The organism is Salmonella sp. FC25216 (genome assembly GCF_057751355.1).
On sequence record NZ_JBDGON010000004.1, the window covers coordinates 1 to 432,324 of the forward strand.

Below are 432,324 nucleotides of genomic sequence, written 5' to 3' on the forward strand. Positions count from 1 at the left end.
CATCGATTACATGGTGGCGCGCTACGGCAACTTCGTCACCTACGACCCGCCGCTGACCCCGCTGACGGTGCTGCTGTGGGTGCTGCCGCTGGCCGCCATCGTGGCGGGCGGGTGGATAATCGTCGCCCGCACGCGCCGGCGGGTGCGCCTGCGCCGGGAGCCGTTGCCGGCGGACACCCCGGCTCCCGGCGCGCGCGCCGGGTGGGGCGTTTACGTGCCGGGGGCCGTCATCGCGCTGGCGGTCAGCGCCGGCGGCTACGCCCTGACCGGCAGTTATCCGCAGGTGAGGGCCTGGCAGCAGGCGACGGCGCAGGCGCCCGGGCTGCTGGACAGGGCGCTGGACCCGGCGGCGCAGCCGCTGAATGAGGAAGAGATGGCGCGGCTGGCGCTGGGGCTGCGCACGCGCCTGCAGCGCGACCCCGGCAACGCCGAAGGCTGGATGATGCTCGGCCGGGCCGGCATGGCGCTGGGCGACGCCGGTACCGCCACAGGGGCGTATGCGAATGCTTACCGTCTGGACCCGGAAAACCGCGGGGCGGCGATGGGCTACGCGGAGGCGCTGACGCGCTCGTCCGACCCGGAGGATAACCGTCGCGGCGGGGAGCTGCTGCGCCGGCTGGTGAGCCGCGACCACACGGATATCCGGGTGTTAAGCCTGTATGCGTTCAGCGCCTTTGAGCAGGGGCGTTCTGGCGAGGCGGTGGCGGCCTGGGAGATGATGCTGAAGTTACTGCCGGCTGGCGACGCCCGGCGGGCGGTGATTGAGCGCAGTATCCGCCAGGCGCTGGCGCAGGAGAAATAAGCGTGGAAGGTGCCGGATGGCGACGTAAAACGTCTTATCCGGCCTACAGAGTTCATCCTGGCTCGCTAAGCGGTGTCGCCAGCCGTTTCAGGGGTTAGCGATAACGTCTACTGGCAACGTGATCCCGCCGCGAATAAAGAACTCTGAGCATCTGGCGCCAGTGTGCGCATCTTTCCGCTTAACTGCCGCGCCTAAGCCGATAATCGCTACGTCAACGTGTTCCCTCGTTCTGTCCACCGTTATTGAAATGGCGATATGCTAAAGCCTGAAAGTGAGGCCCGTGTGAAGTATGATGGCGATCATCGTCTCGTATCAGGACATCCCATGAAACAAATCACCTTTACGCCGCGCCATCACCAGCTTACCAACACCAATACCTGGACGCCTGACAGCCAGTGGCTGGTCTTTGATGTGCGGCCTTCAGGCGCGTCATTTACGGGCGAGACCATTGAGCGTGTAAATGTGCATACCGGCGAAGTGGCGGTGATTTATCGCGCTGCGCAGGGCGCGCATGTCGGCGTGGTGACGGTGCATCCTGCCGACAATCACTATGTGTTTATTCACGGGCCTGAAAACCCTGATGAGACGTGGCATTACGATTTTCATCACCGCCGGGGCGTTATTGCAACGCCGGGGGGCGTGACTAACCTCGATGCGATGGATATTACTGCGCCGTATATTCCCGGCGCGCTGCGCGGCGGCAGCCATGTCCATGTTTTTAGCCCGAACGGTGAGTTAGTGAGTTTTACCTATAATGACCACGTTCTGCATGAGCGCGATCCGGCGCTGGATCTGCGCAATGTCGGCGTGGCCGCGCCGTATGGGCCGGTAACGGTGTCGGTTCAGCATCCGCGCGAATACAGCGGTAGTCACTGGTGCGTGCTGGTTAGCCGCACGACGCCTGCGCCGAGACCGGGCAGCGACGATATTAATCGGGCCTATGAAGAGGGCTGGGTGGGCAACCGCCAGATTGCCTTTATCGGCGATACGCTGTCGCTGACGGGCGAAAAAGTCCCGGAGCTGTTTATTGTCGATTTACCGTGTAGTGAAAACGGCTGGAAACAGGCAGGCGACACGCCGCTGACGGGAACCGAATCAACGATGCCATCGCCGCCGTTGGGTGTGGTTCAGCGGCGTCTTACCTTTACTCACCAGCGTGTTTACCCTGGACTCACTAACGAACCGCGCCACTGGGTCCGCAGTAATCCGCAGGCGACGGCGATCGCCTTTTTGATGCGGGACGACAACGGCGTAGCGCAACTGTGGCTGATGTCGCCGCAGGGAGGCGAACCCCGGCAGTTAACGCATCATGCGACCGGCGTGCAGTCAGCGTTTAACTGGCATCCGTCGGGTAAATGGCTGGGGCTGGTGCTGGAAAATCGGCTAGCCTGCTGCGACGCACAGAGTGGGAAGATCGACTTTTTAACCGCCAGGCACGACAACCCGCCTTCTGCGGACGCTGTCGTTTTTTCACCGGATGGGCGACACGTCGCATGGATGGAAGAGGTGAAAGGATTCCGTCAGCTATGGGTGACGGAAACCGGGCGATAAATCAGGGAGAGGGCATCTTCGCGGGTGGGATGACGGCATTGGTCATTTTCGTCTCCTCCTCGCTTTTCTCTACGCGCGATCTTACCGAACTGTCTTTGCGGAAGATATCCCACGGCAGAAGAATCGTATCCATCACGGCGGTAAACGGCATATCCAGGATGGCCAACGATTTTGTGCCCCAGTTTGTCTCATCGTTACCGATCATCGTAGCGCTGGCGCGCGTGCCAGGATAAGTGCCTTCTTTACCGCCGGTGTGCGACATGACGCTTGAACAACCGACTAATAAAAGTATCCCATTACATAGTATCAGCGTTAACAACACGTTTTTTATCATCACTCATTCATCTGTTGGTTGTCGGTATTTGCATGATGAGTTATAGCGATCCGTTGCTAAAAATAACATCACCAGGACGTGGCACTGTGGCGGTCATCGCACTTTAACAATCAGTGCTGTCCCAACCAGTCTATGCAATAGCCAATAAACTGCAAAAAAAAGTCGGATTAAAATACTTGAAAAGTACGTATTCAGACCCATTTTTAAGACGTAGTGAATAGTAAGGACACGCCTGATGGGTGTTCTGGCAATTCTGGCCTGTCCATGATGGAAGGTCTGACATTCTCGCTGATTTCAGGAGCTAATGATTATGCGTAACTTTGATTTATCCCCGCTGTACCGTTCTGCCATTGGTTTTGACCGTCTGTTTAACCTGCTTGAAAATAACCAGAGCCAAAGTAATGGCGGCTATCCTCCGTACAACGTTGAGCTGGTAGACGAAAACCACTACCGCATCGCCATTGCCGTTGCCGGTTTTGCTGAAAGCGAACTGGACATTACCGCCCAGGATAATTTACTGGTGGTAAAAGGCGCTCATGCGGACGACCAGAAAGAACGTACTTATCTGTATCAGGGCATTGCCGAGCGTAACTTTGAACGTAAGTTCCAGTTAGCGGAGAACATTCACGTTCGCGGCGCAAACCTGGTCAACGGGCTGCTGTATATCGAACTGGAGCGCGTGATTCCGGAAGCGAACAAACCGCGCCGTATCGAAATTAACTGATTCCGTCGGGTCGCGTTGTGCGGCCTGTCATCCCATGCTCGCCGTCAGGGAGCATATGCACACGTGAAGTGTGAAGGTAAAACTCGCTTCTTAGAAGGAGAAATGATTATGCGTAACTACGATTTATCCCCATTGCTGCGTCAATGGATCGGTTTTGACAAGCTGGCCAATGCGCTGCAAAACAGCGGTGAAAGCCAGAGCTTCCCGCCCTATAACATCGAAAAAAGCGACGATAACCACTATCGCATCACCCTGGCGTTAGCCGGTTTCCGTCAGGAAGATCTGGATATTCAACTGGAAGGCACGCGGCTGACGGTGAAAGGCACGCCGGAACAGCCGGAAAAAGAGCCGAAATGGTTACATCAGGGCCTGGTCATGCAGCCTTTTAGCCTGAGCTTTACGCTGGCTGAAAATATGGAAGTTTCCGGCGCGACGTTTACCAACGGCCTGCTGCATGTTGATTTAACCCGCAATGAGCCGGAAACTATTCCGCCGCAGCGTATCGCCATTAACGAACACTCCGCATTAAATAGCTAATGAGCTCCTTGCCTTGCCCCGCCAGAGATGGTGGGGCTTTTTTGTGCCACGCAAATGGAAGAAAAACTGCGAAGAGATTCCGTTCATACAAAACAGCAGGCCATACCAGGAGCTACAGCATATACCCATCTCGTCGGTCGGATAAGACGCCACGCGTCGCCATCCGGCATATCATCGCCTGATGGCGCTGCGCTATCAGCCCTTAAGAAAAAGGGTAAAATGTTGCCGAAGTAAGGACGCCTGGGCTGTTTTGTAACATGAGAATGTGCGCCATGCTGTATATATGCCTTAACGCTTCAGTCATAATCCCTATAAATTGAAATGTTACTCACAGGGAAGAGAAGATGAGTGATATCGCATTGACGGTCAGCGTTCTGGCGCTGGTGGCGGTTGTCGGGTTATGGATCGGCAACATCAAAGTGCGCGGTGTCGGCTTTGGTATTGGCGGCGTTCTGTTCGGCGGTATTATCGTCGGTCACTTTGTCGATCAGGCAGGGATGACGCTGAGTGGCGATATGCTGCACTTTATCCAGGAATTCGGCCTGATCCTTTTTGTTTATACCATCGGAATACAGGTGGGGCCGGGGTTTTTCGCCTCGCTGCGTGTTTCCGGGCTGCGTCTCAATCTGTTTGCTGTTCTGATTGTGATTATGGGCGGGTTGGTCACCGCGATTCTGCATAAAATTTTCGCTATTCCGTTGCCGGTGATGCTGGGGATTTTCTCCGGCGCAGTCACCAATACGCCTGCGTTAGGGGCGGGTCAGCAAATCCTGCGCGATCTGGGAACGCCAATGGATCTGGTGGATCAGATGGGGATGAGCTATGCGATGGCGTATCCGTTTGGCATCTGCGGTATTTTGCTCACTATGTGGCTGATGCGGCTGATTTTTCGCGTTAACGTCGAGGCGGAGGCGCAGAAGCACGAATCCTCTCTCGCTAACGGTCATTCATTGATTCAAACAATGAATATCCGTGTCGAGAACCCAAACCTCAATAATATGGCTATCCAGGATGTGCCGATCCTGAACAGCGATAAAATCATTTGCTCACGCCTGAAACGCGACGACACGCTGATGGTGCCGTCGCCGGGAACGATTATCCAGTCGGGCGACCTGCTGCACCTCGTCGGTCAATCTGCTGACTTGCATAACGCGCAACTGGTGATCGGTAAGGAAGTGGACACCTCGTTGTCGACGCGCGGCACGGATTTACGCGTCGAGCGTGTGGTCGTCACCAACGAAAAAGTGCTCGGCAAACGTATCCGCGATTTGCACTTTAAAGAGCGTTATGACGTGGTTATCTCCCGCCTTAACCGCGCGGGCGTTGAGCTGGTCGCCAGTAGCGACGCCAGCCTGCAGTTTGGCGATATTCTTAATCTGGTGGGGCGTCCTGCCTCGATTGATGCGGTAGCCAATGTGGTCGGCAACGCGCAGCAAAAACTCCAGCAGGTGCAGATGCTGCCGGTGTTTATCGGTATCGGATTAGGGGTTCTGCTTGGATCAATCCCGTTGTTTGTGCCGGGATTCCCGGTCGCGTTAAAACTGGGGCTGGCCGGCGGGCCGCTGATCATGGCGCTAATTTTGGGGCGTATCGGCAGCATCGGTAAGCTGTACTGGTTTATGCCGCCGAGCGCCAACCTCGCGTTGCGTGAGTTAGGCATCGTTTTGTTTCTGGCGGTCGTTGGGCTGAAATCCGGCGGCGATTTTGTCGATACGCTGACGCAGGGCGAAGGATTAAGCTGGATTGGCTACGGTATTTTCATCACCGCTATTCCGCTGATTACCGTCGGTTTACTGGCGCGAATTTTTGCCAAAATGAACTATCTGACGCTATGCGGGATGCTGGCCGGTTCGATGACCGATCCGCCAGCGCTGGCATTTGCCAACAATCTTCATGCCACCAGCGGCGCGGCGGCGCTTTCTTACGCGACCGTCTATCCGTTAGTGATGTTCCTGCGTATTATTACGCCACAACTGCTGGCGGTGATTTTCTGGGGAATGGGTTAGCGCCTGATGGCGTGTTGCTTATCCGGCCTACGTTCTGTGTCAAATCCAGGCCGGATAACGCTCTCCGCCAACGCGCCAGTCACACTTCTGCACTTCTTCTTATACCTCTCCTCAATAAACGCGCTAATCAGCGTAATGGCAACAAGCATAATTCCAATTTATTTCAGTTGGTTAACAATATTTATCGCGTTTTTTTTCATCGCGATGGGTGGTTTTTCACCTTTTAATCCGGCAATAATGCCTTTCCTGGCGGTGGCGTTGAAAAAGGTCGCAACTGAAATGAAAAATAGCGGGAATGAGCGCGGTTGCACCGAAACGCATTGCCAGTGGACTACATTTATTTTGCCATAAGATTCCCTTGCTGCGGGATAATGTGAAGCATATCAGCAACAACGTGAGTGGTATTCTGAAAACGAACGGGGATACATAATAACGCAAAAGGAGTCGTCATGAAGATTTCCCGCCTCGGAGAAGCGCCGGATTACCGCTTCTCACTGGCAAATGAGCGTACCTTTCTGGCGTGGATTCGCACCTCGCTGGGATTTCTGGCGGCAGGCGTCGCTCTTGACCAACTCGCCCCAGATTTTGCCACGCCGGTGATCCGTGAACTATTGGCGCTATTGCTATGTCTGTTTGCGGGCGGCCTGGCGATTTATGGCTATCTGCGTTGGCTGCGTAATGAAAAAGCGATGCGTCTGAAAGAGGATTTGCCCTATACCCATAGCCTGTTGATCATTAGCGTTATTTTGATGGTTGTCGCGGTGATTGTGATGGGGCTGGTACTGTATGCCGGATAATCGTAAAGCCCGTCGGCAGAACGATCCGGGGCTGCAACCGGAACGTACCTCGCTGGCCTGGTTTCGTACGCTGCTGGGATACGGGGCGTTAATGGCGTTAGCCGTCAGGCACCACTGGCATCAGGCGGGATTCCTGTTCTGGGTGTCAATCAGCGTTCTGGCGATAGTGGCGGTGATTCTTTGGCGTTATACCCTGAGTCGTAATTTGATGGATGTCGCGCATAGCGATTTTTCCGAAACTCATGTCGTGCGTGACAAATTTTTGATCTCCCTCGCGGTGCTGTCGCTCGCAATCCTGTTTGCTGTTACCCATATTCGCCAACTTATTGCATTTATCGGGGATTTTATATGACAGGACGTCAGGACATTGTCGTGAGTAATGACCAGATTCAGGTCGTCGTAAATCGCCAGAATAGCCGGCAACCTCAGCAACTGTACCGTAATTTACAGCGGCTCGGCATTCACAATGTCCATTTTATCCCATTGTTGGAACATGACCGGAACGGAATGTTGACCGAGGATTCATTGTGTTCAGCGGAATGGGGCCAGTTTTTAAATAGTGTCTTTGATATCTGGGTACGTGAAGATATTCAGCGTATCTCGGTCCGTCTTTTTGATGAGACGTTACGGCAGTGGTGCGGCGGCAGGGATGGCGCTGAAGCGCCGGACACGGCGCAGTTAAGCGCTGAATGTCAGAAGTGCTCTGTATTGCGATTTTGCGGCGGCGGATGCCCTGAGCACCGGGATAGTCAGGGGAAAAATCGGCTTTGCGAGGGTTATCAGGCCTTTTTTCACTATTCCTCGCCGCATATGCGGGTGATGCGGGATTTACTGAAGCAGCATCGTTCACCGGAGGAGTTGATGGCGATGCTGCGTTGACTAATGTGCCGGATGGCGCTGCCGTCTTTCCGGCACTGAGCGAGTATTAGCGTCCTTTCGCCAGGTATTGTTCCATTTCATCCTCCGGCACCATGCCGCCCCCTGTTGCCCACACCAGATGCGTCGCGTTGCCAAGCTGCGTTTGACTGAATCCATGCCTTTGCTGATACGTGGCGGCGCAAATGCGCTGCGGTCCGGCCATCCCCGCCAGAGCTGATGGCTCCAGTCGAATTCCTTCCTCCTGCGCCAGCCAGCCCAGCATGTCATACATTGTTTGATCGTCTAAGGTATAGAGGCCGTCAAGCAGACGCTCCATTGCCCGACCAACAAAGCCCGAAGCGCGACCTACCGCCAGGCCGTCAGCCGCCGTCAGGTTATCAATACCGATATCTTGTACTGAGATGGCATCGTGCAGACCGGTATAAACACCGAGTAACATACAGGGCGAATGGGTCGGTTCGGCAAAGAAACAGTGTACGTTGTCGCCAAACGCCAGTTTCAGGCCAAAGGCGACGCCGCCAGGACCACCGCCAACGCCGCATGGCAGATAAACAAACAGCGGGTGACTGGCGTCAACGACGCGTCCCTGCTGCGCAAATTGCGCTTTCAGGCGCTGACCCGCTACCGCATAGCCCAGAAATAGCGTGCGGGAATTTTCATCGTCGATAAAGAAACAGTTTGGATCGGACTGCGCTGCTTTACGGCCCTGCTCAACCGCCACGCCGTAATCATCTTCGTATTCCACGACCGTCACGCCGTGGCGGCGCAGCTTCGCCTTTTTCCAGGCGCGGGCGTCGGCAGACATATGTACTGTCACTTTAAAACCGATACAGGCGCTCATGATACCGATCGATAACCCCAGATTACCGGTTGAACCGACGGCGATACTGTACTGGCTGAAGAATTGTTTAAATTCCGGCGAAAGCAACACGCTATAGTCATCGTCGGTGGTTAACAGACCCGCCTCCAGCGCCAGTTTTTCCGCGTGTGTTAGCACTTCATAGATGCCGCCACGTGCTTTAATGGAACCAGAGATCGCCAGGTGACTGTCTTTTTTTAACAGCATTTCACCGTCGATCGTTTGTCCATACTCTTTTTCCAGCCGTTTTTGCATGGCCGGAATAGCGACCACGTCAGATTCGATCATTCCGCCAGCGGCGGCGGTTTGCGGAAACGCTTTCGCCAGATACGGCGCAAAGCGCGCCAGACGGTCATGGGCGGCGTTTACGTCCTGCTCCGTCAGGCCGACATACGGTAGCCCTTGTGCAAGAGAGGTGGCGCCCGGGTTAAACCAGGTAGTTTCTTTGAGGGCGACCAGATCCTCGACCAAAGGATACCGGGCGATGAGCTTTTGTATGTTTTCCATAGTACGTCTCTTTACGATCAGATGATAAAGGAAAGCAGGAATGTGCCAGCCAGTGCAACGACAGATGCGATAAACGTGGCCGTCGTATAGTATTTAAACGTTTCATTCAGCGTAGCGCCGCAATACTGCTTGACCAGCCAGAACAGGGAATCGGTCACGATCGTGCAGCCAATGGCGCCGGAACCAATGGCAATCGCAATGATCTCCGGGCTAACGTCAGGATAGAGCGGCAGCATGGGTGCAACAATCGCGGTGGCGCCCATCATGGCTACCGTCGCAGAGCCGACCGCCGCGTGCAGAATCAGCGCTACCAGCCACGCCAGCAGAATCGGGTGCATATGCATATTTGAGAGGATCACCGCCAGCGTGTCCGCCAGTCCGCTACTTTTGAGAATGGCGTTGAACGCGCCGCCCGCGCCGATAATCAGCAGGATGTTCGCAATGGCGCCAAAGCCGTTTTCGGTGTGGGTAAGTAGCGCGCTCATACCCATATGCTGGCGCAGACCGAGTATGTAATACGCCACAAAGACAGCGATAAACATCGCGGTGATCGGATTACCGATAAACTCCAGCAGCGTATACAACGTGCCGTCTTTCGCCATATTCAGTTCAGCGACGGTTTTCACCAGCATCAGGCCAATCGGCAGCAGAACGGTAAACAGCGTTGCGCCCAGCGACGGCAGGGTGTTTTCGGCGCGCACTTCAAGATCCGCAAACTCTGTCGGTACGGGCTTGAACGGCAGACGGTTACCCAGAAACTTTAAGAACAGCGGACCGCCGACCAATGAGGCCATCAGTCCGACCAGCAGACCGTAGACAATCACCGAGCCGATATCCGCCCCCAGTTTATTTGCGACAAACAGCGCAGCCGGATGCGGCGGTACCACGCAATGGACGGCCATCAGCGCGGTACACAGCGGAATGGCCAGCTTCAGCAGCGAGGTATGGGTCTTTTTAGCGATAGAAAACGCCAGTGGGATGAGCAACACGACGCCCACTTCCACGAACAACGTGATACCGCAAATCAGCCCCACCAGTACCATGATCACGTCAGCAGAGAGCCAGCGGCAGCGCTGGAGCGTAAGCCCGATGCGTTCCGCCGCGCCGGAAACCTCCATCATTTTGCCGAGGATGGTGCCAAGACCGATAACGGCGGCCAGAAAACCGAGCGTACCGCCTATTCCGCTTTCTATCGCCGTGACCATCTCCAGCGGCCCCATGCCCATCATCGCGCCTACAAAGAAACTGGCGAGCAATAACGCCAGGAAGGGGTGGAATTTAAACTTCACGATGGTCAATACGATTAACACGATGCTTATCAGCAGCGTGCTCACTACCCAGATTTGAGTGTGCATATCTCACCTACCCTGTGATTAATCTGTTCTTATTGGACAGAAAAACAGCACACTCTGACAAACGATATAATTCGCCATTCACATGACACAAATTGAATCAAATGTGTGATTTCTATCTAATATTGTTTTTATTTTGCGATATGGTTCATTTTGCTTCATCTATGTGCGGATTTTTTCAGCGTGTTTTTTTACACTTCGAGAAATTAAAAGATGACTGAGGTTGCCATGGAACCCCTTCGCGATATCCGAAACCGCTTACTCAACGGTTGGCAGTTATCAAAACTCTATACTTTTGAAGTCGCAGCCAGACACCAGTCCTTTGCTCTGGCGGCAGATGAGCTGTCGTTAAGCCCCAGTGCGGTAAGCCATCGTATCAATCAACTGGAAGCCGAGTTGGGAATCCAGCTATTTGTCCGCTCTCACCGTAAAGTGGAGCTTACCCATGAAGGCAAACGGGTATTCTGGGCGCTGAAATCGTCGTTGGATACGTTGAATCAGGAAATCCTCGATATCAAAAATCAGGAACTGTCCGGCACGCTGACCGTATATTCACGCCCCTCTATCGCCCAGTGCTGGCTGGTGCCTGCGCTGGGGGACTTTACCCGTCGCTATCCGTCAATTTCTCTTACCATGCTGACCGGCAATGATAACGTTAACCTACAGCGTGCCGGAATTGACCTGGCTATCTATTTTGACGATGCGCCGTCGGCGCAGCTCACGCATCATTTTTTAATGGATGAGGCGATTCTGCCCGTCTGTAGCCCGGATTACGCCCATCGTTTTGCTTTGCAGGGCAACCTGAACCATCTGCGCCACTGCACGCTCTTACACGACAGACAGGCGTGGAGCAACGATTCGGGCACGGATGAATGGCATAACTGGGCGCAGCATTTTGCGGTGAATTTGCCGGATTCATCCGGCATTGGTTTCGATCGTTCTGATTTAGCGGTGATTGCCGCGATGAACCACATTGGCGTGGCGATGGGGCGTAAACGGCTGGTGCAAAAGCGTCTCGACAGTGGTGAACTGATTGCACCTTTCGGTGAAATGAGGCTGAAATGCCATCAGCACTATTATGTCACCACTCTGCCTGGCAGACAGTGGCCGAAAATCGAGGCATTTATTCGCTGGTTGCAGGAACAGGTGTGAAGATTTATTACGCTTTGCCGCTACACCTGCCGGGAGAGAATATGCTAAATACGTGCTATCACCGTGGTAAAAATTTTTAGGGGGCGTCGTGTTTAAGCCGCTTATTGCCTCTCTCATGCTGACCAGCGCGGTCGTCTATGCGAAACCGATGCCATTGACGGCGGCGCGCTATGCGCAGCAGCTTGGCATTGGGATGGATGTTGACTGGGCGCGAACGGAACGGGGTATCCGCGAGTTTGATCCGCTGGTAGTGCGGGATTTTAAGGCAAAAGGGTTAACTCATGTCCGTATCCGTGTGGCAGGTGCGCCGACGGAAGCGCGCCTCATCCATTTGCGTAAGCTGGTAGAAGCCTGTGAATACTATGGCATCATTCCCATTATTGCCTATCAGGCGGATGCGTATAAAAACGATCCCAGCGCCAGCCATGAAAAGGAGCTGATCAACTGGTGGAGCGTGGTCGCGCGCTATTTTGGTCAGACATCCCCGCTTCTGGGGTTCGATCTCATTTATGAGCCTGCCGACAAACTCAATCATAATATGGCGTCGCTGAATCGCGTATATGACAAAACCATCCGCCTGATTCACGCTATTGACCCACAGCGTATGATTTTCGTTGCCCCCCGCATGCGTGCCGCGCCGGAGGATTTGCCCGTGCTTAAACTGCCGGCGCAAAGCCAGAACTATGTACTGGCGGAGTGGCATATCTTCCCGTGGGGACCACTGAAAAGCGGCGGTAAATATCCGTGGACGTCAGGCACGACGGCGGAAAAAGCGGCGATTCGGGCGCGGATTAACGCTGCGGTTCGCTGGCAGCATAAGACCGGCCATGCAAGCTGGGTGGGCGGATGGGCGCCGGGAGCGTCAATAAAAATTACGCCGGTCGCTTCACAGTTCGCGTTTGCCCGTTTTATGGCCTGCGAACTGAAAAAAGCGCATATTCCGTATGCGATAAACACGGACACTCAGTTTTACGACGGCGAAGAAGGGGCGTGGCGTCCGGCGCAGGAGCCGCTGCTCAATGCGATAATCACGCCGGAATGTGAAACGCCCGGCAAAAAGCCGGGCGAGGGGGACGTTAAACCGTCTGTCCCTGATGCGAGATCCGTGACGCCAGCGGCAGCCAGCACGCCAGGATCAGCAATCCCATAAGGGTCATCAACAATCCCAGGCTGCCCTGACCGGTTTGCGGCAGCATTGCCGAAAGCCACGCCAGTACGCCGGAACCAATATTTTGCAGCCCGCCGACCAGCGCGCCAGCGGTGCCTGCGAGGAACGGAAAAGGCTCCATTGCGCCGCTGGTGGCCAGTGGAAATAACATCCCGGCGCCGAAGAAAAACAGCGCAGCGGGGATGAGTAGCGTCCAGACGTTCATCACGCCAAACCAGCCGGGAATCCACATCATAAGGCCTGCCAGCAGACAGCAAATAACTGACTGCCACATCAGGGTTGAGAAGCGTTTATTCGGGCGTCCGGCAAACCAGGCGCCGAAGAACGCCGCCGGAATCGGCAGAATAAACAGAATGCTTACCGCCATACTGCTGAGACCTAATACTGCCCCCATCAGTACGCCGGAACAGGCTTCAAAGACCGCAATGCCAGCCAGCCCGCCGATCAGCATCAGCAGGTAACAGTTAAATGCGCCGTTGCCAAACAGTGTTTTATAGCTGGCGATCAGCCGTGTGCGCGGCGCGCCAGCGGGGCGGGTTTCCGGCATCCAGCGCGCCATGCTGAAGGTGACGCCAGCGCAAAGCACCAGCAGGAAAGCGTAACAAGCGCGCCAGCTCCACATGGTGTCCAGTAGACCGCCAATCAGTGGCGCTAACAGCGGGCTGACCAGAATCCCCATATTTAACAGGCTATTGGCGTGACGAAGTTGTGTTCCTTCATACAGATCGCGCGGGAGCGTTCTCGCCATTACTCCGCCAACGCCGGTTCCCATCCCTTGCATGGCGCTGGCGGCAATCAACACCGTCAAACTATGCGTGGTCATGGCGATCAGGGTCGCTACCATAAAAATAGACATGCCGACGAGAATTACCGGGCGACGCCCAACCCGGTCGGAAAGCGGGCCGTAAAACAGTTGCGAGACGCCGTAGGTCAGGAGATAAGCAGCCATTACGCTCTGGACGGCGCCTTCCCGGACGTTTAGCGCTTGTGCCATATCGGCGATGGCGGGAATATAAATGGTTTGCGCCATCTGCCCTACGGCCACCAGTAACACCAACATCAACAACAAATTGACGCTTCTCTGCCTTTTCATTTCGCTGATTACTTTTCAAAAAAAGAAAAAATAAGAATAACTTGCTGCGCATTCCCATAAATGCGAGAGGAATCTACCACACCAGAAAAAGAAGGCCAGACAGCAACCTGCAATGGCAGACGAAGGAACGGCAGGAAATGTAAACAAAAGCGGCAACAAATGTTGCCGAGAATGTGTTACGTCTGCGGCTGTTATCAATTTGCGCGTAAGACCTCGCACAATTGGGCGGAGATATAAGCGCGGTAACTGCGTAACATTTTTTGACCTTCTTCAATATGGCTTACATTTTTCAGCGTATTTTGTAAGTCATATGAAGCGCGCCTATAAATATCGATTCTATCCAACACCCGGGCAGGTTGAGCTTTTAGCTCAAACGTTCGGGTGCGTGCGTTTTGTCTATAACAGCATCCTCCGCTGGCGCACTGACGCGTACTATAAGCGTCAGGAGAAAATCGGCTATACGCAAGCCAGCGCACGATTAACGGCGCTGAAAAAGGAGCCGGAATTTGCCTGGCTCAATGATGTTTCCAGCGTGCCGCTACAGCAAGCCTTGCGCCACCAACAGGCCGGACTCTCAAACTTTTTCGCCGGACGAGCCAGATATCCGACATTCAAAAGCAAGCGCCATAAACAGGCTGCTACGCTCACCGATGCCGCGTTTAAATACCGCGATGGCAGGTTGTACATGGCAAAGAGCAAAGCGCCTTTAGACGTGCGCTGGAGTCGCCCGCTGCCGTCCGTGCCGTCTACCGTCACCGTATCCAAAGATGCCGCCGGGCGGTACTTTGTTTCGTGTCTTTGCGAGTCTGAACCTGCATCACTGCCGCTCACCTCTTCAATGGTCGGCATTGATGTTGGTTTAAAAGATGTGTTCGTCACCGATAGCGGATTCAGGTCCGGCAATCCCCGCCATACCGCGAAATACGCGGCTCGCCTGGCGCTACTCCAGCGCCGGTTAAGCAAAAAGGCCAAAGGCTCAAAGAACCGCGCCAGAGCCCGCTTAAAGGTGGCCCGACTCCACGCGAAAATAGCCGATTGCCGAATGGATGCCCTGCACAAGGCCACCCGCAAACTCATTAACGAGAATCAAGTTGTTTGCGTCGAATCCCTCAAAGTGAAAAACATGCTCCGCAACCCGTCACTGTCAAAAGCGATAGCAGACGCAGGCTGGAGCGAATTTGTGCGCCAGCTCCGGTACAAAGGCGAATGGGCCGGACGTTCAGTGGTAGCCATTGAGCAGTTTTTCCCGTCCTCAAAACGCTGTAGCCGTTGCGGTTTCACGATAAAAAAAATGCCGCTGGATGTCAGGAAATGGCACTGCCCGGAATGCGGCGCAGACCATGACCGTGACATAAACGCGGCACGGAATATAAAAGCGGCGGGACTCGCCGTGTTAGCTTGTGGAGAGCCGGTAATCCCTGAACCGCTTAATGCGGCTCAGGTTCGGCTCCGCGAAACAAGAATCCTTGCCCTTTAGGGCGAGGAGTACGTCAATGGGCAATCATGACAGACGGAGTAAAATCGCCCCGAGGGCAATCCCGCCTGCCGCCACCAGACGTAGCCCGGCAACTTTCTCTTTAAGCAGCAGCCAGGCTATCAGCGCGCCGAATAAAATTGATGTCTCACGCAGCGCGGCGACCACCGCCAGCGGCGCCTGGGTCATGGCCCATAGCGCCAGCCCATAAGATCCCATGGTGCCAATTCCGCCAAAAATGCCTTTTTTCCACTGTTGCGCCAGATAACGCGACGCTTCCCGCCGCCGTGCAATCATCGCCCAGGTTAACAGACAGGCGCCGTTGAGAAAAAATGACCATAGCGTATAACCCAGCGCCGTTTCTGAGAGTCTTACGCCGGTACCGTCCACCAGCGTATACCCGGCAATAAAACAGGCGTTAGTTAATGCCAACACGATACCGCGTTGGGAGCTGGCGCGGCCATTACAGGCCATCCCAAGTATCGCCATGCAGATCACTGCGATGCCGACCCAGGCTAGCGACGACAGGCTGTCGCCAAGAAACAGAACGCTAATGAGCGCCACCAGCAGCGGCGCGGTGCCGCGCATAAGGGGATAGGTCTGGCTCATGTCCGAGACCTGATATGTTTTCGCTACCAGGACGGTATACACCACCTGGAGCGCGGTAGAAGCCGCTAAAAAAGGGATACTGGCGTGAGCTGGCTGCGGCGAGAAGGGCAAAAGGATCAATGCCATGACCGCCGCGGAACCGCTGACGCCGATCGCAGCGTAGAGCTTATCGTTTCCCGCTTTGACAATGGCGTTCCAGCTGGCATGTAGCAGCGCGGCGAACAGCAAAATGCAGAAAACGGAAAGGGTCATAGCGTCAGGCGTCGTTGAGGATGTCATAAAAACGTAACATATCCGGGAAGCGAAAGACCAGCGGATAAGGTGAAAGGGGAGCGGTTGCCCGCTCCCCTTCGGTGCGGCTTGAATCTGAATTACTTAAGGTATTTCAGAACAGCATCAAGCAGTTGCAGTGCTGCAACAATGAGTTTCAGGATAAGAATGGTGATATCCACTATGCTCATACGCGTCTCCTGTGGTTAAGGAGCACTGCCAGCCGACGTACCTTTCCGCTGCCTGTTGCCAGCTGTTGCGCACGCGATCCCTTTTGCGAGGAATAGTGTGCGTGTTGACATAACACAGTGTGCTCACGAGGGGGTTAAGGCGCTGACGGCACCACCCGTTTCAGCCAGGACTTCGTTGCGCCGGTTTACGATGCGGCCCCCGCATAACACATTGTGTCAAAGACATTATAGTTAAACACTGTATAAATGAACAGTAATTTATAGACAGAACGGAGCTTCTGATCCATACTCAAATTCATCAAAATTCGCGCCGAAATTGCGCGTTCTGCACAGAACGCGTATACTTCTGCTGTTGACATAACACAGTGTGCTTCGCGGCTACCACCCGCATTACGCTGTAAAACCTCGCTTCGGCGAGGTTTTTTGTTTTCAGGCATTTTGAAACGCGTGATCATTAATCCCGGCGATTACCTGAGGGCGCTACGCTTATCAGGCCTATGCTCAAAGTGTGTAAGTTCGTAGAAAAATGTGATCGCTGACGCATTTTTGTGCAGATGAAAATTTTTCCGTTGTCATGCTGAAAGCGCTGTGCTTGTATAAAACGTGTTAATAACAAACAGACAAGGCCCCTAATGAACCCTTCCATGCTGAACGCGACCCTACTAAAAACTGCGCCATCTCGCGCAGTGGTCGTCGTGCGTGTGGTGGTGGTCGTCGGCAATGCGCCGTAGGGTCCGGAACACACACGATTCCAAAACCCCGCCGGCGCAAACCGGGCGGGGTTTTTCGTTTAAGACACCTTCCCGGAACGTCGGCTCAGAATAAAAGGAATGGAGCATGGCAAGTTCGGGCACAACATCTACACCTCAGCGCTTTACGGGCGCGGAATTTATTGTTCATTTTCTGGAGCGCCAGGGGATTCGTATCGTCACCGGCATTCCCGGTGGTTCGATTCTCCCCGTTTACGACGCGTTAAGCCAAAGCACGCAAATCCGTCATATTCTGGCGCGCCACGAACAAGGCGCGGGGTTTATTGCGCAGGGGATGGCGCGAACGGAGGGTAAACCTGCCGTCTGCATGGCTTGTAGCGGGCCGGGCGCGACCAATCTGGTCACGGCCATTGCCGATGCGCGCCTGGATTCCATTCCGTTAATCTGCATTACCGGGCAGGTTCCGGCGTCCATGATCGGTACTGACGCATTTCAGGAAGTAGATACCTACGGTATCTCTATCCCCATCACCAAGCACAACTATCTGGTCAGGAATATCAATGAGTTGCCTCAGGTAATGAGCGATGCTTTTCGTCTGGCGCAGTCGGGGCGTCCCGGCCCGGTGTGGATAGACGTTCCTAAAGATGTGCAGACGGCGACAATCGAACTGGATGTGTTGCCGCCGCCAGCGGAAAAATCACCTTCGCCGGATTTTAGCGCAGAGAGTATCCGCGAGGCCGCCGCGATGATTAACGCGGCGAAGCGTCCGGTGCTGTATCTGGGCGGCGGCGTGATCAATGCGCCGACACGCGTGCGCGAACTGGCGGAAAAAGCGCAACTGCCGACGACAATGACCTTAATGGCGCTGGGAATGCTGCCTAAGGCGCATCCGCTGTCGTTAGGAATGTTGGGGATGCACGGCGCGCGCAGTACCAATTTTATTCTGCAAGAGGCCGACTTGCTGATTGTCCTGGGCGCGCGTTTTGATGACCGGGCGATTGGCAAAACGGAGCAGTTTTGTCCGAACGCCAAAATCATCCATGTGGATATCGATCGCGCAGAGTTAGGCAAAATTAAGCAGCCGCATGTGGCTATTCAGGCGGATGTCGATGATGTACTGGCACAGTTAATTCCTCATATCGAAGCACAGCCGCGGGAAGCATGGCATCAGTTGGTTGCGGACTTGCAGCAAGAATTCCCCTGTGGTATTCCCCAGGAAAATAACCCGCTTAGCCACTATGGACTGATTAACGCGGTCGCCGCCTGTGTGGACGACAACGCGATTATTACCACTGACGTAGGTCAGCATCAGATGTGGACCGCGCAGGCTTATCCGCTCAACCGTCCGCGTCAGTGGCTGACTTCCGGCGGGCTGGGTACCATGGGGTTTGGTCTGCCCGTGGCGATTGGCGCGGCGCTGGCGAATCCGGGCAACAAGGTGCTGTGTTTTTCCGGCGACGGTAGTTTGATGATGAATATTCAGGAGATGGCTACCGCCAGTGAAAACCAGTTGGATGTGAAAATTATCCTGATGAATAACGACGCGCTGGGACTGGTACATCAGCAACAGAGTCTGTTCTATAAACAGGGCGTTTTTGCGGCGACCTATCCGGGAAGCATCAATTTTATGCAGATTGCCGCCGGGTTTGGTCTGGACATCTGTGATTTGAATAACGAAGCCGATCCGCAGGCGGCGTTGCAGGCTATCATCCGTCGTCCGGGACCGGCGTTGATTCACGTGCGTATTGATGCGGAAGAAAAAGTGTATCCGATGGTGCCGCCGGGCGCGGCAAATACAGAGATGGTGGGGGAATAAGCCATGCAGAAACAATCACATGAGAACGTTATTCTGGAGCTGACCGTTCGCAACCATCCTGGCGTGATGACCCACGTCTGCGGGCTGTTCGCCCGACGCGCTTTCAACGTTGAGGGCATTCTCTGTTTACCGATTCAGGGTAGCGATCAGAGCCGCATCTGGCTTCTGGTCAATGACGATCAGCGGCTTGAACAGATGATAAGCCAGATCGATAAACTGGAAGACGTGGCGAAGGTGGTACGAAACCAGTCCGATCCCACCATGTTCAATAAAATTGCCGTCTTTTTTGAGTAAGTTATTCACTTTCCGAATCAGGCGTGATGACTTTGACGGAACCATTCCGACAGTGAACGGCATAATCTGTCGGTAATGGGCGATCGCTAATCAGGACATCAAAAGCAGAAAGCGGACCAATGCTGGCAGGTGCGACCTCATCAAACAGGGCGTGACGCGCCAGCAAAATTTTACGCAGACCGCGCTCCATCGCTTTACGTTTGGCGGCAAGATCATCCGGGTTAAACCAGCTCACGCCAAAATGTTCATGTACGCCGCTGGCGGAAATAAACACTTTGCGCGGATTGAGCGAGTCCAGCACCGAAGGATTATTGGCATCATAAAAGGCATCGCTCTTGGCCCGATAAGTGCCGCCGCACAGAATCGCCGTGGCATTAGGCTTTTCATTAAGCGCGATAAATACCCGATGTGAGTAGCAAATCCCGGTAAAGGTAATATCATCCGGTATCATGCTGATGACTAATGGCATTTCTGGACCGTTATCAAAAAAAACCAGATCGTTTTCACGCACCAGACCGGCGGCCAGGATCGCAACGGGAAGGTCGTCCCGATGATGCGTCTTTTTCGCCGGCAGCGGCGTATTGGTTGAAGACGTAGGTTTATTTACCATGACGATATAGCCGCCGAGTAGCGTCAGCGGTAAAGGGTCATCATCCTGGCTGAGATCGCGGCGAATGGTCATCACCGAAACTTCCAGCATCCGCGCGGCGTCTTTCAGATGGATTCGATCAGTCTTTTTCAGTAACTCCATCAAGCGTCGGATACGTTCTTTTTGTTTGGTCTCCATTCACCCTCTCCGCAAATCATGTTGTTATGTTTCTTCAGTAACATTTATGTGTTTCTGAGAACATTACAGTGTGGCACTACTATACGTCTGGCTGTCAGGAAATAAAAGCGGGTTTATTCGCGTTTTTAAACAATAAATAGTTAATTTTCAGTGAATTGTAACAATAAAAATGATTTGGTACGCGTATGTTTTGCCTGGGGTTGTTCACGAAATAAACGGCAAAATGATCCTCTATTCGCGATCATAGTCACAAATGATACGGAAATAACATGATAATGTTATTTTAATATCATTGTCGTGTGACGATTTCTGAGAGGGAGTAAAATGGATATCGCGGTTATTGGCTCTAACATGGTGGACCTTATCACCTACACCAACCAGATGCCCAAAGAAGGGGAAACTCTGGAAGCGCCGGCGTTTAAAATCGGCTGCGGCGGAAAAGGGGCGAACCAGGCCGTGGCGGCCGCTAAGCTCAATTCAAAAGTATTGATGTTGACCAAAGTGGGCGACGATATTTTTGCCGACAACACCATTCGTAATCTCGAATCCTGGGGGATCAACACGACGTATGTAGAAAAAGTACCGTGTACCAGCAGTGGAGTAGCACCGATTTTCGTCAACGCCAACTCCAGCAACAGCATTTTGATCATCAAAGGTGCCAACAAGTTTCTCTCGCCGGAAGATATCGATCGCGCGGCGGAAGATTTAAAAAAATGCCAGCTTATTGTTCTGCAACTGGAAGTTCAGCTTGAAACGGTTTATCACGCCATAGAATTTGGCAAGAAACACGGGATTGAAGTGTTATTAAACCCTGCGCCAGCATTACGGGAATTAGATATGTCTTATGCCTGTAAATGCGATTTCTTTGTACCTAATGAAACTGAACTGGAAATATTAACGGGGATGCCGGTTGATTCCTGCGATCGTATTCGTGCGGCGGCGCGTTCACTGGTGGATAAAGGGCTGAACAATATTATTGTCACGATGGGCGAAAAAGGCGCGCTATGGATGACGCGTGACCAGGAAGTACACGTTCCGGCGTTTAACGTCAATGCTGTTGATACCAGCGGCGCGGGCGATGCCTTTATCGGCTGTTTCGCGCATTACTATGTCCAGAGCGGGGATGTGGAAGCCGCCATGAAAAAAGCCGTCCTCTTTGCCGCTTTCAGCGTCACCGGGAAAGGCACCCAATCCTCTTATCCAAGCATTGAGCAATTTAATGAGTATCTTTTGTTGAACGAATAACAATCACCCTGCACTGTTAAAGGTAGCACTATGAACGATAAAAACATCGTTCAGATGCCCGATGGGTATCTGAATAAGACACCTCTGTTCCAGTTTATTTTGTTATCCTGTTTATTCCCATTATGGGGATGCGCAGCCGCGTTAAATGATATTCTGATTACGCAATTTAAAAGTGTATTTTCGCTGAGCAACTTTGCTTCGGCATTAGTACAAAGCGCCTTTTATGGCGGTTATTTTTTAATTGCTATTCCGGCCTCGCTGGTCATTAAAAAAACCAGTTATAAAGTGGCGATACTTATCGGCCTGACGCTGTACATTGTCGGCTGTACGCTCTTTTTCCCGGCGTCGCACATGGCGACTTACACCATGTTCCTCGCGGCGATTTTCGCCATTGCGATTGGCCTGAGTTTCCTGGAAACGGCGGCGAATACCTACAGTTCTATGATCGGGCCAAAAGCCTACGCAACGCTGCGGCTGAATATCAGCCAGACCTTTTATCCGATCGGCGCGGCGGCAGGAATTTTATTGGGTAAATATCTGGTCTTTTCCGAAGGGGAAAGCCTGGAAAAACAGATGGCGGGCATGAATGCCGAGCAAGTCCACAACTTCAAGGTGCTGATGCTGGAAAACACTCTGGAACCCTATAAGTACATGATTATGGTTCTGGTGGTGGTGATGGTACTGTTCCTGCTGACGCGTTTCCCGACCTGTAAAGTCGCGCAAACCGCGAGTCATAAACGCCCCTCGGCGCTGGATACGCTACGCTATCTCGCCAGCAACGCCCGTTTCCGTCGCGGTATTGTGGCGCAGTTCCTGTATGTGGGAATGCAGGTGGCGGTCTGGTCGTTCACTATCCGTCTGGCGCTGGAGTTAGGCGATATCAATGAGCGCGATGCCTCAACCTTTATGGTCTACAGCTTCGCCTGCTTTTTTATCGGCAAGTTTATCGCCAACATTCTGATGACACGCTTTAACCCGGAAAAAGTCCTGATCCTTTACTCTGTGATCGGCGCGCTGTTCCTGGCCTACGTGGCGCTGGCGCCCAGCTTTAGCGCGGTATACGTGGCGGTGCTGGTCAGTGTTCTGTTTGGCCCCTGCTGGGCGACCATTTATGCCGGAACGCTCGATACCGTCGATAACGAGCATACCGAAATGGCGGGGGCGGTGATCGTGATGGCGATTGTCGGCGCGGCGGTGGTTCCTGCGATTCAGGGTTATGTGGCGGACATGTTCCACTCGCTACAGCTCTCATTCCTGGTTTCCATGCTGTGCTTTGTTTACGTTGGCGTTTACTTCTGGCGCGAAAGCAAAGTTCGCGGCAACCTGGCTGAAGTCGCCGCGTCCTGAGGAGATCAACCATGACAACACGTATTACATTATGGCGGGAGCTTTTTAACGAGCAGCCGCGTATCTTGCTGGAAAATGACGATTTTACGGTTACGGCGTTTCGTTACGCCAGCGGCGTGGAAGGACTGAAAATACAAAACAGCCGCGGTCATCTGGTGATTCTGCCCTGGATGGGGCAGATGATTTGGGACGCGCAGTTTGACGGTCATGACCTGACTATGCGCAACATGTTCCGCCAGCCGAAGCCGGCTGCGGAAGTGGTGGCAACGTATGGCTGCTTTGCTTTCCATTCCGGACTATTGGCGAATGGCTGCCCGTCGCCGGAAGATACACATCCGCTGCACGGCGAGATGCCCTGCGCTGCTATGGACGACGCCTGGCTGGAGTTAGAGGGTGACAGTCTGCGCGTGACCGGTCGCTACGAGTATGTGATGGGGTTCGGTCATCATTATCAGGCGCAACCTGCGGTGGTGATGCGTAAAGCAAGCGCGCTGTTTGATATTCTGATGACCGTGACTAACCTGGCTTCAGTCGCCATGCCGCTACAGTACATGTGCCACATGAACTATGCCTATGTGCCGAACGCCACGTTCCGCCAGAATATCCCGGATACCGCGCTGACGCTACGCGAGTCGGTGCCGGCGCATGTCAAACCCACGGCGCAGTGGCTGGCGTTTAATCAACAACTTTTGCAGGGTGAAGCCTCGCTGGCAACGCTCAACGAGCCTGGCTTTTACGACCCGGAAATCGTGTTCTTTGCCGATGAACTGGACAAGTACACGGATACCCCGGAATTCAGTATGATCGCCCCGGATGGCACCACGTTCGTGACACGTTTCGCCAGCGCGGAGCTAAATTACGTGACCCGCTGGATTCTTTATAACGGCGATCAGCAGGTAGCCGCCTTTGCCCTGCCCGCGACCTGTCGGCCTGAAGGTTTTCTCGCGGCGCAGCGAAATGGAACCTTGCTTCAACTGGAACCGCAGCAAACCCGGACGTTCACCGTCACGACAGGCATTGTCTGACCGCTCAAGGCTTGAACAGCCGCGCGCTTATCGTTAAGGTAAGTGCTTTTGCCGGATGGCGGCATTAATGCCTTATCCGGCCTACAACGGCACCTGCCCGTAGGCCTGATAAGCGCAGCGCCATCAGGCATGCCTTAGCGCCAGGATGAACCCATGATTACCGTTGCCCTTATCGACGACCACCTTATCGTCCGCTCCGGCTTTGCACAGCTACTGGGGCTGGAACCCGATTTGCAGGTGGTCGCCGAATTTGGTTCCGGGCGCGAAGCGTTGGCAGGCTTACCGGGGCGCGGCGTACAGGTGTGTATCTGCGATATCTCGATGCCGGATATTTCCGGACTGGAGTTGCTAAGCCAACTGCCAAAAGGGATGGCGACGATCATGCTCTCGGTTCACGACAGCCCGGCGCTGGTGGAACAGGCGTTGAACGCCGGCGCGCGCGGTTTTCTCTCTAAACGCTGTAGTCCGGATGAGCTGATCGCCGCCGTGCATACGGTGGCGACGGGCGGCTGCTATTTGACCCCCGATATTGCCGTGAAACTGGCGGCAGGTCGGCAAGATCCGCTGACCAAACGCGAGCGTCAGGTGGCGGAAAAGCTCGCCCAGGGTATGGCGGTAAAAGAGATTGCCGCCGAGCTGGGACTGTCGCCAAAAACGGTGCATGTTCACCGCGCGAATCTGCTGGAAAAATTAGGCGTCAGCAACGATGTTGAACTGGCGCATCGCATGTTTGACGGTTGGTAATGAACACCTTTTTTTCCCGTTTAATCACCGTTGTTGCCTGCTTTTTTATCTTCTCCGCCGCGTGGTTCTGCCTGTGGAGCATCAGCCTGCATCTGGTAGAACGCCCGGAGCTGGCGGCGCTACTCTTTCCCTTCGGCCTGCGCCTGGGACTTATGCTGCAATGCCCGCGCGGCTACTGGCCAGTATTGCTGGGCGCGGAGTGGCTGCTGGTGTACTGGTTGGCGCAGGAAGTCGCGCTGGTCCATCTGCCGCTTTTGATGCTCGGTAGTTTGTTGACGCTACTGCCCGTGGCGCTGACATCGCGTTACCGCCATCAGCGCGACTGGCGCACGTTATTGCTTCAGGGCGCTGCCCTCACCGCCGCGGCGCTACTGCAATCCCTGCCCTGGCTGGGGCAGGGGGAAGCGGCATGGAACGCGCTACTGCTGACCCTCACCGGCGGTCTGACGCTGGCCCCCATCTGCCTGGTCTTCTGGCACTATCTTACCAGTACCACCTGGCTACCGCTGGGACCGTCGCTGGTGTCGCAGCCGGTAAACTGGCGTGGGCGGCATCTGATCTGGTATCTGCTACTGTTTATCGTCAGTCTGTGGCTGCAACTGGGGTTACCTGCTGAACTTTCGCGCTTTACGCCGTTCTGCCTGGCGTTGCCGATTATCGCGCTCGCCTGGCATTATGGCTGGCAGGGCGCGCTCATTGCCACACTGATGAACGCTATCGCGCTGATCGCCAGCCAGACCTGGCACGATCATCCCGTCGATTTATTACTTTCGCTGTTGGCGCAAAGCCTGACCGGGCTACTGCTTGGCGCGGGCATTCAGCGTCTGCGCGAGCTGAACCAGTCGTTGCAAAAGGAGCTGGCGCGCAACCATCGGCTGGCGGAGCGTCTTCTGGAGACCGAAGAGAGCGTGCGGCGCGATGTTGCGCGTGAGCTGCACGATGACATCGGGCAGACCATCACCGCGATTCGAACCCAGGCGGGCATTGTGCAACGACTGGCGGCGGATAACGGCGGCGTGAAGCAGAGCGGGCAACTTATCGAGCAGCTTTCGCTGGGCGTGTATGACGCCGTGCGTCGCCTGCTGGGGCGCTTGCGCCCGCGCCAGTTAGACGACTTAACGCTGGCGCAGGCCATCCGTTCGCTGCTGCGCGAAATGGAGCTGGAAAGCCGCGGTATTGTCAGTCACCTCGACTGGCGAATTGACGAAACGGCGCTGAGTGAAAGTCAGCGCGTGACGCTGTTTCGCGTCTGTCAGGAAGGGCTGAATAACATCGTAAAACATGCCAATGCCAGCGCGGTGACGCTCCAGGGCTGGCAGCAGGATGAGCGGCTGATGCTGGTGATTGAGGATGACGGCAGCGGCCTGCCGCCGGGCTCTCACCAGCAGGGCTTCGGCCTGACCGGAATGCGCGAACGCGTGTCGGCGCTCGGCGGGACGCTAACCATCTCTTGTACCCACGGTACGCGGGTGAGCGTCTCGTTGCCCCAGCGTTACGTTTAAGGAAGGATAATGCTTTCGTTTTTAAAAGCCCCGGCCAACGCGCCGCTCATCACCGATAAGCACGAGGTTGACGCCCGCTATCGCTACTGGCGGCGGCATATCCTGATCACCATTTGGTTGGGTTACGCGCTGTTCTATTTCACCCGTAAAAGCTTTAACGCCGCCGCGCCGGAAATCCTTGCCAGCGGCATTCTGAGTCGCAGCGATATCGGCCTGCTGGCGACGCTGTTTTACATCACCTACGGGGTGTCGAAATTTGTCTCCGGCATCGTTAGCGATCGCTCTAACGCTCGCTATTTTATGGGCATCGGGCTGATTGCGACCGGCGTAGTGAATATTCTGTTCGGCTTCTCGACCTCGCTGTGGGTCTTTGCTCTGCTATGGGCGTTGAACGCCTTTTTCCAGGGGTTTGGATCGCCGGTTTGCGCCCGTTTGCTGACCGCCTGGTACTCGCGTACCGAGCGCGGCGGCTGGTGGGCGTTATGGAATACCGCGCACAATGTCGGCGGGGCGCTGATCCCTCTCGTTATGGCCGCTGTCGCCCTGCATTATGGCTGGCGCGTCGGGATGATGGTGGCCGGATTGCTTGCCATCGGGGTGGGCATGGTCCTCTGCTGGCGGCTGCGCGACCGTCCGCAGGCGATTGGTTTACCGCCGGTAGGCGACTGGCGGCACGATGCGCTGGAGGTAGCCCAACAGCAAGAGGGCGCGGGGCTAAGCCGCAAAGAAATCCTCGCTAAATATGTGCTGTTGAATCCCTATATCTGGCTGCTTTCGCTGTGTTACGTCTTAGTGTACGTGGTGCGCGCGGCGATCAATGACTGGGGCAACCTGTATATGTCCGAGACGCTGGGCGTAGATTTGGTCACGGCCAACACGGCAGTATCGATGTTTGAGCTGGGGGGATTTATCGGCGCGCTGGTGGCGGGCTGGGGCTCGGACAAACTCTTCAACGGCAACCGCGGACCGATGAATTTAATCTTCGCCGCCGGGATTCTGCTCTCTGTGGGTTCGCTGTGGCTGATGCCGTTCGCCAGTTACGTGATGCAGGCGGCCTGTTTCTTCACCACCGGTTTCTTTGTTTTCGGCCCGCAGATGCTCATTGGCATGGCGGCGGCGGAGTGCTCGCATAAAGAGGCGGCGGGCGCGGCCACCGGTTTTGTCGGCCTGTTCGCCTATCTCGGCGCGTCGCTTTCCGGCTGGCCGTTAGCGAAAGTGCTGGAGATCTGGCACTGGACCGGTTTTTTTGCGGTCATCGCCATCGCGGCGGGGATCTCCGCGCTATTGCTGCTGCCATTTCTGAACGCCCAGGCCCCACGCGAGACCAGCGAAGCGTGATGCACCTCACCTTTTTGCGCTGAATGGGGCAAAACTAAGAAATTTTCCCGGTTTTGCCTGGACGCTGTCGCAGGCCACTTTTCCTGTGGATTTTTACAATGCCTGCCATTCGCAGGTATAAAAATTAGCTCAGGAGTAATCCATGCTGGCCTTCTTAAACCAGGTGCGCAAGCCGACCCTGGATCTGCCGCTCGATGTGCGGCGTAAAATGTGGTTCAAGCCGTTCATGCAGTCCTATCTGGTGGTTTTTATCGGCTACCTGACCATGTACCTGATCCGCAAAAACTTTAACATCGCGCAGAACGACATGATCTCTACCTACGGGTTGAGCATGACCGAGCTGGGGATGATTGGCCTGGGCTTCTCGATCACCTACGGCGTGGGGAAAACGCTGGTTTCCTACTACGCTGACGGTAAAAATACCAAGCAGTTTCTACCGTTTATGTTGATCCTCTCCGCTATCTGTATGCTCGGCTTCAGCGCCAGTATGGGCGCGGGGTCAACCAGTCTGTTTCTGATGATCGCTTTCTATGCCCTGAGCGGTTTCTTCCAGAGTACCGGAGGATCGTGCAGCTACTCGACCATCACCAAATGGACTCCGCGTCGTAAACGCGGCACCTTTCTCGGCTTCTGGAATATCTCCCACAACCTCGGCGGCGCGGGCGCGGCAGGCGTGGCGCTGTTCGGCGCCAACTACCTGTTCGACGGTCACGTCATCGGCATGTTTATCTTCCCGTCGATTATCGCGCTGATTGTTGGCTTTATCGGTCTGCGTTTTGGCAGCGACTCCCCGGAGTCTTACGGTCTGGGTAAAGCTGAAGAACTGTTCGGCGAAGAGATCAGCGAAGAGGATAAAGAGACTGAAGAAAACGAAATGACCAAGTGGCAGATCTTTGTTGAATATGTATTGAAAAACAAAGTGATCTGGCTGCTGTGCTTCTCCAATATCTTCCTGTATGTGGTGCGTATTGGTATCGACCAGTGGTCAACCGTCTACGCCTTCCAGGAACTGAAACTTTCTAAAGAGGTGGCGATTCAGGGCTTTACCCTGTTCGAAGTGGGCGCGCTGGTCGGCACGTTGCTGTGGGGCTGGCTCTCTGACCTGGCGAACGGTCGTCGTGCGCTGGTAGCCTGTGTGGCGCTGGCGTTAATCATCGCCACCCTCGGCGTCTACCAGCACGCCAGCAACCAGTATGTCTATCTGGCCTCGCTGTTCGCGCTCGGTTTCCTGGTGTTTGGGCCGCAGCTATTAATTGGCGTGGCGGCAGTCGGTTTCGTACCGAAAAAAGCCATCGGCGCTGCGGACGGTATCAAGGGAACCTTCGCTTATCTTATCGGCGATAGCTTTGCCAAGCTGGGTCTGGGCATGATTGCCGACGGTACCCCCGTTTTTGGTCTGACCGGCTGGGCGGGCACCTTCGCCGCGCTGGACGCCGCCGCGATCGGCTGTATCTGCCTGATGGCGATGGTCGCCGTGATGGAAGAGCGCAAAATCCGCCGTGAGAAAAAAATTCAGCAAGTCAATATCGCTTAAATGTGTGCATTTGGTAACGTTTTGCCCGGCTTAACGCCGGGCTTTTTTATGCCTTGCGTTCGTCAGACAGGACATCCGGCGTCTGGCGTAAATGAAGACAGGCGTTAATAAATCACATCCTGACAGGCCAGAACGTCGACAGTTATAAATTTACCGTTATGATGGGCATCCTGTTTGGTGACGGATGTGCGCATGATTTGGTTGATTCTGGCCACGTTTGTGGTGGTGTTTATTGTGGGTTTTCGGGTGCTGACATCGGATACCCGCCGGGCGATTCGCCGCCTGAGCGAACGTCTGAATATTGATGTAGTGCCGATAGAATCGATGATTGATCAGATGGGTAAAACGGCGGGCGGTGAGTTTTTACAGTATCTGCATCGCCCTGATGAGTCGCATCTGCAAAATGCCGCTCAGGTGTTACTGATCTGGCAAATCGTGATTGTCGATGGCGGCGATCAGAATTTGCAGCGGTGGCATCGGTTGCTGCAAAAAGCGCGTTTAGCTGCGCCGATCACCGATACACAGGTACGGCTGGCGCTGGGCTTTTTGCGCGAAATGGAACCCAATATGCAGGAGATCAACGCGTTTCAACTGCGCTATAACGCCTTTTTTCAGCCAGAAGAGGGTGTCCACTGGCTGCATTGATAGCACGATGGGTGATAAGGAGCAGGCGAAAGCCGTCATTGGTAAATAGTTGCTAAAACGTTAATCAGATCACATTTTGTAATGTTACACTGCGTGGCTTTTCCGCAATAAAACACGCAGGTAATAACAATGAATGAAAATCTCACAGAAACAACCCGCGCAGATGAGGTTGCCAGGCCTAACTGGTCAGCCGTTTTTGCCGTGGCGTTTTGTGTCGCCTGCCTGATTACCGTTGAGTTTTTGCCCGTTAGTCTGTTGACGCCGATGGCGCAGGATCTGGGGATTTCCGAGGGGGTCGCCGGTCAGTCAGTCACCGTTACGGCGTTTGTCGCGATGTTTTCCAGCCTGTTTATTACCCAAATTATTCAGGCGACCGACAGACGTTATATCGTTATTCTGTTCGCCGTTTTGCTGACTGCTTCTTGTTTAATGGTTTCCTTTGCTAACAGCTTTACGCTGCTATTGCTGGGCCGCGCTTGTCTTGGGCTGGCACTGGGCGGATTCTGGGCGATGTCGGCGTCGCTGACCATGCGACTGGTTCCCGCGCGTACCGTGCCGAAAGCGCTGTCGGTAATTTTTGGCGCGGTCTCCATCGCATTAGTGATCGCCGCGCCGCTGGGCAGTTTTTTGGGCGGTATTATTGGCTGGCGTAATGTCTTTAACGCCGCTGCGATGATGGGTGATGCGCCGCGCGATAAATGCGCCCATTTCCGTGAGATAAATGGCATCGCTGCGGCGTTTCATTATTTGAAAAAGAATTACAATCCTACCGCGTCATTCTTCCTCTGACCATCTACCGGAAAGTACCGGTACAGCGTCGATAACCCCACACCGTAGATAATGGCCAGTTGCTGGCGGGTATGCCCCTTAACCAATAGACGTGCAATCTGTTCCCGCTCATGCGGCTTTAATGCGTTGGGCCTTCCACCGATGCGTCCTTGTGCTCTGGCGGCTGCCAGCCCGGCCAGTGTCCGTTCGACAATTAGCTCGCGCTCCATCTCCGCCAATGCCGACATCACGTGGAAAAAGAAGCGCCCCATGGCGGTGCTGGTATCAATACTGTCTGTTAAAGAGCGGAAGTGGGCACCGCGTTCATGTAACTCTGATATGAGTGCGATCAGATTCTTAACGCTGCGTCCCAGCCTGTCTAGTTTCCACACTACTAAGGTGTCTCCGCTATTAACGCACTTTAAAGCGCGCTTAAGACCAGGGCGACTGGCAACTTTTCCGCTCATACGGTCTTCAAAAATTCGGTCACAGTTTGCGCTTATGAGTGCATTACGCTGTAAATCGCTGTTCTGGTCGATTGTTGATACGCGGATATAACCAATAACGGCCATCAATTTTCCTCCTTTACATCATGGTGGGAGGATTCTTGCAGATTTCGCTATGTGTAACTGCTTTTCCAAAAACCTTCAATTGGGAGAAGCGGCGAAACGGGGGGTTGGAACAGCAGCAAATCAGTTACCAGATATGAACAGTTTTGAATTTCAGAATGAACTGAATGGGGGCTATGTACGATTTCCGCAGAACTGGATGCTGCAATGGAAGAGGATAACCGTTCCTGCGGCATCAGGAACTACCGGAGCGACAGTATCTGCAAACTATTTAATCCCCTTTACAGCAACAGTTATTGGATCATGGGCTAACGTCGAAAGTCGTACTATTAACGTTGCTGCGAGTCCATTTGTCAGCGCATCAAATAACGATCTCACTTCATTTCTGGCAACCAGCACATATACATCCAGCTCACTGAGTGTAACGGTATATTCAATAGGGCGTTAATTATGGAATTTTTATGGTCTCCCGCAAACCTGGCATTTTTCCCCGATACTCTGATGCAGGAATATATCGACGCTGGCTGGGATTTATCAGATGCGGTTGCGGTAAGTGATGACGTAAGAGAGGAGTTCGGCGGTGTATGGCCGCAAGGAAAAATTCTGTCGAGTGTGAATGGAATGCCAGCATGGGCTGATATTCCACCGCCTACAAAAGAAGAATTAATTCAGATTGCTGAGGCTGATCGCCAGCGACGAACAGATGCCGCCAACGATTTTATGAACAGCAAACAATGGCCCGGTAAGGCGGCAATTGGTCGGCTGAAAGGCGACGAACTGGTGCAGTATAATCTGTGGCTTGACTACCTCGATGCACTGGAAGCGGTAGATACCTCCAGCGCCCCGGATGTTAACTGGCCTGTTCCTCCGGACGAGTAAGGGTTTCAGGCTTTGAGACTGGCGCTATGAATGTTTTGCCATCGTAACGCCAGCCAATACCACACGCGCCGTTCACCAGTACCGCAGTACCCGTTTCAGGACTCCATTCTGACTCCCCGTCCCATATGACGAGATTAGTCACTACATCATTATCAACTACAGCGTAAGTACCAGACATTATGAATACTCCCATACAATGACCACGCCCGAACTACCGGGATTGCCATTTCTGGCAGGCTCGGAAGCATTCGATGCGACTCCATCACCACCCAATCCATATCCGGCCAGTGGCGAAATAATCGAGTTTGCAAAATTGCTGCCCATGCCAAGTGCAACAACAGTTGGCCATGAGGAAAATGGTCCATTTCGGGAGATGATGATACCTGTCCCTGATGGCGACGAGGATGGTTGAGCAGCCCCTTCATTGAATGGCGGAGCTTTTGCTGTGCCCACTCCCGAACCTTTACCAGCAGGGCAAACCAGCAAAGAACCAAATGATGTGGTTCCGCCGTCGCCACCGTTACCACCGCCAGCGCCATTTACAGTGCCACCGGCTCCGACTGTTACACTGACGGATGAAAATCCGCTGGTATAACGGGCTTTTGCGTATGCACCGTTTGAACCAGCTGCGCTGATGGCATTTTGAGTGGTTCCGGTAGCGGTGAGGTTTCCACTGGCTCCACCGCCCCCAACAGCCTCAACAATGATTGATTTTGTTCCTGCCGTTGGCGTGTACATACCCGATGTTGTGATGGTTTTAATATTCAGCAAGCACCCCGGAATAGTGTCTAAACCCAGATATTTCACCATTTCCGTTTTGCTTTCTTTGCCAATTAAATCCCGACCCGCCTGAGTTGTATTTGACGAATTAAGGGAGTAATTCCATCCCGAGAAAGTATTCGCACTGTATGAGCCGGTGGCAATTTTTCCCGTGCGGCTGACAGCAATTAACGTGCAAGCATCGCTGACATGTTTTGCTGCGTAAACATCAAACCACTCACCACCAAACGCAGGTTCATTTGTGTATGTCCCCGGAAACTGAGCGCTGTAAACAATCCCTGGAGTGTTCACGATATGAGCGGGAATGTTGTAACCTTCAGGCAAAATAATGCCTGGTACTAAACCAAGGTATTCGAGAAGGGCCGAAACTGATTTTCCAGACAATGCGGTCAACGTGTTATCAAGCGGCTGCTTACCCGCCAGAGCGTTCGTCATGGTGGTGGCAAAGTTCGGATCGTTACCCAAAGCCGCCGCCAGTTCATTCAGCGTATCAAGCGCTTCAGGGGAAGAGGCAACCAGTGCAGCAAGTGCTGCTTTAACAAATGCCGTGGTGGCCAGTTGCGTATCATTGGACGCCTGCGCAGCGGTTGGTGCTGTCGGTTTGCCAGTTAATGCCGGACTGGCCAGCGGAGCATAATCGGCGACTACGTTTTTAACATGCCCGGTAGTGGCCAGTTTGGTGCTGTTATCCGTTTTGGTTGGCGTAGGCGCGGTAGGTGTACCGCTCAGCGCCGGGCTTTCCTTTGGTGCATACTGGGTGTGCGGGTTCGGCGCAGCAATATGATCTGCCAAATTCTTATCACCGCTCTCGACCTGTTGTTTCAGGTACGACGTTCGTTTGGCCAGTTGCTTCGCCTGACGGTTAGAAATTCCGTCAGGCCCGCCCAGTACGGGGTCAGAGACCTCAATCTGGTAGATGCCGTCTTCCCAATGTGGGGTTTCAGGTAGGTTTGCCATAATTAACTGCTCCCGTGGTTATAGCTGCCGTCATAGTTGACGGTGTTGTTGTAGCGAATTGCGACAGACTGATATTCCAGACTGGCAAGGTGACAGCGGGCCGGAGCGAACGCGGCGAGGGTCTGTCGCAGCATTGACGCCTGGTCGTTAGTGATGGGCTGCCGGAGGATAACGCGGTAAACAGCCCATGCCTCGGCGTCACCGTGAACATAGTTACCGTTGTACGTGTGTCTGCCGTCGTAGCCGATTTGACCGGTCCCCTCAATCAGGTCGACCTCGCCAAAACCAAAGCGGCGGATGATTTCCCGAATTGACCACGGCGTCCCCTTGTAGCGGTGCAGCTCGATGGCCGATTTAATCAGGGCGCGTCGCACGTCATCCGCTTCTGCCAGCTCCCAGCCATCACCGAACAGCGAGAACTGCTCCCCCAGCCACGGCAGCGCGGAGCTGTCGACGATATCCACCAGGTACACCATCAGGGCTTCCAGGTTAATGTTGTCCAGGCGCCCGGCCAGTCTGCCCAGCGTTCTGAGGCTGATATCCCCCTCAAGCGGCGGTGGAAGCTGCAGCGGCTCAGCCATCGGCAACCCCCGTCATGGTGATGTTGATGGAGGTACAGTTGGCCCACTCGTTTTCCGCCACCACAACCAGCGCCAGACCGGGCAGCTCAACCTGATACACCCCATCAACGGACAGCACGGCGTTAATCTGCCCTGGCACGATATCCAGCCCCAGCTTTGCCCGACGGGCCGCCACCCAGCGCTGAATGGCATTATTTGCGGCGTCTTTTATCGAATTGACGTCCTGACCGCGATAAACCGTGATGCGGGCGTCGATGGCGTAGTCCACCTGGACGGGCTTTCTGGCATGAACGGTATCGGTGAGCGGTCGGACTTTCTCATCCGAGCAGAAGCTCTCGACCAGCGTGAGGATGCTGTTGTCCGGCAGGCCGGTACTGAGCAGCGGATACAGCTCAACGGTACCGGGCACCGGGGAGAGAACGGCGACGTCGACAATGCTGGGATGTGCTCCCATGGCATGAAAACGGTATGCGCCACGGCTACCGGCGTTGGTGAAGGACTCCGGGGCCAGCCTGATGCGCTCACGCAGCCGGTCATTGTCTTCCTGCTCTGAACCGCCGGAACTGGCGGACAGGTTGGTGACCTGCAGGTCGACGCTGTCAATCTCATCGAGCAGTTGGCTGACCTGAGCAGGTTGCCAGCCGTTACCGGCATCACCGGGTTCGGTACAGGTCGCCGTGACGTTGACCAGCAGCAGACCCGCCTTCAGCACCACGTCCGTGTCGGTGGCGAAAATAACGCTGTCGGAGGCGCTGACGCGGGTGCCTGCAGGTATCAGTACATCCATCGCCATCGCTTCGTCGACAGCGAACTGGAGAGGAGTGGATGCAGGCTGCGCGGCCAGACGGTACACGCCAACCAGCTCACCGAGGTAATCAATCATCGGCTCACGGGCAAAGGCGACCAGATTCTGCTTGGCGGCTTCCTGCGCCGCCACCCTGACCAGCATTTCGCGATAAGCCCACAGGTCAATCAGCAGACGTTCGGCCTGCGCCGGATACAGCGTCTTGCCGGTATCAGCCTCATACTTCGCAATCATTTCTGCCGTGATTTTGTCGGCATCGCGTTCAATAAAATCGGGTTCTGTCAGCGCCATAGCAGTTCCTGAGTCCGGGGTTGTCCGTCCGAGCCTTTCCAGCTCACCCGGAGCGTAAGATGTTCACCGTCAACGGCGGGTTTAACCGACGTCAGCTGGCAGCGAGGCTCCCAGCGACGAATGGCATCGACGGACTCGCGCACGACGTGCGGAATGGCACGCTCAACGGGCCAGTCGATATAAAGGTGCAGATTGCTACCGAACTCCGGGCGGTGCGGGTCGCTGCCGCGAGGTGTGCGCAGAATTATTTGAATGGCCTGCCAGATATCATCCAGCCCCTGGACGATTTCGCCGGGGGCCTGCAGGGCCGGTTGCCAGAATACTGAGGTCGTTTTCATGGGGGCAGTATTGCCCCCGGAAGGGATAGCCGATATTAAAGGCGTTTAAGAAGATGTGCGGGACTGGTTGCCAGTATTACTGGTCCGAAGTGATGCTGCCGGTGGCGTGGGCGCTGCCTTCAATCTCCAGATTGCCGGTGATGCGGGCCGCAGCACCTTTACCGCCGGAGGCTTCCAGCCCACCGTTGAGAACGGTCTTCCCGCCAACGGTCAGATTACCGGGGATTTCGGTTTCCTTCGCATCAATGACCGCGTTCTGTGCTTTGACCGTCACTTTGGTCAGGCACTCAACCGCAATATGCTCCACGCCGCCCCGGATGGTGAGCGTATGAGTGCCCCGGTGGTAGCTGAACTCGGCCCCGTCGCTGAATGTTGTCCCGCGAACGCCCTTGTCACTGAATGAGGGTTTATCAACGTCTGAATAGACCGCGCCGAGGATCACGCCATCTTCGCCATTTTCGTCCAGCAGCACCTTGACCTGTTCCCCCACATCCGGGAGCCAGTAGTCTTTGTTGTTCTGGGTGTTGCGCTGCAGGACGTCCAGCCAGTTGGTGCGCATGTTGTCGCACTCGGGCAGCCGGACGCGGGCTTTCACGCCAGCAGCATCGACGGCGCTGACGGTACCGGTCTGCAGGGTTACGCCTGTCATTTTTTCTTCTCCTTTATTACCGTGGATGTGCTGCCGTCAGGCTTGTAGACGGTGAGCGTCTGGGTCTTGCCGGTTTTGTTACCTTTCTTCGCCTTACCCCGCGTCACTGGCCCCCGCGCCACGTCCAGCTCGGTCACGTAGCCGCTGCTGCGGTCGAGGATGTGGCGGGCGGTGGTTATCAGCCACGGCCCGGACAACTGACCAAATCCGGACAGCTCAATTTTATTACCCGCTATCAGCTGGGACTCTCCCATGAGGGTCAGGGAGCCGCTCTGCTGATATTCATTGTGACGGGCCAGCGCGGAATCTGCCTTAATGCGGGCGCTGTCCGGGTCACTGACGCGGCTGTTGACCTGAAGACGGTCGGCGCTGGTGACCTTGCCGTCTTTGGTTTGCTTGCTGCTCTCACTGGTGCCGCCGTCAGCCTCATACACAATCAGCTTTTTCGTGCTGCTCTTCTGGTGCTTGACCCTGGCGGATTTGTAGACCCGATTGATGGTATCGCGCAGCGAGTAGCGAGCCACGTCCTGTGGCTTCAGCTGCTTAACTGGCTCCTGGCTACGAAGTGTGGCCAGATGCGAAAATATCAGCTGGTCGCTGACAATCTTCACCGCATAGCCGTACTCGCTGGCGAGCCGGTGCAGAAAGGCCACGTCGGTCTCGGCGTACTGCGTCACCCGGTCAATTTTGATAGCCTCGATGCTGCCCACCAGTTTCAGTTGATGCTTTTTGGCAATGCGCCCGGCGATGGCCGCCAGCGTGGTACGCTCAAAGCCCCGGTTTGATTTCGTCCGTAATGCGCTGTTGACCGAGGTGGCCACGCCCCGGATGGAGACCACGGACGCGGGCGAACTGACCTCTATCTCGTCAATGGAGAAGGTACCGCAGGACAGCAGCCTCTCCCCCTGGTAGCCCACCTTCAGGGTCAGCGTGTCGCCTTTGCCCGGATACCACGCATCCAGCCAGCGACCATCGGTATCATCCAGCTCCACCTCGATGGTGTCGGACTCATTTTTGATGTTATCGCTGTACGTAATGCGGGTGACGTATGGGGTGATATCGCTGGTGATATTCTTTTTCAGATACCACAGGGTGAACACCGGCGACAGCACATCGCTGACGCCGCCCGGGGCAGACGATGTCTGCGTGCTGCTTACCTCAGCCATGGCGGGGTATCCTCTTCTGTTGTGGCTTCTTCAGCCTCAATCACCGGGATAAGCAACAGCAGCCCGGAGGGAAGCACCGGCGTGATGGCCACGTGCGGGTTAGCGGCAATAATCCGGGGGTAGCCCATGGGGTCGCCGTAGTACTGCCATGCAAGCGAGTCCCAGCGCTCCCCGTTACGGGTGACATGCTTAAGGAACATCAGACACTCCTCGCCATAATTCTGGCTGCCATGGTGCTTAATCCCGGCGACATGCGAGTAAAGGTGGTACTGGCGGAGTTCAGTTGACCAGAAACCGCATCCAGCGCCGCCGCAATATTTCTTCCGTCGACACCGTTCAACGAAGACTGCGCTTGCTGAACATACGCAGCGGCCTCGCTGGTGGCACGGGCCAGACTGACGGCCTCCGGCATGGACTCGGCCAGCGCATTAAACGCCGGGATACTGCTCCCCAGTGACCCGGAGATATTTCCCAGCCCGCTCATCAGACCCGGCACGCGGGTCAGCGCCACGGTCGGGTTATCTTTCATTTTCTCCGCAATCCGCACCGCGCTCATGGTGGTCTGGAGCGCCGATTGCGCCTGTTTTGCGTAGTTGACGCCGTCCCGGACAAACTGCGCCACACCGGAAGGCGATGGAGCCGCAGAAGACACCGCGCTGGTGCCCGGCACCTGCGTGCGGATGGCAGGTGGCTTCAGGGGGTTTTTAGGGTCGCCGATGTACTCCCGTAGCGATACGGTGGCGTTGACCGCCAGCACGTTGCCGGTGCTGTCAGTCTGTTCGCTGGTCGCGTTCGCGTCGGTAATCACGAACCAGCCGCGATAGTCACCATTGCCAAAGACCAGCGCCAGCGCCTGATGGGCTTTCATTGCCGTTCTGAGGCGGGCCAGCTCGACGTCGGGCACGCAATAATGCTGGTGAAAGACCAGGCTTATCTGGATTTCGTCCAGCTTGTCGCCGATGAACTGCAGGCCGGGTTTCCCTTCGATGCGGGGATGCTCGGCATAATCGACGCCGAACGTCGCTTCGAAGCCGTCCCAGTAGGTAATCAGCTCAAACTCAATATCGCCCAGAACCGCAAACATCAGCTGTACCTCCGGCGTTGTTGCTGGGCCAGCAGGCGCTCCAGCATTTTCTCCAGTTCGTGCACGCTCATATTCAGCGCACCGGTTAACCCGGCAGGTGTCGGCGTCTCTTTGCCGTTAAGGTAGAACTGGGGGTTAAAATCCACATGAATGCCGCCAGCTCCACCGCCACCGGCAGCAGCACCAGCTCCACGTCCGCTATACCCTGCGGCCATAATCTCTGGTGACGGAAGGCGGGGGACGTCCGGGGTCATCTCTTCGGCCAGCCGCTGTCCGGCCAACGCCGCAAGCGGAGTGGTTCGCTGCAGGCCAATGGCGGCACCCTGCGCGATGTTGTCACCGAATCCCATAAACACCCGGCTCGGCGAATGGATACCCAGTTTTTCTTTAAACCAGCCGCCGACGTTGTCGCCCATGTCGGTGACGGTAGTTTTGAGCGAGTCCCACTTGTTTTTGATGCCGTTAATCAGCCCGTCGATAAGGTTGCTGCCGAAGTCGGTGAACTTTGCTGGCAGGTCAACGCCCAGATATTTCAGGGCGGCGGCGAAGGCTTTGTACAGCAGGCCAACCGGAGACCAGTTCATCAGCAGCTTGCCAATCCCCACGATACCGCCATTAAACGCCGTTTTAATGTCAGTCCAGCGCTGTTTAAACCAGCCGCTGACCGCTCCCCAGTTGCGATAAATAAGGTAAGCTGCTGCCGCGACGGCGGTTATAGCGAGACCAATGGGATTCATCAGCAGCGCCCGCCCCATCCAGAGAACAGCCCGTCCGACGAGCATGATGCCGCGAACAAGGCTGCCAGCCAGTACACGCCCCAGCGTTCCGGCCCCTTTAGCAACTGAGCTGAAGCCAGTCACCAGCCAGCGGAGCTTACCGCCTTCCCCCAGCGCCAGCGTAAGACGTAGCCAGTTGGCACGCAGCAAAATGACATTTTTCCAGACGTTCACAAAGGGGGAAATCAGCAGGTTCAACCCCAGCTTGAGGCCGATGGTGGCCATCTTAAACGCGAGCAATGCGCCTATTACTTGAATCGTACCGCTCACGAGTTGCGGGTTGGCTGCAATCCACTTACCGACGCTGTTCATTAATCGGATGAACGTTTCTCCCAGTTGGATCAACGCCGGGCGTAATGATTCACCGATGCTGATAGCCGCGTCGTTAAAGCCAATCTGCGTTCTGCGCCAACGCCCTTCGAGCGTATCATTCTGTTTCGCTGCATCCTTGTCCAACGTAGACATTGCAGAAGGAGTATTCATTTCCTGCTTGTTAGACTGGTATTTATCCCAGCCCTGACGCATCGACAGCAGATGGTTGACTGTTTGAATATCGGTGAATACTTCCGCTAGTCCGAAGGACTCCATCAGCTTCTGCTGGCCCTCCTGATCGCCTCTAGAGCCTGCGGCTTTCCATTGCTGCACGAATGCCTTGCCTTTACCGTCAATAAATCGGTTGGCAATCATGAGAGATGCTTCATATTGAGAGAGACCCTGGGCTACATAATTTTGCATTGACCCTTGGTAATCCACACCTGCCTTGGCGTATTTCTGCGTAGTATCTCCGCGTCCCATCGCCGCCAGCCAGTTGGACATATTAGTGACGGCTTCTTCTGCTGAACCGCTGCCTTTACCTACTTCCAGACTGGCGACAATTTGGGTTATGGCGTCTTTACCGTAAATACCACGGGCCGCAAAGGCTTTTGCCATGCCGGGTAGTGCTTTAGCCATATCCTTCAGTTCAAACGAGCCGAGCTTGGCCCCTGTCGCTGCGATACCAAATGCCTGTTCCAGCTCTTTGGCATCGGTAATTTTGAGGGCATCACTGAAGGCATAGGTCATTTTTGCCAGGTCAGTCATATCGGCTTTTGTCGCGGTGGCCGCTTTACCCAGCATCCCGGCAAACGTAGCAGCCTGCTCCGGTGCCATACCATCAGCAACCAGTTGGCCTACTCCTCCCATCAGGGATTCCTGTAGCTGGTTAACCTTCAGAGAAGCCTGCCTGATGGCCTGACCTATCGCTCGTTCCTGCTTTGCATCCAGATCTCCGGTGACGCTGATATCGCGCAACTGGGATTCAAACGAGGCATATTGTTTGACGGATGCCATGACAGGAGCGCCCAGCGTTCTGCCGATAGCGTAAGTTTCTGCACCCTGACCATAGAGCGCCATGCGGTTGGCCTTCAGTGCATCACTGGTAGCGGATGCAGCCGACAACCGGCGCTGCTGACGCTCAACCTGCTCCATTGTCCGGCCAACCCGTTGCAGTGCATTGTTCAGGTTCTGCATGGAGGAGGTGCCAAGGTGGCCGTACCGCGCTATTTTTTGCGTCAGATTATCCTGCCGCTCCTGCAGACGGCGGGAGGTATCATTAAGCGAGTCCAGGGCACGACGAGTACCGCTCATTGCAGAACGGAAGGTGCTGCCAATCATCCCACCGATAACAACGCCGACTGAAAACTGCCCCGACATAGTGGTTAACCTCTGGGTTGAATGAAAATATGTGAGGGGATAATGCAGAACAGCCACCACTGGCGGCTGCTCATACTACGATTTGTCGCCGTACTCGCTGGCGATCTGTTCTTCAGCCTGTTCCAGCCACATTTCCAGATCGTCAATATCGAGAGCGTCAATTTCCCCCGGCTGGAACCGGAACCACCTCGCCAGTAGCCCCTGCGCCTTCGTCAATGGCGTTGGCGATCTTACCCAGCCCCGTGATTTTCTGAAATCGTTTCTGCAGCTCCAGATAATCAGCCAGATCCATATTGTCCATGTCCTCCGGCAGGAAGCCGGAACTGCGGGCAATCAGTGACTCATCCCAGTCGTCCGGGTCTTTAGAGATTTTTCGGGCCTTCTTCAGATCCTTAACGGTCAGACGCTTGAGTTCAATGCGCTCAATGCGCGTCCCGGCAGCGGTAGTGAATGGATAGGCTGGGATGAATACTTCGGGTTGTTCCTGTGACATGTTCATGCTCCTGTGTGGTTTCAGAGCAGTATGTCCAGTTGAGGAAAGAGAGGATATTAAAGGGGGTTAAGAAGAAAGGGAGCCATGCGGCCCCCTGAAATATAGCTATCCGCCAATATTAATGCGGTAGTCGGTCAACTGGTCAACGCCACCGACGCGGAAGATATTGGCCAGATAATCCAGCTCCAACAGCTCTTCGCCATCCATCACCTGTTTGATGTACGTGCAGGTAAAGCTACTGGAGAACTCGGCGTTCTCGTGCTGTTTGAAGGTACCCAGCGGGTTCTTCTTGAACATGATGGTCAGGAACGTCACCAGCGGCACTTCATCAATCAGGCCCTGAGAGCTGTAGCGCTGAACGCTGGAGCGGCACTGCAGCGCCAGCGACTTATACGGGTTAGCGGCAGACAGCATCGCATCGCGGTAGAAGCTGTTCCACTTAATCTCACCCTCCAACTTATCGAAGCCTGCCGGGAGTTCCACCTTACCCACCATACCCAACGCTTTATGCTCCTGCATGGTCATGGAGACGTCGGGAAGTTTGACCTCTTCGGCCCGGCCCAGCAGGTTAGCGCCATCCAGATAGATGTTGGCATTGGTGATGCGGTTAATCTCAATCTTAGCCATCAGCTATTCCCCTTCAGGGTTAACAGGTATTCCGAAGTGATTTCGGTCTCAAACGTCAGTCGCTCCAGCGGCGGCGGTGGCGTGTATTTGTAGCTCAGCAGCAGGTGACCGGCGGCAAGCTCCGTCTCTTCGTTACGGGCCGGATCAAACCAGCATTTAAAGCCCAGCAGCGCACCGTCGCCAATCATCTTGCGCCCGTAGGCGTTGACCGATTCCGTCAGCGCATCAATCAGCGCCTGGGTAATCGGCATGTCGATGTACTGCTGGCTGAAGTAACGCAGGGACTCGTTGATCACATCACCGGTGCGACGAACGTTCTCAAAGTTGCGCATATGGGTGACCGTTGGCCATGCCGCCGTCCGGTTGCCCCACAGACGCAGGCCGCTGCCGTAGCTGCTGAAGACCGTCGTGATGCCCTGTTCGTTGAGCAGATTCACCTCGCTCTGCGGGTCGTCAATCATGGCTGACAGCTGGCGCTCCACACCGGTGATACCCATAATTTCCTGGTTGGAGGACGACCACCAGTAGCCCTTGTCCAGGTCGACTTTGGCACGCAGACCCGCAGCACGCTGGCTCAGTGGCTCCAGCCGTTCGCTGTTGGTGGCCGCGTCGTACACCTTAACGTGCGGATAGCACAGACGGACACGGTCTGAACTGGTATTAAAGTTGATGGTACCCACCGGGCCACGACCCGCAAGCGCCTGCGTAAAGGTGGTCCCAATCGGCGCGTCGATGTAGGCCACTGCGCCCAGCTTTTCAGCCATGGCGATAAGCTCCACCGAGACGCTGTTCTGGGTACAGAACACCGGGGCAATCAGGATTTTGGCGAAGTAGCCGAACAGATTGAAACTGTCGTTCAGCAGCTTCATGCCGGTACGGTTGCCCGCCGCATTGACAGCACCGATGATATCCGCTGCCGTGACCTTCGTCGGGTCAGCGTAGTTATAGCTGGCTTTCACTTTGGCACCCGGTGCGATGCTTTTCCCGAGGTTCGTCAGCACGCCGGTCTGCGCATCAAGCACATAGTCCTCACCTTCAGCGTAAGGCTGGCCATCGCCCTCGGGTTTCAGAACCAGCTGTGCGACGACAGGGTTAGCGAGCGTTGCTTTGCCGGTGGTTTTGTCAAACGTTACCACTTCATCGGCCACAGCGGTTTTATGGGTAGCCGGGTCAAGGACGTTAATCACCAGCACCGTGCCCGCGCCGTGGTCGTAGATAGCGTCCAGCGCCTGCGGAATGGTGAAGCCGGTAAGCTGGCTGCCAAACGCGGCGGCATCCTTCTCGGACAGGCACTGTACCAGGGTGTTGATGCTGCCCATAGGGGCGGTACCAATCAGCCCGATAACGGCAGATTTTACCGTTTTAACCGGGCGGGCACCGTTCTCCACCTCAATGGTTTCAACGCCGTGCAGATAGTTAGCTGACATGGGTGTCCTCCGCTTTCGTATCAGTGTCGTTACCGTTGCGGCGTTTCACCGGGATAGTCTCCGGTGGGCTGGCGGGCGGCGTCTCTTCGGCTTCTGGTGACAGATGTTTCAGCGCCACCAGTACCTTCACATAATCATGCTCCTCCGGCAGGGAGACTGTTTTCCCCGGCCAGAGCAGGATTTCGGTTCCGTCCGACAGCGTGACGCCACTGGCCGGGCCGGAATAGCGGTAATTTTTCGTCGCTTGTGCTTTCATCACTCGCGCTCCTCGTAGTTCACTTCGGTTAACAGTGGGCCGGACGGTAAATCGCTGTCTTCGATAAAGACGCTCTCCGTCGCAAAGTCGAGCGCGTACTGCCACAGCCCCTTAACTTCACCGATAAACACTTCACGGGTCAGCCAGATGCGGCGGCGGCAGTTCGGCGGGGTGTATCCACCGAGGATGCGGCGCACCACGTCCAGCACATCCACCGCCCCCTGCTTACCGTTAAGTTGACGAAAGATCACCGTGACACAGAGCTGGATTGTCTGGGGCTGGATCACCGCGCCAATATCGTTGGGTTTGTCGAAGCGCGACCCGGCGTAGCTCACCAGCAAGGCTCCCTTCGGATGGTTCAGGCGGTATTCCGCCGGTTTCTCCGGGAAATACTCCACCGCCAGCGTCGGGAGTTTCTCCTTCAGGCGGACAACAACCGCATCAATAACGGGCAGAACGTTCATCAGTATTTCTCCAGTAAACCATCGCGCCCGCCAAAGGTGGGGCGGCGTGACCGTGCCCGGATTTCCCCGGACTCCGGTACATCCTTCTGAGTGGACTGCAGCCCCAGCGTGAGTTTTTGGTCACGGATGGCTTCCAGCTGACGGCAGGCTGCTTTGTTGTCGTCCTTGACGGTATCAGGGATAGCGCCTTCCGGACGGCGGGCATACAGACGATAACGGGTCAGCGTGACAGCAATATCCCGCAGAACGGTCGGCACCTCCGCCAGCGGCAGGGTATAGCGCCCACGCAGGTGGGCATCTATCAGTTCACCGGCGTAGCGGATGCAGCTCTCGACCACGGTCGCGTTGACCGGAGGTTGCTCATCAAACCCCACCGTCTCATTGGTCAGTTCGATGAGCGTCCGCTCCGGCATCTGCTCCAGCAAATCGGAAAGCGTGCAGTACATGTCACACCCCGCGCAGAATGCGGATGGCGTCACCGGCTGCCAGCGCTTCATCCAGCGCAATCCCGGCGGATATGCCTGCCGGAGTATCTCCGGCTGCGGGAACCTGAGGAACGGCGCAGGCGTTCGCATCCGACTGGACGTTCTGCCCTTTGGTCACTGCCGCACCGGCTTCCACGACAATGATGCCGAGAACGTTCACCGGCACAATATCACCGGCGGCGGCATCGACTTCCGCTACGCCGAGCGCGACAGCACCAGCCTTGCAGGGGGCATTATCGGCCCCGACAAAGCGCTGTTGCGTCAGGGCGGCAAACGCCGTCACCGATGTGGTCAGAATGACCTGTTGAGTTGCACCCATGATCCTCTCCTTATTTCACGATGTTGCTGATGAGATACCCGGCATCGCCACCGACCACGGCAACTTTGTAGATATCGGTATAACGGCAGTAATTCACCTTGCCGCCTGCGCCGTCGTACTTATCGGCAACTGGCATGCCTTTACGGCGCAGGGTGTAGCCGAACGACGGTTCGTTTTCATCTGCACTGGTGGTTCCTGGCTGGGGCTTACCGACGTAATGCAGCATCAGGTTGTCGGCCCAGATATCGGACGGCGTTTTGTCCTTATCCTGCGCATCTTTCATGGAGGCCATGGATACCGGTTCGCCGACCACCACGTCTTCCACCTGGAAAAGGTCTTTCAGAATTTCGAGGGTGATCCGCTTACGTTCGTTAGCGCCAATCGCCGCCTGAATCGCCGGGTGGAACTTCAGCAGCGCCATGACGCTGGCTCCCATAGTCATCAGGTTCGGACGCAGGCCGGTTTTGTTACGCACTGCTTCGATACCGGCTTCAATGACACCAATCGGATCACCTTTACCGCCAACCCAACGCTCAGCTGCTGCTAAGGCCTTGACGCTCCCCTGTACATAGACTTTCGGATCCTGAGCCAGGCGGGCGGCATACAGCTCGCGCTTCAGGTTGACGCCATTCGTTACGCGGCGAATGGCCTTGGATTCTTCGTTGAACATTGACTCGGCTTTTTCGCGATAGTCCACCGGCGCGGCCAGATCGTGTTCATTCAGTACCAGGTCAAGGCTCCCGGTTTTCTCACGCACCAGAACGTTACTGTCTGCCCCCACGGCTCGCTGGGTTTCGAACTCAACGAATGCCGTTTTGCCGAAGGTAGGTACTGTCACACCTTCTTTATCGGTCTCAACAATCGGGAAGATGCGCTCGCCGATGAAGGCCGCATTTTTATAACCGCGTGCGATGCTGGTCAGCACCGGATCAACGACGCGCTTACCCTTTAAATAATCAGACATGTTCTCTCCTTAATTACAGGCAGCGGGAGACAGCAGCGTCGTAGCTGATGCCTTCTTTTTTCGACAGGTCCAGCGCTTTCTGATGCAGCGCCAGACGGTCCGGGTCGGCTTCAGCAAACTCCGCTGAAGTCGTTTTGGTATCTGTGTCCACGCGGTCTTTGGTCGCATGTTCACCGAAATTCAGCACAGGGGCGGTGCCGTCCAGCAGCGTCTTAAACGCCGTTGCCAGTGGGGTGCGGGTATCGCCTTCGGCAAACTCAACCGGTTTGTCTCCACCGGCTACCGCATCAAGAATGGCGACCACAACCGGCTTTGCTGCAGGAGTCAGACGGCCAGCACCGACCAGCTTCTCGGCAAAGGAAACGTTGTCCGCGTGCAACTTATCCAGCTTGTTCTTCGCTTCCAGCGCTTCCCGCTGGGTCGCTTCGGCTTTCAGACGGGTGTTTTCCGCCTGCAGCGCTTTGATTTCGTCTTCGGTCATTGCGTTACTCTCTTTTTGAGGGGATGGATTACGTTCACTGAAATCGGGGGTTTTGACTGGTTCATCGCGATAAGCCTCATCACGCAGTGAATCCAGCTGCCACGACGGGATGATTTTGTCGGTCTCATCAATCCCGAACCGGGCAATCAGGAAATCACGCAGACGGCTCCACAACGAGGCGTTGGTGATATCGCTCCAGTCGGCAAACTCGACGACGCCTTCTTCTTTCTCGCCAAACGAGACCTGCTTCAGCCCCTTAATGGAAGGCGGTTGTGCGCCCAGAAAACCGACATGGCGCAGGTAAAGCACACCCGGCTTCGGGTTATTCGGTGAGTCAGGGAGATAAAACGAGGCAGAAACCTTCTTGAAGCGCCCGTCGCCGACCATTTCGGCAAACTGTGGGTCAACCTGACCCGGCTCGGCATTCAGGTCGGAACCATTAAGCGACAGGGATTTCACCCAGCCCCATGCCGGGTCTTCGGTTTTCGGGTGACCAATGACGAGGGGGGCTTCGTGGACGGATGGGTCATAGGCTTTGACGCAGGCGGCGAGGTCGCTCTGCGTGAACGGCAGTTTCGTGCCGTGCATATCGGTATGGGTACCGGCTTTAAAAATATGAATGGCTGACATTTTGCTGTCCCGCGTTACGTTGTCGGGGACAGTCTGCGGAAAAGCACACAATGGCGCTTTTAATCTGCTTTAGAAAATAACAGAGAGGAGAAACGCAGTGAAGGGAAACAGAGACGATTAAAGCGGTAAACGAGGGGGCTGTAAACCTTTATAAAGGCTCCGGAGCGGGTAACGCGGTAAATCACCCGCCCCGGAGGGTTAAATTCAACGGTGGGCCGCTGATTCAAGATGCCGGACAATCGTATCCAGAACCGAGGTTTCAGCCTCCGGCTGCAGCTCACCGTCGCCGGTCAGCGGCAGATAAGGGCGGGCTTCCAGCTCCACGGAATGATTACGCCCGGCCTCGCCACCGAACTGGTGAATCGGGCCATACACTTTGTTGGTACCGAGCATCGCATGGCTGGCGTCATAATCGGTGGAAATACTCCCTTTCAGGCCACCGGCATTCCCCTTGTCCTGCAGCGTCATGCCGTCCCGCTCCTGTGCGGCCAGCGAAGGTGTCCAGGCCGGACGACCTTCATCTTCGAAGTTCAGCAGCGTTTCCGCCAGGAGAGTCCCGGCGATTTTACGCATCGCTGGCGTGAGGTCTGTCGCTGCCAGCTCCAGCGCACTGAGGCTCTGGCGCAGGGATTTATCGTTAATGGTGATAGTGACCAGATTATCTGAAGCCATCGTTATCCTCTCAGTTCCTGCTGTGCCAGTGGGTGAAGCGTGCCCTGATAGCGGGCAAGGTCAGGACGGTACGCCGCACCCGGCGCGTATGACCAGCCGACGTCGGTGGCCACTTTTGTGGTGCCGGTGTTGAAGGTGGCGACGTTCTGCATCTCTCCCGTCTTCTCTGATACCAGCTTCAGCTCCCACCCCATGGCGGATCCAGAATTCGTCACCTTCAGGCCACGGGCGCGAACCTCGGCGGCGCTCAGGGCAATCACCCCACAGCGGCAGCGCCAGCCGTTCGGCGGATAGAACGCCTGCCAGAACGGGTCGTCATAAGGCAGCACCAGACCGTGCAGGACCAGATGGCTTTTGCGGGTGTGGCTGTCGTTGATACCGGTGTACATCCAGTACGGCCTGTCGTCGATGTTCTCCATCTGTTCGGCCCAGCGTCCGGCGCTGTAGAGCACCGACATATTGGTGCGAAAGATGGTATCGAGCCGCCACGGGCTGCCCTGCTGGATGGTCACCGGCTCACCGGTGACCGGGTCGGTGGTATCGCGTGGCCCCCACCAACCTTTGCGCTGCAGCTCCGGCTCCAGTTGCTGACGGAACCAGCGGTCAGTCTTCCCATCATCCAGCGCCTGCTGCAGGGCGCTCCTGATATCTTCCAGAATATCCAGCCGGGTCACTTTGGCGACGGTAAAGGCACGGGCATGGGCCTCCTGCCACATTTCCTCCCAGTCCCAGGTGAAGCTATACCCTTTGGACTTCAGATAGCCGATCGCCCGTTTCGGCGGCAGCGTCATGCAGTAAGCCAGCTCAGCCGTGGTTACGCTCATGCAGACGCCCCCAGATAGCAGCAACAAACATGATACGGGCCAGCCGTTCCTGCAGGTCATCCGCATTCATCTGCGGGTACAGTTCAGCCAGCGCCCCCAGCAGCTCAGACGGGTTAACACCATCTTTCACCTGCTTAAGGAGTGGTTCCAGCACCGGTGCAAGCACACCGTTTAACGAACCACCGTTCATCAGAATGTCCAGCGCGTCATCAAGGTCCTGCTGGGCCTGAATATCAGCATCAATGGCCTCGGCGAACGACAGCGGCAGCGCGTTCTTCTGGCGCTCTGAAGGTGGTGTCTCGTCGATATCCCCGTCCTGCAGCTGGTACTCACGCTTGAAGTATTGCGGGGTGAAGACCACACCGGCGCGGCTGAGTTTCTCGTCGCGGGTTGCCTGGGTATCGTCGACTGTACCCTGTTCCCACATCTTCCAGACGGGGCTGGCCACGTCGCCAAAGTTCATCGAGACCGCCATCCTGATGGCCTGATTCACCGCGCTTTCCACAATATCGGCGTCGGCGTCCCGGATATCATCGGTAACCTCCAGCCCGGCTGTGGCTGATGCCTTATTCGCTGTCGCCTCAGTAGTCTGGTTCTGTCCCAGCAGGGCGATAGAGATTTCACTGCGGGCGAGCGTTATCAGGTTCTGATAAATATCGCTGCTGTCGGCCTTGCCTGCAGCCTCTTTGATCTCAATAGACGAATCATCAGGAATAGCGGCCACCGCGTCTTCAATCATAGATTCCATGGAGTCCAGCAGCAGGTCAATCTCACCCTGCGCTGTCCCGCGCGGATGTTTGCCGATGACCCACGGTGAACCGTACTTCTCGGCAAAGCGTACCCAGAATTTCATGCCACCTTTTTTGAAGGTGACCGGCCAGAAGCACATGGACAGGTCTGGAAAGCCATACGGGTTATCGTAAGTGGCATCCTGTCGCGGCACCACAAACTTACTCAGGGGAACCGCTTCACCGTCCAGCCCGGCGTCTTTGGCGCGAAAGCGCAGCAGGTTGTCATTGTCGAACTGGAACCACTCAGGCGGCTTACCCACGATATCGTTGATGGCCCAGGACTTCACCGAACGGCCCCACATGAGTTCGCAAGGCTGATACCCGTAGAGCACAGCGTCGGTCATCTCTCCGATGATGCGGGACATATCAAGATCGTCCAGCATATCCCGGATGAAGCTGAACACCCGCGCCGGGGCGTGGCCACGCTCCAGACCGCGCTCCAGTGATTTGACTGCCGCCTTGCGTCTGCGGATACAGCCACCAACCAGCGGGTCGGTACGCAGTTCACGATAGATGCGGATATCCCGGCCCTGAGATTTCAGAATGGGGTCAGGGTTCGGCAGGTACATCCCCAGCCCAAAGAAGTCGATGGAACGGCTGCGCGAGGCAATCTGCTCCGTCAGCGTTTTATCAGGTTCGGCAAATGAGACAAACTCAGTCGGGGAAACCCAGATTCCACGGGCCATTAGTAATCCTCCAGCATCCGGGCAGCCTGACGACGACGGCGTGAGCTTGCCTTCACCGGCCCTTTGTTAATTTCACGACTGGCAAAGTACGCCAGTGCCAGCGAGACAGCAGAGTCCCCGTGGCGCTTGCCACTGTCGGCTTTTGCCTTTGACCGCTGTTCAGGTACGCGGGGAACGCCGTTCACGACCTGCACGGCCCGCAGGTCATCCAGCGTGTCTTCATCCTTCGGCAAATCCACCAGGTTACCGTCCTCCAGCGCGGCCTTGACCGGCGGCATATGCTCCCGGTACCAGCCTTCGGTGGGCATAACCTGCTTAACCCGGCTGGAGCCGTAGCGCTGCATGGCATATTCCGCCAGATAGGAGCCGTTACCACGGGCATCAAACGCCGCCCCCATCAGGTTGGGCAGACCGTCCATCAGATACCAGGTGATTTGCTCCTGCTGTTTAAAGGGGACGTTGCGCAGCTCCATCACGAACGGCACGCGGCGGACAAGGTTCTTCTGCTGCAACAGGGGATAGTCCACCGACAGGTCACCGCTGCGGCCAAAGTCACGGCCCAAAAACGAACGGGCATCGGGAGGCAGCGCCTCCAGCAGCGGCTTCAGGTTTTTCTCCAGCCACTCCTGTGTCTCGCTCCACCGAACTTCGTCAGACTGCAGCTCATAGCCCTCCGGGCAGGTCAGGCGCAGCACCGGCGTGTCAGCCGACATGCGGGACTCAATCAGGGCGCGTGAGAGCCATGCTCCGCCGCCGTTCGCCGGAATGCAGTCAAGCTCCTCAGAAGCCCCGGTCCCGTAGAATTTGTACACCGATGCCATCCAGGCATCTTCTGCGTTCTGTGACCATGCCTTCCCGGTACGCAAGCAGACGCGGCGGAACAACCCTTCAGAGACGGCCTCTTTGAATGGAATACGCTGCACGCTGCCGCCCTGACGCCCGGCCCGGATATCGCCGATAAGCGTATTGAACGGGTTATCATCACCGTCATGAGTGGAGATAACGCGCACTTTACCGCCCCAGATAAGCATCGCCAGCGCCGCTTTCAGCAGTTCATCCAGCTGTTCGTGGAACGCGGCCTCGTCGATAACGATGATGCCCTGACGGCCACGCAGGTTAGACGGACGGCTGGAGAGCGCGACAACGCGGAAGCCGGAGTCGGGAAACTTGATGGTGTAGGTCTTGATGTGCTTGTCGTCTTCGTCCTCTTCCCAGAAACTTTCCTCAATTTCGCTGGCGGCATAGTTGAACATACGCGCCCACATCGCACAGGCCTGGATGTACTCGACGGTCATGTCCTGGTTGTAGGCGATGTAATAGACGTTCATGCCACCGGCTGTCACCGCTGATGCCGCTGTCAGGACATTATCGGACGCCTCGGCCCAGGTGATACCGGTTCGGCGGCTCTTCTCGATAATCTTGAGTGGAGAGGTATCAGCCACCCACCGCTGTTGATAGGGCATCAGTACGACGGGAACGTCGGAGGCTGAGGTGTCGGGTACCACTGGCGGTAATGGATTCACGATGCGATCCCCAAAATTTCGCGGCGTATTGCCTGAGCCGCCTCATGTGACAGACCACCCTTGCGGGCAATTTTCTCGGCATTGCTCGCTGCCTGCTGCGCTCTGGCGCGGACTTCGGTCTGGAACTTCTTCAGGTTGACCGAGGCTCGGGACAGCGTGGCTACGTTCTTTGCAACCTTGGACAGCAGAGCCACACGTTCTTTAGGGTCGATTTCTTCTTCGTCCTCCTGCAGCAGGACAATACTCTCGAACAGCTCGGTCTGAATCAGGGCAATCACCGCCTCAGAACGCGCGTCCTGATCGTCAGCGGCTCCCTCGGTCAGCATCCGGGCCGCTTCGGTTGCAGCTCGGATGGCACCATAGCGGCGCTCAATCTTCTGCCCATAGCGATGGATAGCGGATTTGCTGATGACGTATCCCCGATCGCGCAGCAGGGTCTCCAGTTCGGTATACCCACTGAAGCCGGACTCGTTCAGCGCCCGCTCAAGCCAGCGGCGAACATCTTCCGGCAGCTTGTCTATCGTGCTGCGTCTGGCCATCATTCACTCCAGTATTTTTCCGGACGGGCGATGCCGGGACTGCATTCCACGGTATATTCCACGAGGTCAACGCCGAGGCGGGTCAGGTCGGCAAACCAGTCGCCGGAGGGCCTCTTCTCCAGCTCAACCATTTTTCGGTCAGACAGGTAGTCCAGCTCACGACGCAGCTCAAGCGAGGTGGTGTCGGGATAAATCGCGCGGGCCACGTCCAGCAGCAGCGTTTCGCTGGCGGTGTACGGGCGGGTTTTATTCAACGCAACCAGCAGACTCCAGCGCAGGGATTCCCGACGCACGCGGGCGATATCAACCATGTTTACCTCCGGTTATACGGTACTGCTGTACCACTTCCAGTTTGTTGTAAACCGCATCCAGCTTGGCCTCAATGACCGTCTGACCACGGATATAGTCCTCACGACGGACATACTGAACGGGTAATTCAGCCTGAAATCGCAGGAATTCTTTTTCCAGCTCGCTCCAGCTGGAGGTGGAGTTCTGCAGTGCCTGTTCCAGTGAAGTGAAACGCGCTGCCTGACGTTCTTCCGCTTTAGTGAAAAGCCACTTGGCCATCCCTCCGACAAAGCTCATGAAGGTGATGAGGAAGCCCACCACCGTCCAGAATTCAACCTGCAGCGTCATTTCTGTAATCCTTCTCGTTCGTCCAGCAGGCCGTTTATCTGGCTTCGCCAGACCCGGCACTGTTTTGCGTTGTCGATAATGTTGGCGAGGACGTCGCGCTGGCTGACGCCTGAGTCGCGTAGCCTGGCGTCAGCGGCTTCAGATTGCCTGGGCGCTTCGCCAGTGCCGGTGCCAGCGGGGGTAGTTGCGCCTGAATGACCGGCGTCAACGGATGCGTCGTCGTATCCGAGCGCGGCGTTGTACTGGCGCACGAAACCGCGAGTAAACACGCAGTTAATGGGATGGCTCTTGCCTTTTTCATCAATCCAGCGCTGTGTGACTTCATTAATCTGCCCCTGTAGTTGTTGGTTCTGGCTCTCAAGCTGAGCGATTTGCGCAAGATAACTCCCTTCAGCCAGATACCCGCTGATAACCCGATCCTGATATCGCTTCGCGGATTCCCGCAGCGCTGTGTTCTCAAGGGTTGTCTGTTCGGTTTTGTAGGTATCAAATGCGGACTGCAGCCGACTGAGCGCCGCGTCACCGTCACGTTTTGCGTCTTCAGCACCATTGTGATAGCCCCAGCGGTTAAGCCCATAAAGCGCACCCACTAGGACAAGCGCCAGTACCATACCGTGCCACGGTAGTTTTTTAACCAGGCTCCACACAGCTACTGCCTCCCCATGTGAGATAGCGCGGTGCCAGATCCCCCAGGATGCGCTGGGGGTAATGGCGGTTCTCGCGCCAGTTTGCAGCGCTTCGTCCGGCATTCACCGTGGCGACATGACCAAACCAGCGAGCGCTGTCCAGCCCCTTCTGCGATGCCAGCCGCTTGTCACGCTGCACCCAGCCTAAGCCTCCGTTATAACCCGAGAGCGTCATGGCCATACGTTCGCAGTCGTTGGTGGCACTGACGCGCTGCCACAACCAGCGGTCATAGCTGACCAGTGCCCGGATAGCCCAGGCCGGGTTAAACGGCTCACGACTGTTAAGCCCCGGCATCAACTGGCTTATCCAGTCGGCAGTGGCAGGCATAAACTGCGCCAGCCCCTCAGCGCCAACCGGCGATACGGCATCAGGTCGCCAGCCGCTTTCCTGATGCAGCTGCGCCGCAAAGTCGGCCACCGGCGCTGACAGCCCCCATTCAAGCCGGGCATTGCGTATCACATCACTGCGATACTGCAGCGCGGCCTGCGGAGGCTGAACTGCTCTGGCTTCGCTAAAGAAACCACCGCACCACAGCAACCATGCAAGCGCCAGATTCGCTACAAGCTGCCACCAGAAGCTGTATTTATCGGTGCGCGGTTGACCATGCTTGATGGCGGTTACACCCAGCCCGAAGGCTAAAAGGATGATGAGAGTGATTTGAGGCCAGTTCATGGTCACAGCCCCATCGCCACGGCCAGACAGACTGCGGCAACAATCAGCGCACGGCGAATCAACGCGGCAGAAAACACCATGTGGAGGCCGGTCTGGACGGGAAAACGACCATCAGCCATCAGCTTTTCGTCATGCTTCAGGTACTGACCGGGACGGGCTTTGGGGAAAAGCGAACGGTCAAGCCAGTAGCCCAGCACTGCTGCTAGTGTTATGAGCGACAGCTTGTAAACCACCACCGGCAACTGCTGGGGCGAGACCAGACCGATGGTGCCGAGCAGCAGCACAGCAGTCAGCAGCCAGCCGCTGAGACGGGGTGTTTTAACAGGGGGAATAAGTTTTTTGATGTTTTTCATGATGCGTCTCCTTGTGTGGTGGAGACAGCATCACAAATGTCAATTAAAGGGGATTTTAAAGCACGTTATAAGTGCGGGGACAATGCAAGCAGTCAGAATGGTAGTTGCATCGTAAATAACGACAGATTCGTACCCGCATCAGGCATTACTCATATCTTTAACTTTTCGTAGCTTGCTTGCCTGAAAATCCAGAACCGGAGAAAACAGGCGCTGCCAGAATCCCACAACAACCATCTGGTCAGAGGGGTAGTCCATCGACAGGATCTGCTCGTTATAGCAGATGCTGTCCAGTACCCGGAGAACTGGTGGTTCATCTTTTTCAATAGATAAACGCTCAGCTGTAATAGCCTGTAAGCTCTCTTTTGATACGTTGGTCACGAGTATCATTTCCTTCTCCAGCTCAAAGAATTTGCGGGCGAAATCAAAATGAGCACGGGCGCGTTGTGATGAACCAACGACCAGATTGATGGCAGAAAAGACGGTCACAATAGCGGCTGAAAGCACTGCTAAATTCGTATTAGCCTGAGACAACACACCATAGATAGCCGTTGAACCAAAAATCAGAGATAACACATTAGTGGTTTGATCCAGCCGATCAAACCAAGCCCTGCGGCGGTTATGGTAGCGAACGGACCGTCTTACATCGAATAGCAGACCTTCCCACTCATGAGCCAGATTTGTCTCCACTGTTATCTCCTTTTCCAGGGCGTACCGGAGGTGAAAAAGTATTCGTCACAATATTACCCCTGCGTTCACCATAGTCCACAGAATCATTGTTGTAGTTTTTTTGGGATGGGCTGCGAGGGCAAATGTCGGACTCGTGCTTCTGAGAACCAGGCTTGTTTAAATTATGTTTATCATTCATTTGTGACTTTCCTTTTCAGCGTAAATTACCAAACCAGTAAACTGCGTTAATAGCATGCAGACATCCCGAAACCTCATCCTGACAGTGAAAGAACGACCAGCCCGGTGTTGGAGCACCGGACTGGCCATCAACCCACAGATATCAGCTGTGAGCCGACCAGGGTTCAGTCAGTCTCGCGAGACCGGACTAGCCTGCCATATTTTCACTGATTGCAAAAGGCTTACGGATAATGAAAGAACAATCTTTGCCCATAGTCCCCTGGATTGGCGGAAAACGTCGTCTGGCCAAACATATTCTGCCACTGTTCCCGGCCCATACCTGCTACGTGGAGCCGTTCTGCGGCGCAGCGGCGCTCTATTTTCTCAAGGTGCCCAGCAAGACCGAAGTCATCAACGATATCAACGGCGAACTGGTAAACCTCTATCGGGTGGTAAAACATCACTTGGAAGAGTTTGTCCGCCAGTTCAAGTGGGCGCTTGTTAGCCGCCAGATATACAAGTGGCTGCAGGATACGCCGGAAGAGACACTCACCGACATTCAGCGGGCGGCCCGGTTCTACTACCTGCAAAAACAGGCGTTTGGCGGTAAGGTCGCCGATCACACTTTCGGAACCTCCACCACCAGTGCGCCGCGTTTCAACCTGCTGCGTATTGAAGAAGAACTGTCGATGGCGCACCTGCGCCTGTCTAGAACACTGATAGAACATCTGGAATGGCATCAGTGCATAGCGCGTTATGATCGCCCGCATACACTGTTCTACTGCGATCCGCCATATTGGGGCACTGAAGGTTATGGCGTGGATTTCGGACTGGAAAACTATGACCACATGGCGGAATTGGCGCGGAGCATCAAAGGAAAGATGATTATTTCGGTGAATGATATCCCAGAAATGCGACAGGCGTTCTACGACCTGAATATTCAGACCGTCGATATCAGCTACAACCTGAAAGTCACGGGTAAGGCTACACAACGGAAAGAATTGGTGATTTGTAATTTTTAACTGTTAGAACAACTGAAGTGGTGCCGTACCTACAACCTACAGCACCACCTCAGTAGTTAATTCAGCCTTGGGCATGTCCAGGAATCACTATTAGGATTTGGTGAAAACACCTTCAGGCATCCCTCTCGTGGGGCCTTGCCATCATTTGTCATAGGAACATTTTCCTTATCAAGTTTCACGATAAGGTCTCCTCCGGGAACATCGGTTTTATCGAGGAAAACAGCCTGACAGGCAGATTTAGATATTTTCACTTCATGGGCATTATTTGATATGAACAAAAAACAATTATGACCAGAGGCTATGTAGTCACCAGGAATATTATTCTCGTCTTTGATATGAAATTGAACCGTTGTCACCGGGCGTTCGCTATCCTCGGATACTTCGAATTTTTCAAAACTGCCCGCATACTTATCTAAACCGGGGAGCTGTTGACGAATAAAAGGTAATTCACGCTTTACAACCGGGTTGTCAGTTTCAACGCTGAAAACCGAATGCTCCTTAACTGGGGTGGACGTATCAGCAGGATCGGCATTATCTCCACACCCAGCTAAGACAAACACCAATGGTAAAAATAATTTGCGCATAGTCATATCCTTACACCTTTAATGTTCTTAATGGGAACAAATTAGCCCACATTTTTTAAATTATTTAGCTGTGCGGACAGCTCCTGGATCTGTTTTTCCATCTCAATCACACGCTGTTTTTCTTCAGCGCCTCGCATAAGGTCTCGTCGAACCTCAGGGTCTAACTGATTTAATAGTTCAAGCATTTTAAGGTCTGCTTGACTGAAGCTTTGAGTTGCTGGTTCAACCTTCGATACCTCTTCCTCCCCCTTGCCTGTGAGTAACCAGTCAAGAGAGATTCCTTTCTCTTCCGCAAGGTTTATGCAAATTGAATAAGGCACAGAGTTTCGCTTTCTCCAACTGGCTAAAGTTTGTCTGTTAACGTCCAGCGCCTTCGCTAGCCCGCTGTCGCTATCAACATTAAACAGTGACATGAGTCGCAGAAGCACTGCATCAACGGCCTTTTTATTCATTTCAAATAAATCTCACTTGAGTTATTCATTTTGAATAAGTACACTTATTCGTATTGAGTACATCATAACCCAATAGGAACACGGTGCATATGAACAAACAGCAGGTTCGAGCACGACTGGTTGAACGAGGCAGTAGCCTGCGCCAGTTCGCGCTTAACGCGGGCTATGAGCCACGAACAGTCACTCAAGCGGTAAGCCGCTGGGCTGGCAAAAACGAACTTCCTCGCGGACGTCTGACGTATCGCATTCTGCGTGATTTATCAGTCGTGATCGGCAAGGAAGTTACACCAGGCATCCTTCAGGAGGCGTCATGAGCAAAGCAAATGTATCCAGTTCTGGGTCACGCATTCTGCGCGTACTTAAAGCACTTCGTGGTCACGCTCTGAATGGGGTTTCTAATGGTGAACTGGCATCGGCTTTAGGCGAGTCCCCGGCGAATATTAATCGGGCACTGAATACCCTTATCGAAGAGGGGTTAGCCCTGAAACTGGACAACGGGCGTTTTGCACCAGGAGTCCAACTATTACAAATCGCCATGGCGCATAGTACCGAAATGGCGCGGGCACAGGATCGTATCAATGAAATTAACCAGCGTGTTATGGCTGGCAGTCGCTAAGGAGTTGAAATGGGACGTACAAAATTACAACCAGTTGAATTAGTGGAAGATGCACCCCTGACCGCTGGTCTCAGCGTCAATCTTAATGCCATGACCGAACACCGCCTCGAAATCATGCAACAGTTCGGTGATGGTCTGCCATATGAGCGTGAACGTATTGTCCATGAGACACGTTTTTACATGGCTCAGAGCGCTGAGGCCATGCTAGAGGCTGGTAAAAGGCTGGTGATTCTTAAGGAGAATGAACCTCACGGTGATTTTACAAATATCCTCGAAAATGATTTGGGGTTAGCGCCACAGGTAGCACGCCGCATGATGCAAGCAAGCGTGAAGTTTTTGGGTAATGGTGATGATCATCCAAAGCGCTCAGCGCTGAGCGTTTTAGGTAAGACCAAGCTGTATGAACTGATGGTTCTGGATGATGAAGAACTTGATGTATTAGCTGATGGTGGAACCGTTGCTGGGGCAACACTTGATGATATTGATCGCATGACAAGCCGCGAACTGAAGGCTGCGCTGCGCGAAGCCCGCGAAACCAACGCAGCACAGCAGCGTGTGCTTGCTGACAAGAACGAGAAAATTGACACGCTTTCCACAAAACTGGAAAAGAAATCCCGTATCCAGCCGCCTAAGCCTGACGAAGAAGTGAAGAAACTGCGGGCGGAAGTGACAGCGTTAGCGGTTGAGGCGGAATCAGCCATCGCTGTCCGGCTGTCCAGCGCTTTTGAAACGTTATGCGCCTACTGCGCTGAAAATGTCATTGATACACCCAGAGACTTTATGGCGGGTCTGGTCTGCGAACTGGAGAGCGCGGCCCGCAACCTTCGCTCCACCTTTGACCTGCCGGATGAGCCTACAGGTAACACTGCCCCTTCATGGCTGACTGACCCAACGCCACAGATTAACGGGCAGGAGGCATAACCGATGAGTGCCGCCCTGACTGAACGACTGGTTTATGTTGCCCGCGCGGCACGTGACGCGGGGCATGGTAAGCGCGGTGCAATTTACGAGGCCGCATGTGCCGAACTGGGCCTGTCCCGCGCCACCCTGCTACGTAAGCTGAAGGAGGTATCAGTGACTGACAAACGCAAAAAACGCGCTGACGCCGGGCGCAGCGCCCTGAGCCGCGACGAAGCCGCGCTGATATCGGCCACGCTGCGCGAGGCCACCCGTAAGAACGGTAAGCGCCTGTATTCCATCGCGGATGCAGTTGAGACACTGCGGTCAAACGGCTTTATCTCCGCAGGCAGAACAGACGAGACGACGGGCGAGTTTTTCCCGCTGTCCGAGGACACTATCAGCCGCGCCCTGCGTAACTATGGCCTGCACCCTGAACAGCTGGACGCGGCAGCACCATCCTCCGAGATGGCCAGCCTGCACCCCAACCACGTCTGGGAGATTGATGCATCGCTTTGTACGCTTTACTACCTGAGCAATGGTCACAAGGGACTTCAGGTGATGGACAGTGCGAAGTTCTACAAGAACAAACCTGCCAATATCGCCCGCATCGCCAGTGACCGCGTGTGGAGTTATGAGATTACCGACCATACCAGCGGCTGGATTTACGTTGAATACGTGATGGGCGCGGAGTCCGGTGAAAACCTCTGTTCTGTCCTTATCAATGCGATGCAGGAGCGCGGTGGCGCGGATGTGCTGCACGGCGTACCGAAAATACTCTACCTCGACCCCGGCTCTGCCAACACCGCCGGTATGACGAAAAACATGTGCCGCTCGCTGGGCGTTGACCTGATAGCGCACAAGCCGCACAACGCCCGCGCTACCGGACAGGTGGAAAAGGCCCGTGACATTATCGAGCGCAAGCTGGAGCCGGGCCTGAAGTTCCAGCCGGTTCACAGCCTGGAAGAGCTGAACGCGCTGGCCGTGAAATGGCGTAGCCACTTTAATGCCACGGCTGTCCACAGCCGCCACCGTAAAACCCGCACGGATATCTGGCTGAAAATTACCTCTGAGCAGCTGAAGAAAGCGCCATCAGTTGAGGTCTGCCGCGAACTGGCGGTATCAGCACCTGAACTCCGTAAAGTCACGCCAAAACTGCGTGTCTCGTTCCGGGGTGTTGAGTATGACGTGTCGGCGGTACCGGGCGTACTGGTCGGTGAAAAGCTGATGATTACCCGCAACCCATGGCGCAGCGATGTGGCGCAGGTGGTACTGACCGGCGAAGACGGTCACGAAACGTTCCTGCTGATTGATGAGGTCAGGAAGAACGAGTTTGGCTTTGCCGAAAGAGCGGCGGTGTTTGGCGAAAGCTATAAATCCCTGCCGGAGACCCCGGCGCAGACGGCAGCAAAAGAAATCGAAAAACTGGTCACCGGCACAGATAACGCCGCCGATGCAGCAGCTGCGCGTAAGGCGAAGGCGTTGCCGTTCGGCGGGAAGCTTGACCCGTATAAACATATCGACGACACCACGCTACCGGCCTATATGCCTAAGCGCGGTCAGGCTTCAGACGTGCGCGGCCCGCGTATCGAGCAGCGCCCGCTGACCCATGTGGAGGCGGCGAAAGCCCTCCGCGAGAAGTTCTCGGCCATCGGTCAGATGTGGACACCGGAGCATTACCGTCAGTTAGCGGCACAGCACCCGGATGGTGTACCGGAAGCAGCGCTGGATGAGGTGATGGCCACGCTGACCACCCCAGCCCACAACAGCGTTATCAGCATCGTTAACGGCAACTGAGGAGGACAACATGCTGGTACTGAAACAACAACTTAAAGAGGCCCGTATCCCGCAGGCTGTAGTGGCAAGAGCCGTCGCCGTCTCCGAGGCAACGCTTGCCCAGATTGTGAACCATAACGAGTGGCCCCGCACCAGCCCGGAGGAAGTGCGCCAGCGTCTGGCGTCTTATCTGGAAAGTCAGGGGATTGATACAGCGAAGAGTTTTGATGCTGCACAGGGCGCTGCCACGCCCCGTACAGCGGGTACAACCAACCTCAGTGAGGAAGAGAACATGTTACTCAAAAAACAGGTGTTATTTCCAGCAACTAAAAAAGCATTTGGCCTTTTCCGTGACCCGTTCGCCGATGAAGCCATGCAGGGTGCGGATGATGTGTTCACCACGCCGGATATTCGCTACGTGCGTGAGGCGCTGTACCAGACTGCCCGCCACGGTGGTTTTATGGCGGTTATCGGTGAGTCCGGGGCGGGTAAATCCACGCTGCGCCGTGACCTGATTGAACGTGTCAACCGTGAGAACGCACCGGTGATTGTTATCGAGCCATACATCATCGCCATGGAAGACAACGACGTGAAGGGTAAAACCCTGAAGGCAGCAGCTATCGCCGAGGCCATCATCAGTACCATCGCGCCGCTGGAGAACATCAAACGCAGCCAGGATGCCCGTTTCCGCCAGTTGCACCGTGTTCTGAAAGACAGCAGCCAGGCTGGCTTCAGCCACGTCCTGGTGATTGAGGAGGCCCACAGTCTGCCCATCCCGACGCTGAAGCACCTCAAGCGCTTTTTTGAGCTGGAGTCCGGCTTCAAAAAACTGCTGTCCATCGTGCTGATTGGCCAGCCTGAACTGGCGGATAAGCTGTCCGAGCGCAACATGGAAGTGCGTGAAGTCGTGCAGCGCTGCGAGGTGGTTGAACTGCTGCCGCTGGACAATAGCCTCGAAGAGTTTCTGGCGTTCAAGCTGCAACGCGCCGGTAAGCAGTTTGCCGACGTCATGGACACCAGCGCTGTGGAAGCCATCCGCGCCCGCCTGAGTAATCTGGGCAGCAACCGTAAAAGCATGGTCAGCCTGCTATATCCGCTGGCCGTCAGTAACCTGGTGATAGCCGCCATGAATCTGGCTGCTCAAATCGGGGTTCCGCAGGTCAATGCCGACGTCGTCAAAGGGGTTTAACCATGAAATCCATTACCGATATCAACCAGCAGATGGGCAAGGTGCAGTCAGCCATTATGGCGCTCAATGCCATGAACACCACCGTGCAGAGTGTGATGATTGCTGGCAGTAAGCCGGTTATCCGTATCGCCCGCAATGGCCACTGTACCCGCCTGCTGGAAGAGGGAAAAGCAAGTTATACCCATGTTGGCCATGACTGTTCAGGGCGCTTTCGTCAGGGCGTCTTTGAGTTGCATGGCTGCCGTATTACCTGGTCAGAGTCATTACATTAACCATAAGGTGAACAAAGATGAGCGAAGTAAATAAAGAAGACTACATGAAAGACCGCAAGGGGCGTCTGGTGCCAATTAATCAGGTATCTGACTATGACCTCGCCATGGACTCTTTCGTCCGGGAGCAGGTCGCGGCGGCGAAAGTCAAAAGCGCTGACCTCAGCGACTTCAAGCAACGCGCTTTCGACGAGTGCTACGCATGGCTTGACCTTGTGGCTGAGAAGTACGGCAGAACGCGCGGTGGGGCTAAAGGTAATGTGACCTTCAGCAGTTTTGATGGCAGCGAGCAAATCACTATCCGTGTGCAGGAAACCCTGACGTTCGGGCCTGAGCTGCAGATTGCCAAAGACCTGATTGACGAGTGCGTCACCGAGTGGTCTGAAGGCGCGAACGACAACCTCCGGGCAATTATCGCCGACGCTTTCCAGGTGGATAAAGAAGGTCAGCTCAATACTGGGCGCATTCTGTCCCTGCGCCGCGTCAAGATTCAGGACGAGCGCTGGAACCGGGCCATGGAGGCTATATCGGAATCGCTGCAGGTGGCCATGTCCAAAACCTATATTAATTTCCGTGAAAAAGATAAACACGGGAAGCTAATTAATATCCCGTTAGATATCGCTGCCATTTAATTTTAATTCACTTTCTTTTTATTACGGCGTCAGTGCCGTGGGCTTCTGCACGCCGAAAACAGCTAAAAGGTAATTAACTATGCAAATTAATGATGTTTCGAAGCTGGAAAAAATCATTACCAATATCGCCAAAGATGACGGGGTTTATACCAGCAAAACCAGTTGCTTTATTGGCCGAACGGCATCAAAGGTCATCGTTATCAGCGCCCTGAGCCTCAATGAATTTGAGAGTGAGTTTAACGAAGATCCTGACGATGTTCCTGATATGCACTTTGTCCTGGGAGAATAGCCATGTCCATCAAATGCACCAACTGCCAGAAAGGTGTCACCACACTAAAATTCAGCGACGCCAGTGTCATTACCTCCGGCAAGCACCATGTTCCAGCTGTTCTTATCACGCTGGTATGCCCACACTGCAGCCAGCATTACTACACCGAAGTTCCGGCCATGGAGTTCATACCTTGCGAGGAGAAACAATGAAAATCTGGGTAATAAGATTTTTGTATCTGGCGATGCATATAGTTACGGGCACTTTGGATTTAGTCGGCAAATTACTTTACTGGTCTCTTTTTGCTACCGCTGTTGGTGCCGGACTTACTTTCGGTTCTTTGTTAGCTTTTTTATACGTTATTTATGGGGGGTAAGTGTGGATATATCGAATGATGCCAAAACCTGTTTAGCGCGAATAAAGGCTCTCAACGCAGATAACCAGCGATTTGTCCGGGTGAATATCGGCATACTCAAAGCGGCCCGAAGTGAAATCCTGTCTCATGCAGAGCTTAACGGAAAAGGTGTAATGACAGATATGGTTCTTAATGCACTAAACAACGCTATTAAAAAGGGTCGGTAACCATGTGGATACTTATTCTCTGGATGGCATCGCCATTCTCTTTAACGCTAAGTGATGCCATGCAACCAACGCTGACTTTACAGACTCAGGAATTTAACAGTGAGAAAGCCTGCCGGGATGCTTTCACGTCCATCAAAAAACTCAATGATGGTGATTATAAACTTCGTGGTGTATGCACACCAAAGGACTAATCATGCCAATAACTGATAAAGAAAAAGTGCTGGAAAAGTTAAAAAAACTGCTGGCGCTTTCAAAATCTGATAATCCCCATGAAGCTTCGCTGGCACTGCAGCGCGTTCAGAAACTGATGCAGGCATACGGTATCACCCGTGATGATATCGCGCTCAGTGATATAGACGAGAGCATCAGCAGCTACTGGGCTGCAGGAAGTATTAATCCTCCTCGTTACATACTGGGGCTGCTGGGCATCATCCAGGCCGCTTTTGGGGTTGATTCTATTATCCATTCAGGCCACAAACCCAGCGTTAGCTTTTATGGTAATAAAGACCGCATTGAGCTGGCGTCTTATACCTGGGATATTCTCGCCAGACAACTCATTGCAGCGCGAAAAAGCTATATCGGGCAGCAGAATAAAAGGATTAAAAGCACGACAAAGACCAGCCGGGGCGACAAATTTGCCGAAGGCTGGGTACTTGCCGTGCGTAGTGAAGTGCAACTCTTTGCTATGACCCGCGAGGAACGGGAACTGGCCAGCCTCTGGCTCGAGCAAAAATACCCGGACTCCAGCAAAACCAGCGGTCGTGGGGCCGGAAAATCGCGTGATGCGGATAAGTCTCGTCACCATGGTTACCGGGAGGGAGAGCATGTCAGGCTACATCAACCCGTCAGCGGACAGGAACAGCGAAAACTGAGGAACGACTTATGATGGCTGAAACCGTTGTGTGCGCCCTCGTCTGGTATAGCCTCGTGGGCTGGTGTACGGCTGACCTGCATCGTTATTCCGGTTTTTATTCCCGGTACAACGGTGCTAAATACTGGATTAGCTGGGCTGTGATGTTCGCGTGTTGGCCTGTGGCGCTTCCTTTATATGTTGACTATGTCAGAGGGTTGGCAAAGGGGGAAATCGACGATGACTAAACAACGTCTTATCCAGCTTATTCATATTGCCCGTAACGACCTGCAGATGGACGAGGATACCTATCGGCAGATGCTGCAGGGCCTGACAGGCAAAGCCTCCACGAAAGGAATGGATGTCACCCAGCTTAACCGCGTTATGGAGTCTATGACGAAGAAAGGCTTTCGCATTAAGCCTGCGGGTAAATCCCGACCGGATTTACCGCTTGATACCCATCCGCAGTCTAAGAAATTACGGGCGTTATGGCTTGAAATGGCCTCAGCTGGCATCGTCCGTGACAGCTCCGAGCAGGCACTGGCTCTATGGGTTAAGCGGGAAACAGGCATCAGCGCGTTACGCTGGCTCAGCAATGAGCAGGCAAGTAACGTTATTGAGAAACTGAAGAAGTGGCAGCGCAGAGCTGCGGGGGGGAAGCAATGAGCGACCTGAACCAGTTTCGTAGTAAGGGGCCGGAACTGTTGGTGGAACTGGCACAGCACACCTCTGAAACCATCCGCGAGATTATAGATATTGAACCAGCGATTGCCGACCAGATTGGTCAGGCGACAGCAAATCGCATGATGCAGGTCTGGGGTGGGCAGAATGTCTATTTTCCGATGGGGATGGTCTGGAAGGTCAGTCAGCGTGACCGGGAAATCTTCCACGAGTTCGACGGGCGCAACCATCACGAACTGGCCCGCAAGTTTGGTGTTTCACTACAGTGGGTTTACAGCGTGGTGAAGCGGGTCAGAAAAGAAGAACTGGATCGGATGCAGGGTAAGCTGTTTGATGGTGAACCCGATGCCGATACGGAGAAAAAGGAGTAATATCTGTAATCAGGCTGGCGCGAGTTCTGTTTTTTTCGGGCCGGTCTGATTTTCACATACTGTAAGGTTATTGCATATTTCATCCAGTCTCTTCCCATGTTGGCCCAGTTCTTCCCATAATTATCTCACTTATTCCCTGTCATTTATCTCAAGTCTAATCAGATGGGCGTACTGTGCGTCATCTGGGTGGTGAAATCACTGCCGTCGCTGCCGGGCGAACCTTCCCACCAAAAACAGAATATGTTTAGCCTGTTGCAACGTCCTGGCGTGATGGCCGGGATGATCGCCATCTTTATGTCTTTTGCCGGGCAGTTCGCTTTCTTTACCTATATTCGCCCGGTCTATATGAATCTGGCGGGCTTTGACGTTGATGGTCTGACTCTGGTGTTGCTAAGTTTTGGCATTGCCAGCTTCGTTGGCACTTCTTTCTCATCTTACGTCCTGAAACGTTCGGTAAAACTGGCGCTGGCCGGTGCGCCGCTGGTACTGGCGCTGAGCGCGCTGACGCTCATCGTGTGGGGAAGCGACAAAACCGTGGCGGCGGTAATAGCGATTATCTGGGGACTGGCGTTTGCGCTGGTGCCGGTGGGTTGGTCAACGTGGATCACTCGTTCCCTTGCCGATCAGGCGGAAAAAGCCGGTTCCGTCCAGGTCGCGGTGATTCAACTGGCGAATACCTGTGGCGCGGCGGTGGGCGGTTATGCGCTCGACAATTTCGGGCTGCTTTCGCCGCTGGCGCTTTCCGGCAGCCTGATGCTGTTGACGGCGTTAGTCGTGGCGGCGAAAGTCCGTATTACGCCAATGAGTTGATATTGCTGCCATTTTTAGGCCGGATACGACGTTAGTCGTTATCCGGCAATAATAAACGCTTAATCAAAACCGTTATGCTCTGCGGTGGCGGCAAACCATTCTCCGCTTTTTTTCACCGTGCGCGTTTGGGTGGCTAAATCCAGTTGTACAAAACCATAGCGATTTTTATAGCCGTTCAGCCATGACCAATTATCGATAAAGGTCCACATGTGGTAGCCAAGACAGTGACAGCCCTCGCTAATGCCTTTATGCAGCCATTTAAGATGCTCAGAGATAAAGTCAATTCGGTAATCATCGTGAATCTGTCCCGCTTGCACAAAACGTTGCTCGTTCTCAACGCCCATCCCGTTTTCGGAGATAAAACAGCGCGGATTGTCGTAATTATCCCGCAGGTTGGTGATGATGTCGTAAATTCCCGGCGCGTAAATTTCCCAGCCGCGATAAGGGTTCATCTTGCGCCCCGGCATGTCGTAATAGTCAAATAACCACTCCGGCATAAACGGCGCTTGCGGATTCACCGCTGTATCACGGCATTTCACGCGGCGCGGCTGATAATAGTTAATCCCCAGCAAATCGATTTTGCCGTCGGCAATAAGCTGACGGTCGCCTGGCTGACAGGCGGGCAGTTGGTCATAGGTTTTCAGCAGCGCCACCAGTTCCGCCGGGTATTCTCCCCTTAATACCGGGTCAAGAAAACTGCGGTTAAATAACAGATCCGCATGATGCGCGGCTTGCACATCGGCGGGATGCTGCGAGCGTGGGTAGGACGGCGTCAGATTCAGCACCACGCCGATTTCACCGTCATAGCGCCCGGCGCGCCAGGCGCGCACGGCGGTCGAATGCGCCAGCACGGTATGGTACGCCACGGTGGCCGCACGTTTAAAATCCACCACATTGGGATAGTGGAAGTCGTACAAATAGCCGCCTTCCACCGGCACAATCGGCTCGTTAAAGGTAAACCAGTGCTTCACGCGGTCGCCAAACAAGGTAAAACACGTTTGCGCGTACCGACCAAACGCCTCTACGACGTCGCGATTTTCCCAGCCGCCTTTCTCCTGCATGACCATCGGCATATCAAAATGGAACAGCGTAATAAACGGCGTGATGCCCTGCGCCAGTAGCTCGTCGATGACGTTATTGTAGAAGCTCACCGCTTGTGGATTCACCTCGCCTACGCCGTCTGGAATGAGACGTGCCCAGCTTAGCGAGGTGCGAAAACTGTTGTGTTTTAACTGCTTCAGTAGCGCGATATCGTGCTTCCAGCGGCGATAGAACGTTGAGGTTTCCGCCGGACCGACGCCCTGGTGAAAACGGCCAGGCTGGCGCTCGAACCACACATCCCACGTGGTCTGGCTTTTACCGCCATTCAGACTATCCCCTTCGGTTTGCAACGCTGAGCAGGCGCTGCCCCACCAGAAGTTATCGGGAAAACGGTATCGCATTGTCGTGCTCCTTGCTCGCATAAATTCGCTCCAGAATACGCGGTTTCCGTAAACAGAAACCGGTTACAGTACGCATTTTCGCGACCAAAAACGGAAGTGGTGTGCTACATCTCCGGGCATTCCACCTTACCGAGAGCCTGCCAGTAGTTATGCTGATTGTTGCTCTCTATCGCGATCATCGCCTCCCGAATATGCTGCTGGTTCCCCTCACCCACCATGATTTTGTTCTCCCAGGCTTCATCAGTTAGCGCGCCTTTCGGCGTACACATTTTGCGCAAGTCCTTTAAAATCGTGGTTTTTTCATGCGTCGTCTGAAGCGAGCTAAACGGAGAATCGGCATACGTGATGCCCGGTAGCGCGACAAGCGCGGCAATAAGCAGAAGCGTTTTTCGTTTCATAAACGGTATCCTTATCGGTTTGCACCTTCTCAAGAGTAAGTGTAGACCGCGTGGCGTTCACTCATCGGGGCGTGCGATCCGCTGGTGCTGAACTCAGACAAAAGTGGGAAAGCGGTTTCTCGCTGCGCCTTCACTTTCTTGCATAGCAGAATAGGGTATGTTCTGAACACTCTTTGATTTCGTAAGCGGTAGTGTAATGAGACGTATTGAGATCGTACTGGGAGAGCTGGAACGGCTAACGCGCGGGCTATGTCTTGCCGATCTGGCGCAGGAGACGGCGTTTACGGCGGAGGCGATAGGTTTCAATCTTGGGCTGGCGCGTAACTCCGTCAGCAAAGATCTCAATCAGTTATGGAATGACGGCCTGGCAATCAAAAGCCATGGTCGCCCGGTCTATTTTCTGCATCGCCAGGCGCTGGAAACGTTGCTGGGACGTCAGCTAGAAGAGTCTGAACGTGAGGTGCGGTCGGTGGCGGATGTGCTGCCGCATGAAGAGCATTACGTGCCCGACGATCCGTTTACCAGCCTGATTGGTTACGATCGCAGCCTGCGCGATGCGGTAGAAAAAGGCCGTGCGGCGGTGCTCTATCCGCACGGTTTACACGTTCTGCTTACCGGGCCGTCCGGCGCCGGTAAAACCTTTTTTGTGGAGCTGATGCACCGTTTCGCCTGTGAACAGGCGAGCGGCGCTATCCCGCCGCTGGTCTACTTTAACTGCACGGAATACGCCCATAACCCGGAACTGCTCTCCTCGCATCTGTTTGGTCATCGACAGGGGGCGTTTACTGGTGCAAATGAACATAAAACAGGCCTCGTGGAGCAGGCGGACGGCGGTTATCTGCTGCTGGATGAGGTGCACCGTCTGTCTTATGAAGGGCAGGAAAAGCTGTTCTCTATTCTGGATAAAGGCGAGTATCGTCCGCTTGGCGTAAGCAGCCAGCCGCGATCAATTTCGGTACGCCTGATTTGTGCCACTACTGAGCCGATCGGGTCGGTGCTGTTACGTACTTTCCAGCGGCGTATTCAGGCGTGTATTGATTTGCCGGGCATTCGCCAGCGCTCCGTTGAAGAACAGATCGAACTGATCGTGGGATTCTTACAGCGGGAAAGTCGCAAAATAGAACGCACGGTCAGCATTGATAAACCGTTGTTGCTCTGGTTGCTGAATAAACCCCTGGAAGGCAATATCGGTCAGCTTAAAAGTGATATTCAGTTTCTTTGCTCTCAGGCGTGGGCAGCGGGAATGACCGAGTATAACGACACGCTACAACTGGACAAACGGTTGGCGGAGATGTCGGTTAACCCGACGCCGGAACAGCGTTTATTGGTGGATACCCTATTTGACGGTAAAGCGTGGCTAAATATAGACGCGCGCACGCTGCCCGCATTGAAGACGTCGCTGGCGACCGGGGCGGAAATTGAAGAGAGCGACCTCTTTTACAGCTTCCTGACGCGCGAATATGTTAATTTGCGCAACAGTAACGTCCCCCCGGCGGAGACGCTGGCGATCCTGAAAAATAAACTCAGCTCTATTTTTGAATACGGTCTCTACATCCGCGACAGCGTGGCGCATCCGCCGCGCTATGGCGACCAGATTGAAGAGCGCGTGACGCTGCTGATTGGCTGCGTAGAGCAGGTGTTGGGCTTTTCGCTGCCGGAAAATCTGGTTAACCCACTGCGTAAACACTTCCTGGCGCTGATAGGCTACGTGCAGCGCGGATATGGTTATCTACAGCGGCGCGAAAGCCTTTAATGCGCCAACCTCCGGCTTTATCACCGGTAAGAAAACGTGGATTGCCGCCTGCAAAGCGCAGTACCAGGGGATTGCCAGGGCGATGAAAATCGGCAAGGAAAACATGGTCGGGCTGGTGTATGCGCTGGAGAATTACCACCAGGGCAAGACGATCGTGACTGCAACACAGTTACAGCCGGTCGCAGAAGCGATTTCCGCCATCCATGGGCTTTATGCCGATATCGAACAGGATGAGGCCGGGCGTGCAATCTGGCGTATTCGTGTGCGGGTGAACGCGCCAGAATTGGGGCTGAACGCGCAGGACGTCGAAGCGCAGTTGCGCGGCGGCGAGATAGCGATTTACGCCCGCAAATATCAGCTTCATCAGGGGGTTCTTAGCCTCGATCCACGCACGGTAGCCGAAGGGGAAATGGCATTGATTGTGGCGCGACTCAGGGAGATTGCAGAACATGCAGCAGATTAATTTTTATCGTCAGCGGGTAGCGATTAACGTGCTGGCAAAGGATATCGCCAACGCGAAGGCTATCTATGAAGCCGCCGAAGGCCATGCGGTCATTGGCGTACTTTCCGCGCAGTTCGCTACGGTAGAAGAGGGCGTGCCGGAGGTGAAACGCTGGATGGCGGAGGTGCCGTCTATCTCGGTGGGACTGGGCACTGGCGGCGACAGGCGGCGAGCAAACACATATTAACGCGTTGGTTAGCCCGACGGGAACGCCTGGAGAGGTGTTGATTTCTACCGGCGTCAGCAGCAGCCAGGGAACGCCAGCCCGCGTTTCCTGTGATGCGGCGGTACGCATGATGCAGGATATGGGCACACATGCGGCGAAGTTTTTCCCGATGGGCGGCGAAAAGTCGTTACCGGAATTATATGCGCTGGCGACAACCGCCGCCCGCCACGGCATGATGCTCATCGAGCCGACCGGCGGTATCTCGCTGGATAATTTCGGTATCATCCTGCAAACCTGCCTGGAAGCAGGCGTGCCGCGCGTCATGCCGCATGTTTACAGCTCGATTATCGATCCGCAAACCGGTAATACGCGCCCCGAAGACGTCATTCGGTTGATGGAGATAGTCAAAGCGCTGGTGTGAGGTTTATCGCCAAAGAGCGCTGCGTTTACCAGGTCTACAGATGACGTGTATTTGTAGGCCCGGTCAGCGTTACGCTACCGGGTGATAATGCGTAGCGGGCTGGGCAAAAATGTACGTATTGCAGCCGTCAGTTATTCCCTTTCGAGCCTCCTCGCAGGGTTAAATTTTCCTGAATGCTGTCTGTATTTCTGGCGAGTACAGTTGCGTCATCTTATTCCTCAGGTGACGGATCGCCATGAAAAAAAGCCCCACGTCCACGCCTCATGATGCGGTATTCAAAACGTTTTTACGCCATCCGGATACCGCGCGGGATTTTCTCAATATTCATCTTCCCCATTCGCTAAGAATACGTTGCGATCTGACGACGTTGAAACTGGCGCCGGACAGTTTTATCGAGAAAAATTTACGCGCGTTTTATTCCGACGTCCTTTGGTCGCTAAAAACGTGTGAAGGCGACGGTTATATCTATGTCGTTATAGAGCATCAGAGTACGCCGGACGCGCATATGGCGTTCCGGTTAATGCGTTACGCGACTGCCGCGATGCAGCGCCATCTGGATGCTGGCCATAAAACGTTACCGCTGGTGATTCCCATGCTGTTTTACCATGGCGCGAAAAGCCCGTATCCCTTTTCGCTTTGCTGGCTGGATGAGTTTGACGATCCTGCACTGGCGCGTCAGCTTTATGCTACGGCATTTCCACTGGTAGACATTACGGTGGTGCCGGATAACGAGATTATGCAGCATCGACGTATCGCGATGCTGGAGCTGGTACAAAAGCATATACGTCAGCGCGACCTGATGGGATTGGTCGAGTGCTTAGCGGTACTTCTGATTACGGGAAACGCTAATGACAGTCAGCTAAAAACGCTGTTTAATTATTTGCTAATACAGCATGGCAGTTCGCCTCGTTTTGGCAAGTTTATCCGCGAGGTGGCGCGTCATGTTCCCCAACACAAGGAGAGATTAATGACGATCGTAGACAGAATACGAGAATCGGGGCGCAGAAAAGGTAAGCGTGAAGGCGTGCAACAAGGCATACAGCAAGGTATACATCAAGGTATACATCAAGGTAAGCAGGAGGAGGCCTTGCGTATTGCTCATACGATGCTGGAACAGGGGATCGATCGGGAGATGGTGCTGATGATTACCGGGCTTTCTGACGAAGAGATTAAGGCAAAGCGCCATTAAACTTGCCCGGTAATCGTGCTTATCAACGGCGTTAAGCGGCCCGCACGCGTCGACGGGAATCGAGGGAGATCAGGATCACTGACGAGAGAATCAGCAGCGTGCCCAGCCAGTCCGGCAAGGTAAAACTAATCCCCAACAGCAGCAGCGACAGCAGGGCGCTGCTTAACGGTTCCGCGCAGCTTAAAATGCTGGCTTTGGGGCCGCCAATCAGTTGCGCGCCTTTCAAATACAGGCTGAACGTCAGCGACGTACCGATCACCACCAGGTAGAAAAAGGCCAGAATCAGGCTGCCGCTCACCGCAAAGTGCGTTCCTTCTTTAGCGTAGAAGGGCAGCAGAATAAGGCCGCCAAAGGACATGCTCCAGCCGACCACTGGCAGCGTGCCGTAGTGGGCGATTAGCCTGGAAGGCCAGGTCGTATAAAAGGCGGCGGCAAACGCGGAGGCGATACCCCAGAACAGCGCGGCTGAAGAGATCGACAGCGACGTTGGGTTACCGTGAGTCACCAGTAAAAAGGTGCCGATCAGCGATGTAAGAATGGCGGTTAAGACCAGAATGCCTGGTCGTGTTCTTCGCGCTAATGCAAACCACGCTACAATTATGGTCGGCGATAAAAATTGCAGCACTGTCGCGGTGGCGGCATTGGATTTTTCAATCGTGAGCAGGAAGGTTAGCTGAACGGTGAGCGCGCCCACTACGGAAAAAATCAGCAGACTCAGTGCATCTTTGCGGTTTTTAAGAATCGAAAATATTTTATCGCCGTGCATAAAGGAGAATGTCACCAGGATCAGCCCGGCGAATAACAAACGTGTCATCGTCAGGAACTGTGACGACATATGGCTTTGCTCCATGATGTACTGTGCGCAAACGCCTGAACTCCCCCACAATACGGCGGCAATCAGGACGTTTAGCATCCCTTTTCTGGTGGAACCCATTTTTTCCTCGTCATGTTGTTTTATTTTTTTACGTGCGGGCATCATAACAGAGCTATCGTCGGTATTAAGCAGGAATTTATTGTTTAATGATTTCAGACGAGCCTGTTATCGACATAATATTGTCATTTTTTTGTCATAAGAAAAAATATCAGACAAACTTAAACAGATCGTCACTAAACCCGCCTTTGCACTTTACGGAACATATTGACTGACTATAATAAGCGCAAATTCATGCAGGAGTAATATGTTGGACAGTCACTTTTACGTAAATCATCTGGCAAGTTAACGCACGCTATTCCTGCGCTGCTTGCCGAACCGGCGGGCAGCAATCTCCCCTTGTGACGATTGTCATCCCAATAATGTTACAACACGCGCATTGTCGCGAGGTAATCGTCATGTTCATGTTTAAACACGCTTTATTTCCTCCACCGTCAACACAACGCTAATTGCCTCAGGGTAGCAATTTGTCGTGTGCTAAATACAGCACGTATTATTCTTCCAGAAAAAATGGAGGAACGTATGTTAATGTTTCCTTATATTTCAAATTTACTGACCGCTATGCTGCTGGGCGCGCTGATTGGTGCGGAAAGACAATGGCGTCAACGTATGGCGGGATTACGCACCAATGCGCTGGTGGCGACAGGCGCCGCCGTTTTTATTCTGAGCTCCATGACGACATCGCCAGACAGCCCCGGGAGAATTGCGGCACAGATTGTCTCTGGTATTGGCTTTCTGGGGGCGGGCGTCATCATGCGCGAAGGGATGAATGTGCGCGGACTGAACACCGCGGCAACGCTATGGTGTTCGGCGGGCATCGGCGTGTTATGCGGCTTAGGGCAGTTCAAAAATGCGTTGGCGGCGACGATCATTATTCTTTGCGCCAATATTTTACTGCGTGAAGCGGCGCAGCGTATAAATCAACTCCCGGTATCCGCCGAGGAAGAAAAACGTTATATCCTGAAAGTGACCTGCAATAAAGAAGATGAGAGCGCGGTTCGTCAGTGGTTACTGAATATCGTAAAAGAGGCAGCGATTTGCTTACAGGGGTTAGGTTCGGTCCCCGCTCAAGAACAGGGTTATAAAGAAATTCATGCCGAGCTCGTTGGTCATGCTGATTATCGTAAAACGCGAGAACTGATTATATCCAGAATAGGTGATAACGATAATATCACCGCTATTCACTGGAGTATTGACGACCAATAATAGTTTATTCAATTTCAACATTACGCCAGACGTATAAGGAGGGAATGATGGATATTCCCGAGACTATAAAATAAAACTCACTCAAAATAGTGAGTGAGCAATAACCTTTTTTATGCATAGAGAATTCTCCCGGGCCATTCACCTTCAAATCGTGAATTTAATATTCCCTGGGAGTGATATGCAGGAAACACTACACCTTAATTTTGGGGATTCATCATGACTGACATGAACATTGAAAACCGGAAACTCAATCGCCCGGCGTCAGAAAATGATAAGCAGCATAAAAAAATATTTCCGATCGAAGCGGAAGCTTTTCATAGCCCGGAGCAGACGCTGGCGCGGCTGAACAGCCATCGTCAGGGGCTCACGACGGAAGAGGCTGGTCAACGGCTGAAAGTGTATGGGCGCAATGAAGTAGCGCATGAGCAGGTTCCTCCGGTGCTGGTTCAGCTTTTGCAGGCATTCAATAACCCGTTTATTTACGTTCTGATGGCGCTGGCAGGGGTCAGTTTCGTTACTGATTACTGGCTCCCGTTACGCCGTGGCGAAGAGACCGATCTCACCGGCGTGCTGATTATTCTGACGATGGTCAGTTTGAGCGGGTTATTGCGTTTCTGGCAGGAGTTTCGCACTAACAAAGCAGCACAGGCGCTGAAAACGATGGTTCGTACCACCGCCACGGTGTTGCGTCGTGGGCCGGGCAATATAGGCGCGGTGCAGGAAGAGATTCCCATTGAAGAGCTGGTGCCGGGCGATGTGGTTTTGCTGGCGGCGGGCGATCTGGTGCCCGCAGACGTCCGACTGCTGGCGTCACGCGATCTCTTTATCAGTCAGTCAATTCTTAGTGGTGAATCATTACCCGTAGAAAAATATGATGTTATGGCTGATGTGGCGGGTAAAGACAGCGAGCAATTGCCTGACAAAGATAAAAGCCTGCTGGATTTGGGCAATATCTGTCTGATGGGAACCAATGTGACCAGCGGCAGAGCGCAAGCGGTTGTCGTCGCGACGGGAAGTCGTACCTGGTTCGGCTCGCTGGCGAAATCCATTGTGGGTACGCGTACCCAGACGGCTTTCGATCGGGGAGTCAACAGCGTGAGCTGGCTGTTGATACGCTTTATGCTGATCATGGTGCCGGTTGTCCTGCTGATCAACGGCTTCAGTAAGGGAGACTGGGTAGAGGCTTCGCTGTTTGCGCTGGCGGTTGCGGTGGGGTTGACGCCGGAAATGTTGCCCATGATTGTCAGTTCTAACCTGGCAAAAGGCGCGATTGCGATGTCGCGGCGCAAAGTGATCGTCAAGCGCCTGAACGCTATTCAAAACTTCGGCGCGATGGATGTGTTGTGTACGGATAAAACCGGCACCTTAACCCAGGACAATATTTTTCTGGAGCATCATCTGGATGTGAGCGGTGTAAAAAGCAGCCGGGTATTGATGCTGGCCTGGCTGAATAGTAGCAGCCAGAGCGGCGCACGGAATGTGATGGATCGCGCTGTATTGCGTTTTGGCGAGGGCCGCATCGCACCATCGACAAAAGCGCGCTTCGTTAAACTTGATGAACTGCCATTCGACTTTGTACGTCGCCGGGTATCGGTGCTGGTGGAGGATGTGCAGCATGGAGACAGATCCCTGATCTGCAAAGGCGCTGTCGAAGAGATGCTGATGGTAGCTACCCATCTTCGCGAAGGCGATCGTGTGGTGGCGCTAACGGAAACGCGCCGCGAGCTGCTGCTGGCGAAAACCGAAGATTACAATGCGCAGGGATTTCGTGTATTGCTGATAGCGACACGTAAGCTGGATGGTTCCGGGAACAACCCGACATTACGTGTGGAGGATGAGACCGCACTTACCATCGAAGGGATGCTCACTTTTCTCGATCCGCCGAAAGAGAGCGCCGGAAAAGCCATTTCCGCGTTGCGGGATAACGGCGTAGCGGTCAAAGTCCTCACCGGCGATAATCCGGTTGTGACGGCGCGTATCTGTCTGGAAGTGGGTATTGATACGCACGATATCCTGACCGGAACCCAGGTTGAGGCGATGTCAGATGCCGAACTGGCGTCTGAAGTGGAGAAACGCGCAGTATTCGCCCGGCTGACGCCGTTACAAAAAACGCGTATTTTGCAAGCGCTACAGAAAAATGGTCATACCGTTGGTTTTCTTGGGGACGGGATTAACGACGCGCCCGCGCTTCGTGATGCGGATGTGGGGATCTCCGTCGACAGCGCCGCCGATATTGCTAAAGAATCATCAGATATTATTCTGCTGGAAAAAGATCTCATGGTCCTTGAGGAGGGCGTTATCAAAGGGCGAGAAACCTTTGGCAATATCATTAAGTACCTGAATATGACCGCCAGCTCTAATTTCGGCAATGTTTTTTCGGTACTGGTAGCCAGCGCGTTTATTCCGTTTCTGCCGATGCTGGCGATTCATCTGTTGATCCAGAATTTGATGTACGACATTTCGCAGTTGTCGTTGCCGTGGGACAAAATGGATAAAGAGTTCCTGCGTAAGCCGCGTAAATGGGACGCGAAAAATATTGGTCGTTTTATGCTATGGATTGGCCCAACGTCTTCTATTTTCGATATCACAACCTTTGCGCTGATGTGGTACGTCTTTGCGGCTAATAACGTAGAGGCGCAGGCGCTCTTTCAGTCCGGCTGGTTTATTGAGGGTCTGCTCTCGCAGACCCTGGTCGTGCATATGCTAAGGACGCAGAAAATACCGTTTATCCAAAGCCGGGCGACGTTGCCGGTATTATTGACGACCGGCTTGATTATGGCGATAGGCATTTATATTCCATTCTCACCTTTAGGCGCGATGGTTGGACTGGAGCCGCTGCCACTGAGCTACTTCCCGTGGTTGGTGGCGACATTATTGAGTTACTGTCTGGTGGCGCAAGGCATGAAGCGCTTTTATATCAAACGCTTTGGCCAATGGTTTTAATGATGTTTGAGGAGCGCACAGATGAATCGTTCACCCGATAAAATCATCGCGCTAATATTTTTACTGATTAGCCTGTTGGTGTTGTTTTTAGCCCTCTGGCAAATCGTTTTATAACGAGGTGACGCCATGCAAAAAAGAGGGTTGGACAAAATCTTTTTTCAGGTTGTCCTGATAGCAATCATCCTGATTCTACTGACTATCTGGATACGATAAGCTGCTGTTGGCGAACCCCGCTTAAAATAAGAATCGATGTAGTTGTTCTTTTTATGGCGGGGCGCTATTTTCATGGTATCCCACATCAAAAGGGCAATATCATGAACAATCGTCGTGGTTTAACAGCCGTCCTGGCGACTTTGATTACGTTTTCCCTGAGCGCTACGCCTGTGCTGGCGAATCCGGGAAATGGCAATGGCGGCGGACATGGTAATAACGTGGCTAATCAGGGTAATAACGGCAACGGATATAAAGGAAACGCCGGGCAAAAAACGGAACACCGTAAAAATGGCGGTAAACCGGATCACGTCGAGTCGGATATTAGCTACGTTGCCGCCAGGCAACTGGCAGTGAATTTAGGGCTGACGGGCTATCAATCTTTACCACCGGGGGTTGCGAAAAATCTGGCGAGAGGAAAACCGTTGCCGCCGGGAATCGCTAAAAAAACGGTGCCGGCGTCTATGCTGGGACAATTACCTTATTATCCGGGCTACGAGTGGAAAATCGTTGGGGATAACCTGGTGTTGATCGCGCTCAGTACTGCGGTGGTCACGGCGATTATTAATGGCGTGTTTGATTAAGCGTGTCGTACGGCGTTCATCGACCTGGTTGTAGGCAGAATAAACAGGCGATAGATAAAATAGCCCCATTAAATGGGGCTATTTAGCCTCTTCAAGACGTTATTTATGCGCGTTGAGAATCCAGCAGTTCATTATTTTTTTCTACCTCCTGCGCTTTGGTATAGCTTTCAATCAGTAGCTGATAGGCCGGGAATATTTTGGTATACACATCCGCCCATTCTGCGGCATCTTCCCGATTCCAGGTACGTTGCAGCTCAGATGCTACCGCCGCGGTATCCATCGGCACTACGCCAGCCTGCACCACGCGGGCCATCGTAATTTCCTGCGCCATTTTACTGTACGTACCGGAGGCATCGATCACCGCAAATACCTTGTACCCTTCCGTGACCGCGCTGATGGCTGGAAAAGCCATGCAGACACTGGTAATAGTACCAGCAATGATCAACGTGTTACGGCCTGTCGCTTTTACCGCCTGTACAAAATCGGCGTTATCCCAGGCATTAATTTCCCCTTTACGCGCGACATAATGCGCGTGAGGCGCATTCGCATGGATTTCCGGAATCAGCGGGCCATTTGGTCCCTGTGGTACGGATGCGGTGGTAATGACCGGCATATTACATAAGGTAGCGATTTTAGCCAGCGCCGTGGCGCGTGCGCGTAATTCCGGCATCGGCATGTCGCCGATGGTCTGAAACAGGCCGCTTTGGTGGTCGATCAGCAGCATTACTGCGTCGTTAGCATCAATGGCAGGGCGTTGACCGTTAAAATTCGCGGGTGTAGACATAATTCATTCCTTGTTGTTGCCTTTCACTGACAATCACTATCAGTGTTAAAGTCATTAATCGCCGGGTTAAGCTAATGACAGTAATCCGTTGCCGATCCTGGATTACCGTATTGAGTTTTTTCTGAAGGAATATTCATCGGCATCTCCTTCAGTCGATTTACTTTCACGCTAATCTGCTGTCACAACAATATTCATATTATGAATAAATGTTTCTACTTTACATGTCAGTGAGGATTATTGATTGAAAAAACAGACTATATCATTACTAATTATTTCTGCTAGATGGTTTTAAAATTATTTAGTATAAATTTGAAATAGGTTAATTAAGTATTAACTTAGTTCTATTTAAATAATATAAAGCGTAGCTTAAATATTAAGAGGGAAGCGTACTTATATTAAGTATGGCTACTATTTAGAGTGATATCGGCTGAACGGTATCGTAATAAATGCCATGACTTTTTAGTAGTGCTTAATACGTAGGTTGGATAAGCAAGTGCGCTAAATGATGTAGTTATATCGATAAAAGCGTTCGCTATCGGCGTAAATAATTTTTTCATAGATAACTCTTAATAAATTGAAAAATATTCCTACATAATGAGTGCTGCTTTTTTTGATATTACAAGCCATTATAGAGAACAGATTGAACAAAATCCTGTCTTCCATGTGGCATAGGTTATCAGGATATGTTTTTCTCATGATTTATATATAAGATATTAAAGGTAATATGTTAGGGGGATCTATGAGTTATAAATATGTTGGTAAGCATGGTAGTGCTGTTGCGTTGCGTATGGGTTATAAAGAGTGTCCAGATGAGAATGCTTATGAGGATGCTTACTATATTAAAGATGGCTTAAAATGGATATTTAATATAACAGGCTTAAAAAAACGGCTGGGTGTTTACAGTGACGATGATCTTCGTAAACAGAATTATGATGTGGATACCTATTATCGTGTTGAAAATGAGCCAAAAGAAAGCGCAGACGATGAAATGCGGTCGCTATATGATAATTTAGCGGTAGAAGAGGGGGAGCCTGTTTATCTGGAGGGCGGTATGTATCTTTATCCAGACGGCTCTATTCGCTGATGCCAGGCATGTAGGCTGGATAAGCCTCCTCCAGCATTAAACTGAACCTGTAAGTAAGACTTACAGGTTCGAATAAAGATGAGTGAACCGCCGCCAGCGCCTTTTCAATCCTTTTCAGTTTCTGCTGCATTTCTTGCAGTTCGCTAAGCAGCTTCTGCTCCTGGTCGCCCCAGGCCATCAGGACAATGCACCTGCTCATCACTTATACGCTAACCAGTTGCCCGGCTTCGCGCAGGCACTTTCCCGACAGCGTCAGGCTGTGCGTGCTTTTACCCCTTCTTTGCGGTCGATATCCCATAATGAATGAACGCCCGGTATTGCGAGTACCTGGTGAGGGCGTTTCAAACTCAGGTTATTGAGTGTTAAGGTGCGTACATGTCAACCGCTAAACGCGATCCGAACCGGTCAAAATCAGGGAAAGCCCCTACCCTACTTTTCAGATTCGTATTACGCCTGAGCTAAAGGCACAATTTGAAGCTGCTGCGAAGGCCGAAGGGATGAGTCTGGGGTATTGACTTAAAAGTTTAGGAAGAAAGGAATTAGCTCGACTGAATATGTTCAAAAATTTTTCATAGGACACAGTCGAAAATTTAGAAATATATCGTTTTTATATGTCTGCGCTTAAACTTTCCAGAGAAACTATTCTGGAAAGGAGTATTTTTATATCTGAAGCTGGATATTTATCCATTTTGGATTGTATAAAATTGACTATACGTGGTATATCTGAATCTTGCTTAACAAAGATGTATTTTATATCATTAGGAGTGAATTTTAATAGTGATGATTTTTTAGTTGCTTCATTTGCTTTTTGTAATTTTATTACATTTTCATGATTTACTCTCGTCAGGTGGGTAATTTTTATGTCAGTTGGAACATAGCGCCACTCTGATTCTTGATAAAAATTTTTTCCAACAGGTTGATTATCCACAACCATTTCACCTTTCGTTGGTTTTGTAAAAGCATATATATACCGTATTGTATTTTGAGCTTTTTTTACGTCGTCTTCGTCAGATAACTTTATTATAGGATTATTTAGTTTTCTTAATGTTTTTGAAGTTGCGCTGCTTCTTGAAACATAAAATACAGGATTTAATCCATTTTTTTCTGCCCAGTCTTTCGACATTCCTAATCCAAAGCTACCGTAAAAATCTACATGTTCAGATATTCGTGATAAAGGAATATCACAAAAACAGACCATAGGATAACTTACATAATCATACTCAGTAAAACCAAGCCAACTAACGTCTTCAAGGCAGAAACGAGGCCAAAAGCCATCTTCTAATATTACCTCTAAAACATCACTGCTTTTGGTAAAATGAAATAACGTCTCTGATTTTGGTTTCATTATCTTTGAGCTCATGTTTGTTGTGAAAATTTAATTCTATATTAGAAAAGACTAATTTTAGGTTCATAAATTTTGCGCGAAATTTTTGGCGGAAGATCACAGGAGTCGAACCTGCCCGGGACCGCTGGCGGCCCCAACTGGATTTGAAGTCCAGCCGCCTCACCGGAGACGACGATCTTCCGCGCCTCGATTGCTACATGGAGGCGCGCGCATTATAGCTACTTCCTGGTGTTTCCACATCCCCTCCCGCGCTTTTTTAACTTCCCTTTCGTTCTGCCATGATCGGTTTCATATAAATCCCCATAAAATCCATTAGTTACATTTCATCACATTTTTTGGCGCTACCCTGATCACAGAAAACAAGAATCGTAATTTGATAACCAAATAACGGAATATTCGCGCTCGCAGGGAAGGTTTACAAGAACTGTAACCGGTATCAGTGAGCGTTGTGAGCGTTAAGGATGCGTAATGAAAAGTGAGATTCTCTCCGTTAAGGAGAAGATTGGCTATGGTATGGGTGATGCCGCCAGCCACATCATCTTCGATAACGTCATGTTATATATGATGTTCTTCTATACCGATATTTTCGGTATTCCCGCTGGTTTTGTCGGCACCATGTTTTTACTGGCGCGTGCGCTTGATGCCATCTCCGACCCTTGCATGGGCCTACTGGCCGACCGTACCCGCTCCCGCTGGGGCAAATTCCGACCCTGGGTGCTGTTTGGCGCGTTGCCGTTTGGCATCGTCTGTGTGCTGGCTTATAGCACGCCGGATCTTAGTCTGAACGGCAAAATGATTTATGCCGTCATCACCTACACGTTGCTAACTCTTCTGTATACTGTGGTCAACATCCCTTACTGTGCGCTGGGTGGTGTAATAACCAATGACCCGACGCAGCGTATCTCCTTGCAATCGTGGCGCTTTGTGCTGGCTACGGCAGGCGGAATGCTCTCTACCGTACTGATGATGCCGCTGGTGAAACTGATTGGCGGTGAGAATAAGGCGCTGGGCTTCCAGGGGGGTATCGCGGTGCTCTCGGTGGTGGCGTTCCTGATGCTGGCGTTCTGCTTCTTTACCACCAAAGAGCGCGTTGAAGCGCCTGCCACCCATACCTCCATGCGTGAAGACCTGCGTGATATCTGGCACAACGACCAGTGGCGCATAGTCGGCCTGCTCACCATCCTGAATATTTTGGCGGTATGCGTGCGCGGCGGGGCGATGATGTATTACGTCACCTGGATATTGGGCAAGCCGGGCGTGTTTGTCGCCTTCCTCACCACCTATTGCGTCGGCAACCTGATTGGCTCGGCGCTGGCAAAACCGTTGACCGACTGGAAATGCAAAGTGAGCGTTTTCTGGTGGACCAACGCCTTGCTCGCAGTAATCAGCGTGGCGATGTTCTTCGTACCGATGCACGCCACGATCGCTATGTTCGTCTTTATCTTCGTGATTGGCGTGTTGCACCAGTTAGTCACGCCTATCCAGTGGGTGATGATGTCTGACACCGTCGACTATGGCGAATGGTGTAACGGCAAACGCCTGACGGGGATCAGTTTTGCTGGCACGTTGTTCGTGCTGAAACTGGGTCTTGCCCTCGGCGGGGCGCTGATTGGCTGGATGCTGGCAGGCGGCGGTTACGACGCGGCGGCGAAAACGCAAAACAGCGCCACGATCAGCATCATCATCGCTCTGTTCACTATCGTCCCGGCCATCTGTTATCTGCTGAGCGCCGCGATCGCCAAACGCTACTACACCCTGAAAAGCCCGTTCCTGAAAACCATTCTGGAGCAACTGGCGCAGGGGGCACACCGCAACGAACAAGAATTTACCCATAAAGAATTGCAGAACTAAAGGAACAGACCATGAAAATTAGCGACGGAAACTGGCTGATCCAGCCTGGCCTTAATTTGATTCACCCGGTTCAGGTGTTCGACGTTGAACAACAGGGGAATGAGATGGTGGTCTATGCCGCGCCGCGCGATGTCCGCGAACGAACCTGGCAACTGGATACCCCGTTGTTTACCCTGCGCTTTTCCTCGCCGCAGGAGGGAGTGATAGGTGTACGGATGGAACACTTCCAGGGCGCTTTGGATAATGGTCCACATTATCCGCTCAATGTTTTGCAGGATATCAACGTGGAGATGCAGAACAACGCCGAATTTGCCGAACTCAAGAGCGGCAGCCTGAGCGTGCGCGTCACCAAAGGCGAGTTCTGGTCACTGGATTTTCTGCGCAACGGGGTACGTATCACCGGCAGCCAGTTGAAAAATAACGGCTATGTGCAGGACGCCAACAGCGGGCGCAACTACATGTTCGAGCGTCTGGATCTCGGCGTGGGCGAAACCGTCTACGGGCTTGGCGAGCGTTTTACCGCACTGGTGCGCAACGGTCAGACGGTGGATACCTGGAACCGCGACGGCGGCACCAGCACCGAGCAATCATACAAGAATATCCCATTTTATCTGACCAATCGTGGTTACGGCGTGCTGGTGAATCATCCGCAGTGCGTGTCGTTTGAAATTGGCTCCGAGAAAGTCTCCAAAGTCCAGTTCAGCGTCGAGAGCGAGTATCTGGAATACTTCGTCATCGACGGCCCGACGCCAAAAGCGGTACTCAACCGCTATACCCAATTTACGGGGCGTCCGGCGCTGCCGCCCGCCTGGTCGTTTGGTCTGTGGCTGACCACTTCGTTTACCACCAATTACGACGAAGCGACGGTCAACCGCTTTATCGACGGCATGGCCGAGCGCAATCTGCCGCTGCATGTTTTCCACTTCGACTGTTTCTGGATGAAAGCTTTTCAGTGGTGCGATTTTGAATGGGACCCGGTGACTTTCCCCGATCCGAAAGGGATGATTCGCCGCCTGAAAGCGAAAGGGCTGAAAGTCTGCGTATGGATAAACCCGTATATTGGGCAAAAGTCACCTGTTTTCAGGGAGCTGAAAGAGAAAGGGTATTTGCTTAAACGCCCGGATGGCTCCTTGTGGCAGTGGGATAAATGGCAGCCTGGACTGGCGATTTACGACTTCACCAACCCGCAAGCCTGCGAGTGGTATGTCAACAAGCTGAAAGGCCTGGTAGATATTGGCGTCGACTGCTTTAAAACCGACTTTGGCGAGCGTATTCCGACCGATGTCCAGTGGTTCGACGGCACCGATCCGCAAAAAATGCATAACCATTATGCCTACATCTACAACGAACTGGTGTGGAACGTGTTGAAAGAAACCGTAGGCGTTGAAAACGCCGTGCTGTTTGCCCGTTCCGCCTCGGTGGGCGCGCAACAGTTCCCGGTACACTGGGGCGGCGACTGTTACGCCAACTACGAATCGATGGCGGAAAGCCTGCGCGGCGGGCTTTCCATCGGCCTGTCAGGGTTTGGCTTCTGGAGCCACGATATCGGCGGGTTCGAGAATACCGCGCCGGCGCATGTCTATAAGCGTTGGTGCGCATTCGGGCTGCTCTCCAGCCACAGCCGCCTGCACGGCAGCAAATCCTACCGGGTCCCGTGGGCTTATGACGACGAGTCCTGTGACGTGGTGCGCTTCTTCACCGAACAGAAGTGCCGGATGATGCCGTATCTGTATCGGGAAGCGGCGCGCGCCAACGAAGCCGGTACGCCAATGATGCGGGCGATGATGCTGGAGTTCCCGGACGATCCGGCGTGTGATTATCTTGATCGCCAGTACATGCTGGGAGAGGCGGTAATGGTCGCGCCGGTATTTAGTGAAGCGGGCGACGTGGAGTTCTACCTGCCAGAAGGCCGCTGGACGCACCTGTGGCGCAACGATGAAGTGCAGGGCAGCCGCTGGCATAAACAGCAGCATGGCTTCCTGAGCCTGCCAGTATACGTGCGTGACAATACACTACTGGCGCTGGGCAACAATAGCCAGAAGCCCGATTACGCCTGGCATGAGGGTACGGCCTTCCAGTTGTTCCATCTGGATGACGGCTGCGAAGCGGTCTGCGAAGTCCCTGCTATGGATGGTTCGACAATCTTTATGCTGAAGGCGAAACGCACAGGCAATACCATTACGGTGAGCGGCGAAGGTGAGGCGCGCAACTGGACGTTGTGTCTGCGTAATATTACGCAGATTAGCGGTACCAAATGCGGTTCATATGCGGGAAGTGAATTGGGCGTAGTGGTCACCCCGCAGGGAAATGAGGTGGTGATTACGCTTTAAATTTGAATCGCCGGATGGCGCTGTGAGCTGCGCTTATCCGGCCTACAAATGTGCCAGAACCGTAAGCCCGGTAAGCGCCACCGCCACCGGGCAAGCCCTCAATTACAGCGCTGGCTCCGTTGACGTAACTTCCCCGCCGGACACCACGCCCGCTTGCATCGTCTGCGTTATCTGCTGCTTTTGTGCGTTGACCGCGTGTAATTGCCCGTTTACCGTCCGCTTCAACGGCACATCGGCCTGAATATTGCCGCTGGCCGTGAGCTGAATATTGCCATCACCAGCAATCGGTAATGCCGGCCAGCCCCACTGCTGTAGCACATCCATTGGTACGCCGCGTCCGTTCAGGCTGATTTGCGTCTGACGCTGCGGAAGTTGCGATACGCTGGCAGTGGCTTCCAGTATCCCTTTTCCAGTAAATGCGCTCAGATCGCTGATATTGACCGTGCTGGCATTGGCCGTCAACGACAGCGACGGGCGGCGCACGTCCACGCGGTTAAAGGTTGCCGCTGCGGCGTTTAGAGTCGCATTACCACTCCAGACGCCCCATTGATGATGTTGTACCAGTTCCAGGTTCGCGCCGTAGCCGTCCAGGGCGGTGATTTGCCACGGGAAGGCCGGGTCGATATCGATCACCAGGTTGCGACTGGCGCTGAATTTTTTCAGCGTCAGGCTGTTCAACCAGTCAGGCAACGGCTTCATCCATAACTGCTTCCAGTTTTCCGGTAGCGTATACTCCAGCCCGGCGATAGCGGTATCGTCCAGAATAAGCGCTTTGCCCTCGCGTAACCAGGCGCCGGAAGTTCTGACCATACCGCCTTCCCAGCGGGTGGTGAACTGGCGTAGCGCAACGCCCTGTGGTGAAAATTCGGCGTTCAGGATCGGATCGAGAAAGTGCAGCGAGCCGTAAATAAACTCGCTGGCGTTCATCGATAATTTACCTTCCTGACTTTGCCAGTCTTCTTTGCGCAGAGTCAGATTGCGCAAACTCAGGTCAAGATCGGTGACTGCCCAGTCTGGCCCTTGCAGGCTGGCGTCCGTCACTTCAAGTCGACCAATCTGCAAAGATGGAACCGTAGTAAGCGGCGCGAAAAACTCGCTCAGGGATTTATCGCTTTGTAACCGAATATCATTCAGCCGCAGATTTTCAACGACCCAACTACCGTCAGCATTACGCCGGGCGACGCCAGTCAACGCTCCGCGCGCCATATCGGCGCCGACGGTGTTTAACATCACCTGATTATGGTCGATACTGCCTTCAATAAGCACATTAGTGGCGGGAACGTCGTTTAACGTCAGCGAACCGGCACTCAGTTGAATCTGGGCTTTATTGCCTAATATCTGACCGGCTTCGGGGCGCCAGGGCATAATGCCGCCGTTAACGCGCTGGGCGCTCAACCGCCATTCGCTGCCGGGACTATTGAGCGCCATATTGCGAAGTTGCAGGCGGTCGGCCTCAAACGGGAAAGGCGCGGTTTGCACTGAAATATTCAGCGTGCCGTCCTGTAACAGAATCGTGTCGACATGCAGTGGCGCGGTTAACTGGCGAATGCTCAGACCGATATCTACGGTTTTCGCGACCAGGGTAGCAGGCTGACCATCACGACCAAAGGTCACATTCTCCAGTAAAAGATGGGATGGGGCGGAAAAACGATGATCCATCACGTCGAATGTGAGGTGATAACCGCTGTTCTCTGATACCCAGTTGCTGACGTGATCTGCGCCCCAGCGCGTTTGCAGCAGAAAATAAAAGCCGAAAATCACCACTAAACAGGCGATCAGCACGTAGAGAAGCAACCTCCCAATCAATTTCATGGTCTTCCATCCCGTGAAATGCACATAGGGGATTTATGCACGATTTGCGTGCAATCCTCAAGACAGGAATGGTGAAAGAGCGTTACAGCGGCGGCGAATCGGGTCGCCGCCGCAGGGTTTTTACGGTTTTTCCGGCGGGAGAATCAGGTTCAGAACGATGGCCGTGATGCCGCCAGCGGCAATTCCGGATGAGAGCAGATTTTTCACCCATTCCGGCGCGAACTGCAGGATCTGCGGCTGTTGCGAGACGCCAAGACCCACGGCCAGCGATAGGGCGATAATCAGAATCGCGCGGCGGTTCAGCGGCTCACGCGAGACAATACGCACCCCGGAGGCGGCAATGGTGCCAAACATCACTAACGTGGCGCCGCCGAGCACCGGTTCCGGGATATGCTGCACAAAACCGCTTACCGCCGGGAACAGGCCGAGCACAATCAGCATCAGCGCGACGACAAATCCCACATAGCGACTGGCGACGCCGGTCAACTGAATTACGCCGTTGTTCTGACCGAAACAGGAATTCGGAAACGTATTAAATACCGCTGAAACAAAGGAGTTCAGGCCGTTAGCCAGTACGCCGCCTTTTAGCCGCTTCATGTACAAGGGGCCGGATACCGGCTGCTCGGAGACATCAGACGTGGCGGTGATGTCGCCGATGGTCTCCAGCGAGGTAATCATAAAGACCAGCATCAACGGCAGTAGCAGGTTCCAGTCAATGCCCAGACCATAATACAGCGGAGTCGGCACCATGATGATGTCCTGTGAAATCGGCGCGTTGTTTTCAGGCAACATGCCCATAAACCAGGCCAAAAGATAGCCTGCCGCCATGGCGATAACCAAAGAAGCCACGCGCAGGTAGGGATTACGCTGCCGATTCAGCAGGATGATAATGGCCAGGACGACGCCGGCCAGCAACAAGTTTTTCGGTGCGCCAAAGGTGTTGTCGCTCATGGCGGCATAGCCGCCGCCGATGGAGGTTAGCCCCACCTGAATCAGTGACAGGCCAATAATCATCACCACTACGCCGGAGACTAACGGCGTGATAATCCGGCGTGCCAGATGTAGAATGCGTGAAAGCACCATCTCGGTGCAGCTTGCCAGCATCAGCGTGCCGAACAGCGCCGCCATCATCGTCGGGACGTCCGCGCCGCCGGTTTTCAGCGCGGTACCGCCCATAATCAGTGGAGCGACAAAGTTAAAACTGGTTCCCTGGATGGATAACAGCCCCGATCCTACCGGCCCCCACGCTTTAATTTGAATAATAGAGGCTACGCCGGAGGCGAACAGCGACATGCTGATAATGTGCTGCGTATCCTGCGCCGGTAAACCCAACGCCTGGCAGATTAATAGCGCTGGCGTGATTACCGCGACAAACATGGCCAGCAGATGCTGACAAGCGGCAAAAAGGGTTTGAGGGAGCGGCGGGCGATCTTCAAGGCGGTAAATCAATTCGCTGTTTTGCGTCTGCGCAACCGGTTGCGCATCTGCCGACTCGATGGCGTTAACGGACATCAGGGACATTCTCGTGGTGGAAAAGCGGTGATTTTATCTGACCGGCTGGTAAAAGCAAACGATTGCGAGCGAATATTCTTAATATTTAAAAAAGATAAATGCACCTTTTTATATAACTTTTTGCCTTTTTCTGCTTAAAATCCATGCCGACGACTCGCAAAGAGCTAAAAAACTGACTCAGGAAATGATTTGTGCGCACATGTCACAGCGCACTACAGGAGCTTTAAATGTTTGAACTCGATACCTTATCGACCCTTGTCGCCGCCACGCTGGTGCTGCTACTGGGTCGCAAGCTGGTCCAGTCTGTCTCCTTACTGAAGAAATATACGATTCCGGAACCGGTGGCGGGTGGGTTACTGGTCGCTATTGCGCTGCTGGTGCTGAAAAAAAGCGTCGGTTGGGAGGTCAACTTTGATATGACCCTACGCGATCCGCTGATGCTGGCGTTTTTCGCGACGATCGGCCTTAACGCCAACCTTGCCAGCCTGCGGAAAGGGGGACGCGTCGTTGGCGTCTTCCTGATCGTCGTGGTCGGATTACTGCTGATGCAGAATGCCATCGGTATCGGCATGGCGAGTCTGCTGGGGTTGGACCCGTTAATGGGGCTGATTGCCGGATCGATTACGCTGTCCGGCGGGCACGGTACCGGCGCGGCGTGGAGTAAGCTGTTTATCGAACGTTATGGTTTTGCCAACGCCACCGAAGTTGCGATGGCTTGTGCGACCTTTGGCCTGGTACTGGGTGGGTTGATTGGCGGCCCGGTAGCGCGTTATCTGGTAAAACACTCCACCACGCCGGATGGAATGCCTGACGATCAGGCCGTGCCGACGGCCTTTGAAAAGCCGGACGTGGGTCGTATGATCACTTCTCTGGTGCTAATCGAAACTATCGCCCTGATTGCTATCTGTCTGACGGTGGGCAAAATCGTAGCGCAGCTACTGGCGGGAACGGTGCTTGAACTGCCGGTCTTCGTTTGCGTGCTTTTTGTTGGGGTGATCCTCAGCAATGGTCTGGCGCTGGCGGGCTTTTATCGCGTATTTGAGCGTGCAGTTTCGGTGCTGGGGAACGTGAGTTTGTCGCTATTCCTGGCAATGGCGCTGATGAGCCTGAAGCTGTGGGAACTGGCGTCGCTGGCGCTGCCGATGCTGGCGATTCTGGTGGTACAGACCATCTTCATGGCGCTATACGCGATCTTTGTCACCTGGCGCATGATGGGGAAAAACTACGATGCGGCGGTGCTGGCGGCGGGACATTGCGGTTTTGGCCTGGGCGCAACGCCGACCGCCATTGCCAATATGCAGGCGATTACCGACCGTTTTGGCCCCTCGCATATGGCGTTCCTGGTCGTGCCGATGGTCGGCGCGTTTTTTATCGATATCGTCAATGCGCTGGTGATTAAGCTGTATCTGCTGTTACCGATTTTCGCGCAATAATGGTTTGTACGGCGGCATTTAAGCCGCCGTGCTCACTAGGCGTTAGAATAGCGTTCAGTTTCCGGCATCCAGCGCTCAATCAGCGCCGCCGCCTGCTGCGGATAACGTTCATGAATATGACGGGCAATACGCTGAACTTCGGGAATAATGGCCTGATCGCGCAGTAAATCCGCAACTTTAAATTCGGCGTTCCCCGTCTGGCGGGTGCCCAGTAATTCCCCCGGGCCGCGTATTTCCAAATCTTTTTGCGCAATCACAAAGCCGTCATTGCTGTCGCGCAATACCTGCAAACGCTTCTGCGCCGTTTTCGACAACGGCGATTTATAGAGCAGCACACAGTGCGACGCGACCGCGCCACGGCCAACGCGTCCTCTGAGCTGGTGTAACTGCGCCAGGCCCAGTCGTTCCGGGTTTTCAATAATCATCAGGCTGGCGTTAGGAACATCGACCCCCACCTCAATCACCGTGGTGGCGACCAGCAGATGCATTTCACCCTGCTTAAAGCGTTGCATAACGGCCTGTTTTTCGGCGGGTTTCATGCGGCCATGTACCAGGCCAATATTCAACTCCGGTAACGCCAGCTTGAGCTCCTCCCAGGTGGCCTCCGCCGCCTGCGCTTCCAGTAGGTCGGACTCTTCAATCAGCGTACATACCCAGTAGGCCTGACGGCCTTCGGTTGTGCAGGCGTTGCGCACACGATCAATGATTTCATGGCGACGGGTATCCGGAATAGCAACGGTAGTGACAGGGGTACGGCCCGGCGGTAGTTCGTCAATCACTGAGGTATCGAGATCGGCATACGCGGTCATCGCCAGGGTGCGCGGAATGGGCGTTGCGGTCATAATTAACTGATGCGGATGAAAGCCCTGCTGCTGGCCTTTTTCCCACAATGCCAGACGCTGGTGGACGCCAAAGCGGTGCTGCTCATCGATAATCACCAGCGCCAGCCCATTAAACTGCACCTGCTCCTGAAAAATGGCGTGCGTGCCTACCACCATTTGCACCTGTCCGCTGGCTATAGCGTCTTGCTGCGCCACGCGCGCTTTGCCTTTCTGCTTACCGGCTAGCCAGCCGACCTCTACGCCGAGCGGCGCAAACCAGTTACGGAAGTTATTCGCATGTTGCTCCGCCAGCAGTTCGGTCGGCGCCATCAGCGCGACCTGCTTACCGTGGGCAATAGCGCGCAAGGCGGCAAGCGCCGCAACCAACGTTTTACCGGAACCCACGTCGCCCTGAACCAGACGCATCATTGGCACATCGAGCGCCATATCACGCTCGATCTCTGCCACCACCCGCGCCTGAGCGCCTGTGGGTTTAAACGGCAACGACGCTAATAGTTGCTGTTTTAAGGTATCGTTTGTACTTAGCGGCTGAGCGTGATAGCGCTGCGCGCCTGCGCGAAGCGCCAGCATACTAAGATTGTGCGCCAGTAGCTCTTCAAGAATAAGCCGTCGCTGCGCCGGGTGTTTGCCGGTTTCTAAATCGGCGAGCTGGAGCGTCGGCGGCGGGCGATGCAAGGTACGTAGCGCCTCCGGCAGACTCATCATCCCCTGCGCCAGTTCCGGCGGCAGTAGTTCGGCAATGGCGCAGGTGTCGAGCAACTCCAGCGCCTGATCGGTAAGCTTGCGCAGTGTCGCTTGCTTCACGCCCTCGGTGGTCGGATAGACGGGGGTGAGCGTTTCCTGAAGCTCCGGCGTGCTGAGATCGCCCTGCAGGCGATATTCAGGGTGGATCATCTCTGCGCCATACTTGCCGCGCTTCGCTTCCCCGTAGGCCAGTACGCGCCGCCCCGTCGCCAGGCTGTTTTTCATCGCCGCGTTAAAATTGAAAAAACGCATGGTAAGAATGCCGGAACCGTCGCTAATCTGGCAGGTCATCATTCGACGACCGCCGAAAGTGACGTTACAGTTCAGCACTTCACCTTCAACGGTGGCGTAGATGCCAGGCAGCAGTTCGCCAATCGGGTAGAGATGGGTACGGTCTTCGTAACGCAGGGGAAGGTGTAATAGCAAATCCTGGACGGTATGCAGGCCGATTTTGGCCAGTTTGCTGCTTTGCGCTGCGCCTACGCCTGTCAGGGAATTAAGCGGAACAGCGTCTAGCAAGCGGCCTGACATGATGATTACCCTGCCGCCTGCATCGTCGCCCACCAGTCAGCATCGGCGTCGATTTCGCCCTGCTGATTGACGCGAGGATAAGGCAGACCTTTACGTTTAGCGACTTTCGCCAGCACCGGATAACCGCCCTCAAACAGCAGGCGCTGCTGTTCATCTTCTGGCAACATACTATTTTCACGCAGATACATGCCCGCGTTCTGTCGCTGGCGCTGGGCTTCATAAAGAATGAGCGCGGAGGCGACGGAAACGTTCAGCGACTGTACCATGCCGATCATAGGAATGATGATATCCCGATCCGCCAGGTCTAATGCTTCCTGAGTAATACCGGTTTTCTCCTGACCCATCAGAATACAGGTCGGGCGCGTGTAATCAATTTCGCGAAAGTCCACGGCCTTATCAGAAAGATGGGTTGCCAGAATCTGCATTCCCCGTCCTTTCAAATGGGCTACCGCATCGCCAATGGTACGGTGCGTTTTCACCTGTACCCAACTGTTGCTGCCCGCCGCCGCGGAAGCCATGGTGCGCATCCGGCTACCGGGCCAGACAGCATGGACTTCATGGACGCCAACGGCATCTGCAGTACGAATGATTGCAGAAACGTTATGAGGTTTGTGGACTTGCTCCATGCAGACCGTGAGATCAGGCTGACGCCTGGCGAGCATTTCGCATATACGCGCATAACGTTGTGCATTCATTGATACTTCATCCTTCAAATTGCCTCGGCGTTAGCTGCTGGTTACTCGGCTCGTCCATGAGCCTCGCCCTGCGGGCCACCGCTTTGCGGTGTTCAAATCTGTTCCTGACAGATTTGTCATTCACCCCAGCCACGTACTTCTGTACGCTTCTGGGGAGTCATTCGCTTGCCGTTTTAATGCAATGCGAATGATTTTGCGTAAAAAATTAGTTTCGGTTACGGGTGACTTTAATGACGTCTGGCATCACGCGGATTTTGCGCATGATATTCGCCAGATGTACGCGATCGCGCGCGGTAAGGCGAATAAAGGTACTATAGACGCGACCATCTTTCTCTTCAGTATTCAGGCTTTGAATATTGGAGGTGGTCGTATTAATCGCCGCCGTCAGGTTAGCCAGCGCGCCCTGATGGTTAAACATTTCCACCTTGATTTCGGTAATGAATTCCTGCTCCGTCTCTTTGTCCCATTCGACCGCCATAAATTTCTCTGGCTCTTTCTGGTATCCACGAATATTACGGCAGGATTCATGGTGGATCACCAGTCCTTTACCTGGGCTGACGTGAGCGATGATTGGGTCGCCTGGGATCGGACGACAACACTTCGCAAAGGTGATCAGCACGCCATCGGCGCCTTTAATTGGCAGGTGGCCATGATTCGATTGCGCAACGGTCGGCACCACGGCTTCACCTTGCTGAAGATTCTTTGCGACCACTACGCTCATCGCGTTGCCGAGACCGATTTCCGCCAGCAGATCGTCAAGCGTTGCCAACTTCATACGATCCAGCTCACGCTGAATATTTTCCTGCGGAATTTCCGCCAGCTTACGGCTACCGCCTAAAGCATGGTTAAGCAGACGGCGCCCCAGGCTTACGGAGTCATCACGTTTGAGGTTTTTCAGCAACTGACGAATTTTAGCGCGCGCTTTAGAGCTGACGACAAAGTTTAGCCAGGCGGCGTTGGGACGCGCGCCCGGCGCGGTAATAATTTCGACGGTCTGACCGCTGCTAAGCGGCTGCGACAGCGGATAAGGCTGGCGGTCAACACGCGCGCCGACACAGGCGTGGCCGATGTCGGTATGCACTGCATAGGCAAAATCCACCGGCGTAGCGCCAGCGGGCAGTTCGACAATGCGCCCTTCCGGGGTGAAAACGTAAATCTCATCCGGGAAGAGATCGGATTTTACGCTTTCGATAAATTCAAACGAACTACCGGCGCTCTGTTGTAGCTCCAGCAGGCTCTGCATCCAGCGCTGAGCGCGGATCTGCGCCGTGGTGCTGGTCTCGCCGTGTTCTTTATACGCCCAGTGCGCTGCGACCCCCATTTCCGCCATCTGATCCATATCTTCGGTACGGATCTGGACTTCAACAGGAACGCCGTGCGGGCCGATCATCGAGGTGTGCAAAGACTGATAACCGTTCGCTTTGGGAATGGCAATATAGTCTTTAACGCGTCCCGGACGCGGCTTATAGAGGCTGTGCATCTGGCCGAGTACGCGATAACAAGTATCGGAGTCATGGACGATCACACGAAACGCGTAGATATCCATGATCGAGTGAAAACGCTGCTCTTTGAGCACCATTTTGCAGTAGATCGAGTAAAGGTGCTTTTCGCGACCGCTAACGCGACACGGAATTCCCGCCTCTTGCAAACGTCCTTCGATTTCAGAGAGGATTTTTTGGATCATCTCTTTACGGTTGCCGCGCGCAGCTTTTACCACTTCTTTGATGACGCGGTAACGATTGGGATACAGCGCTTCAAAACCCAGCTCTTCCAGCTCGGTTTTAATGTGATGAATACCTAAACGATGTGCCAACGGGCTGTAGATTTCGAGGGTTTCACGGGCAATACGACGACGTTTATCCGGGCGTAACGAGCCCAGCGTGCGCATGTTATGGGTACGGTCAGCAAGCTTAATGAGGATGACGCGGATATCCTGCACCATCGCCATAATCATTTTGCGAAAGTTTTCGGCCTGCGCCTCTTTCTTATCGCGGAACTTGAGTTTATCAAGTTTCGACACCCCCTCTACCAGCTCGGCAACGCTTTTACCGAAAAGCTGTTCCATGTCCTGGTAGGTGGCGGGGGTATCTTCAATCACGTCATGCAGCAGAGCAGCCATCAGCGTTTCGTAGTCGAGTTTCATCTCGGCCAGAATACAGGCCACCGCTACCGGGTGTGTGATATAGGGTTCACCGCTTGAACGTGTCTGGCCCTCGTGAGCGTCACGTGCAACGAGATACGCCTGCCGAAGACGCTTAATCTGGTCTTCCGGCAGGTAGGTTTGAATCAGTTGATTCAGGCTTTCAAACAGATACAAGGGCGACCCGCTTTGTGATTAACGACGACCTTCAGCAATAGCGGTAACGGCTTGTAATTCAGCGGCTTCCTGCTCTTGCTGTTCCTGGCGTTCGCGGACGTCGAGGATCTGGTTGTTAATCAGACCTTCTTCGATTTCGCGTAGCGCGATAACGGTAGTTTTATCGTTTTCTTCCGGTACCAGCGGATCCTTTCCGCCTACCTGCATCTGACGAGCGCGACGCGCGGCGACCAGTACCAGGTCAAAACGGTTACCAATTTTCTCTACAGCGTCCTGAACAGTTACGCGTGCCATACTTAAAATGCTCCACAGGTGAAGAAATGACTGGGCATGATACTGAAAGTGGGTTCAGTCTGCCAACAATTTGCTGATTAAAGCGTCATGACGCTGCTTTTGGCGGCTCATACGCAGACGTTCAGCGCGAATGATGGTTTTCAAATCGCTTAACGCGGTATCAAAGTCGTCATTCACAATAAGATAATCATATTCGGCGTAATGGCTCATTTCTGCAACCGCTTGCGCCATTCGTTTGGCAATGACTTCTTCGCTATCTTGCCCGCGACCGCGTAAACGGCGATCCAGTTCGATCTTTGACGGCGGCAAAATAAAAATGCTGCGTGCTTGCGGCATTTTTTCGCGAATTTGCTGGGCGCCCTGCCAGTCGATATCCAGAAAAACATCGACGCCGGTTGCCAGCACTTGCTCAATGGTTTCGCGAGAAGTGCCGTAATAATTGCCAAACACTTCCGCGTGCTCCAGAAACGCCTCCCTGCCAATCATGGTCTTAAACTCGTCATGATTTACAAAGAAATAGTGCTCACCGTGCACTTCACCTGGACGCGGCGCGCGCGTGGTATGTGAAACGGAAACCTGGGTGTCATACAACGGTTGGGTTTTTAATAAAGCCTGAATCAGGCTGGATTTACCCGCGCCACTGGGGGCAGAAACAATATAAAGCGTACCTTGAGCCATGAGCATCTTACGTATGTGATTATCGAAATAGAGCCTTGATACGGGCTTATTATACACATCGCCGTTATGCGACGTAGTCTTTGTCACACTTTTTGCGCCAGATTATTGCATTTTGCGTCCCTTTTTCCGCTTTTATTGCGTCGTTGCAGCAACCCACTAAAAAATCTGGAAAGCGGCTCGGATGATGCGTTTTTACCTCTCGGTTTTTATTCCCTGAAGCGTTATACCTGCCGGGCAATATGCACAGGAGGTCGTGATGAGATTATGGAAAAGCGTGGCGTGGGGCATTTTATTGTGGCATTCGCAGAGTGGGGCGCTTTGCCCGGCCTGGCCACCAGCAAGGGCCACTGAAGAAATCGCCCGTTTACAGCAACAGCTCGCTGACTGGAATGACATCTACTGGAAACAAGGTGTTAGCGCGGTTGACGATAGTGTGTACGACCAGCTCAGCGCAAGGCTGGTTCTGTGGCAACGTTGTATTGGTCAGGATGTTTCATCTACTCCGGTTTCACCGCCGTTAAACGGTACAACAATGCATCCTGTTGCACATACGGGCGTTCGTAAACTCGCGGACCGGCAGGCGGTAGCGCAGTGGATGCGCGGGCGCAGCGAGCTTTGGGTACAACCAAAAGTGGATGGCGTAGCGGTAACGCTGGTTTATCAGAACGGTAAACTGATCAAGGCTATCAGCCGGGGTAACGGACTACAAGGCGAGGACTGGACGCCAAAAATTCGCCAGATCCCCTCTATACCGCAGACAACGCGAGGCGCGCTTGCCAACGCGGTATTGCAGGGCGAAATTTTTCTACAGCGCGAGGGTCATATCCAGCAACAAATGGGCGGGATGAATGCGCGCTCGAAAGTCGCAGGGATGTTAATGCGCCAGGATAACGCCTCCGCGCTAAATTCGTTGGGTATTTTTATTTGGGCGTGGCCGGATGGTCCGGCAAATATGTCCGACAGATTAAGTCAACTTGCTAAGGCTGGATTCAGTCTGACGCAGACATATTCCCTGGCGGTAAAAAATGCCAGCGAGGTCGAGCGCGCGCGCCAGTCATGGCTGACGTCAGCATTACCCTTTGTGACGGATGGCGTAGTGATACGCATGGCTAAAGAGCCCGCATCACAACACTGGCGACCTGGGCAGGGCGACTGGCTGGCGGCATGGAAATATCCACCGGTAGCGCAGGTCGCGCAAGTGAGCGCTATTCAATTCTCGGTGGGGAAAAGCGGCAAAATTGCCGTAGTAGCGTCACTTGTCCCCATTATATTGGATGATAAGCGGGTTCAGCGGGTCAATATCGGTTCTGTGAAACGTTGGGAAGCGTGGGATATAGCGCCGGGCGATCAGATCCTGGTGAGTCTGGCCGGGCAAGGCATTCCCCGGCTTGATGAGGTTGTCTGGCGGAGTCGTGAGCGGAGTAAGCCTGTGCCGCCTGGTAGCCATTTTAACTCGCTGACCTGCTTTTACGCGTCGGCAATGTGTCAGGAACAGTTTATCTCCAGGCTGGTATGGCTGGGGTCACGGTCGGCGTTGGGTCTGGGCGGAATGGGCGAAGCCAGTTGGCGGGCTTTGCATCAGACGCATCGCTTTGCGCATATCTTCTCCTGGCTTGCCCTGACGCCAGCGCAAATAGCTAATACGCCAGGCTTTGCTAAAGGAAAAAGCGAGCAGATATGGCGGCAATTTAACCTGGCGCGTCGGCAGTCGTTTACCCGCTGGATCATTGCGATGGATATCCCCTTAACGCAGGCCGCATTACAGGCCAGCGGCGATCGTTCATGGGAACAGTTATTAATGCGAACAGATCAACAATGGCGGCAGTTGCCAGCGACGAGCGAGCGTCGTGCCGGGAGAGTTATCGACTGGCGGGATAATCCGCAGATCAAGGCGCTGAGCAGATGGCTGGCTGCTCAGCATATTCCCGGATTCGGGTCTTAGTGTCCTTCATGGCGGTAATAAAATACCGGCAGGCCAAGTTTAAGACGTAGCGCTAATAACCTTGCTGTAAAGCCAAACAGTAGCGTAGAGATAACGACGACATCCGGATTCATGACGTAATGTTGTAGCGCAATATAGAGCACCGCCGAGGCGAACGAAATGCCGGCATATAGCTCTTTTTGAAACACCAGTGGGATGCGTTTACAGAACATATCGCGGAGTACGCCGCCAAAGACGCCGGTAGTGACGGCGGCCACTACGGCAATAATTGGCCCCTCGCCCATATCAAGGGCTATCTGAGCGCCAATAATAGAGAAAACTACCAGCCCCAGCGCGTCAAGTACCAGGAAAAGCTTGCGTAAATAGGGCATGACGGGAGCAACAATTGTGGTCAATACAGCGGCAGTCGCCACAATAATGACATATTCGGGATGCTTCACCCAACCTAGCGGATAGTGACCGAGCAGAATGTCGCGAACCGAGCCTCCGCCAATGGCGGTAGCGGTAGCAATAATAATTACGCCGAATGTATCCATGCGACGACGACCCGCAGCGAGTGCGCCCGTCATGGCCTCGGCAGTAATGCCAATTAAATAAAGAACGTGCAACAGCATGATTTCCCCCTAATTTACTGGGGGCGAAGATTAACGATTTGTGCGCTGTATCACGATTGAGATTTTCTAAGGCATTACTCTATTAATAAATTTTAGTAATGATTTTAAATTTATGATTAATAATTATTTATTATAAATATCAATAAATTGAACATCATTTTTGTGGTTTATTTTATGTGAAGCATTTCTATTTTGACTTAGATAAATTACCTGAACGGCGCCCTGGACGCGCCGCCGATTCGTCATTTCATTATGGCTGCTGTGCGGTAAGCTGTGTGATGAAGCGCTGACGCGAGCGTTCCACATACTGTTGCAAGCCATTGGAATCAAAGAATGCCTGTGTATCGCCGTTGCGAAGTTGCTGTCGTTTCTCCAGTAGCCCGAAGCGGTCACCTTTGTTGGCAATAAAGATATCAACATGCTGGGCGGCCAGTGTTTTAAAGCTGCTCTGAATATCAGTAACCAGGTCAGGGTAATTTTTGTTGTTAATCAGCAGATAGTCGGGTGTGGCGAGACTATCGGCGTAAATTAGCGTCTTGCCGTTGCGGAGCGTTACGCGCCAGGAGGTTGAGCCGGGTAGATGTCCAGGCGTGAATAGTGCTGTCACGGTTATCCCTCCGAGGCTGATACTTTCCTGGTCGTGGATAATTTTATCGGTGGTGACGGGCGGGAAGGGGAGCGCATCGCCAAGCGCAAAATCCTGTCGTCCACCCCTCGCCATCTGATCGGCGTTGGGTTGGCTGGCGACCAATTGTGCGCCACTCCACCCTTTTAAACGTGCCATGCCCCCCGCTTGATCCAGCCGCGCATGGCTGTTCAACAGATAGCGCACGTCAGTGAGGCGAAATCCTGCCGCTTCAATATTCGCTTTAATTTGCGGTGCGCTTTCATCCAACCCCGCATCAATAAGAATATGCCCTGCCGGGGTGGTCAGTAGAATAGAAGAGAGATTTTCTGTGCCGACATACCACACGCCTTCCGTGATTTGAAACGGCTCCATAGGCTTAGCCCACGCTTTAAACAGTGACAACGGCGGAGCGGGTGATAACGGTTGTGAAGGATCTAATGCCGCCATTGCAGGAAGTGCTGATGTTGAAAATATACATACAAAGAATAATACATAGCGATTCATAATGTTCTCCTGATTGAAGCGCCCGCAGTATACCTGGCAGTAATTTAGCCAGGTTCAATAAGAGAGACGTTTAATGAACTTGCTGCAAATGGATATGAACCTGTTAAAAGTACTGTATGTGCTGCTAGAGACCAGCTCTACGGGGAAAACGGCGCAAAAGCTGGCTTTGTCGCCTTCTGCGGTAAGTCATGCGCTAATGAGATTGCGCGATGCGCTAAACGATCCGTTGTTTCGACGGGAAGGGAACCGCCAGATTCCTACGTCTTATGCGCAGGCGCTACGTGACAAATTGGCGCCTGTGTTTGTTTCGCTTAATGAGGAGCTGTTTGGCGATAAAGAGAACGGCTCCCGTTGTTTCCGGGTGGTACTTCCTCCCGCATTGAACGCGCTGCTTACGCCCGTTCTCGCAGAGAAAGGTTATCTTCATCAGGCGGTGATCGAGTGCCTTCCTTTTGCCCGCCGACCCTGGCGTGATGAATTGTTGGATAGCTCGGTTGATTTGGTGCTGGCAATTGGCGACCATCAAAAGCAGGTCAGCGCTCTGCATTACGAACGGGTGGGGACTACGCGTTTGATCGCGGTTTATGGCACGCCATTGCGTTCACGTCTGGAGAATGCCGCAGCGTTGAATTTTGCTGATCTACAGCATTATCAGCACATTTACTGTTTGCCATGGACAAAAGAGAACAACGAACTGGACAGGCAGCAGGCTCGTGCCGGATTTGAACGTCCGCTGGCGTTTGTTTGTCATGATTACAGCCAACTTGCGCCTGCTGTCCAGTCGGCGCCGCTGATGGCTATTGTACCGTGCCCCTGGTATGAAAATTTATCCGATAAGCGTGGTCTTTTTGTCCTGCCGCTTGCCGGAGAGCAGGCGGAAGGCGCGATTTTCATGCAGTACCGGGCTTCGACGGTAGAGTGGAAGCGACGCCTTATCGAAGCCATTCGCCGGAAATTAAAAACGTACTACCAATAAACGCGAGAGCCCGCATAAGGCGGGCGCTGTGACGTATTGAGCGCCAGAATTATTCGATATTCTGAATTTGCTCGCGCATTTGCTCGATCAACACTTTTAATTCAATAGCGGAGTTAGTTACATCAGCGTTGATGGATTTGGACGCCAGGGTGTTCGACTCACGGTTAAATTCTTGCATCATGAAGTCCAGACGGCGACCTACCGCCTCTTTTTTCTTCAGAATGTTGTAAGTCTCTTTGACGTGCGCTTCCAGACGATCCAGCTCTTCCGCCACATCAATGCGTTGCGCCATCATCACCAGTTCTTGCTCCAGACGGTTGTTTTCAAGCTGTACCTGCGCGTCTTCCAGCTTGGCAACCAGGCGTTCACGCTGCCATCGCAAGATTTCCGGCATATGCGCGCGAACTTTCGCTACTTCGGCGCTGACGCCTTCCAGCCGTTGTTCAATCAGCGCTTTTAGCGCCTGGCCTTCCGTTTCACGCGCTACGATAAAGTCGTCCAGCGTACCGTCCAGCGCGGCTAAAATTTCTGCGGCAATCGCGTCCAGATCCTGCTCTTGCGCCGCCATGACACCTGGCCAGCGCAAAATATCAACCGGATTGATTTCCCCTTCGTCGCTCTGCATTTTGACCCAGTTTGCGGCGCTAACCAGTTGTTTTGCCAGCTTTTCATTCAGAATAAGCTCGCCTTGCGCGCTGGCATCGGGTTCAAAACGCAGCATGCATTCGACTTTGCCGCGCGTCAGACGTGTACGAATGCGCTCGCGCACGACGGGTTCAAGACTACGGAACTGTTCCGGCAGACGAAAGTAAGTTTCCAGATAACGCTGGTTTACCGAGCGCATTTCCCAGGTCGCGCTACCCCATTCACCCTTAATTTCACGCCGGGCGTAGGCGGTCATACTGCGGATCATAGATGTTCCCGTTTTTAAAGGAGAGATGAGGGGATTATAGCTATCCAGGCCTTGTCAGGATAGGAATAACCATCGGAAGTCCGTATAATGCGCAGCCACATTCGTTTTAAGTCGGAGATCTCAATATGCGTCCAGCAGGCCGTAGCGCTAATCAGGTGCGTCCCGTAACCCTGACCCGTAACTATACAAAACACGCTGAAGGCTCGGTACTGGTCGAATTTGGAGATACCAAAGTGTTGTGCACCGCCTCCATTGAAGAAGGCGTCCCGCGTTTTCTGAAAGGACAAGGCCAGGGGTGGATCACCGCTGAGTACGGCATGTTGCCTCGCGCCACCCATACCCGTAACGCGCGCGAAGCGGCAAAGGGTAAGCAGGGTGGTCGTACTATGGAAATTCAGCGTTTGATCGCGCGTGCGCTGCGTGCGGCGGTCGATCTGAAAACGCTCGGCGAATTTACCATTACGCTGGACTGCGATGTAATCCAGGCCGATGGCGGTACGCGTACAGCGTCTATTACCGGTGCCTGCGTGGCGTTGGCGGATGCGCTGAATAAGCTGGTTGCAAACGGTAAGCTGAAAACCAATCCGATGAAAGGCATGGTGGCGGCGGTTTCCGTAGGCATCGTTAACGGCGAAGCGATCTGCGATCTGGAGTATGTTGAAGATTCCGCCGCAGAAACCGACATGAACGTCGTGATGACCGAAGACGGCCGCATCATTGAAGTACAGGGCACCGCGGAAGGCGAACCGTTCAGCCATGAAGAACTTCTCACTTTGTTGGCGCTGGCCCGAGGGGGAATTGAATCCATTGTAGCGACGCAGAAGGCGGCGTTAGAAAATTGATTTTAAGGCGACTGAAAAGTCGCCTTTTTTTTGTCCGTAAATTTCGTAAATGATGAAAGTAAGAAAAGGAGCGAATCCATGAAGCCGTATCAGCGCCAGTTTATTGAGTTTGCGCTTAACAAGCAGGTACTAAAGTTTGGCGAGTTTACGCTGAAATCCGGGCGCCAAAGCCCCTATTTCTTCAACGCCGGGCTGTTTAATACCGGGCGCGACCTGGCGTTGTTAGGCCGTTTTTATGCCGAAGCGCTGGTGGATTCCGGTATTGAATTTGATCTGCTGTTTGGCCCCGCATACAAAGGTATTCCGATCGCGACGACGACAGCGGTTGCGCTGGCGGAACATCACGATAAAGACCTGCCGTACTGCTTTAACCGCAAAGAGGCAAAAGATCATGGCGAAGGCGGGAATTTGGTGGGCAGCGCGCTACAGGGCCGCGTGATGCTGGTGGATGACGTGATTACCGCAGGTACGGCGATTCGCGAGTCTATGGAGATTATTCAGGCGCACGGGGCCACGCTGGCAGGCGTACTGATTTCGCTGGATCGCCAGGAACGTGGCCGCGGCGAGATTTCCGCGATTCAGGAAGTGGAGCGTGACTATGGCTGTAAGGTTATCTCCATCATTACGCTGAAAGACCTGATTGCCTATCTGGAAGAAAAACCTGATATGGCTGAGCATCTGGCTGCTGTGCGGGCATACCAGGAAGAATTTGGGGTGTAAGCGAATTGCCCGGTGGCGCTACACTACGCTTACCGGGCCTATGTTTCTGTCGCCTGGATAAGGCGTGAGTCGGCCAGCGTTACTGTAACTGAGCGGCAATGAGCGGCCAGCGGGCGTCGAAATCGTCCGTTGGACGGTATTTAAATTCGCTACGCACGAACCGTGAAAGCATACCTTCACAGAAGGCGAGCAGTTGACTTGCCAACAGTGTTTCATCCGTCGCGTAGCCTTCGCCTTCACGCATTCTTTTTTCTCGTAGCACCTGGCGGAGCTGCGCTTCGATGCGTTCAAAAAGCTGGTTAATGCGCCCCTGCAGGCGGTCCTGTTCAAACATCAGCGCGTGCCCGGTAAGAATGCGCGTCAGGCCAGGGTTGCGTTCGCCAAAACCCAGAATCAGCAACACAATCAGTCGCAAACGCGTGCTGGTGTCTTTTTCATCTTTTAAAATCAGGTTGATACGGGTAATCAGACTATCTTCGATAAACTCAATCAGGCTATCGAACATGCGGGTCTTGCTGGGAAAATGGCGATATAGCGCCGCTTCGGAAACGCCGACCGAGGCCGCCAGTTTTGCCGTCGTGATGCGTTGGCTTCCATCGCTGGATTCAAGCATCAGCGCCAGAGACTGAAGTATTTCTTCGCGACGATTCCTTTTCGCAGTTTGTTTTTCTGCCATGTTACAAAATACCCCTGAAAATAAGCACTTGCCAGGCGAGCACCCACGCTATAACCGCAAACTCAGCGCTTGCGGCAGTATTATGACGTTATTGGGATGCGTACAATTTACTTACGGCCAGAATGACCGAAGCCGCCCTCGCCACGTTCGGTGGCGTCAAATGCTTCCACCAGATTAAATTCGGCCTGAACGACCGGAACAAACACCATTTGCGCGATACGCTCGCCCGGTTCAATGGTAAAACTGTCCTGACCACGGTTCCAGATCGAAACCATCAGTTGCCCCTGATAATCGGAATCAATCAGCCCGACCAGGTTGCCCAGCACGATACCATGTTTATGGCCCAGGCCCGAACGCGGCAACATGACTGCCGCCAGTGATGGATCGGCGATATGAATGGCCAGTCCGGTAGGCACCAACGTCGTTGCACCAGGCGCCAGTTCTACGGCGTCGTCGAGACAGGCGCGCAGGTCAAGCCCGGCAGAACCAGAAGTAGCATAAGTCGGCAGCGGAAACTGCTGACCAACACGCGGGTCCAGAATCTTAACGTCGATTTTTTTCATCATAACGGGTCACGATCTCGTCGAGTAATAATTGGCCCAGGAGTTCTTTTCGCTCAAGCGGTAAGACTTTATCTCCATCCTGCCAGAAAAGGTGTAAAGCGTTTTTATCGCTATTAAATCCCTGATTTGAAAGTGAAACATCATTTGCACAAATCAGGTCAAGGTTTTTACGGATACGTTTTTGCCGGGCGTATTCTTCCACATTATTCGTTTCCGCGGCAAACCCAACAACGTAGGGGCGATTGTCACTGAGCGCGGCCACCCCAGCGATAATGTCCGGGTTTTTGACCATTTTTATTAGTAATTCATCACTTTGCGCCGCCTGTTTTTTGATTTTTTCACTGGCGATAGTCTCTGCGCGATAGTCAGCCACGGCGGCACAGCTAATGAAAATATGCTGCTGCTGAACGGCGGACTGAACAGCGGCTTCCATGTCCAGCGCAGTTATGACATCAACCCGTTTTACAAAAGGCGGCGTCAGTAGCGAAACGGGACCGGAGATCAGCGTGACATTTGCGCCGCGACGCGCGGCGGCCGCCGCAATAGCGAAGCCCATTTTACCGGAGCTGTGGTTGGAAATATAACGCACCGGGTCGAGCGGTTCGCGCGTCGGACCTGCCGTAATCATGATATTAAGATGTTGCAGATCGTTGACAGCAGAGAAATGCGCGACGGCCTTATCGACGATAACTAATGGGTCCAGCATTCGGCCAGGACCTACATCGCCACATGCCTGACTGCCGCTATCCGGCCCCCAAATGAACAGACCGCGAGAGGCGAGTACCTCCAGATTATGTTGCGTGGCGGCAGCGCGGTACATCTGTTGGTTCATGGCCGGAAGAACGGCTACCGGGGCTGGCGTCGCCAGGCAGATGGTGGAGACTAAATCATTAGCCATACCCGATGCTACACGGGCGATCAGATCGGCGGTCGCGGGGGCAAGAATAACCAGGTCGGCCCATTTCCCCAACTCGATATGCCCCATCGCGGCTTCGGCGGCAGGGTCAAGCAGACTGTCGGACACCGGATAACCCGACACTGCCTGTAAGCTCAGGGGGGTAATAAAGGCTTTTGCCGCCTCGGTCATTGCCACGCGCACGTCAGCGCCGCGCTCACGTAAACGGCGTACCAGCTCCGGCGTTTTATACGCAGCGATACCGCCGCTAACGCCAAGAACAATTTTTTTACCGGCCAGGCTCATCATGTCTTTCCTGTTGGGTGATTTTGAAAGGCGGCTATTTTATCACAATCTCTACGGCGTCGTGTCTTTGCCTGCGCTCCACTTTGCGAGGCGCTACGCAAGAACAAAATCGGGGCATCGATCTCTCCCAAAGGCTATGCCACTATGCCGCTTCCTTAAAAAAGGAGGTGCGCGTATGGATACGTTGGACGGATTATTGCCGCGTGAAAAAATGCTCAGATCCGGCATTGCTTCCCTTAGCGATGTTGAGCTGCTGGCGCTTTTTTTACGTACCGGCACGCCGGGAAAAGATGTTATGACGTTGGCAAAAGAGATGTTGCAGCGCTTTGGGTCGCTGTATGGCCTGCTGTCGGCGGACTTTGCGCAGTTTCGCGGCGTAAACGGTATCGGCCTGGCGAAATTCGCGCAGTTGAAAGGCATTGCTGAGCTGGCAAGGCGCTATTACAGTGTGCGCATGAATGAGGAAAGTGCGTTGCTAAGTCCGGAAATGACGCGGGAATTTCTGCAAAGCCAACTGACGGGCGAGGAGCGTGAGATCTTTCTGGTGATCTTCCTCGATGCCCAACACCGTGTGCTTCAGCACAGCCGCCTGTTTTCCGGCACGCTTAACCACGTAGAGGTGCATCCGCGTGAGATTGTCCGGGAAGCGATTAAACTCAATGCCTCGGCGGTCATTCTGGCGCATAATCACCCTTCAGGCTGCGCAGAGCCGAGTAAAGCGGATAAACTTATCACCGAGCGCGTGATAAAGTGTTGCCAGTTTATGGACATCCGGGTGCTCGATCACCTGATAATTGGCCGCGGAGAGTACGTTTCTTTTGCCGAACGCGGCTGGATTTAAGGTACTTTGCGCGATCCATCGGGATCTTTGTCTGTTCGGGACTTGAGCATATCGCCGGGTCAGCGTATACTACGCCACCTTTGAGAATCTCGGGTTTGGCATTTGGGCCTGGCAATCGGGGGTTCACTTAGAACCGTCGTGACCGGGCTTTACAGCCTGACGAGGCGCCAATACCCCATACGAAGCTCGAGCTAATTTGATTTTTGGAGAATAGACATGTCCCGAGTCTGCCAAGTTACTGGCAAGCGTCCGGTGACCGGTAACAACCGTTCCCACGCACTGAACGCGACTAAACGCCGTTTCCTGCCTAACCTGCACTCTCACCGTTTCTGGGTTGAGAGCGAGAAGCGTTTTGTCACCCTGCGTGTATCTGCTAAAGGTATGCGTATCATCGATAAAAAAGGCATCGAAACAGTTCTGTCTGAACTGCGTGCCCGTGGCGAAAAGTACTAAGTACTAAGAGGAAATAAATCATGGCTAAAGGTATTCGTGAGAAAATCAAGCTGGTTTCTTCTGCTGGTACTGGTCACTTCTATACCACTACGAAGAACAAACGTACTAAACCGGAAAAACTGGAGCTGAAAAAATTCGATCCAGTTGTCCGTCAGCACGTGATCTACAAAGAAGCGAAAATCAAATAATTCTCGCTTTGATGTAACAAAAACCTCGCCTCGGCGGGGTTTTTTGTTTTTCTGGCCGTCCCCATATTAATAAGACCTGTCACACTGCCGGAGACGTTATGCCTGAATTACCCGAAGTTGAAACCAGCCGCCGGGGTATTGAACCCCATTTAGTTGGCGCTACTATTCTGCACGCCCATATCCGTAACGGTCGTCTGCGCTGGCCGGTTTCAGATGAAATTTATCGTCTGAGCGATACGCCCATCCTCAGCGTGCAGCGTCGTGCCAAGTATCTGCTGCTGGAGCTGCCTGACGGCTGGATAATCATTCACCTGGGGATGTCGGGAAGCTTGCGGATACTGGCGGAAGCGCTGCCGGCGGAAAAGCACGACCATGTCGATTTGGTGATGAGCAATGGCAAAATTCTACGTTATACCGATCCTCGCCGCTTTGGCGCCTGGTTATGGACCAAAGAGCTGGAAGGGCATAACGTACTGGCGCATCTGGGACCGGAGCCGCTAAGCGATGAGTTTAATGGCGAATATTTGCAGCAGAAATGCGCGAAGAAGAAGACGGCGATTAAACCCTGGCTGATGGATAACAAGCTGGTGGTCGGCGTGGGGAATATCTACGCCAGCGAGTCGCTGTTTGCCGCTGGTATTCACCCTGACCGCCTGGCGTCGTCACTCTCGACAGAGGAGTGCGACCTGCTGGCGCGAGTGATTAAAGCCGTTTTGCTGCGCTCTATCGAACAAGGCGGGACAACGCTGAAGGACTTTCTGCAAAGCGATGGAAAACCGGGCTATTTTGCGCAGGAGTTGCAGGTGTACGGGCGCAAAGGCGAGCCGTGTCGGGTATGCGGTACGCCGATAGTCGCAACGAAACACGCACAGCGTGCGACGTTCTATTGCCGTCACTGTCAGAAGTAAAACGCCAGGCCCGGCAAGGAGACTTATTTCAACTTATCCATTAGCGCCTGATGCACATTGTCCGGCAGAAAGTGGGTCACATCGCCCTGATGGCGCGCCACTTCTTTGACCAGCGACGATGAAATAAACGACCACTCTTTGGACGGCATCAGGAAAACGCTTTCCAGTTGCGGCATCAGATGACGATTCATATGCGCCAACTGCATTTCATATTCAAAATCCGCCACCGCGCGCAGACCACGAATCAGGATATTCGCCTGTCTGTCGCGGGCGAAATTGGCCATTAGGTCGCTAAAGCCCACCACCTCTACGTTACCCAAGTGTGCGGTCGCTTTTTGCGCCAGCGCCACACGTTCGTCCAGAGTGAACATGGGTTTCTTACCGGGGCTGGCGGCGATGGCCAGAATGACATGGTCGAACATCTGCGTTGCGCGCGTCACAATATCGAGATGACCGTTGGTAATCGGATCAAACGTGCCTGGATAAATCGCCCGTTTTTGCATGACAGCCCTCAATGCGTTTTCGGTGGCAGATAGGGTTCTAACAGTTGCAGCAGACGCTGGAGCGCGCCCTGATTTTGATAGAGCACTTCAACTGCGTGACGTCCGTAGAAATTACGATAATCAGCGTCGGTCAGTAAAGAGGAAACTTCTTTTGCCAGCGTAGCCGCATCAATAATAGTGATAAGTCCACTCGCCTGCTCCAGACGGGCGCAAATATCTTTAAAGTTAAAGGTATGCGGCCCCATCAGTACCGGAATCGCATGGGCGGCAGCCTCCAGCGGGTTATGACCGCCGCGCTCAACCAGTGAACCACCGACAAAGGCGAGATCGGCAATTCCATAGAGCAACATTAACTCGCCCATGGTATCGCCTACCACGACCTGAGTACTGGCGGACGGCACTTCGCCCGAAGAGCGAGTGATGTAGCTTAACCCTGCCTGGCGCACAAGATTGATAGCATCCGGGAAACGCTCCGGATGGCGAGGCACCAGAATCAGTAATAAATTCGGGAATTGATGTAATAACGCCTGGTGAGCGGCGATAACGATACTCTCTTCGCCATCGTGGGTACTGGTGGCAATCCAGACTGGCCGGTGCGGCGCCCACTGGCTACGTAGCGTAACGGCTTTAGCCGCCAGTTGCGGCGTAACTGAAATATCAAATTTCAGACTACCTGTGACCGTGACTTGATTGTTCTTCGCGCCCAACGCCACAAAACGTTCGCCATCTTCTTCGTTTTGCGCGGCAATCAGGGTGATACGGCGCAGGAGCGTACGGACAAACTTGCCAAGCTTCGTATAACCCGCGGCGGAACGGGCGGAAAGCCGCGCATTAGCGATTACCAGCGGAATATGACGTTTGTGCAGCGCAGCAATCAGATTTGGCCAGAGCTCAGTCTCCATGATCAATACCAGCTTAGGGTCAATCTTATTGAGGAAACGATTGAGCGCATCGGGCAAATCATAAGGCAAGTAAACGTGCTGAACATCGTTGCCAAAGGCAGACTGGACGCGCTCCGAGCCGGTCGGCGTCATGGTCGTTACGGTAATAGGCAGATCGGGATAGCGATGACGTAGAGCTCGGACCAATGGGATGGCCGCCAGAGTTTCGCCCACCGAGACGGAATGCAGCATGATTCCGCCCGGTTTCAACGGACGGCGGTAGAATCCGTAGCGTTCACCCCAGCGCTTACGATAGGCCGGCGCTTTACGTCCACGCACCCAAAGCCGTATCCAGATCAGAGGCTGAATAAGGTAGAGAAGAGCGGTGTAAAGCAATTCGAGCATAGTAAATAGCTGACTTATGGATGTGCTGGGGATTCTATGTATTTAGCCTGGGCTTTACCATTACTTTTCCCGTTTTTGCGCCAAATTGGCTCAGAAGCGGGGATTCCAGGCGCGAAACCTCATTATTTTTGCATTTTTACGCAATCCATTGAAATTTGCCGCCCTTGTCGCCCCAGGCAATTGGAATGACCATTCAAAATAGAGGGGTAAATTAATATCTCTTTGAATTTATAATTAAAAAAATGATTGTGTATAAAATTTATTCGTATCGGATTGCTGCGAAAGAAGTGTTACACTAGCGCATCTAAAATGAGTGCGGTATTAGCCATCGGGTTGCTGTGAAGCCTGGGGCGGTAGCGTGCTTTTTTCTGCTTATTTATCCGGACAATTTCAACCAAAGAGTCGCTTGTGGAAAAGCCATTTCGAAGAATTCTGATTATAAAAATGCGTTTTCATGGAGACATGTTACTTACCACCCCAGTCATCAGTACGCTGAAGCAGAATTATCCCGATGCAAAAATCGATGTGCTTCTTTATCAGAACACCATACCGATATTGTCGGAAAATCCGGAGATTAATGCACTCTATGGCATCAGTAACAAAGGCGCAGGAACAAAAGAGAAGATTAAAAACGCGCTATCGCTGATCAAAAAATTGCGTGCTAACCCGTATGATCTGGTTGTCAATCTTACCGATCAGTGGAGCGTGGCGCTTATTGTGCGTTTTTTAGACGCAAAAATAAAAATCTCGCAGGATTTCGGTAATCGTCAGTCTGCTTTATGGAAAAAGAGCTTTACGCATTTAGTGCCTTATGCGGGAGAGCATGCTGTCGAGCGCACGTTATCCGCGCTAAAGCCGTTAGCGCTAAAACAGTATGTCACGGAAACCACCATGAGCTATCGCCCGGAACATTGGGAAAACATGCGACAACAGCTCAAACAACTTGGCGTAACCCGGCAATATGTCGTTATTCAGCCTACGGCACGGCAGCTATTTAAGTGCTGGGATAACGATAAATTCTCTCAGGTTATTGATGCCGTGCAGCGCCGTGGCTATCAGGTTGTACTGACGTCAGGCCCGGCCGCAGACGAGATGGCCTGCGTGGATGATATTGCACGCGGCTGTGAGACAAAACCGATTACCGGTCTGGCGGGTAAAACTCGCTTTCCTGAGTTGGGCGCATTGATTGACCATGCGGATCTGTTTATCGGCGTTGATTCGGCCCCCGGTCATATCGCCGCAGCAGTCAAAACGCCGGTCATTTGCCTTTTCGGCGCGACGGATCATGTGTTCTGGCGTCCCTGGACCGACGACATGATTCAGTTTTGGGCAGGGAATTATCAGCCGATGCCTGAACGGCATGAGCTTGATCGTAATAAAAAATACCTTTCCGTTATTCCGGCTGAAGATGTTATCGCTGCGACGGAAAAAATGCTGCCGCATGAGGCACGCCCAATAGATTTGGACAGCCTGCTATGAGAGTTGCCTTTTGCTTATATAAATATTTTCCTTTTGGTGGTCTGCAGCGTGATTTTATGCGCATTGCCCAAACCGTGGCGGCGCGAGGTCATCAGGTTCGTGTTTATACTCAGACATGGGAGGGGGAATGCCCGGATAACTTTGAATTAATCCGCGTGCCGGTTAAATCCCGTACGAACCACGGTCGTAACGCAGAATATTATGCCTGGGTACAACACCATTTGCGCGACCATCCCGTCGATCGGGTTGTTGGATTCAATAAGATGCCGGGCCTTGATGTGTATTATGCCGCGGACGTGTGTTACGCCGAAAAAGTCGCACAGGAAAAAGGTTTTTTCTATCGCCTGACATCACGTTACCGGCATTATGCTGCTTTTGAACGCGCCACGTTTGAACACGGCAAGCAGACGCAATTATTAATGCTGACGAATAAGCAGATTGCTGACTTCCAAAAACATTATCAGACTGAAGCGGAACGTTTCCATATTCTTCCTCCGGGGATTTACCCGGACAGAAAATATAGCCAACAGATCCCGAACAGTCGTCAAATTTATCGTCAGAAAAACGGTATCTCAGAACAGCAAAAATTACTGTTGCAAGTAGGGTCTGACTTTACCCGTAAAGGTGTAGATCGCTCTATTGAAGCGCTGGCATCGCTACCCGAATCTTTACGACAAAATACGGTGCTCTATGTTGTCGGACAGGATAAGCCGAAGAAGTTTGCAGCACTGGCTGAAAGAAGCGGCGTCGGCACGAATGTGCATTTTTTCTCCGGACGTAGTGATATCGCGGAATTAATGGCGGCAGCCGACCTTTTACTGCATCCAGCCTATCAGGAAGCCGCTGGTATTGTTTTGCTGGAAGCCATTACTGCTGGTTTGCCGGTGTTGACAACCGCGGTGTGCGGTTATGCACATTATATTGTGGATGCAAACTGTGGCGAAGCGATGGCTGAACCTTTCCGTCAGGATGTGCTAAATGAGGTTTTACTCAAAGCGCTGACACAGCCTTCCTTACGCAGCGCCTGGGCTGAAAATGCGCGGTATTATGCTGATACCCAGGATTTATACAGCTTACCGGAGAAGGCCGCAGATATTATTACAGGTGATTTAGATGGTTGAGCTGAAAGCGCCGTTAACCACACTATGGCGCGGTAAAGATGCTTTTGAGGAAGTGAAAACGTTACAGGGCGAAGTGTTCAGAGAGCTGGAAACGCGTCGAACATTGCGGTTTGAGCTGGACGGCAAAACCTACTTCCTGAAGTGGCATAAAGGCACCTCTCTGAAAGAAATTGTGAAGAACCTGATTTCGTTACGTATGCCTGTACTGGGCGCTGATAGAGAATGGCACGCCATTCACCGCCTGCAAGAGCTAGGGGTAGATACGATGCACGGCGTTGGTTTTGGTGAAAAAGGTGTAAACCCGCTAACCAGAACATCATTTATTATCACCGAAGATTTAACGCCCACGATTAGCCTTGAAGACTACTGCGCTGACTGGGCTGTTAATCCACCGGACGTGCAGGTGAAGCGGATGATCATTAAGCGTGTTGCGACCATGGTACGTAAAATGCACGTCGGGGGAATTAACCATCGCGACTGTTATATTTGCCACTTTCTTCTGCATTTGCCTTTCACTGGCCGCGAAGAGGATTTAAAAATCTCCGTAATCGACCTGCATCGCGCGCAGATACGCCAGCGCGTTCCCCTTCGCTGGCGTGATAAAGATTTAATTGGGCTTTATTTTTCTTCAATGAATATTGGCCTGACTCAGCGAGATATATTCCGGTTTATGCGTGAGTATTTCTCTCTTCCCCTGCGAGAGATTTTGCGAAAAGAATCGGGGTTGATTCATCAGGCGGATGTTAAAGCCGCACGAATCAAAGAAAGAACAATAAGAAAAAATCTTTAAATTATTATACTGACTTATTATTTGATTTGGACTACATGTCATGAAAGTATTAATTATAAACGATACAGGTAACTCTTATCATTGGGGATGTTATGGAACATCAACTGCGATAAAAGAAAGTTTAAGGCTTCGTGGTATTAATGAAATAGTCACTTTTTCGTGCGAAGAAGGTAGTAAGATAGAAAACTCACCCAAAAAAAGTCTGCTAGTGTACAGTAAGAATAAGTTAATAAGGAGGTTAGCTAGCTATTATTATAGCAAACATCTTCGCAAAAACTTACCTGAGTTATGGGATTCATTATTAAAAAGTGATTGCGTTATAATAAATGGTGAAGGAACTATTAATAGTATTCATACAGCAACAAGATTTATATTTTTTATAATTCATGTTGCAAAAGATATACTTAAAAAAGAAGTCTATCTAATAAATCATTCCTGTTATCCTAAATTGGGTAATGAGAAACAAATTTATTATTATAAGTGTGCTTATTCACGATGTAATTATGTTGCGGCAAGAGAAAAAAAATCGCATGAGTTAATTACTAATATATTAGGTATTGATTCTACTTTGTCTTTTGATAGTTTGCCGTTACTTGTCAGAAAGGTTGAAAGCGAAATCCCAGAAAGTTTGTATAAAGAAAAATACGTATGTTTATCTGGTGCGGTTAATTATAATAAAGAAAATTCATCTTTTATAGCTGGTGAGATTTTAAAGAAATATAAAAATCACAAATTAGTTTATCTTGTCGGCTCTCCATCTGGTATGAATAATGAGGAGCCAGATGTAATCGAAAGCCTGAAAAAATTTATGCCTGAACTAATTATTCATGATGCGAAGTCTTTTACTGACTGGCTATCTGTTATTAAGAATTCAGTAGTACTAATCTCAGGAAGATATCATTATTCTATTGCGGCAATGTGTTTTGGTACACCAACAGTATGCTTTTCATCTAATACACCAAAACTGGATGAAATTAATAAGATGTTTAATTTACCAAGCTGTGTCAGAACACATGACGAATTTATTAAAGCGCTTAATGAAATTGACAATTTAACATGGCAACCACTTTCTAAAGAGATGTCTGATTTAGCTGAATACAACTATAATTTCCTTTAATTTATTGAGGTTGATTAATAGGTGCTTATAATATTAACTTTCTAATTCATAAGAATATTATGAAAATAACGTTTATTGGCGAAGCGGTATCTGGTTTTGGAGGGATGGAAACTGTTATTAGTAACGTTATCCATACGTTTGAAAACAACTCTCCGAAAATCAACTGTGAAATGTTTTTCTTTTGTCGTAATGACAAAATGGATAAAGCATGGCTAAAAGAGATTAAATATGCGCAATCATTCTCAAATATAAAATTAAGTTTTCTGCGTCGAGCTAGACATGTTTATAATTTTAGTCAGTGGCTGAAAAAAACGTCACCGGATATTGTGATATGTATTGATGTTATTTCATGTCTTTATGCCAATAAAGCACGAAAGAAAAGTGGTAAACAGTTTACTATTTTCTCATGGCCGCATTTTTCTCTCGACCATAAAAAACATGCGGAATGTATAACGTACGCAGATTATCATCTGGCCATCAGTAGTGGTATTAAAGAACAGATGATGGCACGGGGGATCTCAGCGCAAGATATTAGCGTCGTTTATAATCCTGTCTCTAGTAAAACAATCATTGTGCCGCCGCCTGAGCGCGATAAGCCCGCTGTATTTCTCTATGTAGGGCGTCTTAAATTTGAAGGGCAGAAAAGAGTTAAAGATTTATTTGATGGTTTGGCTCGAACGACAGGGGAATGGCAGCTACATATTATTGGTGATGGCTCAGATTTTGAAAAGTGCCAGGCCTATAGCCGGGAGCTTGGTATTGAGCAGCGTGTGATCTGGTATGGTTGGCAAAGCGCGCCGTGGCAAGTCGTACAGCAAAAAATAAAAAATGTCACCGCGTTACTACTTACCTCTGCATTTGAGGGATTTCCTATGACCCTGCTGGAAGCAATGTCATATGGAATTCCGTGTATTAGTTCTGATTGTATGTCTGGTCCGCGCGATATGATTAAACCCGGTTTGAATGGTGAGCTTTACACGCCGGGTGCTATAGATGATTTTGTAGGACATCTTAATCGAGTTATTTCCGGTGAAGTAAAATATCAGCACGATATAATTCCCGGCACGATTGAGAGATTTTACGATGTGCTATATTTTAAAAATTTTTATAATGCGATATTCTCGAAATTACAAAAGTGATCACTATGAGCAGAAAATATTTTGAAGAAGAAGTCATTCAACAGACTTTAGATTATAACTATGCACAACATAGTGATGCTAATAAATTTAATATAGCTTATGGGATTGATAAAAACTTTCTTTTTGGCTGTGGTGTCTCTATTGCATCGATTCTCCTTGCTAATCCAGAGAAGGCGTTAGCTTTCCATGTTTTTACCGATTCCTTTGGCCCTGAAGACCGGCAGCGATTTGAGGCATTAGCAAAACAGTACGCTACGCAGATCGTTGTTTATTTAATTGATTGTGAGCGATTAAAATCGCTACCCAGTACCAAAAACTGGACCTATGCAACATACTTTAGATTCATTATAGCCGACTATTTTTCAGATAAAACAGATAGAGTGCTTTATCTGGATGCAGATATTGCATGTAAAGGAAGTATTCAGGAACTTATTGATCTTAATTTCGCTAAAAATGAGATTGCGGCGGTCGTTGCTGAAGGCGAGTTGGAATGGTGGACTAAGCGCTCGGTTAGCCTGGCAACGCCTGGGCTGGTTTCTGGCTATTTTAATGCCGGTTTTATCTTAATTAATATACCTCTTTGGGCCGCAGAAAATATCTCTAAGAAAGCGATTGAAATGCTAAAAGATCCGGAGGTGGTACAGCGCATAACACACCTTGATCAGGATGTATTAAATATATTATTAGTGAATAAAGCGCGTTTTGTTGATAAAAAATTTAATACGCAATTTAGTCTTAACTATGAATTAAAAGATTCAGTTATTAATCCAGTTGATGCTGAGACTGTATTTGTTCATTATATCGGACCAACGAAGCCCTGGCATAGTTGGGGGGCTTATCCGGTGTCACAATATTTTTTACAGGCTAAGAGCAACTCACCATGGTCTCATTGCGCACTGTTAAATCCAGTCACTAGCCATCAATTACGTTATGCGGCGAAGCATATGTTTAATCAGAAGCATTATACTTCGGGTATAAATTATTATATAGCCTACTTTAAACGTAAACTTCTTGAATAAAACCCATAGGTGATGTAATGGATTCATTTCCTGAGATAGAAATAACTGAATATAAAGTTTTTGATGAAAGTAATAATAATGATGATAACGTATTAAACATTTCTTATGGTGTTGATGAAAACTATCTTGATGGTGTAGGGGTGTCAATTGCTTCAGTTGTATTAAACAATAATATCCCGCTCGCTTTTCACATTATTTGTGATTCATACTCCCCGTGTTTTGTTAAATATATAGAGCGTTTAGCCGTACAGCACCACATTAAAATCTCTCTTTATCTTATTAAAGTAGAAAGCCTTGAGGTATTGCCTCAAACTAAAGTATGGTCAAGAGCAATGTATTTTCGTTTATTTGCTTTCGATTATCTTAGCAAGAAGGTAAACACATTACTTTATTTGGATGCCGATGTTGTATGCAAAGGTTCTTTGCAAGATCTTCTACGGCTTGATCTGACAGAGAAGATTGCTGCGGTTGTGAAAGATGTTGATTCCATCCAGAATAAGGTAAATGAGAGATTAAGAACATTTAATTTACAAGGTGGTTATTTTAACTCCGGCGTGGTTTTTGTTAACCTGAAATTATGGAAAGAGAATGCCTTAACAGAAAAAGCCTTTTTACTCCTGGCGGGTAAAGACGCAGATTCTTTTAAATATCCTGATCAGGATGTTTTAAATATTCTTCTACAGAATAAAGTCGTTTTCCTACCACGACCGTATAATACTATTTATACTATCAAAAGTGAGTTGAAAGACAGAACACATAAGAAATATAGCAATATAATTAATGAGAATACTATTTTAATTCATTATACGGGTGCAACTAAGCCCTGGCATGCCTGGGCAAATTATCCTTCAGTTATCTATTACAAAAATGCACGCCTGAACTCACCCTGGAAAGATTTTCCCGCAAAAGATGCGCGTACCATCGTTGAATTTAAGAAGCGATATAAACATCTTTTCGTGCAGGGTCATTACTTCAAAGGCCTTCTGGCTGGAAGCGCATATCTTTATCGTAAACTTTTCCACAAATAATTCCCTTCCCTAAATCTCCATTATGATTATTGAACAAAAGGTTAAAAACTATACGGTCTTTGTCAAAAAAGACGGTGAAAAATACATTGAGATATTCAAAGATTTTCTATCTTATAATCATCAGGTTATTAAAGTCTTTCGTAATATAGAAGACACAAAAGTTGTATTGATTAATACAGACTACGGGAAATATATTCTCAAAGTATTTAGTCCGAAAGTAAAAAATACTGAACGCTTTTTCAAATCGTTGGTAAAAGGAGATTACTACGAAAAGCTTTTTTGTCAGACAGATCGTGTACGGCGGGAAGGGTTTGAGGCGCTTAATGATTTTTACCTGCTGGCGGAAATTAAAACGTTACGCTATGTAAAAACATATGTGATGCTAATTGAGTATATCGAAGGTATTGAGCTTGTTGATATGCCAGAAATTTCTGACGAGGTGAGAGAGAAAATCAAACAGTCGATATATTCTCTGCATCAGCACGGTATGGTTTCGGGCGATCCCCATAAAGGTAATTTTATCCTGCAAGGTAATGAGATCAGAATTATCGATTTGTCCGGAAAAAGACCTTCTCGACAACGACAAGCAAAGGATCGTATTGATTTAGAAAGACATTATGGTATTAAAAATAATGTAGAAGATATCGGATTTTACTTATTGATTTATAAGAAAAAACTTCGAAATTTCCTTCGCCGTATTAAGGGTAAGGAAAGGCGCTGATCAATGTAGCACGTTTAGTTTAGTTTAAGGGACAGGCTGGCTTTTATTTGCTGTAACGTTATGACATACTGGAGAGAATTTGAGATGTAATATTAGTAATTGACTATAACATTTATTTATAGGTTGCATGATAAACATACGAGTTTTTTATGGGCAGCGTTAACTTTATAACTCACGCCGATGTTCTGCAACTTATTGCGAAAAGAACGGCTGAAGATTGTATTATTTTTCTTTCTGGTCCCACATCCAGAAAGACGCCGCTGTCCTTGTTACGAGTGAAAGATGTCATTGCAGTCAATGGTTCTGTTCAATATTTGCTAAACAATAATGTCAAGCCATTTTTGTACCTCCTGACGGATGTTCGATTCCTCCATCACCGGCGCGAAGATTTTTATAAATTTAGTAGTAATAGTCAGTTTACTATCGTCAATCTTGATGTGTACGAACAGGCATCAGCGGATGATAAAAAATATATTGAAGAAAATTGTTTAATTATTCGCTCCTTTTATCGCCGAGAAAAAGGGGGCTTTTTAAAGAAAATTAAATTTAATTTCCTTAAGCGGATTTATAAAGCATTACTTATTTCAGTCCCTCTCTCAAAAAGAGGACGACTGACTGGGTTTTGCAAAGATATCAGTATCGGCTATTGCTCTTGTCATACCATTGCTTATACCGCTATTCAGGTTGCCTATTCCCTGAAGTACGGCCGTATTATATGTTCTGGGCTTGACTTAACGGGGAGTTGCCCACGTTTCTATGACGAAGCTTCCAGCCCTATGCCTTCTGAGCTTAGTAAAGATCTGTTTAAAATACTGCCATTTTTTACTTTTATGAGAAAAAATGTCAGTGATTTAAATATCTTTAATTTATCAGATGATACTGCAATTCATTACGATATTATTCCATATATTAAAGCCTCAGAACTTGAGGATGAAATATATTACGATAAAATCATCTAAATACTAAAAACTCACTATTTTGTGCCGCTTTCGGTACATTTTTCTTTTTCTACAAGTCTAACTATTCTGGATTAAAGCTATTATGATTAAAAAAATCATATTTACTGTTACTCCTATATTTTCAATTCCTCCACGGGGGGCGGCTGCGGTAGAAACCTGGATTTACCAGGTTGCTAAACGGCTTTCAATACCGACTTCTATTGCTTGTATAAAGAATGCTGGCTATCCTGAATATAATAAAGTAAACGATAACTGTGATATCCATTACATTGGGTTTAGTAAAATTTATAAGCGCCTTTTTCAGAAATGGACTCGTCTCGACCCATTACCCTATTCCCAACGCATCCTTAATATTAGAGATAAAGTTACTACCCAGGAAGATAGCGTCATTGTTATTCATAATAGTATGAAACTGTATCGGCAGCTTAGAGAGCGTAATCCGAATGCAAAACTGGTCATGCACATGCATAACGCATTTGAACCAGAACTGCCTGATAATAATGCAAAAATTATCGTGCCCAGTCAGTTTCTTAAAGCGTTTTATGAAGAAAGATTGCCCGCCGCTGATGTTAGTATTGTGCCTAACGGTTTTTGTGCTGAAACTTATAAAAGAAACCCACAAGATAATCTTCGTCAGCAATTAAATATAGCGGAAGATGCCACCGTTCTCTTATATGCCGGAAGGATTTCGCCTGATAAAGGCATCCTGTTGCTTTTGCAGGCGTTCAAAAAATTACGTACCTTAAGAAGTAATATTAAACTTGTCGTTGTTGGCGATCCTTATGCAAGCCGTAAGGGAGAAAAAGCAGAGTATCAAAAGAAAGTACTGGATGCCGCAAAAGGGATTGGCACTGATTGCATTATGGCAGGTGGACAATCTCCTGACCAGATGCATAACTTCTATCATATAGCCGATCTGGTTATTGTTCCCTCCCAGGTTGAAGAAGCATTTTGCATGGTAGCTGTAGAAGCGATGGCAGCAGGAAAAGTGGTTCTTGCCAGCAAAAAAGGGGGGATTGGCGAGTTTGTGTTAGATGGTATAACGGGCTATCACCTCGCAGAACCTATGTCGAGCGACAGCATGATTAATGATATTAACCGTGCGCTTGCTGATAAGGAACGCCACCAGATTGCAGAAAATGCAAAGTCCCTGGTGTTTTCAAAATACAGTTGGGAAAATGTAGCGCAGCGTTTTGAAGAACAAATGAAAAACTGGTTTGAGAAGTGATTTAATACTGACGTGGAAAACGCGCTGATACCGTAATAAGTATCAGCGCGTTTTTTTATCTATTTCTTAGCGCCAGCAGGAAACCGGTAATGATACCAATTTGATCAATATCGACCTGTTCAAAATTGCCACGAACGATATAGAAACCGACGAAAGATAAGAATAATAGAAGATGAGCATTGTAGGGGCTTATCTCTACTTTCCTAAAGGTAGAGCTTGCTGTTTCCTTGATAATAGCGCCGTATAAATAGGCCAGGCTCGCCAGACCCAATATGCCAGCACTAAACCAGATGTACAGAATGGTATTATGCGGACCGATAGATTCTTTAAAGGTCCACGTTGGATAATCGACAACGCGTTTATTATAAATACTATCATAAACATCATTACTATAGCCGTAGCCCTTAACCGGGTTTTCCTGAATAAGTATCCACGCGGTACCCTGGGTTCCGTTAGTATAACGATATGAGCTATCTGTCTGCTGTAATTTATACAGTAGCCGCTCCTGAGCTGGTTTATGGCTTTGCTGAGTGATAACCAAAGCACCAGCAATAACCAGTATAGCAGCGCCAATTCCCATTAGTTTCCACTGGCGGTTCAAAATCGTCCACAAAATGCCCACCACTAAAACTGCCAGCCATGCACCCCGCGACAGAGTGCCTAACATTAAGAACAGATAGACGGCGCTCAGCGCAAAGAAAGCGAGTTTGAGCGATGTTTTTCTGAATAGCCAGATATTCAATAATGCTGGAAACAGAAATACCATTGAATCAGATATATGTCGATGATCATAGTTTGTAAATGGCATCACTCCCCTGGAATAGTCCTGAAGATAAAGGACTATTTCTACCAGTGAACGTAATCCTAGACTTATTAGAAAGGAGAAAAGTACGATTTTTTCAACCGTTTCTTTCGTTTCATCTTTTAATAGCACGGGAATTAATAAAGTATATAATAAGAAGCCTTCCAGTACCGTATTCTCAAATTCTTTGAAACTCTCTTTCATATCTGGCGATATGAGTACGGAATAAATAAGAATTAATGATAATACTGCTACGCTATAAAATACGCTATTTTTGAAAAGAGGGGAAAAACTTCTCGGTGAGCGTGAGACCTGATAAATCGCGGTGATAACCATAAGTATGGCTATCAAATGCTTATAACGCGTAATACCATCCAGAAAATACGTGGCAACAAAAAGAAAAACCAGCGTTTTATTCCAGGCCGGCTTCCATTTCTCTTTATTTAACGTTAATGATGTGGTTAGCATCTTTTCTCCACAATAGGGTTGGGATAAGACAGTGTCTCTTTAATGAATCCTTCCAAATACGCTCGCGGCATCTAAATTCGCCAGGTTTTGTTCTGGTGAGCAGCATGCCATTTGGTTCTTCCCATAACCTCCAATCAACCCAGGGTCCGTTGGGCCATATAGCGTAATATTCGGTCTGTCGAGCGCTGCGGTGAGATGGCTCAGGCCGGTATCAACCGATACGACAAATTTTGCGCCAGCCAGCACTCTCGCCACTTCCTCCAGGCTCATGCGCGGTAACACATCCACATAGTTAAAGCCTTCGGCCAGTCGTTTAGCGCGGGCTTCCTCATGAGGCGCGCCCCAGGGCAGTTTTATCCGTAATCCGGCGTTACCCAACAAACCGATAAGCTCACGCCAGTTTGCTTCCGGCCAGTGCTTATCATCGCGGGTCGTGGCATGCAAAAACACCGCATACGGATCGTTGACCGTCTGCTGGTCATGCAGAAAATGTTTTGCGATAGCGTAATCGCCCTGCGACTGCGGTTTATCGTATCCCAGACTTTTGGCGAACAGCTCGCGCGTCCGTTCAACAGCATGTTGTTGCTTTGCGATATGGTGTTTACGGTTATAAAACAGGCTGGCCAGTGGTTCGCGGGCTGTACTCCAGTCCATACCGTGCTTTATGCCGTGCGCCAGACGCGTCACCAGCGCAGCGCTTTTCACCAGCCCCTGCGCATCAATCACAGCGTCGTATTGGTATGCGCATACTGCCCGACGAAAGGCTGTGCGTTCCGCTTTGATGGGCGCGGAAAACCAGGCCTTGCGCCAACGGCGAATAGCAACGGGAATCACGCGATCGACAGCATTGTGCCAGGACGGAATTTGCGCAAACCCTTCTTCGACAACCCAATCAAATTGAATCCCCGGAATCGCCTGTTGCGCGTCAGTAAGTGCAGGCAGGGTATGTAACACGTCGCCCATCGATGACGTTTTAACGATCAAAACCCGCATTAAACGTCCTCTTCCGATAACAGCGGATGAAGTTCTTCCAGAACCCGCTGCGGCGTGATATCGATCAGGCTCTGGTGATAGCCTTGCGCCGTATCGCCTTTACGAACTTTGTGATAACCCGTAATCAGACGAATCACTCGGGCTTTATGAGACAGCGGCGGTGTGAAATCCGGGCTACTCGGGCCATACAACGCGACCAGCGGGCGGTCGAGCGCCGCCGCGACGTGCATCAGCCCGGAATCGTTAGTGACGATGGCTTTACAGGCGGCTATCAGAATGACGGCCTGTTCCAGTTGGGTTTCCCCCGCCAGGTTGCGACACCATGCCTGCTGCTCGCTATTCAGCGCCGCCAGGATCTCATTTCCGGCTTCATGGTCTTTTGCCGAGCCAAATAGCACGACCTGATACCCTTCGTTAATGAGTTGTTTTGCCAGTTCGGCGTAGTGATAGTGCGGCCAACGTTTTGCCGGACCAAATTCCGCGCCGGGGCAAAAGCCGATCAGAGGACGTTCAGAAGATAGCGAAAAGTCGCTGCACATCAGCGACTTTTCACCTTCGCTAACCTGGAGCTGTGGCCAGAGTAGCGGCTGCGGCAGATCTTTCGCTGTGCGCATCACACCCTTGTCATAGGCCAGCGCCACGTAGCGCTCCACCATCAGCGGCCAGGCGTCTTTATCAAGGACGCGCGCATCGTTCAGCAGGCCATAGCGCATTTCGCCGCGCCAGCCGGTACGGTGCGGGATATTGGCAAAGAAAGGAACCAGCGCCGATTTAAATGAATTTGGCAGCACCCAGGCGCGATCGTAGCGCTTCTCTCGCAGGCTATGGCCCAATCTGCGGCGCTCGCCGATTTCCAGCGCGCCGTGGCCCAGCGGCATGGGTATCGCCTCGTTAACTTCCGGCATACGCGATAACAACGGACGGCACCAGGCTGGCGCCATCACGTCGATTATCGCCTGGGGATAGCGCGCCTTAAGCGTGCGATAGAGACTTTGCGACATCATCATGTCGCCCACCCAGGATGGGCCAATGACCAAAATTTTCATACTTACGCGTCGCGGTTCAGCCAGGCCATATACTCCGTGACGCCTTCGGCGACGGTCTTGAAGGGTTTGTCGTAGCCCGCGTTGCGCAGATTGGTTAAATCCGCCTGCGTAAACGCCTGATAGCGACCTTTCAGCTTATCCGGGAACGGAATATACTCAATGCTGCCTTTTTTATGGTATGCCAGCGTCGCGTCGGCGACGGCCTGGAAAGATTCCGCGCGGCCTGTGCCCAGGTTAAAGATGCCGGACTCGCCGCTTTCCAGGAACCACAGGTTGACGTCGGCCACATCGCCCACGTAGACGAAGTCACGCTTGAAGTTTTCGCTGCCTTCAAACAGTTTCGGGTTTTCGCCGTTGTTTAACTGCGTATTCAGATGAAATGCCACGCTTGCCATGCTGCCTTTATGGCCTTCACGCGGTCCATAGACGTTGAAATAGCGGAAACCGACAATTTGCGAATTCGCTTCTGGCAGGATCTGACGCACGTATTCATCAAACAGGAACTTAGAGTACCCGTAAACGTTAAGCGGTTTTTCGTATTCGCGCGATTCGATGAAATCAGACGTGCGACCGCCATAGGTGGCGGCAGAAGAGGCGTAGAGGAACGGGATTTCGCGCTCAAGGCAATAGTGCAGCAGCTCTTTGGAGTATTGATAGTTATTATCCATCATATACTTGCCGTCCCACTCGGTGGTGGAAGAGCAGGCGCCTTCATGGAAAACAGCCTCAATATCGCCGAGCTCTTCTCCGGACATAATCTGGATCAGGAAATCTTCCTTATCCATATAGTCAGCAATATTCAGATCCACCAGGTTCACAAACTTGGTGCCGTCTTTCAGGTTATCCACCACCAGAATATCGGTGATACCTTTATCATTCAGGGCCTTAACGATATTGCTGCCGATAAAGCCCGCGCCGCCGGTAACGATGATCATAACTGTAACCTTTGAATTATGGTGTCAGAGACTGTCTCAGACATGAATGTTCCTATCATATCACTATTCATCCATTCACTGATAACTCGTGAGGATACGCGTGATTTATGCTGCATTTTAAAGAAGTGATGATGCGTCATCTCGTATCAACGTATAGCTTTGGGTAATATGTGCTGAAATTTGCCCAGTCTGGAGAATCGCAATGCGTGGGGATTTTTACAAACAGTTAACCAACGATCTGGAAACCGCCCGGGCGGAAGGATTGTTTAAAGAAGAGCGCATTATTACGTCTGCGCAGCAGGCGGATATCACCGTGGCGGATGGAAGCCACGTTATTAACTTTTGCGCCAATAACTATCTCGGGCTGGCGAATCACCCTGAGCTGATTAATGCCGCAAAAGCGGGCATGGACAGCCACGGTTTCGGTATGGCGTCCGTGCGTTTCATCTGCGGTACCCAGGACAGCCACAAAGCGCTGGAGCAGAAGCTGGCAAGCTTCCTCGGCATGGAAGATGCGATTCTGTACTCCTCCTGTTTTGATGCTAACGGCGGTCTGTTTGAGACGTTGCTGGGACCGGAAGACGCCATTATCTCCGACGCGCTGAACCACGCGTCTATCATTGACGGCGTGCGTTTGTGTAAAGCGAAGCGCTATCGCTACGCCAACAACGATATGGCTGAGCTGGAAGCGCGGCTGAAAGAGGCGCGTGAAGCCGGCGCGCGTCATGTCCTGATCGCCACTGACGGCGTGTTCTCAATGGATGGCGTCATCGCCAATCTGAAAGGCGTCTGTGATCTGGCCGATAAATACGATGCGCTGGTGATGGTTGATGATTCTCACGCGGTAGGCTTTGTTGGTGAAAACGGTCGCGGTTCCCATGAATACTGCGACGTAATGGGCCGCGTAGATATTATTACCGGTACTCTGGGCAAAGCGTTAGGCGGCGCATCCGGCGGCTATACCGCGGCGCGTAAAGAGGTCGTTGAGTGGCTGCGTCAGCGTTCCCGCCCATATCTGTTCTCCAATTCACTGGCGCCGGCGATCGTGGCGGCTTCTATTAAAGTGTTAGAGATGGTGGAAGCGGGCGCAGAACTGCGTGAGCGCTTGTGGGCGAACGCGCGGCAGTTCCGGGAGCAGATGTCTGCCGCGGGATTTACGCTGGCAGGCGCGGATCACGCCATCATCCCGGTAATGCTGGGAGATGCGGTTGTCGCGCAGAAATTTGCCAGCGAACTGCAAAAAGAAGGCATTTACGTTACCGGCTTTTTCTATCCGGTCGTACCAAAAGGTCAGGCGCGTATTCGTACCCAGATGTCTGCGGCGCATACGCCCGAGCAAATTACGCGTGCGGTAGACGCGTTCACGCGTATTGGTAAACAACTGGGCGTGATTGCCTGAGGATGTAAGATGAAAGCGTTATCCAAACTGAAAGCGGAAGAGGGCATCTGGATGACCGACGTTCCGGAACCGGAAGTCGGTCATAACGATTTGCTGATTAAAATCCGTAAAACAGCCATCTGCGGTACTGACGTTCACATCTATAACTGGGATGAATGGTCGCAAAAAACCATCCCGGTTCCGATGGTCGTGGGGCATGAATATGTCGGCGAAGTGGTCGGCATCGGTCAGGAGGTGAAAGGCTTTAAAATCGGCGATCGCGTCTCCGGCGAAGGTCACATCACCTGCGGTCATTGCCGAAACTGCCGCGGTGGTCGTACTCACCTGTGCCGCAACACCACCGGCGTAGGCGTTAATCGTCCCGGCTGCTTCGCGGAATACCTGGTCATCCCGGCGTTCAACGCATTTAAAATCCCGGATAACATTTCTGATGATTTAGCCTCTATTTTTGACCCGTTTGGTAATGCGGTGCATACGGCGCTGTCTTTCGATCTGGTTGGCGAAGATGTGCTGGTGTCGGGGGCGGGGCCAATCGGCGTAATGGCCGCCGCGGTGGCGAAACATGTCGGCGCGCGTCATGTGGTAATTACTGACGTCAATGAATACCGTCTGGAGCTGGCGCGTAAAATGGGCGTCACCCGCGCGGTCAACGTCGCGAAAGAGAGCCTGACCGATGTCATGGCGGAGCTGGGAATGACCGAAGGGTTCGATGTGGGTCTGGAGATGTCCGGCGCGCCGCCGGCGTTTCGTACCATGCTGGACACCATGAATCACGGCGGTCGTATTGCGATGCTGGGGATTCCGCCGGCAGATATGTCTATCGACTGGACAAAAGTCATCTTTAAAGGGTTGTTCATTAAAGGTATTTACGGTCGTGAGATGTTCGAAACGTGGTACAAAATGGCGGCGTTGATCCAATCCGGGCTGGATCTGTCACCGATTATCACCCATCGTTTCTCTATTGATGATTTCCAGAAAGGTTTTGACGCCATGCGTTCAGGCCAGTCAGGAAAAGTCATTCTGAGCTGGGATTAATATGTATATACCCAAAATAATTCGAGTTGCTTAAAGGCGGCAAGGGAGTGAGTCCCCAGGAGCATAGATAACTATGTGACTGGGGTGAACGACAAATCTGCCGGGAGCAGATTTGAACGTCGCGTGCGACGGCCCGTCAGGGCGAGGCCCATGGATGGGCCGAGTAATCCGTAGCCAACACATAAGCAACTTGAAGTATGAAGGGTATAGAGACCCGATGATATTTATCGGGTCTGATATACGTTTCATCGTAAAAGGTTGGTGTCATTCGCCAACCTTTTTTATTAGGGAAAATCTGGAAAGCCGTAAAGAATTGTCATGGTCATCAAGCATTCGTAATTGCGCTTTAATCTTATTTTACTCGCTAACGTAACGCTCTACCCTGAGCTTTGTTCTTGCTTTTTACTGCGAAAATAAATCATGGCAGCTTAATAGTTTCTTAATAGAGCCACAGTATAAAGGCAGGGTAAATTCAGGTTTTTCTGGTAATCGTTATGAAAAATAGTAAAACCAAAGTGAGTATCATTATCCCATTATATAATGCGGGAGCTGATTTTAATGCTTGCATGGCGTCGTTAATCGCGCAAACGTGGTCGGCGCTGGAAATTATTATTGTGAATGATGGATCGACGGATCATTCCGTTGAGATAGCAAAACATTACGCGGAACATTACCCGCATGTTCGACTACTTCATCAGGCCAATGCCGGCGCATCTGTCGCCCGTAATCTTGGCCTGCAAGCGGCGACCGGCGATTACGTCGCCTTTGTCGATGCGGATGACCTGGTCTACCCGAAGATGTATGAAACGCTGATGACCATGGCGCTTAACGATGATCTGGACGTTGCGCAGTGTAATGCGGACTGGTGCGCCAGAAAAACCGGGCACGCCTGGCAATCTATTCCGACCGATCGTCTGCGTTCCACCGGGGTATTAAGCGGACCGGATTGGTTGCGTATGGCGCTGGCCTCGCGGCGCTGGACGCATGTTGTCTGGATGGGCGTTTATCGACGTGCGCTGATTATCGATAACAATATTACCTTCGTTCCCGGACTACATCATCAGGATATATTATGGTCAACGGAAGTCATGTTTAATGCCACGCGCGTACGTTATACCGAACAATCATTATATAAATATTTCCTGCATGATAATTCGGTAAGCCGTTTGCAAAGACAGGGCAATAAAAATCTTAATTATCAGCGGCATTATATTAAAATTACGCGATTATTAGAAAAGCTCAATCGTGATTATGCCCGTCGTATTCCGATTTACCCGGAGTTTCGCCAGCAAATTACCTGGGAAGCGTTACGCGTTTGTCATGCGGTGCGTAAAGAGCCTGATATTTTGACCCGCCAGCGTATGATTGCCGAGATTTTTACTTCTGGCATGTATAGACGGATGATTGCTAACGTCCGCAGCGCGAAAGCGGCTTATCAGACGCTGATCTGGTCTTTCCGGCTGTGGCAATGGCGCGACAAAACCTTGTCGCACCGTCGTATTGCCCGTAAGGCGCTCAATCTGTCTTAGCGCTCACGTTTTTAGGCGCGGCGATTTTCCCCCAGCCTTGCCACTGGTGCTGAAACCAGGCAACCACGGAGCTTTGCGTAATGCTCTCGCCGATGACGCTGAAAAAGCGCGTAGCGTAGACCGGTTCCAGCGGTTTTTTCGGCTTACACATCTTCACGCCGCGAAAGGGATTGCGCGGCGCGTCAATTTTCTGCGGCGTCAGATTAGGCCGGGACGTATCCACCTGCGGTTCGTTGAGCAGGCTGCCTGGGCGCACCAGGGTGATATCCGCCGGCAGGCGATAAACCATCTGTTGCAGTACGCGAACCGTTGCGGGATGCGGATGACCAATCGCGATAGCGGAACCGTTGCGACGGGCCAGTTCGATAGCGCGATTAAACTGACGGCGGATATCCGCCTCGTTTTGGGTATCGTCGAGGAACACCTTGCGCTTAATGACTTTCACACCCGTACCGGATGCTGCGCGCATCGCCTGGCTATTGCCAATCGTCATGCTGTCGAGAAAATAGAGATTGTAATGTTCCAGCGCCTGCATAACTTTTTGCATACCGAACAGGCTGGAAGTCATTGCGCTGCCCATGTGGTTATTAAGCCCTACGGCATACGGCACGTTGTTTACCGCCTCGCGGATAATGCGTTCGATCTCATCGCTGCTCATTTCTGGTCGCAGCGTATCCTTCTCCAGCGGCTGTTTGCTTAGCGGCGCCATCGGCAGATGGATTAATACCTCATGCCCGCTATTGTGCGCTTTAGTCGCCATTTCGCGCGCGTGCGGCGCGTTGGGCAGTACGGCGACGGAGATGTTTGGCGGCAGCGCCAGAACCTGGTTTTCCGTGTGCGGGCGATAGCCAAAATCATCAATCACGATGGCGAGCTTGCCAGCGAAAACGGGATGTGCAAACGCCAGCAAAGTGGCCAGCGTGAGAATGGTGCGACGAAACTGAGGCAAAACTTATCTTCCCAACCACGGCTGTGGATTGACGGCCTGACCCTGGCGACGAATTTCGAAATAAAGCGAGGGTCTGCCCTGACCGCCGCTACTGCCCACAAGGGCGATAGGTTGTCCGGCGCGTACCTGCGCGCCTACGCTGACCAGCGCGCTCTGGTTATAGCCGTAAAGGCTCATATCGCCTTTACCATGCTCCACGACCACCACCAGGCCATAACCTTGCAGCCAGTCCGCCAGAATCACCCTGCCGTCGGCGATGGCTTTGACCTCGGTGCCTTCCGACGCGCCGATCACCATCCCCTTCCAACGTAGCTCACCCTGCAGCCGTTCGCCATAGCGATGCAATATCGGGCCGCGTACCGGCCAGTATGCCTGACCGCGAGGCGCGCCCAGCCCGCCGGTGCGAGACATCAGCGAACGCTCGCTTTCGGTCGGCTTATAGGTGGTGCCTTTGCGCGAGGCTTCCTGCTGCTTGTCGCGTACCGCCTGCGCTTCGCGGGCTTCACGCTCCGCTCGCGCTTTGGCCGCCGCTTCCGCCCGCGCGATACTGTTGCGCAGGCGTGATTCGTTGGCGCGCAGTTCGCTTAACTGCTGTTGGCCTTGCTGAATAGACGACTCCAGTCCGGCAAGCGTTTTCTTACGTTCATTACGCGCCTGCTCCAGCTTCGCCTGCTGAGCGCGCTGTTCATACAGCAACGTTTGTTGCTGGCTTTGTTTCTCTTCCAGCTCGGCTTTTTGCGTGGCGACCTGTTCGCGAGTCTGTTTCAGTTCGGCGATAGTGTCCTGGCGCGCCTGGTTCAGATAGCCGAAATAGGCCTGCAGGCGTTGCCCGCGCTGGCTCTCTTCTCCGCTAAGAATAAGCTGAATACCGGTGTGTTCGCCCTGGCGGAAAGCGGCGTCCAACTGCGCGGCGAGATTACGCTCCTGGCTGGCTTTTTGCTGCTCCAGTTTAGCAATTGAGGCGTTCATCTCATCAATTTGCGCGTTTAACTGATCCAGAGTACTTTGCGTTTCGCGCAGTTTACGCGCTGCGGCCGAGATGGCCTCTTCCTGGGCTTTAAGTTGTGCCAGGAGGCTGGCGCGCTGTTGCTGCTGCTGGCGTACGGCGCGTTCTTTCGCGGCGATATCGGCCTGAATAGATTTGAGTTGATCACGGTCATCCGCATGGGCGGAAAAAGCGCACAACAATACGCCAGCGCTAAGTACGCTGGCGTAGAACAAAGGCCTGACTGAAAACGTTCTTGGTTTCACGGCCTGTTGAATGGTGTTAATCGCCTTTCCCCTCATGGGGAGGGATTATTCCACGATGAACAGCGGCTTACCAGTCATCTCTTGCGGGATTTCCATCCCCATCAGCGACAGCATGGTAGGCGCAATGTCTGAAAGTTTGCCGCCTTCGACCGCCTTCACGTTTTTCTCGCCGACATAAATCAGCGGCACCGGCAGGTTGGTGTGGGCGGTATGCGCCTGACCGGTCGCCGGATCGCGCATCTGCTCCGCGTTGCCGTGGTCCGCGGTAATCAACAGTTGTCCACCAACGGATTCAACCGCTTTTGTTACCTGTTCAATGCAGTTGTCCAACGCTTCCACCGCTTTGATAGCGGCTTCCATCACGCCGGTATGACCGACCATATCGCCGTTTGGATAGTTACAAATGATGGTGTCGTACTTACCGCTTTCGATCGCCGCGACCAATTTTTCAGTCAATTCTGCAGAGCTCATTTCCGGTTGCAGGTCATAAGTAGCCACTTTCGGCGAGTTGATCAGGATGCGCTCTTCGCCAGCAAACGGTTCTTCTACGCCGCCGTTAAAGAAAAAGGTTACGTGCGCATATTTTTCCGTTTCGGAAATACGCAGTTGGGTTTTATCGTTTTTCGCCATCCACTCGCCGAACGTATTCGCCAGTGAAGCTGGCGGGTAAGCTACGACGGTTTTGATATCGGCGGCGTATTCAGTCAGCATCACGAAGTTGAGATTAACCACTTTCTTACGCGCAAAGCCATCGAAATCAGCGTTAACGAAAGCACGGGTAATTTCGCGCGCGCGGTCAGCGCGGAAGTTCATGAAAATCAGCGTGTCGCCATCTTCCATTGCTGCATCGGCCTGGCCTTCGGCGCGGATAACGGTCGCTTTGACAAACTCATCGTTTTCATCACGAGCGTAAGCAGCCTGCAGGCCAGCCACGGCGGTATCCGCCTGGAATTCGCCCTGCGCCAGGGTCATCAGATCATACGCTTTTTCCACGCGATCCCAACGGTTGTCGCGGTCCATAGCGTAGTAACGACCGACGATAGACGCAACGCGGCCTTTGCCCAGCGCGGCGAATTTGTCTTCGAATTTTTTCAGCGAGGCTTCAGCGCTGCGCGGCGGCGTGTCGCGACCGTCGAGGAAGGCGTGCAGATAGATTTTTTCTGCGCCGCGTTCTGCGGCCAGTTCCACCATTGCCATAATGTGATCTTCGTGGCTGTGGACGCCGCCTGCGGACAGCAGGCCCATAATATGAACCGCTTTACCGGCGTTTTTCGCCTGGTCAACCGCATTAGTCAGGACCGGATTAGCAAAGAAAGTACGTTCTTTAATTTCAACGTCCAGACGCGTCAGGTCCTGATAAACGATGCGACCTGCACCCAGGTTAACGTGGCCCACTTCGGAATTGCCCATCTGGCGGTCAGGCAGACCCACTTCCAGACCGGATGCGTCGATCAGGGTATGCGGACGTTTTGTCCACAGAGCATCCATCACCGGAGTTTTGGCGTTTAAGATGGCGTTATCCTGCTGTTCTTCACGGTAGCCGTAGCCATCCAGAATCACCAGTACCATAGGTTTTTTAGAAACCGACATTGCGACAACCTCATACTCAATAGACAAAATAATTGCGTAATTTTACTACAGCTGAATCGATAAAATAGCCTCAGAAGATCAAAGAAAGGGAGCGCGCTGGCGTGAGAAGGCAAGTAATAGCGCGATTTTTTTCGTAGCGCCCCGCAAAAATGCATTCCAGTGCACGCTCTGGCTGTATTTGCGCCATTGCGCAGGTATACTCCTTTCCTGGTTTTTTAATCACTACGTCGGGAGTTGTTACCCCCCATGCAAGAAATTATGCAATTTGTTGGCCGTCATCCCATACTGAGTATCGCCTGGATTGCGTTACTGGTGGCGGTTTTATTTACCACGTTCAAAGGTCTGACTTCAAAAGTTAAGGTGATTACACGCGGCGAAGCCACGCGCCTTATCAATAAAGAGGACGCCATTGTTGTGGATTTACGTCAACGTGACGATTTCCGTAAAGGCCATATCGCTGGCGCGACCAATTTGCTGCCGAGCGAAATCAAAGCCAACAATGTTGGCGAACTGGAAAAGCACAAAGACAAGCCGATTATCGTGGTCGACGGTTCTGGTATGCAGTGCCAGGAATCCGCTAACGCGCTGACAAAAGCCGGCTTTGAAAAGGTCTTTGTGTTGAAAGAAGGCGTAGCAGGCTGGAGCGGCGAGAATCTGCCTCTGGTGCGCGGTAAGTAATTACCCGTCGTTTTCATGACGCAAGGGGAATGACTTGCCCTTGCTTCGACATGAAATCCATCGGGTAAAAAAACAGGAGCGAAGTCATGGCCAATATTGAAATCTACACCAAAGCAACCTGCCCGTTTTGCCATCGTGCAAAAGCGCTGTTAAACAGCAAGGGCGTGAGTTTCCAGGAAATTGCGATTGACGGCGACGCCGTGAAGCGTGAAGAGATGATCAAACGTAGTGGCCGAACGACGGTTCCGCAAATTTTTATTGATGCACAGCACATTGGCGGTTGTGACGACTTGTATGCGCTGGATGCGCGTGGTGGACTGGATCCGCTGTTGCGTTAAGGCGTACTCAAGTATTTAAGGACAACACTAAAGGGTTTTACACATGTCAGAACAAAATAACACTGAAATGGCTTTCCAGATCCAACGTATCTATACCAAGGATGTTTCTTTCGAAGCGCCAAACGCACCGCATGTTTTCCAGAAAGATTGGCAGCCAGAGGTTAAACTGGATCTTGATACGGCATCTTCCCAACTGGCGGATGACGTTTATGAAGTTGTGCTGCGTGTTACCGTAACGGCTTCCCTGGGTGAAGAAACCGCGTTCCTGTGCGAAGTTCAGCAGGCCGGTATTTTCTCCATCAGCGGTATTGAAGGTACTCAGATGGCGCATTGCCTGGGCGCATACTGCCCGAACATTCTGTTCCCGTATGCCCGCGAATGCATCACCAGCCTGGTTTCACGCGGTACGTTCCCGCAACTGAACCTTGCGCCGGTCAATTTTGATGCGCTGTTCATGAACTATTTGCAGCAGCAGGCTGGCGAAGGTACTGAAGAACATCAGGATGCCTGATGAACCAAAGTAATGCGTCAATGACAGTCATCGGTGCCGGCTCGTACGGCACCGCTCTTGCCATCACTCTGGCGAGAAACGGCCACCAGGTTGTCCTGTGGGGCCACGACCCAAAACATATCGCGACCCTGGAGCACGATCGCTGCAACGTCGCGTTCCTTCCCGATGTGCCTTTTCCTGATACATTACACCTGGAAAGCGACTTAGCAACCGCGCTGGCGGCCAGTCGTAACATTCTGGTGGTGGTGCCAAGCCATGTTTTCAGCGACGTGCTGCGGCAGATTAAACCGCTGATGCGTCCGGATGCGCGACTGGTATGGGCGACCAAAGGCCTGGAAGCGGAAACGGGACGCCTGTTGCAGGATGTCGCTCGCGAGGCGTTAGGCGATAGAATCCCGCTGGCGGTGATTTCCGGCCCGACGTTCGCTAAAGAGCTGGCGGCGGGTTTGCCGACGGCAATCTCTCTGGCCTCAACCGATGAGACCTTTGCCGACGATCTCCAGCAACTGTTGCACTGCGGAAAAAGTTTTCGCGTCTATATCAATGCGGATTTTATCGGCGTGCAGCTTGGTGGCGCGGTGAAAAACGTGATTGCGATTGGCGCGGGGATGTCTGACGGAATCGGCTTCGGCGCGAACGCCCGCACGGCGCTAATCACGCGTGGGCTGACCGAAATGTCGCGGCTTGGCGCAGCGCTTGGCGCCGATCCCGCCACCTTTATGGGGATGGCGGGCTTAGGCGATCTGGTGCTGACCTGTACCGACAACCAGTCGCGCAACCGCCGTTTTGGCATGATGCTTGGCCAGGGCATGGACGTTAAAGGCGCGCAGGATAAGATTGGCCAGGTGGTCGAAGGCTATCGCAATACTAAAGAAGTTCGTGAATTGGCGCACCGTTTTGGTGTTGAAATGCCAATAACCGAGGAAATTTATCAAGTATTGTATTGCGGAAAAAACGCGCGCGAGGCAGCATTAACGTTATTAGGTCGCGCCCGCAAGGAAGAGCTGAGTCGCCACTAGCCGTAAGGAACTGTTTGCATAAACGACCCAACCCGCACAGAACGGGTTGGTCGTTTTCTGTCCGCCTGGAGTAAGCCATGCCGTGTGAAGAACTGGAAATCGTCTGGAACAATATTAAAGCTGAAGCCCGCGCTTTAGCTGACTGTGAGCCTATGTTGGCCAGTTTTTATCACGCCACGCTACTCAAGCATGAAAATCTGGGCAGTGCGCTGAGCTATATGCTGGCAAATAAACTGGCTTCGCCCATCATGCCCGCTATCGCTATCCGTGAAGTGGTCGAAGAAGCCTACGCCGCCGACCCGGAAATGATCGCGTCGGCAGCCTGCGATATTCAGGCAGTGCGCACTCGCGATCCGGCGGTGGATAAATACTCCACGCCGCTGTTATATCTGAAAGGCTTTCATGCGTTGCAGGCCTACCGCATTGGTCACTGGCTGTGGAATAAAGGTCGCCGCGCGCTGGCTATCTTCCTGCAAAATCAGGTTTCGGTCTCGTTTCAGGTGGACATTCACCCGGCAGCGAAAATTGGCCGCGGGATTATGCTCGACCATGCCACCGGTATTGTGGTGGGGGAGACGGCGGTTATTGAGGATGATGTGTCGATCCTGCAATCCGTCACCCTGGGCGGTACCGGGAAAACCAGCGGCGATCGCCATCCTAAAATCCGCGAAGGCGTGATGATTGGCGCGGGCGCGAAAATTCTCGGCAATATCGAGGTGGGGCGCGGCGCGAAAATTGGCGCAGGCTCCGTCGTTTTACAGCCTGTCCCGCCGCACACCACCGCCGCAGGCGTTCCGGCGCGTATTGTCGGCAAGCCGGGCAGCGATAAGCCGTCGATGGATATGGACCAGCATTTCAACGGGATACACCATACTTTTGAGTATGGCGACGGCATCTGATTTCGAGCTGTCTTACTTGCCATATTGAACCTGGGCTGTGCTCGTCATCCTCACGTACTGCGTGTACGCGCAGGTAGACAAGCGCAGTCCGTGTCCAATGGCTGCGCCGATAACGCTCGAAACGAATATTATCAATATTAATGTGGGCTGGATAAGGCATCAGCCGCCATCCGGCATTGAATATATTACGACCGCAATACCGCGCCGGGGTATCCTAACTGGCGCCACGCTTCATACACCACCACCGACACCGCATTCGACAGGTTCATGCTGCGGCTATCCGGCATCATCGGAATGCGAATCTTCTGCTCTTTAGGCAACGCATCGAGAATGCTGGCGGGCAGGCCGCGCGTTTCCGGGCCAAACATCAAATAATCGCCATCCTGATAGCTTACGGCGCTATGGGCGGGCGTGCCCTTTGTCGTCAACGCAAACAGGCGCTGCGGATTTTCGGCGGCGATAAAGGCGGTATAATCGTGATGGCGCTGAACCGCGGCGAATTCGTGATAGTCCAGCCCTGCGCGGCGTAGGCGCTTATCATCCCAGGTAAACCCCATCGGTTCGATGATGTGCAGACGAAAGCCGGTATTGGCGCAAAGACGAATGATGTTGCCGGTATTCGGCGGGATTTCTGGTTCGAAGAGTACGATGTTAAGCATGATGCCCCCTTAAATGCGGGGGGCAGAATAGCAGAAATTTACCGGGCTCTCACGCGCCGGGCGTTCAGGCGGCATCGCCTTTGCTCATTGGCGCCAGCGCGGCGGGCAAACTTTTCCCCAGTTCCTGCACCAGTGAATCGCCACTGATTTCGCTAATGGATTTCGCGCCGGTCAGGGTCATGGCGACTTTCATCTCTTTCTCAATCAGGTCCAGCAGGTTGGCGACACCGGCTTTTCCTGCCGTCGCCAGCGCGTAGAGATAGGCCCGACCCAGCAGTACGGTATCGGCCCCCAACGCAATCATACGCACGACATCCAGCCCGTTACGAATCCCGCTATCCGCCAGAATGGCGATATCGCCTTTCACCGCATCGGCAATGGCGGGCAGGGCGCGGGCGGAAGAGAGCACGCCATCAAGCTGGCGGCCGCCGTGATTCGACACCACGATACCGTCAGCGCCGAAACGTACCGCATCGCGGGCATCTTCTGGATCGAGGATACCTTTGATCACCATTGGGCCGTCCCAGAATTCGCGTATCCACTCCAGATCTTTCCAGGAGATGGATGGATCGAAGTTATTTGCCAGCCAGCCGATGTAGTCTTCAAGGCCGGTCGGTTTACCCAGATAGGCAGAAATATTGCCTAAATCATGCGGACGACCGTTCAGGCCGACATCCCACGCCCATTTAGGGTGCATGACCGCCTGCCAGTAACGGCGCATGGCCGCGTTTGGGCCGCTCATTCCGGAGTGGGCGTCACGGTAGCGTGCGCCCGGCGTCGGCATATCCACGGTAAAGACCAGCGTGGAGCAGCCCGCCGCTTTCGCGCGTTCAAGCGCGTTGCGCATAAAACCACGATCGCGTAATACGTAGAGCTGGAACCACATGGGGCGTTTAAGCGTGGGGGCAACCTCTTCAATCGGGCAGACGGAGACGGTGGAAAGGGTGAACGGAATACCCTTCGCGTCCGCGGCGGCGGCGGCCTGTACTTCGCCGCGACGGGCGTACATGCCGCACAGACCCACTGGCGCTAATGCCACCGGCATCGACAACGTTTCGTTAAACAGGGTCGTTTCCAGGCTTAAATCGGACATATTTTTCAGCACGCGCTGGCGCAGAGCGACTTGCGACAGGTCTTCCACATTTCGGCGCAGGGTATATTCCGCATACGCGCCGCCGTCGATGTAGTGGAAGAGGAAAGGAGGCAACGTGCGCTGAGCTGCGGCGCGATAATCGCTGGCTGCTGAAATAATCATGATTTATTCTCCCTGGTCATCTCATTATGGTCGCCGGGCAGGCGGGTAATACGCGCCTGGCGAGCCTGGTCTTCATCAAATCGTTTAATCGTGGTGTGGACAAAACTGAGGTGCGCCATCATCGCTTTACGCGCGCCGTCGGCGTCACCGTCCAGAATGGCGTCCATCACCGCCTGGTGTTGTTCCGTCAGTTTTGAGAATACGGGCGGAACGAGATACATACGCTGGCGACTCTGTTTGACGGAGGATTGCAGTACGTCGAAGAAACCGCGCATGGTTTGCAACAGCACCACATTGTGCGAGGCTTCCGCGATCGCCAGATGAAAGCGCACGTCGGCCTGGGAGGCGAGATCCGGGTCTTCACTGAGCGTCGCATCAAAGCAGAGTCTGATTTTCTCTTTGTCGGCGGCGGTGGCGCGCATGGCGGCGTGCCAGGCCGTACTGGCTTCAATGGCGTGGCGGGCTTCCAGAATGTCGAAACTGTAGTCCGGATCGTTCGCCATCAGCGTTTTCAGCGGTTGCACGATATTCTGTTCAGACCAGGTTTCGTGCTGCCAGCGGACAAATGTCCCGCCGCCGCGACGGCTCACCAGCACGCCTTCGCTGACCAGCTTCGCCAGCGCTTCGCGTAAAGAGTTGCGTGATACGCCAAGCTGTATAGCCAACTGGCGCTCAGCGGGCAATTTCATGCCCGCTTCCAGGTTTTGTTCTTCAATCAGCGCCCGCACGCGAGAGGCAATCTCGTCTGACAGGCGTTTTGGCATCACAATCACGGAATCATCCAGGTTAAAACATAGGCCTGAAGCGTAGTGATCACGCCCACCATACAGGTGAAGATCAGGCTGTGTTTGACGGTAAAACGGAACAGATCGGACTCTTTCCCTACCAGCCCCACCGCCGCGCAGGCGATGGCGATAGACTGCGGCGAGATCATCTTCCCGGTGACGCCGCCAGTGGTATTCGCCGCCACCATCAGCACATCAGAGACGCCGATTTGCTGCGCCGCGGTAGCCTGTAGAGAGGCAAACAGCGCGTTAGATGAGGTATCCGAGCCGGTCAGGAAGACGCCCAGCCAGCCGAGGAACGGCGAGAAGAACGTGAAGGCGCTGCCGGTGTGCGCCAGCGCTAACGCCAGCGTAGAAGAAAGCCCGGAATAGTTCGAGATAAACGCGAACGCCAGTACCATACCGATGGAGTAAATCGGCAACGCCAGCTCTTTCAGCGTGCTGCCAAAGGTCTGGATTGCGGCTGAGGGTTTCATTTTCAGCCAGACGATAGACAACAGCGCGGCGAACAGGATCGCGGTGCCAGTGGCGGAGAACCAGTCAAATTTATACACCGCAGCGTAAGCGGTCGCTTCGTGTACGACCGGCGGCATACGGGCGACCAGTTTATCGAGATATGGCACCGGAACGTTAATAACCCAGTCATACAGCGCGCCACCGGGGGCAAACAGCGCTTTGAACGGCGGTACGCTCCAGAGGGTGACCGTGGCAGTCAGGAACAGGAACGGCGACCAGGCGCGAACAATTTGCCCCTTCGTATAGTGGGTGCGGGCCAGCGTCTGATCGACCTGCGACGCGCCCATATCGCCGAAGCGGAAGATGCGTACCGGCTGCCAACGTTTGAGGAACAGCGTCAGGCACACCAGAGACACCAGTGAAGAGATAATGTCCGGCAGTTCCGGCCCGATAAAGTTGGAGCTGAGATACTGGGCGATAGCAAATGAACCGCCAGAGACCATCACCGCAGGCCAGGTTTCTTTCACGCCGCGCCAGCCGTCCATAATCGCCATAATCCAGAACAGGACGATAATGGTCAGGAACGGCAACTGGCGGCCCACCATCTGACCGATTTCAAAGCTGTCCAGGCCCGTGACCTGTCCGGCAACCAGAATCGGAATGCCCATCGCGCCAAATGCAACCGGCGCCGTGTTTACAATCAGGCACAGCCCTGCCGCATACAGCGGATTAAAGCCTAACCCCACTAGCAGCGCGGCGGTAATCGCCACCGGCGCGCCGAAACCCGCCGCGCCTTCAAGGAACGCGCCGAAACAGAAGCCGACAATCAGCATTTGCAGGCGTTGATCGGGCGTAATCGACAGAATTGACGAGCGGATAATGTCAAACTGTCCGGTCTTTACCGAAATTTTATAGACGAAGACCGCGGCGATAATGATCCAGGCAATCGGCCATAGCCCGTAGAAGAAGCCGTACACGACCGATGCCAGTGCGTGATCTACCGGCATTTTATAGAACAGCAGCGCGACGGCGAGCGCGATAACTACCGTCCACGAGGCGGCAACATAGCCTTTTAGCTTGAGTTTAATCAGGGCGAAAAAGAAGAACAGGATCGGGAGCGATGCGATCAGGCTGGAAAGCCAGATATTACCCGCCGGGTCATAGTTTTGTTGCCAGAGGTTCATTGCAGGTCTCCTGAGAACCACACGCATAATGGGATGAATCTTTTGCTCATCTCGTTGGGGTCACATTATGTGTAAAAGTGGTCCTGCCAATATTGTTGTGTATGGATAATGACAACGAATAGTTAACCATATGTTATTTATTGGCAACGGTAGTGTAGAGTTAATTTAATGAAATGTGAACCTGTGGTCGGATTCAGCGGGAATTGGTAGGGCCAATAGTTCAGGCATAAGAAGGGAAGAACCGGGTAAGCGAAAGCGCCGCCCGGTCAACGTTTAGAATTCTGTTTTACTAAAGCCTGTCATCTCTTTGAGCCCCATTTCCCGGCCCAGCGCCGTCATCGGGTGCACCACGATCAGGCCGCGTACGCTTTTTTTGAGTTTGCCCATATCGGCCTGCTCTTTTTTAGTGATAGCGCGGCGAAACGGCAGGTTCATTAGCTTCTGCGCTTCTTTACTCAGTTTTTGGCTGTGTACTTCGCGCAGACGGATGATTTCTGCTTCCAGCGTCTCTTTTTCTTTTTCCAGCTCCGCGTATTTATCGGCGGATTCAACCAGCGAGAGACCTGCCTGCTGGTGGCGAATAGCGTCAAGACGATCGCTCAGGCGTTTAATTTCGTTTTTTTCGACTTCTTTCATGGGATAGCTTCTGATAGAAATGGGATAGATACCCTATAGTATGCGCGCAGTGGGTGATTCTTCACAACTCATGGCATAAAGATAATCAATTATGGCAAGTATTACACCGCTAATTATTTAACTATCTCTTTGAGAATAAAATCCTTTTTTTTCGTAAAAAAGATGAAGCGCCTTTTTGCCGGCAAGAAAAGCGATTAAGCACATTTTCCTCAATGACAACGCTAAATCGATCCTAAACTCAAATAAGCGGCCGCGGGAATCAGACGCGGGTCACACATGGAGGATCTATCATGGCAAAAATAGGTGGGAACGTACCATTTCTTATTGATAAAGCCGTCGATTTTATGGCGTCCAGCCAGGCGTTCCGTGAGTACTTGAATAAAACGCCGCCGCGTAATTATGTTCCTTCCGAAGTGCCGTCGGAGAGCGCGCCCATTTATTTGCAGCGCCTGGAATATTACCGGCGGTTGTACCGACCAAAAGAAGAAGAAAGAGGTTAACGGCGGGATTTACTTTTGAAAGGCCTTTTTTAAGCTGATTTTAGAAATCAGCTCGGTCAGGGAGAGGACCATCGTCGAACGCACCGCCTGCTGGTAGCGCTGAATTTGCATGGCGTATAGCGCCGCGTCGGACGTATCAAAATGCGGCGGCGGCGGTAGCGCCATGACGCAGTGCAGTTCGCCAAACGGCCCAAGGATCTCATCGTCGGTAAAGGCGTACTCATTGCCGTCGTGATTCAGCTCTTCGCGCAGCGCCATTAACAGCTCCGCATCTTCATATTCGGTGCGGCTGAGTACGCCCAGGCCATAGATAAGTTTCAGACGTACCGAAAGATCGCCCAGCGGCCCGTCGCCGTCCAGCAACGGTTCCACAGCGTATTTCACGGCATAGTCGTCTTTGCGAAACACCTGAAGCACCAGGATATTCACCGCCTCGGTCAATAACTCGACGGCGGTGATCAGGAAGCTCCGTACGGTTTTGCCAGCATTCAGACGCTCAAGCACACGATTTTCAAAGGCCTGGGTTTGTTCCATTATTGCCTGCATATCTGACAATCTGTTATTTGGGCGCAGGCTAACCTGCGCCGGGTTCTGCGTCATTTGGTCGCGTTATATGCGTTAACCGCCTCCGCCACCACATCGCTATTGGCATCCAGCCCGGAAATTTGCGCCAGCGCGGCCTGCGGGCCTTTTTCGGTAATCAGAGCCGCCAACTCTTGCGCCTGCGGATCTTCATCGCTACGGAAATGCATCGCCGCCGCGATCCCTTTCACCAGATTCACATGCGGCAGACCATATTCCAGGGTGCCAAGCAGTGGTTTGATCAGACGGTCGCCCGCGCTGAGTTTGCGTAGCGGCTGACGGCCTACGCGTTCGACGTCATCTTTCAGATACGGGTTTTCAAAACGACCGAGGATTTTCTGAATGTATGCCGCATGTTTGTCAGCATCAAAACCGTAGCGTTTGATCAGCACCGCGCCGCTTTCTTCCATCGCGCCTTTAACCACCGCGCGAATACTCTCGTCGAGAATGGCGTCGCGAATGGTCTGATGACCGGCTAATTTGCCGAGGTACGCGGTTATAGCATGCCCCGTGTTCAGCGTGAAGAGTTTACGTTCGACAAATGCCATCAGGTTATCCGTTAACTCCATCCCCGGAATGGTCGGCAACGCGCCTTTAAACTGGGTTTTATCGACGATCCACTCGCTGAAGGTTTCTACCGTTACTTCCAGCGGGTCATGGGTGGCGGAAGCGGAAGGCGGCACGATACGGTCAACGGCGGAATCTACAAAACCGACGTGCTGTTCAACCCAGGCTTTATCGCCATCCGCCAGCGCGTTCATCACATGGCCTTTGAGCTGCGTGGTACCGCGCACCATATTTTCGCAGGCGATGATATTCAGCGGGGCATCCACGCCCTGCGCCTTACGTTTTGCCAGCCCTTTAGCGATAGCCGGGGCGATACGCTCCAGGACCACCGGGCCGACAGCAGTCGTCACCAGATCGACGCTGGTAATCAGCTCTACCACCTCATCGCCGATGCTACTTACCGCGTTAACGCCGGAGACCGTATCCACTTGCTCATTTTCACCCACGACATGGACCTGATAGCTATGACGGGCATTCAGGGCGTCAAGCACCACCTGATTTACATCCGCAAACGTCAGTTGTATCCCCGCGTCAGCCAGCAATTTGCCGATAAAGCCACGACCGATATTACCTGCGCCAAAATGTAATGCTTTCATAGTATTAACCTTTATTAATGTTTTTACCCGAGAGGGCTGGGGTGAGGCTTTCCCCTCAACCTAACCCTCTCCCTTGCGGGAGAGGAAACCGTAGGCCCGGTAAGCGTAGCGTCACCGGGCAAACAGAACCTACTTACGGCCTGCCAGCAGTTCCAGCACTTCATCGACGCTGGTGGTGTGCGCCAGACGTTCAATAACTGACTCGTCATCCAGAGCGTTAGTCAGGCTGGTAATCACCTGAATGTGCTCATTATTACGAGCGGCGATGCCGATGACCAGACGCGCGATGTCATCTTCTTCCTCGCCGAAGCGCACGCCTTCCGGATACTGGCAGAACACCACGCCGGTTTTCAGTACGCGATCTTTCGCTTCCACCGTACCGTGCGGCACTGCGATAGACTCGCCCAGATAGGTCGGGGTGAGCTTTTCACGTTCCAGCATCGCGTCGACGTATTCCGGCTGTACGTAGCCGCCTTTCACCAACTGCTCGCCGGCGAAGCGAATCGCCTCTTCTTTCGTGGCCGCTTTACGTCCGAGGAAGATATTCTCCGCGCCCAGCTTGAACAGGTTGTTATCGCCTTCCTCAAAGCTATCTTTCAGATGGTCACGTACCTTTTCTTCATTGGTATTGTGGCGCTGTGCGGCAACCAGATGTTCGGTCAGGCTGGTGTACAGGCCGCTATCCAGGAAGTTGGTCAGCGAAATATGCTGCGCCTGCGGTACCTGGCGCATCGCACGCTCGGTAAGGTCGCGGTGAGTAATGACCAGATCCACATCCGGCGGCAGATTGTTAATGGCGCTGTTGGTGACGGAGATCTGGCTCAGACCCGCATCCTGTACTTTCTTACGCAGTACCCCTGCGCCCATCGCGCTGGAACCCATACCGGCATCGCAGGCGACAATGATTTTACGTACATGGCTGAGGTCGTTGGTGACATCGCCAGCCGCCAGCGGAGAGGCGCCTTTGGACTGTGCTTTCATGTCATGCATACGACGGGTGGCCGCTTCAATGTCATCTTCTTCTTTCACTTTGCTGGTTTTCAGCAGAATTGCAGAAACCACGAAGGAGACCGCCATTGCCGCCACGATGGCAGTGATGTTAGCGAAGTAAGCGCCTTTTGGCGTCATCGCCAGTACCGCCAGAATGGAGCCCGGAGACGCCGGAGAGACCAGACCGCCGTTCAGGATGGTCAGGGTGAATACGCCGGTCATACCGCCGAGAATCACCGCCAGAATCAGGCGCGGGTTCATCAGCACGTACGGGAAGTAGATCTCGTGGATACCGCCCAGGAAGTGGATAATTGCCGCGCCGCCCGCAGACTGTTTAGCGCTGCCGCGACCGAAGAACATGTACGCCAGCAGGACACCCATCCCCGGACCCGGGTTAGCTTCAATCAGGAAGAAGATGGATTTACCCATCTCATGGGACTGCTGGATACCCAGCGGTGAGAAGATACCGTGGTTAATCGCGTTATTGAGGAACAGGATTTTCGCCGGTTCAACAAAAATGGACGCCAGCGGCAGCATATCGTGCGCCACCATGAAGTTAACGCCCGCCGCCAGAATTTTGGACAGGACTTCAACCGCCGGACCAATACCGAGGAACGCCAGCATGGCGAGGATCATACCGATAATGCCAGCGGAGAAGTTGTTCACCAGCATCTCAAAACCGGATTTGATCTTACCGTCTACCCAACTGTCGAATTTCTTAATGCAGTAGCCGCCCAACGGACCGGCGATCATCGAGCCGAGGAACATCGGCATATCCGCGCCGACTATAACGCCCATGGTAGTGATAGCGCCCACCACGCCGCCGCGTTCGCCGCCAACCAGACGACCGCCGGTATAACCGATTAGCAGCGGCAGCAGGTAGGTGATCATCGGACCAACCAGTTTCGCCAGAGTTTCGTTAGGCAACCACCCTGTCGGAATAAATAATGCGGTGATAATACCCCACGCGATAAACGCGCCGATATTAGGCATCACCATATTGCTGAGGAATCGACCAAAGCTTTGCACTTTGATCTTAATATCGGATGACATAAAAACACCCCTTCTTATGTTGCTGTCGCGCAGGCTGAAAAGCCCGAGGTTTGTTAATGTAGCGGCAGAGGTAGCCGGACCCTGTAGTGTAGATACTGCGCAATCTGGCACTGAATCGTTCAACTGTCCAGACAGGGACAGTTAATGTGATTTATATCGCATAAATATAGGGGGTAGAGAGGTAATTGATGTGATATTGATCACAAAGTTACTGTGTAAAAAAACAACGCATCTAATTTTTAGACCTTAAAAGGCAATTTTATGTGAGATATTTCACACTTTTATTTTGGTGCTTTGTTGAATTTTTGTGATCATCTTCACAAGAAATTTTAGGCCCGGGTAACGTCAATACGATCCGGCAAACATTTTGTCGCAAGCCCTCTCACGTTATGTCACTCAGCAACTTCCTTTAGCGTCTCTTTTCGTTTATTTGAGCCATACTATGATTTTTACTTGGTTGGCAAAAAAGGACACGGCATGAAACTCATCGGTAGCTATACTAGCCCTTTTGTGCGCAAAATCTCTGTTCTGCTGCTGGAAAAGGGCATCACCTTCGAATTTGTTAACGAACTGCCCTACGAGGCGGATAACGGCGTGGCGCAATACAACCCTCTGGGTAAGGTGCCGGCACTGGTGACGGAGAAAGGGGAATGTTGGTTCGATTCGCCGATCATCGCGGAATATATTGAGCTGCTGGATATCGCGCCAGCGATGCTCCCGCGTGACCCCATGGCGGCGCTTAAAATTCGCCAGCTTGAAGCGTTGGCCGATGGCATTATGGATGCCGCGTTGGTCTCTGTACGCGAACAGGCGCGTCCGGCGGCGCAGCAATCGGAAACGGAACTGCTGCGCCAGCGGGAAAAAATCAACCGCAGTCTGGATATGCTCGAAGGTTATCTGAGCGACGGGACCCTAAAAACGGATACGGTGAATCTGGCGACTATCGCGATTGCCTGTGCGGTAGGCTATCTCAACTTCCGCCGGGTCGCGCCGGGCTGGTGCGTTGGCCGCCCCCACCTGGTCAAACTGGTCGAAACGCTTTTTCAGCGCGAAAGCTTTGCCCGCACCGAAGCACCGAAGGCTTGACGCGCATTATGTCCGCCTGAGCAAACTCACGTTACAATCCCCCTCAAGTCGATATCCCTCTCCAGCCAGGAGAGGGCCACCAACAGCCAGGCATTTTCATGACAAGCGAAACGCGTACACTCTACAGCCAGCTTCCTGCTATCGATCGCTTATTGCACGATAGCGCTTTTCTTTCTCTGCGCGATCGGTATGGCCATACCCAGGTGGTTGATCTGCTTAGGCGGATGCTTGACGACGCGCGCGACGTCATACGGAATACGCAGACGCTTCCCGACTGGTGCGCAGACTGGGCGCAAGAGGCGAAACGACGGCTGGAAAATGCGGCGCAAAGCGCGCTGCGCCCGGTGATTAACCTGACGGGGACGGTGTTGCACACCAATCTTGGCCGCGCATTGCAGGCGCAAGAAGCGATTGAGGCGGTAACGCAGGCGATGCGGGCGCCGGTGACGCTGGAATACGATTTGGATGGCGCCGGGCGGGGGCATCGCGACCAGGCGCTGGCGACGCTGTTATGCCGTATCACCGGGGCGGAGGACGCCTGTATCGTCAATAACAATGCGGCGGCGGTATTGCTGATGCTGGCGGCGACCGCCAGCGGCAAAGAGGTGGTGGTTTCGCGTGGCGAACTGGTCGAAATCGGCGGCGCGTTTCGTATTCCGGATGTCATGCGCCAGGCGGGTTGTACGCTGCATGAAGTGGGTACCACCAACCGGACGCACGCGAAAGATTACCGTCAGGCGGTAAATGAAAATACCGGGCTGTTGATGAAGGTACATACCAGTAATTACAGCATTGAGGGCTTTACCAAAACGGTAGAGGAAGCAGAGCTGGCGGAAATCGGGCGAGAGCTGGATATTCCGGTGGTGGCGGATCTGGGCAGTGGTTCGCTGGTGGATTTAAGTCAATATGGCTTACCCAAAGAGCCGATGCCGCAGCAGCTAATTGCCGCAGGCGCCAGCCTGGTAAGCTTCTCCGGCGATAAGTTGCTGGGCGGGCCGCAGGCCGGGATCATCGTCGGCAAAAAAGCGATGATTGCCCAACTGCAAAGCCATCCGCTGAAACGCGCCCTGCGCGCGGATAAAATGACGCTGGCGGCGCTGGAGGCGACGTTACGTCTGTATCTGCACCCGGAAGCGTTGGCGGAAAAATTACCCACGCTGCGTCTGTTAACCCGCAGTGAGGCGTCGATTCGCGAACAAGCGCAGCGGTTACAGACGCGGCTGGCGACGCGTTACGGCGATGAATTTGCGCTGGAGGTTAAGCCCTGTCTATCGCAAATCGGCAGCGGTTCATTACCGGTAGACCGCCTCCCCAGCGCCGCCATAACCTTTACCCCGCACGATGGGCGCGGTAGTCGACTGGAGGCCCTGGCGGCCCACTGGCGCACGCTGCCTGTACCGGTCATTGGTCGAATTTATGATGGCCGTTTATGGCTGGATATGCGCTGTCTTGAAGACGAAAGCCGGTTTATGGAGATGATGCTGAAATGATTATTGCAACTGCCGGGCACGTAGACCACGGTAAAACGACGTTGCTCCAGGCGATTACCGGGGTCAATGCCGATCGCTTGCCGGAAGAGAAAAAACGCGGGATGACTATCGATCTGGGCTACGCCTATTGGCCGCAGCCGGATGGTCGTGTGCTGGGCTTTATCGACGTGCCCGGACATGAAAAATTTCTCTCCAACATGCTGGCGGGTGTAGGCGGTATCGATCACGCTTTGCTGGTGGTCGCCTGTGATGACGGCGTCATGGCGCAAACGCGCGAGCATTTACAGATCCTGCAACTGACGGGCAATCCGCAGCTCACCGTCGCGCTGACCAAAGCCGATCGCGTGGACGATGCGCGTATCAGTGAAGTACGTGAAGCGGTACTGGCGACGCTCGACAACTATGGTTTCGCCGATGCCGTTTTATTTGTCACCGCCGCCAATGAAGGGCGCGGTATTGCAGAACTTCGCGCCCATTTACAGCAACTTCCCGCACGTTTGCACGCCGCGCAGCATCGCTTCCGCCTGGCTATCGACCGTGCGTTTACGGTGAAAGGGGCGGGACTGGTGGTGACCGGAACGGCGCTGAGCGGAGCGGTAAAAGTAGGCGATACGCTATGGTTGACCGGCGTTAACACGCCGATGCGCGTACGAAGCCTACACGCGCAAAATCAGCCCACCGACCATGCGCATGCCGGGCAACGTATTGCGCTCAATATTGCGGGCGATGCGGAGAAGGAGCAACTTAACCGCGGTGACTGGCTGCTTGCCGATGCGCCAGCGGGGGAGGCTTTTTCCCGGGTGATTGTTTCTTTGGCGCTTCATGCGCCGCTTTCCCAATGGCAACCGCTACATATTCACCATGCCGCCAGCCATGTGACCGGTCGCGTCTCTTTGCTGGAAGGCGCGCTGGCAGAGCTGATTTTCGATACGCCGCTATGGCTGGCCGATAATGACACACTGGTGCTGCGTGATATTTCCGCGCGCGCCACCCTTGCCGGCGCGCGCGTGGTGACGCTTAACGCGCCGCGTCGCGGTAAACGTAAGCCAGATTACTTACAGTGGCTTTCAACGCTTGCCGCCGCGCAGGACGATAGCGCGGCGCTAGCCATTCATCTGGAACGCGGCGCCGTCAACCTGCCGGATTTCGGTTGGGCGCGTCAGCTTAATTCTCTCGGTATGCGTCAGCTTATTGAGCAACATGGTTTTATCCAGGCCGGAGACAATCTGTTAAGTGCGCCCGTCGCCGCCCGCTGGCAGCGTAAAATTCTCGATACGCTGGCGACTTACCACGAACAGCACCGCGATGAACCGGGGCCGGGACGCGAGCGTTTACGTCGCATGGCCTTGCCAATGGAGGATGAAGCGCTGGTGCTGATGCTGATCGAGCGGATGCGCGACGATGACCTGATTGACAGCCATCACGGTTGGTTGCATTTGCCGGATCATAAAGCGGGATTTAGCGATGAGCAGCAGGCCGTCTGGCAAAAAGTCGAACCGCTATTTGGCGATGAGCCCTGGTGGGTACGCGATCTGGCGAAAGAGACCGGGACGGAGGAACAATTGATGCGGCAGGCGCTGCGGCAGGCGGCGCAGCAAGGCATCATTACCGCGATCGTCAAAGATCGGTACTATCGCAACGATCGGATTGTCGCTTTCGCCAATATGATCCGCGAACTGGATCAAGAAAGAGGATCCACCTGCGCAGCGGATTTTCGCGACAGGCTGAATGTAGGGCGGAAACTGGCTATTCAGATCCTTGAATATTTTGACCGGATTGGATTTACACGGCGTCGTGGGAATGACCATTTATTACGTGATGCGTTATTATTTCCGCAAAAAGAATGAAATGTTTAAATTAAATAAGAAATGAATCAATACAATTATTGAGTTGATTTATAAAAAGCACATCAGGAAATGAACCTAATGTGCTTTTTATTTTTCTGACTTCTTAGAATAGCTATCGTGATCCTATTATCAGGATAATTTTGCCCGTATTCTTTACGCCTTATTCAGGTAATTAAGGACAGTATAATGGCAGCTTCAACGTTTTTTATTCCTTCCGTGAATGTAATTGGTGCCGATTCATTAAAGGACGCAATGAATACGATGGCGGAATATGGTTTTCGCCGTACATTAATTGTCACGGATGTCATGCTGGCAAAATTAGGGATGGCGGGCGATATTCAAAAAGCGCTACAGGAACGTGATATTTTTAGCGTGATTTATGATGGTACGCAGCCTAACCCTACCACCAGCAATGTGGCAGCCGGGTTGAAGCTTCTGAAAGAAAATGGCTGCGACAGCGTTATCTCGCTGGGCGGCGGTTCCCCGCACGATTGCGCGAAAGGTATCGCGCTGGTGGCGGCGAATGGCGGCGATATTCGTGACTATGAAGGCGTTGACCGCTCCGCGAAACCGCAGTTGCCGATGATTGCGATTAATACGACCGCCGGCACCGCGTCTGAAATGACCCGTTTTTGCATCATCACCGACGAAGAACGACATATTAAAATGGCTATCGTCGATAAACACGTTACGCCGCTGCTCTCTGTCAACGACTCCTCTTTAATGGTTGGTATGCCGAAATCCCTGACGGCGGCAACCGGTATGGATGCGTTAACTCACGCGATTGAAGCTTATGTTTCCGTTGCGGCAACGCCTATTACCGATGCCTGCGCGCTGAAAGCGGTAACGATGATTGCGGAAAATCTGATTGTTGCGGTTGAAGAGGGGAGCAATGCCCAGGCGCGTGAAGCGATGGCTTATGCTCAGTTCCTGGCGGGAATGGCGTTTAACAATGCGTCGCTGGGCTACGTTCATGCTATGGCGCACCAGCTTGGCGGTTTCTACAACCTACCGCACGGCGTATGTAACGCGGTTCTGCTGCCGCATGTGCAGGTATTCAACAGCCAGGTAGCGGCGGCTCGCCTGCGTGATTGCGCAGCGGCGATGGGCGTCGATGTATCAGGTATGAGCGAGGCGGAAGGCGCGCAGGCGTGTGTGGTGGCCATTCGCCAACTATCACAGAAAGTCAACATTCCGGCAGGACTGCGCGAGCTAAACGTGAAGGAAGAGGATATCCCGGTTCTGGCGACCAATGCTCTTAAAGATGCCTGTGGCCTGACCAACCCGATTCAGGCGACGCACGACGAAATTGTGGAAATTTATCACGCGGCGATGTAACGCCTTTGCCCGGTGGCGCGGACACTTACCGGGCCTACGTAGACGATGCAGGCCGGATAAGGCGTAACACTTTAGCTTCGGTCGAGCTTTTGCTGCGCCAGCCAGACGGCGCCCAGCCTGCCCGCCTGATTTCCCAGTTGGCAGGGCTGAATCGGCACCTGGAGCGCCTCCCACATTTCAAACGTTTCAAGATGCCGCGTCAGGAGCGGGTAGAGCTTTTCCTGTTCGCTTATTCCTCCGCCGATCAGCACCACGCCCGGATCAAACATAGAGATCACGCTGTAAACGCCGCGTGACAGATAACGCGCCCAGTCATTGACCGCCTCACGCAGATGAACATCGGTCGCCATTCGTTCAAAGATCACATCCGCAGGCGGCATCTCTTCGGCGGGCAGCGCCAGAGCCTGGCGGCACGACGCCATTAATCCGCTGGTTGACGCGATTTTATGCATACTTTCGCCATTGTTCCCGACCGGCATGACGCCGAATTCACCGGCGTGGAAATGCGCACCGCGATACAACTCCCGTCCGACGATAATACCGCCGCCAATGCCGGTTCCAATGGTAATGCAGACCAGATTTTCATAATGTTGCCCGGCGCCTCGCCACATTTCGCCCAGTGCCGCGCAGTTTGCGTCGTTCTCCACGACCAGCGGCAGATCGGTCAGCCCGCTGAACAACTCCATCAGGTTGACGTCATCCAGGTAAGCCAGCGCGCCCGCTTTTGCCGCATGACCGTTATGGGGATTAATATGGCCAGGGAAACTGACCCCGATTGCCGCAATGTCATAGTCCTGTTGGCAACGCGCCACCACATCCTGCCATTTGCGGGTAAACGTGGAGGCGTCCTCTGGCGTATCGAATTGATGATGGGTTAATTCTTCGCCGTCACTGTTAATCACGCCATATTTGACGTGAGTTCCTCCCACATCAATACCGATATATTGCTGCATAGTGTTCTCCGTACGTTAAACAGGCACCTGTTTAGTATGGCTAAAACCAGACGGAGAAACGTAAAGGAAAGTAATTCGTGATTGCTGTCGTAAAGCGGGAAACCATTGGCGAAAAATTCACCAGTACCGTCTACCCTTGTGGAGTACCTTTACAATAAGGAGTTGGTCATGACGAACAATCCCCCTTCAACACGTATTCAGCCAGGTGAATACGGGTACCCACTGAAGTTAAAAGCCCGCTATGACAATTTTATTGGCGGTGACTGGGTTGCGCCCGCCGACGGCGAATATTATCAGAACCTGACGCCAGTGACCGGCCAGCCGCTATGTGAAGTCGCTTCCTCCGGTAAAAAAGATATCGATTTGGCGCTCGACGCCGCGCATAAGGCGAAAGATAAGTGGGCGCATACGTCAGTACAAGACCGTGCCGCTATCTTGTTTAAGATCGCCGATCGGATGGAACAAAACCTCGAACTGTTGGCGACAGCGGAAACCTGGGATAACGGTAAACCGATTCGTGAAACCAGCGCCGCCGACGTACCGCTGGCGATCGATCATTTCCGCTATTTCGCCTCTTGTATACGTGCGCAGGAGGGTGGGATCAGCGAAATTGATAGCGAAACCGTGGCCTACCATTTTCACGAACCGCTTGGTGTCGTGGGGCAGATAATCCCATGGAACTTTCCGTTGTTGATGGCAAGCTGGAAAATGGCACCAGCGTTGGCGGCGGGTAACTGCGTGGTGCTTAAACCGGCACGCCTGACGCCGCTTTCCGTTCTGCTATTAATGGAAGTCATTGGCGATCTGTTACCGCCGGGCGTCGTCAACGTAGTGAACGGCGCGGGCGGCGAGATTGGCGAATATCTGGCGACCTCGAAACGTATCGCGAAGGTGGCGTTTACCGGCTCGACGGAAGTGGGTCAACAGATCATGCAGTACGCCACGCAGAATATTATTCCGGTGACGCTGGAGTTAGGAGGTAAATCGCCAAATATCTTCTTTGCTGATGTGATGGATGAGGAAGATGCGTTCTTTGATAAAGCGCTGGAGGGATTTGCCCTGTTTGCCTTTAACCAGGGCGAGGTGTGTACCTGTCCGAGCCGTGCGCTGGTCCAGGAATCCATCTATGAGCGCTTTATGGAGCGCGCTATTCGCCGGGTGGAGAGCATCCGCAGCGGGAACCCGCTAGATAGCGATACGCAAATGGGGGCGCAGGTTTCTCACGGCCAGCTTGAGACTATCCTCAATTATATCGATATCGGTAAAAAAGAGGGGGCTGATATTTTGACCGGCGGACGGCGCAAAGCGCTGGATGGCGAACTTAAAGAAGGCTATTACCTTGAGCCTACTATTCTGTTTGGTAAGAATAATATGCGCGTCTTTCAGGAGGAGATCTTTGGCCCGGTGCTGGCGGTAACCACCTTTAAAACCATGGAGGAGGCGCTGGAAATCGCCAACGATACGCAGTATGGCCTCGGCGCAGGCGTCTGGAGCCGTAATGGTTCGCTGGCGTATAAAATGGGGCGCGGGATTCAGGCCGGGCGCGTATGGACGAACTGCTATCACGCCTATCCGGCGCATGCGGCGTTCGGCGGATATAAACAGTCCGGCATTGGCCGTGAGACTCACAAAATGATGCTTGAGCATTATCAGCAGACCAAATGTCTGTTAGTAAGCTATTCCGATAAGCCGTTGGGACTGTTTTAACTAATGGGTAGGCAGCTACATGCTGCCTACCTTTGGCGTAGTTCCGTAGGCCGGATAAGACGGGGGAGCGGTAGTATTACTGCCCGTAATAGGCAGTCGCGCCGTGTTTGCGCAGATAATGTTTATCGAGCAATTCCGGTTGCATATCAGGAAGCTGCGGGGATAACTGGCGCGAGAATAGCCCCATGTAAGCGCACTCCTCAAGCACCACGGCGTTATGTACCGCCTCAGCCGCGTCTTTACCCCAGCAAAATGGGCCGTGGGAATGCACGAATACCGCCGGGATTTGTGCCGGGTCCAGGCCGCGCTCTTCAAAGGTTTTAATAATCACTTCCCCGGTCTGATACTCGTATTCGCCATTGATTTCGTCCTGCGTCATCGGACGAGTGCAGGGAATAGCGCCGTAAAAATAGTCGGCATGTGTGGTGCCCCAGGCTGGCAGATCCAGACCGGCCTGCGCCCAAATTGTCGCGTGGCGAGAATGGGTATGTACGATCCCGCCGATTTGCGGGAAGCGGCGATAGAGCGCCAGATGCGTCGGCGTATCGGACGACGGTTTTTTGCTGCCTTCTATGACCTTACCGCTGGCGATTTCCACGACCACCATATCGTCGGCGGTCATCACGTCGTATTCGACGCCGGAAGGTTTGATCACCATAAGCTTACGCGTTTCGTCTATCGCACTGACGTTGCCCCAGGTAAACGTCACCAGATGATGTGTCGGAAGCGCCAGATTTGCCGCCAGCACCTCCGCCTTGAGTTGTTCTAACATGTGAATCCTCCTTCCTGCATACGCGCTTCTATCCAGCGTCGCGCCTGGATAATCTCCAGCACCGGCTCTTTTGCTTTCTCTGTCCACATTTCAATCAGAAATGCGCCGCGATAGTTCAGCTCATGCAGTGTTTTGAAAATGCCGACAAAATCCACACACCCTTCGCCAAACGGCACGTCGCGAAACTGTCCGGGGCTTTGCGCAGTGACCGGCTGTGTGTCTTTCAAATGAATAGCGGCGATACGATCGATGCCCAGCTTCAGCTCGGCGGTCACGTCGTTTCCCCAGGCGCTGAGATTGCCGACGTCCGGGTAGACGGTGAACCACGGCGAGGCGAGCATCTCGTCCCACTTTTTCCACTTGCTGATGGAATTCATAAAGGCGGTATCCATGATCTCCACTGCCAGCATGACCTGCGCGGCGGCGGCCTGTTCCACCGCCCACGCCAGCCCTTCGGCAAAGCGCTGCTGGGTGCCTTCGTCATGCTCTTCGTAATAGACGTCATAACCCGCCAGTTGAATGGTGCGGATACCGAGATCGCGCGCCAGACGAATGGCTTTGGTCATGATCTCCCGCGCCCGCTCGCGTATCGTTTCATCGAGGCTGCCAAACGGGAAGCGACGGTGGGCGGACAGGCACATCGACGGGATGGCGACGCCGGTTTCCAGCATCGCGGTCACCAGCGAGGCGCGCTGCGTTGCGCTCCAGTCCAGACGCGACAGGCGTTCGTCAGTCTCATCCACCGACATCTCGACAAAATCAAAACCGCAGCTTTTCGCCAGCACCAGTCGTTCCGGCCAACTGAGATCTTTCGCCAGCGCTTTCTCATAGATCCCTAACGGATGGTTACGCATGTGGTTTCCCCCAGATGGCGTTAATTTGCGCGTGGAATTCGGCGGTGACCTGCGCCGGATGGGACGCACCCGCCAACGCGCGCCCGGCGATAAACGCTTTCACGCGGATGTCTTTGAATAACGGCAGATCGGCAGGCGTAATACCGCCGGTAATCGACAGTTCCAGACCGATATCCGACAGCGCTTTCATGCGCGCCAGATCCGCCTCGCCCCACTGCTGCCCGCTGGCCTGCGCGTCGCGCCCGCGATGGTAAATCGCCTGACGTACGCCGATGCGATACCAGTTACGGGCATCATCCAGCGTCCAGTTGCCGAACAGTTCTATCTGAATTTCACCGCCGCAGGATTGCGCCACGGCGTGGCCCTTTTCGACGGTGGCGAGCGGCGCGGCGCAGATGATGGTCATCCAGTCGGCGCCTGCTCCAAAGGCCTGCTGCGCCAGAGTTTCACCCGCATCGGCTACTTTCCAGTCAGCGACGATGATTTTATCCGGGCACTGGTCGCGCAGGGCCTTCACCGCGCTAATTCCTTCGGTTAAACAGAGAATGGTGCCAGCCTCAACGATATCGACGTGGTCTCGTAATAGGGCAACATCGCGCTGCGCTGTCTGAAGATTGGTATGGTCAAGCGCCAGTTGCAGTAATGGGCGGCTCCTCATGCGTGCTCCTTAATACGGGCGTGATAGCCCTGTAGTGCTTCAATCAAATGTTGGTAATGGTGATATTTACGCTGGTAGCGTGCGTGGGCGGTCATGTCGGGCAGTAACGTGCGTATCGGGTGCTCCAGGGCGCGTTGGGCTTCGCTAAAGCTGCGATATACGCCGGTACCGACGCGGGCGGCAAGCGCCGCGCCAAAGCAGCCAGTTTCTTCCACCTGCGGTAGTTCAATACGCAGACCGCTGACGTCCGCCAGCATCTGCATCCAGACGTCGGAGTGGGCCGGGCCGCCGGTGACGCGCAGAGTGCGGACTTCGGTAAAGCGTTCACGCATACGGTTGAGATGGGTCATATGGCTGAAAACCACGCCTTCATACAGCGCCTGTAACAAATGAGCGCGGGTATGTAGCGCCTGCATACCGTAAAAACCGCTGGTCATTTCCAGCCCGGCATTACTGCCGTAGAGAAAGGGCAGAAAAAAGAGGTCGCTCCCCGCTTTCGGCAGACTGGCGATCGCCCGGTTTATCTCATCAAAAGAGAGGTCGCCCCACTGGGCGGTAAACCATTCGAGATTGCCGGAAGACGTTGGACTGGCTTCATGAACGATGTATTGCCCGTCATTCACATAGCGACCGTAAACGTAGGGATGGGCCTCATGCTCGCGCAGACCGCGAGCGATCCCGCTGGTGACCGCCCAGGTGCCCATGACGGCGTTGAGGGTAAATTCATCGTCAATACCGGCGCACAGCGCGGTGGATACCACATCAAACAGACCGCCGACCACAGGCGTTCCCGCGGCCAGGCCGGTGATAGCGGCAGCTTCCTCGCTGATCTTTCCGCCGGTTTCGGCGGACCCTACCACGGGGGGCAGGGCATGGTCGATCTCACTGATACCCAACCATTGGGTCAGACGCGAGTCGTACCGGCCTGTCGTCATGTTGTAGAGATTGGATTCGGAAATGTTGCTCTCTTCGCAGCCCTTCACGTCGGTTAAACGCCAGCGCAGATAGTCATGGGCCATCATCACGCAGCCGATGTGCGCATAGCGTTGAGGTTCATGCTCTTTTATCCAGCGCAACAGAGAGGCCGGATGCCCGGTCCACAATGTCTGGCGGGTTACGGGATAGAGTTTTTGCGGAATGCCATCTTGCTGCCAGCGTTCAACGATGTTCAGCGCCCGGCGGTCGGAGGAGAGTATCGCATTGCCCAGCGGCCTGTTCTGTTTATCAAGAAGAAACAGCCCCTTACCCTGAGCAGAGATGCCAATACCTTTAATTTGCCCGCCGGATACGCCCGTCTGTTTCAACAGTCCGGCAATGGTAGCGACGCACTGTTGCCAGAGCTGATGCATATCGCGTTCGGCATAACCGGGAAACGGCGATAACGTTTGTAGCGATTGCCGATGAATGCCGTGCTCATGACCTTCGGCGTCATATAAACCCGCTTTCAGATACGTACCGCCGCAATCAATACCCAGCCAGAAGGTCTCTTTCCTGCTCATCTTTCATCTCTCATTTTGCCGGATGGCGCTACGCTTACCCGGCCTACTCCAGGCCTGCAAGCGTAGCGCTCCGGCCATTTTTCAGGCCGCGTGTTTGCGTGGGGTCATCGTTTTTGCTGGCGTTGTGCCCGCATCGCATTTCGCGGGTAGCAGCAGGGCCATCAGTGCAGCTAAGGCGAGGGCGATCGCCAGGCAATAGACGCCAGCGTCTTTGTTGTAGAGGGTGATTAAGACACCTACCGCGTAAGGACCGCAGAAGCCGCCGAGGTTGCCGAGCGCGTTGATCACCCCGCGCGCGCCGCCTGCCATTTCCGCGCTGAACAGACGCGCCGGGATAGTCCAGAACACGCCCGCCGCCGATTGCAGGAAGAATCCGCAGCCAACCAGCGCCGCATACGCCAGCCAGATGTGGCTTTTCAAGGCTACCGACAGGAACATGCACAGGGCGAAGCCAATCAGCGGCAGGCAGACGAACAGTTTGCGTTTACCGGTACGGTCAGAGAGGGAGGAGAACAGGAACATCCCGGCAATCGCGCCGACGTAAGGCAGAATGGCGAGCATTCCGACCTGGCCCATGCTGCTGTGAGTCAACTCTTTCAGAATGGTCGGCAACCACAGGGTATAACCGTAAATGCCGGTCTGATAGAAGAAGTTCAGCGCGATAAGCTGCCACATCGTTTTGTCGGAAAGCACCGCGCCGAGAGAGGCGTTTTTAACTTCGGTGCCGGCAATCGCTTTTTGCTCGGCGGCCAGCGTCTCAACCAGGTAATTTTTTTCGGCGGCCGAGATCCAGCGCGCTTCCTGCGGACGGTCATAAACGGTGTAGGACCATAGCACCAGAACCACGACGGAGAGCAGACCTTCGATAATAAATAGCCAGCGCCAGTCGAGTACGGTAATGATCCAGCCGGAGAGCGGCGCGGTAACAATGCCGGCAATGGGGACAAACATAATCACAATCGCGTTGGCGCGGCCACGTTCGGCATCAGGGAACCAGTTGCTGATCATCGTCAGTACGACGGGCAACATACCGCCTTCCGCCACGCCCAGTAAAAAGCGCAGGATAAGCAGTTGGTACTGGTTAGTAATTATGCCCGTCAGGACGGAAATTATCGCCCATGCGACCAGCGACCAGCCGATAAATTTCTTACCGCTACCGTGGACGGCAATTTTGCCGCCGGGAACCTGTAAAAACAGATAACCGATAAAGAAAATACCGCCTGCCAGCCCCGCCATGGTGGCGGAAATACCCAGTTCGGCATCCATTCCGCCCGGCATTGCAAAGGCGATATTGACGCGGTCCATATAAGAAATAATACAGGCGATCAGGATCGGTGGAATAATTCGTAGCCAGCGCTGACGCGGTATATCTGTTTGTGTAGAGCGAGAGGTCATGTTCATCTTTATATTCTCGTAGAGTAAGTATTTTGGCGATGAAAAGTTTTATTATTAATGCCAGATGGCGCTGCGCTTATCCGAGCTACAGCGTTAGCTGTAGGCTGGATAAGGCGTTTACGCCGCCATCTGGCAACGTCTTATTGTTTTGTTTTATTTAATGCCGTGATGCCGTCGCGTAATATCGCTACGCGGTGGCTGACATCGGCACTGGCATTAATTTCCAGTAATTTAATGCCCGCAAAATGTAAGGGCGTCTCTTCCGCGCAGGCCAATAATTCATGCGTATGTTCCGTGGTCATCAGACTTTGCGGGCAGAAAGGGGCGAACGGCGCGTGTAAGTCTTGCCATTCACCGTACTCTCCATCCAGCGTTGTGCCGGAAAACATCAGCGCGCCGAGTTTTCCGGCCTGTTTGACCTGCTGCGTGTGGGCTAGCGGCAGGTTGATATCCCGCCCTTCAATGGCTGAACGCGCCCAGTTAATGCACACGCTGATGTCGTAGTCGACAAGGGTCTCCAGCACGTTCTCTAAAGGTAAAAAGCCCTTGCGCGGCGCGGGGCCGGTCATTGCATCACAATGTTCCAGCACCAGCGCGCAGGACCAGTCCCAGTGAGCAATTTCTTTGAGCGAGCGGGCAAAAGCCTCGGTAGCCTGGGCGACGTTTGGGTTATTCGCCATCGGTGCGGCATGAAGCTCCAGCGCCATGACTTTGCCGGGGATTTTCGCATTGAGTTTAGTTATCTTCTGATAAAGATGACGGTAGTATTCCACGCAGGCTTTACGCTGTTCCTCGTCACTGGACGCTAATCCAAAACCGCCGTTTTCGCTGCGGCGGCGCATAGTTTCCATGATTGCTGTCACGACAAGGCGCCAGCTTCCTGGTGTATGGCGCAATAACCACTCGTCGCCGAGCGGGTGAAGATGTTCAAGGCAAGGTTGCTCCAGTCCGCGAATATGCGGCGTATCGGAGAGTTGTCGCCAGAATTCCGTCTCTTCCTCTTCACTCTTCTGGTGAAATGAGGGTGCACAAGGGTACGCACCGATAATATAACCGGTATTATTTTTCATTTTGTGCTCCAGTAAACTCTATTTTATAAAACGTCTATGGCGACTTTTACGACTATTTTCCGTATCGGTGTAGCAACGCTTTTATTACAACCTGGACGATGAACATCCTGTGGGAAAAACAGGGCGTAACTTCCCGGTATCATTTCAATGAATGATTCATGTTCACTGTCGTGATAAAAAATAATATCGCGCTGCTCTAATAATGATTCGCAGATTTGATTATTACCGGTATCAATGGCAATCCCGATTTTCTCTTCACCCCAGGCCAGAAACTGAATATCCAGATAGCGGCGATGTACTTCCGGTCGGTTTTCGGCGGCGTCGCGCGTGGTTAAATCGATAATCTGCGCAAAAATGTTTTTACCGTCGATCTCCACCACGCCCGGCTGCAGGGTGCGGAAGTCGGTATTGCGCAGGAAATCGAGCGCCTGCTCTATGGCCGACGGTAGCCGACACGGATTAGGCTGCGCGATATGTCCAAAGATCATGGTGTGGCTCCTTACAGCGCCTGAATTTTGGCCCAGACGCTGTCATCAACGGTAATACCGTTACGGCGGTTTTCGTCGAGCAGTTTGGTGAATTCGTGGCCAGGCAGCCGAATCGCGACGTTGTCGTCGGCGCGTTCGGCGGTAGTAATAAAATCCATGATTCGTTGCAGTTTGGCGTCACGCGTAGCGCCATCGATCAGCTTATCGACTTCAATAGCGATGAAAATCTGCGATACGCCGTATTCGTCGCTGTTTTCCTGCGTCACTTCGGCAACGGATGAGCCGTTGGAAAGTAGCGTGGCAATCATATCCAGCACGATTGACAGGCCAGAACCTTTCCAGTAACCCATCGGCAGGATGCGGCGATTTTTCTCGATCACGCCCGGTTCTTTGGTCAACTGACCGTTATCGTCGAAACCGCCGTCCACCGGCAGTTCGCGGCCCGCCAGACGGTTAACTTCTAACATCCCGTAGGAGAACATGGACATTGACATATCCACCATCGTGATCGGCGTGGAAGGGATCGCGACGATCAGCGGGTTAGTACCGATACGACACTCTTTCGCGCCCCACGGCGGCATGACGGCAATCGAGTTGGTCCAGCAGATGCCGATGTAGCCTTTTTCCGCCGCCTGCCAGCCGTAGCTGCCGCCGCGCATCCAGTGGTTGGCATTGCGTAGCGCTACCAGACCGATGCCGTGGTCGGAGGCCAGTTCAATGGCCCGATCCATCATCTTTTTCGCCGTCAGGTTGCCAATAGCGCGCTGTGCATCCCACTGCTCAATCGCCCCCAGGCTGGTCACGCGCTGCGGCTTTGCCTCAGGAATGATGTCGCCATTGTCCAGTTGCTGAATGAAGCGGGGAAAGCGGTTCACGCCGTGTGAATAAACGCCGGACTCGGTGGTGCGAGCGAACATTTCCGCGCAGGCGTCAGCAGTATCAGCCGCCACGCCGCGTGAAAGCAGTACCCGGTTAAACGCCGCTTTCAACTGCTCAAAAGTCACTTTCATTCCTGTATCTCCCGATAATCTATGATCGCTTTTTTATCGTTAAATTTCACTATGCGAAATCTGATTTCAAATATATCGATCAAAAATTCCCAGATCAACGGGCAGAGCTATTTTTTAAATTTTTTAAAATCAATAAGTTGTATTTTTTCAGTGCAGATCGTGAACTGAAACACACTTTGCGTTACCATCAGATCCCGACAGCAAGGGGGAGCGGGAGCAATGACCAAAAAAGAAAGCGAAATGACGCACGACAAAGAGAGACCAGCCGGAAGTCAAAGCCTGTTTCGAGGATTAATGCTGATTGAGATCCTCAGTAACTACCCGAACGGGTGTCCACTGGCGCATCTCTCGGAACTGGCGGGACTAAACAAAAGCACCGTCCATCGGTTATTGCAGGGGCTACAGTCATGCGGATACGTCACGCCTGCGCCCGCCGCCGGAAGCTACCGTTTGACCACCAAATTTATCGCTGTCGGGCAGAAGGCGCTGTCATCTCTGAACATCATCCATGTTGCCGCGCCGCATCTGGAAGCGCTAAATATCGCGACCGGCGAGACCATTAACTTTTCCAGCCGTGAAGACGATCATGCGATTTTGATTTATAAACTGGAGCCGACCACCGGTATGCTGCGTACCCGCGCCTATATTGGCCAGCATATGCCGCTCTACTGTTCGGCGATGGGGAAAATTTATATGGCGTTTGGTCAGCCGGATTATGTGGCGTCTTACTGGGAAAGCCATAAAGATCAGATCCAGCCGCTGACTCGCAACACCATTACCGGTTTACCAGCGATGTACGATGAGCTGGCGCAAATTCGTGAAACCAGCATGGCGATGGACCGCGAAGAAAATGAACTGGGCGTCTCCTGTATTGCCGTGCCAGTGTTTGATATTCACCATCGAGTGCCTTACGCCATTTCTATTTCGCTATCGACGTCACGGCTAAAACAGATCGGCGAGAAAAATCTGCTCAAACCGTTGCGTGAAACCGCACAGGCTATCTCTAATGAGCTGGGATTTACCGTTCGCGAATAAGACAGCTCGCCAGGTTTTATCAGGCATCTGACAAAATTTGTCCGTTTGCGTAGTGGGATCAAAGCGGCGGGGAATTGCCCTCTGGCATTCTGACGTTTTAACGCAGGGGGAGAACAATGAACCGGTTTATTATGGCGGATGCGTCGGCGTGTATCGGGTGTCGTACCTGCGAGGTCGCCTGCGTGGTGTCTCATCAGGAACAGCAGAATAGCGCGGCGGTGACGACGGCGGACTTTGTGCCGCGTATCCGGGTGATAAAAGAGGATAGCTTCACCACGGCCACGGTCTGCCATCAGTGTGAGGACGCGCCGTGCGCGAATGTCTGTCCGGTACAGGCAATTCGCCGCGATCGGGGACATATCTTCGTGACGCCATCGCGCTGCATTGGTTGTAAAAGCTGTATGCTGGCTTGCCCGTTTGGCGCGATGACCGTGGTGGCGTCCGCGTCAGGCGCACAGGCGATTAAATGCGATCTTTGCTGGCATCGGGAAGCGGGACCGGCGTGCGTGGAAGCCTGCCCGACCCAGGCCTTACAGTGCGTTGACGCAACACACGTGCAGCGCCAGCGCCTCTATTCTCAACCTTTCTGAACGTCGTTCCGGCCTGCATGATGGCCGGAATAGCCGTCAGCCTTCACGCCAGGCGCGTTCTATCTCTTCTGCCAGAATTTTTACGCCCGCCTCGATTTTGTCCGGTTCAGGCACGTAGTTCATCCGCATACACTGGTGTGTGTGTGGCCAGGGTTTATCCAGCCCGGGAAAGAAATAGTGGCCCGGCACCATCAGCACGCCGCGCGCTTTCAAGCGCTGATAGAGCAGCTCGGTGGTAATCGGCAGATCTTTAAACCACAGCCACAAAAATATTGCGCCTTCCGGTTTATGAATCAGGCAGCGTTCTTCGGATAAATAGCGACGAATGATCGCGATCGTCTGTTGAACGCGCTGATAGTAGAAAGGTTTGATAACCGTTTCCGACAGCCGTAGCAGATCGTTACGCTTAATCATTTCGCACATCATCGCCGGACCCATGCCGCCGGGCGCAAGGCTGATAATGCCGTTCATGTTGGCAATGGCGGTAATCGTCTTATCATTGGCGATGATAATCCCGCAGCGGGAGCCGGGCAGCCCCAGCTTCGAGAGGCTCATGCATAGGATAATATTTGGGTTCCACAGCGGGCGCGCCTCGCTAAAGATAATGCCCGGAAACGGTACGCCGTAAGCGTTATCAATCACCAGTGGGATGTTGTGCTGATTCGCCAGTCTGTCCAGCTTCATCAGCTCTTCGTCGGTGATAACGTTACCGGTCGGGTTGGTCGGACGCGAGACGCAAATCATCCCCGTTTCTTCGCCGATGTGCAGATGCTCAAAATCGACGTGATACTTAAACTGGCCTTCCGGCAGCAGTTCAATATTCGGGCGCGCCGAAACGAAGAGATCGTCTTCCAGACCGGAATCCGCATAGCCGATGTATTCCGGCGCAAGCGGGAATAGTACCTTTTTCGTACTGCCGTCGGCGCGGCGTCCAGCGAAGAGATTAAACAAGTAGAAAAACGCGCTCTGACTGCCATTTGTCAGCGCAATATTCTGTGGTTCGATATCCCATCCCAGCGCTTCACGTAGCAGTGCGGCCAGTGCAGTCAGTAGCGCCGTTTTTCCCTGGGGACCGTCATAATTACAAAGCGCATCAGCGGCTTTGCCGCTTTCTACCATCTCTGCCAGTAGCGTCTGGAAATAATCCTGCATTGCAGGGATGTGCGCCGGGTTACCGCCGCCAAGCATGATGGCGCCTGGCGTGCGTAAACCGTCGTTGAGATCCTCCATCAGGCGGGTAATGCCTGAATGGCGGGTAAATTTATCGCCGAAAAGTGAAAATGTCATAACGGGTGATCTATCGAACTGTCTGTCAAAGTGGATAACCATAACGCTACAAATGGCGGGGCGCAAATGGGAGGGAGGCGGTGGTTTTGATGTTTTATGCTACAGATTTTTACCAGGTTAGTTTTTTATTTTGAAGGAGCTACCGGTACGCGAAGGGACCGGTAGCGTCACGATTAGCGGCGGCCCGCCCAGACGACCATCACAGTATCGTCGCCGTACTGGCGTACAAAACCGTATCCGTGTTTTAGCGTCAGCGTGGTTTGTTGGCCTGCGCCGATGGCGGGGTGTCTGGCGCGGAACTGGCTAATACGCTGCCAGTGCGCGACGGCTGTGGCTGACTTTCCGCTCACGTCCTGCCAGTTCATATCTGAACGGGTGCCTTGCAGCGGGTCGGAGCCGGTGGGGCCGAAGGGACGAGCGGATTCATCGCCGTAAAAGATCTGCACCGCGCCCGGCGAAAGCAGCAGCAGTTCCGCCGCTTTATCACCGCCCTCACGGAAAAGGCGCGTATCATGCGAGGAGAGGTAACTTAATACGTTGAAATCCTGCATTTTATCCGCCATTTGCTGCCAGACTGGCCCCATTTCCGCCAGGCAATCGACCGCTTTCGCCGCCTGCTCCTGATAATCAAAATTGATCATCGCGTCGAAACCATAGCGATAATAATCACTTTTCATGACGCCGTGGCCCCACGCTTCGCCAGTCATCCAGAACGGGCTATCATCCAGTGCCTTATCCGGATTAGCCTGCTTCCATTCACGTAACGCCGCGCTGGTCTGGGTTTTTAGCTGTTGCCAGGCAGGAAGCTCAACATGTTTGGCGGTATCGATCCGGAACCCGTCAATGCCGTAATCATGCACCCACTGGCTTAACCAGTGAGTCAGATAATCCCGTGGCGTATAGCCCTCAATGAACTTTGCTTTAGTATCGGGTTTGTTGGCATAGAACGCGGGTACGCCGGAAGGCGTGGTAGATTCCGTTTTTATATCCGGCAGGAAGGCCAGCGACAGGGTTAAATCGTCAAATCCCGGACTGTCGTAGTCGCCAATATCGGTACGAATCCACTTTTTCCCCCACCATTTTTCCCAGGCGGCGCTGTCGCTGAAGTTGATGTAGTCGTTAAAGCTGTGCCAGCTTTGTCCGGCGGCGGGTCGCCAGTTTGTCCAACGATCGCCGAAAATTTTTTGCCGTTCCGCGCCGGATAAATAGAGCGCGCCGAACTGATACTCCTGCATATCCGCCAGCGTGGCGTAACCGGCATGATTCATTACTACGTCAAATAAAATACGGATGCCGCGCTGGTGCGCGCCGTCGACCAGCGCACGGAGATCGGCTTCGCTGCCCATATTGGCATCCAGCGTCGTCCAGTCCTGAGTGTAATAGCCGTGATAAGCGTAATGAGGAAAATCGCCTTTTGTTCCGCCGCCGACCCAGCCGTGGATCTGTTCAAACGGAGAGCTTATCCACAAGGCGTTCACGCCTAATTGCTGTAGATAGTCCAGTTGACTCGTCAACCCGCGTAAATCGCCGCCGTGGAAAGTGCCAATCTCTTGCATACCATCCTTATGGCGACCATAGCTGTGGTCATTGGTTGGATCGCCATTGCGAAAGCGATCCGTAAGCACAAAATAAATGGTGGCGTTGCGCCAGTTAAAAGGCGCTGACGCATGGGTTTCCGCGCGTTCCAGCAATAAAAGCCCGTGGCTGTCGGCAGGTTGCAGCGTGATTTGCCCGTTTTGGACGGTATCGGTTTGACCACTGTAATAATCGCGCACTACCGTTCCTTCTGGAAAGGTTTGGCTAACATCCAGCGTGAGCGGCGAATCATCCCAGACGGGACACTGGTAGGCGAGCTGCGCTGTGCGTTCAGGTTCAGTTTTTATCGATAACAACAGAGTCGGCATACCGGAGCGGGTATCTACCGTTAGTGTATAGTCGCCATCTTTAAACAGACGCCATTGCGGCGGCGCGCCTTCGCAGGGTTTTAACGACAACATCTGGTTGAGTTTTATGGCGCCGACGGGCTGCCAGCACTGCTGATCAATATGGAGCGTTAACGCACGCGTACCTTTTGTTAACGCAGCATGGCTGGTAAAGCGTCCGGTTTCCTGCGCCGAGAACGTCGGAAAGCCTGGCGAGCTCCATGAGGAGGCGATCGCGATACCGGGTATCAGCGCCAGAGCGAAGGCGGCAAGTTTCATCACGCTATCCTTTATGGGCAATATTCATCAGTTTGCCTGGTTTTTAGGCGAATAAACTCCTCCCAAACAGAGAGTCGCGCAGGAGGAGGCGCGAGGGTGAGCGACGAGGCGCAAAAAAACGCGTCTATTTGCGATAAGCACCACATTTTACTGGCATTATTGCTGTCTGTTATCGTTAAGGCGTGACATAGTTTCGGATTAAGACTATTCCCTGAGGTGCTTTTTAAGCCTATTTTTGCTAGAATTTGGGGTTCGTACCTTAACTTCGTGAAAAATAAAAGGTGTTGGAATGTATCAATCCGACCAGGAGACCTAATGATATTGACTCCCATGCGACGATATGGGGCAATGATTCTTATGTTACTCACCATCGCATTTTCGGGTGAGGTGCTGGCAAAGACGCACGCAACGCAAACGAGTCAAAAGTCCCACATAACCGAGACAAGTTATAAACAGGCTAGCAGTAAACAAGAGTATTCTCGCAATAGTGCAAAGAGCAGTTCACTTCCTGATTTGCGAAAATACCCTTCCGGAACCCCCAGAAAAAAAGCGTTTCTCCGGACCGTTATGCCTTACATCACCAGCCAAAATGCCGCGATTACCGCGGACCGTAACTGGCTGATCTCAAAACAGTACCAGAACCGCTGGTCGCCGTCTGAACGCGCGCGTATGAAAGATATCGCGAAGCGCTATAAAGTGAGCTGGTCCGGCAACACGCGTCGTATCCCGTGGAATACGTTGCTGGAGCGCGTCGACATTATTCCAACCAGCATGGTGGCGACGATGGCGGCGGCGGAAAGCGGCTGGGGAACCTCTAAACTGGCGCGTAGCAACAATAACCTGTTCGGCATGAAGTGCACGAAAGGGCGTTGTACCAATGCGCCGGGTAAGGTGAAAGGTTATTCGCAATTCGCGTCGGTTAAGGAGTCGGTGAGCGCGTATGTCACCAACCTGAACACGCATCCGGCTTATTCTTCTTTCCGCAAGTCGCGCGCTCAACTGCGTAAGGCGGATCAGGAAGTCACCGCCACGGCGATGATTCATAAGCTGAAGGGCTACTCTACCCAGGGGTCGCGCTATAACAACTACTTGTTCGCGATGTACCAGGACAACCAGCGCCTGATCGCCGCACATATGTAATTCTGTGTGCCGGATGGCGCTACGCTATCCGGCTTACAAGGCGTCTGTAGGCTGGATAAACTACAACAACACTTCACTATGCTGGTCGCGATACTCCTTAGGCGTGGTATCGTACTCCTTTTTAAACACCGAATAGAAATATTGCAGCGAGGGGTAGCCGCACATTTGCGAAATTTCGTTTATCGCCAACGTGGTGGAAACCAACAAACTACGCGCTTTTTCCAGCTTTTCGGCGTGGATCACTGCATGTATCGTCTCGCCAACCTCTTCCTTAAAACGTTTTTCCAGGTTTGAACGTGAAATCCCAACCGCGTCCAGCACCTGCTCGACTTTAATGCCCTTACAGGCATGGTTACGAATAAAGTGCATCGCCTGGATAACCGCCGGATCGGTCAGGGAGCGGTAGTCTGTCGAGCGGCGCGCAATGACGCGCACCGGCGGCACCAGAATACGCTGTAAAGGCATCTCTTCACGCGCCAGCAAACGGTGCAGCAGTTTCGCCGCCTGATAGCCCATTTGCCGCGCCCCCTGCGCGACGGAGGAAAGCGCGACGCGTGACAGATAACGGGTTAACTCTTCGTTATCAATACCGATAACGCAAAGTTTTTCCGGCACCGGAATATGCAGGTGTTCGCAGACCTGCAATACGTGGCGGGCGCGGGCATCCGTCACGGCAATGATGCCGGTTTGCGGCGGCAGCGTTTGAAGCCAGTCGGCGAGGCGATTTTGCGCGTGCTGCCAGTTTTCCGGCGCGGTTTCCAGCCCCTGATAGACTACGCCGCGGTATTTTTCCTCGGCGACCAGTTGGCGAAAGGCGTATTCCCGTTCCGCCGCCCAATGTTTGCGGCTGGAGGCGGGCAAACCGTAAAACGCGAAGCGGTTGACGCCTTTTTCTTTTAAATGCAGGAAAGCGCTTTCAACGAGCGCATGGTTATCCGTGGCGATGTAATGAACGGCGGGATAATTTTCAGCAAGATGGTAAGAACCGCCGACCCCGACAATCGGTACGTCGACATCGGCCAATAATTGCGCGATATCGTCATCATCGTAATCGGCAATAACGCCGTCGCCTAACCACTCTTTAATGTTATCGATACGGGCACGGAAATCTTCCTCAATAAATATATCCCATTTGGATTGCGAGGCTTGTAAATATTCACCCACACCCTCCACTACCTGACGGTCGTAGGCTTTATTCGCGTTAAATAACAGAGTGATGCGGTGACGTTTATCAAACATGAGGATATATCCTGCAAAAGTGGACCTGGACTTGTGGATACTATCAAAACGGCTGACATAACGGCCTGGCGAATGATGGCAAATTATTTTGCGCCTGAAGCGTTATGCGAAATTCATCACAGCAAACGGCGGATGACAATTGTCATTTCTTATCTATGTATTACGGTTTTTTGTTTATTTGCCAGGATTCGATCGCGATCGCTTTTTTCTTCTGCGGTTTTCAGCATTTTTTTGAGAGCCAGAGCACATTTGGGTATTCTCTTAATAGCGGTGTGAAATAACGTAATTGAGCAATAAATCAGGAAATTCCAGTATGACGTTATGTCGTTTACTTGCCGTATTATCTGATTATGGAGCTCACTATGCAGGCTTATTTTGACCAACTCGATCGTGTTCGCTATGAAGGCCCTCAATCGACTAACCCGCTGGCATTTCGTCATTACAATCCCGATGAGCTGGTTTTAGGCAAACGTATGGAAGATCACCTGCGTTTCGCGGCCTGTTACTGGCATACCTTCTGCTGGAACGGCGCGGATATGTTTGGCGTAGGCGCGTTTAATCGTCCGTGGCAGCAACCGGGCGAAGCGCTGGAGCTGGCGAAACGCAAAGCGGACGTGGCGTTTGAATTTTTCCACAAACTGAATGTGCCTTTTTATTGCTTCCATGATGTGGATGTGTCGCCGGAAGGCGCGTCGTTGAAAGAGTATAAAAACAACTTCGCGCAGATGGTGGATGTGCTGGCGGCGAAACAGGAGCAGAGCGGCGTAAAACTGCTGTGGGGAACGGCGAACTGCTTTACCAACCCGCGCTATGGCGCAGGCGCCGCCACTAACCCGGACCCGGAGGTCTTTAGCTGGGCAGCGACGCAAGTGGTTACGGCAATGAACGCCACGCACAAACTGGGCGGCGAAAATTACGTACTGTGGGGCGGACGCGAAGGTTATGAAACGTTGCTGAATACCGATCTGCGCCAGGAACGCGAACAAATTGGCCGCTTTATGCAAATGGTGGTCGAGCACAAACATAAAATGGGTTTCCAGGGCACGCTGCTGATTGAACCGAAACCGCAGGAACCGACAAAACATCAGTATGATTATGACGTTGCAACGGTCTATGGCTTCCTCAAACAGTTCGGTCTGGAAAAAGAGATCAAAGTGAATATTGAAGCGAACCACGCGACGCTGGCGGGCCACTCTTTCCACCATGAGATCGCGACCGCTATCGCGCTGGGTATTTTTGGCTCCGTTGACGCCAACCGCGGCGATGCGCAACTGGGCTGGGATACCGATCAGTTCCCGATTAGCGTTGAAGAGAACGCGCTGGTGATGTACGAAATCCTGAAAGCGGGCGGCTTCACGACGGGTGGTCTCAACTTCGACGCCAAAGTCCGTCGCCAGAGCACCGATAAATACGATCTGTTCTACGGCCATATCGGCGCGATGGATACGATGGCGCTGTCGCTGAAAATCGCCGCGCGTATGGTCGAAGACGGCGAGCTGGATAAGCGCGTGGCGAAGCGCTATGCCGGCTGGAATGGCGAGCTGGGGCAGCAGATTCTGAAAGGGCAATTCTCCTTAGGCGAACTGGCGCAGTATGCGGAGCAGCACAATCTGGCGCCGGTACATCAAAGCGGTCATCAGGAGCTGTTAGAAAATCTGGTTAACCGTTATCTGTTTGATAAATAACTATAGCTACCGGGCGACTCCGCGTTGGCCCGGCCTGTAGTCGTGGTTAGCCCGGTAAGCGTAGCGCTGCCGGGCGCTTTCAGTAAAGGAATCCACAATATGTATATCGGGATCGATCTTGGTACATCGGGTGTAAAGGCTATCCTGTTGAATGAGCAGGGCGATGTGCTGGCTACGCATACTGAAACACTGACCGTATCGCGTCCGCATCCCTTATGGTCGGAACAGGAACCAGAGCAGTGGTGGCAGGCGACGGATCGCGCGGTTAAAGGTTTAGGCCGGCAACAGTCGTTAAGTGGCGTCCGGGCATTGGGGATCGCCGGACAAATGCATGGCGCGACATTGCTTGATAGCCGTCAGCAGGTTCTGCGACCAGCGATTTTATGGAATGACGGGCGCTGTAGCGAAGAGTGTGCCTGGCTGGAAAAACAGGCCCCGCAGTCGCGTGCGATAACCGGTAATCTGATGATGCCCGGTTTTACCGCGCCCAAATTAGTCTGGGTGCAGCGTCACGAACCGGATATTTTCCGCCAGATAGACAAGGTTCTGCTGCCGAAAGATTTTCTGCGGCTGCGAATGACGGGCGTCTTTGCCAGCGATATGTCGGATGCGGCGGGAACGATGTGGCTGGACGTGAAAAAACGTGACTGGAGCGACGTTATGCTCAACGCCTGTCATTTAACCCGACAGCAGATGCCAGCGTTATTTGAAGGTAGTGAAATTACCGGAACGTTGCTGCCAGAGGTAGCCAGCGCATGGGGAATGCCAACAGTACCCGTGGTGGCGGGCGGCGGCGACAATGCGGCTGGCGCGGTCGGCGTAGGAATGATCAATGCCGGACAGGCGATGCTCTCACTCGGAACATCGGGCGTCTATTTTGCCGTCAGCGACGGCTTTCTGAGTAAACCGGAAAGCGCAGTACACAGTTTTTGCCATGCGCTGCCGGAACGCTGGCATTTAATGTCTGTGATGTTGAGCGCCGCTTCTTGTCTGGACTGGGCGGCTAAACTCACCGGGCAGGAGAACGTCCCGGCGCTGATTGTCGCCGCACAGCAGGCGGATGAGCATACCGATCCTGTCTGGTTTTTGCCGTACCTGTCCGGCGAGCGCACGCCGCACAATAATCCGCAGGCAAAAGGCGTTTTCTTTGGTTTAACCCATCAGCATGGCCCGGCGGAACTGGCGCGGGCGGTACTGGAAGGCGTGGGATATGCTCTGGCGGACGGCATGGATGTGGTTCACGCCTGCGGCGTCAAACCCGCCGGCGTGACGCTTATCGGCGGCGGGGCGCGCAGCGAATACTGGCGTCAGATGCTATCTGATATTAGCGGGCTACAGCTTGATTATCGTACTGGCGGCGATGTCGGGCCAGCGCTGGGCGCGGCGCGTCTGGCGCAAATTGCGGTGAATAAACAGACCCCGCTCGCCGATGTACTGCCGCAGTTGCCGCTGGAGCAGGCGCACTATCCTGATGCACAGCGTTATGCGGTTTATCAACAACGCCGTGAAACCTTCCGTCGACTCTATCAGCAACTGTTGCCGTTGATGTCATAAGTCAGAATGCCTTTCGGTTTTGGCTGAAAGGCATTTTTCGTAAATATTGATTCTATTGAATTATATCGAAGTAAGTATGTGTGTTTTCTGATTTTTATATTATTGCTGAGCCGGCGCCTTTTTCATCGCTATTTCTTCGCTTAATGTGTTTCACTCATCCACAAGGAGAGTGATATGGACGATCACGTTACGCGTAGAAAACGGGTATTCGGTCTGGGAATGTTAGTCGTCGGTGCAGTGGTATACCTGGTGGGACTGTGGCCAGCCTGTCATACATTAAGCGAAAAGGGATATTTTTTTGCGGCAATGGTCATGTGCGGTTTTCCAGTCTTAATTCGCCAGGAACACACGGGGAATGACCGCCTGCTTTCTCGTTGCAAATATTTACTGTTGCTTGGCATCGGCATGGTCGCGGTTGGCGTATTGAATCTGGAACTGGCGGGCGCGCTGAAAATATTTTGTCTGGCGGCACTGGTGGTCAGTATATATGGAACCGATCTTTACGCTTCCTACAGTGATGATGAATGATGGCCGGAGCCATCATTGTCGTTTAGCTAACCCATTTCCGTTTATCAATACGCTGTAGCAGCATGGAAAGCAGCAGGCTTCCTGTCACCGTCGCGGCAAAAACCCACACGATATCTAACGGTGGCCAACGTTTTAATTCCAGACCATTGGTGCGTAGCGCATGGATAATCAGCGCGTGAAAACCATAAATACCCAACGAGTGGCGGGAGATAAGCCCCAGTCCAGGTAACGTCCGCGCATTCAGCTTATTTTTAACTACCGTGAACAGTGAGACGGCGCAAATAAACACCATGGGACCGCAATACAGATACCAGGTATCGGCAAAATTTCCGCGCCAGCGTAATTCATGCAATGTGCCGCGAGAAATAATAACTACCGCGATGATGAACAGGGCGGCGCAGATAAGCGTCAGCGATCGCTTTTGCGTCTCCATCATTCCAATGGCGCGGCCCAGCATACCGTAGAGAATGTAGTAGAACGTGTCACCGCTGATATACAGGTTGATGGGCAACCATTCAACGCCGCCGATTTTTTGCGGCACAGTATTTGGGTTAGCAATAATGCCAATGACCACCATCAGCGTCAGGAGCATTTTGCCGCTCACATTTTTTACCTGGATTAATGGTGATACCAGGTAGATCACCGCAATCGCAAAGAAAAACCACAGGTGGTAAAACACGGGTTTTTGCAGCACATTTTTTAGCGAAAGCTCGACGTTGATCGAAGTAAAAAGTGAAATGTAAGTCAGGGCGACAACGCTGTAAAAGATAAGGCAGAGGGCGATACGTAAGAAATGCCGCGGTTGCGCGCTGCGCTCGCCAAAAAAAAGATAGCCTGAAATCATAAAAAACAGGGGAACGCTAACACGAGAAGCCGAATTCAGGACATTCGCAATATCCCAGTTTAGCGGGCTGACGCTGCGGGCGTTGGTGATATACCACGTTGTGGTATGGATCATCACTACCATTAAACAGGCGATCCCTCGCAAGTTATCAATCCAGTTAATTTTAGGCTGCATTAGTTCCTCAGCTTCTGTTTCAATAGGGTTCCAGCGTGGTGGCTCACTGGAAAAATCCGACTTTTTACGCTACATCTTGTGATGGCGTAAGGAGATTCGCACAATGCGTCTGTTACCCACAAACCTTAATAATAAGACTGACCAGCAAACCAGACGGTAATAAAAATGACAATGAAGTATTTTTGTCCTGTGATGATAGCCATCGCGCTGGTGGGATGCACAGCGACGCAGCCACCGATGCAGAAAGCCCAGCAGAGTAAAGTGAGCCCAACACGCACGCTGGATATGGAAGCATTGTGTAAAGCTCAGGCGGCGCAGCGTTACAACACTGGCGCACAGAAAATTGCTGTTACCGGCTTCGAACAGTTTCAGGGAAGCTATGAGATGCGTGGTAATACCTTCCGTAAAGAGAGTTTTGTCTGCTCTTTTGATGCAGATGGGCAGTTTTTACATCTTTCTATGCGGTAAAAGCCGCGTCTGGTGAGGTGTGATGCCGCGAAATCCGGCAATTTTCGCTAAACAAACCTGTTTCATACTGTATATCTCGCATCCAGCGGGTATACTGACTCCTTCCTTTAAATCCACACGTATCCAGCACGAAATAATATGCAAAAGTTTGATACCAGGACCTTCCAGGGCTTGATCCTGACCTTACAGGATTACTGGGCTCGCCAGGGCTGCACCATTGTTCAACCATTGGACATGGAAGTCGGCGCGGGAACCTCTCACCCAATGACCTGCCTGCGCGCGTTGGGGCCAGAGCCGATGGCGACTGCCTATGTGCAGCCTTCTCGTCGTCCGACAGATGGTCGCTATGGCGAAAACCCGAACCGTTTACAGCACTATTATCAGTTTCAGGTGGTGATTAAACCGTCCCCGGAGAATATTCAGGAACTGTACCTCGGTTCTTTAAAAGAGCTGGGTATGGACCCCACTATCCACGACATTCGTTTTGTGGAAGACAACTGGGAAAACCCGACGCTGGGCGCCTGGGGGCTGGGCTGGGAAGTGTGGCTGAACGGCATGGAAGTGACGCAGTTCACCTACTTCCAGCAGGTTGGCGGTCTGGAATGTAAACCGGTGACCGGTGAAATCACCTACGGCCTGGAACGTCTGGCGATGTACATTCAGGGCGTGGACAGCGTTTACGACCTGGTCTGGAGCGACGGCCCGCTGGGTAAAACCACCTACGGCGATGTGTTCCATCAAAACGAAGTGGAGCAGTCCACCTATAACTTTGAATACGCCGATGTGGATTTCTTATTCACTTGCTTCGAGCAGTATGAAAAAGAAGCCCAGCAACTGCTGGCGCTGGAAAACCCGCTGCCGCTACCGGCCTACGAGCGTATTCTGAAAGCCGCCCATAGCTTTAACCTGCTGGATGCGCGTAAAGCCATCTCCGTCACCGAACGTCAGCGCTACATTTTGCGTATTCGTACCCTGACCAAAGCAGTGGCAGAAGCTTATTATGCTTCCCGTGAAGCCCTCGGCTTCCCGATGTGCAACAAAGACAAGTAAGAGGCGGCCATGTCTGAGAAAACTTTTCTGGTGGAAATCGGCACTGAAGAGCTGCCACCAAAAGCCCTGCGCAGTTTGGCTGAGTCCTTTGCTGCGAACTTCACTGCGGAGCTGGATAACGCCGGCCTCGTACACGGTAATGTTGAATGGTTTGCCGCCCCGCGCCGTCTGGCGCTGAAAGTGGCAAACCTTGCTGAATCTCAGCCCGATCGCGAAGTCGAAAAACGTGGTCCGGCGATTGCTCAGGCGTTCGACGCCGAAGGTAAACCGAGCAAAGCAGCAGAAGGCTGGGCGCGCGGCTGCGGGATCACCGTTGACCAGGCCGAGCGTCTGAAGACCGACAAAGGCGAATGGTTGCTGTATCGCGCCCACATGAAGGGCGAAAGTACCGAAGCTCTGGTGCCTGATATGGTGGCCACGTCGCTCGCTAAGCTGCCGATCCCGAAACTGATGCGCTGGGGTGCGTCTGACGTGCATTTCGTGCGTCCGGTGCATACTGTAACCCTGCTGTTGGGCGATAACGTCATTCCGGCGACTATTCTGGGTATTCAGTCCGATCGCGTGATTCGCGGCCATCGCTTTATGGGCGAGCCGGAGTTCACCATCGACAGTGCCGATCAGTACCCGCAAATTCTGCTGGAGCGCGGTAAAGTCATTGCGGACTACGAAGCGCGTAAAGCTAAAATCAAAGCGGATGCAGAAGAGGCGGCGCGTAAGATTGGCGGCAATGCCGACCTGAGCGAAAGCCTGCTGGAAGAGGTCGCCTCGCTGGTGGAATGGCCGGTGGTATTGACGGCGAAATTCGAAGAGAAATTCCTCGCCGTGCCTGCCGAAGCGCTGGTGTACACCATGAAGGGCGACCAGAAGTATTTCCCGGTTTATGACAACGCGGGCAAGCTGCTGCCGAACTTTATCTTCGTCGCCAACATCGAGTCGAAAGATCCGCAACAAATTATCTCCGGTAACGAGAAAGTGGTGCGTCCGCGTCTGGCAGATGCTGAATTCTTCTTCAATACCGACCGTAAAAAACGTCTGGAAGACCATCTTCCGCGTCTGCAAACCGTCCTGTTCCAGCAACAACTGGGCACGCTGCGTGACAAGACCGACCGTATTCAGGCGCTGGCGGGCTGGATTGCCGGTCAGATTGGCGCTGACGTCAACCACGCCACTCGTGCGGGCCTGCTCTCCAAGTGCGACCTGATGACCAACATGGTCTTCGAGTTCACCGACACGCAGGGCGTGATGGGGATGCACTACGCGCGCCATGATGGCGAAGCGGAAGATGTTGCTGTGGCGTTGAACGAACAGTATCAGCCGCGTTTTGCCGGGGATGATCTGCCGTCTAACCCGGTGGCCTGCGCGCTGGCGATCGCGGATAAGATGGATACTCTGGCGGGTATATTCGGTATTGGTCAGCATCCTAAAGGTGACAAAGACCCGTTTGCGCTGCGCCGAGCCGCGCTGGGCGTGCTGCGTATCATCGTTGAGAAGAACCTCGCTCTTGATCTGCAAACGCTGGCCGAAGAGGCGGTGCGTCTGTATGGCGACAAGCTGACCAACGCCAACGTAGTCGATGACGTGATCGATTTTATGCTGGGTCGCTTCCGGGCCTGGTATCAGGATGAAGGCTATACCGTCGACACCATTCAGGCTGTTCTGGCGCGTCGTCCGACCCGTCCGGCAGATTTTGATGCCCGCATGAAGGCGGTGTCTCATTTCCGCACCCTGGAAGAAGCCTCTGCGCTGGCGGCGGCTAACAAGCGCGTCTCCAACATTCTGGCGAAAGCCACTGAGCCGCTGAACGATATCGTCCACGCCTCCGTACTGAAAGAAGCGGCGGAAATTGAGTTGGCCAGACATCTGGTTGTGCTGCGTGATAAGCTTCAGCCGTACTTTGCCGATGGTCGTTATCAGGAAGCGTTGATTGAGTTGGCCGCTCTGCGCGCGCCAGTGGATGAATTCTTCGAAAATGTAATGGTTAACGCGGAAGAGAAAGATATCCGTATCAACCGTCTGACGCTGTTGTCGAAACTACGCGAACTGTTCCTGCAGGTAGCGGATATTTCGTTACTGCAATAAGCGTTCAGTTAATTAAACAAAAACCTGCTTTCGGGCAGGTTTTTTTATTTTTAACGTAATGGTAATTCTGTCAGGCAGGTCTGGTTGTCACCTTTGGTGGCAATAGCATGTGACGCTGTTTTGCCGTTGTAACTTACTTCGAGCGTCCCTTCCATATTGCGCGGTAGCCAAACACCGATAAATCCATTTCGATAGCTGTGCATCTCTTTTTGTACGATGATAGAGCCTTTACTATCTGTCACTTTTACAGCGAACGGTTTATTCGGCATTTCTCCCTGACAGCCGGAAAGGCTGTGGTTAAAGCAGGGGTGTGTCCGCCATTCATAAGGCGCAAAAGAGAGATAGAATTTGTCGCCTAACGGCAACGTATAAATCTGCTCTCCGTCAGATAATTTGAGCTCGGTACTGGTAATCGACGCGGAGTAAGGCAAAGGACGGCTCTGTGGCGTCTGATCAATAGTATCCACGATCTGCTCAACCGTTTTTCCCGCAAGCCCGTGTTGCGCCAGAAAAGCGGATTCTGAGGATGCCGCAAGCGCGGAGCCGCTGGTGCATAAACCCAAAAGTAATAACCATGATGATTTCGACATAACTTCAATTCCTTGTGAACAATATCCTTGCCCACTATAGGGGTTCCCCTAAGGGAAAGGTCAAAGGGACGCAGGGTAAAGTAATGCAAAGTTATGCGGGGGGAGAGGGGGAGATTGGAATAAAAAAATCCCCGCCATCAGGCAGGGATCTTCAATTCTGAGCTTTTTAAGCTTACAGGCTGGTTACGTTGCCAGCTGCCGGGCCTTTAGCGCCGCTTTCGATGGTGAAGGAAACTTTCTGACCTTCATCCAGAGATTTGTAACCATCGTTCTGAATTGCGGAGAAGTGTACGAACACGTCTTTAGAACCGTCATCAGGAGTAATAAAGCCGAAGCCTTTATCAGCGTTGAACCATTTTACGATACCAGTCATTTTACCGGACATAGTGTATTACCTTTTAAAAAATAAGTGTGCCTTTCGGCGTTATGGCGTGCTTTACAGATTTTTTAAGCGTTAAGGAAATGCGCACTACGAGGGGTATCTAATGGATAACTCTTGAAGGGGACTTGCCTTACTAAACTGCTTTAATGGTCTGTACGTCAAACCGTTGAGCACATTAACTCATGTAATGCCGGGCGATGCAACTTTTATTTTACTTTATTTCTCCAGGTCAGGAATCGGATGGGGGAAACGGCCCTTACGCAGGACCGTTAAAACAAGAAGTGGTAAAAATTACTCCATCAATTGCTTACTTAAGCGTGGGTTCGCCTGTATCAGGCGCATCAATTTGAGCTCTGCTGGTGTGGGTTTTTCGCGTTTCGATTCCCATTCCTGAACCATGGCAACCGTTACGCCCAGCGCTCTGGCGAATTCATCTGTTTTTAGTCCCGTTCCTCTCCGTAACTGTTCAAATTCGGTAAAAGGATTGGGTTTTTGCGTCAGGGTGATCTTTCGCGTTTCATCTTTAAAAACAATTTGTTCCAGGCTGCTCAGCAGCTCAAACATCGGATCTTTATGTTCCATTGAGAACTCCTGTAAATCACACAGCGGGATCGTGAAGTGCATCGAAGCCTATTAAGAATAGTCGGGAAACTCGCGGGTGGGGGCGACGCGTCGTCAAGAAGCGCTATCGATTCGTTTCGATGACTTACGTTGCGCGACTTTTAGGACCCTAACAATCTGATCCAGGAAGATATATCCGTGTTTCAGAAAATAATTGTAAAGATTAAAAAAATATTACATCACCTGCTGGAAAGCTTTCTTACCGCGTTTTTTATCGAAGCGCCAGGTCAAAAATTAACAATAAAATAACAAATTGAGTGCTGATGCAGATAAACGTGATTTTCCGCTACAAGATCGTGTGGAAAGGGTATCCTGCAAGCCTGACCTGGACTATCCTTGTAAGCCGTCAGGCACGCAGGTGTCGTTGTGCGCATTTTTGGGTGAAAGGAGTATTAACAATGGCGACAGGTAAGTCCTGCTCTCGCTGGTTTGCGCCTGTTGTGGCGTTATTAATGGTGTTTAGCCTGAGCGGGTGTTTTGATAAAGAAGGCGATCAGCGCAAAGCGTTTGTCGATTTCCTGCAGAATACAGCAATGCGTAGCGGAGAGCGTTTACCAACGCTGACGGCCGATCAGAAAAAACAGTTTGGTCCGTTCGTGTCTGATTACGCGATACTGTATGGCTACTCGCAGCAGGTAAACCAGGCGATGGATTCCGGTCTGCGCCCGGTGGTCGATAGCGTTAACGCCATCCGCGTTCCGCAGGATTATATGACGCAACGCGAGCCGCTGCGGCAGGCAAATGGTTCGTTAGGCGTGCTGGCGCAACAGTTGCAGAATGCAAAACTGCAGGCTGATGCCGCGCATGGCGCGTTAAAGCAGGCCGATGACCTGAAACCTGTGTTTGATCAGGTCTACAAAAAAGTGGTCACCGTGCCGGCAGATGCTTTGCAACCGCTGATCCCGGCGGCGCAGATCTTTACGCAGCAGTTGGTACAAGTGGGCGATTATATTGCGCAACAGGGCGAGCAGGTGAGCTTTGTCGCGAACGGCATTCAGTTCCCGACCTCACAGCAGGCCAGCCAATATAACGCGCTGATTGGGCCGTTGGCCTCGCAGCATCAGGCGTTTAATCAGGCCTGGACGGCGGCGGTAAACGCGACCCAGTAATGACAGTCTGCCCGATAAGCGAAAGCCAGCGCTTATCGGGCCTGTAGCCTTATCCCGCCGCCTGCGGATTGACGCAGTTCTTCTCTATTTTTCCCTGCAGCGCATCAATCAAATTATCCACCGCACAGCCCATCATGTTGTAGCGCGTCTCATGCGTTGCCGAGCCAATATGCGGCACCGCGACGACATTAGACATGCTCAGCAGGGGCAAATCCACGGATAGCGGTTCATGTTCAAAGACATCCAGACCTGCCGCATATATTTCACCGTTTTGCAGCGCGGCAATCAGCGCGTTTTCATCGACCACCGGGCCGCGTCCGGCATTAATAAAAATGGCGGACGATTTCATTCTGGCAAACTGTGTTGCGCCAAACAGATGTCGCGTTTCTGCCGTTAGCGGCAGGATCACGCAGACAAAATCGGCTTCTTGCAACAGAGTATCTGGCTCGCAGTAGCGGGCGTTATAGAGGGATGAGTTTGGATACGGGGGATTATTGTACGTTTAGTATCATTTGGCCAGACCGGGGCGGGCAGTTAGGACACGGAAATTTTCTGATATATATTGATCGTTTACTCGCCAACTTACAAAGACTACACTTTTTATGTGAGACCTCTAACTAATTGAGGAAAAAGGAAAAATGTCCATTCCAGCGTATTTATGGTTGAAGGGCGATGGTGGCGCAGACATTAAAGGTTCTGTCGATGTAAAAGACCGTGAAGGTAGTATTGAGATTATCGGTCTTTCGCATGGACTCAGCCTGCCGGTTGATAGTGCCAGCGGCAAAATCACTGGTACGCGTCAGCATTCAGCGATGATGATCGAGAAGGAGATAGACAGCTCTTCCCCCTACTTCAACCGTGCGGTAGCGACAGGCCAGGCACTGAAGAGCGCGGAGTTTCATTTCTACCGGATAAATTACTCAGGCCAGGAAGAGTGCTACTACAAAATTCTCCTGGAGAATGTGAAGGTGACGAGCGTGAATACAGCTATTCCGAACACGAAACTTTCCAGTTCTCAGATTAACCACGTCGAGCATGTCTGTTTAAATTACGAAAAAATCACCTGGCACTACATGGATGGAAATGTCCAGTACACCGATGCATGGAACGAGCGCAAGACGGTCTAAAAAAATGCGGCGTTAGCGGCGCATTTTTTTGATTATCCACATTGAAAACAGATGTCCCACCACGGCGAATGCAAAAGAGCAGACCACCCAGATCAGTACCCATAAGTCGTCGAAATTTTCCTGACTAGAGTATCCATATACCCATTGCGCGAAACGCTCAGAGGTGTACAGACTGATTAAATTTTCGGGGTAGATAATGCGCAAGCCAATATAAAACAGGCAGATAAACCAAGCTATTTTTGCCAGCTTACGAGCAAGTGTTATAGCCATTATTCACGACCTCGATCATGCCGTATGCTTTCAAATCCTTCATACAGGGCGCATCGATTTGTTGGGTAGCAAGCAGCGCATTACGCAGAGTGTGGAAGTCGGCATTACTCACAAGGGTAATGCAGCCGTCGGACAATACGCCGGGATGGAGGCGGAAATGTTGGCGCTTAACGCCTTCTATCCAGAGCGTGTCATCGATGTTCCAGTCGTTCGGGTACAACGCAAACCATTCATCGCGTCTGAATTCTGCGCCGCTATGAAATTTGTTGTACGTGTCTTTTATGTTTTGAGATACTCCCACCTCCCCCGCGGCTCACAATCCAGTATCGCCCTTCAGGCAGTGGGCCATCACCGGCAGCAGTTCCTGAAAACTTGCCACATCCTCCACGATTTTTATAAGCACCGTTGCCGGAAAACGCCATAAATGTTCCAACACCGGGAAAGGATAACGGCGCAATATCTGCACCATTTAAAAGCATTTTTCCATTAAGAGCCATTCGCTAATCCCTCATTGGTTTGTGGGTTTAGTTTACAGGGCATGTGACCATTTTTTAACAAACAAAACTTAATTGATTATTAAGCGGTGGTTTGGGAAACGGGAATTTCTGTACGTTAAGAGTGTTTATTAAGAACTATGAGTACATAACTAACTGATATATCTACATATGCTATCCGGTGTAGAAAGGAATGCAGGCCGGGTAAAACGACGTCGCCTTACCCGGCACAGTGGTTTATTACAGTGGGCTCAGGGTAATTTCGACGCGGCGGTTTTGCGCCTTACCTTCAGCCGTACTGTTGCTGGCGATCGGATTCGCCGGGCCCATGCCGCTGGTACGGATACGGCTGGCGTCGACGCCCTGCGTGATCAGCGAGCTGGCCACGGAATCCGCACGCTGCTGCGACAGACGCATATTCAGATCGTGGCTGCCGGTACTGTCGGTGTAACCCACTACATTGACGGCGGTCCTGGGATACTCTTTCAGCACCATCGCCACGCCGGTTAACGTGTTGGCGCCTGCCGGTTTCAGCGTCGCGCTACTGCTGTCGAAGGTGACGTTATTCGGCATATTCAGAATGATATTATCGCCGCTTCGCGTCACGCTAACGCCCGTTCCCCGCATTTTGTCACGCAGTTTCGCTTCCTGTACGTCCATGTAGTAACCGACGCCGCCGCCCAGCGCTGCGCCCGCCGCTGCGCCAATCAGCGCGCCTTTACCGCGATCTTTTTTAGAGGAGGAGAGCGCGCCGATACCTGCGCCGACCAGCGATCCGATACCCGCGCCAATGCCGGATTTACCTGCTTCGCGTTCGCCGGTGTAAGGGTTTGTTGTGCAGCCAGAGACTGCCAGGGCGCCGCTTACGATGGCAGCAATCACAAATACACGTTTTTTCATCTTAAATCCTTATCACTTTTTTATTGTTACCACAGCGACCGTGGCGGTTGATTATGACGTCTGCACATGAAGAAAATTCCAGGGAAAACTCTGAAATTTGTAAGTAACATTGACTGGTAAATTAAATAACCCCAATGATTCAGGAGCGAACTTTGACCCACGCACCATCGCGCCATTCGGTATTGACCGCTGCACACTGGGGGCCAGTCCGCGTTGAAACCGACGGAGAACGCATTTTTGCCTCATATGGCGAACTCCCGACGGCACACCCAAATTCCTTGCAAACCGTTGTCCATGACCAGGTGCATAGTAAAACGCGGGTTCGCTTCCCGATGGTGCGTAAAGGGTTTCTGGCTTCACCCGATAAGCCGCAAGGCGTACGCGGGCAGGATGAGTTTGTTCGCGTAAGTTGGGATGACGCGCTGGATCTGATCCACGCTCAGCACAAACGTATTCGTGAAAGTTATGGATCGTCGTCTATTTTCGCCGGTTCCTACGGTTGGCGTTCGAACGGCGTATTACATAAAGCGGCCACGCTCTTGCAGCGTTACATGGCGCTGGCGGGAGGATATACCGGCCATCTTGGCGATTATTCCACCGGTGCGGCGCAGGCTATCATGCCTTATGTGGTGGGTGGCAACGAGGTTTACCAGCAACAGACTAGCTGGCCGGTGGTGCTGGAACACAGCGATGTGGTGGTGCTCTGGAGCGCGAACCCGCTTAATACTCTGAAAATTGCCTGGAACGCCTCGGATGAACAGGGTCTCAATTATTTTGCGGCGTTGCGAAAAAGGGGGAAGCGCCTGATCTGCATCGATCCGATGCGATCGGAAAGCATCGACTTTTTTGGCGATAAGATGGAGTGGATCGCCCCGCATATGGGCACCGATGTGGCGTTAATGTTGGGGATCGCCCATACGTTGGTGGAAAACGGTTGGCAGGATGAAGCGTTCCTTACCCGCTGCACGACGGGCTATGACCTCTTCGCCGATTATCTTTTGGGCGTGACCGACGGTACGGCCAAAACAGCGGAATGGGCGGCGGAAATTTGCGGCGTTTCTGCGGTGAAAATCCGTGAACTGGCGGAAATATTTCATCATAACACCACTATGCTGATGGCCGGTTGGGGAATGCAGCGTCAGCAGTTCGGCGAGCAAAATCACTGGATGATCGTCACGCTTGCCGCAATGCTGGGGCAAATTGGTACGCCTGGCGGCGGGTTTGGTTTTTCTTATCATTTTGCTAACGGCGGCAACCCGACGCGCCGCGCCGCCGTGTTAGCGTCGATGCAGGGGAGCATCACGGGCGGCGTCGATGCGGTAGATAAAATACCGGTGGCGCGTATTGTCGATGCGCTGGAAAACCCCGGTGGGTTTTACCAACACAATGGGATGGATCGCCGCTTCCCGGATATTCGTTTTATCTGGTGGGCCGGCGGCGCGAACTTTACCCATCATCAGGATACCAACCGTCTGATTCGCGCGTGGCAAAAACCGGAGCTTGTCGTCATCTCTGAATGTTTCTGGACGGCCGCCGCGAAACACGCGGATATTGTTCTGCCCGCGACCACCAGCTATGAGCGTAACGATTTGACCATGACCGGCGACTATAGCAATCAGCATTTGGCGCCAATGAAGCAGGTAGTGTCGCCCCGGTGGGAGGCGCGGAATGATTTTGACGTTTTTGCTGAACTGAGCGAACGATGGGAAGCCGGCGGTTACGCTCGGTTCACTGAAGGAAAAAGCGAGCTGGCGTGGCTGGAGACCTTCTACAATATTGCCGCCCAGCGTGGCGCCAGCCTGGGGGTGACGCTGCCGCCGTTTGCCGCATTCTGGCAGGCTAACCGTTTACTGGAGATGCCGGAAAATCCCGCCAGCGCGCAGTTTGTGCGCTTCGCGGATTTTCGCCGCGATCCTGATAACCATCCGCTAAAAACGGCCAGCGGCAAAATCGAAATCTATTCTGCGCGCATTGCCAGCTATGGGTACGCGGATTGTCCCGGTCATCCGATGTGGCTTGTGCCGGATGAGTGGCACGGGAATGCCGATGCGGGGCAGGTTCAGTTACTTTCCGCGCATCCGGCGCACCGCCTGCATAGCCAGCTTAACTACAGTTCGTTACGGGAGCGGTATGCGGTAGCAGGACGCGAACCGGCGACGATTCATCCGCAGGATGCGACAGCGCGCGGAATCGTCGATGGCGATACGATACGCGTCTGGAATCATCGTGGGCAGATTCTGGCGGGCGCGGTCGTTACCGAAGGGATTCGGCCCGGCGTGATCTGTATTCACGAAGGCGCATGGCCGGACCCTGAACCTACCGCAGGCGGTATATGTAAAAACGGCGCGGTAAACGTCCTGACAAAAGATCTCCCCAGCTCCCGGCTGGGGAACGGTTGTGCGGGCAATACCGCGTTGGTCTGGTTTGAGAAATATACCGGCCCGGCGCTACCGCTTACGGCGTTTGATCCGCCTGCCAGCTCATAATCCAGGTGGGATGGGAAGTATCCTCTTGCCAGGCGCTGTCTTCAATGCGAAAACCGAGCGCATGATAGAAGTTTACGGCGGTTTGATTTTTCTGGTAAACCTCAAGGCTTAGCAGCGGAAAACGTTGCTGTACATATTCCAGAAGCGCTTTGCCAATGCCGTGTCTTAACGCGTCGGGGGCGACAAACAGCGCCCCGACAAAACGGGCTTCCAGCACGCTGACGAAGCCTTTCAGTTGTCCATTTTCTTCCCATACCCAGGTTTGTGCGGCGGGTAAATAGACGTCGCGCACAATCGCTTCGCTCTCGTGCCAGTAACGTTCTTCGATAAAGGGATGGGCATAAATAGTACTTTTCATCCACAGCGCCAGAATAGACGCCATGTCCTCACTCTGGGATTTGCGAATCATGTTTTTCTCCCGGATGGCAAAAACAGCCGGTAATATGGTCGTTGACCAGTCCGCACGCCTGCATAAAGGAGTAACAGATAGTCGTACCGACAAACTTGAAACCGCGCTTTTTCAATGCCTTAGCAAGCGCATCTGACGCAGGTGTTGAGGTGGGGATCTCATCCAGACTGGCCGCCTGGGTGAGCTGCGGCTGGCCATCAACGAATGACCAGACAAAATCGGCGAAAGGCTCGCCGTTTTGCTCCATCGCAAGCCAGGCGCGGGCGTTACTGATAATGGCCTGAATTTTCCCGCGATGCCGTATAATCCCCGTATTCTGCAGCAGGCGTTCAACATCCTCCTCCTGCATAGCAGCGATACGTACCGGGTCAAACTGATGAAAACAGGCGCGATAGTTCTCCCGTTTTTTAAGCACGGTGATCCAGGATAAACCGGCCTGTTGACCTTCAAGACAGATCATTTCAAACAACTTTCTGCCATCAGTTTCCGGTATGCCCCACTCGTTGTCATGATAGGCAATATAAAGGGGGGCCTGGCTGACCCAGCCGCAACGCTGCATAGACTTCCTCGTTATTGTGGTTACCGCGAAAATTTCCTTCAACCCGCCTTGACGGGCCCGCTAAAAGGACAATAGTTAATACAGGGCTGATGCCCGACATCCTTCATTCAATGACAATAATATCGCCGAATTCGGCTCTACTCTGGAGTCGCGTTGATGATTGTAAGAAAACGCCGTGGTCGCCGGACATTGCGTTGTCTGGCCGGCCTTATGGCCTGCTCGTTTTTTATCAATACCGCGTATGCCTGGCAACAAGAATATATCGCTGAAGCGGTTCCGGGGCATACGACGGAACGCTATACCTGGGACAGCGATCACCAACCGAATTACAACGACATACTGGCCGAACGTATTCAGTCTACGCAAAATACGGTGGGTCCGGTGCTTAGCCTGGCGGATGAAACTCCGCTTGATGCGACCAGCGGTATCAGTATGGGCTGGAATTTTCCGCTTTCCCGACGCGTGACCACCGGGCCGGTAGCGGCGCTGCATTACGACGGTTCGACTTCATCAATGTATAACGAATATGGCGATAGCGCGACGACATTAACGCTCACCGATCCGTTATGGCACGCCAGCGTCAGTACATTAGGCTGGCGGGTAAATTCGCAATTCGGCGATGTCCGTCCCTGGGCGCAAATTAGCTATAACCAGCAGTTTGGGGAAAATATCTGGAAAGCGCAGTCTGGGTTAAGCCGTATGACCGCAGTAAATCAAGAGGGAAACTGGCTGGATGTCACTGTAGGCGCGGACGTGTTACTTAACCCACATCTGGCGGCGTATGCGACGTTTTCCCAGGCGGAAAATAGCGCTACGGATAGCGATTATTTGTATACCCTGGGGGTGAGCGCTCGCTTTTAACGAGATAAGCCCCGCCCGGATTTATTAGACGTTCGGCTAATACTCTGTTTATATATTTACAAAAATATATGGGTTAATCACATTCTCTATAGACACTTTTTGCGCTTCCTGTGGTCTACTTAGCCGCGCTTGTAGACTTTCTCACATCTGCGTTAGCCGCATATTTACCTGTTTGATTAAAGAATCGTTGTACAGGTCGTTTTTATCCCGATTCCCAGGGCTTGCTTGCATGAGATACATTAAATCGATGACGCAGCAGAAACTTAGTTTCTTGCTTGCGCTCTATATCGGTCTGTTTATGAATTGCGCCGTGTTTTACCGCCGTTTCGGCAGTTATGCGCAAGAATTTACCATTTGGAAAGGCATCTCCGCGGTTGTCGAACTTGGCGCCACGGTGCTGGTGACTTTCTTCTTACTTCGTCTTCTTTCACTGTTTGGCCGACGAGTCTGGCGCGTGCTGGCCACGCTGGTGGTGCTGTTTTCCGCTGGCGCCAGTTATTACATGACCTTCCTGAATGTGGTGATTGGCTACGGCATTATTGCGTCTGTTATGACCACCGACATCGATCTCTCGAAAGAGGTGGTGGGGCTGCACTTCGTATTGTGGCTGATTGCCGTGAGCGTACTTCCGCTCATTTTCATCTGGAGTAACCGCTGTCGCTACACGTTGTTGCGCCAGCTACGTACGCCGGGGCAGCGTTTTCGCAGCGCCGCTGCGGTGGCGCTCGCAGGGGTGATGGTGTGGGCGCCTATCCGCCTGCTGGATGTGCATCAGAAAAAGGTTGAGCGGGCGACAGGCATCGATTTACCTAGCTATGGCGGCGTGGTGGCGAACTCCTATCTGCCCTCAAACTGGTTATCTGCGTTAGGGCTGTATGCCTGGGCGCAGGTAGATGAGTCGTCGGACAATAATTCATTAATAAATCCGGCCAGGAAATTTACCTATGTTGCGCCGAAGGATGGGGATGACACCTACGTCGTTTTCATTATCGGTGAGACGACCCGTTGGGATCACATGGGGATTTTCGGCTACGAGCGTAATACCACGCCGAAGCTGGCGCAGGAAAAAAATCTGGCGGCGTTCCGCGGCTATTCCTGCGATACCGCGACCAAGCTATCTTTACGTTGTATGTTTGTACGAGAAGGCGGCGCGGATAATAACCCGCAGCGTACGCTAAAAGAGCAGAATGTTTTTGCGGTACTCAAACAGCTCGGGTTCAGTTCCGATCTGTACGCCATGCAGAGCGAAATATGGTTCTATAGTAATACCATGGCGGATAATATCTCCTATCGCGAGCAGATCGGCGCGGAGCCGCGTAACCGCGGTAAAACGGTTGATGACATGCTGTTGATTGATGAGATGCAGAACTCAATTACCCAGAACCCGGAGGGTAAGCATCTGATTATCCTGCATACCAAAGGGTCGCATTTTAATTATACGCAACGTTATCCGCGCAGCTACGCTCAGTGGAAGCCCGAGTGTATTGGGGTCGATAGCGGCTGCACGAAAGCGCAGATGATCAACTCTTACGATAACTCCGTGACCTATGTTGATCACTTTATTACCAGCGTGTTCGATCAGCTACGTGATAAAAAAGCGATTGTGTTCTACGCGGCTGACCACGGCGAGTCGATTAACGAACGCGAACATTTGCACGGTACGCCGCGCAACATGGCGCCGCCGGAGCAATTCCGCGTTCCGATGCTGGTATGGATGTCGGATAAATATCTTGCCAATCCGCAGCATGCGCAGATGTTTGCTCACCTTAAACAACAGGCGGAGATCAAAGTGCCGCGTCGTCATGTGGAGCTGTACGACACGATAATGGGCTGCCTGGGGTATACATCGCCGAATGGCGGCATTAACCAGAATAACAACTGGTGCCATATTCCCGATGCGCAGAAAGTCGCCGCGAAGTAAGCCGTCTGCCGACTTTCTCGCCGATTGAATTGTATTTTGCGACTAAGGGATTGACGGGCGTGCGCCTGAGCAGTAAGATGCGCCCGCATTCGGTGATTGGCGCAGCCTGGTAGCGCACTTCGTTCGGGACGAAGGGGTCGGAGGTTCGAATCCTCTATCACCGACCAAATTCAGAAACCCTGCTCAACGAGCAGGGTTTTTTGTATCTGAAGCCTGAAGAGGATGAGAACCTCCGGGGGCAAGAGGTTCGACTCGAGCGAAGCGAGAGAACGTTGCATCAGCAACGGCCCGCAGGGCGAGCCACGCAGTGGCGAGTCATCCTCTATCACCGACCAAATTCAAAAACCCTGCTCAACGAGCAGGGTTTTTTGTATCTGAAGCCTGAAGAGGATGAGAACCTCCGGGGGCAAGAGGTTCGACTCGAGCGAAGCGAGAGAACGTTGCGTCAGCAACGGCCCGCAGGGCGAGCCACGCAGTGGCGAGTCATCCTCTCCTGGCGCCTGCTTACTCATTGCTGACATATTCCATTGCTTTCGCCGCCGTTTGCGTAAATCGCTTTCTGCGTTACTGCCTGCCGTACTTAGCATTTTTCGCTGTCCGCTTTAACGTACATGGTATTAATCGCTCATATATGCGCCATATTTTTAAAATTTTTGCGTTGACAGCATAAAAGTTAAACACTAAATGTTTCTAAATATTAAGATAATTATTCTGATGACTCGGGCGTAGCACAAATTTCCCTGCTGAAAATACCCTTCTGAACTTTTTTTAATCTTTGTTTGTTAATTCTCACCGTTGTTGTAAAAGCTGGTTACCTGTATTGACGTTTTGACATTCTGTTGACAGATTGTAGGGAATGAGGGGCATTTTATGGAGAATCCGCACTGCAACTCAGTCGTTTATGCGAACGGAATCCCCACCTCTCACTACTGACCTGACCAGGTAAAAAACAAAAAAGGCCGGGCGGTAAAAGCCACTGCAAAGGGCAAAACAACATACATCACAATTGGAGCAGAAGAATGAGTATTTCCTTGAAGAAGTCAGGGATGCTGAAGCTTGGTCTGAGCCTGATAGCCATGACCGTTGCAGCAAGCGTACAGGCTAAAACTCTGGTTTATTGTTCAGAAGGATCTCCTGAAGGATTCAACCCGCAGCTGTTTACTTCCGGTACCACTTATGACGCCAGCGCTGTGCCCATCTACAACCGCCTGGTAGAATTCAAAATCGGCACCACGGAAGTGATCCCGGGTCTTGCTGAGAAGTGGGATATCAGCGAAGACGGTAAAATCTATACGTTCCACCTGCGTAAAGGGGTGAAATGGCAATCCAGCAAGGATTTCAAACCCACGCGCGAGCTGAACGCCGATGATGTCGTGTTCTCTTTCGACCGGCAGAAAAACGAGCAGAACCCGTACCATAAAGTGTCTGGCGGCAGCTATGAATACTTTGAAGGCATGGGTCTGCCGGATCTGATTAGCGAAGTGAAGAAGGTGGATGATCACACCGTGCAGTTTGTGCTGACGCGTCCGGAAGCGCCGTTCCTTGCCGATTTAGCCATGGACTTCGCCTCTATTCTTTCCAAAGAATATGCCGACAATATGCTGAAAGCCGGTACGCCGGAAAAAGTAGATCTGAACCCGGTTGGCACTGGCCCATTCCAACTGGTGCAATATCAGAAAGACTCCCGCATTCTCTACAAAGCCTTTGACGGTTACTGGGGCACGAAGCCGAAAATTGACCGCCTGGTTTTCTCCATTACGCCTGACGCCTCCGTGCGTTACGCTAAATTGCAGAAAAATGAGTGTCAAGTGATGCCGTACCCGAACCCGGCTGACATCGCCCGTATGAAGCAGGATAAAAACATCAATCTGATGGAGCAGGCGGGTCTGAACGTGGGTTATCTCTCCTATAACGTACAGAAAAAACCGCTGGATGACGTCAAAGTTCGCCAGGCGTTGACCTATGCCGTGAATAAAGAGGCCATCATCAAAGCCGTTTATCAGGGCGCGGGCGTTGCCGCAAAAAACCTGATCCCGCCGACGATGTGGGGCTATAACGACGATATTAAAGACTACGGCTACGATCCGGAAAAAGCGAAGGCGCTGCTGAAAGAAGCCGGTCTGGAAAAAGGCTTCACCATCGATCTGTGGGCGATGCCGGTACAGCGTCCCTATAACCCGAATGCGCGTCGTATGGCGGAAATGATCCAGGCGGACTGGGCGAAGATTGGCGTTCAGGCCAAAATTGTCACCTATGAATGGGGCGAATACCTCAAGCGCGCTAAAGATGGCGAGCACCAGACGGTGATGATGGGCTGGACCGGCGACAATGGCGATCCGGATAACTTCTTCGCCACTCTGTTCAGTTGCGATGCCGCGCAGCAAGGCTCCAACTATTCAAAATGGTGTTACAAGCCGTTTGAAGACCTCATTCAGCCTGCGCGTGCGACCGATGACCACAACAAGCGTATTGAACTCTATAAACAGGCCCAGGTTGTGATGCATGACCAGGCGCCAGCGCTGATCATCGCTCACTCCACGGTTTATGAGCCAGTGCGTAAAGAAGTTAAAGGCTATGTGGTTGATCCGCTGGGCAAACATCACTTCGAAAACGTCTCTGTCGAATAATTAAAAGAGCGCTACGCTCCGGCCTTTGTCGGCCGGATCAGCGTAGCGCCAGCCGGCAACTATGCTTCGCCCCTCGGCTATTTTTTGAGCGGGATAAGATTTGTGAGCAATACAGATTCACGGTTCCAGGCCGTGCGTCATGAGAGAGAATCCGGGTTATGTTGCAGTTCATTCTCCGACGTTTGGGACTCGTCATCCCGACGTTTATCGGTATTACCCTTCTCACCTTTGCCTTTGTCCATATGATCCCGGGCGATCCGGTGATGATCATGGCGGGTGAGCGAGGTATCTCCCCTGAGCGCCATGCTCAACTGTTGGCTGAACTCGGTCTTGATAAACCGATGTGGCAGCAGTATCTCCATTATATCTGGGGGGTGATGCATGGCGATTTAGGCATCTCGCTGAAAAGCCGAATCCCCGTGTGGGACGAGTTTGTACCTCGCTTTAAAGCGACGCTGGAACTTGGCGTCTGCGCCATGATTTTCGCCACTGCGGTGGGGATTCCGGTTGGCGTACTGGCTGCCGTCAAGCGCGGCTCCATTTTCGACCATACTGCCGTTGGCCTGGCGCTGACCGGTTACTCTATGCCTATCTTCTGGTGGGGCATGATGCTGATCATGCTGGTCTCCGTCCACTGGAACCTGACGCCGGTTTCCGGGCGCGTGAGCGATATGGTGTTTCTTGATGACACCAATCCGTTGACTGGCTTTATGCTGATCGACACCGCCATCTGGGGCGAAGAGGGCAACTTTATTGATGCGCTGGCACATATGATCCTGCCTGCGATGGTGCTCGGCACAATCCCGCTGGCCGTCATTGTGCGTATGACCCGTTCGTCGATGCTGGAAGTGCTGGGGGAGGATTACATCCGTACCGCACGCGCCAAAGGGTTGACCAGGATGCGCGTCATTATCATCCATGCTCTGCGTAACGCCATGTTGCCGGTCGTCACCGTGATCGGCCTGCAGGTCGGGACGCTGTTGGCGGGCGCGATTCTGACAGAAACTATCTTCTCGTGGCCCGGCCTGGGGCGCTGGCTGATCGATGCGCTGCAACGCCGCGATTATCCGGTAGTGCAGGGCGGCGTGTTACTGGTAGCGACGATGATTATTCTCGTCAACCTGCTGGTAGACCTGCTGTACGGCGTGGTGAACCCGCGTATTCGGCATAAGAAGTAAGGGGCCATCATGTCACAGGTTACTGAAAATAATGTTATTGCCGCACCGGCGCCCATGACGCCATTGCGAGAGTTCTGGCACTATTTCAAACGCAATAAAGGCGCGGTCGTCGGGCTGGCGTATGTCGTCATCGTGATCCTGATTGCGGTGTTTGCCAACTTTATTGCGCCGTACAACCCGGCAGAGCAGTTCCGCGATGCGCTGCTGGCGCCGCCGGTCTGGCAGGAAGGCGGCAGTTGGGCGCATATTCTGGGAACGGATGATGTTGGTCGCGATGTCCTCTCGCGCCTGATGTATGGCGCGCGTTTGTCACTGCTGGTCGGCTGTCTGGTGGTCGTCCTGTCGCTGGTAATGGGGATTATTCTCGGCCTGGTCGCGGGCTACTTCGGCGGTCTGGTCGATAACATCATCATGCGCGTGGTCGATATCATGCTGGCCCTGCCGAGCCTGCTGCTGGCGCTGGTGCTGGTGGCGATCTTCGGCCCCTCCATCGGCAACGCTGCACTGGCGTTGACGTTTGTGGCGCTGCCGCACTATGTCCGCTTAACCCGCGCGGCGGTTCTGGTAGAGGTGAACCGCGATTATGTGACTGCCTCTCGCGTGGCGGGCGCAGGCGCGATGCGTCAGATGTTCGTCAATATTTTCCCGAACTGCCTTGCGCCGCTGATCGTTCAGGCGTCGCTGGGCTTCTCTAACGCCATTCTCGATATGGCCGCTCTCGGTTTTCTTGGCATGGGCGCGCAGCCGCCAACGCCGGAGTGGGGCACCATGCTCTCTGACGTGTTGCAGTTCGCGCAAAGCGCCTGGTGGGTCGTGACCTTCCCGGGGCTGGCGATTCTGCTGACGGTGCTGGCATTTAACCTGATGGGTGACGGTCTGCGTGACGCGCTCGATCCCAAACTGAAGCAGTAAGAGGTTCGAGATGGCGTTATTAAATGTAGATCAATTATCGGTACACTTCGGCGACGAAGGGACACCGTTCAAAGCCGTCGACCGCATCAGCTACAGCGTGAAGCAGGGGGAAGTGGTCGGCATTGTCGGCGAGTCTGGTTCCGGCAAATCCGTCAGCTCGCTGGCGATTATGGGGCTTATCGATTACCCAGGCCGCGTGATGGCGGAAAACCTGCTCTTTAACGGACAGGATCTGAAGCGCATTTCCGAGAAGGAACGTCGCAACCTGGTGGGCGCTGAAGTAGCGATGATTTTCCAGGACCCGATGACCAGCCTCAATCCTTGCTATACCGTTGGCTTTCAGATTATGGAAGCCATCAAGGTACACCAGGGCGGGAACAAGAAAACCCGTCGTCAGCGAGCGATTGACCTGTTGAACCAGGTGGGCATTCCCGATCCGGCCTCTCGTCTGGATGTCTATCCGCACCAGCTTTCCGGCGGTATGAGTCAGCGCGTGATGATTGCGATGGCAATAGCCTGTCGACCAAAGCTGTTAATTGCTGATGAACCGACCACGGCGCTGGATGTGACCATTCAGGCGCAAATCATTGAGCTGCTGCTGGAGTTGCAGCAAAAAGAGAACATGGCGCTGGTGCTTATTACCCATGACCTGGCGCTGGTGGCGGAAGCGGCGCACAAAATTATCGTCATGTACGCCGGGCAGGTAGTCGAAACCGGCGATGCGCAGGATATTTTTCGTGCGCCGCGTCATCCCTATACGCAGGCACTGCTACGCGCGTTGCCGGAATTTGCGCAAGATAAAGCGCGTCTGGCTTCGCTGCCGGGCGTGGTGCCGGGGAAATATGACCGCCCGACGGGCTGTCTGCTTAACCCGCGCTGCCCCTACGCCACGGACAGATGTCGTGCGGAAGAACCTGCTCTCAACCAACTGGACGATGGACGTCAGTCAAAATGTCATTACCCACTCGATGATGCCGGGAGGCCCACACTATGAGTACGCATGAGGCCACCTTGCAACAGCCGCTGTTGCGGGCTATCGACCTGAAAAAACACTACCCGGTAAAGAAGGGGATCTTTTCTCCGGAACGGCTGGTAAAAGCGCTGGACGGCGTGTCGTTTAATCTCGAACGCGGTAAGACGCTGGCCGTAGTGGGGGAGTCCGGTTGTGGAAAATCCACGCTGGGCCGCCTGCTGACGATGATTGAAACGCCAACCGGCGGCGAGCTTTATTACCAGGGGCAGGATCTGCTCAAACACGATCCGCACGCGCAGAAGCTGCGGCGGCAGAAAATCCAGATTGTGTTTCAGAACCCTTACGGTTCCCTGAACCCACGCAAGAAAGTGGGGCAAATTCTGGAAGAGCCGTTGCTGATCAATACCAGCCTGAGTAAAGCGCAGCGTCGTGAAAAAGCGCTGGCGATGATGGCGAAGGTGGGGCTGAAAACCGAGCACTACGACCGCTATCCGCATATGTTCTCCGGCGGCCAGCGTCAGCGTATCGCTATCGCCCGCGGTCTGATGCTTGATCCGGACGTAGTGATTGCCGACGAACCGGTCTCCGCGCTCGACGTGTCGGTGCGCGCGCAGGTGCTGAACCTGATGATGGATTTGCAACAGGATATGGGGCTGTCTTATGTCTTTATCTCGCACGACCTGTCGGTGGTGGAACACATCGCCGATGAAGTGATGGTCATGTACTTAGGCCGCTGCGTGGAGAAAGGGACCAAAGAGCAGATTTTTAACAATCCACGTCATCCGTATACCCAGGCGTTGCTCTCCGCCACGCCGCGGCTGAATCCGGACGATCGCCGTGAGCGGATTAAGCTGACCGGCGAGTTGCCAAGTCCGCTGAATCCGCCGCCGGGCTGCGCCTTCAACGCCCGCTGCCGCCGTCGCTTCGGACCCTGTACGCAGTTGCAGCCGCAGCTCAAAGAGTACGACGGTCAGTTGGTGGCCTGCTTTGCCGTCGATCAGGATGAAAATCCGCAGAAATCGGTGAGTTAACTGCATTTTATGCCGGATGGCGGCTACGCCTTATCCGGCCTACACCCTATCGGTAGGCCTGGTAAGCGTAGCGCCACCGGGCATTGCTCTTTGGCACGGCTTATTCAATCAATTTTAATAATGGCGACAGGCACAACAATATTCCATATAACAAAATAAGCCAGGTTTTCAGACCGCGTAATTTTTTCAGTTGCGCTACTTTATAAATAAGGAAAAAGGGAATAATACACGCGACAATGCCATAAAGCGGACTGCCTAACTGGAAAAAGACCAGCACAGAGACGCGAAACGAAACCCAAATGACCAGAGTAACCACGATAAAGACACAGATTCCAGATGTCAGTAGCAGTGGGTTGACGTTTTTGACATCCATAATACGACTCAATACATTCAGTACAATACCTTTAAGCGCTTCGTGAAATCCTAAATAAATACCAAAGAACGCGGTAAGTACGGCAAAAATATTGAGAATGGTAGAGGTAATGTGGATTATCTGGCCAGGAATCACCTGAGCTGCCAGCGCAAGGGCGGAAATATTCTGCTCGAACGCTGATACCGCTTCTTCATGGCTAATCGAAAAGGTAAACGAGAACGAGAAAAAGAGAATAATGGCAATCAGCGTAATATAACTAATGCGGTGCGTGCGAATCGCCATCCGGGTGGCCAGCACACGGTCAGGATCGCGCTTACGATAGGCGATGTTCATTGGGTTTAGCACCTGAATGAAGACCGCAGAAAAGAAGCAGAATGGGATAGTGAGTAGTACGTCGCGAAAGAAAACCGATGCGGCGGGAAAGGCGGAAATATTATCAAGGTTCCAGTGTGGGATCATCGCAAAACCGAATATCAGAATGATCCCGACTTTCACCACTACCATCGGGCCTGAAATTTTAAATAATAGCTTTTCCCCGCCGGAGGCAATCGCGACCAGCACGGCGAAAATCGCGACTTTATAGATAATAGACTGCGAAAGATCGGCCTCAGTAAGGCCGAAGGTTTTTATATAGGAGGCGCTATCAAACACAACCGACAGGGAGTAAATAAACACCCCGTGGATAATCATAAGAAAATAGATTACACCGAGAAAAACGCCCCAGTTTTTGCCCAGGTAGTGACTGATAATATCTGTATAATCGTCACAGGTTTCGCTTTCAGACAACGTTTTTAGATAAATATCCTGCACAATGTAGGTAGCGGGATAGGCGATGATAAAAGCGGTAATAAATACCCAGATCCCCTTGAGACCGATTTGCACAGGCATTAATACGGTACCTGCGCCGATCGCCATACCGATACACAAGAGCACCCAGCCAAAATCATATTTTGTAAACGGTAATCTCGTTGAAAGCGGTGTGGTCGTAGCGTTACTGTTATTTAATGGTAATGTGTCGTCCTGCATAGAGCCCCCTGCCCAAAATATACGCAGCTCTCTCATAAAGAATGCTGCCTATAACCAGGCTATAGTGCCTTGATACCCGATGCGGCAAACCGGTGACAGCGGTTCGCCGCGCAATCGTCAGAATGCTGCTTTTCTGCTGGCGCGTTCAAGGTCATGAATAATATTGTCGGGATCTTCAGGTCCCGCTGAAAGACGGATAAGTTCGTCGGTAATACTTGCTTTTAGCCGTTCCTCTGGCGCAACAGGCGAATATGTCATAGACGCAGGATGCTGAACGAGGGTTTCGGTATCACCGGGACTGGCCGCGAGGAGGCATAATTTACAGAATTGAGTGGCTGACTGCCAGTCTCAGAAATGCTGAATGTATTCTGGCAAATAAAAGTAGTCGTCTGCGAAGCGTCACGCAGATTGCACGTTAGCGCCGTGCCGGGGCGGGTGTTTTACCGTAATATCAGCAGCAAGCCGGGTTTACCCGGTGAGGCGCAATGTTGCGGGGGCTTGATCCCCGGCGGCATAGGTTGCTGGATAGAGAAAACCCCCGCACGTTGACTGGTATAAACCTGGCAACCTGACGGGGGCTAACTTGAACCTCAACACATCAAGGATAGCCGCGAACGGTTGCCATTGCAACAAGGCGGCTATATGACGCTTACGCAGTTGGGCGTTGCCTTCTGGCACGATCTGGCGGCGCCGATCATTGCTGGCATTATCGCCAGTTTGATCGTCAACTGGCTACGTGACAGGAAGTAACGCGTTTTGAGCGTCTGTCCGCCGTAATGGCAACATGCGCCCGAACCAGGCCGCAGGGGAAACCTTGCGGCCTTTTTCGGTCTACTGCGGGTAGGGCACCCAGTCGCCGCCATTCAGACGAACGTAGGGTTTACCCTGATACTGAATCACCACCGCATTAGCGTTTTCTGAAACCGGCGCGGTTTGCGGCAGATTGCTGGTCAGCTTGTTCCAGTTCACACTGTCTTCGGTAAAGAGCTTACCGTCCACGGCGCGTACGACCAGTTCGGAAATCGCCAGGTAGCTGCTCGGCTGGTTAATATCAATCGGCGCGCCCTCATGCGGGGCTTTCATGCCAAAAAATTTCACGCCCGCCGGGACATTGGTGATGGATGGGCTGGGAATATCGCGCAGGCCTGAGATCTGCATTCTGTCGCCCTTCAGCGCGCCGCCGTGCTCCGGTACGACGACCACCATCACCTTACGTCCGGATTTCTCCAGCTCGGTAAAGAAGGCGTCCAGTTCATCGAACAGCTTCTGCGCGCGGATTTTATAATCCGCCGTTTTGCTGACGCCGGGGAAGTGGTTGCCATCGTGTAACGGCAGCAGGTTAAAGAAGGTCGCGGAACGGGAGCTGGCTTCACGTTCTTCCCCTGTCAACCAGCGGTTCAGAACCGCCAGGTCGTCATATACCGGCGAGCCGTCGAATGACAGCAGGGCGGTTGGCAGACCGGACTGGTTCATCAGCTCGCTCTGCATACCGCCGTTTTCGCGAACTTCTTTCAGGAAGCCGCCAAATTCGCCGTTATGATCCATCATCAGATGCTGAGTAAAGCCCAGTTTCGCCAGATTATCGAACAGATAACATTCGTTATCGGCTGGTTGATAAAGCCGGGTATGCGATGGTTGACCACAACTGGCGCGCAGCAGACGAATGGCCGCCGGGCCGCTGTAAGACGTACCGGAATTAAAATGTTTAAACAAGATATCAAAGTGCGACCATAGCGGATGTGACATTAAGCCTGCCGCTTCGACATCCGACCAGGAGAGCGAACAAATATTGATGACCAATAGGTCGAACGGCTGCGCATCAGGCGGAAGCTGCGCCGGGAACGACGTTTTCCGCTTTTCTTCCGCAGTATAGAAGGTGTTCAACCAGGCGTTCAGATTCGCGGTCGTCGGTGGCGCGGTTTGCGCAGGCATATCGCCGATGACCGGCTTATCGCCCGCTGTCGCGACGGTAGCGGCAGCGTTACCGCCAGTCGTCGTCACCGTATCGGTTGGCTGACCTGCCGGCCACAGCGTAAAAACCGGGCCAGTTAATGTCAGGACGTTCAGCCATACCATGATGGCGACCACAAACACCGTGACCCGAATCCACTGTGATAAAAATAGCCAGGCGACCAGCAGTACAAAGACGGCGCCGATCATTTGCCAGTTAATAAAACGAGCGATCAGATCGAGCAGATAACCGGAGCTGAACTCCGCCACCTGCGTACCCTGGCTCATAATACTTTGCGGGCCGGGCAGCCAGGTGTCGTGCCAGAACAGCGCGAAGCCGACGGGAATAGCAATCCAGTGGCGCAACTGGTGGAGGCGATATTGTGGTATTGGCATCAGCAGGAACGCCATAAATACCAGATTCAGTAAAGGATGAAAATTCAGGTAGCCTGCCCACAGCAGGCCAAACTTGACCAGAAAATAGAAATTCCAGCCGGAAAGACCGCGCCAGTATTGCCAGAGCGGAGAAGGCATTGAGGGTGTTTGAGTATGCTGAGTCATTTTTTGTCTGCCTTGACTTTCGTAGCGCGGCGCAGAGTTCCGGCTGGTTTTACATAACGAGGTTTGGCAAATAGCAGCCGGGTCGTATCACTCATACGGCGTAGCGAATGACGCGCCAGATAGCCCAGCGGAAAGAAAATCAGCGCGCAAAAAAGAATAAGTTGCACGATATCGCTGATGGTCATCATGATGCACGCTCCGCGGTGTCGTCGAGCAATCGCAGGGGTTCAGGAATACGACGCCAGATGCGGCCATCGTGTTCGGCATTTATTACCGGGTCGGCGCGTTTAGCCAGCGGTAGCGGCGTTCCCCACAATTCCGGCGACAATAAGCGCATCTGCACCAGCTCGGCGCTGATTTGTTTATCTTCGAACCAGACCATACGATTAGAGAAAATATCGCCCGTGGGCAAAGGGAAAATATGGTTTAACGCGGTATCCAGATCGTTGACCCGGCAGAATGATAAAAACAACACCAGACGGTTGCCGCCGATGGTCATAATATCGCCGGTTCGGTTTGGCCGACATAATGTCAATGCCTGCTCAACCCGAATGCCCGGCACCGGGCGCAGCGCGACCAGAACGCCTTTCCCGTCGGCGGGGAGCAGCGTATTGCTCATCATCGTATGGACGGCATCGCAGAAGGTATCCCACGGCTGAAAACCGCGCAGTTTCAACGGCTGCGTCATCGACAGCAGCGTGGTGATATCTTCCGGTACGTAACGGCTGAACTGCTGTCCCTGAACGCTTTCAATAAGTGTCAGACAGCGTGAAAGCGGAGCGTTCCAGGGAATGATCATATTGGCGCCGCAACCCAGCAGCAGGCGCTCATCGGTGGCACGCAAACTGGCGATATTTTCGCGCACGACAATTTTCAGCGCGCTTCCCCGCTGGCGCCGCAAAGTATGAATGCGACGAGCAAGCGGCTCGATTTGGTTATTCTGTGTGAGAGAAAAAATAATCGTCGCGGCCTGCGCCGTGCGCGCGTCGTTGAACAGCGCTTCGTTATTGTCGAAAAGCGCCCAGTGTTCCGAGAGCGGCGGCGCGCCTTCAAGGACGGCGACGTGGCTGAGAATGCGTTTTTCGTCGCTACGCGGCTGAATTGCCGTCTCTTCCTGATGGGATAACATCCAGCGTTCATCCTGCTGACATAGCAATAACTGCTGTCGGGCGCTGACGCCTTTTTCGTTACACCAGAAGGCAATATCGAACAAATGTTGATCGCCCTGAAAACGTAAACTGGCGAGGCCGAAAAGTGAGCGATACTCGCCCATCAACAACGAGGATTGTTTATCACTATTATGACAAGGGTTAATAACCAACAATGAACAGTGATGAAAGCGAGTCCATTTATTCATTTTTTCCAGCCATTTATGCAGGCTTTCTGACGTTATATTCCGCCACGTGTTATTTGTACAAATAAGAATGAAAAAGTAATGCGTCGGGTTGACAGAACAAAGTAAATCGTGGGCCAAAGAGTATAGCCCTTTTTCTGAATCCGGCATGGTAAATAAGCGGATTTTCTCCGGACCGTGAGATTCATCTAATTTGATTACTTTGCCAGGATCGCCTTCCATGCCGATGACGGCGACGTTTGCATTCTCCGTTTGTGACGCAATCGTTTGATTCACCAGACTGATGGCATCTTGCTGGCGATCGGCGTTAACCCACCAGACACCGCCGGTTGGCATATGGCGCAGTTCATCCCATAATGATGAGATGCCGAGAGAAAATACGGGGTCCACAGTGTCCCTCATGTCACTATTTTAACTATTTATCAGTTTACTAGCGAAAGCACAGAAATAAACCTAACATTGAAATTAAAACGCATCAGATTTAGCATGTGAATCAATTTGTCCGGCAGGATGCCCTGTAACTCTGCGCTTTGCATTTTTACACATTATAAATGATGCCACGGAAAGACGAAAAATGCGCGTTCTCCCGTATTGACGACGGGGCGTAATGTTGCCAGTGAGAAATATTTAAAAGGGAGCAACCAGAATGTATAACAATGAACCTGGCGCTCAGTCCGATCCAACGTTGGGCTACACTTTTCAAAATGATTTTCTGGCATTAAGCCAGGCGTTTTCACTACCCGAAATAGATTATACCGATATTTCCCAACGCGAACAGTTGGCGGCGGCGATTAAAAGATGGCCGCTCCTGGCTGAATTTGCGCAACAACATTAAGGAAGCCATAAATGGCGATTCTGGGATTGCAGGGCGTACGCGGTGGGGTGGGAACCACATCTATCACCTCAGCACTCGCCTGGGCGTTACAAATCTTAGGGGAAAATGTCCTGGTGATTGACGCCAGCCCCGATAACCTGCTGCGCATGTCGTTTAACGTCGACTTCGTCCATCAGGGCGGTTGGGCGCGATCGTTGCTGGACGGCCATGACTGGCGTGATGCCGGGTTACGTTATACCTCGCAGCTTGATCTGCTGCCGTTTGGACAGCTCACCACGAAAGAGCGGGAAAATCCGCAGGCCTGGCAGGAGACGCTGGGAGAGATCGGATCTGCTATCCAGGCGCTGAAAGCGAGCGGGCGTTATAGCTGGATTTTACTGGACTTACCCTACGGCGCGTCACCACTGACACGGCAGTTGGTGAGCCTCTGCGACCATACGCTGGCGGTAGCCAGGGTTGACACCAACTGCCATATTCGCCTTCATCAACAGGCGTTGCCTGCCGGAGCGCATATTCTGATCAATGACTTACGCATCGGCAGCCAGTTACAAGACGATCTGTACCAGGTCTGGCTGCAAAGCCAGCGCCGATTGCTGCCTATGGTGATCCATCGCGATGAGGCGATGGCGGAGTGCATGGCGTCGAAACAACCGTTAGGCGAGTATCGCAGCGATTCGTTGGCCGCCGAAGAGGTGTTAACGCTGGCGAACTGGTGCCTGTTGCACGATGCGGGAGACAAAACGTCCGCCAGGAGCCCGCGATGAGCGCCCTTTCCCGGTGGCTGCTTATCCCGCCGGTCAGCGCGCGTTTGAGCGAGCGCTATCAGGGTTACCGCCGCCACGGCGCGTCGCCATTTAGCGCAGCGCTCGGCTGCCTGTGGACGATTCTGGCGTGGATAGTGTTTCCGCTTGAGCATCCGCGCTGGCAGCGTATTCGCGCCGGGCATAAAGCGCTTTATCCGCATATTAACGCCGCCCGCCCGCGCCCGCTGGACCCGGCTCGATATCTCATTCAGACCCTCTGGCTGGTAATGATCTCGTCGGCTAAAGAACGTCATGAACCGCGCTGGCGGTCATTTGCGCGCTTGCAGGGCGTTCGTGGACGTTACCATCAATGGATGGATACCTTACCGGAGCGGGTGCGCCAAAAGACAACGCACCTGGAAAAGGAAAAAGAACTGGGACATCTTAGCAACGGCGCCCGACGTTTTATTCTGAGCGTTATCGTGACCTTTTCACTGATACTGGCGCTGATCTGTATTACGCAGCCATTTAACCCGCTATCGCAATTTATCTTTCTGCTGTTGCTGTGGGGCGTTGCGCTATTGGTACGACGTATGCCGGGACGCTTTTCCGCGCTGATGCTCATCGTGCTGTCGCTAACGGTCTCCTGTCGTTATATCTGGTGGCGCTATACCTCGACGCTAAATTGGGACGACCCGGTCAGTCTGGTGTGTGGACTGATTTTGCTGTTTGCGGAAACCTACGCCTGGATTGTGCTGGTGCTGGGGTACTTCCAGGTGGTGTGGCCGTTAAATCGTCAACCGGTGCCGTTGCCGAAAGAGATGTCGCAGTGGCCGACAGTGGATATTTTTGTGCCGACCTATAACGAAGACCTTAACGTGGTCAAAAATACCATTTACGCTTCGCTTGGCATTGACTGGCCGAAAGACAAGCTGAATATCTGGATTCTTGATGACGGCGGGCGAGAATCATTTCGTCAGTTTGCCCGACATGTTGGCGTGCATTACATTGCCCGCGCCACGCATGAACACGCCAAAGCCGGCAACATCAACAATGCGCTAAAACACGCGAAAGGCGAGTTTGTGGCGATCTTCGATTGCGACCATGTGCCGACGCGCTCGTTTCTGCAAATGACGATGGGCTGGTTCCTGAAAGAGAAACAGCTGGCGATGATGCAGACGCCGCACCACTTCTTCTCCCCGGACCCTTTTGAGCGCAACCTGGGGCGTTTTCGTAAAACGCCTAACGAAGGCACGCTGTTTTACGGGCTGGTGCAGGACGGTAACGATATGTGGGACGCCACTTTCTTTTGCGGATCGTGCGCGGTGATTCGCCGTAAGCCGCTGGATGAGATTGGCGGTATCGCCGTTGAGACGGTGACGGAAGATGCGCATACTTCGCTCCGGCTGCACCGGCGCGGTTATACCTCTGCGTATATGCGCATTCCGCAGGCGGCGGGGCTGGCGACGGAAAGCCTGTCGGCGCATATCGGGCAGCGTATTCGTTGGGCGCGGGGCATGGTGCAAATTTTCCGCCTCGATAACCCTCTGTTTGGCAAAGGCTTAAAACTGGCGCAGCGGCTGTGCTACCTCAACGCAATGTTCCATTTCTTGTCCGGCATTCCGCGCCTGATCTTTCTGACCGCGCCGCTGGCTTTTCTGCTGCTGCACGCCTATATCATTTATGCGCCTGCGTTGATGATTGCGCTATTTGTTTTACCGCACATGATCCACGCCAGCCTGACTAACTCGAAGATTCAGGGTAAGTATCGTCACTCCTTCTGGAGCGAAATCTATGAAACGGTACTGGCATGGTATATCGCGCCGCCGACTCTGGTCGCGTTGATCAATCCGCACAAAGGGAAATTTAACGTCACGGCGAAAGGCGGGCTGGTGGAAGAGAAGTACGTCGACTGGGTAATCTCGCGTCCGTATATCTTCCTTGTCTTGCTTAACCTGCTCGGTGTGGTGGTGGGCGTATGGCGATACTATTACGGGCCGGAAAATGAAATGCTGACCGTCATCGTTAGCCTGGTGTGGGTCTTCTACAACCTGGTCATTCTCGGCGGCGCGGTTGCGGTTTCGGTAGAGAGTAAACAGGTCAGGCGCGCGCATCGGGTCGAGATTGCCATGCCGGGGGCCATCGCCCGCGAAGATGGGCATTTGTTCTCCTGCACCGTACATGACTTCTCCGACGGCGGGTTAGGCATCAAGATCAACGGTCAGGCGCAGGTGCTGGAAGGGCAGAAAGTGAACCTGTTGCTTAAACGTGGGCAGCAGGAATATGTCTTTCCAACGCAGGTGGTGCGCGTGACGGGCAATGAGATAGGGCTGCAACTGATGCCGCTCACCACCAAACAACATATTGATTTTGTGCAGTGTACCTTCGCTCGCGCCGATACGTGGGCGCTTTGGCAAGATAGCTTCCCGGAAGATAAACCGCTGGAAAGCTTGCTGGATATTCTGAAGCTGGGCTTCCGCGGCTATCGCCATCTCGCGGAGTTTGCACCGCCTTCAGTAAAAGTAATTTTCCGATCGTTGACGGCGTTAATTGCCTGGATTGTATCGTTTATTCCGCGTCGCCCGGAGCGGCAAGCGGCGATACAGCCGTCGGATCGGGTTATGGCTCAGGCTCAACAATGATGATAATGCGATGAAAAGAAAATTGTCCTGGATTTGTGCGGCGGTAATAGGATTAAGCGCGTTTCCTGCTTTCATGACGGCGGCGGCGCCTGCTACGCCGCCATTGATAAATGCTGAACCCACCGAGCCTGCGCAGTCGCCCGCAAATCAGGCGCCCGTCGTGGCGCAAACCGCGCCTTCGCGCGAGGTCAAGCTGACCTTTGCGCAAATCGCGCCGCCGCCGGGCAGTATGGCGCTGCGTGGCGTTAACCCTAACGGCGGCATTGAATTTGGTATGCGCAGCGATGAAGTGGCGTCGAAAGCGGTGCTGAATCTGGAATATACGCCGTCGCCATCGCTCCTGCCGGTTCAGTCGCAGCTTAAGGTTTATCTCAATGATGAACTGATGGGCGTACTGCCGGTGACAAAAGAGCAGTTGGGGAAAAAGACGCTGGCGCAGGTACCTATCAATCCGCTATTTATCACCGACTTTAACCGGGTACGGCTGGAGTTTGTCGGCCATTATCGCGACGTATGTGAAAACCCGGCCAGCAGTACTCTGTGGTTGGACATCGGACGAAATAGCGCTCTGGATCTGACCTATAACATGCTGGCGGTGAATAACGATCTGTCCCACTTCCCGGTGCCGTTTTTCGATCCGCGGGATAACCGTCCGGTGACGTTGCCAATAGTGTTTGCTGACGTGCCGGATCTGGCGCAGCAGCAGGCGGCTTCTATTGTCGCGTCCTGGTTTGGCTCGCGGGCGGGCTGGCGCGGTCAGCGCTTCCCGGTGTTGTATAACCACCTGCCGGATCGCAATGCGATCGTGTTCGCCACCAACGATCGACGCCCCGATTTCCTGCGCGATCATCCTGCGGTTAACGCGCCGGTTATCGAGATGATGAACCATCCGGATAATCCGTATGTGAAGTTGCTGGTCGTATTTGGTCGTGATGATAAAGATCTGTTGCAGGCGGCAAAAGGTATTGCGCAAGGGAATATTCTCTTTCGTGGCTCCAGCGTGGTAGTCAACGATGTAAAACCGCTACTGGCGCGCAAGCCGTACGATGCGCCGAACTGGGTGCGTACCGATCGCCCGGTCACCTTTGGCGAACTGAAAACCTATGAAGAGCAGCTCCAGTCGAGTGGGCTGGAGCCGGCGCCCATCAACGTTTCTTTGAATCTGCCGCCGGACCTCTATTTGCTGCGTAGCAACGGTATTGATATGGATCTCAACTACCGTTATACCTCGCCGCCGACCAAAGACAGTTCGCGGCTGGATATCAGCCTGAATAACCAGTTCCTGCAAGCCTTTAGCCTTAACAGTACGCAAGAAACTAATCGACTCCTGTTGCGCTTGCCGGTACTTCAGGGATTGCTGGATGGTAAAACGGATGTGTCGATTCCGGCCCTAAAACTGGGGGCGATGAACCAGCTACGTTTTGACTTCCAGTACATGAACCCGATGCCGGGCGGGTCGGTGGACAACTGTATTACCTTCCAGTCGGTACCGAATCATGTGGTGATAGGGGATGACTCCACTATCGATTTTTCGAAATATTACCACTTTATCGCGATGCCGGATTTACGCGCGTTCGCCAATGCCGGTTTCCCATTCAGCCGGATGGCCGACCTGTCTGACACCCTGGCGGTGATGCCGAAGACCCCAACCGAAGCGCAAATGGAAACGCTGCTGAATACGGTCGGTGCCATTGGCGGGCAGACCGGTTTCCCGGCAATTAATCTGACAATCACCGATGATAGCGCTCAGATCGCTGACAAAGACGCCGATCTGCTGATTATTGGCGCTATTCCGGACAAGCTAAAAGACGATAAGCGTATCGATCTGTTGGTGCAGGCGACACAAAGCTGGGTAAAAACCCCAATGCGGCAGACCGCTTTCCCGTCGATTATGCCGGATGAAGCCGATCGCGCGGCGGATGCGCAGTCCACCGTCACCTCCAGCGGTCCGATGGCGGCGGCGGTGGGCTTCCAGTCGCCGTTTAATGATCAGCGCAGCGTGATTGCTCTGCTGGCCGACAGCCCGCGCGGCTACCAGCTACTGAACGACGCCATGAACGACAGCGGTAAACGCGCCGCGATGTTTGGTTCCGTGGCGGTGATCCGCGAGTCCGGCGTTCACAGTCTGCGCGTTGGCGATATCTATTACGTCGGACATCTGCCGTGGTTTGAGCGGCTGTGGTATGCGCTGGCGAATCACCCGGTGCTGCTGGCGGTACTGGCGGCCCTCAGCGTGATATTACTGGCGTGGGTATTGTGGCGTCTGCTACGTATTCTCAGTCGCCGTCGTCTCGACCCAGACCATGAGTAATGCATGATGACTATGCTGCGCGGATGGATAACGATTATCGTCATGCTGACGGCAATAAATGCGCAGGCGGCCTGTAGCTGGCCTGCGTGGGAGCAGTTCAAGAAAGACTACATTAGCCAGCAGGGACGCGTTATCGATCCGGGCGATGCGCGAAAAATTACCACCTCCGAAGGGCAAAGCTACGCTATGTTCTTTGCCCTGGCGGCGAACGATCGACCGGCGTTCGCGCAACTGTTTAACTGGACGCAAAATAATCTGGCGCAGGGATCGCTGCGTGAACATCTGCCCGCCTGGCTGTGGGGACAAAAAGATCCCGACACCTGGTCGGTGCTGGACAGCAACTCCGCGTCCGACGGCGATATCTGGATGGCATGGTCGCTGCTGGAGGCCGGTCGTCTGTGGAAAGAGACGCGTTATACCGAAGTGGGCACGGCGTTGTTAAAGCGCATCGCCCGCGAAGAGGTCGTGAATGTGCCGGGGCTGGGCTCAATGCTGCTACCTGGCAAAATCGGCTTTGCCGAGGCGAATAGCTGGCGTTTTAACCCAAGCTATCTGCCGCCGCAGTTGGCGCAATACTTTAGCCGTTTTGGCGCGCCGTGGTCGACGCTACGGGAAACCAATTTGCGGCTTTTGCTGGAAACCGCGCCGAAAGGTTTCTCGCCGGACTGGGTGCGTTATAAAAGCAAGCAAGGCTGGCAGTTGAAAGCGGAAAAGACGCTGATCAGTAGCTACGATGCGATTCGCGTCTATTTATGGGCGGGAATGATGCATGATGGCGATCCGCAAAAAGCGCGTTTACTGGCGCGATTTAAACCGATGGCGACGTTAACCATAAAAAACGGCGTTCCACCGGAAAAAGTTGATGTCGCCAGCGGGAACGCACAAGGGACGGGGCCGGTCGGGTTTTCCGCCGCCTTACTGCCTTTCCTGCAAAATCGCGATGCTCAGGCCGTGCAGCGACAGCGGGTCACAGACCATTTTCCTGGCAGCGATGCCTATTACAACTATGTGCTGACTCTCTTTGGACAAGGCTGGGATCAGCACCGTTTTCGCTTCACCGTCAAAGGTGAATTATTACCTGACTGGGGCCAGGAATGCGTAAGTTCACGTTAAGTCTCATGCACGCTTTTTTGCCGGATGGCGGTCGAAATGCCTTACCCGGTAAAAGGGGCATTTATCGGGCATTGTTGGGTTTATCGCTTGGTATGGCGCTAACTCCGCTTGCCGACGCAGCGACCTCCGCGCAGCAACAGTTGCTGGAGCAGGTTCGGCTGGGAGAGGCCATGCACCGTGAGGACTTAGTCCGTCAGTCGCTCTATCGGCTGGAACTGATCGACCCAAATGATCCACAGGTTATCGCCGCCCGTTTCCGCTATCTGTTGCGGCAGGGGGATAGCGACGGGGCGCAGAAGCTACTTGACCGGCTGGCGCAACTGGCGCCGGAGTCGACGGCGTATCAATCTTCCCGCACCGCGATGCTGCTCTCCACGCCGCAAGGACGCCAGTCTTTGCAGGAGGCGCGTTTACTGGCGACGACCGGCCATACTGAGCAAGCGATCGCCAGCTACGACAAGCTGTTTAAAGGTTATCCGCCGGAGGGCGAACTGGCGGTCGAATACTGGACGACCGTGGCGAAATTGCCCGCCCGCCGTCACGAAGCGATTAACCAGTTACAGAAAATCAATGCCGTCAGCCCGGGTAATAACGCTCTGCAAAATGCGCTGGCGCAACTGTTGTTCGCCAGCGGGCGGCGCGATGAGGGATTCGCGGTGCTAAAACAGATGGCGAAATCCAGTACGGGACGCGGCGCGGCCTCCGCCATCTGGTACCAGCAGATAAAAGATCTCCCGGTGAGCGACGCCAGCGTAAAAGCGTTGCAAGACTATCTGACGCAGTTTAGCGAAGGCGATAGCGTGTCTGCCGCTCGCACCCAGCTTAGCGAGCAACAAAAAGAGTTAGCCGATCCGGCGTTCCGCGCGCGCTCGCAAGGCATCGCGGCGGTTAATGCCGGAGAAGGCGGTAACGCCATTGCGCAATTGCAGCAGGCGGTGAGCGCCCGGCAGGACGATAGCGAGGCGGTTGGTGCGCTGGGGCAGGCATACTCACAGCGTGGCGATCGCGCCCGCGCCGTCGCGCAGTTTGAAAAGGCGCTGGCGATGGCGCCGCACAGCAGCAGCCGCGATAAGTGGGAGAGTCTGCTGAAGGTCAATCGCTACTGGCTGTTAATTCAGCAGGGCGACGCCGCCTTAAAGGCTAATAATCTGGCCCAGGCGGAGCGTTTCTATCAGCAGGCGCGAGCGGTGGATAACACTGACAGCTACGCGGTGCTGGGGCTGGGGGATGTGGCGATGGCGCGCCAAGATAATGCCGCCGCCGAACGTTATTATCAGCAGACGCTGCGTATGGATAGCGGTAATACCAATGCTGTGCGCGGGCTGGCGAATCTCTATCGCCAGCAGTCGCCGCAAAAAGCCGCCGCGTTTATCGCTTCTCTTTCCGCCAGCCAGCGGCGCAGTATCGACGATATCGAACGCAGTCTGGAAAATGACCGTCTGGCGCAGCAGGCGGAAACGCTGGAAAGCGAGGGCGAATGGGCGCAGGCCGCTGAGCTGCACCGTCGTCGGCTGGCATTAGATCCGGGTAGCGTGTGGGTGACGTACCGACTGTCACGCGATCTGTGGCAGGCCGGGCAGCACGCCCAGGCCGATGCGCAAATGCGCTCACTGGCGCAGCAGAAGCCAAACGATCCGGAACAGGTCTATGCTTATGGGCTTTATCTTTCCGGCAGCGATCGGGACCGGGCGGCGCTGGCGCATCTCAATACCCTGCCACCCAGCCAGTGGAACAGCAATATTCAGGAACTGGCGGACCGATTGCAAAGTAACCAGGCGCTGGAAAGCGCTAACCGCTTGCGCGATAGCGGCAAAGAACGCGAAGCGGAAGCGTTGTTACGTCAGCAGCCGCCCTCTACACGCATTGCGTTAACGTTGGCGGATTGGGCGCAGCAGCGTGGCGATAATGCGGCGGCCCGCGCCGCTTATGACGCCGTTCTGGCGCGTGAACCGGGTAATGTCGATGCCATGCTGGGGCGAGTGGAAATCGACATCGCACAGGGTGATAACGCCGCGGCGCGCGCTCAACTGGCGGCGCTGCCTGCGGCGCAAATCGCCTCTATTAACATGCAGCGCCGCGTCGCACTGGCGCAGCTCCAGCTTGGCGATATCGCGGCGGCGGCGCGGACCTTCAACCGCATTACGCCGCAGGCAAAAGCACAGCCGCCATCAATGGAAAGCGCGATGGTATTGCGTGACGCCGCCGATTTTCAGGCGCAAACGGGCGAGCCGCAGCGGGCGCTGGAGACCTACAAAGATGCCATGGTCGCGGCGGCGATTACGCCGGTTCGTCCACAGGATAACGATACCTTTACCCGACTGACGCGCAATGATGAAAAAGATGACTGGTTAAAACGCGGCGTGCGTAGCGATGCGGCGGAGTTGTACCGTCAGCAGGATCTCAATGTCACGTTGGCGCACGATTATTGGGGGTCGAGCGGTACTGGCGGCTACTCCGATCTGAAGGCGCATACTACGATGCTTCAGGTGGATGCGCCCTGGTCGGACGGACGGGCGTTCTTTCGTACTGATATGGTTAATATGGATGTTGGCCGCTTCTCTACGGATGCGGATGGGAAATACGATAATAACTGGGGCACCTGTACGCTGGAGAAATGCAGTGGACACCGTAGCCAGGCCGATACGGGCGCGAGCGTGGCAGTCGGCTGGCAGAATGAGACCTGGCGTTGGGATATCGGCACGACGCCGATGGGCTTTAATGTCGTTGATGTGGTCGGCGGCGTGAGCTATAGCGACGATATCGGGCCGTTGGGTTATACCCTGAACGCGCATCGTCGCCCGATCTCCAGTTCGTTGCTGGCGTTTGGCGGGCAAAAGGATGCCACCAGCAATACCGGCACCAAATGGGGCGGCGTACGGGCCAACGGCGGCGGCGTCAGTCTCAGCTATGATAAAGGCGAAGCAAACGGCGTTTGGGCGTCGCTCAGCGGCGACCAGTTGAGCGGTAAAAATGTGGAAGATAACTGGCGCGTGCGCTGGATGACCGGTTATTACTATAAGGTGATTAACGAGAATAACCGCCGCGTTACCGTTGGGCTGAATAACATGATCTGGCATTACGACAAGGATTTGAGCGGTTATTCACTGGGTCAGGGCGGTTATTATAGCCCGCAGGAATACCTGTCGTTTGCGGTGCCGGTGATGTGGCGGCAGCGTACGGAAAACTGGTCGTGGGAGTTAGGCGGCTCGGTATCCTGGTCGCACTCCCGTACCCGTACCATGCCGCGTTATCCGCTGATGAATTTGATCCCGGCGGAGTATCAGGAGGATGCGCGTGACCAGACCAATGGCGGTGGCAGCAGCCAGGGATTTGGCTATACCGCGCGGGCGCTCATTGAACGCCGGGTCACTGCCAACTGGTTTATTGGTACGGCAGTCGATATTCAGCAGGCGAAAGACTATACCCCCAGTCATCTGCTGCTGTATGTCCGTTATTCCGCAGCAGGCTGGCAGGGGGATATGGATTTACCGCCGCAGCCTCTGGTGCCTTATGCTGACTGGTAATCATTGTGTCAGGCCTACGTATTGATATGCGCCGTAGGCCTGAGAAGCGCAGAGCCATCAGACGCTATCATTAACCGTTATTCAGAAAAGTCCTTTTCAGATACGGCCTCTCTTAATGCTGCTGCAATCGGGTATACTCAGGCGGCAGTCCGGGATATCCAGGGAGAGTCAATTTGCGCGTCAGCCGCTCGTTAACAATTAAACAGATGGCAATGGTTGCGGCCGTTGTCATGGTGTTTGTTTTTGTCTTTTGCACCGTTCTGTTGTTCCATCTGGTGCAGCAGAACCGCTACAACACGGCTACGCAACTGGAAAGCATCGCGCGATCCGTCCGGGAACCCCTTTCTTCCGCGATTTTAAAAGCGGATCTCCCCGGCGCGGAAACCATTCTGGAAAGTATTAAACCTGCGGGCGTGGTGAGTCGCGCCGATGTGGTATTGCCGAATCAGTTCCAGGCGTTGCGCAAGCGCTTTATTCCTGAACGCCCCGTCCCGGTCACGGTGACGCGTCTCTTCGAACTGCCGGTACAAATTTCTCTGCCGGTTTATTCGCTGGAGCGTCCCGCCAATCCGCAACCTCTGGCCTACCTTGTATTGCAGGCGGATTCGTACCGTATGTATAAGTTCGTCATGAGCGCGCTCTCTACGTTAGTGACCATTTACTTACTTTTATCGCTAATCCTGACGGTGGCCATCGCCTGGTGCGTAAACCGCCTGATTGTGCACCCGCTGCGCAAAATTGCCCGGGAGCTGAATGACATTCCGCAGCAAGAGCTTATCGGGCATCAGTTGGCGTTGCCGCGTCTGCATCAGGATGATGAGATTGGGATGCTGGTGCGCAGCTATAACCTCAACCAGCAGCTTATGCAGCGTCAAAGCGAGGAGCAAACGGACAACGCGATGCGTTTTCCGGTTTCCGATCTTCCCAATAAAGCCTTTTTAATGGCGCTGCTGGAACAGGTTGTCACCCGCCAACAGACCACCGCGCTTATCATCGTGACGTGTGAAACTTTGCGTGACACAGCAGGCGTGCTGCAAGAAACGCAGCGGGAGATTCTATTGCTGACGCTGGTTGAGAAGCTGAAGTCGGTGCTGGCGCCGCGCATGGTGCTTACGCAGGTCAGCGGGTATGACTTTGCCATTATCGCCCACGGCGTAAAAGAGCCGTGGCACGCCATCACATTAGGTCAGCAAATACTCACTATCATTAATGAGCGGCTTCCCATCCAAAGTATTCAACTACGCCCAAGCTGCAGTATTGGCATCGCGATGTATTATGGCGATCTGACCGCTGAACAGCTTTATGGTCGTGCCGTCTCCGCCGCGTTTACCTCGCGTCGGAAGGGTAAAAATCAGATCCAGTTCTTTGACCCGGCGCAGATGGAGGCCGCTCAACAGCGCCTTACCGAAGAGAGCGATATCCTTACCGCGCTGGATAACCATCAATTCGCCATTTGGCTACAGCCGCAGGTCGAGATGCGCAGCGGCAACGTCATAAGCGCTGAAGCCTTGTTACGTATGCAGCAGCAGGACGGTAGCTGGGAATTACCGGAGGGGCTGATTGAGCGCATTGAATCCTGCGGCCTGATGGTCACGGTGGGCTATTGGGTGCTGGAAGAGTCCTGTCGCCAGCTTGCCGCCTGGCAGGAGCGCGGCGTGACATTGCCGCTTTCCGTCAATCTTTCCGCGTTACAGCTCATGCACCCAGGCATGGTGTCGGAGCTGCTGGAATTGTTAAACCGCTATCGTATTCAATCGGGTACGCTGATTCTTGAGGTCACTGAAAGCCGCCGTATCGACGATCCACACGCTGCCGTCGCCATCTTACGTCCGTTACGTAATGCTGGCGTGCGTATTGCGCTGGATGATTTTGGCATGGGCTACGCGGGGCTGCGCCAGTTACAGCATATGAAGTCGTTACCGGTCGATATCCTTAAAATTGATAAAATGTTTGTCGATGGGTTACCGGATGATCACAGTATGGTAACGGCGATTATCCTGATGGCCCGCAGTCTTAATTTACAATTGATTGCCGAGGGCGTGGAGAACGAGGCGCAGCGCGCGTGGCTGGAACAGGCTGGGGTTGACGTGGCGCAAGGCTTCCTGTTTGCTCGCCCCGTTCCCGCGGATATCTTTGAAGAACGGTATCTGCCGCACGTAAATCCTGATTACAAAAGTTAAAAAAGGTCGCGCTTGTGCGAGCCAGCTCAAACTTTTTAACATTTTTGTTTCAATTATGATCCTGGCGCATTTCTGTCATGTTGTGTGGGTGTTATTTTAAGGCCGCAGGTTACTCATAACCTTACAAGACCTGTGGTTTTTACTTCAAGGACACCCTATGAAAACCTCTCTGTTCAAAAGTCTTTATTTTCAGGTCCTGACAGCAATCGCCATTGGTATTCTCCTTGGCCATTACTATCCTGAACTGGGCGCACAAATGAAACCGCTTGGCGACGCGTTCGTTAAGCTCATTAAGATGATCATCGCTCCTGTCATTTTCTGTACTGTCGTGACGGGCATCGCAGGCATGGAAAGCATGAAAGCGGTGGGCCGTACCGGCGCGGTAGCGCTGCTTTACTTTGAAATTGTCAGTACGATTGCGCTGATTATCGGTCTTATCATCGTTAACGTCGTGCAACCTGGCGCCGGGATGAACGTCGATCCGGCAACGCTGGATGCGCAGGCGGTGGCCGTTTATGCCGCACAAGCCAAGGAGCAGGGCATTATTGCCTTTCTGATGGATGTCATACCGGGCAGCGTGATCGGCGCGTTTGCCAGCGGCAACATTCTGCAGGTCTTACTGTTTGCGGTGTTGTTTGGTTTTGCGCTGCACCGTTTGGGCAGCAAAGGCCAGCTAATTTTCAATGTGATTGAGAGTTTTTCGCAGGTCATTTTCGGCATTATCAACATGATCATGCGCCTGGCGCCGATTGGCGCATTTGGCGCGATGGCTTTCACCATCGGTAAATACGGCGTCGGTTCTCTGGTGCAACTGGGGCAGCTCATTATCTGCTTCTATATCACCTGTATTCTCTTCGTGGTGGTGGTACTGGGGACGATTGCACGGGTAACGGGCTTTAGCATTTTTAAATTTATTCGCTATATCCGGGAAGAATTACTCATTGTACTCGGCACCTCCTCTTCCGAGTCAGCGCTGCCGCGTATGCTCGATAAGATGGAAAAACTGGGGTGCCGTAAGTCGGTGGTTGGACTGGTGATCCCGACGGGGTATTCGTTCAACCTCGATGGCACCTCTATCTACCTGACGATGGCGGCGGTGTTTATCGCCCAGGCGACCAATAGCCATATGGATATCTTCCACCAGATAACGTTGCTGGTCGTGCTGCTGCTCTCGTCAAAAGGCGCCGCAGGCGTGACCGGAAGCGGCTTTATCGTGCTGGCGGCCACTATCTCCGCCGTTGGACATTTACCGGTTGCGGGACTGGCGTTAATCCTCGGTATCGACCGCTTTATGTCCGAAGCGCGCGCGCTGACTAACCTGGTGGGTAACGGCGTGGCGACGGTGGTGGTTGCCAAATGGGTGAAAGAGTTAGATCACCAAAAGCTGGACGATGTGCTTAATAATCGTGCGCCGGATGGCAAAACGCACGAAATTTCCTCCTAATCTCGCCACTTATGCCCGTAGTCCCTTCCAGGACTGCGGGTGTTTGCGCATAATTGACCCCTGCGCCCAAAGCATACAGCATGATGCTTAGGGATTATTTCACTTCTTCCGTGACATTTTTAGGTTCTTGCGGTCTAACACGAAGTGTTTTTACGTCATATTCAGGCACCCCTGCCGGGGCTGTCTTTTTATTACCAGGATTGTTGATCAGGGGTTCACATGCAGGGCACAAAAATTCGACTCTTAGCGGGCAGTCTGTTGATGTTGGCCTCTGCCGGCTATGTGCAGGCAGATGCGCTCCAGCCCGATCCGGCATGGCAACAGGGGACGCTGGCTAATGGGTTACAGTGGCAAGTGTTGGCTACGCCTCAGCGCCCCAGCGATCGTATTGAAGTTCGTCTGCAGGTTAATACCGGTTCGCTCACCGAAAGTACGCAACAGAGCGGGTTCAGCCATGCGATTCCCCGTATCGCGCTGACGCAAAGCGGTGGTCTGGATGCCGCACAGGCACGTTCTTTATGGCAGCAAGGGTTTGATCCTAAACGTCCCATGCCGCCCGTTATTGTTTCTTATGATTCCACGCTCTATAACCTCAGTTTACCCAATAACCGTAACGATCTGCTGAAAGAAGCGCTGACCTATCTGGCTAATGTTTCCGGTAAATTAACCATTACGCCAGAGACGGTGAATCATGCGTTAAGCAGCGAAGATATGGTCGCGACGTGGCCAGCAGATACTAAAGAGGGCTGGTGGCGTTATCGGCTGAAAGGGTCGGCGTTATTGGGGCACGATCCTGCCGAACCGTTAAAGCAGCCGGTAGACGCGGCCAAAATTCAGTCTTTCTATGAAAAATGGTACACCCCGGATGCCATGACGCTGATTATTGTCGGCAACATTGATGCGCGCTCCGTCGCCGAGCAAATCAATAAAACGTTCGGTACGCTGAAAGGTAAACGCGAAGCGCCCGCCCCAGTGCCGACGCTTTCGCCGCTGCGGGCGGAGTCAGTGAGCATTATGACCGATGCGGTGCGCCAGGATCGTCTCTCCATTATGTGGGATACGCCGTGGCAACCGATTCGCGAATCGGCGGCGCTGTTGCGTTACTGGCAGGCGGATCTGGCGCGCGAAGCGCTGTTCTGGCATATCCAGCAGGAGCTCACTAAAAATAACGCGAAAGATATTGGTCTGGGGTTTGACTGCCGGGTTCTATTTCTGCGCGCGCAGTGCGCCATCAATATTGAATCACCTAATGATAAGCTCAATACCAATTTGAGCCTGGTGGCGAATGAACTGGCGAAAGTACGCGATAAGGGTCTGTCGGAAGAGGAGTTTACTGCTCTGGTGGCGCAGAAGAATCTCGAATTGCAAAAGCTGTTCGCGACCTACGCTCGTACCGATACCGACATTTTGACTGGACAGCGTATGCGCTCGTTGCAGAATCAGGTGGTGGATATCGCGCCGGAGCAGTATCAGAAGCTGCGCCAGAATTTCCTCAACAGCCTGACCGTCGATATGCTCAATCAGAATCTACGTCAGCAGCTATCGCAGGAGATGGCATTAATTTTGCTGCAACCGCAAGGCGAGCCGGAATTTAATATGAAGGCGTTAAAGGCGACGTGGGATGAAATCATGGCCCCGGCGACTGCCGCCGCTGTTGAAACGGATGAGGCGCATCCGGAAGTGACGGATACGCCGGCGGCACAGTAACCTGCCGCCCGTCGGCCCGAGCCCTGTGTAAAATGCCGGATGGCGGCGTGACCGCCTTATCCGGCACAGGCACAACGTTCACGCAGGTCCGGTAAGCGCCGCGCCATCGGGCAAAAGCGAATGACTTACTGCGGCATCGCGTCGTGCGGAATAATCGCCCCACGGTACTGAATCACCGTGCTGGCCGTCAGGTGCCCACGCTTCGCGGCATCCGTCGCGCTGCCGCCCGACAAACGAACGGCCAGATAACCGGCGCTGAAGGAGTCGCCTGCGGCAGTGGTGTCTATCACTTTCTCTTTCGGGAGTTTGACCGCCGGAACGTCAATGAGCGCCTCGCCCTGAATCGAGACCAGGCAAGAGTCCGCCCCGCGTTTTACCACCACTTCCTGTACGCCTGCCGCATGGGTGCGGGCAATGACCTCTTCCACCGCTTTCTTACCCCATAGCGCGTCTTCATCGTCCAGCGTCAGGAAGGCGATATCGGTACATTCCAGCATCTTTTGATAGACCTGCTGCGTTTCTTCGCGACTTGTCCATAAACGCGGGCGATAGTTATTATCAAAAATCACTTTTCCGCCGTTGTCGCGGCATTCACGCAATAAAGACAGCAGCTTATCACGGCTGGCCGGGCTTAAAATCGCGAGGCTGATGCCGCTCAGGTAGAGGTAATCGAAGGTCGCCAGCGACTTACAGATAGCCGCCGTCTGCTCGCTCTCCAGCCAGAATTTCGCCGCCGCTTCGTTACGCCAGTAGTAGAAGGTACGTTCGCCAGTGTCGTCGGTTTCGATGTAATAGAGACCTGGCAGACGATTTTCCATCCGCTGCGTTAGCGATGTATCCACATTTTCATGCTGCCACGCCTCCAGCATCTGTTGGCTGAAACTGTCGGTACCCAGCGCCGTCACATAGTGAACGGTCAAGGCGGCAGAATCGACCTGACGGGCAATATAAATGGAGGTATTCAACGTGTCGCCGCCGAAGCCGCGCTGAACATCAGCGCCTTTCTGCGACAGTTCAATCATGCATTCGCCAATCACGGCAATCTTTTTAGACATAGTCGTGAACCTGATCTGTAAAAATTAGCGTTAGTGTGCGCTGTGGATGTTTAGTGGTCAATCATATTAAAACATCGTTCCATTATTTTTTTGAGCCAAAACGTATTTCTGACAGGTTTTCGTGACCTGTTTTTATTTTGCCTGGGACCGAGGGTAAAGTTCTCTGCCTGAACGCCGATAACCTTTGACGAGTCCGGACAGTCACACTCCCATTAACAGGACAACTGAGATGATAAAGCAGGTTATCCAGCAGCTAAACGTTCCTGATGCAGGTATAGAGAACTTGCAGGAACGGCGCTATTGGCTGCAATGCGAGCGTGCCTATACTTACCAGCCGATATACCAGACGAATGGCCGTCTGATGGCGGTTGAACTTCTGACTGTCGTAACCCATCCTGATAACCCTTCCAGACGTATTGCCCCGGATCGTTATTTTGCGGAATTAGCGGTTCGACACCGCATTGACGTAGTGAAAGAACAACTTCATCAGCTTGAACAAAAAGCGGATTTTTTCACTTGTCATCACTTATTGGCATCGGTCAATGTCGACGGCCCTACGCTGATTGCCATGCGACAACAGCCGGACATTCTGGCAACGATGGAACGCTTACCCTGGCTGCGTTTCGAGCTGGTGGAACATATTCGTTTGCCAAAAGACTCCTCTTTCGCCTCGATGTGTGAGTTCGGCCCGCTATGGCTGGATGATTTTGGTACTGGTATGGCCAACTTTTCAGCGCTGAGCGAAGTGCGGTATGACTATATTAAAGTGGCGCGAGATCTGTTCGTCATGCTGCGTCAGACCCCGGAGGGGCGCAACCTGTTCATTCTGCTGCTGCAACTGATGAACCGCTACTGCCGCGGCGTTATTGTCGAAGGCGTGGAAACGCTGGAAGAGTGGCGTGATGTACAGCGCTCACCCGCCTTTGCCGCCCAGGGCTATTTTCTTTCCCGACCCGTGCCGCTGATATCGCTCGAAGAGGTAATTTTGACCTTGTAACGCCAGACTGTTCCCCGTAATACGTGGTATTACGAGGCGCGGTCGTCCTCCTTTTTCGTCTGACTGGACTATCTTTAGGACAGGCAAGGGAAGAAGTGAGGAAATAACACATGACTAAAGCAGGCAAAATAACCGCCGCCATCACAGGGACTTTCTTGTTGTTGATCGTCATAGTGATTGTGTTGATCGCAACATTTGACTGGAACCGCCTCAAACCGACCATCAACCAGAAAGTCTCTACCGAATTGAACCGGCCTTTCGCTATTCGAGGCGATGTAGGTGTGGTGTGGGAACGCCAAAAACAGGAGACCGGCTGGCGAAGCTGGGTACCGTGGCCACATGTTCATGCGGAAGACGTCATTCTCGGCAATCCGCCGGATATTCCGGAAGTAACGATGGTGCATCTGCCACGCGTTGAGGCGACACTCGCCCCGCTGGCGCTCCTGACCAAAACCGTCTGGCTGCCGTGGATCAAACTGGTGAAACCCGACGCGCGTCTTATTCGCCTGTCCGAGAAAACCAATAACTGGACCTTTAACCTCGCGCAAGACGAGAATACGGACCCCAATGCTAAACCTTCCGCCTGGTCCTTCCGGCTGGATAATATTCTCTTCGACCAGGGGCGAATCGCGATCGATGATAAGGTCAGCAAAGCGGATATCACTATACTGATAGATCCGTTGGGCAAACCGTTGCCGTTCAGCGAAGTGACGGGAACGAAAGGCAAAGAGGACAAATCCAGCGTGGGCGACTATGTCTTCGGCCTGAAAGCGCAGGGGCGTTATAACGGGGAGCCGTTGACCGGTACGGGGAAAATAGGCGGTATGCTGGCGCTACGCAGCGAAAGTACGCCTTTTCCTGTGCAGGCCGATTTCCGCTCTGGCAATACGCGGGTGGCTTTTAGCGGCGTGGTGAACGAACCAATGAAAATGGGCGGTGTCGATCTGCGGCTTAAATTCTCTGGCGATTCACTGGGCGATTTATATGATTTAACCGGCGTGCTGCTGCCGGATACGCCGCCGTTTGAGACCGATGGGCGATTAGTGGCGAAAATTGACGCCGAAAAGTCGTCGGTATTTGATTATCGTGGTTTTAACGGGCGTATTGGCGACAGTGATATCCACGGCTCCCTCACTTATACCACCGGTAAACCGCGTCCTAAACTGGAAGGTGAGGTCGAATCGCGCCAGTTACGACTGGCCGATCTTGGGCCGCTGATTGGCGTGGATTCCGGGAAAGGCGCTGAGCAGTCGAAACGGTCTGAACAGCGCAAAGGCGAGAAGAATGTTCAGTCGGCGGATAAAGTGTTGCCTTACGATCGCTTCGAAACCGACAAATGGGACGTCATGGACGCCGATGTCCGGTTTAAAGGCCGGCGTATTGAGCATGGCGGCAGTCTGCCGATTAGCGATCTTTCGACCCATATCATCCTGAAAAACGCCGACTTACGTCTACAGCCGCTGAAGTTTGGTCTGGCAGGCGGCAGTATTGTATCCAACATCCATCTGGAAGGGGATAAAAAGCCGATGCAGGGGCGGGCGGATATACAGGCACGTCGGCTGAAGCTTAAAGAACTGATGCCGGATGTGGAGCTGATGCAGAAAACGCTGGGCGAGCTGAACGGCGATGCGGATATTCGCGGCACGGGCAACTCGGTCGCCGCGCTGCTTGGCAACAGTAACGGTAATCTCAAATTATTGATGAATGACGGATTGATTAGCCGCAACCTGATGGAAATCGTGGGGCTGAACGTCGGCAACTATATTGTCGGGCAGATTTTTGGCGATGACGAAGTGCGGGTTAACTGCGCGGCGGCGAATCTCAATATTGCGAACGGCGTGGCGCGACCGCAAATTTTTGCTTTTGATACGGAAAATGCGCTGGTTAACGTGACCGGTACGGCGAGTTTCGCCTCTGAACAGCTTGATTTAACCGTTGATCCGGAAAGTAAGGGGATTCGTATTATTACGCTGCGATCGCCGCTTTACGTGCGCGGGACATTTAAAAATCCGCAGGCGGGCGTCAAGCCCGGTCCGCTGATTGCGCGCGGCGCGGTTGCGGCAGCGCTGGCGACGTTGGTAACGCCCGCTGCCGCGTTACTGGCGCTAATTTCGCCGTCTGAAGGCGAAGCCAACCAGTGCCGGACGATTTTAACGCAGATGAAGCAGTAACGTGAAACGTAGCGCCGGATGACGACGCAAAACGTTTTATCCGGCCTACGTCGCGCCATCCGGCCGCCCTATTACAGCGACTGGTGGCGCGTCTCATGGATTAACAGCAACGCAATCAGCGTCAGCGCCGCCATTGACGCCAGGTAAACTCCTACCGCCGCCAGCCCGTAGTGGCTTTGCAGCCATGCGGCAATATACGGCGCGACGGAAGCGCCCAGAATCGATGACACATTGTAGGAAAACGACGCGCCGGTATAGCGCACTTCCGTCGGAAACAGCTCCGGCAGTAGCGCTCCCATTGGGCCGAAGGTCAGCCCCATCAGACTCAAACCTAACAACAGGAACACGAATACCAGCGCCGGATTGCCTGAACCCAGCAGTGGGGTAAAGGCGAACAACGCGAAGAGAATGATGAGCGTGGTAATGATAACCATGCTTTTCCGACGGCCAAATGCGTCCGCCAGCAGGCCGGCGACGGGCACCATCACGCCGAAACCCATCACCGCCATCATCAGCATCCACAGTATTTCATTGCGCGGCAGGCCAAGTCCCACCGGCGCGGCGGCGGTGCTGTAAGTCATGGAATAGACGGTCATGATATAGAACAGTGTGTAGGTCGCCAGCATGATAAACGTGCCGAGAATGGTTACGCGGACATGTTTCGTCAGCAACGTGCCCAGCGGTATTTTCACCTGCTTTTTCGCTGCGGCCACTTTCGCAAACACTGGCGTTTCATGCAGCGACACGCGCACATACAGACCGATAATCACCAGCACCGCCGAGAAGATAAACGGCACGCGCCAGCCCCAGCTCATAAACTGCTCGTCGGTCAGCAGCCAGGAGAGTAACAGGAAGGTGCCATTGGCAAAAAAGAAGCCGATCGGCGCACCCAACTGCGGGAAGGAGCCATACAGCGCGCGTTTGCGCGGCGGCGCATTCTCTGTCGCCAATAACGCTGCGCCGCCCCATTCGCCGCCCAGCCCCAGCCCCTGGCCGAAACGCGCCAGCGCCAGCAGCAGCGGCGCGAAAATACCCATCGTCGCGTAGCCCGGCAACAGACCGATAATGACTGTTGAGATCCCCATCGTCAGCAGCGAAGCCACCAGCGTGACTTTGCGGCCTACCCGGTCGCCGAAATGACCGAATAGCGCAGAGCCAATCGGACGCGCCACAAACGCGATAGCGAAGGTGGCGAGCGATTGTAGCGTTGCCGCAGTGGGATCGCCCTGTGGGAAGAAGATATGGGGGAACACGATCACCGCTGCGGTGGCGTAAATATAGAAGTCGAAGAACTCAATCGCGGTGCCGATAAGCGAGGCAATAACGACTTTATTGCGTGAGTTTACCGGAACATGTTCCTGTTCATGGTCGAGTGTTGTGGCGGTTGCTTGCATACTATTTTCTTATTTTTAGCGAACGAATAGCCATATTACGCACAGCAAAAGTTATATTTCAATGTGTAACAAAAGCCAAAAATGGTCAAAAAAAGCGCAAAAAGGGGATAATGTTTAAGCCAGCCATTTTGCGTCTATGAAATGCTTCACATAATTTTAAAATTAGTGAATAAGACTGTTTTTTGGTTAAATAAAAGTTAATTACTGGATTTATATGCTGAAACAATGAGATGAGACGGAAGGACGTGCCTGATTGTACCGCTGGGTACGCTTTGCTTGCCCGGCCTGGGTCCACACAGCAGTAGGCCGAATGACGACGCCGTGCGTGCCATTCGGCAGCAAGTCACAGATTAGCGTTGCGTTTTACCCGGCATTCGCGGGTCGTCCTTGTATTCGGCGGTCGCTATCCAGGCCGCGCAGAATAACGTCAGGCGAGCAAAAAAGTAGAAGAATGCCATCAGACCGAGTACGGAGCCAAACGCCGCGCCGGAAGGCGATTTCACCAGCGATGGCAGCGTATAGGTCATAATGATTTTAATCACCTCAAAACCGATAGCGGCGATAAATGTCCCGCGAATCAACGCCTTTTTACGTGGACGATGGCGAGGCAGTCGCCAGAAAATCCAGAAAAAAAGCAGATAGTTGGCAAAAATAGAGATTGCCAGACCGATCAAATGCCAGGCTGGTTTTAACCATTCGATGCTGTCGAGATATAAGGCGGAGATAATCATCTGCTGGGCGGAACCGGCGATGGAAGTGATGGAAAGCGTAATGATTAAAGCGACCAATAATCCAATCAGTGAGATAAAATCGCGCAGATATTTGAGCCAGATTTTCTCCTGGTCCTGCGGCGTTCTCTCCCAGACGTCCCGTGACTGGGCGCGAATCGCTTCTCGCAGGTTGCCCATCCAGTTAACGCCGGAATAGAGCGCGATACCCAGTCCGACCAGCCCAACCGTGGTACGCTGTTGAACCGCCGTAGTAATCGTGTTCTTAAGCGTGGACGCCAGCGTAGGATCGCTCACATTCATCAATATCTTGCTGAAAATATCTTCCAGTAGATTAGGGTGCGAGGCGAGGATAAAACCTGCTGCGGCAAAGGACACCATCATTATCGGGATCATCGACAGAAACGAGAAGTAGGTGATAGCTGCGCCAAACTGATTGCCCAGTCGATCGTTAAAACGTTCGGTCGCGCGAATGAGGTGGGCCACCATCGGTTGACGCTGAATTTTTTGCATCAGGGTGGTGACGGCATGCAACGCCTGATTTGCCTTTTCGTTTTTTTCCGGCGCATCTTGCGGCTGCATTTCTATTTTTTGTATCGGGTCGTGTTCCAGTTCCTGAATAGGGCGTTTTACGTCATTTTCCTGCGTCATCAGGTCGGTAGTCCTTCATCATTAATAGAGTAGTCAGTATAGCTTCTCCCCGGCTGATGCTGAAAACGTGGCTACTCTGCGGCCTCTTTGATAGTCTCGGTCAGCCATACCATAAACAGATGTATCCGGCGGGAAAGATTACGGCGATGAGGATAATGCAGCGTTACCGGCAGTGGAGCGGCGCGATATTGCGGCAAAATTTCAATGAGCGTTCCGGCGCGTAAAGCCTCACGCACAACAATGCGCGGCGTCTGAATGATCCCTAACCCTGCCAGACAAGCTGCATGCCAGGTCTCCGTACTGTTTACAGTTAGCATTCCGCCGGTTTTTACCCACTGTATACCGTGGGAGGTTTCGAAGGCAAAACCCGGTGAAGAGGCTCCTGGCGTCAATGAATAATGCACCACCGCATGCGAGGCGAGATCGTCAAGGTTTTCCGGATACCCAAAGCGCGCCAGGTATTGTGGACTGGCGCAGTTCACCCTCGTCAGTTTGCCAAGCGGGCGCGTTAATATCCCTGGCGCGTGTAGCGGCTCTGTACGCACCACGCAGTCGAAATCTTCCCGTAGTAAATCAACCTGTCGATCGCTACTACAAAGTTCCAGTGCAATGCCGGGATAATGATGTAAAAAAGTGGGCAGGCGCGGCATGATTAGGCTGTTTGTGAGACCCGGCGGTATATCTATTCGTATTTTGCCGCTGATACTGGCGGGGTCAGACTGAAAAAGGCCTTCCAGTTCATCCAGGTTACTCAACAGATCTTTTGCCCGTTCGTAGTAAGCCATTCCGTCCTGCGTAAGCTGTACCCGCCGGGTGGTGCGGTGGAGCAGGCGCGTGCCCAGTTGATTTTCCAGCGCTTGTATCTGCCGTGAAACGCTGCCTTTGGGGAGGCCGACATCCTCTGCTGCGCGGGAAAAACTTTCCCGTTCCGCCACGCGTACAAACAATTTCATTGCATATATTTTATCCATCATCAGGCTCTATTATTGTTTTTATTGAAACAGTGACGCTGAAGCGGCTGGTTTTATTGATTTTCTAGCATCTAATAAGCACTTTCGCAATCATTGTCCGCGTGACGAATAGGTCTGATCACGCTGTGCAACGGATTTATCCCTTCAAGTCAGGTTGTGCAGCGCCAAAAAGTCGTTAAACGGGACGAGGGCGGTAAAATGCGTCGATAAAAGTGGGTGCGGCAGGGCGGAAAATGTGCGTGGATAGACGGTATTTGAATTGACCCATCGTCGCAGTTTTCAGGGCTGACCGGTTATTTTTTAACGCGGTGTGCTAATTTATATTTTGTAACATACCAGATGGAAGACAGATGTTTCTTTTGCGGCGCGCCAGGCATATTCTTCTTGATAATTAATATTAAAGTTAGCGTTTTATGTTGTTGCTAATAAGATATTCCTTAAATTAAAGCGCTAATTCTGGCTAATTATGTAATCCCGATGTTGAAGCTGTAAATATTCATAACCCCTCTCTTCCTCAACTAATGGCTATCGGTAAAATGGTCTATGCCAAATGGCGACTTCTTATTTTACCCTACGGGGAATACCCTTCCTCATCTTGAGTCTATTATTTTACTGAGGCGGAGAAAAGTAATGCAGGTAATCATGTTTGACAGGCAGTCAATATTTATTCATGGAATGAAAATCAGTTTGCAGCAACGTATTTCAGGAATAAGTATTCAGAGTGTCGGTCAGGCAGAAGAACTCTGGCAAAAAGTAGAAAGCACGCCGGATGCGCTGATCATGCTGGATGGCGGCCTGGATGCTGAATTTTGCCGTGAGGTGCTACAAAGAATCGCGCGGCAATTTCCTGAGGTGAAGATTATTATCACGGCGATGGAAGGCAGTCAAAAGTGGCTGCATGAAATGATGCAATTTAACGTTCAGGCCGTGGTGCCGCGTGATTCTGATGCCGATACCTTTGCCCTTGCGCTCAATACTGTCGCTCGCGGGATGATGTTTTTACCGGGGAATTGGTTAAATTCAACGGAACTGGCGTCCCATGATATAAAAGCGTTAAGCACCCGCCAGCGAGAAATTTTACAGATGCTTGCCGCAGGAGAATCAAATAAACAAATTGGTCGGGCGTTAAATATTAGTACCGGGACGGTTAAAGCGCATCTTGAGTCGCTTTACCGGCGGCTGGATGTGAAAAATCGTACTCAGGCCGCCATGATGTTAAATGAATCGAATTAACAACGTTAAATTTACAGTCCGCAGATTCCTCACTGTGAAATATCACTCGTATTAATTAATGATAAAAAACGCTGATGTCCGATGCTGAACATCAGCGCAATAAGCGTTTCGTGTTGAAACCGATCATTAAGCTCCGGCAGGCAGGTCTGTAGCAATTTATCGCAGTTATTGAGGTCATCCAGCAAGAATGCCTCCGCCTGTTCGGGCGTAATGAACGTCAGTGTTTCATCCGGCGTCAGCATATGTCCGTAACCAATCACCCAATCCCCCTGTCGATCGCGATACTTTTCCAGCGACAGACCTTGCCACTGTTTAATAAACGCGATGCAGGCGGAACTAAAGCGAGATGAAATGTGCGGCATGGCGTCTTTCTCATAAAAATCGCGATTATAAAGTGTGCGGCAAGCATGACCAGTGGTCAGAGGGCCAAACGCTGGCAGGGAAAAGGTCTATACCGTTCAGCGTAACGCCACGTTGACAGAATGAAAAGCTGATGTTTTAGGTTAGCAACCGATCTTCTTATAAATTTGCAATGATTAAGATTAAGTCACTGAAATGTGGCTAAATCTGTTATATCTATGAAAAAACATAATTAAAAGAAAACTAAGATCTCGTCGCGGGATCGTCTTTTTAGGGAAGATAATGACGAATAGCGCTTCGCAGGCGACACATGCGCCTTTTGAACATAGCCTGGGGATTATCCGCCAGGCGTCAATGGAAATACTGCTGCTGCTGGGTGTTCATACCGCAGAGGGAAAAGAGCCTCGGTGGTTCATGGAACAGCTTGAGCAGGCGCGCCTTAATCTGGGCGGTTGGGGCGCGGTGGCGAAAAAATTGCGGATAAATGACGCGCAGTTGAGCCAGTTTATGCTGCAACTGCGTCACCTTCAGCAGCATGTCCCCCAGTATGACAGCGGACAAGAGGTCACAGAAAATCAACTGCTTGCCGCGTTGCGTTTTGTCACCTCGCTGGAACATCTACGTCAGCAACAGCCGCTACTGACGTATCAAACTGAACTGGAAGAACCCGACCAGGAGGCGCATCTTGAGGCGCAGCGTCAGCTTCGGGCGATAGAGCTGACGTTAAAAGCGCTTATTGCGCGCGCATGGCCGGATCGGGCGTCTCTGAATCACTACCTTAAACAGCATTTCGGCCCGGACCGTTTGCGCCAGTGGTTAAAACAGGGAGAAGATCAACATGCGCTGGAAGGCATGTTGTTCAGCGAGCTGGCGCTCATGGTGGTCGATAAGAAATTGTTTGCCCGTCATTACGTCAGAATTTTTAATGACGCCTCGGCGTTGACGCTGTTCGCCGAGTCGCGCACCACTCTGCGTATGTTTCTGGATGATTGCCGCCTCGCGCGAAACGAGGTTATCGCCAGGCAGCCGCTCACCTCAGCGCGGCTTATGCTGCTAAACGTTCAGTATCAGCAAATCGTTCGACCCATCCAGCGCGCCTATGCCGAAAAGCGTACTCGCGTGAATCCCGCTTCGTTTCTGCTGGCGGATGAACGGGAATTGCGTCAGTTCTGGGAAACCGCACGGCTTAAAGATCGACAGGCCGGAGGAGATAAGCATGAGATTAGTGAGAGCATAGAGCCGCCGCGTAAACGGCCGCCGCGCACGCCTGAAGAACGTGATCAACTGATTTCCGGCGCTTTGTGGGGCGGGGTCGGCGTAATGACTCTGGCGATACTGGCGGGCGTATTCTGGCTGTTCAGTTCGCCCCCGCCGGGCGACGGGGCCGGGCAAACTCTCGCGATTGCGCAGGATGAGCCGCCACGCGAGGCGCCCTCCGCGCGGGAAACGATCACCCATATGGGTATTACCTGGGATACGTATAACATGCGGGCGGCGATAGATCGCAATGATACGCGGGTGACGGCGCTGTTCCTACAGGGCGGAATGAACTGGCAACTCGCGTGGACGGAGCAAGCGTTTGCGGCGGGACATACCGAGGTGCTGCAACTGTTGTTGCGTTATCCCGCGCTGATGGATGAGGTAAAACCTTGCCGACGATTTATCACAACGTTAAGCCACGCCATGTCGAGCGGCGCGCCGCTGACCGCGATGCATAAAACCTATTTGCAAACGTTTTGCACCGTTCCGGCCGTTGTGACGCGCCAGCAGCACGATACGGAGCAGGCCCGATTACGCGCTCAGGCCCGACCCAGCGCAGACAATAAAAAATGGTTTAAAATTCAGTCAGCCATTTATGATGCGATTCACTGAGGCCGGAGCAGGTTAAGGCTCTCCATAAAGGCCAATCAGGCGGCGCACCACGCCATTGGTCCAGCCGAATCCATCCTGTAGCGGATACTCACCCCCGCCGCCTTCGCGGGGCGTACCGCCGGAAATATGGTATTTCTCAATCAGTTTATGGTGCTCCTGATAAAAATGGTTCACCGTTTTTAACCAGTTATGGGCGATTTCATCGCCCAGCATATCGTCGCCATACAGTTTGAAGCCCTGGATCGCCATCCATTGCAGCGGCGCCCAGCCGTTCGGTTTATCCCACTGTTCGCCGGTTTCGTATTCGGTCGCCATAATTCCGCCGGGCGTTAACAGGCGGCTGCGTACCACATTTGCCAGACGGTCGGCCTGTTCATGGTTTGCCATACCGACATACAGCGGCACGATACTGGCGGCGGAAAAGAGCGCCATTTCTTCGCGTCGCCAGTCATAGTCCCGATAACAGCCGTTTTCATCATCCCACAGATAATGGTTCACGGCGGCGCGGCGATCGCTGGCTTTCTGACGAAATAGCGCTTCGGTGTCACGTTCGCCTTTCAGCGCTGAAATATTGGCGATGGCGCTCTCCAGTTTGTACAGAAAAGCGTTCAAATCGATGGGGATAAACTGGGTTGTGCGTATGCTGGCAAGCCGACCCGCATCGCGTAGCCAGCGTGAAGAATAGTCCCATCCGGACGCTGCCCCGGCGCGTAAATCCCGGTAGACTTCATTGGGCGGACGGCCTGAATGTTTCGCGGTTTCGACATCTTCCAGCCACGACTCGTCGCGCGGCGTGTCGCGATCGTCCCAGTAGCGGTTCAGCAGGGAACCGTCCGGCATCCGCACAACGTGGCGATAAGCCTGGTTGAGCGCCAGTGATTCGGCGCCGTCCATCCAGAAGGCGTATTCCATTTTGAGATGGTCGAGATAACGCCGCGCGCCGCGCACGCCGTCTTCTTCAAACAGTTCAACCATCAGGGCAAAAACTGGCGGCTGGGAACGGCTCAGGTAATAGGTCCGGTTGCCGTTGGGAATATGCCCGTAGTTTTCAATCATCCAGGCGAAATTATCCGCCATACATTTAAGTAAGTCTTCGCGCCCGCTTTCCGCCAGACCCAGCATGGTAAAATAAGAGTCCCAATAATAGGTTTCGCTAAAACGGCCACCCGGCACGATATAGGATTGCGGCAGGGCCAGCAGCGAAGACCACGGAATATGATCCTGCGGTTCGCGCGTCAGTATCGGCCAAAGCTGGTCAATATGTTCTTTGAGCGAGTTTTCGGGGTTAGAGACATACTCGCTGGATAAGGTTTCCGGTAGCCAGAAATGGTTTTCGACGAAGCGGCGTAAGTCAAAATCACGGTGGCGTCTGACCTTACGGTAGCGGATCAGAATATCAAGCGGGTCCATCTTCGGCGCGCAGTCCGGGAACGTTTTACTGTCTGGAAACAGTTTTGTTGACTGTACATGCTCGAACAGTTCGAGATACCGATCGGCAGGGGTCAGGGCGTCAGAGGCGGGAAGCCCCTCGATCATCTCCGGCTCCGGTTCTGCCTCGATCATTTCATCCAGCTTTAACTCGCACGGGTCTGTTTCATAAAGCAGATCGACATCAATAGTCAGATCTTCAGAAGGCGTGGGGTTTAATTTCTGGTTGAGCATAATGACAAGGACCTCCGGCTTGCGTCGTAAAAGATACGGGTGTTGCCCGGCTGTCTATTAAGCGTAGACATTCGCTTCGATACCTGGGTTGCAAAGTGTGCGGTAGATCACATTTTACAATTTACCTGCCAAGAAAAATTATTAATAACTTAATGAATATTATAGTGAAAAAACTGTTTTCATGACGCCTCCCCCAGACCTAAAATCAGAACATTCGTTTCGCAGCGGTATAACTACGTAACCGCATGGCGTGGATTCACAAGCAAAGGTAACATAAATAGTTATAATACAGGCTATGGCATTAAGATAATACAAATGGATACAAATGATCGAGCAACCCGACAGTAATAGCGCCAAACCGCTTTATAAGCAGCTTGAAGCCGCTTTAAAAGAGGCTATTGCGCGTGGAGAGTATAAACCAGGCCAGCAGATCCCGACGGAAAATGAGCTGAGCGCGCGCTGGCAGGTGAGTAGGGTCACGGTCCGTAAGGCGCTGGATGCGCTGACGCGTGAAAATTTGCTGACCCGTGTGTCCGGCAAAGGCACCTTTGTCTCCAGTGAGAAATTTCAGCGCAGTATGACCGGCATCATGAGTTTCAGCGAGTTATGCCAGTCCCAGGGACGTCGCCCGGGGTCACGCACCATCAAATCCGTTTTTGAATCGGTAGACGATGAGACAAAAGCGTTACTGAATATGAACGATGGCGAAAAAGCGGTCGTCATTGAACGTATCCGCTATGCCGACGATGTGGCGGTATCGCTGGAAACCGTACATCTTCCCCCACGTTTCGCGTTTTTACTGGAAGAAGATCTTAATAATCACTCTTTGTATGAATGCTTACGCGAGAAATACCATTTATGGTTTACCCACTCCCGTAAGATGATCGAACTGGTTTATGCCAGCTTTGAAGTCGCCCATTATCTCGGCGTCAACGAGGGTTATCCACTGATCCTGATAAAAAGTGAAATGATTGATAACAAAGGAGAACTCTCCTGCGTTTCGCAACAGTTGATCGTCGGCGATAAAATACGCTTTACCGTATGATGCCAGCGTTACGGTAACGGAGAGCAGGCTGAATCGGGAGCCAGATCGCGGCTCCCGATTTTTTTTGATTTTCATCTTGATCAAATGTCTTTAAATACCCTATAAAAATGACAATACATTATGAGTCATTTGTGGCGAATCCTCGTCTGTATCATTGATGGAATCAGAGGAAAGCATGATGGGTATGAAAGAGACAGTTAGCAATATTGTGACCAGCCAGGCAGGCAGAGAAAGGGGGCGTTAAACACCTCTATTACGTGGCGTGCGGCGGTTCTTATGCGGTGTTCTATCCGGCAAAAGCATTTTTAGAAAAAGAAGCGAAAGCGTTGACTGTCGGTCTGTATAACAGCGGAGAATTTATTAACAATCCGCCGGTAGCACTGGGAGAAAATGCCGTTGTGGTTGTCGCCTCTCACAAAGGTAATACGCCAGAGACAATTGAAGCGGCTGAAATCGCCCGTCAGCACGGCGCGCCGGTCATTGGTTTAACCTGGGTGATGGATTCACCGTTGGTGGCGCATTGCGACTATGTGGAAACGTACACGTTTGGCGACGGTAAAGATATTGCCGGCGAGAAAACGATGAAAGGCCTGCTGAGTACGGTCGAACTGCTCCAGCAGACGGAAGGGTATGCGCACTACGACGATTTTCAGGATGGCGTCAGCAAAATCAACCGTATCGTTTGGCGCGCTTGCGAGCAGGTTGCGGAACGCGCGCAGGCGTTCGCTCAGGAATATAAAGACGATAAAGTCATTTACACATTTTGCAATCGGGTATGGCGGAACCCGATAAAGAAAGCGTGCTACGCGCCCTGCGGCAGGGCGGGAAATCGGCGGCGCAGGCTCGGTCTCGGTACGCAGCGACGCGGGGATTAAAAAAGCGGAGAAAGCCGGGATTATCGTGGTGCGCGCTTCCCGCACCGGAAATGGCGTAGTACCGCTGGATAAAGGACAGCCAGGGCTGGTGTCTGATTCGCTCAACCCGGCGAAGGCGCGGGTCTTGTTGATGACGGCATTAACTCAGACGCATAATCCGGAACTGATCCAGAGTTATTTCAGTACGTATTAACCATGAAGGCCTGTGCGCCCATCCTCTAAGGTGGGCGCACAAGATATTAACGCATGGTAACAAACTCTTCTGACGCGGTCGGGTGGATGGCGACGGTATTATCGAAGTCTTTCTTGGTAGCACCCATCTTCAGCGCCACCGCGAAGCCCTGCAACATTTCATCCATGCCGAAGCCGATACCGTGGATACCCACAATTTTTTCTTCCGGTCCGACGCAGACCAGCTTCATACGGCACGGTTGGCGGTGCGTCGTCACCGCGGTATACATGGCGGTAAACGATGATTTATAGACTTTCACCTGCTCGTCGCCGTACTGCTCGCGCGCCTGCGGCTCGCTTAACCCGACGGTGCCGATAGGCGGATGGCTAAAGACCACGGTCGGGATGTTGCTGTAGTCCAGATGCTCGTCCGGCTTGTTGTTAAACAGACGTTCGGAGAGACGGCGACCGGCGGCGACCGCGACTGGCGTTAACTCCACCGCGCCGGTGTTATCGCCAACAGCGTAAATGCCCTCTACGTTCGTGTTCTGCAACTTATCGACGATGATGTAACCTTTTTCATTGGTTTTCACGCCCGCAGCCGCCAGATTAATATTGTCGGTCGACGGTTCGCGACCAATGGCCCAGATCAGGCAATCAACGGTTTCAGTGCGGCCATCTTCCAGTTCCAGAGTCAGACTGCCGTCGGCGTTTTTCACCACCGCTTTCGGCACTGCGTGAGTATGTAGCTGCGGGCCTTCGGCGTTCATCACCTCAACCAGCGTTTCGCTAATCATCGGGTCAAAACTGCGCAGCGGCGCATGTTTACGGACAAACAGATGCGTTTTCGCCCCCAGCGCGTTGATAACGCCAGCCAGTTCAACGGCGATATAACCTGCACCTACGACCGCGACGCGCTCCGGCAAGGCAGGCAGCGCAAAGAAACCGTCGGAATCAATGCCGTATTCCACGCCAGGAATCCCAGGATGGCTCGGACGGCCGCCGGTAGCGATCAAAATATGATCGGCGGTGATAGTTTCGCCGTTCACTTCAATGGTTTTGGCATCGACAAAGCGGGCAAAGCCTTTAATCACATCCACGTTATTTTTGCCCAGCACGTTGTCGTATGAAGTATGGATGCGGTCAATATACGCGGTACGGCTGGCAATCAGCTTGCTCCAGTCGAACTGATTAATCGTGGCGTCAAAACCGTAGTCCGGGCCATACAGATGAATCGCTTCACGAATCTGCGCGGCATGCCACATCACTTTTTTCGGCACGCAGCCCACGTTAACACAGGTGCCGCCCAGTTCTTTGGCTTCGATGAGCGCGCATTTCTGGCCGTACATGGCGGCGCGGTTAATCGAGGCGATACCGCCGCTGCCGCCCCCGATAGCGATGTAATCATAGTGTTTGGTCATGACCGCTCCTTTATGTTCGTTGTCGGACGGATAGATTCTGCGCTACCCGCCAAAATATTCGCGATTGTATACCTGAAGGTGAAAGGTTCCACCGATGGCTGTGATTACTCCGGCACGATCCAGCTTACCGAAGTGTGCCCATGACCGTTCGGCGCCAGCCTGCTGTGCAGCCACGGTAGCACGTTGTTCATCTGCTGCTCCAGTTTCCACGGCGGGTTAACCACGATCATACCGGACGCCGTCATCCCGCGCTGATCGCTGTCCGGGCGGATCGCCAGCTCAATTTGCAAGATTTTACGGATGCCGCTGGCCTCCAGATCATGGATCATGCGCTTAATCTGCTGACGGAGTACCACCGGATACCATAGCGCGTATGTACCGGTGGCGAAACGTTTATAACCCTCGCTGATGCCGCTGACTACCGCCTGGTAGTCGGTTTTAATTTCATAAGGCGGGTCAATGAGGATCAGACCGCGGCGGGAAACCGGCGGCAATTTGGCTTTCAGTTGCTGATAGCCGTCGGCGCGTTCCACGCGCGCGCGGTTGTCTTTTTGAAACTCCGCGCGCAACAGTGGGAAGTCGCTGGGATGCAATTCCGTGAGTTGCAGACTGTCCTGCTCACGCAGCAACTGGCGGGCGATTAACGGAGAGCCCGGATAGTAGCGTAACTGCCCGCTGCGGTTGAAATGTTTTACGACGCTAATATACGGCTCCAGTTCGGCGGGCAGATCGTCCTGCTGCCAGATACGGGCGATGCCTTCCAGATACTCTCCGGTACGTTCAGCATGTTCGCTGCCCAACTGATAACGCCCCGCGCCCGCGTGCGTGTCCAAATAGAGAAACGGTTTTTCTTTCTCTTTTAGCGACTCGATGATCAGGCTCTGAACAGTATGTTTAAGGACATCGGCGTGGTTGCCTGCGTGAAAGCTGTGACGATAACTGAGCATGGATACAGATATTCCGGGAAGTAAACAAGTTAACCGATAGTTTACCGCAGATCCGCGCAGATTACCCCAGTACCGCCATTGTTGTTTCGCGCGTTGTGAAAGTATTGCAAGACGTGTTCGTATCATCAAACCGTCAAATGAGCAGGCCAGCATCGCCTGTGGGCAAGGTAGTGGTTTTGACCTGGCGTTATTTTTAATGAAAGGAACCATAATGAAACTACACATTACTGTACTGGCGTCATCTCTGGCGCTGGCGCTGCCGGTACTGGCGAAAGATATTCCCCTGTCCCAGGCGGAGTCGATAGCGAAAATCGTGACGCCCGACTCGGCGAGCGTCGCCTTTAATGACCTTGAGTTTCAATGGCTGACACAGTTGCGCAAGGCATTACAAGGCGATGCCGCCGCGTTGACTCGCGACGCCCTGGCTCAGATGCGACAAAATTCCGTCCAGGCGGATAACGCCTGGTTACAGGCTAGCGGTTATGATTTTCATACCACTAAGAATCAACAGGTGGGAATTACCCTGCTTTCCGCCTTCAATACATTGCCGGAAGCAGTATTGAAAGACAATCTGGCGACGGTGACGGCGATTAATCACGATGCCGATGTTAATACCCGTCACCAGGCGCTGGCGGATGCGGAAAGCGTGGGCTATCTCTATTTCCTGAGCGACGCGATGGGGCCGCGGCTGGGGCGGGCATTTCTTACCGCTTATGATAAAGGTGAGTTGGGCAAAGCGGCGGCGCTGATTAAAGCCTCGGAAGTCAGCACCAGCGCGGCGAAAAAATATTTTCACTACCCGCGTCCTTTCCAGGTGCCGGGTAATACTATCCATCTGACGCCGGACGATGTGGTGGTAAAAGATGGTCATCCTTATACCGCGGGTGGCGGTTCTTTCCCCAGCGGTCACACGAACGTCGGTTATACGGATGCGCTGTTGATGGCGGAAATGATCCCGGAACGCTTTGATGCGCTGGTGATTCGCGGCGCGCGTTATGGCTATTCCCGCCTGGTCCTTGGCGTACACTATCCGCTGGATGTGATGGGCGCGCGGATGGTCGCGCAGCGTAATGTCGCGCACTATCTTAACGATCCGCATTATCGTACGTTGTTCAACGAAGCTCGCGCTCAATTGCGCGAGGCGCTGGTGAAAGAGTGCGGTACGACGATTGTCGAATGCGCGGCATCGGCCGGAAAAGACGATCCGTACCGCGATCCGGCCATGCATACCTTTTACCGTTTCACCATGACCTATAACCTGCCGCAACAGAAAGGCGAGCATCAGCCGCTGAAAATACCAAAAGGTGCGGATGTTCTGCTACAGGCCGCGCTACCGAATTTTTCAACGGCACAGCGTCAGGCGCTAATGGAAGAGACGGCGTTACCGGCAGGATATCCGTTATCGGGCGAGACCGATGACCAACAGTTCTGGCAGCGTCTGGATCTGGCCGCTGCTTACGAGATGGCGAGAAAAATGCGCTAACGTTGTCACCCGGCTTATAAAGCGTAAGCCGGGATGATGTTTAAGGGGCGGCTTATTGCAGCGATACCCACGTCTGTACGCTGTCCATCATTGAAATTCCCCTCACTATCCCCCATTCTAGATCTCATCGCGAGAGCGCCAAAAGCGCGCTCCACTCACCTTCTTCTACAGGACTGCGCATATGACCAATCCATTACTGACGTCTTTTTCACTGCCGCCTTTTTCTGCAATTAAACCGGAGCATGTGGTGCCTGCGGTCACCCAAGCGTTGGCTGATTGCCGGGCGGCGGTAGAAGGCGTTGTGGCGCATGGCGCGCCGTATACCTGGGAAAATCTTTGCCAGCCGTTGGCGGAAGTCGACGATGCGCTGGGACGAATCTTCTCCCCGGTGAGTCACCTTAACTCGGTGAAAAATAGCCCGGAGCTGCGCGAAGCCTACGAACAGACGTTGCCGTTGCTGTCTGAATACAGCACCTGGGTTGGGCAACATGAAGGGTTGTACAACGCGTATCGCGACTTGCGCGATGGCGATCATTACGCCACTCTGAATACAGCACAGAAGAAAGCGATTGATAATGCGCTGCGTGATTTTGAACTGTCCGGCATCGGCCTGCCGAAAGAGAAACAGCAGCGTTACGGCGAAATCGCCACTCGCCTGTCTGAGCTGGGCAACCTGTACAGCAATAACGTGCTGGACGCAACGCAGGGCTGGACGAAGCTCATTACCGATGAAGCCGAGCTGACGGGAATGCCGGAAAGCGCGCTCGCCGCTGCTAAAGCGCAGGCCGAAGCAAAAGCGTTGCAGGGCTACCTGTTGACGCTGGATATTCCAAGCTACCTGCCAGTGATGACTTACTGCGACAACCAGGCGTTGCGCGAAGAGATGTATCGCGCCTATTCCACTCGCGCCTCCGATCAGGGGCCGAACGCGGGAAAATGGGATAACAGCCCGGTGATGGAAGAAATTCTTGCGCTGCGCCATGAACTGGCGCAACTGCTGGGCTTCGAAAATTATGCCCATAAATCGCTGGCCACCAAAATGGCGGAAAATCCGCAGCAGGTGCTCGATTTCTTAACCGATCTGGCGAAACGTGCTCGTCCGCAGGGGGAAAAAGAGCTGGCGCAACTGCGTGCCTTCGCGAAAGCGGAGTTCGGCGTCGACGAGCTGCAACCGTGGGATATCGCGTACTACAGTGAAAAGCAAAAACAGCACCTGTACAGCATCAGCGATGAGCAGCTACGTCCGTACTTCCCGGAAAACAAAGCCGTGAATGGCCTGTTTGAAGTGGTGAAACGCATTTACGGCATCACCGCGAAAGAGCGCGCTGATGTGGAGGTGTGGCATCCGGATGTTCGTTTCTTTGAGCTGTATGACGATAACAACGAGCTGCGCGGCAGCTTCTACCTTGATCTGTATGCGCGTGAAAACAAACGTGGCGGCGCGTGGATGGACGACTGTGTCGGCCAAATGCGTAAAGCGGATGGCACATTGCAAAAGCCGGTCGCTTATCTGACCTGTAATTTCAACCGTCCGGTAAACGGTAAACCCGCTCTGTTTACCCATGATGAAGTGATCACCCTGTTCCACGAGTTTGGTCATGGCCTGCATCATATGCTGACCCGCATTGAGACCGCCGGGGTCTCCGGTATCAGCGGCGTGCCGTGGGATGCGGTCGAACTGCCAAGTCAGTTTATGGAAAACTGGTGTTGGGAACCGGACGCGCTGGCGTTTATCTCTGGTCATTATGAAACTGGCGAGCCGTTGCCGAAGAAATTGCTGGATAAAATGCTGGCGGCGAAAAACTATCAGGCGGCGCTGTTTATTCTGCGTCAACTGGAGTTCGGTCTGTTTGATTTCCGTCTACATGCGGAATTTAACCCGCAGCAAGGGGCGAAAATTCTTGAGACGCTCTTTGAAATTAAAAAACAGGTCGCCGTGGTGCCGTCACCGACATGGGGCCGCTTCCCACATGCGTTCAGCCATATCTTTGCTGGCGGCTATGCGGCAGGCTACTACAGCTATCTGTGGGCCGACGTACTGGCGGCGGACGCTTATTCCCGCTTTGAGGAGGAGGGCATTTTCAACCGTGAGACCGGTCAGTCGTTCCTTGATAACATCCTGACTCGCGGTGGTTCTGAAGAGCCGATGGAACTCTTTAAACGCTTCCGTGGCCGTGAACCACAACTGGACGCGATGCTGGAGCATTACGGGATTAAAGGCTGATTTTACGTGCAAATCTGCTTAATAGATGAAACGGGCGCCACAGACGGCGCCTTATCTGTTCTGGCTGCCCGCTGGGGACTGGAGCACGACGAAAACAACCCGATGGCGCTGGTACTGACTACAGCGCATCTGGAGCTGCGCAAGCGCGACGAATCGAAGCTCGGCGGCATTTTCGTCGATTTTGTCGGCGGCGCGATGGCCCATCGACGTAAGTTTGGCGGCGGGCGCGGCGAAGCGGTGGCGAAGGCGGTCGGTATTAAGGGCGATTATCTGCCGGATGTGGTTGATGCCACGGCGGGGCTGGGGCGCGATGCGTTTGTGCTGGCGTCAGTCGGTTGCCGCGTGCGGATGCTGGAGCGTAATCCGGTGGTGGCGGCCTTACTGGATGACGGTCTGACGCGCGGCTACGCAGATGCGGACATCGGCCCGTGGTTGCAGCAACGTTTACAGTTGATTCATGCTTCCAGCCTGACGGCGCTGACTGATATCATTCCGCGCCCGCAGGTGGTCTACCTCGATCCAATGTTTCCTCACCGGCAGAAAAGCGCGCTGGTGAAGAAAGAGATGCGGGTGTTTCAGTCGTTGGTGGGGCCGGATTTAGACGCCGACGGACTGCTGGAACCGGCGCGTCAGTTGGCGACCAAACGCGTGGTGGTTAAACGTCCCGATTATGCGCCGCCGCTGGCGGATGTCGCGACGCCCAACGCCATCGTCACCAAAGGCCACCGGTTCGATATTTACCCGGGAACGCCGGAGTAATGCAGTAATTTAATCTTCATTTGCATAATCGTGTTTGTTTGTGCGCTTTTGTACTGAAAGCGCATTTGCTTATCTTCTTTTTTGTCTATTTAATCAATTGAAAATTAAAGTGTTTTTTAATTGTTTTCGACCGTGATCACAGTTCAGCTATCTTTACATAGTTAATGCGTTTTTGTGCGCATATCATTTAAATTCATGCATAATTGCGCATTTCAGGAGAGATCACAATGAGTAAAAGGACGGTTGCTGATGTTGTTTTATCGCCTTCTTTGATGTGTACAGATTTGCTGAGTTTAAGCGACTCGGTGAGGGAACTGGAGGAAATAGGTGTAGACGCGCTACATATTGATCTTATTGATAGCACGTTTAGTCCCAGTATGCCGTTGGGCTTAGAGGTAATCAGGCAATTACGTGAAAAAACGAATCTCGATTTTGATATCCATATTATGTCGATGAATAATGAGTGGTTTATTAAACAGGCGCTCGATATTGGTGTACGGCGGGTTTCATTCCATTATGAAACGTCACTGCATCCCGACAGGCTGGTAAATCTAATTAAGAAACAAAAAGTTGAAGCGGGAATCGCACTCAACCCCGCCACCAGTTTACGTTCACTTGACTATCTTCTTCCTTCGTTAGATTACGTTTTACTTATGCTGATTAATCCGGGGTTTGCCAGTAATAAAGATGAACAGCAGGTTCCTTATGCGGAAGATAAAGTCCGCCATCTGCATGCCCGGATTGCGGAGGCAGGAACTCATACTGCAATACAGGTTGATGGTAGAGTCTCATTTGCCACCATTCCTGGGTTGGTCGCGGCGGGGGCGAGTAATCTGGTACTCGGCAGCACTGGGCTTTTTTTCCGTGGGGCCACGCTTATGGAGAACAAGTCACAATTAAATGAAAAAATCGCTGCGGGACTGGCGCAACGGGCGAAGGGGGGAGTGGCCTGTGAGTTATAAAGCGAATCAGAAACGTGTATTACATGAGTTAAACGCCACTTTGGAAAACATTGCATCTAAGGATGTTGAGCGGTTACTGGAGATGATTGAAGCTGCTGATAGTGTCTTTTTCGTGGGGGTTGGAAGAGTCTTATTGTCTTTGGAAGCCATAGCTAAACGGTTAGCGCATCTGGGAATCAAAACGTATGTGGTCGGGCAAATAACAGAACCGGCAATTACCAAAAATGATCTTCTGATTGTTGGATCGGGTAGTGGTGAAAGTATGTTTCCCGTGGGTATAGCCAGAAAAGCGAAAAGTTTTAATGCCCAAATTGTACATATTGGTGCTAATGCTGAAAGTAGCATGAAAGAATTGTGCGACCATTTTGTTCGTATTCCGGTAAAATCAAAACTTAATCTGGCGTCTGAAATCCCTTCGGTTCAACCGATGACATCGCTTTTTGAACAATCACTTCTGTTACTTGGCGATATTATTGCGCTCCAGTTCATTGATAATCATAAAATTAATATGGAATTGCTCTGGCAATATCATGCCAACCTTGAATGAATAAAAATTTAAATGACAAATTTATATGCCATGACTCAGTAATTATTGACTGTGTTATGGCATTTTTTATAAGGAGTAAAAATGTCAAAGATTATTATTTTTGATATGGATGGCGTACTTATTGATTCTGAACCTGTATGGCAACAGGTTGAATGCGAATTTTATCTTAGACATTACAATATCTCTCTCGGCCCAAAGGATTTTGATTTATTCACAGGGATGCCGGTGGGTATTTTCCTGCGGAAGTTGCATGAAAATCATGGTCTTCCGACTAATAATCTGCCGCAAATTCAGGACACTATAGTTGCCCAGGTTGCAGAAAAAATACGTCAACAACCGAAACCTATCGCGGGTATCTTTGAGTTACTTAATTATCTACAGCGGCGGGGAACGTTAATGGCTGTAGCCTCTTCTTCACCGCAATATCAAATAGATAATGTTCTTAATACACTTAACATCAGGCACTATTTTTCTGCCGTAGTTTCCGCAGACGGGCTTTCGTACGGCAAACCGCACCCGGAAATATTTTTGACTGCTGCCGCAATGTTGAAGGCAGAACCGGAAACATGCCTGGTGATTGAAGATTCATTAAATGGTGTTATTGCAGCGAGGGCTGCCGGGATGCGCGTTATTGCATTACCTGCTGAACACCAACAAAATGACCCGCGTTTTACTATTGCCGACACAGTAATTTTGAACCATTGCCAGGTGTTAGAGTGGTTGACTGCATAAAAAAGCAGGCTTACGGGCGTCACGTAAACCTGCAAAGAAGCTTGTTTTTAATAATAACGTCTACCGTATTCATCCGCGGCAATCAATGCTGCAACGATATTTTCAGGTCTAATTTCAAAGGGTTCATTATGCATGGTCTCACCCTGTTGACAGGCTGCTAGTGCGATTTCCATCAAATGTTGAACAGAACGATCGGTTATGCCAATCTCCGCGAGCGTAACAGGCAGTCCGATTTGCCGGTAAAACTGATAGACTCGCCTGATTAGGTCAGGCTCTCTGTCTGTCATCAGTAACATAGCAAGCGTGCCAAAGGCGACTTTTTCTCCATGCCAGAATTTATGCGTTTCTGGTAACACCGTCAGTCCGTTGTGAATTGCGTGAGCAGCAGCGAGACCCCCGCTTTCAAAACCTAGTCCTGAAAGTAATGTATTGGCTTCGATGACGTGTTCAAGAGCCGGAGTGACCTGGTGCATGCGACATGCAGAAACTGCCTGTTCACCATAGGTTAGCAACGTATCGAAGCATAATTTTGCCAGAGCGTAGGCGGACATTGGCCCAGGCCTTCCGGTCATGTTTCCTGCACCTTTAATGCGACAATCTTCCGCTTCGAACCATGTCGCTACGGCATCGCCTATCCCAGAAAGCAGAAAACGCACAGGTGCGTCGGCGATCACTTGAGAATCGACAAAAACCAGCGAAGGGTTATGGGGAATCATCATATAGCGCTTGAACTGACCTTCAGCGGTATAAATCACAACGAGGGAACTGCATGGCGCATCGGTGGAGGCAAGAGTAGGAATAACGATAATCGGAATATTCAATTTGGCGCCAACGGCTTTGGCCGTATCCAGTGTCTTACCGCCTCCGATACCCACAATCATTTCTGCCGAACATGCCTGTGCTGAGGTAGAAATTCTCTCGATCTCTTCATCACAGCATTCGCAATTAAATATTTCAAGTTCAAACGTAACGTTGGGATTCAAGGCTTCGGTAATTTTTCCTCCAATATTTTTGTGAACAATGGGATCCTCAAGAATCATCGCATTTTTACCAAAACGGGCTAATTCATTTCCCAGACATTTCTCAATAGCATTAGCGCCCTGAATATATCTTCCGGGAAATATTGCGGTGGTAATCATAAATATTATCCTTAAGATGATATGAATTGACGCCCATATGAAATAAGCGTCAACTACATATTTATTCTCCTAATCCATTCTCAATTTCGCAGCGTATCTTTTGTAATGCACTTTGTGCATCTTCGCCATGAAAAAGGATGTTGACCTCATGTCCTTTTTTAATACCTAAAGACATTAATGCCATCAGACTTTTAGCGTTAACATAGTTATTGCTTCGAGCAAGATTAGCGATTTTTACAGTACATCTGTATGGTTTTAATGCAGCAACAAAATGTGCGCCTGGGCGTGCGTGAATTCCATGCTCATTTTTAATAACGAAACGAGCACTTAAATTAAGTTCTGTTGTCATAATTAAAGCTGTATGGTTGGGATTAAGTTTTCGGCATCCAGTGCTAAGTATTGATATGCCACATCAAGTGTAACCGGGTGGTCTTTCGGTAACCCTATTACTTTTGCTGCACTCGTCAGCAAACCATTTTGCTGAATAAACCGCTGTAATTTCACTGATGCCTTATCGTCCTCAGCATAATATGCCAGACCACAGGCAATTGCTTTGGTTAACGGTGAATAGTCGAGATCATATTTCAGGCAAAGCTGTACTACCCCCATCAAACGGTCCTGATACGCTAGTTTTCGGATGGGATCGTAAGCGACACGGTGGATGGAGTCTGGAAGCTCATTTTTTGCTTTCGGAAGATATTCAAGATCTTTCAATGCGTCGCGAGTGATTTGCGGATATTCCTTCATTACGGCAGTAATAGTAACATCGTGCACGGCGTTCGCCAGTTTTGCAACAGACGGATCCGCGGAGGCATCAGGAATCGTTTTGTAACCTTTCAGGTGGCCATAGAAAGCGGTGGTGGCGTGGGGACCGTTAATAGTAAAAACTTTAATGTCTTTGAGCATTTCCAGATGTTCACGGGGCTCTAACCATTCAACATCACTAATGTCGTTGTAGAGTGGTGACTGTATTAATAGAGAGGCAACGGCTGTGCTATCAATCTGGGTTGCATAGTGCGTCTGCGCATCCGTGGAACGGCGGACAATAGAATCGCGAACGGCTACGTGAGTATCGAACCAGTTTTGTGCTTCTGAAGAGGGGATGGCATTGCGATACCACGATTCAATATCTTTGATTATATGATTTTTGTTGGTCAGGCAAATTAACGTCATTTTTTTTTCAGGATCGGTCTGGAATTGACGTTCAAAGCATTTACCCAGATAATGTGCTGACTCTTCAAAGTCTTCAGGATAAAGTGGACACATAATAACCGATGATTCAAAGAAGTCGCTCATCACAGAGTACTGATCGTCTGTAGTAAAAGCATTAAAATTAGTGACTTCATGCATAATGATATCATCAGTTCGGAAAACCTGGACGGTATATTTATTTTGTTTGTTTAGAGCATCAATAACTCTCTGATCTTTATCAAGGAATGTAATATTCCAGCCTGCATTATCAAACGTTTCGCCAACGAACCCTTTGCCAAGGCGGCCAGCACCCACAATTAATACACGTTTCATTAGTACACCTCATCATATTATACGTCCTTGCTCGTGAATATATAATTTATATCCTTGAGAGAGGACACGACGAAATTAGACCTGGTCTCGAGTTTTTCTTCCGTAACAAGAATGGCAACCTCATTTGAGACCTCGGCCATTTTTTGTTTGGTATAACATTCATCCAGACCAGGAAGCGTTACACCGACTTCACTATCAACATGTGCAACGCCCATAAAATAAATGTCTGGGCGGATTGATTCCAGTTCACGAATTGTCTCGGCACCAATTAATACCAAAGAATTTTTGTAGAGTCTGCCACCTAATCCCATAACTTCTATATTCTGATAATCACTGAGTAAGTGTAGAATAGGAATATTGTTAGAAATTACGGTGCATTTTAAATCTTTCGGAATTAATTTTACCAATTCGTAATTCGTTGTCCCTCCATCAATTAAAATAACACTATTTTCTTTGATTAAATGTATCGCCTTTTTGGCAATTTTCACTTTTTCACTAATATTTAAGTCCTGGCGGACATTAAACTCAGTAACCGCAGGCCCTACGCGTATAGCACCACTGTGCACGCGTCTGATTAAACCCTGGCTTGCCAATTCATTTAAGTCGCGCCTAATCGTATCTTCAGAAACTTTTAGGCGCTCACTTAATTTACTGGCTACAATCTTTTTTTCCTTTTCAAGTATCTGTAGAATGATGTCTTGTCTGGCAGCTTTCATCGTAACTTACTCATTTTATTCATAGAATAATGAGTATATCTTACATGTTTAGCACTTGTAAAACCTGTTCTATAGATGTGGCATTACGCAGTGTCTGGACATTATCTTCTTCAATGCAAATTAAGGCGATTTTGTTAAGTAAGTCCATATGCTCGGCTTCTTTTCCTGCAATACCAATGGTTATATATGCAGTATTGCCATCGCCAAAGTCTACCCCATCGGGAAACTGGACTAGTGAGATGCCAGTTTTAATGATTTCACAATCAGAACCATCTGTTCCATGCGGGATGGCTAAACCATTGCCCAGATAAGTTGAAACAATTTCTTCCCTCACTATCATTCTTTTAATGTATTCATCCGTGACATACCCATTTTCCTTAAGGATGTTTCCGGTGATTCGTATAGCGTCAAACTTATCTTTGGCTTGTGCATTGAGAATGATGTTATCAGGCGTGAAAATATTATTCATGCTATCACCTCTTGCTGATTCATATTATTCTGTGATTTTATGAATGTTACAGTTTCATCATAATCACTTAATTTAATAAAGTTCTTCACAGTCATGAAGACGGTGTCGTCATTTTCACAGCTTAATTTTGCCCGTTCGATAAGACCAGATAAGGTAATGACAATGTCATAATCTTTACCTACTCGGTTTGCGGAATCGTTGATGACGGTAATATAGTCCAGTCCTTCTTCTTTCAACCGTTTACGCAGGACTGACGCGCCCATTGCACTGGAACCCATTCCGGAGTCACATGCGACAAGGATGCTTTGAACCGTTTTTCCTCTGGTTGCTGTCGCCATACTTGTGACTCCTGGAACAAAGTCAGTGACGGACTTAACCTGACGTCCTCCAACTATGACAGGGTTTTCATCTTCATCGTTTTCTGTTCCTGGACTGACTTTAAGCAATAGCCAGCCTAATGTGCATGAGACGAGGAAACCGGCGCTGATGGACACCAGATTCGCAATAATCGCGCTTTTCGGCGTCATCATCGCAATGGCAATTAAGCTACCTGGTGATGCCACGCCGATCAGCCCGCCGCCCATAATCACCTGTAAGAATAAAGAGACAGCAAGCCCGCCCATAGTGGCGAATACCAGTAAAGGGTTGGCCAGCACAAAGGGAAAGTAGACCTCACCAATCCCTGCTATACCGGCAATAAACATGGCCATTGGTGCCGTTTTTTTCGCCCGACCACGACCAAAAAGTGCGATAGCCATTAATGTTCCAAGTAATGGGCCATTATTGGTATCAACGAGGAACATGATCGATTTACCCAGTTCAGGAACCTGAGCAAAGCCAATCGGCGCAAGAATACCGTGATTGACAACATTATTCAGGAAGAGTACTTGAGCAGGGGCCATAAAAACGGAAAGCAAAGGCAGTAGATTATGGCTTGTACACCAGTTCACGCCCGAGGTGATGATGACGATAAGTAAGCGGATTACCGGCCCAACGGTCATATAGGCAAAAATGGCGCAAAGCAACCCGATAATACCGAGACTGAAATTGTTTACGAACATTTCAAATCCCGGTTTAATTTTATGTTGTACTTTTTGGTCGAATCTCTTTAGCAACCATGAAGAAAGGGGACCCATAACCATCGCCCCGCTAATCATCGTAATATTTGAACCGACGATGACGCCCATAGTTGCAAATGCGGCGATAACACCTCCACGTTGGCCATGAATGTTATAGCCTGCTGTATAACCAATGAGTAATGGGAAAAGATAATTCAGAATTGGGCCGACCATCTCACCTAATTTTTCATTAGGGAACCAGCCATTGGGTATAAAGATGGCGGCCATCAGTCCCCATCCTACAAAAGCACCCAGATTCGGCATGACCATGCCGCTCATAACTCCACCAAACTTTCTTATTTTCGCTAACGTAGGGCTATTGGCAATTTGATTGTTCCCCATGGTCGGCTCCATTTGTATGTTGGTTAGTGATTAATGATGTGACTTACCGCCGGTGATATTAATAACTGAACCGGTGATATAGGAGGAATGCTCGGAGACAAGGAAAGAAATTAAGTCTGCAATCTCTTCAAGTTTACCCGGTCGGCCGAGAGGAATTATGCCTTTGTAGTCTTTATGAACATGGTTAGGATCTGTACCTCGCGTGTAAGCAAGCGCACGGAAATTGGCCTCGCTGTTCATTGGCGTGGGTACATTGATTGCTGGCTCAACGCTGACCACGCGAACATTGTAAGGACCCAATTCTTTCGACCACGAAAATGTAAACGCATTGACAGCGGCTTTGGTTGCAGAGTAACAGCTTTGACCACGGGAACCCTGAACACCCGCCTCGGATGTCATATTGATAATCACGCCGGACTGTTGTTCAACCATCTGACGTGCGACAGACTGTGACATCAGGAATACCGCTTTCTGGTTTACATTCACCATAAAGTCGAAGTCATCCTCACTCAACTCGTACTCAGGCTTTTCTTTAAAAACATCTACCAGTAAACGTGGACGACTAACGCCAGCGTTATTGACCAGCCCATCAATATGACCAAATTTCGCAACAACGGACTGGGTTAAGTTTTCAACTTCTTTTTTGTCGGTTACGTCACACTTGATAAAGGTAATATCATCACATTGGCTGAAAGTTTGATTTGGTGATAAGTCGGCATACACGACGGTCGCGCCGTTAGCATGCAAATTTTCAACCATTTTTTCTCCCAACCCCATGCTTCCTCCGGTTACGATCACAACTTTCCCTGACAGATCTAACCACTTCGTTGCTTGATCCATTTTTAACCCTCATTTTGCGGCGTTGATTGACACATGCTGGTACGGGAGCTTTCAGCCGTGCCTGTAGCATGTTTTTTACATGTATGCGTTTTTTTGCGCGTTTATAATTTATGCGCAGAAAAACGCATTGCCTATGACAATCGATTTGATTTGCGAGGCAAGTCACAATGGATATTATTTATTTTATATAAATCAAATGCTTGCATTATTTCATTGTATTTTGCGTAGATGCTGGCATTTCCAGGGTGATTTATAATTAACCGATTCATTAATGCGTTTATATGCTTGTTTTGATTTCGCATGCGCATTTTTTTGCATTTTTCATATGAGATTGTTGGTATGTAAGAAAGCGGCGCTTAAGAAGTTGAGGGAGAAAGAAGAAGGGAGCCTATTCAGATATTCCTTTAAGCACGCCCTGACCGGAGTGGAGTTGCCAGGGCGTGGTATTGTTCAGACAGTTTAAACAAACGGCGCCAGCGGATCGGCAATCGCAAACGCCGCTGCGCGGTCTGCTTTCGGCGGGTAGATCAGCTTGCTGGTGATTGACATCTTGAGTTTCTTCGCTTCGGCGCGCGCCAGTTTTACCTGCTGATCCCACCCTTCGGTATAGACTGCGCCCCAGGCACCAAGATCCAGACAGGTAACATAGTTTTCCTGACGATATGGCAGAGGAGTCACCTCCAGCAAGCTGGCCGCAGCGTTATTACCGGCGAACTTGCCTAACAGAATCGCGTGCTGGCAGGTCATTAGCGCATGATGGCCTTTGTCGTCGGTCGCGGCATAGGCCACGTCGCCGGTGGCGTAGATATCTTCGTGACCTGGTATCTGAAGTGCGGTATTCACATGCAGACGCCCCTGGCGATCGCGCGGAGCGCCAATCTGCGCCGTCAGGCCATTGGCCTGTACGCCAACTGTCCAGATCACCGTTTGCGATGCAATCGTCCGCCCGTCTTTCAGCGTCACGCCTGCGGCATCCACGCTTTCGACTTCTGCGTTAACGAGCCACTCCACGCCCAGTTCCGCAGAGGCTTCAATGATGACATTACGCAATGCTTCGCTATAGCGTGCGCCCGGCTCTGGGCTACGTTCAACTACGACTACTCTGGTCTTAGCATCGGCACCGAGGATATCGCACAGGCGACCAGGCAGTTCAAGCGCCATCTCGATGCCCGTAAAACCACCGCCGCAAACGACCACGGTATTACGCGCTTCACTTTCAGCCTGGTAAGCCAGGTCTTTCAGATGTTGTTCCAGAACTGCCGCGCTTTCCAGCTGATCCAGATCGAAAGCATGTGTCTGAGCGCCGGCCACCTGTGAGCGATCTACGTGGCTGCCGCTGGCAAGTACCAGGCGATCGTAGCGGCTTACTCGCGTTTCGCCGCTGGCATCCGTCCAGCTCACCTCTTTTGAGCCCGGGAAGATTTGCCGCACCGTTCCGCGCAGGAAGTTCACGCCAGTGATATCAAACAGCGGCTGAAGCGGCGCAACCAATGTTGCCACCGCGTTTTCATAAAAACGAGGACGCACGCGTAGTTCAGGCTGAGGTGCGATAACGGTGATTTTAATATCCTCGCTTTGATATTTGTCTACCAGACGAGCCGCACTGAGCGCTGCCCACATCCCGGAAAATCCCGCCCCTACGATCAGAATATTTTTATGCATTTTGGTTTCACCTGATGATGACTTATTTACTCGGATTGTATTGGTCCTAGTTAAAAGAGGCAATGTTATTTTGTCCGTGTTTAGTATTTACGTTCGGAGTGTGCGATTATCTATTTGAAAATTAAACACTAAAACTGTATTGCATTATGTGAGATTGCTTCTTGTCTGGCATGGCGATGATGAAAAAGCTAAAATAACTCAGAGTTAATTTGGCTGAGATAAGAGTATGGCTTTCTACAGTTCCGGGGTTGAGTACGGTATCCATAGTCTGATGTGCATGGTGGACAGCAAGGGAGATGCTCGTGAAATGAGCGTTCGCGAGATTGCGGACCTGCAAAGCGTGCCTTATGACTATCTGGCCAAGATTTTTACCCGTCTGTCGAAGGCTGGTCTGGTGCGTAGCATTGAGGGGAAGGGGGGCGGTTTTCAGCTTGCCAAACCTGCCGAGCATATTACGGTGCTCGATGTGGTCAACGCGATAGACGGCGATAAACGGATTTTTGAATGCCGCGAGATTCGCCAGCGGCTGGCGGTATTTGATGCGCAACCGCCCGCGTGGGCTTGCGAAGGGATTTGCGGCGTGCGTTCAGTGATGGATATAGCGCAGCAACGCATGGAAGAGGCGCTGGCGCAGCATACTATTCTCGATCTGGCGCGTAAAATGTATCGTAAAGCGCCGGATACCTTTGTGGTTGAAGTGCAAGCGTGGATCGACGCGCGAAAAGGTTAAGATGCCGATGTATCCGGCCAACGGCCTGGTGCCGCAGGCCGGATAAGACGCTCTGCGCCGCCATCCGGCATTAACAATTATCGGGCATTATCCGGGGTATTAATCATCCGGTTTAGCCACGGCACCATAATGGCCATCACCACGGTGACCGCCAACGTTACCAGACCAATTTTGCTAAAGACGCCGGTATAAATGGGCAGCGTCTGCAATGGATCGGTGATGTTTTCCGGTACGGCGGTGAAGGTCGCCACATAACCGCCGAGCAGGAAGGCGGCGGCCTGGGTCAGGAACCACATTCCCAGAATAAAGCCCATCAGATGCTGCGGCACCAGGGCGGCGACCATTGCCAGTCCCAGCGCGCTAATTAGCAATTCGCCCAGACTCTGGAACAGATACACCAGCACGATAAACCACGGCGACGTCAGTCCTTGCGCATCGGCGAACCACATCCCGGCGGCGGCGGCGGTCAGAAAACCCAGCGCGCAGAGGAACATGCCGAGCGTAAACTTCATCGGCATGGTCAGATCTTTGCCTTTGCTACCCAGTCGGGTGTAAATCGCTGCCAGTACCGGACTGGCGATGACCACCCAGAATGGGTTCAGCGCCTGAAAACTCACTGGATTAATGGTGAATCCAAGAATTTCATGATGCACGTTATTAATCGCAAAGAAGTTCAGCGAGGTAGGCATCTGCGCATACAAAATGTAAAACAGCACGGCTTCAATCATCAGAATAAACGCCACGAACATTTTATTGCGGCCGGTTTTATCCAGACGAAACGCTTCGCGAAAGAAGAAAATAGTGACGACGATAGAAAGGACGATGAGCACCAGATTGGCTATCTTAACATTGTGCATAAGCCAGGCGCAGAGGAAAACCATGACGACGGTGCCGAGTAATACCAGCAGCAAGTTGCGAAAACGTAGCGGTTTATGATCCGGTTCAGAACCGATATTTTTCACCATGCCACGGCAGGCGAAGTACACCAGAAGCGCAACAATTATACCAGCGCCGCACAGATTGTAGGTCACGGCATAGCCAAACTTATCGGCTATCACCGGCGCCAGCGATAGCGATAGCAAAGAACCGATGTTAATCGACATGTAAAACAGGGTGAAAGCGCCATCCAGCCGGGGATCTTTAGGCAGATAGCATTTAGAGAGCAGGCTGGCGGGATTGGCTTTAAATAACCCGTTGCCCACGGCAATCGTGCCCAGCGCGATAAAAATCAGATCGGGATTTAATAGCGACATGCCGGTCATAAAATAGCCAATCGCCAGCACAATCGCGCCCAGGACCAGGGTGCGTTTAGTCCCTAACAGATGGTCGCCAACATAGCCGCCAATGGAGATCAGGCCATAAACCAGCGCCGCAAAAGCGCCAAAGGTAATAAAGGCCTGTTCCTGAGAAAAACCCAATTGTTTAACGAAAAAAACCGCCAGGATGCCCTGGACGCCGTAATAGCCAAATCGTTCCCATAATTCTACAAAAAAGATCATGAAGAATGGACGAGGTTGCTGCAGCAAGCCCGTAGGTGCAGTTGTATTCATATTCCTTCGCCTTTCAATGCCATCCCGAAACGTATGAGCGCGCATATCAAAACGCGCCGAAAAGTCTTACCCTGATATAGACTGCGGCTATTAGCCGGATTAATAGGTTATTATACAAATGATATGCAAACTAATTAGCGGATCACACTAATTATGTTTGGTGTGATGGAATGATGTACTGAGTGCTGCGGAGAGGGGGATAAACAAAACGCCCACATAAGCGGGCGTTGTTGTTGATAGCCGGAATTGGCCTGATGGTTCAGGCCAACCTGATTGACTATAGACCAGATAAGGTCTTAGCCGCCAGCCGGCAAGTATTACTCTTCTTCGTCGCGCAGCGGAACAATCAGCATGTCAACGTGAACGGTGTTGATCAGCTGGCGCGCAGAAGACATCAGTTTGCTCCAGAAGTCCTGGTGATGACCGCAAACGACCAGATCCATATCGTATTTCTTGATGGCGTCAACCAGCACCTGGCCCAAGTCGCCGCTACCGCTCAGGGTTTCAGTGATAGGGTAGCCAGCATTGGTAGACAGCTCGGTCAGCGCGTGGTGGGTTTCTTCGGAGATACGTTTCTGCATATCGCCCAGATTGACGTCAATCAGACCTGTGTACAGGTCTGAATAATTCACGTCAACGTGGATCAGGGAGATTTTCGCGTTGTAGGGGCGCGCCATAGAGACCGCTTTTTCAACCAGAACTTTACTTTCCGGGGAGAGATCAACTGCGATAAGAATGTGTTTATAAGCCATAGTGTTACTCCTTCCATAAGTTGTCGATGACCATTGAGCTACTGGCGTTTCTTATGCCGCCGCGTCACCCGCGTCCTGCGAACTCTATGCGCGGGGCTAGCTCAGCCGTTTACCATAACTATCCTTACATTATAGCGGCCAGGATAATCCGTCAATCTGCCTTGCTTGCCAGTTAGTTAAACAAAATTTTCAGTGAATTGCATTGATAGTGATTAACCTTCTGGTAAAAAAATTAACTGATCTCCTACAATGTGTATAAGAGCCGTTCGAATGCGGAGCGCTAACATGGGCGGCTTTCGTAGTACTCTTTCACTGATTGTCTGGCAGGGTATCGGGGAGCGGTAGTCCCGGAGAGGAACTCCGTGGGCGGGTCGCCGGGGAGGAGATATGATAAGCACCGTCTCACTATTCTGGGCTTTATGTGTCGTTTGCATTGTTAATATGGCGCGCTATTTCTCATCGTTACGCGCACTGTTAGTGGTACTTCGTGGTTGCGATCCTTTGCTCTATCAATATGTCGATGGCGGCGGCTTCTTTACCACGCATGGTCAGCCTAATAAACAGGTGCGCCTGGTATGGTATATCTACGCTCAGCGCTATCGCGATCATCATGATGAAGAATTTATTCGCCGTTGTGAACGCGTCCGCCGTCAGTTTCTGCTAACCAGCGCGTTATGCGGTTTGGTGGTAGTGAGCTTGATTGCGCTCATGATTTGGCACTGAATAAAAAAGCGGGCCAGTTTCCTGACCCGCTCGTGTGAGATAAGCCTCCCGGATAAGCGATAACGCCATCCGGCACAGTCGGCTTAAATAATTTTCAGGGAAAGCCAGTACAACACGCCGGAAAGAATAATCGCCGCCGGTAACGTAAATACCCAGGCCATCAGAATGCTGGTCACGGTTTTACGCTGCAACCCGCCGCCATCAACGACCATGGTTCCCGCCACTGAAGAGGAGAGTACGTGAGTGGTAGAAACTGGCATACCGGTGTAGCTGGCAAGACCGATAGAGACTGCCGCCGTCATCTGCGCCGACATCCCCTGCGCATACGTCATGCCTTTTTTACCAATTTTCTCGCCGATAGTGGTCGCCACGCGACGCCAGCCTATCATCGTACCAATACCCAGCGCCAACGCCACCGCCATGATGATCCACACCGGCGCATATTCAATGGTACTTAACATATCGGTCTTCAGCTTTTTCAGCAGACGCTGGTCATCGCTGCTTACGCCAGGCAATTTCACGACTTTGTCGGTCGTGTCGGAGATGCACAGCATAATGCGACGCAACTGACTACGCTGTTCAACGCTTAACTTGTCGTAGCTTTCCACGTTTGCCAGCATCCCTTTCGCACGGTTAAGCGCGTTAATGGTGTTAGCCGGATGGCAGTGGAATTCAGCCGGTTCAGTCGCGCCCGGTTCCGGAGACGGAATCAGTTGGTCAACGCCGGTGACGGCTTTCAGCAGGTCAGGACGCTGCTCAAAGTACGTTTCGACATTGTTGATAGCATCGCGCGTACGGGTGATTTCGTAGCTGGAGGCATTCATATTAACCACGAAACCCGCAGGCGCGACGCCAATCAGCACCAGCATGACCAGGCCAATGCCTTTTTGACCATCGTTCGCGCCATGCGAAAACGCCACGCCGATAGCTGAGAGAATCAGCGCGATACGCGTCCAGAACGGCGGCTTTTTCTTGCCGTCTTTCTTTTCACGCTCGGCTGGCGTCAGGTGGATACGGGCGCGTTTCTTAGTGCCGCTCCAGTAGCGACGCAGCAAGAAAATCAGACCGCCAGCGAACACCAGACCGACAATAGGGGAGATGATGAGCGAGCCGAAAATATTGATAACTTTCGGGATGTTAAGCGCATCCACCACTGACGTGCCGGTCATCATCGCATTGGTTAAACCGATGCCGATAATCGCGCCAATCAGCGTGTGGGAACTGGAAGCAGGCAACCCGAAATACCAGGTACCGAGGTTCCAGATAATCGCCGCCAGCAACATGGAAAAGACCATGGCGAGGCCGTGCGCGGAACCCATGTTGAGCAGGAGATCCGTTGGCAGCATATGCACAATGGCATACGCCACGCTGAGACCCCCCAGCAGAACGCCAAAAAAGTTAAACACCGCCGCCATGATAACCGCCAGCTGCGAACGCATCGCGCGGGTGTAAATCACGGTTGCGACTGCATTGGCTGTATCATGGAAGCCGTTAATCGCTTCGTAGAACAGCACAAAAGCCAGAGCAAGCAATAATAAAAGCCCGGTATGTAAATCCAGGCCAGCAAACAAATGTAGCATAGGACGTTACGCCATCTTGAGGACATGAACGCGGCGCATTATCAGTGACTTTGGCGGCGCGGGCAAAGTGAAATATAGACTTTTTTTGATGTGCTTCGTGCTTTGTTTTATGCCACTAAAGAATTATCTTATATATTTCAGACAAATACCATTTTCAGGCGCTTTTCGCGCTGGTGCGACCACTGAGGAAACTTTACAATTCCCGCCCGAATTTGAGAGAGGAAAGTCACGTGGAAAGGTTTGATGCCGTTATTATAGGCGCTGGCGCAGCGGGCATGTTTTGCGCAGCGCAGGCAGGACAGGCGGGTAGCCGCGTGCTGCTCATCGATAATGGCAAGAAGCCAGGACGTAAAATCCTCATGTCCGGCGGTGGGCGCTGCAACTTTACTAATCTTTATGTTGAGCCTGCTGCATATTTGAGCCAGAACCCCCATTTTTGCAAATCAGCGTTAGCCCGTTATACACAGTGGGACTTTATCGATCTGGTCGGCAGATACGGGATAGCCTGGCATGAGAAAACGCTGGGACAGCTTTTTTGCGATGATTCCGCTCAACGCATTGTCGATATGCTGGTTGCCGAGTGCGACAAAGGTGGCGTAACGCTGCGCCTGCGTAGCGAGGTATTGAGTGTCGCACGTGATGAGTCGGGTTTCGTGCTGGCGTTGAACGGCGAGACGGTCGTTACGCAAAAGCTGGTGATCGCCAGCGGCGGCCTGTCGATGCCGGGCCTTGGCGCATCGCCGTTTGGCTATAAAATCGCCGAACAGTTTGGTCTCAAGGTGTTGCCTACTCGCGCCGGGCTGGTGCCCTTTACGCTACATAAGCCGCTGTTAGAACAGCTCCAGACGCTGTCTGGCGTATCTGTTCCCTGCGTGATTACCGCCCGCAATGGCACGGTATTTCGGGAAAACCTGCTTTTTACCCATCGTGGGCTGTCCGGACCCGCCGTTTTACAGATTTCGAGCTACTGGCAACCGGGCGAATTGGTGAGCATTAATTTATTGCCGGACCTCTCGCTGGATGACGTTCTCAATGAACAGCGTAACGCTCACCCGAACCAGAGTCTGAAGAACACGCTGGCGATGCATCTGCCGAAACGGTTGGTAGAGTGTTTACAACAGTTGGGGCAGATCCCGGATGTATCGCTCAGGCAGTTGAACGTCCGTGACCAGCAGGCGCTGGTTGACATGCTTACAGCCTGGCAAGTGCAGCCCAATGGCACCGAAGGCTATCGGACAGCGGAAGTGACGCTGGGCGGCGTGGATACAAACGAACTGTCATCGCGGACCATGGAAGCGCGCCGCGTGCCGGGTCTCTATTTTATCGGCGAAGTGATGGACGTCACCGGCTGGTTGGGCGGCTATAACTTCCAGTGGGCCTGGTCGAGCGCCTGGGCCTGCGCGCAGGATTTGGCAGCAAAATGATAAGTACCATTACAAACAATAAGCGAATAGACATCCCGGACAGAGGTGTTAGTATCGATTTATAGCAGTTATGAGTATGCGTGTTTCATTTACGGCCAGGAACGCTGATGATGACAACATTACTCCCTCTTTTTCGGGTACCTACATCATTCACTCCCTTTGACGGCGAGCGCTTCATCGGCGACTATTCATCGTCTGGCCCCTTTTTCTTTTTCATTCATATCCCGGATGAAAACCTCCGCTGAACGCGCGTCTGGCGGACTTTGTGACACGCATTGTTGGACAACAGGGATTACGGCGGGTCGATTATGGACAAAATGAAGCGTCATCTGGTGTGGTGGATTGCAGGCATCCTGGTGGTTATTGCCGGCGTCGTAGGGTGGATGCTACGTCCTGCGGGCGTGCCGGAAGGGTTTGCCGCCAGCAACGGCAGAATAGAAGCGACGGAAGTCGATATCGCCACCAAAATCGCTGGTCGTATCGAGACGATACGGGTGAATGAAGGGCAGTTCGTTCGTCAGGGCGAGGTACTGGCGAAAATGGACACTCGCGTATTGCAGGAGCAGCGGCTGGAGGCGATAGCGCAGATTAAAGAGGCCGAGAGCGCGGTTGCCGCCGCCCGCGCCTTGCTGGAGCAACGCCAGAGTGAAATGCGCGCCGCGCAGGCGGTCGTCAAACAGCGGGAAGCTGAGCTGGATTCTGTCTCTAAACGTCACGTGCGTTCCCGTTCGCTGTCGCAGCGTGGCGCGGTATCTGTACAACAGTTAGATGACGATCGCGCGGCGGCGGAAAGCGCGCGCGCCGCCCTGGAGTCCGCCAAAGCGCAGGTATCTGCGGCAAAAGCGGCGATTGAGGCGGCGCACACCAATATTATCCAGGCGCAAACACGCGTGGAGGCGGCGCAGGCGACCGAGCGGCGTATTGTCGCCGACATTGACGACAGCGAATTAAAAGCGCCGCGCGACGGGCGCGTGCAGTACCGCGTTGCTGAGCCGGGCGAAGTGTTATCGGCTGGCGGCCGGGTGTTGAACATGGTCGATCTCAGCGATGTTTATATGACATTTTTCCTGCCGACCGAACAGGCGGGGTTGTTGAAGATCGGCGGCGAAGCGCGTCTGGTGCTTGATGCCGCGCCCGATCTCCGTATACCGGCAACGATCAGTTTTGTCGCCAGCGTGGCGCAGTTCACCCCCAAAACCGTGGAAACCCACGATGAACGGTTGAAGCTGATGTTCCGGGTGAAGGCGCGTATTCCGCCAGAGCTGTTGCGACAGCATCTGGAATATGTCAAAACCGGTTTGCCGGGAATGGCCTGGGTCCGTCTGGACGAGCGCGTGCCCTGGCCTGACTCTCTAAGCGTGAGGTTGTCGCAATGACGTCGCTGACGCTGGTGCCTGTTCCTCCCGTGGCGCAGCTTGAGGGGGTGAGCCAGCATTACGGAAAAACGGTCGCGCTGAACAATATCACGCTGGATATTCCCGCTCGTAGTATGGTCGGGCTGATTGGTCCGGACGGGGTGGGTAAGTCGAGTCTACTGTCGCTGATTTCTGGCGCGCGGGTGATTGAACAAGGGAACGTTATCGTCCTGGGCGGTGATATGCGCAATGCGAAACATCGCCGCGACGTCTGTCCGCGCATCGCCTGGATGCCGCAGGGACTGGGGAAAAACCTTTATCACACGCTATCGGTCTATGAGAACGTCGATTTTTTCGCCCGTCTCTTTGGTCATGACAAAGCTGAACGCGAAGCGCGTATTACCGAGCTGCTGAACAGCACCGGTCTGGCGCCGTTTCGTGACCGGCCTGCCGGGAAGCTGTCCGGTGGGATGAAACAAAAGCTGGGGCTGTGCTGTGCGCTGATTCATGACCCGGAATTACTGATTCTTGATGAACCTACCACCGGCGTGGACCCGCTCTCACGCGCCCAATTCTGGGACTTAATCGACAGTATCCGCCAACGGCAGACCAATATGAGCGTGTTGGTCGCAACGGCCTATATGGAAGAGGCGGAGCGTTTTGACTGGCTGGTGGCGATGAATGCGGGCGAGATACTGGCAACTGGCAGCGCGCAGCAACTGCGGGAAAAAACCCATAGCGCGACGCTGGAACAGGCGTTTATCGCCCTGTTGCCAGAAGCGCAGCGCCAGGCGCATAAGCCGGTGGTAATTCCGCCTTACCGCGCTGAGCAACAAGAGATTGCGATTGAAGCGCGGGATCTGACCATGCGTTTCGGTCATTTCGTCGCGGTTGACCATGTTAATTTCCGCATTCCGCGCGGCGAGATTTTTGGCTTCCTCGGTTCGAACGGTTGCGGCAAATCTACCACCATGAAAATGCTGACCGGTCTGCTTCCCGCCAGCGAAGGCCAGGCCTGGCTATTTGGTCAGCCGGTGGACCCGAATGACATCGACACCCGTCGCCGGGTCGGATATATGTCGCAGGCTTTTTCGCTCTATAACGAACTCACCGTGCGGCAGAATCTGGAACTTCATGCCCGCCTGTTTCATATTCCGCCAGCGGAGATCCCGGCGCGCGTCGCGCAGATGAGCGAACGCTTTATGCTAACGGAGGTGGAAGATACGCTCCCCGCGTCGTTGCCGCTCGGTATCCGCCAGCGTTTATCGCTGGCGGTAGCGGTGATCCATCGCCCGGAAATGCTGATTCTTGATGAGCCAACGTCCGGCGTTGATCCGGTCGCCAGGGATATGTTCTGGCAGCTTATGGTCGATCTTTCGCGTCAGGATAAGGTGACGATTTTTATCTCGACCCATTTTATGAACGAAGCGGAACGTTGCGACCGAATGTCATTGATGCACGCCGGTAAAGTGCTCGCCAGCGGGACGCCGCAAGAACTGGTGCAACAGCGAGGCGCGGCCAATCTGGAAGCGGCGTTTATTTCCTGGCTACAGGAAGCCGCGGGAGCGACACCTGAAACCACAATACCGCCATCCCAGATGCCCGCCGCGTCAGATAAACCGTCGCGGCAGGGATTGAGCTTCCGGCGTTTGTTCAGCTACAGTCGCCGCGAAGCGCTGGAGCTACGCCGTGATCCGGTACGCTCGACGCTGGCGCTGCTGGGAACGGTAATTCTGATGCTGATTATGGGCTATGGCATCAGTATGGACGTGGAAAACCTGCGTTTTGCCGTACTCGATCGCGATCAAACCGTCAGTAGCCAGGCGTGGTCGCTCAATCTGGCAGGGTCCCGCTACTTTATCGAACAGCCGCCGCTCGCCAGCTATGACGAGCTTGACCGGCGGATGCGTGCGGGAGAGCTGGCGGTTGCCATTGAGATCCCGCCTAATTTTGGCCGCGATATTGCTCGCGGTACGCCAGCGCAGATTGGCGTCTGGGTGGATGGCGCCATGCCCAGCCGCGCCGAGACGGTGAAGGGGTATGTTCAGGCGATGCACCAAAGCTGGCTGCAGGAGGCGGCGAGTCGTCAGCCGAACCCGGTTAAACAGGCCGGGCTGCTCAACATTGAAACGCGCTATCGCTATAATCCGGATGTGAAAAGTCTGCCCGCTATCGTTCCGGCGGTCATTCCGCTGCTGCTCATGATGATCCCGTCAATGCTTAGCGCCCTGAGCGTGGTGCGGGAGAAAGAGCTGGGGTCGATGATTAATCTGTACGTAACGCCGACGACGCGCAGCGAATTTTTGCTGGGTAAACAACTGCCGTATATCGCGCTGGGTATGCTGAACTTCTTGTTACTGTGCGCGCTGTCGGTCTTTGTATTCGGCGTGCCGCTGAAAGGCAGCTTTCTCACGCTTACCCTGGCGGCGCTGCTTTACGTCATCATCGCCACCGGTCTGGGGCTGCTGATCTCCACTTTTATGAAGAGCCAAATTGCCGCTATTTTTGGGACGTCGATTATTACCCTCATTCCGGCAACACAATTTTCCGGCATGATCGATCCGGTAGCCTCGCTGGAGGGGCCGGGAAGATGGATCGGCGAGATCTACCCGACTAGCCATTTTCTGACGATCGCGCGTGGGACGTTTTCCAAAGCACTGGATCTGTCCGATCTTTGGCCCTTATTTATGCCGCTACTGATTGCTGTCCCGGTGGTAATGGGTCTGAGCATTCTGCTGCTGAAAAAACAGGAGGGGTAATGCGCGGATTACGTAATATTTATAACCTCGGCGTCAAAGAACTGCGCAGTCTGCTGGGCGACAAAGCGATGCTGGCGCTGATCGTCTTCGCCTTTACGATTTCGGTTTACTCCTCCGCTACCGTCCTGCCCGGTTCGTTGCATCTTGCCCCTATCGCCATCGCCGATATGGATCAGTCGCAGTTGTCGAACCGTATTGTGAATAGTTTTTACCGCCCGTGGTTTCTGCCGCCGGAGATGATTACGGCAACGGAAATGGATGCCGGACTGGATGCCGGACGCTATACCTTCGCGGTTAATATTCCGCCGAATTTCCAGCGTGATGTGCTGGCCGGACGTCAGCCTGATATTCAGGTTAACGTCGATGCGACGCGCATGAGCCAGGCGTTTACCGGCAACAGTTATATCCAGAATATTATTAGCGGCGAGGTCAACAGCTTTGTGGCGCGCTATCGGGATAATAGCGTCCAGCCTGTGTCGCTGGAGATTCGGATGCGCTTTAACCCGAATCTGGACCCGGCGTGGTTTGGCGGCGTGATGGCGATTATCAACAACATTACCATGCTGGCGATAGTGCTGACCGGATCGGCGCTGATCCGCGAGCGAGAACACGGCACGGTTGAGCATCTGTTGGTGATGCCGGTTACGCCCTTTGAGATCATGATGGCGAAGGTATGGTCAATGGGGTTGGTCGTGCTGGTGGTTTCCGGTTTGTCTTTGATGCTGATGGTGAAAGGCGTACTTGGCGTACCGATTGAAGGATCGATCCCATTGTTTATGTTGGGCGTGGCGCTGAGCCTGTTCGCCACCACTTCAATAGGGATTTTTATGGGCACTGTCGCCCGTTCGATGCCGCAACTAGGGCTATTAATGATTCTGGTGCTGTTGCCGCTACAAATGCTTTCCGGCGGCTCCACGCCGCGCGAAAGTATGCCGCAGGCGGTGCAGGATATTATGCTGACCATGCCAACGACACATTTTGTCAGCCTTGCCCAGGCCATTCTTTATCGCGGCGCAGGTTTGAGTATCGTCTGGCCGCAGTTCCTGACCCTGCTGGCGATAGGCGGCGTGTTCTTCCTGATAGCGCTATTACGCTTCAGAAAAACGATTGGCACGATGGCATAACTCTCTTATCCGGCCTACAGACGTGCGGACGTAGGCCGGGCAAGCGAAGCGCTCCCGGCAAGGCGCTGAGGCGTTAGTCTTCTTTCGGCAAACACTGTAAGTGGCCGTGGCGCACGCCGCGCTGGGAGATAACATCATCGGCAAAATGCTGTACGTCGCCCATATCGCCTTTCAGAACGGCGATCTCCAGACAGTCATCGTGGTTGATATGGACGTGCAGCGTGGCGACGGATAAATCATGATGATGATGCTGGGTGGAGACGATGCGGCTGGCTAAATCCCGTTTCTCATGTTCATAAACATACGAAAGTACCGCGAAACCCTGCGTACCGTGTTCCTGGGTGACCTCCTGCGCCAGAGCGCCGCGCAGAATATCGCGGATCGCTTCGGAGCGGTTATTATAGCCGCGTCGCTGGCTCAGGCTGTCCAGCGTTTCCAGTAAATCGTCATCGAGGGTGATGGTGACACGTTGCATCTGACTTAAACCTTTTGGTATGGCGCGTCGGCGCATGGAAAGCTCCGCATTTTGTAACACACGTCCGGCGCCAGAGGGAAAAATTAATGTGTCATTGCGCTTTCGTTATCGTCTGCGAAGTCAGCGTAAAAGGCGTGGGGGTGCAGACTGCCAGGCTGAGCGTATCGAGCTGACACTGGCTGACCGACAACGCAAAGGGCAATGTGCTGTCCACGCTGACGATTTGCCAGGCGCTGCCGCCGCGTTGTTTCACGATGGCTTCTTTACGCGTCCAGATACGCCAGAATGCCGCCAGTTGTCGCTCCGGACGTTCCGCTTCCATTTCAGCATGTTCGCCGAGACTGAATACCGCATTTGCCAGCGAACGCCAGTTATCGCGCGGACGAATCACTTCAATATCGCAGCCGACTTCACCTTCATCGCTAAGCAACAGAGCAATAGTGTCGCCGCTATGGCTGAGGTTAAACCACAGCGGCGTTCCGGCGGAAAAAGCTGGTTTGCCCTGTTCGCCATACACCATCTCCGGTAGCGGCGAGAGCGCACGGGAAAGCAGCACGCGCCCGGCCAGCCAGCTTGCCCGGCGAACGCCCTGCGGCGCCTGGGCGATTAACGCGTCGGGCAATTGACCTGCGCTTAATGTGGACACTTTTCCCAGAACGATCTGGTACATATCAGGACCAACGTTGCATATAAAGAGGAGGTGATTGTAGCATCTGTCGCCTCATCCCGGTAAACGGCTTTTCGGTCGGCCTGGCCCCAGTAAGATTGCCAGTTTGCTGCCGCCTTTAGTGGTTTCCATCCAGATTTTGCAAACGCTGGTCAAGGGAACGGACAATAGCATCCCTACCGGGCCTAATAGCCATCCCCAGACCAGTAACGAGAGAAATACCACCAGCGTGGACATTCCCAGACGATGACCCATCATGCGTGGCTCCATAATGTTGCCAATCACCATATGGACCACCAAAAAGAGCGCGCCGACCAGTACGCATTCGTAAAAGCCGTTAAATAACAGCGCCTGAATCATGGGCGGAACGGCGGAAATCACCGAGCCGATATTAGGAACGTAATTAAGCAAAAAGGCCAGTACGCCCCACATTAGCGCAAACTGAATATCCATTAACGCCAGCCCCAGCCAGATAATCGCGCCCGTCCACAGACTGAGCAGCGTTTTCAGCGCCAGATAATGCGAGACGCCTTTCAGGGCGCGGTGCAGGCCGGCAATATGGATTTGTGGATTGTTAAGCGCAAAACGTAATTTATAAGGCACATGGCGTACCTCAAACAGCATAAAAACCACGGTCATCACCAGCAGCACAATGCTTGCCATCGCGCCCGATACACCGGTCATTAATGTCGTGGTGAAGAGCATAATTTTATCGGAATCCATCCCGCGGAGCATACGTTCCGGCGACATATGTAAATTCAGAAAGGGCATTAACTCCTGAAGGTGTAAGACTTTACGCGTCAGTTCCTTACTGTATTTAGGCAGCATGGCGATAAATTCATTAAGCGATGCGGCAAGCACGCCCACCAGCGCGGTAAGCACAATCAGCATGACGACCACCACGATAGTAATCGCCAGCGGTCGCTTCACGCCCCGGCGAATAAACCAGGTCACTAAAGGATTAAGAACGATGGCGAAAAAGAGCGCCAGCAAGAGTTGTACAATAATATCCGCCGCGGCATGAATCCCGGCGAGAATGACGACCAGGGAGGCCAGTTTCAGCAGAATATGCATACCCGTTTTGTCGGGCTGAGCGGTTACCATGAAGTTTTCCTTGTTGTGTTTTTTCTAAGTGTAGCGGCTGACCTGATACCGATAATCTGAATCTCACTACTGATTTTCACCGCGCGCCATGATAGAAATGAAAACATGATGTAAAAATGCGGTGATACTCATGCCCGAACCCGTCGCTGAACCGGCGCTAAATGGATTGCGCCTCAATCTGCGTATCGTCTCCATTGTGATGTTTAACTTTGCCAGCTACCTGACTATCGGCCTGCCACTCGCCGTCTTGCCCGGCTATGTGCATGATGCGATGGGATTCAGCGCGTTCTGGGCGGGGCTTATTATCAGCCTGCAATACTTCGCCACTCTGTTAAGCCGTCCCCATGCCGGGCGGTATGCGGATGTATTAGGGCCGAAAAAAATCGTTGTCTTTGGCTTGTTCGGTTGTTTTTTAAGCGGACTCGGCTACCTGCTGGCGGATATCGCCGACAACTGGCCCATGATCAGTTTGTTGCTACTGGGGCTTGGTCGCGTGATTTTGGGGATTGGACAAAGTTTTGCCGGCACCGGTTCGACACTGTGGGGCGTCGGCGTCGTTGGGTCGTTGCATATTGGTCGGGTCATCTCCTGGAACGGTATCGTCACCTACGGCGCAATGGCGATGGGCGCGCCGCTGGGCGTGCTGTGTTATGCCTGGGGCGGGTTACAGGGACTGGCGCTAACGGTGATGGGCGTAGCGCTGTTGGCGGTACTGTTAGCGCTTCCACGTCCGTCGGTGAAGGCGAACAAAGGCAAACCGCTGCCGTTTCGCGCGGTGCTGGGGCGTGTCTGGCTGTATGGTATGGCGTTGTCCCTGGCATCGGCAGGGTTTGGCGTTATCGCGACGTTTATTACCTTATTTTATGATGCTAAAGACTGGGATGGCGCCGCCTTTGCGCTCACGTTATTTAGCATCGCGTTTGTCGGTACGCGTTTGCTGTTCCCTAACGGCATCAATCGCTTGGGCGGGTTGAATGTTGCGATGATCTGCTTTGGCGTGGAGATTATTGGTCTGTTACTGGTTGGGACGGCAGCCATGCCGTGGATGGCGAAAATCGGCGTTTTGCTCACCGGTATGGGGTTTTCTCTGGTCTTTCCGGCGCTGGGCGTGGTGGCCGTCAAAGCGGTGCCGCCGCAGAACCAGGGCGCGGCGCTGGCGACTTACACCGTATTTATGGATCTATCTTTGGGGATTACCGGGCCGCTGGCGGGGCTGGTGATGACCTGGGCGGGCGTGCCGGTGATCTATCTGGTGGCGGCCGGGCTGGTAGCGATGGCGCTATTGCTTACCTGGCGCTTAAAAAAACGGCCTCCGTCTGCACTGCCGGAGGCCGCATCATCGTCGTAAAGGTTACTGAATAACCAACGTATTGATGATGTTTTCAGCCGTGGTTTGCGCTTTTTGCTGATTGTCCGCAGGCAGTGTGACCTGAATCGTCAGCAATTGGTTATCCACTTTGCCCAGCACGATGGAAGAATACGCCGTCTGTCCCTTCGCGGAGATAATACTGTCCAGTTGTTGCAACGTATGGCCTTTGAGCTCAATAGACTTATTGGTGACTACCTGAAGCTGAGGGTCGCGGCTACGCTGTTGCTCGAGCAGGCGGTTCGCCAGCACCGACAGCGGTTCATCGGTATTATCGCCGACGATGACAATCACCGCTTTCTGGCCCGTTGGGTCAGAATAAACGTGCATATTATTGGCCTGGGTGCCCAGCTTACCGCTCTGATCGGTCATATCCGCCGGCAGTGAGAAACTGAGTTTGCCATCCATCAGGCTGACGGGCTGCCCGGAGGCCTGACTTTCTGCGGCGGCACCTTCTGCCGGTGCTTTTGTATCGTTGTTATCACAGGCCGCAAGCCCCATAACCAGCAGGCCAATACCGGCATATTTAACCAAATTGCGCATTGACTTCTTCCTTTCGATAAACAGCCATAACGGCTCATTCGCTCATCTTATCACAACTCAGAAAACGAACCTTTAACTTGCCGGTAATGGGGAAATTTCAGATTTATCTGCCAGCCTTTTCAGCAACATATTCAGTAAAACGCCGTACATCGGCAGGAAGAAAATAATGCTGATGAGCACCTTGAAGCAATAGTCCACCAGCGCAATTTCCATCCAGTGCTCGGCCATAAAGGCATCGGGGCTTCGCCAGAACGCAATAAAGAAAAAGGCAAGAGTATCGCTGATATTGCCAAACAGCGTTGAGGCGGTCGGCGCCAGCCACCAGCGGCGATTCTGGCGCAGACGGTTAAACACATGGACATCAAGGATCTGTCCCAGCGCGTAGGCCATAAAGCTGGCGGCGGCGATACGGGCGACAAACAGATTAAAGTTCGCCAACGCGGCGAAACCTTGCCAGACGCCCATATAGAACAGCGATGACACCACATACGACACCAGCAGCGCGGGGAGCATGACGGCGAAGATAATGCGGCGCGCCAGCGGTGCGCCAAAAATACGCACGGTAAGATCGGTGGCGAGAAAAATAAAAGGAAAACTAAACGCGCCCCAGGTGGTGTGGAAACCAAAAATAGTGATGGGGAGCTGCACCAGATAGTTACTGGAAATGATCACCAGTAAATGGAATAGCGATAGCCAGAACAACGCTTTTATGCGCTGTGATTGTGTAAACGGAGTCATATTGTGACCTTTTTGTTGGATGGGGTGAGGGAACCCAATAAAGAACCGCCGCATAATACTGTTTTGCGCTGGCATTGCAATGGCTAATTTTCACGCAATCGTTAACCTGCCTGGCTTACTGACGAAGATGGGCGTAAAATATCGCCGTTTTTTTACGATTGAGACAAAGATGAGCGATCTGTTTTCCTCCCCTGACCATACGCTTGACGCCCTGGGGCTGCGTTGTCCTGAACCGGTAATGATGGTGCGCAAAACGGTGCGCAACATGCAAACTGGCGAAACATTGCTGATTATCGCCGACGATCCGGCGACGACGCGTGATATTCCTGGGTTCTGTACCTTTATGGAACACGATCTGCTGGCGCAAGAGACGGAGGGTTTGCCGTACCGCTATTTACTGCGTAAAGCGCATTAACCGTACGGCAGATAGCATGCTGATTAGAAGCTTTCCCAGCTCGCCTGTTCTGCGGCGGGTTGTGGCGTTAAGCCTTTGCTTAACGGCGTCGGCGGCGCCTCCCGACGAGGCTGTTTCTGGATGCGGAACACGGCGACCGCCTGACGAAGTTCGTTAGCCTGATCTTCCAGCGCCGCCGCCGCCGCTGCGGACTCCTCTACCAGTGAGGCGTTTTGCTGCGTCACGCTGTCCATTTCCGATACCGCCTGCGCCACCTGTTCAATGCCTTTGCTTTGCTCATCGGAGGCAGAGGCGATTTCGCCCATAATATCGGTCACGCGGGTCACGGCGGTGACGATCTCTTTCATGGTTTCTCCAGCTTCGCGTACCTGCGTAGAGCCGGTATCAATGCGCGACACGGAGTTTTCAATCAACACTTTGATCTCTTTGGCGGCCTGCGCGCTACGGCTGGCCAGCGTGCGTACCTCTCCGGCCACGACCGCGAATCCTCGCCCCTGTTCGCCGGCGCGGGCTGCTTCTACCGCGGCGTTTAACGCCAGGATATTGGTCTGGAAGGCGATACCGTCAATCACGCTGGTGATGTCCACGATTTTTTCCGAACTTTCGGCGATATCATTCATGGTGTGCACTACGTTATCCACCACGCGTCCTCCTTTACGCGCGGTTTCTGATGCTGTTTTCGCCAGACCGGTCGCCTGTCGTGCGTTATCGGAGTTTTGTCGTACCGTGGCGGTTAACTGTTCCATGCTGGCGGCGGTCTCCTCCAGCGCCGAGGCCTGCTGTTCGGTTCGGGAAGAGAGGTCGCTGCTGCCTGCGGAAATTTCGCCTGCGCCAGTATAGATAGAGTCCGCGTTATCGCGCACCGCGCTGACGGTACGGATTAACGACTGCTGCATCGTTTTGAGACCGGCGGCCAGTTGGCCCATTTCACTGCGTCCTTCGGCCTCTATCTCATGGGTGAGATCGCCGTCGGCGATAGTTTGAATGTGCGCCATAATCCGTTGCAGCGGGCGTAGTAGAACGCGTTGAAGCCCCTGCCAGATAAACGCCAGCACGACGAGCACGATAAGCAGAATCATCCCCAGCGTCCATTGCATCTGGGTAAAACTGCTCTGATTCTGATCGCTGGCTAATTTTATTAATTGCGCATTTTGAGAGAGCCACTGATTATATACCTGTTCCATGTCATCCTGCGCTTTTTGGGCGTCAAGGTTGCCATAAGCGGCGTAATTATCGGCTTTAAGATAGCGGATAGACTGCTGCAAAACGTCATACATCTGCTTAAAGCTGGCTTCTGCCTGGACATCTAATGCCGGATCTTTGCCTGCGATCGCTTCGGAGTTCGCGTAGTTGTTGAAATGTTTTTCCGCTTCGTTGAGTGACGCGCCAGCGTTGGTTAACAGCGTGTTCATGGCGTCCAGCGAGGCGGGATCGCGCTGATTTTTTAACATGCGTATCGCCACGCGGTTAATGGTGACGCGGGTTTCAATCAATGTCTGAAAACTGCCGCCCAGTTCCTGTTGTTGGTAACTTAATGCGCTCGCATTCTGGAAATTCAGTCGATCGCTGCTGACGGCGGAATAAAACAGTATTCCTGTTACCAGCAATAAGGCGCTAAATATGCCCAGCGTCGCGATAACGCCGGTGATAACTTTGATATTTTTCATAGTGCCTAACATTCCTTATTTTGTAGACGGTATGATCAATATCGGTTGGGTAAAAATTAACCTTACATCAAATCACGCTATTTCTGATTAATGGTTTGATAAGTAATAAAAAATAAATAATTTTCGCGTGAATAATATACGCAAAGAAAGGAATACCGCGGGATAACCCGGCGGACACGACGCCGCCGGGCGGGAGACGATTATTTTTTACGCAGCAAACGTAGCGCGTTGGCGGTCACCAGTACTGTGGCTCCCGTATCCGCCAGGATTGCCAGCCATAGCCCGGTAAAACCAAGTAGCGTCGTCACCAGGAAAATGGCTTTCAGCCCCAGAGCAAGGGTAATGTTCTGCCGGATATTCGCGTGGGTAGCGCGCGCCAGAGTAATCATCTGCGCTAACCCGCGCAGGCGGTTATGAGTAAGGGCGGCGTCGGCCGTTTCCAGCGCGACGTCAGTACCGCTGCCCATCGCGATCCCGATACTGGCAGCTTTCATTGCGGGCGCATCGTTAATGCCGTCACCCACCATTGCCAGCGGCGCTTGTTGGTTAAGGGCGGTGACTGCCTGCACCTTGTCTTCTGGCAGTAGCCCGGCTTTAAACGCCAGATCCAGCTCGCCGGCAATCGCTGCCGCCGCCCGCGGGTTATCGCCGGTCAGAATCACGCCGTTAACGCCTAACTGATGCAGTTCGCGGATGGCGTCGCGCGCATCGTCACGCAACGTATCCTGGAGGGCGAGGACGCCAAGAGCGATCTCGTTACGCAGCACCAGAACCACCGTCTGCCCGACGTTTTCCAGTTCGCTAATTTGCCCGGCAAACGCTGCCGCAGGCTGTTTTCCCGCCGCGCAAATCAGAATACGTTCGCCGTTAACCTGCGCTTCAATCCCGGTGCCGGCCAGTGTTCGCTGCGATTCCGCCGTTGGGATCGCCAGATCGCGTGTCTGCGCTTCGCGGACAATAGCCTGCGCCAACGGATGCGTAGCGCCTTGTTCTACGGCTGCCGCCAGTGCTAACAGTTCAGCTTCGCTGATACCACTTGCCGGATGAATCGCCGTCACCCGTGGTTTACCGACGGTCAACGTACCGGTTTTATCAAAGGCGATCTGCGTGATACGGCCCAGTTGCTCCAGCGCTGCGCCGCCTTTAATCAATGCGCCGCGCCGTGCCGCCGCCGCCAGCCCGGAGGTAATGGCCGCGGGCGTGGAGATCACCAGCGCGCATGGGCAACCGATTAGCAGCAGCGTCAGCCCTTTATAAATCCACTCCTGCCAGCCGCCATCGAACATCAGTGGTGGAATAAGCGTCACCAGCAGCGCGATGACCATAATGACTGGCGTATAGATGCGGCTGAAACGGTCAATAAACCGCTCAATGGGCGCACGGCGCTCTTCCGCCTCTTCAATCAGCGTCAGGATACGGTCAATCGCGCTGGCACCAGGTTCAGATAACACCTCCAGGGTGACGAGACGGTCAACGCTGGTCGCGCCTGCCGGGATTTTTTCGCCCGTTGCGCGCTCCACAGGGATGGACTCGCCGGTGAGCGCGCTTTCATCAAAGCTGGCGAAACCGGAGATCAGTTTACCGTCGGCGGGTAAACGCCCTCCGGCGGCGACTTCGATAACATCGCCCGGTCGCAGGGTATTAATAGCGACCTCTTCCCGCACGCCGTGGCGCAGACGGGTAGCCGTTTCCGGTTTAAGCGCCATTAATGCGCTGACGCCTTTACGGGCGCGGCTGGCGGCCCATCCTTCCAGGCGCTCGCCGATGAGGAACAGCAGCAATACCATTGCCGCCTCCGCCGTTGCGCCAATAAACAACGCACCAATGGCGGCGATGCTCATCAGCGTTTCAATAGCGAACCAACTGCCGCTTTTCATCAGCCGCAGCGCCTGGCGGGCAATAGGATACAGGCCGACCAGGGTAGTGGCGATAAAGGCCAGTTGGCCGAACGGGTGGTTAAATTGCTCCAGCCCCCAGCTTATCGCCATCATAATGATCAGCGTAATAAGCGGCAGGTTCTCTTTAAGACGAGATTCAGGCGTTGCGTCGCGTGAATCTTCGCTACGCAAGGTATAACCCGCCTTCTGTACGGCGCGTTCAATTTGCGTGCGGAGGTCGGCGTCGGCATCGACCACTAACTTTTCGGTGGCGAACAGCACTTGCGCCTGGTTGACGCCGCGAATTTGGCGTACCGCATTCTCCACTTTTCGGGCGCAGGCGGCGCAGTCCATGCCTGAGATTTTCCAGGTATAGCGCGTGCCTGCCGCGGCAATAGAAACAGGCGCGCTGGTCGCACAATGTTCTTCACAGCAGCAGCTATCGGCCTTCTGTATCGCCGGGGCTAATCTGAAGGATGAAAAGGGCGGGACTTTTTTGCCATCGGAATCAGGGGTCGACATAACGTCCTCCGGTTGATGATAATTTTCTCATTAACCGGAGGATACACTCTGGAGTCGACTCCAGAGTCAAGCGCTATTATTTACAGGTACAGCGAGCGCACAATCAGGAAGTGTCCGGCAAAGTAGCAGGCGGCGGCAATCGCGTTATCCGCCCGGAAACGGCGGCGGTAATGGCTACCCAGCCAGACGATATTGCCGATGAACAGCAGCGTTGCGCCGGTAAAGGCCGAAAGGGCTGGCGCCGTTGGGCGGAAGAACCACAGTTCACCCGCCAGCCAGACCATGACCAGCGTCATGGCGATAAAAGTACACACTGGCCAGCGCAGCTCTTCCAGCCGCGTCCAGATAACGGCGATAAGCAACGCGCCGACTATCAGTAACGCCAGCGGCAGCGGCCAGAAGAACGACAACGTCATTTGGCTGGCAAAGTAAATGGTGTAGAGCAGATGCGATAAGAAAAATGCCCCGACGGCGTACAGCAGGCGTTGACGCGGCAAGAGCGTTAACGCATCGCCGACCAGCGAGGCGCACAGACCGGCCAGCACAAGATAACTGATGGCGTCAAACATCGGCGCTTGCCAGGCCAGTAACAGTAACAGTAATAACGTGACGGGCTTAAAAACCCAGCGTTGCCAGGCTGGCCCGCGATAGGAGGCGTCCACATACAGCCATGCGGACAGGCAGACAGCGATAAACGACCAAAGCATCTTAATTCCTTGAATTCGTTATTTTTTCGCAAACGGTATGCTTGCGGCTCTATTATTTAGTGTAGAGGCCGTGACGGTCAGATGACAACACCATAACGGGCAGGGTATGCTTATTTCCGCATTTTCCGACAGGTTAACATCATGAGTAAACCACCGTTTTTCTTCATTATAATCATTGCATTAATCGTGGTTGCCGCGTCGTTTCGCTTCGTTCAGCAACGGCGGGAAAAAGCCGCTAATGATGCGGCGCCGTTACAGCAAAAACAGGTCGTGGTAAGCAATAAACGGGAAAAGCCGGTTAATGACCGACGCTCGCGCCAGCAGGAAGTGAGCCCAGCGGAAACCAGTATGCGCTATGAGGCAAGTTTTAAACCGCTCAATGGCGGTCTGGAAAAAACGTTCCGTGTACAAGCGCAGCAGTACCACGCTTTGACGGTGGGCGACAAAGGTACGCTGAGCTATAAGGGAACGCGGTTTGTCGGGTTTGTTGCCCGTAGCCCGGATAACGAATAAACCGTTATCCGGCAGCAAACGTTATTTTTTGATCTTAAATTTCTTCTGCCAGACCAGCAGTTCAAACACGCCGAACAAGAAAATGCGGATTTTCTCTCCCGTCGTCATCTGCGGGTCATCTTTCGGTATCGTTGATTTCAGCAGCGCCAACTGCATACCGTGCATCAGCGCCATGAACACCAACGCCACGTTGACGAAGATATTGAGCGGGCGCGGGAAGGGATGCACCAGATTAAGAATCAAAAATGCCCAAACGAAGAGCATTAACAAGCGGCCCAGATTAATCAGCATCATTTTCTCCTTGCGCATCGCGTTGATACAGACGATAAGCGACCTGTCCGGCCACCTTTTCACGATACAATGCCCAGTTAGCCGGAACGGGCGGCAGACCGTTTTCCACCTCGCTTTCTACATAGATTAGCGCGTCGTCGGCCAGCCATCCTTTAGTTTCCAGCAATTGTAACGTCTCTTCCAGCAGCCCTTTACGAAACGGCGGGTCGACAAAGACAACGTGATGCGGCGTCCCCGGCTGGCTGAGGAAGGCCAGAGTATTGGTATTGACGACGCGAGCATTGTTGGTTTTCAGCGTCGCCAGATTTTTTTGCAACTGCTGCGATACGGCTCGATCCATTTCCAGTAACGTTGCCTGGGCCGCATAACGCGATAGCGCCTCGAGGCCCAGCGCGCCGCTACCAGCAAAGCAATCCAGGCAATAGGCGTCTACCATTACCGGAGCCAGCCAGTTAAATAACGTTTCGCGCACGCGATCGGTGGTAGGACGCAGACCCGGGCTGTCCGGAACCGGTAATTTACGGCCACGCCATTGTCCGCCAATAATGCGGATTTGGCCGCTGCCTGAGTGGGTTGGTTTTTTCATTTCTCATGCTCGAACCGCCCGTCGCAGATTATTCCAGGCGGTAGTGTAAATTAAGTTAACCCTTCGACTTTCAAGATACCTCTACGTTGGCTACGCTCGCTCACCCGAATCACTTACTACAGTAAGCTCATCGGGATTTGTCGCCTTGACGCAACTCGAAATTCATTGGGTATAAGTGATAGACTATTTCATCATTTTTTTAGCTTCCATGTATATAGCGCCGCGAGGGGTGTAGTCGCAGATGGCAAAACAGAAAAAACGTGGCTTCTTTTCCTGGCTGGGCTTCGGTGATAAAGAGCAGAAGCAGGAACAGACCGAAGAGCAGCAGATTGTTGAAGAACAACGACCGGTTGAGCCCCTTGTTGAAACGGCGGCAGACATAGATACGGAAACGCCCGCGCACAGCAAAGCAGAGACCGAGGCCTTTGCGGAAGAGGTGGTGGACGTTACTGAGAACGTTCAGGAGAGCGAAAAACCGCAACCAGTAGAGCCGGAGCCCGCGGTGGCTATTGAGACGGCCGCGCCGCAGATCGCTGTGGAACGCGAAGAACTGCCGCTGCCGGAAGAGGTCAAAGACGAGGCTATCTCGCCGGAAGAGTGGCAGGCCGAAGCGGAAACCGTAGAAGTCATTGCCGCGGTGGAAGAAGAGGGCGAAAACGCGGCGACATTCACCGACGAAGAGTTGGGAGCGCAGGCGCTGGCCGCTCAGGCGGCGGAAGAAGCGGTGATGGTTGTTCCGGCGGCGGAAGAAGCGGTGATGGTTGTTCCGGCGGCGGAAGAAGAAGCGCCGGTAGAAGCGATCGTTCAGGAGCAGGAAAAACCGACTAAAGAAGGTTTCTTTGCCCGTCTGAAACGCAGCCTACTGAAAACCAAAGAAAATCTCGGTTCCGGATTTATCAGTCTGTTCCGCGGCAAGAAAATCGACGATGATTTGTTCGAGGAGCTGGAAGAGCAGTTGCTCATCGCTGATGTCGGGGTGGAAACCACGCGTAAGATTATCGCTAATCTGACGGAAGGCGCCAGCCGCAAACAGCTTAAAGATGCCGAGGCGCTGTATGGCCTGTTGAAAGATGAGATGGGCGAGATTCTGGCGAAGGTAGACGAACCGCTTAATATTGAAGGTAAAACGCCTTTTGTTATTCTGATGGTTGGCGTGAACGGCGTGGGTAAAACCACCACTATCGGTAAACTGGCGCGTCAGTTTGAGCAGCAGGGTAAATCAGTGATGCTGGCGGCGGGGGATACTTTCCGCGCGGCGGCGGTCGAACAGCTACAGGTCTGGGGACAACGCAACAACATTCCGGTTATCGCCCAGCATACCGGCGCGGACTCCGCCTCGGTGATTTTTGACGCTATTCAGGCTGCGAAGGCGCGCAATGTGGATGTGTTAATTGCCGATACGGCAGGGCGTCTGCAGAACAAGTCGCACCTGATGGAAGAGCTGAAAAAAATCGTTCGTGTCATGAAAAAGCTGGATGAAGAGGCGCCGCATGAAGTTATGCTGACCATTGACGCCAGCACCGGGCAGAACGCGGTAAGTCAGGCCAAACTGTTCCATGAAGCGGTGGGCTTAACCGGTATTACCCTGACCAAGCTGGACGGTACGGCGAAAGGCGGGGTGATTTTCTCGGTGGCCGACCAGTTTGGCATTCCTATCCGTTACATTGGCGTGGGCGAACGTATCGAGGATTTGCGTCCGTTTAAGGCGGACGACTTTATTGAGGCACTTTTTGCCCGAGAGGATTAACAATGATTCGCTTTGAACATGTCAGCAAGGCCTATCTCGGCGGGAGACAAGCGCTGCAGGGAGTGACATTCCATATGCAGCCGGGCGAGATGGCGTTTCTGACCGGCCACTCTGGCGCGGGGAAAAGTACCCTGCTGAAGCTTATCTGTGGGATTGAGCGGCCCAGCGCTGGCAAAATCTTCTTCAGCGGGCATGATATTACGCGTCTGAAAAACCGCGAAGTGCCGTTTTTGCGCCGCCAGATTGGGATGATTTTCCAGGATCATCATCTGCTGATGGATCGCACGGTCTATGACAATGTGGCGATACCATTAATCATTGCCGGCGCCAGCGGCGATGATATCCGTCGTCGCGTGTCGGCGGCGCTGGATAAGGTTGGGCTACTGGACAAAGCGAGAAACTTCCCGATTCAACTCTCCGGAGGCGAACAACAGCGCGTGGGCATCGCCCGCGCGGTGGTCAATAAGCCAGCGGTATTGCTGGCGGATGAACCGACCGGAAACCTGGACGACGCGTTATCGGAAGGGATTTTACGTCTGTTTGAAGAGTTTAACCGCGTAGGGGTGACGGTACTGATGGCGACGCACGATATCGGGCTTATCTCCCGTCGTTCCTATCGGCAGCTCGTCCTGAGCGATGGACATCTGCATGGAGGCCTGGTCAATGAATAGGCGCGACGCGATTAACCAAATCAGGCAGTTCGGCGGACGGCTGGATCGACTGCGTAAATCTCGCGGCGGAACAGGCGGCGGACGCAACGCGCCAGGACGCCAGAAGCCGACGCCAAAACCGAACTCACGTAAAACGAACGTCTTTAATGAACAGGTGCGCTATGCCTGGCACGGCGCGCTGCAAGATCTGAAAAGCAAACCGCTGGCGACGTTTCTGACGGTGATGGTGATCGCCATCTCCCTGACGCTGCCAAGCGTCTGCTACATGGTCTATAAGAACGTCAATCAGGCGGCGACGCAGTATTATCCGTCGCCGCAGATCACCGTTTATCTGCAAAAAACGCTGGATGATGACGCGGCGGCGCGGGTCGTTGGGCAGCTTCAGGCCGAGCAGGGCGTTGAGAAGGTCAACTACCTGTCCCGTGAGGACGCGCTGGGAGAATTCCGCAACTGGTCTGGCTTTGGCGGCGCGCTGGATATGTTGGAAGAGAACCCGTTGCCGGCGGTGGCGGTGGTGATCCCCAAGCTGGACTTCCAGAGTACCGCCTCGCTTAATACGCTGCGCGACCGTATCTCGCAGATTAACGGCATTGACGAAGTCCGAATGGATGATAGCTGGTTTGCGCGCCTGGCAGCGCTCACCGGGCTGGTGGGCCGCGTGTCGGCGATGATCGGCGTGCTGATGGTCGCGGCGGTCTTCCTCGTTATCGGTAACAGCGTGCGCCTGAGCATTTTTGCCCGTCGCGATACCATTAACGTGCAAAAGCTGATTGGCGCGACTGATGGCTTTATCCTACGTCCGTTCCTCTACGGCGGCGCGTTGCTCGGTTTTTCCGGCGCTTTTCTTTCACTGATATTGTCTGAAATTTTGGTGATGCGTTTATCATCGGCGGTGACTGAAGTGGCGCAGGTCTTCGGCACGAAGTTTGATCTCAATGGCTTATCGTTCGATGAGTGCCTGTTGTTGTTGCTGGTCTGCTCTATGATCGGCTGGATCGCCGCCTGGCTGGCCACGGTGCAACATTTACGTCACTTTACTCCCGATTGATAAAATCGTGGTATAATCTTTCCCTGCAATGGGCTTCCGTTCGCAGGGAAAGAGTCCCTGTTGTCTCTTCCCCGCGCGTCATCTTTATGTCACATGATTTGTGCAAATTATGCACAGTGTTACATTGAACTTGTGGGTAAAATCACTGTCTGATAAAAGAGTGGATGATATTCTCGTTGCTCATCGGCTTTGGCACGGTTGTTGCTCGCTGACGGTGTCAGGCAATACTGATTGAGAGGATTTGAATGACCAAAGAAATGCAAAATTTAGCTTTAGCCCCTGTTGGCAACCTGGAATCTTATATCCGGGCGGCGAACGCGTGGCCGATGTTATCGGCTGACGAGGAGCGGGCATTGGCTGAAAGGCTGCATTACCAGGGCGATCTGGAAGCAGCTAAAACGCTGATCCTGTCTCACCTGCGCTTTGTTGTTCATATTGCTCGTAACTATGCGGGCTATGGTCTGCCGCAGGCGGATTTGATCCAGGAAGGTAATATCGGCCTGATGAAAGCCGTACGTCGTTTCAACCCGGAAGTAGGCGTGCGTCTGGTGTCCTTCGCCGTACACTGGATTAAAGCAGAAATTCACGAATACGTGTTGCGTAACTGGCGTATCGTTAAGGTTGCGACCACTAAAGCGCAGCGTAAGCTGTTCTTTAATCTGCGTAAAACCAAGCAGCGTCTGGGCTGGTTTAACCAGGATGAGGTCGAGATGGTGGCGCGCGAACTGGGTGTTTCCAGTAAAGACGTGCGTGAGATGGAGTCGCGTATGGCAGCGCAGGACATGACGTTTGACATGTCTTCGGACGATGAGTCCGACAGCCAGCCAATGGCGCCGGTGCTGTATCTGCAGGATAAATCGTCTAACTTTGCCGACGGCATTGAAGACGATAACTGGGAAGAGCAGGCCGCCAACCGACTGACCGACGCGATGCAGGGGCTTGACGAGCGTAGCCAGGATATTATCCGCGCTCGCTGGCTGGACGAAGACAATAAGTCTACGTTGCAGGAGCTGGCCGATCGTTACGGCGTCTCCGCTGAGCGTGTGCGCCAGCTTGAAAAGAACGCCATGAAAAAGCTTCGCGCCGCGATCGAAGCGTAACTTCCCCTTCACGACCCGTAAAACCCTGGATGTAAATCCGGGGTTTTTTTGTTTTTATCATCCTCTCCCGCCTGAGTTCACTCACCCTGTCATTAAATTGTTATTCAATTGTCAAATTAACTATTCAAAAACTATCAAAATCGGGTATGTTTTAGCAGAGTATGCTGCTAAAGCACGAGCGGTAGGCCAATAATCGAAATAAAGTGCTGAACAATAACATCACAACACACGTAACAACCAGAATAATGGGGATTATCAGGATGAATATGAAGGGTAAAACGTTATTGGCAGGATGTATCGCCCTGTCGTTAAGCCATATGGCATTCGCAGACGACATTAAAGTCGCGGTTGTCGGCGCGATGTCCGGTCCGGTGGCGCAGTATGGCGACCAGGAATTTACCGGTGCGGAACAGGCGATTGCCGATATCAATGCGAAAGGCGGTATTAAAGGCGATAAGCTCGTCGCGGTGAAATATGACGACGCCTGTGACCCGAAGCAGGCAGTAGCTGTCGCTAACAAAGTGGTGAACGACGGCATCAGGTATGTTATCGGTCACTTATGCTCCTCTTCCACACAGCCAGCGTCTGATATCTACGAAGACGAAGGCATCCTGATGATAACCCCGGCAGCGACCGCGCCGGAGCTGACCGCGCGCGGCTATAACCTGATCCTGCGCACGACCGGTCTGGACTCTGACCAGGGACCAACGGCGGCAAAGTATATTCTGGAGAAGGTAAAACCGCAGCGTATCGCGATTATCCACGATAAGCAGCAGTACGGCGAAGGGCTGGCGCGCGCGGTGCAGGACGGTCTGAAGAAAGGCGGCGCTAACGTCGTGTTCTTTGATGGTATTACCGCCGGTGAAAAAGATTTCTCCACTCTGGTAGCGCGTCTGAAAAAAGAAAATATCGACTTTGTCTACTACGGCGGTTATCACCCGGAAATGGGGCAGATTTTACGCCAGTCTCGCGCCGCAGGGCTGAAAACCCAGTTTATGGGGCCGGAGGGGGTGGCGAATGTCTCGCTGTCTAACATCGCCGGAGAGTCTGCCGAAGGGATGCTGGTCACCAAACCGAAGAACTACGATCAGGTCCCGGCGAACAAACCGATTGTGGACGCCATCAAAGCGAAGAAACAAGATCCTAGCGGCGCGTTTGTCTGGACAACCTATGCGGCGTTGCAATCATTGCAGGCGGGTTTGAATCAATCTGACGATCCGGCGGAAATCGCCAAATACCTGAAAGGCGCCACGGTCGACACCGTAATGGGACCGCTGTCGTGGGATGAGAAAGGCGATCTGAAAGGCTTTGAGTTCGGCGTATTTACCTGGCATGCGAACGGGACGGCGACCGACGCCAAATAGTCGTTAGCCGGATGGCGCATTCAGTAGTCGCCATCCGGCTTTTTTAGCGCTTCTCCCAGCCGTCATGTTGGGCGGTAAAGCCTAACGCCTGCATAAACGCCGCCATAACGCCGCGGTCTTCAACACCGACATCCGCCATCCACCACGACGAGACATTGGGGTTATCGCGGATGACTTCTTCTACCAGGTATTGCCCGACGCCACGACGGCGCGTCACGTCACGCACGCGTAGCGAATCCAGTGCGCCCTGCGTCCCGCTCAGCGTTACTCTTACGGCGCCCAACAAACGCTCGTTAAACCGCGCGGCATAAATCCGGTGCGTTTCATCTACGCTTAATGAGGAGGCGGAATATTCCGGCCAGATTTTGCCCAGATCGATCTGATCCTGAGCGCTAAAGTGTTCTAAACGAAGAATGGTCAGCTTCATCGACGGCTTGTCCCGATTTCAAAAGATGCGATCAGTGTACCGAAATAGTCAGGCCAGATGCTTTCTCTTTTTTGTGTCATTTACCAGGTTATTAATTTTTTAACAACGATAACTACAGTTTGAAACATTAGAGAATGAAAAACAGGCAGCATAATCCCCTGAATGCTAGTGAATTATTCCGCTTAATATACCGTTATTTTATGCTGACAAGTGCAATTTTTTTTGTTTATCTATAGCTAAAAGCAGAATATTATCTTTCCTTAATAGACTGAAAAATAGAGATTTTAATCTCATTATGCTTTAAATGCTGCGCTAACCCATTAATGAGACAGGCAAAAAGCGCACCGTTTATAAAAAGCACAGTCTGCTTTTTAACCAGCAAAACACAAAATATATAACATCACGAATGGGGATACAGGCATATGAAACGGAAAGCGAAAACGATAATCGCAGGGATCGTTGCATTAGCAGCCTCGCAGGGGGCAATGGCAGACGATATTAAAGTCGCCGTAGTCGGGGCGATGTCCGGCCCGGTAGCGCAATGGGGCGATATGGAATTTAACGGCGCGCGCCAGGCCATTAAAGACATCAACGCTAAAGGCGGTATTAAAGGCGATAAGCTGGTCGGCGTGGAATACGATGATGCCTGCGATCCAAAACAGGCGGTGGCGGTGGCCAACAAAATCGTTAACGACGGCATTCAGTACGTTATTGGTCACTTATGTTCTTCTTCTACCCAGCCGGCTTCCGATATCTATGAAGATGAAGGTATTCTGATGATCTCCCCGGGGGCGACTAACCCGGAGCTGACGGCGCGCGGCTATCAGTACATTATGCGTACCGCCGGCCTGGACTCCTCCCAGGGGCCAACGGCCGCGAAATACATCCTGGAAACGGTGAAACCGCAACGTATCGCTATCATTCACGATAAACAGCAATACGGCGAAGGACTGGCACGCTCCGTGCAGGATGGCCTGAAGCAGGGCAGTGCCAATATTGTCTTTTTTGATGGTATTACCGCCGGCGAAAAAGATTTCTCCGCCCTGATTGCCCGCTTACAAAAAGAGAATATCGACTTTGTGTATTACGGCGGCTACTACCCGGAAATGGGGCAGATGCTGCGCCAGGCGCGGGCTAATGGCCTGAAAACGCAATTTATGGGGCCGGAAGGCGTGGGTAACGCGTCGCTGTCCAATATTGCGGGCGGTGCGGCGGAAGGCATGTTGGTGACGATGCCAAAACGTTATGACCAGGACCCGGCGAATAAGGCGATTGTCGAGGCGCTGAAAGCCGACAAGAAAGATCCCAGCGGCCCGTACGTCTGGATCACCTACGCCGCCGTCCAGTCACTGGCGACCGCAATGGCGCGTAGCGCCAGCCATGCTCCGCTGGATCTGGTGAAAGATCTTAAAGCGAACGGGGCTGATACCGTCATTGGGCCGCTGAAATGGGATGAAAAAGGCGATCTTAAGGGATTTGAATTTGGCGTCTTCCAGTGGCACGCCGACGGCTCGTCAACCGTCGCGAAGTAATGCCAGAAGATAAGTTATCCCACCGCCCGCACGCCGGGCGGGTTTAAAAAGGTTACCTTATGTCCGAGCAGTTTCTCTATTTCTTGCAGCAGATGTTTAACGGCGTCACGCTGGGAAGCACCTACGCGCTGATTGCTATCGGTTATACGATGGTGTACGGCATTATCGGCATGATCAACTTCGCTCATGGCGAGGTGTACATGATCGGCAGCTACGTCTCTTTTATGATTATCGCCGCGCTAATGATGATGGGGATCGACACCAGTTGGCTACTGGTGGCCGCCGGATTTATCGGCGCGATTATTATTGCCAGCGCCTACGGCTGGAGTATTGAGCGAGTCGCTTACCGGCCCGTGCGCAACTCCAAACGCCTGATAGCCCTGATTTCCGCCATCGGGATGTCTATCTTCCTGCAAAACTACGTCAGCCTGACGGAAGGTTCGCGCGACGTGGCGTTGCCCAGCCTGTTCAACGGCCAGTGGATTGTGGGCAGCAGCGAAAACTTTTCCGCGTCCATCACCACCATGCAGGCAGTTATCTGGATAGTCACCTTTCTGGCTATGCTGGCGCTAACCATTTTCATTCGCTACTCCCGGATGGGCCGCGCCTGCCGCGCCTGTGCGGAGGATCTGAAAATGGCCAGCCTGCTCGGCATTAATACCGACCGCGTCATTGCGCTAACGTTTGTTATCGGTGCGGCAATGGCGGCGGTGGCGGGCGTTCTGCTCGGACAATTTTACGGCGTGATTAACCCCTACATCGGTTTTATGGCCGGGATGAAAGCGTTCACCGCGGCGGTGCTGGGCGGTATTGGCAGCATTCCGGGCGCGATGATTGGCGGTCTGATTTTGGGCGTCGCCGAAGCGCTCTCGTCTGCATATTTAAGTACCGAATATAAAGATGTCGTGTCGTTCGCTCTGCTGATTCTGGTACTGCTGGTGATGCCGACCGGTATCCTGGGTCGTCCGGAGGTAGAGAAAGTATGAAACCGATGCATATTGCGATGGCTCTGTTCTCTGCGGCGATGTTTTTCGTTCTGGCTGGCGTCTTCATGGGCGTACAACTGGAGCTGGACGGCACCAGGCTGGTGGTGGATACCGCCGCCGACATCCGCTGGCAGTGGATCTTTATCGGTACGGCAGTGGTCTTTTTCTTTCAGTTGCTGCGTCCGATGTGCCAGAAAGCGGTGAAGAACGTCTCCGGACCGAAGTTTATTCTGCCGGCGATCGATGGCTCTACCGTTAAGCAAAAGCTGTTTTTGATAGCGCTGCTGGTTATCGCCGTGGCGTGGCCGTTTATGGTGTCGCGCGGTAGCGTGGATATCGCCACCCTGACCATGATTTATATCATCCTCGGTCTGGGGCTGAACGTGGTGGTGGGGCTGTCCGGTCTGCTGGTATTGGGCTATGGCGGCTTTTACGCCATCGGCGCCTACACCTTTGCGCTGCTCAACCACTATTACGGTTTGGGCTTCTGGACTTGCCTGCCGCTGGCGGGATTGGTCTCTGCTGCCGCCGGTTTCCTGCTTGGCTTCCCGGTACTGCGCCTGCGCGGCGACTATCTGGCGATTGTGACGCTCGGCTTCGGCGAAATCGTCCGTATTCTGCTGCTCAACAACACCGAAGTAACCGGCGGTCCGAACGGCATTAGCCAGATCCCCAAACCGACGCTGTTTGGTCTGGAGTTTAGCCGCAGTACCCGCGAAGGCGGCTGGGATACCTTCAGCAATTTCTTTGGCGTGAAGTACGACCCGTCCGACCGGGTCATCTTCCTCTATCTGGTAGCCTTGCTGCTGGTGGTCTTGTCGCTGTTTGTCATTAACCGCCTGCTGCGGATGCCGCTGGGCCGGGCGTGGGAAGCGTTGCGTGAAGATGAGATCGCTTGTCGTTCATTAGGCTTAAGCCCGACGCGCATCAAGCTGACCGCTTTTACTATCAGCGCCGCGTTTGCCGGTTTCGCCGGTACGTTGTTTGCCGCCCGCCAGGGCTTTGTCAGCCCGGAATCCTTCACCTTCGCTGAGTCCGCCTTCGTGCTGGCGATTGTGGTGCTGGGCGGAATGGGCTCGCAGTTTGCGGTGATCCTGGCGGCGGTTCTGCTGGTGGTATCGCGCGAATTGATGCGCGACTTCAACGAATACAGCATGTTGATGCTCGGCGGTTTGATGGTGTTGATGATGATCTGGCGCCCGCAGGGATTGCTGCCGATGACGCGTCCGCAGTTGAAGCTGAAAAATGGTCAGGCGAAAGGAGAGCAGGCATGAGTCAGCCATTATTAGCGGTTAACGGCCTGATGATGCGCTTTGGCGGTTTGCTGGCGGTCAACAATGTATCGCTGGAATTGCGTGAGCGGGAAATTGTGTCGCTGATTGGCCCTAACGGCGCGGGTAAAACCACGGTGTTTAACTGTCTGACCGGTTTTTATAAGCCGACAGGCGGTACGATCACACTGCGCGAGCGGCACCTGGAAGGACTGCCGGGCCAGCAGATCGCCCGCATGGGCGTGGTGCGCACTTTCCAGCATGTGCGTCTGTTTCGCGAAATGACGGTGATTGAAAACCTGCTGGTAGCGCAGCACCAGCAACTGAAAACGGGCCTCTTTTCCGGCCTGTTGAAAACGCCCGCTTTCCGCCGCGCGCAAAGCGAAGCGCTGGACCGCGCGGCGACCTGGCTTGAGCGTATTGGCCTGCTTGAACATGCCAACCGCCAGGCCAGTAATCTGGCCTACGGCGACCAGCGTCGGCTGGAGATTGCCCGCTGCATGGTGACACAGCCAGAAATTCTGATGCTCGACGAACCGGCGGCCGGTCTTAACCCTAAAGAGACCAAAGAGCTGGATGAGCTGATTGCCGAACTACGTAACCATCACAACACCACTATCTTGCTGATTGAACACGATATGAAACTGGTGATGGGCATTTCCGATCGCATTTACGTGGTGAATCAGGGCACGCCGCTGGCGAACGGCACGCCGGAAGAGATCCGCAACAACCCGGACGTCATTCGCGCTTATCTGGGTGAGGCATAAGATGGAAAAAACGATGTTAACGTTTGAAAAGGTCAGCGCTCACTACGGCAAGATTCAGGCGCTGCACGACGTCAGTCTGCACATCAACCAGGGGGAAATCGTTACCCTGATTGGCGCTAACGGCGCGGGGAAAACGACGCTGCTTGGCACCTTGTGCGGCGATCCGCGTGCCTCCAGCGGACGGGTGGTGTTTGACGGTAAAGACATCACTGACTGGCAGACGGCGAAAATCATGCGTGAAGCGGTGGCGATAGTGCCGGAAGGGCGGCGCGTCTTCTCGCGGATGACGGTGGAAGAGAATCTGGCGATGGGCGGTTTTTTTGTCGAGCGCGATCGGTTTCAGGAGCGTATCAAATGGGTGTACGAGCTGTTTCCGCGTCTGCATGAACGCCGTATCCAGCGAGCGGGCACCATGTCTGGCGGCGAACAGCAGATGCTGGCGATTGGCCGCGCGTTGATGAGCCAGCCGAGGCTATTGCTGCTGGATGAACCGTCGCTGGGGCTGGCGCCGATTATTATTCAGCAAATTTTCGACACCATTGAGCAGTTGCGCGAGCAGGGCATGACCATCTTCCTTGTTGAGCAAAACGCTAACCAGGCGCTGAAGCTCGCCGATCGGGGTTACGTACTCGAAAACGGTCATGTGGTTTTAGAAGATACCGGCGCACGGCTTCTGGCGAACGAAGCGGTGCGTAACGCCTATCTGGGAGGATAAATCTTTGCGGTAAATGTCGGATGGCGGCGTAAATACCTTATCCGGCCTACAACACCCTTCGTAGGCCGGATAAGACACGTCAGCGTCGTCATCCGGCGGTGCGTCACCAGAGTCTGATAAGGCGTTTATACGTGTTTCAGCTCTCACTTTACTTCCCCCGACCTTTCATCGCCTTGTCATCTCCCTGACTGCTTACTATCTTTTTTTTGTAATAAAAAAGTTATTTTTCTGTCATTCGAACATGTCATGTTACCCCCGCGAACATAAAACGCGTGATATCGCGCATCCCGGCACAAAAAGAGAGATAACCGATGATATCGTTACGACATACAGCTTTAGGACTGGCGCTGACTCTGGCATTTACGGGTCAGGCGTTGGCCGTCACCACTATTCCCTTCTGGCATTCAATGGAAGGGGAGTTAGGCAAAGAAGTTGATTCACTGGCGCAACGTTTCAACCAGGCCAATCCGGATTACAAAATCGTTCCGGTCTATAAGGGCAATTATGAACAGAACCTGAGCGCCGGGATCGCGGCATTTCGTACTGGCAACGCGCCGGCAATATTGCAGGTTTATGAGGTTGGGACGGCGACCATGATGGCCTCGAAAGCCATTAAGCCGGTTTATGAAGTGTTTAAAGACGCCGGTATTAACTTTGACGAGTCCCAGTTTGTACCGACCGTTGCAGGCTACTACACCGATGCCAAAAGCGGGCATCTGCTCTCCCAGCCTTTTAACAGCTCTACCCCGGTGCTGTACTACAACAAAGACGCCTTTAAGAAAGCCGGTTTAGATCCGGAGCAGCCGCCGAAAACCTGGCAGGAGCTGGCTGACTATACCGCGAAACTGAGAGCGGCAGGCATGAAATGCGGTTACGCCAGCGGCTGGCAAGGCTGGATCCAACTGGAAAACTTCAGCGCCTGGAATGGTCTCCCCTTCGCCAGTAAAAACAATGGCTTTGACGGTACAGATGCGGTGCTGGAGTTTAATCAGCCAGAGCAGGTGAAACATATCGCGCTGCTGGAAGAGATGAATAAGAAAGGCGACTTTAGCTACGTTGGGCGTAAGGACGAGTCTACTGAGAAGTTTTATAACGGTGACTGCGCGATGACAACCGCGTCCTCCGGTTCGCTCGCCAATATCCGCCAGTATGCCAAATTCAACTATGGCGTGGGTATGATGCCGTACGACGCCGATATCAAGGGCGCGCCGCAAAACGCCATTATCGGCGGAGCCAGCCTGTGGGTCATGCAGGGTAAAGATAAAGAAACCTATACCGGCGTCGCCAAATTCCTCGATTTCCTGGCAAAACCGGAAAACGCCGCTGAATGGCATCAAAAAACTGGCTACCTGCCGATTACCACCGCTGCCTACGAACTGACCCGCGAGCAGGGTTATTACGATAAAAATCCCGGTGCGGATATCGCCACTCGGCAGATGTTGAATAAGCCGCCGTTACCCTTCACCAAAGGGCTGCGTCTGGGCAATATGCCGCAGATTCGTACCATCGTGGACGAAGAGCTGGAAAGTGTCTGGACCGGGAAGAAAACCCCACAACAGGCGTTGGATACCGCGGTGGATCGCGGGAATCAGTTGCTGCGTCGTTTTGAGAAAGCGAGTAAATCGTAATGTGTGGCATGCCCGGTGGCGCTGCGCTTACCGGGCCGACAAGACCATAGGCCGGGTCAGGCGAAGCCGCCACCCGGCGCTGTTCAGGAAAAACACCTTCATGTCATCATCCCGTCCGGTGTTCCGCTCGCGCTGGCTGCCGTATTTACTGGTTGCCCCGCAGTTGGTTATCACCGTTATTTTCTTTATCTGGCCTGCGGGCGAAGCGCTGTGGTATTCGCTGCAAAGCGTCGATCCGTTTGGTTTTTCCAGCCAATTTGTCGGGCTGGAGAATTTCGTCGCGCTTTTTCACGACAGTTATTATCTCGACGCCTTCTGGACGACGATTAAATTCAGCGCGCTGGTCACGTTTAGCGGCCTGCTGGTCTCGCTGTTTTTTGCCGCCCTGGTGGATTACGTGGTCCGCGGCAGCCGTTTTTATCAGACGCTGATGTTGCTGCCTTATGCTGTCGCGCCCGCCGTCGCCGCCGTATTGTGGATTTTCCTGTTTAACCCGGGGCGGGGATTAATCACCCATTTCCTCGGCGAATTCGGCTATGACTGGAACCACGCGCAAAACAGCGGTCAGGCGATGTTCCTGGTGGTATTTGCATCAGTCTGGAAGCAGATTAGTTACAACTTTTTATTCTTCTTTGCCGCGCTGCAATCCATTCCCCGCTCGCTGGTGGAAGCGGCGGCCATTGACGGCGCCGGGCCGATTCGTCGTTTCTTCCGGCTTTCTTTGCCGCTTATCGCGCCGGTCAGTTTCTTCCTGTTGGTGGTCAACCTGGTGTATGCCTTTTTCGACACCTTCCCGGTGATCGACGCCGCGACCGCTGGCGGGCCGGTACAGGCCACCACGACGCTGATTTATAAGATCTATCGCGAAGGATTTACCGGCCTGGATCTCTCGGCGTCCGCCGCGCAGTCGGTGGTGTTGATGTTCCTCGTCATCATTCTGACGGTGGTGCAGTTCCGCTATGTGGAAAGTAAGGTGCGTTACCAATGATAGAGAATCGTCGCGGGCTGACAATATTCAGCCATACCATGCTGATTCTGGGGATCGCGGTCATTTTGTTTCCGCTGTATGTCGCGTTTGTCGCGGCGACGCTGGACGACCGCGCGGTGTTTGAGACGCCGATGACGCTGCTTCCCGGCACGCAGTTACTGGAGAATATCAAAACTATTTGGGTCAACGGCGTCGGTGTTAATAGCGCGCCGTTCTGGCTGATGATGCTTAACAGTTTCATTATGGCGTTCAGCATTACGGTAGGCAAAATCACGGTGTCTATGCTTTCCGCATTCACCATCGTCTGGTTTCGTTTTCCCCTGCGTAACCTGTTCTTCTGGATGATTTTTATCACCCTGATGCTGCCGGTTGAAGTGCGTATCTTTCCGACGGTGGAAGTTATCGCCAACCTGAAAATGCTCGACAGCTATGCCGGTCTGACGCTACCGCTGATGGCGTCCGCCACCGCCACCTTTCTGTTTCGTCAGTTCTTCATGACGCTTCCGGATGAACTGGTGGAGGCGGCCCGTATTGACGGCGCGTCGCCGATGCGCTTTTTCCGCGACATCGTGTTGCCGCTGTCGAAAACCAACCTGGCGGCGTTATTCGTCATCACCTTTATCTACGGCTGGAACCAGTATCTGTGGCCGCTGTTGATTATCACCGACGTGAATCTTGGCACTGCCGTAGCGGGTATCAAAGGGATGATCGCCACTGGCGAAGGCACCACGCAATGGAACCAGGTGATGGCCGCGATGCTGCTGACTCTGATTCCCCCGGTCGTAATTGTGTTAGCCATGCAACGGGCGTTTGTGCGTGGTTTAGTGGACAGTGAGAAGTAGGTTGTATCCCTTGATTATTCGTGACGTCGACGCTGAGCCGAAATCGCGTAATCAAGGCGGAGGATGATGGACATAGTGGGCCTATGTCCAAATCCGACAACGCAGAGTACGCGATTTCGGCACGCGTCCCACAGGGCTGGGGCTATTTTTGCCCAGTGCCGTGTTACTCGCGTCTAATTTGGGCCCACCAAACTTCGTCGCTCGTGCCTTGCCCTGGGCAAAAATAGCCGCCAGCGACGTTCATGAATAATCAGGGGATGCAACCTCTATGGCTGGTTTAAAACTACAGGCAGTAACCAAAAGCTGGGACGGCAAAACCCAGGTAATTCAACCGCTGACGCTGGATGTCGCGGATGGCGAATTTATCGTGATGGTCGGGCCGTCCGGCTGCGGCAAATCAACGTTGTTGCGGATGGTGGCCGGTCTGGAACGCGTGACCAGCGGCGATATCTGGATTGATCGCAAACGGGTCACCGAGATGGAGCCCAAAGATCGCGGCATCGCGATGGTATTTCAGAACTATGCTCTCTATCCCCATATGAGCGTAGAGGAGAACATGGCGTGGGGACTAAAAATTCGCGGTATGAGCAAAGCGCATATTGAAGAACGCGTGCGGGAGGCGGCGCGCATTCTGGAGCTGGACGGCCTGCTTAAACGCCGTCCACGCGAGCTTTCCGGCGGTCAACGGCAGCGCGTGGCAATGGGGCGCGCGATCGTCCGCGAGCCGGCAGTCTTTTTATTCGACGAACCGCTCTCTAACCTCGACGCCAAGCTGCGCGTGCAGATGCGTCTGGAGTTACAACATCTGCATCGTCGCCTTCGTACCACCTCGCTCTATGTTACTCACGATCAGGTAGAGGCGATGACGCTGGCCCAGCGGGTGATGGTGATGAATAAAGGCGTCGCAGAACAGATTGGCACGCCGGTAGAGGTGTATGAAAAACCAGCCAGTCGCTTCGTGGCGAGCTTTATCGGCAGCCCGGCGATGAATCTGTTGGACGGCGTTATCAGCGCTTCCGGCGACCGTTTCGAATTGCCTGGCGGTCTGGCGTTGCCGATAGGTGCGGACTATCGGGGTCATGCCGGACGTAACATGACGCTGGGTATCCGCCCGGAGCATATTGCGTTAAGCTCGCAGGCGGAAGGCGGCGTGCCGCTAACGGTAGACACGCTGGAGATTCTGGGCGCGGATAATCTGGCGCATGGGCGCTGGGGCGATCAGAAACTGGTGGTGCGGTTGGCGCATCAGCAGCGCCCGGCGGCGGGCAGTACGCTATGGCTGCATCTGCCGGAACATCAGCGGCATCTTTTTGATGGCGAAACAGGACAACGTGTATGAGTAACTGGCCTTATCCCCACATTGTCGCCCATCGCGGCGGCGGTAAACTGGCGCCGGAAAACACTCTGGCGGCGATTGACGTGGGCGCGCGATACGGGCACACCATGATTGAGTTTGATGCCAGGCTGTCGAAAGACGGCGAAATTTTCCTGCTGCACGACGATAACCTGGAGCGCACCAGCAACGGTTGGGGTGTGGCGGGCGAGTTGAACTGGCAGGATTTATTGCGTGTGGACGCTGGCGGTTGGTTTAGCGGCGAATTTAAAGGCGAGCCGCTACCGTTGCTCTCGCAGGTGGCGGAGCGCTGCCGTAAACACGGCATGATGGCGAATATTGAGATCAAACCGACAACGGGGAGCGGAAGGCTAACAGGACGCGTCGTGGCGTTGGCCGCCCGCGAACTGTGGGCCGGGATGACGCCGCCGCTGCTTTCTTCCTTTGAGATAGAGGCGCTGGAAGCGGCGCAGGCAGCGGCGCCCGAGCTGCCGCGCGGGTTACTGCTGGATAAATGGCGTGCAGACTGGCGTGAACTGACGACCCGTCTGGGCTGTGTTTCCCTCCATCTCAACCATAAATTACTCGATGAGACGCGAGTGCAAGAGATTAAGGCCGCGGGTCTGCGGATTCTGGTGTATACCGTCAATCAGCCCCAGCGGGCGGCAGAGCTACTGCGCTGGGGCGTGGATTGTATCTGCACCGATCGTATTGATGACATCGGCCCTCACTTTCAGTTTTAAGGGCTGATGGTTTTCAGCGGGATGTCAGGCTGCGGCGTCCCGCTGTCCTGCTGCAACATTGGCTGGGAATGATTTAGCATCCGGTCCGGATTTCCGCTGCCGCTGAGCATTCCGCCCTGCGTATTGGGCAGCGTTTGCTGACCGAGCATACCGTTGCCCGGCTGTCCCTGCTGAACCCGCTGCGTATTGGCATTCAACTGCGACTGTAGATTTTGCTGCTGGCTGCGCGCCTGCGTTTGCATCTGTTGTTTCAACATACCCTGCTGCTGAATCTGCTGCGTTTGCATCTGCGTCTGCATACGCTGCTGGCTTGGGATCTGATAACCTGGCTGATGAGGATTATTCATAGTGTTAATTGGCTGGGCCAATACCGCAAATGGTAACAAAGCCGTAATAAGTAGTAAGCGTTTCATTGTCGTCTCCTCCCGATGAGGCCTCTTTTTAAGTGTACCTCTATTTCGCCATGATGATGATTTTTTAAGCGTTGTGGACCAGGATTAAACGGGACATACACCCCTTTATCTGGAGAAAAACAACGATGAAACCAACGTTTATGCGCTGGGTGGCGATCGCCGCTCTGCTGGCCGGGGGGACGTTTAGCGCGGTGGCCAATCCTCCCGTCGCGCCGCCAGTCTCCTATGGTGTTGAAGAAGATGTCTTTCATCCTGTTCGGGCTACGCAAGGGATGGTGGCGTCCGTGGATGTAATGGCGACACAGGTTGGCGTGGATATCTTAAAGCAGGGCGGTAATGCCGTGGATGCCGCCGTAGCCGTGGGCTATGCGCTGGCGGTCACGCATCCGCAAGCCGGGAATTTGGGCGGCGGGGGATTTATGCTGTTGCGCACTAAAGATGGCGCTACTACGGCGATCGATTTTCGTGAAATGGCGCCTGCTGGCGCTACGCGCGATATGTTCCTTGATGAACAGGGCAACCCGGACAGTAAAAAATCGCTGACGTCGCCTCTCGCATCCGGTACGCCTGGCACCGTCGCGGGACTCTCGTTGGCGCTGGAAAAGTACGGCTCCCTGCCGCTCAACAGCGTGGTGCGTCCGGCCATTAAACTGGCGCAAGAGGGATTTATTGTTAACGATGCGCTGGCTGACGATCTCAAAACCTACGGCAGTGAAGTGCTCCCTCATCATGAGAACAGTAAAGCAATTTTCTGGAAAGACGGCGAGCCGCTAAAGAAGGGAGACAAACTGGTACAACAGGACCTGGCGAACAGTCTGACAATGATTGCGGAAAATGGTCCGGATGCCTTCTATAAAGGCGATATTGCCCGCCAGATAGCCCAGCAGATGCAGCAAAACGGCGGACTGATTACCACAGACGACCTGGCGGCCTATCAGGCGGTAGAACGAACGCCTGTTAGCGGCGAGTATCGTGGGTATCAGATTTTCTCTATGCCGCCGCCGTCTTCCGGTGGAATTCATATCGTCCAGATCCTGAATATCCTCGAAAATTTCGATATGAATAAATATGGATTCGGCAGCGCGGACGCTATACAAATAATGGCGGAGGCAGAGAAATATGCCTATGCCGACCGTTCGGAATATTTAGGCGATCCGGATTTTGTTAACGTACCGTGGCAGGCGTTAACCAGCAAAACGTATGCAAAATCTATTGCTGGACAGATAGATATTAATAAAGCAAAACCGTCGAGTGAAATTCGCCCTGGCAAACTGGCCCCGTATGAAAGCGATCAGACGACGCATTTCTCAGTGGTGGATAAAGACGGCAATGCTGTGGCGGTGACCTATACCCTGAATACCACCTTCGGCACAGGAATTGTGGCGGGAAATACCGGTATTCTGCTGAATAATCAAATGGATGATTTTTCCGCTAAACCTGGTGTACCCAATGTTTATGGCCTGGTGGGCGGTGAGGCGAATGCGGTCGGACCGAAAAAACGTCCGCTGTCGTCGATGTCGCCCACTATCGTCGTTAAAGATGGCAAAACCTGGCTGGTGACCGGCAGTCCTGGCGGTAGCCGTATTATTACTACCGTACTGCAAATGGTGGTCAATACTATTGATTTTGGCATGAATGTCGCGGAAGCGACCAACGCGCCGCGTTTCCATCATCAATGGTTGCCGGATGAACTGCGGGTAGAAAAAGGCTTCAGCCCCGATACGCTGAAGTTGCTGGAACAGAAAGGGCAGAAAGTCGCGCTGAAAGAAGCGATGGGAAGCACCCAAAGTATAATGGTTGGACCGGATGGCGAACTGTACGGTGCGTCCGACCCGCGTTCGGTGGATGATTTAACGGCGGGATATTAAGGGAATGACCCGGCGTATGCCGCCGGGTCTGAAACAATTCAGGCGGTAAGCAGGCGCGCCGGATTATCGATACACAGTTTACGTAATGTGGCGCCGTCAATGCCCCGCTCGGCCAGATAGGCCAGGAAAACATTGGGCACAAAGCCCCAGCCGTTACCGCCATTTTTTGCCCACATCTGTTTCAGGAACACATCGTGACTGAGCACGAGCTGGTCGGCGTAACCAAGCTCAATAAGATGGGCGACGGCATCCGCGGTCTCCTGTACGCCAGGCGCAACGCCCTCGTTGGGGAAGGTGATATCGAGCCCAATCATATCGAACTCCAGCCACACGCCCCGATCCAACAGGCTCCGCTGATAGGACACGTCCTTACCGGAAGGATCGGAATGGGCAAGAGACACTTTGCCAGGGGCGACTTTCATCTCATCAAGGACAATCGCCAGCACCTCCTCGCCTCGTCTGAGCCAACCCGGCATATGAATATTCATCGCCACCTGCGGGCTATTGTTTTGCGCCAGCGACGCCGCGCGCAGGCTATTACGCTCTGCGTCGGTAAAGGCTGGCGAGACGCCGATTTCGCCAATCATTCCGGCACGGATATCGGTATCGCCAATTCCCTGATTCAGTTCTTTGTCGATGCGCGCCGCCAGTTTATCAATCGGTTGGTGAATGCGGCTACTTTCGAATTTTTCCAGATAAGGCCCGGATGAGGCCACAATGTTAAGGCCAGTTTGCAGCGCCACGTCCCGCAGCGCTTGCGCATCGCGTCCGATAGATTCGGAACCCGTGGCGTCAACAATCGTCCTGCCGCCCAGCGCCATAAAATTGTTCACTTCAAAAATCACATCTTGAATAGGCTTTTTATCCATATTATCGGCGCAACAGTAGGGGTCATGTTTAAGTCCCCACTGTAATTCCGCGCTCACTTTTTTGCCGACTAATTGTTCTGAGAAGGCATAACAGGGTTTATCCACGACGGAAGAGAGATCGTTAAACAGATGCTCATGCGGGAGCGTAAGTCCCATGTCGGCCTGCGCAATCGGGCCTGTTACGGTTTGCAGATAACCTTTCATCCTGAGACCTCCATCTTATTGACGGCTTTCAATGCTCTGTATTCCGGAATGGTGGTGACAATCGCACCGACCAAAGCAAACAGAGTGCCGATAATGGTGACTAAATAAACGGTATTACCTAATGAAGGAATTAATTTATCAATCAATACAGACCCCAGTAACTGACCCGCCGTGGACGCGACGCCTAACATTAACAGCCCCAGACCCCGGACCAGGATCGCCATCAGGCCGATGGACATCAGCCCCAGCGGGCCGCCGAGATACATCCACCAGACGTCCGGCAACTGGACGCTGACATGCCCTGACGCGACGCGAATCGCCAGCGCTGCGCCAAGCACGCAAAAGCCGACAATAAAATTCCAGGTAATGGAGACAAGCATTGAGCCGGTGGCTTCCGCCACTTTGGCGTTACCAGCGGGCTGCCAGCCTGCCAGCAGCCCCGCCAGAAATGGCAGGATGGCCAGCAAAATAAAAGAGGTTGAGTGCCACTGCGGAGAGACGACAAATATCGTGGCGATAACGGCAAAAAGCGCGCCGGTGATACGCCAGGGCGTAAAAAACTTTTTCTCATCCACGCCGATACCAAAGCGATCGCAAAGCAGACCGGAGAGCAACAAGGCCGAAATTAATGCGGTCTGAAAGGTGGCTACGCCAAGCGCGCTGGCGGAAGCGCCTTCGGAAAATACCACCATTGCGCCGCACAGACCAGCAAACCAGTTCCACAGAGGTACTTTTTTATTTTTAATCAGCGAAGGGATCGCGGCAAATTGCTGGCGCGTCTCCTTGCGGGCCATAATAATAAAAAACATCACCACCAGACCGCTGGCAAAAGAGATGACTGCACACGCATTGCCATCCTGTAACCAGTGTCCAAGCTGACCGTTAACCGCTGATTGCATAGGCGAAAGCATACCCGCGAGAATAGTGGCAATCATCAGCAAGGGAGTTGAGTACTTATTTTTTTTCATACATCAATCCTTTTATTTAGCAAAGGAGTAACCCGCGTTACTCCCGTATTGTTATCGTTTGGCGATAAATTTAAGCGTGTTGACCCACAGGTCGGTGTAAAACGGCCATGCCATAAATTGCTGTGTTCCCCAGTGCGGCGCGCAGTCGCTCATAAAGCAAGCGGTTTTCCCGTGGTGATATTCGCCGAAGACCAGTAAGGGGTCGTTATTGATGGTTAACACCACGGCGGTATTTTCTTTCGCGACAGCCTGGTTATATCCCAGAAAAGGAGGATAATCAGAAAAGCCTTTAATAACCGGGTGTTCAGGGTTTTCAACCTGAGCATAGACGCCCTCCGGTTTTTCAACGCGATCGTCGCCATCAGGCATCACTACCGGTAGTACCTCGGCCAGCGTCGTATTTTTATAATTTGCTTTTGCTTCAATTCCCATAAAGGAAAGGTAGCCGCCAATCATCAATAATCCGCCGCCGTTACGAACATACTCTTTGATTAACTCAAGGGCATTTGGTTTTATTCTTAGCTGATAGAAAGTGTCGTTTTGTAATAAAAAAGTGTTACTGCCGATGTCGCTGATCACGATAACGTCATAACGATTTAAATCGTCCACGCTTTCTGGAAAAGCGATTTGTACCGTATGTGCGGGCATATAGTCGACAGAAACACCTCCTTTTTTTAAACACGCCAGTAGCCAGGTGGCTCCTTCTTCATATTTACTTGAGGTAAAGCTGTCATATCCTTTTGAATGGATCATATGGATATGCCAGGATTCTCCAATAAAGAGCACCTTTAACGTTGTGTTGGCATTATTCATTATTTACTCCTTTTAATGGCTAGAGATAGATTGCTGATATGATGTGCTCTGAATACGGTGAATGACGGATTCATGTTCCGGCATATCAGAGGCGTTAGCGGTCTCTACTGCCAGGGAGGCAAAGGCGCTGGCGTAGCACAGCGCAGACTCCAGCGGTTTGCCTTTGGCGAGGCCTGAAGCGAGCGCGCCGTTAAACGCATCGCCTGCGCCCGCGGTATTTTTGACTACCGCCGGGAACGCTGGGGAATAGATAAATTTTCTCCCGTCATAGGCCAACGAACCTTTGCTGCCTAAAGTGATAATGGTGGTTTTTACACCTTTCTGGTGGATAATTTTTGCCGCCTCTCTGGCGGAGGCAATATCTGTAACCTCAATCCCTGCCAGGAGTCCGGCCTCTGTTTCGTTGGGCGTAATGTAATCAATATTTTCAATAATAGAATTAACCCCGTCGTTATACGGCGCTGGATTAATAATTACCGGGATACTGTTTTTTTGCGCCAGAGCGATGGCCTGGCGCAATGCGCTATAATTAGTTTCAAGCTGCAGAAGAACAATATTAGCGTTAATAATCGCTTCTTGTTGGATCACGACCTCATCTGGTGTAATAGTCATATTGGCGCCAGGATAGATAGCGATAACGTTATCTCCGGTGTCCTCATTAACCAGGATCGTTGCAGTACCGGTTTGCGTTCCCTGAGTCTGGTAAATAATGCTTTTATGTATTTTTGAGGCGTTCATAAAATTGATAGCATATTCGCTAAAATGATCCGCACCGACTTTAGTAATAAAATGTACGTCTGAGTCTGCGTAGCTTGCCGCCAACGCCTGGTTGCAGCCTTTTCCGCCGGGAGAAAAAATAAATTTATTGGCAAGCAGCGACTCGCCGACCGCGGGAAGCCTGGGCAAATAGCTGATTATGTCGACATTAAATGATCCAATTACACATACATGACTTTTCATATCGGAGCGACCCTTTTTTATGCCCTGTGTTTTTTCGTAATGTTCAAGTGCGTAAGCAATTTCGTTTTTCGCTACGTTATCCAGCGAATCGAGAGTTATAAACGCGCCGCCATGACAGCGGGTCAGGTAACCGAGTCTGGCCAATTCATTAAGATCTGAACGAATTGTCTCTTTTGTGACGTTCAGACTTTTCGCCAGAACAGAGACTTTTACGATCCCGGACGTGCCAATTTTTTTCAATATTTCATGGTGGCGTTCAAATTTCATGGTTCACCTCACCTGAGTTACGTTAATATCAGGGGAAGTATATTGTTGTGATAATCACCATAAAGTGACGGGCAAAAGCAAAAAAAAGCAAAAAGGAAGGATGAAATTAGCTGTTGGCAAAATGCCAATAAAAATAGTGTGAGCAAGCTTCAGAAAAAATATAAAGATTCAGGATACAATCTGATAAAAAGTATGGATATTAATTTGGCCCCCAATAATGGGGGCCAAATTAATTATTTAATCCGCGCCATAAAATAGGCGTCAACGTATTCACCGTTGCGCAGACCGTATTTTTTGCCGGTGCCTTCAATTTCAAAACCAAACTTTTTGTAAAGCGCTACCGCAGGGGCATTATCGACAAATACAGTTAATTCAATACGTTCGACGCGCAGCCAGTTATCACACATATCGATCATGGCGCGGAGCAGCGCGCTGGCGACGCCACGATTTTGCCATTGCGCATCAACGCATATCCCAAAATCGGCAACGTGGCTGCGGCGTGGTCGCTGAATAACGTCAATGCTAAGGTGGCCAACGACGCTATTATCAATGCAGGCGACCAGCTGCTTAACGCCCGGCCGCTCGGCCAGCCGCTCTTGCCACATATGGCCGGAAGGGTAGGGAACCTGTAGGGTGTTGTGATATACCTCCGGCTGGGCATGAATATGACGGATAGCGTCGTAATCTTTCGGTTCAGCGTGGCGTATCACGATATCATTCATTACGGGTTCCTCAACGGATTAATAACCCTTTCAACATCACTGACTTTCAAAAGGACGTCAACGCCTTTTTTTTACAAAAAAAGCTAGACAAGTGCGAATGAGAATGATTATTATTGATTTGCGTTCAGGGGGACCTTGACGGAAAACCTGAAAGCACGACATTGCTCACATTGCTTCCAGTATTACTTTAGCCAGCCGGGTGCTGGCTTTTTTTTTGGCTGGGTTTTGGGCTAGTTTGCTTGCCAGCTTAATCCCGGGCTGTGCTCGTAATCCTCACGTACTCTGTGTACGCTCCGGTTGCTGCGCGCAGGCCGTGAATAATCTGCCTGCGCCACTGACGCCCGATCTTTTGGCTGTATAACGCGCCGGGCCTGATAAGACTCCGCCGCCATCCGGCAAAGAATCCAACATTCAGTCTCAAGCAGCTTTGCGCTATGGTGTAGGTAATCACCTTTAAAAAAGGATCTGGCTATGACTTTACATTGCGCATTCATTGGTTTTGGTAAAAGCACCACCCGCTACCATCTTCCCTATGTTCTCAACCGTAAAGAGAGCTGGCATGTGGCGCACATCTTCCGCCGTCATGCGAAACCGGAAGAGCAGGCGCCTGCCTGGTCACATATCCATTTCACCAGCGATCTTGACGATGTGCTGAACGATCCGCAGGTGAAACTGGTGATCGTTTGCACCCACGCCGATAGCCACTTTGAATATGCAAAACGGGCGCTGGAAGCCGGTAAAAACGTGCTGGTGGAAAAACCCTTTACGCCGACGATGGTTGAAGCAAAGGTCTTGTTTGAACTGGCGCAAAGCAAAGGATTAATTGTGACGCCCTATCAGAACCGTCGCTTTGACTCTTGCTTCCTGACAGCTAAAAAAGTGATTGAGAGCGGGAAACTGGGCAAGATTGTCGAAATTGAAAGCCATTTCGATTATTACCGCCCGGTAGCGGAAACCAGGCCGGGACTGCCGCAGGATGGCGCCTTCTACGGTCTTGGCGTGCACACGATGGATCAAATTATTTCGTTGTTTGGCCGTCCGGATCATGTCGCGTATGACATTCGTAGCCTGCGTAATAAAGCGAATCCGGATGATACCTTCGAAGCGCAGTTATTTTACGGCGATCTGAAGGCGATCGTTAAAACCAGCCATTTGGTGAAAATTGACTACCCGAAATTTATCGTACACGGGACCAAAGGCTCGTTTGTGAAGTATGGTATCGATCAGCAAGAAACCAGCCTGAAAGCGAACATTATGCCAGGCGAACCGGGTTTTGCGGTAGACGAATCTGTCGGTGTGCTGGAGTATGTCAGCGACGAAGGCGTAACCGTAAAAGAAGAGGTGAAACCGGAAACAGGTGACTATGGTCGCGTTTATGATGCCTTGTATGAGACGCTCACTACCGGCGCGCCAAATTACGTCAGGGAATCTGAGGTTCTCACCAATCTGGAGCTTCTGGAACGGGCATTTGAACAGGCTTCTCCCGCCACCATAACCCTTGCAAAATAAGTGTTATCGGCTCCTTTGAACTTATTCATATTTTTTGAACAGAGGAGTCAATTTTCACCCCCTATCATCATTGAAGGATTAGGTTCACACTCAATCCATCAACACGAATTGGGGTGAACACAATGATCTACTTACGCAAAGCAAGCGACCGCGGTCATGCGAATCATGGCTGGCTTGACTCCTGGCATACCTTTTCTTTTGCCGATTATTACGATCCGAACTTTATGGGGTTCTCGGCGCTGCGTGTGATTAACGATGATGTGATTGACGCGGGCCAGGGGTTCGGCACTCACCCGCATAAAGACATGGAAATTTTGACCTATGTACTGGAAGGCGCCGTAGAACACCAGGACAGTATGGGCAATAAAGAACAGGTTCCGGCAGGCGAATTCCAGATTATGAGCGCCGGGACCGGCGTTCGCCACTCCGAGTACAACCCAAGCAAAACGGATCGTCTGCGGCTGTATCAGATCTGGATTATTCCGCAAGAAACAGGCATCACGCCGCGCTACGAACAGCGCCGCTTCGACGCCGCGCAGGGCAAGCAACTGGTGCTTTCACCAGATGCTCGCGACGGTTCGCTGAAGGTCCACCAGGATATGGCGCTGTATCGCTGGGCGATGGTGAAAGAGGAGCAGTCGGTGCATCAGATTGCCGCTGAGCGCCGCGTCTGGATACAGGTGGTAAAAGGTAACGTGACCATTAACGGCACCAAAGCGACGACCAGCGACGGCCTGGCGATTTGGGATGAGCAGGCAATCTCGATTCATGCCGACAGCGACAGCGAAGTGCTGCTGTTTGATCTGCCGCCGGTATAAAATACACGTCATCCTTCAGGCCGCATCTGTGTTGGCTTTCCTTACTCCCCCCGGTCACGTACTTTATGTACGCTCCCGGGGATTAATGAGGGACATCCTTGTCCCTCACCAGAGGCAACCTTCGGTTGTTCAAATTCGTTCCTGACGAATTTGTCACTGCGTCGCCGCCTTGATGCAACTCGAATGATTTTGTGTATTTCTCACAATAATGAACTCCTTTTTTCTCTGCGAAGGTTCACGCATGTCCGTGGTAAACTGGAAGAATCTATCCCTTTTATACCTTTCAGGACGATGAAAAAGAAAAGACCCGTACTTCAGGATGTGGCCGACCGTGTCGGCGTGACCAAAATGACGGTCAGCCGTTTTTTGCGTAATCCGGAGCAGGTCTCCGTCGCGCTGCGGGGTAAAATTGCGGCTGCGCTTGATGAGCTCGGGTACATTCCTAATCGCGCGCCAGACATTCTTTCCAACGCCACCAGCCGCGCCATTGGCGTTCTGCTGCCGTCTTTAACCAACCAGGTCTTTGCGGAAGTTTTACGCGGTATTGAAAGCGTCACCGATGCCCACGGGTATCAGACTATGCTGGCGCACTACGGCTATAAACCGGAGATGGAACAGGAGCGCCTGGAATCAATGCTCTCCTGGAATATCGACGGCCTTATCCTTACTGAGCGTACCCATACGCCGCGCACCTTAAAAATGATCGAAGTAGCCGGGATTCCGGTGGTTGAACTGATGGACAGCCAGTCGCCGTGTCTTGATATCGCCGTTGGTTTTGACAACTTTGACGCCGCCCGCCAGATGACCGCCGCGATTATCGCACGCGGCCATCGCCATATCGCCTATCTGGGGGCGCGCCTCGACGAACGTACTATCATCAAGCAGAAGGGCTATGAGCAGGCGATGCTGGACGCAGGCCTGGTTCCCTACAGTGTGATGATGGAGCAATCTTCATCCTACTCTTCCGGTATCGAACTCATGCGCCAGGCGCGACGCGAATATCCGCAGCTTGACGGTATTTTTTGCACCAACGATGACCTGGCGGTGGGCGCGGCCTTCGAATGCCAGCGCCTGGGACTAAAAATCCCGGACGATATGGCGATCGCCGGGTTCCACGGTCATGATATCGGCCAGGTGATGGAACCGCGTCTGGCAAGTGTCCTGACGCCGCGCGAGCGAATGGGCAGCATTGGGGCAGAACGTCTGTTGGCCCGCATTCGCGGCGAAACGGTCACGCCGAAAATGTTAGATTTAGGTTTCACCTTGTCACCGGGCGGATCTATTTAGTCTGACAACTTTGAAGTAGCTCACACTTATTCACTTTTGGCACGAATGGTCATTGCGTCGCGAATGGTGCGGCTGGACAATGTTACCGATAACAGTTACCCGTAACAAATTTTGCAACTTGTAGAGTGGGGGCCCGCTTTGAGCACGACTAATCATGATCACCACGTTTACGTTCTGATGGGCGTATCAGGCAGCGGTAAATCCGCTGTCGCAAGCGCCGTGGCGCATCAGCTTCATGCCGCGTTTCTGGACGGCGATTTTCTGCATCCGCGCTGCAATATTGAAAAAATGGCTTCCGGCGAGCCGTTGAATGATGATGACCGCAAACCGTGGTTGCAGGCGCTGAACGACGCCGCTTTCGCGATGCAGCGTACCAATAAAATCTCGCTGATCGTCTGTTCCGCGCTGAAAAAACACTATCGCGACCTACTGCGCGAGGGAAACCCGAATCTCTCCTTTATCTATCTGAAAGGCGATTTCGACGTCATTGAAAGCCGTCTGAAAGCGCGTAAAGGCCATTTCTTCAAAACCCAGATGCTGGTGACGCAGTTTGAAACGCTGCAAGAGCCGGGTGCCGACGAACGCGATGTTCTGGTGGTGGATATCGACCAGCCGCTGGAAGGCGTCGTGGCGAGCACCATTGAGGCCATCAATAAAGGCAGTACGCTGTGAGTACATTAACACTGGTTTTAACCGCCGTCGGTTCTGTCTTACTGCTGCTGTTTCTGGTGATGAAAGCGCGTATGCACGCCTTCGTCGCATTGATGGTCGTCTCGATGGGCGCGGGGCTTTTTTCTGGTATGCCGCTTGATAAAATCGCCGCGACCATGGAAAAAGGGATGGGAGGTACGCTGGGCTTCCTGGCGATTGTGGTCGCGCTGGGGGCGATGTTCGGTAAAATCCTGCATGAAACCGGCGCGGTCGATCAGATTGCCGTTAGAATGCTTAAATCTTTTGGCCATAACCGCGCACACTATGCTATTGGCCTTGCCGGGCTGATTTGCGCGCTCCCGCTGTTCTTCGAAGTCGCGATCGTGCTGCTGATTAGCGTCGCGTTCTCAATGGCGCGTCATACCGGCACCAACCTCGTGAAGCTGGTCATTCCGCTATTTGCGGGGGTGGCGGCGGCGGCGGCGTTTTTGTTGCCTGGCCCCGCGCCGATGCTACTGGCTTCCCAGATGCATGCTGATTTCGGCTGGATGATTCTGATTGGTCTGTGCGCGGCGATCCCCGGCATGATTATCGCCGGGCCGCTGTGGGGGAATTTCATCAGCCGTTATGTTGAGCTGCGTATTCCTGACGACATTACCGAGCCGCATCTGGGAGAAGGCAAAATGCCTTCTTTCGGCTTCAGCCTGTCGCTCATCCTGCTACCGCTGGTGCTGGTGGGGCTGAAAACGATCGCCGCGCGTTTTGTGCCGGAAGGTTCCACCGCTTACGAATGGTTTGAGTTTATCGGTCACCCCTTTACCGCCATCCTGGTCGCATGTCTGGTGGCGATTTACGGCCTGGCGATGCGTCAGGGGATGCCGAAAGATAAAGTGATGGAAATCTGTGGTCACGCGCTGCAACCGGCGGGCATTATCCTGCTGGTCATTGGCGCAGGCGGAGTGTTCAAACAGGTGCTGGTCGATTCCGGCGTCGGCCCGGCGCTGGGCGAAGCGTTAACCGGTATGGGACTGCCGATTGCCATTACCTGCTTTGTGCTGGCGGCGGCGGTGCGCATCATTCAGGGTTCCGCGACCGTGGCGTGTTTAACCGCGGTCGGTCTGGTGATGCCGGTCATTGAGCAACTGAATTTCTCCGGTGCGCAGATGGCGGCGCTCTCTATCTGTATCGCTGGTGGTTCAATTGTGGTTTCTCATGTTAACGATGCCGGTTTCTGGTTGTTCGGTAAATTTACCGGCGCGACCGAAGCGCAGACGTTAAAAACCTGGACAATGATGGAAACTATCCTCGGCACGACAGGCGCGATTATCGGGATGATTGCGTTTCAGTTGCTGAGTTGAGTTTCACGTTACATATTGCTGCGAGCTTGTTCGCAGCAATCATTTTCTGTTTTTAAACCTCCCTGCAGTACACACATAAAAATAAGTAGATTTCCACGCTGATCCATAATCAGGATCAATAAAGTAGCGGCGGAAATGATTCCATTCCTAACGCAAATTCCCGGATAATCGCCACTGGACTTTCTGCTTGCGCGGTAAGGCAGGATAAGTCGCATTACTGATGGCTTCGCTATCATTGATTAATTTCACTTGCGACTTTGGCTGCTTTTTGTATGGTGAAGGATGCGCCACAGGATACTGGCGCGCATACACAGCACATCTCTTTGCAGGAAAAAAACGCTATGAAAAATGTTGGTTTTATCGGCTGGCGCGGAATGGTCGGCTCTGTTCTCATGCAACGCATGGTAGAGGAGCGCGATTTCGACGCTATTCGCCCTGTTTTCTTTTCTACCTCCCAGTTCGGACAGGCGGCGCCAACCTTCGGCGACACCGCTACCGGTACGCTACAGGACGCTTTTGATCTGGATGCGCTAAAAGCGCTCGATATTATCGTGACCTGCCAGGGCGGCGATTATACCAACGAAATTTATCCAAAGCTGCGCGAAAGCGGATGGCAAGGTTACTGGATTGACGCGGCTTCTACGCTGCGCATGAAAGACGATGCCATTATTATTCTCGACCCGGTCAACCAGGATGTGATTACCGACGGCCTGAATAATGGCGTTAAGACCTTTGTGGGCGGTAACTGTACCGTTAGCCTGATGTTGATGTCGCTGGGCGGTCTCTTTGCCCATAATCTCGTTGACTGGGTATCTGTCGCGACCTATCAGGCCGCCTCCGGCGGCGGCGCGCGCCATATGCGCGAGTTGTTAACCCAAATGGGTCAGTTGTATGGTCATGTCGCCGATGAACTGGCGACGCCCTCTTCCGCAATTCTTGATATTGAACGCAAAGTTACGGCATTGACCCGCAGCGGCGAGCTGCCGGTTGATAACTTTGGCGTACCGCTGGCGGGAAGCCTGATCCCCTGGATCGATAAACAGCTCGATAACGGCCAGAGCCGCGAAGAGTGGAAAGGCCAGGCGGAAACTAACAAGATTCTCAATACCGCATCTGTGATCCCGGTTGATGGTTTGTGCGTGCGCGTCGGCGCGCTGCGCTGTCACAGCCAGGCGTTCACCATTAAGCTGAAAAAAGAGGTATCCATTCCGACGGTAGAAGAACTGCTGGCGGCACATAATCCGTGGGCGAAAGTGGTGCCGAACGATCGTGATATCACTATGCGTGAATTAACCCCGGCGGCGGTGACCGGCACGTTGACTACGCCCGTTGGTCGCCTGCGTAAGCTGAACATGGGGCCGGAGTTCTTGTCGGCCTTTACCGTAGGCGACCAGTTGTTATGGGGCGCCGCGGAGCCGCTGCGTCGAATGCTGCGTCAGTTGGCGTAGCGGTAGCTGCCCGATGGCGCCGCGCTTATCCGGCCTACGTGCGGTTCTGTAGGCTGGATAAGGTGTAGTCGGCAATCAGAGATCTGATTGATATGTAGGGTGCATCGTCACCCTTTTTTTGCGTAATACAGGAGTAAACGCGGATGTTTCATTTTTTATCAGGAGTTAAAGAGAGCATTGGCTATTCTTTAAGGGTAGCTTAATCCTACGGGTATTAAGCCTAACCTGAAGGTAGGACGACGCAGATAGGATGCACAGTGTGCTGCGCCGTTCAGGTCAAAGAAGTGTCACTACCTGATGTTGAATTCAGTTAGATGGAGTGACGCCACAAAACAGGATGACAAACCATGTCCAGTCGTATCGATAGAGACGTGATTAATGCGCTAATTGCAGGACATTTTGCGGACCCTTTTTCCGTACTCGGAATGCACCAGACCCAAGCCGGACTGGAAGTCCGCGCCCTATTACCTGACGCCACCGACGTATGGGTGATTGAACCCAAAACCGGACGTAAAGTCGGCAAACTGGAATGCCTCGACGCTCGCGGTTTTTTCTGCGGCGTTTTACCCCGACGTAAAAATTTCTTTCGCTATCAGCTCGCCGTAGTCTGGCACGGACAGCAGAACCTCATCGACGATCCTTACCGTTTTGGTCCATTAATACAGGAAATGGATGCCTGGCTATTGTCGGAAGGCACCCACCTGCGTCCTTATGAAACGCTGGGCGCGCACGCCGATACGATGGACGGCGTCACCGGCACCCGTTTTTCCGTTTGGGCGCCTAATGCTCGTCGCGTTTCGGTTGTAGGGCAATTCAACTATTGGGATGGGCGTCGCCACCCGATGCGTCTGCGCAAAGAGAGCGGTATTTGGGAGCTGTTTATCCCCGGCGCGCATAATGGACAACTGTATAAATTCGAGCTGCTTGATGCGAACGGTAATCTGCGCATTAAAGCCGATCCCTATGCTTTTGAGGCGCAGATGCGTCCGGAAACGGCGTCGATGATCTGCGGACTGCCGGAGAAAGTGACGCAAAGCGAAGAACGACAAAAAGCCAATCAGTTTGACGCGCCGATTTCGATTTATGAGGTGCATTTAGGTTCATGGCGTCGCCATACGGATAACAACTTCTGGCTGAGCTATCGTGAGCTGGCGGATCAGCTTGTGCCTTACGCCAAATGGATGGGTTTTACGCACCTGGAACTTTTGCCGGTCAACGAACATCCGTTCGACGGCAGTTGGGGCTACCAGCCGACCGGTCTCTACGCGCCGACCCGCCGTTTTGGTACGAGAGACGACTTCCGCTATTTCATCAATGCGGCCCATGCGGCGGGGCTCAACGTCATTCTCGACTGGGTGCCGGGCCATTTTCCGTCCGATGAATTTAGCCTCGCGGAGTTTGACGGGACCCACCTCTATGAGCATAGCGATCCGCGCGAGGGGTATCACCAGGACTGGAATACGCTGATCTACAACTATGGTCGTCGTGAAGTCAGTAATTATCTGGTGGGCAACGCCCTGTACTGGATGGAGCGTTTTGGGATTGATGCGCTGCGTGTCGATGCGGTGGCCTCTATGATCTACCGCGACTACAGCCGCAAAGAGGGCGAGTGGATACCGAACGAGTTCGGCGGTCGTGAAAACCTGGAAGCCATTGAGTTTCTGCGTAATACCAACCGCATTATTGGCGAGCAGGTGCCCGGCGCGGTCAGCATGGCGGAAGAGTCGACAGACTTCTCTGGCGTGACGCGTCCGCCGGAAACGGGCGGCCTGGGGTTTTGGTACAAGTGGAATCTGGGCTGGATGCACGACACGCTGGACTATATGAAACTGGACCCGGTGCACCGTCAGTATCATCACGACAAGCTGACCTTTGGTATGTTGTACAACCATACCGAAAACTTTGTTCTGCCGCTGTCGCACGATGAGGTGGTTCACGGTAAAAAATCCATTCTCGATCGCATGCCGGGCGATGCGTGGCAGAAGTTTGCCAACCTGCGCGCCTATTATGGCTGGATGTGGGCCTTCCCCGGAAAGAAACTGCTGTTTATGGGTAATGAGTTTGCCCAGGGACGCGAGTGGAACCATGACGCCAGCCTCGACTGGCACCTGCTGGAGGGGGGCGATAACTGGCACCACGGGGTTCAGCGTTTGGTGCGCGATCTCAACCACACCTATCGCCACCATAAAGCGCTGCATGAGCTGGATTTTGATGCTTACGGCTTTGAGTGGCTGGTGGTCGATGACAATGAACGCTCGGTACTGATTTTCGTGCGCCGCGATAAAGCCGGTAACGAAATCATCGTTGCCAGCAACTTCACGCCTGTTCCCCGTCACGACTACCGCTTTGGCATCAACCAGCCGGGACGCTGGCGTGAAATTCTCAATACCGACTCGATGCATTATCACGGTAGCAACACCGGCAATGGCGGCATGGTGCACAGCGATGAGATCGAAAGCCATGGTCGTCAGTACTCTCTTAGCCTGACGTTACCGCCGTTGGCGACGATCTGGCTGATGCAGGAGGGGGAATGACGCAGCTTGCGATCGGCGAAGCAACGCCGCATGGCGCAGCGTATGACGGTCATGGCGTGAATTTCACGCTCTTTTCCGCCCATGCGGAGCGTGTGGAGCTGTGCGTCTTTAATTCCCGGGGGGATGAGCATCGCTACGACCTGCCAGGACGTAGCGGCGATGTCTGGCATGGTTATCTGGCAGGCGCCAGGCCAGGTTTGCGTTATGGCTATCGCGTACATGGCCCGTGGCAACCAGCGCAGGGGCATCGGTTTAATCCGGCGAAGTTACTGCTTGACCCTTATGCGCGCCGGGTCGAGGGCGAGCTAAAAGATCATCCGCTGTTGCACGGCGGACACGATGAACCGGACTACCGCGATAACGCGGCGATGGCGCCGAAAAGCGTGATAATCAGCGATCATTATGACTGGGAAGATGACGCTGCGCCACGTACGCCGTGGGGAAAAACGATCATCTATGAAGCTCATGTCAAAGGGCTTACCTACCTGCATCCGGAGCTCCCCCAGGAGATACGCGGCACCTATAAAGCGCTTGGTCATCCGGTCATGGTGGCGTACTTCAAACAGCTTGGCATTACGGCGCTGGAACTGTTGCCGGTGGCGCAGTTTGCCAGCGAGCCGCGCCTGCAACGCATGGGACTGACCAACTATTGGGGTTATAACCCGATGGCGATGTTTGCGCTGCATCCCGCCTGGGCCAGTTCGCCCGAGACGGCGCTGGACGAGTTTCGCGATGCGGTGAAAGCGCTGCATCGCGCCGGGATTGAGGTCATTCTGGACATCGTATTAAACCATAGCGCCGAACTGGACCTGGACGGTCCAACCTTCTCCCTGCGCGGAATTGATAACCGTAGCTATTATTGGATAAAGGACGATGGCGATTATCACAACTGGACGGGGTGCGGCAACACGCTCAATTTAAGCCATCCCTGCGTGGTGGAATACGCGTGCGAGTGTCTGCGCTATTGGGTAGAAACCTGCCATGTCGATGGTTTTCGTTTTGATTTGGCGTCCGTCATGGGGCGAACGCCGACGTTTCGCCAGGATGCGCCGCTGTTCGCCGCGATTAAAGCATGTCCTGTGTTATCAACGGTCAAGCTGATTGCTGAACCGTGGGATGTTGGCGAGGGAGGGTATCAGGTCGGAAATTTTCCGCCGCCGTTTGCCGAGTGGAACGACCATTTTCGCGATGCGGCCCGCCGATTCTGGTTGCCGCGTAACCTGGCGACCGGGGAATTTGCCTGTCGTTTCGCCGCTTCCAGCGATGTGTTTAAACGCAATGGCCGCAAGCCCGGCGCCTCTGTCAATCTGATCACTGCGCATGACGGTTTTACGCTACGGGACTGTGTCTGTTTCAATCAGAAACACAATGAGGCGAACGGTGAGGAAAATCGCGACGGCACCAACAACAATTACAGCGACAATCATGGTAAAGAAGGATTAGGCGGTCCGCTTGATTTAATTGAGCGGCGGCGCGACAGCATTCATGCCCTGCTGGCGACGCTACTGCTCTCTCAAGGAACGCCGATGCTGCTGGCAGGCGATGAACACGGCCATAGCCAGCACGGCAACAATAACGCCTACTGTCAGGATAATGCCTTAACCTGGCTGGACTGGCAGCAGGCAAACCGTGGGTTAACCATGTTTACCGCCGCGCTGATTCGTTTGCGCCAGCAGATACCGGCTTTAACCGGCGATAGCTGGTGGGAAGAAGACGATGGCAACGTGCGTTGGCTTAATAAAAACGCGCAACCCTTGAGTGCGGATGAGTGGCAAAACGGACCTAAGCTGATGCAAATTCTACTGTCGGACCGTTTTCTGATTGCGATAAATGCCACGCTTGAGGTGACAGATATTGTTTTACCCAAAGGGGAATGGCGCGCCGTTCCCCCATTCGCTGGAGAGGATAATCCGGTGATAACGGCTGTCTGGCAGGGACCTGCGCATGGACTGTGTGTGTTCCAGAGAGGATAAAAAAGGAGTTAATCATGGTGAGTTTAGAGAAGAACGATCGTGTAATGTTGGCGCGCCAGCTGCCACTGAAATCTGTTGCCCTAATCCTGGCCGGCGGCCGCGGCACGCGTCTAAAAGATTTAACGAACAAACGCGCCAAGCCTGCCGTCCACTTTGGCGGGAAGTTCCGCATCATCGATTTTGCCTTATCGAATTGTCTGAACTCCGGGATTCGCCGTATCGGCGTGATCACTCAGTATCAGTCCCACACGCTGGTACAGCATATTCAACGCGGCTGGTCGCTGTTTAGCGAAGAGATGAACGAATTTGTTGACCTGCTGCCAGCCCAACAGCGAATGCAGGGCGAAAACTGGTATCGCGGTACGGCGGATGCTGTGACCCAGAACCTGGACATTATTCGTCGCTATAAAGCGGAATATGTCGTCATCCTGGCAGGCGATCATATCTACAAGCAGGACTACTCGCGTATGTTGATCGATCACGTTGAAAAGGGCGCGCGTTGCACGGTGGCCTGTATGCCGGTGCCGATCAACGAAGCGACGGCGTTCGGCGTGATGGCGGTAGATGAAAGCGACAAGATTATTGATTTTGTCGAAAAACCGGCGAATCCTCCCGCGATGCCTGGTGACGATAGCAAAGCGTTGGCCAGTATGGGGATTTACGTTTTTGACGCCGATTATCTGTATGAATTGCTGGCAGCGGACGATAAAGATGACGCCTCCAGCCATGATTTCGGTAAAGACATTATCCCGAAAATCACCCGCGAAGGCATGGCTTACGCGCATCCTTTCCCGCTTTCCTGCGTGCAGTCCGATCCGGAAGCTGAACCGTACTGGCGCGATGTAGGTACGCTGGAAGCTTACTGGAAAGCAAATCTGGATTTAGCCTCAGTGACGCCGGAGCTGGATATGTATGACCAGAACTGGCCTATCCGTACGCATATGGAATCGCTACCGCCTGCGAAATTCGTGCAGGACCGCTCCGGTAGCCATGGTATGACGCTGAACTCGCTGGTCTCCGGCGGCTGCATTATCTCCGGTTCGGTGGTGGTGCAATCTGTGCTCTTCCCACGGGTGAGAATAAATTCTTTTTGTAATATTGACTCGGCAGTGTTGTTACCTGAGGTTTGGGTAGGACGCTCCTGCCGTTTACGTCGTTGTATTATTGACCGTGCCTGCATTATCCCGGAAGGCATGGTGATTGGTGAAAATGCGGAAGAGGACGCTCGTCGTTTCTACCGTTCAGAAGAAGGTATTGTACTGGTCACGCGTGAAATGCTGCGCAAACTGCAGGTCAAACAGGAGCGATAATGCAGGTTTTACATGTATGTTCAGAGATGTTCCCCCTGCTAAAGACTGGGGGCCTGGCGGATGTGATAGGCGCGTTGCCTGCGGCACAAATTGCGGATGGTGTTGATGTTCGCGTTCTGCTTCCAGGGTTTCCCGATATCCGTCGGGGGATACCCGACGCGCATGTGGTAAGCCGTCGCGATACTTTCGCAGGTAAAATATCGCTGCTGTTCGGGCATTATAACGGCGTAGGCATTTATTTAATCGACGCGCCGCATCTGTATGAGCGTCCGGGCAGCCCCTATCACGATACGAATTTATATGCCTATACCGACAACGTGCTGCGTTTTGCCCTGTTAGGGTGGGTCGGCTGCGAAATGGCCTGCGGACTTGATCCATTCTGGCGCCCTGACGTGGTGCATGCCCATGACTGGCACGCCGGGCTGGCGCCCGCCTATCTGGCGGCGCGCGGACGTCCGGCGAAATCGGTCTTTACCGTACACAACCTCGCCTATCAAGGCATGTTTTATGCAAAGCATATGGATGACATCGAACTGCCGTGGTCATTTTTTAATATGCATGGGCTGGAGTTCAACGGACAAATCTCCTTTTTGAAGGCCGGCTTGTACTATGCCGACCATATTACGGCAGTTAGCCCGACCTATGCGCGTGAAATTACCGAGCCGCAATTTGCTTATGGTATGGAAGGCCTGCTGCGCCAGCGTCACCTGGAAGGGCGTCTGTCCGGCGTACTGAATGGCGTGGATGAGAAGATCTGGAGCCCGGAATCCGATCTGCTGCTGGCGTCGCGCTACACGCGCGATACCCTGGAAGAGAAGGCGGAAAACAAACGTCAGCTACAAATTGCGATGGGGTTGAAGGTTAACGACAAAGTGCCGCTGTTTGCCGTGGTAAGCCGTCTGACCAGCCAGAAAGGACTGGATCTGGTACTGGAGGCATTACCGGGGCTGCTGGAGCAGGGGGGGCAGTTGGCGCTACTCGGCGCGGGCGATCCGGTGCTTCAGGAGGGTTTCCTCGCGGCGGCGGCGGAACACCCAGGTCAGGTTGGTGTACAGATCGGCTATCACGAAGCTTTCTCGCATCGCATTATGGGCGGCGCGGACGTAATTCTGGTGCCAAGTCGTTTCGAACCGTGCGGCTTAACGCAGTTATATGGCTTAAAGTATGGCACGCTGCCTCTGGTGCGGCGTACCGGGGGGTTGGCCGATACGGTCTCCGACAGTTCGCTGGAAAATCTGGCGGACGGTATCGCCAGCGGTTTTGTCTTTGAAGATAGTAACGCCTGGTCGTTGCTACGCGCGATTCGGCGTGCTTTTGTGTTGTGGTCACGGCCTTCGCTTTGGCGGTTTGTACAACGGCAGGCGATGGCGATGGATTTTAGCTGGCAAGTTGCCGCGAAATCATACCGCGAGCTGTACTATCGCTTGAAATAGTCATCCAGGAATCATTTATATGAATGCTCCGTTTACTTATGCATCGCCCACACTCAGCGTTGAGGCGCTTAAGCATTCTATTGCCTATAAGCTGATGTTTACGATTGGTAAAGACCCGGTCATTGCCAATAAACACGAATGGCTGAACGCCACGTTGTTCGCAGTGCGCGATCGTCTGGTGGAGCGCTGGCTGCGTTCTAATCGAGCCCAATTATCGCAGGAAACCCGGCAGGTTTATTACCTGTCGATGGAGTTTTTGATTGGCCGTACCCTCTCTAACGCGCTGCTCTCGCTGGGCATTTATGACGACGTTAAAGGCGCGCTCGAGGCCATGGGGTTAGATCTCGAAGAGCTGATCGACGAAGAGAATGACCCGGGGCTGGGCAATGGCGGCTTAGGACGGCTGGCAGCTTGCTTCCTGGACTCGCTGGCGACGTTAGGATTGCCGGGGCGCGGGTACGGCATTCGCTACGACTACGGCATGTTTAAGCAGAATATTGTCGACGGGCGGCAAAAAGAGTCTCCGGATTACTGGCTGGAATATGGCAACCCGTGGGAGTTCAAGCGGCACAATACGCGCTATAAGGTGCGTTTTGGCGGGCGAATTCAGCAGGAAGGCAAAAAAGCGCGCTGGATTGAGACGGAAGAGATCCTGGCCGTCGCGTATGATCAGATCATTCCCGGTTACGACACCGACGCCACTAACACACTACGGCTGTGGAATGCGCAGGCCAGTAGTGAAATCAACCTCGGTAAATTCAACCAGGGCGACTACTTTGCGGCGGTGGAAGATAAAAACCACTCTGAGAACGTATCACGGGTGCTCTACCCGGACGACTCCACCTATTCCGGACGAGAGCTACGCCTGCGCCAGGAGTATTTTCTGGTCTCGGCGACGGTGCAGGATATCCTGAGTCGTCATTATCAACTGCATAAAACCTATGCGAATCTGGCAGATAAAATCGCCATTCACCTTAATGATACGCATCCGGTGCTGTCAATTCCGGAGCTGATGCGCTTGCTGATTGATGAACATAAATTTAGCTGGGACGACGCGTTTGAGGTGTGCTGTCAGGTCTTCTCTTATACCAACCATACGCTGATGAGCGAGGCGCTGGAAACCTGGCCGGTCGATATGCTGGGGAAAATTCTGCCCCGTCACCTGCAGATTATCTTCGAGATTAACGACTATTTCCTGAAAACGTTGCAGGAGCAATATCCCAACGATACCAGTCTGCTTGGACGCGCGTCGATTATTGATGAGTCGAACGGACGCCGGGTACGGATGGCCTGGCTGGCGGTGGTGGTTAGCCATAAAGTCAACGGCGTTTCTGAACTGCATTCCAACCTGATGGTGCAGTCGCTGTTCGCGGATTTTGCGAAGATTTTCCCGACTCGTTTTTGTAACGTCACTAACGGCGTTACGCCGCGCCGCTGGCTGGCGCTGGCAAACCCGCCGCTTTCTGAAGTGCTGGATGAGAATATTGGTCGTACCTGGCGTACCGATCTTAGTCAGCTCAGCGAGCTGGAGCAGCATTGTGATTATCCGCTGGTCAATCATGCGGTGCGTCAGGCGAAGCTGGAAAATAAAAAACGGCTGGCGGTGGTGATTGCGCAACAATTGAACGTGGTGGTGAACCCTAAAGCGTTATTTGACGTGCAGATTAAGCGTATTCACGAATACAAGCGGCAGTTGATGAACGTACTGCATGTCATTACCCGCTATAATCGCATTAAAGAAAATCCGGAGGCCGACTGGGTGCCGAGAGTGAATATTTTTGCCGGTAAGGCGGCTTCCGCCTATTACATGGCAAAACATATCATTCATCTGATCAACGACGTGGCGAAAGTGATTAACAACGATCCGCAGATTGGCGACAAGTTGAAAGTAGTGTTTATCCCGAACTACAGCGTCAGTCTGGCACAGGTGATTATTCCCGCTGCCGACCTGTCTGAGCAGATTTCGCTGGCAGGGACAGAAGCTTCCGGCACCAGTAATATGAAATTTGCCCTGAACGGCGCGCTCACCATTGGTACGCTGGATGGCGCGAACGTAGAGATGCAGGAGCATGTCGGCGAGGAGAATATCTTTATCTTCGGTAATACTGCAGAAGAGGTGGAAGCGTTGCGCAGGCAGGGGTATAAACCTCGCGACTATTATGAAAAAGATGAAGAGCTACATCAGGTACTGACGCAGATTGGTAGCGGCGTCTTTAATCCGGAAGAGCCAGGCCGTTACCGCGATCTGGTAGATTCGCTGATTAACTTTGGCGATCACTACCAGGTGCTGGCGGACTACCGCAGCTATGTGGACTGCCAGGATAAGGTGGATGAGTTGTATCGTCGCCCGGAAGAGTGGACGACGAAAACGATGCTCAACATTGCCAATATGGGCTACTTCTCATCGGACAGAACCATCAAGGAGTATGCCGAAAATATCTGGCATATTGATCCGGTGCGGTTGTAAAACCCGATGCCGGCGGCGTTTTGCTTGCCCGGCCTACGTTTATGTATTCTTGTAGGCCGGATCAGGCGTTCACCGCCAGCCGGCATTTTTCTCAGGACGCCAGTGACAGTTGGCGTTTGCCAATATACTCCGCCAGCCATTGGGTGATGCGCGACTGCTGCTCGGCGGTCAGCCACATGCCTTCTTTGGTACGACGCCAGATAGCGTCTTCAGTACGGCGCACCCATTCGTGATCCACCAGATACTTGAGTTCCGCTTCGTAAAACTCATGGCCGAAATCTTCGCCTAAATCAAGCAGTGACGTGGCTTCGCCGAGAATCCACTCCGTATTGCTGCCGTAAGTGCGCGAATAGTGGCGAGCCAGCGATTCCGTCAGGAACGGATAACGACGACGCAGCTTCGCCGCGTAATCTTCGCGGCTGCCGTCGATGTCGCCGCCGGGCAGTACGCACGTTTTGGTCCATGCCGGCCCGATGCCTGGATAATAAGACGCCAGTTTTTCCATCGCGTGTTCGGCCAGCTTACGGTAGGTCGTGAGCTTACCGCCAAACACGGAAAGCAGCGGCGCTTTGCCATTTTCATCGTGGATATCCAGGGTGTAATCGCGAGTGATAGCCTGCGGCGAGTCGGACTCATCATCGCACAGCGGACGGACGCCGGAGTATGTCCAGACGATGTCATCGCGTCCCAGTTGTTTTTGGAAGTGCGCGTTATAGACCTTCAACAGGTAATTAATTTCGCTCTCTTCAATTTTTACCGCTTTCGGATCGCCTTTATATTCGACATCGGTTGTGCCAATGATCGAAAACTCCTCCATCCACGGGATGACAAAGACGATACGTTTATCTTCGTTTTGCAGAATATACGCCTGCTTCTGATTATGGATGCGCGGCACAACGATATGGCTGCCTTTGATCAGGCGGATGCCATACGGAGACGGTAGGTGCATCCCTTCGTCGAAGAACTGTTTGACCCACGGACCGGTGGCGTTAACCAGTCCGCGCGCCTGCCAGACATATTTTTTACCGGTGTCGATATCTTCCGCTTCGACAATCCACAGGCCATTTTCCCGGCGAGCGGCGGTTGCGCGAGTACGGGTAAGGACTTCGCCGCCTTTACGCACCACCATCTGTGCGTTGGCCAGCACCAGACGCGCATCGTCTACCCAGCAGTCGGAATATTCGAATCCGCGCACGATTTCAGGTTTGAGTACCGAATCTGCGCCAAACCGCACACCGGTGGAACCGGGTAAACTGGTACGTTTGCCGAGGTGATCGTACATAAACAGACCGATACGGATCATCCATGCCGGACGTAAATGCGGGCGGTGCGGCAGACGAAAACGCATCGGGAAGGCGATATGCGGCGCCATTTTCAACAGCACCTCACGTTCTGCCAGCGCTTCACTGACCAGACGGAATTCGTAGTGCTCCAGGTAGCGTAAGCCGCCGTGGATAAGTTTAGAACTGGCGGAAGAGGTCGCGCAGGCTAAATCTTGCGCTTCCAGCATGAGTACGGACAAACCGCGTCCGGCGGCATCAGCCGCGATGCCTGCACCGTTAATGCCCCCGCCTATCACGATCAGATCTATGGTTTCCATGCTGTCCTCTTGCACTTTCGTTAAAGTTCAAAAATGTTCGTTATCGAACATAATAGCAAAGAAACGCGCTATTGGTAACATCGAAAAAACATTTTAGAGTGATATGTATAACATTATGGCGTTAAGCTACTCCGTCAACGTACACTGGGCGATAAAATGCCTTAATTGGCTTCACCGGCAATATGAAAGAGCGATTCATGGAACAATTTGAATGTATCACTGTAGAAGAGGCGTATCAGAAACTGCATCAGGGCGCGGCGGTGCTGGTCGATATTCGCGATCCGCAAAGTTATGTCATGGGTCATGCGCCGCAGGCGTTTCACTTGACCAACGATACGCTGGGCGCGTTTATGCGTGAGCATGATTTCGATACCGCCGTGATGGTGATGTGCTATCACGGCAACAGCAGTAAAGGCGCCGCGCAGTATCTGCTCCAGCAAGGCTATGATGCGGTTTACAGCATTGACGGCGGGTTTGAGGCCTGGCATCGCCATTTCCCTGCCGACATCGCAAATGGCGCTTAATCCCACAAAGATGCAGCCTCCGACGAGAAGGGTATATATACTGTCTTCTTTTGTATGGACTAAGCGACAGCAACAATGTTGATGATTACTTCCTTTGCGAATCCCCGCGTGGCGCAGGCATTTGTTGATTACATGGCCACCCAGGGCGTCATTCTTACTATTCAGCAACATAATCAAAGCGATATCTGGCTGGCGGATGAATCGCAGGCCGAACGCGTGCGGGCCGAGCTGGCGCGGTTTATAGAAAATCCCGGCGATCCGCGTTATCTGGCGGCTAGCTGGCAGTCCGGGCAGACTAACAGCGGGCTGCACTACCGCCGTTTTCCCTTTCTCACCACGTTGCGTGAACGAGCCGGCCCCGTCACCTGGATCGTGATGGTCGCCTGCGTGCTGGTCTATATCGCGATGAATATCGTCGGCGATCAGACGGTGATGGTGTGGCTGGCATGGCCGTTCGATCCGGCCTTAAAATTTGAATTCTGGCGCTACTTCACCCATATCTTTATGCACTTCTCACTGATGCATATTCTTTTTAACCTGCTGTGGTGGTGGTATCTCGGCGGGGCGGTAGAGAAGCGCCTGGGCAGCGGTAAATTAATCGTCATTACGGTGATAAGCGCGCTGCTAAGCGGCTATGTACAGCAGAAATTTAGCGGTCCGTGGTTTGGCGGGCTGTCCGGCGTCGTCTATGCGTTGATGGGGTACGTGTGGCTGCGCGGAGAGCGCGATCCGCAAAGCGGAATTTACCTCCAGCGCGGCTTAATTATTTTTGCATTATTGTGGATAGTCGCTGGCTGGCTTGACTGGTTTGGCATGTCTATGGCGAACGGCGCGCACATCGCCGGGCTTATCGTCGGTTTAGCGATGGCCCTTGTTGATACGTTGAATGCGCGAAAACGAACGTGAGGCGTATCCGGCCTGTGGTCGAGATATTTTTCCAGGCCGGGTAGGGCGAATGCCGCTATCCGGCATAAGGTTGGTTACTTTCAGAGATTATTCATGAAACAAACACAACGGCATGACGCGATCATTGAACTGGTAAAAAAACAGGGGTACGTCAGTACGGAAGAGCTGGTGGAGCATTTTTCTGTCAGCCCGCAAACCATCCGTCGGGATCTTAACGATCTGGCGGAACAGAATATGATTTTGCGCCACCACGGCGGCGCGGCGCTGCCCTCCAGCTCGGTGAACACGCCGTGGCACGATCGTAAAGCGACGCAAACGGAAGAAAAAGAGCGTATCGCTCGTAAAGTCGCGACCCAGATCCCCAATGGTTCGACGCTGTTTATTGATATCGGCACGACGCCGGAGGCCGTAGCGCACGCCCTGTTAGGGCACAGTAATTTGCGGATCGTGACCAACAATTTGAACGTAGCGAACACGCTAATGGCGAAAGAGGATTTTCGTATTATCCTGGCCGGCGGCGAACTCCGCAGCCGCGACGGCGGTATTATTGGCGAAGCGACGCAGGACTTTATCGCCCAGTTCCGTCTGGATTTCGGCATTCTCGGTATTAGCGGTATTGATAGCGACGGCTCGTTGTTGGAATTTGACTACCATGAGGTGCGCACCAAGCGCGCGATTATCGAAAATTCGCGCCACGTGATGCTGGTGGTGGATCACTCTAAATTTGGTCGTAATGCGATGGTAAACATGGGCAGCATTAGTATGGTCGATGCGGTCTACACCGATATCCTACCACCGGCGGGCGTGATGCAGGTCATCGCCGACCACCATATTCAATTAGAGCTGTGCTAAAGAGACAGCCTTATCCGGCCTACACTCTGCGCGCGATCGTAGGCCTGATAAGCCCATCAGGCATTAATTTACACCCCGTACCCCATCATCTTCAGTAACTGCTGCGCGTGCTGCACCGCGTCCTGACGGTGCGCGACGCCGAGTTTCTGGTAGAGGTTGCGGATATGCGTCTTAATGGTGGTCGCGGCCACCGCCAGTTCGCCGGCAATCTGTTCGTTGCTGTAACCGGAATAGATAAGCCCTAACACCTGCCATTCACGCTGGGTGAGCGGGCTGGTGCGAATAAGCTCCGGGACATCCGGATGGTTAAGCAGGCGCTCGACGAAGCCCTCGTCAAAATGGGCGAATTTATGCCGGTGATGTTGGTTAATCTCTCGCAGGATGCGCTGCGCGCGATGCTGCTCCATCTCTGGCAGCGTATTGAGCTGGATAAGCTGACGCAATTGTTGCGCCATGGCTTCGCCTTCAATCACAAAATGGCTGATAAATCCGGTGCGGTTGGCGAGCTGTAAGGCATCAAGCAATACGCGCTGGGCATCGTTTTTCCGCCCGGATTGCCAGTAAAGCTGATTGAGTAACAGCAGATTGCGGTTTAAATCGCTCATTAAGCGCAGGCTACGGGCGTTCTCATTTAATTCTTCCAGCACGATTTCCGCAGGCTCGAATTCGCCCAGCAGGATCTGCGCGCGGGCGATATTGCGCCACTGGCCTTGCAGAAAATGGTTATTGGCAAACGCCGGTTTTGGCGTATGGCGTAACCAGTTGGCGGCGGATTTCTTGTCGCCGGTTAACTGCCAGTAAATGACACGCACTTTATCGGCGTTAGAGATCCAGTCGCAGTGATAACGGCCATTGCCTAATAAGTTTTCCAGTCGGTTAAGCTGACTGCGGGCATTATCCAGATCGCCGCGCGCCAGCGAGCACTGCACCAGTAGCGTCAAACACTGCAACTGTTGTTGCGGCTGGAAGGTGGACAGCACAGCGATACCGCTGCGCGCCGAGGCTTCCGCTTCGTCAAGGCGCGCCCACGCCCACAGCAATTGCGCGCGGATACGTACCAGAAACTCATGCATCGGCAGTTGTTCCAGATGTTGCTCTTTGATCAACTGGAAGGCTCTCTCCTGCGTTTCCCATGCGGCCTGCAGGAATCCCTGGGCGAACTGAATTTCGCTTTGTTGAATTAAGCTCCACAGCGCGTAATGCCAGACGTCATGATGGCGCGCCATTTGTTCGGTTTGCTGCATCAGCGATAAAGACTGGCTGAGATCGCCTTTACAGTGCAGCACTTCGCCGTGAACGGAGGTCGCGACAATGCGGCTATAAAACCAGGCGAGAGGAAGCTCATCCAGCGCCAGTTTCGCCAGCCGCTCTGCCTCTTCCGGATTGCCATCGTTGATGGCGACCTGAGCGCGCAGCGCGTTAAATTCAGCATGCAGCGTGCCGTCCATGACCCCTTTGATCTCTTGCTCGGCACGCGCCAGTAATGTATTCACTTCGCTGTAGCGGTGCTGGCTTTGCATCAGCCAGGCCTGCAACAATACCAGCCGCGGATTTTCCAGCAGGCTTTCCCACGGCAACGCTTTTAATGACTCCTCCAGCAGCGCCAGTTCGCTATGATTAAACAGCCCCCACGCATGATTAAGCAGAATATCGCGCAGCATTTGCGCATCGCCCGCCGCCAGCGCATGATGAATGGCTTCGCTGGGAAAGCCTTGTTCCATCCAGCTTTCCGCGGCTGCGCGGTGGATCTCCGGCAGTTCCGCCGCCAGTTCCCACTGGCAACGCTGGCGCAGAAAGCTACCAAACAACGGGTGATAGCTGAACCATTCCCCCGTGTCGTCCATGCGTTGCAGGAATAGCCCCTGACGCTCAATCTCCTCCAGCCGCATCTGGCCGTTTTCTTCGCCGGTCACGCGTACGATCAGCGCATCATTCATTGAGCGTAAGATAGCGCTCTTAAGTAAAAAATGTCGGGTGCTGACATCCACGTTATCCAGTACTTCGTCTACCAGATAATCGGACAGATGGCTGGCATTAATACCAGCAAGTCGCCGGGCGGACTGGTGCGCCGAGTGATTATTTTGGCGGGCGGAAAGGGCGATCAACTGTAGCGCAGTGGCCCAACCGGCAACATCGTCGCACATTCGGCTGCTCTCAGCGGCTTCAATCGGCGATGAAAGACGACGGTCAAAAAATTGCTTTGCTTCCTGATGGTTAAAAGCCAACTGCTGGCTACCGATTTCCAGCAACTGATCGCGCACGCGCAGGTTAGCGATGCCCAGTTGCGGCAAATTACGCGATAGCACCACCAGAGTGAAATTTTCCGGCTGATGACGTAAGAAAAAGCGCATCGCATCGTGAATCACCGGATTGGTAATCAAATGGTAGTCGTCAATCACCAGATAAAGCGGGCGATGCCACTGCGCCAGTTCAATAAAGAGCTGCGCGAAGAGGGAAGTCAGACTGGCGTACTGACGTTTTTGCGCCATCGCTTCGCTGGTAGTGCAGTGTCCGCCGGTGGCCTGCTGGATAGCGGCGATTAAGTAACTGGCGAATCGCTCTTGCTGGTTATCGCCTTCGTCGAGAGAGTACCAGCCTAATTCATTTTTGCCCGCCGCCCACTGTGAGACAAGCGTGGTTTTCCCATAGCCAGCAGGACTGGTTACCAGGGCGAGCCTGAAATTGTTCGCGCCGGAAAGTTTAGCCAACAGCCGCTCACGAACCACGGTATGGTCGAGACGAACCGGACGACTTAATTTAGACGGAATCAACATAGCAATCACTTCACTGTGAGGAATGGGGGAACTGCGATTTTTTTTGCGCTTCGTAATTAATAAATACAAGGTCGACCAGAAAGCATTTTAATGCAAGCTAAGCAGACTTTTTATGTGTCTGAATTTGCACTCTGTCACAATTCTAAATAACGGTATTAAAAAAGTATTTGGTGCAGTTGAAACGGGCGTCAGAACTGGGCTGAGGTCATATTGCTGCTGTTGTAAATAATGTCCTGGTCATGATCCGGATTTAACACAATGGCAATACCAGGCATTTAATTAATTATGTTAAGTCGGTGAATCTCCCGCCGCTGAATATTTCAAGTAAGAAACTATTTCGGCGTTCATATAATCTTTCGAAAATACCCCTCCGTGATTTATTGTTATTTCTGTTTATTCATTTGATTATGCGTAACACTGGACACCGCTGGCAGGAGTCGGCGCGTTTATGCAGGGTTAAGTGGCGGCGATCACACTTTTATGCTCATCCCCGCTCCTCCTCCCTCCCTAATCCGTGCCGGGAGGAGGAAGGTCAACATCGAGCCTGGCAAACTAGCGACAACGTTGTTTTATTACCCGAGGACGGATTTCCTATGTCACAGCCAACCTTCAATAAAGATCAATTCCAGGCCGCCCTGACGCGTCAGTGGCAGCGTTTCGGTTTACTGTCGGCGTCCGACATGACGTCTCGTCAGTGGTGGCAGGCCGTTAGCGGCGCGCTGGCAGAATTACTGAGCGCGCAGCCGGTAGCGCAGCCGACGAAAGGCCAGCGTCATGTGAACTACATTTCGATGGAATTTTTGATTGGCCGCCTGACGGGAAATAACCTGTTAAATCTGGGGTGGTACCAGGACGTTAGCGATGTGCTGAAAGCGCATGACGTCAACCTGACCGATCTGCTGGAAGAGGAAGTCGATCCGGCGCTCGGCAACGGTGGTCTGGGACGTCTGGCCGCCTGCTTCCTCGATTCGATGGCGACCGTCGGGCAGTCCGCCACGGGCTATGGTCTGAACTACCAGTATGGGCTGTTCCGTCAGTCATTTGTTGAAGGCAAGCAGATGGAAGCGCCGGATGACTGGCATCGCGGCAGCTATCCGTGGTTCCGCCACAACGAGGCGCTGGACGTTCAGGTTGGGATCGGCGGTAAAGTCACCAAAGAAGGGCGCTGGGAGCCCGGCTTTGTGATTACAGGCCAGGCCTGGGATCTGCCGGTGTTGGGCTATCGTAACGGCGTCGCGCAACCGCTGCGTTTGTGGCAGGCGACCCATGCGCATCCGTTTGATCTGACCAAATTCAACGACGGCGCTTTCCTGCGTGCGGAACAGCAGGGTATCGATGCGGAAAAACTGACGAAGGTGCTTTATCCCAACGATAACCACACGGCGGGTAAAAAACTGCGTCTGATGCAGCAATACTTCCAGTGTGCCTGCTCGGTAGCGGATATTCTGCGTCGCCATCATCTGGCCGGACGCAAACTGCATGAGCTGGCGGATTATGAAGTCATTCAGCTAAATGATACCCACCCGACTATTGCCATCCCTGAACTGCTGCGCGTATTGCTGGATGAACACCAGATAAGCTGGGACGATGCCTGGGCGATTACCCGCAACACTTTCGCCTACACCAACCATACCCTGATGCCGGAAGCGCTGGAGTGCTGGGACGAGAGATTAATCAAAACTCTGTTGCCGCGTCATATGCAGATTATCAAGCAGATTAATGACCGCTTTAAGACGCTGGTCGATAACACCTGGCCGGGCGATAAGCAGGTATGGGCAAAACTGGCGGTGGTGCATGACCGCCAGGTACGCATGGCCAATATGTGCGTGGTCAGCGGCTTTGCGGTCAACGGTGTGGCGGCGCTGCACTCCGATCTGGTCGTGAAAGATCTGTTCCCGGAATATCACCAGCTTTGGCCGAACAAATTCCACAATGTCACCAACGGCATTACGCCGCGTCGCTGGATCAAGCAGTGCAATCCGCAGCTTGCGGCGTTGCTGGATAAAACGCTGAAAAAAGAGTGGGCTAACGATCTCGACCAGTTGATCAACCTCGAAAAATACGCTGACGACGCCACATTCCGTCAGCAGTATCGCGACATCAAACGGGCGAACAAAGAACGGCTGGTGAAATTTATCCAGGCCCGTACCGGGATTGAGATTTCGAGCCATGCGATTTTTGATATTCAGATCAAACGCCTGCACGAGTACAAGCGTCAGCATCTGAATCTGTTGCATATTCTGGCGCTGTACAAAGAGATCCGCGAAAATCCACAGGCTGACCGCGTACCGCGCGTATTCCTGTTTGGCGCGAAGGCGGCGCCGGGCTATTACCTGGCGAAGAACATCATTTTTGCTATCAATAAGGTCGCGGAAGCCATTAATAACGACCCGGCGGTGGGCGATAAGCTGAAGGTCGTTTTCCTGCCGGATTACTGCGTCTCGGCGGCGGAAATGCTCATTCCCGCGGCGGATATTTCCGAGCAAATTTCTACTGCCGGGAAAGAAGCGTCCGGCACCGGTAACATGAAGCTGGCGCTGAACGGGGCGTTGACAGTGGGAACGCTGGACGGCGCTAACGTTGAAATCGCTGAGAAGGTGGGCGAAGAGAATATCTTTATTTTTGGCCATACTGTGGAAGAGGTGAAGGCGCTCAAAGCTAAAGGCTACGACCCGGTGAAATGGCGTAAAAAAGACAAAGTGCTGGATGCGGTGCTAAAAGAGCTGGAAAGCGGTCAATACAGCGATGGCGATAAACATGCCTTTGACCAGATGCTGCATAGCCTCGGCAAACAGGGGGGCGATCCGTACCTGGTCATGGCGGACTTCGCCGCTTATGTCGAGGCGCAAAAGCTGGTGGATGCGCTGTATCGCGACCAGGAAGCGTGGACGCGCGCCGCGATCCTCAATACCGCGCGCTGCGGTATGTTCAGTTCCGATCGCTCTATTCGCGATTATCAGGCCCGTATCTGGCAGGCAAAACGCTAAGGGAGCGCGATGGAAAATAAACGTCTCGATAGTGCCGCGCTGGTGGCGGGGATCAGCCCCAGTTACATCAATGCTCATGGCAAACCGCAGTCTATTGGCGCTGAAACCAAGAGACGTTTGCTGGCGGCGATGCACGGTACGACCACCGGACCACAGGCGATCGTGCCGAATGTGAAGGTTTATACTGCGGGTAAAAAAATGGCGTTACCGGTACAGGGGCGCGGTGAGTTTGCCTGGCTGCTGACCACTGAAGAGGGCGTGCATTACAAAGGGCGCGTGACGGGCGGTAAAAAACTTAACCTTCCGGCTACGTTGCCGGAGGGTTACCACACCCTGACGTTGACCCAGGATGAACAGCGAACGCACTGTCGTATTATCGTTGCCCCGCCGCGATGCTATGAACCGCAGGCGCTGCTGGAAGGGAAAAAACTGTGGGGGGCCTGCGTCCAGCTTTATACCCTTCGTTCAGAAAAAAACTGGGGTATTGGCGATTTCGGCGATTTGAAGTCGATGCTGGCCGACGTTGCGAAACGCGGCGGCGCGTTTATCGGCCTGAACCCGATCCACGCGCTTTATCCGGCGAATCCGGAGAGCGCCAGTCCCTACAGCCCCTCGTCCCGTCGCTGGCTGAACGTGATATATATTGATGTTAACGCTGTCGAAGATTTCCGCCTGAGCGAAGAGGCGCAGGCGTGGTGGCAAATGCCCGCCACACAGCAAAGACTGCGACAGGCGCGAGATGCGCAATGGGTGGATTACGTTACCGTTACCGCGCTGAAAATCACGGCGCTGCGGATAGCGTGGACGAGGTTTGCCGCTCGCGACGATGCGCAAATGGCGGAGTTTCGTCACTTTATCGCCCGCGAAGGCGAGAGCCTTTACTGGCAGGCGGCATTCGACGCGCTGCATGCGTATCAGGTGAAAGAGGATGAGCAGCGCTGGGGCTGGCCAGCCTGGCCGGAGGCGTACCAGTCGGTAGAGTCTCCCGCTGTGAAAAAATTCTGTGAAGCGCACCGCGAAGAGGTGGAGTTTTACCTCTGGCTTCAGTGGCTGGCCTGGCGCCAATTCGCCGCCTGCTGGGATACCTGTCAGAGTTTTAAGTTGCCGATTGGTCTGTACCGCGATCTGGCGGTTGGCGTGGCGGAAGGCGGCGCGGAAACCTGGTGCGACCGGGAGCTGTATTGCCTGAAAGCATCCGTCGGTGCGCCGCCGGATATCCTCGGCCCGCTCGGTCAGAACTGGGGGCTGCCGCCAATGGACCCGCATATCATTGTCGCCCGGGCGTATGAACCCTTTATCGACCTGCTGCGCGCCAATATGCAAAACTGCGGCGCGTTGCGCATTGACCATGTTATGTCGTTGCTGCGTCTGTGGTGGATACCGTATGGCGAAACAGCGGATCGCGGGGCATATGTTCAGTATCCGGTTGACGATCTGTTAGCTATTCTGGCGCTGGAGAGCCAACGTCATCGCTGTATGGTGATAGGCGAAGATCTGGGGACGGTGCCAGTTGAGATTGTCGGCAAGCTGCGCGATAGCGGGGTCTATTCTTATAAAGTGCTGTGGTTTGAAAATGACCTTGAGAAAAACTTCCGCGCGCCAGGCGCGTATCCGCAACAATCGATGGCTGTCGCCTCGACGCACGATCTCCCCACGCTGCGCGGCTATTGGGAATGCGGTGACCTGACGTTGGGTAAAGCTCTGGGGCTTTATCCGGATGAAGTGATTCTGCGCGGGCTGTATGAGGATCGCGAGCGGGCGAAACAGGGGCTATTGGACGCGCTGCATAAATATGGCTGTCTGCCAAAACGCGCCGGGCATAAGGCATCGTTAATGTCGATGACGCCGATACTAAATCGCGGACTTCAGCGCTATATCGCCGACAGTAACAGCGGTCTGTTGGGGCTTCAGCCGGAGGACTGGCTGGATATGGCCGATCCGGTTAACGTGCCGGGCACCAGCTATCAGTATAAAAACTGGCGGCGAAAATTGTCCGCGTCTCTTGAGGCCATGTTTGCCGATGAGGGAGTGAACAAGCTGATTAAGGATTTGGACAGACGCCGAAAAGCGGCCGTGAAGAAGGCGTAACGTTATTTTGCCGGATGGCGGCGCGCAATGTGTCTTACCTGGCCTACGAGGATTTTTGTAGGCCGGGTAAGCGAAGCGCCACCCGGCAATATTTTATCAGACCACCATACCCAGTAGCAGACAGCCAATCAGGCCGCAGATGGAGATGATCGTTTCCAGCATCGACCAGGATTTAATGGTCTCGCCGATAGTCAAATTGAAATACTCTTTGAACAGCCAGAAGCCTGGATCGTTAACGTGAGAGAAAATCACGCTCCCGGAACCGACCGCGATAACCATCAGTTCAGGGCTAACGCCGGTAGTGGCGATCAGCGGTGCCACAATGCCACCTGCGGTAATCGCCGCGACAGTCGCGGAGCCCAGCGCGATACGCAGAACCGCCGCGATAGACCACGCCATAAACAGCGGAGAGACATTGGTTTCATGCATCATTGAAGCGATGTATTTATCCACGCCGCTATCGACCAGCACCTGCTTGAACGCGCCGCCGCCGCCAATGATCAGCAGCATCATGGCGATAATTTTGATGGAGGAGACCAGCGTATCGTTAATCTGATCCATCGAACGCCCGCGGTTCAGGCCAAAGGTGAACATCGCAATCAGTACGGCAATCAACGTAGCCATGACCGGGTCGCCCAGGAACTCGGCAACGGGCAGGAAAGCGTGGCCTTTTGGCAGAATCATCTCGGCAATCGCACGCATCGCCATCAGAATAACCGGAACCAGCGACGTCCAGACGCTGACGCCAAAGCCCGGCATCTCTTCTTCCGTAAAGGTTTTCGCGCTGTACAAGCCTTCCGGGATCGGCTTATCAATGCCTTTCAGAAAACGGGCGTAAACCGGGCCGGCAAGGATCACGGTCGGGATCGCCAGAATCGTACCAAACAGCAGCGTTTTACCCATATCAGCATGGAAAATCGTGGCAATCGCGGTTGGGCCCGGGTGCGGCGGCAGGAAGCCGTGTGTGACGGAGAGCGCCGCGGCCATCGGCACGCCGACGTACAGTAACGGAATATTCGCCGCCGCGGCAATGGTGAATACCAGCGGTAGCATCAGGACGAAGCCCACTTCATAGAACAGAGCGAAGCCGACGGTAAAGCCGGTTAACACCACGGCCCACTGGATATGCTTTTTACCAAATTTCGCGATCAGGGTAGTGGCGATACGTTGAGCGCCGCCGCAGTCGGCAAGCATTTTGCCCAGCATGGCGCCAAATCCCATAATCAGGGCCAGGCTGCCAAGTGTACCGCCGACACCGGCTTTGATGGAGCCGATGACTTTATCCAGCGGCATTCCCTGCATCAACCCGACAGCGAGCGCTACCAGGACAAGGGCGATAAATCCGTTCATTTTGAAGCGGATCATCAGAAGAAGTAACAAGATAACACCGATAGCAACGATGACTAATGGCATGATTTACCTGGCCTTTACTTTGTTATGGGTAACGTCATTGTTTCGACGACAAATTCCTGTTATCCCCGACGGGAACAGAGCCACAATAGCACCAATACTGATTAACGTTGAAACGAATGAGCGTAGTCAGATGTTATATGGATGTTAGGTGCCCATAAGAATGATACGGGTAACATAGGGGTGTTGAAAATGGCTCTGGCAGGCAAAATTTAAATTATGAGACACAGGTCATGTTATCGGGGGAGAAGAAAGACCATCGACCTGAGGTGTGGCTGATAGCGCCGGATGGCGGCGTAAACGCCTTATCCGGCCTACGGTAGCGCAGACGGCAGGCCCGATAGGCGCAAGCGCCATCGGGCATGGATGCGGGTAAAATATTAGTAGTATGAGTGCTCGCCGCGCTGGTGTTCGGTCAAATCGCGAACCCCTTTCAGTTCCGGAAATTCATTCAGCAACTGTTTCTCGATCCCTTCTTTCAGCGTGACGTCAACCATAGAGCAACCGTTGCAACCGCCGCCAAACTGCAGAATAGCATAGCCTTCATCGGTAATTTCCATCAGCGAGACGCGACCGCCGTGGCCCGCCAACTGAGGGTTAATCTGCGATTGCAGAGCATACTCCACGCGCTCCATCAGCGGCGCGTCATCGGCCACTTTGCGCATCTTCGCGTTTGGTGCTTTCAATGTGAGTTGAGAACCTAGCTGGTCGGTCACGAAATCAATTTCCGCATCTTCCAGATAGGGGGCGCTCAGCTCGTCGACATAAGCGGTCAGCAAATCGAATTTGAGCGCGGTGTCAGTGGCTTCCACGGCGTCGGGCGGACAATAAGAAACGCCGCACTCCGCGTTAGGGGTGCCGGGATTAATAACAAATACGCGGATTTGCGTCCCTTCCTCCTGATTTGCCAGCAGTTTGGCAAAGTGCGCTTGTGCAGCATCGGAAATACGGATCATAGTAATGGCCTAATAGTTGACTATTTTAGTTGGTTATAATACGCCCATCATCGAGGCTCTACAAGGTTCGACACAGGCACCATACCTGGACAGTCGCTGCGCCGTTGCGCAAAAGCAGTTGCGCGATTTCCGCGACGGTACTTCCGGTAGTGACGACATCATCCACAATAACCATATGGAGATCCCGTACCGGCAATTCAAGGCGAAACGCGTTTTTCAAATTGCGTTTACGTAACCTGGCGCTGAGATGATGTTGGACTGCGGTCGCCCGTACCCGCGTGATGGTCTGGCTGTTCCATGCACAGCCAAGCCAGCGCGCTAACGGTTGGCATAACAGATCGCTTTGGTTAAATCCCCGGTGCCAGTGTCGGCGCGGCCAGAGCGGAACGCTGACGATTCTGTCGGGAAGCTGCAAGCCAGTGCTGCGGCGCGCCATGAGAACCTCTTGCAACAGTAGACGCGCCAGAGCGGCGGCAATTTCGCTGCGGCGGGTAAATTTAAGCTGATGCACCAGTAAACTCAAAGGCGGCGTATAGTCGCTGACGCTCACCAGACGCTGCCAGGGCGGCGGTTTTTGCAGGCAGCGACCGCAGGGGAGCAAAGGATGCGCGGCAGGTAATCCGCATTGCGGGCACTGGCTGATACGCTGACGGACGGCGCGCGCGCATACGGAACAAATCCCCCAGTGACTTAACGCCAGCGGCATTCGGCATAGCCAGCATAATCCCGGTACTGTTAGCATAGGTGCATCCTTGTTAGGCAAAAGAGAACAGTAACTGATGAATGACATCTGGTGGCAGACCTACGGCGAGGGAAATTGTCATCTTGTGCTGCTGCACGGATGGGGATTGAATGCGGAGGTATGGCATTGCATTCGCGAGGAACTCGGCTCGCATTTTACGCTGCATCTGGTCGATTTGCCGGGCTATGGTCGTAGCACGGGGTTTGGCGCCATGACGCTTGAAGAGATGACGGCGCAGGTAGCGAAAAACGCGCCGGACCAGGCTATCTGGCTTGGCTGGAGTCTGGGTGGGCTGGTGGCGAGTCAGATGGCGCTCACACACCCTCAACGCGTTCAGGCGTTGGTGACTGTCGCCTCTTCGCCATGCTTTAGCGCGCGTGAGGGGTGGCCGGGAATAAAACCGGAAATCCTCGGCGGATTTCAGCAGCAGCTTAGCGACGATTTTCAGCGCACGGTGGAGCGTTTTCTGGCGCTGCAAACGTTAGGGACGGAGACGGCGCGTCAGGATGCCCGCACCTTAAAAAGCGTAGTGCTGGCGCAGCCTATGCCGGATGTAGACGTGCTCAATGGCGGACTGGAAATCTTAAAAACGGTCGATCTACGAGAAGCGCTTAAAAATGTGAACATGCCGTTTTTGCGTTTGTATGGTTATCTGGACGGTCTGGTGCCGCGTAAAATCGCGCCTTTGCTCGATACGTTATGGCCGTACAGTACATCGCAGATAATGGCGAAGGCGGCCCATGCGCCGTTTATCTCGCATCCGGCGGCGTTTTGCCAGGCGCTGATGACGCTAAAATCATCGCTGTAACCAGGGCGTTACCGGGCCCAGACCATTCTGCAAGATTAATGGCTTTCAGACGCCAGATCGGCAGGCGCCAGCCCGGTAACCCTAAGCACGGTATCGCGATCGAAACCATCGGTTAGCATGGAGCGGGCAATGCGCAATGCGGCGAGCCGTTGGCCTTCCTGTTTGCCTTGTTGTAGCCCTTTCTGTAACCCGTTACGATGCCCTTCCTGACGCAATCTTTCTGCGATAGTCATGATCTTCTCCTTATGCTGTGGGATACGCATAGCCACCTGGCGGATAAACGTATTGAAGCGCGCGGCGTCGCCAGTGTGCACCATGTAATTAAACAGACTTTGAAGCTGGGTGTCATTAGCGTATCCCTTAACCAGCAGGGCGACCAGCTGTTCGACAAGCCCCATCAGATCACGTTGGCGGATGTGTTTTTGTATGAGTTCCAGCAGCGCGACGCGGCGGTGCCGCATAATCTCGTCGTCCGGCACGACCGTAATATCGACCAGAGGAAAGGCGGTGGCGTATAGCTTACGCGCCATAACCGGGTCGGCAAATTCATCCAGCCAGCATAATGAGAACGGATACGGGCTTCGGTTTCCGTGGTAAAACAGCATTGGTACCACTAACGGCAACGTCTTATGCCCGGCCTCCAGGTGTCGTTGCATTGCAGCCATCGCGTAACGCATCAGCCGAAATGCCATATGCGCGTCCGGCGTACTCTGATGTTCAATAACCACGTAAATGTAACCTTCACCTTCACTTGTTTCCAGCGACCAAAGAATATCGGAATAATGGGGGCGTAAATCCTCTTCAATAAAGCTACCGGACTCCAGCCGTAACGTATTCAGATTACAGATTTGACGTAATGTCGACGGGAGATGGATTTCCAAAAAATCTCGTGCAGTATCGGGGTGGCATAAAAACTGTTTGAATACCGCGTCATGCGGCGTGGATGTTGTTGAGGTCGCCATATCGATCCGTCACCGGTGAAGTTCAATGACGTGACACTACGCGCTGACCGGGCTGATTGCAGTAGAGAATTAGTGCGCTTGCGAGGCGCATGGGGAGATAAATGCGGACGGCGGTAACGCTTTCATCTTTGTGGAAGGCATTACGCAAAATTGCCCGGCAGCGTGACGCGTACCGGGCAACATAACGCGGGATAAAGGCCGGATGAGAAGTGTTACGTCGCTATCCGGCGAAGGTTAACGCAAGGCCCACCATTCGCGCAGGCAGGCTTTACCTTCCGGACAACTTTTGCAGCTACCTGAAAGGCAGCCGTCCGGTTCTTCCGGGATACGTACCGCTTTACCCATGATCTCCAGTTGATTCAGCATGGCGTCGATCATTGGCTGCGGGGCGTGCAGCGTATGGCTGATCTGCGTTACCTCCATGCGACCCCGTAGCGCCAGTAGATCGCGAACCTGTATCAATGAAGCCATTTTTTACATCCCTTAGTGACAATTGCCCGCAGTGCCCGAACAACAGGAACTGACGTTTTTGCGGGTTGCCAGTAGTTCAATGTCCACACGGCTGCGGGCGCGGCGCAACAGGCTTAACACCACAACGTTAAAGACGATCACCGCCAGAATACAGATCAGGCTGTATGTAGGGTGTTGACTGAAGCTGGTAACCTGATAGAACAGCGTGGCGAGCGAATAGGCGATATTCAGTCCCCACAGGATTGAGAAGCTCATCCAGCCGCGGCTGGACTCGCGGGCGATAGCGCCCATCACCGAGATACACGGTACGTAAAGCAGGACGAAAATCAGGTAACTGTACGCCGCCGCGGCGCTGCCGAATTTTTGATCCATTACGCCCATCGCTCCGGTCGCCATTTCGCCGTCGCCTTTACTTGCTTCGATCGGGTTGGCCAGTACGCTCAGGCTAAAGGTGTCTTTCAGGCTTTGCCAGGTATCGTCAACCGCGCCCAGCAGTTCATCGCCGAGATGAAAGTCGGCAGGGTTAAACGCTTCGTCCTGAATATTTTCGGCGGTGTAGAGCGTGTTCAGCGTACCGACGACAACTTCTTTCGCCATGGCGCCCGTAAACAGACCCACGGTCGCCTGCCAGTTATCCTCATGGACGCCGATCGGTTTAAAGACTGGCGTGATCACCCGGCTTACAGAGGCGAGGGCTGAGTCATTAATGTTATCGACGATTTTGCCGCTCAGTGAGAAGCTGTTAAACGCGCTCAGGAAAATACTAACGATGATAATGACTTTACCGGCGCGCAGTACAAAACCTTTCAGGCGTTGCCAGGTCTGGATAATAAGGCTCTTGATATGCGGTACGTGGTAAACCGGCAGCTCCATCACAAACGGAGAGGCTTCGCCGCGCATAATGGTATGTTTCAGCATCAGGCCGGTTAATACCGCCATAACAATACCCAGCACGTACAACGAGAAGACCGCCAGCGCGCCGTTTTGCCCGAAGAAGGCGGCGGCAAAGACGGCGAAAATCGCCAGACGCGCGCCGCAGGACATAAACGGCGCCATCATGATGGTCATCAGGCGTTCGCGCGGAGCGTCAAGCGTGCGGGCGCCCATAACGGAAGGTACATTACAGCCGAAGCCGACAATCAGCGGCACGAAGGATTTACCCGGCAGCCCCAGCGCCTGCATCAGGCGATCCATGACGAAGGCCGCGCGCGCCATATAGCCGGAGTCTTCAAGGAAGGAGAGAAACAGGTACATCATCCCGATCTGCGGTACCAGCGGCAGGACGGTATTGATCCCGCCGCCAAGACCTTGCGCCAGGAAGATGGTTAACCAATCCGGGAAGTGCAGAGTGTAGCCAATCCACTGAATGCCATGAATAAAGATAGCGACGGAACCGGCATCAAACAGGGGTTGCAACGCGCCGCCGATGTTAATGGCGAGCAAGAACATCAGGTACATCACGAACAGAAAAATCGGTAAGCCGAGGAAACGGTTCAGGATAATTTTATCAACTGCGGTGGTGAAACGGCTGGGTTCGGCTGTCAGGGTATTGCTTACCACGTCGCAAATAGCGGCGATACACTGGTAACGGGCGTCGGCGATATGCAGCGCCGGGTCGTCCATTTCGTCCTTCAGACGGGCAAGGGAGGTGTCCAGGTTTTGCGCCGCTTCGCCTGCGTAAGCCTGGCTGTAGATATCGCCCTCCAGCATTTGCAGACCCAGCCAGCGGCGCTGTTGTAAAGGCATCTCCTGGGCCATCGCGTCGGCCAGGAAACCCGCCTCGCGCAGCAGCGGCTGGGCATAATGCACCAGTTCGACATTGTCGTTAGCGTTGTGACGGTCAATGGCCAGTTTCAGCGCCTCGATACCGCGACCGCGAGTCGATACCAGCGGTACGACAGGGCAACCCAGACGCGTGGACAGAGCGTCGACATCAATACGAACCTGCTGTTTTTCGGCAATATCCAGCATGTTGAGCGCGACAATACAGGGGATACCCAGCTCCAGCAGTTGCAGCGTCAAATAGAGGTTACGCTCCAGATTGGAGGCGTCCACAACGTTTATCAACAGGTCGGCATCGCCGCTCAGGATGTAGTGGCAGGCGATCTGTTCGTCGAGAGAGGTTTGCGACGAGATGGTCGTCAGCGAATAGGTGCCGGGTAAATCTACCAGCGTGACCTGGTGGTCAGTTGTCGAAAACTGACCCTCTTTACGCTCGACGGTGACGCCCGCCCAGTTCCCTACGCGCTGACGCGCGCCGGTGAGTTGGTTAAATAAGGTGGTCTTGCCGGAATTAGGATTACCAATTAAACCAATGGTTAATTTTTTCATTTTTATAGACTCACTGTATTAACAGGAAACCGCTTCCACTTCTATTAACGCCAAATCCTTTTTACGTAATACCAGACTCACGCGTCGTGTTTCGATATGGATCGGATCGCCTAAGGGCGCGACGCGGACGACATTAAATGAAGAGCCGGGCAACATGCCGAGCGAAAGCAGTTTTTGACGATACGCCGGGCTGATTTCACGCGCAAAGCCGGTGATTTTCCACGCAGTGTCAGGAGTGAATTGCATACGACCTACTTGTTTCTTGCTAACTGGATGTATACCTCATGCGGCGCTCAGGGGGGCGGCAGGAGACCCGATATTTAGCCAACGAAGGAAAGAGTAAATAATCAACAACACAATGATAATGAGAATGGTTTCTATCTTCAACGGTTAAAATGTGACGGAATGTACAAATAAGCGATAATTTGCGCCAATGTTGATATGGCTCAACATTTATTTGTCTTTTTGCAAATCCCCCTGTTGTGCAAATATCCACTATTTTTAATGTTTAATTAAGGTTTCATCTGTTAATAGAGTGATAATTAATAGTACGGATAGCAGAAGAGAATTAATTAACAGATTCTAATGGGTAAGATTTAATTGTTAATTAAAAAAGAAAGGGTTGGACGTATTGCAAAATCGCAGGCCGGATAAGAGATCATCCGGCCTGCGTATTACCCGATTAGCGTTTTTTCCCCAGTGCGGCTGCCAGCGCATCCATCATGGCGCTGTTACCGGCTGGCTGGGCGTCCCGACCGCGCGGTTTCACCGCTTTTGTTGCCGGGCGGTTTCCCTGAGCGCGATCGGCACCGCCGCTACGGCGAGCAGTGGTTTCGCCGGGCTGTTCGTCCAGACGCATCGTCAGCGCAATACGCTTACGTTGCAGATCCACTTCCAGCACTTTCACCTTCACGATGTCGCCGGCTTTCACCACGGTGTGTGGATCGTCGACGAATTTAGTCGACAGGGAAGAGATGTGAACCAGACCATCCTGATGGACGCCGATATCGACAAACGCGCCGAAGTTGGTGACGTTAGTGACCGCCCCTTCCAGAATCATACCCGGCAACAGGTCATTCATGGTTTCGACGCCATCGGCGAACTGCGCGGTTTTAAATTCAGGGCGCGGGTCACGGCCTGGTTTTTCCAGCTCTTTGATGATATCGCTCACGGTCGGCACGCCGAATTTATCGTCGGTAAAATCGGCGGCCTTGAGGTGACGCAATTCGTTGCTGTTGCCCATGAGATCTTTTAGCGCTTGCTGCGTCGCCGCCAGAATTCGTTCGACAACCGGATAGGCTTCCGGGTGGACGGTAGACGCATCCAGCGGGTTATCACCGTGGTTAATACGCAGGAAGCCCGCGCACTGCTCAAACGCTTTCGGCCCCAGACGGCTCACCTTCAACAGTTGCTGGCGATTCTGAAACTGACCGTTCTCATCGCGCCAGGCGACGATGTTCTGCGCCATCATACGCGTTAAGCCCGCGACGCGGGTCAGCAGCGGCACGGAGGCGGTATTCAAATCGACGCCGACGGCGTTTACGCAGTCTTCTACCACCGCATCCAGTTTACGGGCCAACTGGGTCTGGCTGACATCGTGCTGATATTGGCCGACGCCGATCGATTTCGGGTCGATTTTCACCAGTTCAGCCAGCGGGTCCTGTAGACGGCGGGCAATGGACACCGCGCCGCGCAGAGAAACATCCAGATCCGGAAACTCCTGCGCCGCCAGCTCAGAAGCGGAATAAACGGACGCCCCCGCTTCGCTGACGATCACTTTCTGCGCCGTCACGTTCGGGAATTGTTTCTGCACGTCGAGATAGAAGCGTTCGGTTTCGCGCGATGCCGTACCGTTGCCAATCGCTACCAGTTCGACGTGGTATTTTTCGCACAGCGCGGCGATAACGGTAGCCGCTTTGGCCGCCTGACCGGTATGCGGATAAATGGTATCCGTCGCCACCAGCTTGCCGGTGCCGTCAACGACAGCGACTTTTACGCCGGTACGCAAGCCAGGATCAAGGCCCATTGTGGCGCGCAGGCCAGCCGGTGCCGCCATCAGCAGGTCGTGCAGGTTACGGGCAAACACGTTAATCGCTTCGTCTTCCGCACGTTCGCGCACGGTGCCCATCAGTTCGGTTTCGAGGTGCATTAAGACCTTGATGCGCCATGTCCAGCTCACTACGCCCTTGCGCCAGCTATCCGCCGGGGCGTTATTCAGACGCAGGCCGAGATGGTCCATGATGATTTGTTCGCAGTAGCTCTCTTTTGGCGGCTCATCAAACTGTGGGTCGGCATTGAGCGAAAGTTGCAGAATGCCTTCGTTACGACCACGGAACATTGCTAACGCACGGTGAGACGGGACGTTGGCAATTGGCTCATGATGGTCGAAATAGTCGCGGAATTTTGCCCCTTCTTCCTCTTTGCCGCTCACGACGGTGGCAACCAGATGGGCGTTCTTCCACAGGTAATCACGCACTTTCGCCAGCAATGCGGCGTCTTCGGCAAAGCGCTCCATCAGAATGTAGCGTGCGCCATCGAGCGCGGCTTTCGTGTCCGCCACGCCTTTGTCGGCATCAATATACTTTGCCGCTTCCACATCAGGATCGTGGGACGGCTCGTTCCAGAGCAGATCGGCCAGCGGCTCAAGGCCGGCTTCAATGGCGATTTGTCCACGGGTGCGGCGTTTAGGTTTATAGGGCAGGTAGAGATCTTCGAGCTCGGTCTTACTTAACGTAGCGTTGATGGCGCCAGCCAGCTCATCGGTCAGTTTGCCTTGTTCGGAAATGGACTTGAGGATGGCCTGACGCCTGTCTTCCAGCTCACGCAGATAGCCCAGACGTGTTTCCAGGTTACGCAACTGCGTGTCATCCAGACCGCCGGTGATTTCTTTACGATAACGTGCGATAAACGGCACGGTGTTCCCTTCGTCAAGCAGGCGAACGGCAGCTTCAACCTGTCCGGCATGTGCCTGGATTTCACCCGCAATAATGCGGCAGAAAGAATCATTCATCATGGGTTAGCTTCGTCTTCAGGATAAAAATCAGGGGATAGTTATACGGATTGGCTGACAAAAATGCCAGCCATCAGCGGGGGCTTAGGATTCTTCTTGTCTTATTTGACGTATTCGATCGCATTGACGTACCAGTTTGCTTCGCCGACAGGGGTGTTGACCACCGCCAGATCGCCCACTTCTTTTTTCAGTAGTGCCCGCGCCATCGGCGAGTCGATAGAGATGTAATCCTTACGTCCAAAAATTTCATCGTAACCGACAATGCGGAACTTCAGCGTATCGCCGTCGTCATTTTCGATTTCCACCCAGGCGCCGAAGAAGACTTTGCCCTCCTGCTGCGGGGAATAATCCACGATTTTGAGATTTTCCATGCATTTGGTCAGATATCTGACACGTCTGTCGATCTCACGCAGGCGCTTTTTATTATACTGATAGTCGGCATTCTCGCTGCGGTCGCCCAGACTCGCAGCCCAGGTCACTTTTTTGGTGACCTCCGGGCGCTCTTCACGCCAGAGATAATTGAGCTCTTGTTTGAGTGTTTCGTACCCTTCGCGGGTGATCAGGGGCGTTTTCATCTCGTTGATTTACCTTTGCTGTCGATATTGCGCACACGGGGTATAACGTGATCGTCCCGACAGAATAAATAATGGGTTTGCTGATTAATTGTATATTTAAGCTGCTGTTAAATATGCTTTGTAACAATTTAGCCTGAAATTCATACCAGAATTCGCTGGTGACTCACGTGAGCTTTTTTAAGAATACACACTTACATTTGTTGCGAACCTTTGGGAGTACAGACAATGCAAGAGAATTATAAGATTCTGGTGGTTGATGACGATATGCGTCTGCGGGCGCTACTGGAACGTTATCTGACCGAGCAGGGCTTCCAGGTTCGAAGCGTCGCTAACGCCGAGCAGATGGATCGTCTGCTGACCCGTGAATCTTTCCATCTCATGGTACTGGATTTAATGCTGCCAGGTGAAGATGGTCTGTCGATTTGTCGTCGCCTGCGTAGTCAAAGTAATCCAATGCCGATCATTATGGTCACGGCGAAGGGTGAAGAGGTTGACCGTATCGTCGGGCTGGAAATCGGTGCCGATGACTACATTCCTAAACCGTTTAACCCGCGCGAGCTGTTGGCGCGTATCCGCGCCGTGCTGCGTCGTCAGGCAAACGAACTGCCCGGCGCGCCGTCGCAGGAAGAGGCCGTTATCGCGTTCGGTAAGTTTAAACTGAACCTCGGTACGCGCGAGATGTTCCGTGAAGATGAACCGATGCCGCTGACCAGCGGGGAGTTTGCGGTACTGAAAGCGTTAGTCAGCCATCCGCGCGAGCCGCTCTCTCGCGATAAGCTGATGAATCTGGCCCGTGGCCGCGAGTATTCCGCGATGGAACGTTCCATCGATGTCCAGATCTCCCGTCTGCGCCGCATGGTGGAAGAAGATCCGGCGCATCCGCGTTATATTCAGACCGTATGGGGCCTGGGCTACGTCTTCGTACCGGACGGCTCTAAAGCATGAGGCGAATGCGCTTCTCGCCGCGAAGTTCATTTGCCCGCACGCTGTTGCTCATCGTCACCTTGCTGTTCGTCAGCCTGGTGACGACCTACCTGGTGGTGCTGAACTTCGCGATTTTGCCGAGCCTCCAGCAGTTTAATAAGGTTCTGGCTTACGAGGTCCGCATGCTGATGACCGATAAGCTGCAACTGGAGGACGGTACGCAGTTAGTCGTGCCTCCTGCGTTTCGCCGGGAAATCTATCGCGAACTGGGGATCTCTCTCTACACCAACGAAGCTGCCGAAGAGGCCGGGCTGCGTTGGGCGCAACACTACGAATTCTTAAGCCATCAGATGGCGCAGCAGCTTGGCGGCCCGACGGAAGTGCGCGTTGAGGTCAACAAAAGCTCGCCCGTCGTGTGGCTGAAAACCTGGCTGTCGCCCAATATCTGGGTGCGCGTGCCGCTGACCGAGATTCATCAGGGCGATTTTTCTCCGCTGTTCCGTTACACGCTGGCGATCATGCTATTGGCAATAGGCGGCGCGTGGCTGTTTATTCGCATACAGAACCGACCGTTAGTGGATCTTGAACATGCCGCCTTGCAGGTAGGAAAGGGAATTATTCCGCCGCCGCTGCGTGAATATGGCGCCTCTGAGGTGCGCTCTGTGACCCGTGCGTTTAACCATATGGCAGCCGGTGTGAAACAATTGGCCGATGACCGTACGCTATTGATGGCGGGCGTCAGCCACGACTTGCGCACGCCGCTGACCCGCATTCGTCTGGCGACGGAGATGATGGGCGAGGAAGATGGTTATCTCGCGGAGTCGATCAATAAAGACATCGAAGAGTGTAACGCCATTATCGAACAGTTTATTGACTATCTGCGTACCGGTCAGGAAATGCCGATGGAGATGGCGGATCTCAATTCCGTACTGGGTGAGGTGATTGCGGCGGAAAGCGGCTATGAGCGTGAGATTAACACTGCGCTTCAGGCAGGCAGCATTCAGGTGAAAATGCACCCGCTCTCTATTAAGCGCGCGGTGGCGAATATGGTGGTCAATGCTGCCCGTTATGGCAACGGCTGGATTAAGGTCAGCAGCGGCACTGAGTCGCATCGCGCCTGGTTCCAGGTAGAAGATGACGGGCCGGGCATTAAGCCGGAGCAGCGTAAACATCTGTTCCAGCCTTTTGTGCGCGGCGACAGCGCCCGTAGCACCAGCGGAACAGGGCTGGGTCTGGCGATTGTGCAGCGCATTATCGATAACCATAACGGGATGCTGGAGATTGGCACCAGCGAGCGTGGTGGATTGTCGATTCGCGCCTGGCTGCCGGTGCCTGTGGCTCGCGTCCAGGGGACCACAAAAGAGGCATAAGAAAGGGAGGTATTAACCTCCCTTTCTTCTCAACGCTGGAATGGCGCTACACTTATCCGACCTGGTATTTCACACATTGTAGGCCGGATAAGGCAAAGCCGTCATCCGGCATATTCCTTACAGCTTCGGTCCGGCGCTAACCAGTGCTTCGCCTGCCGGGGTATCCGTGTACTTCTCGAAGTTCTCAATGAACAGTTTCGCCAGCGCGGTGGCTTTTTCCTGCCATTGTTCCGGCGACGCGTAGGTGTTACGCGGGTCGAGAATGCGGGTATCCACGCCCGGCAGTTCAGTCGGGATCGCCAGATCGAACAGCGGCAGACGGAAAGTTTCCGCGTTATCAAGAGAACCGTTCAGAATGGCGTCGATAATCGCGCGCGTATCTTTAATGGAGATACGTTTGCCGGTACCGTTCCAGCCAGTGTTAACCAGATAAGCCTGCGCGCCCGCCGCCTGCATACGTTTCACCAGCACCTCAGCGTACTGCGTCGGGTGCAACGTCAGGAACGCGGCGCCGAAGCAGGCGGAGAAGGTGGGGGTCGGTTCGGTAACGCCGCGTTCGGTGCCGGCCAGTTTAGCGGTGAAACCCGACAGGAAGTGGTACTGCGTCTGGTTAGCGGTTAAACGGGAAACCGGCGGCAACACGCCGAAGGCATCCGCAGTCAGGAAGATAACCTTAGTGGCGTGACCTGCTTTGGATACGGGCTTAACGATGTTATCGATGTGATAGATCGGGTAAGAGACGCGGGTGTTTTCGGTTTTGGAACCATCGTCGAAATCAACGGTGCCGTCCTCGCGCACGGTGACGTTTTCCAGCAGCGCATCACGGCGAATCGCGTGATAAATTTCTGGCTCCGCTTCTTTCGACAGCTTGATGGTTTTGGCGTAGCAGCCGCCTTCAAAGTTGAATACGCCGTCGTCATCCCAACCGTGCTCATCATCGCCAATCAGACGACGTTTCGGGTCGGTGGATAGTGTGGTTTTTCCGGTGCCGGAAAGGCCGAAGAAGACCGCGACATCGCCTTTTTCACCCACGTTGGCAGAACAGTGCATTGATGCGATACCTTTCAGCGGCAGCAGGTAGTTCATTACCGAGAACATCCCTTTTTTCATTTCGCCGCCGTACCAGGTGCCGCCAATGAGCTGAATACGTTCAGTCAGGTTGAACGCCACGAAGTTTTCCGAGTTCAGCCCTTGCTCTTTCCATTGCGGGTTGGTGCACTTCGCGCCGTTCATGACGATAAAGTCAGGCTTGAAATCCACCAACTCTTCGTCCGTTGGGCGAATAAACATATTTTTAACGAAATGGGCCTGCCAGGCGACTTCCGTAATAAAGCGTACGGAAAGACGCGTATCAGCATTTGCGCCGCAGAATGCATCAACAATGAATAAGCGTTTACCGGAAAGTTGATGCGTCACCAGATCTTTCAGATGTTGCCAGGTTTCCTGGGAAAGCGGCTTATTATCGTTTTTACCTTTACCCTTATCGGACCACCAGAGCGTATCACGCGTGGTGTCGTCGCGAACAATATACTTATCCTTAGGCGAACGACCGGTAAAAATACCGGTATCAACGGCAACGGCGCCCAGGTTAGTTAATACGCCACGCTCATAGCCTTCCAGACCAGGATTAAGTTCTTCCTGATAGAGGGTGTCGTAGCTGGGATTGTAAACGATATCCTGGACGTCATTGATACCATAAGCCTTGAGATCTTGCGGGGTTAAATTGTTAACGCGCATATCACTGCTCCTTAGCCAATATGTATTACCGGAAATAATAAGGTTTTTTGAAGTTGGTTAACCGCGACAAGGCTCATAGATTTACGTATCTGGACAAAATCACGATTGACGAAAAACACTGTGTCTCCTGTCACGCAGAGGCGGTTATTATGGCAGGAAACCTACTTTTGTTGTGGAAAATGTTCTGAAAACGTTAAAAGGAAGTGTTTTTGACCGACATAATGTGATGGTAATCGCATTCATGTAAGAAAGTGACGTAACACCAACATTAACAATATCGATTCACCTCTCTGCGTTTTTTTCTGAATTATGCATGACGACGCCTGGCGGTGAAGAGATGATGCAATAATGCGACTTTCTCATCATTCTGGATAACGACATGGAAAGTGTAGCGCTTTCACGTACTACTCGCTGGGGTATGATGCTCACCGGTTTGCTACAGGGAGTATTGTGCTACCTGCTGATGGCCTGGCTGGTACCGTATAATAGCGACTGGCTGTTCTATGGTATGCCCGCAACGATAGCGTTGTCGTCAATGCTATTGCTTACCGTGGTCTCTTTTAAACAGGGGGCGCTGTGGGGCTGGCTGGCACTAATCTTTGTGGTAGTGCTGGCAATGAGCGGCTGGCTGAAATGGCAGGTTGAGGCAGTGGATAAATGGCGCCAGGCCGATCTCCTCTGGCAGTATGGCCTCCGGCTTGTGTTGATGGCGATGCTGGTATTACCCTGGATGCAATATCAGTTGCATTCGCAAACCGGTTCGGTGCGTTATCCCCAGTTTTATATGCGGTTATGGCATAACGTACTGACATTGCTTATTGTCCTGGTCGCTAACGGACTGTTCTGGCTGGTTCTGCTGCTCTGGAGCGCGCTATTTAAACTGGTGGGCATCCACTTTTTCAGCACCCTTTTCTTTGAAACTGAAGGCTTTGCTTATGTGGCCATCGGCCTGATTACGGCGCTGGCGGTCATTCTCGCCCGCACGCAGTCGCGCCTTGTAGCGGCGGTACAAAAGCTGCTGACGCTGATCGCGATGGGTTTACTGCCGATAGTGTCGCTGCTGGCATTGCTGTTTATTGTGACGTTGCCCTTTACCGGACTGGAGGCGATTTCTGCGCGTGTTTCCGCTGCGGGGCTGTTATCCACGCTGATGCTGATGTTGCTGCTCCTTGTGGCGATCGTCAGTGAACCGCAAAAGCGCGTATTACCTTATCCGCGCGTACTACCCGGCATGATTAGCGCCTCGCTTTGCGTTGCCCCGATATATATGCTGCTAGCGGGCTGGGCGTTATGGGTACGCATTCAGCAATACGGCTGGACGCCGGATCGTCTGTATGGTGCGCTGACGGTGTTTGTATTGCTGGTATGGTCCTTCGGTTATCTGATCGGTCTGTTACGGCGCGGGCGCGATCCAGGTGAATGGCAAGGCAAGGTGATACTGAGCGTCTCTTTGCTGACGCTGGCGATATTGCTGTTGCTGGCCTCGCCTGTACTTGATGCCTGGCGTATTAGCGTCAACAGCCATATGGCGCGTTACCACAGCGGTAAAATTACTGCGGATCAGATCAGCCTGTATATGCTGGATCACAGCGGTAAAACTGGCCGTGAAGCGCTGAAATCGTTGCAGGATGACGGGATGTTTACGCAGGACAGAAAGCGCAAGCGGGAACTGATGACGCTTTTGCAGGAAAATAAGGTTTCCCCGACGGCGGACGATTTAGCGCGGGTGGTGATGATTGCGCCCGGTAGCCAGAAGCCGGATGCCGCATTTTGGGCGTTTGTCAAAGAGCAGAATTATTCGGCCGCTTCTTGCTTCGAACAGGATGCCTGCGTGCTGGTGAGCCAGGATCTTAACGGTGACGGTCAGCCTGAGCAGGTGCTGTATAACTTTATAGTTGCCGAGAGCCGGGTTTTTGGCTTAAAAGATCGGAAATGGACGCAAAGGGCGTTGGCCCAATTGCCGGACGGGTTTTCTAAGACGCAACTTTTGCGCGCGATTGCCGGGCATCGGTTAGACTCAGCTCCCAAAGCCTGGCGCGATATCATTATTGATGGTAAGCGGTTGGATGTGAATTACTACAACGAGTAAGCTTTTTGCCGGATGGCGGCATAAATGCCTTATCCGGCCTACGGAGCGGGATGCTGTAGGCCAGATAAGCGCAGCGCCATCAGGCAATGACGGTGCCGTATAAGATGCGATTAATGAACCTGTGGATCGGCAGGAGAGGCGTTGTTACGGATCTCCGCGATATCCATCGCATTGAACAGGTAATGATTGCCGCAGTAATCGCAGTGCATATCGATTTCGCCTTCTTCCGCCAGAATGCTGTCCACTTCTTCATCCGGCAATGTTTTCAGCGCGCCCGCGCAACGTTCGCGTGAACAGGTGCATTTGAATTCAACATCTTGCGGATCGTAGAGCGTGACCTCTTCTTCGTGATACAAACGCCACAGCACGTCATTTGCTGGTAGCGTCAGCAACTCTTCACTTTTAATGGTGTCCGTCAACATGGCCAGATGGTCGAAATCCTCCGCCTGCGCGTTCTGTGCCGGCATCACCTGGAGCAACATTCCACCTGCCGCTGGTTTACCGTCGACATCGCCGGTACGGATAAACAGGCGCGTCGGCAACTGCTCGGAGCGCAGGAAGTAATCCTCCAGGCACGCCGCCAGAGTATCGCCTTCCAGACCCACCACGCCCTGATAGCGTTCACCCTCTTCCGGGGTAATGGTGATCACCAGATAGCCGTTGCCAACCAGAGTTTTGAGATCCGCATTGTCAGGGATGTCGCCCTGAACGCGAGCCACGCCGCGCATCTGCTGCTGATTATTGCCATTGATCACCGCCAGGCTTAACGGCCCGTCGCCCTGGAGCTGTACCGTAATGTCACCGGCAAACTTCAGCGTCGCGGTGAGCAGGCTGGTGGCGACCAGCAGTTCGGCCAATACGGTTTTCACCGGCGGTGGGTAGTTATGATTGTCGAGGATCTGTTGCAAGGTTTCCGAAACGGTCACCAGCTCGCCGCGAACGGCAAAGTTTTCAAACAGATAACGATGTAATTGGTCATGTTGCGGCATAATCATCTCTCTTGCGGGTGACAGTTATTCGCTGTCGCCGTGTTTAAATCGTAACAGGTCGCGGCGCTCTTTCTTGTCCGGTCGCCTGTCCGGATGCGGCATGGTCAGGGCGTTAAGCTTGCGCGCCTGCGCCATTTTTTCGCGTTTTTCCACGCTCTCCGCCGTCTCTTCATACAGAGCGACGGCTTCGCTGGCCGGACGGCGCTGTTCGGTGATGGCTTTAACGATCACTGTCCGTTCGTCATTTCCCTGACGCAGGGTAAGGGTTGCGTTCAGCTCGACGATTTTGCTCGGCTTACTGCGTTGCCCGTTGTAATGCACCTTACCGCCTTCAATCATCTCGCGGGCCAGCGCGCGGGTTTTATAAAAACGCGCGGCCCACAGCCATTTATCCAGTCTGACCTCAACGGAGGACTTTTCTTTCATGGCGTCTCCTTCACATCAGCGAGGGGATCAGACGGCGGTAGTCGTTCAGGGACGGATGGCGCGTATATTGCTTTTCCGCCTGGCCGGAATCGGGATTCGTCACGCCAAGACAGTAGCGAATACCAAACCGGGCGGCGGCGTCGAGAATCGGTTCGCTGTCATCGATAAACAGAGTTTTCTCTGCGCTTATTCCCGTTTCCTCAGCGACAGCGCGCCATAACCGCTGATCCTCTTTGGGATAACCAAATGTGTGGGTGGAAAGTAGTAAATCAAGGTGTGAGGCCAGACCGGTATGCTCCAGCTTCACCGCCAGGTTATGTGGATGTGCATTGGTGAGCAGAATCCGACGTTTTCCGCTGGCTTTTAACGCATTCAGAAACGGCACGGTATCGTCGCGTAAAACGGCGCGCGGCCCTTGCGCCGTCGTCATGGCGCAAATATCCAGACCCAGGCGCTCGCTCCAGTAATCCAGACAGTACCAGTTTAGCGTATGCTGTACGGCATGATACTGCTGGCGAATATATTTCTGCGCGTCCTGCGGCGAAATACCCTGCTGCGCACCGTAGGTTTCCGGTACCAGCTTTTGCCAGAAATAGTTATCGAACGCGAGATCGAGCAGGGTGCCGTCCATATCCAGCAAAACGGTATCCACGTTTTGCCAGTCAATATCAATATGCATGGGGAACTCCAGGGTAACGCAATTTGCGCGACAGGGTAGCATACCCTGCCGCACGGCGGCGTTATCAGATGAGATTTTCCGGAGAGATGGTTAACCTGGGATTGAGGCAGCTTTCATAGTATTCCTGGATGTCCGCCATACGGGTACGGTGGCGTTGATAACGTCTGAACGCCTGAACGCCGTTATAGACCGCGCTCACTATCATTGCCAGCATCAGTAGCGTGGTGCCGAGGTAACGCCACCAGCCGGATTTATCGGGTATACGATGCAGGCCGATATGCTGTGTGCCATTGGCATCGGTATACACGCTGGTGACAATTCCCTCGGCGCTAAATGGCGTTTGCATTAGCGTTTGCGCCAGACGCTGGAAAGCGCTCCACTGTTCCTGCGCGGGATAGTCGTACAGCGACGTTGACGGCCAGGCCTGATCGACCAGTTCGCTGCCTTCATCGCTGACGATCAGGAATCCGCCGGGAGCGGGGCTATTCAGCGACTGGGCGGCGCGCGCGGTCTCGCGAGAAATAAACGGCGCCGTTGAGGTCGTGACCAGATTTTCCAGCGATTCTGCGCTTACGGGGCGTAGCAGCACGTTGACGCCGTCCAGTTTGCCGGCGTTCGCGCGTTTCACCAGCGCGTTCCAGTCCTTACTGTTACCGAGATTAACCAGCGCATTTTTCAGGCGCACGCACTCGTCTTCCGCCGCGCACAAATCAGCGGTTTTCAGAACAATATCGCCAAAGTCATCTAATAATACCATGCCCGATTTTTGTATCGCGGAGCGTAAAGATGCGCTTACGCGCGAGTCGTCTTCGGGTTTTGGATGGAGCTGACGATTTACCGCCTGGCTTAGCGCCATCGCTTTATTCACCAGGTCTGATTCCGGCAGCGGTAGCGCAGGCGCGTCATTCCAGATGATTTGCGAGCAATCGAACGGCATAAACGGTGAGTTAGACTGTCCGCTCCAGGTCGCGCCGGAATGAATATTACACATTCCTTTACCGCTCAGGTGCAGCGTATCGCCCACCCGCACGCCAGCCTCTTCAAGCTGTTTTACCGTTGTCGCTTCAATGGTTTGCGCGCCTTTCATCCATGATAGCGTGAACTTGATTGGCATATCCAGCGGGATCCAGAACAGCAGCATAAACAACACCAGCAGCGAACCGATAGCAATAACAGTGCTGCGTAACCAGTGCTGCAACGGGAAGTTTTTGACTTCATCATGCAGGGATAAAAACCGACCCTGGCGGGCGACATGACGATCAAGATAAATATCGATATCCGTTTGTTGCCCTAGATCCTGCGTAATGTAAGGTTGCCAGTGGGCAGGGTAAATAAGGTCGATGATGCCCAGGGAAATATTGTTAATCTGCTCCTGATTATTCTCCCCAAACAGTCCCCAGCGGCGGGGCGTTCCCCGCAAACAGTGAATTTCCCGCAGCGCGCTTTTCGACGGCGGCGCAAAAAGTCCCCAAAGTCCGGCTGCCAGCAGTAGGATCGCGCCGCCTATCATCCACGGTACAAAAACATCCGGCGTTATCAGACAGAAAAAGAATAAGAAAAAGGAGGTAACAATTAATAATGCTTCGCGCAAGCCGGCCGGGCGGCTGAGCGCATATTCTTCGTGGGTCTCCTGACGGATGTTCAACAGCTCGATCTGCTCGCTCTCTTCGCCGCGAATCGACGCCTGCGTAGAGGCCGTATTCTGTAGCGCGTAGCCGCGCGACTCCTGCATATACTCTTGCAGCGTATGGCCGTTTAAAGAGATCACCAGCGGCAGCGTATCCGTAAGGATTAGCTCAACGTTGTTTTCATCATTGATGTACTGTTCCCAGAAAGGTGGCAGATGGACTTCGACGGAGTCGAGGTAGTAGCGCCATTTATTGGGATCGTCAGTGGTAATGCCGTAGCGGGTGATGGAGTGGGTCAGTATCACGACACTGTTGCTTTCCGCGTTTAGCGTCAGCGAGATGGGCGCAGCGCTGGCGCCTGTCGGCCCCGGAACTTGCTGGATCTGGCTAAGGTTATCGAGATAGTTTTCTACCGCGCTGCGCTCTTCAGGCAACAGTTTACGCGTTTGCGCGTCCTGAAAGGCGCTGATCCACGGTAAACTCCCTCGTCTGGACTTTACCCGGAACCGCCATACTGCCAGTAGAGAGCAGGCCAGCAAAGCAGCTATAAAAATCAGAATGGTGCTCATGCTTTCCCCATCTTACTAAGTCTGTCAGGCGTGGTCAGTCGCACCCTGTCCAATAAACATTTTTCTGTGGTTGGCTATCGGCAAGCGTGGAGTTGAACTTGAGCATTGTAAAGCGCATCCCAGTGAAGGCAAATCATAGCAATACCACCAAAAACGAAATATCAGCAAATTCCTGGAGTTATTTCAACCTATTGACTTTTAATTTGAAATAATAATTAATTTTTATTACGTTACATAAATGTAAATAAACGGCAATTCGCATTGCCGAAACCGTGCTGTATATCGCACAATGACCACAGATTTCACTGCAAAGATTCTCACAATGAGCAAATCATTACAAAAACCCACCATTCTGAAAGTAGAAACCGTCGCACAATCCCGACTGTTTAACGTAGAAAGCGTGGATCTGGAGTTCAGCAACGGCGTGCGTCGCGTGTATGAACGTATGCGGCCATCAACCCGTGAGGCGGTAATGATTGTGCCGATCGTTGATGAGCATCTGATTCTTATTCGTGAGTATGCGGTGGGAACCGAGTCCTATGAACTGGGCTTCTCGAAAGGATTAATAGACCCGGGCGAGACCGTTTTTGAAGCGGCGAACAGGGAGCTCAAAGAAGAGGTTGGGTTTGGCGCGTATAACCTGACCTTCTTAAAAAAACTCAGCATGGCGCCCTCTTATTTTTCCAGCAAAATGAATATCGTGGTGGCGGAAGACCTCTATCCAGAGTCGCTGGAAGGCGACGAGCCTGAACCATTGCCGCAGGTACGCTGGCCGCTGGCGCATTTAATGGATCTGCTGGAAGACCCCGATTTTAACGAAGCCCGCAACGTCAGCGCGCTGTTTCTGGTACGCGAGTGGTTGAAAGCGCAGGGACGGATTGCCTGATGGCGCAGCGTTTATCAAGCCAACAAAAAGTTCGTCTCCCTGTTCGCCGCCATCCGGCAAACACAATAAAAAAGGCGCCGGAGCGCCTTTTTTGATCAGAACAGTTCGTGTGTTTCACCATTATCAATAATGGTGGTTCCTACCTCATGCACCGCCTGCTGTGTCGGCTGCGTGCCTTCGATGAAATACTCTTCACGGCTGTTACCGCCGTTCGCCAGTTGTCCGGTACTGCGGTCGATATTTACCGTGACGATGCCCGGCGGCGGCGTTAGCGGCTGTTCCGGCACGCCTTCCAGCACGGCTTTCATATAGGCGTCCCATGCAGGTTGCGCGCTCTTGGCGCCGCCCTCATAGCCGGATATTTGATCTTTGATCGCGCCGGAAGCAGTGGTGCGGCCTAAATCACGGCGGTGATCGTCAAAGCCGATCCATACGGATGTGACGACGCCAGGACCATAGCCGGAGAACCATGCGTCTTTCGAGCTGTTGGTCGTACCGGTTTTGCCGCCGATATCGCGACGTTTAAGGTCGCGCGCCGCACGCCAGCCGGTACCCATCCAGCCGGGTTCGCCGAAGATATTGGTGTTCAGCGCGCTTTTGATCAGAAACGCCAGCGGCGTATTGATCACATGCGGCGCGTATTCCTGCGTACCGTTTTGCGCGACCAGCGCCTGGTTTGCCTGTTCCAGCTTAGGCATCGGTACGGCGCTGTTTTGTTGCTCTTGCGAAACCGCGACCTCTTCCACATTGGTGTTTTCCAGCACGTTGGATTTCTGCGTATTGCCGTAAATGACCGGGATATCGCACTCCGGGCAGGCGATTTTCGGTTTCGCTTCGAAGATCACGCCGCCCTGATCGTTCTCAATCTTGCTGATGAAATACGGGTCGATTAGAAAACCGCCATTCGCCATCACCGCATAACCGCGCGCAACCTGCATCGGCGTGAAGGAGGCGGAGCCCAGCGCCAGCGATTCGGTATGTACAATATTCTGCGCCGGGAAGCCGAAGCGTTGCAGATACTCCGCCGCATAGTCGACGCCCATTGCGCGCATGGCGCGTACCATCACCACGTTTTTCGACTGCCCCAGCCCCTGGCGTAAACGAATCGGTCCGGCGTATTGCGGTGGGGAGTTTTTCGGACGCCAGTCTGAACCTGCCCCGGCGTCCCAGCGGGAAATCGGCACATCGTTGAGCATACTGGCGAGCGTCAGTCCTTTATCCATTGCGGCGGTGTAGAGGAACGGTTTGATGTTCGACCCCACCTGACGCAGCGCTTGCGTCGCGCGGTTAAATTTACTCTGATTAAAATCGAAACCGCCGACCAGCGCCAGTACCGCGCCGGTTTGCGGGTTAAGCGAAACCAGTGCGGAGTTCACTTCCGGTACCTGCGCCAGCCACCAGTCGTTATCCACCTGACGAACCCAGATTTGTTGGCCTGTCTGGACGACATCGGTAACTTTACGCGGCGTCGGCCCCTGCTGCGTATCCGAGCGGTAAGGCCGCGCCCAACGCATCCCTTCCATACGTAGCGAAACGGACGTACCGTCGGCAAGCGCAGCGGTCGCCTCTTGCGGATTAGCGCTGGTGACCACGGCGGGAAGCAACGGTCCGTAGGTCGGTAACGCCTTCAACGTATCGGTAATTTTTTTACTGTCCCACGCCGTTTCGCCCACTTTCCATAGCACATTCGCCGGGCCGCGATAACCGTGGCGCATGTCATAGTCCAGCACGTTATTACGCACAGCCTGTTGTGCGGCCTGCTGCACTTTGCGGGTGATGGTCGTGTAAATACGATAACCATCTTCGTAGGCGCTTTCGCCATAACGGTTATACATTTCCTGGCGCACCATTTCCGACAGATAAGGCGCGGAGAAGGCGATTTCCGGCGCGTGATAATTTGCGTCGATAGGCTCGCTACGGGCCTGATCGTACTGCGCCTGAGTGATATATCCCTCGCTTAGCATTCGCGAGAGCACTACGTTACGGCGCGCCGTCGCCCGATCCATCGAGTAGAGCGGGTTAAAGGTAGAAGGCGCTTTAGGTAGCCCGGCGATGACCGCCATTTCGCTTAAGCTAAGCTGGTCGACCGTCTTACCAAAGTAGACCTGCGCCGCCGCGCCAACGCCATAGGCGCGGTAGCCGAGATAGATCTTGTTCAGATAGAGTTCGAGGATCTCATTTTTATTCAGCAACTGCTCAATACGAATCGCCAGAAACGCTTCCTTGATCTTGCGCATCAGCGTGCGTTCGGGGCTAAGGAAGAAGTTTCGCGCCAGTTGCTGGGTAATGGTACTTGCTCCCTGCGATGCGTGACCGGAGAAGAGCGCGACGCTGGCCGCGCGGAAAATACCTACCGGGTCAACGCCGTGATGCTCATAAAAGCGGCTATCTTCGGTCGCGATAAAGGCGTTGATCATTTCCGGTGGAATTTGATCGAGCGTAACGGGAATACGGCGTTTTTCGCCATATTGCGCGATAAGTTCGCCATCCGCGCTGTAAACCTGCATCGGAATTTGCAAACGCACATCTTTCAATGTCGCGACGTCAGGTAGCTGCGGCTCAATATAGCGATAAAGGCCATAAATCGAGCCTGCTCCCAGCAGGATGCAACATACTGCAAGGATCAATAAATACTTTACGAACTTCACTGGAGATTTCCCATTTAGTGTCATTTGGGCAGTTTATAAACAAACGCGCGGTAGTATAAAGGCAAGCCAGACGCATTGATATACCCGTTAACGCGACGGGTGATAAGGAGATCGACCGTTATGGCTTTTAAAACCTGGCAAATAGGATTGCATATTCAGCAGCATGAAGCGCTGGCCATCGCCGTTGTTCGCGGCGCATCAGGCTGGTCCCTGCAACGTTGGTGGCGACTGCCGCTGATGAACGCCTCCACGGCAGAGGGTACGATTCCTGACCCGCAATCGCTGGCTCACGTACTGCGGTCCTGGAGCCGCGAGCTACCGCTACGTCACCGTATTCACCTCTCTTTTCCCGCCAATCGGACATTACAACGCGCTTTTCCGCATCCGCCGATGCGCCTGCGGGAACGTGAGCAAGTCGCATGGCTTGCACAAACGATGGGGCGTGAGCTGGATATGGAACCAGACTTATTACGTTTCGATTTTCAGGACGATGCGCTGAGCCCTGCGTTCAACGTTACCGCCGCACAAAGCAAAGACATTTCAGCGCTGTTAACGCTGGCGCAAACGCTCAATGTGCGTATCGCCGCCGTGACGCCCGATGCCTGCGCGTTACAGCGCTTACTGCCGTTTATACCCTCGGGGCGGCAATGTCTGGTCTGGCGCGATGAGAGCCAGTGGCTGTGGGCGACGCGCTATGCGTGGGGGCGTAAATCGGCGCGAGAGGCGACGACGCTGCATGACCTTGCCGCAACGTTATCCGTCATGCCGGAACATATTTCGTTATGCGCCGAAGGCGAATTCGACCCCTGGCGCGCCGTTATCGTCCGTCAACCGCCGGTTCCGCCGGACGGTTATCGCTTTGCGATTGCGCTGGGTTTAGCCATGGGGGAGATACGCTGATGGCGCATTCTGTCAATTTGCTCCCCTGGCGACGCCAATATTATGTGGCGTGTCTGCGGCTGTGGTGCGTGGTATGGGGCGCGTCCCTGCTGCTGATAGCAAGCCTCGCGACGATCGCCTGGTTGGCTTTTTGGCAGGAGGGGAGGATTAACGAACTGCTACTGACGGCGGAAAACGGGCGCACGATGGCGCTTGCGGCGAACATGCCGCAGTTACAGCAGCGTCAGCGGCAGCAACAGGCGCGATTACTACGTCAGGCGCAGCGTGAACTGACGCAAGCCTGGCAATCTATCTTGATCGATCTTGCCAACCTGTTGCCGGATCAGGCATGGCTGACAAGCCTCAATTATCAGCAAGAGACGCTAGAGCTGGAAGGGCTGGCGAGAACATTTGACGCCCTGCTCACGCTTGAGACATCGCTTCGTCATTATGTCAGTTTTCCGCTAAACCGCACGGGCGCCACGCGGCAGGATGCGCAAGGGCGCTGGCAGTTCCATTATCAGTTAACGAGGAGCGCCGCCCGTGAACGTGCTCTTTGATATCTGGTACGGGATGTCGCGCCGTGGTCGGGTTTTTTGTTGGTGTGCAGGCGTGCTGTGCCTGACGTTGGCGGTCGCGTTATCTGTGGGCTATCCCGGCTGGAAAACGCTGGATATGCAACATATGCGGTTAAGCCAGCAGCGCGAGGCCGCCCGGCAACAGTGGCGCAATCTGCGCCGTCTGAGCGTCGCGGTTGAACCACTTTTCGGGCGTACCGTTGAAAATCCGCGTCCTTTTTCGCCGTTAGATTTCCAGGCGCCTCCCCTGCATTTGCTGCACTGGAAGCCGTCGGCGCAGGGGGGCGAAATGGCGCTGAAAACGTCCTGGGACGCGGTGCCGTCGCTGTTTGTCCGGTTGGCCGAAAGCGAGATGAGCGTAAGTCGGTTTTCATTGCGTAGGGAGGGGGCGGAATTATTGATGACGCTGCAACTGGAGCGCCTGGCGAATGAAGGCTAGCCGCAGTGTATTGCTCTGTTTTTGTTTGCTGACGTTGACGGGAATGCGCGATCCCTTTCGCCCGCCGGAGGACCGCTGCCGGATAGCGGAACTCTCGCAGTGGCGGTATCAGGGCGCGGTGCGTAAAGGCGAGCGATGGATCGGCATTCTTAAAGACAGTCAGCAAAAATGGCGGCGAGTGGAAGAGGGGCAGAAGCTGGAAAACGGCTGGACGATTGTCCGCCTGACGGCGCAAACCTTAACGTTAACGACCGGTAAAAATTGTGCGCCGCCGCAGTGGCGGTGGCTACGTCAGGGAGCGGACAATGAAGCGATGGATAGCCATAATACTGATAGTCTTGATGCCCGCCGCGCAGGCGGGAAAAGCGGCGAAAGTGACGCTGGTGGTTGACGACGTCCCTGTGGTGCAGGTTTTGCAGGCCTTAGCTGAACAGGAACGGCAGAACCTGGTGGCGTCGCCGGACGTCAGCGGCACGTTATCGCTGCATCTGACGAATGTGCCGTGGAAACAGGCGCTACAGACGGTGGTCGATAGCGCGGGGCTGGTGCTGCGTCAGGAAGGGAATATTCTCTATGTGCATTCGCAGACCTGGCAGAAAGAACACAGCGCGCGCCAGGAGGCCGAGCGATTAAGGCTTCAGGCTAATTTACCACTGGAAAACCGCAGCATTAGCCTGCAATACGCCGATGCCGCCGAACTGTCGAAAGCGGGCGAGAAACTCCTGAGCGCGAAGGGAACCATCACGGTAGATAAGCGCACCAACCGTCTGCTGTTGCGCGATAACCGCGCGGCCCTGGCGGAGCTGGAAAAATGGGTATCGCAAATGGATCTGCCGGTGGCGCAGGTGGAGCTGGCGGCGCATATCGTCACCATTAACGAAAAGAGTCTCCGGGAGCTGGGCGTAAAGTGGACGCTGGCTGATGCCCAGCAAGCGGGAGCGGTGGGCGACGTGACGACGCTTTCCAGTGATTTATCCGTCGCCGCCGCCACCTCACGCGTAGGATTTAACATCGGGCGCATTAACGGACGCCTGCTGGATTTGGAACTGTCAGCGCTGGAACAGAAGCAGCAGTTGGATATTATCGCCAGCCCCCGGCTGCTGGCTTCGCATCTGCAGCCGGCCAGTATTAAGCAAGGCAGCGAAATTCCTTATCAGGTCTCCAGCGGCGAAAGTGGCGCGACATCCGTTGAATTTAAAGAAGCGGTGCTGGGAATGGAGGTGACGCCCACCGTTTTGCAAAAAGGACGCATCCGCCTGAAGTTGCATATCAGCCAGAATGTTCCCGGTCAGGTACTACAACAGGCCGACGGCGAAGTGCTGGCGATAGATAAACAGGAAATTGAAACGCTGGTAGAGGTAAAAAGCGGCGAGACGCTGGCGCTGGGCGGTATTTTTTCGCGAAAAAATAAATCGGGTAGCGATAGCGTGCCGCTGTTGGGGGATATCCCCTGGTTTGGTCAGCTCTTCCGCCATGACGGCAAAGAGGACGAGCGACGCGAATTAGTGGTGTTTATCACCCCCAGACTGGTTGCGGCAGAATAATTTATGCATAAAAAAGCGCTGTTTTTGTACTGAACGCGTCTCAGGGATTTGACGTGCGGATGTATTTAGCATACAAGGAGTACCGATTTGAGAGTCGTGCTTTTCGTTGCTTACGCATTGATAAATGCGCTTTGCCTTGCCGAAGGTGTGCATAAGACCGATGATAAACGGCTGAATGTCCGCTGATGCAGACTTATTGGTTCTGCGGATTGCACACAATTGTTTGAAAGTAGAGCAATTTGTAGGCCGGATATGTTGTTCTGGCCGCCGTCCGGCAACGCTAACTCGGGTTTTGCAACAATCAGGCTTGGTGATTTATTCAGTTGCCAAACCCGCTTGAGTATTGAGATAATTTTCAGTCTGACTCTCGCAATATCTTATGAGGTTTCAGTTCATGTCCTGCTGCGCTGGGTGTCTGTGAAGCGGGTTTACCATTAACGAATAGTCTTAGTAGTACCGAAAAAATGGCAGAGAAACGCAATATCTTTCTGGTTGGGCCTATGGGTGCCGGAAAAAGCACTATTGGGCGCCAGTTAGCTCAACAACTCAATATGGAATTTTATGATTCTGATCAAGAGATTGAGAAACGAACCGGAGCTGATGTGGGCTGGGTCTTCGATGTTGAAGGTGAAGACGGCTTCCGTAATCGTGAAGAAAAAGTTATCAACGAATTGACGGAAAAACAGGGTATTGTGCTGGCAACCGGCGGTGGCTCTGTAAAATCGCGTGAAACGCGTAACCGTCTTTCCGCGCGTGGCGTCGTGGTTTACCTTGAAACGACCATCGAAAAACAACTGGCGCGCACGCAGCGTGATAAAAAACGCCCGCTGTTGCAGGTTGAAGCGCCGCCTCGCGAAGTTCTGGAAGCGCTGGCCAACGAACGCAATCCTCTGTACGAAGAGATTGCCGACGTCACCATTCGCACCGACGATCAAAGCGCTAAGGTTGTGGCAAACCAGATTATTCATATGCTGGAAAGCAACTAATTCAAGCAGAATACTCTGGGTAAGCGGGTACAAGTAACTAAGGTGGATGTCGCGTCATGGAGAGGATTACAGTCACTCTCGGGGAACGTAGTTACCCGATCACCATCGCGGCTGGTTTGTTTAACGAACCAGCTTCATTCTTGCCGCTGAAATCAGGCGATCAGGTCATGTTAGTGACCAACGAAACCCTGGCGCCGCTTTATCTGGACAAGGTTCGCGGCGCACTCGAACGGGCGGGCGTTAACGTAGACAGCGTGATTCTTCCTGACGGCGAGCAGTATAAAAGCCTGACGGTGCTGGATACGGTGTTTACGGCGTTACTGAAAAAACCGCATGGTCGTGATACCACGCTGGTCGCACTGGGCGGCGGCGTGATTGGCGATCTCACCGGTTTTGCGGCGGCCAGTTACCAGCGAGGCGTTCGTTTCATCCAGGTACCAACCACCCTACTGTCGCAGGTTGATTCCTCCGTGGGCGGGAAAACCGCCGTCAACCATCCCCTTGGCAAAAACATGATTGGGGCGTTTTACCAACCCGCTACTGTGGTCGTCGATCTTGATTGCCTGAAAACGCTTCCTGCACGCGAACTGGCATCGGGGCTGGCAGAGGTGATCAAATACGGCATCATACTCGACGCGGACTTCTTTACCTGGCTTGAGGGTAATCTGGATGCGCTATTGCGTCTGGATGGCCCGGCGATGGCGTACTGTATTCGTCGTTGTTGTGAGCTGAAGGCGGAAGTTGTTGCCGCCGACGAGCGTGAAGCGGGCTTACGTGCTTTACTGAATCTTGGACATACCTTTGGCCACGCCATTGAAGCGGAAATGGGATATGGCAATTGGTTACATGGCGAAGCCGTTGCCGCAGGTATGGTGATGGCTGCGCGCACGTCCGAGCGTCTGGGACAGTTTAGTTCTGCTGATACGCAGCGCATCATCGCTCTGCTCGAACGGGCCGGGTTGCCTGTCAACGGCCCTCGCGAGATGTCCGCGCAGGCCTATTTGCCGCACATGCTGCGAGATAAAAAAGTGTTGGCGGGGGAGCTGCGTTTAGTGCTTCCGCTGGCCATAGGGAAAAGTGAAGTACGCGGCGGAGTGTCGCACGAAGTCGTTCTTAGCGCGATTGCTGACTGTCAGCAGGCGTAACAACAAGAAAGGTCAGACTGATATTGCGTAGATGTCAGTTTTTTAGCTTCAGGTTATGTGCAATGTCGTAAGCATTAACCTTTGAGTGGGGTGTTAAATGGATGAATTCAAACCAGAAGACGAGCTGAAACCCGATCCCAGCGATCGTCGTACTGGTCGTTCTCGTCAATCTTCAGAACGCGATAATGAGCCGCAGATCAACTTTGATGACGTTGATCTGGATGCTGACGATCGCCGTCCGACGCGTGTGCGTAGAGCGCGTAGTGAAGAACCTGAAGTCGAAGAAGAGTACGAATCCGATGAAGACGATACGGTGGATGAGGAGCGTGTAGAACGCCGTCCACGTAAGCGTAAAAAAGCGGCCCATAAGCCAGCCTCTCGTCAGTACATGATGATGGGCGTTGGCGTACTGGTGCTGCTACTGTTGATTATCGGTATCGGTTCCGCGCTGAAAGCCCCCTCAACGTCTTCCAGCGAGCCGTCGGCTTCTGGCGAAAAGAGTATCGATCTTTCCGGTAACGCCGCCGATCAGGCTAATGCAACCCAGCCTGCGCCGGGTACCACCTCCGCAGAGCAAACGGCGGGCAATACGTCGCAGGATATTTCGTTGCCGCCGATTTCTTCAACGCCGACGCAGGGACCGTCGCCCGTGGTCGCTGACGGTCAGCAGCGCGTGGAAGTGCAGGGCGATCTGAATAATGCGCTGACGCAGAATCCTGAGCAGATGAACAACGTTGCGGTGAACTCTACGTTGCCGACAGAGCCTGCAACCGTCGCGCCAGTTCGCAATGGTAGCGCGTCGCGTCAGGCGGCAGTTAGCGAACCTGCCGAACGTCATACCTCGCGTCCGGAACGTAAACAGGCCGTCATTGAACCTAAGAAACCGCAAACAACGGCGAAAACCACGACCGCGGAACCGAAGAAACCGGTCGCGCCAGTGAAACGCACGGAACCGGCAGCGCCAGCCGCGACGCCGAAAGCGACGGCAAGCGCCGCGCCGGTACAAACCGCGAAGCCAGCGCAAGCCTCGACGACGCCTGTCGCAGGCGGCGGGAAAAGCGCCGGCAACGTTGGCGCGTTAAAGAGCGCGCCATCCAGCCACTACACGTTGCAGCTCAGTAGTTCTTCAAATTACGACAACCTGAATCGTTGGGCGAAGAAAGAGAACCTGAAAAATTATGTGGTATACGAGACGACGCGTAATGGACAACCGTGGTATGTGCTGGTAACCGGAGTGTATGCTTCGAAAGAAGATGCTAAACGCGCAGTGTCCACGCTGCCTGCTGATGTGCAGGCGAAAAATCCGTGGGCAAAACCGTTGCATCAGGTTCAGGCCGATCTGAAATAATCCAGGCTGTGTCCTGCAATTGCCTGTGAGTGTCGCTGACAGCTATTTTTGTTCAGGACAGGCGCGAGGGGCGCATTTGCTACCGCCAAATGCGCCGTAAAGCAACGCGGCACAGCCTAAAGCGCAGGATGCTGTCGGAGCTTTCTCCACAGCCGGAGAAGGTGTAATTAGTTAGTCAGCATGAAAAAAAATCGCGCTTTTTTGAAGTGGGCAGGGGGAAAATACCCTCTGCTTGATGATATCAAACGACATTTGCCAAAAGGCGAGTGCCTGGTCGAACCTTTTGTGGGTGCCGGATCGGTGTTTCTTAACACCGACTTTTCTCGTTATATCCTCGCCGATATCAACAGCGACCTTATTAGCCTCTATAACATCGTGAAGTTACGTACCGACGAGTACGTACAGGCTTCGCGCGAGCTGTTTATGCCTGAAACTAACCAGGCTGAGGTCTATTACCAACTCCGTGAGGAGTTCAACACCTGCCAGGACCCCTTTCGTCGGGCGGTACTGTTTTTATATCTGAATCGCTACGGTTATAACGGACTCTGTCGCTATAACTTACGCGGGGAATTTAATGTACCGTTTGGTCGTTATAAAAGACCTTACTTCCCGGAAGCGGAGTTGTACCACTTTGCAGAAAAGGCGCAGAATGCGTTCTTTTACTGTGAGTCATACGCAGACAGTATGGCGCGTGCGGACAAGTCGTCGGTGGTCTATTGCGATCCGCCTTATGCGCCGTTGTCCGCCACGGCTAACTTCACAGCGTATCACACCAATAGTTTTAGCCTGACGCAACAAGCGCATCTGGCGGAAATCGCTGAGAATCTGGTCAGTAACCGGATACCGGTGCTCATTTCCAACCATGATACGGCGCTCACGCGCGAGTGGTATCAACTCGCAAAATTGCATGTCGTCAAAGTTAGACGCAGTATAAGCAGCAACGGCGGCACACGTAAAAAGGTGGACGAACTGCTGGCTCTGTACCAACCAGGAGTCGCAGCGCCTGCAAGAAAATAATTCTCAAGGAGAAGCGGATGAAACAGTATTTGATTGCCCCCTCAATTCTGTCGGCTGATTTTGCTCGCCTGGGTGAAGACACCGCAAAAGCGCTGGCTGCCGGTGCTGATGTTGTACACTTTGACGTCATGGATAACCACTATGTGCCGAACTTGACTATCGGCCCGATGGTGCTGAAATCCCTGCGTCAATATGGTATTACCGCGCCTATTGATGTCCACCTGATGGTCAAGCCGGTCGACCGTATCGTACCCGATTTTGCCGCCGCTGGCGCGAGCATCATTACTTTTCACCCGGAAGCCTCCGAACATGTTGACCGCACGCTACAGCTGATTAAAGAACACGGCTGTAAAGCGGGGCTGGTATTCAACCCGGCAACGTCGCTCAGTTATCTCGATTACGTAATGGACAAACTGGATGTGATCCTGCTGATGTCTGTGAATCCTGGCTTCGGCGGTCAGTCTTTTATTCCGCAGACGCTGGATAAGCTGCGCGAAGTGCGTCGCCGGATTGATGCGTCTGGCTACGACATTCGTCTGGAAGTGGACGGCGGCGTGAAGGTGAACAATATCGGCGAGATCGCAGCAGCAGGTGCGGACATGTTTGTTGCGGGGTCGGCGATTTTCGATAAGCCCGATTACAAAAAAGTGATTGATGAAATGCGCAGTGAGCTGGCAAAGGTAAGTCATGGATAAGTTGCAGAATATTCGGGGCGTCGCCTTTGATCTTGACGGTACGCTGGTGGATAGCGCGCCGGGGCTTGCCGCGGCGGTGGACATGGCGCTGTATGCGCTGGAACTGCCGGTCGCGGGCGAGGAGCGCGTGATTACCTGGATTGGTAACGGCGCAGATGTATTGATGGAGCGCGCGTTGGCCTGGGCTCGCGAGGAACGTGCCGCGCTGCGTAAGACGATGGGTAAACCGCCCGTTGATGAAGATATTCCTGCCGAGGAACAGGTACGCATTCTGCGTAAACTGTTCGACAAGTATTATGGCGAAGTGGCGGAAGAGGGCACCTTTTTATTTCCGCATGTCGCCGACACGCTGGGCGCGCTGCACGCCAGCGGATTGTCATTAGGTCTGGTGACGAATAAGCCGACGCCGTTCGTCGCGCCGTTGCTGGAATCGCTTGATATCGCCAAATACTTTAGTGTGGTTATCGGCGGCGATGATGTGCAAAATAAGAAGCCGCATCCGGAGCCGCTGTTGCTGGTGGCAAGCCGGCTGGGCATGATGCCGGAGCAGATGCTTTTTGTCGGCGATTCGCGTAATGATATTCAGGCTGCAAAAGCGGCGGGCTGCCCTTCGGTTGGCCTGACATACGGCTACAATTATGGCGAAGCGATCGCTCTTAGCGAGCCGGACGTCATTTATGACAGTTTTAACGATCTTTTGCCCGCACTTGGGCTTCCGCATAGCGATAACCAGGAAATAAAAAATGACTAAGCCCATCGTTTTTAGTGGCGCACAGCCCTCAGGTGAATTGACCATTGGCAACTATATGGGGGCATTGCGTCAGTGGGTAAACATGCAGGATGACTATCATTGCATCTACTGCATCGTAGACCAACATGCTATTACCGTGCGTCAGGACGCGCAGCAGCTACGTAAAGCGACGCTGGATACGCTGGCGCTGTACCTGGCATGTGGTATTGATCCTGAAAAGAGCACTATTTTCGTTCAGTCCCATGTGCCGGAACACGCGCAGCTTGGCTGGGCGCTGAACTGCTATACCTATTTCGGCGAGCTGAGTCGTATGACGCAGTTTAAAGATAAATCTGCGCGCTATGCGGAAAACATTAATGCCGGTCTGTTTGATTACCCGGTGCTGATGGCCGCTGACATTCTGCTGTACCAAACCAATCTGGTGCCGGTAGGCGAAGATCAGAAGCAGCATCTGGAGCTGAGTCGCGATATCGCCCAGCGTTTTAATGCGCTGTATGGCGATATTTTCAAAGTACCGGAACCGTTTATTCCGAAATCCGGCGCGCGCGTGATGTCGCTGCTGGAGCCGACGAAGAAAATGTCCAAATCGGACGATAACCGTAATAACGTGATCGGTCTGCTGGAAGATCCGAAATCGGTAGTGAAGAAAATCAAACGTGCGGTCACTGACTCCGACGAGCCGCCGGTAGTACGTTATGATGTGAAAGAGAAAGCGGGTGTCTCTAACCTGCTGGATATTCTTTCCGCCGTGACCGGTCAGAGCATTCCTGAACTGGAAAAACAGTTTGAAGGTAAAATGTATGGTCATTTGAAAGGCGAAGTGGCGGAGGCGGTTTCCGGAATGCTGTCTGAGTTGCAGGAGCGCTATCACCGTTTCCGCAACGACGAAGTGTTCTTGCAGAAGGTGATGAAAGACGGGGCGGAAAAAGCCAGCGCGCGTGCGGCCGAAACGCTAAAAGCGGTTTACGAAGCCATTGGCTTTGTGGCGAAACCGTAACGGTTATTGCCTGCCCGATGGCGCTAGCTTATCGGGCCTACAAACGAGCGAAGTTGGACAAGGCACCTGCGCTGTTCCGTTTATCAGGCCTGTAAAAAACCGGGAAATCCCGGTTTTTTTGTATCTGCGCAGTCGTTTCTATTATTGATCGGCAGCCGGGCCGCAACCGCCAATAATTTTAGAAATAGAAATTGCAGGGTGCAGCAAATAATCGTAGCTACAGTTGTTTTTTTTGTTTTCAATATGACCCGTACAGGCGGTGAGCGTCGCCAGAACCCCTGCCACAATGGCAGTTTTTACAAATTTGAACATATCAAAATCCTTGTTGAATAAAAGGGATATTATTTATGGGATAAATATAATGTCTATTTAGCGTATATTACGATAGCAATTAATAAACCATATAGGTAGTCCAAATAAGGACTTCATCTTTACCAGAAAATATGATTTAAACAGGACCGCTTAATAATAAGCGGCCTGTATTAGTGTTATATAATGTCGTTTATTTAACGAAATGTTTTCTTAACGTTAAGCATAAAGCCTTTATCGCTGATACTGTCTTCCTTCCACTGGTATGCGTCCAGATGCAGCACGGTATCATTGCTGCTGTATTTCACGCCGATGGTTGCTTGTCCATTAACGCCGCCGCCTTTTTGACCGTCATCCACGCTGAACGATTGACCCGCCGCGCCCTGTAATGACGCCGTGCGCTGGCTCTTGTTGTAGCTCAGGTTCGGACCGCCTTCCAGAGTGGCGGTGGCGCTCCAGCCATCTTTCCCGGTATAGTCCAGATTCAGACCGACAAGGGAGTCCACTGCCGTTTCGTTGCCAGAGTTCATTGACAGGTTAAAGTCTCCGGCGCTGCGCTCTTTGTAGCCGTCCTCCATAGTGTGACGGAATTTCACACCAGCATACGGCGTCACTTTCAGCGCATCGTCCATCAGGGAGAAGGTTTTTGCGCCTTCACTACGGAATTCCATGTACTGCTGACGCGCATCGGAATCGGCGACTTTGTTGACATCGCTATAGTCAACAGAACGGCTGCTGTCGAGGTTATGCACGTCATAGCGCAGGCTGTTATTCCAGGCCAGGCCTTCACCAAACGCCATGTTATGTTTCAGACCGAAGAACTGACTGTAGCCGCCGGTCAGGCCGTTATCGCCCGCTTTTTGCGAACCGCCGCCATCAAGACGAGCAATACCGTACTCCAGCGTCAAGTTCTGGCTTGCGGTCAAATCCAGCGTCTGGCGCAGCGCCAGCATGTCGTATTGGGTATCATTGCCCAGTTCGGCACGCGGATCGCCTTTCGCCACCACGTTGAATGCCAGGCCATCTTTAATTTGCGGCGCGGCATCGGCCAGCATAGTAAAGCGATTACTGAGAATACGGGCCTCGCGGAAGACGGTGGTCGCCTGGCTGCCGCTGATTTGTTTAAGGGCGTTGTTCAGTTCGGCGGTGGTGCCGACGTTGAGGCTGGTGTACAGCTCATTATTGGTATAACCTGCATCCAGCGCCTGCGCGACGTCAGAAACGCTGCTGTCGGTGGCGACATCGGCATAGGCGTTTTTGGTCATCGTGACATCAACGTTGCCGCTGCTATCCGTACTCCCCTGCGCGTTCCAGACCACAGTGGTGGACTGGATTGCGCCTGCATCCGATAGGTTGCTGCCTTCAACGACGTTATCAAACGTGATGGTGGTGTCGGCAGTACCTGCGGTAAAGCCGGTATTAATCTCCACGCCGTCCAGACTGGCGTTGCTCACCATTAGCTTACCCGCGCTGCCGTCGGCACTGGTGCCCACTACATAACCGTTCAGGTCGTTGCTGGCGGTGTCGGAAGTGCCGTTTGCGGTATTGACCGTATCGGCTGGATCGGCAGGTAGATTGTAGTCAGCGTAGTGAACTTCGGTATTGTTGCCGTTATTACCATTCAATCCTTCTACATTGACGCTGTCACCTTGTTTGATGAGGCCAGAACCAGTCACGCTGTCGTCAATAACCACGGTGCCATTATTGACCACATGGCCTGCGCCAGCCACGCTGAAAGCATACGAGTCGCTGGCGTAGATATTGATGGTGCCGTTGTTCTCAATCACAGCGTCAGCTGTTGCACCGGAGTCCAGCGCCATGGCAATCATGCCGGTATCGGTAGTGCCTTTGGTGCCGAGGTTGATGGTACCGTTGTTCACCAGCTGCGCATTTTTGCTACCGTACATGCCGTAAGCGTTGTTGCCGCTGACGTTAATGGTACCATCGTTCTGCGCTACGAAGTTGCTGTGGCTAATTTTGACGACTGCGCCGCCATCAAGATCGTAGTTAATAACGCCGCTTTCCTGGTTCCAGAAATAAGAGTTGTAATCGCCGCTGGCGTTGTCGCCGCTGGCGAATACGGCTTGGGTGGTCGCATCCACTGTGCCAGCGTTAATGAAATCGCCAGAACCGCCCCAGACATTGATGGCACCATTATAGGCTGATGCGGTGAACTCCATATGACCGGTGTTATAGAGTGTGCTGGCGCCGCGCATGTTGATGGCATTTTTGCTGTTATCAATAATCAGCTCGCCGCTGTTGTTGAACACCGAACTCTGATTAAGATCCAGCGTGCCTTTGTCCGCCCCTTCGTCTTCGTATCCAAGATGCCAGGTACCGCTATTATTGACCACCGCATTATTGTTAAGCTTAGCGCCGCGGTTGACGTCGCCACTGGCAAGATTGTTAAAGGTGCCGTTGTTCATGACGACTTGCGCGTCTGCCGTTCCCTCGTTGTTAAATGTGCCGCTGGTGATGGTGACGCTGTTGACGATGCCTTTATTATCCAGCTCACCGCTGGAAATCGTAATGGTGTTATTGATGATGCCGGAAGCATTGTTGGTCAGTACGCCGTTGGTCTGGATAGCCAGTTCACTGCCATTGACTGTCCCGTTATTATCCACGTTGCCAATAATGATAGTTTTTTGATCCAGTGTGACCGTTTCGTCGGTATCGGCGATCACGCCATCCCGCAAGGCATTTTGAACATAGGGATCGGTTGGGTTATAGGTTGCGCTGTCCTGACAGCTATCCTCTATACAGATGGTGCCATAGTTAACGACCAGGCTGCTGCTGTCGGCGAGGAACGGCTTGCCGAAACTGGCGTCGATATTAATAGTGCCAGTGGTGTCGTTAATGACCGTACCGCCGTTTAATGCCGCCATGCCGACCAGTTGGTTTTCATCGGCTTGCGTGACGCCTTCATCTGCCGTCAGCGTAATTGTGCCCTGGTTAATCGCGGTGCCGCCGTTGAGCGCCATCATGCCGAACCCGGCATTATTGACGGTGATGGTGCCGGTATTGGTGGCGGTGGCGTCGCCGTTACCCGAATCCGTTGAGCCAGCAACCATACCTGCACTGGTTATATTGAGGTTTGTGGGCTGCCAGAATGTTTTACCGGTAATGTTGCCCGCATCATCCAGCGTCGGGACGAAACCGTCGAGATAAATATCACCGGCATTGCTCGCAGTACCTTTGGCGGCTGAAACGCCGTATACGCCCGCGCCCTGAAGCGTAATTGTTGCCCCGGCGTCATTGCTGACTTCGCCATAGTTGTTCGCCAGCATCGCGTAATAGGTATTACCATACCATTTAAGTGAGTACTCCGGCATGCCGCCGCCGCTATAGAAAGGTTTCTGATCCGAGAGCAACGTGATATTGCCGCCTGCCTTATTCTCGCTGACGGAGCCTTTATCCATGGCGATGATAATGCCCGCGCGGGTATCGCTGTTATTGAGATTATCCTTTGTCCAGGCGGTGATAGCGCCGCTGTTGGCGACATGCGCGCCATCACGCGCCATCAACAGTTGCGCAGCTCCATCGTCGTTGATAGTGCCCTGATTCTCGATATCGGAATCCGCCCCGGAGGCGACTAACAGCGCGTTGTAGTCATAATACCAGGAGTCCAGGAAGTTCATGTCGATATCGACACTGGAGTTTTCGTCCAGCACCAGTTGGCCGCCGTTCTGTACCTTCGCCAGCATCACGTCCCCGCCAATCATGGTGGTTAAGTCTGCGGTAGAGTGGCCGCTCAGCGTGACTTTGCTGTTGCCGTTAATATTAATAGCGTGGATGGCGCTGTTTTCATCATCCGTAGAGCCGGTCGCCGTAATATTAAGGCCGCCGGTGATATTCACATTGTTATTGTCACCCTGGATGTCCAGACCCGTAATGTCCTGGGTTTGGCCGACGACATTGCTAAGGTCGCTGGCGTTGAGATTCAACGTACCGTCAAGCGTCACGTCATTGTTGTTCCCGGTGATGGCAATACCGTTGAGTGGGATCTCATCAGAAATCAGCGAGTCCTGGGCGTAGTTGGCGCTAACGTTGACGTTACCCTGGATATTTACCGCGTTATCGCTGCCGCTGACATTGACGCCAGTGGCCCCCTGGAAGACGCCGTCACTGTCCTGCACCGAGTCGACGTTGATGTCGCCGCTCAGATTAACGTCTGACTCAGTACCGCTGACCAGAGCGCCCGTACCGTTGAGACTGGCGTCTATGTTGCCTTTGTTGGTGAGGGTGTTTTGTTCTCCCGCCACCACAAAACCAGTCGATCCCTCGTCATGCACGGTGATGTTGCCATTGTTGGTCAGCGTTACGCCCTGACCGTTGGTAATAATGCCCATCGCGCCATTGGTCACCAGCAGGTCGCCGTTCTGAGTCAGTTTGGCGTTATTGCCGTCAATGACGGCGACGGTTGAGCCCGCACCGTCTACATGCACATTACCGGCGTTCATCATGCGGGCGTTGTCGCCCTTAATGTGGGTGCCCGTAGCGCCATCGGTAATCGTCTGGTCGCCAGCATTGACCACATAGGCGTCGTCACCCTCAATGTACAGCCCGGTAGAGCCTGCTCCACGGGTGGTGGAATTACCCGTATTATCGACAATTGCGCCATCGCCGACGATCTTTGCCCCGGTAGCGCCATCGGAGACCTCTAACTCACCATCGTTGATGAGACGCGTGTTATCGCCAAGAATAATCGAACCTGTAGAGCCCTCACTGCTAATGGTGGAGGTACCGGTATTATCAATGATGGTTCGGTTACCATCGATAACCATACCCGTTCCACCTCCACTGACGTTGATATTGCCGGAAAGCGTGGTACTTGAGTTGCTGCCGGAAATCAAGGCGCCGATGGCGCCGTCAACCGACGTATCGCCTGAAATCGTGTTGATGGTGTTATCGCCGGTAATCACCAGACCGACTGCGCCGTCGCTAACAATGGCGTCGCCGGTGAGGGTATTGGTGGTTTTATCGCCGGAAATGATAACGCCGGTTTTGTTAGCGCCGCTCACGGTCATTCCGCGATCGGTAGCGTGGGTCTCGTTATCCCCAGTGGTCACCTGCGTCTGGTCATCAGCAAGGATCAGATATCCCCGGCTGTCATACTTCCAGTACAGACCGTTTTCCTGAGTACCTTCAATGACGGCAGCGTTATCGTCTGTGACATTCCAGCCGGAGACATCCAGCGTCTTACCGCTAAGGGTGGTTAACTGCCATCGCTCGTCTTGTTTGGAATAACTTAGCGTTGCCGGGCCGAGATGTTTGCCGTTATCCAGCTTAATATCATTGAAACTCAGCGTATCCTCGCCTCTGTCATCAGTGACGCCGTTACTGTAGGATATGATAGAGGTATCATCAGGAGGTGTTGGTGTGACATCGCCGCCATCATCCGACGGTGTCGGAGAAACAGTGTGATGCGAGTTGCCATCACTGTCACTATTATGCACGCCCAGTGCGACACTGGCTGCCAGTGCCGCAATACCGCCAGCCGCCCATCCCCAGTGATTATCCTGCTCTACTTTAGTAATAAGACATTCGGCGGGCAATTTTTCCCTCTCAGCCTGAGATAATGAGGAAATATTAGTGGGACATTTATTATCATCGTCGGTATTATCGGCAGCCATAGCGGGGTAATAAGAGGTTTGCAGGGCAAGCGCAATACCAATAGCCAGGAGTTTTTTCCTTTGCATAGGTTATCCTTAATTAAACTGGGCGTATAAAGAAAACGTGATTTACATTTTGTCAGAAAGGTCAGTTTATAGTTTGGACTCTGCGTATCCAAAATTGCTTCGTTTGTTAAGGAATTAATAAGTATTTGCCTGGCTAATTACTGGAGCACGAAAAAGGGGCGAAAAGGCTATTTTTTTGACGGTGAGGGCTAATTGTTGCAGGGAATAATATTAAATATAAATGAATTTAATTTAATTAAAATGTAACGTAAGAATAAATCATTACTTAATGGCGAAAATAAATAGACGCCCTGAATAACAGGGCATCACGGAAATCAATGATTCGAGAACCAGTTTAATTTATCGCGTAGCCCGACCACGCGACCAACAATAATCAGCGCCGGACTGACCACCTGTTTCGCCAGTTCGCCCAACTGCGCCAGTTCGCCATTGACCACCCGCTGTTTGATAGAGGTGCCATTTTCAACCAGCGCGACCGGCATATCAGCCTGCATACCGAATGCGATCAGTTTTTCCTGGATAGTCACCGCCTGACTCAGACCCATATAGAACACCAGTGTCTGTTTTTCTGCCGCCAGGTTTGCCCAGTCCAGCTCGCCGTCGGTTTTCAGATGACCCGTGACCAGACGCACACTCTGTGCGTAATCGCGATGGGTTAGTGGAATACCGGAGTAGGCGGAACAACCGGAAGCCGCGGTAATCCCCGGTACTACCGAGAAAGGAATACCGGCATGACATAGTGTTTCCAGCTCTTCGCCGCCGCGACCAAAGATAAAAGGATCGCCGCCTTTCAGGCGTACCACGCGTTTACCTTTTTGCGCTTCACGTAGCAGGATCTGGTTGATTTCCTCCTGCGGGACGCAGTGGTAGCCTGCGCGTTTCCCCACAAATACCCGATCGGCATCGCGGCGTACCAGGTTCATAATGTCGTCGGAGACGAGGCGATCATAAACCACGATATCCGCCTGTTGGATTTGTTGTAACCCTTTCAGCGTGAGCAGTCCGGCATCGCCCGGCCCGGCGCCGACCAGCACCACTTCACCGCGGTGATCCAGCGGTTCGCTAAACAGTTGCTCGGTCGTCGCGTTAACCGCTTTCTCATCGGCATTTGCCAGCGACTGCGCCAGCCGGTCGTTGACGAAAAATTTTTCCCAGAAGCGACGGCGTTCGCCCATGGTGGTGAACTGTTTTTTTACCCGGGCGCGGAGTTGTCCGGCATAGCGCGCGACCTGCCCCAGATGTTGCGGCAGTAGCGATTCCAGCTTCTCGCGCAGCAGACGCGCCAGCACCGGGGAGGTACCGCCGGAAGAGACCGCTACCATCAGCGGCGAGCGGTCGATAATGGAGGGCATGATAAAGCTGGCGGCTTTCGGCGCATCCACCACGTTGCAGAAGATACGGCGTGACTCCGCCGCTTCGCTGACGCGCTGGTTGACGGTATCGTCGTCGGTGGCCGCGATCACCAGCCAGCACGGGTCGAGAAGCGTTTCGTCGAACGGCCCCTCGACCAGCGTCAACATGCCTTCATTTGCCCATACGGTGAACTGTGGAATAAAGGTTAGCGCATTGACCGTTAAACGTGCGCCTGCTTCCAGTAGCAAACGTGCTTTGCGTTCTGCGACATCGCCACCGCCGACGATCAGACAGTCGCGGTCGCGTAATTGACAAAATATAGGCAAATGGTCCACGACATTACCCCTTAATGGCTGGCTGTAACCTTAATGTGGTTGATTTTTTGCGGAACAGGGCGCTCCGATTTTGGCGTAGCATACCAATAACCCAATCCCATGAACACGACGCCGGACAAAGTATTGCCGAGAGTGACCCATAACAGATTGTGTCCGATTCCGGACAGGGTATAGGCGTCGCTGTGATGACCAAACCAGGAGAGGGCGAACAACGTCATATTCGCGACGGAGTGCTCGTATCCGGAAGCGATAAACGCCAGCAGACACCACCAGATAGCAAGAAATTTCGCCGTGCCTTCCGTGCGGATCGCCATCCAGATTGCCAGACAAACCAGCCAGTTACACAGTGCGCCTTTAAAGAACAGTACCGCGGCGGGCGCTGTGGTTTTCGCCAGTGCGACTGAGTGAACGATACTGGTATCGACTGGCAACAAACTGCCGCCACCCCAACTGTAAAGCAGCGCGACAAATACGGAACCGGCCAGGTTGCCGAGCCAGGTTTGCGGCAGGATAGCCCACATTTGACCGTGGCTGATGGTGCCTGCTTTGACGCCCAGCGTCAGGAACATGGTGTGGCCGGTAAACAGTTCGGAGCCGGCAATAATCACCAGCGTTAAGGCGATACCGAAGGTGGCGCCCATCACCAAAGGACGCACAGAAGGATCGAGTAAATTACCGAGGGTGAAGATGAGAATAATCCCGAGGCCGACATAAGCCCCGGCCATTGCGGAACTGATCCAGAAGCCAAGCGGATTATTCGCCGACAGGCGTGCGATGCGCGCAGCGTTAGCCGCACACTTGTTGATAGTGTCTGTAAACATTTGATCATCCTTAAATTTGCAATAACAATTAAAATTTAAAAAAATACAAAAAAGGGGAGGCGTTGCGCCTCCCAAAATTAATTAACCGCGCAACTGAACCATGCCCTCTTTCACCCGCGCTTCGTAATGTTTTACAGAGAACTGCTCATCTTCCATGCACAAACCATCGCTCAGGCGGAAGCGCTGCTTTTTCAACGGGCTGGCGACCCACAGTTCGCCCTGGTGTTCCGCAATCAGCCCACGAGACAGCACACTGGCCTCAAAGAACGGGTCGATGTTACTGATAGCGAACACCTGATCGTTATGGTAAGGACGGAAAATCGCTACCTGTTCGCCGCCTGACAGCGCGCAGACGCCGGTTCCCGGCAGGATGTCATCGATTTTGCAGATGTTTTGCCACTGGCTCATGCGTTTTCCTCCACCAGAGTTACCGGGATACGTTCATACGGCGTGGCCGGACGATGCTGTTCGCGTTCTGGGACGACCTGGACATTTGGGTCGCGCTTGTCGCTGTTGATGAAGTGTTTGAAACGAACCTGCGCCGCTGGCGTGTTGACGGTTTCCGTCCACTCGCAGACCACCGCTGCGCGCAGGCGCGCCATCTCTTCTTCCAGATGTTCGTTCAGGCCCAGCTTATCGTCGATAATGACCGATTTCAGATAGTCGATGCCGCCTTCCAGATTATCCAGCCACGGCGCGGTACGGGTCAGCTTATCGGCGGTACGAATGTAGAACATGATAAAGCGGTCGAGATACTTGAGCAGAGTGTCGCGATCGAGATCGGCTGCCAGCAGATCCGCGTGACGCGGTTTCATGCCGCCGTTACCGCAGACGTACAGATTCCAGCCTTTTTCGGTGGCGATGATACCGACATCTTTACCCTGCGCTTCCGCACATTCGCGGGTACAGCCGGAGACGCCGAACTTCATTTTGTGCGGGGTGCGAATGCCTTTGTAGCGGTTTTCCAGCTCCACGCCGAAACCGACGCTGTCGCCAACCCCGTAGCGGCACCAGGTGCTGCCGACGCAGGTTTTCGCCATCCGCAGCGCTTTGGCGTACGCGTGACCGGTTTCGAAGCCCGCTTCAATCAGCTGACGCCAGATTTCCGGCAGATCGTCTTTTTGCGCGCCAAACAGACCGATACGCTGAGAACCGGTAATTTTGGTATAGAGGTTAAACTCGCGGGCGATACGACCCACGGCCACCAGACCTTCCGGCGTGATTTCACCACCCGCCGAGCGCGGGATCACCGAGTAGGTACCATCTTTCTGAATATTCGCCAGGAAGTTATCGTTGGTATCCTGTAGCGGAGTGTGCTGCGGCTTAAGGATGTATTCGTTCCAGCACGACGCCAGCAGCGAAGCAACGGTTGGCTTACACACTTCGCAGCCGTAGCCTTTACCGTGTTTCGCCAGCAGCTCTTCAAAAGTTTTGATGCCTTCTACGCGGATTAAGTGGAACAATTCCTGGCGAGAATAAGCAAAGTGCTCGCACAGATTGTTGTTGACTTCGATACCCTGTTTCGCCAGTTCGGCGTTCAGTACCTGCGTCACCAGTGGGATACAGCCGCCGCAGCCGGTTCCGGCTTTGGTCTCCGCTTTCAGCGCCGCCACGGTATGGCAGCCTTTATTGATGGCGGCGATCAGATCGCCTTTAGTCACGTCGAAGCAGGAGCAGATCTGCGCGCTGTCCGGCAGCTTATCCACGCCGATAGACGGTTTGCCGCTGCCCGCGTGTGACGGCAGGATCAGCGAATCCGGGTTTTCCGGAAGTTCGATGGCGTTCAGTACCAGTTGCAGCAAATTGCCGTAATCGCTGGTGTCGCCGACCAGTACTGCGCCGAGCAGCGTTTTGTTATCTTCACTAACGATGAGACGTTTGTAGACTTCTTTGCTTTCGTCGAGGTAGACATAGCTACGGGCGCCCGGCGTGCGGCCATGGGCGTCGCCGATGCCGCCCACGTCCACGCCCAGCAGCTTCAGTTTGGCGCTGAGATCCGCCCCTTCAAAGGTGTTTTCACTGCCGAGGATATGGTCAACGGCGACCTGGGCCATTTTATAGCCCGGCGCGACCAGACCGTAAACGCGGTTATTCCAACTGGCGCACTCACCAATGGCGTAGATATCCGGGTCGGAAGTCTGACAGGAATCGTTAATGACGATACCGCCGCGCTGCGCGACGGCCAGACCGCACTGGGTAGCCAGTTTGTCGCGGGGGCGAATACCGGTAGAGAAGACGATAAAATCGACTTCCAGCTCGCTGCCGTCGGCAAAACGCATGGTTTTACGCGCTTCGGTACCTTGCTGAACAATCTCTTGCGTATTTTTACTGGTGTGTACACGTACGCCCATGCTTTCGATCTTGCGTCGTAGCTGCTCGCCGCCCATCTGATCGAGCTGTTCCGCCATCAGCATCGGCGCAAATTCAATGACGTGAGTTTCCACGCCGAGGTTTTTCAGCGCGCCGGCGGCTTCCAGCCCCAGCAGGCCGCCACCGACCACCGCCCCGCGCTTGCTGCGGCGGGCGCAGGATTCGATAGCGTTAAGGTCTTCAATGGTACGGTAAACGAAGCAATCCTGGGTTTCTGAGCCTTTAATCGGTGGAATCCACGGATATGAACCAGTCGCCATGATCAGCTTGTCATAATAAACGGTACGACCCGCGCTGGAGTGAATAACTTTCTCCTGACGGTTAATGGTAATTGCGCGTTCGCCAACCAGTACCTTTACGTCATGCTTCTCATAAAACCCTTCACGCACCAGAGAGAGCTCTTCCGCGGTGTGGTGAGAGAAGTAGGATGACAGGTGGACACGGTCATAGGCTTTACGGGGTTCTTCACAGAACACGGTAATGTCGAACAGGCTAGCGTCGGATTTATCAAGGAGATCCTCAATAAAGCGGTGGCCGACCATACCATTACCGATAATAGCGAGTCTGACTTTGCTCATTTTTGCCTCGATTTCTTTTCTATTACCGCCTACCTTAACGATTCAGCAACCCCACTTATTGATGTAAATCAAATTCACCTTTATATACCTCTTAATGGGTATATGGCTGATTTGTCAGGATTTTTATAAGTGGCGGAATTGTCAGGCTTTTCAGGTTTGTACAAATAATGTACAAAATGAGGGGGTTTTAGACCACCAGGCCTACCTCGTCGGGAGGAGAGGGAAAATAGGTTGCCGGAAGGCTGCTGCGCCTTATCCGGCCTACCAACGGCTTACGCTGTAGGCCGGATAAGACGCATTGCGTCGCCATCCGGCAATCATTATCAATGCGCCGCTGGGGCGCTATGTTGGCGATGACGGGACACAAAGCCGAGCGCAAAGCACATCACAAATACCACCGCATACAGACCATTTGCGGTGAGTAAGGCCGCCTGCGGGCCGCTGTGCGCCACAATCGGGCCGGTGACGACGAATGTCAGCATCGTTCCGATGGTACCGCAGGTCAAAATAAAGTTGACCAGCTTAGGCGAGGCCACTTTCGTTTGCTGCGATCCCAGCGTAATGATGGAGGTATAAATGGCGCTGGAGAAGAAGCCCAGCGTCAGAATAAACCACGGCATGTGCGCCTGTGTGCCGGTAATAAACAGATACATCAGTACTGCCGCCATACCCGCCAGCACGGTCAGAATGCGTTGCAGATCGAAAAAGCGCAGGATAAAGCTGAACGCCCACATGCCAAACATATAGGACATCCAGAAATCGCTCACCAGCGCCCCGGCGTCATTCAGGCTCATGCCGAGGCCTTTGGCGTATTCCGGCACCCAGGAGATAAAGCCTAATTGACCGAGGATATAGCACAGCGCAGCGACGGCGAGAAACAGTACGCCAATGCCCCATTTTTCTTTGGCGACAGGCGCCTGAGAGTGCTGCGCATGTTTACCCAGCGCCGGAAATTCACAGCCGAAGGTCAGGATGAAAATCGCCAGATAGACCAGGCCGATGCAGGCATAGACCCAGTACCACTCAATACTACGCGCCAGCAAGAAGGCGGCGACCATGGGAAAAATCATCCCCGCCATGCTGAAGAAGGAGTCGGTAAACAGCAGTCGGGAACCGCGCTGACGCCCTTCATACAGTTGCGTAATCAGGAAGGTGCCAATCGACATGGTGATCCCACTGACCAGCCCCAGCACAAACATCGCCGCTGAGAACAGCGCCAGGCTATGACTGAGCATCAGCCCGGCAACCGCCAGCACCATCAGGATAAAACCAAAGCGTAGCTGTGTTTTCAGCGGGACGATTTCCATCAACCACGCATTGAGGAAGATCGAGATCAAAATCCCGGCGTTCAGGAAAGTAAAGGTGTTACTCATGCTGGAAACGGGCAGATGAAAATAGTCTGCGATATTTCCCATCACCATCCCGGTGACAATCACCAGCGCCCCGGTCAGGGCGTAGGAAAGAAAGCTGATCCATGTGAGCTTGATGCGGTTGCTGTTAGTCATGTCTGGCCTTGAAGAGAAGTGAAGCGCGTGGAGGGCGCGTTAAGCGGGCAGATTTTAGGCGCTTTAGTGACGCATTTAAATAATTATTAGCAAACGTATTGCCCGTTACATTTTTAACGTGATCATGATCACGGTATATTGCGAGGCTCAGGCATTGTGCCGTGACGTTACATTTGTTTCAGATACGTAAAATTAGGTAAAGGACTGGCCTGACCCTGGAAGGCTCTTTAGAATCAGTCCACTTGCTTTATTTCTGCTCTTGTTAAGGAAATCTCATGCTCAAATCGACTCTGGCGGCTGTCGTAGCTGTTTTCGCTCTTTCTGCTCTTTCTCCCGCAGCGTTGGCAGCAAAAGGCGATCCTCATGTGCTGTTAACCACCTCCGCCGGGAATATTGAGCTGGAGCTGAACAGCCAGAAAGCGCCGGTTTCCGTGAAAAACTTTGTCGATTACGTCAACAGTGGTTTCTATAACAACACCACGTTTCACCGCGTTATTCCTGGCTTTATGATTCAGGGCGGTGGTTTTAACGAGCAGATGCAGCAGAAGAAACCGAATCCGCCTATTAAGAATGAAGCCGACAACGGCCTGCGTAATACTCGCGGCACGATCGCGATGGCGCGTACCGCGGATAAAGACAGCGCCACCAGCCAGTTCTTTATTAACGTCGCGGATAACGCTTTTCTCGACCACGGCCAGCGTGACTTTGGCTATGCAGTCTTTGGTAAAGTGGTAAAAGGTATGGACGTCGCTGATAAAATCTCTCAGGTGCCGACGCACGATGTCGGGCCTTATCAGAATGTGCCGACAAAACCAGTCGTTATCCTTTCCGCGAAAGTCCTGCCATAAAATATGCCTGCGCGGGGGCGAGCCACCCGCGTTTTCTCCCTGTCTCAGCGTAACCTGAAATTGCTGCTTATACTTGTGGGCAAGCACAGGCATATTCAGGGAGGCCAGGTGAAGAAACTTACCGATAAACAAAAGTCACGCTTTTGGGAACAGCGGCGCAACGTTAACTTCCAGCAAAGCCGCCGTCTCGAAGGTATTGAGATCCCCTTAGTAACCCTGACCGCCGACGAAGCGCTGGCACGCCTTGACGAACTTCGGAGGCACTATGAGCGATAAATTTGGCGAAGGACGCGATCCGTACCTCTATCCGGGGCTGAATGTGATGCGTAATCGGCTGGGGATTCATCAGGCCCAGCGACTGGCGCAAGCGGCATATGAAATGACCGCGCTCCGCGCCGCCACGATTGAACTGGGGCCGCTGATACGCGGCTTGCCCCATCTGTGCGCGATTCATCGCCAGCTCTATCAGGATATTTTCGACTGGGCGGGGCAACTGCGGGAAGTCGATATTTACCAGGGCGATACCCGTTTCTGCCACTTTGCCTATATCGAAAAAGAGGGTAATGTCCTGATGCAGGATCTGGAAGAGGAGGGCTACCTGGTCGGTCTGGCGCATGAAAAGTTTGTCGAGCGGCTGGCGCATTACTACTGCGAAATTAACGTACTTCACCCGTTTCGTTTGGGGAGCGGGCTGGCGCAGCGCATCTTCTTTGAACAACTGGCGCTACATGCAGGCTACGCGCTGAGTTGGCAAAGCATTGCGGTTGAAACGTGGAATCAGGCGAACCAGAGCGGCGCAATGGGCGATCTCTCCGCTTTGCAGGCAATTTTTCAGAAAGCGATAAGCGAAGCTCGCGAAACTGAGTAAAATAGTGCGGTTCTACTGACCCGGAGCCGCCATGATCCTGCTTATCGATAACTATGATTCCTTTACCTGGAACCTCTACCAGTATTTTTGTGAACTGGGCGCGGAAGTGCAGGTCAGGCGCAATGATGCGCTGACGCTGGCGCACATTGACGCTTTGAACCCGCAAAAAATCGTTATCTCTCCCGGCCCCTGTACGCCGGATGACGCTGGCATTTCACTGACGGTCATCCGCCATTATGCCGGACGTATTCCGATGCTGGGCGTTTGCCTTGGGCACCAGGCGATGGCGCAGGCTTTTGGCGCGACGGTGGTGCGGGCAGCGAAAGTAATGCACGGTAAAACGTCACCTGTTACGCACAATGGACAGGGCGTGTTTCGGGGATTGCCCAGCCCGTTAACCGTGACACGTTACCACTCGCTGATTGTCGACCCTGCCACGTTGCCTGAGTGTTTTGAGATCACCGCCTGGAGCGAAACGCAGGAGATTATGGGCATTCGCCACCGCGAGTGGGATCTGGAAGGCGTGCAGTTCCACCCGGAAAGTATTCTCAGCGAACAAGGACACGCTCTCCTGGAAAATTTCCTCCGGCGTTGATTTGTGGTTGCTATTAAGTGATTTTTTATTCATATTTTATGATTATAATTTCACTGGCATTTCTGCTTAACCGGGTGGTAATGATATGGCAACTGAACAAACGGCTATTACGCGCGCAACTTTTGATGAAGTGATTCTGCCCATTTATGCACCGGCGGACTTTATTCCGGTTAAAGGTAAAGGCAGTCGCGTATGGGATCAGCAGGGCAAAGAGTATATCGATTTCGCCGGCGGGATCGCAGTGACTGCGCTGGGCCATTGCCATCCGGCGCTGGTCGAGGCGCTGAAATCCCAGGGTGAAACCTTATGGCATACCAGCAACGTTTTTACCAACGAACCGGCGTTGCGTCTGGGACGTAAATTGATCGACGCCACGTTTGCCGAGCGCGTGCTGTTTATGAATTCCGGCACCGAAGCGAACGAAACCGCTTTTAAACTGGCGCGTCATTATGCCTGCGTGCGCCATAGCCCGTTCAAAACGAAAATCATTGCCTTCCATAACGCCTTTCATGGCCGTTCCTTGTTTACCGTCTCTGTAGGCGGGCAGCCGAAATATTCCGACGGCTTTGGGCCGAAACCCGCCGATATTATTCACGTTCCCTTCAACGATCTCCATGCGGTGAAAGCGGTAATGGACGATCATACCTGCGCCGTCGTGGTCGAGCCTATTCAGGGAGAAGGGGGCGTAACCGCCGCGACGCCGGCGTTCTTGCAGGGGCTACGTGAGTTATGCGATCGGCATCAGGCGCTGCTGGTGTTTGATGAAGTGCAGTGCGGGATGGGGCGCACCGGAGACCTGTTTGCCTATATGCACTACGGCGTCACGCCGGATATCCTCACCAGCGCCAAAGCGTTAGGCGGCGGTTTTCCGGTGAGCGCCATGCTGACCACGCAGGAGATTGCCTCGGCCTTCCATGTCGGTTCGCACGGTTCAACCTATGGCGGCAATCCGCTGGCCTGTGCGGTGGCTGGCGCGGCATTCGATATCATTAATACGCCAGAGGTACTAGAAGGCATTCACACTAAGCGGCAACAGTTTGTGCAACATTTGCAGGCGATTGACGAGCAATTTGACATTTTCTGCGATATTCGCGGCATGGGGCTGCTGATTGGCGCGGAACTGAAGCCGAAGTATAAAGGTCGGGCGCGCGATTTTCTGTACGCAGGCGCAGAGGCCGGAGTGATGGTGCTCAATGCCGGACCAGACGTGATGCGTTTTGCCCCGTCGCTGGTGGTGGAAGAGGCGGATATCAATGAAGGAATGCAGCGCTTTGCGCAGGCGATAGGGAAAGTGGTTGCCTGATGGCGGATTGTCGGATAAGCGTAGCGCATCCGGCAGTCGATCTAACCTTTTGTATCCCGTAGCCGCTTACTCAGCCAGATACCGTGATGCGGACGCTGACGCCAGGCCATCGACGAAATGGTGTGCATGGTGTTCAGATGGCCGATGATGCGCTGTAAATGTTGTTCCAGAGTGCTCAATAAGCCATGTGACGGCATGTCCGGCGACTCCAGAATGTTGACGTCGCCGGAACCACCTGGCCTGTCGTACTCCAGGCGCTGCTGGCAGCGCTGAATCGCAATCTCGCAAGATTCCAGATAGCGCTGCGCCAGATCCGGCGTCAGCATGGTGTGTTCCCGCGCCAGCGTCGTCATGGCGTTGATATGCTCGACAATAAACTGGCTGTGCGTGACCCACAGTTTCATATCCGACAGATAGTGGGTATTGAATCCGGGTTCCTGCATTGCCTGATTTAACGAGTTGAATAGCGTGTTATGCGCCTGGTTGACCCGCATTCTTTGATAAGCGAGCGGGGTGGCCTGCGGATCGTTACTGAGGATCAGTCGGATAGCTTCTTGATCGGCTTCCAGCGCATCATGGGCGTTTTTACGTAATAGCCCGCTTTGCCATTGCGGCCACAGCCAAACCATGCCGCCAAAGGCAATTAAACAGCCAATAAGCGTATCGATCAGCCTCGGCACAATAAACTGCTCTCCGTTTAACGTCAGTAACTGGATGGTGTATACCGCCGTCACCGTAAAGCCGACCGTCGCCCAGCCGTAGTTTTTACGAATAATCAGATAACTTGCCAGCGTTAGTACCAGCATGACCGCCAGCGTAATGCTTTCGGGAATATGTAAGTGCAGCGTGACGCCGGCAATCACCAGGCCGACCAGCGTTCCGACCGAACGGTGCAGAATACGTACGCGCGTCGCGCCATAGCCGTTTTGGGTGACAAACAGCACCGTCATGAGGATCCAGTACGGTTTGGGCAGGTGCAACGCGCTGCCCATCAGACTGGCGATACTCATCATTACGCTAATGCGTCCGGCGTTGCGTAGCGCCGGCGATTTAAGCGACACATAATTTTTCAGCGCCGGGAGTAGTGGCAGGCGACGCTGTTTATCGGCCATCAGGTCGCGGGCGTAAAGCGGTCGCTGAGTACGCAGCACGCGGGCGATTCGGCTGAAGTGCCAATAGCAGAACTGGCCTACCGGGTTTTCAGGATGTTGATTGGCAATCTTCTCCAGCGCGCCAATCTGTTTTTCCATAGAGAAGCGCGTCGGCAGACGATGATAAAGGATGTCATCCGCCAGCACGCGCAGGCGAGCGGCGACCGTTTGCGCATTCCAGCGAATTACCTCTTCCGCATGGCTGCGTTCTACCAGTTTCTGTACCTCTTCCGGCTGATGCAGGCTGACGGAGATGTGTTCCTGCAAATCCATCGCTTCCTGAAAAGCCCGCAACAGGCGCTTGTAATCATTATTGTTGTGCGCCGAAAGCATATGCATCTGTTGGTAACACTGGGTAATGAGATCGACCGCTTTTTGCTGGCGTATCAGCAGGGGAGGCAGCGCTTTTTCCGGATCGATATGTTGGGTGAGCAGGCTGTATTTCGCTTCGCAGTAATCGGCCAGTTCACGATATAACAAACTCAATGACTCGCGCAGCGGCTGTTCGCGCCATAGCCAGAACCAAAACCAGTTAAACACGCCGTACCATAGGGTGCCCAGCGCATAAATAAGCAGCGGCTCCCAGACGGGCATGTATCCCGCAAGGCTCAGGGTAAATATGGCGGCAATCAGCGACGCTGGCAGTAGCCGCGCATGAAGTGGGCTAATTTCCGCCGTCACGCCAAGCACCAGCGTGAGCCCGGTCAGGATCAACGGCAGGGGGACGGATTCTGCCAGCAGGAGTTGCGTTGTCAGACTGCATCCGGCGAACAGCGACGCGCCGATGATCAGGCGTTTAAAAAAGCGTTTGTGCGGTGTATCCAGACCTGCAATGTTGCAGCAGGCGGGAACGAGAGAGAAAAGTAATCCCAGGTGTAGCTGGCCTATCAATAAACCGACAGCCACAGGCAGGCACAGCACCAGCGTTTGCCGTAGTGCGTAATTAATCTCTGGGTGATAAATCAGTCTTCGCCACATCGATGCAAACAAAAATGGCGCATGATAAAACGCGCCATTCTGACGGGATTAACGGGTGCCGTAGACGACGATGGTCTTGCCATGCGCGGAGATCAGGTTTTGATCTTCCAGCATCTTCAAAATACGACCAACGGTTTCGCGGGAGCAGCCGACGATCTGGCCAATTTCCTGACGGGTGATTTTGATCTGCATCCCATCCGGGTGCGTCATGGCATCGGGCTGTTTCGCCAGATTCAGCAGCGTCTGAGCGATACGCCCGGTGACGTCGAGGAAGGCGAGGTTACCTACTTTTTCAGACGTGACTTGTAAGCGACGAGCCATCTGGGAAGAGAGGCGCATCAGAATATCCGGGTTTACCTGGATTAATTGGCGAAATTTTTTGTAGGAAATTTCAGCGACCTCACATGCGGTTTTCGCACGTACCCAGGCGCTGCGTTCCTGGCCTTCTTCAAACAGGCCCAATTCACCAATAAAATCACCCTGATTCAGATAAGAAAGAATCATTTCTTTCCCTTCCTCATCTTTGATCAGCACTGCCACGGAGCCTTTAACGATGTAGTACAGCGTTTCTGCTTTTTCACCCTGGTGAATCAGCGTGCTCTTTGACGGGTACTTATGAATGTGGCAATGAGACAAGAACCATTCAAGAGTCGGGTCTGTTTGCGGTTTGCCAAGCACCATGCGCGGTTATCCTCTGTTATAAGCTGTCTCCAGAGCCAGAAAACGGCACTGTCTCTGGGGTTGCAAAAATATGCTTCCCGCTACCTGGGAAGAGGGCTACGAAAATAGACTGTAGCCTGTAATGTGATGTCCTCTGCATACATGCAGTACGTCAATGTATTACTGTAGCATCTTGTCTGTTTTAGCATAGCTTTCGCCGTGTGTCTCCTGGTGTCTCGCTTCAGCATGACCCAAGTCGCCTTCCATTGCGAGTTTTGTTGTATGCGCGTAATCTTTCAGGAAAATTGAAACATTGGAGTTACGAAATATGCAAGCGCGTGTAAAGTGGGTTGAAGGACTCACGTTCCTCGGAGAGTCTTCCTCCGGCCACCAGATTTTAATGGATGGCAACTCCGGTGACAAAGCGCCGAGTCCGATGGAGATGGTATTAATGGCGGCTGGCGGATGTAGCGCTATTGATGTGGTATCGATCCTACAAAAGGGGCGTCAGAATGTCACCAACTGCGAAGTGAAGCTGACATCCGAGCGCCGGGAAGACGCGCCGCGCCTGTTTACGCACATTAATTTGCATTTTATGGTTACCGGCAGCGATCTGAAAGAGGCTGCCGTCGCGCGCGCTGTTGATCTCTCTGCGGAAAAATATTGCTCGGTGGCGCTAATGCTGGAAAAAGCGGTCCATATTACCCATTCGTATGAAGTGATTGCGGCGTGATTATCATTATCTGATGGCGGCTTCGCCTTATCGGACCTACCAGTTTTTATCCCGTAGGCCCGATAAGCGTAGCGCCATCGGGCGTTTCAACGCGGTTATTCGATTTTTTTGCCTTCCATTAATCGCTGTACCAACGGCAACATAATCAGCTCCATCGCCAGTCCCATTTTGCCGCCCGGCACCACTAATGTATTAATGTGAGAAATGAACGAGCCCTGGAGCATCGCCAGTAGCCAGGGAAAATCGATCCCTTCCAGGTTGCGGAAATGGATCACCACAAAACTCTCATCCAGCGACGGAATGCCCTTTGCGGCGAACGGATTGGAGGTGTCGACGGTCGGCACGCGCTGGAAGTTAATATGGGTACGGGAGAACTGCGGCGTAATGTAATTGATGTAGTCGTCCATGGAGCGCACCACGGAATCCATCACTGCTTCACGGGAGTGTCCACGTTCGCCGGTGTCACGAATCAGTTTCTGAATCCATTCGAGGTTGACGATAGGCACCACGCCAACCAACAGATCAACATGACGCGCGACATCATGTTGCGGCGTGACGACGCCGCCGTGCAGTCCTTCATAAAACAGCACATCGGTCGGCTCGGGAAGCGGCTGCCAGGGTGTAAACGTGCCGGGAACCTGATTCCACGGTACGGCTTCATCATAGGTATGCAGATATTTACGTGACTGGCCTTTACCCGTCTGCCCGTACTCAATGAAAGTGTGTTCCAGCAGGCTGAAGTCATTGGCTTCAGGCCCGAAATAGCTGATATGCCGCCCGGCGTCGCGCGCTTTGCGGATCGCCATGTCCATTTCCGGGCGGGTATAACGATGAAAACTGTCGCCTTCCACCTCGGCGGCGTGCAGATTTAACTGCGCGAAAATTTTACGAAACGCGAGGCTGGTGGTGGTGGTCCCCGCGCCACTTGACCCTGTTACTGCTATCACCGGATGTTTGGCTGACATGGCAACTCCATGATTAAGCTTTAATAATAATGTATTGCCGTCAAAGGCGTTTTATTCGCGAAACTGTTTTTTCGGCATAATATTGACCGTTTCATGTAATTCAGACCATACCAGAACGGCCTCGCCGGATTGCAGTTGACGTTTTACGTCCGCGACTTTTTGTTCAAGCGAACGTTCATGTTCACCATAATCGGTGCCTTCGCGCAACACAAAGCTTTCGAGCAGGTTGTCCAGCGTGTCGGGGGAGAGCCCCTGCCAGGGAATGATCATGATGACGCCTCCAGATACGTTGTCAGCCAGTCAGGAATTCGGCGTTCCAGCCACATTTCAGGGCGCAGCGGCGTACCGCCGATAAATCCTACGTGTCCGCCATGCTCAGTTAACTGATACTCCACGTGTGGGGGCAGATCTTCCGCTTTAGGGATCACATGATGATCCATAAACGGATCGTCTTTGGCATGAATAATCAGCGTCGGTTTAGCTATCTGGTTAAGCAACGGCATGGCGCTACACTGACGATAGTAGTCGATGGCGTCGGCAAAGCCATGAATTTTCGCGGTGATCAGGTCGTCAAACTCGCGGATACGGCGCATTGATTTGAGTTGCCCCAGATTCACCGGCAGCGACCCGGGATACGCCGCCAGCTTGCGTGACGCATTCGCTTTTAACAGATTGAGCAAATAACGCTGATAGACGCGGGAAAACCCTTTATCCATGTGGTAGCTACAGGCTTCGAGAACAAAGGGCGCAGAAACAATCACCGCCGCCTCGATGGGGATATTGCGGCCTTCTTTCGCCAGCAGGCACGCCAGCATATTACCGCCGAGCGAATAGCCCACGGCGGCTGTCGGAACGGTGCCGAACTCCCGCTGTAGCCAGCGTAAAAACCAGGCGCCATCCTCCGTTTCGCCGGAGTGGTAAATTCGATTCAGACGGTTTGGCTCACCGCTACAGCCGCGAAAGTGCATCACTACGCCCAGCCAGCCGCGCTTTTGCGCCGCCTCAATCAGTCCGTGGGCATAGGGGCTGTTCAGGCTGCCTTCCAGGCCGTGAAAGACCACCAGCCGCGGTTTATGCTTTGCCTGTTGCGGCTTTTCGCTCCATGCCAGATCGACAAAATCGCCGTCCGGTAATTCCAGCCGCTGCCAGTAGGCGTTGAACTTCACTTTGCGGCGGATTAAACGCGGCAGCATAGTCTGTAAATGGCGATTACGAATGCCGCGCATGGGAATAAATTCATGCGAGTCATTGACAGGCGGGGTCATTTCTGTAGACGTGATCTCAACCATAGCACCAGAACAATTGATAATTGGAAACAATACTATACCGCGCATAAGGTTCACAGATTAATCAATATGTGATTTTACGTTCAATAAATCACCCGGCGAAATAAGAATTGCGCCTCATTTCGCCAGGGGGGGGCGGTATTCACTGCGCGCGCAATACCCTGCAAAAATAGTGTGAACCCCTGCATCAGCCGAATTAATCGTGGTAGTGTGGCAGTACGATGGTTATGTGACTCAAGGAGAAGGCATGTCGAAGACACTTTTACAGATCCACTTTAACTTTAGCGGCCCTTTTGGCGAGGAGATGACTCAGCAACTGAACGGACTGGCGGAGTCCATCAATGAGGAGCCGGGCTTTATCTGGAAAATCTGGACAGAAAGCGAGAAAAACCAGCAAGCTGGCGGCATTTATCTGTTTGAATCCGAAGAAACGGCGCAGGCTTATATTAAAAAACACACTGCACGTCTGAAAAATCTTGGTGTTGATGAGGTGACGTTTAAATTATTTGGCGTGAACGACGCGTTGACGAAAATAAATCACGGTAACCTCTGCCGATAAATCATATAACGCAGGCTTCCCATCCCGGCCAGCCTGCGAACTACGTCCGTTCCCAGCCATTGGCCCCCTTCAAACCTATACCAATAACACCGCGTCGTTCGGCATGCTGCTGTCTGGCGTGATCGTCATCACAAATTGTTACTTCAATTATTACTCTCAGGCTAATGATTTTTACCTGCGCTTAATTGATGATTTTCTCACCAAAGCTCAGACTCTTTTCAGTGTTAAGCCAATCAAACTGATTGTTGAATCAGGAGGTTAATAATGTTATCTGGACAAACGCCAGCACGCGTCTGGAACACGCGCCGCAACGAAAAACAGCGCCGTCTGGCTTCCGTTCCGGTGCAGGGTAAGGTACTGCCTACCGCAGACCTGACCGCGATGCTGGAAAAACTGATCGCGCCGGGTGACCGCGTGGTATTAGAAGGGAATAACCAAAAGCAGGCGGATTTCCTGTCCCGTATGCTGGCGGAAGTCAATCCGCAGAAAGTACACGACCTGCACATGATTATGCCAAGCGTCGGGCGTAGCGAGCATCTGGATATCTTTGAAAAAGGCATCGCCCGCAAGCTGGATTTCTCCTTCTCCGGCACCCAAAGCCTGCGCATCTCGCAGCTACTGGAAGATGGCCAGTTGGAAATCGGCGCCATCCACACTTACATCGAACTGTACTCCCGCCTGTACGTCGACCTGGCCCCGAATGTGGCGCTGATTGCTGGTTACAAAGCTGACCGCAAAGGAAACCTCTACACCGGGCCGAGTACCGAAGATACTCCGGCGCTGGTGGAAGCCGCGGCCTTCCACGACGGTATTGTTATCGCTCAGGTGAACGAACTGGTAGATGACGAATGCGACCTGCCGCGCGTGGATATACCGGGCTCCTGGATTGACTACGTAGTGGTCGCTGACAAGCCGTTCTTTATCGAACCACTGTTTACCCGCGACCCGCGCCTGATCAAACAGGAACACATCCTGATGGCGATGATGGCCATCAAAGGCATCTACGCCGAGCATCAGGTGCAGTCGCTGAACCACGGTATCGGCTTCAACACTGCCGCTATCGAGCTGCTGCTGCCGACTTACGGCGAACAGCTCGGTCTGAAAGGCAAAATCTGTAAACACTGGACTCTGAACCCGCATCCGACGCTGATCCCGGCAATTGAAAGCGGCTGGGTGGAGAGCGTGCACTGCTTCGGCGGCGAACTGGGGATGGAAGAGTACATCCGCGCCCGCCCTGACGTATTTTTTACCGGGGCTGATGGCTCCATGCGTTCTAACCGCGCCTTCTGCCAACTGGCGGGGCAGTATGCGGTGGATATGTTTATCGGTTCGACCTTGCAGGTTGACGGCTATGCTAACTCCTCAACGGTCACCCGTGGTCGTCTCTCCGGTTTCGGCGGCGCGCCGAACATGGGGCACGACCCGCACGGTCGCCGTCACGCGACCCCGGCCTGGCTGAACATGATTACCGAACCGGACCCGATGCAGCGCGGTAAAAAACTCGTCGTACAGATGGTAGAAACCTTCCAGGCGGGCGTGAAGCCGACCTTCGTGGAAAAACTGGATGCCATTGACGTGGCGAAAGCTTCCGGTATGCCGCTGGCGCCAGTGATGATTTACGGCGACGACGTAACGCACGTGCTGACTGAAGAAGGCATCGCTTATCTCTACCGGGCTAAAGATCTGGAAGAGCGCCGTGCGATGGTGGCGGCGGTTGCCGGTATCACCGACATCGGTCTGGGCGTTGACGCGAAACGCGTCGCCGAACTGCGTAGTAGCGGCAAGGTGGTCTACCCGGAAGATATGGATATTCGTCGTACCGACGCCACCCGTTCGCTGTTGGCGGCCGGTAGCGTCGCCGACCTGGTGGAGTGGTCCGGCGGTCTTTACAACCCACCTGCGAAATTTCGGAGCTGGTAATGAAACTTCTGCCTCAGATTCAGGTTGCAGGCGGTGCCGAATGGCTGGCGCGAACCGCCACGCAGTGTCTGATTGACGAAGCACGATTAAGCCCGAAGCCCGGTCTGGTGGACAGTCGGGGGAACGGCGCGCATCACGATTTGACTCTGGCGCTCATGGAGCGCTCGGCGCACAGCCTGACCCCTACGTTTCAGGCGCTGGCGCTACAAAGCTGGCAGCGTCCAGCGGATATTGCGCTCAGACAAACCATAGGGCGACTCGGTCGCGAAGGCGAGAAACAGATGATGGCCGCTACCGACGGCGTGAACACCCACCGCGGCGCGATTTGGGCGCTGGGGATGCTGGTGAGCGCAGTAGCGATGCACGGCGGTGTAGGTAGCGCGCAGCAGGTGGCGAACACTGCCGCCGAGCTGGCGACGCTGCCGGACGACGCCGCGCCGAAGGTCTTTAGCAAGGGGCTGCGTGCCACACGCCGTTATCGCGTACCGGGCGCGCGCGAAGAGGCGCAGCAGGCGTTTCCGCACATTATGCAGCGGGCGCTACCGCAATTGCGTTTAAGCCGATTGAGCGGCAGTAGCGAAACGCATGCGCGGTTAGATGCCCTGATGGCGATTATGACTTCGTTGACCGACACCTGCGTGCTCTCCCGCGCGGGGCTGGAGGGGCTGGACGTCATGCAGCACGGCGCGCGCGCCGTGCTGAGTGCTGGTGGCAGCGCCCATCCGGCGGGTCAGAGGGCGCTGGCGGCGCTCGATCGTCAGATGCTGGCGCTGAACGCCTCGCCGGGCGGCGCAGCCGATTTACTGGCCGCCACCCTGTTTCTTGACCGCATCGAATCGCCTATACACAAAGTAATTCGAGTTGCAGGACAAAACGCACCGCGTTTTGAACAGCGCTTGCGCTGGCCCCGAAGGGGTGAGGCCAAAAGGCCGAATCACGCGGCAAGGGAGTGAATCCCCAGGAGCGTACATAAGTACGTGACTGGGGGGAACGAGCGTAGCCAACGCATCTGTAACGTGAAGTACGACGTGTATATTTAAAGCATTAAGAGGATGTTATGGAACACATTACATTAACCGTACCGGCCAGCCGTACCTTAAGCGGCAAAGCGCTGGCAGGCGTTGTGGGCTCCGGGGATATGGAGGTGTTATTCACCGCCGACCAGGGCCAGACGTTAACCATTGATATCACCACTTCCGTCGATAACAGCCGTAGCCGCTGGGAAGCGCTGTTCAACCGTCTGCAAACGGTCAGCAGTCTGCCGGCGGGCCAACTGACCATCCACGATTTCGGCGCAACCCCGGGCGTAGCGCGCATTCGTATCGAACAGGTATTTGAAGAGGTGAACTATGCGTGATGACCGCAGTTTTATCGAATTAAAAGCGCGTCAGCGTGCGCAGGCGCTGCTGGATGAAGGCAGTTACCGTGAACTGCTCGACCCGTTTGAAGGCGTGATGTCGCCGTGGTTGGGCGCGCAGGGCATTGTTCCGCAGGCTGATGACGGTATGGTCGTCGCAAAAGGTACCATCAACGGCAAACCGGCGGTGGTGGTAGCGATTGAAGGCGCGTTCCAGGGCGGCAGTATGGGCGAAGTGTCCGGCGCCAAAATGGCGGCGGCGCTGGAGCTGGCGGCGGAAGATAACCGCAACGGCATTCCGACGCAGGCGGTATTGTGCCTGGAAACCGGCGGTGTGCGCTTACAAGAGGCCAACCTGGGCCTGGCGGCGATTGCCGATATTCACGCGGCGATTGTCGACCTGCGTCGCTATACCCCGGTTATCGGCATCGTGGCCGGGACCGTTGGCTGCTTCGGCGGGATGTCGATTGCCGCCGCGCTGTGCAGCTATCTGATTGTCACCCGTGAAGCGCGTCTCGGTCTGAACGGCCCGCAGGTTATCGAACAGGAAGCCGGGATCGAAGAGTACGACTCCCGCGATCGCCCGTTTATCTGGAGCATGACCGGTGGTGAAGTGCGTTATCAAAGCGGGCTGGTGGAAGCGCTGGTCGGCGACGGCGTCAACGCGGTGAAAGCGGCGATGAACGAGGCGCTGGCCAAAGGCGTACCGGCAAAACATCGCACCGATAACTACGACGGGTATCTCGATCGCCTGACGAACTTCGACACCCGCAAACAGGCCGATGCTGAACAGATTAAAGCGCTTTTCGTCCGGGAGGTGAAATGATGAGTAACGCAATGAGCCGTGGCCAATTATGGCTGGAAACCCTGGTACCCAATGCCAAACGTCTTGAAGGGCTGTGCCCGTCCGTGCAGGCCGCCGACGGCGAGCTGAACAGTGAAGCGGTGCGTTTTATTGCCGTGGTGCCCGATGCCAATAACCACTACCCGCGCGCTGCTAAAGGCGAGGTCGGGCTGCTGGAAGGTTGGACACTGGCGAAAGTGGTAAGCGAAACCATCGACGCCGATGCCGATAAAGCGGTGAAACGCCCGATTGTGGCGGTGATTGACGTACCAAGCCAGGCCTACGGTCGTCGTGAAGAGGGTTTTGGTATTCATCAGGCGCTGGCGGGTGCGGCGGCAGCCTATGCCAACGCGCGACTGGCGGGGCATCCGGTGATTGGCCTGATCGTCGGTAAAGCGATGTCCGGCGCGTTTCTGGCGCACGGCTACCAGGCGAACCGTCTGATTGCGTTTAACGATAAAGGGGTGCTGATCCATGCGATGGGTAAAGAGTCCGCAGCACGCATTACCCTGCGTACCGTCGAGGCGCTGGAAAAACTGGCGGCGACCATTCCGCCAATGGCGTATGACATCAGCAATTACGCCACCCTGGGGCTGCTGGAGAACCTGCTGGATATCAGCAATCCGGATGCCCCGTCTGTTACCGATCTGGCGCTGGTGAAAACCACCCTGCAACAGGCCATCAATGACGCTCGTCAGGACCCGACGCTGAAAAGCCGTCTGGGCGCTGATAATCGCCGCAGTTCAGCCCTTGTGCGCGAACGTATGCGAGCAAGCTGGTAAGTAAAAAGAGACCTGCCGGATGCCCGGTTCCGTGGGCGCGCTCGTTGCGCCCGCGCGGGCCGCTGTATCTGAAAAATAATAACCATCGCGATAGTGCTAACTTTTTAAATGACAGGTGATTTATGACTTACGTGATTGTTCATGCCCTTGCACCGATTTTTATCATCATGCTGCTGGGATTCTGGGCCGGGAAGGCCAAAATGGTCGATAACAAGAATGTTTCCCTACTTAATATTTTCGTCATGGATTTCGCATTACCAGCGACGTTGTTTAGCGCGACGGTACAAACGCCCTGGACGGGAATTCTCGCCCAGTCGCCACTGATTCTGGTACTGACGCTGGCGATGTGGATTACCTATGCGGCTATCTACTTCCTGGCGACAACCGTCTTTAAAAAGTCGCCGCAGAATGCCGCTGTGCTGACCCTGACGGTGGCGCTGCCAAACTATGCGGCGCTCGGTCTGCCGATTCTCGGCAGCGTATTGGGCGAAGGCGCGACGACCTCGCTGTCCGTCGCTGTTTCCATTGCCTGCGGTTCGGTACTGATGACGCCGTTCTGTCTGCTGATTCTGGAACGTGAAAAAGCGCGCGCCGAAGGCAACAACACCGGTTCTACCCTGGCGATGCTGCCTGTACTGATGTGGCGCTCGCTGAAAAAACCGATCGTGATGGGCCCGCTGCTGGGGGTTATCCTCTCCGCTATCGGTATCAAAATGCCGGAACTGTTCCTCGCGGCGATTAAACCGTTGGGTCTGTCTGCGACCGCCGCAGCGCTGTTCCTGACCGGGGTGATCCTGTCTGCGCGTAAACTGCAGATCAATACTGTGGTGATCACCTCCACCATCGCCAAACTGCTGATTCAACCGGCGATTGCCTGGGGTATCGTGCTTATCTTCGGCCTGCATGGCTCCGTGGCGATTACCGCTATCCTGATGATTGCGCTGTCCGCGGGCTTCTTCGGCGTGGTGTTCGGTAACCGCTTTGGCGTGCAGTCTCCAGATGCAGAAGCCGTGCTGCTGTTGAGCTCGGTCCTGTGTATCCTGTCGCTGCCGCTGTTTATCTCGCTGACTTCAGGAATCTAAATCATGAGCACAACATTACGCCCACACGACCTTATCTGGCTGAACGCGCGCGACGCGCTCGAAGATGTCACGGAATCCTGGGTGGATACCGTCTGGCATAGCGGTCTGCCGGTGGTAGTGCGGCGTGATGTTGATGCGCAGGGGCGTGTGCCCGTTGGTGTGCGCGGCATGAAGCGCGACCAACGGGCGGCGGGCTGGGTGCAGCCGGCGGCCGTCGTTCGTATCTGCTCGCCGCAATCGCTGGTCGACTCGCAGACGTTGTTGCGCTCGCCCTTTATCTCTCAGCCGCCGGTTCAGGTAGCTTTATTATTGGCTCAGCAAACGTGGCCTTGGACGTGGGGCATTACCGGCAGTACCGGCTATGCGCTGGCGACCGGTATTCCGGTTATCCATGCGGCAAGCGATCTGGATCTGCTGATCCGCGCGCCGCAGCCGCTGGCGCGTGAGGAGCTTAAAACGTGGCAGCAGCAGTTAGCGGGCGGACTCTGCCGGGCAGACACCCAGGTGGAAACGCCGCACGGCGCGTTTGCGCTCAATGAGTGGCTGCGCGATGGCAAAGCATTGTTAAAAACCTCGCAGGGGCCGCGGCTGGTGAGCGACCCGTGGAGCAGGGAGGAGTCATGAAAATCCTGTTTACCTTTCCGGGGCAGGGTACGCAGCATCCCGATATGCTGCAAAACCTTCCGGGACCGGAATTAGCACAGGCGCGAGAAGTGTTAGGCGCGGAGGCGGACGGACTGGATTCCCCCGACGCGCTGAAACACACCCGGGCAGTGCAACTGGCGTTGCTGATTGCCGGGGTGGCCTGGGCGCGGGAGCTGGCGCGTCGCGGTGCCGCGCCGGATATCGTCAGTGGACTGTCCATTGGCGCGTATCCTGCGGCGGTAGTGGCCGGGGCGCTCGATTTTAGCGACGCGCTGAAGCTGGTGGCGCTGCGCGGTGATTTAATGGAACAGGCGTATCCGCACGGCTATGGCCTGACGGCGATTATGGGACTGACCCTGCCGCAGGTGGAAAGCCTGGTGGAAGGCAGCGGCACCTGGATCGCCAACCTGAACGCGGAAACCCAGATTGTGATTGCCGGCACCGACGAAGCGATGGCTGGCGTGGCGAAACGGGCATTAGCGAAAGGGGCCAGTAAGGCGCATCGTCTGGCGGTCAGCGTACCGTCGCATTGTGAGTTGCTGGCAGAACCCGCGCAAAAACTGGCGGCGGCGTTCAGCAATGTGACGCTCTCTCGACCACGCTGCGCGTATTTGAGCGGCAGTACCGGACGCGTTTTATGGCAGCCGGAAAAAATTGCTGATGACCTGGCGATGAATATGGCGCGCACGGTGCGCTGGCAGGAGGCGGTCATTTCCGCCAACGAGCGCGAAGCGCGGCTGGCGATAGAGATGCCTCCGGGCGGCGTGCTGACCTGCTTAACGCGTCAGGCGGCGTGGGAAGGTGAGTCTGTCTCACTGGAGCGCAACGGGGTGGAGGTAGCCGTGCATCTGGCGAAGCGGCTTCGCGCGTAAAGTTGTTGCCCGATGGTGCTGCGCTTATCGGGCCTACGCTCGTGCTTGCTGTAGGCCGGAAAAGACGCGAAGCGTCGCCCTCCTGCAATTAGCCGTTCGGGTTAAGGCTGCGCGCGTACATCCGCCCTTCGGCGGCCAGCGCCAGCAGGCTTGGATCGCGCTCCCGGTTGCGGGCAAAGACAATGGCGATAAGCTGCTGCATCTGGTATGGCTCGGAAAGTTTCAGTAGTTGCACGGTATTCTCGTACATCTTCTTCATTCGCCCCGGCATCAGCGTAAAGCCCACGCCCGCCTGCACCAGGCTGAGCATCGAAAAGATATCGTTCACGCGGGTGACAATCTCCGGCTCAAAGCCGGCGATATGAAAGGCTTCCTGAAACCCAGCATAGGTGGCGAACCCTTCCGCCAGCGAGACAAACTTCTGCTCCCGGTAATCGCGCAGGTCAGCCGGTGATGAGGTATTGAGGGTAGCCGTTGCTGGCGCCGCGAGATAAATATCATCGTGAAACAGCGGCAGCACTTCCAGACTATTGCGATCGATTTCGCTTTCAGAAATCGAGATCAGAATCGCGTCCAGCGTACCGTCTTCCAGCATTTTCAGCAGTGCTTCGTTAGAGCCCATGGTGAGATCCAGCTCCAGATCCGGGCGGCGCAGCTTCATGCCCATAATCAGGTGCGGTACCGTTTCCAGCGTCAGCGAGTAGAGCGTGCCGACGCGCAAACGCCCCTGACCGACACCTGCCGTTTTACGGGTCTCTTCCAGCCCTCGGGCCATCAAATGCGTCACTTCCTGGCAATATTCCAGCAGCGTCCATGCCGCCGGTTGGGCAATCAGGTTGCGGCCTTTGTGGATGAACAGCGGACAACGCACGTTCTCTTCCAGCGTGTGCAGCGCCCGGTGCACGCTGACGCCGCTGATATCCAGCGCCTCGGCGGTGCGGGCGATATTGCCCTTCGCCATAAAGGTCATGAAGATGGTCAGCTTGCGGAAGGTTATGTCATCGGTAATTGATACACTCATCGTCCGGCCTTTACGGTTAATCGTTCATCATCTGCTCAAGCCTCTCCTGTGCTTCCAGCCACGCCATTTCGCACGCTTCCAGCCCGGATTTGGCGCTGGCCTGTTGCTGTAGGCATTCCGTCATCTCCGCTTTGCGGCTCGGGTCGTACAGGCTGCTGTCGCCGAGCTTCTCTTCCGCCTGCGCTAATTGGGCGTTGAGCTTCTCCATCTCTTTTTCCAGACGGGCAATCTCTTTACGCAACGGTTGCGTCAGAGTACGCAGTTCCGCGTCGCGGCGCTTCTGATCTTTACGCGCCTGCGCGCTGTTGGCGTTCTCTTTTGGTACGTCGTCGGTCTGGTTTTCCTGCTTCTGCACGTCGCTCAGCCACTGCTGGTAATCTTCCAGATCGCCGTCGAAGGGTTCGACTTTTTTGTCGTGCACCAGATAGAGGTCGTCGGTGGTGGAGCGGATCAGGTGACGATCGTGCGAGACAACCACCAGCGCGCCTTCGAAATCGATCAGCGCTTCGGTGAGCGCCTGGCGCATGTCGAGATCCAGGTGGTTGGTCGGCTCATCGAGCAGCAGCAGGTTTGGTCGCTGCCAGACGATCAGCGCCAGTACCAGGCGCGCTTTCTCGCCGCCGGAGAAACGTTGCGTCTCTTCCGTTACTTTGTCGCCCTGGAAACCGAAGCCGCCGAGATAATCACGCAGCTTCTGCTCCAGTTCCTGCGGCGCCAGACGCGCCATATGCTGCAACGGCGATTCATCGGCGCGTAAATACTCCAGTTGGTGCTGGGCGAAGTAGCCGAGCTTAATGCCTTTGGCGAGGCCGATTTCGCCGTGCAACGGTTCCAGTTCGCCCGCCAACAGTTTAATCAGCGTCGATTTCCCCGCGCCGTTACGTCCCAGCAGACCAATACGCGAGCCGGGCACCAGGTTCAGCTTGATAGATTCCAGAATGATGCGATCGCCATAACCTGCGCTGACTTTTTCCATCTTCAACAGCGGGTTTGGTAGGCTTTCCGGCGCGCGGAAGCTGAAATGGAACGGGTTGTCCACATGAGCCGGAGCGATAAGCTCCATACGCTCCAGCATCTTGATACGGCTTTGCGCCTGTTTCGCTTTGGTCGCTTTGGCGCGGAAACGGTCGATATAACTTTGCAGATGCGCCACACGCTCCTGCTGACTTTCATACATCGCCTGCTGCTGCGCCAGGCGCGTGGCGCGCTGTACTTCAAACGCGCTGTAGTTGCCGGTGTACTCGAACAGAGTCTGCTGTTCGATATGGATAATTTTATCCACTATCGGGTCGAGGAAGTCGCGATCGTGGGAGATCAGAATCAGGGTGCCCGGATAGCTCTTCAGCCATTTTTCCAGCCAGATGACGGCATCCAGATCGAGGTGGTTGGTCGGTTCGTCGAGCAGCAGTAAATCGGAACGGCAAATCAGCGCCTGGGCCAGGTTAAGGCGCATTCGCCAGCCGCCGGAAAAGTCGCTGACCGGACGTTCCAGCTGATCGTTAGAGAAGCCGAGGCCGTGAAGCAGGCTGGCGGCGCGCGAGCGAACGGTCCATGCGTCGATGGCGTCCAGCTTGCCGTGTATGGCGGCGATAGCATGTCCGTCGTTACGTTCGTTGGCGTCGTTAAGCTGCGCTTCCAGATGACGGTATTCACGGTCGCCGTCAATGACATACTCAATCGCTGGCTGGGGCAACGCAGGCGTTTCCTGATTCACCCACGCTAATTGCCAGGTTCCGGGCAGGGTAAAACTCCCGGCATCGGCGCTGATTTCATTTTTCAGCAATGCCAGCAGGGTAGATTTACCGCAGCCGTTTTTACCCACCAGGCCGACTTTCTGGCCGGGATTAATGGTAGCCGAGGCATTGTCCAGTAGGACGCGCACGCCGCGACGAATTTGTAACGAGGAGAAAACAATCATAAGGCGCCGTATGTTCAGACTATGTTAATTTATCATTATGATAATGTAATATTCGGGCGTACCGCCGCGCTGGAGCGCAATGGTAGCTCAAAACAACAACGATACACAAAATCATTCAGGCCGCCTTTGGTGAGGGACAAGAATATCTCTCATTAATCCCCAGCGGCGTACATAGAGTACGTGGCTGGGGGTGAACAAACGCCGTCAACGTAGAAGTAGCCTGAAGAATGAAGGGTATCTACCCAAAAGAACCGGGAGGGGGATTGATGTCTCAGCCAGCAAAAGTCTTGCTGTTGTATGCCCATCCGGAATCTCAGGACTCGGTCGCTAACCGGGTACTGCTTAAACCGGCCATACAGCACAATAACGTAACCGTGCACGATCTTTATGCGCGCTATCCTGATTTTTTTATTGATACGCCCTATGAACAAGCCTTGCTACGTGAGCACGACGTCATTGTTTTTCAGCATCCCCTTTACACCTATAGCTGTCCGGCTTTACTGAAAGAATGGCTTGATCGTGTTCTGAGTCGGGGGTTCGCCAGCGGACCAGGAGGAAACCAACTGGTGGGAAAGTACTGGCGTAGCGTGATTACGACCGGCGAGCCGGAGAGCGCTTACCGGTATGACGCGCTAAACCGCTATCCGATGAGCGATGTACTGCGCCCCTTTGAACTGACCGCGGCTATGTGCCGGATGCACTGGATGCCTCCCATTATTGTGTATTGGGCGCGCCGCCAGTCGCCGCAGGCGCTGGCCAGTCATGCGCAAGCTTATGGTGAGTGGCTGGCGAATCCTGTGAGCGCGGGGGGCTATTGATGGAAGGTGCTGATTTATTGATGGCGGGAACGCTGTTTCTCTTCGCGGCGGTCGTGGCGGTGCCGCTGGCGGCCAGGTTGGGCATTGGCGCGGTATTAGGGTATTTGCTGGCGGGAATCGCCATCGGCCCGTGGGGGCTGGGATTTATCAGCGATGTTGACGAGATCCTGCACTTTTCCGAACTGGGCGTCGTGTTTCTGATGTTTATCATTGGCCTCGAACTTAATCCTTCCCGGCTTTGGCAACTGCGGCGTTCTATCTTCGGCGTCGGCGCTGCTCAGGTGCTGCTAAGCGCGGCGGTGCTGTCGGGATTACTGATGCTTGCTGATTTCTTATGGCAGGCGGCGGTAGTCGGCGGGATTGGCCTGGCGATGTCTTCGACGGCGATGGCGCTACAACTGATGCGCGAGAAAGGCATGAACCGTAGCGAGTCCGGGCAGCTAGGGTTTTCAGTCTTATTGTTTCAGGATTTAGCGGTGATCCCCGCGCTGGCGTTGGTGCCTTTATTGGCGGGATCTGCCGACGAGCATTTTGACTGGTTTAAAGTGGCAATGAAGGTACTGGCCTTTGTGGTAATGCTGATTGGCGGGCGCTACCTGCTGCGCCCGGTATTTCGTTTTATTGCTGCGTCCGGCGTACGAGAGGTTTTCACTGCCGCGACGTTGTTGCTGGTGCTGAGCGCCGCCTTATTTATGGATGCGCTGGGACTGTCGATGGCTCTGGGAACCTTTATTGCCGGCGTTTTACTGGCAGAGAGTGAATACCGGCATGAGCTGGAAAACGCTATCGATCCGTTTAAAGGTTTACTGCTTGGGTTGTTCTTTATCTCTGTCGGTATGTCGCTAAATCTTGGCGTACTTTATACCCATTTACTGTGGGTGGCGGCGGGCGTCGTTATCCTGGTCGTCATAAAAATGCTGACGCTGTATCTCCTGGCGCGGCTATATGGAATAAGAAGTTCTGAACGGATGCAGTTTGCCAGCGTGCTGAGTCAGGGGGGCGAGTTCGCTTTTGTGCTCTTTTCTACCGCCTCTTCTCAGCGTCTGTTTCAGGGCGATCAGATGGCGTTATTATTGGTGACTGTCACGTTATCAATGATGACCACGCCGCTACTGATGAAAGGGATTGATAAGTGGTTATCGCACCGTCTTAACGGCCCGGAAGAGAATGATGAAAAGCCGTGGGTCGAAGATGATAAACCCCAGGTGATTGTCGTCGGCTTTGGCCGTTTTGGTCAGGTGATCGCTCGCTTATTGATGGCGAATAAGATGCGTATCACCGTGCTGGAACGCGATATCGGCGCCGTTAATCTGATGCGCAAATATGGTTATAAAGTGTATTACGGCGATGCTACACAAGTAGAGCTGCTGCGTTCTGCGGGCGCGGAGGCGGCGGAGTCGATAGTCATTACGTGTAATGAACCGGAAGATACGATGAAGCTGGTGGAATTGTGTCAGCAGCATTTTCCGCATCTGCATATTCTTGCGCGAGCGCGCGGACGTGTGGAGGCGCATGAGTTATTACAGGCTGGGGTCACGCAGTTTTCCCGTGAAACGTTTTCCAGCGCGCTGGAACTGGGACGTAAGACTCTGGTGTCGTTAGGTATGCATCCGCATCAGGCGCAGCGCGCGCAGTTGCATTTTCGTCGGCTGGATATGCGAATGTTGCGGGAGCTGATCCCTGAGCATACCGACACGGTACAGATTTCGCGCGCCAGAGAGGCCCGACGCGAGCTGGAGGAGATTTTTCAGCGCGAAATGCAACAGGAGCGGCGCCAGTTGGATGGCTGGGATGAATTTGAGTAGAGGTGAACAATGGCAATCCGTAAACGTTTTATTGCAGGCGCGAAATGTCCGGCCTGTCAGGCACAGGATACAATGGCGATGTGGCGTGAAAATAATGTCGATATTGTTGAATGCGTTAAGTGCGGGCATCAAATGCGGGAAGCAGATAAAGACATTCGCGAGCATGTTCGCAAAGAAGAGCAAGTGATCGGGATTTTTCATCCGGACTAGCGATATGCCGCAGGTTTTTTTAAGCTAAGGGGTACACGGCTGCAGAATTCCGCTACAATCTGCGCCACTATTCTTCCCATGCTCAGGAGATATCATGAAAGTAGCAAAAGACCTGGTGGTCAGCCTGGCCTATCAGGTACGTACAGAAGACGGTGTGTTGGTTGATGAGTCTCCGGTGAGTGCGCCGCTGGATTACCTGCACGGCCACGGCTCTCTGATCTCTGGCCTGGAAACCGCGCTGGAAGGCCATGAAGTTGGCGACAAATTTGATGTCGCTGTTGGCGCGAACGACGCTTACGGCCAGTATGACGAAAATCTGGTGCAGCGCGTGCCTAAAGACGTCTTTATGGGCGTTGATGAACTGCAGGTAGGTATGCGCTTCCTGGCGGAAACCGACCAGGGTCCGGTACCGGTAGAAATTACCGAAGTGGAAGACGATCACGTTGTGGTTGATGGTAACCACATGCTGGCTGGCCAGAATCTGAAATTTAACGTAGAAGTTGTTGCGATTCGGGAAGCGACTGAAGAAGAACTGGCTCACGGTCATGTTCACGGCGCGCACGATCACCACCACGATCACGGTGAAGACGGCTGCTGCGGCGGTCATGGTCATGACCATGGTCACGAGCACGGCGGCGAAGGCTGCTGCGGCGGTGGTGGTAAAGGCGGCTGCGGCTGTCATTAATCCCCGTCGTCTTTCAAGCCACCGCGGTGTTGGCTACGCTTTCAAACCCCGGTCACATAGTTATCTATGCTCCCGGGGAATTTGCAAGCTTGCCGCCTTGCTGTGACTCGAAATCCTTAGGGTATTATCATCGGTTCGATAAATCATCGGACACAAAAAAAGCGGGTTAACCCGCTTTTTTTTCGTCTCAATAATGCGGCGGCGGCGTTTCTTCTGCCTGAGAGGCGATATTTGACGGCTGACTGGCTTTTAACTTTTCCGTGAGCAAACGCAGATGATCGCGTAGCTTCGCCATCTCCATTTCATGTGCGGTTACCGTCAGGTTTAGTTCTTCTATGGTAATCTCCTGGAATGCCAGACGGCTTTCCAGTTCAGCCAGACGAGCTTCCATCGTGATATCCTGCATGATGTACCTCTTTATGTTGTCTCCGTCGGCGGATTCTACTTAACTTTACCGGCTTTCACAGCAACCATTACGCGCCCTACGAAACTAATTTAAACAAAAAGAGTCTGAAAAGAAGTGATAATAGGGCGTGTTCGTATGTTGATTTGTTCTGCAACGATTTATAGTACGCTTCTTATGTAAGTTAACATGGGGCGAGATGCCCCGGCCCTGGAGATATGGATGAAATCACTGTTTAAAGCCACGCTGCTGGCAACTACGATGGCCGTTGCTCTGCACGCTCCGATCACTTTTGCTGCTGATGCGGCGAAACCGGCAGCTACCGCTGATAGCAAAGCAGCCTTTAAAAACGACGATCAAAAAGCGGCTTATGCGCTGGGCGCCTCGCTGGGTCGTTACATGGAAAATTCGCTTAAAGAGCAGGAAAAGTTGGGCATCAAACTGGATAAAGATCAGTTGATTGCCGGCGTTCAGGATGCCTTTGCCGATAAGAGCAAACTGTCCGATCAGGAAATCGAGCAAACGTTGCAGACGTTTGAAGCACGCGTGAAGAGCGCTGCTCAGGCGAAGATGGAAAAAGACGCTGCCGATAACGAAGCAAAAGGCAAAACGTTCCGCGACGCTTTTGCTAAAGAGAAAGGCGTGAAAACCTCCTCTACCGGTCTGCTTTACAAAGTAGAGAAAGAGGGCACAGGCGAGGCGCCGAAAGATAGCGATACCGTTGTGGTGAACTACAAAGGTACGCTGATCGACGGTAAAGAGTTTGATAACTCTTACACGCGCGGCGAACCGCTCTCCTTCCGTCTGGACGGCGTTATCCCTGGCTGGACTGAAGGCCTGAAAAATATTAAGAAAGGCGGCAAGATCAAGCTGGTTATCCCACCGGCGCTGGCCTACGGCAAAACAGGCGTTCCGGGTATCCCGGCGAACTCCACCCTGGTATTCGACGTAGAGCTGCTGGATATCAAACCAGCGCCGAAAGCGGATGCTAAACCTGCCGATGCGGCTGACGCTAAAGCCGCAGATGCTGCTAAAAAATAAAAATTGAGAGCCGCCGCTTGTTATAGCGGCGGTTTTTTTTATGCAGGCCGGATATATTACTCACCATAATTTGATTTGCGGATAACGGCGCTTGCGCCGGTCGTTAAGGGCGAGACCGTGGCTGAATGACCGCCAACGCACACGCAGCCTGAAATAGACGAGTAAATTAGTACTGGAAAGAGGAACCCTCACTGTATTAATTTAATCATCCGCGTAAATAATGAGCCTGCCCTGAAAACATAACGACAGGCTCCTGAAAAGGAGTGTTTTTTTTCATGTCCAGGTCGCTTTTAACCAACGAAACCAGTGAGCTTGATTTGCTGGATCAGCGTCCCTTCGATCAAACCGACTTCGATATTCTGAAATCCTACGAAGCGGTAGTGGACGGGTTAGCGATGCTTATAGGTTCCCATTGTGAAATCGTATTGCACTCTTTGCAGGATTTAAAATGTTCAGCCATTCGTATTGCCAACGGCGAACATACGGGCCGTAAAATTGGCTCGCCGATTACCGACCTTGCGTTGCGCATGTTGCACGATATGACAGGGGCGGACAGTAGCGTGTCGAAATGCTATTTCACGCGCGCGAAAAGCGGTGTCTTGATGAAGTCGTTGACGATTGCCATTCGCAACCGCGAGCATCGCGTTATTGGTCTACTGTGCATCAACATGAATCTTGATGTGCCATTTTCACAGATTATGAATACCTTTATTCCGCCGGAAACGCCGGAAGTCGGCTCAGCGGTTAATTTTGCCTCCTCGGTAGAAGATTTAGTCACCCAGACGCTGGAATTCACTATCGAAGAGGTGAATGCCGATCGTAATGTCTCTAACAATGCGAAAAATCGTCAGATTGTCCTTAACCTGTACGAAAAAGGTATTTTCGATATTAAAGACGCCATCAACCAGGTAGCCGATCGTCTGAATATCTCAAAACACACGGTTTACCTCTATATTCGCCAGTTCAAAAGCGGCGATTTTCAGGGGCAGGATAAATAATGCGTTATGCCATTATGGTCACCGGGCCGGCATATGGCACCCAGCAGGCCAGCAGCGCATTGCAGTTCGCCCACGCGCTGCTTAATGAGGGGCATGAGTTAGTCAGCGTCTTTTTCTATCGGGAGGGTGTCTATAACGCCAATCTCCTGACCGCGCCGGCGAGCGATGAATATGATCTGGTACGCGCCTGGCAGAAATTGAATACGCAGCATGGCGTGGCGCTGAACATCTGTGTGGCGGCGGCGCTTCGTCGCGGTATTATTGATGAAACTGAAGCAGGCAGACTGGGGGTGCCGTCCGCCAATCTTCAGCCGGGCTTTACGCTAAGCGGACTGGGCGCGCTGGCGGAGGCATCTCTCACCTGCGATCGGGTGGTGCAGTTTTAATGAAACGTATTGCATTTGTCTTTTCCACCGCGCCGCATGGCAGCGCCTCAGGCCGTGAAGGGCTGGATGCGTTGTTGGCGACGTCAGCGTTAACGGAAGCGCTGGGCGTCTTTTTTATCAGTGACGGCGTCTTTCAGTTATTACCCGGGCAAAAACCAGACGCCGTGTTGGCGCGTGACTATATTGCTACTTTCAAACTCTTTGATTTGTACGATATTGATCAATGCTGGATCTGCGCGGCATCGCTGCGCGAGCGTGGTCTGGAGAATGTCAATTTTGTGGTAGACGCCACGCCGCTTGAACCCGTGGCGTTACGCCGCGAGCTTGGCAACTATGATGTCATCCTGAGATTCTGAGTCGTTTATGCTGCATACCTTACCCCATTGCGCTTCGGGCGTTGATTTTCCCGCTTTGCTGCGCCTGCTAAAAGAGGGCGATGCGCTTTTATTGCTCCAGGATGGCGTTACCGTCGCTATTGAAGGTAACCGCTTCCTTGAAAGTCTGCGCGACGCCCCCATAACAGTCTATGCCTTGAAAGAAGACATTGACGCCCGCGGCCTGGGTGGTCAAATTTCAGACAGTGTCGTCAGGGTTGACTATACTGAGTTTGTCAGACTCACGGTTAAGTATGCCAACCAGATGGCCTGGTGATGGCGGGATCGTTGTATATTTCTTGACACCTTTTCGACACCGCCCTAAAATTCGGCGTCCTCATATTGTGTGAGGGCGTTTTATTACGTGTTTACGAAGCAAAAGCTAAAACCAGGAGCTATTTAATGGCAACAGTTAACCAGCTGGTACGCAAACCACGTGCTCGCAAAGTTGCGAAAAGCAACGTGCCTGCGCTGGAAGCATGCCCGCAAAAACGTGGTGTATGTACTCGTGTATATACTACCACTCCTAAAAAACCGAACTCCGCACTGCGTAAAGTTTGCCGTGTTCGTCTGACTAACGGTTTTGAAGTGACTTCCTACATCGGTGGTGAAGGTCACAACCTGCAGGAGCACTCCGTGATCCTGATCCGTGGCGGTCGTGTTAAAGACCTCCCGGGTGTTCGTTACCACACCGTTCGTGGCGCGCTTGACTGCTCCGGCGTTAAAGACCGTAAGCAAGCTCGTTCTAAGTACGGCGTGAAGCGTCCTAAGGCTTAATGGTTCTCCGTTAAGTAAGGCCAAACGTTTTAAATTAATGTCAAACTAAACTCGTAGAGTTTTGGACAATCCTGAATTAACAACGGAGTATTTCCATGCCACGTCGTCGCGTCATTGGTCAGCGTAAAATTCTGCCGGATCCGAAGTTCGGATCAGAACTGCTGGCTAAATTTGTCAATATCCTGATGGTAGATGGTAAAAAATCTACTGCAGAATCAATCGTATACAGTGCGCTGGAGACCCTGGCTCAGCGTTCTGGTAAATCTGAACTGGAAGCTTTCGAAGTAGCTCTCGAAAACGTGCGCCCGACTGTCGAAGTTAAGTCTCGCCGCGTTGGTGGTTCTACTTATCAGGTACCAGTTGAAGTCCGTCCGGTTCGTCGTAATGCTCTGGCAATGCGTTGGATCGTTGAAGCTGCTCGTAAACGCGGTGATAAATCCATGGCTCTGCGCCTGGCGAACGAACTTTCTGATGCTGCAGACAACAAAGGTACTGCAGTTAAGAAACGTGAAGACGTTCACCGTATGGCAGAAGCCAACAAGGCGTTCGCACACTACCGTTGGTAATCCCTTCGGAGTCATAGTCACCAGGCGGGCGCTTCAGGTAAGTCGCCCGTTTTGGATAACTTAACTGAACGCCTAAAGATATCAACGAGGAATCAAATGGCTCGTACAACACCCATCGCACGCTACCGTAATATCGGTATCAGTGCGCACATCGACGCCGGTAAAACCACTACTACCGAACGTATTCTGTTCTACACCGGTGTAAACCACAAAATCGGTGAAGTTCATGACGGCGCAGCTACCATGGACTGGATGGAGCAGGAGCAGGAGCGTGGTATTACTATCACCTCCGCAGCGACTACTGCATTCTGGTCTGGTATGGCTAAGCAGTATGAACCGCATCGCATCAACATCATCGACACCCCGGGGCACGTTGACTTCACCATCGAAGTAGAACGTTCCATGCGTGTTCTCGATGGTGCGGTAATGGTTTACTGCGCAGTTGGTGGTGTTCAGCCGCAGTCTGAAACCGTATGGCGTCAGGCAAACAAATACAAAGTTCCGCGTATTGCGTTCGTTAACAAAATGGACCGCATGGGCGCGAACTTCCTGAAAGTTGTTGGTCAGATCAAAACCCGTCTGGGCGCGAACCCGGTTCCGCTGCAGTTGGCAATTGGTGCTGAAGAAGGTTTCACCGGTGTTGTTGACCTGGTGAAAATGAAAGCCATCAACTGGAACGAAGCAGACGCAGGCGTTACCTTCACTTATGAAGATATCCCGGCTGACATGCAGGACCTGGCTGACGAATGGCACCAGAACCTGATCGAGTCCGCTGCGGAAGCTTCTGAAGAGCTGATGGAAAAATACCTGGGCGGTGAAGAACTGACTGAAGAAGAGATCAAACAAGCTCTGCGTCAGCGTGTTCTGAACAACGAAATCATCCTGGTAACCTGTGGTTCTGCATTCAAGAACAAAGGTGTTCAGGCGATGCTGGATGCGGTAATTGATTACCTGCCATCCCCGGTAGACGTACCTGCGATCAACGGTATTCTGGATGACGGTAAAGATACTCCGGCTGAGCGTCACGCAAGCGACGACGAGCCGTTCTCTGCGCTGGCGTTCAAAATCGCTACCGACCCGTTTGTAGGTAACCTGACCTTCTTCCGTGTGTACTCCGGTGTGGTTAACTCTGGCGACACCGTAATGAACTCCGTGAAAGCTGCACGTGAGCGTTTCGGTCGTATCGTTCAGATGCACGCGAACAAACGTGAAGAGATCAAAGAAGTTCGCGCGGGCGACATCGCTGCTGCTATCGGCCTGAAAGACGTGACTACCGGTGACACCCTGTGTGATCCGGAAAACCCGATCATTCTGGAACGTATGGAATTCCCTGAGCCGGTAATCTCCATCGCGGTTGAACCGAAAACCAAAGCTGACCAGGAAAAAATGGGTCTGGCTCTGGGCCGTCTGGCGAAAGAAGACCCGTCGTTCCGCGTATGGACTGACGAAGAATCTAACCAGACTATCATCGCTGGTATGGGCGAGCTGCACCTCGACATCATCGTTGACCGTATGAAGCGTGAATTCAACGTTGAAGCGAACGTTGGTAAGCCTCAGGTTGCTTACCGCGAAGCGATTCGCGCGAAAGTTACCGATATCGAAGGTAAACACGCGAAACAGTCCGGTGGTCGCGGTCAGTATGGTCATGTTGTTATCGACATGTACCCGCTGGAGCCGGGCTCTAACCCGAAAGGTTACGAGTTCATCAACGACATTAAAGGTGGTGTAATTCCTGGCGAATACATCCCGGCCGTTGATAAAGGCATCCAGGAGCAGCTGAAGTCTGGCCCGCTGGCGGGTTATCCGGTAGTTGATCTCGGCGTGCGTCTGCACTTCGGTTCTTACCATGACGTTGACTCCTCTGAGCTGGCGTTTAAACTGGCTGCGTCTATCGCCTTTAAAGAAGGCTTTAAGAAAGCAAAACCAGTTCTGCTTGAGCCGATCATGAAGGTTGAAGTAGAAACACCAGAAGAGAATACCGGTGACGTTATCGGCGACCTTAGCCGCCGTCGTGGTATGCTCAAAGGTCAGGAATCTGAAGTTACAGGCGTTAAGATCCACGCTGAAGTACCGCTGTCTGAAATGTTCGGATATGCAACTCAGCTGCGTTCTCTGACCAAAGGTCGCGCATCGTACACTATGGAATTCCTGAAGTATGATGATGCGCCGAACAACGTTGCTCAGGCCGTAATCGAAGCCCGTGGTAAATAAGCCGCAGGGTTAAAAACCAAAATCCCGTGCTCTCTCCTGAAGGGGAGAGCGCTATAGTAAGGAATATAGCCGTGTCTAAAGAAAAATTTGAACGTACAAAACCGCACGTTAACGTCGGCACCATCGGCCACGTTGACCACGGTAAAACTACCCTGACCGCTGCCATCACTACCGTACTGGCTAAAACCTACGGCGGTGCTGCTCGTGCATTCGACCAGATCGATAACGCGCCGGAAGAAAAAGCGCGTGGTATCACCATCAACACTTCTCACGTTGAATACGATACCCCGACCCGCCACTACGCACACGTAGACTGCCCGGGGCACGCCGACTATGTTAAAAACATGATCACCGGTGCTGCGCAGATGGACGGCGCGATCCTGGTTGTTGCTGCGACTGACGGCCCGATGCCGCAGACCCGTGAGCACATCCTGCTGGGTCGTCAGGTAGGCGTTCCGTACATTATCGTGTTCCTGAACAAATGCGACATGGTTGATGACGAAGAGCTGCTGGAACTGGTAGAAATGGAAGTTCGTGAACTTCTGTCTCAGTACGACTTCCCGGGCGACGACACGCCAATCGTTCGTGGTTCTGCTCTGAAAGCGCTGGAAGGCGACGCAGAGTGGGAAGCGAAAATCATCGAACTGGCTGGCTTCCTGGATTCTTACATCCCGGAACCAGAGCGTGCGATTGACAAGCCGTTCCTGCTGCCGATCGAAGACGTATTCTCCATCTCCGGTCGTGGTACCGTTGTTACTGGTCGTGTAGAGCGCGGTATCATCAAAGTGGGCGAAGAAGTTGAAATCGTTGGTATCAAAGAGACTCAGAAGTCTACCTGTACTGGCGTTGAAATGTTCCGCAAGCTGCTGGACGAAGGCCGTGCTGGTGAGAACGTAGGTGTTCTGCTGCGTGGTATCAAACGTGAAGAAATCGAACGTGGTCAGGTACTGGCTAAGCCGGGCACCATCAAGCCGCACACCAAGTTCGAATCTGAAGTGTATATTCTGTCCAAAGATGAAGGCGGCCGTCATACTCCGTTCTTCAAAGGCTACCGTCCGCAGTTCTACTTCCGTACCACTGACGTGACTGGCACCATCGAACTGCCGGAAGGCGTGGAGATGGTAATGCCGGGCGACAACATCAAAATGGTTGTTACCCTGATCCACCCGATCGCGATGGACGACGGTCTGCGTTTCGCAATCCGTGAAGGCGGCCGTACCGTTGGCGCGGGCGTTGTTGCTAAAGTTCTCGGCTAATTACTCGTTAATTAGTTTTGAATTGAAAAGGGCGCTTAGGCGCCCTTTTTTGTTGCCTGCTATTTAGTCGCCGTTATATTTATTCGCCCTTTTTAACGTTTCTCCCGTGGCGTAAATCGCTTTGTGCTATTGTAATCATAACCATTCTCATTTACACTTTGCGCAGAAATTGAACGGGAGCGATCATGTACGTTTGTTTGTGTAATGGTATAAGCGATAAAAAAATCCGCCAGGCTGTACGACAATTTCATCCACAGTCATTTCAACAGTTGCGTAAATTTATTCCTGTGGGAAATCAATGTGGTAAGTGTATTCGCGCCGCGCGAGAAGTGATGCAGGATGAGTTAACACAAATGCCGGAATTTAAAGAGATCGCCTGAGTCACACTCTTTTTTTTGACATCCCTGTAGCCCCATCTACGCTCTAGAGAGTGGAAGCGGAGGGACTATAAAATGAAAGGTGATGTTAAAATCATAAATTATCTCAATAAACTATTGGGAAATGAGCTTGTCGCAATTAATCAGTATTTTCTTCATGCCCGTATGTTTAAAAACTGGGGGCTGACCCGGCTTAATGATGTTGAGTACCATGAATCCATTGATGAGATGAAACACGCGGATAAGTACATTGAGCGTATCTTATTTCTGGAAGGCATACCGAACCTACAGGATCTGGGTAAGCTGGGCATCGGTGAAGATGTCGAAGAGATGTTACGATCGGATCTCCGGCTTGAGCTGGAAGGCGCAAAAGACCTACGTGAGGCAATAGCCTATGCCGATAGCGTTCATGATTATGTCAGTCGGGATATGATGATTGAAATCCTTGCTGACGAGGAAGGCCACATCGACTGGCTGGAAACTGAGCTGGATTTGATTGCCAAACTCGGTATGCAAAATTATCTGCAATCACAAATTAAGGTTACCGATTAACCATCCGGAAAGAAATCTTTCCAACTTGTCATGAAACCCGCCACCGTCAGCCATGGCCCAAAAGGTAGCGGGTTTATTAATGCCGATTTACCTCTCACCAGTAGCGCGACGCCAAAGCCACCACAGGCCAGCATGGTGGCAAGGAAAATCAGTAATGGTAGTCCTTCCCAACAATGCCACGCCCCTAAGGCAGCAAGGAACTTGACGTCACCATACCCCAGTCCCTCTTTCTGATAACGCAGGCGATAGCCCCAGTAAATTAACGCGAATCCGCCATAGCCGGCGATAGCGCCCCAAAGCGCATCCGGTAAACGCTCCGGCAGGCAAATCTGGTGATAAAGCAGACCACCCCACAGCAATGGACAGGTAAACCGGTCAGGCAGCAGGCCGGTACGCGCGTCGTATATGCCAAGCAATAAAGAGAACGACGCATAAAAGATCAGAAAGAGAAGGGCGACAAACATAAGCAAATCCTCGTCAAAGCTTGTGCTCACCTTTATAGATTTATGCGACAGCGACAACGACGTATTGCCAGCTTTGCCTGATGCCTTCCAAAGAAAATATGCGCGTTGCTATCTCATGCGCGCTATCTGGAATCATGCCCGCATAAGGATAAAGTGTTTAATTTCTATCCGACACTTGCGTCAGGCTGAGATTTACGTATAATGCGCGGGCTTGTCGTAATTGACGGCAGGTTCGATTTGAACCTCGAATAGCCGATTTGGCTATTTAACAATGCTCCCAATCGGGGAGCTACGTAAGAACGGTTACACTCTCCCATCAATCGTAATGGGTGTGAGGAGTAATCATTTTCGTTTATAAAATAATTGGAGCTCTGGTCTCATGCAGAACCAAAGAATCCGTATCCGCCTGAAAGCGTTTGATCATCGTCTGATCGATCAATCAACCGCGGAAATCGTCGAGACTGCCAAGCGCACTGGTGCGCAGGTTCGCGGTCCGATCCCGCTGCCGACCCGCAAAGAGCGCTTTACCGTTCTGATTTCTCCGCACGTTAACAAAGATGCGCGCGATCAGTACGAAATTCGCACTCACAAGCGTCTGGTTGACATCGTTGAGCCAACCGAGAAAACCGTTGATGCTCTGATGCGTCTGGACCTGGCTGCCGGTGTAGACGTGCAGATCAGCCTGGGTTAATCAGGTCATCGAGCGATTGAGAGGTTGATACAATGATTGGTTTAGTCGGTAAAAAAGTGGGTATGACCCGCATCTTCACTGAAGATGGCGTCTCTATCCCAGTAACCGTAATCGAAGTTGAAGCAAACCGTGTTACTCAGGTTAAAGACCTGGCTAACGATGGCTACCGCGCTGTTCAGGTTACTACGGGTGCTAAAAAAGCTAACCGTGTCACCAAGCCGGAAGCGGGTCACTTTGCTAAAGCTGGCGTAGAAGCTGGCCGTGGTCTGTGGGAATTCCGTCTGGCTGAAGGCGAAGAATACACCGTAGGTCAGAGCATCAGCGTTGAACTGTTTGCTGACGTTAAAAAAGTTGACGTAACCGGTACCTCTAAAGGTAAAGGTTTCGCAGGTACCGTTAAGCGCTGGAACTTCCGTACCCAGGACGCGACTCACGGTAACTCCTTGTCTCACCGCGTTCCGGGTTCTATCGGTCAGAACCAGACTCCGGGCAAAGTGTTCAAAGGCAAGAAAATGGCAGGTCAGATGGGTAATGAGCGCGTAACCGTTCAGAGCCTTGACGTAGTACGCGTTGACGCTGAGCGCAACCTGCTGCTGGTTAAGGGTGGTGTTCCGGGTGCAACCGGTTGCGACCTGATCGTTAAACCAGCTGTGAAGGCGTAAGGGGATAGCAATGGAATTAGTATTGAAAGACGCGCAGAGCGCGCTGACTGTTTCCGAAACTACCTTCGGTCGTGATTTCAACGAAGCGCTGGTTCACCAGGTTGTTGTTGCTTATGCAGCTGGTGCTCGTCAGGGTACTCGTGCTCAGAAGACTCGTGCTGAAGTAACTGGTTCCGGTAAAAAACCGTGGCGCCAGAAAGGCACAGGCCGTGCGCGTTCAGGTTCTATCAAGAGCCCGATCTGGCGTTCTGGTGGCGTGACCTTCGCTGCTCGTCCGCAGGACCACAGTCAAAAAGTTAACAAGAAGATGTACCGCGGCGCGCTGAAAAGCATCCTGTCCGAACTGGTACGTCAGGATCGTCTGATCGTTGTCGAAAAGTTCTCTGTAGAAGCGCCGAAAACTAAGCTGCTGGCACAGAAACTGAAAGACATGGCTCTGGAAGATGTGCTGATCATCACCGGTGAGCTGGACGAGAACCTGTTCCTGGCCGCACGTAACCTGCACAAGGTTGACGTACGCGATGCGACTGGTATCGACCCGGTTAGCCTGATCGCCTTCGACAAAGTCGTAATGACTGCTGATGCTGTTAAGCAAGTTGAGGAGATGCTGGCATGATTCGTGAAGAACGTCTGCTGAAGGTGCTGCGCGCACCGCACGTTTCTGAAAAAGCGTCTACTGCGATGGAAAAAACCAACACCATCGTTCTCAAAGTTGCTAAAGACGCGACCAAAGCAGAAATCAAAGCTGCTGTGCAGAAACTGTTTGAAGTCGAAGTCGAAGTCGTTAACACCCTGGTTGTTAAAGGGAAAGTTAAACGTCACGGACAGCGTATCGGTCGTCGTAGCGACTGGAAAAAAGCTTACGTCACCCTGAAAGAAGGCCAGAATCTGGACTTCGTCGGCGGCGCTGAGTAAGTCGGAGGAGTAATACAATGGCAGTTGTTAAATGTAAACCGACATCTCCGGGTCGTCGCCACGTCGTTAAAGTGGTCAACCCAGAGCTGCACAAGGGCAAACCTTTTGCTCCGCTGGTTGAAAAAAACAGCAAATCCGGTGGTCGTAACAACAATGGCCGTATCACCACTCGTCATATCGGTGGTGGTCACAAACAGGCTTACCGTATTGTTGACTTCAAACGCAACAAAGACGGTATCCCGGCAGTTGTTGAACGTCTTGAGTACGATCCGAACCGTTCCGCGAACATCGCGCTGGTTCTGTACAAAGACGGTGAACGCCGTTACATCCTGGCCCCGAAAGGCCTGAAAGCTGGCGACCAGATTCAGTCTGGCGTTGATGCTGCAATCAAAGCAGGCAACACCCTGCCGATGCGCAATATCCCGGTTGGTTCTACCGTTCATAACGTAGAAATGAAACCAGGTAAAGGCGGTCAGCTGGCGCGTTCCGCTGGTACTTACGTTCAGATCGTTGCTCGCGATGGCGCTTATGTCACCCTGCGTCTGCGTTCTGGTGAAATGCGTAAAGTCGAAGCAGACTGCCGTGCAACCCTGGGCGAAGTTGGCAATGCTGAGCATATGCTGCGCGTTCTGGGTAAAGCAGGTGCTGCACGCTGGCGTGGCGTTCGTCCTACCGTTCGCGGTACTGCGATGAACCCAGTAGATCACCCACATGGTGGTGGTGAAGGTCGTAACTTTGGTAAGCACCCGGTAACTCCGTGGGGCGTTCAGACCAAAGGTAAGAAGACCCGCAGCAACAAGCGTACCGATAAATTCATCGTACGTCGCCGTAGCAAATAATTTTAGAGGATAAGCCATGCCACGTTCTCTCAAGAAAGGTCCTTTTATTGACCTGCACTTGCTGAAGAAGGTAGAGAAAGCGGTGGAAAGCGGAGACAAGAAGCCCCTGCGCACCTGGTCCCGTCGTTCAACGATCTTTCCTAACATGATCGGTTTGACCATCGCTGTCCATAATGGTCGTCAGCACGTTCCGGTATTTGTTTCCGACGAAATGGTCGGTCACAAACTGGGTGAATTCGCACCGACTCGTACTTATCGCGGCCACGCTGCTGATAAAAAAGCGAAGAAGAAATAAGGTAGGAGGAAGAGATGGAAACTATCGCTAAACATCGCCATGCTCGTTCTTCTGCTCAGAAGGTTCGCCTTGTTGCTGACCTGATTCGCGGTAAGAAAGTGTCGCAGGCTCTGGATATTCTGACCTACACCAATAAGAAAGCGGCTGTACTGGTCAAGAAAGTTCTGGAATCTGCCATTGCTAACGCTGAACACAACGATGGCGCTGACATTGACGATCTGAAAGTTACGAAAATTTTCGTAGACGAAGGCCCGAGCATGAAGCGCATTATGCCGCGTGCAAAAGGTCGTGCAGATCGCATCCTGAAGCGCACCAGCCACATCACTGTGGTTGTGTCCGATCGCTGAGACTCTGGAGACTAGCAATGGGTCAGAAAGTACATCCTAATGGTATTCGCCTGGGTATTGTAAAACCATGGAACTCTACCTGGTTTGCGAACACCAAAGAATTCGCTGACAACCTGGACAGCGATTTTAAAGTACGTCAGTACCTGACGAAGGAACTGGCTAAAGCGTCTGTATCTCGTATCGTTATCGAGCGTCCGGCTAAGAGCATCCGTGTGACCATTCACACCGCTCGCCCGGGTATCGTTATCGGTAAAAAAGGTGAAGACGTAGAAAAACTGCGTAAGGTCGTAGCGGATATCGCTGGCGTTCCTGCACAGATCAATATCGCCGAAGTTCGTAAACCTGAACTGGACGCTAAACTGGTTGCTGACAGCATCACTTCTCAGCTGGAACGTCGCGTTATGTTCCGTCGTGCGATGAAGCGTGCTGTACAGAACGCTATGCGTCTGGGCGCTAAAGGTATCAAAGTTGAAGTTAGCGGCCGTCTGGGCGGCGCGGAAATCGCACGTACCGAATGGTACCGCGAAGGTCGCGTACCGCTGCACACTCTGCGTGCTGACATCGACTACAACACCTCTGAAGCGCACACCACTTACGGTGTAATCGGCGTTAAAGTGTGGATCTTCAAAGGCGAGATCCTGGGTGGTATGGCTGCTGTTGAACAACCGGAAAAACCGGCTGCTCAACCGAAAAAGCAGCAGCGTAAAGGCCGTAAATAAGGAGCGTCGCTGATGTTACAACCAAAGCGTACAAAATTCCGTAAAATGCACAAAGGCCGCAACCGTGGTCTGGCTGCTGGCGCGGATGTTAGCTTCGGCAGCTTCGGCCTGAAAGCTGTTGGCCGTGGTCGTCTGACTGCCCGTCAGATCGAAGCAGCACGTCGTGCTATGACCCGTGCAGTTAAGCGTCAAGGTAAGATCTGGATCCGTGTATTCCCGGACAAACCGATCACTGAAAAGCCGCTGGCAGTGCGTATGGGTAAAGGTAAAGGTAACGTGGAGTATTGGGTTGCCTTGATTCAGCCGGGTAAAGTCCTGTATGAAATGGACGGCGTACCGGAAGAGCTGGCCCGTGAAGCATTCAAGCTGGCAGCAGCGAAACTGCCGATTAAAACCACCTTTGTAACTAAGACGGTGATGTAATGAAAGCAAAAGAGCTGCGTGAGAAGAGCGTTGAAGAGCTGAACACCGAGCTACTGAACCTGCTGCGTGAGCAGTTCAACCTGCGTATGCAGGCTGCAAGTGGCCAGCTGCAACAGTCTCACCTGTTGAAGCAAGTGCGTCGTGATGTCGCACGCGTTAAGACTTTACTGACTGAGAAGGCGGGTGCGTAATGACCGATAAAATCCGTACTCTGCAAGGTCGCGTGGTTAGCGACAAAATGGAGAAATCCATTGTTGTTGCTATCGAACGTTTTGTGAAACACCCGATCTACGGTAAATTCATCAAGCGTACGACCAAAATGCACGTACATGACGAGAACAACGAATGTGGTATCGGCGACGTGGTTGAAATCCGCGAATGCCGTCCGCTGTCCAAGACTAAATCCTGGACTCTGGTTCGCGTTGTAGAGAAAGCGGTTCTGTAATACAGTACCGATACACTAAGTAATTCGAGTCGCAGAAAGGCGGCAAGAGAGCGAATCCCAGGAGCGTACATTAGTACGTGACTGGAGTGAGTGAACGCGGCCAACGCATCTGCAACTTGAAGTACGACGTGTATATTCTCGATACGAATAAACGGCTCACCGATGGGCCGTTTATTTTTTCTACCCATATCTGATTTGCGGTGTTATAATGCCGCGCCCTCGATATGGGGTTTTTTTAACGACCTGATTTTCGGGTCTCAGTAGTAGTTGACATTAGCGGAGCACTAAAATGATCCAAGAACAGACTATGCTGAACGTCGCCGACAACTCCGGTGCACGTCGCGTAATGTGTATCAAGGTTCTGGGTGGCTCGCACCGTCGCTACGCAGGCGTAGGCGACATCATTAAGATCACCATCAAAGAAGCGATTCCGCGTGGTAAGGTCAAAAAAGGTGATGTGCTGAAGGCGGTAGTGGTGCGCACCAAGAAGGGTGTTCGTCGCCCGGACGGTTCTGTCATTCGCTTCGATGGTAATGCATGCGTTATTTTAAACAATAACAGCGAGCAGCCTATCGGTACGCGTATTTTTGGGCCGGTAACTCGTGAACTTCGTAACGAGAAGTTCATGAAAATTATCTCTCTGGCACCAGAAGTACTCTAAGGAGCGAATCATGGCAGCGAAAATCCGTCGTGATGACGAAGTTATCGTGTTAACCGGTAAAGATAAAGGTAAGCGCGGTAAAGTTAAGAATGTCCTGTCTTCCGGCAAGGTCATTGTTGAAGGTATCAACCTGGTTAAGAAACACCAGAAGCCGGTTCCGGCTCTGAACCAACCAGGCGGCATCGTTGAAAAAGAAGCTGCAATTCAGGTTTCTAACGTTGCAATCTTCAATGCGGCAACCGGCAAGGCTGACCGTGTAGGCTTTAGATTCGAAGACGGCAAAAAAGTCCGTTTCTTCAAGTCTAACAGCGAAACTATCAAGTAATTTGGAGTAGTACGATGGCGAAACTGCATGATTACTACAAAGACGAAGTAGTTAACAAACTCATGACTGAGTTTAACTACAATTCTGTCATGCAAGTCCCTCGGGTCGAGAAGATCACCCTGAACATGGGTGTTGGTGAAGCGATCGCTGACAAGAAACTGCTGGATAACGCAGCAGCAGACCTGACAGCAATCTCCGGTCAAAAGCCGTTGATCACCAAAGCACGCAAATCTGTTGCAGGCTTCAAAATCCGTCAGGGCTATCCGATCGGCTGTAAAGTAACTCTGCGTGGCGAACGCATGTGGGAGTTCTTTGAGCGCCTGATCACTATTGCTGTTCCTCGTATCCGTGACTTCCGTGGCTTGTCCGCTAAGTCATTCGACGGTCGTGGTAACTACAGCATGGGTGTCCGTGAGCAGATCATCTTCCCAGAAATCGACTACGATAAAGTCGACCGCGTTCGTGGTTTGGATATTACCATTACCACTACTGCGAAATCTGACGAAGAAGGCCGTGCTCTGCTGGCTGCCTTTGACTTCCCGTTCCGCAAGTAAGGTAGGGTTACTAAATGGCTAAGCAATCAATGAAAGCACGCGAAGTAAAACGCGTAGCTTTAGCTGATAAATACTTCGCGAAACGCGCTGAACTGAAAGCGATCATCTCTGATGTGAACGCAACCGACGAAGATCGTTGGAATGCGGTTCTTAAGCTGCAGACTCTGCCGCGTGATTCCAGCCCGTCACGTCAGCGTAACCGCTGCCGTCAAACTGGTCGTCCGCACGCTTTCCTGCGGAAGTTCGGGTTGAGCCGTATTAAGGTCCGTGAAGCCGCTATGCGCGGTGAAATTCCGGGTCTGAAAAAGGCTAGCTGGTAATTGTCACCAATTGAATCACGGGAGTAAAGACAGATGAGCATGCAAGATCCGATCGCGGATATGCTGACCCGTATCCGTAACGGTCAGGCCGCGAACAAAGCTGCGGTCACCATGCCTTCCTCCAAGCTGAAAGTGGCAATTGCCAACGTGCTGAAGGAAGAAGGTTTTATTGAAGATTTTAAAGTTGAAGGCGACACCAAGCCGGAACTGGAACTGACACTTAAGTATTTCCAGGGTAAAGCTGTTGTAGAAAGCATTCAGCGTGTCAGCCGCCCAGGCCTGCGCATCTACAAACGTAAAGATGAGCTGCCGAAAGTTATGGCCGGTCTGGGTATCGCGGTTGTTTCTACCTCTAAAGGTGTTATGACTGATCGTGCAGCGCGCCAGGCTGGTCTTGGTGGCGAAATTATCTGCTACGTAGCCTAATCGGAGGAAAAAATGTCTCGTGTTGCTAAAGCACCGGTCGTTGTTCCTGCCGGCGTTGATGTCAAAATCAACGGTCAGGTTATTACGATCAAAGGTAAAAACGGCGAGCTGACTCGTACTCTCAACGATGCTGTTGAAGTTAAACATGCAGATAATGCACTGACCTTCGGTCCGCGTGATGGTTACGCAGACGGTTGGGCACAGGCTGGTACCGCGCGTGCCCTGCTGAACTCAATGGTTATCGGTGTTACCGAAGGCTTCACTAAGAAGCTGCAGCTGGTTGGTGTAGGTTATCGTGCAGCGGTTAAAGGGAATGTAGTAAACCTGTCTTTAGGTTTCTCTCACCCGGTTGATCATCAGCTGCCGGCAGGTATTACTGCTGAATGTCCGACTCAAACTGAAATCGTGCTGAAAGGCGCTGATAAGCAGATGATCGGCCAGGTTGCAGCAGATCTGCGCGCCTACCGTCGTCCTGAGCCTTATAAAGGCAAGGGTGTTCGTTACGCCGACGAAGTCGTGCGTACCAAAGAGGCTAAGAAGAAGTAAGGTAACACTATGGATAAGAAATCTGCTCGTATCCGTCGTGCGACCCGCGCACGCCGCAAGCTCAAAGAGCTGGGCGCAACTCGCCTGGTGGTACATCGTACCCCGCGTCATATTTACGCACAGGTAATTGCACCGAACGGTTCTGAAGTTCTGGTAGCTGCTTCTACTGTAGAAAAAGCTATCGCTGAACAACTGAAGTACACCGGTAACAAAGACGCGGCTGCAGCTGTGGGTAAAGCTGTCGCTGAACGCGCTCTGGAAAAAGGCATCAAAGATGTGTCCTTTGACCGTTCCGGGTTCCAATATCATGGTCGTGTCCAGGCACTGGCAGATGCTGCCCGTGAAGCTGGCCTTCAGTTCTAAGGTAGAGGTGTAAGATGGCTCACATCGAAAAACAAGCTGGCGAACTGCAGGAAAAGCTGATCGCGGTAAACCGCGTATCTAAAACCGTTAAAGGTGGTCGTATTTTCTCCTTCACAGCTCTGACTGTAGTGGGTGATGGTAACGGTCGCGTTGGTTTTGGTTACGGTAAAGCGCGTGAAGTTCCAGCAGCGATCCAGAAAGCGATGGAAAAAGCCCGTCGCAATATGATTAACGTCGCGCTGAACAACGGCACCCTGCAACACCCGGTTAAAGGTGTTCACACGGGGTCTCGTGTATTCATGCAGCCAGCTTCCGAAGGTACCGGTATCATCGCCGGTGGTGCAATGCGCGCCGTTCTGGAAGTTGCTGGGGTTCATAACGTTCTGGCTAAAGCATACGGTTCCACTAACCCGATCAACGTGGTTCGTGCAACTATTGATGGCCTGGAAAATATGAATTCTCCAGAAATGGTCGCTGCCAAGCGTGGTAAATCCGTTGAAGAAATTCTGGGGAAATAAACCATGGCAAAGACTATTAAAATTACTCAAACCCGCAGTGCAATCGGTCGTCTGCCGAAACACAAGGCAACGCTGCTTGGCCTGGGTCTGCGTCGTATTGGCCACACCGTAGAGCGCGAGGATACTCCTGCTGTTCGTGGTATGGTCAACGCGGTTTCCTTCATGGTTAAAGTTGAGGAGTAAGAGATGCGTTTAAATACTCTGTCTCCGGCCGAAGGCTCCAAAAAGGCGGGTAAACGCCTGGGTCGTGGTATCGGTTCTGGCCTCGGTAAAACCGGTGGTCGTGGTCACAAAGGTCAGAAGTCTCGTTCTGGCGGTGGCGTACGTCGCGGTTTCGAGGGTGGTCAGATGCCTCTGTACCGTCGTCTGCCGAAATTCGGCTTCACTTCTCGCAAAGCAGCGATTACAGCCGAAGTTCGTCTGTCTGACCTGGCGAAAGTAGAAGGCGGCGTTGTAGACCTGAACACGCTGAAAGCGGCAAACATTATCGGTATCCAGATCGAGTTCGCGAAAGTGATCCTGGCTGGCGAAGTCACTACTCCGGTAACTGTTCGTGGCCTGCGTGTTACTAAAGGCGCTCGTGCTGCTATCGAAGCTGCTGGCGGTAAAATCGAGGAATAAGTAGCAGATGGCTAAACAACCGGGATTAGATTTTCAAAGTGCCAAAGGTGGCTTAGGCGAGCTGAAACGCAGACTGCTGTTTGTTATCGGCGCGCTGATTGTGTTCCGTATTGGCTCTTTTATTCCGATCCCTGGTATTGATGCCGCTGTACTTGCCAAACTGCTTGAGCAACAGCGAGGCACCATCATTGAAATGTTTAACATGTTCTCTGGTGGTGCTCTCAGCCGTGCTTCTATCTTTGCTCTGGGGATCATGCCGTATATTTCGGCATCGATCATTATCCAGCTACTGACGGTGGTTCACCCAACGTTAGCGGAAATTAAGAAAGAAGGGGAGTCTGGTCGTCGTAAGATCAGCCAGTACACCCGCTACGGTACTCTGGTGCTGGCGATATTCCAGTCGATCGGTATTGCTACCGGTCTACCGAATATGCCTGGTATGCAGGGCCTAGTGATGAATCCAGGCGCTGCATTCTATTTCACCGCTGTTGTAAGTCTGGTTACAGGAACTATGTTCCTGATGTGGCTCGGCGAACAGATTACTGAACGTGGTATCGGTAACGGTATCTCAATCATCATCTTCGCTGGTATCGTTGCGGGACTCCCGCCAGCCATTGCCCATACTATCGAGCAAGCGCGTCAAGGCGACCTGCACTTCCTCGTGTTGCTGTTGGTTGCAGTATTAGTATTTGCAGTGACGTTCTTTGTAGTCTTCGTTGAACGTGGTCAACGCCGCATTGTGGTAAACTACGCCAAACGTCAGCAAGGTCGTCGTGTCTATGCTGCACAGAGCACACATTTACCGCTGAAAGTGAATATGGCGGGGGTAATCCCGGCAATCTTCGCTTCCAGTATTATTCTGTTCCCAGCGACCATTGCGTCATGGTTCGGGGGCGGTACTGGTTGGAACTGGCTGACAACAATTTCGCTGTATTTGCAGCCTGGGCAACCGCTTTATGTGTTACTCTATGCGTCTGCAATCATCTTCTTCTGTTTCTTCTACACGGCGTTGGTTTTCAACCCGCGTGAAACAGCAGATAACCTGAAGAAGTCCGGTGCATTTGTACCAGGAATTCGTCCGGGAGAGCAAACGGCGAAGTATATCGATAAAGTAATGACCCGCCTGACCCTGGTTGGTGCACTGTACATTACCTTTATCTGCCTGATCCCGGAGTTCATGCGTGATGCAATGAAAGTGCCGTTCTACTTCGGTGGGACCTCACTGCTTATCGTTGTTGTCGTGATTATGGACTTTATGGCTCAAGTGCAAACTCTGATGATGTCCAGTCAGTATGAGTCTGCATTGAAGAAGGCGAACCTGAAAGGCTACGGCCGTTAATTGGTCGCCTGAGAAGTTACGGAGAGTAAAAATGAAAGTTCGTGCTTCCGTCAAGAAATTATGCCGTAACTGCAAAATCGTTAAGCGTGATGGCGTCATCCGTGTGATTTGCAGTGCCGAGCCGAAGCATAAACAGCGCCAAGGCTGATTTTTTCGCATATTTTTCTTGCAAAGTTGGGTTGAGCTGGCTAGATTAGCCAGCCAATCTTTTGTATGTCTGTACGTTTCCATTTGAGTATCCTGAAAACGGGCTTTTCAGCATGGTACGTACATATTAAATAGTAGGAGTGCATAGTGGCCCGTATAGCAGGCATTAACATTCCTGATCAGAAACACGCCGTGATCGCATTAACTTCGATCTACGGTGTCGGCAAGACCCGTTCTAAAGCCATCCTGGCTGCAGCGGGTATCGCTGAAAATGTTAAGATCAGTGAGCTGTCTGAAGAACAAATCGACACGCTGCGTGACGAAGTTGCCAAATTTGTCGTTGAAGGTGATCTGCGCCGTGAAATCAGCATGAGCATCAAGCGCCTGATGGATCTTGGTTGCTATCGCGGTTTGCGTCATCGTCGTGGTCTCCCGGTTCGCGGTCAGCGTACCAAGACCAACGCTCGTACCCGTAAGGGTCCGCGCAAACCGATCAAGAAATAATCGGGGTGATTGAATAATGGCAAAGGCACCAGTTCGCGCACGTAAACGTGTAAGAAAACAAGTCTCTGACGGCGTGGCTCATATCCATGCTTCTTTCAACAACACCATCGTGACTATTACCGATCGTCAGGGTAATGCGCTGGGTTGGGCAACAGCCGGTGGTTCCGGTTTCCGTGGTTCTCGCAAATCCACTCCGTTTGCAGCTCAGGTTGCAGCAGAGCGTTGCGCTGACGCCGTGAAAGAATACGGCATCAAGAATCTGGAAGTTATGGTTAAAGGTCCGGGTCCAGGCCGCGAATCTACGATTCGTGCACTGAACGCCGCTGGTTTCCGCATCACTAATATTACTGATGTGACTCCGATCCCTCATAACGGTTGTCGTCCGCCGAAAAAACGTCGCGTATAACGCTTCGTTTTCCAGGTTAGTTGGAGAAAGAAAATGGCAAGATATTTGGGTCCTAAGCTCAAGCTGAGCCGTCGTGAGGGCACCGACTTATTCCTTAAGTCTGGCGTTCGCGCGATCGATACCAAGTGTAAAATTGAACAAGCTCCTGGCCAGCACGGTGCGCGTAAGCCGCGTCTGTCTGACTATGGTGTGCAGTTGCGTGAAAAGCAAAAAGTTCGCCGCATTTACGGTGTGCTGGAGCGTCAGTTCCGTAACTACTACAAAGAAGCAGCACGTCTGAAAGGCAACACCGGTGAAAACCTGTTGGCTCTGCTGGAAGGTCGTCTGGACAACGTTGTATACCGTATGGGCTTCGGTGCCACTCGTGCAGAAGCACGTCAGCTGGTTAGCCATAAAGCAATTATGGTAAACGGTCGTGTTGTTAACATCGCTTCTTATCAGGTTAGTCCGAATGACGTTGTTAGCATTCGTGAGAAAGCGAAGAAGCAGTCTCGCGTGAAAGCCGCTCTGGAGCTGGCTGAGCAGCGTGAAAAGCCAACCTGGCTGGAAGTTGATGCTGGCAAGATGGAAGGTACGTACAAGCGTAAGCCTGAGCGTTCTGATCTGTCTGCGGACATTAACGAACACCTGATCGTCGAGCTTTACTCCAAGTAAAGCTTAGTACCAAAGAGAGGACACAATGCAGGGTTCTGTGACAGAGTTTCTAAAACCGCGCCTGGTAGATATCGAGCAAGTGAGTTCGACGCACGCCAAGGTGACCCTTGAGCCTTTAGAGCGTGGCTTCGGCCATACTCTGGGTAACGCACTGCGCCGTATTCTGCTCTCATCGATGCCGGGTTGCGCGGTGACCGAGGTTGAGATTGATGGTGTACTACATGAGTACAGCACCAAAGAAGGCGTTCAGGAAGACATCCTGGAAATCCTGCTCAACCTGAAAGGGCTGGCGGTGAGAGTTCAGGGTAAAGATGAAGTTATTCTTACCTTGAATAAATCTGGCATTGGCCCTGTGACTGCAGCCGATATCACCCATGATGGGGATGTCGAAATCGTCAAGCCGCAGCACGTGATCTGCCACCTGACCGATGAAAACGCGTCTATTAGTATGCGTATCAAAGTTCAGCGCGGTCGTGGTTATGTGCCGGCTTCTACCCGAATTCATTCGGAAGAAGATGAGCGCCCAATCGGCCGTCTGCTGGTCGACGCCTGCTACAGCCCTGTAGAGCGTATTGCCTACAATGTTGAAGCAGCGCGTGTAGAACAGCGTACCGACCTGGACAAGCTGGTCATCGAAATGGAAACCAACGGCACAATCGATCCTGAAGAGGCGATTCGTCGTGCGGCAACCATCCTGGCTGAACAACTGGAAGCTTTCGTTGATTTACGTGATGTACGTCAGCCGGAAGTGAAAGAAGAGAAACCAGAATTCGATCCGATCCTGCTGCGCCCTGTTGACGATCTGGAATTGACTGTCCGCTCTGCTAACTGCCTCAAGGCAGAAGCTATCCACTATATCGGTGATCTGGTACAGCGTACCGAGGTTGAGCTTCTTAAGACGCCTAACCTGGGTAAAAAATCTCTTACCGAGATTAAAGACGTGCTGGCTTCCCGTGGACTGTCTCTGGGTATGCGCCTGGAAAACTGGCCACCGGCAAGCATCGCTGACGAGTAACCGGATCACAGGTTAAGGTTTTACTGAGAAGGATAAGGTCATGCGCCATCGTAAGAGTGGTCGTCAACTGAACCGCAACAGCAGCCATCGCCAGGCTATGTTCCGCAATATGGCAGGTTCACTGGTTCGTCATGAAATCATCAAGACGACCCTGCCTAAAGCGAAAGAGCTGCGTCGCGTAGTTGAGCCGCTGATTACTCTTGCCAAGACTGATAGCGTTGCTAATCGTCGTCTGGCATTCGCCCGTACTCGTGATAACGAGATCGTGGCAAAACTGTTTAACGAGCTGGGCCCGCGTTTCGCGAGCCGCGCCGGTGGTTACACTCGCATTCTGAAGTGTGGCTTCCGTGCAGGCGACAATGCGCCGATGGCATACATCGAGCTGGTTGATCGCTCTGAATCGAAAGCAGAAGCTGCTGCAGAGTAATCTGTAGTAACGTAAAAAAACCCGCTTCGGCGGGTTTTTTTATACCCGCCCGATCCCCACATATCTACAATACTTGTATTCTTTTTGTTCAACCCATGGAGTGTCGTATGTGGTTACTTGACCAGTGGGCAGAGCGTCATATTATCGAGGCACAGCGTAAAGGCGAGTTTGATAATCTGCCTGGCCGCGGCGAACCGCTTATTCTGGATGATGATTCTCATGTGCCGGCGGAACTTCGTGCGGGTTATCGCTTACTCAAGAATGCGGGCTGTCTTCCTCCTGAACTGGAGCAGCGCAGAGATGCTATTCAGTTACTTGATATCCTCAACAGTATCCGGGAAGATGACCCTCGATACCATCAGGTAAGTCGCCAGCTCTCACTGCTTGAACTAAAACTTCGGCAGGCTGGGTTGAGTACCGACTTTTTACATGGTGAGTATGCAGAAAAACTGTTGCATAAAATCAACGATAATTAACGGAGCTTGTATGTATCGCATTGGTGAGCTGGCAAAGCTGGCAGAAGTAACGCCTGATACCATTCGCTACTATGAAAAACAGCAGATGATGGATCATGAGGTACGTACTGAAGGCGGGTTTCGTCTATATACGGAAAACGATCTTCAGCGTCTCAAGTTTATTCGTCATGCGCGGCAGTTGGGTTTCACGCTTGAGTCGATCCGCGAACTTTTATCGATCCGAATTGATCCTGAGCATCATACCTGCCAGGAGTCAAAAAGCATTGTGCAAGATCGATTGCAGGAGGTTGAAGCCAGGATTGCGGAGCTGGAAACGATGCGGCGTTCGTTACAAAGGCTTAATGATGCTTGTTGCGGAACGGCGCATAGTAGCGTCTATTGTTCCATTCTGGAAGCCCTGGAGCAGGGGGCCAGTGGAGTGAAATCAGGATGTTGATTTATTGAACCGGCGGGACTACACTCGCGCCGTTAATTTATACAAACGGGAGATATTATGAGTCGCTATCAACATAAGAAAGGGCAGATAAAGGATAACGCCATCGAGGCATTGTTACACGATCCCCTTTTCAGGCAACGCGTTGAAAAAAATAAGAAAGGTAAGGGAAGCTATTTGCGTAAAGGTAAACACGGTAATCGAGGGAACTGGGAGGCCAGTGGCAAGAAAGTCAGTGACTTTTTTACCACTGGCCTTCTGCTTATTAAGAACGGTTACTTTGTTCTTTCAGCAGATCGCGGATTTCGCCCAATAACACTTCCTCTTTAGAAGGCGCTGGCGGGGCTGTCGGCTCTTCTGCTTTTTTACGGTTGAGTCTGTTGATAAGCTTAATGGCAACAAAAATAGCAAACGCCACAATCACAAAATCAAATACGTTCTGGATAAACACGCCGTAATGCATGACGACCGCCGGGATATCTCCCTGCGCTTCGCGTAGCGTAAAAGCAAATTGTTTAAAGTCGATCCCGCCAATTAATAACCCCAACGGCGGCATAATGATATCGGCAACCAGTGAAGAAACAATCTTCCCGAATGCCGCGCCAATAATGACACCCACTGCCAAATCCACAACATTCCCGCGCATCGCGAATTCGCGAAATTCTTTAATAAAACTCATTTTTATTCTCCCTATGCAGCTGACGTTATAAGTTTAACAAATGCTAAGGCATTTTCCATTTACGGCTTCTGTTTAGCGAAATAAATTAAACCTTGATAAATAAAGGGAATTAAAAAGGGCGCTGAATGAGCGCCCCTTAAATTAGAGGAAGAAAGGGCTTGGCTGGAACAGACGCTCGACGTCGGTAATAAACTTTTTATCGGTCAGAAACATAATGACGTGATCGCCTTGCTCAATACGGAGGTTGTCATTGGCAATCATGACATCATTGCCGCGAACGACCGCGCCGATAATTGTTCCCGGCGGTAATTTAATTTCGTCAATGACGCGGCCCACCACGCGAGATGTGCTTTCATCACCATGCGCCACGGCCTCGATGGCTTCCGCGACGCCGCGGCGTAATGAGGAAACGCCGACGATATCCGCTTTACGCACATGGCTCAGTAATGCAGAGATGGTGGCCTGCTGCGGAGAAATCGCAATATCTATAACGCTACCCTGCACAAGGTCGACATAAGCTCGACGCTGAATCAGCACCATGACTTTTTTGGCACCCATACGCTTAGCCAACATCGCGGACATGATATTGGCTTCGTCATCGTTAGTGACCGCGATGAAGAGATCGACCTGATCAATATGCTCTTCCGCCAGCAATTCCTGATCGGAAGCGTCGCCAAAAAAGACGATCGTGTTTTGCAGCTTCTCAGCCAGTTCTGCGGCTCGCTGTTGATCGCGTTCGATCAATTTAACGCTATAGTCTTTTTCCAGACGTCTTGCCAGGCCGGCGCCGATATTGCCGCCGCCAACCAGCATGATGCGTTTGTAGGGTTTTTCCAGACGCTGTAATTCGCTCATTACTGCACGGATATGCTGTGAAGCCGCAATAAAGAAGACTTCATCCCCTGCTTCCACGATAGTCGAGCCTTGAGGGCGGATTGGTCTGTCATGGCGGAAAATTGCGGCAACGCGGGTATCGATATGCGGCATATGTTCTCGCATCGTCGAGAGCGCGTTACCTATTAGTGGACCGCCATAGTAGGCTTTTACTACTGCCAGACTGACTTTCCCTTCGGCAAAGTTTACAACCTGTAATGCGCCTGGATACTCGATCAGGCGATAAATATTATCGATAACCAACTGCTCCGGCGCGATCAGATGATCAATCGGAACCGCTTCAGAGTGAAAGAGTTTATCCGCATCGCGAACATAGTCCGGGGAGCGAATGCGGGCGATACGGTTTGGGGTGTTGAAGAGTGAATAGGCTACCTGACAGGCAACCATATTGGTTTCATCTGAACTGGTGACAGCGACCAGCATATCCGCATCGTCAGCGCCCGCTTCGCGCAGTACGCGGGGATGCGATCCATGCCCCTGAACCACGCGTAGATCGAACTTATCTTGCAAACTGCGTAACCGTTCGCCGTTGGTATCAACCACCGTGATGTCGTTGTTTTCGCCGACCAGGTTTTCCGCCAGTGTTCCGCCAACTTGCCCTGCGCCCAGTATGATAATTTTCATCAGTCGTGGCCCGTTATCTCATCACTTTTTGATTAGCTTAGCGTAAAAGAACCCGTCACCTTCTTCGGCGCCCGGTAGATTTTGTTGTCCCGGCTGGTCTGGCGTTCCCGTTTCGCTAAGCGCGGCATCGGGAGTGCGTTGCAAAAAGGTTTTGATCTGATTGCTGTTTTCTTCCGGCAGTACGGAGCAGGTGGCGTAAACCAGCGTCCCACCGGGCTTCAGGTGCGGCCAGACGGCATCAAGAATTTCCGCCTGTAATTGCGCCAGTTCCGCGATATCACGATCGCGACGCAGCCATTTGATATCTGGATGACGGCGAATGACGCCGGTTGCGGAACAGGGCGCATCCAGCAGAATACGATCGAACTGCTTCTCGCCGCACCACTGTGACGGATAGCGTCCATCACCCTGCTTAACCGTTGCTTTCATTCCCAGACGCTTCAGGTTGTCATAGACGCGGGAAAGACGCTGCTCATCAATATCGACAGCCATCACCTCGGCTTCGGGAGCGGCTTCAAGAATATGGGTGGTTTTCCCGCCGGGAGCCGCGCACAAGTCTAAAATGTGCTCACCGTTTTGTGGCTGGAGGAAAGCGACGCAGCCCTGAGCGGAGGCGTCCTGAACCGTTACCCAGCCTTCATCGAATCCAGGAAGAGCATGAACCGGCGTGGGGGTTTCCAGACGTATAGCATCGGGATAAGCCGGGTGGGTGAAACCTTTCATACCAGCTTCTTCTAACAACGCCAGCCAGGCGTCACGGGAATGGTGTGTACGGTTTACGCGTAACCACATCGGCGGGCGCTGATTATTGGCCTCGGCAATAGATTCCCACTGGGTCGGATACGCATTTTTCAGGCGCTTCAGTAACCATGCAGGATGTAAAAAGCGCGATTCATTGCTGGCAAATTCAGCCAGTAATGGCTCCTGTTGGCGCTGGAACTGGCGCAGGACGCCATTAATCAGCCCCTTAAGCTGAGGACGTTTAATAGCAACCGCGCCTTCAACGGTTTCAGCCAGCGCCGCATGGGGAGGAACGCGGGTGTACAGCAACTGATAAAAGCCGACCATAATTAAGTAATGCACAGTACGCTGCTTGCCGGTCATTGGACGAGACATCAGCTTATTAATCAGCCATTCCAACTGCGAAAGGGTGCGCAGGACGCCAAAGCACAGCTCCTGAAGTAGCGCTTTGTCTTTATCGGCGACTTTTTGTTGCAGCGGCGGGAGCACATTACTTAATGATTGTCCCTGCTCGACGACCTGTTCAACGGCCTGTGCCGCCAGACTACGTAAATTGTTTTGTTTTTTCATATGTATAAAATAAAAATGCCCGGTAACACCGGGCTTATAAAGACGTGACCGTCAGGCAAGGCGGTTACCAGGAATAAACCATTCCCGGCGTGAATTTAACAGATCCTGGGCGCTCATCGCTTTTTTGCCGGCAGGCTGAAGCGAAAGCAAATTTAATATCCCCTTGCCTGTGGCAACCTGGATGCCCTGTTTCGTCGCTGCCAGAATGGTTCCTGGCAGTGACTGCGTGGCGTCCTCAATGACGGAGGCCTGCCAGACTTTTACCGGCTGGCCGTCGATTTCCAGCCAGCTCATTGGCCACGGATTAAAGGCGCGAATGCAACGCTCCAGTTGTGCTGCGGAGAGAGACCAGTCAATACGCGCTTCTTCTTTACTGAGCTTTTCCGCATGAGTGACCAGCGCTTCATTCTGCGCTTCAGGCGTCGCTGTGCCGTCCGCCAGTTGTTTTAGTGTGGTAATTAATCCCTGCGGGCCAAGTTTAGCCAACTTATTATACAGTGAGCCACTGGTATCTTCTGCGGTAATCGGGCACGCAAGTTTATACAGCATGTCGCCGGTATCCAGCCCTACATCCATCTGCATAATTGTGACGCCGGTTTCCGCATCGCCTGCCCAGAGTGAGCGCTGAATAGGCGCCGCGCCGCGCCAGCGTGGAAGCAGCGAACCGTGAACGTTGATACATCCGAGACGGGGCATATCCAGCACTGCCTTTGGGAGAATCAGACCATATGCTACGACAACCATGACGTCGGCATGTAAGTCAGCAACCAGATGTTGGTTTTCCTGAGGACGAAGCGACACGGGCTGGAAAACGGGCAGGTCTTTTTCTTCCGCCAGCACTTTTACCGGGCTGGGCATCAACTTTTTGCCGCGACCTGCTGGACGATCGGGTTGGGTAAATACGCCGACAACGTTATGTCCAGAAGTTAACAGCGCGTCGAGATGACGCGCTGCAAAGTCAGGTGTACCCGCAAAAATAATACGTAGTGAATCTGACACGTTGGTTCTTGTCCTTTAAGCCCGGGCGTTCAGGCGGTCGAGTTTTTCTACTTTCTGACGAATACGTTGTTGCTTCAGCGGCGACAAATAATCGATAAACAGTTTACCGACCAGGTGATCCATCTCATGCTGAATGCAGATCGCCAACAAACCATCCGCTTCAAGCTCAAACGGGTTGCCGTCGCGATCCAGCGCGCGGATTCTCACTTTCTCGGCGCGCGGCACTAAAGCGCGCTGCTCCGGAATCGACAGGCAGCCTTCTTCGATACCCGTTTCGCCGCTTTTCTCCAGCAATTCCGGATTAATGAGTACCAGGCGCTCATCGCGGTTTTCCGAAACGTCAATCACGATGATCCGCTGGTGGATATCGACCTGCGTTGCTGCCAGACCAATACCTTCTTCCGCGTACATCGTCTCGAACATATCATCGACGATACGCTGAATTTCTGCATTCACTTCTTCAACCGGCTTTGCGACTTTGCGAAGGCGCTCGTCCGGAATATGTAACACTTGCAAAACTGACATAATTATCCAGAGTTGTGTTCAGGAGTTGAAAAGATTATTACCTCTATTCTAGACAAATCCCCACCTGATTGACAGCATCAGTGACCAATCGCAAAGATTGCTCAGACTGCTTGTGGCAGGGGAGGGAAAGGATGACCCGTACCGAAATTTGGTTACGTTTAATGTACGTCGGCGACCTCTATGGCGAGGCGATGTTGAACATGGCGAATTCGCTTATTCGCCAGCCTCAGATAAATAGCGCGCGCCTGCAGGAGGCTGGTCTTAGCGCACGGCAAGCTGAACGTTTTTTACAGCTTCCAGCCGGTGTGCTTGAGGAGACGTTACGCTGGCTTGAACTACCGCAGCACCATTTTCTGTGTGCGGATAGTGAGGTTTATCCTCCCCAACTGCGTGCTATTGACGATTATCCCGGCGCTATTTTTATTGACGGCGATCCCGCCTGCCTTCATACCTGCCAACTTGCCGTCGTAGGGAGCCGGGACCACTCCTGGTATGGAGAACGCTGGGGACGTCTGCTCTGCGAAAGCCTTGCGAAAAGCGGTTTGACGATCACCAGCGGCCTTGCCCGGGGAATTGATGGCGTTGCACACAACGCCGCGGTGAGTATTGGCGGAAAAAGTGTAGCGGTGTTAGGGAATGGCTTAGCAAAGATTTATCCGCGCCGACATGCCATGCTGGCCGAAAGCCTGGTTGCCGCTGGCGGCGCAGTGGTCTCGGAATTTCCGCTTTCAACGCCGCCGCTACCGCAAAATTTTCCTCGCAGAAACCGCATCATCAGCGGGCTGAGTAAAGGCGTACTGGTGGTTGAGGCGGCGTTGCGCAGCGGTTCGTTGGTGACGGCACGCTGCGCGCTTGAACAAGGACGGGACGTTTTTGCATTGCCTGGCCCCATCGGTAGCCCGGGAAGCGAAGGCACGCACTGGTTAATTAAACAGGGGGCTATGCTTGTGACGACGCCGGAGGATATTCTGGAAAATTTGCAATACGGCTTACACTGGTTGCCAACTACGGCGGAAAATTCACTTTATTCACTAAATCAGGATGAGGTGGCATTGCCATTTCCTGAGCTCCTGGCTAACGTAGGAGATGAGGTAACACCTGTTGACGTCGTCGCTGAACGTGCCGGCCAACCTGTGCCAGCGGTAGTGGCTCAGCTACTCGAACTGGAGTTAGCAGGATGGATCGCAGCTGTACCCGGCGGCTATGTCCGATTAAGGAGGGCAAGCCATGTTCGACGTACTAATGTATTTGTTTGAAACATACATCCATAACGAAGCCGAGCTGCGCGTGGATCAGGACAGACTGGAGCGTGATCTCACCGACGCTGGGTTTGATCGCGAAGACATCTACAATGCGCTGCTGTGGCTGGAAAAACTCGCTGACTATCAGGATGGCCTCGCGGAACCCATGCAACTTGCTTCCGACCCTCTTTCAATGCGTATTTATACGGTTGAAGAGTGTGAAAGGCTTGATGCCAGTTGCCGGGGATTCCTGTTATTCCTTGAGCAGATTCAGGTGCTAAACCTCGAAACACGAGAAATGGTGATTGAGCGTGTGCTGGCGCTGGATACCGCAGAGTTCGACCTGGAAGACCTGAAATGGGTTATTTTGATGGTGTTATTCAATATTCCGGGCTGTGAAAATGCCTATCAGCAAATGGAAGAATTACTCTTTGAGGTAAATGAAGGTATGCTGCATTAATAGGTGTTAATGCTGCATGGGTGAATATGGCTAAATCAGCACTGTTTTCTGTGCGTAAAAATGAGCCCTGCCCGCAGTGCGGGGCTGAACTGGTAATTCGTTCCGGGAAACATGGTCCGTTTCTCGGCTGTTCTCGCTATCCGGAATGTGAGTATATTCGTCCGCTGAAGTCGTCTGCTGACGGGCATATTGTCAAAGTTCTGGAGGGTAAGTTTTGCCCCGATTGCGGTGCTTCGTTGGTGTTGCGGCAGGGACGTTTTGGTATGTTTATCGGATGTAGTGAGTATCCGGCCTGTGATCATACCGAGCTCATTGATAAACCTGATGAAACTGCGATCGTTTGTCCGCAATGTCAAAAAGGCCATCTGGTTCAGCGTCGCTCTCGTTATGGCAAAACCTTTCATTCCTGCGATCGTTATCCGGAGTGCCAGTTTGCTATTAACTTCACACCGGTTGCGGGGGAGTGCCCCGAGTGCCATTATCCGCTACTCATCGAAAAGAAAACCGCGCAGGGCGTGAAGCGCTTTTGCGCCAGTAAACAATGTGGAAAGCCGGTTCCGGTGGAACAAACAAGTGAATAATAACCTGCCAACAGGGTCTATCGCCGCGGCGGTAGATCTCCTGAATAAAGAAAATGTCATCGCTTATCCAACAGAAGCCGTTTTCGGCGTCGGCTGCGATCCCGATAGTGAAACAGCCGTTACGCGCCTGCTGGAGTTAAAACAACGGCCCGTCGATAAGGGGCTCATTTTGATTGCCGCCAGCTTTGAGCAGTTAAAACCTTATATTGATGACAGCATACTTACCGCCGCACAGCGTAAAGCGGTATTTGATTGCTGGCCCGGGCCGGTAACGTTTGTTTTTCCTGCGCCCGCGACAACGCCGCGGTGGCTCACGGGACGTTTTGATTCCCTGGCCGTTCGTGTTACCGACCACCCGCTGGTGGTAGCGCTATGCGATGCATATGGCAAACCGCTGGTTTCCACCAGCGCCAATCTGAGCGGATTACCGCCATGCCGTACAGTTGAAGAGGTGCGTGCGCAATTTGGCGATGATTTTCCAATGGTTGAAGGCGCAACGGGCGGACGTTTAAATCCTTCGGAAATTCGCGATGCCCTGACGGGCGAACTGTTTCGACAAGGGTAATATGATAGAAACCTATGCTGTTTTTGGAAATCCGATTGCGCACAGCAAATCGCCATTTATTCATCAGCAATTTGCTCAGCAGCTAAATATTGTTCACCCCTATGGTCGCGTGCTGGCTCCCATTAATGATTTCATTAATACGCTTAATGCTTTTTTTGCTGCAGGCGGGAAAGGCGCGAACGTCACGGTACCTTTTAAAGAGGAGGCGTTTGCGCGATCGGATGAGTTAACGGAACGAGCATCGCTGGCGGGAGCGGTCAATACATTAAAACGGCTGGAGGATGGTCGTTTGCTTGGCGACAATACCGACGGTATCGGTTTATTAAGCGATCTCGAACGCTTAAATTTTATCCGGCCAGGGTTGCGTATTTTGCTGATTGGCGCGGGTGGTGCATCTCGGGGCGTGCTGTTACCTCTGCTTTCTCTGGATTGCGCGGTCACTATCACTAACCGTACAGCTTCACGTGCCGAAGCGTTGGCGCAAATCTTTGCTCATACCGGCAGCGTTCATGCCACGGATATGGATAAGCTGGATGGCTGTGAGTTTGACCTGATTATTAATGCAACTTCCAGCGGCATACAGGGCGAAATCCCGGCGATTCCGGCGTCACTTATTCACCCTTCCCTCTGTTGCTATGACATGTTCTATCAAAAAGGGAATACGCCATTTCTTTCCTGGTGTGTACAACAGGGAGCAAAACAATATGCAGATGGGCTGGGAATGCTGGTGGGGCAGGCAGCACATGCTATTTTACTTTGGCACGGTGTATTACCGGAGGTCGAGCCAGTGATTAAGTTGCTACAGCAGGAATTATCAGCGTGAACCAGGCAATACAATTCCCTGACCGCGAAGAATGGGATACTGCCGCCAGCGCTATCATCTTTCCCGCCCTGGTCAATGGGATGCAACTCATGTGTGCAATAAAAGAAGATGTGCTGGCGTATCGTTTTGGTGGAGAAACGCCGGAGCAGTGGCTGGCAATTTTTCGTGAGTATCGCTGGGACCTGGAAGAAGAGGCTGAAGCATTAATCCTGGCCCAGCAGGAAGACGATCACGGTTGGATTTGGTTATCCTGAGAGAGATATTCGTCTTTCCATTTTACATAGTTATTGGCGGAGTATTGCAGGCCCGATCTCTCAGCATCGCTCAGGGGGCGGATCTGTTTTACCGGACTGCCAAGATATAAATATCCGCTTTCCAGCCGTTTGTGCTGCGGCACCAGGCTTCCCGCGCCAATCATTACGTCATCTTCTATTATCGCGCCATCCAGCACAATGGAGCCCATACCTACCAGCACGCGATTACCGAGGGTACAGCCGTGCAGCATAACTTTATGGCCAACGGTAACATCTTCGCCAACGATTAAGGGGTTGCCTTGTGGGTTGGATGCAGACTTGTGGGTTACGTGAAGGACGCTGCCATCCTGAATGTTTGTACGAGCTCCTATCGCAACGTAATTCACATCGCCGCGAATCACCACAAGCGGCCAGATCCCGACATCATCCGCCAGACGGACATCGCCAATAACTACGCTGCTGGTATCGATCATCACGCGCTGACCGATTTCAGGAAAAAGATCCTTATAAGGACGTAATGTGTCAGACATGTTTACCTCATCATAACTGAATAGTCATGAAGACTTTGGTTGCTTTAACGGCGTTGTGCAAGAGGAGATAGCATCAAAAAATCGCCAGTTTGCGCAGGAATGGAGCGAAAGGGATGAAAAATCAACAAACAGAAAAAAAGATCCAAAAAACGCTTGTGCAAAAAAATGTGATCCCTATAATGCGCCTCCATCGACACGGCGGATGTGAATCACTTCACACAAACAACCGGTCGGTTGAAGAGAAAAATCCTGACATTCAGGGTTGACTCTGAAAGAGGAAAG

At 53.1% G+C, this 432,324-nt stretch carries 420 protein-coding genes, 2 tRNA genes, 2 other RNA genes, 17 pseudogenes and 1 other annotated feature; of the genes and pseudogenes, 259 read left to right on the plus strand and 182 right to left on the minus strand.

The genetic code is table 11. The features are described from left to right. Together AC3G3F_RS09110 and AC3G3F_RS09115 are read left to right on the plus strand one after the other, a co-directional pair. On the plus strand, positions 1-802 hold an 802-nt coding region (locus AC3G3F_RS09110; protein WP_488394837.1), incomplete at its 5' end, for a cytochrome c-type biogenesis protein CcmH. Positions 803-1,126: 324 nt separating this feature from the next. Then, positions 1,127-2,353 carry a YidR family protein gene (locus AC3G3F_RS09115; protein WP_088733638.1) on the plus strand — a complete coding sequence of 409 codons (1,227 nt, stop codon included), beginning with the start codon at positions 1,127-1,129 and terminating at the stop codon, positions 2,351-2,353. Position 2,354: 1 nt separating this feature from the next. Here the strand turns inward: AC3G3F_RS09115 and AC3G3F_RS09120 are convergent, their stop codons facing one another. Continuing rightward, entirely contained in the window at positions 2,355-2,687 is a 333-nt protein-coding gene (locus AC3G3F_RS09120) for a YceK/YidQ family lipoprotein (RefSeq protein ID WP_023247229.1), read from the minus strand. A 243-nt stretch (positions 2,688-2,930) separates the two neighbouring features. Then, positions 2,931-3,004 (plus strand) — a sequence feature (ROSE (Repression Of Heat Shock gene Expression) occurs in the 5'-region of heat shock genes and acts as an RNA thermometer to modulate expression.). On the opposite strand from AC3G3F_RS09120, the gene ibpA reads away from it, so the two are divergent. The 7 genes from ibpA (at position 2,998) to AC3G3F_RS09155 (ending at position 7,630) form a co-directional block, all read left to right on the plus strand. Further along, positions 2,998-3,411 carry a small heat shock chaperone IbpA gene (gene ibpA, locus AC3G3F_RS09125; protein WP_023186035.1) on the plus strand — a complete coding sequence of 138 codons (414 nt, stop codon included), beginning with the start codon at positions 2,998-3,000 and terminating at the stop codon, positions 3,409-3,411. (Overlaps the previous feature by 7 nt.) Before the next feature lie 108 nt (positions 3,412-3,519). Next, positions 3,520-3,948: a small heat shock chaperone IbpB gene (gene ibpB, locus AC3G3F_RS09130; protein WP_023247230.1), complete on the plus strand. Its 429-nt coding sequence runs from the start codon at positions 3,520-3,522 to the stop codon at positions 3,946-3,948. Positions 3,949-4,292: 344 nt separating this feature from the next. Further along, the gene (locus AC3G3F_RS09135) at positions 4,293-5,954 is read left to right on the plus strand and encodes a putative transporter (protein WP_023247231.1); all 1,662 of its coding nucleotides are present in this window, start codon (positions 4,293-4,295) and stop codon (positions 5,952-5,954) included. 36 nt (positions 5,955-5,990) lie between these two features. Continuing rightward, entirely contained in the window at positions 5,991-6,305 is a 315-nt protein-coding gene (locus tag AC3G3F_RS09140) for a hypothetical protein (RefSeq protein ID WP_154707542.1), read from the plus strand. A 98-nt stretch (positions 6,306-6,403) separates the two neighbouring features. Next, positions 6,404-6,751: a YidH family protein gene (locus AC3G3F_RS09145; protein ID WP_023247234.1), complete on the plus strand. Its 348-nt coding sequence runs from the start codon at positions 6,404-6,406 to the stop codon at positions 6,749-6,751. After that, positions 6,741-7,103 carry a DUF202 domain-containing protein gene (locus tag AC3G3F_RS09150; RefSeq protein WP_023247235.1) on the plus strand — a complete coding sequence of 121 codons (363 nt, stop codon included), beginning with the start codon at positions 6,741-6,743 and terminating at the stop codon, positions 7,101-7,103. The genes AC3G3F_RS09145 and AC3G3F_RS09150 overlap by 11 nt, the downstream gene beginning before the upstream one ends. Next, positions 7,100-7,630 carry an SPASM domain-containing protein gene (locus tag AC3G3F_RS09155; protein WP_053509260.1) on the plus strand — a complete coding sequence of 177 codons (531 nt, stop codon included), beginning with the start codon at positions 7,100-7,102 and terminating at the stop codon, positions 7,628-7,630. Before AC3G3F_RS09150 ends, AC3G3F_RS09155 begins: the two co-directional genes overlap by 4 nt. 46 nt (positions 7,631-7,676) lie before the next feature. Here AC3G3F_RS09155 and dsdA read toward each other — a convergent pair whose 3' ends face one another. Beyond that, positions 7,677-8,996 (minus strand): D-serine ammonia-lyase, encoded by a 1,320-nt coding sequence (gene dsdA / locus AC3G3F_RS09160; protein WP_053509262.1) that lies wholly within the window; start codon positions 8,994-8,996, stop codon positions 7,677-7,679. Between the two features lie 17 nt (positions 8,997-9,013). Continuing rightward, positions 9,014-10,351 carry a D-serine transporter DsdX gene (gene dsdX / locus AC3G3F_RS09165; protein ID WP_023247238.1) on the minus strand — a complete coding sequence of 446 codons (1,338 nt, stop codon included), beginning with the start codon at positions 10,349-10,351 and terminating at the stop codon, positions 9,014-9,016. A gap of 225 nt (positions 10,352-10,576) precedes the next feature. Here dsdX and dsdC point away from each other — a divergent pair, with 225 nt between their 5' ends. Beyond that, on the plus strand, positions 10,577-11,500 hold the full coding sequence (gene dsdC, locus AC3G3F_RS09170) for a DNA-binding transcriptional regulator DsdC (protein WP_488394984.1): 924 nt from the start codon (positions 10,577-10,579) through the stop codon (positions 11,498-11,500). A gap of 115 nt (positions 11,501-11,615) precedes the next feature. Then, positions 11,616-12,650, plus strand: a complete 1,035-nt coding sequence (locus AC3G3F_RS09175) for a cellulase family glycosylhydrolase (RefSeq protein WP_053529962.1) — start codon at positions 11,616-11,618, stop codon at positions 12,648-12,650. On the opposite strand, the gene emrD is transcribed toward AC3G3F_RS09175, so the two are convergent. After that, a complete protein-coding gene (emrD, locus tag AC3G3F_RS09180) occupies positions 12,577-13,761 on the minus strand; it encodes a multidrug efflux MFS transporter EmrD (protein ID WP_023247241.1) in 1,185 nt (394 codons plus the stop codon). The two genes, AC3G3F_RS09175 and emrD, sit on opposite strands and share 74 nt — an antisense overlap. A 310-nt stretch (positions 13,762-14,071) precedes the next feature. Between emrD and AC3G3F_RS09185 the strand changes: the two genes are divergently transcribed. After that, on the plus strand, positions 14,072-15,238 hold the full coding sequence (locus AC3G3F_RS09185) for an RNA-guided endonuclease InsQ/TnpB family protein (RefSeq protein ID WP_139816492.1): 1,167 nt from the start codon (positions 14,072-14,074) through the stop codon (positions 15,236-15,238). Positions 15,239-15,262: 24 nt separating this feature from the next. On the opposite strand, the gene AC3G3F_RS09190 is transcribed toward AC3G3F_RS09185, so the two are convergent. From AC3G3F_RS09190 to AC3G3F_RS09200, 3 genes and pseudogenes are all read right to left on the minus strand, one after another. Further along, positions 15,263-16,123 (minus strand): DMT family transporter, encoded by an 861-nt coding sequence (locus AC3G3F_RS09190; RefSeq protein WP_024149600.1) that lies wholly within the window; start codon positions 16,121-16,123, stop codon positions 15,263-15,265. A 92-nt stretch (positions 16,124-16,215) separates the two neighbouring features. Next, the gene (gene tisB, locus AC3G3F_RS09195; protein WP_053529956.1) at positions 16,216-16,305 is read right to left on the minus strand and encodes a type I toxin-antitoxin system toxin TisB; all 90 of its coding nucleotides are present in this window, start codon (positions 16,303-16,305) and stop codon (positions 16,216-16,218) included. Continuing rightward, a pseudogene (locus tag AC3G3F_RS09200) lies at positions 16,302-16,416 on the minus strand (hypothetical protein). The gene tisB and the pseudogene AC3G3F_RS09200 overlap by 4 nt, the downstream one beginning before the upstream one ends. Positions 16,417-16,937: 521 nt before the next feature. Here AC3G3F_RS09200 and ivbL point away from each other — a divergent pair. The 3 genes from ivbL (at position 16,938) to ilvN (ending at position 19,125) form a co-directional block, all read left to right on the plus strand. Beyond that, positions 16,938-17,036 (plus strand): ilvB operon leader peptide IvbL, encoded by a 99-nt coding sequence (ivbL, locus tag AC3G3F_RS09205; RefSeq protein WP_024134875.1) that lies wholly within the window; start codon positions 16,938-16,940, stop codon positions 17,034-17,036. Between the two features lie 106 nt (positions 17,037-17,142). Next, positions 17,143-18,831 carry an acetolactate synthase large subunit gene (ilvB, locus tag AC3G3F_RS09210; RefSeq protein ID WP_079813772.1) on the plus strand — a complete coding sequence of 563 codons (1,689 nt, stop codon included), beginning with the start codon at positions 17,143-17,145 and terminating at the stop codon, positions 18,829-18,831. A gap of 3 nt (positions 18,832-18,834) precedes the next feature. Beyond that, a complete protein-coding gene (ilvN, locus tag AC3G3F_RS09215; protein WP_001171828.1) occupies positions 18,835-19,125 on the plus strand; it encodes an acetolactate synthase small subunit in 291 nt (96 codons plus the stop codon). A 1-nt stretch (position 19,126) separates the two neighbouring features. Here ilvN and AC3G3F_RS09220 read toward each other — a convergent pair whose 3' ends face one another. Beyond that, entirely contained in the window at positions 19,127-19,912 is a 786-nt protein-coding gene (locus AC3G3F_RS09220; protein ID WP_023247247.1) for a DeoR family transcriptional regulator, read from the minus strand. Positions 19,913-20,236: 324 nt separating this feature from the next. On the opposite strand from AC3G3F_RS09220, the gene rbsK reads away from it, so the two are divergent. The 3 genes from rbsK to AC3G3F_RS09235 are packed head-to-tail and all read left to right on the plus strand — an operon-like array spanning position 20,237 to position 23,529. Next, complete coding sequence (rbsK, locus tag AC3G3F_RS09225; RefSeq protein WP_023247248.1) at positions 20,237-21,157, plus strand: ribokinase; 921 nt, start codon at positions 20,237-20,239, stop codon at positions 21,155-21,157. A 30-nt stretch (positions 21,158-21,187) separates the two neighbouring features. Further along, positions 21,188-22,504, plus strand: coding sequence for an L-fucose:H+ symporter permease (gene fucP / locus AC3G3F_RS09230; RefSeq protein WP_000998359.1), 1,317 nt, complete (start codon positions 21,188-21,190; stop codon positions 22,502-22,504). Positions 22,505-22,515: 11 nt separating this feature from the next. After that, positions 22,516-23,529, plus strand: a complete 1,014-nt coding sequence (locus AC3G3F_RS09235; protein ID WP_488394844.1) for an aldose 1-epimerase family protein — start codon at positions 22,516-22,518, stop codon at positions 23,527-23,529. Here AC3G3F_RS09235 and AC3G3F_RS09240 read toward each other — a convergent pair. Next, positions 23,475-23,660: pseudogene (locus tag AC3G3F_RS09240) on the minus strand (hypothetical protein); the annotation flags it as partial. The gene AC3G3F_RS09235 and the pseudogene AC3G3F_RS09240 sit on opposite strands and share 55 nt — an antisense overlap. Before the next feature lie 22 nt (positions 23,661-23,682). Between AC3G3F_RS09240 and uhpA the strand changes: the two are divergent. The 6 genes and pseudogenes from uhpA to AC3G3F_RS09270 form a co-directional block, all read left to right on the plus strand. Continuing rightward, positions 23,683-24,273, plus strand: a complete 591-nt coding sequence (gene uhpA, locus AC3G3F_RS09245; protein ID WP_000633672.1) for a response regulator transcription factor UhpA — start codon at positions 23,683-23,685, stop codon at positions 24,271-24,273. Then, a complete protein-coding gene (uhpB, locus tag AC3G3F_RS09250) occupies positions 24,273-25,775 on the plus strand; it encodes a signal transduction histidine-protein kinase/phosphatase UhpB (RefSeq protein ID WP_488394846.1) in 1,503 nt (500 codons plus the stop codon). The genes uhpA and uhpB overlap by 1 nt, the downstream gene beginning before the upstream one ends. A gap of 9 nt (positions 25,776-25,784) precedes the next feature. Continuing rightward, on the plus strand, positions 25,785-27,113 hold the full coding sequence (gene uhpC, locus AC3G3F_RS09255; RefSeq protein ID WP_488394847.1) for an MFS transporter family glucose-6-phosphate receptor UhpC: 1,329 nt from the start codon (positions 25,785-25,787) through the stop codon (positions 27,111-27,113). Positions 27,114-27,255: 142 nt separating this feature from the next. Continuing rightward, complete coding sequence (gene uhpT, locus AC3G3F_RS09260) at positions 27,256-28,647, plus strand: hexose-6-phosphate:phosphate antiporter UhpT (RefSeq protein WP_000879181.1); 1,392 nt, start codon at positions 27,256-27,258, stop codon at positions 28,645-28,647. Between the two features lie 192 nt (positions 28,648-28,839). Beyond that, on the plus strand, positions 28,840-29,292 hold the full coding sequence (locus AC3G3F_RS09265) for a DUF1198 domain-containing protein (RefSeq protein ID WP_023247252.1): 453 nt from the start codon (positions 28,840-28,842) through the stop codon (positions 29,290-29,292). Between the two features lie 129 nt (positions 29,293-29,421). Then, positions 29,422-29,973 (plus strand): annotated as a pseudogene (locus tag AC3G3F_RS09270) (MFS transporter); the annotation flags it as partial. Between the two features lie 77 nt (positions 29,974-30,050). Here AC3G3F_RS09270 and AC3G3F_RS09275 read toward each other — a convergent pair. Beyond that, a complete protein-coding gene (locus AC3G3F_RS09275) occupies positions 30,051-30,632 on the minus strand; it encodes a recombinase family protein (RefSeq protein WP_057069777.1) in 582 nt (193 codons plus the stop codon). Between the two features lie 444 nt (positions 30,633-31,076). Here AC3G3F_RS09275 and AC3G3F_RS09280 point away from each other — a divergent pair, with 444 nt between their 5' ends. Then, positions 31,077-31,508: a tail fiber assembly protein gene (locus AC3G3F_RS09280; protein WP_488394986.1), complete on the plus strand. Its 432-nt coding sequence runs from the start codon at positions 31,077-31,079 to the stop codon at positions 31,506-31,508. Positions 31,509-32,627: 1,119 nt separating this feature from the next. Here the strand turns inward: AC3G3F_RS09280 and AC3G3F_RS09285 are convergent. The 29 genes and pseudogenes from AC3G3F_RS09285 to AC3G3F_RS09425 form a co-directional block, all read right to left on the minus strand. Continuing rightward, positions 32,628-33,062, minus strand: a pseudogene (locus AC3G3F_RS09285) (phage tail protein); the annotation flags it as partial. 185 nt (positions 33,063-33,247) lie between these two features. Continuing rightward, positions 33,248-33,826 (minus strand): phage tail protein I, encoded by a 579-nt coding sequence (locus AC3G3F_RS09290; protein WP_488394850.1) that lies wholly within the window; start codon positions 33,824-33,826, stop codon positions 33,248-33,250. Beyond that, positions 33,819-34,922: a baseplate assembly protein gene (locus tag AC3G3F_RS09295; protein WP_488394852.1), complete on the minus strand. Its 1,104-nt coding sequence runs from the start codon at positions 34,920-34,922 to the stop codon at positions 33,819-33,821. Before AC3G3F_RS09295 ends, AC3G3F_RS09290 begins: the two co-directional genes overlap by 8 nt. Further along, positions 34,913-35,260, minus strand: a complete 348-nt coding sequence (locus AC3G3F_RS09300) for a GPW/gp25 family protein (RefSeq protein ID WP_057069066.1) — start codon at positions 35,258-35,260, stop codon at positions 34,913-34,915. Before AC3G3F_RS09300 ends, AC3G3F_RS09295 begins: the two co-directional genes overlap by 10 nt. A 76-nt stretch (positions 35,261-35,336) precedes the next feature. Continuing rightward, positions 35,337-35,909: a phage baseplate assembly protein V gene (locus AC3G3F_RS09305; RefSeq protein WP_488394854.1), complete on the minus strand. Its 573-nt coding sequence runs from the start codon at positions 35,907-35,909 to the stop codon at positions 35,337-35,339. Further along, positions 35,906-37,075: a phage late control D family protein gene (locus AC3G3F_RS09310; RefSeq protein WP_488394856.1), complete on the minus strand. Its 1,170-nt coding sequence runs from the start codon at positions 37,073-37,075 to the stop codon at positions 35,906-35,908. Before AC3G3F_RS09310 ends, AC3G3F_RS09305 begins: the two co-directional genes overlap by 4 nt. Then, the gene (locus AC3G3F_RS09315; protein WP_181562007.1) at positions 37,063-37,275 is read right to left on the minus strand and encodes a tail protein X; all 213 of its coding nucleotides are present in this window, start codon (positions 37,273-37,275) and stop codon (positions 37,063-37,065) included. Before AC3G3F_RS09315 ends, AC3G3F_RS09310 begins: the two co-directional genes overlap by 13 nt. Then, positions 37,275-38,159 (minus strand): phage tail protein, encoded by an 885-nt coding sequence (locus AC3G3F_RS09320; RefSeq protein ID WP_488394858.1) that lies wholly within the window; start codon positions 38,157-38,159, stop codon positions 37,275-37,277. The genes AC3G3F_RS09315 and AC3G3F_RS09320 overlap by 1 nt, the downstream gene beginning before the upstream one ends. Then, the gene (locus AC3G3F_RS09325; RefSeq protein WP_488394860.1) at positions 38,159-40,627 is read right to left on the minus strand and encodes a phage tail tape measure protein; all 2,469 of its coding nucleotides are present in this window, start codon (positions 40,625-40,627) and stop codon (positions 38,159-38,161) included. The genes AC3G3F_RS09320 and AC3G3F_RS09325 overlap by 1 nt, the downstream gene beginning before the upstream one ends. A 157-nt stretch (positions 40,628-40,784) precedes the next feature. Next, positions 40,785-41,120 carry a phage tail assembly protein gene (locus tag AC3G3F_RS09330; protein WP_488394862.1) on the minus strand — a complete coding sequence of 112 codons (336 nt, stop codon included), beginning with the start codon at positions 41,118-41,120 and terminating at the stop codon, positions 40,785-40,787. 105 nt (positions 41,121-41,225) lie between these two features. Beyond that, on the minus strand, positions 41,226-41,750 hold the full coding sequence (locus tag AC3G3F_RS09335) for a phage major tail tube protein (RefSeq protein WP_181562160.1): 525 nt from the start codon (positions 41,748-41,750) through the stop codon (positions 41,226-41,228). Next, positions 41,747-43,174, minus strand: a complete 1,428-nt coding sequence (locus AC3G3F_RS09340; protein ID WP_488394864.1) for a phage tail sheath subtilisin-like domain-containing protein — start codon at positions 43,172-43,174, stop codon at positions 41,747-41,749. The genes AC3G3F_RS09335 and AC3G3F_RS09340 overlap by 4 nt, the downstream gene beginning before the upstream one ends. Next, positions 43,164-43,430, minus strand: coding sequence for a hypothetical protein (locus AC3G3F_RS09345; protein ID WP_488394988.1), 267 nt, complete (start codon positions 43,428-43,430; stop codon positions 43,164-43,166). Before AC3G3F_RS09345 ends, AC3G3F_RS09340 begins: the two co-directional genes overlap by 11 nt. After that, positions 43,430-43,894, minus strand: a complete 465-nt coding sequence (locus AC3G3F_RS09350) for a Gp37 family protein (protein WP_200028361.1) — start codon at positions 43,892-43,894, stop codon at positions 43,430-43,432. The genes AC3G3F_RS09345 and AC3G3F_RS09350 overlap by 1 nt, the downstream gene beginning before the upstream one ends. Then, positions 43,894-44,340, minus strand: a complete 447-nt coding sequence (locus AC3G3F_RS09355) for a gp436 family protein (protein WP_057069213.1) — start codon at positions 44,338-44,340, stop codon at positions 43,894-43,896. Before AC3G3F_RS09355 ends, AC3G3F_RS09350 begins: the two co-directional genes overlap by 1 nt. A 1-nt stretch (position 44,341) precedes the next feature. Further along, complete coding sequence (locus tag AC3G3F_RS09360; protein WP_115454729.1) at positions 44,342-44,698, minus strand: DUF2190 family protein; 357 nt, start codon at positions 44,696-44,698, stop codon at positions 44,342-44,344. A gap of 10 nt (positions 44,699-44,708) precedes the next feature. After that, positions 44,709-45,662 carry a major capsid protein gene (locus AC3G3F_RS09365; protein WP_057069209.1) on the minus strand — a complete coding sequence of 318 codons (954 nt, stop codon included), beginning with the start codon at positions 45,660-45,662 and terminating at the stop codon, positions 44,709-44,711. Between the two features lie 13 nt (positions 45,663-45,675). Beyond that, positions 45,676-46,773 (minus strand): peptidase, encoded by a 1,098-nt coding sequence (locus AC3G3F_RS09370; protein WP_115454730.1) that lies wholly within the window; start codon positions 46,771-46,773, stop codon positions 45,676-45,678. A 204-nt stretch (positions 46,774-46,977) separates the two neighbouring features. Then, complete coding sequence (locus AC3G3F_RS09375) at positions 46,978-47,445, minus strand: phage virion morphogenesis protein (protein ID WP_488394868.1); 468 nt, start codon at positions 47,443-47,445, stop codon at positions 46,978-46,980. 2 nt (positions 47,446-47,447) lie between these two features. Then, positions 47,448-48,269 carry a phage head morphogenesis protein gene (locus AC3G3F_RS09380; RefSeq protein ID WP_369112510.1) on the minus strand — a complete coding sequence of 274 codons (822 nt, stop codon included), beginning with the start codon at positions 48,267-48,269 and terminating at the stop codon, positions 47,448-47,450. Next, positions 48,250-49,746 (minus strand): DUF935 domain-containing protein, encoded by a 1,497-nt coding sequence (locus AC3G3F_RS09385; protein WP_337084118.1) that lies wholly within the window; start codon positions 49,744-49,746, stop codon positions 48,250-48,252. Before AC3G3F_RS09385 ends, AC3G3F_RS09380 begins: the two co-directional genes overlap by 20 nt. Next, complete coding sequence (locus tag AC3G3F_RS09390) at positions 49,746-51,269, minus strand: hypothetical protein (RefSeq protein ID WP_488394870.1); 1,524 nt, start codon at positions 51,267-51,269, stop codon at positions 49,746-49,748. Before AC3G3F_RS09390 ends, AC3G3F_RS09385 begins: the two co-directional genes overlap by 1 nt. Continuing rightward, positions 51,266-51,808, minus strand: coding sequence for a DUF3486 family protein (locus AC3G3F_RS09395; RefSeq protein WP_115454734.1), 543 nt, complete (start codon positions 51,806-51,808; stop codon positions 51,266-51,268). Before AC3G3F_RS09395 ends, AC3G3F_RS09390 begins: the two co-directional genes overlap by 4 nt. Further along, positions 51,808-52,119 (minus strand): hypothetical protein, encoded by a 312-nt coding sequence (locus AC3G3F_RS09400; protein WP_337084115.1) that lies wholly within the window; start codon positions 52,117-52,119, stop codon positions 51,808-51,810. Before AC3G3F_RS09400 ends, AC3G3F_RS09395 begins: the two co-directional genes overlap by 1 nt. Further along, positions 52,112-52,444: a hypothetical protein gene (locus tag AC3G3F_RS09405; RefSeq protein WP_057069268.1), complete on the minus strand. Its 333-nt coding sequence runs from the start codon at positions 52,442-52,444 to the stop codon at positions 52,112-52,114. Before AC3G3F_RS09405 ends, AC3G3F_RS09400 begins: the two co-directional genes overlap by 8 nt. Beyond that, the gene (locus AC3G3F_RS09410) at positions 52,441-53,091 is read right to left on the minus strand and encodes a hypothetical protein (RefSeq protein WP_488394872.1); all 651 of its coding nucleotides are present in this window, start codon (positions 53,089-53,091) and stop codon (positions 52,441-52,443) included. The genes AC3G3F_RS09405 and AC3G3F_RS09410 overlap by 4 nt, the downstream gene beginning before the upstream one ends. Continuing rightward, on the minus strand, positions 53,075-53,803 hold the full coding sequence (locus AC3G3F_RS09415) for a transglycosylase SLT domain-containing protein (protein ID WP_488394874.1): 729 nt from the start codon (positions 53,801-53,803) through the stop codon (positions 53,075-53,077). Before AC3G3F_RS09415 ends, AC3G3F_RS09410 begins: the two co-directional genes overlap by 17 nt. Positions 53,804-53,805: 2 nt before the next feature. After that, a complete protein-coding gene (locus tag AC3G3F_RS09420) occupies positions 53,806-54,156 on the minus strand; it encodes a putative holin (protein ID WP_057069720.1) in 351 nt (116 codons plus the stop codon). A 138-nt stretch (positions 54,157-54,294) separates the two neighbouring features. Further along, positions 54,295-54,843: a hypothetical protein gene (locus AC3G3F_RS09425; RefSeq protein WP_057069723.1), complete on the minus strand. Its 549-nt coding sequence runs from the start codon at positions 54,841-54,843 to the stop codon at positions 54,295-54,297. A gap of 407 nt (positions 54,844-55,250) precedes the next feature. Between AC3G3F_RS09425 and AC3G3F_RS09430 the strand changes: the two genes are divergently transcribed. Beyond that, positions 55,251-56,021, plus strand: a complete 771-nt coding sequence (locus AC3G3F_RS09430; protein WP_057069740.1) for a DNA adenine methylase — start codon at positions 55,251-55,253, stop codon at positions 56,019-56,021. 56 nt (positions 56,022-56,077) lie between these two features. On the opposite strand, the gene AC3G3F_RS09435 is transcribed toward AC3G3F_RS09430, so the two are convergent. Further along, positions 56,078-56,605: a hypothetical protein gene (locus AC3G3F_RS09435; protein ID WP_239693062.1), complete on the minus strand. Its 528-nt coding sequence runs from the start codon at positions 56,603-56,605 to the stop codon at positions 56,078-56,080. Between the two features lie 41 nt (positions 56,606-56,646). Beyond that, complete coding sequence (locus AC3G3F_RS09440; RefSeq protein ID WP_057069525.1) at positions 56,647-57,057, minus strand: helix-turn-helix domain-containing protein; 411 nt, start codon at positions 57,055-57,057, stop codon at positions 56,647-56,649. An 89-nt stretch (positions 57,058-57,146) separates the two neighbouring features. Here AC3G3F_RS09440 and AC3G3F_RS09445 point away from each other — a divergent pair, with 89 nt between their 5' ends. From AC3G3F_RS09445 to AC3G3F_RS09515, 15 genes and pseudogenes are all read left to right on the plus strand, one after another. Continuing rightward, the gene (locus AC3G3F_RS09445; RefSeq protein ID WP_032636378.1) at positions 57,147-57,371 is read left to right on the plus strand and encodes a helix-turn-helix domain-containing protein; all 225 of its coding nucleotides are present in this window, start codon (positions 57,147-57,149) and stop codon (positions 57,369-57,371) included. Further along, on the plus strand, positions 57,368-57,673 hold the full coding sequence (locus AC3G3F_RS09450) for a helix-turn-helix domain-containing protein (protein ID WP_020803508.1): 306 nt from the start codon (positions 57,368-57,370) through the stop codon (positions 57,671-57,673). The genes AC3G3F_RS09445 and AC3G3F_RS09450 overlap by 4 nt, the downstream gene beginning before the upstream one ends. Positions 57,674-57,682: 9 nt before the next feature. After that, a complete protein-coding gene (locus AC3G3F_RS09455) occupies positions 57,683-58,594 on the plus strand; it encodes a DUF3102 domain-containing protein (protein WP_488394877.1) in 912 nt (303 codons plus the stop codon). Between the two features lie 3 nt (positions 58,595-58,597). Continuing rightward, the gene (locus AC3G3F_RS09460; RefSeq protein ID WP_488394879.1) at positions 58,598-60,367 is read left to right on the plus strand and encodes an integrase; all 1,770 of its coding nucleotides are present in this window, start codon (positions 58,598-58,600) and stop codon (positions 60,365-60,367) included. Positions 60,368-60,377: 10 nt separating this feature from the next. Then, positions 60,378-61,535, plus strand: a complete 1,158-nt coding sequence (locus tag AC3G3F_RS09465) for an ExeA family protein (RefSeq protein WP_488394881.1) — start codon at positions 60,378-60,380, stop codon at positions 61,533-61,535. A gap of 2 nt (positions 61,536-61,537) precedes the next feature. Further along, positions 61,538-61,807, plus strand: a complete 270-nt coding sequence (locus AC3G3F_RS09470) for a hypothetical protein (protein ID WP_057067362.1) — start codon at positions 61,538-61,540, stop codon at positions 61,805-61,807. Between the two features lie 17 nt (positions 61,808-61,824). Further along, positions 61,825-62,436, plus strand: coding sequence for a DUF3164 family protein (locus AC3G3F_RS09475; protein WP_394944705.1), 612 nt, complete (start codon positions 61,825-61,827; stop codon positions 62,434-62,436). 79 nt (positions 62,437-62,515) lie between these two features. Beyond that, positions 62,516-62,725, plus strand: coding sequence for a hypothetical protein (locus tag AC3G3F_RS09480; RefSeq protein WP_394944704.1), 210 nt, complete (start codon positions 62,516-62,518; stop codon positions 62,723-62,725). A gap of 2 nt (positions 62,726-62,727) precedes the next feature. After that, positions 62,728-62,916 (plus strand): hypothetical protein, encoded by a 189-nt coding sequence (locus AC3G3F_RS09485; protein WP_394944703.1) that lies wholly within the window; start codon positions 62,728-62,730, stop codon positions 62,914-62,916. Then, positions 62,913-63,080, plus strand: a complete 168-nt coding sequence (locus AC3G3F_RS09490; RefSeq protein ID WP_200028400.1) for a hypothetical protein — start codon at positions 62,913-62,915, stop codon at positions 63,078-63,080. The genes AC3G3F_RS09485 and AC3G3F_RS09490 overlap by 4 nt, the downstream gene beginning before the upstream one ends. 399 nt (positions 63,081-63,479) lie before the next feature. Further along, positions 63,480-64,172: a DUF2786 domain-containing protein gene (locus tag AC3G3F_RS09495; RefSeq protein ID WP_488394884.1), complete on the plus strand. Its 693-nt coding sequence runs from the start codon at positions 63,480-63,482 to the stop codon at positions 64,170-64,172. After that, positions 64,169-64,384 carry a hypothetical protein gene (locus AC3G3F_RS09500; RefSeq protein ID WP_257247259.1) on the plus strand — a complete coding sequence of 72 codons (216 nt, stop codon included), beginning with the start codon at positions 64,169-64,171 and terminating at the stop codon, positions 64,382-64,384. The genes AC3G3F_RS09495 and AC3G3F_RS09500 overlap by 4 nt, the downstream gene beginning before the upstream one ends. Further along, positions 64,377-64,802, plus strand: a complete 426-nt coding sequence (locus tag AC3G3F_RS09505; RefSeq protein ID WP_488394886.1) for a gp16 family protein — start codon at positions 64,377-64,379, stop codon at positions 64,800-64,802. Before AC3G3F_RS09500 ends, AC3G3F_RS09505 begins: the two co-directional genes overlap by 8 nt. Continuing rightward, complete coding sequence (locus tag AC3G3F_RS09510; protein WP_394944699.1) at positions 64,799-65,188, plus strand: Mor transcription activator family protein; 390 nt, start codon at positions 64,799-64,801, stop codon at positions 65,186-65,188. Before AC3G3F_RS09505 ends, AC3G3F_RS09510 begins: the two co-directional genes overlap by 4 nt. Before the next feature lie 162 nt (positions 65,189-65,350). Next, a pseudogene (locus AC3G3F_RS09515) lies at positions 65,351-65,998 on the plus strand (MFS transporter); the annotation flags it as partial. Between the two features lie 59 nt (positions 65,999-66,057). Here AC3G3F_RS09515 and AC3G3F_RS09520 read toward each other — a convergent pair. Together AC3G3F_RS09520 and AC3G3F_RS09525 are read right to left on the minus strand one after the other, a co-directional pair. Further along, positions 66,058-67,440, minus strand: a complete 1,383-nt coding sequence (locus AC3G3F_RS09520; RefSeq protein ID WP_063389920.1) for a glycoside hydrolase family 1 protein — start codon at positions 67,438-67,440, stop codon at positions 66,058-66,060. Positions 67,441-67,544: 104 nt separating this feature from the next. Further along, on the minus strand, positions 67,545-67,838 hold the full coding sequence (locus AC3G3F_RS09525; protein WP_488394888.1) for a YicS family protein: 294 nt from the start codon (positions 67,836-67,838) through the stop codon (positions 67,545-67,547). A 196-nt stretch (positions 67,839-68,034) separates the two neighbouring features. On the opposite strand from AC3G3F_RS09525, the pseudogene AC3G3F_RS09530 reads away from it, so the two are divergent. From AC3G3F_RS09530 to AC3G3F_RS09545, 4 genes and pseudogenes are all read left to right on the plus strand, one after another. Further along, positions 68,035-69,558 (plus strand): annotated as a pseudogene (locus AC3G3F_RS09530) (sigma 54-interacting transcriptional regulator); the annotation flags it as partial. Continuing rightward, positions 69,554-70,054: pseudogene (locus AC3G3F_RS09535) on the plus strand (PLP-dependent aminotransferase family protein); the annotation flags it as partial. The pseudogenes AC3G3F_RS09530 and AC3G3F_RS09535, both read left to right, overlap by 5 nt. After that, positions 70,041-70,680: pseudogene (locus AC3G3F_RS09540) on the plus strand (KDGP aldolase). The pseudogenes AC3G3F_RS09535 and AC3G3F_RS09540, both read left to right, overlap by 14 nt. Positions 70,681-70,915: 235 nt before the next feature. Beyond that, positions 70,916-71,869 carry an Rpn family recombination-promoting nuclease/putative transposase gene (locus AC3G3F_RS09545; protein ID WP_488394890.1) on the plus strand — a complete coding sequence of 318 codons (954 nt, stop codon included), beginning with the start codon at positions 70,916-70,918 and terminating at the stop codon, positions 71,867-71,869. A gap of 31 nt (positions 71,870-71,900) precedes the next feature. On the opposite strand, the gene AC3G3F_RS09550 is transcribed toward AC3G3F_RS09545, so the two are convergent. Further along, positions 71,901-72,803 carry a carboxylate/amino acid/amine transporter gene (locus AC3G3F_RS09550; RefSeq protein WP_023247261.1) on the minus strand — a complete coding sequence of 301 codons (903 nt, stop codon included), beginning with the start codon at positions 72,801-72,803 and terminating at the stop codon, positions 71,901-71,903. Between the two features lie 507 nt (positions 72,804-73,310). On the opposite strand from AC3G3F_RS09550, the gene AC3G3F_RS09555 reads away from it, so the two are divergent. The 5 genes from AC3G3F_RS09555 (at position 73,311) to cigR (ending at position 77,743) form a co-directional block, all read left to right on the plus strand. Continuing rightward, positions 73,311-74,006, plus strand: a complete 696-nt coding sequence (locus tag AC3G3F_RS09555) for an MgtC family protein (protein ID WP_079813776.1) — start codon at positions 73,311-73,313, stop codon at positions 74,004-74,006. A gap of 216 nt (positions 74,007-74,222) precedes the next feature. Then, on the plus strand, positions 74,223-76,949 hold the full coding sequence (gene mgtA / locus AC3G3F_RS09560) for a magnesium-translocating P-type ATPase (RefSeq protein ID WP_053529949.1): 2,727 nt from the start codon (positions 74,223-74,225) through the stop codon (positions 76,947-76,949). A gap of 21 nt (positions 76,950-76,970) precedes the next feature. Further along, entirely contained in the window at positions 76,971-77,063 is a 93-nt protein-coding gene (mgtR, locus tag AC3G3F_RS09565) for a protein MgtR (protein WP_001082119.1), read from the plus strand. A gap of 12 nt (positions 77,064-77,075) precedes the next feature. Further along, the gene (mgtU, locus tag AC3G3F_RS09570) at positions 77,076-77,162 is read left to right on the plus strand and encodes a magnesium transporter protection protein MgtU (protein ID WP_252997328.1); all 87 of its coding nucleotides are present in this window, start codon (positions 77,076-77,078) and stop codon (positions 77,160-77,162) included. A gap of 101 nt (positions 77,163-77,263) precedes the next feature. Beyond that, positions 77,264-77,743 carry an anti-virulence regulatory inner membrane protein CigR gene (gene cigR / locus AC3G3F_RS09575; protein ID WP_053509286.1) on the plus strand — a complete coding sequence of 160 codons (480 nt, stop codon included), beginning with the start codon at positions 77,264-77,266 and terminating at the stop codon, positions 77,741-77,743. 103 nt (positions 77,744-77,846) lie between these two features. Here the strand turns inward: cigR and AC3G3F_RS09580 are convergent, their stop codons facing one another. Further along, positions 77,847-78,527 carry a hydrolase gene (locus AC3G3F_RS09580; RefSeq protein WP_023247265.1) on the minus strand — a complete coding sequence of 227 codons (681 nt, stop codon included), beginning with the start codon at positions 78,525-78,527 and terminating at the stop codon, positions 77,847-77,849. Between the two features lie 739 nt (positions 78,528-79,266). On the opposite strand from AC3G3F_RS09580, the gene AC3G3F_RS09585 reads away from it, so the two are divergent. Continuing rightward, positions 79,267-79,611: a hypothetical protein gene (locus AC3G3F_RS09585; protein ID WP_070803454.1), complete on the plus strand. Its 345-nt coding sequence runs from the start codon at positions 79,267-79,269 to the stop codon at positions 79,609-79,611. Here the strand turns inward: AC3G3F_RS09585 and AC3G3F_RS09590 are convergent. Then, positions 79,601-79,789: a hypothetical protein gene (locus AC3G3F_RS09590; protein ID WP_070803453.1), complete on the minus strand. Its 189-nt coding sequence runs from the start codon at positions 79,787-79,789 to the stop codon at positions 79,601-79,603. The two genes, AC3G3F_RS09585 and AC3G3F_RS09590, sit on opposite strands and share 11 nt — an antisense overlap. A gap of 197 nt (positions 79,790-79,986) precedes the next feature. Here AC3G3F_RS09590 and AC3G3F_RS09595 point away from each other — a divergent pair. Beyond that, positions 79,987-80,126: pseudogene (locus AC3G3F_RS09595) on the plus strand (toxin-antitoxin system HicB family antitoxin). A 92-nt stretch (positions 80,127-80,218) separates the two neighbouring features. Here the strand turns inward: AC3G3F_RS09595 and AC3G3F_RS09600 are convergent. Together AC3G3F_RS09600 and AC3G3F_RS09605 are read right to left on the minus strand one after the other, a co-directional pair. Beyond that, positions 80,219-80,956: an abortive infection system antitoxin AbiGi family protein gene (locus AC3G3F_RS09600; RefSeq protein WP_070803452.1), complete on the minus strand. Its 738-nt coding sequence runs from the start codon at positions 80,954-80,956 to the stop codon at positions 80,219-80,221. A gap of 86 nt (positions 80,957-81,042) precedes the next feature. Continuing rightward, positions 81,043-81,137 (minus strand) — tRNA-Sec (locus AC3G3F_RS09605). A gap of 287 nt (positions 81,138-81,424) precedes the next feature. Between AC3G3F_RS09605 and AC3G3F_RS09610 the strand changes: the two genes are divergently transcribed. After that, on the plus strand, positions 81,425-82,807 hold the full coding sequence (locus tag AC3G3F_RS09610; protein ID WP_063389916.1) for a glycoside-pentoside-hexuronide family transporter: 1,383 nt from the start codon (positions 81,425-81,427) through the stop codon (positions 82,805-82,807). 11 nt (positions 82,808-82,818) lie between these two features. Beyond that, the gene (yicI, locus tag AC3G3F_RS09615; RefSeq protein WP_053509294.1) at positions 82,819-85,137 is read left to right on the plus strand and encodes an alpha-xylosidase; all 2,319 of its coding nucleotides are present in this window, start codon (positions 82,819-82,821) and stop codon (positions 85,135-85,137) included. Positions 85,138-85,239: 102 nt separating this feature from the next. Here yicI and AC3G3F_RS09620 read toward each other — a convergent pair whose 3' ends face one another. Both AC3G3F_RS09620 and xanP read right to left on the minus strand, forming a co-directional pair. Continuing rightward, the gene (locus AC3G3F_RS09620) at positions 85,240-86,949 is read right to left on the minus strand and encodes an AsmA family protein (RefSeq protein WP_053509296.1); all 1,710 of its coding nucleotides are present in this window, start codon (positions 86,947-86,949) and stop codon (positions 85,240-85,242) included. Between the two features lie 120 nt (positions 86,950-87,069). Continuing rightward, on the minus strand, positions 87,070-88,461 hold the full coding sequence (gene xanP / locus AC3G3F_RS09625; RefSeq protein ID WP_053509297.1) for a xanthine/proton symporter XanP: 1,392 nt from the start codon (positions 88,459-88,461) through the stop codon (positions 87,070-87,072). Positions 88,462-88,688: 227 nt separating this feature from the next. Here xanP and gltS point away from each other — a divergent pair, with 227 nt between their 5' ends. Continuing rightward, a complete protein-coding gene (gene gltS, locus AC3G3F_RS09630) occupies positions 88,689-89,894 on the plus strand; it encodes a sodium/glutamate symporter (protein ID WP_000462243.1) in 1,206 nt (401 codons plus the stop codon). Positions 89,895-89,929: 35 nt separating this feature from the next. Here the strand turns inward: gltS and recG are convergent, their stop codons facing one another. The 5 genes from recG to gmk form a co-directional block, all read right to left on the minus strand. Beyond that, positions 89,930-92,011 carry an ATP-dependent DNA helicase RecG gene (recG, locus tag AC3G3F_RS09635; RefSeq protein WP_079795986.1) on the minus strand — a complete coding sequence of 694 codons (2,082 nt, stop codon included), beginning with the start codon at positions 92,009-92,011 and terminating at the stop codon, positions 89,930-89,932. A 5-nt stretch (positions 92,012-92,016) separates the two neighbouring features. After that, on the minus strand, positions 92,017-92,706 hold the full coding sequence (gene trmH, locus AC3G3F_RS09640; protein WP_000993815.1) for a tRNA (guanosine(18)-2'-O)-methyltransferase TrmH: 690 nt from the start codon (positions 92,704-92,706) through the stop codon (positions 92,017-92,019). 205 nt (positions 92,707-92,911) lie between these two features. Continuing rightward, the gene (gene spoT, locus AC3G3F_RS09645) at positions 92,912-95,023 is read right to left on the minus strand and encodes a bifunctional GTP diphosphokinase/guanosine-3',5'-bis pyrophosphate 3'-pyrophosphohydrolase (RefSeq protein ID WP_000280481.1); all 2,112 of its coding nucleotides are present in this window, start codon (positions 95,021-95,023) and stop codon (positions 92,912-92,914) included. A gap of 18 nt (positions 95,024-95,041) precedes the next feature. Next, positions 95,042-95,317: a DNA-directed RNA polymerase subunit omega gene (rpoZ, locus tag AC3G3F_RS09650; RefSeq protein ID WP_000135058.1), complete on the minus strand. Its 276-nt coding sequence runs from the start codon at positions 95,315-95,317 to the stop codon at positions 95,042-95,044. 54 nt (positions 95,318-95,371) lie between these two features. Then, entirely contained in the window at positions 95,372-95,995 is a 624-nt protein-coding gene (gmk, locus tag AC3G3F_RS09655; RefSeq protein ID WP_000046966.1) for a guanylate kinase, read from the minus strand. 256 nt (positions 95,996-96,251) lie between these two features. On the opposite strand from gmk, the gene ligB reads away from it, so the two are divergent. Continuing rightward, positions 96,252-97,937 carry an NAD-dependent DNA ligase LigB gene (gene ligB, locus AC3G3F_RS09660; RefSeq protein WP_430721847.1) on the plus strand — a complete coding sequence of 562 codons (1,686 nt, stop codon included), beginning with the start codon at positions 96,252-96,254 and terminating at the stop codon, positions 97,935-97,937. Here the strand turns inward: ligB and AC3G3F_RS09665 are convergent. Together AC3G3F_RS09665 and AC3G3F_RS09670 are read right to left on the minus strand one after the other, a co-directional pair. Beyond that, positions 97,934-98,551, minus strand: coding sequence for a trimeric intracellular cation channel family protein (locus AC3G3F_RS09665; RefSeq protein WP_000924334.1), 618 nt, complete (start codon positions 98,549-98,551; stop codon positions 97,934-97,936). The two genes, ligB and AC3G3F_RS09665, sit on opposite strands and share 4 nt — an antisense overlap. A 250-nt stretch (positions 98,552-98,801) precedes the next feature. Next, positions 98,802-99,683 (minus strand): HARLDQ motif MBL-fold protein, encoded by an 882-nt coding sequence (locus AC3G3F_RS09670; protein ID WP_053529943.1) that lies wholly within the window; start codon positions 99,681-99,683, stop codon positions 98,802-98,804. A gap of 73 nt (positions 99,684-99,756) precedes the next feature. Here AC3G3F_RS09670 and AC3G3F_RS09675 point away from each other — a divergent pair, with 73 nt between their 5' ends. Beyond that, positions 99,757-100,659 carry a LysR family transcriptional regulator gene (locus AC3G3F_RS09675; protein WP_220529597.1) on the plus strand — a complete coding sequence of 301 codons (903 nt, stop codon included), beginning with the start codon at positions 99,757-99,759 and terminating at the stop codon, positions 100,657-100,659. 49 nt (positions 100,660-100,708) lie between these two features. Here the strand turns inward: AC3G3F_RS09675 and AC3G3F_RS09680 are convergent, their stop codons facing one another. Further along, positions 100,709-101,572: a YicC/YloC family endoribonuclease gene (locus AC3G3F_RS09680; protein WP_053509308.1), complete on the minus strand. Its 864-nt coding sequence runs from the start codon at positions 101,570-101,572 to the stop codon at positions 100,709-100,711. 125 nt (positions 101,573-101,697) lie between these two features. On the opposite strand from AC3G3F_RS09680, the gene rph reads away from it, so the two are divergent. Both rph and pyrE read left to right on the plus strand, forming a co-directional pair. Next, complete coding sequence (gene rph, locus AC3G3F_RS09685; protein ID WP_001247078.1) at positions 101,698-102,414, plus strand: ribonuclease PH; 717 nt, start codon at positions 101,698-101,700, stop codon at positions 102,412-102,414. A gap of 78 nt (positions 102,415-102,492) precedes the next feature. After that, positions 102,493-103,134, plus strand: a complete 642-nt coding sequence (gene pyrE / locus AC3G3F_RS09690; protein ID WP_220652156.1) for an orotate phosphoribosyltransferase — start codon at positions 102,493-102,495, stop codon at positions 103,132-103,134. A gap of 79 nt (positions 103,135-103,213) precedes the next feature. Here pyrE and slmA read toward each other — a convergent pair whose 3' ends face one another. The 3 genes from slmA to coaBC form a co-directional block, all read right to left on the minus strand. Beyond that, complete coding sequence (gene slmA / locus AC3G3F_RS09695; RefSeq protein ID WP_023247292.1) at positions 103,214-103,810, minus strand: nucleoid occlusion factor SlmA; 597 nt, start codon at positions 103,808-103,810, stop codon at positions 103,214-103,216. A 107-nt stretch (positions 103,811-103,917) separates the two neighbouring features. After that, positions 103,918-104,376, minus strand: coding sequence for a dUTP diphosphatase (gene dut, locus AC3G3F_RS09700; protein WP_000976078.1), 459 nt, complete (start codon positions 104,374-104,376; stop codon positions 103,918-103,920). Next, the gene (gene coaBC / locus AC3G3F_RS09705; RefSeq protein ID WP_226311897.1) at positions 104,354-105,574 is read right to left on the minus strand and encodes a bifunctional phosphopantothenoylcysteine decarboxylase/phosphopantothenate--cysteine ligase CoaBC; all 1,221 of its coding nucleotides are present in this window, start codon (positions 105,572-105,574) and stop codon (positions 104,354-104,356) included. The genes dut and coaBC overlap by 23 nt, the downstream gene beginning before the upstream one ends. A gap of 175 nt (positions 105,575-105,749) precedes the next feature. Between coaBC and radC the strand changes: the two genes are divergently transcribed. The 4 genes from radC (at position 105,750) to mutM (ending at position 107,964) form a co-directional block, all read left to right on the plus strand. Then, complete coding sequence (gene radC / locus AC3G3F_RS09710) at positions 105,750-106,415, plus strand: RadC family protein (protein ID WP_023247295.1); 666 nt, start codon at positions 105,750-105,752, stop codon at positions 106,413-106,415. A gap of 216 nt (positions 106,416-106,631) precedes the next feature. Beyond that, complete coding sequence (gene rpmB, locus AC3G3F_RS09715; RefSeq protein WP_001519051.1) at positions 106,632-106,868, plus strand: 50S ribosomal protein L28; 237 nt, start codon at positions 106,632-106,634, stop codon at positions 106,866-106,868. Positions 106,869-106,888: 20 nt separating this feature from the next. Next, complete coding sequence (gene rpmG, locus AC3G3F_RS09720) at positions 106,889-107,056, plus strand: 50S ribosomal protein L33 (RefSeq protein WP_001051798.1); 168 nt, start codon at positions 106,889-106,891, stop codon at positions 107,054-107,056. A gap of 98 nt (positions 107,057-107,154) precedes the next feature. Further along, positions 107,155-107,964 carry a bifunctional DNA-formamidopyrimidine glycosylase/DNA-(apurinic or apyrimidinic site) lyase gene (mutM, locus tag AC3G3F_RS09725; protein WP_023247296.1) on the plus strand — a complete coding sequence of 270 codons (810 nt, stop codon included), beginning with the start codon at positions 107,155-107,157 and terminating at the stop codon, positions 107,962-107,964. 23 nt (positions 107,965-107,987) lie between these two features. Here mutM and coaD read toward each other — a convergent pair whose 3' ends face one another. Both coaD and waaA read right to left on the minus strand, forming a co-directional pair. Then, the gene (gene coaD / locus AC3G3F_RS09730; protein ID WP_001171884.1) at positions 107,988-108,467 is read right to left on the minus strand and encodes a pantetheine-phosphate adenylyltransferase; all 480 of its coding nucleotides are present in this window, start codon (positions 108,465-108,467) and stop codon (positions 107,988-107,990) included. Positions 108,468-108,475: 8 nt separating this feature from the next. Further along, entirely contained in the window at positions 108,476-109,753 is a 1,278-nt protein-coding gene (waaA, locus tag AC3G3F_RS09735) for a lipid IV(A) 3-deoxy-D-manno-octulosonic acid transferase (protein ID WP_023247297.1), read from the minus strand. Between the two features lie 408 nt (positions 109,754-110,161). Between waaA and rfaQ the strand changes: the two genes are divergently transcribed. The 10 genes from rfaQ to AC3G3F_RS09785 all read left to right on the plus strand — a co-directional run bounded on the left by rfaQ (position 110,162) and on the right by AC3G3F_RS09785 (position 120,354). Further along, positions 110,162-111,232 carry a lipopolysaccharide core heptosyltransferase RfaQ gene (rfaQ, locus tag AC3G3F_RS09740; protein ID WP_071790770.1) on the plus strand — a complete coding sequence of 357 codons (1,071 nt, stop codon included), beginning with the start codon at positions 110,162-110,164 and terminating at the stop codon, positions 111,230-111,232. Beyond that, positions 111,229-112,353 carry a glycosyltransferase family 4 protein gene (locus tag AC3G3F_RS09745; RefSeq protein WP_053529937.1) on the plus strand — a complete coding sequence of 375 codons (1,125 nt, stop codon included), beginning with the start codon at positions 111,229-111,231 and terminating at the stop codon, positions 112,351-112,353. The genes rfaQ and AC3G3F_RS09745 overlap by 4 nt, the downstream gene beginning before the upstream one ends. Further along, complete coding sequence (gene rfaP / locus AC3G3F_RS09750; protein ID WP_070801572.1) at positions 112,346-113,143, plus strand: lipopolysaccharide core heptose(I) kinase RfaP; 798 nt, start codon at positions 112,346-112,348, stop codon at positions 113,141-113,143. Before AC3G3F_RS09745 ends, rfaP begins: the two co-directional genes overlap by 8 nt. 40 nt (positions 113,144-113,183) lie before the next feature. Beyond that, positions 113,184-114,260 (plus strand): polysaccharide pyruvyl transferase family protein, encoded by a 1,077-nt coding sequence (locus AC3G3F_RS09755; protein ID WP_488394900.1) that lies wholly within the window; start codon positions 113,184-113,186, stop codon positions 114,258-114,260. A 59-nt stretch (positions 114,261-114,319) separates the two neighbouring features. Beyond that, positions 114,320-115,399, plus strand: coding sequence for a lipopolysaccharide 1,6-galactosyltransferase (gene waaB / locus AC3G3F_RS09760; RefSeq protein ID WP_226296027.1), 1,080 nt, complete (start codon positions 114,320-114,322; stop codon positions 115,397-115,399). Between the two features lie 5 nt (positions 115,400-115,404). Then, complete coding sequence (gene waaO / locus AC3G3F_RS09765) at positions 115,405-116,418, plus strand: lipopolysaccharide 3-alpha-galactosyltransferase (RefSeq protein WP_023247302.1); 1,014 nt, start codon at positions 115,405-115,407, stop codon at positions 116,416-116,418. Positions 116,419-116,435: 17 nt separating this feature from the next. Continuing rightward, positions 116,436-117,446 (plus strand): lipopolysaccharide 1,2-glucosyltransferase RfaJ, encoded by a 1,011-nt coding sequence (rfaJ, locus tag AC3G3F_RS09770; protein WP_070801573.1) that lies wholly within the window; start codon positions 116,436-116,438, stop codon positions 117,444-117,446. A gap of 22 nt (positions 117,447-117,468) precedes the next feature. Further along, positions 117,469-118,167 (plus strand): lipopolysaccharide core heptose(II) kinase RfaY, encoded by a 699-nt coding sequence (gene rfaY, locus AC3G3F_RS09775; RefSeq protein WP_023247304.1) that lies wholly within the window; start codon positions 117,469-117,471, stop codon positions 118,165-118,167. A gap of 149 nt (positions 118,168-118,316) precedes the next feature. Beyond that, positions 118,317-119,126 carry a 3-deoxy-D-manno-oct-2-ulosonate III transferase WaaZ gene (gene waaZ, locus AC3G3F_RS09780; protein WP_053509324.1) on the plus strand — a complete coding sequence of 270 codons (810 nt, stop codon included), beginning with the start codon at positions 118,317-118,319 and terminating at the stop codon, positions 119,124-119,126. Between the two features lie 82 nt (positions 119,127-119,208). Continuing rightward, positions 119,209-120,354: a lipopolysaccharide N-acetylglucosaminyltransferase gene (locus tag AC3G3F_RS09785; protein ID WP_023247306.1), complete on the plus strand. Its 1,146-nt coding sequence runs from the start codon at positions 119,209-119,211 to the stop codon at positions 120,352-120,354. Positions 120,355-120,409: 55 nt separating this feature from the next. Here AC3G3F_RS09785 and rfaL read toward each other — a convergent pair whose 3' ends face one another. The 4 genes from rfaL to rfaD are packed head-to-tail and all read right to left on the minus strand — an operon-like array spanning position 120,410 to position 124,598. Then, a complete protein-coding gene (gene rfaL, locus AC3G3F_RS09790) occupies positions 120,410-121,624 on the minus strand; it encodes an O-antigen ligase RfaL (RefSeq protein WP_053509328.1) in 1,215 nt (404 codons plus the stop codon). A 39-nt stretch (positions 121,625-121,663) separates the two neighbouring features. Then, complete coding sequence (gene rfaC, locus AC3G3F_RS09795; RefSeq protein ID WP_053509329.1) at positions 121,664-122,617, minus strand: lipopolysaccharide heptosyltransferase RfaC; 954 nt, start codon at positions 122,615-122,617, stop codon at positions 121,664-121,666. Then, a complete protein-coding gene (gene rfaF / locus AC3G3F_RS09800; protein WP_023247309.1) occupies positions 122,617-123,663 on the minus strand; it encodes an ADP-heptose--LPS heptosyltransferase RfaF in 1,047 nt (348 codons plus the stop codon). The genes rfaC and rfaF overlap by 1 nt, the downstream gene beginning before the upstream one ends. 2 nt (positions 123,664-123,665) lie before the next feature. Beyond that, on the minus strand, positions 123,666-124,598 hold the full coding sequence (gene rfaD / locus AC3G3F_RS09805) for an ADP-glyceromanno-heptose 6-epimerase (protein WP_023247310.1): 933 nt from the start codon (positions 124,596-124,598) through the stop codon (positions 123,666-123,668). 202 nt (positions 124,599-124,800) lie between these two features. Here rfaD and kbl point away from each other — a divergent pair, with 202 nt between their 5' ends. The 3 genes from kbl (at position 124,801) to AC3G3F_RS09820 (ending at position 128,561) form a co-directional block, all read left to right on the plus strand. Further along, positions 124,801-125,997, plus strand: coding sequence for a glycine C-acetyltransferase (gene kbl / locus AC3G3F_RS09810; protein ID WP_088733653.1), 1,197 nt, complete (start codon positions 124,801-124,803; stop codon positions 125,995-125,997). A 9-nt stretch (positions 125,998-126,006) separates the two neighbouring features. Then, complete coding sequence (tdh, locus tag AC3G3F_RS09815; protein WP_070801576.1) at positions 126,007-127,032, plus strand: L-threonine 3-dehydrogenase; 1,026 nt, start codon at positions 126,007-126,009, stop codon at positions 127,030-127,032. Positions 127,033-127,526: 494 nt separating this feature from the next. Continuing rightward, positions 127,527-128,561: a glycosyltransferase gene (locus AC3G3F_RS09820; protein WP_053509335.1), complete on the plus strand. Its 1,035-nt coding sequence runs from the start codon at positions 127,527-127,529 to the stop codon at positions 128,559-128,561. Here the strand turns inward: AC3G3F_RS09820 and AC3G3F_RS09825 are convergent. From AC3G3F_RS09825 to gpmM, 3 genes are read right to left on the minus strand one after another with little or no spacing between them, the layout of a single operon-like run. Continuing rightward, a complete protein-coding gene (locus AC3G3F_RS09825) occupies positions 128,548-129,510 on the minus strand; it encodes a divergent polysaccharide deacetylase family protein (protein ID WP_053509336.1) in 963 nt (320 codons plus the stop codon). The genes AC3G3F_RS09820 and AC3G3F_RS09825 overlap by 14 nt on opposite strands. Positions 129,511-129,513: 3 nt before the next feature. Further along, entirely contained in the window at positions 129,514-130,773 is a 1,260-nt protein-coding gene (gene envC / locus AC3G3F_RS09830) for a murein hydrolase activator EnvC (protein ID WP_024149606.1), read from the minus strand. Positions 130,774-130,806: 33 nt separating this feature from the next. After that, positions 130,807-132,351: a 2,3-bisphosphoglycerate-independent phosphoglycerate mutase gene (gene gpmM / locus AC3G3F_RS09835; protein ID WP_053509338.1), complete on the minus strand. Its 1,545-nt coding sequence runs from the start codon at positions 132,349-132,351 to the stop codon at positions 130,807-130,809. A gap of 246 nt (positions 132,352-132,597) precedes the next feature. Here gpmM and AC3G3F_RS09840 point away from each other — a divergent pair, with 246 nt between their 5' ends. The 5 genes from AC3G3F_RS09840 to cysE all read left to right on the plus strand — a co-directional run bounded on the left by AC3G3F_RS09840 (position 132,598) and on the right by cysE (position 135,796). Next, positions 132,598-133,029 (plus strand): rhodanese-like domain-containing protein, encoded by a 432-nt coding sequence (locus AC3G3F_RS09840; RefSeq protein WP_001156175.1) that lies wholly within the window; start codon positions 132,598-132,600, stop codon positions 133,027-133,029. An 86-nt stretch (positions 133,030-133,115) separates the two neighbouring features. Next, a complete protein-coding gene (gene grxC, locus AC3G3F_RS09845; RefSeq protein ID WP_001273795.1) occupies positions 133,116-133,367 on the plus strand; it encodes a glutaredoxin 3 in 252 nt (83 codons plus the stop codon). A gap of 43 nt (positions 133,368-133,410) precedes the next feature. Beyond that, entirely contained in the window at positions 133,411-133,878 is a 468-nt protein-coding gene (gene secB, locus AC3G3F_RS09850; protein WP_000003370.1) for a protein-export chaperone SecB, read from the plus strand. After that, the gene (gene gpsA, locus AC3G3F_RS09855; RefSeq protein ID WP_023247315.1) at positions 133,878-134,897 is read left to right on the plus strand and encodes an NAD(P)H-dependent glycerol-3-phosphate dehydrogenase; all 1,020 of its coding nucleotides are present in this window, start codon (positions 133,878-133,880) and stop codon (positions 134,895-134,897) included. Before secB ends, gpsA begins: the two co-directional genes overlap by 1 nt. Positions 134,898-134,974: 77 nt before the next feature. Then, complete coding sequence (cysE, locus tag AC3G3F_RS09860; protein WP_001112115.1) at positions 134,975-135,796, plus strand: serine O-acetyltransferase; 822 nt, start codon at positions 134,975-134,977, stop codon at positions 135,794-135,796. Positions 135,797-135,981: 185 nt separating this feature from the next. On the opposite strand, the gene trmL is transcribed toward cysE, so the two are convergent. The 5 genes from trmL to AC3G3F_RS09885 all read right to left on the minus strand — a co-directional run bounded on the left by trmL (position 135,982) and on the right by AC3G3F_RS09885 (position 140,771). After that, positions 135,982-136,455 carry a tRNA (uridine(34)/cytosine(34)/5-carboxymethylaminomethyluridine(34)-2'-O)-methyltransferase TrmL gene (trmL, locus tag AC3G3F_RS09865; protein ID WP_000932339.1) on the minus strand — a complete coding sequence of 158 codons (474 nt, stop codon included), beginning with the start codon at positions 136,453-136,455 and terminating at the stop codon, positions 135,982-135,984. 64 nt (positions 136,456-136,519) lie between these two features. Beyond that, on the minus strand, positions 136,520-137,710 hold the full coding sequence (gene lldD, locus AC3G3F_RS09870; RefSeq protein ID WP_001635973.1) for an FMN-dependent L-lactate dehydrogenase LldD: 1,191 nt from the start codon (positions 137,708-137,710) through the stop codon (positions 136,520-136,522). Then, on the minus strand, positions 137,707-138,483 hold the full coding sequence (gene lldR, locus AC3G3F_RS09875; RefSeq protein WP_000636693.1) for a transcriptional regulator LldR: 777 nt from the start codon (positions 138,481-138,483) through the stop codon (positions 137,707-137,709). Before lldR ends, lldD begins: the two co-directional genes overlap by 4 nt. Next, positions 138,480-140,135 carry an L-lactate permease gene (gene lldP / locus AC3G3F_RS09880; RefSeq protein ID WP_002954673.1) on the minus strand — a complete coding sequence of 552 codons (1,656 nt, stop codon included), beginning with the start codon at positions 140,133-140,135 and terminating at the stop codon, positions 138,480-138,482. Before lldP ends, lldR begins: the two co-directional genes overlap by 4 nt. Before the next feature lie 273 nt (positions 140,136-140,408). Next, entirely contained in the window at positions 140,409-140,771 is a 363-nt protein-coding gene (locus AC3G3F_RS09885; protein WP_000665689.1) for a YibL family ribosome-associated protein, read from the minus strand. A gap of 290 nt (positions 140,772-141,061) precedes the next feature. Between AC3G3F_RS09885 and AC3G3F_RS09890 the strand changes: the two genes are divergently transcribed. Beyond that, positions 141,062-141,271, plus strand: coding sequence for a hypothetical protein (locus tag AC3G3F_RS09890; RefSeq protein WP_023247319.1), 210 nt, complete (start codon positions 141,062-141,064; stop codon positions 141,269-141,271). A gap of 9 nt (positions 141,272-141,280) precedes the next feature. On the opposite strand, the gene mtlR is transcribed toward AC3G3F_RS09890, so the two are convergent. The 3 genes from mtlR to mtlA all read right to left on the minus strand — a co-directional run bounded on the left by mtlR (position 141,281) and on the right by mtlA (position 145,059). Beyond that, entirely contained in the window at positions 141,281-141,871 is a 591-nt protein-coding gene (mtlR, locus tag AC3G3F_RS09895; RefSeq protein ID WP_000193201.1) for a mannitol operon repressor MtlR, read from the minus strand. Continuing rightward, entirely contained in the window at positions 141,868-143,016 is a 1,149-nt protein-coding gene (gene mtlD, locus AC3G3F_RS09900) for a mannitol-1-phosphate 5-dehydrogenase (protein WP_023247321.1), read from the minus strand. Before mtlD ends, mtlR begins: the two co-directional genes overlap by 4 nt. A 129-nt stretch (positions 143,017-143,145) precedes the next feature. Beyond that, on the minus strand, positions 143,146-145,059 hold the full coding sequence (gene mtlA, locus AC3G3F_RS09905) for a PTS mannitol transporter subunit IICBA (protein ID WP_488394908.1): 1,914 nt from the start codon (positions 145,057-145,059) through the stop codon (positions 143,146-143,148). Between the two features lie 477 nt (positions 145,060-145,536). Between mtlA and AC3G3F_RS09910 the strand changes: the two genes are divergently transcribed. From AC3G3F_RS09910 to yiaY, 4 genes are all read left to right on the plus strand, one after another. After that, positions 145,537-146,145 (plus strand): glutathione S-transferase, encoded by a 609-nt coding sequence (locus AC3G3F_RS09910; protein ID WP_023247322.1) that lies wholly within the window; start codon positions 145,537-145,539, stop codon positions 146,143-146,145. 98 nt (positions 146,146-146,243) lie between these two features. After that, positions 146,244-147,635: an L-seryl-tRNA(Sec) selenium transferase gene (selA, locus tag AC3G3F_RS09915; RefSeq protein WP_053529931.1), complete on the plus strand. Its 1,392-nt coding sequence runs from the start codon at positions 146,244-146,246 to the stop codon at positions 147,633-147,635. Further along, complete coding sequence (gene selB, locus AC3G3F_RS09920) at positions 147,632-149,482, plus strand: selenocysteine-specific translation elongation factor (RefSeq protein ID WP_023247324.1); 1,851 nt, start codon at positions 147,632-147,634, stop codon at positions 149,480-149,482. The genes selA and selB overlap by 4 nt, the downstream gene beginning before the upstream one ends. Before the next feature lie 186 nt (positions 149,483-149,668). Further along, entirely contained in the window at positions 149,669-150,820 is a 1,152-nt protein-coding gene (gene yiaY, locus AC3G3F_RS09925) for an L-threonine dehydrogenase (RefSeq protein ID WP_488394910.1), read from the plus strand. 71 nt (positions 150,821-150,891) lie between these two features. Here yiaY and AC3G3F_RS09930 read toward each other — a convergent pair whose 3' ends face one another. Further along, positions 150,892-151,773: an ROK family protein gene (locus AC3G3F_RS09930; RefSeq protein WP_023247326.1), complete on the minus strand. Its 882-nt coding sequence runs from the start codon at positions 151,771-151,773 to the stop codon at positions 150,892-150,894. A gap of 168 nt (positions 151,774-151,941) precedes the next feature. On the opposite strand from AC3G3F_RS09930, the gene aldB reads away from it, so the two are divergent. Beyond that, complete coding sequence (gene aldB / locus AC3G3F_RS09935) at positions 151,942-153,480, plus strand: aldehyde dehydrogenase AldB (RefSeq protein WP_023247327.1); 1,539 nt, start codon at positions 151,942-151,944, stop codon at positions 153,478-153,480. A gap of 76 nt (positions 153,481-153,556) precedes the next feature. On the opposite strand, the gene araD is transcribed toward aldB, so the two are convergent. From araD to yiaK, 8 genes are all read right to left on the minus strand, one after another. After that, positions 153,557-154,252, minus strand: a complete 696-nt coding sequence (gene araD / locus AC3G3F_RS09940) for an L-ribulose-5-phosphate 4-epimerase (protein WP_023247328.1) — start codon at positions 154,250-154,252, stop codon at positions 153,557-153,559. Beyond that, entirely contained in the window at positions 154,246-155,106 is an 861-nt protein-coding gene (locus AC3G3F_RS09945; RefSeq protein WP_488394912.1) for an L-ribulose-5-phosphate 3-epimerase, read from the minus strand. The genes araD and AC3G3F_RS09945 overlap by 7 nt, the downstream gene beginning before the upstream one ends. Next, positions 155,099-155,764, minus strand: a complete 666-nt coding sequence (gene ulaD / locus AC3G3F_RS09950; protein WP_488394914.1) for a 3-keto-L-gulonate-6-phosphate decarboxylase UlaD — start codon at positions 155,762-155,764, stop codon at positions 155,099-155,101. The genes AC3G3F_RS09945 and ulaD overlap by 8 nt, the downstream gene beginning before the upstream one ends. Further along, a complete protein-coding gene (locus AC3G3F_RS09955; RefSeq protein WP_053509350.1) occupies positions 155,761-157,263 on the minus strand; it encodes an FGGY-family carbohydrate kinase in 1,503 nt (500 codons plus the stop codon). The genes ulaD and AC3G3F_RS09955 overlap by 4 nt, the downstream gene beginning before the upstream one ends. A gap of 81 nt (positions 157,264-157,344) precedes the next feature. Then, entirely contained in the window at positions 157,345-158,664 is a 1,320-nt protein-coding gene (locus AC3G3F_RS09960) for an MFS transporter (protein ID WP_053509352.1), read from the minus strand. Between the two features lie 134 nt (positions 158,665-158,798). Next, positions 158,799-159,728, minus strand: a complete 930-nt coding sequence (locus AC3G3F_RS09965) for a DUF4862 family protein (protein ID WP_070803436.1) — start codon at positions 159,726-159,728, stop codon at positions 158,799-158,801. 23 nt (positions 159,729-159,751) lie between these two features. Continuing rightward, a complete protein-coding gene (locus AC3G3F_RS09970; RefSeq protein WP_053529924.1) occupies positions 159,752-160,216 on the minus strand; it encodes a YhcH/YjgK/YiaL family protein in 465 nt (154 codons plus the stop codon). 11 nt (positions 160,217-160,227) lie between these two features. Further along, positions 160,228-161,226 carry a 3-dehydro-L-gulonate 2-dehydrogenase gene (gene yiaK, locus AC3G3F_RS09975; RefSeq protein ID WP_070803435.1) on the minus strand — a complete coding sequence of 333 codons (999 nt, stop codon included), beginning with the start codon at positions 161,224-161,226 and terminating at the stop codon, positions 160,228-160,230. 219 nt (positions 161,227-161,445) lie between these two features. Between yiaK and yiaJ the strand changes: the two genes are divergently transcribed. Both yiaJ and AC3G3F_RS09985 read left to right on the plus strand, forming a co-directional pair. Beyond that, entirely contained in the window at positions 161,446-162,261 is an 816-nt protein-coding gene (gene yiaJ / locus AC3G3F_RS09980) for an IclR family transcriptional regulator YiaJ (protein WP_023247336.1), read from the plus strand. A 116-nt stretch (positions 162,262-162,377) separates the two neighbouring features. After that, positions 162,378-162,851 (plus strand): 4Fe-4S dicluster domain-containing protein, encoded by a 474-nt coding sequence (locus AC3G3F_RS09985; RefSeq protein ID WP_001078816.1) that lies wholly within the window; start codon positions 162,378-162,380, stop codon positions 162,849-162,851. Between the two features lie 36 nt (positions 162,852-162,887). On the opposite strand, the gene avtA is transcribed toward AC3G3F_RS09985, so the two are convergent. After that, the gene (avtA, locus tag AC3G3F_RS09990) at positions 162,888-164,138 is read right to left on the minus strand and encodes a valine--pyruvate transaminase (RefSeq protein ID WP_000144374.1); all 1,251 of its coding nucleotides are present in this window, start codon (positions 164,136-164,138) and stop codon (positions 162,888-162,890) included. Positions 164,139-164,311: 173 nt separating this feature from the next. Then, complete coding sequence (locus AC3G3F_RS09995) at positions 164,312-166,339, minus strand: alpha-amylase (RefSeq protein ID WP_488394917.1); 2,028 nt, start codon at positions 166,337-166,339, stop codon at positions 164,312-164,314. Between the two features lie 315 nt (positions 166,340-166,654). On the opposite strand from AC3G3F_RS09995, the gene AC3G3F_RS10000 reads away from it, so the two are divergent. Next, positions 166,655-167,479 (plus strand): protein bax, encoded by an 825-nt coding sequence (locus AC3G3F_RS10000; protein ID WP_079796009.1) that lies wholly within the window; start codon positions 166,655-166,657, stop codon positions 167,477-167,479. A gap of 60 nt (positions 167,480-167,539) precedes the next feature. On the opposite strand, the gene xylR is transcribed toward AC3G3F_RS10000, so the two are convergent. Beyond that, complete coding sequence (xylR, locus tag AC3G3F_RS10005) at positions 167,540-168,718, minus strand: D-xylose utilization transcriptional activator XylR (protein ID WP_023183765.1); 1,179 nt, start codon at positions 168,716-168,718, stop codon at positions 167,540-167,542. Positions 168,719-169,080: 362 nt separating this feature from the next. Between xylR and xylA the strand changes: the two genes are divergently transcribed. The 3 genes from xylA to AC3G3F_RS10020 all read left to right on the plus strand — a co-directional run bounded on the left by xylA (position 169,081) and on the right by AC3G3F_RS10020 (position 172,485). Next, a complete protein-coding gene (xylA, locus tag AC3G3F_RS10010) occupies positions 169,081-170,403 on the plus strand; it encodes a xylose isomerase (RefSeq protein WP_046093843.1) in 1,323 nt (440 codons plus the stop codon). A 99-nt stretch (positions 170,404-170,502) separates the two neighbouring features. Further along, complete coding sequence (gene xylB, locus AC3G3F_RS10015; RefSeq protein WP_023247341.1) at positions 170,503-171,957, plus strand: xylulokinase; 1,455 nt, start codon at positions 170,503-170,505, stop codon at positions 171,955-171,957. A gap of 174 nt (positions 171,958-172,131) precedes the next feature. Further along, on the plus strand, positions 172,132-172,485 hold the full coding sequence (locus tag AC3G3F_RS10020; protein WP_023247342.1) for a YiaA/YiaB family protein: 354 nt from the start codon (positions 172,132-172,134) through the stop codon (positions 172,483-172,485). 22 nt (positions 172,486-172,507) lie between these two features. Here AC3G3F_RS10020 and AC3G3F_RS10025 read toward each other — a convergent pair whose 3' ends face one another. Then, complete coding sequence (locus tag AC3G3F_RS10025; RefSeq protein ID WP_488394918.1) at positions 172,508-173,503, minus strand: acyltransferase; 996 nt, start codon at positions 173,501-173,503, stop codon at positions 172,508-172,510. Between the two features lie 165 nt (positions 173,504-173,668). Here AC3G3F_RS10025 and AC3G3F_RS10030 point away from each other — a divergent pair, with 165 nt between their 5' ends. From AC3G3F_RS10030 to glyS, 3 genes are all read left to right on the plus strand, one after another. Further along, a complete protein-coding gene (locus AC3G3F_RS10030; protein ID WP_000178127.1) occupies positions 173,669-173,971 on the plus strand; it encodes a YsaB family lipoprotein in 303 nt (100 codons plus the stop codon). Between the two features lie 138 nt (positions 173,972-174,109). Then, positions 174,110-175,021 carry a glycine--tRNA ligase subunit alpha gene (gene glyQ, locus AC3G3F_RS10035; RefSeq protein ID WP_001168556.1) on the plus strand — a complete coding sequence of 304 codons (912 nt, stop codon included), beginning with the start codon at positions 174,110-174,112 and terminating at the stop codon, positions 175,019-175,021. Between the two features lie 9 nt (positions 175,022-175,030). Next, positions 175,031-177,100, plus strand: a complete 2,070-nt coding sequence (glyS, locus tag AC3G3F_RS10040; protein ID WP_488394920.1) for a glycine--tRNA ligase subunit beta — start codon at positions 175,031-175,033, stop codon at positions 177,098-177,100. Between the two features lie 50 nt (positions 177,101-177,150). Here glyS and cueP read toward each other — a convergent pair whose 3' ends face one another. The 3 genes from cueP to AC3G3F_RS10055 form a co-directional block, all read right to left on the minus strand. Further along, positions 177,151-177,690: a copper-binding periplasmic metallochaperone CueP gene (cueP, locus tag AC3G3F_RS10045; protein ID WP_488394922.1), complete on the minus strand. Its 540-nt coding sequence runs from the start codon at positions 177,688-177,690 to the stop codon at positions 177,151-177,153. Positions 177,691-177,862: 172 nt separating this feature from the next. Continuing rightward, a complete protein-coding gene (gene cspE / locus AC3G3F_RS10050) occupies positions 177,863-178,075 on the minus strand; it encodes a transcription antiterminator/RNA stability regulator CspE (RefSeq protein ID WP_000014594.1) in 213 nt (70 codons plus the stop codon). Between the two features lie 288 nt (positions 178,076-178,363). Continuing rightward, positions 178,364-178,654 (minus strand): HTH-type transcriptional regulator, encoded by a 291-nt coding sequence (locus AC3G3F_RS10055; RefSeq protein WP_023247347.1) that lies wholly within the window; start codon positions 178,652-178,654, stop codon positions 178,364-178,366. A gap of 437 nt (positions 178,655-179,091) precedes the next feature. Here AC3G3F_RS10055 and AC3G3F_RS10060 point away from each other — a divergent pair, with 437 nt between their 5' ends. Further along, positions 179,092-179,802 carry a DUF3053 domain-containing protein gene (locus tag AC3G3F_RS10060; protein WP_000190524.1) on the plus strand — a complete coding sequence of 237 codons (711 nt, stop codon included), beginning with the start codon at positions 179,092-179,094 and terminating at the stop codon, positions 179,800-179,802. Between the two features lie 49 nt (positions 179,803-179,851). On the opposite strand, the pseudogene AC3G3F_RS10065 reads toward AC3G3F_RS10060, so the two are convergent. Further along, a pseudogene (locus AC3G3F_RS10065) lies at positions 179,852-180,268 on the minus strand (NAD(P)-dependent oxidoreductase); the annotation flags it as partial. A gap of 172 nt (positions 180,269-180,440) precedes the next feature. Between AC3G3F_RS10065 and AC3G3F_RS10070 the strand changes: the two are divergent. Continuing rightward, a complete protein-coding gene (locus tag AC3G3F_RS10070; RefSeq protein WP_023247349.1) occupies positions 180,441-180,929 on the plus strand; it encodes an Hcp family type VI secretion system effector in 489 nt (162 codons plus the stop codon). Between the two features lie 12 nt (positions 180,930-180,941). Here AC3G3F_RS10070 and AC3G3F_RS10075 read toward each other — a convergent pair whose 3' ends face one another. From AC3G3F_RS10075 to AC3G3F_RS10090, 4 genes are all read right to left on the minus strand, one after another. Further along, the gene (locus tag AC3G3F_RS10075; protein ID WP_023247350.1) at positions 180,942-181,199 is read right to left on the minus strand and encodes a hypothetical protein; all 258 of its coding nucleotides are present in this window, start codon (positions 181,197-181,199) and stop codon (positions 180,942-180,944) included. Then, a complete protein-coding gene (locus AC3G3F_RS10080) occupies positions 181,177-181,500 on the minus strand; it encodes a tlde1 domain-containing protein (RefSeq protein WP_488394924.1) in 324 nt (107 codons plus the stop codon). The genes AC3G3F_RS10075 and AC3G3F_RS10080 overlap by 23 nt, the downstream gene beginning before the upstream one ends. Before the next feature lie 12 nt (positions 181,501-181,512). Continuing rightward, a complete protein-coding gene (locus tag AC3G3F_RS10085) occupies positions 181,513-181,668 on the minus strand; it encodes a hypothetical protein (protein ID WP_346426179.1) in 156 nt (51 codons plus the stop codon). A gap of 265 nt (positions 181,669-181,933) precedes the next feature. Next, on the minus strand, positions 181,934-182,593 hold the full coding sequence (locus AC3G3F_RS10090) for an OmpA family lipoprotein (protein ID WP_023247352.1): 660 nt from the start codon (positions 182,591-182,593) through the stop codon (positions 181,934-181,936). 152 nt (positions 182,594-182,745) lie between these two features. On the opposite strand from AC3G3F_RS10090, the gene AC3G3F_RS10095 reads away from it, so the two are divergent. Continuing rightward, positions 182,746-185,079: a molybdopterin guanine dinucleotide-containing S/N-oxide reductase gene (locus AC3G3F_RS10095; protein ID WP_488394926.1), complete on the plus strand. Its 2,334-nt coding sequence runs from the start codon at positions 182,746-182,748 to the stop codon at positions 185,077-185,079. Here the strand turns inward: AC3G3F_RS10095 and AC3G3F_RS10100 are convergent. Beyond that, the gene (locus AC3G3F_RS10100; protein WP_023247354.1) at positions 185,048-185,488 is read right to left on the minus strand and encodes an N-acetyltransferase; all 441 of its coding nucleotides are present in this window, start codon (positions 185,486-185,488) and stop codon (positions 185,048-185,050) included. The genes AC3G3F_RS10095 and AC3G3F_RS10100 overlap by 32 nt on opposite strands. Then, a complete protein-coding gene (tag, locus tag AC3G3F_RS10105; RefSeq protein ID WP_053509377.1) occupies positions 185,466-186,047 on the minus strand; it encodes a DNA-3-methyladenine glycosylase I in 582 nt (193 codons plus the stop codon). The genes AC3G3F_RS10100 and tag overlap by 23 nt, the downstream gene beginning before the upstream one ends. Before the next feature lie 156 nt (positions 186,048-186,203). Here tag and AC3G3F_RS10110 point away from each other — a divergent pair, with 156 nt between their 5' ends. The 10 genes from AC3G3F_RS10110 to dppF all read left to right on the plus strand — a co-directional run bounded on the left by AC3G3F_RS10110 (position 186,204) and on the right by dppF (position 195,550). Further along, positions 186,204-186,908 carry an autotransporter outer membrane beta-barrel domain-containing protein gene (locus AC3G3F_RS10110; protein ID WP_023247356.1) on the plus strand — a complete coding sequence of 235 codons (705 nt, stop codon included), beginning with the start codon at positions 186,204-186,206 and terminating at the stop codon, positions 186,906-186,908. Positions 186,909-187,137: 229 nt separating this feature from the next. After that, entirely contained in the window at positions 187,138-188,829 is a 1,692-nt protein-coding gene (gene eptB, locus AC3G3F_RS10115) for a kdo(2)-lipid A phosphoethanolamine 7''-transferase (RefSeq protein WP_023247357.1), read from the plus strand. Between the two features lie 90 nt (positions 188,830-188,919). Further along, positions 188,920-188,996: transfer RNA gene (locus AC3G3F_RS10120), tRNA-Pro, on the plus strand. Positions 188,997-189,030: 34 nt separating this feature from the next. After that, a non-coding RNA gene (locus AC3G3F_RS10125) (RtT sRNA) lies at positions 189,031-189,164 on the plus strand. Between the two features lie 34 nt (positions 189,165-189,198). Continuing rightward, positions 189,199-189,332, plus strand: a non-coding RNA gene (locus tag AC3G3F_RS10130) — RtT sRNA. A gap of 516 nt (positions 189,333-189,848) precedes the next feature. Then, positions 189,849-191,456: a dipeptide ABC transporter periplasmic-binding protein DppA gene (gene dppA, locus AC3G3F_RS10135; protein ID WP_053508027.1), complete on the plus strand. Its 1,608-nt coding sequence runs from the start codon at positions 189,849-189,851 to the stop codon at positions 191,454-191,456. A gap of 158 nt (positions 191,457-191,614) precedes the next feature. Beyond that, positions 191,615-192,634, plus strand: coding sequence for a dipeptide ABC transporter permease DppB (gene dppB / locus AC3G3F_RS10140; protein ID WP_000938839.1), 1,020 nt, complete (start codon positions 191,615-191,617; stop codon positions 192,632-192,634). 9 nt (positions 192,635-192,643) lie between these two features. Beyond that, complete coding sequence (gene dppC, locus AC3G3F_RS10145) at positions 192,644-193,546, plus strand: dipeptide ABC transporter permease DppC (RefSeq protein ID WP_023247767.1); 903 nt, start codon at positions 192,644-192,646, stop codon at positions 193,544-193,546. Between the two features lie 10 nt (positions 193,547-193,556). Further along, a complete protein-coding gene (dppD, locus tag AC3G3F_RS10150) occupies positions 193,557-194,540 on the plus strand; it encodes a dipeptide ABC transporter ATP-binding protein (RefSeq protein ID WP_023247768.1) in 984 nt (327 codons plus the stop codon). After that, positions 194,537-195,550, plus strand: coding sequence for a dipeptide ABC transporter ATP-binding subunit DppF (gene dppF, locus AC3G3F_RS10155; RefSeq protein ID WP_023247769.1), 1,014 nt, complete (start codon positions 194,537-194,539; stop codon positions 195,548-195,550). Before dppD ends, dppF begins: the two co-directional genes overlap by 4 nt. A gap of 100 nt (positions 195,551-195,650) precedes the next feature. Here the strand turns inward: dppF and AC3G3F_RS10160 are convergent, their stop codons facing one another. Together AC3G3F_RS10160 and AC3G3F_RS10165 are read right to left on the minus strand one after the other, a co-directional pair. After that, on the minus strand, positions 195,651-196,949 hold the full coding sequence (locus AC3G3F_RS10160; RefSeq protein ID WP_079817318.1) for an aromatic amino acid transport family protein: 1,299 nt from the start codon (positions 196,947-196,949) through the stop codon (positions 195,651-195,653). Between the two features lie 117 nt (positions 196,950-197,066). Continuing rightward, positions 197,067-197,270 (minus strand): annotated as a pseudogene (locus tag AC3G3F_RS10165) (PLP-dependent transferase); the annotation flags it as partial. Between the two features lie 321 nt (positions 197,271-197,591). On the opposite strand from AC3G3F_RS10165, the gene AC3G3F_RS10170 reads away from it, so the two are divergent. Then, entirely contained in the window at positions 197,592-197,699 is a 108-nt protein-coding gene (locus AC3G3F_RS10170) for a type I toxin-antitoxin system toxin Ldr family protein (RefSeq protein WP_000176739.1), read from the plus strand. Between the two features lie 81 nt (positions 197,700-197,780). On the opposite strand, the gene bcsG is transcribed toward AC3G3F_RS10170, so the two are convergent. Genes bcsG through bcsE form a run of 3 tightly spaced genes read right to left on the minus strand, consistent with a single transcriptional unit; the run spans position 197,781 to position 201,216 of the window. Continuing rightward, the gene (gene bcsG / locus AC3G3F_RS10175) at positions 197,781-199,460 is read right to left on the minus strand and encodes a cellulose biosynthesis protein BcsG (protein ID WP_079796013.1); all 1,680 of its coding nucleotides are present in this window, start codon (positions 199,458-199,460) and stop codon (positions 197,781-197,783) included. Then, entirely contained in the window at positions 199,457-199,648 is a 192-nt protein-coding gene (gene bcsF, locus AC3G3F_RS10180) for a cellulose biosynthesis protein BcsF (protein WP_023247774.1), read from the minus strand. Before bcsF ends, bcsG begins: the two co-directional genes overlap by 4 nt. Beyond that, complete coding sequence (gene bcsE, locus AC3G3F_RS10185; protein ID WP_023247775.1) at positions 199,645-201,216, minus strand: cellulose biosynthesis c-di-GMP-binding protein BcsE; 1,572 nt, start codon at positions 201,214-201,216, stop codon at positions 199,645-199,647. The genes bcsF and bcsE overlap by 4 nt, the downstream gene beginning before the upstream one ends. 244 nt (positions 201,217-201,460) lie before the next feature. On the opposite strand from bcsE, the gene bcsR reads away from it, so the two are divergent. From bcsR to AC3G3F_RS10230, 9 genes are all read left to right on the plus strand, one after another. Then, positions 201,461-201,649 (plus strand): cellulose biosynthesis protein BcsR, encoded by a 189-nt coding sequence (gene bcsR / locus AC3G3F_RS10190; protein ID WP_000282617.1) that lies wholly within the window; start codon positions 201,461-201,463, stop codon positions 201,647-201,649. 11 nt (positions 201,650-201,660) lie between these two features. Beyond that, the gene (gene bcsQ, locus AC3G3F_RS10195) at positions 201,661-202,413 is read left to right on the plus strand and encodes a cellulose biosynthesis protein BcsQ (protein WP_063390912.1); all 753 of its coding nucleotides are present in this window, start codon (positions 201,661-201,663) and stop codon (positions 202,411-202,413) included. Then, positions 202,410-205,034 carry a UDP-forming cellulose synthase catalytic subunit gene (gene bcsA, locus AC3G3F_RS10200; protein ID WP_053529850.1) on the plus strand — a complete coding sequence of 875 codons (2,625 nt, stop codon included), beginning with the start codon at positions 202,410-202,412 and terminating at the stop codon, positions 205,032-205,034. Before bcsQ ends, bcsA begins: the two co-directional genes overlap by 4 nt. 10 nt (positions 205,035-205,044) lie before the next feature. Continuing rightward, a complete protein-coding gene (gene bcsB / locus AC3G3F_RS10205) occupies positions 205,045-207,345 on the plus strand; it encodes a cellulose biosynthesis cyclic di-GMP-binding regulatory protein BcsB (RefSeq protein ID WP_053529851.1) in 2,301 nt (766 codons plus the stop codon). Positions 207,346-207,348: 3 nt separating this feature from the next. Further along, entirely contained in the window at positions 207,349-208,458 is a 1,110-nt protein-coding gene (bcsZ, locus tag AC3G3F_RS10210; protein ID WP_063390909.1) for a cellulose synthase complex periplasmic endoglucanase BcsZ, read from the plus strand. Then, on the plus strand, positions 208,440-211,982 hold the full coding sequence (bcsC, locus tag AC3G3F_RS10215; protein ID WP_063390908.1) for a cellulose synthase complex outer membrane protein BcsC: 3,543 nt from the start codon (positions 208,440-208,442) through the stop codon (positions 211,980-211,982). Before bcsZ ends, bcsC begins: the two co-directional genes overlap by 19 nt. Positions 211,983-212,155: 173 nt before the next feature. Continuing rightward, positions 212,156-214,162, plus strand: a complete 2,007-nt coding sequence (gene hmsP, locus AC3G3F_RS10220) for a biofilm formation regulator HmsP (protein WP_023247781.1) — start codon at positions 212,156-212,158, stop codon at positions 214,160-214,162. Between the two features lie 157 nt (positions 214,163-214,319). After that, positions 214,320-215,606, plus strand: a complete 1,287-nt coding sequence (gene dctA / locus AC3G3F_RS10225; protein ID WP_000858228.1) for a C4-dicarboxylate transporter DctC — start codon at positions 214,320-214,322, stop codon at positions 215,604-215,606. A 219-nt stretch (positions 215,607-215,825) separates the two neighbouring features. Next, complete coding sequence (locus AC3G3F_RS10230; RefSeq protein ID WP_023247782.1) at positions 215,826-217,313, plus strand: M16 family metallopeptidase; 1,488 nt, start codon at positions 215,826-215,828, stop codon at positions 217,311-217,313. A 125-nt stretch (positions 217,314-217,438) separates the two neighbouring features. Here the strand turns inward: AC3G3F_RS10230 and kdgK are convergent, their stop codons facing one another. Then, the gene (kdgK, locus tag AC3G3F_RS10235; RefSeq protein ID WP_079813278.1) at positions 217,439-218,368 is read right to left on the minus strand and encodes a 2-dehydro-3-deoxygluconokinase; all 930 of its coding nucleotides are present in this window, start codon (positions 218,366-218,368) and stop codon (positions 217,439-217,441) included. A 229-nt stretch (positions 218,369-218,597) separates the two neighbouring features. Between kdgK and pdeH the strand changes: the two genes are divergently transcribed. Next, the gene (gene pdeH / locus AC3G3F_RS10240; RefSeq protein WP_023247784.1) at positions 218,598-219,365 is read left to right on the plus strand and encodes a cyclic-guanylate-specific phosphodiesterase; all 768 of its coding nucleotides are present in this window, start codon (positions 218,598-218,600) and stop codon (positions 219,363-219,365) included. Between the two features lie 110 nt (positions 219,366-219,475). Beyond that, entirely contained in the window at positions 219,476-221,536 is a 2,061-nt protein-coding gene (locus AC3G3F_RS10245) for an AsmA family protein (RefSeq protein ID WP_488394931.1), read from the plus strand. 71 nt (positions 221,537-221,607) lie between these two features. Here the strand turns inward: AC3G3F_RS10245 and AC3G3F_RS10250 are convergent, their stop codons facing one another. The 3 genes from AC3G3F_RS10250 to AC3G3F_RS10260 all read right to left on the minus strand — a co-directional run bounded on the left by AC3G3F_RS10250 (position 221,608) and on the right by AC3G3F_RS10260 (position 225,280). Continuing rightward, positions 221,608-222,930 carry an MFS transporter gene (locus tag AC3G3F_RS10250; RefSeq protein WP_023247786.1) on the minus strand — a complete coding sequence of 441 codons (1,323 nt, stop codon included), beginning with the start codon at positions 222,928-222,930 and terminating at the stop codon, positions 221,608-221,610. A gap of 350 nt (positions 222,931-223,280) precedes the next feature. Then, positions 223,281-224,309, minus strand: a complete 1,029-nt coding sequence (gene yhjD / locus AC3G3F_RS10255; RefSeq protein ID WP_023247787.1) for an inner membrane protein YhjD — start codon at positions 224,307-224,309, stop codon at positions 223,281-223,283. Between the two features lie 71 nt (positions 224,310-224,380). Then, positions 224,381-225,280 carry a LysR family transcriptional regulator gene (locus AC3G3F_RS10260; protein ID WP_023247788.1) on the minus strand — a complete coding sequence of 300 codons (900 nt, stop codon included), beginning with the start codon at positions 225,278-225,280 and terminating at the stop codon, positions 224,381-224,383. Between the two features lie 630 nt (positions 225,281-225,910). Between AC3G3F_RS10260 and AC3G3F_RS10265 the strand changes: the two genes are divergently transcribed. Next, a complete protein-coding gene (locus tag AC3G3F_RS10265; RefSeq protein WP_053508006.1) occupies positions 225,911-226,513 on the plus strand; it encodes a response regulator transcription factor in 603 nt (200 codons plus the stop codon). Between the two features lie 29 nt (positions 226,514-226,542). Here the strand turns inward: AC3G3F_RS10265 and AC3G3F_RS10270 are convergent, their stop codons facing one another. Beyond that, positions 226,543-226,875, minus strand: a complete 333-nt coding sequence (locus tag AC3G3F_RS10270) for a glycoside hydrolase family protein (RefSeq protein WP_023247790.1) — start codon at positions 226,873-226,875, stop codon at positions 226,543-226,545. Between the two features lie 280 nt (positions 226,876-227,155). On the opposite strand from AC3G3F_RS10270, the gene AC3G3F_RS10275 reads away from it, so the two are divergent. Continuing rightward, on the plus strand, positions 227,156-228,745 hold the full coding sequence (locus AC3G3F_RS10275; protein WP_053508005.1) for an STY4199 family HEPN domain-containing protein: 1,590 nt from the start codon (positions 227,156-227,158) through the stop codon (positions 228,743-228,745). Positions 228,746-228,757: 12 nt separating this feature from the next. Here AC3G3F_RS10275 and AC3G3F_RS10280 read toward each other — a convergent pair whose 3' ends face one another. Then, positions 228,758-230,407 (minus strand): alpha,alpha-trehalase, encoded by a 1,650-nt coding sequence (locus AC3G3F_RS10280; RefSeq protein WP_000934254.1) that lies wholly within the window; start codon positions 230,405-230,407, stop codon positions 228,758-228,760. Between the two features lie 325 nt (positions 230,408-230,732). Here AC3G3F_RS10280 and AC3G3F_RS10285 point away from each other — a divergent pair, with 325 nt between their 5' ends. The 4 genes and pseudogenes from AC3G3F_RS10285 to AC3G3F_RS10300 all read left to right on the plus strand — a co-directional run. Then, entirely contained in the window at positions 230,733-231,452 is a 720-nt protein-coding gene (locus tag AC3G3F_RS10285; RefSeq protein WP_023176266.1) for a GntR family transcriptional regulator, read from the plus strand. Between the two features lie 175 nt (positions 231,453-231,627). Next, positions 231,628-232,213, plus strand: a pseudogene (gene fraB, locus AC3G3F_RS10290) (6-phosphofructose-aspartate deglycase); the annotation flags it as partial. Further along, positions 232,207-232,314, plus strand: a pseudogene (locus AC3G3F_RS10295) (fructoselysine 6-kinase); the annotation flags it as partial. The pseudogenes fraB and AC3G3F_RS10295, both read left to right, overlap by 7 nt. Next, positions 232,287-232,520: pseudogene (locus AC3G3F_RS10300) on the plus strand (L-asparaginase); the annotation flags it as partial. The pseudogenes AC3G3F_RS10295 and AC3G3F_RS10300, both read left to right, overlap by 28 nt. Positions 232,521-232,566: 46 nt before the next feature. Here the strand turns inward: AC3G3F_RS10300 and gorA are convergent. Further along, positions 232,567-233,919, minus strand: a complete 1,353-nt coding sequence (gene gorA, locus AC3G3F_RS10305; RefSeq protein WP_053508004.1) for a glutathione-disulfide reductase — start codon at positions 233,917-233,919, stop codon at positions 232,567-232,569. A 104-nt stretch (positions 233,920-234,023) separates the two neighbouring features. Then, positions 234,024-234,866, minus strand: a complete 843-nt coding sequence (locus tag AC3G3F_RS10310; protein WP_023247796.1) for a 23S rRNA (adenine(2030)-N(6))-methyltransferase RlmJ — start codon at positions 234,864-234,866, stop codon at positions 234,024-234,026. Positions 234,867-235,077: 211 nt separating this feature from the next. Between AC3G3F_RS10310 and AC3G3F_RS10315 the strand changes: the two genes are divergently transcribed. The 6 genes from AC3G3F_RS10315 to hxpB all read left to right on the plus strand — a co-directional run bounded on the left by AC3G3F_RS10315 (position 235,078) and on the right by hxpB (position 241,573). Then, positions 235,078-236,349 carry an acid phosphatase gene (locus AC3G3F_RS10315; RefSeq protein WP_023247797.1) on the plus strand — a complete coding sequence of 424 codons (1,272 nt, stop codon included), beginning with the start codon at positions 235,078-235,080 and terminating at the stop codon, positions 236,347-236,349. 181 nt (positions 236,350-236,530) lie between these two features. Continuing rightward, positions 236,531-238,573, plus strand: a complete 2,043-nt coding sequence (gene prlC, locus AC3G3F_RS10320; RefSeq protein WP_023247798.1) for an oligopeptidase A — start codon at positions 236,531-236,533, stop codon at positions 238,571-238,573. 6 nt (positions 238,574-238,579) lie between these two features. Further along, complete coding sequence (rsmJ, locus tag AC3G3F_RS10325; RefSeq protein ID WP_023247799.1) at positions 238,580-239,332, plus strand: 16S rRNA (guanine(1516)-N(2))-methyltransferase RsmJ; 753 nt, start codon at positions 238,580-238,582, stop codon at positions 239,330-239,332. 227 nt (positions 239,333-239,559) lie between these two features. Next, the gene (locus tag AC3G3F_RS10330; RefSeq protein WP_023247800.1) at positions 239,560-240,294 is read left to right on the plus strand and encodes a ribulose-phosphate 3-epimerase; all 735 of its coding nucleotides are present in this window, start codon (positions 239,560-239,562) and stop codon (positions 240,292-240,294) included. Further along, positions 240,284-240,841 (plus strand): 6-phospho-3-hexuloisomerase, encoded by a 558-nt coding sequence (gene hxlB, locus AC3G3F_RS10335; protein ID WP_023247801.1) that lies wholly within the window; start codon positions 240,284-240,286, stop codon positions 240,839-240,841. Before AC3G3F_RS10330 ends, hxlB begins: the two co-directional genes overlap by 11 nt. An 81-nt stretch (positions 240,842-240,922) precedes the next feature. Then, a complete protein-coding gene (gene hxpB / locus AC3G3F_RS10340; protein WP_220528584.1) occupies positions 240,923-241,573 on the plus strand; it encodes a hexitol phosphatase HxpB in 651 nt (216 codons plus the stop codon). A 47-nt stretch (positions 241,574-241,620) separates the two neighbouring features. Here the strand turns inward: hxpB and AC3G3F_RS10345 are convergent, their stop codons facing one another. The 8 genes from AC3G3F_RS10345 to AC3G3F_RS10380 all read right to left on the minus strand — a co-directional run bounded on the left by AC3G3F_RS10345 (position 241,621) and on the right by AC3G3F_RS10380 (position 249,383). Beyond that, positions 241,621-242,712, minus strand: coding sequence for a glycerol dehydrogenase (locus AC3G3F_RS10345; protein ID WP_053508002.1), 1,092 nt, complete (start codon positions 242,710-242,712; stop codon positions 241,621-241,623). A 61-nt stretch (positions 242,713-242,773) separates the two neighbouring features. Next, positions 242,774-243,061 carry an HPr family phosphocarrier protein gene (locus tag AC3G3F_RS10350; protein ID WP_023247804.1) on the minus strand — a complete coding sequence of 96 codons (288 nt, stop codon included), beginning with the start codon at positions 243,059-243,061 and terminating at the stop codon, positions 242,774-242,776. A gap of 2 nt (positions 243,062-243,063) precedes the next feature. Further along, the gene (locus AC3G3F_RS10355) at positions 243,064-244,236 is read right to left on the minus strand and encodes a mannitol dehydrogenase family protein (RefSeq protein ID WP_220528585.1); all 1,173 of its coding nucleotides are present in this window, start codon (positions 244,234-244,236) and stop codon (positions 243,064-243,066) included. Positions 244,237-244,253: 17 nt separating this feature from the next. Continuing rightward, the gene (locus AC3G3F_RS10360) at positions 244,254-244,952 is read right to left on the minus strand and encodes a DeoR family transcriptional regulator (protein ID WP_220528586.1); all 699 of its coding nucleotides are present in this window, start codon (positions 244,950-244,952) and stop codon (positions 244,254-244,256) included. A gap of 40 nt (positions 244,953-244,992) precedes the next feature. Continuing rightward, positions 244,993-245,421: a PTS mannitol transporter subunit IIA gene (locus tag AC3G3F_RS10365; RefSeq protein WP_023247808.1), complete on the minus strand. Its 429-nt coding sequence runs from the start codon at positions 245,419-245,421 to the stop codon at positions 244,993-244,995. Beyond that, a complete protein-coding gene (locus AC3G3F_RS10370; RefSeq protein ID WP_488394935.1) occupies positions 245,418-246,881 on the minus strand; it encodes a PTS transporter subunit EIIC in 1,464 nt (487 codons plus the stop codon). The genes AC3G3F_RS10365 and AC3G3F_RS10370 overlap by 4 nt, the downstream gene beginning before the upstream one ends. 30 nt (positions 246,882-246,911) lie before the next feature. Next, positions 246,912-247,721, minus strand: coding sequence for a sorbitol-6-phosphate dehydrogenase subunit (locus AC3G3F_RS10375; RefSeq protein WP_053507999.1), 810 nt, complete (start codon positions 247,719-247,721; stop codon positions 246,912-246,914). Positions 247,722-248,180: 459 nt separating this feature from the next. After that, positions 248,181-249,383, minus strand: coding sequence for an NAD(P)/FAD-dependent oxidoreductase (locus AC3G3F_RS10380; RefSeq protein ID WP_488394936.1), 1,203 nt, complete (start codon positions 249,381-249,383; stop codon positions 248,181-248,183). A 226-nt stretch (positions 249,384-249,609) separates the two neighbouring features. Between AC3G3F_RS10380 and AC3G3F_RS10385 the strand changes: the two genes are divergently transcribed. After that, the gene (locus tag AC3G3F_RS10385) at positions 249,610-250,113 is read left to right on the plus strand and encodes an RrF2 family transcriptional regulator (protein WP_023247812.1); all 504 of its coding nucleotides are present in this window, start codon (positions 249,610-249,612) and stop codon (positions 250,111-250,113) included. A 77-nt stretch (positions 250,114-250,190) separates the two neighbouring features. Here the strand turns inward: AC3G3F_RS10385 and dtpB are convergent, their stop codons facing one another. Then, the gene (dtpB, locus tag AC3G3F_RS10390; protein WP_488394938.1) at positions 250,191-251,663 is read right to left on the minus strand and encodes a dipeptide/tripeptide permease DtpB; all 1,473 of its coding nucleotides are present in this window, start codon (positions 251,661-251,663) and stop codon (positions 250,191-250,193) included. 317 nt (positions 251,664-251,980) lie between these two features. After that, entirely contained in the window at positions 251,981-252,415 is a 435-nt protein-coding gene (gene uspA, locus AC3G3F_RS10395; RefSeq protein WP_000323565.1) for a universal stress protein UspA, read from the minus strand. A 387-nt stretch (positions 252,416-252,802) separates the two neighbouring features. On the opposite strand from uspA, the gene uspB reads away from it, so the two are divergent. After that, complete coding sequence (uspB, locus tag AC3G3F_RS10400) at positions 252,803-253,138, plus strand: universal stress protein UspB (RefSeq protein WP_000626193.1); 336 nt, start codon at positions 252,803-252,805, stop codon at positions 253,136-253,138. Positions 253,139-253,221: 83 nt separating this feature from the next. Here uspB and pitA read toward each other — a convergent pair whose 3' ends face one another. Next, a complete protein-coding gene (gene pitA / locus AC3G3F_RS10405; protein WP_000902757.1) occupies positions 253,222-254,718 on the minus strand; it encodes an inorganic phosphate transporter PitA in 1,497 nt (498 codons plus the stop codon). A 230-nt stretch (positions 254,719-254,948) separates the two neighbouring features. On the opposite strand from pitA, the gene AC3G3F_RS10410 reads away from it, so the two are divergent. The 5 genes from AC3G3F_RS10410 (at position 254,949) to AC3G3F_RS10430 (ending at position 261,380) form a co-directional block, all read left to right on the plus strand. Then, positions 254,949-256,142 carry a BaiN/RdsA family NAD(P)/FAD-dependent oxidoreductase gene (locus tag AC3G3F_RS10410; protein WP_023247814.1) on the plus strand — a complete coding sequence of 398 codons (1,194 nt, stop codon included), beginning with the start codon at positions 254,949-254,951 and terminating at the stop codon, positions 256,140-256,142. Between the two features lie 107 nt (positions 256,143-256,249). After that, positions 256,250-256,387 (plus strand): hypothetical protein, encoded by a 138-nt coding sequence (locus tag AC3G3F_RS10415; RefSeq protein ID WP_154707684.1) that lies wholly within the window; start codon positions 256,250-256,252, stop codon positions 256,385-256,387. 63 nt (positions 256,388-256,450) lie between these two features. Beyond that, entirely contained in the window at positions 256,451-257,518 is a 1,068-nt protein-coding gene (locus tag AC3G3F_RS10420; protein WP_023247815.1) for an HlyD family secretion protein, read from the plus strand. After that, on the plus strand, positions 257,515-260,256 hold the full coding sequence (gene rbbA, locus AC3G3F_RS10425) for a ribosome-associated ATPase/putative transporter RbbA (RefSeq protein ID WP_079796023.1): 2,742 nt from the start codon (positions 257,515-257,517) through the stop codon (positions 260,254-260,256). The genes AC3G3F_RS10420 and rbbA overlap by 4 nt, the downstream gene beginning before the upstream one ends. Continuing rightward, positions 260,256-261,380, plus strand: a complete 1,125-nt coding sequence (locus tag AC3G3F_RS10430) for an ABC transporter permease (RefSeq protein WP_023247817.1) — start codon at positions 260,256-260,258, stop codon at positions 261,378-261,380. Before rbbA ends, AC3G3F_RS10430 begins: the two co-directional genes overlap by 1 nt. Positions 261,381-261,453: 73 nt before the next feature. Here the strand turns inward: AC3G3F_RS10430 and nikR are convergent, their stop codons facing one another. The 3 genes from nikR to AC3G3F_RS10445 all read right to left on the minus strand — a co-directional run bounded on the left by nikR (position 261,454) and on the right by AC3G3F_RS10445 (position 263,626). After that, complete coding sequence (gene nikR, locus AC3G3F_RS10435; protein ID WP_023247818.1) at positions 261,454-261,855, minus strand: nickel-responsive transcriptional regulator NikR; 402 nt, start codon at positions 261,853-261,855, stop codon at positions 261,454-261,456. Positions 261,856-261,946: 91 nt separating this feature from the next. Continuing rightward, entirely contained in the window at positions 261,947-262,525 is a 579-nt protein-coding gene (gene acpT, locus AC3G3F_RS10440; RefSeq protein WP_053529869.1) for a 4'-phosphopantetheinyl transferase AcpT, read from the minus strand. A gap of 51 nt (positions 262,526-262,576) precedes the next feature. Next, positions 262,577-263,626: an AI-2E family transporter gene (locus tag AC3G3F_RS10445; protein WP_023247820.1), complete on the minus strand. Its 1,050-nt coding sequence runs from the start codon at positions 263,624-263,626 to the stop codon at positions 262,577-262,579. Positions 263,627-263,756: 130 nt separating this feature from the next. Between AC3G3F_RS10445 and AC3G3F_RS10450 the strand changes: the two genes are divergently transcribed. Beyond that, positions 263,757-264,974 carry an MFS transporter gene (locus tag AC3G3F_RS10450; RefSeq protein ID WP_070803419.1) on the plus strand — a complete coding sequence of 406 codons (1,218 nt, stop codon included), beginning with the start codon at positions 263,757-263,759 and terminating at the stop codon, positions 264,972-264,974. Positions 264,975-264,977: 3 nt separating this feature from the next. Here AC3G3F_RS10450 and AC3G3F_RS10455 read toward each other — a convergent pair whose 3' ends face one another. Both AC3G3F_RS10455 and AC3G3F_RS10460 read right to left on the minus strand, forming a co-directional pair. Next, on the minus strand, positions 264,978-265,535 hold the full coding sequence (locus tag AC3G3F_RS10455; protein ID WP_023247822.1) for a DcrB family lipoprotein: 558 nt from the start codon (positions 265,533-265,535) through the stop codon (positions 264,978-264,980). A gap of 72 nt (positions 265,536-265,607) precedes the next feature. Next, positions 265,608-266,273, minus strand: a complete 666-nt coding sequence (locus AC3G3F_RS10460) for a 7-cyano-7-deazaguanine/7-aminomethyl-7-deazaguanine transporter (RefSeq protein WP_023247823.1) — start codon at positions 266,271-266,273, stop codon at positions 265,608-265,610. 169 nt (positions 266,274-266,442) lie between these two features. Here AC3G3F_RS10460 and tusA point away from each other — a divergent pair, with 169 nt between their 5' ends. Beyond that, complete coding sequence (tusA, locus tag AC3G3F_RS10465) at positions 266,443-266,688, plus strand: sulfurtransferase TusA (RefSeq protein WP_001541054.1); 246 nt, start codon at positions 266,443-266,445, stop codon at positions 266,686-266,688. A 23-nt stretch (positions 266,689-266,711) separates the two neighbouring features. Here the strand turns inward: tusA and tcp are convergent, their stop codons facing one another. The 3 genes from tcp to AC3G3F_RS10480 all read right to left on the minus strand — a co-directional run bounded on the left by tcp (position 266,712) and on the right by AC3G3F_RS10480 (position 271,461). Further along, positions 266,712-268,355: a methyl-accepting chemotaxis citrate transducer gene (tcp, locus tag AC3G3F_RS10470; protein WP_023247824.1), complete on the minus strand. Its 1,644-nt coding sequence runs from the start codon at positions 268,353-268,355 to the stop codon at positions 266,712-266,714. Positions 268,356-268,555: 200 nt separating this feature from the next. Next, positions 268,556-270,754 carry a Zn(II)/Cd(II)/Pb(II) translocating P-type ATPase ZntA gene (zntA, locus tag AC3G3F_RS10475; RefSeq protein ID WP_023247825.1) on the minus strand — a complete coding sequence of 733 codons (2,199 nt, stop codon included), beginning with the start codon at positions 270,752-270,754 and terminating at the stop codon, positions 268,556-268,558. Between the two features lie 80 nt (positions 270,755-270,834). Continuing rightward, entirely contained in the window at positions 270,835-271,461 is a 627-nt protein-coding gene (locus AC3G3F_RS10480; RefSeq protein ID WP_000964735.1) for a lysoplasmalogenase, read from the minus strand. A 141-nt stretch (positions 271,462-271,602) separates the two neighbouring features. On the opposite strand from AC3G3F_RS10480, the gene AC3G3F_RS10485 reads away from it, so the two are divergent. After that, a complete protein-coding gene (locus AC3G3F_RS10485) occupies positions 271,603-271,974 on the plus strand; it encodes a DUF2500 domain-containing protein (protein ID WP_488394943.1) in 372 nt (123 codons plus the stop codon). A 21-nt stretch (positions 271,975-271,995) separates the two neighbouring features. Here the strand turns inward: AC3G3F_RS10485 and AC3G3F_RS10490 are convergent, their stop codons facing one another. Both AC3G3F_RS10490 and rsmD read right to left on the minus strand, forming a co-directional pair. Continuing rightward, positions 271,996-272,265, minus strand: coding sequence for a DUF1145 family protein (locus AC3G3F_RS10490; RefSeq protein WP_023247827.1), 270 nt, complete (start codon positions 272,263-272,265; stop codon positions 271,996-271,998). Continuing rightward, positions 272,255-272,851 carry a 16S rRNA (guanine(966)-N(2))-methyltransferase gene (rsmD, locus tag AC3G3F_RS10495; protein WP_023247828.1) on the minus strand — a complete coding sequence of 199 codons (597 nt, stop codon included), beginning with the start codon at positions 272,849-272,851 and terminating at the stop codon, positions 272,255-272,257. Before rsmD ends, AC3G3F_RS10490 begins: the two co-directional genes overlap by 11 nt. Positions 272,852-273,092: 241 nt before the next feature. On the opposite strand from rsmD, the gene ftsY reads away from it, so the two are divergent. From ftsY to livJ, 5 genes are all read left to right on the plus strand, one after another. Next, complete coding sequence (gene ftsY, locus AC3G3F_RS10500) at positions 273,093-274,598, plus strand: signal recognition particle-docking protein FtsY (RefSeq protein ID WP_488394945.1); 1,506 nt, start codon at positions 273,093-273,095, stop codon at positions 274,596-274,598. A 2-nt stretch (positions 274,599-274,600) separates the two neighbouring features. Beyond that, positions 274,601-275,269 (plus strand): cell division ATP-binding protein FtsE, encoded by a 669-nt coding sequence (ftsE, locus tag AC3G3F_RS10505; RefSeq protein ID WP_000617716.1) that lies wholly within the window; start codon positions 274,601-274,603, stop codon positions 275,267-275,269. After that, on the plus strand, positions 275,262-276,317 hold the full coding sequence (ftsX, locus tag AC3G3F_RS10510) for a permease-like cell division protein FtsX (RefSeq protein ID WP_001081707.1): 1,056 nt from the start codon (positions 275,262-275,264) through the stop codon (positions 276,315-276,317). Before ftsE ends, ftsX begins: the two co-directional genes overlap by 8 nt. A 245-nt stretch (positions 276,318-276,562) precedes the next feature. Continuing rightward, positions 276,563-277,417 carry an RNA polymerase sigma factor RpoH gene (gene rpoH / locus AC3G3F_RS10515; protein ID WP_000159621.1) on the plus strand — a complete coding sequence of 285 codons (855 nt, stop codon included), beginning with the start codon at positions 276,563-276,565 and terminating at the stop codon, positions 277,415-277,417. A 260-nt stretch (positions 277,418-277,677) separates the two neighbouring features. Next, positions 277,678-278,781, plus strand: coding sequence for a branched chain amino acid ABC transporter substrate-binding protein LivJ (gene livJ / locus AC3G3F_RS10520; RefSeq protein ID WP_023247830.1), 1,104 nt, complete (start codon positions 277,678-277,680; stop codon positions 278,779-278,781). A gap of 43 nt (positions 278,782-278,824) precedes the next feature. Here the strand turns inward: livJ and panM are convergent, their stop codons facing one another. Then, positions 278,825-279,208, minus strand: coding sequence for an aspartate 1-decarboxylase autocleavage activator PanM (gene panM, locus AC3G3F_RS10525; protein WP_000778869.1), 384 nt, complete (start codon positions 279,206-279,208; stop codon positions 278,825-278,827). Between the two features lie 422 nt (positions 279,209-279,630). Between panM and livK the strand changes: the two genes are divergently transcribed. The 10 genes from livK to ugpQ all read left to right on the plus strand — a co-directional run bounded on the left by livK (position 279,631) and on the right by ugpQ (position 290,013). After that, entirely contained in the window at positions 279,631-280,740 is a 1,110-nt protein-coding gene (livK, locus tag AC3G3F_RS10530; RefSeq protein ID WP_053529873.1) for a high-affinity branched-chain amino acid ABC transporter substrate-binding protein LivK, read from the plus strand. A 59-nt stretch (positions 280,741-280,799) separates the two neighbouring features. Continuing rightward, the gene (gene livH, locus AC3G3F_RS10535; protein WP_000003007.1) at positions 280,800-281,726 is read left to right on the plus strand and encodes a high-affinity branched-chain amino acid ABC transporter permease LivH; all 927 of its coding nucleotides are present in this window, start codon (positions 280,800-280,802) and stop codon (positions 281,724-281,726) included. Next, a complete protein-coding gene (gene livM, locus AC3G3F_RS10540) occupies positions 281,723-283,000 on the plus strand; it encodes a branched chain amino acid ABC transporter permease LivM (protein WP_053507986.1) in 1,278 nt (425 codons plus the stop codon). Before livH ends, livM begins: the two co-directional genes overlap by 4 nt. Next, positions 282,997-283,764 carry a high-affinity branched-chain amino acid ABC transporter ATP-binding protein LivG gene (gene livG, locus AC3G3F_RS10545; protein ID WP_000082083.1) on the plus strand — a complete coding sequence of 256 codons (768 nt, stop codon included), beginning with the start codon at positions 282,997-282,999 and terminating at the stop codon, positions 283,762-283,764. Before livM ends, livG begins: the two co-directional genes overlap by 4 nt. A gap of 1 nt (position 283,765) precedes the next feature. Then, positions 283,766-284,479 (plus strand): high-affinity branched-chain amino acid ABC transporter ATP-binding protein LivF, encoded by a 714-nt coding sequence (livF, locus tag AC3G3F_RS10550; RefSeq protein WP_044136255.1) that lies wholly within the window; start codon positions 283,766-283,768, stop codon positions 284,477-284,479. Between the two features lie 311 nt (positions 284,480-284,790). Then, positions 284,791-286,107 (plus strand): sn-glycerol-3-phosphate ABC transporter substrate-binding protein UgpB, encoded by a 1,317-nt coding sequence (ugpB, locus tag AC3G3F_RS10555; RefSeq protein WP_053529874.1) that lies wholly within the window; start codon positions 284,791-284,793, stop codon positions 286,105-286,107. A gap of 100 nt (positions 286,108-286,207) precedes the next feature. Further along, positions 286,208-287,095 carry a sn-glycerol-3-phosphate ABC transporter permease UgpA gene (ugpA, locus tag AC3G3F_RS10560; protein WP_000099303.1) on the plus strand — a complete coding sequence of 296 codons (888 nt, stop codon included), beginning with the start codon at positions 286,208-286,210 and terminating at the stop codon, positions 287,093-287,095. Continuing rightward, entirely contained in the window at positions 287,092-287,937 is an 846-nt protein-coding gene (gene ugpE / locus AC3G3F_RS10565) for a sn-glycerol-3-phosphate ABC transporter permease UgpE (protein ID WP_488394949.1), read from the plus strand. Before ugpA ends, ugpE begins: the two co-directional genes overlap by 4 nt. 268 nt (positions 287,938-288,205) lie before the next feature. Continuing rightward, positions 288,206-289,276, plus strand: a complete 1,071-nt coding sequence (locus AC3G3F_RS10570; protein ID WP_000907838.1) for a sn-glycerol-3-phosphate import ATP-binding protein UgpC — start codon at positions 288,206-288,208, stop codon at positions 289,274-289,276. After that, positions 289,273-290,013: a glycerophosphodiester phosphodiesterase gene (ugpQ, locus tag AC3G3F_RS10575; RefSeq protein ID WP_085347565.1), complete on the plus strand. Its 741-nt coding sequence runs from the start codon at positions 289,273-289,275 to the stop codon at positions 290,011-290,013. The genes AC3G3F_RS10570 and ugpQ overlap by 4 nt, the downstream gene beginning before the upstream one ends. On the opposite strand, the gene AC3G3F_RS10580 is transcribed toward ugpQ, so the two are convergent. Next, entirely contained in the window at positions 290,010-290,426 is a 417-nt protein-coding gene (locus AC3G3F_RS10580) for a DUF2756 family protein (protein ID WP_023247837.1), read from the minus strand. The two genes, ugpQ and AC3G3F_RS10580, sit on opposite strands and share 4 nt — an antisense overlap. 125 nt (positions 290,427-290,551) lie before the next feature. Here AC3G3F_RS10580 and ggt point away from each other — a divergent pair, with 125 nt between their 5' ends. Beyond that, positions 290,552-292,294, plus strand: a complete 1,743-nt coding sequence (gene ggt / locus AC3G3F_RS10585; RefSeq protein WP_053529877.1) for a gamma-glutamyltransferase — start codon at positions 290,552-290,554, stop codon at positions 292,292-292,294. Between the two features lie 38 nt (positions 292,295-292,332). On the opposite strand, the gene AC3G3F_RS10590 is transcribed toward ggt, so the two are convergent. The 5 genes from AC3G3F_RS10590 to yhhY all read right to left on the minus strand — a co-directional run bounded on the left by AC3G3F_RS10590 (position 292,333) and on the right by yhhY (position 297,097). Continuing rightward, complete coding sequence (locus tag AC3G3F_RS10590) at positions 292,333-293,367, minus strand: phosphotriesterase-related protein (protein WP_070803416.1); 1,035 nt, start codon at positions 293,365-293,367, stop codon at positions 292,333-292,335. Continuing rightward, a complete protein-coding gene (locus AC3G3F_RS10595; RefSeq protein ID WP_488394952.1) occupies positions 293,364-294,335 on the minus strand; it encodes a DMT family transporter in 972 nt (323 codons plus the stop codon). The genes AC3G3F_RS10590 and AC3G3F_RS10595 overlap by 4 nt, the downstream gene beginning before the upstream one ends. 51 nt (positions 294,336-294,386) lie before the next feature. Then, positions 294,387-295,148 carry a glutamine amidotransferase gene (locus AC3G3F_RS10600; protein WP_023247841.1) on the minus strand — a complete coding sequence of 254 codons (762 nt, stop codon included), beginning with the start codon at positions 295,146-295,148 and terminating at the stop codon, positions 294,387-294,389. A gap of 12 nt (positions 295,149-295,160) precedes the next feature. Next, positions 295,161-296,375, minus strand: a complete 1,215-nt coding sequence (locus AC3G3F_RS10605; RefSeq protein WP_053507980.1) for a PfkB family carbohydrate kinase — start codon at positions 296,373-296,375, stop codon at positions 295,161-295,163. Positions 296,376-296,608: 233 nt separating this feature from the next. Next, complete coding sequence (gene yhhY / locus AC3G3F_RS10610) at positions 296,609-297,097, minus strand: N-acetyltransferase (RefSeq protein ID WP_023247843.1); 489 nt, start codon at positions 297,095-297,097, stop codon at positions 296,609-296,611. Positions 297,098-297,568: 471 nt separating this feature from the next. Here yhhY and AC3G3F_RS10615 point away from each other — a divergent pair, with 471 nt between their 5' ends. From AC3G3F_RS10615 to gntU, 5 genes are all read left to right on the plus strand, one after another. After that, positions 297,569-298,606, plus strand: a complete 1,038-nt coding sequence (locus AC3G3F_RS10615; RefSeq protein WP_053529880.1) for an oxidoreductase — start codon at positions 297,569-297,571, stop codon at positions 298,604-298,606. A gap of 122 nt (positions 298,607-298,728) precedes the next feature. Continuing rightward, positions 298,729-299,424 carry a pirin family protein gene (locus AC3G3F_RS10620; protein WP_111763796.1) on the plus strand — a complete coding sequence of 232 codons (696 nt, stop codon included), beginning with the start codon at positions 298,729-298,731 and terminating at the stop codon, positions 299,422-299,424. Between the two features lie 291 nt (positions 299,425-299,715). Continuing rightward, positions 299,716-300,711: a gluconate operon transcriptional repressor GntR gene (gene gntR, locus AC3G3F_RS10625; RefSeq protein WP_023247846.1), complete on the plus strand. Its 996-nt coding sequence runs from the start codon at positions 299,716-299,718 to the stop codon at positions 300,709-300,711. Between the two features lie 138 nt (positions 300,712-300,849). Continuing rightward, the gene (gene gntK / locus AC3G3F_RS10630) at positions 300,850-301,383 is read left to right on the plus strand and encodes a gluconokinase (RefSeq protein ID WP_023247847.1); all 534 of its coding nucleotides are present in this window, start codon (positions 300,850-300,852) and stop codon (positions 301,381-301,383) included. Next, positions 301,380-302,720 (plus strand): gluconate transporter, encoded by a 1,341-nt coding sequence (gene gntU, locus AC3G3F_RS10635; protein ID WP_070789469.1) that lies wholly within the window; start codon positions 301,380-301,382, stop codon positions 302,718-302,720. The genes gntK and gntU overlap by 4 nt, the downstream gene beginning before the upstream one ends. 62 nt (positions 302,721-302,782) lie before the next feature. Here the strand turns inward: gntU and AC3G3F_RS10640 are convergent. Then, positions 302,783-302,878, minus strand: a pseudogene (locus AC3G3F_RS10640) (MarC family protein); the annotation flags it as partial. A 183-nt stretch (positions 302,879-303,061) separates the two neighbouring features. On the opposite strand from AC3G3F_RS10640, the gene asd reads away from it, so the two are divergent. From asd to glgP, 6 genes are all read left to right on the plus strand, one after another. Beyond that, positions 303,062-304,168, plus strand: a complete 1,107-nt coding sequence (gene asd / locus AC3G3F_RS10645) for an aspartate-semialdehyde dehydrogenase (protein WP_023247848.1) — start codon at positions 303,062-303,064, stop codon at positions 304,166-304,168. Positions 304,169-304,515: 347 nt separating this feature from the next. Then, positions 304,516-306,702, plus strand: coding sequence for a 1,4-alpha-glucan branching enzyme (glgB, locus tag AC3G3F_RS10650; RefSeq protein WP_488394955.1), 2,187 nt, complete (start codon positions 304,516-304,518; stop codon positions 306,700-306,702). After that, positions 306,699-308,675: a glycogen debranching protein GlgX gene (gene glgX / locus AC3G3F_RS10655; protein ID WP_079813286.1), complete on the plus strand. Its 1,977-nt coding sequence runs from the start codon at positions 306,699-306,701 to the stop codon at positions 308,673-308,675. Before glgB ends, glgX begins: the two co-directional genes overlap by 4 nt. Before the next feature lie 14 nt (positions 308,676-308,689). Next, positions 308,690-309,985 carry a glucose-1-phosphate adenylyltransferase gene (gene glgC, locus AC3G3F_RS10660; protein ID WP_023247851.1) on the plus strand — a complete coding sequence of 432 codons (1,296 nt, stop codon included), beginning with the start codon at positions 308,690-308,692 and terminating at the stop codon, positions 309,983-309,985. Next, complete coding sequence (gene glgA, locus AC3G3F_RS10665; protein WP_001197663.1) at positions 309,985-311,418, plus strand: glycogen synthase GlgA; 1,434 nt, start codon at positions 309,985-309,987, stop codon at positions 311,416-311,418. Before glgC ends, glgA begins: the two co-directional genes overlap by 1 nt. Positions 311,419-311,437: 19 nt before the next feature. Then, positions 311,438-313,885 (plus strand): glycogen phosphorylase, encoded by a 2,448-nt coding sequence (gene glgP, locus AC3G3F_RS10670; protein ID WP_023176230.1) that lies wholly within the window; start codon positions 311,438-311,440, stop codon positions 313,883-313,885. A gap of 91 nt (positions 313,886-313,976) precedes the next feature. Here the strand turns inward: glgP and glpD are convergent, their stop codons facing one another. Beyond that, positions 313,977-315,485, minus strand: a complete 1,509-nt coding sequence (gene glpD, locus AC3G3F_RS10675; RefSeq protein WP_488394957.1) for a glycerol-3-phosphate dehydrogenase — start codon at positions 315,483-315,485, stop codon at positions 313,977-313,979. Positions 315,486-315,682: 197 nt separating this feature from the next. Here glpD and glpE point away from each other — a divergent pair, with 197 nt between their 5' ends. From glpE to AC3G3F_RS10690, 3 genes are all read left to right on the plus strand, one after another. Next, positions 315,683-316,009 carry a thiosulfate sulfurtransferase GlpE gene (gene glpE, locus AC3G3F_RS10680; RefSeq protein WP_023247853.1) on the plus strand — a complete coding sequence of 109 codons (327 nt, stop codon included), beginning with the start codon at positions 315,683-315,685 and terminating at the stop codon, positions 316,007-316,009. A 75-nt stretch (positions 316,010-316,084) separates the two neighbouring features. Beyond that, positions 316,085-316,915, plus strand: coding sequence for a rhomboid family intramembrane serine protease GlpG (gene glpG, locus AC3G3F_RS10685; protein WP_023247854.1), 831 nt, complete (start codon positions 316,085-316,087; stop codon positions 316,913-316,915). Between the two features lie 93 nt (positions 316,916-317,008). Further along, entirely contained in the window at positions 317,009-317,767 is a 759-nt protein-coding gene (locus AC3G3F_RS10690; RefSeq protein WP_023247855.1) for a DeoR/GlpR family transcriptional regulator, read from the plus strand. Positions 317,768-317,835: 68 nt separating this feature from the next. Here the strand turns inward: AC3G3F_RS10690 and malT are convergent, their stop codons facing one another. After that, positions 317,836-320,541 (minus strand): HTH-type transcriptional regulator MalT, encoded by a 2,706-nt coding sequence (gene malT, locus AC3G3F_RS10695; RefSeq protein WP_218506074.1) that lies wholly within the window; start codon positions 320,539-320,541, stop codon positions 317,836-317,838. Between the two features lie 593 nt (positions 320,542-321,134). On the opposite strand from malT, the gene malP reads away from it, so the two are divergent. Continuing rightward, the gene (gene malP, locus AC3G3F_RS10700) at positions 321,135-323,528 is read left to right on the plus strand and encodes a maltodextrin phosphorylase (RefSeq protein ID WP_488394960.1); all 2,394 of its coding nucleotides are present in this window, start codon (positions 321,135-321,137) and stop codon (positions 323,526-323,528) included. Positions 323,529-323,537: 9 nt separating this feature from the next. Continuing rightward, entirely contained in the window at positions 323,538-325,616 is a 2,079-nt protein-coding gene (gene malQ, locus AC3G3F_RS10705; RefSeq protein ID WP_220652183.1) for a 4-alpha-glucanotransferase, read from the plus strand. Between the two features lie 96 nt (positions 325,617-325,712). On the opposite strand, the gene gntT is transcribed toward malQ, so the two are convergent. The 3 genes from gntT to gntX all read right to left on the minus strand — a co-directional run bounded on the left by gntT (position 325,713) and on the right by gntX (position 328,724). Next, positions 325,713-327,029: a gluconate transporter gene (gene gntT / locus AC3G3F_RS10710; RefSeq protein WP_070803409.1), complete on the minus strand. Its 1,317-nt coding sequence runs from the start codon at positions 327,027-327,029 to the stop codon at positions 325,713-325,715. Positions 327,030-327,406: 377 nt separating this feature from the next. Next, positions 327,407-327,982 (minus strand): Fe-S biogenesis protein NfuA, encoded by a 576-nt coding sequence (gene nfuA / locus AC3G3F_RS10715; protein ID WP_000619387.1) that lies wholly within the window; start codon positions 327,980-327,982, stop codon positions 327,407-327,409. A gap of 58 nt (positions 327,983-328,040) precedes the next feature. Next, positions 328,041-328,724, minus strand: coding sequence for a DNA utilization protein GntX (gene gntX, locus AC3G3F_RS10720; RefSeq protein ID WP_023247859.1), 684 nt, complete (start codon positions 328,722-328,724; stop codon positions 328,041-328,043). Positions 328,725-328,761: 37 nt separating this feature from the next. Here gntX and bioH point away from each other — a divergent pair, with 37 nt between their 5' ends. Continuing rightward, positions 328,762-329,532: a pimeloyl-ACP methyl ester esterase BioH gene (gene bioH / locus AC3G3F_RS10725; RefSeq protein ID WP_023247860.1), complete on the plus strand. Its 771-nt coding sequence runs from the start codon at positions 328,762-328,764 to the stop codon at positions 329,530-329,532. Positions 329,533-329,567: 35 nt separating this feature from the next. Here the strand turns inward: bioH and AC3G3F_RS10730 are convergent, their stop codons facing one another. The 6 genes from AC3G3F_RS10730 to greB form a co-directional block, all read right to left on the minus strand. Next, positions 329,568-330,494 carry an Rpn family recombination-promoting nuclease/putative transposase gene (locus AC3G3F_RS10730; protein ID WP_088733674.1) on the minus strand — a complete coding sequence of 309 codons (927 nt, stop codon included), beginning with the start codon at positions 330,492-330,494 and terminating at the stop codon, positions 329,568-329,570. A 234-nt stretch (positions 330,495-330,728) separates the two neighbouring features. Then, a complete protein-coding gene (gene feoC / locus AC3G3F_RS10735) occupies positions 330,729-330,965 on the minus strand; it encodes a [Fe-S]-dependent transcriptional repressor FeoC (protein WP_023247862.1) in 237 nt (78 codons plus the stop codon). 12 nt (positions 330,966-330,977) lie between these two features. Then, on the minus strand, positions 330,978-333,296 hold the full coding sequence (gene feoB, locus AC3G3F_RS10740) for a Fe(2+) transporter permease subunit FeoB (RefSeq protein WP_023247863.1): 2,319 nt from the start codon (positions 333,294-333,296) through the stop codon (positions 330,978-330,980). A gap of 18 nt (positions 333,297-333,314) precedes the next feature. Continuing rightward, a complete protein-coding gene (gene feoA / locus AC3G3F_RS10745) occupies positions 333,315-333,542 on the minus strand; it encodes a ferrous iron transporter A (protein WP_001160955.1) in 228 nt (75 codons plus the stop codon). Between the two features lie 436 nt (positions 333,543-333,978). Further along, on the minus strand, positions 333,979-336,309 hold the full coding sequence (locus tag AC3G3F_RS10750) for a Tex family protein (protein ID WP_023247864.1): 2,331 nt from the start codon (positions 336,307-336,309) through the stop codon (positions 333,979-333,981). A 98-nt stretch (positions 336,310-336,407) separates the two neighbouring features. Further along, on the minus strand, positions 336,408-336,881 hold the full coding sequence (greB, locus tag AC3G3F_RS10755; protein ID WP_000856695.1) for a transcription elongation factor GreB: 474 nt from the start codon (positions 336,879-336,881) through the stop codon (positions 336,408-336,410). Positions 336,882-337,106: 225 nt separating this feature from the next. On the opposite strand from greB, the gene ompR reads away from it, so the two are divergent. Both ompR and envZ read left to right on the plus strand, forming a co-directional pair. Continuing rightward, entirely contained in the window at positions 337,107-337,826 is a 720-nt protein-coding gene (gene ompR, locus AC3G3F_RS10760; RefSeq protein WP_001157751.1) for an osmolarity response regulator transcription factor OmpR, read from the plus strand. Next, positions 337,823-339,175 carry a two-component system sensor histidine kinase EnvZ gene (gene envZ / locus AC3G3F_RS10765; protein WP_001253818.1) on the plus strand — a complete coding sequence of 451 codons (1,353 nt, stop codon included), beginning with the start codon at positions 337,823-337,825 and terminating at the stop codon, positions 339,173-339,175. The genes ompR and envZ overlap by 4 nt, the downstream gene beginning before the upstream one ends. 117 nt (positions 339,176-339,292) lie before the next feature. Here the strand turns inward: envZ and pckA are convergent, their stop codons facing one another. Next, a complete protein-coding gene (gene pckA, locus AC3G3F_RS10770; protein WP_001265684.1) occupies positions 339,293-340,912 on the minus strand; it encodes a phosphoenolpyruvate carboxykinase (ATP) in 1,620 nt (539 codons plus the stop codon). 379 nt (positions 340,913-341,291) lie between these two features. On the opposite strand from pckA, the gene AC3G3F_RS10775 reads away from it, so the two are divergent. Next, a complete protein-coding gene (locus tag AC3G3F_RS10775) occupies positions 341,292-343,001 on the plus strand; it encodes a DUF4153 domain-containing protein (protein ID WP_488394962.1) in 1,710 nt (569 codons plus the stop codon). A gap of 110 nt (positions 343,002-343,111) precedes the next feature. Here the strand turns inward: AC3G3F_RS10775 and hslO are convergent, their stop codons facing one another. The 4 genes from hslO to igaA all read right to left on the minus strand — a co-directional run bounded on the left by hslO (position 343,112) and on the right by igaA (position 347,292). Then, a complete protein-coding gene (hslO, locus tag AC3G3F_RS10780; protein WP_079796047.1) occupies positions 343,112-343,990 on the minus strand; it encodes an Hsp33 family molecular chaperone HslO in 879 nt (292 codons plus the stop codon). Between the two features lie 24 nt (positions 343,991-344,014). After that, positions 344,015-344,416 (minus strand): ribosome-associated heat shock protein Hsp15, encoded by a 402-nt coding sequence (gene hslR, locus AC3G3F_RS10785; RefSeq protein ID WP_000660721.1) that lies wholly within the window; start codon positions 344,414-344,416, stop codon positions 344,015-344,017. A 10-nt stretch (positions 344,417-344,426) separates the two neighbouring features. Then, a complete protein-coding gene (yrfG, locus tag AC3G3F_RS10790; protein WP_023247867.1) occupies positions 344,427-345,095 on the minus strand; it encodes a GMP/IMP nucleotidase in 669 nt (222 codons plus the stop codon). Positions 345,096-345,159: 64 nt separating this feature from the next. Continuing rightward, positions 345,160-347,292, minus strand: coding sequence for an intracellular growth attenuator protein IgaA (igaA, locus tag AC3G3F_RS10795; RefSeq protein WP_063390877.1), 2,133 nt, complete (start codon positions 347,290-347,292; stop codon positions 345,160-345,162). A 322-nt stretch (positions 347,293-347,614) separates the two neighbouring features. Here igaA and nudE point away from each other — a divergent pair, with 322 nt between their 5' ends. After that, positions 347,615-348,178, plus strand: coding sequence for an ADP compounds hydrolase NudE (gene nudE / locus AC3G3F_RS10800; RefSeq protein WP_023176215.1), 564 nt, complete (start codon positions 347,615-347,617; stop codon positions 348,176-348,178). A 95-nt stretch (positions 348,179-348,273) separates the two neighbouring features. Here the strand turns inward: nudE and mrcA are convergent, their stop codons facing one another. Continuing rightward, positions 348,274-350,826: a peptidoglycan glycosyltransferase/peptidoglycan DD-transpeptidase MrcA gene (mrcA, locus tag AC3G3F_RS10805; protein WP_023247869.1), complete on the minus strand. Its 2,553-nt coding sequence runs from the start codon at positions 350,824-350,826 to the stop codon at positions 348,274-348,276. A gap of 120 nt (positions 350,827-350,946) precedes the next feature. Here mrcA and AC3G3F_RS10810 point away from each other — a divergent pair, with 120 nt between their 5' ends. The 12 genes from AC3G3F_RS10810 to trpS all read left to right on the plus strand — a co-directional run bounded on the left by AC3G3F_RS10810 (position 350,947) and on the right by trpS (position 361,205). Beyond that, the gene (locus AC3G3F_RS10810; protein WP_023247870.1) at positions 350,947-351,726 is read left to right on the plus strand and encodes a hypothetical protein; all 780 of its coding nucleotides are present in this window, start codon (positions 350,947-350,949) and stop codon (positions 351,724-351,726) included. After that, on the plus strand, positions 351,726-352,265 hold the full coding sequence (locus AC3G3F_RS10815; RefSeq protein ID WP_070803406.1) for a PilN domain-containing protein: 540 nt from the start codon (positions 351,726-351,728) through the stop codon (positions 352,263-352,265). The genes AC3G3F_RS10810 and AC3G3F_RS10815 overlap by 1 nt, the downstream gene beginning before the upstream one ends. Then, on the plus strand, positions 352,249-352,722 hold the full coding sequence (locus AC3G3F_RS10820; protein WP_079796034.1) for a HofO family protein: 474 nt from the start codon (positions 352,249-352,251) through the stop codon (positions 352,720-352,722). Before AC3G3F_RS10815 ends, AC3G3F_RS10820 begins: the two co-directional genes overlap by 17 nt. After that, the gene (locus AC3G3F_RS10825; protein ID WP_000648138.1) at positions 352,712-353,113 is read left to right on the plus strand and encodes a HofP DNA utilization family protein; all 402 of its coding nucleotides are present in this window, start codon (positions 352,712-352,714) and stop codon (positions 353,111-353,113) included. The genes AC3G3F_RS10820 and AC3G3F_RS10825 overlap by 11 nt, the downstream gene beginning before the upstream one ends. After that, positions 353,028-354,266, plus strand: coding sequence for a DNA uptake porin HofQ (gene hofQ, locus AC3G3F_RS10830; RefSeq protein WP_023247873.1), 1,239 nt, complete (start codon positions 353,028-353,030; stop codon positions 354,264-354,266). Before AC3G3F_RS10825 ends, hofQ begins: the two co-directional genes overlap by 86 nt. Positions 354,267-354,730: 464 nt before the next feature. Continuing rightward, on the plus strand, positions 354,731-355,252 hold the full coding sequence (gene aroK, locus AC3G3F_RS10835; protein WP_000818621.1) for a shikimate kinase AroK: 522 nt from the start codon (positions 354,731-354,733) through the stop codon (positions 355,250-355,252). 56 nt (positions 355,253-355,308) lie between these two features. Further along, positions 355,309-356,397, plus strand: a complete 1,089-nt coding sequence (gene aroB, locus AC3G3F_RS10840) for a 3-dehydroquinate synthase (RefSeq protein ID WP_023247874.1) — start codon at positions 355,309-355,311, stop codon at positions 356,395-356,397. Positions 356,398-356,494: 97 nt separating this feature from the next. After that, positions 356,495-357,745 (plus strand): cell division protein DamX, encoded by a 1,251-nt coding sequence (gene damX, locus AC3G3F_RS10845; protein WP_023247875.1) that lies wholly within the window; start codon positions 356,495-356,497, stop codon positions 357,743-357,745. A gap of 180 nt (positions 357,746-357,925) precedes the next feature. Continuing rightward, a complete protein-coding gene (gene dam / locus AC3G3F_RS10850) occupies positions 357,926-358,762 on the plus strand; it encodes an adenine-specific DNA-methyltransferase (RefSeq protein WP_023247876.1) in 837 nt (278 codons plus the stop codon). Positions 358,763-358,779: 17 nt separating this feature from the next. Next, positions 358,780-359,457 carry a ribulose-phosphate 3-epimerase gene (rpe, locus tag AC3G3F_RS10855; RefSeq protein ID WP_000816286.1) on the plus strand — a complete coding sequence of 226 codons (678 nt, stop codon included), beginning with the start codon at positions 358,780-358,782 and terminating at the stop codon, positions 359,455-359,457. After that, a complete protein-coding gene (gene gph, locus AC3G3F_RS10860) occupies positions 359,450-360,208 on the plus strand; it encodes a phosphoglycolate phosphatase (protein WP_088733678.1) in 759 nt (252 codons plus the stop codon). The genes rpe and gph overlap by 8 nt, the downstream gene beginning before the upstream one ends. Continuing rightward, on the plus strand, positions 360,201-361,205 hold the full coding sequence (trpS, locus tag AC3G3F_RS10865; protein WP_000165559.1) for a tryptophan--tRNA ligase: 1,005 nt from the start codon (positions 360,201-360,203) through the stop codon (positions 361,203-361,205). The genes gph and trpS overlap by 8 nt, the downstream gene beginning before the upstream one ends. 141 nt (positions 361,206-361,346) lie before the next feature. On the opposite strand, the gene AC3G3F_RS10870 is transcribed toward trpS, so the two are convergent. The 7 genes from AC3G3F_RS10870 to tsgA all read right to left on the minus strand — a co-directional run bounded on the left by AC3G3F_RS10870 (position 361,347) and on the right by tsgA (position 374,175). Continuing rightward, positions 361,347-361,517, minus strand: coding sequence for a YhfL family protein (locus AC3G3F_RS10870; protein WP_023247879.1), 171 nt, complete (start codon positions 361,515-361,517; stop codon positions 361,347-361,349). A 194-nt stretch (positions 361,518-361,711) separates the two neighbouring features. Beyond that, positions 361,712-367,213 carry a BigA/YdbA N-terminal beta-barrel domain-containing protein gene (locus tag AC3G3F_RS10875; protein ID WP_488394966.1) on the minus strand — a complete coding sequence of 1,834 codons (5,502 nt, stop codon included), beginning with the start codon at positions 367,211-367,213 and terminating at the stop codon, positions 361,712-361,714. A gap of 314 nt (positions 367,214-367,527) precedes the next feature. Next, on the minus strand, positions 367,528-368,901 hold the full coding sequence (cysG, locus tag AC3G3F_RS10880; RefSeq protein WP_053507955.1) for a siroheme synthase CysG: 1,374 nt from the start codon (positions 368,899-368,901) through the stop codon (positions 367,528-367,530). A gap of 11 nt (positions 368,902-368,912) precedes the next feature. Beyond that, entirely contained in the window at positions 368,913-369,722 is an 810-nt protein-coding gene (gene nirC, locus AC3G3F_RS10885) for a nitrite transporter NirC (RefSeq protein ID WP_023247882.1), read from the minus strand. Positions 369,723-369,803: 81 nt separating this feature from the next. Continuing rightward, positions 369,804-370,130, minus strand: a complete 327-nt coding sequence (gene nirD, locus AC3G3F_RS10890; RefSeq protein ID WP_023247883.1) for a nitrite reductase small subunit NirD — start codon at positions 370,128-370,130, stop codon at positions 369,804-369,806. Further along, a complete protein-coding gene (nirB, locus tag AC3G3F_RS10895) occupies positions 370,127-372,670 on the minus strand; it encodes an NADPH-nitrite reductase large subunit (protein ID WP_488394968.1) in 2,544 nt (847 codons plus the stop codon). The genes nirD and nirB overlap by 4 nt, the downstream gene beginning before the upstream one ends. 323 nt (positions 372,671-372,993) lie before the next feature. Then, positions 372,994-374,175: an MFS transporter TsgA gene (tsgA, locus tag AC3G3F_RS10900; protein ID WP_023247885.1), complete on the minus strand. Its 1,182-nt coding sequence runs from the start codon at positions 374,173-374,175 to the stop codon at positions 372,994-372,996. Positions 374,176-374,450: 275 nt separating this feature from the next. Between tsgA and ppiA the strand changes: the two genes are divergently transcribed. The 5 genes from ppiA to argD all read left to right on the plus strand — a co-directional run bounded on the left by ppiA (position 374,451) and on the right by argD (position 377,789). Further along, positions 374,451-375,023: a peptidylprolyl isomerase A gene (gene ppiA, locus AC3G3F_RS10905; RefSeq protein WP_053507953.1), complete on the plus strand. Its 573-nt coding sequence runs from the start codon at positions 374,451-374,453 to the stop codon at positions 375,021-375,023. Positions 375,024-375,131: 108 nt separating this feature from the next. Further along, a complete protein-coding gene (locus tag AC3G3F_RS10910; protein ID WP_001519136.1) occupies positions 375,132-375,299 on the plus strand; it encodes a YhfG family protein in 168 nt (55 codons plus the stop codon). After that, a complete protein-coding gene (locus tag AC3G3F_RS10915; protein ID WP_079813294.1) occupies positions 375,289-375,891 on the plus strand; it encodes a putative adenosine monophosphate-protein transferase Fic in 603 nt (200 codons plus the stop codon). The genes AC3G3F_RS10910 and AC3G3F_RS10915 overlap by 11 nt, the downstream gene beginning before the upstream one ends. A gap of 31 nt (positions 375,892-375,922) precedes the next feature. Next, positions 375,923-376,486, plus strand: a complete 564-nt coding sequence (gene pabA / locus AC3G3F_RS10920; RefSeq protein WP_023247888.1) for an aminodeoxychorismate synthase component 2 — start codon at positions 375,923-375,925, stop codon at positions 376,484-376,486. Between the two features lie 85 nt (positions 376,487-376,571). Then, entirely contained in the window at positions 376,572-377,789 is a 1,218-nt protein-coding gene (argD, locus tag AC3G3F_RS10925) for a bifunctional acetylornithine/succinyldiaminopimelate transaminase (RefSeq protein ID WP_114048435.1), read from the plus strand. Positions 377,790-377,830: 41 nt separating this feature from the next. On the opposite strand, the gene AC3G3F_RS10930 is transcribed toward argD, so the two are convergent. Together AC3G3F_RS10930 and crp are read right to left on the minus strand one after the other, a co-directional pair. Continuing rightward, positions 377,831-379,918 (minus strand): YccS/YhfK family putative transporter, encoded by a 2,088-nt coding sequence (locus AC3G3F_RS10930; RefSeq protein ID WP_488394992.1) that lies wholly within the window; start codon positions 379,916-379,918, stop codon positions 377,831-377,833. 48 nt (positions 379,919-379,966) lie between these two features. After that, complete coding sequence (crp, locus tag AC3G3F_RS10935; protein ID WP_000242758.1) at positions 379,967-380,599, minus strand: cAMP-activated global transcriptional regulator CRP; 633 nt, start codon at positions 380,597-380,599, stop codon at positions 379,967-379,969. 307 nt (positions 380,600-380,906) lie between these two features. Between crp and AC3G3F_RS10940 the strand changes: the two genes are divergently transcribed. Beyond that, positions 380,907-381,311 carry an OsmC family protein gene (locus AC3G3F_RS10940; RefSeq protein WP_053507951.1) on the plus strand — a complete coding sequence of 135 codons (405 nt, stop codon included), beginning with the start codon at positions 380,907-380,909 and terminating at the stop codon, positions 381,309-381,311. A gap of 95 nt (positions 381,312-381,406) precedes the next feature. Here the strand turns inward: AC3G3F_RS10940 and AC3G3F_RS10945 are convergent, their stop codons facing one another. Genes AC3G3F_RS10945 through AC3G3F_RS10955 form a run of 3 tightly spaced genes read right to left on the minus strand, consistent with a single transcriptional unit; the run spans position 381,407 to position 383,610 of the window. Beyond that, a complete protein-coding gene (locus tag AC3G3F_RS10945; RefSeq protein ID WP_001274689.1) occupies positions 381,407-382,276 on the minus strand; it encodes a phosphoribulokinase in 870 nt (289 codons plus the stop codon). 51 nt (positions 382,277-382,327) lie between these two features. Further along, on the minus strand, positions 382,328-382,546 hold the full coding sequence (locus tag AC3G3F_RS10950; RefSeq protein WP_023247892.1) for a YheU family protein: 219 nt from the start codon (positions 382,544-382,546) through the stop codon (positions 382,328-382,330). Further along, positions 382,543-383,610, minus strand: a complete 1,068-nt coding sequence (locus tag AC3G3F_RS10955; RefSeq protein WP_077950626.1) for a hydrolase — start codon at positions 383,608-383,610, stop codon at positions 382,543-382,545. The genes AC3G3F_RS10950 and AC3G3F_RS10955 overlap by 4 nt, the downstream gene beginning before the upstream one ends. 199 nt (positions 383,611-383,809) lie before the next feature. On the opposite strand from AC3G3F_RS10955, the gene AC3G3F_RS10960 reads away from it, so the two are divergent. The 9 genes and pseudogenes from AC3G3F_RS10960 to mdcH all read left to right on the plus strand — a co-directional run bounded on the left by AC3G3F_RS10960 (position 383,810) and on the right by mdcH (position 391,623). Then, positions 383,810-384,121: a monooxygenase gene (locus tag AC3G3F_RS10960; RefSeq protein ID WP_023247894.1), complete on the plus strand. Its 312-nt coding sequence runs from the start codon at positions 383,810-383,812 to the stop codon at positions 384,119-384,121. Between the two features lie 264 nt (positions 384,122-384,385). Next, entirely contained in the window at positions 384,386-386,041 is a 1,656-nt protein-coding gene (gene mdcA / locus AC3G3F_RS10965) for a malonate decarboxylase subunit alpha (protein ID WP_023247895.1), read from the plus strand. Then, positions 386,041-386,892, plus strand: a pseudogene (locus AC3G3F_RS10970) (triphosphoribosyl-dephospho-CoA synthase); the annotation flags it as partial. The gene mdcA and the pseudogene AC3G3F_RS10970, both read left to right, overlap by 1 nt. A gap of 206 nt (positions 386,893-387,098) precedes the next feature. Continuing rightward, positions 387,099-387,398 carry a malonate decarboxylase acyl carrier protein gene (mdcC, locus tag AC3G3F_RS10975; RefSeq protein ID WP_023247897.1) on the plus strand — a complete coding sequence of 100 codons (300 nt, stop codon included), beginning with the start codon at positions 387,099-387,101 and terminating at the stop codon, positions 387,396-387,398. Next, positions 387,391-388,224, plus strand: coding sequence for a biotin-independent malonate decarboxylase subunit beta (locus AC3G3F_RS10980; protein ID WP_488394972.1), 834 nt, complete (start codon positions 387,391-387,393; stop codon positions 388,222-388,224). The genes mdcC and AC3G3F_RS10980 overlap by 8 nt, the downstream gene beginning before the upstream one ends. Beyond that, positions 388,224-389,024 carry a biotin-independent malonate decarboxylase subunit gamma gene (gene mdcE, locus AC3G3F_RS10985; RefSeq protein ID WP_023247899.1) on the plus strand — a complete coding sequence of 267 codons (801 nt, stop codon included), beginning with the start codon at positions 388,224-388,226 and terminating at the stop codon, positions 389,022-389,024. Before AC3G3F_RS10980 ends, mdcE begins: the two co-directional genes overlap by 1 nt. Before the next feature lie 122 nt (positions 389,025-389,146). Next, entirely contained in the window at positions 389,147-390,106 is a 960-nt protein-coding gene (locus tag AC3G3F_RS10990) for an AEC family transporter (RefSeq protein WP_488394974.1), read from the plus strand. Between the two features lie 3 nt (positions 390,107-390,109). Continuing rightward, positions 390,110-390,730, plus strand: coding sequence for a malonate decarboxylase holo-ACP synthase (locus AC3G3F_RS10995; RefSeq protein ID WP_023247901.1), 621 nt, complete (start codon positions 390,110-390,112; stop codon positions 390,728-390,730). After that, positions 390,727-391,623: a malonate decarboxylase subunit epsilon gene (gene mdcH, locus AC3G3F_RS11000; RefSeq protein WP_023247902.1), complete on the plus strand. Its 897-nt coding sequence runs from the start codon at positions 390,727-390,729 to the stop codon at positions 391,621-391,623. The genes AC3G3F_RS10995 and mdcH overlap by 4 nt, the downstream gene beginning before the upstream one ends. 88 nt (positions 391,624-391,711) lie before the next feature. On the opposite strand, the gene AC3G3F_RS11005 is transcribed toward mdcH, so the two are convergent. Then, the gene (locus AC3G3F_RS11005) at positions 391,712-392,644 is read right to left on the minus strand and encodes a LysR substrate-binding domain-containing protein (RefSeq protein WP_023247903.1); all 933 of its coding nucleotides are present in this window, start codon (positions 392,642-392,644) and stop codon (positions 391,712-391,714) included. A 16-nt stretch (positions 392,645-392,660) separates the two neighbouring features. Next, positions 392,661-394,562 (minus strand): ABC transporter ATP-binding protein, encoded by a 1,902-nt coding sequence (locus AC3G3F_RS11010; protein ID WP_023247904.1) that lies wholly within the window; start codon positions 394,560-394,562, stop codon positions 392,661-392,663. Between the two features lie 266 nt (positions 394,563-394,828). Between AC3G3F_RS11010 and kefG the strand changes: the two genes are divergently transcribed. The 4 genes from kefG (at position 394,829) to slyD (ending at position 398,080) form a co-directional block, all read left to right on the plus strand. Continuing rightward, the gene (gene kefG / locus AC3G3F_RS11015) at positions 394,829-395,380 is read left to right on the plus strand and encodes a glutathione-regulated potassium-efflux system ancillary protein KefG (protein WP_023247905.1); all 552 of its coding nucleotides are present in this window, start codon (positions 394,829-394,831) and stop codon (positions 395,378-395,380) included. After that, positions 395,380-397,185, plus strand: a complete 1,806-nt coding sequence (kefB, locus tag AC3G3F_RS11020; protein WP_136057972.1) for a glutathione-regulated potassium-efflux system protein KefB — start codon at positions 395,380-395,382, stop codon at positions 397,183-397,185. Before kefG ends, kefB begins: the two co-directional genes overlap by 1 nt. Before the next feature lie 9 nt (positions 397,186-397,194). Next, a complete protein-coding gene (locus AC3G3F_RS11025; RefSeq protein ID WP_053507944.1) occupies positions 397,195-397,395 on the plus strand; it encodes a YheV family putative zinc ribbon protein in 201 nt (66 codons plus the stop codon). Positions 397,396-397,489: 94 nt separating this feature from the next. Next, positions 397,490-398,080, plus strand: a complete 591-nt coding sequence (gene slyD, locus AC3G3F_RS11030) for a peptidylprolyl isomerase (RefSeq protein ID WP_000861341.1) — start codon at positions 397,490-397,492, stop codon at positions 398,078-398,080. Positions 398,081-398,267: 187 nt separating this feature from the next. On the opposite strand, the gene AC3G3F_RS11035 is transcribed toward slyD, so the two are convergent. Continuing rightward, positions 398,268-398,486: a protein SlyX gene (locus AC3G3F_RS11035; RefSeq protein ID WP_001152701.1), complete on the minus strand. Its 219-nt coding sequence runs from the start codon at positions 398,484-398,486 to the stop codon at positions 398,268-398,270. Positions 398,487-398,705: 219 nt separating this feature from the next. On the opposite strand from AC3G3F_RS11035, the gene fkpA reads away from it, so the two are divergent. The 11 genes from fkpA to bfr all read left to right on the plus strand — a co-directional run bounded on the left by fkpA (position 398,706) and on the right by bfr (position 407,021). Then, complete coding sequence (fkpA, locus tag AC3G3F_RS11040; RefSeq protein ID WP_023247908.1) at positions 398,706-399,524, plus strand: FKBP-type peptidyl-prolyl cis-trans isomerase; 819 nt, start codon at positions 398,706-398,708, stop codon at positions 399,522-399,524. Positions 399,525-399,799: 275 nt separating this feature from the next. After that, on the plus strand, positions 399,800-400,522 hold the full coding sequence (locus AC3G3F_RS11045) for a helix-turn-helix transcriptional regulator (RefSeq protein WP_000091462.1): 723 nt from the start codon (positions 399,800-399,802) through the stop codon (positions 400,520-400,522). Then, positions 400,522-400,908, plus strand: a complete 387-nt coding sequence (tusD, locus tag AC3G3F_RS11050) for a sulfurtransferase complex subunit TusD (protein ID WP_023247909.1) — start codon at positions 400,522-400,524, stop codon at positions 400,906-400,908. The genes AC3G3F_RS11045 and tusD overlap by 1 nt, the downstream gene beginning before the upstream one ends. Further along, positions 400,908-401,264 (plus strand): sulfurtransferase complex subunit TusC, encoded by a 357-nt coding sequence (gene tusC / locus AC3G3F_RS11055; protein WP_000820705.1) that lies wholly within the window; start codon positions 400,908-400,910, stop codon positions 401,262-401,264. Before tusD ends, tusC begins: the two co-directional genes overlap by 1 nt. Positions 401,265-401,271: 7 nt before the next feature. Continuing rightward, positions 401,272-401,559 carry a sulfurtransferase complex subunit TusB gene (gene tusB, locus AC3G3F_RS11060; protein ID WP_000903398.1) on the plus strand — a complete coding sequence of 96 codons (288 nt, stop codon included), beginning with the start codon at positions 401,272-401,274 and terminating at the stop codon, positions 401,557-401,559. A gap of 125 nt (positions 401,560-401,684) precedes the next feature. Next, complete coding sequence (gene rpsL, locus AC3G3F_RS11065; RefSeq protein WP_000246815.1) at positions 401,685-402,059, plus strand: 30S ribosomal protein S12; 375 nt, start codon at positions 401,685-401,687, stop codon at positions 402,057-402,059. A 95-nt stretch (positions 402,060-402,154) separates the two neighbouring features. Further along, a complete protein-coding gene (gene rpsG / locus AC3G3F_RS11070) occupies positions 402,155-402,625 on the plus strand; it encodes a 30S ribosomal protein S7 (RefSeq protein WP_001138042.1) in 471 nt (156 codons plus the stop codon). A 96-nt stretch (positions 402,626-402,721) separates the two neighbouring features. Then, positions 402,722-404,836 carry an elongation factor G gene (fusA, locus tag AC3G3F_RS11075; protein ID WP_023247910.1) on the plus strand — a complete coding sequence of 705 codons (2,115 nt, stop codon included), beginning with the start codon at positions 402,722-402,724 and terminating at the stop codon, positions 404,834-404,836. 71 nt (positions 404,837-404,907) lie between these two features. Then, on the plus strand, positions 404,908-406,092 hold the full coding sequence (gene tuf / locus AC3G3F_RS11080) for an elongation factor Tu (RefSeq protein ID WP_000031748.1): 1,185 nt from the start codon (positions 404,908-404,910) through the stop codon (positions 406,090-406,092). A 185-nt stretch (positions 406,093-406,277) separates the two neighbouring features. Next, positions 406,278-406,472 carry a bacterioferritin-associated ferredoxin gene (bfd, locus tag AC3G3F_RS11085; protein WP_000289082.1) on the plus strand — a complete coding sequence of 65 codons (195 nt, stop codon included), beginning with the start codon at positions 406,278-406,280 and terminating at the stop codon, positions 406,470-406,472. Between the two features lie 72 nt (positions 406,473-406,544). Beyond that, a complete protein-coding gene (bfr, locus tag AC3G3F_RS11090; RefSeq protein WP_000675530.1) occupies positions 406,545-407,021 on the plus strand; it encodes a bacterioferritin in 477 nt (158 codons plus the stop codon). On the opposite strand, the gene hopD is transcribed toward bfr, so the two are convergent. Further along, positions 407,018-407,485, minus strand: a complete 468-nt coding sequence (hopD, locus tag AC3G3F_RS11095; protein ID WP_023246889.1) for a prepilin peptidase — start codon at positions 407,483-407,485, stop codon at positions 407,018-407,020. The genes bfr and hopD overlap by 4 nt on opposite strands. Before the next feature lie 379 nt (positions 407,486-407,864). Here hopD and rpsJ point away from each other — a divergent pair, with 379 nt between their 5' ends. The 31 genes and pseudogenes from rpsJ to AC3G3F_RS11250 all read left to right on the plus strand — a co-directional run. Then, positions 407,865-408,176 carry a 30S ribosomal protein S10 gene (gene rpsJ, locus AC3G3F_RS11100; RefSeq protein ID WP_001181005.1) on the plus strand — a complete coding sequence of 104 codons (312 nt, stop codon included), beginning with the start codon at positions 407,865-407,867 and terminating at the stop codon, positions 408,174-408,176. Positions 408,177-408,208: 32 nt separating this feature from the next. After that, on the plus strand, positions 408,209-408,838 hold the full coding sequence (gene rplC / locus AC3G3F_RS11105; RefSeq protein WP_000579838.1) for a 50S ribosomal protein L3: 630 nt from the start codon (positions 408,209-408,211) through the stop codon (positions 408,836-408,838). A 10-nt stretch (positions 408,839-408,848) separates the two neighbouring features. Further along, positions 408,849-409,454, plus strand: coding sequence for a 50S ribosomal protein L4 (gene rplD / locus AC3G3F_RS11110; RefSeq protein WP_000424395.1), 606 nt, complete (start codon positions 408,849-408,851; stop codon positions 409,452-409,454). Then, entirely contained in the window at positions 409,451-409,753 is a 303-nt protein-coding gene (gene rplW / locus AC3G3F_RS11115) for a 50S ribosomal protein L23 (protein WP_000617546.1), read from the plus strand. The genes rplD and rplW overlap by 4 nt, the downstream gene beginning before the upstream one ends. A 17-nt stretch (positions 409,754-409,770) precedes the next feature. Then, a complete protein-coding gene (gene rplB / locus AC3G3F_RS11120) occupies positions 409,771-410,592 on the plus strand; it encodes a 50S ribosomal protein L2 (protein WP_000301869.1) in 822 nt (273 codons plus the stop codon). 16 nt (positions 410,593-410,608) lie between these two features. Next, a complete protein-coding gene (gene rpsS / locus AC3G3F_RS11125) occupies positions 410,609-410,887 on the plus strand; it encodes a 30S ribosomal protein S19 (RefSeq protein ID WP_001138115.1) in 279 nt (92 codons plus the stop codon). A 14-nt stretch (positions 410,888-410,901) separates the two neighbouring features. After that, the gene (rplV, locus tag AC3G3F_RS11130) at positions 410,902-411,234 is read left to right on the plus strand and encodes a 50S ribosomal protein L22 (RefSeq protein ID WP_000447529.1); all 333 of its coding nucleotides are present in this window, start codon (positions 410,902-410,904) and stop codon (positions 411,232-411,234) included. Positions 411,235-411,251: 17 nt separating this feature from the next. Then, a complete protein-coding gene (rpsC, locus tag AC3G3F_RS11135) occupies positions 411,252-411,953 on the plus strand; it encodes a 30S ribosomal protein S3 (protein WP_000529945.1) in 702 nt (233 codons plus the stop codon). Positions 411,954-411,965: 12 nt separating this feature from the next. Next, positions 411,966-412,376 (plus strand): 50S ribosomal protein L16, encoded by a 411-nt coding sequence (gene rplP, locus AC3G3F_RS11140; protein ID WP_000941208.1) that lies wholly within the window; start codon positions 411,966-411,968, stop codon positions 412,374-412,376. Then, a complete protein-coding gene (rpmC, locus tag AC3G3F_RS11145) occupies positions 412,376-412,567 on the plus strand; it encodes a 50S ribosomal protein L29 (RefSeq protein ID WP_000644742.1) in 192 nt (63 codons plus the stop codon). The genes rplP and rpmC overlap by 1 nt, the downstream gene beginning before the upstream one ends. Next, positions 412,567-412,821: a 30S ribosomal protein S17 gene (gene rpsQ, locus AC3G3F_RS11150; protein WP_000130101.1), complete on the plus strand. Its 255-nt coding sequence runs from the start codon at positions 412,567-412,569 to the stop codon at positions 412,819-412,821. The genes rpmC and rpsQ overlap by 1 nt, the downstream gene beginning before the upstream one ends. A 289-nt stretch (positions 412,822-413,110) precedes the next feature. After that, positions 413,111-413,482, plus strand: coding sequence for a 50S ribosomal protein L14 (gene rplN, locus AC3G3F_RS11155; protein WP_000613954.1), 372 nt, complete (start codon positions 413,111-413,113; stop codon positions 413,480-413,482). 10 nt (positions 413,483-413,492) lie between these two features. Next, a complete protein-coding gene (gene rplX / locus AC3G3F_RS11160) occupies positions 413,493-413,807 on the plus strand; it encodes a 50S ribosomal protein L24 (RefSeq protein WP_000729185.1) in 315 nt (104 codons plus the stop codon). A gap of 14 nt (positions 413,808-413,821) precedes the next feature. Next, the gene (gene rplE / locus AC3G3F_RS11165; protein WP_001096206.1) at positions 413,822-414,361 is read left to right on the plus strand and encodes a 50S ribosomal protein L5; all 540 of its coding nucleotides are present in this window, start codon (positions 413,822-413,824) and stop codon (positions 414,359-414,361) included. Positions 414,362-414,375: 14 nt separating this feature from the next. After that, positions 414,376-414,681 (plus strand): 30S ribosomal protein S14, encoded by a 306-nt coding sequence (rpsN, locus tag AC3G3F_RS11170; RefSeq protein ID WP_001118932.1) that lies wholly within the window; start codon positions 414,376-414,378, stop codon positions 414,679-414,681. A gap of 33 nt (positions 414,682-414,714) precedes the next feature. Beyond that, positions 414,715-415,107 (plus strand): 30S ribosomal protein S8, encoded by a 393-nt coding sequence (rpsH, locus tag AC3G3F_RS11175; RefSeq protein WP_000062611.1) that lies wholly within the window; start codon positions 414,715-414,717, stop codon positions 415,105-415,107. A 12-nt stretch (positions 415,108-415,119) separates the two neighbouring features. Beyond that, complete coding sequence (rplF, locus tag AC3G3F_RS11180) at positions 415,120-415,653, plus strand: 50S ribosomal protein L6 (protein ID WP_023246888.1); 534 nt, start codon at positions 415,120-415,122, stop codon at positions 415,651-415,653. A 9-nt stretch (positions 415,654-415,662) separates the two neighbouring features. Further along, positions 415,663-416,016: a 50S ribosomal protein L18 gene (rplR, locus tag AC3G3F_RS11185; RefSeq protein WP_000358956.1), complete on the plus strand. Its 354-nt coding sequence runs from the start codon at positions 415,663-415,665 to the stop codon at positions 416,014-416,016. 14 nt (positions 416,017-416,030) lie between these two features. Then, a complete protein-coding gene (gene rpsE, locus AC3G3F_RS11190; protein ID WP_000940121.1) occupies positions 416,031-416,534 on the plus strand; it encodes a 30S ribosomal protein S5 in 504 nt (167 codons plus the stop codon). Between the two features lie 3 nt (positions 416,535-416,537). After that, positions 416,538-416,717 carry a 50S ribosomal protein L30 gene (gene rpmD / locus AC3G3F_RS11195; RefSeq protein WP_001140434.1) on the plus strand — a complete coding sequence of 60 codons (180 nt, stop codon included), beginning with the start codon at positions 416,538-416,540 and terminating at the stop codon, positions 416,715-416,717. 3 nt (positions 416,718-416,720) lie between these two features. Further along, positions 416,721-417,155 carry a 50S ribosomal protein L15 gene (gene rplO, locus AC3G3F_RS11200; protein WP_001238917.1) on the plus strand — a complete coding sequence of 145 codons (435 nt, stop codon included), beginning with the start codon at positions 416,721-416,723 and terminating at the stop codon, positions 417,153-417,155. A 7-nt stretch (positions 417,156-417,162) separates the two neighbouring features. Further along, positions 417,163-418,494, plus strand: a complete 1,332-nt coding sequence (gene secY / locus AC3G3F_RS11205; RefSeq protein ID WP_023246887.1) for a preprotein translocase subunit SecY — start codon at positions 417,163-417,165, stop codon at positions 418,492-418,494. A 31-nt stretch (positions 418,495-418,525) separates the two neighbouring features. Continuing rightward, on the plus strand, positions 418,526-418,642 hold the full coding sequence (gene rpmJ / locus AC3G3F_RS11210; RefSeq protein WP_000868187.1) for a 50S ribosomal protein L36: 117 nt from the start codon (positions 418,526-418,528) through the stop codon (positions 418,640-418,642). A gap of 146 nt (positions 418,643-418,788) precedes the next feature. Continuing rightward, entirely contained in the window at positions 418,789-419,145 is a 357-nt protein-coding gene (gene rpsM / locus AC3G3F_RS11215; protein ID WP_000090780.1) for a 30S ribosomal protein S13, read from the plus strand. 16 nt (positions 419,146-419,161) lie between these two features. Next, positions 419,162-419,551: a 30S ribosomal protein S11 gene (gene rpsK, locus AC3G3F_RS11220; RefSeq protein ID WP_001029758.1), complete on the plus strand. Its 390-nt coding sequence runs from the start codon at positions 419,162-419,164 to the stop codon at positions 419,549-419,551. 33 nt (positions 419,552-419,584) lie between these two features. After that, a complete protein-coding gene (rpsD, locus tag AC3G3F_RS11225; RefSeq protein ID WP_000135226.1) occupies positions 419,585-420,205 on the plus strand; it encodes a 30S ribosomal protein S4 in 621 nt (206 codons plus the stop codon). A gap of 25 nt (positions 420,206-420,230) precedes the next feature. Continuing rightward, positions 420,231-421,220: a DNA-directed RNA polymerase subunit alpha gene (locus AC3G3F_RS11230; protein WP_001162094.1), complete on the plus strand. Its 990-nt coding sequence runs from the start codon at positions 420,231-420,233 to the stop codon at positions 421,218-421,220. 40 nt (positions 421,221-421,260) lie between these two features. After that, positions 421,261-421,647 (plus strand): 50S ribosomal protein L17, encoded by a 387-nt coding sequence (gene rplQ, locus AC3G3F_RS11235; RefSeq protein WP_001216372.1) that lies wholly within the window; start codon positions 421,261-421,263, stop codon positions 421,645-421,647. A gap of 107 nt (positions 421,648-421,754) precedes the next feature. Continuing rightward, positions 421,755-422,123: a DnaJ family domain-containing protein gene (locus AC3G3F_RS11240; RefSeq protein WP_000266515.1), complete on the plus strand. Its 369-nt coding sequence runs from the start codon at positions 421,755-421,757 to the stop codon at positions 422,121-422,123. Between the two features lie 10 nt (positions 422,124-422,133). Next, positions 422,134-422,559 (plus strand): Zn(2+)-responsive transcriptional regulator, encoded by a 426-nt coding sequence (gene zntR / locus AC3G3F_RS11245; RefSeq protein WP_023246885.1) that lies wholly within the window; start codon positions 422,134-422,136, stop codon positions 422,557-422,559. Between the two features lie 57 nt (positions 422,560-422,616). Beyond that, a pseudogene (locus tag AC3G3F_RS11250) lies at positions 422,617-422,820 on the plus strand (alternative ribosome-rescue factor A); the annotation flags it as partial. A 1-nt stretch (position 422,821) separates the two neighbouring features. On the opposite strand, the gene mscL reads toward AC3G3F_RS11250, so the two are convergent. The 5 genes from mscL to def all read right to left on the minus strand — a co-directional run bounded on the left by mscL (position 422,822) and on the right by def (position 427,588). Beyond that, positions 422,822-423,235, minus strand: coding sequence for a large-conductance mechanosensitive channel protein MscL (mscL, locus tag AC3G3F_RS11255; protein WP_053510233.1), 414 nt, complete (start codon positions 423,233-423,235; stop codon positions 422,822-422,824). Between the two features lie 141 nt (positions 423,236-423,376). After that, positions 423,377-424,753, minus strand: coding sequence for a Trk system potassium transporter TrkA (gene trkA / locus AC3G3F_RS11260; protein WP_000691374.1), 1,377 nt, complete (start codon positions 424,751-424,753; stop codon positions 423,377-423,379). 21 nt (positions 424,754-424,774) lie between these two features. Further along, positions 424,775-426,064: a 16S rRNA (cytosine(967)-C(5))-methyltransferase RsmB gene (rsmB, locus tag AC3G3F_RS11265; protein ID WP_023246883.1), complete on the minus strand. Its 1,290-nt coding sequence runs from the start codon at positions 426,062-426,064 to the stop codon at positions 424,775-424,777. 51 nt (positions 426,065-426,115) lie between these two features. Next, on the minus strand, positions 426,116-427,063 hold the full coding sequence (fmt, locus tag AC3G3F_RS11270) for a methionyl-tRNA formyltransferase (RefSeq protein ID WP_023246882.1): 948 nt from the start codon (positions 427,061-427,063) through the stop codon (positions 426,116-426,118). 15 nt (positions 427,064-427,078) lie between these two features. Further along, complete coding sequence (gene def, locus AC3G3F_RS11275; RefSeq protein WP_063390860.1) at positions 427,079-427,588, minus strand: peptide deformylase; 510 nt, start codon at positions 427,586-427,588, stop codon at positions 427,079-427,081. Positions 427,589-427,719: 131 nt separating this feature from the next. Between def and dprA the strand changes: the two genes are divergently transcribed. From dprA to AC3G3F_RS11305, 6 genes are read left to right on the plus strand one after another with little or no spacing between them, the layout of a single operon-like run. Further along, positions 427,720-428,844 carry a DNA-protecting protein DprA gene (dprA, locus tag AC3G3F_RS11280; RefSeq protein WP_063390859.1) on the plus strand — a complete coding sequence of 375 codons (1,125 nt, stop codon included), beginning with the start codon at positions 427,720-427,722 and terminating at the stop codon, positions 428,842-428,844. Further along, positions 428,816-429,289, plus strand: coding sequence for a DUF494 family protein Smg (gene smg, locus AC3G3F_RS11285; RefSeq protein ID WP_000460663.1), 474 nt, complete (start codon positions 428,816-428,818; stop codon positions 429,287-429,289). The genes dprA and smg overlap by 29 nt, the downstream gene beginning before the upstream one ends. A 26-nt stretch (positions 429,290-429,315) precedes the next feature. Then, positions 429,316-429,870: a DNA topoisomerase family protein gene (locus tag AC3G3F_RS11290; protein WP_053510242.1), complete on the plus strand. Its 555-nt coding sequence runs from the start codon at positions 429,316-429,318 to the stop codon at positions 429,868-429,870. Further along, on the plus strand, positions 429,863-430,435 hold the full coding sequence (gene tsaC, locus AC3G3F_RS11295) for an L-threonylcarbamoyladenylate synthase type 1 TsaC (RefSeq protein ID WP_023246878.1): 573 nt from the start codon (positions 429,863-429,865) through the stop codon (positions 430,433-430,435). Before AC3G3F_RS11290 ends, tsaC begins: the two co-directional genes overlap by 8 nt. A gap of 4 nt (positions 430,436-430,439) precedes the next feature. After that, the gene (aroE, locus tag AC3G3F_RS11300) at positions 430,440-431,258 is read left to right on the plus strand and encodes a shikimate dehydrogenase (protein ID WP_024149567.1); all 819 of its coding nucleotides are present in this window, start codon (positions 430,440-430,442) and stop codon (positions 431,256-431,258) included. Further along, positions 431,255-431,512, plus strand: coding sequence for a DUF1488 family protein (locus AC3G3F_RS11305; protein WP_023246876.1), 258 nt, complete (start codon positions 431,255-431,257; stop codon positions 431,510-431,512). Before aroE ends, AC3G3F_RS11305 begins: the two co-directional genes overlap by 4 nt. Here AC3G3F_RS11305 and AC3G3F_RS11310 read toward each other — a convergent pair. Next, a complete protein-coding gene (locus AC3G3F_RS11310) occupies positions 431,488-432,042 on the minus strand; it encodes a gamma carbonic anhydrase family protein (RefSeq protein WP_023246875.1) in 555 nt (184 codons plus the stop codon). The genes AC3G3F_RS11305 and AC3G3F_RS11310 overlap by 25 nt on opposite strands. Positions 432,043-432,324 lie beyond the last annotated feature (282 nt).

Bases quoted from the DNA above. Each gene is read 5' to 3' on its own strand.
- AC3G3F_RS09115 (WP_088733638.1), top strand. From the start codon at position 1,127: ATGAAACAAATCACCTTTACGCCGCGCCATCACCAGCTTACCAACACC.
- AC3G3F_RS09120 (WP_023247229.1), bottom strand. From the start codon at position 2,687: ATGATAAAAAACGTGTTGTTAACGCTGATACTATGTAATGGGATACTT.
- ibpA (WP_023186035.1), top strand. From the start codon at position 2,998: ATGCGTAACTTTGATTTATCCCCGCTGTACCGTTCTGCCATTGGTTTT.
- ibpB (WP_023247230.1), top strand. From the start codon at position 3,520: ATGCGTAACTACGATTTATCCCCATTGCTGCGTCAATGGATCGGTTTT.
- AC3G3F_RS09135 (WP_023247231.1), top strand. From the start codon at position 4,293: ATGAGTGATATCGCATTGACGGTCAGCGTTCTGGCGCTGGTGGCGGTT.
- AC3G3F_RS09145 (WP_023247234.1), top strand. From the start codon at position 6,404: ATGAAGATTTCCCGCCTCGGAGAAGCGCCGGATTACCGCTTCTCACTG.
- AC3G3F_RS09150 (WP_023247235.1), top strand. From the start codon at position 6,741: ATGCCGGATAATCGTAAAGCCCGTCGGCAGAACGATCCGGGGCTGCAA.
- AC3G3F_RS09155 (WP_053509260.1), top strand. From the start codon at position 7,100: ATGACAGGACGTCAGGACATTGTCGTGAGTAATGACCAGATTCAGGTC.
- dsdA (WP_053509262.1), bottom strand. From the start codon at position 8,996: ATGGAAAACATACAAAAGCTCATCGCCCGGTATCCTTTGGTCGAGGAT.
- dsdX (WP_023247238.1), bottom strand. From the start codon at position 10,351: ATGCACACTCAAATCTGGGTAGTGAGCACGCTGCTGATAAGCATCGTG.
- dsdC (WP_488394984.1), top strand. From the start codon at position 10,577: ATGGAACCCCTTCGCGATATCCGAAACCGCTTACTCAACGGTTGGCAG.
- AC3G3F_RS09175 (WP_053529962.1), top strand. From the start codon at position 11,616: ATGCTGACCAGCGCGGTCGTCTATGCGAAACCGATGCCATTGACGGCG.
- emrD (WP_023247241.1), bottom strand. From the start codon at position 13,761: ATGAAAAGGCAGAGAAGCGTCAATTTGTTGTTGATGTTGGTGTTACTG.
- AC3G3F_RS09185 (WP_139816492.1), top strand. From the start codon at position 14,072: ATGAAGCGCGCCTATAAATATCGATTCTATCCAACACCCGGGCAGGTT.
- AC3G3F_RS09190 (WP_024149600.1), bottom strand. From the start codon at position 16,123: ATGACATCCTCAACGACGCCTGACGCTATGACCCTTTCCGTTTTCTGC.
- tisB (WP_053529956.1), bottom strand. From the start codon at position 16,305: ATGAGCATAGTGGATATCACCATTCTTATCCTGAAACTCATTGTTGCA.
- ivbL (WP_024134875.1), top strand. From the start codon at position 16,938: ATGAACCCTTCCATGCTGAACGCGACCCTACTAAAAACTGCGCCATCT.
- ilvB (WP_079813772.1), top strand. From the start codon at position 17,143: ATGGCAAGTTCGGGCACAACATCTACACCTCAGCGCTTTACGGGCGCG.
- ilvN (WP_001171828.1), top strand. From the start codon at position 18,835: ATGCAGAAACAATCACATGAGAACGTTATTCTGGAGCTGACCGTTCGC.
- AC3G3F_RS09220 (WP_023247247.1), bottom strand. From the start codon at position 19,912: ATGGAGACCAAACAAAAAGAACGTATCCGACGCTTGATGGAGTTACTG.
- rbsK (WP_023247248.1), top strand. From the start codon at position 20,237: ATGGATATCGCGGTTATTGGCTCTAACATGGTGGACCTTATCACCTAC.
- fucP (WP_000998359.1), top strand. From the start codon at position 21,188: ATGAACGATAAAAACATCGTTCAGATGCCCGATGGGTATCTGAATAAG.
- AC3G3F_RS09235 (WP_488394844.1), top strand. From the start codon at position 22,516: ATGACAACACGTATTACATTATGGCGGGAGCTTTTTAACGAGCAGCCG.
- uhpA (WP_000633672.1), top strand. From the start codon at position 23,683: ATGATTACCGTTGCCCTTATCGACGACCACCTTATCGTCCGCTCCGGC.
- uhpB (WP_488394846.1), top strand. From the start codon at position 24,273: ATGAACACCTTTTTTTCCCGTTTAATCACCGTTGTTGCCTGCTTTTTT.
- uhpC (WP_488394847.1), top strand. From the start codon at position 25,785: ATGCTTTCGTTTTTAAAAGCCCCGGCCAACGCGCCGCTCATCACCGAT.
- uhpT (WP_000879181.1), top strand. From the start codon at position 27,256: ATGCTGGCCTTCTTAAACCAGGTGCGCAAGCCGACCCTGGATCTGCCG.
- AC3G3F_RS09265 (WP_023247252.1), top strand. From the start codon at position 28,840: ATGATTTGGTTGATTCTGGCCACGTTTGTGGTGGTGTTTATTGTGGGT.
- AC3G3F_RS09275 (WP_057069777.1), bottom strand. From the start codon at position 30,632: ATGGCCGTTATTGGTTATATCCGCGTATCAACAATCGACCAGAACAGC.
- AC3G3F_RS09290 (WP_488394850.1), bottom strand. From the start codon at position 33,826: ATGGCTGAGCCGCTGCAGCTTCCACCGCCGCTTGAGGGGGATATCAGC.
- AC3G3F_RS09295 (WP_488394852.1), bottom strand. From the start codon at position 34,922: ATGGCGCTGACAGAACCCGATTTTATTGAACGCGATGCCGACAAAATC.
- AC3G3F_RS09300 (WP_057069066.1), bottom strand. From the start codon at position 35,260: ATGAAAACGACCTCAGTATTCTGGCAACCGGCCCTGCAGGCCCCCGGC.
- AC3G3F_RS09305 (WP_488394854.1), bottom strand. From the start codon at position 35,909: ATGACAGGCGTAACCCTGCAGACCGGTACCGTCAGCGCCGTCGATGCT.
- AC3G3F_RS09310 (WP_488394856.1), bottom strand. From the start codon at position 37,075: ATGGCTGAGGTAAGCAGCACGCAGACATCGTCTGCCCCGGGCGGCGTC.
- AC3G3F_RS09315 (WP_181562007.1), bottom strand. From the start codon at position 37,275: ATGTTCCTTAAGCATGTCACCCGTAACGGGGAGCGCTGGGACTCGCTT.
- AC3G3F_RS09320 (WP_488394858.1), bottom strand. From the start codon at position 38,159: ATGTTTGCGGTTCTGGGCGATATTGAGTTTGAGCTGATTACCTACTGG.
- AC3G3F_RS09325 (WP_488394860.1), bottom strand. From the start codon at position 40,627: ATGTCGGGGCAGTTTTCAGTCGGCGTTGTTATCGGTGGGATGATTGGC.
- AC3G3F_RS09330 (WP_488394862.1), bottom strand. From the start codon at position 41,120: ATGTCACAGGAACAACCCGAAGTATTCATCCCAGCCTATCCATTCACT.
- AC3G3F_RS09340 (WP_488394864.1), bottom strand. From the start codon at position 43,174: ATGTCAGCTAACTATCTGCACGGCGTTGAAACCATTGAGGTGGAGAAC.
- AC3G3F_RS09345 (WP_488394988.1), bottom strand. From the start codon at position 43,430: ATGAAAGCACAAGCGACGAAAAATTACCGCTATTCCGGCCCGGCCAGT.
- AC3G3F_RS09350 (WP_200028361.1), bottom strand. From the start codon at position 43,894: ATGAACGTTCTGCCCGTTATTGATGCGGTTGTTGTCCGCCTGAAGGAG.
- AC3G3F_RS09355 (WP_057069213.1), bottom strand. From the start codon at position 44,340: ATGTACTGCACGCTTTCCGATTTGCTGGAGCAGATGCCGGAGCGGACG.
- AC3G3F_RS09360 (WP_115454729.1), bottom strand. From the start codon at position 44,698: ATGGGTGCAACTCAACAGGTCATTCTGACCACATCGGTGACGGCGTTT.
- AC3G3F_RS09365 (WP_057069209.1), bottom strand. From the start codon at position 45,662: ATGTCTGATTATTTAAAGGGTAAGCGCGTCGTTGATCCGGTGCTGACC.
- AC3G3F_RS09370 (WP_115454730.1), bottom strand. From the start codon at position 46,773: ATGTCAGCCATTCATATTTTTAAAGCCGGTACCCATACCGATATGCAC.
- AC3G3F_RS09375 (WP_488394868.1), bottom strand. From the start codon at position 47,445: ATGGCTTCAGATAATCTGGTCACTATCACCATTAACGATAAATCCCTG.
- AC3G3F_RS09380 (WP_369112510.1), bottom strand. From the start codon at position 48,269: ATGAGCGTAACCACGGCTGAGCTGGCTTACTGCATGACGCTGCCGCCG.
- AC3G3F_RS09385 (WP_337084118.1), bottom strand. From the start codon at position 49,746: ATGGCCCGTGGAATCTGGGTTTCCCCGACTGAGTTTGTCTCATTTGCC.
- AC3G3F_RS09395 (WP_115454734.1), bottom strand. From the start codon at position 51,808: ATGGCCAGACGCAGCACGATAGACAAGCTGCCGGAAGATGTTCGCCGC.
- AC3G3F_RS09400 (WP_337084115.1), bottom strand. From the start codon at position 52,119: ATGGTTGATATCGCCCGCGTGCGTCGGGAATCCCTGCGCTGGAGTCTG.
- AC3G3F_RS09405 (WP_057069268.1), bottom strand. From the start codon at position 52,444: ATGACGCTGCAGGTTGAATTCTGGACGGTGGTGGGCTTCCTCATCACC.
- AC3G3F_RS09415 (WP_488394874.1), bottom strand. From the start codon at position 53,803: ATGAACTGGCCTCAAATCACTCTCATCATCCTTTTAGCCTTCGGGCTG.
- AC3G3F_RS09420 (WP_057069720.1), bottom strand. From the start codon at position 54,156: ATGAAAAACATCAAAAAACTTATTCCCCCTGTTAAAACACCCCGTCTC.
- AC3G3F_RS09430 (WP_057069740.1), top strand. From the start codon at position 55,251: ATGAAAGAACAATCTTTGCCCATAGTCCCCTGGATTGGCGGAAAACGT.
- AC3G3F_RS09435 (WP_239693062.1), bottom strand. From the start codon at position 56,605: ATGCGCAAATTATTTTTACCATTGGTGTTTGTCTTAGCTGGGTGTGGA.
- AC3G3F_RS09440 (WP_057069525.1), bottom strand. From the start codon at position 57,057: ATGAATAAAAAGGCCGTTGATGCAGTGCTTCTGCGACTCATGTCACTG.
- AC3G3F_RS09445 (WP_032636378.1), top strand. From the start codon at position 57,147: ATGAACAAACAGCAGGTTCGAGCACGACTGGTTGAACGAGGCAGTAGC.
- AC3G3F_RS09450 (WP_020803508.1), top strand. From the start codon at position 57,368: ATGAGCAAAGCAAATGTATCCAGTTCTGGGTCACGCATTCTGCGCGTA.
- AC3G3F_RS09455 (WP_488394877.1), top strand. From the start codon at position 57,683: ATGGGACGTACAAAATTACAACCAGTTGAATTAGTGGAAGATGCACCC.
- AC3G3F_RS09460 (WP_488394879.1), top strand. From the start codon at position 58,598: ATGAGTGCCGCCCTGACTGAACGACTGGTTTATGTTGCCCGCGCGGCA.
- AC3G3F_RS09465 (WP_488394881.1), top strand. From the start codon at position 60,378: ATGCTGGTACTGAAACAACAACTTAAAGAGGCCCGTATCCCGCAGGCT.
- AC3G3F_RS09470 (WP_057067362.1), top strand. From the start codon at position 61,538: ATGAAATCCATTACCGATATCAACCAGCAGATGGGCAAGGTGCAGTCA.
- AC3G3F_RS09475 (WP_394944705.1), top strand. From the start codon at position 61,825: ATGAGCGAAGTAAATAAAGAAGACTACATGAAAGACCGCAAGGGGCGT.
- AC3G3F_RS09480 (WP_394944704.1), top strand. From the start codon at position 62,516: ATGCAAATTAATGATGTTTCGAAGCTGGAAAAAATCATTACCAATATC.
- AC3G3F_RS09485 (WP_394944703.1), top strand. From the start codon at position 62,728: ATGTCCATCAAATGCACCAACTGCCAGAAAGGTGTCACCACACTAAAA.
- AC3G3F_RS09490 (WP_200028400.1), top strand. From the start codon at position 62,913: ATGAAAATCTGGGTAATAAGATTTTTGTATCTGGCGATGCATATAGTT.
- AC3G3F_RS09495 (WP_488394884.1), top strand. From the start codon at position 63,480: ATGCCAATAACTGATAAAGAAAAAGTGCTGGAAAAGTTAAAAAAACTG.
- AC3G3F_RS09500 (WP_257247259.1), top strand. From the start codon at position 64,169: ATGATGGCTGAAACCGTTGTGTGCGCCCTCGTCTGGTATAGCCTCGTG.
- AC3G3F_RS09505 (WP_488394886.1), top strand. From the start codon at position 64,377: ATGACTAAACAACGTCTTATCCAGCTTATTCATATTGCCCGTAACGAC.
- AC3G3F_RS09510 (WP_394944699.1), top strand. From the start codon at position 64,799: ATGAGCGACCTGAACCAGTTTCGTAGTAAGGGGCCGGAACTGTTGGTG.
- AC3G3F_RS09520 (WP_063389920.1), bottom strand. From the start codon at position 67,440: ATGCGATACCGTTTTCCCGATAACTTCTGGTGGGGCAGCGCCTGCTCA.
- AC3G3F_RS09525 (WP_488394888.1), bottom strand. From the start codon at position 67,838: ATGAAACGAAAAACGCTTCTGCTTATTGCCGCGCTTGTCGCGCTACCG.
- AC3G3F_RS09545 (WP_488394890.1), top strand. From the start codon at position 70,916: ATGAAAAAAAGCCCCACGTCCACGCCTCATGATGCGGTATTCAAAACG.
- AC3G3F_RS09550 (WP_023247261.1), bottom strand. From the start codon at position 72,803: ATGGGTTCCACCAGAAAAGGGATGCTAAACGTCCTGATTGCCGCCGTA.
- AC3G3F_RS09555 (WP_079813776.1), top strand. From the start codon at position 73,311: ATGGAGGAACGTATGTTAATGTTTCCTTATATTTCAAATTTACTGACC.
- mgtA (WP_053529949.1), top strand. From the start codon at position 74,223: ATGACTGACATGAACATTGAAAACCGGAAACTCAATCGCCCGGCGTCA.
- mgtR (WP_001082119.1), top strand. From the start codon at position 76,971: ATGAATCGTTCACCCGATAAAATCATCGCGCTAATATTTTTACTGATT.
- mgtU (WP_252997328.1), top strand. From the start codon at position 77,076: ATGCAAAAAAGAGGGTTGGACAAAATCTTTTTTCAGGTTGTCCTGATA.
- cigR (WP_053509286.1), top strand. From the start codon at position 77,264: ATGAACAATCGTCGTGGTTTAACAGCCGTCCTGGCGACTTTGATTACG.
- AC3G3F_RS09580 (WP_023247265.1), bottom strand. From the start codon at position 78,527: ATGTCTACACCCGCGAATTTTAACGGTCAACGCCCTGCCATTGATGCT.
- AC3G3F_RS09585 (WP_070803454.1), top strand. From the start codon at position 79,267: ATGAGTTATAAATATGTTGGTAAGCATGGTAGTGCTGTTGCGTTGCGT.
- AC3G3F_RS09590 (WP_070803453.1), bottom strand. From the start codon at position 79,789: ATGGCCTGGGGCGACCAGGAGCAGAAGCTGCTTAGCGAACTGCAAGAA.
- AC3G3F_RS09600 (WP_070803452.1), bottom strand. From the start codon at position 80,956: ATGAAACCAAAATCAGAGACGTTATTTCATTTTACCAAAAGCAGTGAT.
- AC3G3F_RS09610 (WP_063389916.1), top strand. From the start codon at position 81,425: ATGAAAAGTGAGATTCTCTCCGTTAAGGAGAAGATTGGCTATGGTATG.
- yicI (WP_053509294.1), top strand. From the start codon at position 82,819: ATGAAAATTAGCGACGGAAACTGGCTGATCCAGCCTGGCCTTAATTTG.
- AC3G3F_RS09620 (WP_053509296.1), bottom strand. From the start codon at position 86,949: ATGAAATTGATTGGGAGGTTGCTTCTCTACGTGCTGATCGCCTGTTTA.
- xanP (WP_053509297.1), bottom strand. From the start codon at position 88,461: ATGTCCGTTAACGCCATCGAGTCGGCAGATGCGCAACCGGTTGCGCAG.
- gltS (WP_000462243.1), top strand. From the start codon at position 88,689: ATGTTTGAACTCGATACCTTATCGACCCTTGTCGCCGCCACGCTGGTG.
- recG (WP_079795986.1), bottom strand. From the start codon at position 92,011: ATGTCAGGCCGCTTGCTAGACGCTGTTCCGCTTAATTCCCTGACAGGC.
- trmH (WP_000993815.1), bottom strand. From the start codon at position 92,706: ATGAATGCACAACGTTATGCGCGTATATGCGAAATGCTCGCCAGGCGT.
- rpoZ (WP_000135058.1), bottom strand. From the start codon at position 95,317: ATGGCACGCGTAACTGTTCAGGACGCTGTAGAGAAAATTGGTAACCGT.
- gmk (WP_000046966.1), bottom strand. From the start codon at position 95,995: ATGGCTCAAGGTACGCTTTATATTGTTTCTGCCCCCAGTGGCGCGGGT.
- ligB (WP_430721847.1), top strand. From the start codon at position 96,252: ATGAGATTATGGAAAAGCGTGGCGTGGGGCATTTTATTGTGGCATTCG.
- AC3G3F_RS09665 (WP_000924334.1), bottom strand. From the start codon at position 98,551: ATGCTGTTGCACGTTCTTTATTTAATTGGCATTACTGCCGAGGCCATG.
- AC3G3F_RS09670 (WP_053529943.1), bottom strand. From the start codon at position 99,683: ATGAATCGCTATGTATTATTCTTTGTATGTATATTTTCAACATCAGCA.
- AC3G3F_RS09675 (WP_220529597.1), top strand. From the start codon at position 99,757: ATGAACTTGCTGCAAATGGATATGAACCTGTTAAAAGTACTGTATGTG.
- AC3G3F_RS09680 (WP_053509308.1), bottom strand. From the start codon at position 101,572: ATGATCCGCAGTATGACCGCCTACGCCCGGCGTGAAATTAAGGGTGAA.
- rph (WP_001247078.1), top strand. From the start codon at position 101,698: ATGCGTCCAGCAGGCCGTAGCGCTAATCAGGTGCGTCCCGTAACCCTG.
- pyrE (WP_220652156.1), top strand. From the start codon at position 102,493: ATGAAGCCGTATCAGCGCCAGTTTATTGAGTTTGCGCTTAACAAGCAG.
- slmA (WP_023247292.1), bottom strand. From the start codon at position 103,810: ATGGCAGAAAAACAAACTGCGAAAAGGAATCGTCGCGAAGAAATACTT.
- dut (WP_000976078.1), bottom strand. From the start codon at position 104,376: ATGATGAAAAAAATCGACGTTAAGATTCTGGACCCGCGTGTTGGTCAG.
- coaBC (WP_226311897.1), bottom strand. From the start codon at position 105,574: ATGAGCCTGGCCGGTAAAAAAATTGTTCTTGGCGTTAGCGGCGGTATC.
- radC (WP_023247295.1), top strand. From the start codon at position 105,750: ATGGATACGTTGGACGGATTATTGCCGCGTGAAAAAATGCTCAGATCC.
- rpmB (WP_001519051.1), top strand. From the start codon at position 106,632: ATGTCCCGAGTCTGCCAAGTTACTGGCAAGCGTCCGGTGACCGGTAAC.
- rpmG (WP_001051798.1), top strand. From the start codon at position 106,889: ATGGCTAAAGGTATTCGTGAGAAAATCAAGCTGGTTTCTTCTGCTGGT.
- mutM (WP_023247296.1), top strand. From the start codon at position 107,155: ATGCCTGAATTACCCGAAGTTGAAACCAGCCGCCGGGGTATTGAACCC.
- coaD (WP_001171884.1), bottom strand. From the start codon at position 108,467: ATGCAAAAACGGGCGATTTATCCAGGCACGTTTGATCCGATTACCAAC.
- waaA (WP_023247297.1), bottom strand. From the start codon at position 109,753: ATGCTCGAATTGCTTTACACCGCTCTTCTCTACCTTATTCAGCCTCTG.
- AC3G3F_RS09745 (WP_053529937.1), top strand. From the start codon at position 111,229: ATGAGAGTTGCCTTTTGCTTATATAAATATTTTCCTTTTGGTGGTCTG.
- rfaP (WP_070801572.1), top strand. From the start codon at position 112,346: ATGGTTGAGCTGAAAGCGCCGTTAACCACACTATGGCGCGGTAAAGAT.
- AC3G3F_RS09755 (WP_488394900.1), top strand. From the start codon at position 113,184: ATGAAAGTATTAATTATAAACGATACAGGTAACTCTTATCATTGGGGA.
- waaB (WP_226296027.1), top strand. From the start codon at position 114,320: ATGAAAATAACGTTTATTGGCGAAGCGGTATCTGGTTTTGGAGGGATG.
- waaO (WP_023247302.1), top strand. From the start codon at position 115,405: ATGAGCAGAAAATATTTTGAAGAAGAAGTCATTCAACAGACTTTAGAT.
- rfaJ (WP_070801573.1), top strand. From the start codon at position 116,436: ATGGATTCATTTCCTGAGATAGAAATAACTGAATATAAAGTTTTTGAT.
- rfaY (WP_023247304.1), top strand. From the start codon at position 117,469: ATGATTATTGAACAAAAGGTTAAAAACTATACGGTCTTTGTCAAAAAA.
- waaZ (WP_053509324.1), top strand. From the start codon at position 118,317: ATGGGCAGCGTTAACTTTATAACTCACGCCGATGTTCTGCAACTTATT.
- AC3G3F_RS09785 (WP_023247306.1), top strand. From the start codon at position 119,209: ATGATTAAAAAAATCATATTTACTGTTACTCCTATATTTTCAATTCCT.
- rfaL (WP_053509328.1), bottom strand. From the start codon at position 121,624: ATGCTAACCACATCATTAACGTTAAATAAAGAGAAATGGAAGCCGGCC.
- rfaC (WP_053509329.1), bottom strand. From the start codon at position 122,617: ATGCGGGTTTTGATCGTTAAAACGTCATCGATGGGCGACGTGTTACAT.
- rfaF (WP_023247309.1), bottom strand. From the start codon at position 123,663: ATGAAAATTTTGGTCATTGGCCCATCCTGGGTGGGCGACATGATGATG.
- rfaD (WP_023247310.1), bottom strand. From the start codon at position 124,598: ATGATCATCGTTACCGGCGGCGCGGGCTTTATCGGCAGCAATATCGTT.
- kbl (WP_088733653.1), top strand. From the start codon at position 124,801: ATGCGTGGGGATTTTTACAAACAGTTAACCAACGATCTGGAAACCGCC.
- tdh (WP_070801576.1), top strand. From the start codon at position 126,007: ATGAAAGCGTTATCCAAACTGAAAGCGGAAGAGGGCATCTGGATGACC.
- AC3G3F_RS09820 (WP_053509335.1), top strand. From the start codon at position 127,527: ATGAAAAATAGTAAAACCAAAGTGAGTATCATTATCCCATTATATAAT.
- gpmM (WP_053509338.1), bottom strand. From the start codon at position 132,351: ATGTCGGTTTCTAAAAAACCTATGGTACTGGTGATTCTGGATGGCTAC.
- AC3G3F_RS09840 (WP_001156175.1), top strand. From the start codon at position 132,598: ATGCAAGAAATTATGCAATTTGTTGGCCGTCATCCCATACTGAGTATC.
- grxC (WP_001273795.1), top strand. From the start codon at position 133,116: ATGGCCAATATTGAAATCTACACCAAAGCAACCTGCCCGTTTTGCCAT.
- secB (WP_000003370.1), top strand. From the start codon at position 133,411: ATGTCAGAACAAAATAACACTGAAATGGCTTTCCAGATCCAACGTATC.
- gpsA (WP_023247315.1), top strand. From the start codon at position 133,878: ATGAACCAAAGTAATGCGTCAATGACAGTCATCGGTGCCGGCTCGTAC.
- cysE (WP_001112115.1), top strand. From the start codon at position 134,975: ATGCCGTGTGAAGAACTGGAAATCGTCTGGAACAATATTAAAGCTGAA.
- trmL (WP_000932339.1), bottom strand. From the start codon at position 136,455: ATGCTTAACATCGTACTCTTCGAACCAGAAATCCCGCCGAATACCGGC.
- lldD (WP_001635973.1), bottom strand. From the start codon at position 137,710: ATGATTATTTCAGCAGCCAGCGATTATCGCGCCGCAGCTCAGCGCACG.
- lldP (WP_002954673.1), bottom strand. From the start codon at position 140,135: ATGAACCTCTGGCAACAAAACTATGACCCGGCGGGTAATATCTGGCTT.
- AC3G3F_RS09885 (WP_000665689.1), bottom strand. From the start codon at position 140,771: ATGAAAGAAGTCGAAAAAAACGAAATTAAACGCCTGAGCGATCGTCTT.
- AC3G3F_RS09890 (WP_023247319.1), top strand. From the start codon at position 141,062: ATGGCAAAAATAGGTGGGAACGTACCATTTCTTATTGATAAAGCCGTC.
- mtlR (WP_000193201.1), bottom strand. From the start codon at position 141,871: ATGACGCAGAACCCGGCGCAGGTTAGCCTGCGCCCAAATAACAGATTG.
- mtlD (WP_023247321.1), bottom strand. From the start codon at position 143,016: ATGAAAGCATTACATTTTGGCGCAGGTAATATCGGTCGTGGCTTTATC.
- mtlA (WP_488394908.1), bottom strand. From the start codon at position 145,059: ATGTCATCCGATATTAAGATCAAAGTGCAAAGCTTTGGTCGATTCCTC.
- AC3G3F_RS09910 (WP_023247322.1), top strand. From the start codon at position 145,537: ATGAAACTCATCGGTAGCTATACTAGCCCTTTTGTGCGCAAAATCTCT.
- selA (WP_053529931.1), top strand. From the start codon at position 146,244: ATGACAAGCGAAACGCGTACACTCTACAGCCAGCTTCCTGCTATCGAT.
- selB (WP_023247324.1), top strand. From the start codon at position 147,632: ATGATTATTGCAACTGCCGGGCACGTAGACCACGGTAAAACGACGTTG.
- yiaY (WP_488394910.1), top strand. From the start codon at position 149,669: ATGGCAGCTTCAACGTTTTTTATTCCTTCCGTGAATGTAATTGGTGCC.
- AC3G3F_RS09930 (WP_023247326.1), bottom strand. From the start codon at position 151,773: ATGCAGCAATATATCGGTATTGATGTGGGAGGAACTCACGTCAAATAT.
- aldB (WP_023247327.1), top strand. From the start codon at position 151,942: ATGACGAACAATCCCCCTTCAACACGTATTCAGCCAGGTGAATACGGG.
- araD (WP_023247328.1), bottom strand. From the start codon at position 154,252: ATGTTAGAACAACTCAAGGCGGAGGTGCTGGCGGCAAATCTGGCGCTT.
- AC3G3F_RS09945 (WP_488394912.1), bottom strand. From the start codon at position 155,106: ATGCGTAACCATCCGTTAGGGATCTATGAGAAAGCGCTGGCGAAAGAT.
- ulaD (WP_488394914.1), bottom strand. From the start codon at position 155,764: ATGAGGAGCCGCCCATTACTGCAACTGGCGCTTGACCATACCAATCTT.
- AC3G3F_RS09955 (WP_053509350.1), bottom strand. From the start codon at position 157,263: ATGAGCAGGAAAGAGACCTTCTGGCTGGGTATTGATTGCGGCGGTACG.
- AC3G3F_RS09960 (WP_053509352.1), bottom strand. From the start codon at position 158,664: ATGAACATGACCTCTCGCTCTACACAAACAGATATACCGCGTCAGCGC.
- AC3G3F_RS09965 (WP_070803436.1), bottom strand. From the start codon at position 159,728: ATGAAAAATAATACCGGTTATATTATCGGTGCGTACCCTTGTGCACCC.
- AC3G3F_RS09970 (WP_053529924.1), bottom strand. From the start codon at position 160,216: ATGATCTTTGGACATATCGCGCAGCCTAATCCGTGTCGGCTACCGTCG.
- yiaK (WP_070803435.1), bottom strand. From the start codon at position 161,226: ATGAAAGTGACTTTTGAGCAGTTGAAAGCGGCGTTTAACCGGGTACTG.
- yiaJ (WP_023247336.1), top strand. From the start codon at position 161,446: ATGACCAAAAAAGAAAGCGAAATGACGCACGACAAAGAGAGACCAGCC.
- AC3G3F_RS09985 (WP_001078816.1), top strand. From the start codon at position 162,378: ATGAACCGGTTTATTATGGCGGATGCGTCGGCGTGTATCGGGTGTCGT.
- avtA (WP_000144374.1), bottom strand. From the start codon at position 164,138: ATGACATTTTCACTTTTCGGCGATAAATTTACCCGCCATTCAGGCATT.
- AC3G3F_RS09995 (WP_488394917.1), bottom strand. From the start codon at position 166,339: ATGAAACTTGCCGCCTTCGCTCTGGCGCTGATACCCGGTATCGCGATC.
- AC3G3F_RS10000 (WP_079796009.1), top strand. From the start codon at position 166,655: ATGATATTGACTCCCATGCGACGATATGGGGCAATGATTCTTATGTTA.
- xylR (WP_023183765.1), bottom strand. From the start codon at position 168,718: ATGTTTGATAAACGTCACCGCATCACTCTGTTATTTAACGCGAATAAA.
- xylA (WP_046093843.1), top strand. From the start codon at position 169,081: ATGCAGGCTTATTTTGACCAACTCGATCGTGTTCGCTATGAAGGCCCT.
- xylB (WP_023247341.1), top strand. From the start codon at position 170,503: ATGTATATCGGGATCGATCTTGGTACATCGGGTGTAAAGGCTATCCTG.
- AC3G3F_RS10020 (WP_023247342.1), top strand. From the start codon at position 172,132: ATGGACGATCACGTTACGCGTAGAAAACGGGTATTCGGTCTGGGAATG.
- AC3G3F_RS10025 (WP_488394918.1), bottom strand. From the start codon at position 173,503: ATGCAGCCTAAAATTAACTGGATTGATAACTTGCGAGGGATCGCCTGT.
- AC3G3F_RS10030 (WP_000178127.1), top strand. From the start codon at position 173,669: ATGACAATGAAGTATTTTTGTCCTGTGATGATAGCCATCGCGCTGGTG.
- glyQ (WP_001168556.1), top strand. From the start codon at position 174,110: ATGCAAAAGTTTGATACCAGGACCTTCCAGGGCTTGATCCTGACCTTA.
- glyS (WP_488394920.1), top strand. From the start codon at position 175,031: ATGTCTGAGAAAACTTTTCTGGTGGAAATCGGCACTGAAGAGCTGCCA.
- cueP (WP_488394922.1), bottom strand. From the start codon at position 177,690: ATGTCGAAATCATCATGGTTATTACTTTTGGGTTTATGCACCAGCGGC.
- cspE (WP_000014594.1), bottom strand. From the start codon at position 178,075: ATGTCCGGTAAAATGACTGGTATCGTAAAATGGTTCAACGCTGATAAA.
- AC3G3F_RS10055 (WP_023247347.1), bottom strand. From the start codon at position 178,654: ATGGAACATAAAGATCCGATGTTTGAGCTGCTGAGCAGCCTGGAACAA.
- AC3G3F_RS10060 (WP_000190524.1), top strand. From the start codon at position 179,092: ATGGCGACAGGTAAGTCCTGCTCTCGCTGGTTTGCGCCTGTTGTGGCG.
- AC3G3F_RS10070 (WP_023247349.1), top strand. From the start codon at position 180,441: ATGTCCATTCCAGCGTATTTATGGTTGAAGGGCGATGGTGGCGCAGAC.
- AC3G3F_RS10075 (WP_023247350.1), bottom strand. From the start codon at position 181,199: ATGGCTATAACACTTGCTCGTAAGCTGGCAAAAATAGCTTGGTTTATC.
- AC3G3F_RS10085 (WP_346426179.1), bottom strand. From the start codon at position 181,668: ATGGTGCAGATATTGCGCCGTTATCCTTTCCCGGTGTTGGAACATTTA.
- AC3G3F_RS10090 (WP_023247352.1), bottom strand. From the start codon at position 182,593: ATGAAAAAACGTGTATTTGTGATTGCTGCCATCGTAAGCGGCGCCCTG.
- AC3G3F_RS10100 (WP_023247354.1), bottom strand. From the start codon at position 185,488: ATGATTCGCAAATCCCAGAGTGAGGACATGGCGTCTATTCTGGCGCTG.
- tag (WP_053509377.1), bottom strand. From the start codon at position 186,047: ATGCAGCGTTGCGGCTGGGTCAGCCAGGCCCCCCTTTATATTGCCTAT.
- AC3G3F_RS10110 (WP_023247356.1), top strand. From the start codon at position 186,204: ATGATTGTAAGAAAACGCCGTGGTCGCCGGACATTGCGTTGTCTGGCC.
- eptB (WP_023247357.1), top strand. From the start codon at position 187,138: ATGAGATACATTAAATCGATGACGCAGCAGAAACTTAGTTTCTTGCTT.
- dppA (WP_053508027.1), top strand. From the start codon at position 189,849: ATGAGTATTTCCTTGAAGAAGTCAGGGATGCTGAAGCTTGGTCTGAGC.
- dppB (WP_000938839.1), top strand. From the start codon at position 191,615: ATGTTGCAGTTCATTCTCCGACGTTTGGGACTCGTCATCCCGACGTTT.
- dppC (WP_023247767.1), top strand. From the start codon at position 192,644: ATGTCACAGGTTACTGAAAATAATGTTATTGCCGCACCGGCGCCCATG.
- dppD (WP_023247768.1), top strand. From the start codon at position 193,557: ATGGCGTTATTAAATGTAGATCAATTATCGGTACACTTCGGCGACGAA.
- dppF (WP_023247769.1), top strand. From the start codon at position 194,537: ATGAGTACGCATGAGGCCACCTTGCAACAGCCGCTGTTGCGGGCTATC.
- AC3G3F_RS10160 (WP_079817318.1), bottom strand. From the start codon at position 196,949: ATGCAGGACGACACATTACCATTAAATAACAGTAACGCTACGACCACA.
- AC3G3F_RS10170 (WP_000176739.1), top strand. From the start codon at position 197,592: ATGACGCTTACGCAGTTGGGCGTTGCCTTCTGGCACGATCTGGCGGCG.
- bcsG (WP_079796013.1), bottom strand. From the start codon at position 199,460: ATGACTCAGCATACTCAAACACCCTCAATGCCTTCTCCGCTCTGGCAA.
- bcsF (WP_023247774.1), bottom strand. From the start codon at position 199,648: ATGATGACCATCAGCGATATCGTGCAACTTATTCTTTTTTGCGCGCTG.
- bcsE (WP_023247775.1), bottom strand. From the start codon at position 201,216: ATGAGGGACACTGTGGACCCCGTATTTTCTCTCGGCATCTCATCATTA.
- bcsR (WP_000282617.1), top strand. From the start codon at position 201,461: ATGTATAACAATGAACCTGGCGCTCAGTCCGATCCAACGTTGGGCTAC.
- bcsQ (WP_063390912.1), top strand. From the start codon at position 201,661: ATGGCGATTCTGGGATTGCAGGGCGTACGCGGTGGGGTGGGAACCACA.
- bcsA (WP_053529850.1), top strand. From the start codon at position 202,410: ATGAGCGCCCTTTCCCGGTGGCTGCTTATCCCGCCGGTCAGCGCGCGT.
- bcsB (WP_053529851.1), top strand. From the start codon at position 205,045: ATGAAAAGAAAATTGTCCTGGATTTGTGCGGCGGTAATAGGATTAAGC.
- bcsZ (WP_063390909.1), top strand. From the start codon at position 207,349: ATGATGACTATGCTGCGCGGATGGATAACGATTATCGTCATGCTGACG.
- bcsC (WP_063390908.1), top strand. From the start codon at position 208,440: ATGCGTAAGTTCACGTTAAGTCTCATGCACGCTTTTTTGCCGGATGGC.
- dctA (WP_000858228.1), top strand. From the start codon at position 214,320: ATGAAAACCTCTCTGTTCAAAAGTCTTTATTTTCAGGTCCTGACAGCA.
- AC3G3F_RS10230 (WP_023247782.1), top strand. From the start codon at position 215,826: ATGCAGGGCACAAAAATTCGACTCTTAGCGGGCAGTCTGTTGATGTTG.
- kdgK (WP_079813278.1), bottom strand. From the start codon at position 218,368: ATGTCTAAAAAGATTGCCGTGATTGGCGAATGCATGATTGAACTGTCG.
- pdeH (WP_023247784.1), top strand. From the start codon at position 218,598: ATGATAAAGCAGGTTATCCAGCAGCTAAACGTTCCTGATGCAGGTATA.
- AC3G3F_RS10245 (WP_488394931.1), top strand. From the start codon at position 219,476: ATGACTAAAGCAGGCAAAATAACCGCCGCCATCACAGGGACTTTCTTG.
- AC3G3F_RS10250 (WP_023247786.1), bottom strand. From the start codon at position 222,930: ATGCAAGCAACCGCCACAACACTCGACCATGAACAGGAACATGTTCCG.
- yhjD (WP_023247787.1), bottom strand. From the start codon at position 224,309: ATGACGCAGGAAAATGACGTAAAACGCCCTATTCAGGAACTGGAACAC.
- AC3G3F_RS10260 (WP_023247788.1), bottom strand. From the start codon at position 225,280: ATGGATAAAATATATGCAATGAAATTGTTTGTACGCGTGGCGGAACGG.
- AC3G3F_RS10265 (WP_053508006.1), top strand. From the start codon at position 225,911: ATGCAGGTAATCATGTTTGACAGGCAGTCAATATTTATTCATGGAATG.
- AC3G3F_RS10270 (WP_023247790.1), bottom strand. From the start codon at position 226,875: ATGCCGCACATTTCATCTCGCTTTAGTTCCGCCTGCATCGCGTTTATT.
- AC3G3F_RS10275 (WP_053508005.1), top strand. From the start codon at position 227,156: ATGACGAATAGCGCTTCGCAGGCGACACATGCGCCTTTTGAACATAGC.
- AC3G3F_RS10280 (WP_000934254.1), bottom strand. From the start codon at position 230,407: ATGCTCAACCAGAAATTAAACCCCACGCCTTCTGAAGATCTGACTATT.
- AC3G3F_RS10285 (WP_023176266.1), top strand. From the start codon at position 230,733: ATGATCGAGCAACCCGACAGTAATAGCGCCAAACCGCTTTATAAGCAG.
- gorA (WP_053508004.1), bottom strand. From the start codon at position 233,919: ATGACCAAACACTATGATTACATCGCTATCGGGGGCGGCAGCGGCGGT.
- AC3G3F_RS10310 (WP_023247796.1), bottom strand. From the start codon at position 234,866: ATGCTCAGTTATCGTCACAGCTTTCACGCAGGCAACCACGCCGATGTC.
- AC3G3F_RS10315 (WP_023247797.1), top strand. From the start codon at position 235,078: ATGAAACTACACATTACTGTACTGGCGTCATCTCTGGCGCTGGCGCTG.
- prlC (WP_023247798.1), top strand. From the start codon at position 236,531: ATGACCAATCCATTACTGACGTCTTTTTCACTGCCGCCTTTTTCTGCA.
- AC3G3F_RS10330 (WP_023247800.1), top strand. From the start codon at position 239,560: ATGAGTAAAAGGACGGTTGCTGATGTTGTTTTATCGCCTTCTTTGATG.
- hxpB (WP_220528584.1), top strand. From the start codon at position 240,923: ATGTCAAAGATTATTATTTTTGATATGGATGGCGTACTTATTGATTCT.
- AC3G3F_RS10345 (WP_053508002.1), bottom strand. From the start codon at position 242,712: ATGATTACCACCGCAATATTTCCCGGAAGATATATTCAGGGCGCTAAT.
- AC3G3F_RS10350 (WP_023247804.1), bottom strand. From the start codon at position 243,061: ATGACAACAGAACTTAATTTAAGTGCTCGTTTCGTTATTAAAAATGAG.
- AC3G3F_RS10355 (WP_220528585.1), bottom strand. From the start codon at position 244,236: ATGAAACGTGTATTAATTGTGGGTGCTGGCCGCCTTGGCAAAGGGTTC.
- AC3G3F_RS10360 (WP_220528586.1), bottom strand. From the start codon at position 244,952: ATGAAAGCTGCCAGACAAGACATCATTCTACAGATACTTGAAAAGGAA.
- AC3G3F_RS10365 (WP_023247808.1), bottom strand. From the start codon at position 245,421: ATGAATAATATTTTCACGCCTGATAACATCATTCTCAATGCACAAGCC.
- AC3G3F_RS10370 (WP_488394935.1), bottom strand. From the start codon at position 246,881: ATGGGGAACAATCAAATTGCCAATAGCCCTACGTTAGCGAAAATAAGA.
- AC3G3F_RS10375 (WP_053507999.1), bottom strand. From the start codon at position 247,721: ATGGATCAAGCAACGAAGTGGTTAGATCTGTCAGGGAAAGTTGTGATC.
- AC3G3F_RS10380 (WP_488394936.1), bottom strand. From the start codon at position 249,383: ATGCATAAAAATATTCTGATCGTAGGGGCGGGATTTTCCGGGATGTGG.
- AC3G3F_RS10385 (WP_023247812.1), top strand. From the start codon at position 249,610: ATGGCTTTCTACAGTTCCGGGGTTGAGTACGGTATCCATAGTCTGATG.
- dtpB (WP_488394938.1), bottom strand. From the start codon at position 251,663: ATGAATACAACTGCACCTACGGGCTTGCTGCAGCAACCTCGTCCATTC.
- uspA (WP_000323565.1), bottom strand. From the start codon at position 252,415: ATGGCTTATAAACACATTCTTATCGCAGTTGATCTCTCCCCGGAAAGT.
- uspB (WP_000626193.1), top strand. From the start codon at position 252,803: ATGATAAGCACCGTCTCACTATTCTGGGCTTTATGTGTCGTTTGCATT.
- pitA (WP_000902757.1), bottom strand. From the start codon at position 254,718: ATGCTACATTTGTTTGCTGGCCTGGATTTACATACCGGGCTTTTATTA.
- AC3G3F_RS10415 (WP_154707684.1), top strand. From the start codon at position 256,250: ATGATGACAACATTACTCCCTCTTTTTCGGGTACCTACATCATTCACT.
- AC3G3F_RS10420 (WP_023247815.1), top strand. From the start codon at position 256,451: ATGGACAAAATGAAGCGTCATCTGGTGTGGTGGATTGCAGGCATCCTG.
- rbbA (WP_079796023.1), top strand. From the start codon at position 257,515: ATGACGTCGCTGACGCTGGTGCCTGTTCCTCCCGTGGCGCAGCTTGAG.
- AC3G3F_RS10430 (WP_023247817.1), top strand. From the start codon at position 260,256: ATGCGCGGATTACGTAATATTTATAACCTCGGCGTCAAAGAACTGCGC.
- nikR (WP_023247818.1), bottom strand. From the start codon at position 261,855: ATGCAACGTGTCACCATCACCCTCGATGACGATTTACTGGAAACGCTG.
- acpT (WP_053529869.1), bottom strand. From the start codon at position 262,525: ATGTACCAGATCGTTCTGGGAAAAGTGTCCACATTAAGCGCAGGTCAA.
- AC3G3F_RS10445 (WP_023247820.1), bottom strand. From the start codon at position 263,626: ATGGTAACCGCTCAGCCCGACAAAACGGGTATGCATATTCTGCTGAAA.
- AC3G3F_RS10450 (WP_070803419.1), top strand. From the start codon at position 263,757: ATGCCCGAACCCGTCGCTGAACCGGCGCTAAATGGATTGCGCCTCAAT.
- AC3G3F_RS10455 (WP_023247822.1), bottom strand. From the start codon at position 265,535: ATGCGCAATTTGGTTAAATATGCCGGTATTGGCCTGCTGGTTATGGGG.
- AC3G3F_RS10460 (WP_023247823.1), bottom strand. From the start codon at position 266,273: ATGACTCCGTTTACACAATCACAGCGCATAAAAGCGTTGTTCTGGCTA.
- tusA (WP_001541054.1), top strand. From the start codon at position 266,443: ATGAGCGATCTGTTTTCCTCCCCTGACCATACGCTTGACGCCCTGGGG.
- tcp (WP_023247824.1), bottom strand. From the start codon at position 268,355: ATGAAAAATATCAAAGTTATCACCGGCGTTATCGCGACGCTGGGCATA.
- zntA (WP_023247825.1), bottom strand. From the start codon at position 270,754: ATGTCGACCCCTGATTCCGATGGCAAAAAAGTCCCGCCCTTTTCATCC.
- AC3G3F_RS10480 (WP_000964735.1), bottom strand. From the start codon at position 271,461: ATGCTTTGGTCGTTTATCGCTGTCTGCCTGTCCGCATGGCTGTATGTG.
- AC3G3F_RS10485 (WP_488394943.1), top strand. From the start codon at position 271,603: ATGAGTAAACCACCGTTTTTCTTCATTATAATCATTGCATTAATCGTG.
- AC3G3F_RS10490 (WP_023247827.1), bottom strand. From the start codon at position 272,265: ATGCTGATTAATCTGGGCCGCTTGTTAATGCTCTTCGTTTGGGCATTT.
- rsmD (WP_023247828.1), bottom strand. From the start codon at position 272,851: ATGAAAAAACCAACCCACTCAGGCAGCGGCCAAATCCGCATTATTGGC.
- ftsY (WP_488394945.1), top strand. From the start codon at position 273,093: ATGGCAAAACAGAAAAAACGTGGCTTCTTTTCCTGGCTGGGCTTCGGT.
- ftsE (WP_000617716.1), top strand. From the start codon at position 274,601: ATGATTCGCTTTGAACATGTCAGCAAGGCCTATCTCGGCGGGAGACAA.
- ftsX (WP_001081707.1), top strand. From the start codon at position 275,262: ATGAATAGGCGCGACGCGATTAACCAAATCAGGCAGTTCGGCGGACGG.
- rpoH (WP_000159621.1), top strand. From the start codon at position 276,563: ATGACCAAAGAAATGCAAAATTTAGCTTTAGCCCCTGTTGGCAACCTG.
- livJ (WP_023247830.1), top strand. From the start codon at position 277,678: ATGAATATGAAGGGTAAAACGTTATTGGCAGGATGTATCGCCCTGTCG.
- panM (WP_000778869.1), bottom strand. From the start codon at position 279,208: ATGAAGCTGACCATTCTTCGTTTAGAACACTTTAGCGCTCAGGATCAG.
- livK (WP_053529873.1), top strand. From the start codon at position 279,631: ATGAAACGGAAAGCGAAAACGATAATCGCAGGGATCGTTGCATTAGCA.
- livH (WP_000003007.1), top strand. From the start codon at position 280,800: ATGTCCGAGCAGTTTCTCTATTTCTTGCAGCAGATGTTTAACGGCGTC.
- livM (WP_053507986.1), top strand. From the start codon at position 281,723: ATGAAACCGATGCATATTGCGATGGCTCTGTTCTCTGCGGCGATGTTT.
- livG (WP_000082083.1), top strand. From the start codon at position 282,997: ATGAGTCAGCCATTATTAGCGGTTAACGGCCTGATGATGCGCTTTGGC.
- livF (WP_044136255.1), top strand. From the start codon at position 283,766: ATGGAAAAAACGATGTTAACGTTTGAAAAGGTCAGCGCTCACTACGGC.
- ugpB (WP_053529874.1), top strand. From the start codon at position 284,791: ATGATATCGTTACGACATACAGCTTTAGGACTGGCGCTGACTCTGGCA.
- ugpA (WP_000099303.1), top strand. From the start codon at position 286,208: ATGTCATCATCCCGTCCGGTGTTCCGCTCGCGCTGGCTGCCGTATTTA.
- ugpE (WP_488394949.1), top strand. From the start codon at position 287,092: ATGATAGAGAATCGTCGCGGGCTGACAATATTCAGCCATACCATGCTG.
- AC3G3F_RS10570 (WP_000907838.1), top strand. From the start codon at position 288,206: ATGGCTGGTTTAAAACTACAGGCAGTAACCAAAAGCTGGGACGGCAAA.
- ugpQ (WP_085347565.1), top strand. From the start codon at position 289,273: ATGAGTAACTGGCCTTATCCCCACATTGTCGCCCATCGCGGCGGCGGT.
- AC3G3F_RS10580 (WP_023247837.1), bottom strand. From the start codon at position 290,426: ATGAAACGCTTACTACTTATTACGGCTTTGTTACCATTTGCGGTATTG.
- ggt (WP_053529877.1), top strand. From the start codon at position 290,552: ATGAAACCAACGTTTATGCGCTGGGTGGCGATCGCCGCTCTGCTGGCC.
- AC3G3F_RS10590 (WP_070803416.1), bottom strand. From the start codon at position 293,367: ATGAAAGGTTATCTGCAAACCGTAACAGGCCCGATTGCGCAGGCCGAC.
- AC3G3F_RS10595 (WP_488394952.1), bottom strand. From the start codon at position 294,335: ATGAAAAAAAATAAGTACTCAACTCCCTTGCTGATGATTGCCACTATT.
- AC3G3F_RS10600 (WP_023247841.1), bottom strand. From the start codon at position 295,148: ATGAATAATGCCAACACAACGTTAAAGGTGCTCTTTATTGGAGAATCC.
- AC3G3F_RS10605 (WP_053507980.1), bottom strand. From the start codon at position 296,375: ATGAAATTTGAACGCCACCATGAAATATTGAAAAAAATTGGCACGTCC.
- yhhY (WP_023247843.1), bottom strand. From the start codon at position 297,097: ATGAATGATATCGTGATACGCCACGCTGAACCGAAAGATTACGACGCT.
- AC3G3F_RS10615 (WP_053529880.1), top strand. From the start codon at position 297,569: ATGACTTTACATTGCGCATTCATTGGTTTTGGTAAAAGCACCACCCGC.
- AC3G3F_RS10620 (WP_111763796.1), top strand. From the start codon at position 298,729: ATGATCTACTTACGCAAAGCAAGCGACCGCGGTCATGCGAATCATGGC.
- gntR (WP_023247846.1), top strand. From the start codon at position 299,716: ATGAAAAAGAAAAGACCCGTACTTCAGGATGTGGCCGACCGTGTCGGC.
- asd (WP_023247848.1), top strand. From the start codon at position 303,062: ATGAAAAATGTTGGTTTTATCGGCTGGCGCGGAATGGTCGGCTCTGTT.
- glgB (WP_488394955.1), top strand. From the start codon at position 304,516: ATGTCCAGTCGTATCGATAGAGACGTGATTAATGCGCTAATTGCAGGA.
- glgX (WP_079813286.1), top strand. From the start codon at position 306,699: ATGACGCAGCTTGCGATCGGCGAAGCAACGCCGCATGGCGCAGCGTAT.
- glgC (WP_023247851.1), top strand. From the start codon at position 308,690: ATGGTGAGTTTAGAGAAGAACGATCGTGTAATGTTGGCGCGCCAGCTG.
- glgA (WP_001197663.1), top strand. From the start codon at position 309,985: ATGCAGGTTTTACATGTATGTTCAGAGATGTTCCCCCTGCTAAAGACT.
- glgP (WP_023176230.1), top strand. From the start codon at position 311,438: ATGAATGCTCCGTTTACTTATGCATCGCCCACACTCAGCGTTGAGGCG.
- glpD (WP_488394957.1), bottom strand. From the start codon at position 315,485: ATGGAAACCATAGATCTGATCGTGATAGGCGGGGGCATTAACGGTGCA.
- glpE (WP_023247853.1), top strand. From the start codon at position 315,683: ATGGAACAATTTGAATGTATCACTGTAGAAGAGGCGTATCAGAAACTG.
- glpG (WP_023247854.1), top strand. From the start codon at position 316,085: ATGTTGATGATTACTTCCTTTGCGAATCCCCGCGTGGCGCAGGCATTT.
- AC3G3F_RS10690 (WP_023247855.1), top strand. From the start codon at position 317,009: ATGAAACAAACACAACGGCATGACGCGATCATTGAACTGGTAAAAAAA.
- malT (WP_218506074.1), bottom strand. From the start codon at position 320,541: ATGTTGATTCCGTCTAAATTAAGTCGTCCGGTTCGTCTCGACCATACC.
- malP (WP_488394960.1), top strand. From the start codon at position 321,135: ATGTCACAGCCAACCTTCAATAAAGATCAATTCCAGGCCGCCCTGACG.
- malQ (WP_220652183.1), top strand. From the start codon at position 323,538: ATGGAAAATAAACGTCTCGATAGTGCCGCGCTGGTGGCGGGGATCAGC.
- gntT (WP_070803409.1), bottom strand. From the start codon at position 327,029: ATGCCATTAGTCATCGTTGCTATCGGTGTTATCTTGTTACTTCTTCTG.
- nfuA (WP_000619387.1), bottom strand. From the start codon at position 327,982: ATGATCCGTATTTCCGATGCTGCACAAGCGCACTTTGCCAAACTGCTG.
- gntX (WP_023247859.1), bottom strand. From the start codon at position 328,724: ATGCTAACAGTACCGGGATTATGCTGGCTATGCCGAATGCCGCTGGCG.
- bioH (WP_023247860.1), top strand. From the start codon at position 328,762: ATGAATGACATCTGGTGGCAGACCTACGGCGAGGGAAATTGTCATCTT.
- AC3G3F_RS10730 (WP_088733674.1), bottom strand. From the start codon at position 330,494: ATGGCGACCTCAACAACATCCACGCCGCATGACGCGGTATTCAAACAG.
- feoC (WP_023247862.1), bottom strand. From the start codon at position 330,965: ATGGCTTCATTGATACAGGTTCGCGATCTACTGGCGCTACGGGGTCGC.
- feoB (WP_023247863.1), bottom strand. From the start codon at position 333,296: ATGAAAAAATTAACCATTGGTTTAATTGGTAATCCTAATTCCGGCAAG.
- feoA (WP_001160955.1), bottom strand. From the start codon at position 333,542: ATGCAATTCACTCCTGACACTGCGTGGAAAATCACCGGCTTTGCGCGT.
- AC3G3F_RS10750 (WP_023247864.1), bottom strand. From the start codon at position 336,309: ATGATGAATGATTCTTTCTGCCGCATTATTGCGGGTGAAATCCAGGCA.
- greB (WP_000856695.1), bottom strand. From the start codon at position 336,881: ATGAAAACGCCCCTGATCACCCGCGAAGGGTACGAAACACTCAAACAA.
- ompR (WP_001157751.1), top strand. From the start codon at position 337,107: ATGCAAGAGAATTATAAGATTCTGGTGGTTGATGACGATATGCGTCTG.
- envZ (WP_001253818.1), top strand. From the start codon at position 337,823: ATGAGGCGAATGCGCTTCTCGCCGCGAAGTTCATTTGCCCGCACGCTG.
- pckA (WP_001265684.1), bottom strand. From the start codon at position 340,912: ATGCGCGTTAACAATTTAACCCCGCAAGATCTCAAGGCTTATGGTATC.
- AC3G3F_RS10775 (WP_488394962.1), top strand. From the start codon at position 341,292: ATGGAAAGTGTAGCGCTTTCACGTACTACTCGCTGGGGTATGATGCTC.
- hslO (WP_079796047.1), bottom strand. From the start codon at position 343,990: ATGCCGCAACATGACCAATTACATCGTTATCTGTTTGAAAACTTTGCC.
- hslR (WP_000660721.1), bottom strand. From the start codon at position 344,416: ATGAAAGAAAAGTCCTCCGTTGAGGTCAGACTGGATAAATGGCTGTGG.
- yrfG (WP_023247867.1), bottom strand. From the start codon at position 345,095: ATGCATATTGATATTGACTGGCAAAACGTGGATACCGTTTTGCTGGAT.
- igaA (WP_063390877.1), bottom strand. From the start codon at position 347,292: ATGAGCACCATTCTGATTTTTATAGCTGCTTTGCTGGCCTGCTCTCTA.
- nudE (WP_023176215.1), top strand. From the start codon at position 347,615: ATGAGCAAATCATTACAAAAACCCACCATTCTGAAAGTAGAAACCGTC.
- AC3G3F_RS10810 (WP_023247870.1), top strand. From the start codon at position 350,947: ATGGCTTTTAAAACCTGGCAAATAGGATTGCATATTCAGCAGCATGAA.
- AC3G3F_RS10815 (WP_070803406.1), top strand. From the start codon at position 351,726: ATGGCGCATTCTGTCAATTTGCTCCCCTGGCGACGCCAATATTATGTG.
- AC3G3F_RS10825 (WP_000648138.1), top strand. From the start codon at position 352,712: ATGAAGGCTAGCCGCAGTGTATTGCTCTGTTTTTGTTTGCTGACGTTG.
- hofQ (WP_023247873.1), top strand. From the start codon at position 353,028: ATGAAGCGATGGATAGCCATAATACTGATAGTCTTGATGCCCGCCGCG.
- aroK (WP_000818621.1), top strand. From the start codon at position 354,731: ATGGCAGAGAAACGCAATATCTTTCTGGTTGGGCCTATGGGTGCCGGA.
- aroB (WP_023247874.1), top strand. From the start codon at position 355,309: ATGGAGAGGATTACAGTCACTCTCGGGGAACGTAGTTACCCGATCACC.
- damX (WP_023247875.1), top strand. From the start codon at position 356,495: ATGGATGAATTCAAACCAGAAGACGAGCTGAAACCCGATCCCAGCGAT.
- dam (WP_023247876.1), top strand. From the start codon at position 357,926: ATGAAAAAAAATCGCGCTTTTTTGAAGTGGGCAGGGGGAAAATACCCT.
- rpe (WP_000816286.1), top strand. From the start codon at position 358,780: ATGAAACAGTATTTGATTGCCCCCTCAATTCTGTCGGCTGATTTTGCT.
- gph (WP_088733678.1), top strand. From the start codon at position 359,450: ATGGATAAGTTGCAGAATATTCGGGGCGTCGCCTTTGATCTTGACGGT.
- trpS (WP_000165559.1), top strand. From the start codon at position 360,201: ATGACTAAGCCCATCGTTTTTAGTGGCGCACAGCCCTCAGGTGAATTG.
- AC3G3F_RS10870 (WP_023247879.1), bottom strand. From the start codon at position 361,517: ATGTTCAAATTTGTAAAAACTGCCATTGTGGCAGGGGTTCTGGCGACG.
- AC3G3F_RS10875 (WP_488394966.1), bottom strand. From the start codon at position 367,213: ATGCAAAGGAAAAAACTCCTGGCTATTGGTATTGCGCTTGCCCTGCAA.
- nirC (WP_023247882.1), bottom strand. From the start codon at position 369,722: ATGTTTACAGACACTATCAACAAGTGTGCGGCTAACGCTGCGCGCATC.
- nirD (WP_023247883.1), bottom strand. From the start codon at position 370,130: ATGAGCCAGTGGCAAAACATCTGCAAAATCGATGACATCCTGCCGGGA.
- nirB (WP_488394968.1), bottom strand. From the start codon at position 372,670: ATGAGCAAAGTCAGACTCGCTATTATCGGTAATGGTATGGTCGGCCAC.
- tsgA (WP_023247885.1), bottom strand. From the start codon at position 374,175: ATGACTAACAGCAACCGCATCAAGCTCACATGGATCAGCTTTCTTTCC.
- ppiA (WP_053507953.1), top strand. From the start codon at position 374,451: ATGCTCAAATCGACTCTGGCGGCTGTCGTAGCTGTTTTCGCTCTTTCT.
- AC3G3F_RS10915 (WP_079813294.1), top strand. From the start codon at position 375,289: ATGAGCGATAAATTTGGCGAAGGACGCGATCCGTACCTCTATCCGGGG.
- pabA (WP_023247888.1), top strand. From the start codon at position 375,923: ATGATCCTGCTTATCGATAACTATGATTCCTTTACCTGGAACCTCTAC.
- argD (WP_114048435.1), top strand. From the start codon at position 376,572: ATGGCAACTGAACAAACGGCTATTACGCGCGCAACTTTTGATGAAGTG.
- AC3G3F_RS10930 (WP_488394992.1), bottom strand. From the start codon at position 379,918: ATGTGGCGAAGACTGATTTATCACCCAGAGATTAATTACGCACTACGG.
- crp (WP_000242758.1), bottom strand. From the start codon at position 380,599: ATGGTGCTTGGCAAACCGCAAACAGACCCGACTCTTGAATGGTTCTTG.
- AC3G3F_RS10940 (WP_053507951.1), top strand. From the start codon at position 380,907: ATGCAAGCGCGTGTAAAGTGGGTTGAAGGACTCACGTTCCTCGGAGAG.
- AC3G3F_RS10945 (WP_001274689.1), bottom strand. From the start codon at position 382,276: ATGTCAGCCAAACATCCGGTGATAGCAGTAACAGGGTCAAGTGGCGCG.
- AC3G3F_RS10950 (WP_023247892.1), bottom strand. From the start codon at position 382,546: ATGATCATTCCCTGGCAGGGGCTCTCCCCCGACACGCTGGACAACCTG.
- AC3G3F_RS10955 (WP_077950626.1), bottom strand. From the start codon at position 383,610: ATGCGCGGTATAGTATTGTTTCCAATTATCAATTGTTCTGGTGCTATG.
- AC3G3F_RS10960 (WP_023247894.1), top strand. From the start codon at position 383,810: ATGTCGAAGACACTTTTACAGATCCACTTTAACTTTAGCGGCCCTTTT.
- mdcA (WP_023247895.1), top strand. From the start codon at position 384,386: ATGTTATCTGGACAAACGCCAGCACGCGTCTGGAACACGCGCCGCAAC.
- mdcC (WP_023247897.1), top strand. From the start codon at position 387,099: ATGGAACACATTACATTAACCGTACCGGCCAGCCGTACCTTAAGCGGC.
- AC3G3F_RS10980 (WP_488394972.1), top strand. From the start codon at position 387,391: ATGCGTGATGACCGCAGTTTTATCGAATTAAAAGCGCGTCAGCGTGCG.
- mdcE (WP_023247899.1), top strand. From the start codon at position 388,224: ATGAGTAACGCAATGAGCCGTGGCCAATTATGGCTGGAAACCCTGGTA.
- AC3G3F_RS10990 (WP_488394974.1), top strand. From the start codon at position 389,147: ATGACTTACGTGATTGTTCATGCCCTTGCACCGATTTTTATCATCATG.
- AC3G3F_RS10995 (WP_023247901.1), top strand. From the start codon at position 390,110: ATGAGCACAACATTACGCCCACACGACCTTATCTGGCTGAACGCGCGC.
- mdcH (WP_023247902.1), top strand. From the start codon at position 390,727: ATGAAAATCCTGTTTACCTTTCCGGGGCAGGGTACGCAGCATCCCGAT.
- AC3G3F_RS11005 (WP_023247903.1), bottom strand. From the start codon at position 392,644: ATGAGTGTATCAATTACCGATGACATAACCTTCCGCAAGCTGACCATC.
- AC3G3F_RS11010 (WP_023247904.1), bottom strand. From the start codon at position 394,562: ATGATTGTTTTCTCCTCGTTACAAATTCGTCGCGGCGTGCGCGTCCTA.
- kefG (WP_023247905.1), top strand. From the start codon at position 394,829: ATGTCTCAGCCAGCAAAAGTCTTGCTGTTGTATGCCCATCCGGAATCT.
- kefB (WP_136057972.1), top strand. From the start codon at position 395,380: ATGGAAGGTGCTGATTTATTGATGGCGGGAACGCTGTTTCTCTTCGCG.
- AC3G3F_RS11025 (WP_053507944.1), top strand. From the start codon at position 397,195: ATGGCAATCCGTAAACGTTTTATTGCAGGCGCGAAATGTCCGGCCTGT.
- slyD (WP_000861341.1), top strand. From the start codon at position 397,490: ATGAAAGTAGCAAAAGACCTGGTGGTCAGCCTGGCCTATCAGGTACGT.
- AC3G3F_RS11035 (WP_001152701.1), bottom strand. From the start codon at position 398,486: ATGCAGGATATCACGATGGAAGCTCGTCTGGCTGAACTGGAAAGCCGT.
- fkpA (WP_023247908.1), top strand. From the start codon at position 398,706: ATGAAATCACTGTTTAAAGCCACGCTGCTGGCAACTACGATGGCCGTT.
- AC3G3F_RS11045 (WP_000091462.1), top strand. From the start codon at position 399,800: ATGTCCAGGTCGCTTTTAACCAACGAAACCAGTGAGCTTGATTTGCTG.
- tusD (WP_023247909.1), top strand. From the start codon at position 400,522: ATGCGTTATGCCATTATGGTCACCGGGCCGGCATATGGCACCCAGCAG.
- tusC (WP_000820705.1), top strand. From the start codon at position 400,908: ATGAAACGTATTGCATTTGTCTTTTCCACCGCGCCGCATGGCAGCGCC.
- tusB (WP_000903398.1), top strand. From the start codon at position 401,272: ATGCTGCATACCTTACCCCATTGCGCTTCGGGCGTTGATTTTCCCGCT.
- rpsL (WP_000246815.1), top strand. From the start codon at position 401,685: ATGGCAACAGTTAACCAGCTGGTACGCAAACCACGTGCTCGCAAAGTT.
- rpsG (WP_001138042.1), top strand. From the start codon at position 402,155: ATGCCACGTCGTCGCGTCATTGGTCAGCGTAAAATTCTGCCGGATCCG.
- fusA (WP_023247910.1), top strand. From the start codon at position 402,722: ATGGCTCGTACAACACCCATCGCACGCTACCGTAATATCGGTATCAGT.
- bfd (WP_000289082.1), top strand. From the start codon at position 406,278: ATGTACGTTTGTTTGTGTAATGGTATAAGCGATAAAAAAATCCGCCAG.
- bfr (WP_000675530.1), top strand. From the start codon at position 406,545: ATGAAAGGTGATGTTAAAATCATAAATTATCTCAATAAACTATTGGGA.
- hopD (WP_023246889.1), bottom strand. From the start codon at position 407,485: ATGTTTGTCGCCCTTCTCTTTCTGATCTTTTATGCGTCGTTCTCTTTA.
- rpsJ (WP_001181005.1), top strand. From the start codon at position 407,865: ATGCAGAACCAAAGAATCCGTATCCGCCTGAAAGCGTTTGATCATCGT.
- rplC (WP_000579838.1), top strand. From the start codon at position 408,209: ATGATTGGTTTAGTCGGTAAAAAAGTGGGTATGACCCGCATCTTCACT.
- rplD (WP_000424395.1), top strand. From the start codon at position 408,849: ATGGAATTAGTATTGAAAGACGCGCAGAGCGCGCTGACTGTTTCCGAA.
- rplW (WP_000617546.1), top strand. From the start codon at position 409,451: ATGATTCGTGAAGAACGTCTGCTGAAGGTGCTGCGCGCACCGCACGTT.
- rplB (WP_000301869.1), top strand. From the start codon at position 409,771: ATGGCAGTTGTTAAATGTAAACCGACATCTCCGGGTCGTCGCCACGTC.
- rpsS (WP_001138115.1), top strand. From the start codon at position 410,609: ATGCCACGTTCTCTCAAGAAAGGTCCTTTTATTGACCTGCACTTGCTG.
- rplV (WP_000447529.1), top strand. From the start codon at position 410,902: ATGGAAACTATCGCTAAACATCGCCATGCTCGTTCTTCTGCTCAGAAG.
- rpsC (WP_000529945.1), top strand. From the start codon at position 411,252: ATGGGTCAGAAAGTACATCCTAATGGTATTCGCCTGGGTATTGTAAAA.
- rplP (WP_000941208.1), top strand. From the start codon at position 411,966: ATGTTACAACCAAAGCGTACAAAATTCCGTAAAATGCACAAAGGCCGC.
- rpmC (WP_000644742.1), top strand. From the start codon at position 412,376: ATGAAAGCAAAAGAGCTGCGTGAGAAGAGCGTTGAAGAGCTGAACACC.
- rpsQ (WP_000130101.1), top strand. From the start codon at position 412,567: ATGACCGATAAAATCCGTACTCTGCAAGGTCGCGTGGTTAGCGACAAA.
- rplN (WP_000613954.1), top strand. From the start codon at position 413,111: ATGATCCAAGAACAGACTATGCTGAACGTCGCCGACAACTCCGGTGCA.
- rplX (WP_000729185.1), top strand. From the start codon at position 413,493: ATGGCAGCGAAAATCCGTCGTGATGACGAAGTTATCGTGTTAACCGGT.
- rplE (WP_001096206.1), top strand. From the start codon at position 413,822: ATGGCGAAACTGCATGATTACTACAAAGACGAAGTAGTTAACAAACTC.
- rpsN (WP_001118932.1), top strand. From the start codon at position 414,376: ATGGCTAAGCAATCAATGAAAGCACGCGAAGTAAAACGCGTAGCTTTA.
- rpsH (WP_000062611.1), top strand. From the start codon at position 414,715: ATGAGCATGCAAGATCCGATCGCGGATATGCTGACCCGTATCCGTAAC.
- rplF (WP_023246888.1), top strand. From the start codon at position 415,120: ATGTCTCGTGTTGCTAAAGCACCGGTCGTTGTTCCTGCCGGCGTTGAT.
- rplR (WP_000358956.1), top strand. From the start codon at position 415,663: ATGGATAAGAAATCTGCTCGTATCCGTCGTGCGACCCGCGCACGCCGC.
- rpsE (WP_000940121.1), top strand. From the start codon at position 416,031: ATGGCTCACATCGAAAAACAAGCTGGCGAACTGCAGGAAAAGCTGATC.
- rpmD (WP_001140434.1), top strand. From the start codon at position 416,538: ATGGCAAAGACTATTAAAATTACTCAAACCCGCAGTGCAATCGGTCGT.
- rplO (WP_001238917.1), top strand. From the start codon at position 416,721: ATGCGTTTAAATACTCTGTCTCCGGCCGAAGGCTCCAAAAAGGCGGGT.
- secY (WP_023246887.1), top strand. From the start codon at position 417,163: ATGGCTAAACAACCGGGATTAGATTTTCAAAGTGCCAAAGGTGGCTTA.
- rpmJ (WP_000868187.1), top strand. From the start codon at position 418,526: ATGAAAGTTCGTGCTTCCGTCAAGAAATTATGCCGTAACTGCAAAATC.
- rpsK (WP_001029758.1), top strand. From the start codon at position 419,162: ATGGCAAAGGCACCAGTTCGCGCACGTAAACGTGTAAGAAAACAAGTC.
- rpsD (WP_000135226.1), top strand. From the start codon at position 419,585: ATGGCAAGATATTTGGGTCCTAAGCTCAAGCTGAGCCGTCGTGAGGGC.
- AC3G3F_RS11230 (WP_001162094.1), top strand. From the start codon at position 420,231: ATGCAGGGTTCTGTGACAGAGTTTCTAAAACCGCGCCTGGTAGATATC.
- rplQ (WP_001216372.1), top strand. From the start codon at position 421,261: ATGCGCCATCGTAAGAGTGGTCGTCAACTGAACCGCAACAGCAGCCAT.
- AC3G3F_RS11240 (WP_000266515.1), top strand. From the start codon at position 421,755: ATGTGGTTACTTGACCAGTGGGCAGAGCGTCATATTATCGAGGCACAG.
- zntR (WP_023246885.1), top strand. From the start codon at position 422,134: ATGTATCGCATTGGTGAGCTGGCAAAGCTGGCAGAAGTAACGCCTGAT.
- mscL (WP_053510233.1), bottom strand. From the start codon at position 423,235: ATGAGTTTTATTAAAGAATTTCGCGAATTCGCGATGCGCGGGAATGTT.
- trkA (WP_000691374.1), bottom strand. From the start codon at position 424,753: ATGAAAATTATCATACTGGGCGCAGGGCAAGTTGGCGGAACACTGGCG.
- rsmB (WP_023246883.1), bottom strand. From the start codon at position 426,064: ATGAAAAAACAAAACAATTTACGTAGTCTGGCGGCACAGGCCGTTGAA.
- def (WP_063390860.1), bottom strand. From the start codon at position 427,588: ATGTCAGTTTTGCAAGTGTTACATATTCCGGACGAGCGCCTTCGCAAA.
- dprA (WP_063390859.1), top strand. From the start codon at position 427,720: ATGACCCGTACCGAAATTTGGTTACGTTTAATGTACGTCGGCGACCTC.
- smg (WP_000460663.1), top strand. From the start codon at position 428,816: ATGTTCGACGTACTAATGTATTTGTTTGAAACATACATCCATAACGAA.
- AC3G3F_RS11290 (WP_053510242.1), top strand. From the start codon at position 429,316: ATGGCTAAATCAGCACTGTTTTCTGTGCGTAAAAATGAGCCCTGCCCG.
- AC3G3F_RS11310 (WP_023246875.1), bottom strand. From the start codon at position 432,042: ATGTCTGACACATTACGTCCTTATAAGGATCTTTTTCCTGAAATCGGT.